The 448238-nt window shown below is 62.8% G+C and carries 445 protein-coding genes, 7 tRNA genes, 2 rRNA genes, 2 other RNA genes, 4 pseudogenes and 2 riboswitches (1 of these 462 running past the window's edge); of the genes and pseudogenes, 241 read left to right on the forward strand and 219 right to left on the reverse strand.

Features of this window, described 5'->3' with window-relative positions:
- From BI343_RS10975 to BI343_RS11015, 9 genes are all read left to right on the forward strand, one after another.
- Nucleotides 1–1333, forward strand: a 23S ribosomal RNA gene (locus tag BI343_RS10975); the annotation flags it as partial.
- A gap of 120 nt (nucleotides 1334–1453) precedes the next feature.
- Nucleotides 1454–1568: ribosomal RNA gene (gene rrf / locus BI343_RS10980) — 5S ribosomal RNA — on the forward strand.
- 218 nt (nucleotides 1569–1786) lie between these two features.
- Nucleotides 1787–2287: a D-glycero-beta-D-manno-heptose 1-phosphate adenylyltransferase gene (gene rfaE2, locus BI343_RS10985; RefSeq protein WP_071109711.1), complete on the forward strand. Its 501-nt coding sequence runs from the start codon at nucleotides 1787–1789 to the stop codon at nucleotides 2285–2287.
- Nucleotides 2284–3249, forward strand: a complete 966-nt coding sequence (locus tag BI343_RS10990; protein WP_071109712.1) for a biotin--[acetyl-CoA-carboxylase] ligase — start codon at nucleotides 2284–2286, stop codon at nucleotides 3247–3249. Before rfaE2 ends, BI343_RS10990 begins: the two co-directional genes overlap by 4 nt.
- Nucleotides 3246–3959, forward strand: a complete 714-nt coding sequence (locus tag BI343_RS10995) for a type III pantothenate kinase (RefSeq protein WP_071109713.1) — start codon at nucleotides 3246–3248, stop codon at nucleotides 3957–3959. The genes BI343_RS10990 and BI343_RS10995 overlap by 4 nt, the downstream gene beginning before the upstream one ends.
- Nucleotides 3959–4759 carry an SPOR domain-containing protein gene (locus BI343_RS20595; protein ID WP_071109714.1) on the forward strand — a complete coding sequence of 267 codons (801 nt, stop codon included), beginning with the start codon at nucleotides 3959–3961 and terminating at the stop codon, nucleotides 4757–4759. The genes BI343_RS10995 and BI343_RS20595 overlap by 1 nt, the downstream gene beginning before the upstream one ends.
- Nucleotides 4760–4871: 112 nt before the next feature.
- Complete coding sequence (locus tag BI343_RS11005; protein ID WP_043628957.1) at nucleotides 4872–5678, forward strand: YoaK family protein; 807 nt, start codon at nucleotides 4872–4874, stop codon at nucleotides 5676–5678.
- 229 nt (nucleotides 5679–5907) lie between these two features.
- Nucleotides 5908–6876, forward strand: coding sequence for an agmatinase (speB, locus tag BI343_RS11010; protein ID WP_043628956.1), 969 nt, complete (start codon nucleotides 5908–5910; stop codon nucleotides 6874–6876).
- A gap of 80 nt (nucleotides 6877–6956) precedes the next feature.
- Entirely contained in the window at nucleotides 6957–8078 is a 1122-nt protein-coding gene (locus tag BI343_RS11015; protein WP_244886626.1) for a hypothetical protein, read from the forward strand.
- Between the two features lie 12 nt (nucleotides 8079–8090).
- On the opposite strand, the gene cobS is transcribed toward BI343_RS11015, so the two are convergent.
- From cobS to cobT, 3 genes are read right to left on the reverse strand one after another with little or no spacing between them, the layout of a single operon-like run.
- A complete protein-coding gene (gene cobS / locus BI343_RS11020) occupies nucleotides 8091–8828 on the reverse strand; it encodes an adenosylcobinamide-GDP ribazoletransferase (protein ID WP_071109719.1) in 738 nt (245 codons plus the stop codon).
- Nucleotides 8816–9418: a histidine phosphatase family protein gene (locus BI343_RS11025; protein WP_043628951.1), complete on the reverse strand. Its 603-nt coding sequence runs from the start codon at nucleotides 9416–9418 to the stop codon at nucleotides 8816–8818. The genes cobS and BI343_RS11025 overlap by 13 nt, the downstream gene beginning before the upstream one ends.
- A complete protein-coding gene (gene cobT / locus BI343_RS11030) occupies nucleotides 9415–10449 on the reverse strand; it encodes a nicotinate-nucleotide--dimethylbenzimidazole phosphoribosyltransferase (protein WP_071109720.1) in 1035 nt (344 codons plus the stop codon). The genes BI343_RS11025 and cobT overlap by 4 nt, the downstream gene beginning before the upstream one ends.
- Before the next feature lie 380 nt (nucleotides 10450–10829).
- Nucleotides 10830–11042, forward strand: a riboswitch (cobalamin riboswitch).
- Between the two features lie 138 nt (nucleotides 11043–11180).
- Between cobT and BI343_RS11035 the strand changes: the two genes are divergently transcribed.
- The 7 genes from BI343_RS11035 (at nucleotide 11181) to BI343_RS11065 (ending at nucleotide 15791) form a co-directional block, all read left to right on the forward strand.
- Complete coding sequence (locus BI343_RS11035; protein WP_071109721.1) at nucleotides 11181–13019, forward strand: TonB-dependent receptor domain-containing protein; 1839 nt, start codon at nucleotides 11181–11183, stop codon at nucleotides 13017–13019.
- Between the two features lie 9 nt (nucleotides 13020–13028).
- On the forward strand, nucleotides 13029–13556 hold the full coding sequence (gene cobU / locus BI343_RS11040) for a bifunctional adenosylcobinamide kinase/adenosylcobinamide-phosphate guanylyltransferase (RefSeq protein WP_071109722.1): 528 nt from the start codon (nucleotides 13029–13031) through the stop codon (nucleotides 13554–13556).
- Nucleotides 13553–14425 (forward strand): cobalamin-binding protein, encoded by an 873-nt coding sequence (locus BI343_RS11045; RefSeq protein ID WP_071109723.1) that lies wholly within the window; start codon nucleotides 13553–13555, stop codon nucleotides 14423–14425. Before cobU ends, BI343_RS11045 begins: the two co-directional genes overlap by 4 nt.
- A gap of 21 nt (nucleotides 14426–14446) precedes the next feature.
- On the forward strand, nucleotides 14447–14656 hold the full coding sequence (locus BI343_RS11050; protein WP_043622343.1) for a hypothetical protein: 210 nt from the start codon (nucleotides 14447–14449) through the stop codon (nucleotides 14654–14656).
- Nucleotides 14653–14964: a cell division protein ZapA gene (locus tag BI343_RS11055; RefSeq protein WP_043622345.1), complete on the forward strand. Its 312-nt coding sequence runs from the start codon at nucleotides 14653–14655 to the stop codon at nucleotides 14962–14964. The genes BI343_RS11050 and BI343_RS11055 overlap by 4 nt, the downstream gene beginning before the upstream one ends.
- Nucleotides 14965–14991: 27 nt before the next feature.
- Nucleotides 14992–15174, forward strand: a non-coding RNA gene (gene ssrS, locus BI343_RS11060) — 6S RNA.
- 5 nt (nucleotides 15175–15179) lie between these two features.
- Entirely contained in the window at nucleotides 15180–15791 is a 612-nt protein-coding gene (locus BI343_RS11065; RefSeq protein ID WP_244886627.1) for a 5-formyltetrahydrofolate cyclo-ligase, read from the forward strand.
- A 10-nt stretch (nucleotides 15792–15801) separates the two neighbouring features.
- Here the strand turns inward: BI343_RS11065 and BI343_RS11070 are convergent, their stop codons facing one another.
- Nucleotides 15802–17355 (reverse strand): POT-type proton-dependent oligopeptide transporter, encoded by a 1554-nt coding sequence (locus tag BI343_RS11070; RefSeq protein WP_071109725.1) that lies wholly within the window; start codon nucleotides 17353–17355, stop codon nucleotides 15802–15804.
- 183 nt (nucleotides 17356–17538) lie between these two features.
- Between BI343_RS11070 and BI343_RS11075 the strand changes: the two genes are divergently transcribed.
- Nucleotides 17539–17811 carry a DUF1294 domain-containing protein gene (locus BI343_RS11075; protein ID WP_083340953.1) on the forward strand — a complete coding sequence of 91 codons (273 nt, stop codon included), beginning with the start codon at nucleotides 17539–17541 and terminating at the stop codon, nucleotides 17809–17811.
- A gap of 9 nt (nucleotides 17812–17820) precedes the next feature.
- Here BI343_RS11075 and BI343_RS20025 read toward each other — a convergent pair whose 3' ends face one another.
- Nucleotides 17821–17973, reverse strand: a complete 153-nt coding sequence (locus BI343_RS20025) for a hypothetical protein (protein WP_169829007.1) — start codon at nucleotides 17971–17973, stop codon at nucleotides 17821–17823.
- Between the two features lie 128 nt (nucleotides 17974–18101).
- On the opposite strand from BI343_RS20025, the gene BI343_RS11080 reads away from it, so the two are divergent.
- The 6 genes from BI343_RS11080 to holA all read left to right on the forward strand — a co-directional run bounded on the left by BI343_RS11080 (nucleotide 18102) and on the right by holA (nucleotide 24228).
- On the forward strand, nucleotides 18102–18560 hold the full coding sequence (locus BI343_RS11080; RefSeq protein ID WP_043622355.1) for an EVE domain-containing protein: 459 nt from the start codon (nucleotides 18102–18104) through the stop codon (nucleotides 18558–18560).
- Nucleotides 18560–19369, forward strand: a complete 810-nt coding sequence (locus BI343_RS11085) for a sulfite exporter TauE/SafE family protein (RefSeq protein ID WP_071109726.1) — start codon at nucleotides 18560–18562, stop codon at nucleotides 19367–19369. The genes BI343_RS11080 and BI343_RS11085 overlap by 1 nt, the downstream gene beginning before the upstream one ends.
- A 67-nt stretch (nucleotides 19370–19436) precedes the next feature.
- Entirely contained in the window at nucleotides 19437–19826 is a 390-nt protein-coding gene (locus tag BI343_RS11090; protein ID WP_139165711.1) for a hypothetical protein, read from the forward strand.
- A 162-nt stretch (nucleotides 19827–19988) separates the two neighbouring features.
- A complete protein-coding gene (leuS, locus tag BI343_RS11095) occupies nucleotides 19989–22607 on the forward strand; it encodes a leucine--tRNA ligase (RefSeq protein ID WP_071109728.1) in 2619 nt (872 codons plus the stop codon).
- 81 nt (nucleotides 22608–22688) lie between these two features.
- A complete protein-coding gene (locus BI343_RS11100; protein WP_083340912.1) occupies nucleotides 22689–23243 on the forward strand; it encodes an LPS-assembly lipoprotein LptE in 555 nt (184 codons plus the stop codon).
- Entirely contained in the window at nucleotides 23224–24228 is a 1005-nt protein-coding gene (gene holA / locus BI343_RS11105) for a DNA polymerase III subunit delta (protein WP_071109730.1), read from the forward strand. The genes BI343_RS11100 and holA overlap by 20 nt, the downstream gene beginning before the upstream one ends.
- 300 nt (nucleotides 24229–24528) lie before the next feature.
- Here holA and BI343_RS11110 read toward each other — a convergent pair whose 3' ends face one another.
- A complete protein-coding gene (locus tag BI343_RS11110) occupies nucleotides 24529–25716 on the reverse strand; it encodes an MFS transporter (RefSeq protein ID WP_071109731.1) in 1188 nt (395 codons plus the stop codon).
- 311 nt (nucleotides 25717–26027) lie between these two features.
- Here BI343_RS11110 and BI343_RS11115 point away from each other — a divergent pair, with 311 nt between their 5' ends.
- A complete protein-coding gene (locus BI343_RS11115) occupies nucleotides 26028–26999 on the forward strand; it encodes a LysR family transcriptional regulator (RefSeq protein ID WP_280513333.1) in 972 nt (323 codons plus the stop codon).
- A 181-nt stretch (nucleotides 27000–27180) separates the two neighbouring features.
- Here the strand turns inward: BI343_RS11115 and rlmH are convergent, their stop codons facing one another.
- The 4 genes from rlmH to BI343_RS11135 form a co-directional block, all read right to left on the reverse strand.
- Nucleotides 27181–27651: a 23S rRNA (pseudouridine(1915)-N(3))-methyltransferase RlmH gene (gene rlmH / locus BI343_RS11120; RefSeq protein ID WP_043622389.1), complete on the reverse strand. Its 471-nt coding sequence runs from the start codon at nucleotides 27649–27651 to the stop codon at nucleotides 27181–27183.
- 62 nt (nucleotides 27652–27713) lie between these two features.
- The gene (rsfS, locus tag BI343_RS11125; protein ID WP_011134073.1) at nucleotides 27714–28082 is read right to left on the reverse strand and encodes a ribosome silencing factor; all 369 of its coding nucleotides are present in this window, start codon (nucleotides 28080–28082) and stop codon (nucleotides 27714–27716) included.
- Between the two features lie 76 nt (nucleotides 28083–28158).
- Entirely contained in the window at nucleotides 28159–28797 is a 639-nt protein-coding gene (gene nadD, locus BI343_RS11130; protein WP_071109732.1) for a nicotinate-nucleotide adenylyltransferase, read from the reverse strand.
- Nucleotides 28794–29381, reverse strand: coding sequence for a beta-class carbonic anhydrase (locus tag BI343_RS11135; RefSeq protein ID WP_071109733.1), 588 nt, complete (start codon nucleotides 29379–29381; stop codon nucleotides 28794–28796). The genes nadD and BI343_RS11135 overlap by 4 nt, the downstream gene beginning before the upstream one ends.
- A gap of 309 nt (nucleotides 29382–29690) precedes the next feature.
- Between BI343_RS11135 and BI343_RS11140 the strand changes: the two genes are divergently transcribed.
- Nucleotides 29691–30251 carry an acetate uptake transporter gene (locus BI343_RS11140; RefSeq protein WP_071110007.1) on the forward strand — a complete coding sequence of 187 codons (561 nt, stop codon included), beginning with the start codon at nucleotides 29691–29693 and terminating at the stop codon, nucleotides 30249–30251.
- A gap of 55 nt (nucleotides 30252–30306) precedes the next feature.
- On the opposite strand, the gene BI343_RS11145 is transcribed toward BI343_RS11140, so the two are convergent.
- Both BI343_RS11145 and BI343_RS11150 read right to left on the reverse strand, forming a co-directional pair.
- On the reverse strand, nucleotides 30307–31062 hold the full coding sequence (locus BI343_RS11145; protein ID WP_071109734.1) for a hypothetical protein: 756 nt from the start codon (nucleotides 31060–31062) through the stop codon (nucleotides 30307–30309).
- Between the two features lie 20 nt (nucleotides 31063–31082).
- Nucleotides 31083–32069: a DUF2804 domain-containing protein gene (locus BI343_RS11150; RefSeq protein ID WP_071109735.1), complete on the reverse strand. Its 987-nt coding sequence runs from the start codon at nucleotides 32067–32069 to the stop codon at nucleotides 31083–31085.
- A 138-nt stretch (nucleotides 32070–32207) separates the two neighbouring features.
- Here BI343_RS11150 and BI343_RS11155 point away from each other — a divergent pair, with 138 nt between their 5' ends.
- The 7 genes from BI343_RS11155 (at nucleotide 32208) to BI343_RS11185 (ending at nucleotide 43012) form a co-directional block, all read left to right on the forward strand.
- Nucleotides 32208–33653, forward strand: a complete 1446-nt coding sequence (locus BI343_RS11155; RefSeq protein ID WP_244886629.1) for a M48 family metalloprotease — start codon at nucleotides 32208–32210, stop codon at nucleotides 33651–33653.
- Nucleotides 33654–33950: 297 nt separating this feature from the next.
- The gene (gene aceE / locus BI343_RS11160; RefSeq protein WP_071109736.1) at nucleotides 33951–36614 is read left to right on the forward strand and encodes a pyruvate dehydrogenase (acetyl-transferring), homodimeric type; all 2664 of its coding nucleotides are present in this window, start codon (nucleotides 33951–33953) and stop codon (nucleotides 36612–36614) included.
- A gap of 153 nt (nucleotides 36615–36767) precedes the next feature.
- Complete coding sequence (aceF, locus tag BI343_RS11165) at nucleotides 36768–38417, forward strand: dihydrolipoyllysine-residue acetyltransferase (RefSeq protein WP_071109737.1); 1650 nt, start codon at nucleotides 36768–36770, stop codon at nucleotides 38415–38417.
- A gap of 112 nt (nucleotides 38418–38529) precedes the next feature.
- Nucleotides 38530–40329, forward strand: a complete 1800-nt coding sequence (gene lpdA, locus BI343_RS11170) for a dihydrolipoyl dehydrogenase (protein WP_071109738.1) — start codon at nucleotides 38530–38532, stop codon at nucleotides 40327–40329.
- Nucleotides 40330–40957: 628 nt separating this feature from the next.
- The gene (locus tag BI343_RS11175) at nucleotides 40958–41479 is read left to right on the forward strand and encodes an REP-associated tyrosine transposase (protein WP_071109739.1); all 522 of its coding nucleotides are present in this window, start codon (nucleotides 40958–40960) and stop codon (nucleotides 41477–41479) included.
- Between the two features lie 268 nt (nucleotides 41480–41747).
- Complete coding sequence (locus BI343_RS11180) at nucleotides 41748–42320, forward strand: SMI1/KNR4 family protein (RefSeq protein WP_071109740.1); 573 nt, start codon at nucleotides 41748–41750, stop codon at nucleotides 42318–42320.
- Nucleotides 42317–43012, forward strand: a complete 696-nt coding sequence (locus tag BI343_RS11185; RefSeq protein ID WP_083340913.1) for an HAD family hydrolase — start codon at nucleotides 42317–42319, stop codon at nucleotides 43010–43012. Before BI343_RS11180 ends, BI343_RS11185 begins: the two co-directional genes overlap by 4 nt.
- Nucleotides 43013–43020: 8 nt before the next feature.
- Here the strand turns inward: BI343_RS11185 and BI343_RS11190 are convergent, their stop codons facing one another.
- On the reverse strand, nucleotides 43021–44214 hold the full coding sequence (locus tag BI343_RS11190; RefSeq protein WP_083340914.1) for a GGDEF domain-containing protein: 1194 nt from the start codon (nucleotides 44212–44214) through the stop codon (nucleotides 43021–43023).
- A 217-nt stretch (nucleotides 44215–44431) separates the two neighbouring features.
- Here BI343_RS11190 and BI343_RS11200 point away from each other — a divergent pair, with 217 nt between their 5' ends.
- On the forward strand, nucleotides 44432–45076 hold the full coding sequence (locus BI343_RS11200; protein ID WP_071109743.1) for an HAD family hydrolase: 645 nt from the start codon (nucleotides 44432–44434) through the stop codon (nucleotides 45074–45076).
- 58 nt (nucleotides 45077–45134) lie between these two features.
- Here BI343_RS11200 and BI343_RS11205 read toward each other — a convergent pair whose 3' ends face one another.
- Nucleotides 45135–45359, reverse strand: coding sequence for a hypothetical protein (locus tag BI343_RS11205; RefSeq protein ID WP_139165712.1), 225 nt, complete (start codon nucleotides 45357–45359; stop codon nucleotides 45135–45137).
- Nucleotides 45360–45973: 614 nt separating this feature from the next.
- On the opposite strand from BI343_RS11205, the gene BI343_RS11210 reads away from it, so the two are divergent.
- The 10 genes from BI343_RS11210 (at nucleotide 45974) to BI343_RS11250 (ending at nucleotide 58405) form a co-directional block, all read left to right on the forward strand.
- Nucleotides 45974–47761 (forward strand): autotransporter assembly complex protein TamA, encoded by a 1788-nt coding sequence (locus BI343_RS11210; RefSeq protein ID WP_083340915.1) that lies wholly within the window; start codon nucleotides 45974–45976, stop codon nucleotides 47759–47761.
- 7 nt (nucleotides 47762–47768) lie between these two features.
- Nucleotides 47769–51581 carry a translocation/assembly module TamB domain-containing protein gene (locus BI343_RS11215; protein ID WP_071109745.1) on the forward strand — a complete coding sequence of 1271 codons (3813 nt, stop codon included), beginning with the start codon at nucleotides 47769–47771 and terminating at the stop codon, nucleotides 51579–51581.
- A gap of 200 nt (nucleotides 51582–51781) precedes the next feature.
- Nucleotides 51782–53224 carry an efflux transporter outer membrane subunit gene (locus BI343_RS11220; protein WP_071109746.1) on the forward strand — a complete coding sequence of 481 codons (1443 nt, stop codon included), beginning with the start codon at nucleotides 51782–51784 and terminating at the stop codon, nucleotides 53222–53224.
- Nucleotides 53221–55134, forward strand: coding sequence for an FUSC family protein (locus BI343_RS11225; RefSeq protein ID WP_071109747.1), 1914 nt, complete (start codon nucleotides 53221–53223; stop codon nucleotides 55132–55134). Before BI343_RS11220 ends, BI343_RS11225 begins: the two co-directional genes overlap by 4 nt.
- On the forward strand, nucleotides 55131–55271 hold the full coding sequence (locus BI343_RS20030; protein ID WP_169829008.1) for a hypothetical protein: 141 nt from the start codon (nucleotides 55131–55133) through the stop codon (nucleotides 55269–55271). Before BI343_RS11225 ends, BI343_RS20030 begins: the two co-directional genes overlap by 4 nt.
- Entirely contained in the window at nucleotides 55261–55461 is a 201-nt protein-coding gene (locus BI343_RS11230) for a DUF1656 domain-containing protein (RefSeq protein ID WP_043629058.1), read from the forward strand. Before BI343_RS20030 ends, BI343_RS11230 begins: the two co-directional genes overlap by 11 nt.
- Before the next feature lie 22 nt (nucleotides 55462–55483).
- Complete coding sequence (locus tag BI343_RS11235; RefSeq protein ID WP_071109748.1) at nucleotides 55484–56347, forward strand: efflux RND transporter periplasmic adaptor subunit; 864 nt, start codon at nucleotides 55484–55486, stop codon at nucleotides 56345–56347.
- A gap of 81 nt (nucleotides 56348–56428) precedes the next feature.
- Complete coding sequence (locus BI343_RS11240) at nucleotides 56429–56863, forward strand: MarR family winged helix-turn-helix transcriptional regulator (RefSeq protein ID WP_071109749.1); 435 nt, start codon at nucleotides 56429–56431, stop codon at nucleotides 56861–56863.
- Nucleotides 56864–56891: 28 nt separating this feature from the next.
- Nucleotides 56892–57464 (forward strand): cysteine hydrolase family protein, encoded by a 573-nt coding sequence (locus tag BI343_RS11245; RefSeq protein WP_071109750.1) that lies wholly within the window; start codon nucleotides 56892–56894, stop codon nucleotides 57462–57464.
- Nucleotides 57464–58405, forward strand: coding sequence for an FUSC family protein (locus tag BI343_RS11250; protein WP_071109751.1), 942 nt, complete (start codon nucleotides 57464–57466; stop codon nucleotides 58403–58405). Before BI343_RS11245 ends, BI343_RS11250 begins: the two co-directional genes overlap by 1 nt.
- Here the strand turns inward: BI343_RS11250 and BI343_RS11255 are convergent.
- Nucleotides 58402–61557 (reverse strand): bifunctional diguanylate cyclase/phosphodiesterase, encoded by a 3156-nt coding sequence (locus BI343_RS11255; RefSeq protein ID WP_071109752.1) that lies wholly within the window; start codon nucleotides 61555–61557, stop codon nucleotides 58402–58404. The genes BI343_RS11250 and BI343_RS11255 overlap by 4 nt on opposite strands.
- Before the next feature lie 106 nt (nucleotides 61558–61663).
- Between BI343_RS11255 and rnpB the strand changes: the two genes are divergently transcribed.
- The 8 genes from rnpB (at nucleotide 61664) to yedA (ending at nucleotide 69198) form a co-directional block, all read left to right on the forward strand.
- An RNA gene (rnpB, locus tag BI343_RS11260) (RNase P RNA component class A) lies at nucleotides 61664–62124 on the forward strand.
- A gap of 114 nt (nucleotides 62125–62238) precedes the next feature.
- Nucleotides 62239–63297, forward strand: a complete 1059-nt coding sequence (dusB, locus tag BI343_RS11265; RefSeq protein ID WP_071109753.1) for a tRNA dihydrouridine synthase DusB — start codon at nucleotides 62239–62241, stop codon at nucleotides 63295–63297.
- Between the two features lie 47 nt (nucleotides 63298–63344).
- Nucleotides 63345–63581 carry a helix-turn-helix domain-containing protein gene (locus BI343_RS11270; RefSeq protein WP_011134100.1) on the forward strand — a complete coding sequence of 79 codons (237 nt, stop codon included), beginning with the start codon at nucleotides 63345–63347 and terminating at the stop codon, nucleotides 63579–63581.
- Nucleotides 63582–63756: 175 nt separating this feature from the next.
- Nucleotides 63757–65334, forward strand: a complete 1578-nt coding sequence (purH, locus tag BI343_RS11275) for a bifunctional phosphoribosylaminoimidazolecarboxamide formyltransferase/IMP cyclohydrolase (protein ID WP_071109754.1) — start codon at nucleotides 63757–63759, stop codon at nucleotides 65332–65334.
- A gap of 153 nt (nucleotides 65335–65487) precedes the next feature.
- On the forward strand, nucleotides 65488–66765 hold the full coding sequence (gene purD, locus BI343_RS11280) for a phosphoribosylamine--glycine ligase (RefSeq protein WP_071109755.1): 1278 nt from the start codon (nucleotides 65488–65490) through the stop codon (nucleotides 66763–66765).
- 229 nt (nucleotides 66766–66994) lie between these two features.
- On the forward strand, nucleotides 66995–67576 hold the full coding sequence (gene tsaC / locus BI343_RS11285) for an L-threonylcarbamoyladenylate synthase type 1 TsaC (protein ID WP_211269418.1): 582 nt from the start codon (nucleotides 66995–66997) through the stop codon (nucleotides 67574–67576).
- 25 nt (nucleotides 67577–67601) lie between these two features.
- Nucleotides 67602–68270 carry a protein TolQ gene (tolQ, locus tag BI343_RS11290; protein ID WP_043629121.1) on the forward strand — a complete coding sequence of 223 codons (669 nt, stop codon included), beginning with the start codon at nucleotides 67602–67604 and terminating at the stop codon, nucleotides 68268–68270.
- 61 nt (nucleotides 68271–68331) lie between these two features.
- Nucleotides 68332–69198: a drug/metabolite exporter YedA gene (yedA, locus tag BI343_RS11295; RefSeq protein WP_071109756.1), complete on the forward strand. Its 867-nt coding sequence runs from the start codon at nucleotides 68332–68334 to the stop codon at nucleotides 69196–69198.
- A gap of 128 nt (nucleotides 69199–69326) precedes the next feature.
- Here yedA and BI343_RS11300 read toward each other — a convergent pair whose 3' ends face one another.
- On the reverse strand, nucleotides 69327–70472 hold the full coding sequence (locus BI343_RS11300) for a lytic polysaccharide monooxygenase (RefSeq protein WP_071109757.1): 1146 nt from the start codon (nucleotides 70470–70472) through the stop codon (nucleotides 69327–69329).
- Nucleotides 70473–70909: 437 nt separating this feature from the next.
- On the opposite strand from BI343_RS11300, the gene BI343_RS11305 reads away from it, so the two are divergent.
- The 5 genes from BI343_RS11305 (at nucleotide 70910) to gap (ending at nucleotide 76931) form a co-directional block, all read left to right on the forward strand.
- Nucleotides 70910–71644: a GntR family transcriptional regulator gene (locus BI343_RS11305; RefSeq protein ID WP_043629116.1), complete on the forward strand. Its 735-nt coding sequence runs from the start codon at nucleotides 70910–70912 to the stop codon at nucleotides 71642–71644.
- On the forward strand, nucleotides 71641–72762 hold the full coding sequence (nagA, locus tag BI343_RS11310; RefSeq protein ID WP_071109758.1) for an N-acetylglucosamine-6-phosphate deacetylase: 1122 nt from the start codon (nucleotides 71641–71643) through the stop codon (nucleotides 72760–72762). The genes BI343_RS11305 and nagA overlap by 4 nt, the downstream gene beginning before the upstream one ends.
- Complete coding sequence (locus BI343_RS11315) at nucleotides 72743–73765, forward strand: SIS domain-containing protein (protein WP_244886630.1); 1023 nt, start codon at nucleotides 72743–72745, stop codon at nucleotides 73763–73765. Before nagA ends, BI343_RS11315 begins: the two co-directional genes overlap by 20 nt.
- A gap of 274 nt (nucleotides 73766–74039) precedes the next feature.
- Nucleotides 74040–75722 (forward strand): N-acetylglucosamine-specific PTS transporter subunit IIBC, encoded by a 1683-nt coding sequence (nagE, locus tag BI343_RS11320; RefSeq protein WP_071109760.1) that lies wholly within the window; start codon nucleotides 74040–74042, stop codon nucleotides 75720–75722.
- A 210-nt stretch (nucleotides 75723–75932) separates the two neighbouring features.
- The gene (gap, locus tag BI343_RS11325) at nucleotides 75933–76931 is read left to right on the forward strand and encodes a type I glyceraldehyde-3-phosphate dehydrogenase (RefSeq protein WP_011134115.1); all 999 of its coding nucleotides are present in this window, start codon (nucleotides 75933–75935) and stop codon (nucleotides 76929–76931) included.
- 67 nt (nucleotides 76932–76998) lie between these two features.
- Here the strand turns inward: gap and BI343_RS11330 are convergent, their stop codons facing one another.
- Nucleotides 76999–77442, reverse strand: a complete 444-nt coding sequence (locus BI343_RS11330; RefSeq protein WP_071109761.1) for an Lrp/AsnC family transcriptional regulator — start codon at nucleotides 77440–77442, stop codon at nucleotides 76999–77001.
- Nucleotides 77443–77861: 419 nt separating this feature from the next.
- Between BI343_RS11330 and phoB the strand changes: the two genes are divergently transcribed.
- From phoB to tal, 3 genes are all read left to right on the forward strand, one after another.
- Nucleotides 77862–78551: a phosphate regulon transcriptional regulator PhoB gene (gene phoB / locus BI343_RS11335; protein ID WP_071109762.1), complete on the forward strand. Its 690-nt coding sequence runs from the start codon at nucleotides 77862–77864 to the stop codon at nucleotides 78549–78551.
- A 6-nt stretch (nucleotides 78552–78557) separates the two neighbouring features.
- The gene (phoR, locus tag BI343_RS11340; RefSeq protein ID WP_071109763.1) at nucleotides 78558–79865 is read left to right on the forward strand and encodes a phosphate regulon sensor histidine kinase PhoR; all 1308 of its coding nucleotides are present in this window, start codon (nucleotides 78558–78560) and stop codon (nucleotides 79863–79865) included.
- Nucleotides 79866–79973: 108 nt separating this feature from the next.
- A complete protein-coding gene (tal, locus tag BI343_RS11345; RefSeq protein ID WP_043629663.1) occupies nucleotides 79974–81035 on the forward strand; it encodes a transaldolase in 1062 nt (353 codons plus the stop codon).
- A gap of 75 nt (nucleotides 81036–81110) precedes the next feature.
- Here the strand turns inward: tal and BI343_RS11350 are convergent, their stop codons facing one another.
- Nucleotides 81111–81641, reverse strand: a complete 531-nt coding sequence (locus BI343_RS11350; protein ID WP_043629665.1) for a hemerythrin domain-containing protein — start codon at nucleotides 81639–81641, stop codon at nucleotides 81111–81113.
- Nucleotides 81642–81844: 203 nt separating this feature from the next.
- Here BI343_RS11350 and BI343_RS20425 point away from each other — a divergent pair.
- Together BI343_RS20425 and ampD are read left to right on the forward strand one after the other, a co-directional pair.
- Nucleotides 81845–82273 (forward strand): annotated as a pseudogene (locus tag BI343_RS20425) (GNAT family N-acetyltransferase); the annotation flags it as partial.
- Between the two features lie 45 nt (nucleotides 82274–82318).
- Nucleotides 82319–82864 (forward strand): 1,6-anhydro-N-acetylmuramyl-L-alanine amidase AmpD, encoded by a 546-nt coding sequence (ampD, locus tag BI343_RS20430; protein ID WP_223253365.1) that lies wholly within the window; start codon nucleotides 82319–82321, stop codon nucleotides 82862–82864.
- 4 nt (nucleotides 82865–82868) lie between these two features.
- Here ampD and BI343_RS11360 read toward each other — a convergent pair whose 3' ends face one another.
- Genes BI343_RS11360 through BI343_RS11375 form a run of 4 tightly spaced genes read right to left on the reverse strand, consistent with a single transcriptional unit; the run spans nucleotide 82869 to nucleotide 85913 of the window.
- The gene (locus BI343_RS11360) at nucleotides 82869–83324 is read right to left on the reverse strand and encodes a hypothetical protein (protein ID WP_071109765.1); all 456 of its coding nucleotides are present in this window, start codon (nucleotides 83322–83324) and stop codon (nucleotides 82869–82871) included.
- Nucleotides 83321–84649, reverse strand: a complete 1329-nt coding sequence (locus tag BI343_RS11365; protein WP_071109766.1) for a chorismate-binding protein — start codon at nucleotides 84647–84649, stop codon at nucleotides 83321–83323. The genes BI343_RS11360 and BI343_RS11365 overlap by 4 nt, the downstream gene beginning before the upstream one ends.
- Nucleotides 84646–85389 (reverse strand): queuosine precursor transporter, encoded by a 744-nt coding sequence (locus BI343_RS11370; RefSeq protein WP_071109767.1) that lies wholly within the window; start codon nucleotides 85387–85389, stop codon nucleotides 84646–84648. The genes BI343_RS11365 and BI343_RS11370 overlap by 4 nt, the downstream gene beginning before the upstream one ends.
- A complete protein-coding gene (locus BI343_RS11375; RefSeq protein ID WP_071109768.1) occupies nucleotides 85386–85913 on the reverse strand; it encodes a helix-turn-helix domain-containing protein in 528 nt (175 codons plus the stop codon). The genes BI343_RS11370 and BI343_RS11375 overlap by 4 nt, the downstream gene beginning before the upstream one ends.
- 397 nt (nucleotides 85914–86310) lie before the next feature.
- Here BI343_RS11375 and BI343_RS11380 point away from each other — a divergent pair, with 397 nt between their 5' ends.
- Nucleotides 86311–86877 (forward strand): phosphohydrolase, encoded by a 567-nt coding sequence (locus BI343_RS11380; protein ID WP_071109769.1) that lies wholly within the window; start codon nucleotides 86311–86313, stop codon nucleotides 86875–86877.
- Nucleotides 86878–86936: 59 nt separating this feature from the next.
- On the opposite strand, the gene kup is transcribed toward BI343_RS11380, so the two are convergent.
- Complete coding sequence (gene kup, locus BI343_RS11385; protein WP_043621464.1) at nucleotides 86937–88802, reverse strand: low affinity potassium transporter Kup; 1866 nt, start codon at nucleotides 88800–88802, stop codon at nucleotides 86937–86939.
- Nucleotides 88803–89130: 328 nt separating this feature from the next.
- On the opposite strand from kup, the gene BI343_RS11390 reads away from it, so the two are divergent.
- Nucleotides 89131–90837, forward strand: a complete 1707-nt coding sequence (locus BI343_RS11390; protein WP_071109770.1) for a proline--tRNA ligase — start codon at nucleotides 89131–89133, stop codon at nucleotides 90835–90837.
- Complete coding sequence (locus BI343_RS11395) at nucleotides 90837–91460, forward strand: lytic transglycosylase domain-containing protein (RefSeq protein ID WP_071109771.1); 624 nt, start codon at nucleotides 90837–90839, stop codon at nucleotides 91458–91460. Before BI343_RS11390 ends, BI343_RS11395 begins: the two co-directional genes overlap by 1 nt.
- A 76-nt stretch (nucleotides 91461–91536) precedes the next feature.
- Here the strand turns inward: BI343_RS11395 and BI343_RS11400 are convergent, their stop codons facing one another.
- Nucleotides 91537–92034 (reverse strand): MarR family winged helix-turn-helix transcriptional regulator, encoded by a 498-nt coding sequence (locus tag BI343_RS11400; RefSeq protein ID WP_043621454.1) that lies wholly within the window; start codon nucleotides 92032–92034, stop codon nucleotides 91537–91539.
- A 214-nt stretch (nucleotides 92035–92248) separates the two neighbouring features.
- Here BI343_RS11400 and guaD point away from each other — a divergent pair, with 214 nt between their 5' ends.
- Entirely contained in the window at nucleotides 92249–93559 is a 1311-nt protein-coding gene (gene guaD, locus BI343_RS11405; protein ID WP_071109772.1) for a guanine deaminase, read from the forward strand.
- Between the two features lie 107 nt (nucleotides 93560–93666).
- Here the strand turns inward: guaD and BI343_RS11410 are convergent, their stop codons facing one another.
- On the reverse strand, nucleotides 93667–94092 hold the full coding sequence (locus BI343_RS11410; protein ID WP_071109773.1) for a carboxymuconolactone decarboxylase family protein: 426 nt from the start codon (nucleotides 94090–94092) through the stop codon (nucleotides 93667–93669).
- Nucleotides 94093–94362, reverse strand: coding sequence for a DUF2798 domain-containing protein (locus BI343_RS11415; RefSeq protein ID WP_071109774.1), 270 nt, complete (start codon nucleotides 94360–94362; stop codon nucleotides 94093–94095).
- A 99-nt stretch (nucleotides 94363–94461) separates the two neighbouring features.
- Here BI343_RS11415 and BI343_RS11420 point away from each other — a divergent pair, with 99 nt between their 5' ends.
- Complete coding sequence (locus BI343_RS11420; RefSeq protein WP_071109775.1) at nucleotides 94462–95355, forward strand: LysR family transcriptional regulator; 894 nt, start codon at nucleotides 94462–94464, stop codon at nucleotides 95353–95355.
- Nucleotides 95356–95359: 4 nt separating this feature from the next.
- On the opposite strand, the gene BI343_RS11425 is transcribed toward BI343_RS11420, so the two are convergent.
- Genes BI343_RS11425 through BI343_RS11440 form a run of 4 tightly spaced genes read right to left on the reverse strand, consistent with a single transcriptional unit; the run spans nucleotide 95360 to nucleotide 97212 of the window.
- On the reverse strand, nucleotides 95360–95881 hold the full coding sequence (locus tag BI343_RS11425; protein WP_071109776.1) for an RDD family protein: 522 nt from the start codon (nucleotides 95879–95881) through the stop codon (nucleotides 95360–95362).
- The gene (locus BI343_RS11430) at nucleotides 95878–96276 is read right to left on the reverse strand and encodes a DUF3106 domain-containing protein (RefSeq protein ID WP_071109777.1); all 399 of its coding nucleotides are present in this window, start codon (nucleotides 96274–96276) and stop codon (nucleotides 95878–95880) included. The genes BI343_RS11425 and BI343_RS11430 overlap by 4 nt, the downstream gene beginning before the upstream one ends.
- Nucleotides 96269–96649 (reverse strand): DUF3619 family protein, encoded by a 381-nt coding sequence (locus BI343_RS11435; RefSeq protein WP_043621432.1) that lies wholly within the window; start codon nucleotides 96647–96649, stop codon nucleotides 96269–96271. Before BI343_RS11435 ends, BI343_RS11430 begins: the two co-directional genes overlap by 8 nt.
- Nucleotides 96646–97212 (reverse strand): RNA polymerase sigma factor, encoded by a 567-nt coding sequence (locus tag BI343_RS11440; RefSeq protein ID WP_043621429.1) that lies wholly within the window; start codon nucleotides 97210–97212, stop codon nucleotides 96646–96648. The genes BI343_RS11435 and BI343_RS11440 overlap by 4 nt, the downstream gene beginning before the upstream one ends.
- A 192-nt stretch (nucleotides 97213–97404) precedes the next feature.
- Here BI343_RS11440 and ilvB point away from each other — a divergent pair, with 192 nt between their 5' ends.
- Genes ilvB through ilvC form a run of 3 tightly spaced genes read left to right on the forward strand, consistent with a single transcriptional unit; the run spans nucleotide 97405 to nucleotide 100737 of the window.
- A complete protein-coding gene (gene ilvB / locus BI343_RS11445; RefSeq protein ID WP_071109778.1) occupies nucleotides 97405–99171 on the forward strand; it encodes a biosynthetic-type acetolactate synthase large subunit in 1767 nt (588 codons plus the stop codon).
- A 10-nt stretch (nucleotides 99172–99181) separates the two neighbouring features.
- Nucleotides 99182–99673 carry an acetolactate synthase small subunit gene (gene ilvN / locus BI343_RS11450; RefSeq protein WP_043621423.1) on the forward strand — a complete coding sequence of 164 codons (492 nt, stop codon included), beginning with the start codon at nucleotides 99182–99184 and terminating at the stop codon, nucleotides 99671–99673.
- 47 nt (nucleotides 99674–99720) lie between these two features.
- The gene (ilvC, locus tag BI343_RS11455) at nucleotides 99721–100737 is read left to right on the forward strand and encodes a ketol-acid reductoisomerase (RefSeq protein WP_043621420.1); all 1017 of its coding nucleotides are present in this window, start codon (nucleotides 99721–99723) and stop codon (nucleotides 100735–100737) included.
- Between the two features lie 58 nt (nucleotides 100738–100795).
- Here the strand turns inward: ilvC and BI343_RS11460 are convergent, their stop codons facing one another.
- The gene (locus BI343_RS11460) at nucleotides 100796–101470 is read right to left on the reverse strand and encodes a transaldolase family protein (protein WP_052246623.1); all 675 of its coding nucleotides are present in this window, start codon (nucleotides 101468–101470) and stop codon (nucleotides 100796–100798) included.
- A gap of 58 nt (nucleotides 101471–101528) precedes the next feature.
- Nucleotides 101529–102371 carry an archaetidylserine decarboxylase gene (gene asd / locus BI343_RS11465; RefSeq protein WP_071110012.1) on the reverse strand — a complete coding sequence of 281 codons (843 nt, stop codon included), beginning with the start codon at nucleotides 102369–102371 and terminating at the stop codon, nucleotides 101529–101531.
- 240 nt (nucleotides 102372–102611) lie between these two features.
- Between asd and BI343_RS11470 the strand changes: the two genes are divergently transcribed.
- From BI343_RS11470 to BI343_RS11500, 8 genes are all read left to right on the forward strand, one after another.
- Nucleotides 102612–104399 (forward strand): 2-isopropylmalate synthase, encoded by a 1788-nt coding sequence (locus tag BI343_RS11470; RefSeq protein ID WP_071109779.1) that lies wholly within the window; start codon nucleotides 102612–102614, stop codon nucleotides 104397–104399.
- A 352-nt stretch (nucleotides 104400–104751) separates the two neighbouring features.
- Complete coding sequence (locus tag BI343_RS11475; RefSeq protein ID WP_211269419.1) at nucleotides 104752–105741, forward strand: S66 family peptidase; 990 nt, start codon at nucleotides 104752–104754, stop codon at nucleotides 105739–105741.
- Between the two features lie 58 nt (nucleotides 105742–105799).
- Nucleotides 105800–106441 carry a dethiobiotin synthase gene (gene bioD, locus BI343_RS11480; RefSeq protein ID WP_071109781.1) on the forward strand — a complete coding sequence of 214 codons (642 nt, stop codon included), beginning with the start codon at nucleotides 105800–105802 and terminating at the stop codon, nucleotides 106439–106441.
- A 331-nt stretch (nucleotides 106442–106772) separates the two neighbouring features.
- Nucleotides 106773–107852, forward strand: coding sequence for a cytochrome c oxidase subunit II (gene coxB / locus BI343_RS11485; protein WP_244886631.1), 1080 nt, complete (start codon nucleotides 106773–106775; stop codon nucleotides 107850–107852).
- An 18-nt stretch (nucleotides 107853–107870) separates the two neighbouring features.
- Nucleotides 107871–109508 carry a cytochrome c oxidase subunit I gene (gene ctaD, locus BI343_RS11490; RefSeq protein WP_043621412.1) on the forward strand — a complete coding sequence of 546 codons (1638 nt, stop codon included), beginning with the start codon at nucleotides 107871–107873 and terminating at the stop codon, nucleotides 109506–109508.
- Nucleotides 109509–109518: 10 nt separating this feature from the next.
- Entirely contained in the window at nucleotides 109519–110067 is a 549-nt protein-coding gene (locus tag BI343_RS11495; protein WP_071109783.1) for a cytochrome c oxidase assembly protein, read from the forward strand.
- Nucleotides 110064–110240, forward strand: coding sequence for a DUF2970 domain-containing protein (locus tag BI343_RS19325; RefSeq protein ID WP_083340918.1), 177 nt, complete (start codon nucleotides 110064–110066; stop codon nucleotides 110238–110240). Before BI343_RS11495 ends, BI343_RS19325 begins: the two co-directional genes overlap by 4 nt.
- A 10-nt stretch (nucleotides 110241–110250) precedes the next feature.
- On the forward strand, nucleotides 110251–111108 hold the full coding sequence (locus BI343_RS11500) for a cytochrome c oxidase subunit 3 (RefSeq protein ID WP_071109784.1): 858 nt from the start codon (nucleotides 110251–110253) through the stop codon (nucleotides 111106–111108).
- Between the two features lie 6 nt (nucleotides 111109–111114).
- Here BI343_RS11500 and BI343_RS11505 read toward each other — a convergent pair whose 3' ends face one another.
- The gene (locus BI343_RS11505; protein WP_071109785.1) at nucleotides 111115–111312 is read right to left on the reverse strand and encodes a DUF2909 domain-containing protein; all 198 of its coding nucleotides are present in this window, start codon (nucleotides 111310–111312) and stop codon (nucleotides 111115–111117) included.
- A gap of 70 nt (nucleotides 111313–111382) precedes the next feature.
- Between BI343_RS11505 and BI343_RS11510 the strand changes: the two genes are divergently transcribed.
- The 21 genes from BI343_RS11510 (at nucleotide 111383) to BI343_RS11610 (ending at nucleotide 126972) form a co-directional block, all read left to right on the forward strand.
- Nucleotides 111383–112030 carry an SURF1 family protein gene (locus BI343_RS11510; protein ID WP_169829009.1) on the forward strand — a complete coding sequence of 216 codons (648 nt, stop codon included), beginning with the start codon at nucleotides 111383–111385 and terminating at the stop codon, nucleotides 112028–112030.
- The gene (locus tag BI343_RS11515) at nucleotides 112017–112523 is read left to right on the forward strand and encodes a hypothetical protein (protein ID WP_071109786.1); all 507 of its coding nucleotides are present in this window, start codon (nucleotides 112017–112019) and stop codon (nucleotides 112521–112523) included. The genes BI343_RS11510 and BI343_RS11515 overlap by 14 nt, the downstream gene beginning before the upstream one ends.
- A 69-nt stretch (nucleotides 112524–112592) precedes the next feature.
- Nucleotides 112593–113615, forward strand: coding sequence for a COX15/CtaA family protein (locus tag BI343_RS11520; RefSeq protein ID WP_043621404.1), 1023 nt, complete (start codon nucleotides 112593–112595; stop codon nucleotides 113613–113615).
- The gene (locus BI343_RS11525; RefSeq protein ID WP_071109787.1) at nucleotides 113612–114511 is read left to right on the forward strand and encodes a heme o synthase; all 900 of its coding nucleotides are present in this window, start codon (nucleotides 113612–113614) and stop codon (nucleotides 114509–114511) included. The genes BI343_RS11520 and BI343_RS11525 overlap by 4 nt, the downstream gene beginning before the upstream one ends.
- Entirely contained in the window at nucleotides 114511–115092 is a 582-nt protein-coding gene (locus BI343_RS11530) for an SCO family protein (RefSeq protein ID WP_083340920.1), read from the forward strand. Before BI343_RS11525 ends, BI343_RS11530 begins: the two co-directional genes overlap by 1 nt.
- 117 nt (nucleotides 115093–115209) lie before the next feature.
- Nucleotides 115210–115905: a flagellar brake protein gene (locus BI343_RS11535; RefSeq protein WP_083340921.1), complete on the forward strand. Its 696-nt coding sequence runs from the start codon at nucleotides 115210–115212 to the stop codon at nucleotides 115903–115905.
- A gap of 39 nt (nucleotides 115906–115944) precedes the next feature.
- A complete protein-coding gene (gene hisG / locus BI343_RS11540) occupies nucleotides 115945–116586 on the forward strand; it encodes an ATP phosphoribosyltransferase (RefSeq protein WP_043621395.1) in 642 nt (213 codons plus the stop codon).
- Between the two features lie 68 nt (nucleotides 116587–116654).
- Nucleotides 116655–117965, forward strand: coding sequence for a histidinol dehydrogenase (gene hisD, locus BI343_RS11545; RefSeq protein ID WP_071109789.1), 1311 nt, complete (start codon nucleotides 116655–116657; stop codon nucleotides 117963–117965).
- Between the two features lie 191 nt (nucleotides 117966–118156).
- On the forward strand, nucleotides 118157–119233 hold the full coding sequence (gene hisC, locus BI343_RS11550) for a histidinol-phosphate transaminase (protein ID WP_071109790.1): 1077 nt from the start codon (nucleotides 118157–118159) through the stop codon (nucleotides 119231–119233).
- 4 nt (nucleotides 119234–119237) lie between these two features.
- Nucleotides 119238–119831 carry an imidazoleglycerol-phosphate dehydratase HisB gene (gene hisB / locus BI343_RS11555; RefSeq protein WP_071109791.1) on the forward strand — a complete coding sequence of 198 codons (594 nt, stop codon included), beginning with the start codon at nucleotides 119238–119240 and terminating at the stop codon, nucleotides 119829–119831.
- Nucleotides 119828–120466 carry an imidazole glycerol phosphate synthase subunit HisH gene (gene hisH / locus BI343_RS11560; protein ID WP_071109792.1) on the forward strand — a complete coding sequence of 213 codons (639 nt, stop codon included), beginning with the start codon at nucleotides 119828–119830 and terminating at the stop codon, nucleotides 120464–120466. The genes hisB and hisH overlap by 4 nt, the downstream gene beginning before the upstream one ends.
- Before the next feature lie 21 nt (nucleotides 120467–120487).
- The gene (gene hisA, locus BI343_RS11565) at nucleotides 120488–121228 is read left to right on the forward strand and encodes a 1-(5-phosphoribosyl)-5-[(5-phosphoribosylamino)methylideneamino]imidazole-4-carboxamide isomerase (RefSeq protein WP_071109793.1); all 741 of its coding nucleotides are present in this window, start codon (nucleotides 120488–120490) and stop codon (nucleotides 121226–121228) included.
- Nucleotides 121229–121313: 85 nt separating this feature from the next.
- Nucleotides 121314–122078 (forward strand): imidazole glycerol phosphate synthase subunit HisF, encoded by a 765-nt coding sequence (gene hisF / locus BI343_RS11570; RefSeq protein ID WP_071109794.1) that lies wholly within the window; start codon nucleotides 121314–121316, stop codon nucleotides 122076–122078.
- Nucleotides 122075–122458, forward strand: a complete 384-nt coding sequence (hisI, locus tag BI343_RS11575; protein WP_043620460.1) for a phosphoribosyl-AMP cyclohydrolase — start codon at nucleotides 122075–122077, stop codon at nucleotides 122456–122458. The genes hisF and hisI overlap by 4 nt, the downstream gene beginning before the upstream one ends.
- 121 nt (nucleotides 122459–122579) lie before the next feature.
- Entirely contained in the window at nucleotides 122580–122903 is a 324-nt protein-coding gene (locus tag BI343_RS11580) for a phosphoribosyl-ATP diphosphatase (RefSeq protein WP_043620457.1), read from the forward strand.
- Nucleotides 122904–122919: 16 nt separating this feature from the next.
- Complete coding sequence (locus BI343_RS11585; protein ID WP_043620454.1) at nucleotides 122920–123243, forward strand: histidine triad nucleotide-binding protein; 324 nt, start codon at nucleotides 122920–122922, stop codon at nucleotides 123241–123243.
- 65 nt (nucleotides 123244–123308) lie between these two features.
- Nucleotides 123309–123515, forward strand: coding sequence for a Sec-independent protein translocase subunit TatA (tatA, locus tag BI343_RS11590; RefSeq protein ID WP_043620451.1), 207 nt, complete (start codon nucleotides 123309–123311; stop codon nucleotides 123513–123515).
- A 19-nt stretch (nucleotides 123516–123534) separates the two neighbouring features.
- Nucleotides 123535–124062, forward strand: a complete 528-nt coding sequence (tatB, locus tag BI343_RS11595) for a Sec-independent protein translocase protein TatB (protein WP_071109795.1) — start codon at nucleotides 123535–123537, stop codon at nucleotides 124060–124062.
- Complete coding sequence (gene tatC / locus BI343_RS11600; RefSeq protein ID WP_043620445.1) at nucleotides 124059–124799, forward strand: twin-arginine translocase subunit TatC; 741 nt, start codon at nucleotides 124059–124061, stop codon at nucleotides 124797–124799. Before tatB ends, tatC begins: the two co-directional genes overlap by 4 nt.
- Complete coding sequence (locus BI343_RS11605; RefSeq protein ID WP_043620442.1) at nucleotides 124796–125140, forward strand: DUF2069 domain-containing protein; 345 nt, start codon at nucleotides 124796–124798, stop codon at nucleotides 125138–125140. The genes tatC and BI343_RS11605 overlap by 4 nt, the downstream gene beginning before the upstream one ends.
- Nucleotides 125141–125340: 200 nt before the next feature.
- Nucleotides 125341–126972 (forward strand): methyl-accepting chemotaxis protein, encoded by a 1632-nt coding sequence (locus tag BI343_RS11610; RefSeq protein ID WP_071109796.1) that lies wholly within the window; start codon nucleotides 125341–125343, stop codon nucleotides 126970–126972.
- A gap of 131 nt (nucleotides 126973–127103) precedes the next feature.
- On the opposite strand, the gene BI343_RS11615 is transcribed toward BI343_RS11610, so the two are convergent.
- The 9 genes from BI343_RS11615 to BI343_RS11650 all read right to left on the reverse strand — a co-directional run bounded on the left by BI343_RS11615 (nucleotide 127104) and on the right by BI343_RS11650 (nucleotide 134911).
- Complete coding sequence (locus tag BI343_RS11615) at nucleotides 127104–127892, reverse strand: TatD family hydrolase (protein ID WP_071109797.1); 789 nt, start codon at nucleotides 127890–127892, stop codon at nucleotides 127104–127106.
- A complete protein-coding gene (locus BI343_RS11620; RefSeq protein ID WP_071109798.1) occupies nucleotides 127892–128575 on the reverse strand; it encodes a hypothetical protein in 684 nt (227 codons plus the stop codon). The genes BI343_RS11615 and BI343_RS11620 overlap by 1 nt, the downstream gene beginning before the upstream one ends.
- A gap of 37 nt (nucleotides 128576–128612) precedes the next feature.
- Nucleotides 128613–129149 carry an NUDIX domain-containing protein gene (locus tag BI343_RS11625; protein ID WP_071109799.1) on the reverse strand — a complete coding sequence of 179 codons (537 nt, stop codon included), beginning with the start codon at nucleotides 129147–129149 and terminating at the stop codon, nucleotides 128613–128615.
- On the reverse strand, nucleotides 129146–130279 hold the full coding sequence (locus tag BI343_RS20180; protein WP_211269420.1) for an ABC transporter ATP-binding protein: 1134 nt from the start codon (nucleotides 130277–130279) through the stop codon (nucleotides 129146–129148). Before BI343_RS20180 ends, BI343_RS11625 begins: the two co-directional genes overlap by 4 nt.
- Complete coding sequence (locus tag BI343_RS20185) at nucleotides 130206–130904, reverse strand: ABC transporter transmembrane domain-containing protein (RefSeq protein WP_211269421.1); 699 nt, start codon at nucleotides 130902–130904, stop codon at nucleotides 130206–130208. Before BI343_RS20185 ends, BI343_RS20180 begins: the two co-directional genes overlap by 74 nt.
- Nucleotides 130894–132636 carry an ABC transporter ATP-binding protein gene (locus tag BI343_RS11635; protein WP_071109800.1) on the reverse strand — a complete coding sequence of 581 codons (1743 nt, stop codon included), beginning with the start codon at nucleotides 132634–132636 and terminating at the stop codon, nucleotides 130894–130896. Before BI343_RS11635 ends, BI343_RS20185 begins: the two co-directional genes overlap by 11 nt.
- A 68-nt stretch (nucleotides 132637–132704) precedes the next feature.
- Nucleotides 132705–133622, reverse strand: a complete 918-nt coding sequence (locus BI343_RS11640) for a bestrophin family protein (RefSeq protein WP_071109801.1) — start codon at nucleotides 133620–133622, stop codon at nucleotides 132705–132707.
- Between the two features lie 63 nt (nucleotides 133623–133685).
- Nucleotides 133686–134093, reverse strand: a complete 408-nt coding sequence (locus tag BI343_RS11645) for a hypothetical protein (protein ID WP_043620427.1) — start codon at nucleotides 134091–134093, stop codon at nucleotides 133686–133688.
- On the reverse strand, nucleotides 134090–134911 hold the full coding sequence (locus tag BI343_RS11650; protein ID WP_071109802.1) for a hypothetical protein: 822 nt from the start codon (nucleotides 134909–134911) through the stop codon (nucleotides 134090–134092). Before BI343_RS11650 ends, BI343_RS11645 begins: the two co-directional genes overlap by 4 nt.
- A 1106-nt stretch (nucleotides 134912–136017) precedes the next feature.
- Here BI343_RS11650 and BI343_RS11655 point away from each other — a divergent pair.
- The gene (locus BI343_RS11655; RefSeq protein ID WP_071109803.1) at nucleotides 136018–136707 is read left to right on the forward strand and encodes a magnesium transporter; all 690 of its coding nucleotides are present in this window, start codon (nucleotides 136018–136020) and stop codon (nucleotides 136705–136707) included.
- Between the two features lie 89 nt (nucleotides 136708–136796).
- Here BI343_RS11655 and BI343_RS11660 read toward each other — a convergent pair whose 3' ends face one another.
- From BI343_RS11660 to BI343_RS19685, 3 genes are all read right to left on the reverse strand, one after another.
- Complete coding sequence (locus BI343_RS11660; RefSeq protein WP_043620422.1) at nucleotides 136797–137156, reverse strand: NADH-quinone oxidoreductase subunit A; 360 nt, start codon at nucleotides 137154–137156, stop codon at nucleotides 136797–136799.
- A 404-nt stretch (nucleotides 137157–137560) separates the two neighbouring features.
- Entirely contained in the window at nucleotides 137561–138124 is a 564-nt protein-coding gene (locus BI343_RS11665; protein WP_071109804.1) for a hypothetical protein, read from the reverse strand.
- A gap of 204 nt (nucleotides 138125–138328) precedes the next feature.
- Nucleotides 138329–138526 (reverse strand): hypothetical protein, encoded by a 198-nt coding sequence (locus BI343_RS19685; RefSeq protein WP_139165713.1) that lies wholly within the window; start codon nucleotides 138524–138526, stop codon nucleotides 138329–138331.
- A 162-nt stretch (nucleotides 138527–138688) separates the two neighbouring features.
- Here BI343_RS19685 and BI343_RS11675 point away from each other — a divergent pair.
- A protein-coding gene (locus BI343_RS11675) for an IS3 family transposase (RefSeq protein WP_422614097.1) occupies nucleotides 138689–139827 on the forward strand; the annotation gives its coding sequence in 2 pieces (ribosomal slippage) (nucleotides 138689–138944 and nucleotides 138944–139827; 1140 coding nt in all).
- A gap of 417 nt (nucleotides 139828–140244) precedes the next feature.
- On the opposite strand, the gene BI343_RS11680 is transcribed toward BI343_RS11675, so the two are convergent.
- The 8 genes from BI343_RS11680 to BI343_RS11710 form a co-directional block, all read right to left on the reverse strand.
- Nucleotides 140245–140661 (reverse strand): DUF1484 domain-containing protein, encoded by a 417-nt coding sequence (locus BI343_RS11680; protein ID WP_071109805.1) that lies wholly within the window; start codon nucleotides 140659–140661, stop codon nucleotides 140245–140247.
- Nucleotides 140662–142432: 1771 nt separating this feature from the next.
- Complete coding sequence (locus BI343_RS11685) at nucleotides 142433–144955, reverse strand: DEAD/DEAH box helicase (protein ID WP_071109806.1); 2523 nt, start codon at nucleotides 144953–144955, stop codon at nucleotides 142433–142435.
- A gap of 12 nt (nucleotides 144956–144967) precedes the next feature.
- Nucleotides 144968–145894 (reverse strand): HamA C-terminal domain-containing protein, encoded by a 927-nt coding sequence (locus tag BI343_RS11690; protein ID WP_071110015.1) that lies wholly within the window; start codon nucleotides 145892–145894, stop codon nucleotides 144968–144970.
- Nucleotides 145895–146477: 583 nt separating this feature from the next.
- The gene (locus tag BI343_RS11695) at nucleotides 146478–148232 is read right to left on the reverse strand and encodes a DUF927 domain-containing protein (protein WP_071109807.1); all 1755 of its coding nucleotides are present in this window, start codon (nucleotides 148230–148232) and stop codon (nucleotides 146478–146480) included.
- Complete coding sequence (locus BI343_RS11700) at nucleotides 148219–149241, reverse strand: DUF7146 domain-containing protein (RefSeq protein WP_071109808.1); 1023 nt, start codon at nucleotides 149239–149241, stop codon at nucleotides 148219–148221. Before BI343_RS11700 ends, BI343_RS11695 begins: the two co-directional genes overlap by 14 nt.
- A gap of 90 nt (nucleotides 149242–149331) precedes the next feature.
- Nucleotides 149332–149658: a DUF1484 family protein gene (locus tag BI343_RS11705; protein ID WP_071109809.1), complete on the reverse strand. Its 327-nt coding sequence runs from the start codon at nucleotides 149656–149658 to the stop codon at nucleotides 149332–149334.
- A complete protein-coding gene (locus BI343_RS20035; protein ID WP_169829010.1) occupies nucleotides 149655–149831 on the reverse strand; it encodes a hypothetical protein in 177 nt (58 codons plus the stop codon). The genes BI343_RS11705 and BI343_RS20035 overlap by 4 nt, the downstream gene beginning before the upstream one ends.
- A 507-nt stretch (nucleotides 149832–150338) precedes the next feature.
- Nucleotides 150339–151304, reverse strand: coding sequence for an IS5 family transposase (locus BI343_RS11710; RefSeq protein ID WP_083340712.1), 966 nt, complete (start codon nucleotides 151302–151304; stop codon nucleotides 150339–150341).
- Nucleotides 151305–151387: 83 nt separating this feature from the next.
- Between BI343_RS11710 and BI343_RS19690 the strand changes: the two genes are divergently transcribed.
- Complete coding sequence (locus BI343_RS19690; protein ID WP_139165714.1) at nucleotides 151388–151924, forward strand: hypothetical protein; 537 nt, start codon at nucleotides 151388–151390, stop codon at nucleotides 151922–151924.
- 34 nt (nucleotides 151925–151958) lie between these two features.
- Here the strand turns inward: BI343_RS19690 and BI343_RS11715 are convergent, their stop codons facing one another.
- From BI343_RS11715 to rsmI, 8 genes are all read right to left on the reverse strand, one after another.
- Nucleotides 151959–152240 (reverse strand): Ogr/Delta-like zinc finger protein, encoded by a 282-nt coding sequence (locus BI343_RS11715; protein ID WP_071109810.1) that lies wholly within the window; start codon nucleotides 152238–152240, stop codon nucleotides 151959–151961.
- Nucleotides 152241–152251: 11 nt separating this feature from the next.
- Nucleotides 152252–153241, reverse strand: a complete 990-nt coding sequence (locus BI343_RS11720; RefSeq protein ID WP_071109811.1) for a P2 family phage major capsid protein — start codon at nucleotides 153239–153241, stop codon at nucleotides 152252–152254.
- 14 nt (nucleotides 153242–153255) lie between these two features.
- Nucleotides 153256–153981 carry a hypothetical protein gene (locus tag BI343_RS11725; protein WP_071109812.1) on the reverse strand — a complete coding sequence of 242 codons (726 nt, stop codon included), beginning with the start codon at nucleotides 153979–153981 and terminating at the stop codon, nucleotides 153256–153258.
- 31 nt (nucleotides 153982–154012) lie between these two features.
- A complete protein-coding gene (locus tag BI343_RS11730) occupies nucleotides 154013–154231 on the reverse strand; it encodes a helix-turn-helix transcriptional regulator (protein WP_071109813.1) in 219 nt (72 codons plus the stop codon).
- A gap of 754 nt (nucleotides 154232–154985) precedes the next feature.
- On the reverse strand, nucleotides 154986–155582 hold the full coding sequence (locus BI343_RS11735; protein WP_071109814.1) for a hypothetical protein: 597 nt from the start codon (nucleotides 155580–155582) through the stop codon (nucleotides 154986–154988).
- A complete protein-coding gene (locus BI343_RS11740; RefSeq protein ID WP_071109815.1) occupies nucleotides 155569–156762 on the reverse strand; it encodes a tyrosine-type recombinase/integrase in 1194 nt (397 codons plus the stop codon). Before BI343_RS11740 ends, BI343_RS11735 begins: the two co-directional genes overlap by 14 nt.
- Before the next feature lie 178 nt (nucleotides 156763–156940).
- Nucleotides 156941–157025 (reverse strand) — tRNA-Leu (locus tag BI343_RS11745).
- A gap of 58 nt (nucleotides 157026–157083) precedes the next feature.
- Nucleotides 157084–157980, reverse strand: coding sequence for a 16S rRNA (cytidine(1402)-2'-O)-methyltransferase (gene rsmI / locus BI343_RS11750; RefSeq protein WP_244886632.1), 897 nt, complete (start codon nucleotides 157978–157980; stop codon nucleotides 157084–157086).
- On the opposite strand from rsmI, the gene BI343_RS11755 reads away from it, so the two are divergent.
- From BI343_RS11755 to BI343_RS11770, 4 genes are read left to right on the forward strand one after another with little or no spacing between them, the layout of a single operon-like run.
- Nucleotides 157975–159138: a penicillin-binding protein activator gene (locus BI343_RS11755; RefSeq protein WP_071109817.1), complete on the forward strand. Its 1164-nt coding sequence runs from the start codon at nucleotides 157975–157977 to the stop codon at nucleotides 159136–159138. The genes rsmI and BI343_RS11755 overlap by 6 nt on opposite strands.
- Nucleotides 159135–159476, forward strand: a complete 342-nt coding sequence (locus BI343_RS11760; protein ID WP_071109818.1) for a YraN family protein — start codon at nucleotides 159135–159137, stop codon at nucleotides 159474–159476. The genes BI343_RS11755 and BI343_RS11760 overlap by 4 nt, the downstream gene beginning before the upstream one ends.
- Before the next feature lie 21 nt (nucleotides 159477–159497).
- Complete coding sequence (locus tag BI343_RS11765) at nucleotides 159498–160088, forward strand: phosphoheptose isomerase (protein ID WP_043620403.1); 591 nt, start codon at nucleotides 159498–159500, stop codon at nucleotides 160086–160088.
- The gene (locus BI343_RS11770) at nucleotides 160089–160676 is read left to right on the forward strand and encodes a BON domain-containing protein (RefSeq protein WP_071109819.1); all 588 of its coding nucleotides are present in this window, start codon (nucleotides 160089–160091) and stop codon (nucleotides 160674–160676) included.
- 54 nt (nucleotides 160677–160730) lie between these two features.
- Here the strand turns inward: BI343_RS11770 and BI343_RS11775 are convergent, their stop codons facing one another.
- The 4 genes from BI343_RS11775 to BI343_RS11790 all read right to left on the reverse strand — a co-directional run bounded on the left by BI343_RS11775 (nucleotide 160731) and on the right by BI343_RS11790 (nucleotide 164661).
- Entirely contained in the window at nucleotides 160731–161933 is a 1203-nt protein-coding gene (locus BI343_RS11775; RefSeq protein WP_071109820.1) for a sensor domain-containing phosphodiesterase, read from the reverse strand.
- Between the two features lie 167 nt (nucleotides 161934–162100).
- Nucleotides 162101–163081 carry a Tim44 domain-containing protein gene (locus tag BI343_RS11780; protein WP_071109821.1) on the reverse strand — a complete coding sequence of 327 codons (981 nt, stop codon included), beginning with the start codon at nucleotides 163079–163081 and terminating at the stop codon, nucleotides 162101–162103.
- Between the two features lie 52 nt (nucleotides 163082–163133).
- Nucleotides 163134–163832, reverse strand: a complete 699-nt coding sequence (gene tsaA, locus BI343_RS11785) for a tRNA (N6-threonylcarbamoyladenosine(37)-N6)-methyltransferase TrmO (RefSeq protein ID WP_071109822.1) — start codon at nucleotides 163830–163832, stop codon at nucleotides 163134–163136.
- A 70-nt stretch (nucleotides 163833–163902) separates the two neighbouring features.
- Nucleotides 163903–164661, reverse strand: coding sequence for a GNAT family N-acetyltransferase (locus BI343_RS11790; RefSeq protein WP_071109823.1), 759 nt, complete (start codon nucleotides 164659–164661; stop codon nucleotides 163903–163905).
- Nucleotides 164662–164852: 191 nt separating this feature from the next.
- Here BI343_RS11790 and mnmG point away from each other — a divergent pair, with 191 nt between their 5' ends.
- The 14 genes from mnmG to glmU all read left to right on the forward strand — a co-directional run bounded on the left by mnmG (nucleotide 164853) and on the right by glmU (nucleotide 177670).
- Nucleotides 164853–166751, forward strand: coding sequence for a tRNA uridine-5-carboxymethylaminomethyl(34) synthesis enzyme MnmG (gene mnmG / locus BI343_RS11795; RefSeq protein ID WP_071109824.1), 1899 nt, complete (start codon nucleotides 164853–164855; stop codon nucleotides 166749–166751).
- A complete protein-coding gene (gene rsmG / locus BI343_RS11800; RefSeq protein WP_071109825.1) occupies nucleotides 166748–167377 on the forward strand; it encodes a 16S rRNA (guanine(527)-N(7))-methyltransferase RsmG in 630 nt (209 codons plus the stop codon). Before mnmG ends, rsmG begins: the two co-directional genes overlap by 4 nt.
- The gene (locus BI343_RS11805) at nucleotides 167374–168165 is read left to right on the forward strand and encodes a ParA family protein (RefSeq protein ID WP_043620373.1); all 792 of its coding nucleotides are present in this window, start codon (nucleotides 167374–167376) and stop codon (nucleotides 168163–168165) included. The genes rsmG and BI343_RS11805 overlap by 4 nt, the downstream gene beginning before the upstream one ends.
- Before the next feature lie 4 nt (nucleotides 168166–168169).
- Nucleotides 168170–169027: a ParB/RepB/Spo0J family partition protein gene (locus tag BI343_RS11810; RefSeq protein ID WP_071109826.1), complete on the forward strand. Its 858-nt coding sequence runs from the start codon at nucleotides 168170–168172 to the stop codon at nucleotides 169025–169027.
- Nucleotides 169028–169118: 91 nt separating this feature from the next.
- Nucleotides 169119–169481 (forward strand): ATP synthase subunit I, encoded by a 363-nt coding sequence (locus BI343_RS11815; RefSeq protein WP_043620367.1) that lies wholly within the window; start codon nucleotides 169119–169121, stop codon nucleotides 169479–169481.
- A gap of 10 nt (nucleotides 169482–169491) precedes the next feature.
- Nucleotides 169492–170304 (forward strand): F0F1 ATP synthase subunit A, encoded by an 813-nt coding sequence (atpB, locus tag BI343_RS11820; protein WP_043620363.1) that lies wholly within the window; start codon nucleotides 169492–169494, stop codon nucleotides 170302–170304.
- 65 nt (nucleotides 170305–170369) lie between these two features.
- Nucleotides 170370–170657 carry a F0F1 ATP synthase subunit C gene (gene atpE / locus BI343_RS11825; RefSeq protein WP_021474885.1) on the forward strand — a complete coding sequence of 96 codons (288 nt, stop codon included), beginning with the start codon at nucleotides 170370–170372 and terminating at the stop codon, nucleotides 170655–170657.
- A 58-nt stretch (nucleotides 170658–170715) separates the two neighbouring features.
- Nucleotides 170716–171186, forward strand: a complete 471-nt coding sequence (locus BI343_RS11830; protein WP_043620360.1) for a F0F1 ATP synthase subunit B — start codon at nucleotides 170716–170718, stop codon at nucleotides 171184–171186.
- Nucleotides 171187–171193: 7 nt separating this feature from the next.
- Nucleotides 171194–171730: a F0F1 ATP synthase subunit delta gene (locus tag BI343_RS11835; RefSeq protein ID WP_043620357.1), complete on the forward strand. Its 537-nt coding sequence runs from the start codon at nucleotides 171194–171196 to the stop codon at nucleotides 171728–171730.
- Between the two features lie 8 nt (nucleotides 171731–171738).
- Entirely contained in the window at nucleotides 171739–173283 is a 1545-nt protein-coding gene (gene atpA, locus BI343_RS11840; RefSeq protein WP_043620354.1) for a F0F1 ATP synthase subunit alpha, read from the forward strand.
- 39 nt (nucleotides 173284–173322) lie between these two features.
- A complete protein-coding gene (atpG, locus tag BI343_RS11845; protein ID WP_071109827.1) occupies nucleotides 173323–174189 on the forward strand; it encodes a F0F1 ATP synthase subunit gamma in 867 nt (288 codons plus the stop codon).
- A 41-nt stretch (nucleotides 174190–174230) separates the two neighbouring features.
- On the forward strand, nucleotides 174231–175628 hold the full coding sequence (atpD, locus tag BI343_RS11850) for a F0F1 ATP synthase subunit beta (RefSeq protein WP_043620350.1): 1398 nt from the start codon (nucleotides 174231–174233) through the stop codon (nucleotides 175626–175628).
- A gap of 11 nt (nucleotides 175629–175639) precedes the next feature.
- Nucleotides 175640–176062 carry a F0F1 ATP synthase subunit epsilon gene (locus BI343_RS11855; protein ID WP_043620348.1) on the forward strand — a complete coding sequence of 141 codons (423 nt, stop codon included), beginning with the start codon at nucleotides 175640–175642 and terminating at the stop codon, nucleotides 176060–176062.
- A 243-nt stretch (nucleotides 176063–176305) separates the two neighbouring features.
- Entirely contained in the window at nucleotides 176306–177670 is a 1365-nt protein-coding gene (glmU, locus tag BI343_RS11860; protein ID WP_071109828.1) for a bifunctional UDP-N-acetylglucosamine diphosphorylase/glucosamine-1-phosphate N-acetyltransferase GlmU, read from the forward strand.
- An 82-nt stretch (nucleotides 177671–177752) separates the two neighbouring features.
- Here glmU and BI343_RS11865 read toward each other — a convergent pair whose 3' ends face one another.
- The gene (locus tag BI343_RS11865) at nucleotides 177753–178136 is read right to left on the reverse strand and encodes a DUF6404 family protein (RefSeq protein ID WP_071110016.1); all 384 of its coding nucleotides are present in this window, start codon (nucleotides 178134–178136) and stop codon (nucleotides 177753–177755) included.
- A 175-nt stretch (nucleotides 178137–178311) separates the two neighbouring features.
- On the opposite strand from BI343_RS11865, the gene BI343_RS11870 reads away from it, so the two are divergent.
- The 4 genes from BI343_RS11870 (at nucleotide 178312) to BI343_RS11885 (ending at nucleotide 182482) form a co-directional block, all read left to right on the forward strand.
- Nucleotides 178312–179103 carry a DeoR/GlpR family DNA-binding transcription regulator gene (locus BI343_RS11870; protein WP_043620341.1) on the forward strand — a complete coding sequence of 264 codons (792 nt, stop codon included), beginning with the start codon at nucleotides 178312–178314 and terminating at the stop codon, nucleotides 179101–179103.
- Nucleotides 179104–180933, forward strand: coding sequence for a glutamine--fructose-6-phosphate transaminase (isomerizing) (glmS, locus tag BI343_RS11875; RefSeq protein WP_071109829.1), 1830 nt, complete (start codon nucleotides 179104–179106; stop codon nucleotides 180931–180933).
- A gap of 438 nt (nucleotides 180934–181371) precedes the next feature.
- Nucleotides 181372–182079 (forward strand): pirin family protein, encoded by a 708-nt coding sequence (locus tag BI343_RS11880; RefSeq protein ID WP_071109830.1) that lies wholly within the window; start codon nucleotides 181372–181374, stop codon nucleotides 182077–182079.
- A 19-nt stretch (nucleotides 182080–182098) separates the two neighbouring features.
- Nucleotides 182099–182482 (forward strand): OsmC family protein, encoded by a 384-nt coding sequence (locus BI343_RS11885; RefSeq protein ID WP_071109831.1) that lies wholly within the window; start codon nucleotides 182099–182101, stop codon nucleotides 182480–182482.
- Between the two features lie 6 nt (nucleotides 182483–182488).
- On the opposite strand, the gene BI343_RS11890 is transcribed toward BI343_RS11885, so the two are convergent.
- The 4 genes from BI343_RS11890 to BI343_RS11905 form a co-directional block, all read right to left on the reverse strand.
- Entirely contained in the window at nucleotides 182489–183403 is a 915-nt protein-coding gene (locus BI343_RS11890; RefSeq protein ID WP_071109832.1) for a LysR family transcriptional regulator, read from the reverse strand.
- A 141-nt stretch (nucleotides 183404–183544) separates the two neighbouring features.
- On the reverse strand, nucleotides 183545–184276 hold the full coding sequence (locus tag BI343_RS11895; protein ID WP_169829011.1) for a substrate-binding periplasmic protein: 732 nt from the start codon (nucleotides 184274–184276) through the stop codon (nucleotides 183545–183547).
- A 114-nt stretch (nucleotides 184277–184390) separates the two neighbouring features.
- Nucleotides 184391–185584, reverse strand: coding sequence for a DUF3734 domain-containing protein (locus BI343_RS11900; RefSeq protein WP_071109833.1), 1194 nt, complete (start codon nucleotides 185582–185584; stop codon nucleotides 184391–184393).
- A 9-nt stretch (nucleotides 185585–185593) separates the two neighbouring features.
- On the reverse strand, nucleotides 185594–186376 hold the full coding sequence (locus BI343_RS11905; protein WP_071109834.1) for a 3-hydroxybutyrate dehydrogenase: 783 nt from the start codon (nucleotides 186374–186376) through the stop codon (nucleotides 185594–185596).
- A 236-nt stretch (nucleotides 186377–186612) separates the two neighbouring features.
- Between BI343_RS11905 and BI343_RS11910 the strand changes: the two genes are divergently transcribed.
- The 3 genes from BI343_RS11910 (at nucleotide 186613) to BI343_RS11920 (ending at nucleotide 188269) form a co-directional block, all read left to right on the forward strand.
- Nucleotides 186613–187002: an MFS transporter gene (locus BI343_RS11910; RefSeq protein ID WP_244886633.1), complete on the forward strand. Its 390-nt coding sequence runs from the start codon at nucleotides 186613–186615 to the stop codon at nucleotides 187000–187002.
- Between the two features lie 52 nt (nucleotides 187003–187054).
- A complete protein-coding gene (dkgB, locus tag BI343_RS11915) occupies nucleotides 187055–187858 on the forward strand; it encodes a 2,5-didehydrogluconate reductase DkgB (RefSeq protein WP_071109835.1) in 804 nt (267 codons plus the stop codon).
- A gap of 69 nt (nucleotides 187859–187927) precedes the next feature.
- Nucleotides 187928–188269, forward strand: a complete 342-nt coding sequence (locus BI343_RS11920) for an FKBP-type peptidyl-prolyl cis-trans isomerase (RefSeq protein WP_071109836.1) — start codon at nucleotides 187928–187930, stop codon at nucleotides 188267–188269.
- 263 nt (nucleotides 188270–188532) lie between these two features.
- Here the strand turns inward: BI343_RS11920 and BI343_RS11925 are convergent, their stop codons facing one another.
- The 3 genes from BI343_RS11925 to BI343_RS11935 are packed head-to-tail and all read right to left on the reverse strand — an operon-like array spanning nucleotide 188533 to nucleotide 192701.
- Nucleotides 188533–190077, reverse strand: coding sequence for a DHA2 family efflux MFS transporter permease subunit (locus tag BI343_RS11925; RefSeq protein ID WP_071109837.1), 1545 nt, complete (start codon nucleotides 190075–190077; stop codon nucleotides 188533–188535).
- Between the two features lie 7 nt (nucleotides 190078–190084).
- A complete protein-coding gene (locus BI343_RS11930; RefSeq protein ID WP_071109838.1) occupies nucleotides 190085–191227 on the reverse strand; it encodes an HlyD family secretion protein in 1143 nt (380 codons plus the stop codon).
- Nucleotides 191228–191261: 34 nt separating this feature from the next.
- Nucleotides 191262–192701 (reverse strand): efflux transporter outer membrane subunit, encoded by a 1440-nt coding sequence (locus tag BI343_RS11935; RefSeq protein WP_071109839.1) that lies wholly within the window; start codon nucleotides 192699–192701, stop codon nucleotides 191262–191264.
- Nucleotides 192702–192813: 112 nt separating this feature from the next.
- On the opposite strand from BI343_RS11935, the gene BI343_RS11940 reads away from it, so the two are divergent.
- The gene (locus tag BI343_RS11940; RefSeq protein ID WP_071109840.1) at nucleotides 192814–193422 is read left to right on the forward strand and encodes a TetR/AcrR family transcriptional regulator; all 609 of its coding nucleotides are present in this window, start codon (nucleotides 192814–192816) and stop codon (nucleotides 193420–193422) included.
- A 31-nt stretch (nucleotides 193423–193453) separates the two neighbouring features.
- Here BI343_RS11940 and BI343_RS11945 read toward each other — a convergent pair whose 3' ends face one another.
- From BI343_RS11945 to BI343_RS11985, 11 genes and pseudogenes are all read right to left on the reverse strand, one after another.
- Nucleotides 193454–193684: a TIGR02450 family Trp-rich protein gene (locus BI343_RS11945; protein WP_043624560.1), complete on the reverse strand. Its 231-nt coding sequence runs from the start codon at nucleotides 193682–193684 to the stop codon at nucleotides 193454–193456.
- The gene (locus tag BI343_RS11950; RefSeq protein WP_083340924.1) at nucleotides 193671–194207 is read right to left on the reverse strand and encodes a lipocalin family protein; all 537 of its coding nucleotides are present in this window, start codon (nucleotides 194205–194207) and stop codon (nucleotides 193671–193673) included. Before BI343_RS11950 ends, BI343_RS11945 begins: the two co-directional genes overlap by 14 nt.
- Before the next feature lie 61 nt (nucleotides 194208–194268).
- Nucleotides 194269–195540, reverse strand: a complete 1272-nt coding sequence (locus tag BI343_RS11955) for a DASH family cryptochrome (protein ID WP_071109842.1) — start codon at nucleotides 195538–195540, stop codon at nucleotides 194269–194271.
- Complete coding sequence (locus BI343_RS19330) at nucleotides 195537–195695, reverse strand: DUF2256 domain-containing protein (RefSeq protein WP_083340925.1); 159 nt, start codon at nucleotides 195693–195695, stop codon at nucleotides 195537–195539. The genes BI343_RS11955 and BI343_RS19330 overlap by 4 nt, the downstream gene beginning before the upstream one ends.
- Nucleotides 195692–196129, reverse strand: a complete 438-nt coding sequence (locus BI343_RS11960) for a nuclear transport factor 2 family protein (protein ID WP_071109843.1) — start codon at nucleotides 196127–196129, stop codon at nucleotides 195692–195694. The genes BI343_RS19330 and BI343_RS11960 overlap by 4 nt, the downstream gene beginning before the upstream one ends.
- Nucleotides 196129–196905, reverse strand: a complete 777-nt coding sequence (locus tag BI343_RS11965; protein ID WP_071109844.1) for an SDR family NAD(P)-dependent oxidoreductase — start codon at nucleotides 196903–196905, stop codon at nucleotides 196129–196131. Before BI343_RS11965 ends, BI343_RS11960 begins: the two co-directional genes overlap by 1 nt.
- Nucleotides 196902–197435 carry a DUF3833 domain-containing protein gene (locus tag BI343_RS11970; RefSeq protein ID WP_071109845.1) on the reverse strand — a complete coding sequence of 178 codons (534 nt, stop codon included), beginning with the start codon at nucleotides 197433–197435 and terminating at the stop codon, nucleotides 196902–196904. The genes BI343_RS11965 and BI343_RS11970 overlap by 4 nt, the downstream gene beginning before the upstream one ends.
- Before the next feature lie 3 nt (nucleotides 197436–197438).
- Nucleotides 197439–198173, reverse strand: a complete 735-nt coding sequence (locus tag BI343_RS20600) for a class I SAM-dependent methyltransferase (RefSeq protein ID WP_280513334.1) — start codon at nucleotides 198171–198173, stop codon at nucleotides 197439–197441.
- Nucleotides 198065–198631, reverse strand: a pseudogene (locus BI343_RS20605) (class I SAM-dependent methyltransferase); the annotation flags it as partial. The pseudogene BI343_RS20605 and the gene BI343_RS20600, both read right to left, overlap by 109 nt.
- Nucleotides 198628–199404, reverse strand: a complete 777-nt coding sequence (locus BI343_RS11980; RefSeq protein WP_071109846.1) for a DUF1365 domain-containing protein — start codon at nucleotides 199402–199404, stop codon at nucleotides 198628–198630. The gene BI343_RS11980 and the pseudogene BI343_RS20605, both read right to left, overlap by 4 nt.
- A 1-nt stretch (nucleotide 199405) precedes the next feature.
- Nucleotides 199406–200683 (reverse strand): NAD(P)/FAD-dependent oxidoreductase, encoded by a 1278-nt coding sequence (locus tag BI343_RS11985; protein ID WP_071109847.1) that lies wholly within the window; start codon nucleotides 200681–200683, stop codon nucleotides 199406–199408.
- Between the two features lie 120 nt (nucleotides 200684–200803).
- On the opposite strand from BI343_RS11985, the gene BI343_RS11990 reads away from it, so the two are divergent.
- The 3 genes from BI343_RS11990 to BI343_RS12000 all read left to right on the forward strand — a co-directional run bounded on the left by BI343_RS11990 (nucleotide 200804) and on the right by BI343_RS12000 (nucleotide 204129).
- Nucleotides 200804–201424, forward strand: coding sequence for a TetR/AcrR family transcriptional regulator (locus BI343_RS11990; RefSeq protein WP_071109848.1), 621 nt, complete (start codon nucleotides 200804–200806; stop codon nucleotides 201422–201424).
- A 53-nt stretch (nucleotides 201425–201477) separates the two neighbouring features.
- Nucleotides 201478–201984, forward strand: a complete 507-nt coding sequence (locus BI343_RS11995) for a DinB family protein (protein WP_071109849.1) — start codon at nucleotides 201478–201480, stop codon at nucleotides 201982–201984.
- Between the two features lie 210 nt (nucleotides 201985–202194).
- Nucleotides 202195–204129: a methyl-accepting chemotaxis protein gene (locus BI343_RS12000; protein WP_071109850.1), complete on the forward strand. Its 1935-nt coding sequence runs from the start codon at nucleotides 202195–202197 to the stop codon at nucleotides 204127–204129.
- Between the two features lie 376 nt (nucleotides 204130–204505).
- Here BI343_RS12000 and BI343_RS12005 read toward each other — a convergent pair whose 3' ends face one another.
- The gene (locus BI343_RS12005; RefSeq protein WP_071109851.1) at nucleotides 204506–205144 is read right to left on the reverse strand and encodes an NAD(P)-dependent oxidoreductase; all 639 of its coding nucleotides are present in this window, start codon (nucleotides 205142–205144) and stop codon (nucleotides 204506–204508) included.
- A 133-nt stretch (nucleotides 205145–205277) separates the two neighbouring features.
- Here BI343_RS12005 and BI343_RS12010 point away from each other — a divergent pair, with 133 nt between their 5' ends.
- Nucleotides 205278–206195: a LysR family transcriptional regulator gene (locus BI343_RS12010; protein WP_071109852.1), complete on the forward strand. Its 918-nt coding sequence runs from the start codon at nucleotides 205278–205280 to the stop codon at nucleotides 206193–206195.
- Here BI343_RS12010 and BI343_RS12015 read toward each other — a convergent pair.
- Nucleotides 206156–207103, reverse strand: coding sequence for a LysR family transcriptional regulator (locus BI343_RS12015; RefSeq protein ID WP_244886634.1), 948 nt, complete (start codon nucleotides 207101–207103; stop codon nucleotides 206156–206158). The two genes, BI343_RS12010 and BI343_RS12015, sit on opposite strands and share 40 nt — an antisense overlap.
- A gap of 224 nt (nucleotides 207104–207327) precedes the next feature.
- Complete coding sequence (locus BI343_RS12020; protein ID WP_083340927.1) at nucleotides 207328–208239, reverse strand: helix-turn-helix transcriptional regulator; 912 nt, start codon at nucleotides 208237–208239, stop codon at nucleotides 207328–207330.
- Between the two features lie 207 nt (nucleotides 208240–208446).
- On the opposite strand from BI343_RS12020, the gene BI343_RS12025 reads away from it, so the two are divergent.
- A complete protein-coding gene (locus BI343_RS12025; protein ID WP_169829006.1) occupies nucleotides 208447–208596 on the forward strand; it encodes a hypothetical protein in 150 nt (49 codons plus the stop codon).
- Between the two features lie 66 nt (nucleotides 208597–208662).
- Nucleotides 208663–209841, forward strand: a complete 1179-nt coding sequence (locus BI343_RS12030) for an MFS transporter (RefSeq protein WP_071109855.1) — start codon at nucleotides 208663–208665, stop codon at nucleotides 209839–209841.
- Nucleotides 209842–209923: 82 nt separating this feature from the next.
- On the opposite strand, the gene BI343_RS19695 is transcribed toward BI343_RS12030, so the two are convergent.
- From BI343_RS19695 to BI343_RS12090, 13 genes are all read right to left on the reverse strand, one after another.
- The gene (locus BI343_RS19695) at nucleotides 209924–210046 is read right to left on the reverse strand and encodes a helix-turn-helix domain-containing protein (RefSeq protein WP_139165715.1); all 123 of its coding nucleotides are present in this window, start codon (nucleotides 210044–210046) and stop codon (nucleotides 209924–209926) included.
- A 419-nt stretch (nucleotides 210047–210465) separates the two neighbouring features.
- Nucleotides 210466–210792 (reverse strand): RebB family R body protein, encoded by a 327-nt coding sequence (locus BI343_RS12035; protein WP_071109856.1) that lies wholly within the window; start codon nucleotides 210790–210792, stop codon nucleotides 210466–210468.
- Between the two features lie 29 nt (nucleotides 210793–210821).
- Nucleotides 210822–211145, reverse strand: coding sequence for a RebB family R body protein (locus BI343_RS12040; RefSeq protein ID WP_071109857.1), 324 nt, complete (start codon nucleotides 211143–211145; stop codon nucleotides 210822–210824).
- Nucleotides 211146–211168: 23 nt separating this feature from the next.
- Nucleotides 211169–211492 carry a RebB family R body protein gene (locus tag BI343_RS12045; RefSeq protein WP_071109858.1) on the reverse strand — a complete coding sequence of 108 codons (324 nt, stop codon included), beginning with the start codon at nucleotides 211490–211492 and terminating at the stop codon, nucleotides 211169–211171.
- A gap of 31 nt (nucleotides 211493–211523) precedes the next feature.
- Nucleotides 211524–211850: a RebB family R body protein gene (locus BI343_RS12050; RefSeq protein WP_071109859.1), complete on the reverse strand. Its 327-nt coding sequence runs from the start codon at nucleotides 211848–211850 to the stop codon at nucleotides 211524–211526.
- 332 nt (nucleotides 211851–212182) lie between these two features.
- Nucleotides 212183–212506, reverse strand: a complete 324-nt coding sequence (locus tag BI343_RS12055; RefSeq protein WP_071109860.1) for a RebB family R body protein — start codon at nucleotides 212504–212506, stop codon at nucleotides 212183–212185.
- A gap of 73 nt (nucleotides 212507–212579) precedes the next feature.
- Nucleotides 212580–213296, reverse strand: a complete 717-nt coding sequence (locus BI343_RS12060; protein WP_071109861.1) for a hypothetical protein — start codon at nucleotides 213294–213296, stop codon at nucleotides 212580–212582.
- Complete coding sequence (locus tag BI343_RS12065; protein ID WP_071109862.1) at nucleotides 213289–213489, reverse strand: hypothetical protein; 201 nt, start codon at nucleotides 213487–213489, stop codon at nucleotides 213289–213291. The genes BI343_RS12060 and BI343_RS12065 overlap by 8 nt, the downstream gene beginning before the upstream one ends.
- Before the next feature lie 95 nt (nucleotides 213490–213584).
- The gene (locus BI343_RS12070; RefSeq protein ID WP_071109863.1) at nucleotides 213585–214025 is read right to left on the reverse strand and encodes a lysozyme; all 441 of its coding nucleotides are present in this window, start codon (nucleotides 214023–214025) and stop codon (nucleotides 213585–213587) included.
- A 10-nt stretch (nucleotides 214026–214035) separates the two neighbouring features.
- Nucleotides 214036–214527: a hypothetical protein gene (locus tag BI343_RS12075; protein ID WP_071109864.1), complete on the reverse strand. Its 492-nt coding sequence runs from the start codon at nucleotides 214525–214527 to the stop codon at nucleotides 214036–214038.
- A complete protein-coding gene (locus BI343_RS12080) occupies nucleotides 214505–215623 on the reverse strand; it encodes an extracellular catalytic domain type 2 short-chain-length polyhydroxyalkanoate depolymerase (protein WP_083340928.1) in 1119 nt (372 codons plus the stop codon). The genes BI343_RS12075 and BI343_RS12080 overlap by 23 nt, the downstream gene beginning before the upstream one ends.
- Nucleotides 215624–215645: 22 nt before the next feature.
- Nucleotides 215646–216038: a hypothetical protein gene (locus tag BI343_RS12085; RefSeq protein WP_071109866.1), complete on the reverse strand. Its 393-nt coding sequence runs from the start codon at nucleotides 216036–216038 to the stop codon at nucleotides 215646–215648.
- A gap of 185 nt (nucleotides 216039–216223) precedes the next feature.
- Nucleotides 216224–217021, reverse strand: coding sequence for a bestrophin-like domain (locus tag BI343_RS12090; RefSeq protein WP_071109867.1), 798 nt, complete (start codon nucleotides 217019–217021; stop codon nucleotides 216224–216226).
- A gap of 145 nt (nucleotides 217022–217166) precedes the next feature.
- On the opposite strand from BI343_RS12090, the gene BI343_RS12095 reads away from it, so the two are divergent.
- Nucleotides 217167–217685 carry an REP-associated tyrosine transposase gene (locus BI343_RS12095; protein ID WP_071109868.1) on the forward strand — a complete coding sequence of 173 codons (519 nt, stop codon included), beginning with the start codon at nucleotides 217167–217169 and terminating at the stop codon, nucleotides 217683–217685.
- Nucleotides 217686–217843: 158 nt separating this feature from the next.
- Here the strand turns inward: BI343_RS12095 and BI343_RS19700 are convergent, their stop codons facing one another.
- The 8 genes from BI343_RS19700 to BI343_RS12135 form a co-directional block, all read right to left on the reverse strand.
- Nucleotides 217844–219244 (reverse strand): hypothetical protein, encoded by a 1401-nt coding sequence (locus BI343_RS19700; protein WP_139165716.1) that lies wholly within the window; start codon nucleotides 219242–219244, stop codon nucleotides 217844–217846.
- Between the two features lie 312 nt (nucleotides 219245–219556).
- Nucleotides 219557–220357 carry a hypothetical protein gene (locus BI343_RS20190; RefSeq protein WP_211269422.1) on the reverse strand — a complete coding sequence of 267 codons (801 nt, stop codon included), beginning with the start codon at nucleotides 220355–220357 and terminating at the stop codon, nucleotides 219557–219559.
- A 27-nt stretch (nucleotides 220358–220384) separates the two neighbouring features.
- On the reverse strand, nucleotides 220385–220621 hold the full coding sequence (locus BI343_RS12105) for a RebB family R body protein (protein ID WP_071109869.1): 237 nt from the start codon (nucleotides 220619–220621) through the stop codon (nucleotides 220385–220387).
- A gap of 96 nt (nucleotides 220622–220717) precedes the next feature.
- Nucleotides 220718–221512 (reverse strand): bestrophin-like domain, encoded by a 795-nt coding sequence (locus BI343_RS12110; RefSeq protein ID WP_169829012.1) that lies wholly within the window; start codon nucleotides 221510–221512, stop codon nucleotides 220718–220720.
- A 119-nt stretch (nucleotides 221513–221631) separates the two neighbouring features.
- Nucleotides 221632–222306 carry a DUF2589 domain-containing protein gene (locus tag BI343_RS12115; protein ID WP_071109871.1) on the reverse strand — a complete coding sequence of 225 codons (675 nt, stop codon included), beginning with the start codon at nucleotides 222304–222306 and terminating at the stop codon, nucleotides 221632–221634.
- Between the two features lie 25 nt (nucleotides 222307–222331).
- Complete coding sequence (locus BI343_RS12120; protein WP_071109872.1) at nucleotides 222332–222829, reverse strand: DUF2589 domain-containing protein; 498 nt, start codon at nucleotides 222827–222829, stop codon at nucleotides 222332–222334.
- Between the two features lie 397 nt (nucleotides 222830–223226).
- Nucleotides 223227–223835: an RNA polymerase sigma factor gene (locus BI343_RS12130; RefSeq protein ID WP_083340930.1), complete on the reverse strand. Its 609-nt coding sequence runs from the start codon at nucleotides 223833–223835 to the stop codon at nucleotides 223227–223229.
- 113 nt (nucleotides 223836–223948) lie between these two features.
- Nucleotides 223949–224713, reverse strand: a complete 765-nt coding sequence (locus BI343_RS12135) for a Crp/Fnr family transcriptional regulator (protein WP_211269423.1) — start codon at nucleotides 224711–224713, stop codon at nucleotides 223949–223951.
- A 204-nt stretch (nucleotides 224714–224917) separates the two neighbouring features.
- On the opposite strand from BI343_RS12135, the gene BI343_RS12140 reads away from it, so the two are divergent.
- Both BI343_RS12140 and BI343_RS12145 read left to right on the forward strand, forming a co-directional pair.
- Nucleotides 224918–225002 (forward strand) — tRNA-Tyr (locus BI343_RS12140).
- Between the two features lie 93 nt (nucleotides 225003–225095).
- Entirely contained in the window at nucleotides 225096–226115 is a 1020-nt protein-coding gene (locus tag BI343_RS12145) for a nucleoid-associated protein (RefSeq protein WP_244886635.1), read from the forward strand.
- A 175-nt stretch (nucleotides 226116–226290) separates the two neighbouring features.
- On the opposite strand, the gene BI343_RS12150 is transcribed toward BI343_RS12145, so the two are convergent.
- From BI343_RS12150 to BI343_RS12160, 3 genes are all read right to left on the reverse strand, one after another.
- Nucleotides 226291–226752, reverse strand: a complete 462-nt coding sequence (locus BI343_RS12150; RefSeq protein WP_071109874.1) for a hypothetical protein — start codon at nucleotides 226750–226752, stop codon at nucleotides 226291–226293.
- A complete protein-coding gene (locus BI343_RS19705) occupies nucleotides 226749–227501 on the reverse strand; it encodes a hypothetical protein (RefSeq protein ID WP_139165717.1) in 753 nt (250 codons plus the stop codon). Before BI343_RS19705 ends, BI343_RS12150 begins: the two co-directional genes overlap by 4 nt.
- A 146-nt stretch (nucleotides 227502–227647) precedes the next feature.
- Complete coding sequence (locus BI343_RS12160; protein ID WP_071109876.1) at nucleotides 227648–227893, reverse strand: DUF6868 family protein; 246 nt, start codon at nucleotides 227891–227893, stop codon at nucleotides 227648–227650.
- A 76-nt stretch (nucleotides 227894–227969) separates the two neighbouring features.
- Here BI343_RS12160 and BI343_RS12165 point away from each other — a divergent pair, with 76 nt between their 5' ends.
- Nucleotides 227970–228395: a DUF805 domain-containing protein gene (locus BI343_RS12165; RefSeq protein ID WP_211269424.1), complete on the forward strand. Its 426-nt coding sequence runs from the start codon at nucleotides 227970–227972 to the stop codon at nucleotides 228393–228395.
- 65 nt (nucleotides 228396–228460) lie between these two features.
- Here the strand turns inward: BI343_RS12165 and BI343_RS12170 are convergent, their stop codons facing one another.
- The 12 genes from BI343_RS12170 to BI343_RS12225 all read right to left on the reverse strand — a co-directional run bounded on the left by BI343_RS12170 (nucleotide 228461) and on the right by BI343_RS12225 (nucleotide 240561).
- Entirely contained in the window at nucleotides 228461–229360 is a 900-nt protein-coding gene (locus BI343_RS12170; protein WP_071110022.1) for a 4-deoxy-4-formamido-L-arabinose-phosphoundecaprenol deformylase, read from the reverse strand.
- Nucleotides 229361–229426: 66 nt separating this feature from the next.
- Nucleotides 229427–229945 (reverse strand): GrpB family protein, encoded by a 519-nt coding sequence (locus BI343_RS12175; protein WP_071109878.1) that lies wholly within the window; start codon nucleotides 229943–229945, stop codon nucleotides 229427–229429.
- 106 nt (nucleotides 229946–230051) lie between these two features.
- Nucleotides 230052–231095, reverse strand: coding sequence for a bifunctional UDP-4-keto-pentose/UDP-xylose synthase (locus BI343_RS12180; protein ID WP_071109879.1), 1044 nt, complete (start codon nucleotides 231093–231095; stop codon nucleotides 230052–230054).
- 42 nt (nucleotides 231096–231137) lie between these two features.
- Nucleotides 231138–232055, reverse strand: a complete 918-nt coding sequence (locus BI343_RS12185) for a formyltransferase (protein WP_071109880.1) — start codon at nucleotides 232053–232055, stop codon at nucleotides 231138–231140.
- Nucleotides 232052–233002: a glycosyltransferase gene (locus BI343_RS12190; protein WP_071109881.1), complete on the reverse strand. Its 951-nt coding sequence runs from the start codon at nucleotides 233000–233002 to the stop codon at nucleotides 232052–232054. The genes BI343_RS12185 and BI343_RS12190 overlap by 4 nt, the downstream gene beginning before the upstream one ends.
- A gap of 5 nt (nucleotides 233003–233007) precedes the next feature.
- Nucleotides 233008–234132: a DegT/DnrJ/EryC1/StrS family aminotransferase gene (locus tag BI343_RS12195; protein WP_071109882.1), complete on the reverse strand. Its 1125-nt coding sequence runs from the start codon at nucleotides 234130–234132 to the stop codon at nucleotides 233008–233010.
- Between the two features lie 112 nt (nucleotides 234133–234244).
- Nucleotides 234245–234616: an SMR family transporter gene (locus BI343_RS12200; protein WP_043628054.1), complete on the reverse strand. Its 372-nt coding sequence runs from the start codon at nucleotides 234614–234616 to the stop codon at nucleotides 234245–234247.
- A gap of 148 nt (nucleotides 234617–234764) precedes the next feature.
- The gene (locus BI343_RS12205; RefSeq protein WP_071109883.1) at nucleotides 234765–236417 is read right to left on the reverse strand and encodes an ArnT family glycosyltransferase; all 1653 of its coding nucleotides are present in this window, start codon (nucleotides 236415–236417) and stop codon (nucleotides 234765–234767) included.
- A gap of 106 nt (nucleotides 236418–236523) precedes the next feature.
- Nucleotides 236524–237432 (reverse strand): oxygen-dependent coproporphyrinogen oxidase, encoded by a 909-nt coding sequence (gene hemF, locus BI343_RS12210; RefSeq protein ID WP_071109884.1) that lies wholly within the window; start codon nucleotides 237430–237432, stop codon nucleotides 236524–236526.
- Nucleotides 237433–237580: 148 nt separating this feature from the next.
- The gene (locus tag BI343_RS12215; protein WP_071109885.1) at nucleotides 237581–238399 is read right to left on the reverse strand and encodes an alpha/beta hydrolase; all 819 of its coding nucleotides are present in this window, start codon (nucleotides 238397–238399) and stop codon (nucleotides 237581–237583) included.
- A 96-nt stretch (nucleotides 238400–238495) separates the two neighbouring features.
- Nucleotides 238496–239848: an ATP-binding protein gene (locus BI343_RS12220; RefSeq protein WP_071109886.1), complete on the reverse strand. Its 1353-nt coding sequence runs from the start codon at nucleotides 239846–239848 to the stop codon at nucleotides 238496–238498.
- Between the two features lie 2 nt (nucleotides 239849–239850).
- Complete coding sequence (locus tag BI343_RS12225) at nucleotides 239851–240561, reverse strand: winged helix-turn-helix domain-containing protein (protein ID WP_071109887.1); 711 nt, start codon at nucleotides 240559–240561, stop codon at nucleotides 239851–239853.
- Nucleotides 240562–240985: 424 nt separating this feature from the next.
- Between BI343_RS12225 and BI343_RS12230 the strand changes: the two genes are divergently transcribed.
- The gene (locus BI343_RS12230; RefSeq protein ID WP_071109888.1) at nucleotides 240986–243052 is read left to right on the forward strand and encodes a carbon starvation CstA family protein; all 2067 of its coding nucleotides are present in this window, start codon (nucleotides 240986–240988) and stop codon (nucleotides 243050–243052) included.
- Nucleotides 243045–243233, forward strand: a complete 189-nt coding sequence (locus BI343_RS12235) for a YbdD/YjiX family protein (RefSeq protein WP_043628040.1) — start codon at nucleotides 243045–243047, stop codon at nucleotides 243231–243233. The genes BI343_RS12230 and BI343_RS12235 overlap by 8 nt, the downstream gene beginning before the upstream one ends.
- Nucleotides 243234–243300: 67 nt before the next feature.
- On the opposite strand, the gene BI343_RS12240 is transcribed toward BI343_RS12235, so the two are convergent.
- Nucleotides 243301–243750, reverse strand: coding sequence for a cupin domain-containing protein (locus tag BI343_RS12240; RefSeq protein ID WP_071109889.1), 450 nt, complete (start codon nucleotides 243748–243750; stop codon nucleotides 243301–243303).
- A 96-nt stretch (nucleotides 243751–243846) separates the two neighbouring features.
- The gene (locus BI343_RS12245) at nucleotides 243847–244872 is read right to left on the reverse strand and encodes a YeiH family protein (RefSeq protein WP_071109890.1); all 1026 of its coding nucleotides are present in this window, start codon (nucleotides 244870–244872) and stop codon (nucleotides 243847–243849) included.
- Between the two features lie 105 nt (nucleotides 244873–244977).
- Here BI343_RS12245 and BI343_RS12250 point away from each other — a divergent pair, with 105 nt between their 5' ends.
- Nucleotides 244978–245847, forward strand: a complete 870-nt coding sequence (locus tag BI343_RS12250; protein WP_083340933.1) for a LysR family transcriptional regulator — start codon at nucleotides 244978–244980, stop codon at nucleotides 245845–245847.
- Between the two features lie 137 nt (nucleotides 245848–245984).
- On the opposite strand, the gene BI343_RS12255 is transcribed toward BI343_RS12250, so the two are convergent.
- From BI343_RS12255 to arsC, 5 genes are all read right to left on the reverse strand, one after another.
- A complete protein-coding gene (locus BI343_RS12255; protein ID WP_071109891.1) occupies nucleotides 245985–247517 on the reverse strand; it encodes a DHA2 family efflux MFS transporter permease subunit in 1533 nt (510 codons plus the stop codon).
- A gap of 12 nt (nucleotides 247518–247529) precedes the next feature.
- A complete protein-coding gene (locus BI343_RS12260) occupies nucleotides 247530–248678 on the reverse strand; it encodes an EmrA/EmrK family multidrug efflux transporter periplasmic adaptor subunit (protein WP_043628035.1) in 1149 nt (382 codons plus the stop codon).
- A 13-nt stretch (nucleotides 248679–248691) separates the two neighbouring features.
- The gene (locus BI343_RS12265) at nucleotides 248692–250101 is read right to left on the reverse strand and encodes an efflux transporter outer membrane subunit (RefSeq protein ID WP_244886636.1); all 1410 of its coding nucleotides are present in this window, start codon (nucleotides 250099–250101) and stop codon (nucleotides 248692–248694) included.
- Nucleotides 250102–250197: 96 nt separating this feature from the next.
- Nucleotides 250198–250698: a MarR family transcriptional regulator gene (locus BI343_RS12270; protein WP_043628033.1), complete on the reverse strand. Its 501-nt coding sequence runs from the start codon at nucleotides 250696–250698 to the stop codon at nucleotides 250198–250200.
- A 193-nt stretch (nucleotides 250699–250891) separates the two neighbouring features.
- Nucleotides 250892–251242, reverse strand: coding sequence for an arsenate reductase (glutaredoxin) (gene arsC, locus BI343_RS12275; RefSeq protein ID WP_043628031.1), 351 nt, complete (start codon nucleotides 251240–251242; stop codon nucleotides 250892–250894).
- Between the two features lie 331 nt (nucleotides 251243–251573).
- On the opposite strand from arsC, the gene BI343_RS12280 reads away from it, so the two are divergent.
- Nucleotides 251574–252779 (forward strand): multidrug effflux MFS transporter, encoded by a 1206-nt coding sequence (locus BI343_RS12280; RefSeq protein ID WP_071109892.1) that lies wholly within the window; start codon nucleotides 251574–251576, stop codon nucleotides 252777–252779.
- Between the two features lie 34 nt (nucleotides 252780–252813).
- Here the strand turns inward: BI343_RS12280 and BI343_RS12285 are convergent, their stop codons facing one another.
- From BI343_RS12285 to BI343_RS12315, 7 genes are all read right to left on the reverse strand, one after another.
- Nucleotides 252814–254007, reverse strand: coding sequence for a GumC family protein (locus BI343_RS12285; RefSeq protein WP_244886637.1), 1194 nt, complete (start codon nucleotides 254005–254007; stop codon nucleotides 252814–252816).
- Nucleotides 254008–254018: 11 nt separating this feature from the next.
- Nucleotides 254019–255971 carry an SLBB domain-containing protein gene (locus tag BI343_RS12290; RefSeq protein ID WP_071109894.1) on the reverse strand — a complete coding sequence of 651 codons (1953 nt, stop codon included), beginning with the start codon at nucleotides 255969–255971 and terminating at the stop codon, nucleotides 254019–254021.
- Nucleotides 255972–255994: 23 nt separating this feature from the next.
- Nucleotides 255995–258856: a YjbH domain-containing protein gene (locus BI343_RS12295; RefSeq protein WP_071109895.1), complete on the reverse strand. Its 2862-nt coding sequence runs from the start codon at nucleotides 258854–258856 to the stop codon at nucleotides 255995–255997.
- A gap of 324 nt (nucleotides 258857–259180) precedes the next feature.
- Nucleotides 259181–259441, reverse strand: a complete 261-nt coding sequence (locus BI343_RS12300; protein WP_083340934.1) for a hypothetical protein — start codon at nucleotides 259439–259441, stop codon at nucleotides 259181–259183.
- 146 nt (nucleotides 259442–259587) lie between these two features.
- A complete protein-coding gene (gene thrB, locus BI343_RS12305; protein ID WP_071109896.1) occupies nucleotides 259588–260529 on the reverse strand; it encodes a homoserine kinase in 942 nt (313 codons plus the stop codon).
- A 10-nt stretch (nucleotides 260530–260539) separates the two neighbouring features.
- Nucleotides 260540–260869, reverse strand: coding sequence for a DUF2782 domain-containing protein (locus BI343_RS12310; RefSeq protein WP_043628021.1), 330 nt, complete (start codon nucleotides 260867–260869; stop codon nucleotides 260540–260542).
- Between the two features lie 27 nt (nucleotides 260870–260896).
- Entirely contained in the window at nucleotides 260897–261625 is a 729-nt protein-coding gene (locus tag BI343_RS12315; protein ID WP_043628019.1) for an LOG family protein, read from the reverse strand.
- 12 nt (nucleotides 261626–261637) lie between these two features.
- Here BI343_RS12315 and polA point away from each other — a divergent pair, with 12 nt between their 5' ends.
- The 6 genes from polA to BI343_RS12345 all read left to right on the forward strand — a co-directional run bounded on the left by polA (nucleotide 261638) and on the right by BI343_RS12345 (nucleotide 267531).
- Nucleotides 261638–264409: a DNA polymerase I gene (gene polA, locus BI343_RS12320; RefSeq protein WP_083340935.1), complete on the forward strand. Its 2772-nt coding sequence runs from the start codon at nucleotides 261638–261640 to the stop codon at nucleotides 264407–264409.
- A 179-nt stretch (nucleotides 264410–264588) separates the two neighbouring features.
- The gene (locus BI343_RS12325) at nucleotides 264589–265131 is read left to right on the forward strand and encodes a GspH/FimT family pseudopilin (RefSeq protein ID WP_139165727.1); all 543 of its coding nucleotides are present in this window, start codon (nucleotides 264589–264591) and stop codon (nucleotides 265129–265131) included.
- Nucleotides 265118–265615 carry a PilV family protein gene (locus tag BI343_RS12330; RefSeq protein WP_139165718.1) on the forward strand — a complete coding sequence of 166 codons (498 nt, stop codon included), beginning with the start codon at nucleotides 265118–265120 and terminating at the stop codon, nucleotides 265613–265615. Before BI343_RS12325 ends, BI343_RS12330 begins: the two co-directional genes overlap by 14 nt.
- On the forward strand, nucleotides 265593–266465 hold the full coding sequence (locus tag BI343_RS12335) for a hypothetical protein (protein ID WP_071109898.1): 873 nt from the start codon (nucleotides 265593–265595) through the stop codon (nucleotides 266463–266465). Before BI343_RS12330 ends, BI343_RS12335 begins: the two co-directional genes overlap by 23 nt.
- Nucleotides 266462–267106, forward strand: a complete 645-nt coding sequence (locus BI343_RS12340) for a pilus assembly protein (protein WP_071109899.1) — start codon at nucleotides 266462–266464, stop codon at nucleotides 267104–267106. The genes BI343_RS12335 and BI343_RS12340 overlap by 4 nt, the downstream gene beginning before the upstream one ends.
- Entirely contained in the window at nucleotides 267103–267531 is a 429-nt protein-coding gene (locus BI343_RS12345) for a type IV pilin protein (RefSeq protein ID WP_071109900.1), read from the forward strand. Before BI343_RS12340 ends, BI343_RS12345 begins: the two co-directional genes overlap by 4 nt.
- Nucleotides 267532–267552: 21 nt before the next feature.
- Here the strand turns inward: BI343_RS12345 and BI343_RS12350 are convergent, their stop codons facing one another.
- Genes BI343_RS12350 through metX form a run of 4 tightly spaced genes read right to left on the reverse strand, consistent with a single transcriptional unit; the run spans nucleotide 267553 to nucleotide 270833 of the window.
- Entirely contained in the window at nucleotides 267553–268830 is a 1278-nt protein-coding gene (locus BI343_RS12350) for an AmpG family muropeptide MFS transporter (protein ID WP_071109901.1), read from the reverse strand.
- A gap of 53 nt (nucleotides 268831–268883) precedes the next feature.
- The gene (locus BI343_RS12355; RefSeq protein ID WP_043628006.1) at nucleotides 268884–269072 is read right to left on the reverse strand and encodes a YqaE/Pmp3 family membrane protein; all 189 of its coding nucleotides are present in this window, start codon (nucleotides 269070–269072) and stop codon (nucleotides 268884–268886) included.
- A gap of 25 nt (nucleotides 269073–269097) precedes the next feature.
- Nucleotides 269098–269694, reverse strand: a complete 597-nt coding sequence (gene metW, locus BI343_RS12360) for a methionine biosynthesis protein MetW (protein ID WP_071109902.1) — start codon at nucleotides 269692–269694, stop codon at nucleotides 269098–269100.
- Nucleotides 269691–270833, reverse strand: a complete 1143-nt coding sequence (metX, locus tag BI343_RS12365; RefSeq protein WP_043628003.1) for a homoserine O-succinyltransferase MetX — start codon at nucleotides 270831–270833, stop codon at nucleotides 269691–269693. Before metX ends, metW begins: the two co-directional genes overlap by 4 nt.
- Before the next feature lie 165 nt (nucleotides 270834–270998).
- On the opposite strand from metX, the gene BI343_RS12370 reads away from it, so the two are divergent.
- The 5 genes from BI343_RS12370 to ybaK all read left to right on the forward strand — a co-directional run bounded on the left by BI343_RS12370 (nucleotide 270999) and on the right by ybaK (nucleotide 274401).
- Entirely contained in the window at nucleotides 270999–271181 is a 183-nt protein-coding gene (locus BI343_RS12370; protein WP_043628001.1) for a protein MIGRI, read from the forward strand.
- A gap of 76 nt (nucleotides 271182–271257) precedes the next feature.
- Entirely contained in the window at nucleotides 271258–272175 is a 918-nt protein-coding gene (gene mnmL, locus BI343_RS12375) for a tRNA modification radical SAM protein MnmL/YtqA (RefSeq protein WP_071109903.1), read from the forward strand.
- Between the two features lie 137 nt (nucleotides 272176–272312).
- Nucleotides 272313–273230 (forward strand): protein-methionine-sulfoxide reductase catalytic subunit MsrP, encoded by a 918-nt coding sequence (gene msrP / locus BI343_RS12380; RefSeq protein ID WP_071109904.1) that lies wholly within the window; start codon nucleotides 272313–272315, stop codon nucleotides 273228–273230.
- Nucleotides 273230–273847, forward strand: coding sequence for a protein-methionine-sulfoxide reductase heme-binding subunit MsrQ (locus tag BI343_RS12385; protein ID WP_106075795.1), 618 nt, complete (start codon nucleotides 273230–273232; stop codon nucleotides 273845–273847). The genes msrP and BI343_RS12385 overlap by 1 nt, the downstream gene beginning before the upstream one ends.
- Nucleotides 273848–273918: 71 nt before the next feature.
- Nucleotides 273919–274401, forward strand: a complete 483-nt coding sequence (gene ybaK, locus BI343_RS12390; RefSeq protein WP_071109905.1) for a Cys-tRNA(Pro) deacylase — start codon at nucleotides 273919–273921, stop codon at nucleotides 274399–274401.
- Here ybaK and BI343_RS12395 read toward each other — a convergent pair.
- From BI343_RS12395 to BI343_RS12425, 7 genes are all read right to left on the reverse strand, one after another.
- Nucleotides 274385–275149, reverse strand: coding sequence for a substrate-binding periplasmic protein (locus BI343_RS12395; protein WP_071109906.1), 765 nt, complete (start codon nucleotides 275147–275149; stop codon nucleotides 274385–274387). The genes ybaK and BI343_RS12395 overlap by 17 nt on opposite strands.
- A gap of 92 nt (nucleotides 275150–275241) precedes the next feature.
- A complete protein-coding gene (locus BI343_RS12400; RefSeq protein ID WP_244886638.1) occupies nucleotides 275242–276690 on the reverse strand; it encodes a 4Fe-4S binding protein in 1449 nt (482 codons plus the stop codon).
- Nucleotides 276687–277514 carry an FTR1 family iron permease gene (locus BI343_RS12405; RefSeq protein WP_043627987.1) on the reverse strand — a complete coding sequence of 276 codons (828 nt, stop codon included), beginning with the start codon at nucleotides 277512–277514 and terminating at the stop codon, nucleotides 276687–276689. Before BI343_RS12405 ends, BI343_RS12400 begins: the two co-directional genes overlap by 4 nt.
- 17 nt (nucleotides 277515–277531) lie before the next feature.
- The gene (locus BI343_RS12410) at nucleotides 277532–277867 is read right to left on the reverse strand and encodes a cupredoxin domain-containing protein (RefSeq protein ID WP_043627986.1); all 336 of its coding nucleotides are present in this window, start codon (nucleotides 277865–277867) and stop codon (nucleotides 277532–277534) included.
- A gap of 95 nt (nucleotides 277868–277962) precedes the next feature.
- Nucleotides 277963–278508, reverse strand: a complete 546-nt coding sequence (locus BI343_RS12415) for an iron transporter (RefSeq protein ID WP_043627984.1) — start codon at nucleotides 278506–278508, stop codon at nucleotides 277963–277965.
- A gap of 214 nt (nucleotides 278509–278722) precedes the next feature.
- Complete coding sequence (gene asnB / locus BI343_RS12420) at nucleotides 278723–280579, reverse strand: asparagine synthase (glutamine-hydrolyzing) (protein ID WP_071109907.1); 1857 nt, start codon at nucleotides 280577–280579, stop codon at nucleotides 278723–278725.
- 98 nt (nucleotides 280580–280677) lie between these two features.
- Nucleotides 280678–281877: an MFS transporter gene (locus tag BI343_RS12425; protein WP_139165719.1), complete on the reverse strand. Its 1200-nt coding sequence runs from the start codon at nucleotides 281875–281877 to the stop codon at nucleotides 280678–280680.
- 98 nt (nucleotides 281878–281975) lie between these two features.
- On the opposite strand from BI343_RS12425, the gene BI343_RS12430 reads away from it, so the two are divergent.
- On the forward strand, nucleotides 281976–282749 hold the full coding sequence (locus tag BI343_RS12430; protein WP_071109909.1) for an AraC family transcriptional regulator: 774 nt from the start codon (nucleotides 281976–281978) through the stop codon (nucleotides 282747–282749).
- A gap of 401 nt (nucleotides 282750–283150) precedes the next feature.
- On the opposite strand, the gene BI343_RS12435 is transcribed toward BI343_RS12430, so the two are convergent.
- Both BI343_RS12435 and wrbA read right to left on the reverse strand, forming a co-directional pair.
- Nucleotides 283151–283774: a hypothetical protein gene (locus BI343_RS12435; protein WP_071109910.1), complete on the reverse strand. Its 624-nt coding sequence runs from the start codon at nucleotides 283772–283774 to the stop codon at nucleotides 283151–283153.
- 90 nt (nucleotides 283775–283864) lie between these two features.
- Entirely contained in the window at nucleotides 283865–284461 is a 597-nt protein-coding gene (gene wrbA, locus BI343_RS12440) for an NAD(P)H:quinone oxidoreductase (protein WP_071109911.1), read from the reverse strand.
- 92 nt (nucleotides 284462–284553) lie between these two features.
- On the opposite strand from wrbA, the gene BI343_RS12445 reads away from it, so the two are divergent.
- On the forward strand, nucleotides 284554–285762 hold the full coding sequence (locus tag BI343_RS12445; protein ID WP_043629491.1) for a YihY family inner membrane protein: 1209 nt from the start codon (nucleotides 284554–284556) through the stop codon (nucleotides 285760–285762).
- Here BI343_RS12445 and BI343_RS12450 read toward each other — a convergent pair.
- Nucleotides 285714–286517, reverse strand: a complete 804-nt coding sequence (locus BI343_RS12450) for a DUF3025 domain-containing protein (RefSeq protein ID WP_071109912.1) — start codon at nucleotides 286515–286517, stop codon at nucleotides 285714–285716. The two genes, BI343_RS12445 and BI343_RS12450, sit on opposite strands and share 49 nt — an antisense overlap.
- A 31-nt stretch (nucleotides 286518–286548) precedes the next feature.
- A complete protein-coding gene (locus tag BI343_RS12455; RefSeq protein WP_169829013.1) occupies nucleotides 286549–288489 on the reverse strand; it encodes a sensor domain-containing diguanylate cyclase in 1941 nt (646 codons plus the stop codon).
- A gap of 110 nt (nucleotides 288490–288599) precedes the next feature.
- On the opposite strand from BI343_RS12455, the gene cysG reads away from it, so the two are divergent.
- From cysG to BI343_RS12495, 8 genes are all read left to right on the forward strand, one after another.
- Nucleotides 288600–290096, forward strand: coding sequence for a siroheme synthase CysG (gene cysG / locus BI343_RS12460; RefSeq protein WP_244886639.1), 1497 nt, complete (start codon nucleotides 288600–288602; stop codon nucleotides 290094–290096).
- A gap of 93 nt (nucleotides 290097–290189) precedes the next feature.
- Nucleotides 290190–290597: a PTS sugar transporter subunit IIA gene (locus BI343_RS12465; protein ID WP_043629499.1), complete on the forward strand. Its 408-nt coding sequence runs from the start codon at nucleotides 290190–290192 to the stop codon at nucleotides 290595–290597.
- Complete coding sequence (locus BI343_RS12470) at nucleotides 290584–290853, forward strand: HPr family phosphocarrier protein (RefSeq protein WP_043629502.1); 270 nt, start codon at nucleotides 290584–290586, stop codon at nucleotides 290851–290853. Before BI343_RS12465 ends, BI343_RS12470 begins: the two co-directional genes overlap by 14 nt.
- A gap of 114 nt (nucleotides 290854–290967) precedes the next feature.
- A complete protein-coding gene (gene ptsP / locus BI343_RS12475) occupies nucleotides 290968–292707 on the forward strand; it encodes a phosphoenolpyruvate--protein phosphotransferase (RefSeq protein ID WP_071109915.1) in 1740 nt (579 codons plus the stop codon).
- A gap of 36 nt (nucleotides 292708–292743) precedes the next feature.
- Nucleotides 292744–293892: a glycosyltransferase family 4 protein gene (locus BI343_RS12480; protein WP_071109916.1), complete on the forward strand. Its 1149-nt coding sequence runs from the start codon at nucleotides 292744–292746 to the stop codon at nucleotides 293890–293892.
- Between the two features lie 12 nt (nucleotides 293893–293904).
- On the forward strand, nucleotides 293905–294843 hold the full coding sequence (locus BI343_RS12485) for a glycosyltransferase family 2 protein (protein ID WP_071109917.1): 939 nt from the start codon (nucleotides 293905–293907) through the stop codon (nucleotides 294841–294843).
- Between the two features lie 48 nt (nucleotides 294844–294891).
- Nucleotides 294892–295863: an NAD-dependent epimerase gene (locus tag BI343_RS12490; RefSeq protein ID WP_211269425.1), complete on the forward strand. Its 972-nt coding sequence runs from the start codon at nucleotides 294892–294894 to the stop codon at nucleotides 295861–295863.
- Between the two features lie 10 nt (nucleotides 295864–295873).
- Nucleotides 295874–297163 carry an O-antigen ligase family protein gene (locus tag BI343_RS12495; protein WP_071109918.1) on the forward strand — a complete coding sequence of 430 codons (1290 nt, stop codon included), beginning with the start codon at nucleotides 295874–295876 and terminating at the stop codon, nucleotides 297161–297163.
- Here BI343_RS12495 and BI343_RS12500 read toward each other — a convergent pair.
- Both BI343_RS12500 and rfaQ read right to left on the reverse strand, forming a co-directional pair.
- Nucleotides 297139–298230: a glycosyltransferase gene (locus tag BI343_RS12500; RefSeq protein ID WP_071109919.1), complete on the reverse strand. Its 1092-nt coding sequence runs from the start codon at nucleotides 298228–298230 to the stop codon at nucleotides 297139–297141. The two genes, BI343_RS12495 and BI343_RS12500, sit on opposite strands and share 25 nt — an antisense overlap.
- 3 nt (nucleotides 298231–298233) lie before the next feature.
- Nucleotides 298234–299307 (reverse strand): putative lipopolysaccharide heptosyltransferase III, encoded by a 1074-nt coding sequence (gene rfaQ / locus BI343_RS12505; protein WP_071109920.1) that lies wholly within the window; start codon nucleotides 299305–299307, stop codon nucleotides 298234–298236.
- A 221-nt stretch (nucleotides 299308–299528) separates the two neighbouring features.
- Between rfaQ and BI343_RS19710 the strand changes: the two genes are divergently transcribed.
- Genes BI343_RS19710 through msbA form a run of 3 tightly spaced genes read left to right on the forward strand, consistent with a single transcriptional unit; the run spans nucleotide 299529 to nucleotide 303294 of the window.
- The gene (locus tag BI343_RS19710) at nucleotides 299529–300419 is read left to right on the forward strand and encodes a hypothetical protein (RefSeq protein WP_139165720.1); all 891 of its coding nucleotides are present in this window, start codon (nucleotides 299529–299531) and stop codon (nucleotides 300417–300419) included.
- Nucleotides 300420–300430: 11 nt separating this feature from the next.
- Nucleotides 300431–301540: a glycosyltransferase family 4 protein gene (locus tag BI343_RS12515; RefSeq protein WP_139165721.1), complete on the forward strand. Its 1110-nt coding sequence runs from the start codon at nucleotides 300431–300433 to the stop codon at nucleotides 301538–301540.
- Nucleotides 301537–303294: a lipid A export permease/ATP-binding protein MsbA gene (gene msbA / locus BI343_RS12520; RefSeq protein WP_071109921.1), complete on the forward strand. Its 1758-nt coding sequence runs from the start codon at nucleotides 301537–301539 to the stop codon at nucleotides 303292–303294. The genes BI343_RS12515 and msbA overlap by 4 nt, the downstream gene beginning before the upstream one ends.
- A gap of 66 nt (nucleotides 303295–303360) precedes the next feature.
- On the opposite strand, the gene BI343_RS12525 is transcribed toward msbA, so the two are convergent.
- The 8 genes from BI343_RS12525 to BI343_RS12560 form a co-directional block, all read right to left on the reverse strand.
- Complete coding sequence (locus BI343_RS12525; protein WP_223253378.1) at nucleotides 303361–303741, reverse strand: type IV pilus assembly protein FimV; 381 nt, start codon at nucleotides 303739–303741, stop codon at nucleotides 303361–303363.
- A 111-nt stretch (nucleotides 303742–303852) separates the two neighbouring features.
- Entirely contained in the window at nucleotides 303853–304932 is a 1080-nt protein-coding gene (gene aroB, locus BI343_RS12530) for a 3-dehydroquinate synthase (protein ID WP_071109922.1), read from the reverse strand.
- Nucleotides 304929–305486, reverse strand: a complete 558-nt coding sequence (gene aroK / locus BI343_RS12535) for a shikimate kinase AroK (protein WP_043629531.1) — start codon at nucleotides 305484–305486, stop codon at nucleotides 304929–304931. Before aroK ends, aroB begins: the two co-directional genes overlap by 4 nt.
- A gap of 55 nt (nucleotides 305487–305541) precedes the next feature.
- A complete protein-coding gene (locus BI343_RS12540; protein ID WP_139165722.1) occupies nucleotides 305542–307614 on the reverse strand; it encodes a type IV pilus secretin PilQ in 2073 nt (690 codons plus the stop codon).
- A 34-nt stretch (nucleotides 307615–307648) separates the two neighbouring features.
- Complete coding sequence (locus BI343_RS12545) at nucleotides 307649–308170, reverse strand: pilus assembly protein PilP (RefSeq protein WP_071109923.1); 522 nt, start codon at nucleotides 308168–308170, stop codon at nucleotides 307649–307651.
- A gap of 12 nt (nucleotides 308171–308182) precedes the next feature.
- Nucleotides 308183–308797 (reverse strand): type IV pilus inner membrane component PilO, encoded by a 615-nt coding sequence (locus tag BI343_RS12550; protein ID WP_043629539.1) that lies wholly within the window; start codon nucleotides 308795–308797, stop codon nucleotides 308183–308185.
- A complete protein-coding gene (locus tag BI343_RS12555) occupies nucleotides 308794–309384 on the reverse strand; it encodes a PilN domain-containing protein (protein ID WP_071109924.1) in 591 nt (196 codons plus the stop codon). Before BI343_RS12555 ends, BI343_RS12550 begins: the two co-directional genes overlap by 4 nt.
- Entirely contained in the window at nucleotides 309385–310497 is a 1113-nt protein-coding gene (locus tag BI343_RS12560; protein WP_043629544.1) for a pilus assembly protein PilM, read from the reverse strand.
- A gap of 268 nt (nucleotides 310498–310765) precedes the next feature.
- Here BI343_RS12560 and BI343_RS12565 point away from each other — a divergent pair, with 268 nt between their 5' ends.
- The 4 genes from BI343_RS12565 (at nucleotide 310766) to BI343_RS12580 (ending at nucleotide 316076) form a co-directional block, all read left to right on the forward strand.
- The gene (locus BI343_RS12565; protein ID WP_244886640.1) at nucleotides 310766–312970 is read left to right on the forward strand and encodes a penicillin-binding protein 1A; all 2205 of its coding nucleotides are present in this window, start codon (nucleotides 310766–310768) and stop codon (nucleotides 312968–312970) included.
- Nucleotides 312971–313081: 111 nt separating this feature from the next.
- Nucleotides 313082–313813: a metallophosphoesterase gene (locus tag BI343_RS12570; RefSeq protein WP_071109926.1), complete on the forward strand. Its 732-nt coding sequence runs from the start codon at nucleotides 313082–313084 to the stop codon at nucleotides 313811–313813.
- A gap of 104 nt (nucleotides 313814–313917) precedes the next feature.
- Nucleotides 313918–314838 carry a lipid A hydroxylase LpxO gene (lpxO, locus tag BI343_RS12575; RefSeq protein WP_071109927.1) on the forward strand — a complete coding sequence of 307 codons (921 nt, stop codon included), beginning with the start codon at nucleotides 313918–313920 and terminating at the stop codon, nucleotides 314836–314838.
- A gap of 305 nt (nucleotides 314839–315143) precedes the next feature.
- Nucleotides 315144–316076, forward strand: coding sequence for an IS5 family transposase (locus BI343_RS12580; RefSeq protein ID WP_083340939.1), 933 nt, complete (start codon nucleotides 315144–315146; stop codon nucleotides 316074–316076).
- 32 nt (nucleotides 316077–316108) lie between these two features.
- Here the strand turns inward: BI343_RS12580 and BI343_RS12585 are convergent, their stop codons facing one another.
- From BI343_RS12585 to BI343_RS19350, 6 genes are all read right to left on the reverse strand, one after another.
- Entirely contained in the window at nucleotides 316109–316480 is a 372-nt protein-coding gene (locus BI343_RS12585) for an Arm DNA-binding domain-containing protein (protein WP_071109928.1), read from the reverse strand.
- 498 nt (nucleotides 316481–316978) lie between these two features.
- Entirely contained in the window at nucleotides 316979–317803 is an 825-nt protein-coding gene (locus tag BI343_RS19340) for a TIR domain-containing protein (protein ID WP_083340940.1), read from the reverse strand.
- Between the two features lie 159 nt (nucleotides 317804–317962).
- Nucleotides 317963–318286, reverse strand: coding sequence for a PIN domain-containing protein (locus tag BI343_RS20790; RefSeq protein ID WP_479686413.1), 324 nt, complete (start codon nucleotides 318284–318286; stop codon nucleotides 317963–317965).
- 87 nt (nucleotides 318287–318373) lie between these two features.
- On the reverse strand, nucleotides 318374–319339 hold the full coding sequence (locus BI343_RS12595) for an IS5 family transposase (protein WP_083340712.1): 966 nt from the start codon (nucleotides 319337–319339) through the stop codon (nucleotides 318374–318376).
- A 35-nt stretch (nucleotides 319340–319374) separates the two neighbouring features.
- Nucleotides 319375–319620, reverse strand: coding sequence for a PIN domain-containing protein (locus BI343_RS20195; protein WP_083340941.1), 246 nt, complete (start codon nucleotides 319618–319620; stop codon nucleotides 319375–319377).
- Nucleotides 319620–320657, reverse strand: a complete 1038-nt coding sequence (locus BI343_RS19350; RefSeq protein WP_280513335.1) for a helix-turn-helix domain-containing protein — start codon at nucleotides 320655–320657, stop codon at nucleotides 319620–319622. Before BI343_RS19350 ends, BI343_RS20195 begins: the two co-directional genes overlap by 1 nt.
- Before the next feature lie 54 nt (nucleotides 320658–320711).
- Here BI343_RS19350 and BI343_RS12605 point away from each other — a divergent pair.
- Nucleotides 320712–321850 (forward strand): IS3 family transposase gene (locus BI343_RS12605; RefSeq protein WP_422614096.1). Its coding sequence is split into 2 segments (ribosomal slippage): nucleotides 320712–320967 and nucleotides 320967–321850, totalling 1140 coding nucleotides; the frame shifts between segments, so codons are not numbered across the junction.
- 96 nt (nucleotides 321851–321946) lie between these two features.
- On the opposite strand, the gene BI343_RS12610 is transcribed toward BI343_RS12605, so the two are convergent.
- The 3 genes from BI343_RS12610 to BI343_RS12620 are packed head-to-tail and all read right to left on the reverse strand — an operon-like array spanning nucleotide 321947 to nucleotide 323334.
- Entirely contained in the window at nucleotides 321947–322345 is a 399-nt protein-coding gene (locus BI343_RS12610) for a hypothetical protein (RefSeq protein ID WP_071109930.1), read from the reverse strand.
- A 35-nt stretch (nucleotides 322346–322380) separates the two neighbouring features.
- On the reverse strand, nucleotides 322381–323094 hold the full coding sequence (locus BI343_RS12615) for a hypothetical protein (protein ID WP_071109931.1): 714 nt from the start codon (nucleotides 323092–323094) through the stop codon (nucleotides 322381–322383).
- Between the two features lie 21 nt (nucleotides 323095–323115).
- Nucleotides 323116–323334 (reverse strand): helix-turn-helix transcriptional regulator, encoded by a 219-nt coding sequence (locus BI343_RS12620; RefSeq protein ID WP_071110031.1) that lies wholly within the window; start codon nucleotides 323332–323334, stop codon nucleotides 323116–323118.
- A 62-nt stretch (nucleotides 323335–323396) separates the two neighbouring features.
- Between BI343_RS12620 and BI343_RS19720 the strand changes: the two genes are divergently transcribed.
- The gene (locus BI343_RS19720; protein WP_139165723.1) at nucleotides 323397–323660 is read left to right on the forward strand and encodes a hypothetical protein; all 264 of its coding nucleotides are present in this window, start codon (nucleotides 323397–323399) and stop codon (nucleotides 323658–323660) included.
- 202 nt (nucleotides 323661–323862) lie between these two features.
- On the opposite strand, the gene BI343_RS19355 is transcribed toward BI343_RS19720, so the two are convergent.
- From BI343_RS19355 to ispB, 4 genes are all read right to left on the reverse strand, one after another.
- Nucleotides 323863–325287, reverse strand: a complete 1425-nt coding sequence (locus BI343_RS19355; RefSeq protein ID WP_083340943.1) for a DUF2971 domain-containing protein — start codon at nucleotides 325285–325287, stop codon at nucleotides 323863–323865.
- Nucleotides 325288–325327: 40 nt separating this feature from the next.
- On the reverse strand, nucleotides 325328–326539 hold the full coding sequence (locus BI343_RS12625) for a tyrosine-type recombinase/integrase (protein ID WP_071109932.1): 1212 nt from the start codon (nucleotides 326537–326539) through the stop codon (nucleotides 325328–325330).
- A 186-nt stretch (nucleotides 326540–326725) separates the two neighbouring features.
- Nucleotides 326726–326800, reverse strand: a tRNA-Arg gene (locus BI343_RS12630).
- Nucleotides 326801–326822: 22 nt separating this feature from the next.
- A complete protein-coding gene (gene ispB / locus BI343_RS12635; protein ID WP_071110032.1) occupies nucleotides 326823–327803 on the reverse strand; it encodes an octaprenyl diphosphate synthase in 981 nt (326 codons plus the stop codon).
- A 183-nt stretch (nucleotides 327804–327986) separates the two neighbouring features.
- Between ispB and rplU the strand changes: the two genes are divergently transcribed.
- From rplU to BI343_RS12670, 7 genes are all read left to right on the forward strand, one after another.
- Nucleotides 327987–328298, forward strand: a complete 312-nt coding sequence (rplU, locus tag BI343_RS12640; RefSeq protein WP_043621130.1) for a 50S ribosomal protein L21 — start codon at nucleotides 327987–327989, stop codon at nucleotides 328296–328298.
- Nucleotides 328299–328310: 12 nt separating this feature from the next.
- A complete protein-coding gene (rpmA, locus tag BI343_RS12645; protein WP_043621127.1) occupies nucleotides 328311–328586 on the forward strand; it encodes a 50S ribosomal protein L27 in 276 nt (91 codons plus the stop codon).
- 131 nt (nucleotides 328587–328717) lie between these two features.
- Nucleotides 328718–329878, forward strand: coding sequence for a GTPase ObgE (gene obgE, locus BI343_RS12650; RefSeq protein ID WP_071109933.1), 1161 nt, complete (start codon nucleotides 328718–328720; stop codon nucleotides 329876–329878).
- Between the two features lie 488 nt (nucleotides 329879–330366).
- On the forward strand, nucleotides 330367–331146 hold the full coding sequence (locus BI343_RS12655) for an ABC transporter substrate-binding protein (protein ID WP_043621120.1): 780 nt from the start codon (nucleotides 330367–330369) through the stop codon (nucleotides 331144–331146).
- Nucleotides 331147–331286: 140 nt separating this feature from the next.
- Nucleotides 331287–331976, forward strand: coding sequence for an ABC transporter permease (locus BI343_RS12660; RefSeq protein WP_043621118.1), 690 nt, complete (start codon nucleotides 331287–331289; stop codon nucleotides 331974–331976).
- Complete coding sequence (locus tag BI343_RS12665) at nucleotides 331973–332686, forward strand: ABC transporter permease (RefSeq protein WP_071109934.1); 714 nt, start codon at nucleotides 331973–331975, stop codon at nucleotides 332684–332686. The genes BI343_RS12660 and BI343_RS12665 overlap by 4 nt, the downstream gene beginning before the upstream one ends.
- Nucleotides 332687–332706: 20 nt before the next feature.
- Nucleotides 332707–333474, forward strand: coding sequence for an ABC transporter ATP-binding protein (locus tag BI343_RS12670; RefSeq protein WP_071109935.1), 768 nt, complete (start codon nucleotides 332707–332709; stop codon nucleotides 333472–333474).
- Between the two features lie 122 nt (nucleotides 333475–333596).
- On the opposite strand, the gene BI343_RS12675 is transcribed toward BI343_RS12670, so the two are convergent.
- Together BI343_RS12675 and BI343_RS12680 are read right to left on the reverse strand one after the other, a co-directional pair.
- Nucleotides 333597–333845: a putative hemolysin gene (locus BI343_RS12675; RefSeq protein WP_071109936.1), complete on the reverse strand. Its 249-nt coding sequence runs from the start codon at nucleotides 333843–333845 to the stop codon at nucleotides 333597–333599.
- A gap of 24 nt (nucleotides 333846–333869) precedes the next feature.
- Nucleotides 333870–334997, reverse strand: a complete 1128-nt coding sequence (locus BI343_RS12680; protein WP_071109937.1) for a succinylglutamate desuccinylase/aspartoacylase family protein — start codon at nucleotides 334995–334997, stop codon at nucleotides 333870–333872.
- Between the two features lie 115 nt (nucleotides 334998–335112).
- On the opposite strand from BI343_RS12680, the gene BI343_RS12685 reads away from it, so the two are divergent.
- The 3 genes from BI343_RS12685 to BI343_RS12695 all read left to right on the forward strand — a co-directional run bounded on the left by BI343_RS12685 (nucleotide 335113) and on the right by BI343_RS12695 (nucleotide 340073).
- Nucleotides 335113–336381, forward strand: a complete 1269-nt coding sequence (locus BI343_RS12685) for a hypothetical protein (RefSeq protein ID WP_244886641.1) — start codon at nucleotides 335113–335115, stop codon at nucleotides 336379–336381.
- A 108-nt stretch (nucleotides 336382–336489) separates the two neighbouring features.
- Nucleotides 336490–337260 (forward strand): hypothetical protein, encoded by a 771-nt coding sequence (locus BI343_RS12690; RefSeq protein WP_071109938.1) that lies wholly within the window; start codon nucleotides 336490–336492, stop codon nucleotides 337258–337260.
- Complete coding sequence (locus BI343_RS12695; protein ID WP_071109939.1) at nucleotides 337260–340073, forward strand: ATP-binding protein; 2814 nt, start codon at nucleotides 337260–337262, stop codon at nucleotides 340071–340073. Before BI343_RS12690 ends, BI343_RS12695 begins: the two co-directional genes overlap by 1 nt.
- 111 nt (nucleotides 340074–340184) lie before the next feature.
- On the opposite strand, the gene BI343_RS12700 is transcribed toward BI343_RS12695, so the two are convergent.
- The 3 genes from BI343_RS12700 to BI343_RS12710 all read right to left on the reverse strand — a co-directional run bounded on the left by BI343_RS12700 (nucleotide 340185) and on the right by BI343_RS12710 (nucleotide 341753).
- Nucleotides 340185–340370 carry a hypothetical protein gene (locus tag BI343_RS12700; RefSeq protein WP_071109940.1) on the reverse strand — a complete coding sequence of 62 codons (186 nt, stop codon included), beginning with the start codon at nucleotides 340368–340370 and terminating at the stop codon, nucleotides 340185–340187.
- 11 nt (nucleotides 340371–340381) lie between these two features.
- Nucleotides 340382–341026, reverse strand: a complete 645-nt coding sequence (locus BI343_RS12705) for a superoxide dismutase (protein WP_071109941.1) — start codon at nucleotides 341024–341026, stop codon at nucleotides 340382–340384.
- 256 nt (nucleotides 341027–341282) lie between these two features.
- Nucleotides 341283–341753, reverse strand: coding sequence for a DUF1842 domain-containing protein (locus BI343_RS12710; protein WP_071109942.1), 471 nt, complete (start codon nucleotides 341751–341753; stop codon nucleotides 341283–341285).
- A 277-nt stretch (nucleotides 341754–342030) separates the two neighbouring features.
- Here BI343_RS12710 and tpx point away from each other — a divergent pair, with 277 nt between their 5' ends.
- Nucleotides 342031–342528, forward strand: a complete 498-nt coding sequence (gene tpx, locus BI343_RS12715; RefSeq protein WP_071109943.1) for a thiol peroxidase — start codon at nucleotides 342031–342033, stop codon at nucleotides 342526–342528.
- Nucleotides 342529–342599: 71 nt separating this feature from the next.
- Here the strand turns inward: tpx and BI343_RS12720 are convergent, their stop codons facing one another.
- The 3 genes from BI343_RS12720 to BI343_RS12730 form a co-directional block, all read right to left on the reverse strand.
- Nucleotides 342600–344234 carry an APC family permease gene (locus tag BI343_RS12720; protein WP_211269426.1) on the reverse strand — a complete coding sequence of 545 codons (1635 nt, stop codon included), beginning with the start codon at nucleotides 344232–344234 and terminating at the stop codon, nucleotides 342600–342602.
- A gap of 410 nt (nucleotides 344235–344644) precedes the next feature.
- The gene (locus BI343_RS12725; RefSeq protein ID WP_071109944.1) at nucleotides 344645–345139 is read right to left on the reverse strand and encodes an RDD family protein; all 495 of its coding nucleotides are present in this window, start codon (nucleotides 345137–345139) and stop codon (nucleotides 344645–344647) included.
- Between the two features lie 3 nt (nucleotides 345140–345142).
- Nucleotides 345143–345688, reverse strand: a complete 546-nt coding sequence (locus BI343_RS12730) for a gamma carbonic anhydrase family protein (protein WP_043621082.1) — start codon at nucleotides 345686–345688, stop codon at nucleotides 345143–345145.
- A gap of 101 nt (nucleotides 345689–345789) precedes the next feature.
- On the opposite strand from BI343_RS12730, the gene BI343_RS12735 reads away from it, so the two are divergent.
- The 4 genes from BI343_RS12735 to BI343_RS12750 all read left to right on the forward strand — a co-directional run bounded on the left by BI343_RS12735 (nucleotide 345790) and on the right by BI343_RS12750 (nucleotide 351013).
- Nucleotides 345790–347826, forward strand: coding sequence for a M3 family metallopeptidase (locus BI343_RS12735; protein ID WP_071109945.1), 2037 nt, complete (start codon nucleotides 345790–345792; stop codon nucleotides 347824–347826).
- A 230-nt stretch (nucleotides 347827–348056) separates the two neighbouring features.
- Nucleotides 348057–348830, forward strand: a complete 774-nt coding sequence (gene xth / locus BI343_RS12740) for an exodeoxyribonuclease III (RefSeq protein ID WP_071109946.1) — start codon at nucleotides 348057–348059, stop codon at nucleotides 348828–348830.
- 259 nt (nucleotides 348831–349089) lie between these two features.
- Complete coding sequence (gene rquA / locus BI343_RS12745) at nucleotides 349090–349797, forward strand: rhodoquinone biosynthesis methyltransferase RquA (protein WP_071109947.1); 708 nt, start codon at nucleotides 349090–349092, stop codon at nucleotides 349795–349797.
- Between the two features lie 145 nt (nucleotides 349798–349942).
- Nucleotides 349943–351013 (forward strand): hypothetical protein, encoded by a 1071-nt coding sequence (locus BI343_RS12750; RefSeq protein ID WP_071109948.1) that lies wholly within the window; start codon nucleotides 349943–349945, stop codon nucleotides 351011–351013.
- 165 nt (nucleotides 351014–351178) lie between these two features.
- Here the strand turns inward: BI343_RS12750 and BI343_RS12755 are convergent, their stop codons facing one another.
- From BI343_RS12755 to BI343_RS12765, 3 genes are all read right to left on the reverse strand, one after another.
- Nucleotides 351179–351961 carry a ferredoxin--NADP reductase gene (locus BI343_RS12755; RefSeq protein WP_071109949.1) on the reverse strand — a complete coding sequence of 261 codons (783 nt, stop codon included), beginning with the start codon at nucleotides 351959–351961 and terminating at the stop codon, nucleotides 351179–351181.
- 857 nt (nucleotides 351962–352818) lie between these two features.
- The gene (locus tag BI343_RS12760) at nucleotides 352819–353853 is read right to left on the reverse strand and encodes a glycosyltransferase family 4 protein (protein ID WP_071109950.1); all 1035 of its coding nucleotides are present in this window, start codon (nucleotides 353851–353853) and stop codon (nucleotides 352819–352821) included.
- Complete coding sequence (locus tag BI343_RS12765) at nucleotides 353841–354677, reverse strand: UDP-2,3-diacylglucosamine diphosphatase (protein WP_071109951.1); 837 nt, start codon at nucleotides 354675–354677, stop codon at nucleotides 353841–353843. Before BI343_RS12765 ends, BI343_RS12760 begins: the two co-directional genes overlap by 13 nt.
- A gap of 211 nt (nucleotides 354678–354888) precedes the next feature.
- Between BI343_RS12765 and BI343_RS12770 the strand changes: the two genes are divergently transcribed.
- Together BI343_RS12770 and BI343_RS12775 are read left to right on the forward strand one after the other, a co-directional pair.
- Nucleotides 354889–355551, forward strand: a complete 663-nt coding sequence (locus tag BI343_RS12770) for a response regulator (protein WP_071109952.1) — start codon at nucleotides 354889–354891, stop codon at nucleotides 355549–355551.
- Nucleotides 355548–356897, forward strand: a complete 1350-nt coding sequence (locus tag BI343_RS12775) for an ATP-binding protein (protein WP_071109953.1) — start codon at nucleotides 355548–355550, stop codon at nucleotides 356895–356897. The genes BI343_RS12770 and BI343_RS12775 overlap by 4 nt, the downstream gene beginning before the upstream one ends.
- Before the next feature lie 130 nt (nucleotides 356898–357027).
- Here BI343_RS12775 and BI343_RS12780 read toward each other — a convergent pair whose 3' ends face one another.
- The 5 genes from BI343_RS12780 to BI343_RS12800 form a co-directional block, all read right to left on the reverse strand.
- Nucleotides 357028–357312 (reverse strand): 5-carboxymethyl-2-hydroxymuconate Delta-isomerase, encoded by a 285-nt coding sequence (locus BI343_RS12780; protein WP_071109954.1) that lies wholly within the window; start codon nucleotides 357310–357312, stop codon nucleotides 357028–357030.
- Nucleotides 357313–357660: 348 nt separating this feature from the next.
- The gene (locus tag BI343_RS12785; RefSeq protein ID WP_071109955.1) at nucleotides 357661–358056 is read right to left on the reverse strand and encodes a hypothetical protein; all 396 of its coding nucleotides are present in this window, start codon (nucleotides 358054–358056) and stop codon (nucleotides 357661–357663) included.
- A gap of 67 nt (nucleotides 358057–358123) precedes the next feature.
- Nucleotides 358124–359251 carry a methanobactin export MATE transporter MbnM gene (locus BI343_RS12790; protein ID WP_071109956.1) on the reverse strand — a complete coding sequence of 376 codons (1128 nt, stop codon included), beginning with the start codon at nucleotides 359249–359251 and terminating at the stop codon, nucleotides 358124–358126.
- Entirely contained in the window at nucleotides 359248–360261 is a 1014-nt protein-coding gene (locus tag BI343_RS12795; protein ID WP_071109957.1) for an MbnP family copper-binding protein, read from the reverse strand. Before BI343_RS12795 ends, BI343_RS12790 begins: the two co-directional genes overlap by 4 nt.
- A 147-nt stretch (nucleotides 360262–360408) precedes the next feature.
- Complete coding sequence (locus BI343_RS12800; RefSeq protein ID WP_071109958.1) at nucleotides 360409–362352, reverse strand: TonB-dependent copper receptor; 1944 nt, start codon at nucleotides 362350–362352, stop codon at nucleotides 360409–360411.
- A gap of 115 nt (nucleotides 362353–362467) precedes the next feature.
- On the opposite strand from BI343_RS12800, the gene BI343_RS12805 reads away from it, so the two are divergent.
- From BI343_RS12805 to BI343_RS12825, 6 genes and pseudogenes are all read left to right on the forward strand, one after another.
- A complete protein-coding gene (locus BI343_RS12805; RefSeq protein ID WP_071109959.1) occupies nucleotides 362468–363730 on the forward strand; it encodes an ATP-binding protein in 1263 nt (420 codons plus the stop codon).
- Entirely contained in the window at nucleotides 363727–364251 is a 525-nt protein-coding gene (locus BI343_RS12810; protein ID WP_083340945.1) for a response regulator transcription factor, read from the forward strand. The genes BI343_RS12805 and BI343_RS12810 overlap by 4 nt, the downstream gene beginning before the upstream one ends.
- 139 nt (nucleotides 364252–364390) lie before the next feature.
- Nucleotides 364391–365514, forward strand: a pseudogene (locus BI343_RS12815) (AMP-binding protein); the annotation flags it as partial.
- 141 nt (nucleotides 365515–365655) lie between these two features.
- Nucleotides 365656–366003: an AMP-binding enzyme gene (locus tag BI343_RS20440; RefSeq protein WP_244886644.1), complete on the forward strand. Its 348-nt coding sequence runs from the start codon at nucleotides 365656–365658 to the stop codon at nucleotides 366001–366003.
- Between the two features lie 425 nt (nucleotides 366004–366428).
- A complete protein-coding gene (locus BI343_RS12820; RefSeq protein ID WP_071109960.1) occupies nucleotides 366429–368306 on the forward strand; it encodes a methyl-accepting chemotaxis protein in 1878 nt (625 codons plus the stop codon).
- An 89-nt stretch (nucleotides 368307–368395) separates the two neighbouring features.
- Nucleotides 368396–370213: a tetratricopeptide repeat protein gene (locus BI343_RS12825; protein WP_071109961.1), complete on the forward strand. Its 1818-nt coding sequence runs from the start codon at nucleotides 368396–368398 to the stop codon at nucleotides 370211–370213.
- A gap of 203 nt (nucleotides 370214–370416) precedes the next feature.
- Here BI343_RS12825 and BI343_RS12830 read toward each other — a convergent pair whose 3' ends face one another.
- The 8 genes from BI343_RS12830 to BI343_RS12865 are packed head-to-tail and all read right to left on the reverse strand — an operon-like array spanning nucleotide 370417 to nucleotide 376102.
- Nucleotides 370417–371799 (reverse strand): FAD-binding oxidoreductase, encoded by a 1383-nt coding sequence (locus BI343_RS12830; protein ID WP_071109962.1) that lies wholly within the window; start codon nucleotides 371797–371799, stop codon nucleotides 370417–370419.
- Complete coding sequence (locus BI343_RS12835) at nucleotides 371796–372464, reverse strand: M15 family metallopeptidase (RefSeq protein WP_244886642.1); 669 nt, start codon at nucleotides 372462–372464, stop codon at nucleotides 371796–371798. The genes BI343_RS12830 and BI343_RS12835 overlap by 4 nt, the downstream gene beginning before the upstream one ends.
- Before the next feature lie 15 nt (nucleotides 372465–372479).
- Nucleotides 372480–372992, reverse strand: a complete 513-nt coding sequence (locus BI343_RS12840; protein WP_071109963.1) for a cupin domain-containing protein — start codon at nucleotides 372990–372992, stop codon at nucleotides 372480–372482.
- The gene (locus BI343_RS12845; protein ID WP_071109964.1) at nucleotides 372989–373309 is read right to left on the reverse strand and encodes a hypothetical protein; all 321 of its coding nucleotides are present in this window, start codon (nucleotides 373307–373309) and stop codon (nucleotides 372989–372991) included. The genes BI343_RS12840 and BI343_RS12845 overlap by 4 nt, the downstream gene beginning before the upstream one ends.
- An 11-nt stretch (nucleotides 373310–373320) precedes the next feature.
- Entirely contained in the window at nucleotides 373321–373944 is a 624-nt protein-coding gene (locus BI343_RS12850; protein WP_071109965.1) for a glutathione S-transferase family protein, read from the reverse strand.
- A 33-nt stretch (nucleotides 373945–373977) separates the two neighbouring features.
- On the reverse strand, nucleotides 373978–375441 hold the full coding sequence (locus tag BI343_RS12855; protein WP_071109966.1) for a sodium:solute symporter family transporter: 1464 nt from the start codon (nucleotides 375439–375441) through the stop codon (nucleotides 373978–373980).
- A complete protein-coding gene (locus BI343_RS12860) occupies nucleotides 375438–375632 on the reverse strand; it encodes a hypothetical protein (protein WP_071109967.1) in 195 nt (64 codons plus the stop codon). Before BI343_RS12860 ends, BI343_RS12855 begins: the two co-directional genes overlap by 4 nt.
- A gap of 29 nt (nucleotides 375633–375661) precedes the next feature.
- Nucleotides 375662–376102 carry a GNAT family N-acetyltransferase gene (locus BI343_RS12865; protein ID WP_071109968.1) on the reverse strand — a complete coding sequence of 147 codons (441 nt, stop codon included), beginning with the start codon at nucleotides 376100–376102 and terminating at the stop codon, nucleotides 375662–375664.
- A gap of 171 nt (nucleotides 376103–376273) precedes the next feature.
- On the opposite strand from BI343_RS12865, the gene BI343_RS12870 reads away from it, so the two are divergent.
- Complete coding sequence (locus BI343_RS12870) at nucleotides 376274–378247, forward strand: phosphocholine-specific phospholipase C (RefSeq protein ID WP_071109969.1); 1974 nt, start codon at nucleotides 376274–376276, stop codon at nucleotides 378245–378247.
- Nucleotides 378248–378360: 113 nt separating this feature from the next.
- On the opposite strand, the gene dnaE is transcribed toward BI343_RS12870, so the two are convergent.
- Nucleotides 378361–381795 (reverse strand): DNA polymerase III subunit alpha, encoded by a 3435-nt coding sequence (dnaE, locus tag BI343_RS12875; protein WP_071109970.1) that lies wholly within the window; start codon nucleotides 381793–381795, stop codon nucleotides 378361–378363.
- Between the two features lie 117 nt (nucleotides 381796–381912).
- On the opposite strand from dnaE, the gene BI343_RS12880 reads away from it, so the two are divergent.
- Nucleotides 381913–382518 carry a flavin reductase family protein gene (locus BI343_RS12880; RefSeq protein ID WP_043627805.1) on the forward strand — a complete coding sequence of 202 codons (606 nt, stop codon included), beginning with the start codon at nucleotides 381913–381915 and terminating at the stop codon, nucleotides 382516–382518.
- 118 nt (nucleotides 382519–382636) lie between these two features.
- On the opposite strand, the gene BI343_RS12885 is transcribed toward BI343_RS12880, so the two are convergent.
- The 7 genes from BI343_RS12885 to BI343_RS12915 form a co-directional block, all read right to left on the reverse strand.
- On the reverse strand, nucleotides 382637–383539 hold the full coding sequence (locus tag BI343_RS12885; RefSeq protein ID WP_071109971.1) for a VirK/YbjX family protein: 903 nt from the start codon (nucleotides 383537–383539) through the stop codon (nucleotides 382637–382639).
- Between the two features lie 124 nt (nucleotides 383540–383663).
- The gene (locus tag BI343_RS12890) at nucleotides 383664–385307 is read right to left on the reverse strand and encodes an ArnT family glycosyltransferase (RefSeq protein ID WP_071109972.1); all 1644 of its coding nucleotides are present in this window, start codon (nucleotides 385305–385307) and stop codon (nucleotides 383664–383666) included.
- The gene (locus BI343_RS12895; protein ID WP_071109973.1) at nucleotides 385304–385561 is read right to left on the reverse strand and encodes a PhaM family polyhydroxyalkanoate granule multifunctional regulatory protein; all 258 of its coding nucleotides are present in this window, start codon (nucleotides 385559–385561) and stop codon (nucleotides 385304–385306) included. The genes BI343_RS12890 and BI343_RS12895 overlap by 4 nt, the downstream gene beginning before the upstream one ends.
- Before the next feature lie 76 nt (nucleotides 385562–385637).
- Nucleotides 385638–387923, reverse strand: coding sequence for an NADP-dependent malic enzyme (locus BI343_RS12900; RefSeq protein ID WP_071109974.1), 2286 nt, complete (start codon nucleotides 387921–387923; stop codon nucleotides 385638–385640).
- Between the two features lie 151 nt (nucleotides 387924–388074).
- The gene (locus tag BI343_RS12905; protein ID WP_043627812.1) at nucleotides 388075–389403 is read right to left on the reverse strand and encodes a TRAP transporter large permease; all 1329 of its coding nucleotides are present in this window, start codon (nucleotides 389401–389403) and stop codon (nucleotides 388075–388077) included.
- Nucleotides 389400–389990 (reverse strand): TRAP transporter small permease, encoded by a 591-nt coding sequence (locus BI343_RS12910; RefSeq protein ID WP_043627814.1) that lies wholly within the window; start codon nucleotides 389988–389990, stop codon nucleotides 389400–389402. The genes BI343_RS12905 and BI343_RS12910 overlap by 4 nt, the downstream gene beginning before the upstream one ends.
- A gap of 57 nt (nucleotides 389991–390047) precedes the next feature.
- A complete protein-coding gene (locus tag BI343_RS12915) occupies nucleotides 390048–391052 on the reverse strand; it encodes a TRAP transporter substrate-binding protein (RefSeq protein WP_043627815.1) in 1005 nt (334 codons plus the stop codon).
- 186 nt (nucleotides 391053–391238) lie between these two features.
- Here BI343_RS12915 and BI343_RS12920 point away from each other — a divergent pair, with 186 nt between their 5' ends.
- The 3 genes from BI343_RS12920 (at nucleotide 391239) to BI343_RS12930 (ending at nucleotide 393999) form a co-directional block, all read left to right on the forward strand.
- A complete protein-coding gene (locus BI343_RS12920; protein ID WP_071109975.1) occupies nucleotides 391239–393569 on the forward strand; it encodes a PAS domain S-box protein in 2331 nt (776 codons plus the stop codon).
- Between the two features lie 25 nt (nucleotides 393570–393594).
- Nucleotides 393595–393670: transfer RNA gene (locus tag BI343_RS12925), tRNA-Ala, on the forward strand.
- Between the two features lie 128 nt (nucleotides 393671–393798).
- Nucleotides 393799–393999 carry a hypothetical protein gene (locus BI343_RS12930; protein ID WP_083340947.1) on the forward strand — a complete coding sequence of 67 codons (201 nt, stop codon included), beginning with the start codon at nucleotides 393799–393801 and terminating at the stop codon, nucleotides 393997–393999.
- Nucleotides 394000–394039: 40 nt separating this feature from the next.
- On the opposite strand, the gene BI343_RS12935 is transcribed toward BI343_RS12930, so the two are convergent.
- A protein-coding gene (locus BI343_RS12935) for an IS3 family transposase (RefSeq protein ID WP_422614114.1) occupies nucleotides 394040–395175 on the reverse strand; the annotation gives its coding sequence in 2 pieces (ribosomal slippage) (nucleotides 394040–394923 and nucleotides 394923–395175; 1137 coding nt in all).
- Nucleotides 395176–395196: 21 nt separating this feature from the next.
- On the opposite strand from BI343_RS12935, the pseudogene BI343_RS12945 reads away from it, so the two are divergent.
- The 10 genes and pseudogenes from BI343_RS12945 to recG form a co-directional block, all read left to right on the forward strand.
- A pseudogene (locus tag BI343_RS12945) lies at nucleotides 395197–395721 on the forward strand (IS5 family transposase); the annotation flags it as partial.
- A gap of 706 nt (nucleotides 395722–396427) precedes the next feature.
- Nucleotides 396428–397375, forward strand: a complete 948-nt coding sequence (gene dusA / locus BI343_RS12950) for a tRNA dihydrouridine(20/20a) synthase DusA (RefSeq protein WP_244886645.1) — start codon at nucleotides 396428–396430, stop codon at nucleotides 397373–397375.
- A 101-nt stretch (nucleotides 397376–397476) separates the two neighbouring features.
- Complete coding sequence (locus BI343_RS12955) at nucleotides 397477–398550, forward strand: ABC transporter substrate-binding protein (protein ID WP_083340949.1); 1074 nt, start codon at nucleotides 397477–397479, stop codon at nucleotides 398548–398550.
- Nucleotides 398551–398617: 67 nt separating this feature from the next.
- Nucleotides 398618–399211 (forward strand): RdgB/HAM1 family non-canonical purine NTP pyrophosphatase, encoded by a 594-nt coding sequence (gene rdgB / locus BI343_RS12960; protein ID WP_071109979.1) that lies wholly within the window; start codon nucleotides 398618–398620, stop codon nucleotides 399209–399211.
- Nucleotides 399208–400398, forward strand: a complete 1191-nt coding sequence (gene hemW / locus BI343_RS12965) for a radical SAM family heme chaperone HemW (protein WP_071109980.1) — start codon at nucleotides 399208–399210, stop codon at nucleotides 400396–400398. Before rdgB ends, hemW begins: the two co-directional genes overlap by 4 nt.
- Entirely contained in the window at nucleotides 400398–400778 is a 381-nt protein-coding gene (locus BI343_RS12970; RefSeq protein WP_071109981.1) for a RidA family protein, read from the forward strand. Before hemW ends, BI343_RS12970 begins: the two co-directional genes overlap by 1 nt.
- 387 nt (nucleotides 400779–401165) lie before the next feature.
- Nucleotides 401166–401633, forward strand: a complete 468-nt coding sequence (locus BI343_RS12975) for a DUF4124 domain-containing protein (RefSeq protein ID WP_071109982.1) — start codon at nucleotides 401166–401168, stop codon at nucleotides 401631–401633.
- Nucleotides 401633–402472, forward strand: a complete 840-nt coding sequence (locus tag BI343_RS12980) for a PhzF family phenazine biosynthesis protein (protein WP_083340950.1) — start codon at nucleotides 401633–401635, stop codon at nucleotides 402470–402472. Before BI343_RS12975 ends, BI343_RS12980 begins: the two co-directional genes overlap by 1 nt.
- Before the next feature lie 88 nt (nucleotides 402473–402560).
- On the forward strand, nucleotides 402561–402992 hold the full coding sequence (locus tag BI343_RS12985) for a DUF2147 domain-containing protein (protein ID WP_071109984.1): 432 nt from the start codon (nucleotides 402561–402563) through the stop codon (nucleotides 402990–402992).
- Nucleotides 402993–403075: 83 nt separating this feature from the next.
- Nucleotides 403076–405124, forward strand: a complete 2049-nt coding sequence (gene recG, locus BI343_RS12990; RefSeq protein ID WP_071109985.1) for an ATP-dependent DNA helicase RecG — start codon at nucleotides 403076–403078, stop codon at nucleotides 405122–405124.
- A gap of 197 nt (nucleotides 405125–405321) precedes the next feature.
- On the opposite strand, the gene BI343_RS12995 is transcribed toward recG, so the two are convergent.
- From BI343_RS12995 to pstS, 5 genes are all read right to left on the reverse strand, one after another.
- Nucleotides 405322–406776: an inorganic phosphate transporter gene (locus BI343_RS12995; RefSeq protein ID WP_043623663.1), complete on the reverse strand. Its 1455-nt coding sequence runs from the start codon at nucleotides 406774–406776 to the stop codon at nucleotides 405322–405324.
- Nucleotides 406777–407014: 238 nt separating this feature from the next.
- Nucleotides 407015–407788 (reverse strand): phosphate ABC transporter ATP-binding protein PstB, encoded by a 774-nt coding sequence (gene pstB / locus BI343_RS13000; protein ID WP_189338838.1) that lies wholly within the window; start codon nucleotides 407786–407788, stop codon nucleotides 407015–407017.
- 3 nt (nucleotides 407789–407791) lie between these two features.
- Nucleotides 407792–408685 (reverse strand): phosphate ABC transporter permease PstA, encoded by an 894-nt coding sequence (pstA, locus tag BI343_RS13005; RefSeq protein WP_189338841.1) that lies wholly within the window; start codon nucleotides 408683–408685, stop codon nucleotides 407792–407794.
- Between the two features lie 34 nt (nucleotides 408686–408719).
- A complete protein-coding gene (gene pstC, locus BI343_RS13010) occupies nucleotides 408720–409682 on the reverse strand; it encodes a phosphate ABC transporter permease subunit PstC (protein WP_043623659.1) in 963 nt (320 codons plus the stop codon).
- A gap of 85 nt (nucleotides 409683–409767) precedes the next feature.
- Nucleotides 409768–410805, reverse strand: a complete 1038-nt coding sequence (gene pstS / locus BI343_RS13015) for a phosphate ABC transporter substrate-binding protein PstS (RefSeq protein ID WP_043623657.1) — start codon at nucleotides 410803–410805, stop codon at nucleotides 409768–409770.
- A 170-nt stretch (nucleotides 410806–410975) separates the two neighbouring features.
- Between pstS and tpiA the strand changes: the two genes are divergently transcribed.
- The 20 genes from tpiA (at nucleotide 410976) to BI343_RS13115 (ending at nucleotide 429106) form a co-directional block, all read left to right on the forward strand.
- Nucleotides 410976–411722, forward strand: coding sequence for a triose-phosphate isomerase (gene tpiA / locus BI343_RS13020; RefSeq protein WP_083340951.1), 747 nt, complete (start codon nucleotides 410976–410978; stop codon nucleotides 411720–411722).
- A 1-nt stretch (nucleotide 411723) separates the two neighbouring features.
- Complete coding sequence (gene secG, locus BI343_RS13025; RefSeq protein ID WP_043623651.1) at nucleotides 411724–412074, forward strand: preprotein translocase subunit SecG; 351 nt, start codon at nucleotides 411724–411726, stop codon at nucleotides 412072–412074.
- A gap of 19 nt (nucleotides 412075–412093) precedes the next feature.
- Nucleotides 412094–412178: transfer RNA gene (locus BI343_RS13030), tRNA-Leu, on the forward strand.
- 91 nt (nucleotides 412179–412269) lie between these two features.
- A complete protein-coding gene (locus tag BI343_RS13035; protein ID WP_043580265.1) occupies nucleotides 412270–412626 on the forward strand; it encodes an NADH-quinone oxidoreductase subunit A in 357 nt (118 codons plus the stop codon).
- Entirely contained in the window at nucleotides 412617–413093 is a 477-nt protein-coding gene (locus BI343_RS13040; RefSeq protein ID WP_019103471.1) for a NuoB/complex I 20 kDa subunit family protein, read from the forward strand. Before BI343_RS13035 ends, BI343_RS13040 begins: the two co-directional genes overlap by 10 nt.
- An 11-nt stretch (nucleotides 413094–413104) precedes the next feature.
- Nucleotides 413105–413701, forward strand: coding sequence for an NADH-quinone oxidoreductase subunit C (locus tag BI343_RS13045; RefSeq protein ID WP_043623649.1), 597 nt, complete (start codon nucleotides 413105–413107; stop codon nucleotides 413699–413701).
- Nucleotides 413694–414947, forward strand: a complete 1254-nt coding sequence (locus BI343_RS13050; protein ID WP_071109986.1) for an NADH-quinone oxidoreductase subunit D — start codon at nucleotides 413694–413696, stop codon at nucleotides 414945–414947. Before BI343_RS13045 ends, BI343_RS13050 begins: the two co-directional genes overlap by 8 nt.
- Nucleotides 414947–415447 (forward strand): NADH-quinone oxidoreductase subunit NuoE, encoded by a 501-nt coding sequence (nuoE, locus tag BI343_RS13055; RefSeq protein WP_043623643.1) that lies wholly within the window; start codon nucleotides 414947–414949, stop codon nucleotides 415445–415447. Before BI343_RS13050 ends, nuoE begins: the two co-directional genes overlap by 1 nt.
- A complete protein-coding gene (nuoF, locus tag BI343_RS13060) occupies nucleotides 415447–416742 on the forward strand; it encodes an NADH-quinone oxidoreductase subunit NuoF (protein WP_043623640.1) in 1296 nt (431 codons plus the stop codon). The genes nuoE and nuoF overlap by 1 nt, the downstream gene beginning before the upstream one ends.
- A gap of 3 nt (nucleotides 416743–416745) precedes the next feature.
- Nucleotides 416746–419067, forward strand: a complete 2322-nt coding sequence (gene nuoG, locus BI343_RS13065) for an NADH-quinone oxidoreductase subunit NuoG (protein WP_071109987.1) — start codon at nucleotides 416746–416748, stop codon at nucleotides 419065–419067.
- A 3-nt stretch (nucleotides 419068–419070) separates the two neighbouring features.
- Complete coding sequence (gene nuoH, locus BI343_RS13070; protein ID WP_043623634.1) at nucleotides 419071–420117, forward strand: NADH-quinone oxidoreductase subunit NuoH; 1047 nt, start codon at nucleotides 419071–419073, stop codon at nucleotides 420115–420117.
- Between the two features lie 29 nt (nucleotides 420118–420146).
- Nucleotides 420147–420626 (forward strand): NADH-quinone oxidoreductase subunit NuoI, encoded by a 480-nt coding sequence (nuoI, locus tag BI343_RS13075; protein ID WP_199153626.1) that lies wholly within the window; start codon nucleotides 420147–420149, stop codon nucleotides 420624–420626.
- A gap of 9 nt (nucleotides 420627–420635) precedes the next feature.
- Nucleotides 420636–421280 (forward strand): NADH-quinone oxidoreductase subunit J, encoded by a 645-nt coding sequence (locus BI343_RS13080; protein WP_043623627.1) that lies wholly within the window; start codon nucleotides 420636–420638, stop codon nucleotides 421278–421280.
- A gap of 27 nt (nucleotides 421281–421307) precedes the next feature.
- Entirely contained in the window at nucleotides 421308–421613 is a 306-nt protein-coding gene (gene nuoK, locus BI343_RS13085) for an NADH-quinone oxidoreductase subunit NuoK (protein WP_011134506.1), read from the forward strand.
- Nucleotides 421614–421646: 33 nt separating this feature from the next.
- Nucleotides 421647–423698, forward strand: coding sequence for an NADH-quinone oxidoreductase subunit L (gene nuoL / locus BI343_RS13090; RefSeq protein ID WP_071109988.1), 2052 nt, complete (start codon nucleotides 421647–421649; stop codon nucleotides 423696–423698).
- A gap of 37 nt (nucleotides 423699–423735) precedes the next feature.
- On the forward strand, nucleotides 423736–425235 hold the full coding sequence (locus tag BI343_RS13095; RefSeq protein ID WP_071110040.1) for an NADH-quinone oxidoreductase subunit M: 1500 nt from the start codon (nucleotides 423736–423738) through the stop codon (nucleotides 425233–425235).
- A gap of 21 nt (nucleotides 425236–425256) precedes the next feature.
- The gene (gene nuoN / locus BI343_RS13100) at nucleotides 425257–426711 is read left to right on the forward strand and encodes an NADH-quinone oxidoreductase subunit NuoN (protein ID WP_071109989.1); all 1455 of its coding nucleotides are present in this window, start codon (nucleotides 425257–425259) and stop codon (nucleotides 426709–426711) included.
- A 10-nt stretch (nucleotides 426712–426721) separates the two neighbouring features.
- Nucleotides 426722–427018 carry a DUF2818 family protein gene (locus BI343_RS13105; protein WP_071109990.1) on the forward strand — a complete coding sequence of 99 codons (297 nt, stop codon included), beginning with the start codon at nucleotides 426722–426724 and terminating at the stop codon, nucleotides 427016–427018.
- 271 nt (nucleotides 427019–427289) lie between these two features.
- Nucleotides 427290–428024 (forward strand): ribonuclease T2 family protein, encoded by a 735-nt coding sequence (locus BI343_RS13110; RefSeq protein WP_071109991.1) that lies wholly within the window; start codon nucleotides 427290–427292, stop codon nucleotides 428022–428024.
- A 401-nt stretch (nucleotides 428025–428425) separates the two neighbouring features.
- The gene (locus tag BI343_RS13115; RefSeq protein WP_071109992.1) at nucleotides 428426–429106 is read left to right on the forward strand and encodes a ribonuclease T2 family protein; all 681 of its coding nucleotides are present in this window, start codon (nucleotides 428426–428428) and stop codon (nucleotides 429104–429106) included.
- A 108-nt stretch (nucleotides 429107–429214) separates the two neighbouring features.
- Here BI343_RS13115 and BI343_RS13120 read toward each other — a convergent pair whose 3' ends face one another.
- Both BI343_RS13120 and BI343_RS13125 read right to left on the reverse strand, forming a co-directional pair.
- Complete coding sequence (locus BI343_RS13120) at nucleotides 429215–430081, reverse strand: lipid A biosynthesis lauroyl acyltransferase (protein WP_071109993.1); 867 nt, start codon at nucleotides 430079–430081, stop codon at nucleotides 429215–429217.
- Nucleotides 430078–430971 (reverse strand): lysophospholipid acyltransferase family protein, encoded by an 894-nt coding sequence (locus tag BI343_RS13125; protein WP_071109994.1) that lies wholly within the window; start codon nucleotides 430969–430971, stop codon nucleotides 430078–430080. The genes BI343_RS13120 and BI343_RS13125 overlap by 4 nt, the downstream gene beginning before the upstream one ends.
- Before the next feature lie 76 nt (nucleotides 430972–431047).
- Here BI343_RS13125 and metK point away from each other — a divergent pair, with 76 nt between their 5' ends.
- From metK to BI343_RS13145, 4 genes are all read left to right on the forward strand, one after another.
- Nucleotides 431048–432217, forward strand: coding sequence for a methionine adenosyltransferase (metK, locus tag BI343_RS13130; protein ID WP_043623605.1), 1170 nt, complete (start codon nucleotides 431048–431050; stop codon nucleotides 432215–432217).
- Nucleotides 432218–432453: 236 nt separating this feature from the next.
- Nucleotides 432454–432543, forward strand: a riboswitch (S-adenosyl-L-homocysteine riboswitch).
- Nucleotides 432544–432616: 73 nt separating this feature from the next.
- On the forward strand, nucleotides 432617–434017 hold the full coding sequence (gene ahcY, locus BI343_RS13135; protein WP_071109995.1) for an adenosylhomocysteinase: 1401 nt from the start codon (nucleotides 432617–432619) through the stop codon (nucleotides 434015–434017).
- Between the two features lie 131 nt (nucleotides 434018–434148).
- A complete protein-coding gene (gene metF / locus BI343_RS13140; protein ID WP_043623599.1) occupies nucleotides 434149–434985 on the forward strand; it encodes a methylenetetrahydrofolate reductase [NAD(P)H] in 837 nt (278 codons plus the stop codon).
- Between the two features lie 52 nt (nucleotides 434986–435037).
- The gene (locus BI343_RS13145; RefSeq protein WP_043623596.1) at nucleotides 435038–435583 is read left to right on the forward strand and encodes a TIGR00645 family protein; all 546 of its coding nucleotides are present in this window, start codon (nucleotides 435038–435040) and stop codon (nucleotides 435581–435583) included.
- Nucleotides 435584–435645: 62 nt separating this feature from the next.
- Here the strand turns inward: BI343_RS13145 and BI343_RS13150 are convergent, their stop codons facing one another.
- Nucleotides 435646–436131, reverse strand: a complete 486-nt coding sequence (locus BI343_RS13150; RefSeq protein ID WP_043623593.1) for an Lrp/AsnC family transcriptional regulator — start codon at nucleotides 436129–436131, stop codon at nucleotides 435646–435648.
- Nucleotides 436132–436556: 425 nt separating this feature from the next.
- Between BI343_RS13150 and hppD the strand changes: the two genes are divergently transcribed.
- The 6 genes from hppD to BI343_RS13180 all read left to right on the forward strand — a co-directional run bounded on the left by hppD (nucleotide 436557) and on the right by BI343_RS13180 (nucleotide 441085).
- On the forward strand, nucleotides 436557–437630 hold the full coding sequence (gene hppD / locus BI343_RS13155; RefSeq protein ID WP_043623590.1) for a 4-hydroxyphenylpyruvate dioxygenase: 1074 nt from the start codon (nucleotides 436557–436559) through the stop codon (nucleotides 437628–437630).
- A 214-nt stretch (nucleotides 437631–437844) separates the two neighbouring features.
- Complete coding sequence (locus tag BI343_RS13160; protein WP_071109996.1) at nucleotides 437845–438975, forward strand: homogentisate 1,2-dioxygenase; 1131 nt, start codon at nucleotides 437845–437847, stop codon at nucleotides 438973–438975.
- 181 nt (nucleotides 438976–439156) lie between these two features.
- Nucleotides 439157–440134: a fumarylacetoacetate hydrolase family protein gene (locus BI343_RS13165; protein ID WP_071109997.1), complete on the forward strand. Its 978-nt coding sequence runs from the start codon at nucleotides 439157–439159 to the stop codon at nucleotides 440132–440134.
- Nucleotides 440127–440771: a maleylacetoacetate isomerase gene (gene maiA, locus BI343_RS13170; protein ID WP_071109998.1), complete on the forward strand. Its 645-nt coding sequence runs from the start codon at nucleotides 440127–440129 to the stop codon at nucleotides 440769–440771. The genes BI343_RS13165 and maiA overlap by 8 nt, the downstream gene beginning before the upstream one ends.
- A 156-nt stretch (nucleotides 440772–440927) precedes the next feature.
- Nucleotides 440928–441003, forward strand: a tRNA-Phe gene (locus tag BI343_RS13175).
- A gap of 6 nt (nucleotides 441004–441009) precedes the next feature.
- Nucleotides 441010–441085 (forward strand) — tRNA-Phe (locus BI343_RS13180).
- 59 nt (nucleotides 441086–441144) lie between these two features.
- Here the strand turns inward: BI343_RS13180 and BI343_RS13185 are convergent.
- The gene (locus BI343_RS13185) at nucleotides 441145–442341 is read right to left on the reverse strand and encodes an MFS transporter (protein ID WP_071109999.1); all 1197 of its coding nucleotides are present in this window, start codon (nucleotides 442339–442341) and stop codon (nucleotides 441145–441147) included.
- A 280-nt stretch (nucleotides 442342–442621) separates the two neighbouring features.
- Here BI343_RS13185 and BI343_RS13190 point away from each other — a divergent pair, with 280 nt between their 5' ends.
- Together BI343_RS13190 and cfa are read left to right on the forward strand one after the other, a co-directional pair.
- Nucleotides 442622–443419 (forward strand): Cof-type HAD-IIB family hydrolase, encoded by a 798-nt coding sequence (locus BI343_RS13190; RefSeq protein WP_071110000.1) that lies wholly within the window; start codon nucleotides 442622–442624, stop codon nucleotides 443417–443419.
- Nucleotides 443420–443615: 196 nt separating this feature from the next.
- A complete protein-coding gene (gene cfa / locus BI343_RS13195; protein ID WP_071110001.1) occupies nucleotides 443616–444770 on the forward strand; it encodes a cyclopropane fatty acyl phospholipid synthase in 1155 nt (384 codons plus the stop codon).
- A gap of 70 nt (nucleotides 444771–444840) precedes the next feature.
- On the opposite strand, the gene ptsG is transcribed toward cfa, so the two are convergent.
- Nucleotides 444841–446607, reverse strand: a complete 1767-nt coding sequence (gene ptsG / locus BI343_RS13200; protein ID WP_071110002.1) for a PTS glucose transporter subunit IIBC — start codon at nucleotides 446605–446607, stop codon at nucleotides 444841–444843.
- Nucleotides 446608–446781: 174 nt separating this feature from the next.
- Nucleotides 446782–448238 carry the 3' portion of a phosphoenolpyruvate--protein phosphotransferase gene (gene ptsP / locus BI343_RS13205; RefSeq protein WP_071110003.1) on the reverse strand. 1057 nt of this gene lie beyond the right edge of the window, so 1457 of the gene's 2514 nt are visible here — the last part of the coding sequence; its start codon lies off the right edge, out of view; it ends in the stop codon at nucleotides 446782–446784.

A 448238-nucleotide genomic window follows, 5' to 3' on the forward strand; every position in this document is an offset into this window, starting at 1 on the left:
TGAAGTGACTGATACCACGCTTCCAGGAAAGCACTAAGCTTCAGCTACAAAGAACCGTACGCAAACCGACACAGGTGGGCAGGATGAGAATTCTAAGGCGCTTGAGAGAACTCAGGAGAAGGAACTCGGCAAATTGATACCGTAACTTCGGGAGAAGGTATGCCTCTTAGAGTGTAGGACTTCGCGTTCGAAGCTTTGAGAGGTCGCAGAGAATCGGTGGCTGCGACTGTTTAACAAAACACAGCACTGTGCCAACACGAAAGTGGACGTATACGGTGTGACGCCTGCCCGGTGCCGGAAGGTTAAGTGATGGGGTGCAAGCTCTTGATCGAAGCCCCGGTAAACGGCGGCCGTAACTATAACGGTCCTAAGGTAGCGAAATTCCTTGTCGGGTAAGTTCCGACCCGCACGAATGGCGTAACGATGGCCACACTGTCTCCTCCTGAGACTCAGCGAAGTTGAAGTGTTTGTGAAGATGCAATCTCCCGCTGCTAGACGGAAAGACCCCGTGAACCTTTACTGTAGCTTTGCATTGGACTTTGAAGTGGTTTGTGTAGGATAGGTGGGAGGCTAAGAAGCCAGGACGCTAGTTCTGGTGGAGCCACCTTGAAATACCACCCTGACCCCTTTGAGGTTCTAACCTTGGTCCGTGATCCGGATTGGGACAGTGCATGGTAGGCAGTTTGACTGGGCGGTCTCCTCCCAAAGTGTAACGGAGGAGTTCGAAGGTTACCTAGGTACGGTCGGAAATCGTGCTGATAGTGCAATGGCAAAAGGTAGCTTAACTGCGAGACCGACAAGTCAGCAGGTGCGAAAGCAGGACATAGTGATCCGGTGGTTCTGAATGGAAGGGCCATCGCTCAACGGATAAAAGGTACTCCGGGATAACAGGCTGATACCGCCCAAGAGTTCACATCGACGGCGGTGTTGGCACCTCGATGTCGGCTCATCACATCCTGGGGCTGTAGCCGGTCCCAAGGTATGGCTGTTCGCCATTTAAAGTGGACGTGAGCTGGGTTCAAAACGTCGTGAGACAGTTTGGTCCCTATCTGCAGTGGCGTTGGAAGTTTGACGGGGGCTGCTCCTAGTACGAGAGACCGGAGTGGACGCACCTCTGGTGTACCGGTTGTGACGCCAGTCGCATCGCCGGGTAGCTAAGTGCGGAAGAGATAACCGCTGAAAGCATCTAAGCGGGAAACTTGCCTGAAGATGAACTTCCCTGGAGGCTTGACCTCCCTGAAGAGTCGTTCGAGACCAGGACGTTGATAGGTCGGGTGTGGAAGCGCTGTGAGGCGTGAAGCTAACCGATACTAATGCTGTGAGGCTTGATCCTATCATTTGAGTGCTTAGCGAGGCTAAGTGACGAGAGTGGATGTGCGAAGAACATCAATACCGAATATCAGAATCAGAGAGCGACTCTGGTTCAGGCTTCTTGCAGTTTGTACAGTTTATGTCTGGTGGCCTTAGCGAGGTGGTCCCACGCCTTCCCATCCCGAACAGGATCGTGAAACGCCTTAGCGCCGATGATAGTGTGGCATTCGCCATGTGAAAGTAGGACACCGCCAGACGCCCGATACGACAAAGCCCAGCTCAACCGAGCTGGGCTTTGCGCTTTGCGTGCGCCGAATGCGCGACACCCGCCCCGACAGACCTGCCGGGCTTTGGCGTTTCTGGGTGTTGGGCGGGAGCGGCTACGGTGGTATGCTTCGCAACTTACCCGTTGGCGGCCAGGCGATTGATGGGGCGGTAATCCGCCGCGCCGGCCGGCTTTTACGCAAGGACATGCATGACTTACCCGTTGCCGTCGTTTGAAGACAAGATTTGCCCGCCGGAGCAGTTGGCCGACAAGCTGGCGGCCCTGCCGCGCCCCTTGGTATTCACCAATGGCTGCTTCGACATTCTGCACCGCGGCCACGTGACTTATCTGGCGCAAGCGCGCGCGCTGGGCGCTAGCTTGGTGCTAGGCTTGAATACCGATGCTTCGGTGAAGCGCCTGGGCAAAGGCGACGACAGGCCGATCAACAACGAATATGATCGCGCGGCGGTGCTGGCGGCGCTGGAGAGCGTCAGCCTGGTGACTTGGTTCGATGCCGATACGCCGGCCGAGTTGATCGAGCAGGTCCAACCGGACGTGCTGGTCAAAGGCGGCGACTGGAGCGTGGACAAGATAGTCGGCAGCGCGCAGACGTTGGCGCGCGGCGGGCAGGTGCATTCCATCCCTTTTCTGTTCGATACTTCCACCACCAAGACGCTGAACAAGATTCGCGCCGCCGAGGACAAGGCGTGAGCGAGCATGCCTTCGCGGTGCTGCGCCACTTGTCGGACGGCCGTTTTCACTCCGGCGAAGACATCGCCCAGGCGCTGGGCTGTTCCCGCACGCTGGTCTGGCAGGCGGTGCACGCCATCGAGAGCGAACTGGGGCTGACGGTGTTCAGCGTGCGCGGCCAGGGTTACAAGCTGGCCCAGCCGTTCTCCTGGCTGGACGTGGCGGCGGTGCGCGCCGGTTTGGACGAGGCGGCGGCGGAGACGTTCACACTGGCGGTGGCGGAGCGGACCGACTCCACCAATAGCCAGTTGATGGCGCGCGCCGGCAATGGCGGCTTGCATGGTTTGGTGCTGGCGTGCGAATTGCAGACGGCTGGCCGGGGCCGCTTGGGGCGCCGCTGGCAGGCGCGTCTGGGAGCGGGATTGACGTTCTCGCTGCTGTGGCGGTTCAATCGCGGCATGGCCGAGCTGGCAGGCTTGTCTCTGGCTGTGGGGGTGGCCTTGGCGCGCGCTTTGCGCAGCCTGGGCGCGCCGGTGCAGTTGAAATGGCCGAACGATGTGCTGCTGGATGGCCGCAAGCTGGCCGGGATTTTGATTGAGTTGTCCGGCGACGCGCTGGGGCCGGCCGCAGTCGTGGTGGGCATCGGCATCAATGTGGCCGATCCGGGCGAGGTGGATCAGCCGATTGCCACGCTGGAGCAAGCCGGCATCGCGCCTGAGCGCAATCGCGTGTTGGCGGCCTTGCTCAACGAGCTGGAGCGGGTGCTGACGGATTTTGGCCGCCATGGTTTCGCGCCGCTGCGCGAGGAGTGGTGGCGGCTGTCCGCCCATCAGGGCGCGGCGGTGAGGCTGGGCTTCTCGCATGGCGAGCCGGTGGACGGCATCGCCTGCGGCGTGGCGGACAACGGCGCCTTGCAGCTGGAGACGGCGCAAGGCTTGCGGACTTTCCATATCGGCGAAGTCAGTTTAAGGGAACGCCGATGAAATTACTGATAGACGCCGGCAATAGCCGGGTCAAATGGGCGGTATACCAGGGCGCGGATTGCGTCGCCCAGGGCGCGGCCGAGCATCATGAGCTGGCTGGTCTGGCGGACGCCTGGCGCGATTTGCCGCTGGAAGGCGCCTGGATGTCGTCGGTGGCGCGCGGCGAAGTGGCCGACGGCCTGGCGGCGGCCGTGCCATGCGCGCTGCATCGCGTTCATTCGGAACGTCGTTTTGGCGAGGTCTGTAACCATTATCGCAACACCGCGGAGCAAGGCGCCGACCGCTGGCTGGCGGTATTGGCCGCCCGCGAGATCTGCCGCGGCGACGTCATCGTCGCCTGCGCCGGCACCGCGCTGACGGTGGAGACGCTGACGGCCGAGGGCGACTACCTGGGCGGGCTGATCCTGCCAGGCCATGGCTTGATGCTGCATAGCCTGGCGCAAGGCACCGCCAATCTGAACCGGCAGGCCGGCGAAGTGGTGGCATTCCCGCAGGGCACGCCGGACGCGCTGGCCAGCGGCGCGATGGCGGCTTTGGTGGGCGCGATAGAAGGGCAGCGGCGCAAGCTGGCCGAGCGTACCGGCCGCGAGCCGGCAACGGTGATTCTGACCGGCGGCGACGCGGCGCGCATCGCGCCGTGGCTCGCGGCGCCGTTGCAGATCGTGGATAATCTGGTATTGATGGGTCTACTCAAGGTGGCGAACTCGTGATGAAGTGGTTTGTGGCGCTGGTGGTGGTGCTCAACTTGGTGGTGGCAATGTACGGCACGCTGAAACAGCGTCCGCCGTTGGACTTGCACGCCCAGGAAGTGAGCCCTGGCCAAGTGAAGCTGTTGCCGCCAAGCTGGAAGCCCGATGCCTCCGCCGCGCAGGCAAGCGCCCCCGTGGCCGCCGTGATCAAGGCCGCCTCCGCGCCGGAGGCCAAGCTGATGGCCAGCGCGGCCAAGGCGCAAGCCAAGCCTGCCGCGAAGGCCGAGGCGTCCAAACCAGCCGACAAGCCGCCAGCCAAGCCCGCGGAAAAGGTGGCGGAGCCGGCCAAAGGCAAAGCTGTGGCCTGCTACAGCTGGGGCGGCCTGAGCGACAGCCTGCTGGCCCGGGTGAAGGGCGGCGTGCCGCAACTGAAACTGAAGCCCGGCCAGATGCAGGAGGACAGCAAGGAAGAAAGCAAGGGATCCGGCCGCTTCTGGGTGTATTACCCGCCGTTGGCCACCCAGGCCGAAACCAAGACGCTGTCGGCGGAGCTGAAGGACAAGGGCTTTACCAACTACATCGTCACCAGCGACGAGTTCAAAGGCAATCTGTCGCTCGGCCTGTTCAGCAAGGAGGACGCGGCCAAAACCCTGGCGGCGCGGCTGAAGGCGGCCGGTTACGACAAGGCGATGGTCAAGTCCAAGGAGCAGACCAGCAAGCAGACCACGCTGACCTTCAAGGAGCTGGACGCGGCGCAGGCGGAACAACTGAAGGCGCTGCAGAAGAAGCTGACCCCAGGCATCGCGCTGAAGGGTTGCTGAGCCAGGCAGACTTTGTGCGCAAAGTTTGATCCGGCGGCTTGCCAACGCTTTATGCTGCGGCGCAATATCGACAACGGCGACAACAAGTCGCCGTTTTCTTTGTCTCACACCTATGGCCCGACACTTCCACATCACGCGGCTGCTCGACCGCGGCCGGTTCAACGACAGGGTATTGCGCCAGCTGGGCTGGGCAATGGCCTTCATCGCCGGCGCCATCAACGCAGGCGGTTTCCTGGCGGTGCATCGCTACACCTCGCACATCTCGGGCATTGTTTCCGGCATGGCCGACGCCTGGGCCACCGGCGAGATCCGTCTGGCCCTTTCGCTGCTGGTGATGCTGTGCTGCTTCGTCGGCGGCGCGATGCACAGCACCTGGCTGATCCTGTGGGCGCGGCGGCAGCGGCTGCGCGGCGGCTACGGCGTGTCGATGATGGAGGAGGCGCTGCTGCTCTTGGTGTTCGGCCTGCTGGGCGCCGGGCTGTCGCTGCACAAGGGTTTGTTCACGCCGCCGACGGTGATGCTGCTGTGCTTCATCATGGGCATGCACAACACCATCGTCACCAAGCTGTCCGGCGGGCTGTTGCGCAGCACGCACATGACCGGCATCGCCACCGACCTCGGCATCGAGCTGGCCAAGATGAGTTATTACAACCGCCAGGCCAATCCGCGGGTGGCGGCGGTGCGCTCCAACCGCAAGAAATTCCGCGTCTACGCGCTGATCCTGCTTTCGTTCTTCGTGGGCGGGGTGGTGGGCGCGCTGGGCTTCAAGCATCTGGGCTTCGGCTTTACCTTGCCGCTGGCGTTGTTCCTGTTCCTGCTGGGGCTGCGGCCGGCCTGGTACGACGTCAAGCTGCGCTGGCGCTGGTGGCGCAGCCGCCAATTCGCGCGCCGCATGAGCGCGGTGGAGCAGGGCGGCTGACGGAAAACGCCGCTGAAGCCGCAACGCCGCCATAATGGCGGCATATTTTCATCATCGCGCCGCGTCTTCACTTGAACGTATCGTCCCGGCACGGCACACTTCGGGTTTCCGCGCCGCGGGGCGCGGCAGCCTTAAGCCGTCGGCTGTGCAAGATGGACGGCAATCGCTGCAAAATGATGCGGAATCAATATCTTGACCGCCTGCGGCGTACTCTCGCCTGGAGAGTGGCATGAGTGATGAAATGATCTACGGCGACGGCGCCATTCGCCGTCAGGGCCTGTACGGCTCCTCCATCGAAAACACCTACGCGGGCGTGCTGTCCTTCATGCGCCGCAACTACAGCCGCAATCTGGAAGGCGTCGACGTGGTGGTGTCCGGCATTCCGCTGGACCTGTCCGTCACCTTCCGTTCCGGCGCGCGCATGGGCCCGCAGGCCATCCGCGCCGCCAGCGTGCAGCTGGCCGAGCTGAAGCCCTACCCGTGGGGCTTTGACCCGTTTGACGACTTGGCCGTAGTCGACTACGGCGATTGCTGGTTCGACGCCCACAATCCGCTGACCATCAAGCCGTCCATCATCGAGCATGCCCGCACCATCCTGGCCTCCGGCGCCAAGATGCTGACTTTCGGCGGCGACCACTACGTCACCTACCCGCTCCTGATCGCGCACGCCGAGAAATACGGCAAGCCGCTGGCCCTGCTGCACTTCGACGCCCACTGCGACACCTGGCCGGACGACAGCCCGGACAGCCTGAACCACGGCACCATGTTCTACAAGGCGGTGAAGGAAGGCCTGATCGATCCGAAAAAATCGGTGCAAGTGGGCATCCGCACTTGGAACGACGACTTCATGGGCCTGAACGTGCTGGGCGCGCCGTGGGTCCACGACAACGGCGTGGACGCCACCATCGCCGAGATCAAAAAGACCATAGGCGACGCGCCGGTCTACGTGACCTTCGACATCGACTGTCTGGACCCGTCCGCGGCGCCGGGCACCGGCACCCCGGTGCCGGGCGGCCTGAGCACCGCGCAGGCGCTGAAGATCATCCGCAACCTCGGCGATCTGAACATCGTCGGCATGGACGTGGTGGAAGTGGCGCCTAGCTACGACCAGAGCGAAATCACCGCCCTGGCTGCCGCCCACATCGCCTGTGACATGCTGTGCCTGATGCGCAACAAGAAGGTGGAAGGCAAGCTGTAAGCGATCTTCCTTTGGCTGAATCAGCGCCAGCTCCCTTGCGGGGCGGCGCTGTTTTTTTGAATGAAAGGGAATGCATGAGGATGTGGAAAGCGGTGGGTTTGCTTGTCGGCGGAATATTGGCGATGCAGGCGCGCGCCGATGTGTGGCAGGGGGAAGTGGGTGGCGCACCGGTAGTGATGGAGTGGAACGTCGATGGTAAGGGCGAGGTGGAGGGGCGCTATTTTTATCGAAAATATCACAGCGACATCGTCTTGACAGGGACGCAGGATGCGCAGGGTGTAATACGTCTTGGTGAGAATCTGAGGTATGACGAGAGTCGGGTCGATCTCGTCTTGCGCTCTGAGGGTGGTGGCTGGGTGGGCGAGTGGCGCGGGCCAAAAGCCAAGCGTGCACGGCCGGTCAAATTGTCTTTGCTTGCTAAGTCTGAGTTGCCTGGCGCTGCTCTCGGAGCGGGAACAGATGAATTGGACATCTATAATCGCACCCGCTTGGCGGGCTTGCGCTTGAAGCCAGCGGGCTCTCAAGCTTTTCAAGGGCATCGGCTGGCCTGGTGGGTGGAGCCGGTCAGCAAGATTCGCTGGTTTAGGTTGGAGAGCGGCTACCCGGTAGATGTGATGGCTCGTTTGAACCGGATTTTGGAAAAACGTCAATGGCGCGAGGTTGTCGACTCTTTCGAGTGCGAAGCTGGCACGCGGGGAACGGATCTTGGAAATTATGAGCAGAAGGTGATTCCACGTTTGCTTACGCCAGGCGTGCTGAGTATGAGTATCGAAACTGAAGCCTTTTGTGGTGGAGCCCATCCTGATTTTGGCGATGCTCCTTTGAATTTGGAAGTCGCGAGCGGTCGTGTTTTGCAGTTAGAGGATGTTTTGTGGTTGGGACGTGGCAAACCGCAGGGCACGCGGGACGATAACGGCCAGCTGCGAGATGATCAGTATGAACGAAAAGTGCTGCAACCTTGGTTGGCAAGCACTTTCGGTAGGCTGTATCCGCGAGAAATGAATAATGAGGACGGTGGGGACTGCAATTATCGCGATCCCGAGGTCTGGAATCCCAGCAATTGGTATTTGACACCAAAAGGCGTACAGGTTGGTGCTTTCTTTCCGCGCGCAGAGAAAGCATGCGACAACCCCGGTTGGAGCCTGTTGCCATGGGCGCTGGTGCGCAAGCATCCCGGTTCGCTGACGTCCCGATTGCCTTAAGCATGTGCTCCGTCAGAGCGCGGGAAGCTGGGCGGGCGGAATAAGCAGCAAGGCCAGCAGCGCGATCTCGCAGATTTCCACGCCCGCGCCCAGGCAATCGCCGGTCATGCCCCCTAGGCGGCGTTTGAGAAAGCCCCACCAAGCCATGCCTGCCAGCGGGGCCAGCAACAAGGACGGGGCCAGCCAGGCGGATGCCGCCAACAGCGCGGCGCCGTTGAGCGCCAGGCCGAGAGGATCGCGTTGCCAGCCGAAGCGCTCGCCGCTGCCCGGCGCGATGGCCGGCAGCGTGGCCGACCACAGCACCGCGAACCCGCGCGCCCAGGCCGGGATCAACAGCAGCCCCCATGCGATGCCGCCATGGCGGGCGATCAGCATCAGCAGCACCAGCTTGGCGACGACGGCGAGGATCAGCGACAGCACGCCAAAGCTGCCCAGATGCGGGTCTTTCAATACTTCGAAGAAGCGTTCGCGCGAGCGGTGGGCGGCGCCCAGCGCGTCGGCCAGATCCGCTAGGCCATCCAGATGCAGCCCGCCGGTGACGCCCACCCAGATCAGCAGCGCCAGCAGCGCCGCCAGCCAGGGATCGATCAGGCCGCCCAGCCGCAGCGCCGCCAGCAGCAAGGCGCCGACGATGAGGCCGACGGCAGGGAACCAGCGCGCGCTGGCCGCAAGCCATTCTGGCTTGAATTCCGCCAGCTGCGGCGTGGGCAGCCGGGTCAGGAACTGCACCGCCAGAATCAGTCCGCGCATGGCGACTCCAGCCGCAGCAGGTAGGCCGGGTGGCCTTCCAGCATCGACAGCTGGGCGAAGCCGCCGCGCTGCACCGTCATCAGCTTGGCTACAGAGAAATCGGTGCCCAGCAACTCCGCCATCAGCACGGTGATGACGCCGCCGTGCGTCACCAGCAGGCGGTGGCTGCCGCGCGCCTCGCTCATCCAGTCGGCCAGGCCGGCCAGCACGCGGGTGCGGAACTGCTCGAAGCTCTCGCCGCCGGGCGGGCTGAGCCGGCCGTCCGCCAGTTCTGCCCCCCAGCCGGGGTGGCTGTGCTCCAGCTCGGACAACGGCTGGCCGTCCCAATCGCCAAAGTCCATCTCGGCGAAGCGCGGCTCCACCTTCAGCGCCAGCGAGCCGGATAGCGCATGCTTGACGGCAAACTCGCGGCAGCGCTGCAGCGGCGAGGTGGCGATGGCGGTGACCGGCGCCAGGCTGCTGATGCGGCTCCAGCTGGCGTCGAGCTGGCGTTGGCCCAGCTCGGTCAGCGGCAGATCGGTCAGGCCGATCAGCCGCCCGTCGTGTTCGATGTCGCCATGGCGCAGCAGGGTCAGGGTGTAGGGGTTCATGCGGACTTGCCGCTGATGCCGGCCTCCTCGAAAGTGGCCATCTCGTTGTGCAGCCTTACCGCCATCTGCAGCAGCGGCACGCAGACCGCCGCGCCGGAGCCTTCGCCCAGGCGCATGCCCAGGTCCACCAGCGGCTGCAGCTGCAGCGCGGCCAGCGCATGGTCGTGCCCGGCCTCCGCCGAGCGGTGGCTGGCCAACAGCCACTCGTGCAGCGAGGGATCGATGGCCTTGGCGCATAGCGCGGCGGCGCTGGCGATGAAACCATCGACCAGCGAGGGCACGCCCAGATGGGCGCCTTCCAGATAGAAGCCCGCCATCGCGGCGATTTCCAGGCCGCCCAGCTCGGCCAGCGTGTCCTGGCCGCTGAGATTTTCCCAGGCCACGCGCGCCAGCGCGGTCTTCACCACCCGCAGCTTGTTGGCCAGGCCGATGTCGTCGATGCCGGTGCCGCGGCCTACCACCAGTTCCGGCGACGCGCCGGTCAGCCGGCAGATCAGCGCGGCCGACGCCGTGGTGTTGCCGATGCCCATGTCGCCGGCGATCAGCAAATTCGCGCCTTCGTCCACCGCGCGGCGGGCGGCGGCGCGGCCGGCTTCCCGCGCGGCTTCCGTTTCCTCGGCGCTCATCGCCGTTTCCTTGGCCAGGTTGCGGCTGCCGGCGCGCACCTTGGCATGGACGATGGGCAGCGCCGATACCTCGCCGGCCACGCCGACGTCCACCACTTCCAGCCGCGCGTCCAGCGCGCGCGCCAACACGCAGATGGCTGCGCCGCCATTGGCGAAATTGCGCACCATCTCGGTGGTGACGGCGGAGGGAAAGGCCGACACGCCCTCGGCGGTGACGCCGTGGTCGCCGGCGAACACGGTGATGGCGGGGCGCAGGACGTCCGGCCGGGCGCGGCCTTGCCAGGCGGCGAAGCGGCAGGCCAGCTCCTCCAGCTGCCCCAGGCTGCCGGGCGGCTTGGTCAGGATGGCCTGGCGGGCGCGGGCGGCGTTGCGGGCGGAGAGATCCAGGGGTTTGCTACGATTCATGTTCTGGCCTGCAGGGATGGATGATCATGGAATGTTGTCGGCGCGCATGGCTGGCTGCCGGACTCTAGGGGCGGTTGACGTTTGGTGGGCGGTCGCGCCGGGATGCATTTTGCGCCGAATCGAGGCGTTCCGCACGCCGCATAGTCATTCTCGGCCAGCGCGGAACAACGAAGAGTCGGCGCGGAAAGGCGCCCGGCCCGGAGGGTTTGGCCGCTTTGGGCCGGAAGCCACGTTGCCCAGCCCTTGCATAGAATGACTATGCGTCGGACTGTGCGCCTTGCTTCCGGCCCAAAATCGGCGCAAACGCGATCCACTCACCAAACGTCAACAGCCCCTAAGCATATTACCGCTTGGCCGGTGCCGCCAAAACCCCGGCGGGTTATAATCGCCGCCTAGCAGGTGTCCGCGCTTAGCCTTTTGGGGGCGAGCGCGGGTGAAACGGGAAGCCGGTGTGAAGCCGGCGCTGCCCCCGCAACGGTAAGGCCTGGCGCGATACGCGCCTAGGCGACGCAGCAAGCCACTGTCCAATCGGATGGGAAGGCGCGTCGCCGGCATGGCCCAGCCCGGAGACCGGCCTGCAGAGCCCCGGCCGGAAGCCGGAGGAATACTGGAGTATCGCGGGGAGGCGATCCGACAGACGATTCCGGCTGCGCCGCGACCCGTTTTCTTGCCCTCTTCGCACTCTGACGATGTCCCCTTGCGGGAAGCTATCAATCCGTGGAGTGTGTTTCATGTTTCAGCCCCAAACTTGCGCCTTCGCCGTAGCGCTGGCCTGCGCCGGCGCGGCCCATGCCGCCGATGTGCCGGAATTCGCCGGCGACCCGGTGATCGTGACGGCGAGCCGCATCGCGCAGCCATTATCCAAAACCTTGGCCGACGCCACGGTCATCACTCGCGACGAGATCGAGCAAAGCGGCGCGCAAACATTGCAGCAAGTGCTGTCCCGCCAGGCGGCGATCAGCATCACCGCCAATGGCGGTCCCGGAACCAACAGCAGCATCTTCATGCGCGGCACCAACTCCAACCATACCGTAGTGCTGGTGGATGGCGTCCGCATCTCCTCTGCGACGTCCAGCACCACGGCGATGCAGAACATTCCCTTGGCCCAAATCGACCATATCGAAATTCTGCGCGGCCCCGCGTCGAGCTTGTACGGCGCCGATGCGATTGGCGGCGTGATCCAGATTTTTACCCGCAAGGGCGAGGGCGAGCCGCGAGTGAATGCCGCGGTGGAAGCCGGTAGCCGGGGCACGGGCAAATTGACGGCCGGGGTAGACGGCAAGACAGGCAATACGGCTTACAGCCTGCAAGTGAGCCATGATCAGTCCGATGGTTTCTCCGCGACCAACGCTTTGAATCAATATTCATATAACCCGGATAAGGACGGCTACCGAAACGACAGCTACAGCGCCAATGTGACGCAAACGTTGGCGCCGGGGCATGATTTGACGCTGCGTCTGTTCCAGACCTTTGCCCGAGCCGATTTTGACCAGAATCCGGTAGGCCAGGACTGGACCGATACCCGCCTCACGGGGCAGAGCCTGGAGTCCCGCAACCGTTTTTCCGACATCTGGACCAGCACCCTGCGCTTCAGCCATAGCCAGGACAAGCAGGAAACCTTCGCCGACGCGACTGGTGGCCAGCGCAACAGCTTGTACCAGACGACCCAGAACGAATGGACTTGGCAGAACGATCTGACCACTGCTTGGGGCAAGTTCGTGCTGGGCGCGACCCATAATGATCAAAAGGTGAGCAGCAGCAGCGCGTATACCCAAACCACGCGAACCCAGAATGCCGGGTTCGCCACTTACCAGCTGGAGCTGGGCAATAGCCTGCTGCACGCTAGCGTGCGCCGTGATCACGATGACCAGTTCGGCGGCAAGACTACCGGCAAAGTGGATTACGGCTACCGTTTTGCCGAAGGGTGGTTGGTGCGGGCAGGGTATGGCACGGCTTACAAGGCGCCGACCTTCAATGACCTGTATTACCCCTTGGCGTTTGGCTACCAAGGCAACCCGAACTTGAAGCCCGAGAGCGCCATCAATACGGAGTTGGGGCTGGAGTATCGTCACCAGGGCAGCACTTTCCGCCTGACGGGCTTCCATAACCAAGTCAGCAATCTGATCGCTTATGGCTCGTTGGGCAATGGCATCGGTACCATGCTCAATGTCAACCGCGCCACCATCCGTGGGGTGAGTCTGGAAGGACAAACCAAGCTGGCAGAGTTCGATTTGGGCGGCAACCTCACCTTGTTGGATGCGCGTGACGACAAAACGGGCCAATGGCTGGCCTTCCGGCCGCGCCAGAGCGCCAACTTCACCGCCAGCCGGGATTGGGGGCGCTGGACGGCCGGTGTGGAGCAGCAAGTCGCCTCGGTTCGCTATGACAATATTTCCAATGTGACGCTGCATGGTTATGGCGTGACCAATGCCTATGTCGATTACCGTTTTGCCAAAAACTGGACTGCTACCGCGCGTGTAGACAACCTGTTCGACCGCGAGTACCAAACGACCTATGGTTACAATACCGGGGGGCTGGGAGCCTTCATCGGCGTACGTTATAGCCAGTAAGGAACCTCCATGCCTCACCTGATCACCGGCGGCGCCCGAAGCGGCAAGAGCCGCCATGCCGAAGACCTGGCCCGCCGGCATGGCGGACCGGTGTGCTATCTCGCTACCGCCGAGGTGCGCGATCCCGAGTTCGCGCGCCGGGTGGAGCGCCACCGCGCCCAGCGGCCGGCGCACTGGCGCGTGGCCGAGGCCGGGCGTGGGCTGGCGGCGGCCATTGTCGCGCATGATGCGGCGGGCGGCCTGCTGCTGATCGACTGCCTGGGCATGTGGCTGATGCGTTTCTTCGGCGAGCAAGGCTTCGACGAGGCCGAGTACGCGGTGGAGCGCGACGCGTTGCTGGCGGCGCTGGGCCGGCTGGCCGGCGAGGCGCTGCTGGTCAGCAATGAGGTGGGCTGGGGCGTGGTGGCGGACGATGCCGAAACCCGCCGTTTCGTCGACGAATTGGGCCGGCTCAACCAGCTGGTGGCTTCGCGTTGCGACAGGGTTACTCTGGTGGCCTGCGGCTTGCCGCTGGCGCTGAAAGGCGGACTGGCATGAGGTTATGGCTCCTCCTGGCCGGCCTGTTGCTGGCCGGCGCCGCGCGCGCGGCCGTCAGCGTCGAAGATGGTTCGGGGCGGATGGTCACGCTGGCCAAGCCGGCGCAACGCATCGTCAGCCTGGCGCCGCATGCCACCGAGTTGCTGTTCGCCGCCGGCGCCGGCGGCAAGGTGGTGGCCGCCGTCGAATACAGCGACCACCCCGCCGCCGCGAAGAAGCTGCCGCGGGTGGGCAGTTTTACCGGTTTCAGTCTGGAAGCGGTATTACGTCTGCGGCCTGACTTGGTGGTGGCGTGGCAGGATGGCGGTTCGCCGCGCGAGTTGGAGCGGCTGAAGCGGCTGGGCGTGCCGGTATTCATCAGCCATCCGTTGCAGCCGGGCGATGTGGCGCTGGAAATCGACAAGCTGGGACGCTTGGCCGGCACCGAAGCCGCCGCTGCGCGCGCCGCGCTGCAATACCGTCAGCGGCTGGCCGCCTTGCAGCAACGCTATGGCGGCCGCGCGCCGGTGCGGGTGTTTTATCAACTGAGCCAGGCGCCGATTTTCACCGTCAGCGGCAAGAGCTACATTGATTCGCTGATCCGCACCTGCGGCGGCGTCAATGTGTTCGCCGATCTGTCGCTGCCGGCGCCGCAGGTGTCCACCACCTCGGTCGTGGCGGCGCAGCCACAGGCCATCATCGCGACGGACAACGCCTCGCTGGCGATGTGGCAGCGCTGGAAAACCTTGCCGGCAGTGGCTGGCGGCGCATTGTTCGCGCTGTCTGACGACGCCATCAGCATTCCTGGGCCGCGCATGGTGGATGGCGCGGCCGCGCTGTGCGCCCGTCTGGACACGGCGCGGCAGCGGCTGGGTTTGACGGCCAACTAGCCGCCCGTTATCCTCGCCGCCATGGACAATGAACTGGAATATCTCGAATCCCGCGTCGCGGCGCTGGTTGGCCGCATTCGGGAGCTGGAAACCCAGAACGGCCGTTTCGCCGAGGCGCTGTCCGAAGCGCTGAAGGAAAACGCCGAGCTGCATTTCCGCGTCAATGAAACCCGCAACCGGGTGGCCGCGCTGGTGGCGCGCCTGCCGGCTGCGCCGGAGGATGAGCAATGAGCGACGTGGTTCAGGTCGACATCGAACTGCTGGGACGCCATTTCACCATCGGCACCCCGGAAGGCGAGCAGGAAACCCTGCGTGAGGCGGTGCGTTTGCTGGAAGGCAAGATCGCCACCATCCAGCAGCATGGCAAGGTGATGGACGCCGACAAGATCGCCATCATGGCCGCGCTGAACATCGCCCATGACCTGCTGAAAACAAAAGTGGGAGAAGGCTTGGAGATGGCGGCGTTTCAGCGTAAAATACGCGGCATGAGCGAAGCCGCTGACGAGGCGCTTCGCCAGAGTCAACAGCCGCTGTTCTGACAAGGCGGCGCGCACTACAGGTCAGTTTATCCCCTGCGGTGTTCGTGACGGCACACAATTCCTTTGTACCAATGCGTTCGCTTTTGGTTGCCAGCGTGAGACATGGGCGAGACGCGTCCCTTGCGGATGCGCCCGAAATGTCTGGCAGGCGGCCCCTCCTGGAAACAGGGTACAAGCGAATTTAGCCCGAACGGCACTCGCGGGGGTCTCCCCTCATGACCTCGTCCACCACTGCAATGACTTCCATCGACAAGCAGGCGCTCAGGCGCCGGGTTCGTCGCGCCCGCATGGCCCTGCCGCCCGCGTATCGCGCCGCCGCCGCCCGCGCCATCGCGCGCCACGCCTCGCGCCTGTTGCAGCGCGGCAAGCGCATAGGCGGCTATCTGGCCGCCGGCTCCGAGCTGGATCTTTCCGAGTTGCTGAATGCCGCGCTGTGGCGCAACGGGCAGGTCTATCTGCCGCAGATTCCGCGTCGCGGCCGCCGGCTGTGGTTTACCCGGCTGGGCGCGGCCGATCGCTGGTATCGGCATCCGCGCTATCGCATCTTGGAATACGCTGGACCGCGCCTGCGCGCCGAGCGGTTGGACGTGATCTTCGTGCCTTTGCTCGCGGTGGACCGCGACGGTTATCGCATGGGGCAGGGCGGCGGCTTCTACGACGCCACCCTGGCTTTTCGCCGCCGCCATCCGCAGAGCGGCCGGCCTTTGCTGGTGGGCGTGGCTTTCGATTGCCAATTGGTGGACGCGGTGCCGCGCGAAGCGTGGGATGTGCGGCTGGATTGCTTGTTGACCGAATCCGGCCTGCGGCGGCTGCCGCTGGCCGGATAGCTCAAGCCGGTCAGGCCGCTCGGTAGTGGCTGACTTCGCGGTAGCGGCGCGCGTACAGGCCAAACAGCCCCGCCGCCAGCAGCGCGATGCCGGCGAAGAAGAACATCAGGAAGGCTTCCAGGCTCAGGCCGCTGGCCGCCACGGTGCTCTTCATCGCGGCGCTGGCCACGCCGGCATTGATCAGCAGCACCCACAGGTTGCCGACGGTGGTGGACAGGCCCCAGAAGCTCATCAGCGTGCCCTTCATCGACAGCGGCGCCTGGCTATAGGCAAACTCCAGGCCCGTGGCCGAAACCAGCACCTCGCCCATGGTCAGCAAAGCGTAGGGCAGAATCTGCCAGGCGATGGACAAGGCGTTGCCGCCGTCAATCTGTAGCTGCATCATGCCCACGACAATCCAGGCCAGCGCGCTGAATACGATGCCGGCGGTCATGCGGCGCAGCGCGGTGGGCTCCAGGCCGAAGCGGCGCAGCGCAGGGTACAACACCAGATTGTTGAACGGGATCAGCAGCATCACCAGCGCCGGGTTCAGTGCCTGCATCTGCGACGGCGCGAACCAATCCGGCTTGCTCATGAAGCCGGCCTGGATCACCCAGGTGGAGGCTTTCTGGTCGAACAGCGACCAGAACGGCGTCACCAGCGAGAAGATGATCAGGATGCGCAGCACCGAGCGCACCCCCTCTATCGCCTCTTCCGGATGCAGCGTTCGCACCGCTTCCAGCTGCCAGCGGGCGGCCAGGCTGGCGCCGGCCATCACCAAGACGAAGGCCAGGCAGAAACCCGCCACCAGGCCCAGTTCCAGATTGAAGCTGCACCACGCGGCCAGCGCCACGCTGGCGGCGAACAGCCAGCCGCCGCGGCGGCCGTTGGCCGGCGTCAGGATGGCAGACTTCACCACCTGCCAGAACGAGTGCGGATCTTTGGGCGCAGGCGGCAGGATCACGTAATGCTTGCGGCCCAGCCAGAAGATGACCAGCGCGATGAACATCAGCGCGCCCGGTATGCCGAAAGCCACCGACGGGCCGTAGGACTTCAGGAAGATAGGCATAAACAGCGAGGCGAACAGCGAGCCGAAATTGATGATCCAGTAGAAGGAATCGAACACGATCTTGGCCAGATGCTTGTTCGATTCATCGAACTGATCGCCGCAGAACGATGACACGCAGGGCTTGATGCCGCCCGATCCTATGGCGATCAGCGCCAGGCCGGCGTAGAAGCCGTTCAGGTTGTTCTCGAACAGCGCCAGGCAGGCGTGGCCCACGCAATACAGCGCGCTGAAAATGATGATGGTGTTGTACTTGCCCCAGAGGCGGTCGGCCAGCCAGCCGCCCAAGAGCGGGAAGAAATACACCCCGATCATGAAGTTGTGGAAGATGTGCTTGGCCTCGCCGGCGCGCATGTCTTCCGGCAGATACAGCAGCAGCGAGGTGGTGAGGAAGGCGGTGAGGATGTTGCGCATGCCGTAGAAGCTGAAGCGCTCGCAGCCCTCGTTGCCGATAATGTAGGCGATCTGGCGCGGCATGGCGCCGCTGCCGGCAGGCGCCTGCGTCGTGACAGTGGTCATGGGACGGTTTCTCCCGAGTCGGTTGAACGTGCAAGGCCCCGGACTCGCCGGGGCATCATTGTTGTGCGGACCATGATAACGGCGGCGCGGCGCGCTTCTGTTGGGAATCTGGTAAACGGCAGTTACAAAATTCGGATGTTTTGCCGTTGAGCGGACGCAATCGGATTTGGCATGGAGGAGGAAATGAAAATGGCCGTATATAGCTGGCTGATGGCGGCCAGTTTGCTGACGTTCATCGTCTATTGGCGCGACAAGCGCGCCGCGCGGACCGGGGCTTGGCGCACGCCGGAGGCGACGCTGTTGCTGCTGGGCCTGGCGGGAGGCTGGCCTGGCGCTTGGCTGGCCCGGCACGGCCTGCGGCATAAGACGCGCAAGCAGCCGTTCCGCGCGCTGTTCTGGCTCAGCGTATTGGCCAATCTGGCGCTGTCGTGGTGGCTCTGGCGCGCATTGGCCTAAACCATGGCATCAGCGCCAACCAGAATGCGGACCGTAGTAGTACGCCGGCGTCACCGGCACCACCACGGCCGGCCGCGCCACAACCGGCGCGACGCGCGGCGGTTCCACCACGCAGCCGCCGAGGCTGCCTGTCAGGGCGATGGCGAGTATCCAAGTCTTCATTTTCACGCTCTCCCGAATCGACAGATAGGGCAAAAAACTGTCCTGCTGAACCCGGCATACGGGCCAATCTTTCCAGTAAGATTGAGCAAGTCTTTCCCTTTCCCCTCAGCGATTAACAGATATTGTCCATGCGCTATTGGCTGATGAAGTCCGAACCGGACGAAACCTCGATCGACCACCTGGCCGCCGAACCCGCGCGGCTGTTCGAATGGACTGGCGTGCGCAATTACCAGGCGCGCAACTTCATGCGCGACGAGATGCGGCCCGGCGATCTCGTGTTGTTCTGGCACTCGTCCTGCCCGGAGCCGGGCATCGCCGGCCTGGCTGAAGTGGCCGCGCCGGCGCATCCGGACTCCAGCCAGTTCGACCCTGAAAGCCCCTATCACGACCCAAAATCCGATCCGGCCCAGCCGCGCTGGTTGTGCGTGGACGTGCGCTTCGTCAAGAAGACGCGGCTGGTGTCCCCGGCCGAGCTGCGCCAGCACCCGCCGCTGGAAGGCATGACCGTGCTCAAGCGCGGCAACCGCCTGTCCATCACGCCGGTGACGGCGGAGGAGTGGGACTATCTGATGCGCGAGGTGTTGTAATGCTGATGCTGCCCTTGATCGCCGCGTTGCTGGCCTGCGGCGCGGTGGCCGGTTTTCTGGCCGGCCTGCTCGGCGTCGGCGGCGGCCTGGTCATCGTGCCGGTGGTGTTGGCTGTGTTGTCGGCCGCGCATCTGGGCGGCGAGCACGCCCAGCACCTGGCGGTAGGCACTTCCTTGGCGGTGATGGTGTTCACCAGCGCGTCCAGCGTGCGCGCGCACCACAAGAAGGGCGCGGTGGATTGGCGCATCGTGCGCGGCATGGCGGCGGCGATGGTGGCGGGCACGCTGCTGGGCAGCTTGATCGCCGGCTGGATTTCCGGCCTGGCGCTGCGCTGGTTCTTCGTCGTCTATGCCTACGCCGTGGCGGCGCAGATGCTGATCGGCCGTCAGCCTAAAGGCGGGCGTGAGATGCCGGGCTGGGCCGGCCAGGGCGCCGCAGGAAGCCTCATCGGCATGATTTCCAGCTGGGTGGGCATAGGCGGCGGCTCGATGAGCGTGCCCTTCATGACGTGGTGCAATGTGCCGGTGCATACCGCCATCGCCACCAGCGCGGCGCTGGGCTGGCCGATCGCTGTTTCCGGCGCGGTCGGCTATGTGTACAGCGGCTGGGGCGCGCCGGGATTGCCGCCCGGCGCAGTCGGTTTCGTTTACCTGCCGGCTATGCTGGCGCTGATGCTGATGACGGTGCTGTTGGCGCCGCTGGGCGCGCGTGCGGCGCACCGGCTGCCGGTGCCAAAATTGAAAAAAGCTTTCGCCGTGCTGATGGCGGCGATGGCCAGCGAAATGCTGTACAGCCTGCTGCGCGGATGAGGCCTGCTGCAACCTTGTCCGTTTGCCGGTGGTCGAACTCGTTTGACTGACAGTGAAAGGACGACGCGTGTTGAAAAGCGTGATGGTGTGCGTGGCGGGGCTGCTGGCGGCCGCGCCGGTGGCCTTCGCCTACAGCGACGAGGCCAGGTTGCCCTTCGCCGGCCAGCCGGGCGAGCTGCCGCTGGAGGTGGCGCTGCGCTTCGCCAAGAACCGTCTGGGCGAGGACGGCCGTTTCGAGTACGCCGCGCTGAAGGTGGTCCAGACCAGCCAGCCGGAGGCCTTCGACCGGGCCAGCATCACGCTGATCCGCGAGGGGCTGATGGACGATAGCGTCCAGGGTGTGCGCCAGCGCTTCGAGCTCAGCCGCGAGGACAGCGTCTGGACGCTGCGCGCGGTGACCGAGGACTTCTCCTGCAAGCGCGGGCGCAAGGGCTGGGGGCTCAAGCCCTGCCCCTGAGGCGGCGCGCGCCAAGCAATTGTTTTTTGGGTCTTATCGCCGACGCGAAGACGCCGTTATAATGGGGCAATCATTTTGCGGACGGGCTGACCGGATGCATGCGCGCAGATCGCGCTCCGGGCAGCCCGCCTTTTGTATTTCAGAGTCCAGACAAAGATCGCCATGCAAGAACAATACAGCCCGAGCGCGGTGGAAGCCGCCGCCCAACAGAAATGGCAGAAGACTGCCGCCTTCAAGGCCGTGGAAGACGCGTCGCGTCCCAAGTACTACGCGCTGTCGATGTTCCCGTACCCGTCCGGCAAGCTGCACATGGGCCACGTGCGCAACTACACCATCACCGACGTGCTGGCCCGCTTCAAGCGCCTGCAGGGCTTCAACGTGCTGCAGCCGATGGGCTGGGACGCCTTCGGCCTGCCGGCCGAAAATGCGGCGATGAAGAACGGCGGCGCGCCGGCGGCGTGGACCTACGCCAACATCGAATACATGAAAACCCAGCTGGACAGCCTGGGCTTCGCCCTGGATTGGGAGCGCGAGCTGGCCACCTGCAAGCCGGACTACTACCGCTGGGAGCAGTGGCTGTTCACCCGCCTGTTCGAGAAGGGCGTGATCTACAAGAAGAACGGCGTGGTCAACTGGGACCCGGTGGACCAGACCGTGCTGGCCAACGAGCAAGTGGTGGACGGCCGCGGCTGGCGCTCCGGCGCGCTGGTGGAAAAGCGCGAAATCCCGATGTACTACTTCCGCATCACCGACTACGCCGAGCAGCTGCTGGCGGACCTGGACAAGCTGGACGGCTGGCCGGAGCAGGTCAAGACCATGCAGCGCAACTGGATCGGCAAGAGCTTCGGTTCCGACGTGGTGTTCCCGTACGACGAGGCCAGCATCGGCCATAAGGGCGAACTGAAGGTCTACACCACGCGTCCGGACACGCTGATGGGCGCCACCTACGTCGCCGTCGCCGCCGAACACCCGCTGGCCACCCAAGCCGCGGCCGGCAATGCCGAGCTGCAGGCCTTCATCGCTGAATGCAAGGCCGGCTCGGTGGCCGAGGCCGACATGGCCAAGATGGAAAAGAAGGGCATGGACACCGGCCTGTTCGTGATCCACCCGCTGACCGGCGAACGCTTGCCGGTATGGGTGGCCAATTACGTGCTGTGGGGCTACGGCGAAGGCGCGGTGATGGCCGTGCCGGCGCACGACGAGCGCGATTTCGAGTTCGCCAACAAATACCAGCTGCCGATCAAGCAGGTGATCGCGCTGGTATCCGGCGACGGCGAGTACGACGCCGCCAACTGGCAGGAGTGGTACGGCGCCAAGGATGACACCGTGAAGACGGTCCATTCCGGCAAGTACGACGGTCTGGGCTACCAAGCCGCCTTCGACGCCATCATCAGCGACCTGCAAGCCAAGAGCCTGGGCCAGAAGAAAACCCAGTACCGCCTGCGCGACTGGGGTATCTCCCGTCAGCGTTACTGGGGCTGCCCGATCCCGATCATCCACTGCGCCAGCTGCGGCGACGTGCCGGTGCCGGAAAAAGACCTGCCGGTGACGCTGCCGGAAAACGTGATTCCGGACGGCGCCGGCTCGCCGCTGGCCAAGATGCCGGAATTCTACGAAACCAGCTGCCCGAAGTGCGGCGGCGCGGCCAAGCGCGAAACCGACACCATGGACACCTTCGTGGAGTCCAGCTGGTACTACGCCCGCTACGCCTCTCCGAAGTGCGACACCGCGATGGTGGACAAGCAGGCCGCCGATTACTGGCTGCAAGTCGACCAATACGTGGGCGGCATCGAACACGCGATCCTGCACCTGCTGTATGCGCGCTTCTTCCACAAGCTGATGCGCGACGAAGGCCTGGTGTCGTCGGACGAGCCGTTCAAGAGCCTGCTGACCCAGGGCATGGTGGTGTGCGAGACCTTCTACCGCGACCTGCCCAACGGCACCAAGGACTGGATCGCGCCGCAGGACGTCATCCTGGAACGCGACGCCAAGGGCAAGATCATCGCCGCCAAGCATCGCGTCGACGGCCAGCCGGTGGTAGTGGGCGGCATCGAGAAGATGTCCAAGTCCAAGAACAACGGCGTCGATCCGCAGGAGTTCATCGAGAAATACGGCGCCGACACCGCGCGCCTGTTCATGATGTTCGCCGCGCCGCCGGAGCAGAGCCTGGAATGGTCCGACGCCGGCGTGGAAGGCGCGTTCCGCTTCCTGAAGCGCCTGTGGAAAACCGCGCGCGAGCACATCGCCGCCGGCGTGGTGGCGCCGTATAGCGCGGGCGAGCTGAACGCCAGCCAGAAGGAGCTGCGCTTCAAGCTGCACGGCACCATCCAGAAAGTGGCCGACGACTACGGCCGCCGCCAGCAGTTCAACACCGCCATCGCCGCGGTGATGGAGCTGTTGAACGCCTATGACAAGGCCGACACTGCCGGCGACATCGGCCGCGCCGTGGCGCAGGAAGTGCTGGAAGCCGCCACGCTGCTGCTGTCGCCCATCGTGCCGCACGTCTGCGACGGCATCTGGAGCGCGCTGAAGCCGGGCACCGAGCTGCTGGCGCAAGCCTGGCCCAAGGTGGACGAGGCCGCGCTGGTGAAGAGCGAGATCGAGCTGATGGTGCAGGTGTGCGGCAAGCTGCGCGGCAGCGTGACTGTGGCCGCCGATGCCGCCAAGGACGCGATCGAAGCCGCCGCGCTGGCGCATGAGAACGTGATCAAGTTCATGGAAGGCAAGCCGGCCAAGAAGATCATCGTGGTGCCGGGCCGCCTGGTGAACATCGTCGTTTAATCCTATCCTGACGCGCGGCGCGGGGCAGCCAGGCTGTCCCGCGCCGTTTTGACTGGCGGCCATCCGCCATGGGGGAATACCATGAAAAACATGCTGCAACTGGCCCTGTTCGCCGGCTTCGCCTTGCTGCTGACCGCCTGCGGCTTCCATCTGCGCGGCCTGGGGGGAACGATGAAGCCGCTGCCGTTCTCCACGCTGTATCTGGAGGCCGGCGGCAAGTCGATCGAATCCGACCTGCGCACCGTGCTGGCGCGCCAGCCCAAGCTGGCCGTGCTGGACCAGGCCAAGGGCGCGCAAGCGGTGCTGAGCGTGGTAGGCGAGAACCAGTCCAAGGACATTCTCACCATCAATACCGGCGGCCGCATCAACGAGTATCAGTTGACCTACACCGTCACGGTGCGCGTGGTGCTGAACGGCGTGCCGCTGGAGCCGGACATGACGGCGACCGTTCGCCGCAGCCTCAACTACTCGGATAACCAGGTGTTGGGCAAGCAGCAGGAAGAAGACCTGCTGTGGGCCGACGCGCGGCGCGACGCGACCGAGCAGATCGTGCGTCGTCTGGCTTATCTGAAGGTTCCCGCCGCCGCGCCGGCCGGCGCGCAAAGCGTGAAGCCCGATGCCGTCACTCAGCCCTGACGCGCTGAACGCGGCGCTGTCCAAGGGGCTGGCGCCGCTGTATCTGGTGCATGGCGAGGAAGCGCTGCTGGCGCTGGAGGCGGCCGACGCCGTGCGCCAGGCGGCCCAGGCCGCAGGCTATCTTGAGCGCGAGGTGCTGACGGTGGAGGCCGGTTTCGACTGGTCGCAACTGACCGACTCCATGTCCAGCGTGTCGCTGTTCGCCTCGTTGAAACTGCTGGAAATCCGCATTCCCGGCGGCAAGCCGGGCACCGAGGGCGCGGAGGCCTTGCAGCGCCTGGCCGCTGATCCGCCGCAGGACACGGTGACCCTGATCACTCTGCCCAAGCTGGACAAGGCGCAGCAGCAGAGCAAGTGGTTCACCGCGCTGGACAAGATCGCCCAGATGGTGGAGGCGCGCCCGGTGGGCCGCGCCGAGCTTCCCGGTTGGATCTCCCGCCGGCTGAAGGCCCAGGGTCAGCAGCTTGGCGCGGAGGCGTTGGAGTTCTTTGTCGAGCGGGTGGAGGGCAACCTGCTGGCCGCCCGCCAGGAAGTGGATAAGCTGGCTTTGCTCTATCCCAAGGGTGAGCTGAGCCTGGCCGATCTGCAGGCGGCGGTGGCCAATGTCGCCCGCTTCGACGTGTTCCAGCTGTCCGAGGCCTGGCTGTCCGGCGACACGCCCAGGCTGACGCGCATGCTGGACGGCCTGATGGCCGAAGGCGAGGCGCCGGTGCTGGTGTTGTGGTCGCTGGCCGAGGATGTGCGCATGCTGCTGAAGCTGCGCCAGGGCCTGAAAGACGGCCGCCAGCCGCGCGACATGGCGCGCGAACTGAGGCTGTGGGGCGAGAAGCAAAAGCTGGCCGAACCGGCGCTGCGCCGCATCGGCCCGCGCAAGCTGATGGACGCCTTGTCCGAATGCGCGCGCATCGACCGCCAGATCAAGGGCGTGGAGCCGGGCGAGCCTTGGCAGACCATGCGGGCGCTGGCCACCCGGCTGGCCGCCTGAGCCTATGCCGTTGATAAGGACGGGCCGCAGATTCGGCCCGTTTTTTACGCCCTGGCGAGGCGTGCGCCTAGGGGCTGTTGACATTTGCTGAGCGGTCGCGCCTGGAGGCATTTTGCGCCGAATCGAGGCGTTTCGCGCGCCGCATAGTCATTCTCTGCCAGCGCGGAACAACGAAGAGTCGGCGCGAAAGGCGCCCGGCCCTGCGGGTTTGGCCGCTTTGGGCCGGAGGCCGCGTTGCCCAGTCCTTGCATAGAATGACTATGCGTCGGACTGCGCGCCTTGCCTCCGGCCCAAATCGGCTCAAACGCGATCCGCGCAGCAAACGTCAACAGCCCCTCGAGCGGCGCGAGCATGCAGTACTCCAAGCGTAGCCAGCAAGGTCAAGGCCGCCAGCGCCGCGGCGAGTAGGCTGAGCCGCGCCAACGATCCGCCTTGATCCAGCAGCCAGCCGGCCAGCCAGGCCCCCAGCGCGTTGCCCAGATTGAAGGCGCCGACATTGAAGGTGGAGGCGCGGGCGGCGGCCGGCCCCGCCAGACGGATGACCAGCGCCTGCAACAACATGCACAAGGCAAACGCCATGCTTCCCCATGTCGCCATCAGCAGCAGGGCCAGGCCTAGCCACTCGGCGAGCAGATAAAAGCCGAGCAGGCTGGCGCATAGCAGCAGCAACGTCAGTACCAGGCCGCGGCTCAGGTTCCAGTCGGTCAAGCGGCCGCCCAGCCAACCCCCCAACACCAAACCCATTCCGCACAACAGCAAGACCGGGCTGGCGTATGCCTGCGGCAAGCCGCTGATCTGGTTCAATACGGGCAGCAGATAGGTGAAAAAGGCAAACATGCTGCTGGCGGCGAGCACACTGCATAACAGCGCGAACCAAACCACGCCCGGCAAGCGCGGTGGTTTGGCAGCGCTTGCCGGGCTGCCGGATTGTGCCGGGACCTGCCAGCCAATCAGCAACAGCGTGACGATGCCGAGCGCCATCACCGCGGCGAAGGATGCGCGCCAGCCGCTGACTTGACCAATCAGCGTGCCGGCCGGCACCCCCAGCACATTGGCCAGGGTCATGCCGGAAAACATCAGCGCCATCGCCCGCCCGGCCATGCCGGGCGGAGCCAGCCGCGCCGCCATCACCGCGGCCGTGCCGATGAAGCTGGCGTGGCAAAAGGCAGTCAGCACCCGCGCCAGCAATAAAGGCATCAGGCTGGGCGCGAGCAGGCAGGCGAGATTGCCGGCGACGAAAATCGACATCAAGCCCATCAGCGCCCGTTTTTCCTCCAAGCGGGCGATGAGGCCGGCCAATACGGGTCCGCCCGCCACGACGCCCAAAGCGTAGGCCGATACCAGATAGCCGGCGCGGGACAGCGGGATGTGCAGATCGGCCGCCATGATGGGCAGCAGACCCATGATGATGAATTCGGAGGTGCCGATGGCAAAGGCGGCGACGGCCAGCGTCAACAGGGCGGGGCTGAGTAAGCGGGGGGAAGGCATGGCGAGTCCTGTCAATGATGGGATGCGCTAGGGGCTGTTGACGTTTGGTGAGTGGATCGCGTTTGCGCCGATTTGGGCCGGAAGCAAGGCGCACAGTCCGACGCATAGTCATTCTATGCAAGGGCTGGGCAACGCGGCTTCCGGCCCAAAGCGGCCAAACCCGCAGGGCCGGGCACCTTTCGCGCCGACTCTTCGTTGTTCCGCGCTGGCAGAGAATGACTATGCGGCGCGCGAAACGCCTCGATTCGGCGCAAAACGCATCCCGGCGCGACCGCTCACCAAACGTCAACAGCCCCTAGCCTAAACCCCGCATGGCGCAGGAAACAGGTGGCCAGCCCTCCGCACTGTCCGGAGCCATTTGTCATGAATGGCGCTACACTGCCCGCAATGGAAAGGAGGACGCGGTGTTGGCTTCATTGAGTGATTTATCGGTTTTCATCGCGGTGGCGGAGCAAGGCAGCTTTGTCGGCGCGGGAAGGCTACTGGGGGTTTCCGCGTCGGCGGTGGGTAAGCGCATCAGTCGCTTGGAAAGGGAAATGGGCATGCGCTTATTGCAGCGCAGCACTCGCGCGCAGGCCCTGACTGCGGAAGGAGAAACGGTATTGCGCCGCGGCCGGAGCATGCTGGCGGAGGCTGAAGCGATGCGCGCGGAGCTGGAGCGCGCCAGCCGCCTGCCGGGAGGCGTATTGCGGCTCAGCCTGCCGCCTATCGGCGGCGTGTTGATCGAGCCTCTGGCGGCGTTCCAGCTGCACTACCCCGATATCGCGTTGGAGCTGGATTACAGCGAGCGCAATGTCGACCTGATCGAGGAGGGCTTCGATGCGGTGATCCGGGTTGGCGAGGAGGATGACAGTAAGCTGCGCAGCCTGTCGCTGGCGGGGTTTCGCCGGCTGATCGTGGCCGCGCCGAGCTACCTGGCGCGCTATGGCCTCCCTGATCATCCCAAGCAGTTGGCGCAACATCGGCTGATCCACTACCGCTCGCCCAATAGCGGCAAACTGGAAACCTGGCCCTTGGTCGATGCGGATCTGCCGCGCGCGCTGGTGTGCAATAGCGTGCATGCGCGGCTGGAGTTTGTTCTGCAAGGGCAAGGCATTGCTTGTCTGCCGGACGTTTCCATTCAGCGGGAGCTGGGCGATGGCAGCTTGCTGCCCTTATTGAACAGCGAAAGCGGCGAGCTTGTGCCATTGCGGCTGCTTTGGCCATCATCGCGCGGAGTTTCGGCCCGGTTGGCGGTGTTTCTGGACTTTATGCGGCAGCAGGCTGCATCAATCTGTGCATAAGTTTTGGATATTGCCATTGCTGTGGGTAAGTTGGCATCGACTGATGATGCCCATTGCTGCCATCCGCATCGCTTAAGCAGCAGCCGCTTGATGATTGGCCAGGCCTTCGCTGCCGATCTGGCGCTGTTCGGCCAAATGAGTTCGGCAATGCCGCGCCTGAGGAGCGCGGCTGTTGGGCGGCCTACTCGCGGTGATACGGATGGTTGTTGAGTATGGAGTAGGCGCGGTAGATCTGTTCGGCCAGCATCACCCGCACCATGCCGTGCGGCAGGGTCATTGCGGACAGCTGCAGCAGCACGTCGGCGCGCTGTTTCAGTTCGGTCGACAGGCCGTCGGCGCCGCCGATGACGAACACCACGTCGTCGCCGCCCGCCATCCATTCCTTCAGACCTTCCGCCAGCTTGACCGAGGTCCAGTTCTTGCCGCGCTCGTCCATCACCACCAGCCGCGCGCGCGGCGGGATGGCGGCCATCAGCCGTTCGTGTTCGGCGGCGATGCCTTTCTCGGCGGTGACGCCGCCGCCGCGTTTCTCCGGCTTGATCTCTTTCAGCTCAAGGCTGATGTCGCGGCCGAATCGCTTGGCGTAGTCGGAATAGGCTTCATCGACCCAGCGCGGCATCTTGGTGCCGACGGCGAGTATGGTGATTTTCATCGGGAAGGGCTTGTGCGAATGGAGAAACAAGGGCGGGCCTGATGCCCGCCCGGAGGGTCAGCTTAGACGGCAGACCACGGCTTGGCCGCGCCGACGGCGAAGCTGGGCTTCTGGCCGCCCCACAGCGCTTCGATGTCGTAGTAGTCGCGCACGGCGGGCAGCATCACATGCACCACCACGTCGCCGGCATCCACCAGCACCCATTCGCCGCTTTCGTGGCCTTCGCTGCCGACGATGTCCACGCCGGCTTCCTTCAGTTTCACTTGCACGCTGTTGGCCAGCGCCTTCACCTGGCGGTTGGAATCGCCGGTGGCGACGATCATGCGCTGGAACAGCGAGGTGAGTTTGCTGGTATCCAGCTCGATGATGTCCTTGCCCTTGATGTCTTCCAGGGCTTCGATAGCCAGTTTGCTGATTTCTTGAATTTCCATAAGTCCTTTTCCTGTGCCGGTACTTAGCAGGCACAGGCCGGCAAGAGGTACCAAAAAGAGCGGGTAGGGCGGCGCCTTACCGGTATAGCCCCTGCCGGCGGATGTAGGCCAGCACGGCGGGGTCGATCAGGCCGTCCACCGCTTCGTCCGCGGCCAGCATCGCCCTCAGGCGGGTGGCGGACAGATCGAGCGGCGGCAGGGCCAGGGGCCGGATTGTACCGGAAGCTGTTCGATTTGAAAAATCATGGACTTGCCGAGTGCGCCACTCGTCCAGCACTGGCGGCGGCAGCTGGTCCGGATCGAAGCCGGGGCGCAGGGCGACGGCCAGGTTGGCCAGGGCGAACAGCTCGCGCCACGCCTTCCAGCTGGACAGCTGGGCCAGCGAGTCGCCGCCGATCAGGAACCATAGCTCGGCGGCCGGGCCGAGCTCGGCGCGCAGCTCGCGCAGGGTTTCCACGGTATAGGCGGCGCGAGGACGGCGGATTTCGCGGTCGTCGGCGCGCAGCGCCGGCTCGCCGGCGACGGCGAGGCGCACCATTTCCAAGCGCTCGGCCGGGCTGGCGCGGGGGCCGCTGTCGCGGTGATAGGGTTGCCCGGCAGGGATCAGCCGGACTTCATCGAGCTGCAATTCCGCGGCGAAGGCCCGCGCCATGCGCAGATGGGCATGGTGGATGGGGTCGAACGTGCCGCCAAAAATGCCGATGCGCGGATTCATGCGGCGGGCGCCACCTCTTCGGCATCGCCGTAACCGTTGACGATCACTTCCAGCCGGCCGGTGGACGGGTGGATCACCATGCCGTGTACCGGGACGTCCTTGGGTATCAAGGGGTGGTTGCGTATGGTCTGCACGGTGTGGCGCACGCTGTCGGATACGTTGTCGAAGCCCTTGAGCCAGGTGTCCAGGTCGATGCCGGCCGCGCGCAGCGTGGCGATGGTGTCTTCGCTGATGCCGCGCTCCTGGGCGCTGGCCAGGATGGTGTTCGGATCGATGGCGCGCATGCCGCAGTCGCGATGCGCCACCACGCAGATTTCCTCGGCGCGCAGCTCGTATACGGCGACGATCAGGCTGCGCATGACCGAACCCCACGGATGGGTGATCAGCGCGCCGGCGTTCTTGATCAGCTTGGCGTCGCCGTTCTTCAGGCCCATGGCCTTGGGCAGCAGCTCCACCAGGCGGGCATCCATGCAGGCCAGGATGGCCAGGCCTTTGCCGGGAAACTTGTCGGTTTTGTATTGCTCGTACTCGCGGCTTTCCACGAAAGCGCGGTTGTGTTCGAGCAGGGTATTCAGTCGGTCCATGCTGTCTATATTCCTGTGCGGATGACGTGTACGGGACGTATTCACGTTCATTCTCCCGCCTTGCTTCAGGGAAAACAAAGGTCAATACGCCCTGGTGCTTTTACTCCATTCCGGGCGGCATGCTATCACCAGTCGGCAAAGTCGGGACAGAAATTCGCAGCAGGCGGGTCTGTTCGGGGGCGGGACCATGCGATGGCGGGCTGGCGCACTAATTATACAGAGTTTGATGAATCTCCTTGCCGTAGCCGGTGGGCTTGCCTAGAATCGCGCCTCCTTAAATATTAATGCTTGCTTATTTTGGAGCGCTTTGTGAACGAGAAATTGGCCAACCCGGCCCCGCTGGGCCTGATGGGCTTCGGCATGACCACCATTCTTTTGAATATCCATAACGCCGGCTTTTATCCGATCAGCGCCATGATCCTGGCGATGGGCCTGTGCTATGGCGGCGTGGCGCAGATCATCGCCGGCATCATGGAATTCCGCCGCGGCAATACTTTCGGCGTGACCGCCTTCCTGTCTTACGGCTTGTTCTGGCTGAGCCTGGTTGTGCTGCTGGTGCTGCCCAAGATGGGTCTGGCCGATGCCACCCCGGAAGGCTATATGGCCTGGTATCTGTTGCTGTGGGGCGTGTTCACGCTGTTCATGCTGCTGGGCACCGTCCATTACCCGCGCGTGAAGCAGTTCGTGTTCGCCTCGCTGACCGTTCTGTTCTTCCTGCTGGCGGCGCGCGACTTCACCAGCAGCGCCGTGATCGGCATGATCGCCGGCTTCGAAGGCATCGTCTGCGGCGCCAGCGCCATCTATTTGGCGATGGCTACTGTGCTGAACGAACAGCACGGCCGCACCGTGCTGCCCATCGGCGCGCGCTGATTTGAGTCTGTCGGTCTCGAACCGCCCCGCAGGCGCCAGCCGCGGGGCGTTTTCTTTAACAGCGATGGCGTCCCAGCCACATCAATACGATTTGCACCAGCACCGCCAAGGCCAGCGCGCTGCCGAAGGCCAAGGGCGTAGGCAACGCGCCTAAAGCCAGGGCGAGGGCGATGCAGAACGCGACAAAGGCATAAAAGCCGCGCACCATGCCGCGCAGTAGCCGAATGGTGACGGCGGGGCCGGCGCTGATGTGGCTGAACACCGCCAGCACCGAACCCAGCACCGGAAACACCGCCAACAGGCCGCTGAGGCTGGGACCTAATCGGGATGACAGGCCGGTGATGGCAAGCACCAGGGCGGCTCCGGCCAGCATGCGGGCCGCCATGCCGGCATGGCGCGGCGGCCGATCAGGCGCATTGGGCGGCGCGGGAAAGCATTTGTCGGCCAGCGGCAGAAAAAGGAGACCGAAAACGGCGCATTGCCAACCGGACGGCTGCGCCCAGTGGCTTAACGCCACCGCCAGCGAGTAAGCCGCCAAACCAGCCAGCAAGCTGAGCGGCCATGACTGGTTTCGCGCCGCCCAGCTATACGCGATGCCGAACACCAGATTGGCGCTGGTGCCCAGCGCGGCGGCGAGAGAGGCCTCCCGGACGAAGGCGACATCCTGCTCCAGGCTCAGAATCAGCAAAATGGAGCCGGTGATCACCGGAAAGCCGGCCAGCGCGCCGGCCACGCCCGGTCCCCATTTCTTGGCCGCGAGGCTGATGAGCCAGATCAGCGCGGGGACCAGCAGCAATTTCAGCAACAGCATATGGTTTCCTGCGGGCCGCGCTACCAGCGCGACACATGATCCTCGGTCACGCCGACCAGCTCCCGCACCGGGTGGCGCTCGCCGCTGTCGGGGTCGATCAGCGTGCCGTTGAAACGGCCTATCGGCTGCACGTAGCGGCTGGCGGCGATGAGCAGGTTCTTGTCTTCGCGCCGCGCGCCTTCCGGCGTGAACGTCAGATCGACCACGCCGTCCGCGCTGGCGACGCGCCACGGCGCCAGCGGATCGTTTGGCTGGTAATCGAACGAGGCGGCGCCGACGCGGAAGAGTTTGCCATGCAGCCACACGGCGTTTTCGGCGTCGCCCATGAAGCCCTGCTGCAGATTGAAGCCGATGTTTCTGCCGTGCGCGCTGGCCCAGCGCCAGCGCGTCTCGCGCGCCAGCAGCCCGTTGGAATAGTCCAGCGAGGCCACCGCGCCCGCCAGGTCGAAGCGGCCGCCGGCGCAGCGCGCTTCGCCGCTCACCGCCAGGCCGCCGCTCTTGTGCGTGCTGTGCGCCAGATAGTTGGCCGGCGCGATGGCGGCCAGCACCGGCGGCGCGGCGCTCAAGTCGACGACGGCGTCCAGCGTCAGTTTGCGGCTGCTTAGGCTCAGCCGCAGCGCGTCGCCGTCGCGTTGGAAGCGGAAGTCGTGGCCGGGCAGGCGGAAGCGGGCATGGCCGAACACGCGGTCGTCCACCTGCGCGCCGAGGCCGGGCAGGCCGTTGGCGCTGGCGGCGGCGGTGACCTGGCGCCGGCGGCGGTCAAACAAATAGGCGAAGGCGGTGCCGTTCCAGCCGACATCGACGATGGCGAAGCCGATGAAAAAGTCGGCATGCGCCAGCGCGGCGTATTGCCAGCGCTTGTGGTGCAGCGGGCGGGTCAGCCGTTGGCGGGGCGTCAGGGCCAGCGCCTGCCAGCTCAGATCGTCGACTATGCCTTGATAGACGCCGAAAGCGGGGCGGCCGGGGGCATCGAGCAGGCGCGGCGGCGCGGCGGGCAGCAGGGTCATGGCGGTTGGCAGGCAGTGAGGACGAATCGAGTCTAGCCGGAATCCTTTCGTCATGAACAGGGGCGAACAACAAATGTTTAGCAATGCGCACAACTTGTCCAATGCAACTTTCATGGCTTCCCGGCTATCATAGGGTCCATGATGAAACGTCGCCTGTTGTGTGCGCTGCTGGCCTCGATCCTGGCGCAGCCGCTGTCCGTCCGCGCCGATCTGCCCGATCTGGGCGAAGTCTCCGATGCCTCCCTCTCTCTGTCCGATGAGTCGCGCATCGGCCGCAACGCCCTGCGCGCGATGCGCGAGGCCGGCGATGTGTTGGACGACCCGGAAATCAACAGTTATCTGAACGACATCGGCGGGAAGTTGTCCGCCTCGGTGTCGCTGCAAGGCGTGCGCTTCACTTATTTCTGCGTCGCGGATACCGGCATCAACGCTTTCGCGATGCCCGGCGGCTACGTGGGGGTCAATATCGGCTTGATCCTGGCCACGCAGAGCGAGGGCGAGCTGGCCGGCGTGCTTGGCCATGAAACCGCTCACGTCGCCCAGCGCCATATCGCCCGGATGCAGGCCGCCAACAGCGCCACCAGTCCCTTGCTGTTGCTCGGCACCATCGTCGCCGCCGCGCTGGCGGCCAAGGCCGGCAGCGGCGAGGGCGCCATGGGCGCGGTATCGGCCGGCATGGGTTTGTCGATTTCCCGCCAGTTGGCGTTCTCGCGCGATTTCGAACGCGAAGCCGACCGCATCGGCATGCAGTACATGAGCAACGCCGGCTACGACGTGCGCAATATGGCCTCGTTCTTCCAGCGCCTGGAGCAGGCCAGCCGATACACCGACAGCGCGGCCTACGCCTTCCTGCGCACCCACCCGGTGACGGTGGAGCGGATCAGCGAGGCGCAGAACCGCGCGCTGGATTATCCGGTGAAGATGCGCGCCGACAGCACCGACTACCTGCTGGTGCGCGAGAAGCTGCGCAACCTGACCATGACGCCGGAGGAGGCGGTGGCGTATTACAACAGCACGCTGAGCCGCGGGCTGTACCTCAGTGAAGGCGCCAACTGGTATGGCTTGGCGCGGGCCAAGCTGCAGCAGCACGACCGCGCAGGCGCGCGCGAGGCGCTGGCCAAGGCCCGCGCCAAGCTGCCGAATAACCCGATGCTGTACGGCTTGGAAGTGGAGATCGCCCGCGACGGCAGCGACTGGGCCGGGGCGGCCAAGGCGGCGCGCGCCGGCCTGGAAGCCTTCCCGCGCAATGCGGCCCTGCAGCTGGCGCAGCTGGATGTGGCGCTGGACAGCGGCGACCGCAAGACGGCGCAGGCGCTGCTGCGCCCGCTGCTGGACAGCAAGCGCGACGATCCGGCGCTGTATCGGCGCGAGGCCAAGCTGTACGCAGACAAAGATCCGCTGCGCTACCACGCCGCGCTGGGCAATGCTTTCTATTACGAACAGCGTTACAACGCGGCGATGGAGCAGTATCAGCTGGCCAGCAAGGCCAAGGGCGATGATTTCTATCTGCGCTCCATGGTGGATGCCCGCCTGCGCGAAGTGGCGCCGCTGGCCAAGGAAGAACGCAAGGCTGACCGCAATTGAAACAAATGTTTCAAATTCGCGCGAGTTATCGCAAAAAAACAACATGATGCGTTGCACCATCGATTGTTTTTGCGACTTCCTGCTGTCATCGGTCGTTACGCCTATTCCTTTACGAATGTAACCAGTCGTACACTGGCGTAGTCTCGCAATATCAATTCGCAAATGAACATTTTTATTTGCGAATCTGTTCGTTTATAATCGCAAATCAAATAATTGGCTCGGTTTCGAGCCGATTGCATAAACGCGGGGCCGGCACCACGACGCGGTCCCCGATGTCACCCGCTGTGAGGACCAGAGATGGCTGCAACTTTCCCTGACGATATCGATCCGTTGGAAACCCAGGAGTGGACTGAAGCGCTGGAATCGGTGCTGGACAACGAAGGCGCAGAACGCGCGCACTTCCTGCTGGAAAAAATGGTCGAGCGCACCCGCCGTCGCGGTGCCCACCTGCCGTTCGACGCTACCACCGCGTATCAGAACACCATCCCGGTCGGCAAAGAAGTCAAGTCGCCGGGCAACCACGAGATGGAGCATCGCATCCGCTCGATCAACCGCTGGAACGCCGCCGCCATGGTGCTGCGCGCCGGCAAGAAGGATCTGGAGCTGGGCGGCCACATCGCATCGTTCCAATCTTCCGCCACGCTGTACGACGTCGGCTTCAACCACTTCTGGCGCGCCCAGAACGACGAGCAAGACGGCGATCTGATCTATTTCCAAGGCCACATCGCGCCGGGCGTGTACGCCCGCGCCTTCATGGAAGGCCGCCTGACCGCCGAGCAAATGGATAGCTTCCGCCAGGAAGTGGACGGCAAGGGCCTGTCCTCGTATCCGCACCCGTGGCTGATGAAGGACTTCTGGCAGTTCCCGACCGTTTCCATGGGCCTGGGCCCGCTGATGGCCATCTACCAAGCCCGCTTCCTGAAGTACCTGGAAAGCCGCGGCCTGGCCAAGACCCATGGCCGCAAGGTGTGGTGCTTCTGCGGCGACGGCGAAATGGACGAGCCGGAATCGCTGGGCGCCATCGCCATGGCCGCGCGCGAAGGCCTGGACAATCTGGTGTTCGTGATCAACTGCAACCTGCAGCGTCTGGACGGCCCGGTGCGCGGTAACGGCAAGATCATCCAGGAACTGGAAGGCGACTTCCGCGGTTCCGGCTGGAACGTGCTGAAAGTGATCTGGGGCTCCCGTTGGGACCCGCTGCTGGCCATGGACACCAAGGGCCTGCTGAAGAAGCGCATGGACGAGTGCGTGGACGGCGACTACCAGACCTTCAAGTCCAAGGACGGCGCTTACGTTCGCGAACACTTCTTCGGCAAGTACCCGGAGCTGCGCGAAATGGTGGCCAATATGTCCGACGAAGAGATCTGGAATCTCAACCGCGGCGGCCACGACCCGCATAAGGTGTACGCGGCTTACCACGAAGCCACCCACAACGCCAACGGCCGTCCGACCGTGATCCTGGCCAAGACCATCAAGGGTTACGGCATGGGCGCGTCCGGCGAGGCGATGAACATCGCTCACCAGGCCAAGAAGATGGACCTGGACAGCCTGCGCAAATTCCGCGACCGCTTCGGCATCCCGGTGTCCGATGAAGAGCTGCCGAACGTGCCGTACTACCTGCCGCCGGAAGACAGTCCGGAAATGAAGTACATGCGCGAACGCCGCGCCCAGCTTGGCGGCTACCTGCCGGCCCGCAAGCCGGTGAAGACCGTTCTGGAAGTGCCGCCGCTGTCGGTGTTCGACGGCCAGCTGCAATCGTCAGGCGAGCGCGAGTACTCCACCACCATGGCCTTCGTGCGCATGCTGGGCACGCTGCTGAAGGACAAGAACATCGGCAAGCGCATCGTGCCCATCGTGCCGGACGAGTCCCGCACTTTCGGCATGGAAGGCATGTTCCGCCAGTACGGCATCTGGTCCACCCAGGGCCAGAATTACGTGCCGCAGGACGCCGACCAGCTGATGTTCTACAAGGAATCCAAGGACGGCCAGATCCTGCAGGAAGGCATCAACGAGCCGGGCGCCATGGCCGACTGGATCGCCGCGGCGACCAGCTACGCCAACAGCAGCCAGCCGATGATTCCGTTCTACATCTACTACTCGATGTTCGGCTTCCAGCGCATCGGCGACCTGGCCTGGGCGGCAGGCGACATGCGCGCCCGCGGCTTCCTGCTGGGCGGCACCGCCGGCCGCACCACGCTTAACGGTGAAGGCCTGCAGCATGAAGACGGCCACAGCCACATCCAGGCCGGCCTGATCCCGAACTGCATCAGCTATGACCCGACTTTCGCCTACGAGCTGGCGGTGATCGTGCAGGACGGCCTGCGCCGCATGTACGCGGAGCAGGAAGACGTCTTCTACTACCTGACCCTGATGAACGAAAACTACGCCCACCCGGCCATGCCGGCAGGCGCGGAAGAGGGCATCCTGAAGGGCATGTACCTGCTGCAGGACGGCGGCGATGCCAAGGTCAAGGTGCAGCTGATGGGTTCCGGCACCATCCTGCGCGAAGTGATGGCCGCGGCCGAACTGCTGAAGAACGACTTCGGCATCGGCGCCGACATCTGGAGCGTGACCTCCTTCAACCAGCTGCGCCGCGACGGCATGGAAGCCGAGCGCCACAACTTGCTGAACCCGACCGCCGAGGCCCGCGTCTCCTACGTCGAACAGCAGCTGGCTGGCCGCTCCGGCCCGGTGGTTGCCGCAACCGACTACATCCGCAACTACGCCGACCAGATCCGCGCCTACGTGCCGGGCCGCTATGTCGTGCTGGGCACCGACGGTTTCGGCCGCTCGGACAGCCGCGCCAACCTGCGCTCCTTCTTCGAAGTCGACCGCTACCACGTGGCGCTGGCGGCCCTGTCCGCCCTGGCCCGCGACGGCAAGATCGAAGGCGCCAAGGTGGCCGAGGCCATCGCCAAGTACGGCATCAAGACCGACAAGCTGCCGAGCTGGAAGGTGTAACGGTAGGGCGGAAGCCCCGGCATGACTGAGCGAGGCAAGCGAAGCGTCGCGAAGGAATACGGGGCGTTCCGCCTTTACTATGGCAAGCGAATCTGTAGCGGATATCCGGCGGAACGCCCCGAGAGGGGCTTCCGCCCTACGAATGGAAAGCTCATGAGCAATCTGATCGAACTGAAAGTGCCCGACATCGGCGGCCACAGCAATGTAGACATCATCGAAGTATTCATCGCCCCGGGCCAGACCGTGTCCGTGGACGACTCCCTGATCACCCTGGAAACCGACAAGGCCACCATGGAAGTGCCGGCCGAAGCCGCCGGCGTGATCAAGGAAGTGAAAGTCGCCGTGGGCGGCAAGATTTCCGAAGGCGATGTGATCGCCATCCTGGAAGTGGGCGCAGCCGCGTCCGCTCCGACCCCGGCGGCAGCCGCGCCGGCGCCCGCAGCCGCTCCGGCCGCTGCCCCGGCTCCGGTAGCCGCCGCTCCCGCCGCCGCGCCTGCCGCCCCGGCGGCTTCCGGCCGCAGCGAAATCCGCGTGCCGGACATCGGCGGCCATAACGGCGTCGACGTGATCGAAGTGACCGTCAAAGTCGGCGACGAAATCGCCGTCGACGACAGCCTGATCACGCTGGAAACCGACAAGGCCACCATGGAAGTGCCGGCCACCGCCGCGGGCAAAGTGGTGGAAGTGAAGATCAAGGTGGGCGACAAGGTCAGCGAAGGCGACCTGATAGTCGTGGTGGCGACCGAGCAAGGTAGCGAAGCGTTGCGAGGAAGTGGCGCTGTCGCAGCCGCTTCCGCCCCGGTCGCCGCCGCGCCCGCAGCCGCGCCGGTGGTGGCGCCGGTCGCCGCCGCCGTGTCCGCCGCCATCGACGAAATCGCCTTCTCCAAGGCCCACGCCGGTCCGTCCGTGCGCCGCCTGGCGCGCGAACTGGGCGTGGACCTGGGCAAGGTGAAGGGCAATGGCCGCAAGGGCCGCATCACCGAAGACGACGTCAAAGCCTTCGTCAAGGGCGTGATGCAGAACCCGGCCGCTCTGGCCCCGGCTGCCGCGCAGGCCGGCTCCGGCGCGGGTCTGGACCTGCTGCCGTGGCCGAAGGTGGACTTCGCCAAGTTCGGCCCGATCGAAACCAAGCCGCTGTCGCGCATCCAGAAGATTTCCGGCGCCAATCTGTCGCGCAACTGGGTGATGATCCCGCACGTCACGTTCAACGACGAGTGCGACATCACCGAGCTGGAAGACTTCCGCAAGACCGTGGGCAAGGAATGGGAAAAGTCCGGCCTGAAGATCAGCCCGCTGGCCTTCATCATCAAGGCCGCCGCCGAGGCGCTGAAGGCCTTCCCGACCTTCAACAGCTCGCTGGACGGCGACAACCTGGTGCTGAAGCAGTACTACCACATCGGTTTCGCCGCCGACACGCCTAACGGCCTGGTGGTGCCGGTGATCAAGGACGCGGACAAGAAGGGCCTGCGCCAGATCGCCCAGGAACTGACCGACCTGTCCAAGCTGGCCCGCGAAGGCAAGCTGAAGCCGACCGACATGCAGGGCGCGACCTTCACCATCTCGTCCCTGGGCGGCATCGGCGGCACCAGCTTCACGCCTATCGTGAACGCGCCGGAAGTGGCCATCCTCGGCGTCTGCAAGTCGCAGATCAAGCCGGTGTGGAACGGCAAGGAATTCGCGCCGCGCCTGATGTGCCCGCTCTCCCTGTCCTTCGATCACCGCGTGATCGACGGCGCGGCCGCCGCGCGCTTCACCGTGCACCTGGGCAAGCTGCTGTCGGACGTGCGCCGTCTGATCCTGTAATGGTAGGGCGGAAGCCTCGGCTTGCCGAGGCGTTCCGCCTTCTCCTTGCCGCATGCAATACGGCGGAACGCCCCCGGTAAAGCGGGGGCTTCCGCCCTACGGATGGAAAACCATGAGCAATCTGATCGAATTGAAAGTCCCGGACATCGGCGGCCACAACAACGTGGACGTGATCGAAGTGTTCGTCAAGCCGGGCGACGTGATTGAAAAAGAAGCCAGCCTGATCACGCTGGAAACCGACAAAGCCACCATGGAAGTGCCGGCCGAAGCCGCCGGCACCGTCAAGGAAGTGCGCGTCGCCGTGGGCAGCAAGGTCTCCGAAGGCGACCTGATCGTGGTGCTGGAAGCGGGCGCCGCTGCCGCCGCCGCGCCGGCTGAAGTCAAGCCGGTGGAAACTGTGGGCGTGGCTTCCGCCACCACCCAAGCCGGCTTCGCGCCGCAAGCCGCGCCGATCGCCGCCAGCCATAGCGGCGGCGCCGACATCGAGTGCGACGTGATGGTGCTGGGCGGCGGCCCCGGCGGCTACTCCGCCGCCTTCCGCGCGGCCGACCTGGGCCTGAAGGTCGTCATCGTCGAGCGCTACGCCACCCTGGGCGGCGTGTGCCTGAACGTGGGTTGCATCCCGTCCAAGGCGCTGCTGCACAACGCCGCGGTGATCGACGAAGTGAGCCACCTGGCCGCCAACGGCATCAAGTTCGGCAAGCCGGAAGTCGATATCGACATGCTGCGCGGCTACAAGGAAAAGGTCATCGCCAAGCTGACCGGCGGCCTGGGCGGCATGGCCAAGGCGCGCAAGGTGGAGATCGTGCGCGGCAACGGCCGCTTCATCGATCCGCATCACATCGAAGTCTCGCTGACCACCGGCAAAGGCCGCGAAGAGTCCGGCGAGAAGAAGATCGTCAAGTTCAAGAACGCCATCATTGCCGCCGGCTCCCGCGTGGTGAAGCTGCCGTTCATCCCGGACGATCCGCGTGTGGTGGACTCCACCGGCGCGCTGGAGCTGAAGGGCGTGGCCGACCGCATGCTGATCATCGGCGGCGGCATCATCGGCCTGGAAATGGGCACCGTCTACTCCACGCTGGGCGCGCGCCTGGACGTGGTGGAAATGATGGACGGCCTGATGCAGGGCGCCGACCGCGACCTGGTCAAGGTATGGCAGAAGTGGAACGCGCACCGCTTCGACAACATCATGCTGAACACCAAGACCGTGGCCGTGGAGCCGAAGGAAGACGGCGTGTGGGTGACCTTCGAAGGCGCGCAAGCCCCGAAGGAACCGCAACGCTACGACCTGGTGCTGTACGCCACCGGCCGCGCGCCTAACGGCAAGCTGATCGGCGCGGAAAACGCCGGCATCGCGGTGACCGACCGCGGCTTCATCCAGGTGGACAAGCAGCAGCGCACCAATGTGCCGCACATCTTCGCCATCGGCGACATCGTCGGCCAGCCGATGCTGGCGCACAAGGGCGTGCATGAAGGCCACGTGGCGGCGGAAAACTGCGCCGGCATGAAGTCCTACTTCGACGCCCGCGTGATCCCTGGCGTGGCCTACACCGATCCGGAAGTGGCTTGGGTGGGCGTGACCGAAGACGAAGCCAAGAAGCAGGGCCTGAAGATCGAGAAGGGCGTGTTCCCGTGGGCCGCCTCCGGCCGCGCCATCGCCAACGGCCGCGACGAAGGCTTCACCAAGCTGATCTTCGACGCCGAAAGCCACCAGATCATCGGCGGCGGCATCGTCGGCCCGCACGCCGGCGACATGATAGGCGAGGTGTGCCTGGCGATCGAGATGGGTTGCGACGCGACCGACATCGGCAAGACCATCCACCCGCACCCGACGATGGGCGAGTCCATCGGCATGGCGGCGGAAGTGGCGCACGGCACCTGCACGGACCTGCCGCCGCAACGCAAGAAGTAAAGTTTGATCGGCGGTTGATTGATCGCCATCAGATGAAGAAGGGGCAAGCCTTGGGGCTTGCCCTTTTTGTTTTTGCTGGATGATATGATAAGTGGATTTTGTAGGGCGGAAGCCCGCGAAGCGGGCGTTCCGCCGCCATCAAGCCTTTCTTCGAAGGAGGGAGAGGGGGCGGGGAGAGGGGGACGTTGCTGGGTGTATGCCCGTGGGCACGAGTTTTGTGTCCGCTTCGCGGACGGATGATTTTGATGCCGGTTCCGCCCGGCGGACGGGCCAGGGGCTGTGCGGCCAGCCCCTTGGAATCCCAGGCCGCCCCAACCGCCCGGCGAAACCCCGGCTCCAAAGCCATTTCCAAGGAGCCGCCGGAACTACATGCGTGCGAATCTTTGATTCGCTCAGCGGTATGCGCTAACGTCGCCCCGCGTCGAACAACCGGCGGCTTGAGCGTGCCAATCTTTGATTGGCTCAGCTCTGGCCTTGGGAATGGTTTCGGAGCCGGCTCGTGCTGATGGGGGATGGGGCGAGTCGGTTCGGTTTGGTGCTCAAGCTGGCCCTGGGATTCGTTGGCGTGTAGGTTGGAGCTGAGCGCAGCGAAGCCCAACGTTTACCGCGGGTGTGCTGGAGGTAATCCATGCGTTATCGTCGGTTAATAGCAGAAGGCGGCACATGTTTCCTCACCGTGAACTTGGCGGATCGGCGACAAGACTATCTGACTCGTCATATCGACGTTTTACGGCAGGCTGTTCGCCAAGTGCGTGACCGCCATCCCTTTGAGATCGTCGCCATGGTGGTGTTGCCGGATCATTTCCATGCGGTATGGACCTTCCCGGAGGGCGATGCGGACTATCCGACAAGAATGGCTCTGATCAAGGCGGCATTTTCGCGCAATCTACCCAAAATCGAACGAATTCGGGAGAGTCGAGAGCGCAAGCGGGAGCGCGGCATCTGGCAGCGGCGGTATTGGGAGCATCAGATCCGGGATGAGGCGGATTTGCAGGCGCATGTGGATTACATCCATTACAACCCGGTCAAGCATGGCCATGTGGAGCGAGTGCTTGAGTGGCCGTATTCCAGCTTTCATCGCTATGTCAGGTTGGGGTGGTTGCCTGAGGATTGGGCAGGGGAAAGCGTTGTGGTGCAGTTGCAGGAGTAGGGCGCGGTGAACGTTGGGCTTCGCTGCGCTCAGCGCCAACCTACGATGGAGACCAACTTACCGGATTGATCGCCGAACCGGGCCGGATGCTGGTCAACAACACCGACTTGGTCAAACTGGCCGCCGCCTGCCACTTGCTACTGGCGGAACGGATGGGGCGGATTGCCGGCTGATGGCAAATAGGGTTGGATGACGGGGGGCGGGGCGATGGCTGCCCCTTCTTCTTGGGCATGCGATGATTTCCGGGTAGCGGAAAGAAAGGTTGAGCATGGATGAGTTGTGGCGGCAGTTCGAGGCATGGCTGGCCGAGCATTGGCCGGATGGGTTGGCGAGTTTGAATCCGCCGGCCAGCGACGCGCAAATCGCCGAGCTGGAGCGGCAGGTGGGCGTGACGCTGCCGGCCGATTATGTGGCCTGCCTGAAGATTCATGACGGGCAGAGCGGCGGCGACTTCCTGTTCGACGGGATGGCATTCCTGTCTTGCGAGGAGGTGTACCGGCAGTGGCGCGTCAGGAAGGAACTGTTGGACGACGGCGTTTTCGCTGGCGAAACGTCGGAGCCGGAAGCGGGCGTCAAGAACGACTGGTGGAATCTGCGCTGGATTCCCTTCACCCACAACAGCGGCGGCGATCATCTATGCCTGGACCTGGACCCGGCGGAATCGGGCACGCTTGGGCAGGTGATTACTATGTGGCATGAAACCGGCGACCGCGAGCGGGTGACGGCGGGGTTTGAAGCGTATTTCGCCGATTTTGTGGCCGGCGCGCTGGATGGCCGTTACACGTATTCGGAGGAATATGGCGGCTTGGTGGACGCGGTGGACGCGGTGGACGTCGCATGATGCTGCCGCGAGCGGTTTTCTTCGATCTGGACAACACCCTGGTGCATCGCGAGGCCAGCATTGATCTTTACGCCCGCCGGTTTTGGCGCGATTTCGGCGATGCCATCGATGGCGGCGGCGAGGCGCACGTCGCCGCGGTGGTGAAGCGTTGCGACAACGGCGGCTACCTGCCCACGGACTCGCCATTCACTTCGATCAAGCAGGCGGTGTCCCATGGTTTGAAAACGCAGATCGTCTGGCGGCAGGCGGTGGAGCAGGACGCGCTGCTGGATCATTGGGAGCGCCATAACGCCGTTTGCACGGCGGCGATGCCGGGGGCGGCGGAGGCGGTGGGCTTTCTTTCGGCGAATGGTGTGCGCGTGGGCGTGATTTCCAACGGCAGCCACCGCACGCGGCTGGAAAAGGTGGCGCGGCTGCCGTTTGCCGCGGCTATCGAGCTGACAGTCAGCTCCGAGTCGGCCGGCGTGAAAAAGCCGGACGCGGCGATTTTCCGAGTGGCGGCGGAGGCGTTGGGCGTGGCGCCGGAGGATTGTTGGTATATCGGCGACCATCCGCTCAACGACGTGATCGGCGCCGCGCGGGCGGGGATGGCGCCGGTGTGGCTGAGCGGCTTTCATCCCTGGCCGGCGGAGATGCCGCCGCCGTCGAGCCAAATCTCCATGCTGGCTCAATTGGCAGAACGGCTGGTTTAGCTGGCCGTCTAGCTTTCCTCGCCTTTTCCCGCAGGCGGCTCCACGCTCACCACCCTATCCCGTCCGCCGTTCTTGGCCTGGTACAGCGCTTTGTCCGCGCGCGCCAGCGTGCTGTGTATCCGTTCGTCCTCTTGCCACAGCGTGACGCCGACGGAGAAGGTCTGCTGGTCCGGCAGGTTGCGGCGCAGCGATTCGATGCGCGTCACCGCCTGCGGCAGGTCGCAGTCCATCAAGGCCAGCACGAATTCCTCGCCGCCAAAGCGGGCGAACAGGTCCGATTGCCGCATGCGCGATTTGATCAGCAACGATGCTTCGCGCAATAGACGGTCGCCTTCTGGGTGGCCATAGGTGTCGTTGAATTGCTTGAAGTGGTCCAGATCGAACAGCGCGATGGCGAGGGGGTAGCGGTAGCGTCGAGCCGTGGCCAGCATCATCTCGATCTGCAAGTCCCAGGTGCGGCGGTTGGGCAGCTGTGTCAACTCGTCGGTGCCGGCCAGCGACTCCAGCTTCTGCATCAGGCTGCGCATCTGGCTCAGCCATTTGTGCAGCAGCCGCACCAGCAAAAAGCCCATGGCGCTGGCGATGATCCACATCACCAGCATCATCCAGCGGGCGACGATGCCGTAGGAGTTGGATTGCGCCACTTTCTTCATCAGGTCCAGGGTGATTGAGACCGCCAGCGTGTTGGCGCTTTCCGAGATGTGGTTGAAGATGCGGATTTCCTCGTTCATGACCAGCTTCGATGCCTTGTCCTGCGAGGCGGCATCCTGGGCGCGGTATAAAGCGATGATTTTGCGATCCAGAGCCATGAAGCGGTTGAAATCTTCCTGCACGCTGTTGAGCAGGCTGCGTTGGTCATGGTCGAGGCGCATCGCGCGCAGTTTGCCGAGATCCCGGTTGAAGTTGTCGGCGGAGCGTAGAAACTCCGACCGGCTGATCGAATCGTTGCTGCTTGCGCCTGCCACGTGGCGGACGATGTCCAGCGCGTAGCCGGTTTGCCAGCCGTTCAGGTCCGCCGCGTCAAACTTCACCGCCATGGCGGCCTGGGCGATGGCGATGTATTCCACAATCTCCGCCCTGCCGTCCTCTTCCAGCTTTTCGATATAGAAGGACAAGACCGGCAGCAGCCCCATGCAGAGCAGGATGGGGGCGGCAACCATGATGGCCTTCAGCATGATGCCTTTGTCGTTTCTGTCAAACATGCTCGCTTCGCCGCGGTGGAGTGGGGGGGATGGGCAAGCGTCGCTCAGGCTAGGCGCTGGCGGGCTCGGGTTCTGCTTCAGAATAGATGGTTTTGATAAGGACAAATACGTAGTCGTCGCGATGGACCTTGAGAGGGCAAACGCTCGCGCTCGGCGTGAGGAAATGTCGGGATGAAAATATCAATGGCATAATATGATTTTATGATGAGGACGGCCGATGTCTCGATTTGATTTGATTATTTTCGACTGCGATGGCGTGCTGGTCGACAGCGAGCGCATCACCAATGCCGTGTTCGCCGGCATGCTCAATGAGCTGGGCTTGCCGGTGACGCTGGACGATATGTTCAGCCACTTCGTCGGCCTGTCCATGGCGCAATGCCTGAAGCAGGTTGCCGAAATGCTGGGCCAGGCGCCGCCGCCAGGGTTTGAGGCGGAATACCGCCGCCGCTGCCAAGCCGCGCTGGAAGCGGAGCTGAAAGTGGTGGCTGGCGTGCCGCAGATGCTGGAGGCCTTGCCTTTGCCGTACTGCGTGGCGTCCAACGGCAGCCATGACAAGATGCGCGCCACGCTGGGGCTGACGGGTTTATTGCCGCGTTTCGCCGGCCGGATGTTCAGCGCGCAGGAGGTGGCCGCGCCCAAGCCGGCGCCGGACGTGTTTCTGCATGCGGCGCGCAGTCTGGATGTCGATCCTGCCCGCTGCCTGGTGGTCGAGGATACGCCTACCGGCGTGCGGGCCGGCGCGGCGGCGGGCATGACGGTGTGGGCCTATGCGGCGCTGACGCCGGCCAGTCGGTTGATCGAGGCGGGAGCGGCGAGCGCGTTTGCGCAGATGGCGGACTTGCCGTTGCTATTGCAGGCTTGAAGCGTGAGCGCAGGATCAGCGGGAGCGGTTGCCGGCGGGCGCCGCTCCCGCGGCGTCATCAGTGCAACAGCAGATCTTCGTGGTCTTCGGGATAATCATTTTCCGGCGCGCGGCGCCAGGCATAGCAGCGCGGCGGGGCGCCGGCTTCGGTTTGGAACTGCTTCAGCCAGTAGGCCAGGCGGCGCCAGCAGCGGCGCTCATGAGTCAGGAAATGCAGCAGCCGGCTGCGGCTTCCAGGCTCCGGTTCTGCCGGCAGGCTGTGTTCGTTCATCATCGCGGACATGATGTTATCGCTCCAGATCGGTTGACGGGTGCTATCCACGTTTCGAACTGTAGCGATGGCGAAATCAATTTCGCGCATAAAAAGCGGCCGGACACATCAAAATCTCATCAAAGCCTTTTATCGCCGCATGCGGGATGGGCGGCGAGCGGCAGCCGGTACAACCAGGCTTCCACATTGCCGCATTCCAGGCCGGCATGGAATGGCCGGACCCGCCTGGCACCGGCGTTTTCGGCGGTGCGGATGGATGCGGCATTGTCTTAGGCCATGGCGATGTCCAGCCGTTTCAGGCACTCAGATCGGGCAGTTTCCGACGCAGTGGCAATCGGTTTGGTCGATGCTTGGACGAGTTATTCCGTATGGCATGAATTTCGTTGATCTGGAGAGGCATGGGGGTAAGCCGCATGAAAAGGTATTTCCAGCAGCTGCATGCGCTAGCCCATTGCATAGGGAAAATAGGCATGAATATGCCTAAAATTTAAGCCATTTGACATTTTTGGTCGACAATGAACTACCCGCCTTAGGCGCATGTCTGATAGGGTTTGTTTACAAGCGTTTACGGGTCGCCAGTCTTGGTGACATCCGTTACCATGCTGCATCCCCCTACGAATCCGACCATGCCTAGCGTTTTCTTCCATTCAGAATGGCTGAGCCGATTTTGCTACCGCGGCCTGCGCAGCGGGCGGCCGCTGGTCTTCGCCGCCGCTTTGTTGGCCGCGCCTGCTTTTGCCGCTGTGGATTACACGGTGGATATCCAGGCGCCTGGCAATCTGACGTCCTTGCTGCGCGACAATCTGGAGCTGATGACCAGCCAGAAGGATCCGGATATCGACCAGGCCTGGCTGGAGCAGCTGGTCAAGGGCACGCCGGACGAGGCGAAGAAGCTGCTGGAGACGGAGGGCTATTTCCACGCCAATGTCGAGGCTGCCCTGCAAGACGGCAACCGCATCGTGGTCAAGGTGGCGCCGGGCAAGCCGGCGCAGATCACCGACCTGACCATCCGGCTGGATGGCGCCATCCGCCAGCAGGACGATTATCAGCAACGTTTTGCCCAGGTGCTGGAAGCGTGGTCCTTGCCGCTGGGCGCGCCCTACCGCCAGGACGACTGGGACGCCAGCAAGCGCGCCATTCTGCGCAAAGTGCAGGCCGACCGCTTTCCCAGGGCGCGCATCGTCAAGAGCGAGGCCAAGATCGACCCGGCCACCGACAGCGCCGTGCTGGAGGTGACGGTGGACAGCGGCCCGCTGATCCGCTTTGGCCGGATCAAGGTCAACGGCTTGCAGCGCTATCCTTGGAAGCTGGTGGTGGGCCAGGCCGACTTCAACAATGGCTCGCCATACACCCAGGACAAGCTGCTGGCGTATCAGGCGGCGTTGGAGCAGTCGCCGCAGTTTTCCTCGGTGATCGTCAGCGCGGATTTCGACCGCATCGTCGACGACAAAGTGCCGGTCAATGTCGATCTGGTGGAGCTGCCGCGGCAGAAGGCGGAGCTGGGCCTGACCTACGACTCCGACGTCGGCCCCGGCGTCCGCGTCGGCTACGACCATTACAATATTTTCAGGCGCGGCTATACCGGTTCGATGCTGATCGACTGGAAGCAAGATCAGCAGTCGGTCAGCTTTGGCCTGGGCTTCCCGCGCCAGCGCGACGGCTATTCCCACTCCATCACCAGTTCCTTCAAGTCCGAAAACATCCAGGGATTGAAGACCGACACCATCGACGCCGGCGCCTGGCGCGTGCGCAGTCGCGGCAATATCGAGTCGCGCATGGGCGTGGAGTTTCTGAAGGAAAGCGAAGACGCCGGCGGCGTCACCTCGCGCGACACCCACGTCACCCAGCTGGTGTATGGCTGGACCCAGCGCGCGGTGGACGACCTGATGCGGCCGCGCAGCGGCTATCTGCTGGATGCGCGGGTTTCCGGCTCGCTGGGCCTGCTGGGTTCGTCCACTTCCATCGTGCGCGGCTATGGCCGGGCGGTGGGCTACTGGTCGCCTTTCCCCAAGTACGGCACCTTCGTCGGCCGGCTGGAGCTGGGCCAGGTCTGGGCCAAGGAGGGCGCGCAAGTGCCGTCGGCCCTGCTGTTCCGCGCCGGCGGCGCCAACAGCGTGCGCGGCTACGATTACCAGAGCCTGGGCCTGGCCGGCCCCAATGGCTCGGTGCTGGGCGGCCGCGTGGTGGCCACCGGCAGCGTCGAATACCAGATTCCGATCAAGCCGGACTGGTACTTCGCGCTGTTCACCGACGCCGGCAACGCGGCTGATAGCTGGAAAGGCTTCCAGACCATGCACGCCAACGGCGTGGGCGTGCGCTGGATGAGCCCGGTGGCGCCGCTGTCTTTCGATATCGCCAAGGCGGAGAGCGACGGCAAGATCCGTTGGAATCTCAGCCTCGGCCTGGCTTTCTAGATACCCCATGAGCGAGAACCAGAACCCCCACTCCGAACCGGCGGCGACGCCGGCTCCGCCAGGCAAGCCGCGGCGCTGGCGTTATGTTTTCGGCGCGCTGGGCGTGCTGTTCGCCCTGCTGCTGGCGGCGCTGGGTTGGATCAGCGCCAGCCCGGCCGGCTTCGCCTGGGCCTTGCAGCAGGCAGGCAAGCTCAGCGGCGGCCAGTTCAGCGTGGCGTCGACCCAAGGCGCGCTGTGGCAGGGCTTTGAGCTGAAAGACCTGCGCTGGCGCAGCGCGGGCGACGATGTCGACATCGAATCGCTGCGGCTGGATTGGCAGCCGGCGGCGCTGTCGCGCGGCGAAATCAAGATAGACCGCCTGGCTTTGGGTCATGTGCGCGTCAACAGCAAACCGACGCCAGAAAAAAAGCCGACGCCGCTGGAAGCGCCGCATTCCTTGAAGCTGCCGATCAAAATCACGGTGGGCGAGCTGTCATTGGCCAGCCTGACGCTGGAGCCGGCCCATCTGAGTTTGTACCGGCTGCGCGCCGGCTACGACTACGACGGCGCGCGCCACCGCCTGCAGCTGCGCCAGCTGGAGACGCAGTGGGGCGAGGCGCGAGCCGGCCTGACCTTGGCGGCGGCCTCGCCGTTTGCCTTGTCCGGCGAGCTGCGCGCCAGCGGCAAGCTGGAACAGACGGCGGTGAAAGCGCGGCTGGACCTGTCCGGCAACCTGATCAAGCCGGCTTTCGCCGGCGAACTGGACGGCTCCGGCATCAGCGTGGATCTGGCCGGCGCGCTGCAGCCGTTCGATTCCAATCCGTTCAACCGCTTGGCGCGGCTGGACGCCCGCGTCGGCAACATCAATCCGCAGGCCATTCTGGCCAGCTGGCCCAAGGCGCGGCTCAGCTTCGCCGTGTTCGCCGAGCCGGATGCCGGCCAGCGCATCAAGGGCGGCCTGACCCTGGTCAACGCCGAGCCGGGCCCGCTGTCGTCCCACAAGCTGCCCTTGTCCTTGCTGGCCGGCGAATTCCGCGCCGACGAGCAGGCGCTGGAGCTGTACAACAGCCATGCCGCCTTGGCCGGCGGACAGCTGGGCCTATCCGGCGAACTGAAGCCGGACCACGTCAAGCTGGCCTTCGATCTGGACAAGCTGGCGCTGCGCCAGCTGCATGCCGACGCGCCGGACGACGCCATCAGCGGCCGCGTCACCATCGAGGGCGCGCCGTCGGCGCCGCGCTTCGCCGCCGCCTTGAAAGGCAAGCTGCTGCAGGCGAACGCGCTGGCCGAGATCAGCGGCGGCAAGCAGTCGACGCTGCTGCTGAAGAAACTGGAGCTGGGTGCCAATGGCGGCGTCGCCAGCCTCAACGGCAAGCTGGGCCTGTCCGGCCGTCAGCTGTTCGAGCTGAACGGCAAACTGGAGCGAACCGACCCCGCGCGGCTGCTGCCCAGCCTGCCCAAGGGCGATTTGAACGCCACGCTGAAAATGGCCGGCCAGCTGGCTGAGCCGATGGAAGTCGGCGCCAAGCTGCAGTTCGCGCCCAGCAAGCTGTCCGGCGCGCCGTTGTCAGGCAGCGCCAATGTCTTGTTTGGCCAGGAGCGGCTGAAACAGCTGCTGCTGGACCTGAAGCTGGCCGACAACCGCCTGCAGGCCAACGGCAGTTACGGCGCGACCGGCGACAAGCTGAAGCTGGCGATCAACGCGCCCAATCTGTCCTTGCTGGGGCCGGGCTTCGCCGGCACCGTGCAGGGACAGGGCGAACTGGCCGGCGTCCCCAAAACCCCGGTGCTGGACGCCAAGCTGCAGGCCGACAGGCTGCGGCTGCCCGGCGGCGTGACGCTGCAGACTCTGCGCTTCGCCGGCAACATCAAGGCGGACCAGGCCAGTCCATTCCAGCTGAGCCTGGATGTGGCGGCGCTGCAGGCCGGCGATTTGCGCGCCGAGCAGCTGCACGCCCGCGCCGGCGGCACCCGCGCCCGCCACAGCCTGCAACTGGATGGCCGTTTCCGGCTGGAAGAGCTGGCGTATGGCGTGCAGCTGGCCGCCGCCGGGGGACTGGGCCACGACAACGGCTGGCAGGGCAGCGTGCAGAAACTGGAGCTGAGCGGCAAGCCTGGCCTCAGCCTGCAGGCGCCGGCCGCCCTGGCCATCGCCGCGGACGGCCAGCTCAAGCTCGGCGCCGCCCGCCTGGCCGCGCTCGGCGGCAGCCTGAACATAAGCGATTTCAACCGTCAGCCCAGCGGCGCCTTGTCCAGCCACGGCAGCGCGCGCGGCATTCGACTGGCCGAACTGGGGCCGCTGCTGAAGCTGCCGGTGGAGCAGAACCTGCAGTTCGATGCCGACTGGGGGCTGAATCCGTCCGGCGTCGGCCGGCTGGCGTTGTGGCGCAGCGGCGGCGATGTGCAGCTGCCGCTGGACAAGAACCGCCATGCCGCGCTGGGCCTGAAGACCGCGCGGCTGGATGCCAGCCTGGACGGCCGCATGCTGGCCTTCAACGTCAATCTGGACAGCCGCTTCGCCCAGGCGCAGGGCCAGGGCAGCCTGCCCTGGAACGGCGGCCGCATCGACGGGCATACGCCGCTGTCCGGCAATCTCCGCGCCAGCCTGCCGGCCTTGTCCGCGTTGGCGGAGCTGGCGGGTCCGGGCCTGGTGCTGGGCGGCAAGCTGTCGGCCGATCTGGCGCTGAGCGGCCCCCTGGCCGACCCGCAGGCGCAGGGCGCGATCCGCGGCGAGCAATTGAAGCTGGAAGACCACCGCACCGGCATCGCGCTGAGCGATGGCAGCCTGCAGGCCCGGATAGACGGCCGCCGGCTGAGCATGCAGCAGCTGCGCTTCGTCAGCGGCAAGGGCGATGTCACGGCCAGCGGCTCGCTGGATTTCAGCGACGCCCAGCCCGATGCCCGCGTCAAAGTGGCGCTGCAGCGCTTCAGCGTGTTCGACAAGCCCAACCGCCGGCTGGTGGTGTCCGGCCAGAGCGAGCTGGCCTTCGTTGGCGGCAAGCTCTCGCTGACCGGCCGCATCCGCTCTGATCAAGGCCGCGTCGGCTTGCCCAAGCTCGGCGCGCCGGATCTGGGCGCCGATGTGGTGGTGATCGGCCGCGCGCCGCCGGAGCCGTCCGCCTTCGCCAGCATGCCGCTGACGGTGGCGCTGGACCTGGACCTGGGCGAGCGCTTCCGCTTCTCCGGCCAAGGCCTGGATGTCGAACTGTCCGGCCTGGTGCATGTCAGCGCCAATCCGGGCGAGGCGCCGGCGGCCAAGGGCCAGGTCAAGGTGGACAAGGGCCGTTACAAGGCCTACGGTCAGGATCTGGACATTACTTTTGGCGCCATCACCTTCAATGGTCCCTTGGATAATCCGCTGCTGAACGTGCAGGCCAAGCGCCGCTTGTCGCCGGTCGGCGCCGGGGTGGAAGTCAGCGGATCGGTGTCCGCACCCAAGGTCCGGCTGATTGCCGATGAGCCGATGACCGACAAGGACAAGCTGGCCTGGCTGGTGCTGGGTCGGGCCGCCAGCGGCGACCGCGACAACAACGACCTGGCCGCCTCGGCTGGCATGATGCTGGCCGGCTCGATCAACGACCATATCGGCCTGTTCGACGATCTGGGCGTGTCCAGCCGTCAGGAAAAGACCCTGGCCAACGGCACGGTCAGCCCGGCCGAGCAGGTGGTGACGGTGGGCCGCCAGCTGACGCGCGAGCTATACCTTGGCTACGAGTACGGCATCAGCAGCGCCGACCAGGCGGTGAAGCTGGCTTACCAGCTGTCCAAGAGCTGGTCGGTGATTCTGCGCGCCGGCACCGCGCTGTCCACGGAGTCGCGCTACACCGTTCGGTTTGATTGAGAATAATCTGTTATCCTATTGTCATCGTAAGATGTTATCATCTGAAATGATTTTGGTTCGCTTTAAACCTTGGAGCCTGTTCAAAGTTCGCCGCGTATCCGGCTAGCGTCGCACGGAAAATGACTTTGGACAGGCTCCAAGCGCTTGGCTAAATCAGGCCGCGAGGCGGCCTTTTTTACGGATGGTTCCCGGTGCGAACGATGCATAGGTTTTACGTGGCGGTATCGTGCCTGCTGGCCGCGGCGCTGGCGGGCTGCGCCAGCCCCGGCGACAACGGGCCGCGCGCGCGGCTGCTGGATCCGAACAGCCTGGAAGCGGGCGCGGCCATCGCCGCCGCCGCGGACAAGGCCGGCTGGCCGCGCGACGACTGGTGGCGCGCGCTGAACGACGCGCAGCTCGATGAGCTGGTCGCCGCCGGGCTGGCCGGCAACCCCAATCTGCAAGCGGCCCAGGCCCGGCTGGCCCAGGCCAAGGCCCTGGCCGGCGTAGCCGAATCCGCCACGCTGCCGCAGGCCAACGCCGAGCTGACATTCACCCGCCAGCGCTATTCCGAACAAGATTTCATTCCCCCGCCCGAAGCCGGCAATTATTCCTGGTACAACCACGCCACGCTGAATGCCGGCTACGACCTCGACCTATGGGGCCGCCAGCGCGCCGCGCTGGCCGCCGCGCTGGACCAGGCGGAAGTGTGGGCGGCCGAGGCGCAGCTGGCGCGGCTGAACCTGGCCACGGCCATCGTGCGCGATTACGCCCAGCTGGCGGTGCAATACGAGGTCAAAGACCTGTTGCGCGACAGCCTGGCGCAGCGCGAGCGTTTTCTGCTGCTGTCGAAGAAGCGCAAGGCGGCCGGTTTGGGCACCGAGGCCGAGGTGGTGCTGAACGAGTCGCGCCTGCCCGCCCTGCGCAACCAGATCGAACAGGTGGACGAGAATATTTCGCTGCTGGGCAAGCAGCTGGCGGCGCTGGCCGGCAAAGGGCCAGGGGCGGGGGAGGCGCTGCGGCGTCCCGCGCTGCGGCTGGGCCAGCATCAGGCCGCGATTCCGTCGGCGCTGCCGGCCGAGCTGATAGGCCGCCGGCCCGACGTGGTGGCCAAGCGCTGGCAGGCGGAGGCGGAGGCGAAGAAGATAGATGCCGCCCGCGCCGCCTTCTACCCGAATATCGATTTGCAGGCTTTCATCGGCTTCCAGTCCAAAGGCTTCGACAACTTCCCGTCCGCGGCCACCGCGGTGCGCGGCGTCGGGCCGGCCATCACCCTGCCCATTTTCGAGGGCGGCCGGCTGCGCAGCCAGCTCGGCGCCCAGGCGGCGGCTTATGACGCGGCAGTGGCGGGCTACAACGCCAGCGTGGTGCATGCCTTGAACGAGGTGGCGGCCAGCGTGGTGCGTTCGCGCTCGCTGGCCGAGCAGCAGAAGCAGGCCGAACAGGCCCGCGCCAGCGCCGAGCGCGCGCTGAGGCTGGCGCAGCAGGGCTTCCGCGCCGGCCTGTCCGAGCAGGACGGCGTGCTGTCGGCGCGGCTGTCGCTGCTGGATGCCCGGCAGCAGCTGGTGCGCATCCACGGCGAGCGGCTGGACAGCTACGCCGCGCTGATGAGCGCGCTGGGCGGCGGCGTGGCCGTTCACGGCCCGCAAGGGCAGGGCCGATGAGCGGGGGCCTCGCCGCGGCCGGGCGGCGCATCGCCGCCGACTGGCTGTCGAGCGAGGGCGAGAACTGGAGCTTCGTCGCCAAGACGCTGCTGGCCGCCTTCATGGCCTTGTGGATCGCGTTCCGCCTGGGTTTCGATTCGCCCAGTTCGGCCATGGTGTCGGTGTTCATCGTCGCCTTCCCGCGCAGCGGCGCGGTGCTGGAAAAAAGCGTGTACCGGATACTGGGCACGATGGTCGGCAGCGTGGCGGCATTGGCCCTGGCCGGCCTGTTCGACGGCCAGCCGGTGCTGATGCTGATCAGCCTGGCGCTGTGGGTGGGCGTCTGCACCAGCGGCGCCACCTTGTACCGCGACTCCCGCTCCTACGCCTTCGTCTTGTCCGGCTACACCGCCTGCATCATCGGCCTGCCGGCGTTGAACCACCCTCTGGCCATCTTCAATCTGGCGGTGACGCGGGTGTCGGAAATCTCGCTGGGCATTCTGTGCTGCGCCCTGGTCAACGACTTCATCCTGCCCAAGCGCCAGGCCGAGATCGTGGTGCGCACCGTGCGCGCCCGCTATCAGGGTTTCGTGCTGCTGTGCCAGCAGGCGCTGGCGCAAAAGCTGGACAAGGCCACGCTGGAGGCGACGCAGCTGCGCTTCGCCGCCGACATCGCCGCGCTGGAGGCCGGCCGCGCCGCGGCGTTCTTTGAGGCAGGCACGGTGCGCGCCCGTAGCAACCAGCTGCATGCTTTCAACGCCACCTTCATGGCGGCGTTGACGACTTTCCACACCCTGCACCGGCAGATGCAGCGGCTGCGTGCCGATGCGGCCTCGCCGCTGCCGGCGCTGCTGTATCCGCTGTTCGGCCAAGCCGCGGCCGCGCTGGAGCTGGACGAAGGCCCGGCGCGCACCGCGCAGGAAGCCGGCGAGACGCTGCGCAAGCTGGAAGCGATGCGGCCGGCGCTGGCGCGCGCACTGGAGACGGCGCGCGAAACCTTGCTGGCGATGCCGCACGACGAGATGCGGCGCATCGAGTTTGACACCGCCGCCGAGCTGCTGCTGCGTTTCGTCGACGAAATGCTGACTTTCACAGCCGTTTACCATGGCCTGCGACAGCGCAATCCGCTGCAGGTGGAGGCATTGGCCTATTCGCCGCGCACGCCGTCCGCCATCGCCCTGGCCAGCGGGGGCCGCGCCGCGCTGACCTTGCTGACGCTGTCACTGGCCTGGTACTGGCTGGCCTGGCCCAGCGCGCTGGGCGCGGTGCTGCTGGCCACTATCTTCTGCGGACTCGCCTCGTCGTCGCCGCGGCCGACGCTGATGGTGAAGCAGATCATGATCGGCTTTGCCGTCGGCACGCCGCTGGCCTATGTCTGCGCCTTCATGCTGCTGAACCAGGCGGAAGGCTTCCCGCAACTGGTGCTGGCGATGGCGCCGTTCCTGGCTTTGGGATGCTATCTGAAGTGCCTGCCCAAGACCGCGGGCATCGGCAGCGGCATCGTGCTGCTGATGGCGCAGGCAGTCAATCCGGAAAACATGATGCGCTACGACGTGGCCGGCTTCTTCAACGACGGCATCGCCCGCCTGCTGGGGCTGGCGCTGGCGGCGCTGTTCTTCGTGCTGGTGCTGCCGGAACACACCATGGGTTCGCGCCGCCACATCGCCGCCGTGCTGTGGCGCGAGGCCCGCGCCACCTGCCGCGCCGCCTTGCCGCACCTGAAGCAGCGTTTCGGCAACCGCGTGCGCGACCTGATGAACCAATTGAATGCCGCCCCTGGGCCGCGCGACGACCCGGCGCGCCAAGCCACCGTCAGCCAGGCCATCACGCTGCTGGAGCTGGGCCTGGCCATCGTCGACCTGCGCGAGTTGGCGGCGGACGCGCACGCGTCGGCGCGGCGCTGGCCGCCTTACGCGCCGGCGGCCCTGTGATACGCGAGCGGCTGGCTGTGGCTTTGCCGGACGAGGCGGCGCGGCTCAAGCGCATGCTGGCCACGCTGCACCTGATTCACACCTCGCTGCTGGACGCCCTGCCGCAGCCGGATACCGGAGACAAGCATGCCGCGTGAAATCGCCGTATACGGCATTTTGCTGCCCACCCTGTTGCCGCTGTTCGTGCTCAGCCTGCTGTTGCAGGCCGGCGTGGACTGGCTGCTGGGCAAATTGGGCGTTTACGAGCACGTCTGGCACCCGGCGCTGTTCCGCTGGTGCCTGCTGGCCGTGATTTTCGGCGGCCTCGCGCTGCCGCTCTACCATTGAAACCGATTCCTGGACTTACGCCATGCGCGCCCATTTCCTTCTCCGCTACCTGATCACGTTTGCTCTGCTCCTCGTCGCCGTCTGGATAGGCAAGGCCCTGTGGGACCATTACATGCTGTCGCCGTGGACGCGGGACGGCCGGATCAAGGCCGATGTGGTCTCCGTCGCCGCCGACGTGTCCGGCCTGGTGGCGGAGGTGGCCGTCAAGGACAACCAGCCGGTGCGCAAGGGCGACGCGCTGTTCGTGATCGACCCCAGCCGCTACCGCGCCGCGCTGGCACAGGCCGAGGCCGCGCTGGCCGGACACAAGGCGGACAAGCAGCGCCGCAGCAAGGAAGCGGCCCGCCGCGCCAGCCTCGATAGCGCCATCGTCTCCACCGAGAGCCGCGAGAGCGCCGATTTCGCCGCCGCGGCCGCCGACGCGCAGTACCAGGCGGCTGTCGCCGCGCGGGATCTGGCGGCGCTGAACCTGCAGCGCACCGTGGTGCGCGCGCCGACCGACGGCTACGTCACCAACCTCAACGTCCATGTCGGCGATTACGCGGCCGCCGGCGCCGCGCGGCTGGCGCTGATCGACAGCCATTCGTTCTATGTGGACGGCTATTTCGAGGAAACCAAGCTCGGCAGCCTGAAAGTGGGCGACCGCGCCGAGGTGACGCTGATGAGCGATGGCCGCAAGCTCAGCGGCCGCATCGCCAGCATCGCCCGCGGCATCACCGACCGCGACGCGGTGACCGGGCGCGAGCTCTTGGCCGACGTCAATCCCACCTTCAACTGGGTGCGGCTGGCGCAGCGCGTGCCGGTGCGCATCGAGCTGCAGGCGCTGCCGAAAGATCTGGCGCTGATCGCCGGCCAGACCTGCACGGTGGTCATCGCCGGCCGTTGATCCTGCTTCTGCCAAACCGCCGGTAGGCGGTTTTCTTTTAGCAGTATTGCTATATAAATATAGCTATGTAAAAATAGCTATATGAGCAAAGCCATTTCCACCGAAGAAGCGACCCGCCTGCGCCAGCAGTTGATGACCATGGCGCGGCGGTTGCGCCGCCAGGGCAGCCAGGATGTGCTGCCGTTCGGCTTGTTGACCGTATTGGGCGCGATAGACCGCGCCGGCGGCGACATCACGCCGTCCGAGTTGGCCCGCAACGAAAATATGCGCTCGTCCAACCTGGCCGGCGCGCTGCGCGAGCTGGAGGCGGCGGCGCTGATCGTGCGCCGCCCGGACCCGCAAGACGGCCGCCGCGTCCGCGTCGGCTTGTCCGATGCCGGCCGGGCCGCGCTGGCGAGCAATCGCCATTTGCGCGATGGCTGGCTGCAACATGCCTTGGACAGCCTGGCCGCAGACGAGCGCGCCGTGCTGCTGCGCGCCGGCGAACTGCTGGAGCGGCTGGCCGCCATCGATTGAATCCTCTCCCTCCCCACAAGGAAACGCCATGAAAACCGCGCTGCTGACGCTGGACTACATCAACGACATCATCCATCCGCAGGGCCGCATCGCCCGCTGCGCCGGCCACGCTGCCGAGCGCGGCGTGATTGCCGTGGCCAATCGCGCCAGCGCGTTGGCGCGCGCGCGCGGCTGGCCGGTGATTCACGTGAAGGTCGGGTTTTCGCCGTCCTATGTCGAAATGCCGCAGGGCTCGCCGATGTTCAGCCGCGCCGGCGAGTTCCAGGCGCTCAATCTGAACGGCGAGGGCACGGCCTTCCATGCCGATCTGGACGTGCAGCCCGGCGACGCCATCGTGGTCAAGCACCGCATCAGCCCGTTCTACGCCACCTCGCTGGAAGCGGTGCTGCGCGCCCAGCGCATCGAGCGGCTGGTGATCGCCGGCGTCAGCAGCACCTGGGCGGTGCAGGCGGCGGCGCGCGACGCGCACGATCGCGATTACCAGGTGCTGGTGCTGGAGCCGGCCTGCGCCGCGGCCAGCGAGGAGGAGCACCAGCTGTCGATGCGGCAGCTGGCCACCATCTCCAGCATCATCACGCTGGATCAGCTGGCCGCGCTGTGATGATTGCCCTGCGCCGGCTGTGGACGACACACTGCGACGGCTATCTGGCGGTGCGCGTGCTAGTCCTGATCGGGCCGGCGCTGTTGCTGGCCTTGGCCGGCGGCGGCGAGCGGGCGCTGCAGGGCGGCATGTTGGCGGTGTGTTGCTTGATCGCGATGGAGCGCGGCCGGCTGGGCTGGAAAATGGGTATGGTTCAGGCCGCGCTGGCGCTGGCCGGCTGCTTGCTGTTGAGCCGGCTGTGGGCTTGGCCGCTGGTTTTCGCGCTGGCTTGCGCCGCGGCTGCGGAACTGGCGGGCCGGCTGGGCGCGCGCCAGGCGCGCTGGCGTTCCGTCGCCAATTTCACTTTCATTCCCGCGCTGTATCTCGGCTGCGAGGCGGCGCAGGCCGGCGCGCCGGGCCTGACGGAGCTGTGGTCGGCCTGGCCGTGGCTGGCGAGTGGGGGCATGGCGGCGTGGTTAGTGCGCGGGCTGGCCGGCAGGCGGGACGCGCCGGCAAGCCGGCCTGGCGCCGCGCCGCAAACCGGCGTCGCCTTCGCTTGCGTTGGCCTGCTGGCTTGGTTGGCGGCGCATTTCCAGCTGCCGTGCGGCCAATGGCTGGTATGGTCCGGCGCCAGCGTGTGCGTCGGCGGTTTCGCCGCCATCCGCGACAAATGCTGGCAGCGCTGCAGCGGCGCGGCCATCGGCGTGCCGGCCGGCATGCTGTTGGCGCTGACTTTGCAGCCGTCTCCCGCGCTGCTGATGTTGCTGGGCGCGGCGGCGATGCTGACCTTGGCGTTGTTCCGCGCTTATCGGCCTGCCTTTGCCGCCCGCAGCGCCTTGGCCGCCGCTCATCTGAGCCTGCTAGGCGGCGCGGCTGTCATCCGCTTGCTGGATGTGGGGCTGGCGGCCGGGCTGGTGTCGCTGATGCTGGCGGCCGGCTACTGGTTGGCGCAGGCGCGCTAGGGAGTGGGCACCGCTTGTTGGCCCGTCAGCCGCTGCGTCATCGCGTCCTCGGCCAGCGGCGTGCCCAACAAGTAGCCTTGCATCGCTTCGCAACCGAGTTTTTTCAGGAAGCGCTGCTGCGCTTCGCTCTCCACCCCTTCGGCCAGCGTCTGCATGCCCAGCGCGCCGGCCAGGTGGACGATGGCGCTGACGATGGCGGCGTTTTCTTCGTCGTTCGGCAGATCGTTGATGAAGGAGCGGTCTATCTTGACGGTGTCCGGCGCGAAGCGCTTCAGATAGGCCAGGCTGGAGTAGCCGGTGCCGAAATCGTCCACCGACAGCCGCACGCCCATGGCCTTGATCACGGCCAACTGGCGCGAGGCTAGGTCGGCATCGGCCATCAGCGTGCTTTCCGTCACCTCCAGCTCCAGGCAATGGCCGGGCAGCTTGTGTTGCTGCAGGGCCTCGCGCACGTCGTCGAGGAAGTCGTGGCGCATCAGCTGGTGCGCCGAGACGTTGACGGCGACTCGGATCGGCCCCAATCCGTCTTCCAGCCAGCGGCTGGCCTGGCGGCAGGCTTCGTTCAGCACCCAGCGTCCCAGCGGCACGATCAGGCCGGTGTCCTCGGCCACCGGGATGAAGCGGCTGGGCATGATCAGGCCTTGTTCCGGGTCGCGCCAGCGCAGCAGCGCTTCGCAACCCAGCAGCCGCTGGCCGGCCATGTCGTATTGCGGCTGGTAGACCAGGTACAGCTGGCCCAGCTCCATCGCCCGCCGCAGGCGGTTTTCCATCAGCAGCCGCTCGGCCACCTGGGTGTTCATCTCGCGGGTGTAGAAGCGGAAGGTGTTCCGGCCATGCGCCTTGGCGTGGTACATCGCCAGGTCCGCGTTCATCAGCAGGGTCTGGATGTCGCTGCCGTCGTCCGGCATCAGGCTGATGCCTATGCTGCAGCCGACCACCAGCGAGTGGGCACCGATCTGGAACGGCTGCTGCATGGTGCGCAGGATGCGCTCGGCGATCAGCGCGGCTTCGCTGGGTTGATTGATGGATGGCAGGATCAGCACGAATTCGTCGCCGCCGGTGCGGCCGACGGTGTCCACGCCGCGCACCGACTCCGCCAGCCGCCGCGCCACCTGTTTCAGCAGCTCGTCGCCGGCGCAGTGGCCCAGCGTGTCGTTGATGTTCTTGAAGTGGTCCAGGTCGACGAACAGCACCCCCAGCTGGTTGTGCTGCAGCTCGGCCTGGCGGATGGCCTGGTGCAGCCTGTCGTTGACCAGGACGCGGTTGGGCAGGTCGGTCAGCGCGTCGTACTCCGCCATGTGCTGCACCCGCGCCTCTTGTTCCTTGCGCTCGGAAATGTCGGAGAACAGCGCGATGAAGTGGCTGACCGCGCCTTGGGCGTCCTGCAGGATGCTGATATTGACCCAGCACGGGAAATGATCGCCGTTCTTGCGCTGGTTCCAGATTTCGCCGGCCCATTGCCCGCGCTGCTGCAGCGTCTGCCACATCTGCTGGAAAAAGGCCGGGTCGTGGCGGTCGGAGAACAGCAGGGCGGGTTTCTGGCCCTGCACTTCGGCCTCGCTGTAGCCGGTGATGGCGCTGAAGGCGCGGTTGACGGTGAGGATGCGGTTGTCCGCGTCGGCGATCAGGATGGCCTCATTGCTGGACTCGAACACCTGGGCGGCCAGCCTGAGCTGGCGCTCGGTCATGCGGCGGATGCTGATGTCGCGCGCGGTGGCGCACAGATAGCGCTCGCCCTCGTACTGCAGCTGGTTGACGGTGATTTCCAGATACAGCGCGGCATCGCCGTCGCCGTGGCGGGTTTCGAAGGTCAGCGGGAAGGAGCCTGGCGGGTGGCGGAACAGCGCGTCCACCAGCTCCGGCCGCCGCCGCAGCGCCAGGTTGCAGTACACCACTTCGCCGCGGTCGCTGCGCAGCGCCACCATGTCGGTGGCGTTGTCGATCATGAAATGGCTCAGCCTGAGTTCGCGCGCTTGTTCCTTCAGCGACAGATGGCTCTGCGCCAGATCATGCTGGTAGCGCCGCACCAGCGCGCTGACCCAGCGCACGAAATACCAGCACAGGAAGCCGGCGCACAGCATGGCCACCAGCGTCATGCCCAGAGTGGCGACGATGCGTTCGGCCAGGCGGCCTTTGAGGCGCTGCGCGGCGCGCAGGCTGTCGTCCTGTATCGTCTGCACCCGCATGCTGGTGACCAGGGTCCAGTCCCAGCCCGGCAGCTGGCGCGCGTAGGCCAGATAGGTCTCGCCGGATTGGCTGTCGCCGCCGCGGTTGAATTCGATAAAGCCGCCGCGCTTGCCCAGCTGGATCAACTGCAGCGCGCGTTCGCGCTCGGCCTGCGGCAACACCTTGTAATGGCGTCCCACCAGCGAGGGCTGGCTGGGGTAGAGCCGGATCAGGCCGTTATTGTCTATGATCATCAGCTCGCCGCCGCTCTGCCCCAGCCGCATGCGCGCCAGCGTGTCCAGGCCCTGTTGCTGCAGCGCCGTCTCGACATTGCTGATGTATTCGCCGCTGCCGATCAGCCAGTTGTAATGCGGAAAGCGCCGGGCATAGGTGATCTTGTCGTCCATGTGGATGCCGCCGGGTAGATACCAGCGGTAGGACGAGAAGCCGCGGCCGGAGGCGTTGCTGACCGATTCGATCAGGCTCTTCATGATGTAGCGGCCGCGGTCGTCGCGGTTTTGCAGCAGCGAGCTGCCCTCGCGTTGCGGCGCGGTGGGCAGCAGCACGCATTGGCCGTCCAGGGTGTCGATGAAGAAATAGCCGCGGCCATCGAAATAGCGCAAGGGGCGTAGCGCCTCGATGATCAGCCGCTGCACTTGCGCCGGGCTTTGCCGCGCATGCTCGCGCCGCCAGATGGCGTCGGCCAGCTTCCAGGCCTGCTCCACCTGCTCCTGCAACTGATGGCGCATGGTGTCGTTGGTGCGCTCGCGCAGCGCGGACAGCAGCAGCGCGGCATGGTCGGTGTAGCCTTGCAGATTGTCGCGCGCGCGCGCGGCGGCTTCTTGCTCGATGTTTTGTCGTCCGGATTGAAAATCGCGCCAGCTCATCATCAGGAAATAGCTGGTCAGTGTCAGCGCGAGCGCAAACACGATGGCCAAGGTGCCAAACAACTGCAAGCGCGACAGCCTGGCTTGATTCAACTCCATCACCGATCCGGAACTTCGAAAAAGGATGATCAGTATACGGGAATATCCTGTATGTCATGGAAAATTGTCGGGCGGCCGCGGCGATTTTCCGCTAGAATCGCGGCCGGAAGTCAGTCAGACAATCGCCGCGCCCGCAAGGGCGGGGAGGAAAGTCCGGGCTCCGCAGAGCAGGATGCCGGCTAACGGCCGGGCGCCGCGAGGCGACGGAAAGTGGAACAGAGAGCTGAACCGCCGATGGCCGGACTTGTCGACCGCAAGGTCGACAATGTCTTTTTGGAGGGCTAGTCCCGACAAAAACCCGCAAGGGCGGATCAGGCAAGGGTGAAAAGGTGTACCGGGAGGCGCAAGCCGTACCGGACGGGCGGGGCAACCCGCTTGCGGTAAGAGCGCACCGCGGACGTGGCAACACGGACGGCAGGCTAAACCCCATCCGGAGCAAGACCAAATAGGGGGGCGCTAACGTGGCTCGCGTTGTCCCCGGGTAGGTTGCTTGAGCCTGCTGGCAACGGCAGGCCTAGAGGAATGATTGTCCAACGACAGAACCCGGCTTATCGACTGACTTCCACCCCCATTACTCGCGGCTATCGATCTTGCTTAAAAAATAAGCAAAAATTTTTCCCCGCCGCCGCGAATCGCTATACAATACCGACCCTTCCCGCCATTACCCGTATTTGAATTGTCATGCAGATAGGACCGTACCAACTGAAAAACCGGCTGATCGTAGCGCCGATGGCCGGGGTGACGGACAGGCCCTTCCGCATGTTGTGCAAGCGCCTGGGCGCCGGCATGGCCGTTTCGGAGATGATCACCGCCAACAAGGCCTTGTGGACCACGCCGAAGACGCTGCGCCGCGCCAACCACGAGGGCGAAGTGGAGCCCATCGTGGTGCAGATCGCCGGCGGCGAGCCGCAGGTGCTGGCCGAGGCGGCGCGACTCAACGTCGAGCACGGCGCGCAGATCATCGACATCAATATGGGCTGCCCGGCGAAGAAGGTATGCAATGTGGCCGCCGGATCGGCGCTGCTGCGCGATCTGGACAATGTCGGGCGGATACTGGAAGCGGTGGTGAAGGCGGTGGACGTGCCGGTGACGCTAAAGACCCGCACCGGCTGGAGCCGGGAGGTGAAGACGGCGCTGCGGGTGGCCAGAATGGCGGAAGAGGCTGGCATCGCCGCGCTGGCGCTGCATGGCCGCACCCGCGAGGACATGTACCGCGGCGACGCCGAGTACGACACGATACGCGAGGTGAAGCGGGCGGTGTCCATCCCGGTGGTGGCCAACGGCGACATCGATTCGCCTCTCAAGGCCAAGCATGTGCTGGATTACACCGGCGCCGATGCGATCATGATAGGCCGTGCGGCGCAGGGTCGGCCGTGGATTTTCCGCGAGATCCAGCATTATCTGGAGACTGGGGAGCTGTTGCCGCCGCCGACGGTGGGCGAGATCCGCGAGATGATGCTGGGCCATCTGGACGAGCTGTACGGCTTTTACGGCGAGTATTCGGGTTGCCGCATCGCCCGCAAGCACATCGCCTGGTATACCAAGGGCCTGGCGGGCGGCAACGCTTTCCGCCAGCAGATGTACCGCTTGGAAAGCACGGACGAACAGCGCCGCGCGGTGGGTGAGTATTTCTCTCGCCTTGGCGACGCCGGGGATCGTCTAAGCTATGTAGTCGAGGATGAGGACAAGTTGGACCGCGACAGCGACGCCGTGGCGGAGGGCGAGGCCTGCGGCGGCTGAATCGGCGCGGACCTTACGGGAACCCTACTCTGGATATCAATAACAAGATGCAAAACAACGATCACATATCGCAGTCGGTGCGGCTGGCGATGGAGCAATATTTTCGCGATCTGGACGGCGAGGCGCCTTCCGCCATTTACGACATGGTGCTCGCCTGTGTCGAAAAGCCGCTGTTGGAGGTGGTGCTGATACACACCCAGGGCAACCAGACGCGAGCGGCGGAGTTGCTGGGCTTGAACCGCAACACCCTCCGCAAAAAGATGAAGTCGTATGATTTGATTTGAAGATAAACCGGCCAAACTGCTTAACAGGATGGCCGGTTTTTTTTGCCCCCTCTCGCGCGGAGAGCCTTGGGGCTGGGGATTCGATGGACAGGCGGCCGCAGTGCGACCGAGGCGCACGTTGGCGGCCTGAGCCGGTTTTTATTGTTTTTATCCATAGCCAAAGCGGTAGAGAAACATGACCAAGATCGAACGAGCGCTGATCAGTGTGTCCGACAAGAGCGGTGTGCTGGAATTTGCCCAGCAACTGCATGCGCTGGGCGTACACATCCTGTCCACCGGCGGCACCGCCAAGCTGCTGCTGGACGCCGGCCTGCCGGTGACCGAGGTGTCCGACTACACCGGCTTCCCCGAAATGCTGGACGGCCGCGTCAAGACCCTGCATCCCAAGGTGCATGGCGGCATCCTGGGCCGCCGCGACCTGCCGGAGCACGTCGCCACCATGGCCGAACACGGCATCGGCAATATCGACCTGGTCTGCGTCAATCTCTACCCGTTTGAAGCCACCATCGCCAATCCGGACTGCACGCTGGAAGACGCCATCGAGAACATCGACATCGGCGGCCCGACCATGGTGCGCTCCGCCGCCAAGAACTGGGCGCATGTGGCCATCGTCACCGACAGCGCCGACTACGCCGCATTGACGGCCGAGCTGAAGGCCAACGCCGGCCAGCTGTCCAAGGCCACCCGCTTCGAGCTGGCCAAGAAGGCCTTCACCCACACCGCCGCCTACGACGGCGCCATCTCCAATTACCTGACCAGCCTGGCCGACGGCGTGGTGGCGGGCAAGCCGGAGCGCGTGGCCTTCCCGAACCGTCTGAACGCCCAGTTCATCAAGGTGCAGGACATGCGCTACGGCGAGAATCCGCACCAGGCGGCTGCCTTCTACCGCGACCTGGACCCGGCCGCCGGCAGCATCGCCCATTACCAGCAGCTGCAGGGCAAGGAACTGTCGTACAACAATATCGCCGACGCCGACGCCGCCTGGGAGGCGGTGAAGACCTTCGACGATACCGCCTGCGTCATCGTCAAGCACGCCAACCCGTGCGGCGTGGCCGTCGGCCCCGATACGCTGGCCGCATACAAGCTGGCCTTCGCGACCGACACCACCAGCGCCTTCGGCGGCATCATCGCCTTCAACCGTCCGGTGGACGCCGCTACCGTGGAAGCGGTGACCGGCCAGTTCCTGGAAGTGCTGATCGCGCCGTCCTTCACAGATGAAGCCAAGGCCATCATCGCCGCCAAGAAGAATGTGCGCGTGCTGGAAATCCCGCTGGAAACCGGCGCCAACCGCTTCGAACTGAAGCGCGTGGGCGGCGGCGTGCTGGTGCAGACGCCGGACATCCGCAATGTGGGCCTGGACGAACTGCGCGTGGTCAGCAAGCGCCAGCCGACGCCGCAGGAGCTGTCGGACCTGCTGTTCGCCTGGCGCGTGGCCAAGTTCGTCAAGTCCAACGCCATCGTCTTCTGCAAGAACGGCCAGACCGCCGGCATCGGCGCCGGCCAGATGAGCCGGGTGGACTCCACCCGCATCGCCGCGCGCAAGGCGCAGGACGCCTGCTTGAGCCTGGCCGGCGCGGTGGCGGCGTCGGATGCCTTCTTCCCCTTCCGCGACGGCATCGACGTCATCGCCGAACAGGGCATCAAGGCCATCATCCAGCCGGGCGGCTCGATGCGCGACGAGGAAGTCTTCGCCGCTGCCGATGAGCATGGCATCGCGCTGGTGTTGACCGGCGTGCGCCATTTCCGCCACTGATAATTGGCTTTCGGCGAATGCCGCCGTCTTCCGCATGCGGAAACGGCGGCCATCCAACCGACTTGGCGCTATGCTATGCAGGTATTCGCCAAGTGAAGGCGGCGATGGCCGGCGCGTGCCGGCCGCGCCCTCTTGTATAAGGACTGAAATCCCATGAAAGTTCTCGTGATCGGCTCCGGCGGACGCGAACACGCGCTGGCCTGGCGCATCGCCAAATCCAAGCGCGTTTCCAAAGTGTTTGTCGCGCCGGGCAATGCCGGCACCGCGCTGGACCCGAATCTGACCAATGTGCCGGCCAACAGCGTGGCCGAATGGCTGGCCCTGGCCAAGCAAGAAAAGGTCGACCTGACCATCGTTGGCCCGGAAGCGCCGCTGGCCGCCGGCGTGGTGGACGTTTTCCGCGGCGAAGGGCTGAAGGTGTTCGGCCCCACTCAATACTGCGCGCAGCTGGAAAGTTCCAAGGACTTCGCCAAGGCCTTCATGCAGCGCCATGGCATCCCCACCGCCGCTTACCAGACCTTCCGCAGCGCCACCGAGGCACACGCCTATGTGAATGAGCGCGGCGCGCCCATCGTGATCAAGGCCGATGGCCTGGCCGCCGGCAAGGGCGTGGTGGTGGCGATGACGATGGAAGAGGCGCACGCCGCCATCGACGACATGTTGTTGTCCAACAAGATGGGCGAGGCCGGCAGCCGCGTGGTGATCGAAGACTTCCTGCAGGGCGAGGAAGCCAGCTTCATCGTGATGGTGGACGGCGAGCATGTGCTGCCGATGGCCACCAGCCAGGACCACAAGCGCTTGCTGGACCACGACCAGGGGCCGAACACCGGCGGCATGGGCGCCTACAGCCCGGCGCCGGTGGTGACGCCGGAAGTGCACAATCGCGTGATGCGCGAAATCATCCAGCCGGTCGTGCAGGGCATGAAGAAGGACGGACATTCGTACACGGGCTTCCTCTACGCTGGCCTGATGATAGACGAGCAGGGCCACCCCAAGGTGATCGAGTTCAACTGCCGCTTCGGCGATCCTGAAACCCAACCCATCATGGCGCGCCTGAAAACCGACTTCACCGTGCTGCTGGAAGCCGGCGTCAACGGCAAGCTGGACAAGGTGGAAGCGGAATGGGACCGCCGCGTGGCGCTGGGCGTGGTGCTGGCCGCCGCCGGCTACCCGGACGCGCCGCGCAAGGGCGACGCCATCCATGGCATCCCGGCCGCCAGCGACGATGGCATGGTGTTCCACGCCGGCACGGCGCTAGACGAACAGCGCCAACTGCGCAGCAGCGGCGGCCGCGTGCTATGCGCGGTGGGCCTGGGCGACAGCGTCAAGATGGCGCAAAGCCGCGCCTACCAACTGGCCGACGCCATCGAGTTCGCCGGCAAGCAATTCCGCCGCGACATAGGCGCGCTGGCGATCGGGCGCAAACACTGAGTTTTTGCTGATTTGAGACAAGAGCAGCGCGATGGAGCGCTGTTCTTGTATTCAATGTTTTTGCTGTTCAGATCGAAAATATTTTTTTGCATATATGCCTTTGATATTACCTAAATTGCGGCTCTGTGGAATGAGGCCTGTCACTCTGGTTGCGTATTTTCATTTCCCACCTGTGTTTTGACGTCATTACCGTTACAATCAATCTTCCTTGGTTTTCGTCTGATTCATCATGAAGTTTGGTTATGGTCCCTTGCCGCGCCTGCCTGGCAGCCGTCTGCAGCAACGGGCCCGCAAGCAGCTGCGCCACGGCGGCGTGATCGCCTATTCCACCGAATCCTGTTACGGCCTGGGTTGCCGTCCGCTCGACGTGCGGGCGATCCACCGCGTGCTGGCGATCAAGGCGCGGCCCAATCACAAGGGTTTGATCGTCATTGCCGCAGATTTCGAGCAGATCCGCCATCTGGTGCGGCCGCTTTCCGCGGCGCAGCGCGCGGAACTGGCGCGCTATTGGCCCGGTCCATACACCTTTCTGTTGCCGGCTTCGCGGCGGGTGCCGCCAGCGCTGCGCGGCCGGCATGACAAGATCGCGGTGCGGGTGACGGCGCACGGCGAGGCGGCGGCTTTGTGCCGGGCGCTGGGGACGGCCTTGGTGTCGACTTCGGCCAACCGCGCGGGCCAGAAATCGCTGAAAACGGCGCAGGCCTGCCGCAAGGCGTTTAAAGATAAGGTATTGACCTTGCCGGGGCGCATCGGCAAACGGCGCAAACCGTCCACCATCATCGATCTGGAAACCGGCCGCGTGTTACGCTAGCCGTATGTGAACCGAGGAAGAAAACGTGCAACAGATTTCATTCATCAGCCTGATCCTCAACGCCAGCCTGTTGGTGCAGTTGGTGATGGCGGGCTTGGCCTTGACCTCCCTGCTGTCCTGGGCGCTGATTTTCAACAAGATCTCGGTGCTGGGCGCGGCCAAGCGCCATAGCGAGGAGTTCGAGCGTACCTTCTGGAGCGGGGCGGACCTGAACCGTCTGTACGAGGACGTGTCGCGCCGCAGCGATACGGTGGGGATGGAGCGCATTTTCCAGTCCGGCTTCGCCGAGTTTCTGAAGCTGCGCGGCCGGGCGGGCACCGAATTGTCGGACATCATGGATGGTTCGCGCCGGGCGATGCGCGCGGCGGCGCAGCGCGAGCTGGACGCGCTGGACAGCCACACCTCTTTCCTGGCGACGGTGGGTTCGGTCAGTCCTTACGTCGGCTTGTTCGGCACGGTGTGGGGCATCATGCATGCCTTCATCGGCCTGGGCAACGCCGGTCAGGCCACGCTGAGCACGGTGGCGCCGGGCATCGCCGAGGCGCTGGTGGCGACGGCGATCGGCCTGTTCGCCGCCATCCCGGCGGTGGTGGCCTATAACCGCTTCGCCACCGATGTGGATCGTCTGGCCACCCGTTTCGACACCTATATGGAAGAGTTTTCCAATATCCTGCAGCGGCTGGCGATGCGATAAGCCGCTTGCCGTTTCGGCGCGCGTCCGGCATGGTTTGGGTTCAAATGATTCGGACACAGCCATGCCTTTTTCACGTCTCGCGCCGCTTACCTTGGCGGCCTTCTTTGCCCTCTACATCATCTGGGGCTCCACCTATCTGGCCATCCGCATTGGAGTGGAATCCTGGCCGCCGTTGATGATGGCGGGCATCCGCTTCACCCTGGCCGGCATCATCGTGCTGGCGTTTTTGCGTTGGCGCGGCGCGGCATGGCCGGATGCGCGCCAGCTGCGCGGGGCGGCGATTCTGGGCGTATTGATGCCGGCTGTGGGCAATGGCCTGGTGACGATGGCCGAGCGCGAGGTGTCGTCCGGCGTGGCCGCGTTGGTGGTGGCGACGGTGCCGCTGTTCACCTTGCTGTTCGCCCGGCTGTTTGGCCACAAATCGCGCGCCTTGGAGTGGGCGGGCATGTTGCTGGGCGTATTCGGCATCGTGTTGCTGAATCTGGGCTCCAGCCTGCGCGCCAGTCCGGAAGGGGCGGCGCTGCTAGTATTGGCCTCGGCCGGCTGGGCGCTGGGCTCGGCCTGGAGCAAGCATCTGGCGCAGCCGCCGGGCGCCATGGGCAGCGCCTGGACCATGATCTTTGGCGGTCTGACCTTGCTGCTGTCGAGTGCCGCCATCGGCGAGCGGCTGGCGGCCTGGCCGGACGCTGCCGGCTGGGGCGCATTGCTGTATCTGACGGTGTTCGGCTCGATGATCGCCTACAGCGCCTACCTGTATCTGTTGCGGACGGTAACGGCCGCCGCCGCCACTAGCTATGCCTATGTCAATCCGGTGATCGCGGTGTTGTTGGGCGTGTTGTTCCTGGGCGAGCATGTCGGTCCGCAGGAGATGCTGGCGATGGTGGTGATTGTGGCGGCGGTGCTGCTGATCAGCTGGCGGCGATCATGAGGGTGGCCGGCAGTGCCTGCGCCCGTGCCTAGGCTGCCGGTGCGTCCAGCCTGCGGCCGGACAACTGCCTCGCCGATCAAGCTAAAACCGCCGCTGAAGGAAGCGGCGGTTTTCATGGCGGGGGGAGGTCAGATCGCCTGCCACAGAGTGGGCTGGGTGGATGGCGTCCAGCCGGCACCAGCCCAGGCGGTGTGCGGCTGCAGGCAGCGGTATTGTCGGCCCTGGTAGCTGACAACCTGATTCCGCGCATACTTCCCGCCTTCCTTCCAGGCATCGGCCGCTGGGGGCGGATTGACGCCGCCGTCTCCCTTCTTCAGATCGATGGTGAAACTGTAGCCTTTGTAACTGTCGTTCAGATACACGCGGTTGGCGGTGGCGTCCTTTACCGGAACGATGGATACGGCGCGCTGCTGCGATTTCATCACGCCGATGCGGATGGACGGCGAAGCGGCGTTCACCTTCAGCGCCAGTTCGTATGGCCAATTGGCGATCTGTCCGCTGGCGGCGTTCAGCGCCACCGTGTGCTTCTCGGCGTCGCGGCCCAGGCTGTCGAATACGCGCAGCGTGGCGCTGCTGCCGGCAGGCAGGTTTTCGCGCGCGGCGACGTTGCCGATTTCCTTCCACGGATTGACCGCCGGCGGCGCGGTCTCGCCGCCGAAATTGACGTCGGAACACGAATAGAACGCTTCTTCGCTGTCCGATCGTTTCCAGACGTTGAAGATGATGTGCTTTCCAGTCTTGCCTTGCGGCAGTTTCAGCGTCATGTGGTAGCGCTTGTTGGCGTCTTGCTGCGGCGTGCCGTTGATGGTGCCGAATGGCTCCAGGTCCGACCATTTCAGCGGCTGCTCGGGATTCCAGCCGTTCTTGGTCACGTAGAACTTGAAGTATTTGGTGGCATGCGGCGCGGTGGCCTTGTAGATGAATTCAAAGTTGCCGTTGGCGTCCGGCACTATGCTGGTGGTGCGCCAGTCGCTGCGGGCCAGATTGAAGCCCTTGAATTCGGCTTTGCCGCCGCCGCACAGCGTGCCGTCCGGCACCGCCGCCTGGTGATTGTCGCCTTGCGGGTTCTGGTTGATGCCGTTCCAGTCGTACATCGCCTGGGTGCCGCCCACCTGCTTGGCTGCTTGGCAGGCCGAGGTTTTCGGCGCTTCCGGGCCTTCCAGAAAGCAGCTGTAGACGCGGTTGATCGGAATTTCCATCGTGCCGTGGGCCCAGAGCGGGGCGCTCAGACAGCCTAAGGTCAGGGCGGCGGGAAGATGCCAATGCAGTTTCATGCGGACTCCTTGTCTGGTAGTGGTATGTAAGCGCATCGTCATCAGCCAGGACGAGGATCGTCCTATTACTGGCTTAATGATTTAAAACCAGATCATTTTTTAAATATAAGTTTTAAGGCTGGTATTAATGCCATTTTTGGCTGTTGTCGCCGTAAGGTCTGATTTTTCCAAAGATTGTCGATTGGCGGACCTGCCCATTCGGTCGTCCCGCATCTTGCCCACTGTTCTTCATGTCTTTCCTCCTCTACCTGTCTCTTTGTTGCCATGCGCAATGGATGGATGAATCGGCGCTTGATAATTGGTATTGACGTGGTATTAATGTGGTATTACCGTGCGAGCTGTAACGCAACGACTACGCGGCAGGCTGTTCCGTATCGGGATACCGGCAGGGCTTGACTGGGCTTACACTGCAGTTTTCAGACCACTTTCGGACGATCATGGAAAACCGCTGGCAAGCATTGAAACCGGATGAAACCCTCAGCACCCCGTTATACCTGCAGCTGTCGCGGAAGCTGGCCGACGCGATCAACGCCGGCTGGTGGCAGGCAGACGAGGCGCTGCCGTCGGAACGAACGTTTTCGGAAGAGCTGGGTATTTCGCGGGTGACCGCGCGCAAGGCGATGGATGTGCTGCTGGAGCAGGGCATGATCCGCCGGCGCCAGGGATCGGGCACCTTCATCACGCCCAGGCTGGAGCAGCCGCTGTCGCGTTTGACCGGCTTTACCGAGCAGTTGAGGTTGCGCGGCTTCGTGCCGTCCTCGGTATGGCTGGAGCGCGGGGTGTTTCCGCCCAGCAACGAGGAAGTGATCAAGTTGGGGCTGTCGCCGACCTCGATGGTGGCGCGGCTGAAGCGCCAGCGCCTCGCCGACGGCGTGGTGATGGCGATTGAGATGAGTACGATGCCGGTGGCGTATCTGCCGGACCCGCAGTCGGTGGGCACTTCGCTGTATGCCCACCTGGACGCGGCGGGACATTCGGTGGTGCGCGCCCTGCAGCATATCCGGGCGGTGAATGCTTCGGGCGAGATCGCCCAGCTCGCCGGCATCCGGCCGGGCGAGGCGATGCTGTTGATCACCCGTATCGGCTTCAATGCCGACAATGTGGCGATCGAGCTGACCGATACCTATTGCCGCAACGATTATTACGACTTTGTAGCCGAACTGAAACGATGACCCAGACACAGACCTTGCAGGGCCGCATCCTCACCGCCTCCGGCTGGATGGACGGCGCCGTGCATCTGGCGGCCGATGGCCGCATCGCAGCGATAGACGCCAGCCTGGCATCGGGCCGGCAGCCGGAACGTTACATTCTGCCCGGCTTCATCGACCTGCACGTGCACGGCGGCGGCGGCGTGGACATCATGGAGGGCGGCAACGCCGTCTCCCATGTCGCGCGGCTGCACGCCCGTTTCGGCACCACCTCGCTGCTGGCCACCACCATGACCGCGCCGCCGGAGGAAATCTCCCGCGTGCTGGCGGACATCGGCCGCTGCAGCAAGGAGCGGGCGCCGGCCGGCAGCCGCGTGCTGGGCGTGCACCTGGAAGGTCCGTACATCAACCCCGGCAAGCTGGGCGCCCAGCCGGACGACGCCTGCCAGGCGGCGATGGCGCAGATCGACGCCTATCGCGCGCTGGTGCCGATCTCGCTGATCACCCTGGCGCCGGAGATCCCGGGCCACATGGACATTATTCGTCTGCTCAGCGCGCAAGGCGTGCGCGTACAGATGGGCCACACCCTGGGCAGTTATGAACAGGCGGTGGAAGCCCTGCAGCAGGGCGCGTCCGGCTTTACCCACCTCTTCAATGCGATGACCGGCCTGCATCACCGCGAGCCCGGCGTCGTCGGCGCGGCCTTGGCGCATGCCGAGTACGCCGAGCTGATCCCCGATCTGCTCCACGTCCATCCGGGCGCCATCCGCACCGCCTTGCGCGCCATTCCGCGTCTTTACTGCGTCACCGATTCCACCGCCGCCGCCGGCATGCCGGACGGCCAGTACAAACTGGGATCGCACGCGGTGACCAAATGCATGGGCGGGGTGCGTCTGGCCGACGGCACCCTGGCTGGCAGCACGCTGACCATGGATCAGGCGCTGCGCAATCTGGTGAAGATCGGCCTGCCGCTGGCGGATGCCTCGCACCGCCTGTCGCTGTACCCGGCCGACTATCTGGGCCTGGCCGAACGCGGCCGCCTGGAAGCCGGCGCTTGGGCCGACATCGTGGTGATGGACCCGGAACTGAATTTGCAGCAAGTCTACGTTGAGGGAGAGGAAATTGGCCTCGTTGATGCTTGAAGAAGCGCTGTACGCCGCCGAAGCGGTGGCCGCGCAACATATGTACGCCGATGAAGGCCTGGCCGCGCTGGGGCGCGAACTGGCCCGCATCCGTCCGCAGCTGGCGCTGACCGTGGCCCGCGGCAGTTCCGACCACGCCGCCAGCTATTTCGCCTATCTGGCGATGCAGCGCCTCGGCGTGCCGGTGGTGTCGCTGCCGATGTCCATCGTCACGCTGCACCAGTCGCCGTTGGCGGTGAAGGGGCAGCTGGCCGTCGCGGTATCGCAGTCGGGCCAAAGCCCGGACCTGGTCGACACCATGAAGGCCCTGTCCGATGCCGGCGCCCATACCGTGGCCTTGGTCAACAAGCCGCACTCGCCATTGGCGGAAGCCTGTCATTGGGCGGCCCCGCTGTGCGCCGGCGAGGAAAAGAGCGTCGCCGCTACCAAAAGCTACATCACCGCGCTGTCCGCCGTGGCCCGCCTGGTGGCCCACTGGCAGAACGACGCGGGCCTCTTGGCCGCGCTGGAGAACCTGCCGCAACGCCTGACCGAGGCCGCCGCCCAAGACTGGTCCGCCGCAATCGAGGTGCTGCAGTCGGCGGAACGCATCATGGTGGTGGGCCGCGGCCTGGGATTCGCCGTGGCGCTGGAAGCGGCCCTGAAATTCAAGGAAACCTGCGCGATCCAGGCCGAAGCCTTCTCCGGCGCCGAGATCAAGCACGGCCCGATGGCGCTGATCGACGAAGGCTATCCGCTGTTGGTGTTCGCCCCGCGCGGACCGGAGCAGCAGGGCCTGATCGCCCTAGCCGCCGAGATGCGCGGCCGCGGCGCCAAGGTCTTGCTGGCCGCGCCGGCCGACGTGGAAAGCCGCGACCTGACGCTGAGCGTGGCCGATGACGAGGCGCTGGACCCGCTGCTGGCGATCCAGAGCTTCTATCTGATGGCGGCCCGCCTGTCCGAGGCGCGCGGCCTGAATCCCGACGTGCCGCGCCACCTGTCCAAGGTGACTTGCACCCGCTGAGGCGGGCGCGCGCCGCGATGCGAAGGTTTCCCCGCCGCGTCGAAGGCTGTTTGGCCTGTAGACGCTTCCAGACCGTGGCGGCCCGCGGGGCGTCTCCCCCCGCGGGTTTCGCCGGGCCGGATGCCTAAGGGACGGGGAAGACGCAGGAGACGGATGCGCGGGGACCGATGTTGTCACCCTCTGCCTGTGCCGGGCGCGGGGAATCTAAAGCTGTAAAGCGCTGGGGAGCCGCCGTTTGACAAGACGGCACCAGAATTAACCTGGGAGAGATCTTGTGAGTACTACCAACAAATTTGCAGGCATACAGCAGCTGGGGCGCGCCCTGATGCTGCCTATCGCCGTGCTGCCGGTCGCCGGCCTGCTGCTGCGCTTGGGCCAGCCCGACCTGCTGGATATCAAATTCATGGCGCAGGCGGGTGACGCCATTTTCAGCAACCTGGCGCTGATCTTCGCCATCGGCGTGGCGGTGGGCTTCGCCAAGGATGGCAACGGCACGTCCGGCCTGGCCGGCGCCATCGGTTTCCTGGTGCTGACCGCCGTGCTGAAGGTGATCGACGAAAAGATCAATATGGGTGTGCTGTCCGGCATTCTGTCCGGCCTGATCGCCGGGTATCTGTACAACCGCTATAAGGACATCAAGCTGCCCAGCTATCTGGCCTTCTTCGGCGGCAAGCGCTTCGTGCCCATTGTGACGGGCTTTGGCATGCTGGTGCTCGGGGCGGTGCTCGGCTATGTTTGGCCCCCGGTGCAGCATGGCATTGACGCCGTGGGCAAATGGCTGATCGCCACCGGGGAAGTGGGCGTATTCTTCTACGGCGTGCTCAACCGCGTTCTGATCGTCACCGGCCTGCACCACATCCTCAACAATATCGTCTGGTTCCAAGTGGGCGACTTCACCACTGCCGCCGGCAAGGTGGTGCATGGCGACCTGACCCGCTTTTTCGCCGGCGACAAGACTGCCGGCATGTTCATGGCTGGCATGTTCCCGGTGATGATGTTCGGCCTGCCGGCCGCCTGCCTGGCGATGTACCGCACCGCCAAGCCGGAAAACAAAGCGGCCGTAGGCGGCTTGCTGTTCTCCATGGCGCTGACCGCCATGCTGACCGGCGTGACCGAACCCGTAGAATTCGCCTTCATGTTCCTGGCCCCGGTGCTGTACGGCATCCATGCGGTGCTGACCGGCCTGTCCATGGCCATCATGCAGACGCTGGGCGTGAAACTGGGCTTCGGCTTCTCCGCCGGCCTGTTCGACTACGTCATCAACTATGGCATCGCCACCAAGCCGCTGCTGCTGTTGCCGGTGGGCGCGGTCTACTTTGCCGTCTACTACGCGCTGTTCGTGTTCTTCATCAAGAAGTTCGATCTGAAGACCCCGGGCCGCGAGGATGTGGCCGTGGCGGTGGCTGACGTTGCCGCCGGCACCGGCCGCGCGCGCGCCTTCATCGACGCGCTGGGCGGCGCCGCCAATCTGAAATCGGTTGACGCCTGCACCACCCGCCTGCGTCTGCAGGTGGCCAGCAATGAGCAAGTGAACGAAGCCGCCTTGAAGGCGCTGGGTTCCCGCGGTCTGATCAAGCCTGCTGCCGGCAGCGTGCAAGTGGTGTTGGGACCGGAAGCCGATCTGATCGCCGACGAAATCCGCAATACCTTGGCCTCCGGCGCAAGCGCCCCGGCGCCGCAAGCGGCCGCTGAGAAGCTGGTGTCGGCCGCCGCCGCCAACGGCGCCAGCATCGACAAGGCGAGCTGGCTGGCTGCTTTGGGGGGCGAGGGCAATGTGCGCAAGGTGGACGTGGTGGCCGGCAGCCGGCTGCGCGTGGAAGTGGCCGACGCGGCACGCGTGGACCAGGCGGCGCTGCAACAGCTGGGCGCCAGCGGCGTCACCTCGGTGTCGTCTACCGTATTGCACGTGGTTCTGCAAGGCGACGCCACCCCTTACGCGGCGGTTTTACAGGCCTGAAGCGGCAAAATGATCAACATTTGATGTAGCGTGTTGATTACATTGTGAAATGAGTGGAAAGTGACAGCGCAAGGCGGGAAATCGGCCTTGCGCTGTTTTCTTAAGGACATGCGCGGCCTTGGCCGCGATCCGAATTCGCTATTTCGATGGCGTCGTTACCACCATCGAATCATTCATTGAGCTGTCACAAGCTGACAAGGAGACTTCATCATGGCTATCAAAGTCGGTATCAACGGTTTCGGTCGCATCGGTCGCATGGTGTTTCGCGCCATCGCCAAGGACTTCCCGGAGCTTGAGGTGGTTGGCATCAACGACCTGCTCGATCCGGAATACCTGGCTTACATGCTGAAGTACGACTCGGTGCATGGCCGCTTCCAGGGCGATGTGAAGGTAGAGGGCGGCAGCCTGGTGGTCAACGGTAAGACCATCCGCCTGACCGCGGAAAAAGACCCGGCCAACCTGAAGTGGAACGAAGTGAACGCCGAAATCGTCATCGATTGCACCGGCTTCTTCCTGACCAAGGAAGGCTGCCAGAAGCACATCGACGCCGGCGCCAAGAAAGTGGTGCAGTCCGCTCCGTCCAAGGACGACACCCCGATGTTCGTTTACGGCGTCAACCACGACAAGTACGCCGGCGAAACCATCGTTTCCGCCGCTTCCTGCACCACCAACTGTCTGGCCCCGGTGGCCAAGGTGCTGCATGACAACTGGGGCATCAAGCGCGGCCTGATGAGCACCGTGCACGCCGCCACCGCCACCCAGAAGACCGTGGATGGCCCGTCGTCCAAAGACTGGCGCGGCGGCCGCGGCATCCTGGAAAACATCATTCCGTCCTCCACCGGCGCCGCCAAGGCCGTGGGCAAGGTGATTCCGGAACTGAACAAGAAGCTGACCGGCATGGCCTTCCGCGTCCCGACTTCCGACGTGTCCGTGGTGGACCTGACCGTGGAGCTGGAGAAGGAAGCCGACTACGCCGACATCTGCAAGGCGATGAAGGCCGCGTCCGAAGGCGAACTGAAGGGCGTGCTGGGCTACACCGATGAAAAAGTGGTGTCCACCGACTTCGTCGGCAACACCGCGCCGTCCACTTTCGACGCCGACGCCGGCATCGCGCTGGACAAGACCTTCATCAAGGTGGTGGCCTGGTACGACAACGAATACGGCTACACCTGCAATATGCTGCGCTTTGTGAAGCACGTGGCAGGCTGAGCCTGATCGAGTAAGGGAGAGTTGTTCTCTGTTCCGGCTGGCGCCCGCAAGGGCCCCAGCCGTTTTTTCATTCGTCTTCGTGCAGCGCGGGCATGCGCGGCGGCACCGGCATGTCGATGATGATCGAGGTCTTGGTGTCGCCGAACTGCATCAGCCGCGCGATCAGCGCCTGCAGCGCCGGCATGGTGTCCACCGCCACCCGTATCATCAGGCCGCTGGTGCCGGTGATGGACGCGCACTCTATCACTTCCGGCGTCTTGCGGATCTCGTCCACCACCACGTAGTACTCCAGGTGCTTGACTGTCAATTCGATCAGGCAGGAAATCGGCAGGCCGACCCGCGCTGGGTCGATCTGCGCGCGGTAGGCGGTGATCACGCCGGTCTGTTCCAGCTTGGCTACGCGGTCCGCCACCGCCGGCGCCGACAGGTTCACGCGCCGCGCCAATTCCGCGAAGCTGACTCTGGCATTTTCGTGCAGTGCGGCGAGGATTTTTCGATCAAATCTATCCATGTTTTGATTGTAAGGTGGAATATTTAAACAAACAGGCAAACGAAGGCAAAAGCGGAAAAAATCCTTCGATTTTTATGCTCGCGTAGCGGAATTGCTACGTAGAATGCACCCCGTAATCAGGAGCAGGCGGCATGTCCCGCCTCCTGTTCCTCTCCAAGATTGGTTGCGGATGAGCGTGTCGCTCGACCCCCTCATTTGAGACTGTCCTGGTGATCTCTTTGTCCCTGGTCTCTTGTCAGATCAATGTTTTGACGACGACCATTCCGGGTCTGCCGCAGCGGCAGGCCCGTTTTTTTTGGCGGTCATGGAACTTGCGGCAAGGATGCGGCACAATGCTCGCGAACGTTTCAAGACATGTCATATTAGTGTCATCTGGCGTTTGTATCCTTGCCACAAAATCAAACCGAGGATAGCCGAATATGGCCGCCAATATCTTGCTCGTGGAAGACGAACCGGCGATTCAGGAGCTGATCGCCTTCAACCTGGCCCAGGCCGGCCATCATGTGCTGCGCGCCGGCACCGCCGAGGCGGCGCTGACGCTGGTGAGGAACGCGCTGCCGGACTTGGTGCTGCTGGACTGGATGCTGCCCGGCGCCAGCGGCGTGGATGTGGCCAAGCGCTTGCGCGCCGACGAGCGCACCCGCGACATCCCCATCATCATGCTCACCGCCCGCTCCGACGAGCAGGACAAGATCATCGGCTTGGAAACCGGGGCCGACGACTATATCACCAAGCCGTTTTCGCCGCGCGAACTGCTGGCCCGCATCAAGGCGGTGCTGCGCCGCCGCGCGCCGCAGATGACCGACGACGCCGTCGACGTGCAGGGCCTGCGCCTGGACCCGGTGACCCACCGCGTCACCGGCCACGGCAATGTGATCGATCTGGGGCCGACCGAGTTTCGCCTGCTGCATTTCTTCATGACCCATCCCGAGCGCGTCCATTCACGCGCCCAGTTGCTGGATCAGGTGTGGGGCGACCACGTCTTCGTCGAGGAGCGCACCGTGGACGTGCATATCCGCCGCCTGCGCAGCGCGCTGGAAGGCACCAAGCACGATGGCTTGATACAGACGGTTCGCGGCACCGGCTACCGTTTCTCCGTGCAGCAGTAGGCCGCGATGCGCGAATTCCTGCAACGCACCGCCCTGTGGCTGGCGGCCATCACGGTCATCAGCTGCGGTTTCTGGGTCTTATCGTCGGCCGACGCCGCGCTGCTGGCGCTGGCGATTTGCCTGGGCGCCTGGCTCGCTTTCAATCTATATCACATCGCGTTGCTGATGCGCTGGCTGCGCCATCCGGTGCCGGAGCGGGTGCCGGACGGCTTTGGCGTCTGGCATACCGTGTTCATGACCCTGTACCGCACCATGCGCACGCAAAGCCAGAGCAAGAAAAAGCTCACCCATGTGCTGGAGCGCTTCATCAACGCCGGCGAGGCGATGCCGGACGGCGTGGTGGTGCTGGACGAGCTGGACCGCATCGAGTGGATCAATCCGATGGCGGTGGAGCATCTGGGGCTGGACCGCAAGCGCGACGTCGGCAACCAGATTCTCAACTTGATCCGTCAGCCGGCCTTCCACGCGTATATGAAGAACGCCAGTTTCAGCCAGCCGCTGACGCTGACCTTTAGCCAGCCGCGCGAGCTGGTGATCTCGCTGCAATTGGTGCCGTTCGACTCCACCCGCAAACTGCTTTTGACGCGCGACATCACCCAGCTGGAGCGGGTGCAGACGGTGCACCGCGATTTCGTCGCCAACGTTTCGCATGAGTTGCGCACGCCGCTGACCGTGGTGGGCGGCTTTCTGGAGACGCTCAGCGACATGCCCGAGGTGAACGACCAAATGTTCCGCCAGTTCCTGCCCATGATGATGGAGCAGTCGCGGCGGATGCAGAGCCTGGTGGAAGACCTGCTGACGCTGTCCAAGCTGGAAAACAGCCCGAAGGCCGTCAATTCCGAGCGGGTGGACATGCGCGACATGCTGGACACGCTGATGGTGGAGGCTGAAGGGCTGTCGCAGGGCCGCCATCAGGTCAAGCTGCTGCGCAACTGCGACTGCGGCCTGTGGGGTAGCAGCCAGGAGCTGCATTCCGCCTTCGGCAATCTGGTGTCCAATGCCGTGCGCTACACGCCGGAAGGCGGCAGCATCACGCTGGCCTGGCAGGACGAGGGCGATCAGCTGCGCTTCTCGGTCAGCGATACCGGCATCGGCATTCCGCGCGAGCACATCCCGCGGCTGACCGAGCGCTTTTACCGCGTGGACCGAGGCCGCTCGCGCGGCAGCGGCGGCACCGGCCTGGGCCTCGCCATCGTCAAGCACGTGCTGGCGCGGCATCATGCCCGGCTGGAGATCAAGAGCGAGCCGGACAAGGGCAGCACCTTCAGCGTGGTGTTCCCGCGCGAACGCCGCCACGACAGCCAGGCCGCCTGATCCCGTTCGATCCAGCGCAAACCGCCGCGACAATTTTCTTGGCGCGGCGGTTGCGGCGCGCTACGATGTCTGTCTTTACCTCAAGCAATTCCCCCTGGACGCCTCACCATGAATCGTTTGCAAGCCATTCGTCCGTTCGGCCAGCGCATCTGGCTGGACAATCTGTCCCGTGAACTGATCGCTTCCGGCGAACTGTCGCGCCTGCTGGCCGACGACGGCATCGCCGGCGTGACCTCCAATCCGGCCATCTTCTACAAGGCGATCAGCACCGACGCCAGCTATCAGGGCGAGCTGGCCGTGCTGAAGCAGGACGCCGGATTGTCCGCCGAAGCGCGCTACGAGAAACTGGTGGTGGCCGATATCCAGGCCGCCTGCGATCTGCTGCAGCCGCAATACGAGGCCAGCCAGGGCAATGACGGCTATGTCAGCCTGGAGGTGTCGCCGGAGCTGTCGCGCGACGAAGCCGGCACCCTGGCCGCCGCGCGCCGCCTGTGGGCCGAAATCGGCCGCGCCAACGCCATGATCAAGATTCCGGCCACTGCAGAAGGCATCCGCGCCTTCCAGCAGCTGACCCGCGAAGGCGTCAACGTCAACATCACGCTGCTGTTCTCGCTGCCGCAGGTGGAGGCGGTGTGGGATGCCTACATCGCCGGCCTGTCCGCGCGCCTGGCCGACGGCAAGGCGGTGGCCGGCGTCAAGGCGGTGGCCAGTTTCTTCCTGTCGCGCGTGGACAGCCTGCTGGATCCGCAAGTGGCCGAGCCGCATAAGGGCAAAGTGGCCATCGCGCTGTCCAAAGCCGCTTACGCGCGCTATCAGGAGCGTTTCCATGGCGAAGAGTTCGCCAAGCTGCGCGCCGCCGGCGCCCGTCCGCAGTTCCTGCTGTGGGCTTCCACCGGCACCAAGAACGCCGCTTACAGCGACGTGCTGTACGTGGAGAGCCTGATCGGAGACGAAACCGTCAATACCGTGCCGGACGCCACCCTGAGCTGCTTCCGCGACCATGGCAACGCCGCGCTGACGCTGCCGCAAGGCATGGCGCAGGCCAAGGCGCTGTTGGCCGAAGTGGAGGCCGCCGGCATTGATCTGGCAGCCGCCGGCGAAAAGCTGCAGCAGGATGGTTTGAAGCTGTTCGAGGATGCATTCGCCCAGCTGCTGAAACTCACCGCCTAAGCCCGCGCGGGCGGTCGTAACAACGGGTTGCCGGCGGTAGCGGGCAACCCGTTTTGCTTGGAACGGCCCGATGGCTCAGGCGGCTTCGGCGCGGCGCGTGGCCATGCGGGCGCCGGCCAGCTTCAGTTCTTCCGGGCTCAGCGTGCTGGCGGCGGCGGGAAACAGCCAGGCTTCTTCGGTCGCGGCGTGATCGCGGTACTGGCGGGCGAATTCCTGCAGTTCGTTCTTGCTGATCTGCTTGATGCGGCCGTCGCGCAGCGCGACCAGATCGTCGCGGATGGCGTTCCAGCACGAATGCAGGTAGCCATGCTCGGCCGATAATTGCTCCAGCCGCGAGGCGGCGGTGGGAATCCGCTCCTCGATCAGCGGAAACAGTTCCTCTTCTTCATCGGTATGATGGGAGGGGCCGGCGATGTCGAAATAGCGAACTACGTCGTCTATGGTGTTGCGGGCGGCTTCGTCGACGCCATTTTCCTCAATATACGGCGGCAGTTTGTCCAGCAGGTCGCAGAAACGGCGGATCTTGTCATGGCAGGCCAGCAGCATTTCCAGCGGCTGATCGAAGCTGGGCGAGGGATTGGCGCCCATGGTGTTGAGCGTGAGCATGTGTGGTCTCCAGCATATTGAGTCAATCAAGATTGTGCCGCACAGTTCAGGCCCAGGACATGACGTGCCTCAAGTGCAAACTGTCCGTCATAATGGCAGGTGGCGTGCGCGCCGGCTGCGCATGTTCTTGATACCGCTTTGCGCGATGGAACACAAGCCGGATTTTCGCGGAGCGAGTCCGACAGGGAAAACAAGGGAATAGCATGCAGTTGCCGTTCGAAGTGAAGGAACTGGATCGCGCCGACGACAGGCTGGCGCGGGAAGCGCTGCGCGTACAGCTGGCGGCCCACCAGCTGGAAGTGGCTTGGCTGAATTATCCGGCCCTGCCGGTGCTGTGGCCGGACCTGGCTGCGTTGCGCGCCAGCCGCGAGCGCATCCTGGCCGCGTTCGAGGGCGAGGCGCTGCGCGGCCTGGTTGTGGTGTCGCGCCGCCCGGACGGCGGCATCCACATCGAGCGCACGGTCGTGGACCCGGAGCATCTGGAGCAAGGCTGGGGCTACCGCTTGCTCAACCGCGCGCTGCAGGACGAATCAAGCTGCAGCGTCGACACCGCGGAGGTCAACCAGGCGGCGCTGGCGCTGTACCACAAGGCCGGTTTCGTGCAGACCCAGCGCTGGACCACGACCGATGGCTTGGCCTTGTGGCGCTTGGAGTATCGTCCGGCCGAGCCGCCGGCGTTGAAGCTGGGCGCCGATGGCTGGGTGACCGGTGCCTTGCAGCAGCCGTCGCCCAATTGCGACGAGCGCTCCGCCGGCTGCGCGCCGGAATTGCTGGTGGTGCACAATATCAGCCTGCCGCCGTATCGCTACGGCGGACCCGGCGTGGAGCAGCTGTTTGCCAACCGGCTGGACCCTGCCGAGCATCCGTACTATCAAGGCATCCATCAACTCCGGGTGTCGTCCCACTTTTTCATCCGCCGCGACGGCCGGCTGCTGCAGTTCGTGCCGGTGGGCAAACGCGCCTGGCATGCCGGCGTGTCCAGCTGGCGCGGCCGCGACAAGTGCAATGACTTTTCCATAGGCGTGGAGCTGGAAGGCTGCGACTTCGAGCCGTTCAGCGAGGCGCAGTATCGGACGCTGGCGGCATTGTCCCGCGAACTGCGCCGCGCGCTGCCCTTGTCCGCGATCGCCGGTCATGAGCACATCGCTCCGGGCCGCAAGACCGATCCTGGTCCGTGGTTCGACTGGCGACGTGCCCAGGCCGACAGCGGCCTGGGTTTCTGAGCGGCTATTTCAGCTTCAGGTAGGGGCGGGGATGATCGCCGAAGGACAGTTCTTCGCCCGGCAGCGCGAACAGCGCGTAGCTGAAGCCCAGGTAGAACGCCGCCTCGTCGCTGAGCCGCGAGATCGCGTCCAGATTACCCAGCAGTTCGCGGAACGGCAGGTCGACACGCGTTTCGCCGCCGGCGACGAAACCGACGCTGCGGTCGAACACCACGTGCTGCGGCCGGAAATCGCCGGCGACGGCGACATCGGAAAAGTCGTATTGGGTCAGCAAGGCGGGGCGCTTGCGCGCGACCTTGCCGGCCACTACGCCGGCCAGCAGGATCTCGTCGCGCGGCAGGCCGCGCAGATCGGCCAGCCTCACCTGCCGCTCCAGGCTGAGGCGATAGGTCTGGGCGGTGTTGACCAGCCGCACCGTGATCGCGTCTGCGTCGATGTCTTCTATGGTGAGCGCGCTCACAACATCCCCAGGATCAAGGAGGCCTTGGCTTCCAGCTCGCCGCGTTCCAGTTCCGGGCTGGAGCGCGCGCTCAAGGTGCTGCCCACGCGAGTGGTGGCCATGCCATGCGCCAGCAGCGCGCTGCGGATCACGGTGCCCAGCTCCGCCTCGTCGGCGCACAGGTAACCGAAGGCGCCGGCGTACCAGTGGCGGGTTTCGTGTTCGGCCAGCAGCCGGGCGGCGGCATCCACCGGCGTGCCGACGACGGTGGCGGGCCACAGGTGGTCGCAGATGGCGTCGGCCAGCGTTTTGCCTGGCTTCAGCCGCGCGCTGATGCTGGCCGAGGTGTGGAACACGTTGGCGAAGCGTTCCACTTCCCGCGCCACGTCGACGCGGATGTCTTCGCAGCTGGCCTCCTTGGCCAGGATGTCGGCGCGCACGCATTCTTCCAGTTCGAATCTGTCCTTGTCCGACGCCAGCAGTTTCTCCACTTGCAGCCGGTCTTCGGCTGCATCGCGGCCGCGCGCGACGGTGCCGCAGATCGGGCTGGTGCTGAGCCGCCCGTCGCGCAGCCGCAGGAACATCGCCGGCGAAGAGCCGGCCAGCTGGAAGTCGCCGCCGTCGAAATACAGATTGTACGGGGCGGGATTGCGTTGCAGCAGGTCGCGATGAATCCGGTAGCCGTCGCGCGAGCAGGGGCGCTGGATGGCGAAGCTGGGATTGAGCGAGCGCAGCGCGCCGTCGGCGATGTGTTGGCTGGCGATATCGTACATGCGCGGGTAGGGCTGGCCGCGGCCGGCGACGAAGTCGTCGGCGTTCAGCAGCGGCCCCAGCGCCAGCGGCCAGGCTTCGCCGCCGGCATCGGCCGGATCGAGCAGATAGTCCACCGCCACGCTGTCCACGATCAGCCGCTCCGGCAGGTGGAACACGCCCAGCACGCCGCTGCCCAGTCCCAGCTTGGCGTGGATCAGCTCATAGCAGAAGAAGCCGTAGAGGCCGAAATGCGGGTCGGCATCGAAGCGCGCGGGCAAATCCAGCAAGAGCTGCAGGCGCGTCGGCAACGGCGCGGACGGATCAAGCGGCAGACGCCGCGCGCCAGGCGCGCTAGGGTCGGGCATCAAGCCCAGCAAAGGCGTCAGCGCCTCGGCGATGCGGACGCCATTGCGGCTGCGCGGCAGCAGCGCGATGCGGTCGGCGAAGAGCAGCGCGCTGAGCGCGGCGCGCTCGACCGCGCGGGCGTGATGCGCGTATTTGGCGGTGTAGTCGTAGTTACATTGCAGCGCGAACAGCGGCGCTTGCCGGCCGTCGGCCGGCACGGGGACGGAGTGCAGCCTGATCTTGCTCATACTTGTAGATACCGTGAGGAGAATTTGACCTTGCGGCCGCCGGGCGCGGTTTCGATCCAGGCTTGATAGCGGTACAGCGCCTGGACGATGAGTTGGGAAATCCAGGACAGCGCCACGGTGGACGAAAATTTGAAGACCAGGCTGAAGGCGAAAATCTTCACGATGGTGGCGAAGGGGAAAACGCCGTAGAAGGCGATCATGAAGCAGATGGCGGTATACACCACCTCGCCGATCACCGACGAGAAGATGTCGCGGACGAAGTACAGCCGGCTCGACCACAGACTCTTTAGATAGAGCAGGAAACGGGTGTTGAACTGGCTGCCGATCAGGCAGCCGATCGCGAACGAGATCGAACCGCGCACGATGTGTTCGCTGATCAGCACGTAGCTCTGGTTCAGCGCCTCGCAGTGGCCGCGTTCGGCCAGCGGCAACAAGCTGCAGTCTCGTTGCGACAGGCTGAGCGCGGTGAAGGACGCGGCGAACAGGATCTCGGCCAAGCAGGTGGCGAACAGGATCTGATTGGAGCGTTGCTTGCCATAGACCTCGGCGATGGGGTTGAGCAGCATCAGGATGATGGGCATGGTGAAGGTGCCCAGGCTGGCCTCGGTGCCGAACACTTGGATCACCTTGTAGGAGGTCAGATTGGACGCGATCGCCGATATCAGGATCAGGAAGGACAGGATCACGATGGGATCGATGCAGGCCAGCGCGCGGCCGGCCAGGTCTTGGAGTCGTTTCATGTATTGTTCCGAAAAATGATGGCCGCCACGCAGCCGAGGGCGGCGTGGCCGTTGTCTTCCAGACTGAGCGCGCCGCGATCCACGAAGACGATCCGGCCATGCCAGGGCGGGGCGGTTTGCACGACCACTACCGAACGACGCGGGAATACCCGCTGACGAAATAGCGCCTGGTCTATGGCGAGTGCTGAATCGTCCAGAGACGGCTCCAAAGCAATGAACTCGTCCCATATCGGCTGGCGGCCGTCGCTTAGCGCGGCCAATTGGTCAAAGCTGCGGATCACGGGCGCCATGCCGCCGGCAGCGGCGCTGCCCAGGCCGATATCCAGCGCGCGGCTTATCGCCAGCGCATTGCTGAAGGTCAGCTCTCGTTCCTCATATAAGCCGCGATGCAAGGTCGACTGCTTGATGCCGGTGATGCGGGCTAACTCGCTGATGGAAATTCTTTTATCGCGGATTCTGCGTATCGCATTTTTCTTGAATTCATGCAATACCGAATAGGGGCGGGTATTTTTGTTTGCCTGCATTATATTGTTTGAGCGTGAATATTCTCTTGTCAGATAAATTGCATTGAGCTAGATGGCTAGGCGTATTCTATTTTTTCTGGAAGAAATAGGCTCGGCTGTGCTAGATTTGATCGCTTATGATTTATGTCATAAATTGACTGTTTATTGTTGTTTTCAAAGAATAATTTAAACGGTCTACTTGGCGATTTTCAGGTTTTCATCGGGTGGCGGCGCTTTCTTGAATCAGATGAATAAGCCAGAAAGCATCGATTTCTTTGTTTATTTTCCGGCGCAATATTTTGCGGATGAAATTTTATGCCGTTGCAATTGATTTGGGCAATGGAAAAGTGAAAAGCAAGAATGCTGGATAGGAGTCACACCAATGCAATCAGCGACAGCGGCGCGGGCGGGAGGAGAAATGAGGGGCGCGTATATACAGACTGTTTCCGGGCGGTATCTGAATGTGATGGACCCGCGGCCGGAAGACATAGACATCGTCGATATCGCCCACCATCTGGCGCATCTCTGCCGCTTTGGCGGCGCTTGCCGCCAGTTTTACAGCGAGGCCGAGCATGCGGTGCGGATGACGGAAATCCTGCCCGGGCGGCTGCAGCTGGCCGGCTTGCTGCATGGGGCGGCCAAGGCCTATGGCGGCGAGGTGGTGCGGGCAGACGGTGAGGGCGGCGCGCCCGAGTCGCGGCGGCTGGAGGCGGCGGTGGAAGCGCGTTTCGAACTCCAGCTCAGCGGCGAGGACAGAGCCGAGCTTGCCTTGGCCGATGCCCGGCTGCTGGCGACCGAGCGCCGCGACCTGATGCCGCCGGACCGGCAGCCGTGGCCCATCCTGATTGGGGTGGAGCCGCTGCCGGAGCGGATTTGGCCGATGACCATTTCTTTGGCGCTGGCGCGTTTCTGCGAGCAGTATGAGCAAGCCCTGCGTTGGCCGCGGCCATCGCGCATCCAGTTCCGCCAGAACGCGCCGTGTTGAGCATCCATGCAAAAGGCGCGCCCGGGTGGGCGCGCCTGTGAGCGGTTTTGGCGGCGGATTTACAGCTCTACTTGCGCCCCTAGCTCCACCACGCGGTTGGTCGGCACCTGGAAGAAATCGGTCGCCCGCAGCGCGTTCTTGCTCATCCAGACGAACAGCTTCTCGCGCCAGAGCGCCATGCCGGGATGGTCGGTGGGAACGATGGTTTCGCGCGACAGGAAGAACGAGGTGTCCATCAGCTCCATTTCGAAGCCTTCCTTGGCGCACATCTCGATCACCTGCAGCACGTTCGGGTCTTCCTTGAAGCCGTAGCGCGCCACCACGCGCCAGAACGATGCCGACATCTGCACGATGTCCAGCCGGTCGTCGTCGGAGATGTAGGGCACGTCCTCGGTGCGCACCGTCATCAGCACCACCCGCTCATGCAGCACTTTGTTGTGCTTCAGATTGTGCAGCAGCGCGTGCGGCACGCCGTGCAGCGTGCTGGTCAGGAATACCGCGGTGCCCTGCACTCGGGCCGGCGGGAAGGCTTCCAGGTTTTCGATGAAGCCGTCCAGCGGCAGCGCCTGTTCGCGCAGGCGGTTGAACAACAGCTCGCGGCCGCGTTTCCAAGTGCTCATCAACAGGAAGATCACCGCGCCCATCGCCAGCGGCAGCCAGCCGCCGTCGGCGATTTTGTGGAAGTTGGCGCTGAAGAAGGCCAGATCGATGATGCCGAAGACCAGAGTGATGCCCAGCGCCAGCGGCAGCGGCCAGCGCCAATTGATCCGCGCGACCACGAAGAACAGCAGCGTGGTGATCAGCATGGTGCCGGTGACGGCGATGCCGTAGGCCGCCGCCAGGCTTTCGGATGAGCGGAAAGTCAGCACCACGATCAGCACCGCGATCATCAACAGCCAGTTGATGAAGGGCATGTAGATCTGGCCGATTTCCTGCGCCGAAGTATGCTGCACCTCCATGCGCGGGCTGTAGCCGAGCTGGATGGCCTGGCGCGACAGGGAGTAGGCGCCGGATATCACCGCCTGCGAGGCGATCACGGTCGCCAGCGTGGCCAAGATGATCAGCGGCAGCAGGCCCCAGTCCGGCGCCAGGATGAAGAACGGGTTTTTGATGGCGGACGGATCGCGCATCAAGAGCGCGCCCTGGCCGAAGTAGTTCAGGGCCAGGCCGGGCAGCACCAGCGAAAACCAGGCGCGGCGAATCGGCGTCTTGCCGAAGTGGCCCATGTCGGCGTACAGGGCCTCGGCGCCGGTCAGCGCCAGCACGACCGAGCCCAGCGTCAGGAAGGCGTGGAAGCCGTGATGCTGTATGAACAGCACGGCGTAAACCGGGTTGAGGCCGTGCAGCACGGCCGGCGTGACCAGGATTTCCTTCAGGCCCATCAGACCGATGGTGGCGAACCAGACCATCATCACCGGGCCGAACAACATGCCCACCTTGGCGGTGCCGAAGCGTTGCAGCAGGAACAGCCCCAGCAGCACGGTCACCGCCACCGGCAGCACCCAGCTCTGCATCTGCGGGGACAGCACCTCCATGCCTTCGGCCGCGGACAGCACGGAAATGGCCGGCGTGATGATGGCGTCGCCGTAGAACAGCGCGGCGCCGAACAGGCCCAGCAATACGATCTTCCAGCGCGCGGCGTGGGTGGTGTAGTGCCGCGCCAGCGCCATCAGCGCCATGATGCCGCCTTCGCCGCGGTTGTCGGCGCGCAAGATGAAGGCGACGTATTTGATCGACACCACGAAAATCAGCGACCAAAAGATCAGCGAGAGGATGCCGAAGATGTTGTCAGGCGTGGTGGGAATGTTTTGTCCGGTGAAGCACTCGCGCAGCGTATACAGCGGGCTGGTGCCGATATCGCCGTATACCACGCCGAGCGCCGCCAGCGTCAGGCCTGCCATCGCCTGTTTGTTTTGTTCCTGCATAAGTTTCCATTGCGGTTGTTCATCGTCGTCGTTGCGGCGGCGATGGTTGAGCCGGATGCATTTTGCGGCTGCGTCGTAACATCATAGTCGATGACAGCGGCCGATAAAAAAACCATAAAAATGCTCGGAAGCGCGCAGGTTACCCCAGTGGCCCCAGCCCGCCAAGCGCGGGTAGGCCTGCCGTAAACAGGGTTGTTGTACCGCAACAACTGCCAAGCGCCTAGCGGTTGACGCGGCCTGCGCCGACGTGACAGGGGCGTGACGCTTGGCCGCCAAGGCGGGACGACGCTACAATCGAAGACATTTAGCCGAATTCCAAGGACGCATCATGCGCGCATCGCAGTTTTTCATCTCCACCCAGAAAGAAGCTCCCGCCGACGCCGACATCACCAGCCAGAAGCTGATGCTGCGCGCCGGCTTCATCCGCAAGCAAGCCGCCGGCATCTATTCCTGGATGCCGATGGGCCTGCGCGTGGTGCGCAAGGTGGAAAACATCATCCGCGAAGAGATGAATCGCGCCGGCGCGATCGAAGTGAGCCTGCCGGTGGTGCAGCCGGCCGAGCTGTGGCAGGAAACCGGCCGCTGGGACGCGATGGGCGCCGAGCTGCTGCGCTTCAAAGACCGCCACGAGCGCGACTTCGCCCTGCAGCCGACCGCCGAGGAGGTGATCACCGACATCGCCCGCCGCGAGCTGCGCAGCTACCGCGCGCTGCCGAAGAACTTCTACCAGATCCAGACCAAGTTCCGCGACGAGCGCCGCCCGCGCTTCGGCGTGATGCGCGGCCGCGAGTTCACCATGAAGGACGCCTACTCGTTCGACCGCAGCGCCGAAGACGCCCTCAAGAGCTACGACAATATGTACGCGGCCTACCGCCACATCTTCGACCGCCTGGGCCTGACCTACCGCGCGGTGGCGGCCGACACCGGCGCCATCGGCGGCGACCGCTCGCACGAATTCCAGGTGATCGCCGACACCGGCGAGGACGCCATCGTCTACTGTCCGAACTCCGAATACGCGGCCAACATCGAGCTGGCCGAGGCGTTGGCGCCGGCCGGCGAGCGCGCCGCCGCATCGGCCGCGCTGACCAAGGTGCACACGCCCAAGGTCAAGACCATCGCCGAGCTGGTGGATTTCCTGAAGATAGACATCAAGCAGACCGTCAAGGCGGTGGTAGTGGAAGGCGAACAGGGCGAAGCGGTGCTGATGATGGTGCGCGGCGACCACGAATTGAACGAGGTGAAGGCGCAGAAGATCGCCGGCATCAAGAGCCCACTGACCTTCGCCAGCCCGGCCGCCATCCGCGACGCCTTCGGCGCCAATCCCGGTTCGCTGGGCCCGGTGGGCTTCAAGGGCCGCGTCATCGCCGACCGCACCGTGGCCAAGATGGCCGATTTCGTCATCGGCGCCAATGAGGACGACCAGCACTACACCGGCGCCAACTTCGGCCGCGACTGCGCCGAGCCCGAAGTGTTCGACATCCGCAACGTGGTGGAAGGCGACCCGTCGCCGGACGGCCAGGGCGTGCTGGCCATCCAGCGCGGCATCGAGGTCGGTCATGTGTTCTACCTGGGCACCAAGTACTCCGCCGCGATGAACGCCACCTTCCTGGACGAGGACGGCAAGCCGAAACCGTTCGAGATGGGCTGCTATGGCATCGGCGTGACCCGCATCCTGGGCGCGGCCATCGAGCAGAACTACGACGACAAGGGCATGATCTGGCCGGATTCCATCGCGCCGTTCGCGGTGGTGATCTGCCCGGTCGGCTACGACCGTTCCGAAGCGGTGAAGGAAGCCGCCGACAAGCTGCACGCCGATCTGCAGGCCCGCGGCGTGGACGTGATGCTGGACGACCGCGGCGAGCGCCCGGGCGCGATGTTCGCCGACTGGGAGCTGATCGGCGCGCCGCACCGCGTCACCATCGGCGACCGCGGCCTGAAAGAAGGCAAGGTCGAGTATCAGCACCGCCGCGACAGCGAGGCGACTGCCGTCGCCGCCGACGCCATCCTGGCCCACGTGCTGGATAAGCTGGCCTGATGAAACCGCGCCTCCTGCTTTTGCCGTTTTGCCTGCTGCTGGCGCATGCGTCGGCGTGGGCCGGCGCGCAGAAGGAGGAGGCGCTGTCGGCCAATGTGGCGTCGGCGATGAGCCGTTCGATTTCCGACGTCAACGCGCCGCGGCTGGTGTTCGACAACCCGCGCGAGGGGCAAGCCTGGCTGGCGGAGATGTCGGCGCGCCTGCAAAAGAAAATCCCCGATCCCTGGGTGCGCGAGCGGCTGCTCACCGCCATCCAGTACGAAGCCACTCGCGCCGGGCTGGACCCGCAGCTGGTGCTGGGCCTGATCCAAGTGGAGAGCGGCTTCAACAAGTACGCGATTTCCGGCGCCGGCGCGCGCGGGCTGATGCAGGTGATGCCGTTCTGGCCGCGCCATATCGGCACGCCGCAGCACAATCTGTTCGACCTCAGCACCAATCTGCGCTACGGCTGCACCATTTTGCGGCACTACCTGGACATCGAGCGCGGCAATCTGTACCGCGCCTTGGGCCGCTATAACGGCAGCCTGGGGCAGCCGGAGTATCCGAACATGGTCATCGCCGCCTGGAAGAAAAAGTGGGCGTGGAATCCGCCCCCCGCCGTGCGCACGGCGGCCTTGCCATGAAAAAAACCGGCCAATAGGCCGGTTTTTTGTCGCCAGAGCATGGCTTTGCAAGCGCTGGATCGGGAAGGCTGGCGGCTCAGTCTTCCTGCGCCTGCAGCATCTTCTTCAGCAGGCGGGCCAGCGTGGCGCGCTCTTCGCCGTCCAGCATTTCCAGCAGCTCCGACTCCGCGGCCAGATGGTGGCCGGCGGCATCTTCTATCACCTGGAAGCCCTTGGGCGTCAGCGTGACGATCACGCCGCGGCGGTCGTCCGGATCCGGAGAGCGCTGCACCAGGCCGGCTTCTTCCAGCCGGTTGATGCGGTTGGTCAGCGCGCCGGACGAGATCAGCACCATGCCTTGCAGCTGGTTGGGCGAAAGCTGATACGGCTCGCCGCCGCGGCGCAGCGCCGCCAGCACGTCAAATTCGCCTACATTGAGATTATGGCGAGCCAAATCCTGCAGCACCCGGCGGGTGATGAAGTATTCCATCCGCACGATGCGGCCGATGACCTCGGTGGCGGAGGTATCGAGATCGGGGCGGACTTCGTTCCACAGGGCGACAATGCGGTCAATCTGGTCTGGTACTTGCTGCATGCTGCTGATTCCTGATCGTAAGGTAAGCACGGCGAAACCGGTCGGGCGCAAGAGTATCACGACTTCAAAATATACTATCTTCATCTAAAGACAAATGTCGCAGATCAACGATATTGCAGCGCGGGATTCTTGCCAGGATGCCGAATCGGCGATATATTTACATGTAAAGATTCTTTATATGAAGATAAATGCCGCATAGCGGCGGGAGTGAAGCTTGAAAACAGCGGTACGCGGCGATGTGCTGAGTTTCCGGGGCAATCCGTTCCGGCAGGCTGAGCGGGATTGCCTGGCTTTCCAGCGCGACGCGCTGGTGGTGATGGAAAACGGACGCATCGCGGCATGCGGGCCGGCGGTCGAGCTATTGCCTGCGCTGACTGCGGACGTTGCGGTGACGCACTATCCCGACCATCTGATCCTGCCTGGCTTCATCGACTGCCATGTCCACTATCCGCAGACCGAAATGATGGCGGCCTATGGCGAGCAGCTGCTGGATTGGCTGCACCATTACACCTTCGTCACCGAGCAGGGCTTCGCCGACGAAACGCACGCGCGCGAAGTGGCGCAGGTTTTCCTGTCCGAGCAGCTGCGCAACGGCGTCACCACCGGTTGCGTGTTCGGCACGGTGCATCCTGCCTCAGTGGAAATGCTGTTCCAGGAGGCGGCGCGCATCAATCTGCGCATCCTGGCCGGCAAGGTGTGCATGGACCGCCATGCGCCGCCGGCACTGCTGGACACGCCGCTGACCGCCTATGAGCAATCGCGCGCGCTGATCCAGCGCTGGCACGGCCAAGGCCGCGCCGAATATGTGATCACGCCGCGCTTCGCGCCGACTTCCAGCCACGGCCAGCTGGAAATGCTGGGCGCGCTGGCGGCGGAGTTTCCCGATGTCGCCATCCAATCCCATATTTCGGAAAACCTGGACGAGATCGCCTGGGTCAAGCAGCTGTTTCCCGGCTGCCGCGACTACGCCAGCGTCTACCAGCGCTACGGCTTGCTGCGGCCGCGCGCCATCTATGGACACGGCATCCACCTGTCCGATGAGGAACTGGATGCCTTCCGCGACAGCGGCGCTTCGCTGGCGCATTGCCCGACTTCCAATTTCTTCCTCGGTTCCGGCAGCCTGAATCTGCGCCCATGCGTGGAGAGCGCGCGCCCGATTCCGCTCGGCCTCGGCACCGACCTGGGCGCCGGCACCAGCTTCTCCATGCTGCAGACCATGAATGCGGCGTATATGGCGGCGCAGAGCCACGGCAAGCCGCTTTCCGCCGTTCAGGCTTTCTATCTGGCCACGCGCGGCGGAGCCGAAGCGCTGGGCATCGCAGACAAGGTCGGCAGCATCGCGCCGGGCATGGAAGCCGATCTGGCCGTGCTTAACTTGCGCTCCACGCCGCTGCTGGATTTCCGCATGCGTTATGCGCGCGACCTGTCCGAAGCCTTGTTCATCCAGATGATGCTGGGCGACGACCGCGCGGTGGCGGCGACGTATGTGGCTGGCAGCCCGGTGTATCGGCGTGCGGCAGCGTAAAGCGCAGGCACGGCGACAGCAAGCAGGCGGATGGCCACTAGGCCTCCGCCTGCTTGCTATTGTGGGTAACTTGCGGTTTTTTCGATGCCTGTGGATAAGCTTGCCGTCTACTGACGTACCGCCACCACGATGCGGGTAAAGGCGTTCATCAGCGCGATCGCCAACGTCAGGTCGGAGATTTCCGCTGCGCTGAAATGCTCGCCCAAAGCCTGATACAAGTCATCTGGCGCGCGGCTTTCGCCGATGCGCGTCACCGCTTCCGTCCAGGCGATGGCGGCGGCTTCGCGCGGCGATAGGATATCCGCCACGTCCCAGCCGGCCAGCGCGTCGAGTTTTTCTTGGCTTTCGCCGCGGCGGCGCAGCGCGTGGCTGTGCAGCTTCAGGCAGAAGGCGCAGCCGTTCAGCTGGGCCACGCGCAGATAGACCAGTTCGATCAGCGGCAGGCCCAGGCTGCTCTCCGCCAGTGCGTTCTTGCAGGACAGCAAGCCTTGATAGGCCTGGGGCGACAGTTTGGTGTAATCGAGTCTCATCATTCATCCTTTCGGGTTCGGCGCGGACTGGGCGCCGGTGGCGGGCGCGCGCCAATTCAGCAGGCGCGCGGTTAGTTTCTGCAAAGGCGGAGCCAGCAGCAGCACCGCGCCCAGCGCGATCGGCCAGGCTTGGGCGAAGGCGTGCAGCCAATGCCCCAGAAAATCGGCATGCAGCCCCAGGTTCAGGCCGGTGAACCAGGCGGTCATCACCAGGGACATGGCCCCTGACATCAGCAGCGAGAACAGCAGGCGTTGGCGCAGAGCGGGATGCATGGCGTGATTCTCCGTCGGTTTTTGATGAGCAGAGTCTAGTAAAAAGCGAATTGCGAAAATAGAATGAAAAAATCAATTTCAAATTCCATTTTTGCAATCATGCTGGATGATCTGGATCTGTTTGTGGCGATTGTGGATGCCGGCAGCCTGCGCGCGGCGGCGCTGCGCCTGGAGATGCCGGCGCCGACCTTGACGAGGCGGCTGCAGGCTTTGGAGGCGAGGCTGGGTTGCAAGCTGCTCAATCGCAGCGCGCGGCGCATGGTGCCGAGCAACGAGGGCTGGCAGTACTACGAGCAGTGCAAGCCCTTGCTGGCTGCGCTGCGGCAAGCCACGGCATCGCTGGACGCGACGTTGAACCGGGTGGAGGGCGTGGTGAGGCTGATGGCGCCGCTGAATATGGCCAACGACATGCTGCTGCCGCTGTGGGAGCGGCTATTGCGCGACCATCCGCAGCTGCGGCTGGAGTTGAAGCTGAACAATAATATGGACGATTTGTATAGCGGCATGGCGGATCTGGCGCTGCGGGTGGGGGAGCAGACCGATCCCTCGCTGCAGCAGCGCCGCGTTGGCGCGGTGCGCACCATTCTGGTCGCCGCCCCGGCCTATCTGGAAGCGCATGGCGAGCCGGAGCGGCCGGCTGAATTGGCGGCGCACCGACTGCTGATGTCGGAGCCGTTTCAGCGCTGGAAACTGCGCCACCGGGAAAGCGGCGAGGAGGTGGAGTGGCCGGTCGCGCCGTGCCTGCAAGCCAATGATATGCTGCTGACTCGAAGGCTGGCCGAGGCGGGGGCGGGCATCGCCGTCAGTCCGCTCAGCATTTGCCATCGCCAAGTGGCCGATGGCAGCCTGTGCCGCGTGCTGGAACCATGGGAGATCGCCACGCGACCGGTGTACGCCGTCTGGCCGCAGCGGCGCGCCTTGCCGGCGCGGGTGCGCGTGGTGCTCGATGCCCTGCTGGCGTTTGCCGCAGCGGAGCCGCGCTTGCAGGAGTGAAGGCTTATTTGCCGCCGCGCGGCGGCTTGGGCAGCAGGACCAGCCGGGTGCCGGCCAGCCTGTCGTGCAGGTGGCGGCCTTCCTTGTCGTAGAAACGGGCGAGGAAGGGCAGCAGCCACCAGATCAGCGCCAGCCACTTGGCCGCCGGGTGGTCGCCGTAGCTGCGCTGCCAGCCGAGGTAGGAGATCACCGGCAGGCCGACGAACAGCATCGCCGCGACGGCGAAGCGCATCAGCGCCTGCTGCCAGTTCAGCAGCCTGCCGTCGGCCGTCACCAGCCGGATATGCCAGGTCTTCATTGCGGCGGTTTGGCCGCTGCGCGTCCAGCAGTAGCCGAAGTAGGCGAACAGCACGCCGGCCGAGGCCAGCTGGATCAGGCTGTGCAGCAGCCAGGAGTCTTGGCCCAGCATCAGTTGCAAGGGGGTCAGGATGGCGCTGGTGATCAGCAGCATGGCGACGATCAGCAGCGATTCGTAGAACAGGCTGGCCAGACAGCGAGACAGGCTGGGGGCGGCGGTTTCGGTCATTGGGCGATGGAGGCGTCGGGTTGGGCGCGCTGCTGGCGCAGGCGCTGCATCACTTGCTCGCGCTGGTCGGGCGGCAGCTGCTGCAGTTTTTTCCAGTTGGCGCGGATTTCGTGGCGTTGCTGCGGCGTCAGCTCGGACCAGGCTTTCAGCTTCCGCTGCGCCCGCTGCTGCTGCTGAGGCGCCAGGTTGGCGAAGCCAGGCACGATGGCCAGCAGGCTCTGTTTTTTGTCCGGCGAATAGCGGTTCCACTCGCCGGACAGCGGCGCCAGCACCTGCTGTTGTTGACTGTCCAGCTGGTCCCAGCTCGGATTGGCGGGTGGAGAGGCCTGGGCGAACACGGGGCAGAGCAGACCGGCCAGGCACCAGGCGCTGGCCAGGCGTGCGGCCTTATTCATGCAGTCCCCGGCTGAAATGCGGCTCCAGCAGCGAGTTCAGCGGCAGATCCTGCGACAGCACCGTCGCGTCCACCGATTCCGCTTCGGCCAGCAGCCCCTCGGCCAGCATCAGGCCGGCGGCGGCGATCGCGGCAAAACCGATGGCGGCCCCGCCGCGGCGCAGCATCACCAGATGGCGCTGCGCCCATAGCGCCAGTCGCTCGTGCAGGCTGACCGGCTCGGCGGCGCGCATATCATACTGTTGCATGGCGCGCTGGCGCGCGGCTCTCAGGCGGGCCAACTGATGCGGCGTTGGATCGGATGACGGATTGTCCAGTATGCGGGTGATGTGATTCGGCAAATGGTCGCCCGGGCTATCTTTGGCGTGTTTCATAGCAGTACTCCCTTTTGCGCAAGGATGGCGGCCAGGGTGTGGTTGGCGCGCGAGCAATGCGTCTTCACGCTGCCTTCCGAACATCCCATCACGAGAGCGGTTTCGGCGACATCCAGTCCCTCCCAGTAACGCAGCAGAAAGGCCTCGCGTTGACGCGCGGGCAAGAGCTTGAGCGACGCGTCTATCATCTGCGCCACTTCCTTGCGCAGATACCATTTCTCCGGGTTGGTATGCGCCTCGTCGGCCGCCACATCCAGGCTTTCCAGCGGATCCGGACTGTCGTCCTCGGCATGGGTGGGGATCAGCGACGACAGCAGGGTGCTGACGAAGCTGCGCACCTTGCTGCGACGGTAGTGGTCGCGGATGGTGTTCTGCAGTATGCGCTGGAAGATCAGCGGCAGTTCCGCGGCCGGCGCGTGGGCGTAGCGGTCGGCAAGCTTCATCATGGAGTCTTGCACGATATCCAGCGCGTTCTCTTCCTGCCGCACCGCGTACAGCGCCTGCTTGAAGGCGCGTTTTTCCACCGACTGGAGGAAGTCGGCCATTTCCTTGCGGCTTGCCATCTGTGCGTTTCGGGTTGATGCCAACCTGCGATGGTAACAGAGCAGGAATCACTCGGCTAGTCCGTTTTTTTGCCTGAAATTACCGGCAGTTAGCGCCATTTTGCACCTGCACAAAAGCACTTGACCGTGCTTTGAGCAATACGCTAAGGTCTTTGAGCAAACGGGATGAAATTAATACGAAATAGAGGCGATATGCAGATATCGGGCGCCGAAATAGTAGTCCGCTGCCTGCAGGAAGAGGGGGTCGAATTTGTTTTCGGCTACCCGGGTGGCGCGGTACTGGAAATCTACGATGCCATCTTCCGGCAAGACAAGTTCAAGCACGTGCTGGTGCGACACGAGCAGGCCGCGGTGCATGCCGCGGACGCGTACTCGCGTTCCAGCGACAAGATAGGCGTGGCGCTGGTGACCTCCGGTCCCGGCGCGACCAATGCCGTCACCGGCATTGCCACGGCCTATATGGACTCCATCCCCATGGTGGTGATCTCCGGCCAGGTGCCGTCGCCGGCCATCGGCCTGGACGCGTTCCAGGAAGTGGACATGGTGGGCATCACCCGGCCGTGCGTGAAGCACAACTTCCTGATCAAGGACGTGAACGAGATCGCCGCGACCATCAAGAAGGCGTTCTACATCGCCAAGAGCGGCCGTCCCGGCCCGGTGGTGGTGGATATTCCGAAGGACATCACCCAGCAGCGCGCGGAGTTCCGTTACCCGGACAGCGTGCATATCCGTTCCTATGTGCCGGCTACCCGCGGCCATAGCGGACAGATCAAGAAAGCGGTGAACCTGCTGCTTGAGGCCAAGCGTCCTTATATTTATGTCGGCGGCGGCGCGGTGCAGGGCCGCGCCGAAGCCGAGGTGACCGAGTTGGCGCGTCTGCTGAACCTGCCGTGTACCAACACCCTGATGGGCCTGGGCGCCTATCCGGGTTCGGACCGGCAGTTCCTGGGCATGCTGGGCATGCACGGCACCTACGAAGCCAATATGGCGATGCAGAATTGCGATGTGCTGGTGGCCGTGGGCGCGCGTTTCGACGACCGCGTCATCAGCGTGCCGTCGCACTTCCTCGGTCAGCCCAAGAAGATCATCCACATCGACGTCGACCCGTCGTCCATCTCCAAGCGCGTGCGTGCCGACATCCCCATCGTCGGCGACGTCAAGCTGGTGCTGCGCGAGATGCTGGATGTGCTGAAGCAGTCCGGCCAAAAGCCGGACGGTTCGGCGCTGAACCAGTGGTGGCGGCAGATCGAGGATTGGCGCGGGCATAACTGTCTGCTGTACACGCCGTCCGACGAGCTGATCAAGCCGCAGTACGTGGTGGAGCAGCTGTACCAGATCACCGGCGGCCAGGCCATCATCACCTCCGATGTCGGCCAGCACCAGATGTGGGCGGCGCAGTACTACAAGTTCGACCGCCCCAAGCAGTGGCTGAACTCCGGCGGCCTCGGCACCATGGGCTTCGGCTTGCCGGCGGCCATCGGCGCGCAGCTGGCCAACCCCCACGCGCAGGTGGCCTGCATCACCGGCGAGGGCTCGATCCAGATGAACATCCAGGAGCTGTCCACCGCCAAGCAGTACCACACGCCGGTCAAGGTGGTGGCGCTGAACAACCGCTACCTGGGCATGGTGCGTCAGTGGCAGGAGTTCTTCTACGGCACCCGTTATTCCGAGTCCTACATGGACGCGCTGCCGGACTTCGTCAAGATCGCCGAGGCCTACGGCCACATCGGCTTCAAGGTGGAGAACCCGGCCGATGTGGAGCCGGTGCTGCGCGAGGCGTTCAGCGACAAGCTGAAGGAGCGCCTGGTGTTCCTGGATTTCCGCACCGACCAGTCGGAAAACGTGTTCCCGATGATCCAGAACGGCAAGGGACTGGATCAGATGGACCTGCCGCCGCACATGCGCGACATCCAGCAGGTGCCTTTCGAGAACAACCGTGACTACGGCAATATGTGCTAAGGCGGCCGGCATGCGACATATCCTATCCATCCTTCTGGAAAACGAAGCGGGCGCCTTGTCCCGCGTGGTGGGGCTGTTTTCGGCCCGCGCCTACAATATCGATTCGCTGACAGTGTCCACCACCGAGGATCCGACACTGTCGCGGATGACCATCGTCACCCACGGTTCCGACGAAGTCATCGAGCAGATCACCAAGCAGCTCAACAAGCTGATCGAGGTGGTCAAGGTGATAGACCTCAACGAATCCGAACACATCGAACGCGAGATGATGCTGATCAAGGTCCGCGCCCAGGGCAAGGACCGCGAGGAGATGAAGCGCATGGCCGACATCTTCCGCGGACGCATCATCGACGTGACGGAAAAGACTTACACCATCGAGCTGACTGGTACGAGCGAGAAGCTTGGCGCCTTTATCGAGGCGGTGGACCGAACAGTGATCCTGGAAACGGTCCGTACCGGCGCATCCGGCATCGGTCGCGGTGAGCGGGTTCTGAAAATCTGAGCAGGGCTGCAAGTCCCTTAGCAAACAAATATCAAGGACATTTGAGAATGAAAGTTTATTACGACAAAGACGCCGACCTCTCCATCATCAAGGGCAAGAAAGTGGCCATCATCGGCTACGGCTCGCAAGGCCATGCCCACGCGCAAAACCTGAAGGAATCGGGCGTCGACGTGGTGGTGGGCCTGCGCAAGGACGGCGCGTCGTGGAAAAAGGCCGAAGCCGCCGGCCACAAGGTGAAGGAAGTGGGCGACGCGGTGAAAAAGGCCGACGTGGTGATGATCCTGTTGCCGGACGAATCCCAGCCTGAGGTGTATAGCCGCGACATCGCCCCCAACCTGAAGAAGGGCGCGGCGCTGGCCTTCGCCCACGGCTTCAACATCCACTACAACCAGATCGTGCCGCCGGCCGACGTCGACGTGATCATGGTGGCGCCGAAAGGCCCTGGCCACACCGTGCGCTCGGAATACGTCAAGGGCGGCGGCGTGCCGACCCTGATCGCCGTCTACCAGGACAAATCCGGCAAGGCGCGCGACATCGCCCTGTCCTATGCCGCGGCCAACGGCGGCACCAAGGGCGGCGTGATCGAGACTAACTTCCGCGAGGAAACTGAGACCGACCTGTTCGGCGAGCAGGCCGTGCTGTGCGGCGGCGCCGTCGAACTGGTCAAGGCCGGCTTCGAGACCCTGGTGGAAGCCGGCTACGCCCCGGAAATGGCCTACTTCGAGTGCCTGCACGAGCTGAAGCTGATCGTCGACCTGATGTACGAAGGCGGCATCGCCAATATGAACTATTCCATCTCCAACAACGCGGAGTACGGCGAGTACGTCACCGGCCCGGAAGTGGTGACTTCCGCCACTAAGGAAGCGATGAAGAAGGCGCTGTACCGCATTCAGAGCGGCGAATACGCCAAGATGTTCATCCTGGAAGGCAAGACCAACTACCCGTCCATGACCGCCCGCCGCCGCCTGACCGCCGATCATCCAATCGAGAAGGTCGGCGCCGAGCTGCGCGCGATGATGCCGTGGATCGCCAAGAACAAGCTGGTGGACCAGTCCAAGAACTGATCTCTGGTTTGAAGGGTTGAAAAGACAAAGCCGGGCGCGATGCCCGGCTTTTTTGCGTTTAATCCGCGAACAGCGGGGAGGCGGCGGCGAGCGGATTGCCCTGCCAGGCGCTGTTAAAACGCAGCAGCGCGGCGTCTACGTCCGGCGTGGAGGCGAACAGCTGGCGATAGGTCTCCGCCGGCAGGGTGACCGCGCCTATGCCGGCGCGGGCGCATTGCATGAATTGCTCGGCCGATTTGACCGCCGCGCCCATGATGACGGTGCGCTGGCCATAGCGTTGCAGAATCTGCTGCGACTCCTGCAGCAGAACGGCGGCGTCCATTCCGGCCTGTTCGATGCGATTGAAATAGGGCGCGGCGTAGCGCACGTCCAGCAGGCCGGCCAGCGCGATCTGCCGCGATTCGAAGATGGCCGTGGCCAGCGTGGCGATGCCTTCGCGCTCCAGCGCCGCCATGGTCTGGAAGCCTTCGCCGACGGCGGGAATCTTGACCACGATGCGCTCGCTTCTGGCGGCCAGGCGACGCGCTTGGCGCAGCTGCGCAGCGGGATCGCTGACCGTGACTTGCGCCGCCACCAGGCCGGGCTGGATGTCCAGCAAGTTGTCCAGCACGGCTTCCGGCGCTTGGGAAGCGGCCGCCAGGATGGACGGATTGGTGGTCACGCCGGCGAGCAGGCCCAGCCGGCTGGCGTGGCGTATGGTGGGGAGATCTAGGGTGTCCAGCCAGATTTGCATGGGCGTGTCTCGTCGGGATAGAAAAAACGGCGCCGTCGCGCCGTTGTGGATTGCTGGCTCAATCGGCCATTTTTTCGCCCATGCGCACCGGGCTGGCGGCCTGCCATTGCGGGTTGAACTTCAGCGGACCGGCCGGGAACAGCAGCACCACGGTGGAGCCGAGCAGGAAACGGCCCATTTCCTCGCCCTTGGCCAGGCGAATATCCTGAGCGCGGTAATCCCATTTCTCCACCGCCGGGCGGCGCGGCGGGTTGACCACGCCGTGCCATACCGTCGCCATGCTGCCGACGATGGTGGCGCCCACCAGCACCATTGCGAACGGTTGGCCTTGTTCGTCTTCGAGCACGCACACCACGCGCTCGTTGCGCGCGAACAGGCGGTCCACGCCGCGGGCCGTGGCCGGGTTGACTGAATACAGATCGCCCGGCACGTAAGTCATTTCCAGCAGCTTGCCGGCGCAGGGCATGTGGATGCGGTGGTAGTCGCGCGGGCTGAGATAGATGGTGGCGAAGTGGCCGTCATGGAAGCGTGCGGCCAGGGCCGCGTCGCCGGCCAGCAGCGCGGTGGCGCTGTAGTCGCGGCCCTTGGCCTGGAAGATGCGGCCGTGATCTATCGGGCCGAACTGGCTGACGGCGCCGTCCACCGGGCAGACCAGCCGAGCATCGGCCAGCGGCCGCGCGCCGGGTTTCAGCGCGCGGGTGAAGAAATCGTTGAAAGTGGCGTAGGCTGCCGGGTCGCTGTTGGCGGCTTCGTCCATATTGACGTTGTAGCGGGCGATGAAGCGACGGATGGCCGCCGCGGTGACGCCGCCGCCTTGCCAGGAGGCGAAGCAGCCGGCCAGCCGGGTCAGCGCCAGCTTGGGCATCATATGTTGCAACAGCACAAACAGGCGTTCGGACACGGGCGCCCCCAATCAGTCTTAAACCGGGCATTGTAACCGATTTCTTGTCGGACAGCGTGGGCGAGCCATAGGTCCCTATGTCTGAATGGTTAGTTTGCCTGCGCCAAATTCTACAATTTGTCTAAAAAATTCAGATTCGACAGGGTGTGTGACGTAATTAACACAGTTATTGGACTTGGAATTTGATGAGATGTCTCTCGCTCGGTAGGCTGGTTCAAAACATGCTGCAGGAGCACATTGATGCAAGTGGATATTGAACGGCTGGTTGCGGACTTCGGCGGACCGAGCCATCTGGCCGACGAACTGAACCGACTGTTCCCCGACGAGCCGGTGAGCCGGGCAGCGATATACAAATGGAGGGAACGCGGCAGCCTGCCGCTCGCCCAGCTGAGCCGGCTGGCGCAGTTGGCCGCCGGGCAAGGCAGGCGCTTTGATTTCAACGACTATCTGGTCGGCGAGCCGGCACAGGGAGCAGGGAGAACTATCGATATGGGCGACCGCCTCTATATTTTCGACACCACCTTGCGCGATGGCGAGCAATCGCCGGGCGCCTCGATGACCAAGGAAGAGAAGATCCGCATCGCGCGCCAGCTGGAGCGGCTGGGCGTGGACATCATCGAGGCCGGCTTTGCCGCCGCCAGCCCCGGCGATTTCGACGCCATCCACGCCATCGCCGAAACCATCAAGGACTCCACGGTCTGTAGTCTGGCGCGCGCCAATGAGCGCGACGTGCGCGCCGCCGGCGAAGCCATCAAGCCGGCCGCGCGCGGCCGCATCCACACCTTCATCGCCACCAGCCCCATCCATATGGAGAAGAAGCTGCGCATGAGCCCGGACGAGGTGGTGGACGCGGCGGTGAAGGCGGTGCGGATCGCCCGCGAATACACCGATGACGTGGAATTCTCGGCCGAGGACGCGCTGCGCTCGGACATCGACTTCCTGGCGCGCATCTTTGGCGCGGTAATCGAGGCCGGCGCCACCACGCTGAACGTGCCGGACACGGTCGGCTACGCCGTGCCGCGCCTGACCGAGGCCTTCTTCCGCGAGCTGATCGCCCGCACGCCGGGCGGCGACAAGGTCATCTGGTCCGCTCACTGCCACAACGATCTGGGTATGGCTGTGGCCAACAGTTTGGCCGCGGTGCTGGGCGGCGCGCGCCAGGTGGAGTGCACCATCAACGGCTTGGGCGAGCGCGCCGGCAACGCCAGCCTGGAAGAGATCGTGATGGCGGTGAAGACGCGCCGCGACGTGTTCGGCGTGGACAGCCGCGTCGATGCCACGCAGATCGTGCCGGCGTCCAAGCTGGTGTCCACCATCACCGGCTACCCGGTGCAGCCCAACAAGGCCATCGTCGGCGCCAACGCCTTCGCCCACGAGTCCGGCATCCACCAGGACGGCGTGCTCAAGCACCGCGAGACCTACGAAATCATGTCGGCCGAGTCGGTGGGCTGGAGCGCCAATCGCCTCACCCTGGGCAAGCTGTCCGGCCGCAATGCCTTCAAGACCAAGCTCGCCGAACTCGGCATCGTGCTGGACAGCGAAGAGGCCCTGAACGCCGCCTTTGCCCGCTTCAAGGAGCTGGCCGACAAGAAGCGCGAGATTTTCGACGAAGACCTGCACGCGCTGGTGTCGGATGAGATGGTGGCGATCGAGCAGGAGCATTACAAGTTCGTATCGCTGCGCATCGCCACCGAAACCGGCGAGGCGCCGCAGGCCAATATCGTGTTTGTCGAGCACGGCCACGAGCGCCGCGCCGAATCCAGCGGTTCCGGCCCGGTGGACGCCGCCTTCAAGGCCATCGAAACCGTGGCCGGCAGCGGCGCGGAGCTGGAGTTGTACTCGGTCAACGCCATCACCAAGGGCACCGAATCGCAGGGCGAAGTAACCGTGCGCCTGGCGCGCGACGGCCGCATCGTCAACGGCCAGGGCGCGGACACCGACATCATCGTCGCCAGCGCCAAGGCCTATCTGTCGGCGCTGAACAAACTGGCCATGGAGGAAAAAGTCAGCGCCCAGGCCATCGTTTAAACCCTTTGTTTTCCCGGCGCGGCCAGACGGCGCCAAAGGGAGGCGGCAAGGTTTTCCATCCCGGCCTTGTCGTTGCGCCCCGAGGTCCGTTTCGCTCAGCCAACAGGTTTTCACTTCATCCGCGCGTGAAATCCTGCGCAGGCCTACCCGGCCAAACCCATCGCGCCCCAGCCCACAAGGCCGACGGCACGACGCCGACCCACAAGGTCGGCGTTGGCACGTCGAGGGCGCGGTTGGCCTGCCAGAATGGGGCAGGGTTTTGAATAAAACTTTTTGTTTGGATTTGGGACAGCCAAAAACACAATTGGCATAATCAAGGCTGCTTATGTCTGGGAGTGCCAAAGTGCGGTCTTTGCAAGTCGGCGACCTGGTCGCCAGTTTCACGCCTTCGTTTCCGATTACTGCCCGTCAGCCTGCGCGTTATCAGCGGGCGATAGAATTTATCGGTCGCCAGGGACTGCGCTTTCTACCGGGACATTTGACTGGCAAGGACGACCATTATCGTTCGGGCAGTGCCCGCGAGCGCGCGGAGGAATTGAATGCGCTGCTGCGCAACCCTGAGGTGCGCTGCGTCATGTCGACGATAGGCGGCAGCAACAGCAATGCCTTGCTGCCGTATCTCGATTACGAGGCATTCCGACGCGACCCTAAAATCGTGGTGGGCTACTCCGATTCGACCGCGATTTTGTTGGCCTTGTATGCCATGACCGGCGTGCCGACTTTCTATGGCCCCGCGCTGGTCGCATCCCTGGGCGAGCTTCCTCCGCTGGTGGACGAAATTTGGCGCTATTTTGCCGCGATTGCCATGGAAAACCGGGCTTATCCCCTGACTTTGCCGAAGCCGACGCACTGGACGGAAGAGCGTCTGCCGTGGGAGAGCCAGGACCGGGCCAAGACCATGCAACCCAATCAATGGCGCTGCATCCAGCCCGGACGCGCGGAGGGCAGGCTGATTGGCGGCAACCTCAATACCCTGTATGGCTTTCTCGCCAGCCCGTATTTTCCCGCTATCCAGCCCGGAGACATTCTGCTGCTGGAGGATAGTTTGAAAGACGCTGCGACGGTGGAAAAGAACTTTGCAATGCTGAAGCTGGCCGGTGTGTTCGATCAGGCCGGCGCGGTGTTGCTGGGCAAGCACGAGGGATTTGACGATTGCGGCAGCAAACGAACGCCGGCCGACATCCTGTTGGAAGTTTTGGATGGATTGGATGTGCCGATATTGGCTGACTTCGATTGTTGCCATACCCACCCGATGCTGACCTTGCCGCTTGGCGTGCGGGTCCGGGTGGACACCCAGGCCCTGCGCGTGGAATTGCTGGAAGATTGGCGCGAGCTGGTGTAGAACATCGGTCCCGGCCGGCACGCGGCCGGCGATTCTATCGATGAATGAGGGAGCGAGCATGAGCCAGGGCTATTTCATCACCGGCACCGATACCGAGATCGGCAAGACCCATTCCGCAGTCGAGTTGATCCGTCTTTACCAAAGCCAGGGCAAGCGCGTGCTGGCGATGAAGCCGGTGGCTTCCGGTTGCGACATCCTGCCCGACGGCAGCTGGCATAACGACGATGTGGCGCGGCTGACGGCAGCCACCGGGCAGGCTGACCTGGAATTGATGAATCCGTATCGTTTTTTGCCGCCGGTGTCCCCGCACATCGCCGCGCGCCAGGCCGGCGTGGAAATCGATCTTGCGCATATCGGCGAGCATTACCGCCGTTTGCGGGATAAGGCCGATATCGTGCTGGTAGAGGGGGCGGGCGGCTGGTTGGCGCCGTTGTCGGACAGCCTGTTCATGGCCGACCTGGCGCAGAGCCTGGCGCTGCCGGTCATTCTGGTGGTGGGCATGCGGCTGGGGTGCATCAACCATGCGCTGCTGACGGCGCGCGCCGTCCAGCGCAGCGGTTTGCCTTTGGCCGGTTGGGTGGCCAATTGTCCCCAGCCCAAGCAGGCTGCCTACCAGGAAAACCTCGACACGCTCAAGCGCCACATCGCAGCGCCCTTGCTGCTGGAAATTCCCTACCAGCCGACAGACTATTCAGGATAGTGAACACGGACGGCCAGCCCGTCCCATCCTCATGCTTAGAGCCGCTAACAAAAATCCTGATGCTGCGTTGCGCCGGCTTGTCGTACTCAAGTACTGCCTGCGTCGGCGCGCCTTGCCTCTGCCGCGAAACTGATATTTGTTAGCCACTCTTATTCCCATGTCCCGCCATGTTACGCTGCAACATGACGCTTTCTTGTTTTTCCCGCGCGACTTCCTACGATGAAAGCATGCCGGCATAGCCGGCGCGCAGTGCATGCATTGTTTGGTCATTTGACCTTGGGGGAGCGACATGTCTTGTCCGCGCATTCCTGTTTCTTGCTGTCTGGCGCTCATGGCGCCGGCCGCGCTGGCGGCTGAGTACAATCTGCAGCCGCCGGTCACCCCGCTGGCGCGCACCGAGTACCACTTGCACACCTTGCTGCTGATCATCACCGGCGTGATTTTCCTGCTTGTCTTCCTGGTGATGCTGTATTCCATTATTCGCCACCGCAAGGCCGCGGGCCATGAAGCCAAACAGTTCCATGAAAACACCACGGTGGAGATCATCTGGACCATCGTTCCGCTGCTGATTCTGGTGCTGATGGCGCTGCCGGCCACGCGCGCCGTGTTGGCGCAAAAGAGCACGCGCAGCGAGGACATGACGATCAAGATCACCGGCTACCAGTGGAAGTGGCGTTACGACTACCTGGACGACAACTTCGGCTTTGTCAGCCATTTGTCCACGCCGCGCGAGGCCATCGAAGGCAAGCTTGCCAAGCCGCCTAACTATTTGCTGGAGGTCGACGAGCCTCTGGTGGTGCCCACCAATCGCAAAATCCGCCTGCTGCTGACCGCCAACGACGTGATCCACTCCTGGTGGGTGCCGCAGCTGGGTGTCAAACAGGATGCCATACCTGGCTTTTTGCGCGACAGCTGGATGCTGATCGAGCAGCCCGGCACCTATCGCGGCCAGTGCTCGGAGCTGTGCGGCAAGGACCACGGCTTCATGCCCATCGTGGTGGAGGCCAAGTCGCCGGAGGACTACGCCCAGTGGCGCGAGGCCAAGCTGAAACAGTTGGCCGCCAACGCGGACGATCCCAACAAGGTATGGCAGCTGGCCGAGCTGAAGGCCCGCGGCGAGAAGGTCTACACCCAGAACTGCATCCCGTGCCATCAGGCCAACGGCAAGGGCATTCCGGGCGCCTTCCCGGCGTTGGACGGTTCGCCCATCGCCACCGGCGACAAGGCCGCCCATATCGAGATCGTGCTGTACGGCGGCAAGAAGAATCCGGCCATGGCGGCCTGGGGCAAGCAATTGTCCGATACCGACATCGCCGCGGTCATCACTTACGAGCGCAACAGCTGGGGCAATCACACCGGCCAGGTCGTGCAACCCAAGGAAATCAAGGCTGCGCGCGGCAAGGCGGCGTAGCAAGGAGGAGGCAGCGTCATGGCAATTGCGGAAACCACCCACGCCGGCGGCGCGCATCACGGCAAGCCGCACGGCATCATGCGTTGGCTGATGGCCACCAATCACAAAGACATCGGCACGATGTACTTATGGTTCTCGTTCACCATGTTCCTGTCCGGCGGCGTGCTGGCGCTATGCATCCGCGCCGAGCTGTTCAGTCCCGGGCTGCGCTTCTTCCAGCCCGAGCTGTTCAATCAGCTGACCACGCTGCATGGCCTGATCATGGTGTTCGGCGCCATCATGCCGGCCTTCACCGGCATGGCCAACTGGATGCTGCCCTTGATGATAGGCGCGCCGGACATGGCTTTTGCCCGGATGAACAACTGGAGCTTCTGGCTGCTGCCCCCGGCGGCGCTGCTGTTGCTGCTTTCATTCGCGGTGCCGGGGGGCGCGGCCGCCGCTGGCTGGACCTTGTACGCGCCGCTGTCCACGCAGATGGGCATAGGCATGGACATGACCATCTTCGCCATCCACATCCTGGGCATCAGCTCCATCATGGGGTCGATCAACATCATCGTCACCATCCTGAATCTGCGCGCGCCCGGCATGACCATGATGAAGATGCCGATGTTCGCCTGGGCCAGCCTGATCACCGCCTACCTTATCATCGCCGTGATGCCGGTGCTGGCGGGCGTGGTGACCATGGTGCTGGCCGATCGACATTTCGGCAGCCACTTTTTCAATGCCGCCGGCGGCGGCGACCCCATTCTGTACCAGCACGTGTTCTGGTTCTTCGGCCATCCCGAGGTCTACATCATGGCGCTGCCGGCCTTCGGCATCGTCAGCCAGGTGATTCCCACCTTCGCCAGGAAGCCGCTGTTCGGCTATACCTCGATGGTGTACGCCACCAGCTCCATCGGTGTGCTGTCCTTCATGGTGTGGGCGCACCATATGTTCGCCACCGGCATGCCGGCCACCGCCCAGCTGTTTTTCATGTACGCCACCATGCTGATCGCGGTGCCCACCGGCGTGAAGGTGTTCAACTGGATCGCCACCATGTGGCAGGGCGCCATGACGTTTGAAACGCCCATGCTGTTCTCCATCGGCTTCATCCTGTTGTTTACCATCGGCGGCTTGTCCGGCATCACGCTCAGCGTGGCGGCGGTGGACATCCAGCTGCATGCCAGCTACTACGTGGTGGCGCATTTCCATTATGTGCTGGTGGCCGGCGCGCTGTTCAGCCTGTTCTCCGCCATCTACTACTGGTTTCCCAAAATGAGCGGCAAGATGTACCACGAGGGTCTGGGCAAGTTCCATTTCTGGTGGTCGATGATCTGGTTCAACGTCACCTTCTTCCCCATGCACTTCCTGGGCCTGGCCGGCATGCCGCGGCGGATTCCTGACTATGCCTTGCAGTTCACCCAGTTCAACCAGATCGCCAGCGTCGGCGCCTTCATGTTCGGCCTGGGCCAGTTGATCTTCCTGTTCAACATCCTGCACTCGATGCGTTACGGCAAGCCGGCGCCGCAGCGGCCGTGGGAAGGCGCCAATACCTTGGAGTGGGAGCTGCCGACACCGGCGCCGTATCATACTTTCGAGCAGGCGCCGCAGATCGAGAGCAGCGAAAACGGCGTGATCCTGTCGTACCGGGAGGGCGGGGCGCACCCGCGCCATTAGGGTGCTTGCCATGGACACCGCCCGGACCCCGCATCGCAACCGCCAGCTGCTAGGCAAGCTGGCGTTGATCGCCGCCATGATGTTCGGCTTTGCCTGGGCGATGATTCCGCTGTACCGCATCGTGTGCGAGCAGACCGGCCTCAACGACGTGGTGAAGGCCGATGCGTTGGAGCGGGACGATCTGGTCGCGGGGGCGGCAACGGTGGCCATGACTTTCGATGCCACGGTGCAGGCCGGGCTGCCCTGGCAGGTCAGGCCGCTGACCACGCATCTTAAGGTCAAGCCTGGCACTTTTGTCCAGGTGCAGTACCAGATCACCAATGCCAGCCCGCACGCTGTGGTGGGGCAGGCCTTGCCGCGCTATTTGCCGGCCGAGGCCGGGGCGTATGTGAAGAAGCTGGAGTGCTTCTGTTTCACTCAGCAGCGCTTCGCGCCTGGACAGACACGAACCTTCCCAGTGGTGTTCGTGGTCGACCGCAAGTTGCCGGCTTCGATCACCAGCATCACCTTGGCTTACACCATCTTCGATGTGCCGGGGCAGGAAGGCCGCGCATCATGAACTGGGCACAGGGCGTAAAGGCGGTGCTGGCGGCATTCATCGGCGTGCGCCAGGGCGACGCCGCGCGGCAGGATCAGTCGCTGAAACCGTGGCAGCTGATCGTCACCGCGTTGTTGTTGATGTTGGCGTTGATAGTCGCGCTGTTGTTGCTGGTGTCCTGGGTAACGCGCTAGGAGGAATGGTATGGCGAGCGTTGAGGAGCAGGATCGTTATTTTGTGCCGGAGCCGTCGCGTTGGCCCATGGTGGGGGCGGTGGCGCTGTTCTGCATCGGCCTGGGCGCGGCGTTTGCCGTCAACGGCATGCTGATGGGCAAGCTGTCTCTGGCTTTGGGTTGCCTGATACTGGCATTCATGCTGGTGGGATGGTTTGGCGATGTGATCCGCGAAAACCGGCTGGGCGTCTATCTGGGGCGAGAGGACATGTCGTTCCGCTGGGGCATGGGCTGGTTCATTTTTTCCGAAGTGATGTTCTTCGGGGCCTTCTTCGGCGCGCTGTTTTGGGTGCGCACGGTGTCGGTGCCGCTGCTCGGCTCGCTCGATTACAAGATGCTGTATCCGGATTTCGAGTCGGCATGGCCGCTGTCCACCGGGCCGGGCATCACCCAAGCCTATCAGGCGATGGAGCCCTGGGGCTTGCCGGCGCTGAATACGCTGATCCTGCTGAGTTCCGGCGCCACCGTCACCTGGGCGCACTGGGGGCTGCTGCAAGGGCGGCGCAGGCAATTGAAGCTGGGGCTGTTTCTCACGGTGCTGCTGGGGTTCACGTTCCTTGGCTTGCAGCTGCACGAATATGGCCACGCCTTCAGCCATCTGCATCTGACGCTGGCGTCCGGCGCCTATGGCATGACGTTTTTCATGCTGACCGGTTTTCACGGGCTGCATGTGTTGTTGGGGTCGATCATCCTGTTCGTGGTGTGGTTGCGCTCGCTGAAGGGCGATTTTGACGCCACCCACCACTTCGCCTTCGAGGCCGCCAGTTGGTATTGGCACTTCGTCGACGTGGTATGGCTGCTGCTGTTCATCTTCGTTTACTGGCTGTGAGCCGGCTCAAGCGTGATGCGGGCGCCACCAGCCGAACACGGCGCCCAAGAGCAGCAGCAGAAACAGGCCGATGGACAAGCCGACCCGCAGGGTCAAAGAGCGGACCAGACGTTGCGAGCCGTGTTCGGCTTTCATCAGTCCGGTCAATCCCCAAAACAGGGCCAGGACAATACAGGCAAGCAACAACAGGATGACGAGTTTCATGACCGTATCCTCATCTCATTCCGATCAGGAGCAAAGGCAAGAGCCAAGATGGCAGCGGCTGCTATGGAGCATGCTGCTGCTCATCGTCTTGCTGCCCTACGCCTTGGCAGTATGGCAGTGGCAGCGGGGGCAAGACAAGGAGGCTTTGCTGCGATCGTTGACCAACGCGATGAGCACCGCGCCGGTGGCGCTGGTGTATCGCGATGCCGAGCCGCCGCCTGAGTTCACCCGCGTGCGCTTGATCCAGGCCGAACCGGCCGGGCCGGTGATCGAATTGCGCAACAGCTATCTGGCCGGGCAGAGCGGCCGCCGCATCCTTCAGCCTTGGCGGCAAGGCCCGGACCGTTCGCTGGTGTTGCTGGATCTGGGCTGGCTGGTCGATGGCGTCAAGCTGCCGACGTTCTCGCCGCAGCAGATTCAGCCGCAAGGCTATCGGATGCCGACGCCTCACCATTTTGTGTTGTCCGGCGCGGTGAAGGGTTTTGCCGGCCCGGTCGACCAGGTCGATGAGGCGGCGCTGCGCAGCCATTATCCCGGACACTGGTTTCAGGGCGTGGTGGTGTTGGAAACCTCGCCCGATCCCTTGCTGCATTGGCCCGTGGTGCCGGAGTTCCTGCCGGATAAGCACTATGCCTACGCGGTGCAATGGCTGCTGCTGGGCGTGTGCCTGAGCGGCTTGTGGTGGCTACTGTGGAGACGTCGCCATGAAATCCATTGACCGCGGCCGGGCGGCCTTGCTGGGCATGGCGCTGTTGTGCCTGGCGCCGGTCTTGGCGGCATGGATGGCTTACCTGCTGCTGCCGCCAGGCGGCGGCGCCAGTTATGGGCAATTGCTGCCGACGCGGCCGTTTGTCGCCGCGGCCAGCCCCGAATGGCCGCGCGGCAAATGGGTGCTGGCTTCGGCGCTGAGCGCCGATTGCCGCGATCGTTGCCGTCAGCGCTGGCATGCGATGGGCCAGATTCAGAAGGCGCAGGGAGAGGCGGCGGAGCGGCTGACGCGCGTGGCGCTGGTGGTGTCGGCACGCCCGGCGGCATTGGATGTGCCGTACCGCTTGCCGCACTCGCCGGCGCATGCGCTGCCTGCCGGCAGCCAGGGTTTCTATCTGGTCGATCCGCTGGGCAACCAGGTGATGTTCTACCGCGACGGCGCCGATCCGCGGCGGATCATCGATGAAGTGGCCAAGGTATTGAAGGTGAATAACGGGTTGTAAGCGCCCGTTCAAAAATTTTCCGTCAGTGGCCGACCGGCCGATGCGCTGTGCAATGAGGGGGCCCTTGCCATGCGAAGACTGATTTGGGCGGCTTTGCTGCTGGCCGCAATCGTGGTGCCGTTCGGCGCCTATGTCAGATTGTCCCATGCCGGCTTGGGCTGTCCGGACTGGCCTGGCTGCTATGGACGAATTTCTCCCGCGCATGCCGCCGACAGCATAAGCCAGGCTCAGGCCATGTCGCCGCAGGGGCCGGTCAGTCTGGGCAAGGCCTGGAAGGAGATGCTTCATCGTTATCTCGCCGGCAGCCTCGCCGCCCTGATCGCGCTGATCGCTTGGCGGGCTTGGCGCGAGCGGCGCCAGCGCTTGCCGGCGAGCCTCTTATTGGCGGTGGTGGCCTTTCAGGCCATGCTGGGCATGTGGACCGTGACCTTGCTGCTGCGGCCCGCCATCGTCACCTCCCATCTGCTGGGCGGCATGGCGGTGTTGCAGATTCTGGCCTGGATGGCGCTGTCCCCCTCATTCGCGCCGCTACGCGTTCCGCTTGCGCTGCGCCGGCTGTCCGGCTGGCTGGTGTCCGCCTTGCTGCTGCAGCTGCTGTTGGGCGGCTGGGTGTCCAGCAATTACGCTGCCTTGGCCTGTCAGGGTTTTCCGGCATGCAACGGACAAGCGTGGCCGGCGCTGCGCTTTGATCAGGCTTTCCATGTCGTGCGCGAACTGGGCCAGGCGCCGGATGGCAGTTTGTTGGAATTCTCCAGCCTGGTAACCATACATTGGCTGCATCGTTTGGGGGCGCTGCTGGTTTCGCTTCTGGTATTGGCTTTGCTGGCCCGGGGCTGGCGCGAACCTGGCCTGAGACGGCATCTGGTTTGCCTGGGCGCGGCCTGGGGGCTGCAGGTGGGGCTGGGCATCGCCAATGTGATGTGGCAGTTGCCCTTGCCGCTTGCGGTGGCGCATAACGCCGGCGCGGCGCTATTGCTGATGGCGGCGCTGCTGCTGCGGTCGCGGCTGCATGCGCCGGCGGCGCAGCGGCGCGGGATTCAGCTGCCGTTCCCGCTGCCGGGGCGGCTGAGCCGGCCGGGAGAGGGGCGATGAACGCGCTTGGCCTGCCTTTGTGGCGTCGACAGAGCCAGGCGCTGTGGCAGTTGGCCAAGCCCAAGGTGGTGGCGCTGATTGTATTCTGCGCGGTGATCGGCATGTTTCTGGCCAGCTCAGGCTTGCCGGATGCCCGAGTGGTCATCCCGGCCACGCTGGGCATTGCGCTGGTGGCTGGCGCCGCGGCCATGGTCAATTGCCTGGTGGAGCGCGGGCTGGACGCCAGAATGCGCCGCACCGCCTGGCGCCCTACCGTCACCGGGGAGGTCGGTCTGGCGCAAACCCTGTTGGTCGCGCTGCTGGCGGGCGCAGCCGGCTTAGCCTTGCTGATCGTCTGCTGCAATGCCTTGACTGCCTGGCTGACCCTGGGCACTTTTGTCGGTTACGCGGTGGTTTACACCTTGCTGCTCAAGCCGTTGACGCCGCAGAACATCGTGATCGGCGGCGCCAGCGGCGCCATGCCGCCGGTGCTGGGGTGGGCGGCGGTGACCGGGGATGTCAGCGCCTTCGCGCTGGTGTTGTTCCTGATCATCTATGCCTGGACGCCGCCGCATTTTTGGGCGCTGGCGCTTTACCGCCGCGACGATTACGCGCGGGCCGGCCTGCCGATGTTGCCGGTCACGCACGGGCAGCGCTACACCACCTTGTCCATTGTGCTGTACAGCGTTTTGCTTGCCGCCATCACGCTGTTGCCGGCCGCGCTGGGACAGGCTGGCTGGATTTATCTCGTTGCGGCGGGAGCGTTGAACGGCAGGCTGCTGTTTCTTGCCGTCCGTCTGCATCGCCAGTATGCTCACACCCTGGCACGCCGCGTGTTCACCTGGTCGATCTGGTATCTGGCCGGGTTGTTCGCGGCCTTGTTATTTGATCACTATTGGCTGATTCCCTTTTCCTGATGCTGAAGATACTGCGATTCCTGCTAGCGCTTTTCACTCTCGCCGCGCTGTCCGCCTGCGCGCCGCCCGTCATCGATTTCAAGGGCACGGCGATCAACGACGAATCCATGGGCGGAGGCTTCACGCTGACCGACTCCCATGGCCAGCCACGCAGTCTGGATGCGTTCAAGGGCAAGGTGGTGGCGCTGTTCTTCGGCTATACCCATTGCCCGGACGTGTGCCCGACCACGATGTTGGAATATGCTTCAGTGATGAAGCAATTGGGCGAAGATGCCGACAAGGTGCAGGTGTTGTTCGTCAGCGTCGATCCGCAGCGCGATACGCCCAAAGTGTTGGCCGGTTACGTGCCATACTTCGATAAGCGCTTCATCGGTTTGACCGGCACGGCCGAGCAGATCGAGAAAGTGAAAAAGCAGTACAAGGTGGTGGCGCAGCAGGTGCCGACTCCGGGCGGCGGCTACAGCGTGGATCACAGCTCAGGATCGTACTTGTTGGACCGGGAGGGGAAGTTGCGGGTGTTCGAGGCCTATGGCACGCCGTCCGCGAGTCTCGCTTATGATATCAAGCAGTTGATGCGCTAAACTTGGCGTATCGGAGAAGTGCATTTCTAATAATGGGGTCACGAAATCGTGAGCGACGATAAAACCTCGGTGAGTCCGGCCAGTGCGCATCAATCATTGGACTTGGCCAAATTTACGATGACATCGCCGGCCGAGATTGCCCAGCATCTGACGAATATTGCCAAACATGGCCATATGGTGACGATTTTCTCCAATAAGGGGAAAAACTTCATTTTGACGAAGATTCTGGACGTCGATTTCAAAAATGGGGTGTTCACTGTCGACTGGGGCGCCGAAGAAGAGGCCAACAACCAGGTGCTTGGCAGCGAGCGCAATGTTTTCGTGTGCTCGCCGGAAGGCGTGAAGACGCAGTTTGTCACCGGCGCCTTGAGCAAGGTGATAGTCGATGGCCAGCCAGCCTTTGTCGCGGACCTGCCGGAGCAGGTGATCAAGCTGCAGCGCCGCGAGTTCTTCCGCATCCAGACGCCGCTAGGGACGCCCGTGTTCTGCCATGTCGAGGATTACGGCCAGCGCCCGATAGACTTGGCGCTGTTCGATATCAGTGTGGGCGGCATGAGCCTGTGGCTGCCGGATGTCAGCGCGGTCGGGTTCGACATCGGCCAGCAGTACCATAAATGCACCTTGGATCTGAAGCCGATAGGCGTTTTGCAGATCGGCATCGAGGTGCGCCATCGCCTGGCCTCTCGGTTGCGCAATGACACCGAGGCGATGCGGATAGGGTGTTCCTATCTGAATTTGACGCCGAAGATGGAAACCTTGATCCAGCGCTATGTCGGCTTTCTTGAGCGCGAACGCCGCGCCATGTTCGGCTGAGCTGCCGGCACTTATTTAAATCCTTTGCAGTAGAACATCATGAAGCTGACCATCGCCCTGTCCAAGGGCCGTATTTTTGAAGAGACCGTGCCTTTGCTGGCCGCCGCGGGCATCGAGCCGGCGGAAAAACCCGAATCCTCGCGCAAGCTGATCATCGGCACCAACCACCCGGAGGTGCAGCTGGTGATCGTTCGCGCTTCCGACGTGCCCACCTATGTGCAATATGGCGCGGCCGATCTGGGCATCGCCGGCCGCGACGTGCTGATCGAACACGGCGGCGCGGGTTTGTATCAGCCGCTGGACTTGAACATCGCCAAATGCCGGATGATGGTGGCGGTGAAGGAAGGCTACGATTACGACGCCGCCGTCCGCCAGGGCGCGCGCCTGAAGATCGCCACCAAGTATCCGCAGATCGCCCGCGAGCACTTCGCCAAGAAGGGTGTCCACGTCGACATCATCAAGCTGTACGGCTCGATGGAGCTGGCGCCGCTGGTCGGCCTGGCCGACGCCATCGTCGACCTGGTTTCCACCGGCGGCACGCTGCGCGCCAACAAGCTGGTGGCGGTCGAACACATCATCGACATCAGCTCGCGCCTGGTGGTCAACCAGGCCGCGCTGAAGCTCAAATACGACGCGATTCAGCCGGTGCTGGACGCCTTCGCCGGCGCCGTGCCGGCGTGATCCGCCGCGCCGGTCAACCAAATGCGGCTGGCCGGCGTTGCCCATAGTTCGAGTATCAGAGAATCATCATGTTGAAACTGTCCTCCTCCCAGCCCGACTTCGCCGAGCGCCTGAAAGCGCTGCTGGCCTTCGAAACCGCGCAGGACCCCGCAGTGGACGCCGCCGTGGCGTCCATCTGCGCCGATGTCCATCATCGCGGCGACGCGGCGCTGGTGGAGTACACCAACCGTTTCGACCGCACGCAGGCGGCCGGCATGGCCGACCTGACGCTGTCCCGCGAACAGCTGGCAGCGGCCTGGCAACGCCTGCCGGCCGAGGTGCGCGACGCGCTGTCCGCCGCCGCCGAGCGCGTGCGCCGCTACCACGAAAAGCAGCTGGCCCATTCCTGGAGCTATGAAGACGAAGACGGCACCTTGCTGGGCCAGCAGGTGACGCCGCTGGACCGCGTCGGCATCTACGTGCCGGGCGGCAAGGCGGCCTATCCGAGTTCGGTGCTGATGAACGCGCTGCCGGCCAAGGTGGCCGGCGTAGCCGAAATCATCATGGTGGTGCCGACGCCGGGCGGCGAGCGCAATGATCTGGTGCTGGCCGCGGCCTATATCGCCGGCGTGGACAAGGTGTTCACCGTGGGCGGCGCCCAGGCGGTGGCGGCGCTGGCCTATGGCACCGAAACCATCCCGCAGGTTGACAAGATCACCGGCCCCGGCAATGCCTATGTCGCCGCCGCCAAGCGCCGCGTGTTCGGCGTGGTCGGCATCGACATGGTCGCTGGCCCGTCCGAAATCCTGGTGATCTGCGACGGCGACACCGATCCGGACTGGGTGGCGATGGACCTGTTCAGCCAGGCCGAACACGACGAGATCGCCCAGGCCATCCTGCTGTGCCCGTCGGCGGATTACATCGCCAGGGTGGAAGCCAGCATCGCCAAGCTGCTGCCGGCCATGCCGCGCCGCGACATCATCGAGGCCAGCCTGGCGGGCCGCGGCGCGCTGATTCAGGTGCGCGACCTGGCCGAGGCCTGCGAGATCAGCAACTACATCGCGCCGGAGCATCTGGAGCTGTCGGTGGGCGATTCGGACGCGCTGCTGCCGCAACTGCGCCACGCCGGCGCCATCTTCATGGGCCGCTTCACCTCGGAAAGCCTGGGCGATTACTGCGCCGGCCCCAATCATGTGCTGCCGACCAGCCGCACCGCGCGCTTCGCCAGCCCGCTGGGCGTCTACGACTTCCAGAAGCGCAGCAGCCTGATCCGCGTATCGCAGTCCGGCGCGCAGAAGCTGGGGCGCATCGCCAGCCTGCTGGCCCGCGGCGAGGGGCTGACGGCTCATGCCCGCGCCGCCGAGCTGCGGCTGGATGGAGGCGCAGAAGGGCAGTCTTGAGGCGGTATGGCGCCTTGCCTTCGCCGCATGGCTGGATTTTTCCTTCGCTCTTGAATTGAGAACCCGTGCCCGCGCCGCAACAGGCGCGGCAGCGCCGGCGCAAGGCAGTAGCCCGTGGCGCGCCAACGGGTTACGATGGCCTTTTGCCCGCTTGCGGGCACATTACGGCGCTTTGCGCCGCCAGGCAGACCATGACGACCAAACTGACCGCCAAGCAACTCGTCCGCGACGAAATCACCGCCATCGGCGCCTATCATGTGGCCGACGCCGCCGGCTACATCAAGCTGGATGCGATGGAAAACCCGTGGCCGCTGCCCGTGGAGCTGCAACACGAACTGGCCGCCGAACTGGCCCAGGTTGCGCTGAATCGCTATCCGGACGCCAATGGCGGCGGCCTGAAGGATGATTTGCGCGCGGCCTTCGCCATTCCGGCTGCGGCCGACATCGTGCTGGGCAACGGCTCGGATGAACTGATCACGCTGATCACCCAAGCGTTGGCGCGTCCCGGCGCCAAGCTGTTGGCGCTGGAGCCGTCGTTCGTGATGTACAAGATGAACGCGCTGTTCTCCGGCCTGCAGTATGTGGGCGTGCCGCTGCGCGAGGACTTCACGCTGAATCTGCCGGCCACGCTGGCCGCCATCGAGCGAGAACAGCCGGCGGTGGTGTTCGTGTCCTACCCCAATAATCCCACAGGTCCGCGCTACGCCCGCGACGAGGTGCTGGCGATCTGCCGCGCCGCGCCGGGCCTGGTGGTGGTGGACGAGGCTTACCAGAGCTTCGCTTCCGACAGTTTCATGGACCTGGCCGGCGAGCTGGACAACCTGCTGGTGATGCGCACGCTGTCCAAGCTGGGCTTGGCCGGCATCCGCCTCGGCTACGCCGCGGCCTGTCCGGCGTGGATTGTCGAACTGAACAAAGTGCGGCCGCCTTACAACGTCAATGTGTTGACCCTCGCCGCAGCGAAGTTCGCACTGAAGCACCTGGACGTCTTCAACCGCCAAGCGGCCGAATTGCGCGCCGAGCGCGGTCGAATCTCCGATGCGCTGGCGGCGCTGCCGGCGCTGACCGTGTTCCCGTCCGAGGCCAATTTCCTCACCGTCCGCGCGCCGGACGCCGCGGCGCTGCACCAGCATCTGAAAGCGAGCGGCATCCTGATCAAGCAGCTGCACGGCAGCCATCCGCTGCTGGACAATTGTCTGCGCCTGACCGTGGGCAGCCCAGACCAGAACGCGGCCTTGCTGTCCGCCATTCAACGTTTTTTTGCCTGAAGCCATGAGAACCGCAACTGTCACCCGCAACACGTTGGAAACCCAGATCACCGTCACGCTGAATCTGGACGGCACCGGCGTCGGCCGCTTTGAAACTGGCGTGCCCTTCCTCGACCACATGATGGATCAGATCGCCCGCCATGGCTTGATCGACCTCGACGTCCAGGCAGTGGGCGATCTGCACATCGACGCCCACCATACTGTGGAAGACATCGGCATCACTCTGGGCCAGGCCTTTGCCAAGGCCATCGGCGACAAGAAAGGCATCCGCCGCTACGGCCATGCCTATGTGCCGCTGGACGAGGCGCTGTCCCGTGTGGTGATCGATTTGTCCGGCCGCCCCGGCTTGGTCTACAACGTCGAATATACCCGCGCCAGCATCGGCCAGTTCGATGTCGATCTGTTCTCGGAGTTTTTCCACGGCTTCGTCAATCACAGCATGAGCACGCTGCACATCGACAATCTGCGCGGCCACAACAGCCACCACCAGGCCGAGACCATCTTCAAGGCCTTCGGCCGCGCGCTGCGCATGGCCTGCGAGCATGATGAGCGCATGGCCGGCATCACGCCGTCCACCAAGGGGACGCTCTCCGCATGAAAGTCGCAGTGATTGATTACGGCATGGGCAATCTGCACTCGGTGCTGAAGTCCTTGCAGGCCGTCAACGACATCGGCGCCGATATATTCCTGACCCGCGACCCGGATGCCGTGATCCAGGCCGACAAGGTGGTGTTTCCCGGCCAGGGCGCGATGCCGGACTGCATGCGCGAGCTGAACCGCCACGGCTTGGCCGATGCCGTCCGTGAAACTACGAAGAGCAAGCCGTTTTTTGGAATCTGCGTAGGCGCGCAGCTATTGTTTGAACATAGCGCGGAGGGCGACACCGCCGGCCTGGGCCTGTTTCCGGGCAAGGTGCTGCGGTTTGCCGACGATCTCACCGCCGGCGGCGAGCGGCTGAAAGTGCCGCACATGGGTTGGAACCAGGTCTACCAGACCCAGTCCCACCCGATGTTCGCCGGCATCGCCGATGGCGAGCGTTTTTACTTTGTGCACAGTTATCACTTTGCGCCGGCCGACGCGGCGCTGACGCTGGCGGAGAGCGAATATCCGCAGCGGTTTGCCTGTATCGTCGGGCGTGGCAACATATTCGCCACGCAGTTTCACACCGAAAAGAGCCACCGCGCCGGACTTCAGATGATGAAGAATTTCCTGGCCTGGGACGGCAATGTTTAACTTACCCACACACCTAGCACCATGCTGCTGATACCCGCGATAGACCTGAAAGACGGTCAGTGCGTGCGCCTGAGACAGGGCGCAATGGACGACGCCACCATTTTCTCCGACGATCCGGTCAAGGTTGCCGCCCATTGGCGCGACCAAGGCGCGCGCCGACTGCATCTGGTGGACTTGAACGGCGCTTTCGCCGGCAAGCCGAAAAACTTGTCGGTGATCCGCGACATCCTCGGCGAGGTCGGCACCGACATGCCGGTGCAGCTGGGTGGCGGCATCCGCGACCTGGACACCATCGAGGCCTACCTCGACATGGGCTTGTCCTACGTGATCATCGGCACCGCCGCGGTGAAGACGCCGGGCTTCCTGCACGACGCCTGCGACGCCTTCCCCGGCCAGGTCATCGTTGGCCTGGACGCCAAGGACGGCATGGTGGCGATCGACGGCTGGGCCAAGATCACCAACCATAACGTGATCGATCTGGCCAAGCGCTTCGAAGACTACGGCGTCAACTCGGTGATCTACACCGACATCGGCCGCGACGGCATGATGACCGGCGTCAACATCGAGGCCACCGTCAAGCTGGCGCAGGCGCTGACCATCCCGGTGATCGCCTCCGGCGGCCTGACCAACCTCGACGACATCCGCGCGCTGTGCGCGGTGGAGGACGAGGGCATCGAAGGCGCCATCACCGGCCGCGCCATCTACGAAGGCAGCATAGACTTCGCCGCCGCGCAGACGCTGGCGGACGAACTGGCCGGCTAAACCCGGCTGATCGCGCCAAACGGCGGGCTGGCCCCGCCGCTTGGCGTGCCTGAAGTTTTCTGGCTGAAGTTTTCTGGATAGTTACATGCTTGCCAAACGCATCATCCCCTGCCTGGACGTGACCGCCGGCCGCGTGGTCAAGGGCGTCAATTTCCTGGGCCTGCGCGACGCCGGCGACCCGGTGGAAATCGCCCGCCGCTACAATGAGCAGGGCGCCGACGAACTGACCTTCCTCGACATCACCGCCAGCTCCGACCAGCGCGACATCATTCTGCACGTCATCGAGGCGGTGGCGGAGCAGGTATTCATTCCCTTGACCGTCGGCGGCGGCGTGCGCAGCATCGCCGACATCCGCCGCCTGCTGAACGCCGGCGCCGACAAGGTCAGCATCAATACCGCCGCGGTCACCCACCCCGACTTCGTGCGCGAGGCGTCCGACCACTTCGGCAACCAGTGCATCGTGGTGGCGCTGGACGCCAAGGCGGTCACGCCGGAAAACGACCGTTGGGAAATCTTTACCCACGGCGGCCGCAACCGCACCGGGCTGGACGCCGTCGAGTGGGCGCGCAAGATGCAGGCGCTGGGGGCCGGCGAAATCCTGCTGACCAGCATGGACCGCGACGGCACCAAGGCCGGCTTCAACCTGCCGCTGACCCGCGCGGTGTCCGACGCGGTGGGCATCCCGGTCATCGCCTCCGGCGGCGTCGGCAACTTGCAGCATTTGGTCGATGGCGTCAAAGAAGGCCACGCCGACGCGGTGCTGGCCGCCAGCATCTTCCATTTTGGCGAATATACGGTGAGCGAGGCCAAGCAGGCCATGCGCGCCGCCGGCATCGAGGTGAGGCTATGAGCTGGCTGGACGAAGTGAAGTGGGACGACAAGGGCCTGGTCACCGCCATCGCCCAGGACGCCGCCAGCGGCCGGGTGCTGATGGTGGCGTGGATGAACCGCGAAAGCCTGCAGCTGACCGCCGACACCGGCATCGCCCACTACTGGAGCCGTTCGCGGCAGAAACTGTGGAAAAAGGGCGAGGAGTCCGGCCATGTGCAGACGGTGAAGGAGCTGCGGCTGGACTGCGACGGCGACGTCATCGTGATGCAGATCGAACAAATGGGCGGCATCGCCTGTCACACAGGACGGGAGAGCTGTTTCTACCGCCGTTTCGAGAACGGCGGCTGGATGACCGTGGACGCCGTGCTGAAAGACCCGCACAGTATTTACCACGGCTGAGTTGCCGCCGGTCAACGCTGCCCGCGATGGACGGGTTACAATGACCGGCCGGGCCGCGCTGTCATCGGCTCGCCATGCCGGATGCGTATAATCGCCGGATTTCGGCGCAAAGGATATCGAGATGACCCCGGATGTGTTGAAAAATATCGCCGACACGCTGGAAGCCCGCCGCGAGGCTGCCCCGCAGTCTTCCTATGTGGCTTCGCTGTTTCACAAGGGTGAGGACGCCATCCTGAAAAAGGTGGCGGAGGAGGCGGCGGAGACGCTGCTGGCCTCCAAGGACAAGGATAAGCTGCACCTGGTGCGCGAAGTGGCCGACCTGTGGTTCCATACCATGGTGCTGTTGACATATCATGGCTTGCGTCCCGAAGACGTGGTGATGGAGCTGCATCGCCGCGAAGGCATCTCCGGGCTGGACGAGAAAGCCTCGCGCAAAACCACTTGATGATGGATTGAATTCGATGAGCGATTGTCTTTTCTGCAAGATCGTGGCGGGCCAGATTCCCGCCAACAAGGTTTACGAAGACGACGATGTGCTGGCCTTCCACGACATCCGTCCGATCGCGCCGGTGCATTTCATGATCATTCCCAAGCTGCACGTCGACTCCTTGGCGCACTGCGGCCCGGAGCATGAGGCGGTGCTGGGCAAGATCCTGACGCTGGCCCCCAAGCTGGCCAGGGAGCAGGGCCTGGAGTCCGGCTTCAAGACCGGCATCAATACCGGCCGCGGCGGCGGCCAGGAAGTGTTCCATCTTCACGTTCACGTGTTCGGCCACAAGGGCTGACGCGTTTTTCGGCTTCGCGCCGGGATGCGATCCGGCGTCTGTTTCATGAATAAGGAAGAGTCACAATGGGTTCTCTGAGCATCTGGCACTGGCTGATCGTGCTGCTGATCGTGGTACTGGTGTTCGGCACCAAGAAGCTGCCCAACATCGGCAAGGACCTCGGCAATGCGGTCAAGGGCTTCAAGGAAGGCATGAACGAGGGCGCCAAGGATGCCCAGCCGCCGGCCAAGGACGCTGGCCGCATCATCGACGGCGAAGCCGACAAGAAATAAATCCGGATGGTGACGCGGCGTGCTTGACATCAGCTTTGGCGAATTCGTCCTGATCGGCGTGGTGGCCCTGGTGGTGCTGGGGCCGGAGAGGCTGCCTGCCGTGGCGCGCACCGTGGGCGCCCTGGTGGCGCGCGCGCAGCGCTTCGTGGCCACGATGAAGGCGGACATCCAGCACCAGGCCAATCTGCAGGGACTGGACAGCATACGCCAGGACCTGCAGGAAGCGGCGCACAGCTTCCGCGGCCAGCTGGAATCCGAGGTGCAGCAGGTGCGCGACGCGCTGGACCACCATTCCGCCGAGGCCCGCAATCTGGCCGAGCAGGCGGCGGAGCCGTTCCACGAGGCCGAGCGCACCATACACGGCGGCATCGTCCCGGAAGACGCCGCGCCGGCAACGGAAGCGGCATCGACGGCTGAAAGCGCCGCGCCGGAGCCGGCTGACGCGCCGCCTCCGCGCGACGAGAATCAGCTGGACCTGTTCGACGACATGCCGCCGCGCAGTAGCGCGGCGCCCCAAACCCAAACTCCTCCGCAAGCCCATCAATGAACGAACAACCGCTGCTCGCGCATCTGATCGAGCTGCGCACCCGGCTGGTGCGCGCCCTGCTGGGCATCGCCCTGGTTTTTCTGGGCCTGTTCCACTGGTCATCGGACATCTACCACCTGCTGGCGAAGCCGCTCCTGGACGCCTTGCCGCACGGCGGCAGCATGATCGCCACCGAGGTGACGTCCACCTTCTTCGTGCCGATGAAGCTGACCATGCTGGCGGCGTTTTTGATCTCGCTGCCGCATACCCTGTACCAAGTCTGGGCCTTCGTCGCGCCGGGGCTGTACGCCCACGAGAAGAAGCTGGTCCTGCCGCTGGTGCTGGCCAGCTTGGTGCTGTTTCTGGTGGGCATGTCCTTCGCCTATTTCCTGGTGTTCCCGGTGGTTTTCCATTTCATGTCGGCGGTGACGCCGGCCGGCGTCAGCATGATGACGGACATCGATAAATATCTGTCCTTCGTGCTGGGCATGTTCATGGCTTTCGGCACCACCTTCGAGGTGCCGGTGATCGTGGTGGTGCTGACGCGGATGGGCGTGGTGTCGGTGGCCAAGCTGCGCGAGGCGCGGCCTTATGTCATCGTCGGCGCCTTTGTGATCGCCGCCATCGTCACGCCGCCGGACGTGCTGTCGCAGACCATGCTGGCCGTGCCGCTGTGGCTGTTGTACGAGGCCGGCGTGATGGTGGCCGCGCTGATGGAGCGCAAGGCGCGACGCGCTCAGGCCGAGCCAGCGCCATGAGCCGCGATCATTTCCGCCAAGGCGCGTCCGCCGCGCTGATCGTCCTGATCCTGATGACTCTGGCTTGGGAGCTGTGGCTGGCGCCGCTGCGCGCTGGCGGCTCCTTCCTGGCGTTCAAGGCGCTGCTGCTGCTGCTGCCCTTGCGCGGCATCCTGGCCGGTCGCCTGTATACCTACCAATGGTCCAGCATGTTCATCCTGGGCTTTTTCACCGAAGGCGTGATGAGGGGATGGGCCGACCACGGCCTGGCGCAGCGATTGGCATGGTGTGAAGTCCTGGTTAGTACACTATTCTTTATCTGCGTATTGGGATTTGCCAGGAGCTTCAAGCAGCGCGCTTGAGGTGAATGGACAAGACGAAAAGTCCGGCAGCTCATGCTGCCGGTTTTTTTTTGGGCTTTTGGATACTGTTATCGCGTGAATGTTCCCGTTGGCGATATGGCATGTGGCCGCCTGTGGCGACCCTCGTCTAGAATCCCAGCATATAACGAGACCGGGTACAGCCCGGCCGGCATTCACTCTATTGGGTATGGGGAAATACCATGCGGAATTTGTCTATCGCAGCCAGGATCACGCTTGGCTTCGCGCTGCTATTGGCGGCGCTCATTCTCACCGGATTGTTGGCGCAACTGGGTCTGGGCAAGATTTCGGCGCGGGCCCAAGACGTCACCTCGCACGAGTTGGCCTTTTATACCGACATTGTCCGATTGCAGCGCGCTATGGGCAATCTGCGGCGTTTCGAAAAAGACTACTTCATCAATATCGCCAACGACGGCAAGCGCACCGAGTACCTGGGTAAATGGAAAAAAGCGCAGGCCGACGCGCAACTGGCGATCAGCCAGGCCGGCACCCATCCGCTGAACGATGAGGCCTCTCAGCAATTGTCGAAACTGTCCGGCCTGCTTGGCGGTTATGCCGACGGTTTCGGCAAGGTGTCGTCGCAGGTGGAGGGCAAGCAGCTTGCCGCTACCGCTGACGCCAACCACGAGCTGGAAAAGTACAAGGACAATATCCACCAGATGGAAGGCGTGGTGGATGTGCTGGGCAAGAACGCCGCGGATGCGGTGGGCTTGCTGGACGACGAGATCAATGCCACGGCCGCCAGCGTGCGCAGCCAGATGCTGGCCGAGATCATCGCGGCGCTGGTGATAGGCGTGCTGATCGCCTGGTACATCATCTCCTCCATCCGCCAACCCTTGCTGCAAATGCGCGATGCCAATCAGGAGCTGGCGGACAAGCGCAATCTACGGCTGCAATTGCCGGATTTCGGCAACAACGAGTTGGGCAGTGCCGCCGCCTCATTGGCCAAGCTGGTGGACAGCGTGCGCGCGGTGGTGGTGGAGTCGCAGGGCCACTCGGCGCAGTTGGCCAAGGCCGCCAATCAGTTGAATGTCGTCAGCGAGCATGTGTCGTCTGCGTCGGCGCATCAATCCGAGGCCGCATCCAGCGGCGCGGCGGCCATCGAGCAGATGTCGGTCAGCATCAATCTGGTGGCGGACAGCACCCAGGATGTGGAGCGGCAGGCGCGGCAGACGATGGAGCAAGCTGCAACGGGCAGCGAGCTGGCGCAGAAGGCGGCCGGCGAGATCCGCCAGATCGCCAGCACCATCACCGAAACCGCTACCGTGATGGACGGCTTGAACCAGCGCTCCGCCGACATTGGCGACATCGTCCGGGTGATCCACGATATCGCCGACCAGACCAATCTATTGGCGCTGAACGCGGCGATCGAGGCGGCGCGCGCCGGCGAAATGGGCCGCGGCTTCGCCGTGGTGGCGGACGAAGTGCGCAAACTGGCCGAACGCACCAGCCAGGCGACCACCGAGATTTCCGGCCATATCGACGGCGTGTTGGCCGACACCCAGCGCGCCTACCAGAGCATGCAGCAGGCCAACGGCAAGATTGAGACCGGCGTGGTCAGCGCTTCCAGCGTGGCGGATGCGCTGCAGCAGATCCGCGAGCTGGCCGAGCATTCGGTGCATCGCATCGCCGACATCGCCAACGCGATCAAGGAGCAAAGCCTGGCCAGCCAGGAGGTGGCGCGCAATGTGGAACAGATCGCGCAGATGAATGGCCAGACCACCGAGGCGGCCGGCGAGGCCAGCGCGCTGGCCAGCGAGCTGCAGGCATTGTCGCATGAGCTGGACACCTGTTTGCAGCGCTTCCGCGCTTGAGCCGGCTGCGGGTTCGCGCATCCCAAGCCCCGGCCATGCGCCGGGGTTTTGCATGATGGTCCTGGATTTTGAATCCGCTGCGCGGATAGCTGTTTTCATCGCCAGCGCGGCCCGGCGGACGGAAACCCGACTCAGGCCAATCCCAGCGCCGCCAGCGTGTTGGCGTAGAGCGCGTCTTGCAGGGTGGAGACCTCCATGCCGCGCAACTCGGCCAGCACGGCGACAAAGCGCGCCAGCTGCGCCGGCTCGTTGGGGACGTCCTGGGCGTATTCCGGCCGGATGTCCGGCGCGTCGGTTTCCAGCACCAGGCTGGACAGCGGCAAGGTGGCGGCGAGTTGGCGGATGCGGCGTGAGCCGCTGTAGGTCATCGCGCCGCCGAAGCCCAGTTTGAAACCCTGGCGGATGAAGGCCTGGGCTTGTTGTTCGCTGCCGTTGAAAGCATGGGCGATGCCGCTTTCCACCTTTTGCTCGCGCAAATGTTTCAGCACCCGGTCCACCGAGCGGCGCACATGCAGCACCGCCGGGAGGCCGTGCTTGCGCGCCAGCTTCAGTTGCTCCACCAGCAGCGCCTCCTGCCGCATCGGGTCCAGCTCGGGCAGATAGAAATCGAGGCCGATTTCGCCCACCGCCGCCGGCGCATGCGCCGCCAGCGCGGCGTCGAGCAGAGCCAAGTGATCGTCCAGATGCTGGTCCAGATAAATCGGGTGCAGGCCGAAGGCGATCCAGCAGCCGTAACGGGCGCGCATCGCCAGCACGTCGTCGAAATTGCCGGCTGTCACTGCAGGCACCAGCAATTGGCCCACGCCGGCGGCCTGCGCCCGCGCCACCACGCCGTCGATATCCGGCCGCAGCTCCGGCGCGTCCAGATGGCAATGGCTGTCTATCAGGCAGGCGGCGGCCGGCAGCGGGGCGAAACGCATCACAGTTTCCAGGTGAAGCCCAGCAGGGTTTGCCAGCCTGCGGTGTGGCTGCCGGTATTCTCGGCCGCCCAGCGACTGCCTGCGCCCAGGTCCAGCGTCCAGTGCTTGGCGAGCGGATGCGACATCACCAGCAGCAGATTGCTCTGTTCCAGCTGCCAGCCGGGGCCGTCATCGCTATGGTTCAAACCCAGGCGGCGTTTCTGGTTGGCCAGGCTGGCCCAGCCCAGCACCGAGAATTTCTGCCCCATCCAGTCGCCCAGCGGCGCGTCCAGCGTGGCCGCCAGCAACTGACCGGGATGGCTGCTGCCGATGCGGCTGGCGTAGCCGAAGGACAGGCTGCCGTCGCGCGGCAGGTCAAAGCCGTAGCGCGCCAGCGCCAGGCTCTGCGACACACCGCCGCCCAGGCTCCAGGCCGGCTCGCTGGCCACGCCCAGCGACACCCAGCCGCCCGGCGCCGGCAGCGCCCAGCCGCCTTCGCCGTCCTGGATGTACAGGGCGCCGAAGCGGGTGCGGTACTGCATGTCCACGCTGGGCTGCAGCCGCGAGGAATTGCCGTAAGGGGTTTGCCGGGTCATCAGCTCGGTGCTGATGGACAGGTCGAGGTCCTTGCCGTCGTCGGCGCGACAGGAGAGGGAGGCCAGCGACAGCAAGAGCAGGCTGGCGAGGAAGGGCAGGCGGGACATGGGGGCTCCGGTAGTGTGAAAGGGCCAGGGCCCGCGTTCAGGCGTCTATCTTAGCCAGTTTGGCGGCAAAGCGCGCGAGATGCGGCTCGCTGGCGGAAGGCAGCTGGTCGAAATCAAACCAGCGCGCTTCGCGGAATTCTTCCTGGCCATGGCGCAGCGGCAGGGAGCGCGAAATCGGCAGCGCATACCATAGCGTCACATCGGTATGGCCGCCGGCGACTTCGGTGCAAGTGAGAAACGAGGCGGCTGGCACCGGCAAGCCTTTCACGCCCAGTTCTTCGAACAGCTCGCGGACCACCGTATCGCGCGGGTGCTCGCCGGGTTCGGCGTGGCCGCCGGCGGGCAGCCACAAGCCGGCGATGCGATGGTCCACCAGCAGCAGGCCGGCATCGTCCTTCAGCGCGAAATAGGTCGACAAATGCACCGGCGGCGTGGCCGGTTTCGCTCGCCGCCACAATTCCGCGCCGGAGTCTATCCAATCCAGCGCGGCCTGGCGGTGTTGGGCCTCCAGCGCGTCCAGCGGCGCGATGGCGGCCACCTCGGCGCGGATGGCCGCGCGCGCACCCAGGCTCACGCCTCGTCCTCGGTCTGCATCTGCTGCAGCAGGTACAGCCGCTGGTAGATGCCGCCCAGCCGCATCAGCTGTTCGTGGTCGCCGGTTTCGGCAATGCGGCCGTGGTTCAGCACGATGATGGTGTCGGCGTCGCGTATCGTGGACAGGCGGTGGGCGATGGAGATCAGCGTGATCTTGCCGGCCAGCCGCGTCAGCGCCTGCTGCACCAGCTGTTCGGTTTCGCTGTCGATGTGCGAGGTGGCTTCGTCCAAGAGCAGGATGCGCGGCTTGCCGGCCAAGGCGCGGGCGATGGCGATCAGCTGCTTCTGGCCGCTGGACAGCCGCGCGCCGCTTTCGCCCATATCGCTGTCGTAGCCGTTTTCCAGCGACAGGATCAGCTCGTGCACGTCGGCGGCGCGGGCGGCGTCCTCGATGGCCTGTTGCGACAGGCCGCGCCCCATGTCGATGTTTTCCCGCGCGCTGGCCGCCAGCAGGAACGGGTCCTGCGGCACCAGGCCGATGCCGGCGCGGAAGGCGGCGTCGCTGATGGATTCCAGCGGCTGGCCGTCGATCAGGATGTCGCCGTGCTGCGGCCGGTAGAAGCGCAGCAGCAGCGACAGCAGCGTGGACTTGCCGCTGCCGGTGTGGCCGACGATGCCGACGAAGCCGCCGGCCGGTATCTCCAGGCTCAAATCATGCAGCACCGGGTGTTCCGGCTGGTAGCCGAAAGTCAGCCGGCGGAAGCTGACCGCGCCGGCGGCGATGCGGCCGTCCGCCCCGGGCTGCTGCGCGGCGGGCTCCCGCAGCAGGTAGCTGACGCGGCTGGCCGCCACCACGGCCTGCTGCAGCTGGCCAAACTGCAGCGTGATCTGGATCAGCGGCTCCACCACGCGGCCGATATAGCCGACGAAGGCGTACAGCACGCCGATTTCCACGCCGCCCAGCTCGCGCGCGCCGTAACTGTAGATCACGGCGATCAAGAGCAGCACGTTGAGCAGGTCCAGCGCCGGACGCAGCAGCCAGGCGTTGGCATTCAGCTCGCGCAGCCGCGCCTGGTAGTAGCGCTGGTTGGTGTCGTCAAAGCGGCCGATGAAGCGGCCCTCGGCATTGCTGGCTTGCAGCACGGAGATGCCGGCAATCGACTCCGCCATTTGCGCGTTGATGTCGCTGCGCAGGGCGCGCGCGCGCCACCGACGGCGCGCTGAGCCGCTGGTACAGCCAGATGATGGCGAATGTGGCCGGGAACAGCAGCAGCGTCACCAGCATCAGCCGCCAGTCCAGCCAGGCCATGGCCGCCAGCGCGCCCAGCACCACGATGCTGCTGTTGAGGATGACGAACAGCGCCTGCACATACAGCGCTTTGACCGACTCGGTGTCGTTGGTGACGCGGCTGACCAGCTGGCCGGTGATGGCTTGGTCGAAAAAGGCCATGGGCAGGCGGATGACATGGCCGTACACTCGCTCGCGCAGCCGAACCACCGCGCGCATGGCCACGCCGGCCAGCCGCACCAGTTGCTGGTAGCGCAGCACGGCGGCCGCCACGCCCAGCAGCAGGCTGCCGGCCAGCAGGCCGGCGATGGCGCCCCATTCCAGCCGGTGCGGCAGCAGATAGCTGTCGATGAAGATCTTGCCCAGCAAGGGGGCGGCTGCTTCCAGCAGGGCGGCGATCAGCAGCCAGCCGCCGCCGCGCCACAGATGGCTCAAGTCGGGGCGGGCGGCGTCGGTCAGCAGGGCGACGGCCTCGCGGGTTTGGGTGCGGGTGGCGTCAGATTTCATCGAGGCTGGCCTCCAGTTGTTGATAGCGCCACTGGCTGGCGTACCAGCCATCGCCTTGCAGCAGTTGCTCGTGACTGCCTTGTTCGGCGATGTGGCCGTGGTGCAGCGCGATGATGTGGTCGGCGTCGGCCACGGCGGACAGGCGGTGGCTGACGATGATCACGCTGCGGCCGCGCCGCGCCTCGCGCAGGTGTTGCAGGATTTGCGTCTCGGTCTGGGTGTCCACCGCGGACAAGGCGTCGTCCAGCAGCAACAGCGGCGCGTCGGCCAGCAGGGCGCGGGCGATGGCGACGCGCTGGCGCTGGCCGCCGGACAGGGCCACGCCTTTTTCGCCCACGGGCGTGTTGTAGCCTTGGGGCAGGCGCAGGATGTCCTCGTGCACCGCCGCCAGCCGCGCCACGCGTTCTATCTCTGCCTGGCTGGCTTCCGGCCGCGCCAGCGCGATGTTTTCCGCCACGCTGGCGGAGAACAGGAAGGCCTCCTGCGGCACCCAGCTGATGGCGCTGCGCAGCGTCGCCAGGCGGTAATCGGCGATGTCCACGCCGTTCCAGCGGATATTGCCTTGCAGCAGCGGGTATTGCCGCAGCAGCAGCTTCAGCAGTGTGGACTTGCCGCTGCCGGTGGGGCCGACCACGCCCAGCGTGCGGCCTGGCGGCAGGTCTATGGACACTTGGCGCAGCGCGGCGGCGGCGTCCGGCGCGTAGTGGAAAGTCAGCTTGTCGAAATGCACGGCGCCGGGCGTCAGATCGGCGCGGGTGCCGCAGTCCGCCACATCGAGCTCGGCGTCCAGCGTCGGTTGCAGCCGCTGCCAGGCGGCGGAGCCGCGCTGCAGCAGCGACAGCACCCAGCCGGCGGCGAACATCGGCCAGATCAGCTGCACCAGATACATATTGAAGCTGGTGAGCGCGCCTATGGTCAGCTGGCCATGCCATACCAGATAGCCGCCCACCGTCAGCGCGATGGCGGTGGCGGAAACCAGGGATACGCCCACCACCGGCTCGAACGCCGCCTCTCCGCGCTGCGCCTCGAAGCTGCTGTGAGCGGCGGCCTCGGCCAGTTGCGCCAGCTCGGCGTCGTTGCGCGCTTCCAGCCCCAGCGCGCGCAGCGTGCGCACGCCGCTGAGCGTTTCCTGCACGTGATTGTTGAGCTTGCCGAAGCGCTTCAGCGCCTCGTCCCAGTGATGGTGGATGTATTTGGCGATGCGGGAGAAGGCCCAGGCCATGAAGGGAAACGGCAGCAGCGCGGCCAGCGCCAGCCGCCAGTCCACGCCCAGCGTCATCATGCCCAGCACCAGCACCAGGGACAGCGCGCCGTCAAAGCCGGCCAGCATGGCCTCGCCGGCGGCCATTTCCACCGAGTCGATGTCATTGGTGGCCAGCGCCATCAAATCGCCGGTGCGCTGGCTTTGGAAAAAGCCCGGCCCCTGCCGCGACAGCTGCTTGTAGAGCCGGGTGCGCAGCTCCACACCCAGCTGGTAGGACACGGAAAACAGCTGCAGCCGCCAGCCCACGCGCAGGAAATAGATGGCCAGGCCCATGCCCAGCAGCCAGGCCAACTGCTCCAGCAGCGCGTCGCCGGACAGCTTGCGCGCCACCAGCGCATCCACGATGTGACCCACTTGGCGCGGGATCATGACGGTCAGCACCGCCACCGTCGCCAACATCAGCGCCGCCAGGATGTAGGAACGCCAATGGCGAGAGACGAAGCTGAATAACAGACGGGACAGGGTCATGGACGGACCGGGCTTAAGTGGGGGAGTGGTCCATTCTATGGTAAGGCCATTGTCATTGCCACCTTCTATCAATGAAGGTAGATGCCCTGCTTGGGCGGCGCGGGAATATCCAGCGGCAAACCCTGCATTTCGCGCAGCGAGCTTTCTATGGTGTGGCAGAGCGTGGCCAGCGGGAGATCGTTGCCTTCGGTGCCGAACGGATCTTCGAGTTCTTCGGCAATCTGCTCCAGCGCGAAATAGGTATAGGCGATGAAGACCGCGATCGGCGGCGTCAGCCAGCCTATGCTGGTCACCAGTCCGGCCGGCAGCAGCAGACAATAAATGGTGATGGTGCGGTTCAGCAGCACGCGGTAGGTGAAGGGCATGGGGGTGGAGGCGATGCGCTCGCAGCCGCCCAGGATTTCCGACAGCGTGTTCAGATTGCGGTCCAGGGCGTGCCATTGCAGCTCGCTGAGCTGGCCGGCATGCTGCAGCCGCTGCGCTTCGCGGCCCAGCCAGGCCAGGATCAAGGCTGGGCGGAAACGCCCGGCCAGCACCTTTTCCAGCGCGTCCGCCGGCAACAAGCGGCGCAGCTGCGCCTCCGCGTCCAGGCCGCGCAATTGCGCCTTCAGCGCGTAGGCAAAGGCGCATACGCCGTCGATGAAGCGGCGGCTGTCGTCGTTGTCTCCCAGCGCGGCCAGCATTTGCCGGCTCAGCGAGCGGCTGGCGATCAGCAGCGCGCCCCATAATTTGCGGGCTTCCCAGAAGCGGTCATAGCTGACGGAGTTGCGAAAGCCCAGGAAGATGGCCAGCGATACGCCCAGCAGCGTGAAAGTGGGGATGCTCAGCGAAGAGTCGCGAAGGCTTTGCAGCCACCAGTGGCGCAAGCCGGCGGCGACCAGCCCCACCGCCAACACCATCAGCAGCCGCGGCCAGATGCGCGGCAGCACCGAGCCATGCCAGACGAACAGCAGGCGGAACCAGGACGGCGTGTTGCGGACGATCATGCGCGAAGAGAAGGGGACAAAAATTGAATGTTACACAATTATCCGCAACATGACCTTGTCAATTCAGCCTTTGCCATCCAGCTTGGGCAGCGGCATCAGCCCGGTGTTCTCCTCGCGGCTTTCATCCTGCAATCGCCATTGCCGGGCATTGCCGCGCGCGTCGAACAGCACCACCAGCTCTTTGCTTTGGTGGCTTTGCGCGCGGAACAGCAGCGAAACATTAGTGAAGTTCTGCCATTTGGGCTGATATTTGTCGCTGCGATACACCCATAGCTGGCGGCCATCGCCGAATCGGATTTTGTCGTCCGGCCGTCCAAGCATGGCTTGCAGCCTTGGCTGGGCGGCTTGCGATTGCTGCAGCAACTGCCGGATCTGCTGGCTATCCGCCTCCTGCAAAGTGGTGTTGCCGATCACGGCGCAGCCCGATAGCGCGGCGGATACACAGGCGAGGGCAGGGAGGAGGCGATTCATGGCTTCTCCAGCGGTTCGAACAGCACTACGGTGTCGTCAGGCCAATCGGCCGATTCCAGCGGCAGCGAATACAGATATTCGCGCGGGTAAGGCCAGCTGGCGAAAGGGCTGGTGGTGATGGCGCTGCCGTATTGCCACACCGCCGGCAGCAGCAAGTGCTTGTCGCCATGGCGCAGGGTGATGGAAAACAGCGGCTGATCGGCCACGAACAAATAATGCGGCGGCTGGTTTTGATAGGGGCTGGCTTGGACTTGCAGCTGGCCAAGTTGTTCAAGCTGCTTTTTCAGCAGCAGCGAGGCTTCGCGCAGGCAGCTTTCCAATTCGTTCAGGCAGTCGGGTTTGCGTGATCCTGGCAGGCAGTGGCTGTTTTCGCTGGCGGCGTTCAGTCCGCTTTGCGCATCCACCGCGCATTCCAGCCGCAAGTCGCCCAGCCGGCGCGCGCCGGCGGGAATATCGGGGCTGCGGATGTCCGGGCGCCACAAGGCAAGTTGTCCCGATTTCGTCGCGGCTTGCAGCGATTGGCCGGCGACTGGGGCCGGCCAGGCAAAGCTGGAGCGTTCATCCAATGGCACGCGGCTTTTTGCGCCGCCGGCAGTCAGCGTCAGCGTGAGCGGCCCCTGGGCCAATAAGCGGTAGCGTAGTTGCGCGCGCGGGGCCAGGGCATGGTGTTGTTCGAACGCGGATTGGGCTTTGATGAACACATCGGCGGCGCGCTGGTTGTGATCGGGGATGTTGGCTTGGGCCTGGGCCGAAAGCAGGCAGCAGATGGACCATGCCCAAAGAAAGCGGAAAGGAATGGGGCGCAGGGCGGCTCTCACGGATTCTCCTATGCCTGATAGCCATGCATTCGCAGGCGATTGGGTGGCTATGATAATTCTAATGACATTTTAATTGTGATTTTTTATGCTAAATATCTAGATTCGGTTGCCGGGAAAACAGGCTGGCGGCACGGCTTTTATCCAGCGACAGACAGCAAGCTCCGGCGGTTCTTTGGGTGGGAATGTTAATTTAAAATGAGTAAATTTAAAAATTTACTGGCTGATATGGATTTTATCGATTGTGTGGTCGGAAAAATGTAAAAACGCTGTCACAAAGTTTGATTTGATCGGTTCGGACGGATATAGTCTGCCGCGTTATCCACAAAGCAAAGGTTCATCGTGAACAACGACGGGTGTAGTCGATTCTTCATCGACACGTCGCTTTGCGGGATTCGCGCAGTCTGATTCTTCTACTGCCGCATCCTGCAAGCCAGGGTGTGGCGTCACAGGCCCTCGGGCCTCCGCTCTCTCCTCTTTTGCCTTCGGGCCGCGCGGGCCGGACTGAGTCCGCCGCAACGCATCCGCCAGTTCCTATTGAACCGGAGCTACCGACACGCGCCGCCATGGCGGCTGCCTGTCAGCTTCTTCCATTTATCCGCCACACGGAGATTTCGATGTCTGAAGAACCAGAACCTCGACCGTGCCGGCCGGAGCCGTTGTCCCGCTGACCTTGGTCTTGGCGGGCTGTGGCAGTCCCGTCGGCATGACCCGGAAATGGGCGCGGCCTAGTCACGTCTATCTCTTCCCTGCTCTGAATGATTCCGTCCTCGCGCGGAGGCTGCCTTGCGTCTGTTGCATATAGACGCGGCTCTTTCGCCCTGATGATGATCAGGGGTGCTTAGGGGAGGAATGGATGCAAGGCTCAAGCCGTTTTGCCCAGTCCGGTTACCTGCACTCTCCAAGCAATATCGCACGCCCTTCGCCGGTAGGTGTTTGATTCTCAAACCTTCCTGCAGGGAGGGCAACGTATTGCCTGAAGAAACGCCTTTTTACTCAAAATGACTGAAATTTTAATTAGCACGCACTAATTAAACGATTATTCCAGGCGGGCGAAAATAGTGGATGCAAGCCCGGATGAGCCCGCCTGCACGGGAAAGGAATGCCAAATGAACCAAGCAAGCAAAATCTACATGACCGACGCGCAAGGCATGCGCTGGGTAAACGCCGACTACGTGAAGGAAGTGGCGGACGATATCTCTGATTTTGGCGGCAACCACGCGATCGATGGCAATGATCTGGACATGAAGCGGGACAGCATCTGGCGCATCTTCCGCGTGCGCGCCATGTGGCTGCTCATCTTGACGGCCTTTGGCATCTTGACCAGCAGCATCATTGCCGGTCAGACCGAACTACTGGACCAAGCCATCATTCTGGCGGCCTTCCTGCCGGCCATTGTGGATATGGGCGGCAACTCCGCCAGCCAGGTCGCCACGCTGGTCATCCGCTCCATCGCGCTGCAGGACTTGAAAGTCCGCGCCAAGGATGTGTTCCTGGTATTGAAAAAGGAAATCGTGATTGCCTGCATGCTGGCTGCCGTTGTCGCGGTTGCCGAGGTGGTGATGGCTCATTTCACCAAGTCCCCTGGCGGCGACATTCTGCTGGTGGTGGGCGTTTCCATGTTCGCCTGCACCCTGACCGGCTCCATCATTGGCGCAGTGCTGCCTTTTGCCGCCAAAAAGTTCGGCGCCGATCCGGCCACCCTGTCCTCGCCGATGCTCACCAGCATTTGCGACTTTGTGGGCGTACTGATCTATCTGGGCTTCGCCATGGTGATTCTGGGCGGCAATCTGGTGTAAGCGTTTCGCGTGGGCAGGTTTGGCATCTGCCGCGCAAAGAAAAAGGCCGTCCCTTGTGGACGGCCTTTTTGCGTCGCGCGGCTAGGCGCTCAATCCCACTCCAGCGCGCCTTTTTTCCATTCGTAGAAAAAGCCTATGGTCAGGAAAGCCAGAAATACCGCCATCGCGCCCAGGCCAAACAGGCCCAGCTCGTCTTTCAGCGTCACCGCCCACGGAATCATGAAGGCCACTTCCAGATCGAACAGGATGAACAGGATGGCCACCAGGTAGTAGCGCACGTCGAAGCGTCTGCGCGCGTCGCCAAAGGCCTCAAAGCCGCACTCGTAGGGCGACAGTTTTTCCGGGTCTGGCCGGTTGGGGCCTAGCAAGCGGCCCGCCAGCATAGGCAGAACTCCCATCAGCAGGCCCACCACGATGAACAGCAGGATGGGGAAGTAGTTTTCCAGCATGGCTATCGATTCCTGTTGCGATGACTAAACAGGGATGGACCATCAAAAATTGAGGAATAGCCGCAAAAAAACGTAAAAAGTAGGTAAAAGCCGCAGAGCATAGACGATGGGCATAGCAAAGGCCACCGTTTGCGGTGGCCTGGCTGGGGATGGCCTTCCGGCCATCCGGCGCTGTTGCCCTTCGCATCATCCGCAGCTTGGCCGACGCCGTGGTACAGGGCTCCTGCCTGTGGGCGCGGTCTGGTGGGTGTCTGCGGACTGGGTCGAGCAATGGCGCAGGATCTGAAAAGGTTTGGAAAGATGGTTGCTGGCTGGCCGCTAGGCATGCTCTCCATGGTGAGACTATCGGGTATTGCCTGTACTTAATATCGGCGCTTTGCCGGATAACTAAATCCCTGTTTTGGTTACGTTTTGCATCCATTTGTAGCGGCGTAGGCGCATCGGCCTATGTAGTGCCAATGCAGATAGTCCGCGCTGTCTGCCAGATTGGACGCACGCCACGGCCGATAGCCGGCGGCGCAAATCCCCACCGTGGCGTTGCCCAGGCGCGGCGCGGGCAGTCCCACCAGCATGGCGGCCCGTTGCCGGGCATCCGGGATGGTGGCTTCGCCGCGCCAGTGGCGGCAGCTTGCGCAGTTGTTGTGCTTGGCAGCCAGCCGTTCGGCTTGCGGGCGCGGCAGGTGTGCGTCGAATTCCAGAATCGCCGCCCGCTCTTCAAATGCCTCCACGTCGTCGGCGTGGGCGTGCTCGGGGTGATGGACATAAAGATGGGCATCCAGCGCCGCAATCAACTCCGCCGCCGGTACGCCGTCATCGTGAAGCTGGCGGCCCAGCGTTTCCAGCCAGCAGGCGCGGTCGTCGTCGCGCCAGCGCTCCAGCCGGCAGATGCGCTCGGCTCGAGCTTGCAGCGGCGCCGGCAGGATGGCGGGCGGAATCGCGCGGTCGATGGCTATGGAGAAAGCGTGCATGCCCTGCCTTTCTGTCGGAGTGGAGGCGGAAAGCCCGCGCCGGGCCGGTTTACGCCATAGGGTGCGACAGAAAATATGATGGGGCGAGCAGACAGGGTTCAGCGCTGACAGCGCCAGAAAATATCAACAGGATGAGAGAGGCAATTCGCCTGAGACCCGAGAAGTTATTGATCAAGAACTGCAAAGGAGCGAACGGAAAATCAATCATTGAGCTAAGCGTTGGGCTTGGCTTGATTTATCCAAATCATAAGGCTGATCTGCAAGGTGAGTCAATTTGTTTGGATTGCGCATGACATACAGGGCGGATATTTTTTTTGCATGATTGGATGCTATGGCAACGCTCATATAAAGCTGGTCCTGTTGCCAAAATAGTATTCCCGGCATGCCATTGATGACTTGCATCTGCAGTTTTATTTGTGATTTTTTTGCGTTTTGCCAGATTCCCTGAATCAACCTTGAAACCGGACGGGCACCAGTCAAAGGCGCCAGCAGTTGATCTGCTCCCCTCAGCTCCTACCAATCAAAAGTAGAGAGAAGTCTGTCACTTGAAGGAAAATGACGGATATGAAGAAGAGCAGATACACCGAAGAGCAGATCATCGGCTTTCTCAAGCAGGCCGAACTCGGCATGGCCATCAAGGAGGTCTGCCGCCAGGGAGGCTTCTCTGAAGCCACCTTCTACAAATGGCGAAGCAAATACGGCGGCATGAACGTCGCGGAATTGCAGCGCGCTCGCGATCTGGAAGCCGAGAATGCCCGGCTCAAGAAGCTGCTGGCCGAAGCCCACCTCGATATCGAAGCTCTCAAGGTCGCCTTCGGGATAAAGCGCTAGCCCCGCAAGCCAAGCGGCAGGCCATCCGCATCATGCTAAGCAGCGGACTGGCATTGTCGGAACGCCGCGCTTGCCGGCTTGTGGGGCTTTCTCGAGACGCCTGGCGACATCCGCCGCAAACCGATGCATTCACGCATCGGCTGACCGCCCGCATCATCGATATCGCCCACACGCGCCGCCGCTTTGGCTATCGGCGAGTGTATGACCTGTTGCGCGCAGAGTTTCCGGGCATCAACCACAAGCGGGTGTACCGCTTGTATCGCGAACAAGGTCTGGCGGTTAGACGACGTAACCGTCGGCGTAAGCTGACCGGCGTGCGCACGCCGCTGCAAGCCGCTACACAGTGGAATGAGGTGTGGAGCATGGATTTTGTCAGCGACCAGTTAGCCAGTGGTCGGCGCTTGAAATGCCTGACGGTCGCCGATGACTTCAGCCACGAAGCGGTGCAGATTGCGGTGGATTTCTCGATGTCCGGTCAATACGTCACGCGGATGTTGGATCAGGCGGCGCAATTTCGCGGCTATCCGTCAGCGATCCGGACGGACAATGGGCCGGAGTTCACCAGTCGGGCATTCATGGGCTGGGCGCAAAGCCGCGGCATCCGCCACATCCTGATTCAACCAGGCCGGCCGATGCAGAATGGTTACATCGAAAGCTTCAATGCCAGACTCCGCGACGAATGCCTGAACGAGCATGTCTTTGATTCGCTGGCGGAGGCCAGGCAGATCATCTCCGCGTGGCGGGACGATTACAATCAAGTCCGTCCCCATGGATCGATTGGCCGGATACCGCCAGCGGAATTTGCGGCACGCCATCGCCAGGCACAATTAGCAAGCCAAAGATCAGCAGGTTCCACCACCATGCAAACCTAGGACTTCTCTCCTGATTGCTGGTATGGCTAGCGGGGGCAGATCACGGGCGCAAAGCGGCAGAGTGGAAAGATTTTATTTGCAAGTGCACAGTCGCGGAATTGGGTTTAGGAGAAGAACCCTTGATGCCTCATGAGCCGCCGCAAAACATTTTTCCAGGGCTGCTTGCCATGCAGAAACTCTATGAGACGCCTCGTCGCAGCGGAGAGATGCGAACAGAGCACGGCTTTACTACGGGCTGAGAAGTTGGCTTGACCCAGCTTCCGCATCTTTTTGACTATTAGATAGCTTCGATCCCAAGAGCGGTAACCTGCGTTTGCCGCTCTTGGCTCATGGATTCAATAGGCATTGCAATGAACGACAAACAACCGCACGGCAGGCACCGTGCGGTTGTTCCCTGCGCGTGATGTTTTGTGTTGCTTACAGCACGCGGGTGAGCAGGGTGAGCGATTCGCCCATCCGTTTATCCAGCGGCTCCAGCAATTCCTTGATGCGGCTGGATGGCAGGCGCACGTCGTCGCCCAGGCAAGCGAGCAAATCGATCACGGATTGCAAACCCAACTGGCCATGGGCGAGGTGGCAGATGGACTCCACCACCGCCTGCTCGATGTCGTGGCATAAATGCGCCACGCGCGCGGCCGGTTCTCTGACCTTGGCTTGGTCCTTGCCGGCCAATTGCTCTTGCAAGGCGGCAAAGGCTTCATGCAGCCGGGTCATGGCCAACAGGCTGGGCGGATGGGTGGGGACTTGATTGTGTAGCAGCCAACGGCTGCGGGCGGGGTAACGGTTTTTCAGGGAAACGGCAAGGTGAGACGAACTGCGGGTGATGCTAGGCATGGCAAAACCCTCCTTAGGTTGTTTCGCCTGCCGCTCGTCGCCAAACGAGGGTGGCAGGCGCATGGCAGGGTTGGCGAACCGGACCTAAGGAACCGGCATACCCGGAGGTATCCCCACCAAGGCCCGCCATGGATTGCGCGTAGCAATGGTGTGTGTGGACAAGCCGCAGTCAAAGCTGCGTCAGTCCGCCTTAGGTAACAGGTCGCCAAACCTGATGCCGCTATTGAACGGCACGGATGAGATTATCCGGAGGGAAGCCTTGTGAGGCAAGGGAATAGGGTGGGAAACCGGCTGTATTTTGAAGCAGTAAGTAGAATCCGCTGCGCGGATGATGGTTTTCAATGCCGGGGCTGCCCGGCGGCAGGGAGGGGATATTTGCTTGGCCAAATATCCCCTCCACCCCTAAAGGCCACCCTGCAAGCCTGGCCTGCGGCTTCCCGCCGGTTCCCGTCAGGCCCGAGGCGCGGCTGAACTCGTCCCGCGCTAACGTCGCGGGACTCAAACAGGCAGCCGCTTAAAACCTCGGGCCTGCCACCCGGCGGCAGGCTTGAAGGGGAGGGGCGCGTCGGAAACGCTTTTGCTTTTTGCGAGCGATAAGCAGCGTCAGTTTTTTCGCAGTGGCTTGCGTAATCGGTAGCTGTACCGAACCGATTTGCCCATACCCCATCAGCGCAAGCCGACTCCGAAGCCCTTCCCAAGGTTTTAAGCCGCCGCCTGTTTGAGCGGGGCGACGTTAGCGCCCCGCGAGTTCGGCGGCGCCTTGGAAAGGGCTTTGGAGTCGGGGTTTCGCAGCGCTGTTGGGTCGCCTTTTCTTTCGTCCATTTCTTTTGGCGAAGCAAAAGAAATGGACCCGTCCAGCCGGGCGGAACCGGCACTTAAATATTTGTCCGCGGAGCGGACGCAAAACCAATAATTATTGCGCAGTAAACGTTGGGCTTCGCGTGGCTCAGCCCAATCCAGCCTACAGTCCTTGATGGGATTGGCCGAGTCGCAAACGTACTTGCGTTTTGCGAGTCAGAGTCTCTCTCGAAAACGTCATTCAATTTGTTGAAACTATTGAAGTATTTTTTATTTTAAAAATTAAATACCAACAAATGTACCAACATTGATGCGTCTTTGGTCAAAGACAGCTCTCTTGGACTCAAGAGGGTGTGAAGGTCGGTAGTCTTTGAAGGGATCGAATTGGTTCTCTAATGTATTGAATTTATTTAGTTTAATTTTTTCAAGCCATTTCATCGTCCCCGACAGGGATTGAATTGAATTGCTAGTATATTGATTTTTATGAAATATATTTTTGTACAATTTGATCAGTGCCCCCATTTGTGCCCCCAAGAGCCAATTATATCCATGGAGTCTGGGCCGCTTTTGACCAAATGCCTTGCTCGATTGAGTGGTTAGTTTTTCAAAGAGGGCGGTAGACGATCGCGAAGTCAGGTCCGAGAGCGTCTTTACAATCGCGACATCTGACGTAGTGCTGTAGCGTCAAAGTAGGGGATTTCTTCCTCGTCTCAGGAGCTTGGGTCTGATGAATAGGTCTTGAGTGATTGATCATGCGATGTGGACATTTCACAAAATCAGTGTTTGGTAGCCTCAGGTAGTGGTAGGACATTTTCAATTGGACAGACGCAAAATGTAGAACGCGTAATGGTCACTACCACTCCAAAGGCAATTTCCAAACTATTCTAAAATTAAATGAATGAGGTAGTCTTGTTTCATTTTTTCAGATATTTAGTCTTAAATTCAGATTCCATCTGATAAAATTTTCATAGAATCAGCCAATTAAATCTTTAATTTCATATTTGCATATGGTGGGCATGCTTGAGGTTCTTAAGTCAATTCTATATAGGTAATTTATGTAATCATTATGATCTTCTGCTTTAGAAAAATCGTATAAATCGATTAAGTGTATTGCAGTAAATCGAGATAGTCCTAACGCCATCAGGTTGAGCATTTTTTTATCGCAAGAACCAAACTCTAGGTATATGTGATATGGTTCAATCCTTTCAGCTATTTGGTTCTGATTTCTGACCGATAGAATATGTCTCATCATGTCTATGTATGCAGAGAAATATTTAACAAGCTTAAAGCGTATTTCATCCTCAAGGATTTTAAGAGCATCTCTAATTATTTTTGAGGCAGGGGTGGCCGGATTTTTACTTTGAACGTTACTTATTCTTTCCGATAAAATTCGCTTTGTTGGGTGCCCCCACACCCAATTGTGCGCGATCCAGCTTATGAGGCTTGCGTATTTATTATCTACATTCCACTCGAAGAATTCATAGAATTTATCAAAAATAAACTCCATTCTGGCTTTCCCGCCAGTGGTATAGGGTGAGATTGGTAGGTATTGACTTAAGCTGCTTTGTTGATTTAAATGACCAAATAAATTTTGAAGCAAATCAGGACGAATAGACTGATTTTTTGATATTATATCAATCGGGATATTTGTTTTAATATTTTTTATTGAGAGTATTGTCTTGTCAATAGAGTGAGAGTTGCTTTCATTCCTATATGATTCAATGTGAGAAGTGTCATTCCCCCTTAGCATATCGGCGTATAATTTTCCTAAAGCAGCTTCCGCCCTCTCCTTATCTTGATCTGACAGTGGTTCTTTATTTATTAATTTCTGAAGATCGGTTCCTCCATCTTTCATAAGGTCACTGATAGCTGATGATATCTCTTGTAGCTTTTCTCCTTTATAAGATGCCTCCTTCCATTTTGATGGTCGAATGCACCATATATTCCCATGAAACTCTTTTAGTAGCCTGCCTGCCCTACCTGCTAAATTTAGAAAATCTGATCTCTTCATTGCGTGATCGCCAGATTTTGGATCTTCAATAATTATGTGTTTTGCAGGTAGATTTACTCCTTGCAGTAATGTACTTGTGCAGCATATTATTTTTACATCGCCATTTCTAAACAATCGCTCAACCCCTGATCTAACAAGGGATGGCATCTTCCCATAGTGAAAAGCAACGCCCTTCTGTAGGCATTTAATTAAGGGGTATTCAGGATGTATTTCATTTTTTAAGAACTCTATAAAAATCGCAGTGTCATCAGTTATGTCTGGTTCATCAATAATATTGGATATTTCTTCTGCTATATTTTCAGCCGCAGAAGGCTCATTTGAATATGATATTACTGAATCCGTACCATTGCTAATCATTATGGCAATATTGGCACGCTGAGTAACTTTTTCTCCTCGTAGTCTAAATTTTAATGTGTATTGGCCTATGTTGATAGTTTTCTCTCTGGTGATTAACGAGAGATTCATTTGATTCGGTTTTCTATCTACTTCAGAGAGGAGTAGGATGTTTTGTGAAACTGGCGAAAGAGACTCAACGAAATATCGGCCATTGTTATTTCGGCCAAATAGCTCAAGAAAATATGAAGGATTTTTTATCAGGGGGCTGGCAAATAATATGTCAGCGTTAGGGAATCTTGAAATGGCCATGCTGACAGCACTTTCAAGAACTATCCCTCTTTTACCTTTTTGAATCTCATGAGCTTCATCTACGATTAAAGATGTTATGAATAAATGCTCATCAGGTGTGTTTAGTAAGCTTAGTAATCGCTCTTGGGTTAGTACGTAAATTACTGCGCTCTTAATTTTTTCTCTTTGTACTGGAAATGGTGCCGTTCTAATTATGGCATCATGAATTGAATTTTCCCGCAAGGTATTTCGGATTCTGCTTGATACTTCAGATATTAATGCTCTGGTTGGAACAATGTAAACAATGGATTGACCTTTTTTATTGTTAATCTTCCTAATTAAGTCTAAGTTTAAAATGAATGATTTGCCTGCAGATGTTGGGGCAGAAAAGCTGATTGATTTTTCTTCTTGTAGCGATTTGAATAGTTTGTACTGAAAATCTGTTAATAAGGTTGGATTCTCACTGTTAATGTAGATTGAGTTTTCTGCCTCTCTAGCAATGCACTCAAGTTTAAGAGCTGCTGAAACTGGTCGGATCTGACCATTTGTATACCTATTTCTTAGTAAGGTCCTTCCCGGGAAATTACCAATTCTAGACAAAATTACTTCTGCGGCATTTATAACTTTTATATTTCCGCCATCTGTTATTTCTAATAGCCTTGTTATTATCTCGTAACATAAAGCAAGATCATCGCTATTTTCTGAAAGTGATAGTATCGATGCTTGTCCGAATAATTTGGAAATATCTCTATCTGAAAGTTCTTCAATCTCAACATCGTTTGTTATTTTAAAGATCTGCTTTTTTATGCTATTGATTTCCAGTTTCGAAATCAATTCCTCTAGGTATGCAATGTTTTCCATTTTATTTTCCGGTTAGTTTAGAGCATCATTAAAGGCATTTCTAAATTCTACGACGGATGGGAATGGGATGAAAAAAACTTCAAAGCGTAAGTGTTTTTTATTGAATTTATCAAATTTATTTTGTAGTAACTCAATAAGTCGAGGGGTGTCTTGAGAAAATTCATGTAGGAAGTTGTTTTCTAATTCTCTTGAACCATTCCCTGATAAGCTAGCGAATTTTTTAAAATCATAACCAATAAGACAGGCATGGTTTATTCTAACGTTTGGCCCTGGTTGTCCATGAATTATTAATGATGATATTGCTTTCTTAACTTCTTCATCGGCATACTTAAAATGCTTTGTTGTCATGGTAAACTCATGTTCGCACATGTCAATGTCGTGAAAATCGTTTATGCTTTTTAGAGCGGCGTCCATTGCATCTGATGCTTTTTTGTAAAGCTTTGACTCTCCAAAGTAGAAATCTATTATTTGATCGATTTCATCATAGTGGGCATGTATTCCATCAGATCCCTTTACTTCATCTTTATGATTAGTTTTTAGCTCCATTTTTGAGACAACTTGCGGTGCATTTAGAATTGATTCGATTAAAAAAAATAGAAGCATTTCGCCAGCCTCTCCGGTCTTGTCGGGAGACTCATCAGTTATCTCTGGATGTCTAAATAATCGTCTAGCTTCTCTTGTTAATTGTGCTGCTTGTTGTGTGGTAAGAGTATCAGTTCTATTTTTTGATGAAATACAATAATCAATAATATATGAGTAGAGTAGATTGGCAAGCGCCTTCATCATCGGTTTTCCATTTCCATCGAACTTCAAATAATGAAGTCTAATTTCTGCAGAAATCCCATTTATTGAATATGAATGTTGCATTATGCCAATACATTGATCGTGCTCATCTTTATTAATCGATCCATAGTTGTTTAAATCTTGATATTTTTGCATTTGCATTTCCGATCTGCGATACATTTGATTTCAAAATGTGATATTCGTCTTTCCTGAAAGATAATCATTTATGTGATAGAAAAGTAATGATTATTAATCGGCAAGATGAATCAGATACTTATCTGTCTTTGTTCTGTGTGTGACCATTATGAAATAAAGGATATCTGCAAGCATGCTTGTTGACAATGGCATTTTGATGTGTTTGATGCAGGGATGAATCTTCAGGAGAGATGTCAATGTAGTTGTAGTGCCGCTGTGAGTTGGATTGAAGTGAAGAGAGAAGAGGGTATGGGCTACCATGTTTTCTTACGTATGTAGCAAAAACCACTGCCAACGCTGCCAACACTGCCAACTCGTCTGTAAGTGACTGATTAGTATGGGTTTAGTTGTTGGCAGTGGCGGCTAAAGCACTGCCAACAGGAGGGGGCAAACTGCCAACTGGGCGGGATGGGGCGGAGGAACTGCCAATTGACTGCCAACACTGCCAACTCACTGCCAACAGATAAATCCATATAAATCAGTTAATTAGATAGGTGTTGGCAGTGTTGACAGTGGGTTTGGCCTTACGTGAGAAATTTTTCGCTTACTCTTCCGCTTCGCCGTCGTGCGGATGCAACTGCATGCGGTAGACCTGGCCCACGCCTTTGCCGCCATGCACGGTCCAACCGGCGCGACCCTTTGGCCGTTGCAGCATCCCCGCCCGGTACAGCACTTCGCAGGCATGCCGCACTTCATAGCCGGCGATGACTTCGCCCTTGAAAGCGCCCGGCGTCACCAGAAACACCGCTTCGCCTTCCAGCGTGTAGCGCTTGTAGCCCATCAAGTTGGGCACCAGCGGGTCGCTGTCATTCATCGGCAGCAAGACGAAGCGGGCGTACTGGCTGGCTTGCAGCACGGCGGCGGCCTGGTCGATCAAACGGGCGTCGTCGCGGTCCTCGATGCCGAAAGCCTGCATCCAGCGTTGCCAGGTGGTTTCCACGCCTTGAATCGCCTGTTCCACCGTCCAGCCAGTCAGGCCGGCATGGCTGGCCATCTCGGCCGCCGCCGACAGAATGGTGAATTTGCGCGTCGCGCGGCGCACGGTAGGCGCGGCGCCCTCGGGCACGGCCGCCAGCATGCGCTGTTGCGACTGCTCCACCCACTGCACCGCCGCCGCCCGGTTGTCCTGCAGCCAGGCGACAAAGGCGCGGCCGACGGTGCCGTAATGGCTGCGCGCATGCCGGGTCAGCTCGTCGGCGAACACTTCGCCATTGCTGCGGCCGTGGATGTGGTCGAAGGCACGATAGGGGCCGGTGTCGGCCGGAATGTCGAGCAAGCGGATTTCCTGCCCGCCGCGCGGCGTCTGGCCGCCTTCGGTCAGGTACTGGCTCATCGCCACTTCGCCGGTAGAGATCATGGTCAGCTTCCACGAACGGGCGGCGCGGTTGCCGCCTTCCTTCGCGCCTTGCAGCTTGGACACGCCGTTGAGCATGCTGTAGATGGCCGGGCCGATCTTGCGGGCGTCGCCGGAGCCGACTTCATCCAGATAGATCATCATGTCGTTGCTGGCTTCGGCCTCGTTGGTCAGGCCCAGCGCGGTGCCGGACCACGTATGCAAGGTGCGTTGAGGGTCGCCCCAGATGCTGGCGGCGGTATCGGCGCAGGTGCTCTTGCCGGACGAGGAATTGGTGTACAGGTGCAGGCCGATGCCATCCCGCGCCCCGCACAAGGCCAGCAGCGGGCCGGCCAGCGCGCAGGCGATGGTTGTCATCGCCAGCGGGTTGCCCAGCGCCAGCGCGCCGACCGTGCTTTGCCAATCGGCCAGGCTGCCGGCTGGATGGTAGGCGCTGGCGTCCTTGGGACGGCCGTTGAAATGCATCTTGCGGTTGGGCCGGCCGATGATGTCGCCGTTGGGCAGCACAAACGCGCCATGCTGCCAGCCCGACATATTGACGATGTCGTGCCACTCGGTGGAGCCTTCGCGTTGCAGCCAGTGGGCCAGCCGCGCCTGGCCGCCGCGGTCGGTGGTCAGCGTCAGGCCGCCTTTGCGCAGCAGCGCCCAGCCGGCGCGCTCGCCGATGTCGGCGCTGGGCAAGGCGGTGGTCATCACTTCGCCATTGCCCTGGCGCTGCCATTTGACGATGCGGTGATGGTTGCCGTCCGCATCCGTCCCGCAGCCCAGCAGCTCCATCTTGTCGCTGAGCCATTCCGGCGGCTGCTCCAACAGCTCGCCGGTATCGCGGTCGCGTTTGACGGCGATGTAATGCACGCCATCGCGGTTCACTTCATAACGCGGGCCGATGGCCAGCGCCGGGGCCTGCGCGGCCATCTCCAAAGCCTGCTTGTCAGCGCTGCCCATGGGATTCTCCTTGTTCGTTCAACACATCCAGCCAATCGCTATCCGGTCGCTCGGGAATCAGCAAATGGACTGGCCGGCCGTCGTCTTGCATCCGCCGCGCCAAGCGCCGGGCGGCGTTCTGGCCGGCCTGGTTGGCGTCGTTGTCGGCCATCACAAACAGCGCCGTGACTTCATCCGGCAACACCGCATGCGACAGCCCCCAGGCCGACAGCGCCGCCCAGCACGGCAGCCCGCTGCCCTCGCGCACCGCCAGCGCGGTTTCGATGCCTTCGGCCAGCGCCAGCCGGCCGTCTGCGGGCGGGTACAGCCGAACGGCTGCGCCGGACAGGTCGCCGGAACGACCCAAGGCCAGTTTCTTCGCCGGCAGCGCTTCGCCGCTGACGGGGTGGAGCAGCGCGGCCTTGTGGCCGTCGAAGGTCAGCCAGGTGCGATGCAAGCCCACGTTGATGCCCTGCGGCGACGTCACCAGCGCCAGCATCGCCGGGAAGTGGCCCAGCAGCTGCGGCCGGCCGTGCAGCGTGATCCAGTAGGCCAAGGCCGGGTGATAGCGCAGCGCGCGGGGATAGTCGATCAGCGATAGCCCACGGCGGGCCAGATAGCGGCCCACCGGGTCATCAGCCTTCACCGGCTTCGCAGCGCGCCATAATTGCGCCAGGCGCTCGCGCTGGTCGCGTTGCGGGTGAGTGGTCGCGGGTGCGGCCGCCACGCGCGCCAGCTCCCCCTTCGCCCCGTTCAAGACCTGGGCGACGGCCTGCGCCGCATGGAAGAAGTCGCCGCCTAGCCAATGCTGCGCCAATACGAAGCCGTCGCCGCCCTGGCTGTCCAGGGCGCGGCAGACAAAGCGGCCGCTGCCCTTGTCGATCCACTCGAAGCGGTCGCTGCCGCCGCAAGCCGGGCAAGGCTGGTTGCGGCGCTGGGTAAAGACCTTGGCCGGAATGCCCAGGGCCATCAGGATGTCCGGCCAACGGTCGCGGGCCTGCTGGCGCAATTGCGCGAGATCGAGCCTCATGGTTGCGCCTCCCACTGGATGACGCCAGACAAGCCAGGGGCGTCTCGCCCGGTGCGCGGGAGAGGGTTTCTTGCGTTCATGGGATTGTCCTTAGAGCAGTTGGCCGATGTCGGCGCTGGCGTCGATGACTTGCTGCTGCAGCGGCGCGAGCAGCCCGGCCAGGCGCTGCGCCGGCAACGGTTGGTCCTCGGCGCAATCCAGCAGCTCGACCAATCCTTGCAGGCCGTCGCCGGTGCGCGCCAGGCGCGACACGCCGGCGCTGACGGTGTGTTCGATGCCCTGGCACAAGCTGGCCAACTGGCTCAAGGGTTCGCGCAAGGCGGCGTGTTCAGGGGTGTTGGCCAGCAATTGCAGCTGGGCCAATTGGTGATGAACGGCGGATAGCGCCAGCGGGGCAATCAGCGGCAGGGCATTCATGCGATCACCTCCACGGCGAAGCCGGCGACGGTGCGATGAATCAAGGCGCGTTGACCCTGGGCGACCAGCAAAGCGGCGAGCGCGCGGGCTTGGGCCTCGTTGGGCAGCGTGGAAACGGGACGGGTAGCTTTGGGAAATAGGGCGCGGAAAGCGCGCAGGGCGATATTGGGCATGTTGTGCCTCCCTACTGAGCGTTAAGCCCGTCCCTCGTCGCCAAACGGGGGAGGCGGGCGCATGGCAGGGTTGGCGAACCGGCAGTAAGGAACCGGCATACCCGAAGGTATCCCCACCACGGCCCGCCATAGAAAAGGACGCACCAATGGTGTGTGACGGACGTAAAAATAGCCGCAAAAGGCGGCTGTCCGCCTTACTGTTCAGGTCGCCAAACCCGGTCGCGCTATTGAACACGACGGGGTAATGGTGCGGGAATCGAGCGGGGCTGTCAAGCATGTGATTCACATATTGCGTTTGAGCGGTGCATTTCATATGGGTACAATTGCGTGGGATTCGATTTTTGTTTTCTATACAGGCCCTGGCAGGGGCCTTGTTCTAAGGAAGGTCTGAACAACCTGCCACGCAAACAGAAATGCAATTTCTCGCGGGGCTTCGGTTGCATTTCACCCACCAATTCCAGATCGCCCGCCATGAGGATGACCGGGTGCTTCCGGTCATCCGGCCTTTTAACTCGCCGCCAGCAAGGCCTTTCGCGCCAGCCAGATGTTGGCCAGCCCAAACAGCGTCATCAGTTGCGCGGTGTTCTTCTTCAAACCGCGGTAGCGTGTTTTCAGGTAGCCAAACTGCTGCTTGATGACCCGAAACGGATGCTCCACTTTGGCCCGAATCTTGGCTTTGACCATTTCGCCCAGCTGGATCTGCCGGTCGTCGGCTGAATCGGTCAGCGCTTTGCGCTGGCCGGGCCTCATCGCAATCCACCAACGCACCGCTCGCGATTGGTGTTCGGCTCGCTTGTGCACGCCAGCAAAGCCGGCGTCGCCAAACACATCGATTTCCTCGCCGTGCAACAACTGATCGACCATCGTGACATCCGCCACATTGGCGGGGGTGCCGGCCACGTGATGCACCAAGCCGGACTGGGCGTCGACGCCGATATGGGCCTTCATGCCGAAGTACCACTGATTGCCCTTCTTGGTTTGATGCATGTCCGGATCGCGCTCGCCCTGAGCGTTTTTGGTGGAGCTGGGCGCGTGGATCAGGGTGGCATCGACGATGGTGCCTTGCTTCAACATCAGCCCTTTGTCGCAGAGATGCTGGTGGATGGCGGTAAACAGAGCGTGGGTCAGCTGGTGCTTTTCCAGCAGATGGCGGAAGTTCAGCAGGGTGGTTTCGTCCGGGACGGCGTCCAGGGAGAGGCCGGCGAACTGGCGCATGGAGGCGATCTCGTACAGGCTTTCTTCCATGGCGGGATCGGACAGGCTGTACCAGTGCTGCAGGCAGTAGACGCGCAGCATGGCGGACAACGGGTAGGGGCGGCGACCGTTGCCAGGCTTGGGATACACTGGATCGATGACGGCTTCGAGCTGCGCCCAAGGCATGACCTGATCCATCTCTGTCAGAAAGATTTCGCGGCGGGTGCGCTTCTTCTTAGCGGCGAGTTCGAGATCGGTGAAGGTCATCTGCTGTCGCATGCTGGCGTCCTGGATCTGACTGAGGGGGAGTCAGTTTACGGGAAGATTGGAGACTTGTTCAGACCTTCCCTAAAGGCATTGCATTGAAAGTTAATAAAAAAGACCAGCGTACTTGCCACGATTTCCCTCCGCCAAATGTTTGCAATGTTCTATGTCCGGCATGTGAAAAAGAAATCATGTTTATCCGCACAAGCCGGGAGGTTTACGCGTATCACAAAGCATATTTTTTGCAATGCAAAGAGTGCGGGCATACAGAAACCAGAATAGAAAAGGTGTTGTGGAGTGTCTCGGATGAGAATATCCGCGCGGACGAAATTCTCGATCTTTTCACCCCTGGTGAGATATCTAATGATTTGTATGTTCATGCAAGTAATCTCATGCTGATGGATTTGATTATTCGATCCAGTATTTCTTCGTGCAAACAGGAAATGAAGCGATTAAAAAGGGAGCTTGAGTCTGTTCATGAAAAATATGAAGCGGTTTTAGATATTGCTTATGATAATGACTTGACTGATGATGAAATCAATCGGCAATTGGAAATAGCATCGGAAATTTCACATGCCGGTGTAAGAGGATGGCTTGCCAAGCATCGTGAAAAATTAAAGGTTGTATCCAAATGATAAAAATGGCCCGCCTTGCAGCGGGCCATTTTCATTACTCCAAGACGCGGTGTTGAATCCGGCCAGGCGTGATGGTCAGCGCCTGCGGGGCGGCCGCTTGTGCCGCACTCGGCAGCTTGCGTAGCCGCTCCGGCGGTATCTGCGCGCCGCCCTTGATCGGTTGAGCCACGGTGCGCGGCTCGCCCTCCATCGTCTTGTACTGGTGGCAGCAGTCGTCATTGCTGCAGTTGTAGTAAATCTCCTTGGTGCTGGCGGTCAGCATGCGGCTGGTACGCACCCGCGACATCGCGCCGCATAGCGGGCAGGGAAAGGCCATATCCATTCTCCTCAGTCCACGATTTCCACGTCTTCAATCAGCGCGCAGGCGGCCAGGTTCTCGATGACGTAGGCGTCGGCGCTGGAGTGGAAGAACAGCACGCTGTTGATGGACGGTTCTTCCTGATAGCGGTAGCGCATGGCGTGTTGGTTGAAGTACAGCGACAGATTGTCCAGGCGAGTTATCAAGATGCTGTCGCCAGGGAAGAAGGCGGCCGTCGCCGCTTGCAGGCCGCCCAGACGCTGCTTATGGAACACAAGATCATCCCACGGCTCGGCCTGGCCGCTGGGCTCGCATACCGCGTCCGGCAGCAGGTCCGCGCCGACCAGCGCCACCAATAGCGGATCATCGCGCCAGGCCGGCGCAAGCAAGTTATTCACCGCATGGCGCACCAGGCGGTGCAGGCTGCGGAAGCGCTGGCCTTCGCCGACGCGCACGCGCTCTAGGCAGGCTTTGGGCGCTTGCTCGCGGATCTGTTGCAGCCAGCCGATGTTGACGTCTTGCAATTGCGGGTTTTGCTCGCGGTCAGAGTCCTGGGCGCGCATCAGGCCGCGGAAGCCAATCATCACCCGGTCCAGCAGAATCCGCCGGTCCAGCGTCTGCCGCGCCCGCGCCTCGAACAAGGCTTGGTCCTGGGTTTCGTTCATCCAGGCGTCCAAGGTGGCGTAATCAAACGCGGCGTCAAAGTTGGTTTGCTGGCAGACATACTGCGCCGGCCGCCAGGTCTGTTGCGCCGGCTGGCGCGGATGGCGGTTGGTGTCCACGGTGGCGGCCAGCGTGCCGGCGATGTCGAAGTTTTGCGAGCGGCCTTTGATCTCGGGCACGCCCAGCACATTGATGGCGGACAACAGCCGGCTCTTGGCTTTCAGCGCCTGAATGCGGGCCTGCGCGGCTTGCGGCTCCGGGGCGGCATGGCAAGTCCCCTGGGCTTGATGGGCGTCCATATGGCTGAAGTAGCGGCCGATGAAGTGGTCCAGGGCTTGGCGGGTCGTATTTTGCATGGTGGAGTGCTCGCTTAACGGTTGATCAGGGCTTGGTATTTCGCGTCGCGCTCGGCTTGATAGCGCATGCGGGTGATGGGGCTCTGGTGCTGGGTGGTGGGCGTCGCCAGCGCCGGCAGCGGCTTATTGAGCAGGGTCAGCAAGTCGTCCGGTTCCGCTTGCGCGGCGGATTTCAGCGCCTGTTGCAGCTCGCCCGGCTGCAGCGCGGCATAGGTTTGCTCATAATTGCTGTGCAATTCGGCGCGGCCGAACAGCCGCTCGATGCACGCCTTGGGTGCTTCAGCTAACAGCAGCGCCAGCACCGGCAGCTGTTGCCCCCATTGCGCGATCTGGTCGTCTAGTACCGCATCCCAATACTGGCGGCGCAGCGCGTGGCGCTCCTGCACCAGGGCTTGGCGCTGCTCGAACAGCGCCTCCTGTTGCTTTTCTGCCAGAATCTTTTCTTCCTCGGCGATCTTCAGCGTTTCCTCGGCCAATTCCAGATTGGCCATCTCCTTGTTTTTCAGCTCGCGCACTGCCTTGGTGGGAATGCCCAAGGACGTGCGCATCGCCTGGAGGCAATCCTTGCGCGCCTGCTCGGCTTCGCTGCGCAGCGCCGCGGCGGTCTGCACGCGGCGGGCGGCGTTGTCGGCCAGCGCCTGCCAGGCGTTCAGGTCTTGCTCGAAAGCGGCCAGGCGTTCCGTCAGGCCGGCGACGGCGAAAGCGACGGTTTCTTGGGTGTTGGGGTTCTGGATATGCATGTTCTGAGTCCGGGTGCGTTGATTGGGGGGTTTAGGCGTGGCGCGCCGCGATGCGATCCACCATCCAGGCGTCGATTTCGGATGACAGCCAGGCCACGCTTTTACCGCCCAGCGGCACCGGGGCCGGAAAGCTGCCGCGCTTGATGGCGTCGTATACCGACGAGCGAGACAGGCCGCATGTGGAAATGACTTCCGGCAAGCGCAGAAAGCGCAACGGCTGGGTGGTGAGCGAAGGGGCAATAGCAGTCATGGGGTTGTCCTTATCGTTTGATCTGAATATCTGTGGATGCAATCGGATACGCCGATCAGCGAATGCAGTATTTCAGAAATTTCAAATCGAGTTTGGCGGGCTTGTTGTGTGGCATCGCCACACAACAACGAAACTTGAAAAGCCGGAAAAACTCAGTTTTGGCTATTGACGACAGGGCAAAAGATGGAAATTGGCGGGGCAATTTCTGAATATCTGGACCGTATCGGACGAATACGGACTGCGCCGGACATACTCGGCGGCTAATTTAAGCGGGAAGAGAAAGGGAAAGGCGGAATCGTCAGTCAGCGCAAAGCGCGACTGCATGCATAGAGTGCATGAAAGCGCATGAATATTGGCAGGGGAAAAGCAGCGAGCCAGGCCATACGGTGCGGGCCTGGCGCGGGTTCATGCAGGTGCATGATTAGCGGCACATGAAGCGTGGGGGCGAGGCGGGGCTTCGATGGCGCGCGCTGGGGGCTGGCGGTAAAAAGAGGCCGTTAATGCCCTGTAGCGCTGCCTAGTGCGGCAAACCTGCGGGACAGCTCATTGTAGGATGGCGTTCAGTGGCGGGTGTTTATGAGGCAGGCAGGTGGTGAAACTTGAGCGTTAGCCTGAAATGGCAGGAGTCGACCCAAAGTGGACGCTCACAGCAGATGGTGTGACAGACCACTTTGACCGAATTGCTGGCGTAGGCAAGTTGGCTTGCAGAGCGTTCCATTCAGGCAGAGAACCCATTGCGTGATTGACCGGAGTTTCAGGGGTGGATAGCAAACGACGAAAACATCTGCGCATAAAAGACTCGATGCGAGTCATAGTCCTCCTTGGTTGTAACCAACGAAATACTCGCATATATATCCCCGGCACTCTTGCAAGCAACAATGTAGTAAGTAATGAACTTGTCCCCTGGCCACCGCCCCTCGTACTCACGAATAACTCCGCCATCATTTCCAAGAGAACGTTCCTGCCCGACCTGCTTGTAGATCCCCATATCTCCGACGCCCTGGTAACGGGCCCCCGAGAACTCAGACAACTCTGGGCGTCGCTCAATCCGATAAGCCATACCACTAAGATGTGGGCCATCATTCGGTGCGCTTGCGGTGAAATTTTCTCCCGTCCCAATCACCCAATCAGTTGGCACCATTACAGAGAAAACACGTGAGGGTCCGAACTGTTCCTGCATTTGGATCAATACCTCAGTTGCATTCGCCCTGATGCCGATGACTGAAAGAAGGATAGCGAGTAGTTTACGCATGCTATAAATTTCACAATTAGAAAATGGGTTAAAGTCAATTGCAATGACCGCAAATGGCCGGAAGCAGCCGTATTTTTCTGCCTTGCTAAGCGAGGCCATTCTCTTGATGCCTACCTAAGAATTCAGCCCACCACTGCATCATCTTTCTACGCTCTTCCAGATACTCCGCCCGGTGGTAAGCCGCACGAACCTTGTTGCGCTCTGCATGCGCGAGCTGCTTCTCTATGATATCTGGATCGAAGCCTTCTTCGTTAAGAACTGTCGAGGCCAGGGCGCGGAAGCCGTGTGGGGTTGCTGTACCTTTGTAGCCCATGCGGCCCATGGCATAGCCCAGCGTGTTCTCGGACATCGGCTTCTTAAGGTCTGTCACCGCAGGGAAGAGCAGCGCGCTTTTGCCGGTGAGCGGGCGTAGTTCTTTCAGCAGTTCCAGCGCCTGGCGCGATAGCGGTACAAGGTGAGGCTCGCGCATCTTCATGCGCTCGGCTGGGATACGCCATTCGGCGCGCTCTTCATCAAATTCTTCCCAGCGTGCGGCGCGCAGTTCGCCAGGGCGGACAAAGGTCAGCATCAGCAGATGCATGGCAATGCGTGTCGGGATGTAGAGTGGTTCGGCCGCCAGGCGGCGGTAGAACTCGCGCAGCTCGCCGCGTGGCAGCGCTGGGCGGTGTTCCACCTTCTTTGCGCGTATCGCGCCTGTAAGGTCCGTTGCCGGGTTGTGGACGGCTCGGCCGGTCTGGATGGCATAGCGGATGACGGCGCTGATCCGTTGCAGCACTCGTTGGGCGGTTTCCACAGCGCCGCGTTTTTCTATTTTGCGGATGGTATCCAAGATCATCGGCGCGGTGAGTTGGGAAACCGGCTGTTTTCCGAGGTCGGGGAAGGCGTCAGCCTTAAGGGAGTCGAGGATTCTGACAGCGTGGTCATCGGTCCAGCGTGGCAGCTGTTTGTCGTACCACTCGCGGGCGACAATCTCGAAGGAGTTTTCAACGGTGAGCTGTCTCTCGCGCTTCTGCTCTTTCTTGGCTGCGTTGGGGTCGGTCCCGGCGGCCAGCAGTTTGCGCGCGGCTTCGCGCTTATCGCGCGCGTCTTTCAACGAAGTGGCGGGGTAGACGCCGAAGGAGAGGGTTTTTTGCTTGCCGTCGAAGCGGTAGGCCATGCGCCAGTACTTCGCCCCGTTGGGCATGACCCAAAGAAAGAGGCTGCCGCCATCTGCCAGCTTGGCAGGCTTGCCGTCTTCTCTTGGCTTGGCATTGCGGATGGCGGTGTCTGTAAGCGGCATGTTGGCATTTCCTGCTGTTGGTATCAGCAGTGATGGTATCTTCGTACCAATATATATACCAACATTTTGCGCCGGCTTTGGCTGGATGGCGCTGGACGGAAATGGACAACAAAAAACCCGCAAAGCCTTGTGCTGTGCGGGTTTCCTGGTACTTCTCGGACTCTCTCGGAGTTGTCGCTGGTGCCCAGAGTCGGACTCGAACCGACACGCCTTGCGGCGGGGGATTTTGAATCCCCTGCGTCTACCAATTTCGCCACCCGGGCGACATCTGCGAGAGAACGAATCTTAACCTTCGCCGTCGCGCTTGTAAATAGTTGCGGCTTAGTCTTTTTTCAGTTTCAGCGCGTAGTCGTACAGTTGCTTGCGGTTGGCGCCGCTGATCTGGGCCGCCAGCGTGGCGGCTTGCTTGGTGGGCAGGTCGGCGGCCAGGATTTGCAGCACGCGCATGGCTTCGGCCGGCGGCGCGTCGTTATCGGCTTCTACGGCCGGGGCGGCGTCGATGATCAGGGCGATTTCGCCGCGCTGCTGGTTGCTGTCGGCCTTTACCCACTCCAGCAGTTCCGCCGCCGGCAGCGCGTGGAAGGTTTCAAAGGTTTTGGTCAGTTCGCGCGCGATCATCACGCGGCGTTCGCCGCCCAGTTCCGCCACGATGTCTTCCAGCGCGTCCACAATGCGGTGCGGCGCTTCGTAGCAGACGGTGAGATGGGGGGCGGACAGCCATTGCTGCAGCGTTTTGCGGCGTTCGCCGCTTTTGGGCGGCAAAAAGCCGTGGAAAAGGAAGGTGGGGGCGGTGAAGCCGCTGGCGGACAGCGCGGCGATGACGGCGCTGGCGCCGGGCAGCGGCCGCACCGGGTGGCCGGCGGCGCGCACGGCTTCCACCAGCCGCGCGCCGGGGTCGGACACGGCCGGGGTGCCGGCGTCGGATACCTGGACCACGATCTGCCCTTCGGACAGCCAGCGCACCACTTGTTCCGCCATGCCGCGCTCGTTGTGTTCGCGCAGGCTGACCAGCCGTTTGGCGCGGATGCCATAGGCGGACAGCAGCTGGCCGGTGACGCGGGTGTCTTCGGCGCAAACCACGTCGGCGGCTTCAAACGCCGCCAGCGCGCGCGCGCTGATGTCGGCCAGATTTCCAATGGGCGTGGCCACCACATATAATGTCCCGCTACAGAAACTATCCCTGGCGGCATCGATCAGGTGGGCGAACGAGTTATGCAAAGACTGACTCCGCTGTTATTGGTGAGCTTGGCGCTGACGTGGTTGACGCCGGCGCTGGCGCAAACCCCAGACTATATCATCCAAAGCAACGGCGCGCCGATGCGCGCGCTGCAGCAAGCGCCCGGCCAGACGCCGCGGCTGGCCCCCGCGCCGGCGCAGACGGCGCCTGCCGCGGCAGCCTTGCCCAGCCCCGCGCCGGCAGCCAGCGCGCCGGCCTTCCGGCCGGCGAACGGGCGGCCCAAGATCAAGATAGGGCTGATCCTGCCCAACGAATCGGCCGCGCTGGGCGAGGCGGCGGCCGTGGTGCGCAGCGGCGTGGAGGCGGCGGCCCAGGTGGACCAAAACGCCGAGCTGGTCAGCGTGGACGCCACTACCGACAATGTGGTGCAGCGCTATCGCGCGGCGGTGGCGGACGGGGTCAATGTGGTGATCGGCCCGCTGTCGCGCGGCGCCATCGCCCAGCTGGCGCCGTCGGTGACAGTGCCGACCCTCGCGCTGAATTCCATCGACCGCGACGCCGCGGCCAATGCCAAACTGTTTTCCTTGTCGCTGATCGTGGAGGGCGAGGCGCGCCAGCTGGCGCAGCTGATGCGCGATGACGGCCGCGCCAACCCCTTGCTGGTGGTGGGCGGCGATGCTTTGTCGCAGCGCCTGGCCAAGGCTTTTGCCGATGAATGGCGCCGGCTGAATGGCAAGGACGCGCTGCGGCAGGCGTATGATCCCAACAACCTGCCGGCGTTGCTGCAGGCCAGCGGCCAGGCCGATTCCCTGGCCTTGGCGCTGGACGCCGCGCAAGCCGGCAAGCTGAAGGCGGCGCTGACGCCGGACCTGCCGGTATATGGCACTTCGCAGCTGAATGCCGGCGGCAGTCAGCCGGAGCTGGCCGGCGTGCGCTTCATCGACATGCCGTGGTTTTTGATGCCGGATCATCCGGCGGTGAAGCGTTATCCGCGGCCGACGACGCCGCTGACCGCGCAGACGGAGCGGCTGTACGCGCTGGGCATCGACGCCTACCGTCTGGCGGTGCTGATGGCGGGCAGCCGTCCCGGCGCGGCGGTGAAGCTGGACGGCGTCACCGGCGATTTGAAGCTGGGCCGCGACCGGGTGTTCGAGCGGCAGCTGCCGGCCGGCGTGATGGGCGGCAACGCGCTGCAATGAACCAGGCCGGGCGCGATGCCGAAGACCGCGCGCTGGCGCTGCTGCAACAGCGCGGCCTGAAACTGGTGGCGCGCAACTGGCATTGCCGCGGCGGGGAGATCGATCTGATCATGCGCGATGGCGACGCCTTGGTGTTTGTAGAGGTGCGCCATCGCGGCGGCGGACGCTTCGGCAGCGCCGCCGACAGCATCACCCAGGCCAAGCAGCGGAAACTGCTGCTGGCCGCGGAAGTCTATCTAGCCAGCCACAACATTCATGCGCCTTGCCGCTTCGACGCGGTGGTGAGCGTGGGCGGCGAGCCGCCGCAGTGGCTGAAGAACGTATTTACGCAGTATTAGTTGAGAAAAGGGGATTCCCCAATGGATCTGATTGACCGGGTCAACGGCCATTTTCTGGAAAGCATCGCCGCCAAGCAGGAGGCGATGGAGCTGCTGTCGCCGGGCGTGGCCGCGGCGGCCGAGCTGATGGTGGCCTGCCTGATGAACGAGGGCAAGATTCTGGCCTGCGGCAATGGCGGTTCCGCCGCCGACGCCCAGCACTTCGCCGCGGAAATGGTGGGCCGCTTCGAGAAGGAGCGGCCGGGCCTGGCGGCGATTTCGCTGGCTACCGATACTTCGGCCTTGACCGCCATCGGCAACGATTACGATTTCGACATGGTGTTTTCCAAGCAGGTGCGGGCGCTGGGCCACACCAACGACCTGCTGCTGGCCATTTCGACATCCGGCAATTCCGCCAATGTGATCGAGGCCATCTACGCCGCGCACGAGCGCGGCATGAGCGTGATCGCGTTGACCGGCAAGGATGGCGGCAAGGTGACGGAAATCCTGTCGCCGGAAGATATACACCTGAACGTGCCGTCGCTGCGCACCTGCCGGATCCAGGAAGTGCATATCCTGCTGATCCACGCGCTATGCGACGCCATTGACTGCATGCTGCTTGGGGGAGAGTAAATGAAACAAACCGTATTCGCATTGCTGCTGGCGGCTGGCCTGGCCAGCGGCCTGAGCGGCTGCGTCGGCCTGGTGGCGGGCGCGGCTGCCGGCGGCGTGCTGGTGGCCGCAGACCGCCGCACCAGCGGCGCTTATGTGGACGACCAGGGCATTGAGCTGAAGTCCGGCGAGCAGATCGCCAGCCGTCTGCCGTCCGCCCACGTCAACCGCAACAGCTTCAACCGCGCCGTGCTGCTGACCGGTGAGGTGCCCACCGAAGAAGCGCGCCAGCAGGCGGAGCTGATCGTGCGCGGCATTCCCAATGTGCGCCGCGTCTACAACTACCTGACGGTGGGCCCGGTTTCCGGCTTCTCCGAGCGCAGCAACGACACCTGGATCACCAGCAAGGTGCGCACCCGCCTGCTGGATGGCAAGGGCTACAATCCCAATGACGTGAAGGTGGTGACCGAGCGCGGCGTTGTCTACATGCTGGGCCTGGTGACGCAGGCCGAAGGCCAGATAGCGGCCAAGGTGGTCAGCGAAACCGCCGGCGTGCAGAAGGTGGTGACCTTGTTTGAATACATTCAGGACGTGACGCCGGCCAAGTAAGGCGGGCAATCGAAAAACAAGCGGCCAGCAGGCCGCTTGTTTTTTGGGTTGGGATCAGGCGATGTCGGTTTGCGGCACCAGCAGGTCGGCGCACAGCACATGCATGCATTCGTCGATTTCTATCGCCATCGACATCGTCACGCAGGAGCGCGGATCGGTCATCGACAGATACGGCTCGCTCATATACAGCACGCCGGGCTGGTCCACCGCGTGCTGGAAGTAGCTGCGGCGCGACCACACCGCGCCGGTGGTGTCGGACAGCGGCGCGTAGCGCGGGTCCGGCGTCGCAGAGGCTTGGCGGTTGTTCAGGTTGCGGCCGATCTGCCGCCCCTCGCTGTTCAGCAGGAAGCAGCGGATCACGTCCGGCAGGCTCAGCATGGGTTTGGCCGCCAGGTCGAACGGCGTGCCTTGCATCAGCGAGATGGCGCTCTGCACGAAGCATTGCCGCGCCAGCTCGATCTGGCGGCGGGTGAGTTTGCGCTTGAGCAGCGCATGCGCCATCAGCTCGTCCCAGCGTTCGTCCAGCTTGGGGGTGATGATGTCGTCGCCATCGGGCTGCTCCGCCGGATGGGCCACAAAATAACCCTGGATCAGGTCGCAGCCGGAGTCCATGGCCACCAGCACATCGCGCTCGGTTTCGATGCCTTCCAGCACCACCAATGCACCGATTTCGTGCATCAAGCGCACCAGGCGCGCCAGCAGGCTGCGGCTGCGCGGCTGATGGATGGCGTTGCGCATCAGCTGGCGGTCGAATTTCACCATCGCCGGCTCCAGCTGGCACACCCGCTCCAGATTGGAGTGGCCCACGCCAAAGTCGTCGATGGCGATCATAAAGCCGTTGTTTTTCAACAGATGCACGCCTTCCAGCAGCGCCTCGTCCACCTCCAGCACATGCTCCAGCACTTCCAGCACTACTTGGTGCGGTTCCAGTCCGGCTTGGCGGATGTTGTTGACCAGCGCCATCGCCCGGTCGGGACGCGACAGCGAGGCGGCGTCGATGTTCAGGAACAGCCAGCGCGGGTGCTCGGATTCCAGCTTGAGAAAGCGCTGGATGTGGGCCAGGCTGACGGCGACGTCCAGCTGATGGCGCTGCTCGGGGGATATGGCGGTGTAGAAGGCTTCGGCAGGCGTGAGCGCGTCCTTGCCTTGCTCGGCTCGCAGCAACGCCTCCACGCCTATGCTGCGTCGATGTGCCAGGCTGTAGACAGGCTGGAAATGGCTGCCGATTTTCAGGCCGGCGTGCTCGAAAGCTGTCATCGCGATGCGGTCTCCCTGTCAGCGGGTTCTTATTTGACCCGTCCCGCCTTACAAGCAAGCGGCATTCCAGTTTAGTGCATGGACATGAAAATAAAAAACGGGCCTCACGGCCCGTCGTCAACGAGTGTTAAGCGCGACCGGAACGCAACAGCGTCCGCGCGCCTCGTTTAGTCCTGCTGAATGCCCGCCACCAGCCAGCGTCCGCCGGTGCTGTCATCCTTCACGTAATGCCAGATCTCGCTGAACGGCACGACCGGCGCGCCCACTTCCTCGCTTACCTGGCCGGAGAAGCGCACGCTGGCGATGTAGCGGCCGCCTTCGACGGCGGCGTCGGCCAGCTGGCAATCCAGCTGCGAGAAGTCCGCCACGCCGCTGTTGCTGGCGATGTCGCTGATCAGCGCATTGAACAGGTCCGGCGTCATGTACTTGCGCACTTCTTCCATGCTGTCCGGGGTGTTCAGGCTTTGCAGGTGCAGGAAGGTAGCCTTGGCCTGGCGCAGGAAGTTAGGCGTTTCGGTGCCGTCGGGCAGGCGAGTCTGCGGCGCGCTGCTAGGCGCAGGGGCGCCGCCGCCGAAGCTGTTGCCGCCGTTCATGCCGGAGCCGATTTTCGGAATCGGATCAAAGCCGCGCGGCTGTTCGGCCATGCCTTGCGGCATGCCGGCCGGTTGCGGCGCATTGGCGCCCGGCGCGCCGGCCTTGCGGCGGAAGAACATGAAGCCGCCCACCAGCAGCAGGCCCAGCAGGGCCAGCATGCCCCACGGCATGCCGCTATCCTTTTGCTGTTGCGCCGGCGCGGCGTTGCCTGCGGCGTCCTGCGGCGCCGCTTGCTGATTGGCGTGTTGCTTGTCGCTGCCGGCGGAGCCCAGCATGTAGCCGGCGGCCGCGCCTGCCGCGCCGGCGGCCAGCGCGGTGCCGATGCCCGGGCCGCTCTTCTGCGGTTGAGCCTGTGCCGGGGCGGCGGCCGGAGCCGGCACGCCGGCGGACTGCGGCGCCTGGGCCGGCGTGCTCGGTTGATAGCTGCGGGTGGGCGTGGAGCGCTGCATGCCTGCGCTCTTGCCCTTGCCCAGGCGCGCGGCCTCGGCAAACGGTGTCGCCAACACGGAAACCATGGTGAAGGCGAGTACGATCGTCTTCGCGCGAGTGGTCATTTTCTTTGTCCTGAGTGGTTTAGTTGCCCCGGTAAGACCGGGAAGATGCGATTTAGTTTTGGTTTTCTTGCAGAATTTCAAGCACCGTTGCCTTGTTGGCAGCGATGCCGAAGCGGACATTGTAGCAATACAGCATCACGCCGTAGACGCGTTGCGGATCGTCCTGATAGGCCGGGCGCGGGTCTTGGGCCAACACTTGCTCCACCAGCGTCGCGAAGCCCGGCGGCGGCTCAAGCTCCGTCAATTGGCGCAGGGCGGCGTCGCTCCATTCTACTTTCAGCAGCGGCGGCGGGCCGTCGACAAAGCCGCCGGCCGCGTTCGGGCGCGACTCGACGAAGGGAATGTACGGCTTGATGTCCAGGACCGGCGTGCCGTCCAGCAGGTCGGCCCCGGCCAGTTGCAGCGACACACCGCCTTCCGTCGAGACCGAAACCAGCTCCACCAGCGATAGCCCCAAGGGATTGGGGCGGTGGGTGGAGCGGCTGGCGAACACGCCCACCTTGGCGTTGCCGCCCAGCCGCGGCGGCCGCACCAGCGGCTGCCAGCCGCGTTCCAGCGTCTGGTGGAACACGAAGCTGATCCAGACGTGGGAGAAGGCCTCCAGCCCGCGCACGCAGTCTGGATGGTTGTAAGGCGGCAGCAGCTGCAGTGTGACGCCGGCAGCCGTCGCCAGCGAGGGCTGGCGCGGGATGCCGAATTTTTCCCGATACGGCGAGTGGATCACGCCTATCGGTTCAAAGGTGTAGTTCATGCCGCGATTGTAGCATTCCGTCTAGGCATGAACCCCGTCGTCGTCCGTCGGATGTCTCCCGATTGCCGGCTCAGGCGGCGGCGCCGACAAAATGCTTGTTGTAGCGCGCATTCAGCCGGCTCATCGGCAGCAGCATGAAGAAGTCGGCGCAGTTGAAGTCCGGGTCCCAGGCCGGTTCGCCGCAGACATGGGCGCCGGCGCGCAGATAGCCCTTGATCAGCGGCGGCAGCGGCACCGGGGCGCTGTCGTCGACAACCCGGTCCAGCGGTAGCGGCAGATGCGGGAAGACGCGCCATTCCGGCGGCGACAGGTACTGGCCTTCCAGCTGGCGGTAGAGGCTGACCGCCTGATGGCCGCCGTCGGTCAGCGACACGCTGGCGCAGCCGGCCAGATAGGCGCCGTTCTGGCTGGCGACGTAATCGGCCAGGCCGGACCACAAGAGGGCGATCACCGCGCCGGAGCGGAAGTCGCGGTGCACGCAGGAGCGGCCCACTTCGATCAGGTTGTCGCGCAGGTGGGACAGGCGGGAGAGATCGAATTCGTGTTCGGAATACAGGCTGGGCGCGCTGCGGGCGGCGGTAGGGGGGAGCATGCGGTAGGTGCCCACCACCAGGCCGGTATTGTGGTCCTCTACGATCAGGTGGTCGCACAGCTCGTCGTATTCGTCGCAGTCTATGCCCAGGTCGCGCGAGGCCAGTTCGGCGCCCATTTCGCCGGCAAACACTTCGAAGCGCAGTTTCTGCGCGCGGCGAATGTCTTCGGCGCTCTGCGCCAGGCGGACTGCGAGTCGCGGTTTGCTTCTGCTTGCAAGTTGTTCATTTAGCAGCATGTTTTGCCCCTCGTCGTGATGAGCTTATGCTAGGTGTCGAGTTTGACAATGCGATGTCCGAAACATGACCTTGTGGTGACCGTGGCTTGACGATATGGTGACGGCCGCGGGTTTATTGAAATCAAGGACTTATCAGTCAAACGGATTTGGCGTAAAATAGGCCGTTTTTCCGCTTGATTTGCTCTTTCGCCATGATTTATCCGACAAGCTACGACGTGATAGTGGTGGGCGGTGGTCACGCCGGCACCGAGGCCGCGCTGGCCGCAGCGCGCATGGGCTGCAATACGCTCCTTCTGACGCACAACATCGAGACCCTGGGGCAGATGTCGTGCAATCCGTCGATCGGCGGCATCGGCAAGGGCCATCTGGTGAAAGAGGTGGACGCGCTGGGCGGCGCCATGGCGCTGGCCACCGACATCGGCGGCATCCAGTTCCGCACGCTGAATGCGTCCAAAGGCCCGGCTGTGCGCGCCACGCGCGCCCAGGCCGACCGCATCCTGTACAAGGCCGCCATCCGCGAGATGCTGGAAAACCAGACCAATCTGACGCTGTTCCAGCAGCCGGTGGATGATCTGCTGATAGAGGGCGACCGCGTCGCCGGCGCCATCACCGCCATCGGCATCACCTTCCGCGCCAAGACCGTGGTGCTGACCGCCGGCACCTTCCTGTCCGGCAAAATTCACGTCGGCATGGAAAACTACACCGGCGGCCGCGCCGGCGACCAGGCCGCCAGCACGCTGGGCGCGCGCCTGCGCGAACTGGACCTGCCGGTGGGCCGGCTCAAAACCGGCACGCCGCCGCGCATCGACGGCCGCAGCGTGGATTTCAGCGTGATGGAAGAGCAGCCGGGCGACACGCCTGAGCCGGTGTTCTCCTACCGCGGCAAGCGCGAGATGCATCCCAAGCAGCTGCCGTGCTGGATCACCCACACCAACGAGCGCACCCACGACATCATCCGCGGCGGCTTTGACCGCAGCCCGATGTTCACCGGGGTGATCGAAGGCGTGGGCCCGCGCTACTGCCCGTCCATCGAAGACAAGATCAACCGCTTCGCCGACAAGGACAGCCATCAGGTGTTCCTGGAGCCGGAAGGCCTGGCCACGCACGAGTTCTACCCCAACGGGATTTCCACCAGCCTGCCGTTCGACATCCAGCTGGCGGCGGTGCGCTCGATCCGCGGCATGGAAAACGCCCACATCCTGCGTCCCGGCTACGCGATCGAATACGACTACTTCGACCCGCGCGGCCTGAAGGCCTCGCTGGAAACCAAGGCCATCCAGGGCCTGTTCTTCGCCGGCCAGATCAACGGCACCACCGGCTATGAAGAAGCCGCCGCCCAGGGCCTGCTGGCCGGCCTGAACGCAGGCCTGTTCGCCCGCGAGCAGGACGCCTGGTGCCCGCGCCGCGACGAGGCCTACCTGGGCGTGCTGGTCGACGACCTGATCACCAAGGGCGTGTCCGAGCCGTACCGCATGTTCACCAGCCGCGCCGAATTCCGCCTCCAATTGCGGGAAGACAACGCCGACCTGCGCCTGACCGAGATGGGCCGCAAGCTGGGCGTGGTGGACGACGCGCAGTGGGACGCCTTCTGCCGCAAGCGCGACGCGGTGGAGGCCGAGAAGGCGCGCCTGGCCGCCACCTGGGTGCATCCGGCCAAGCTGCAGGACCCGGCCGCCTTGGAAAAGGTGCTGGGCAAGCAGATCGAACGCGAATACACGCTGCAGGACCTGCTGAAGCGCCCGAATGTGCCGTACCGCGGGCTGATGACGGTGCCGGAAGCGGCCGCCGGCGCGCCGGAACTGGCCGACGAGGTTGCCGAGCAGGTGGAAATTCAGGTCAAATACCAGGGATACATCAATCGCCAGAACGAAGAGCTGGCGCGCCGCGATAATCTGGAAGACATCCGTCTGCCGGGCGACATCGATTATGGCCTGGTCAAGGGCCTGTCCAAGGAAGTGCAGCAGAAGCTGAACCAGCAGCGTCCGGAGACGCTGGGCCAGGCTTCGCGCATCCAGGGCATCACCCCGGCCGCCATCGCCCTGCTGATGGTGCACCTGAAGCGTGGCTTCACCGACGCGAAGACCGCATGACACAACATATTGCCGAATTGAAACAAGGGCTGGCGCAACTGGCGCTGGAGCTGACCGAACCGCAGCTGGACCTGCTGGAGCGCTACCTGGCGCTCTTGGTCAAGTGGAACCAGACTTACAATCTCACCGCCATCCGCCAGGAAGAGCGCATGGTCAGCTATCATCTGTTGGACAGCCTGAGCCTGGTGCCGCATCTGCAAGGCGGCAGCCGCATGCTGGACGTGGGCTCAGGCGGCGGCATGCCGGGCATTCCCACCGCCATCGCGCGGCCGGACCTGCAGGTGGTGCTGCTGGATTCCAATCACAAGAAAACCACCTTCCTGCGCCAGGTGGTGCTGGAGCTGGGCCTGCCGAATGTGCAGGTGATGACCGACCGGGTGGAGGCGTACCAGCCGGAGCAGAAGTTCGATCGCATCACCAGCCGCGCGTTCTCGGAGTTGTCCGAGTTCGTCAAGCTGACCCGCCACCTGATGGCCGACGACGGCCAGTATGTGGCGATGAAGGGCGTGTATCCGTATGAGGAAATCGCCTTGCTGCCGCAAGGCGTGGCGGTTTCGGAGGTGCTGCCGGTAACGGTGCCGGGGCTGGACGCCGAACGCCATCTGGTGAGGATGGTGCTGCAATGAATCCACGCGTGATCGCGGTGGCCAACCAGAAGGGCGGGGTGGGCAAGACCACCACCGTCGTCAATCTGGCGGCCGGTTTGGCCGAGCTGGGCCGGCGGGTGCTGATCGTCGATCTGGACCCGCAGGGCAACGCCACCATGGGCAGCGGCATCGCCAAGCAGTCGCTGGAGAAGTCCGGCTACGACGTGCTGCTGGGCGAGGCCACCATCGAAGAGGCGCGCCAGGACGCCAAGGCCGGCGGCTACCACGTGCTGCCGGCCAACCGCAATCTCGGCGGCGCCGAACTGGAGCTGGTCAACGAACTGGCGCGCGAAGCGCGGCTGAAGAACGCCTTGGCCGAGGTAGCCGGCCAGTACGACTACGTGCTGATCGACTGCCCGCCCTCGCTCAACCTTCTCACGCTGAACGGCCTGGTGGCGGCCGACAGCGTGCTGATCCCCATGGTTTGCGAGTACTACGCGCTGGAAGGCTTGTCCGATCTGGTGGCCACCCTGCGCAAGGTTCGCACCGCGGTCAATCCCAGGATCGAGATCATGGGCCTCTTGCGCACCATGTTCGACGCCCGCAACAATTTGTCGCAGCAGGTATCGGAACAGCTGGCGCGCCACTTCGGCGACAAGGTGTTCCAGACCGTCATCCCGCGCAACGTGCGCCTGGCCGAGGCTCCCAGCCACGGCCTGCCGGGTTTGTCGTATGACCGCAATTCCCGCGGCGCGCAGGCCTATCTGGCGCTGTCGCAGGAACTGGTTGAACGACTCGAACCCGCCACCGCAACTCCCACCGTCTGACACTATGGCCAAACTCAAAGGATTGGGGCGCGGACTCGACGCGCTCCTGTCCACCGTTGACGCGGTGGACGACAGACTTTCCACGCTTCCGATAGACAGCATCCGCCCCGGCAAGTACCAGCCCCGCAGTTTCATGGATGAAGCGGCGCTGGACGAGCTGGCGGCCTCCATTCGCGTGCAGGGCATCATCCAGCCGCTGATCGTGCGCGAGCTGGGCCTGGGCGACTACGAACTGATCGCCGGCGAGCGCCGCTGGCGCGCCTCGCGCAAGGCCGGCCTGGCCGAAGTGCCGGTGGTGATCAAGAGCGTGCCGGACGAGGCCGCGCTGGCGATGGCGCTGATAGAGAACATCCAGCGCCAGGAACTGGACCCGATCGAAGAGGCGCAGGGCATCAAGCGGCTGATCGACGAGTTCGGCCTGACTCACGAAGCGGCGGCCGACGCCGTCGGCCGCTCGCGCAGCGCGGTGTCGAATCTGCTGCGCCTGTTGGTGCTGCCGCAGCCGCTGCAGCAGATGATGCACGAGGGCAAGCTGGAGATGGGCCACGCCCGCGCGCTGTTGTCCCTGCCCACGGTTTCCCAGCTGGAACTGGCGAACGAGGTGGTGCGCAAGGGCATGTCGGTGCGCGAGGTGGAGCGCCGGGTGCAGCAGCGTGTTGCGCAAAAAGAGACAGTTTCTCCGCAGCAAAAGCACGCCGATCCAGATATTTCCAGGCTGGAGGAACAGGTTTCGGACGCCATCGGCGCCCGGGTCTGCATTCGTCATGCCAACGGCGGCAACGGCAAGCTGATCATAGAATATGCCAGTCTGGATGAACTTGATTCGCTATTGGCCAAGCTGCAAAAAAATCCTCAAAAATGAGCTTGTTGCAGCGCAAAAAACACTATTGCGCAAAGTTGACGCAACGCAAATGCGAAGCCTATAATCCAGCGGTTTTTTTGCACTGGCGATCATGGTCTATCAGGAAGTGAAGCGGGTGCTGCGACTACAAGCCAGCCTGGCCGGTCTGGCTGTAGTCGTTTCGCTACTCCTCAGTGGCGGCAATGTGGCCGTCGCCGTGTCCGCGGTGTTGGGCGGATTGGCGGTGCTCGGGCCGGCGCTGATTTATGCCAGGATTGCTTATGCCAAACGTCATGTGCCGCCCGCGGCCTTGATCAAAGCGCATTTCCTGGCCGAGGCGGTGAAGTTTTGCCTGACCGTACTGATAAGTGCTGCGGTTTTGGCCAGTTTCAAGGATTTGTCCGTGGCCGGTTTTCTCGGTGGGTTCATTGCCGCCACCTCCGGCTACGGTTTCGGGCTTCTAATCAAAAATTGAGAAAAGAGCGATGGCAAGCAACGCAACCGATTACATCAAGCACCACCTTACCTTCTGGAACTCGGATCCGTCAGCCGGCTTCTGGAGCCTGCACGTTGACACCTTCTCCATCTCGCTGCTGCTGGGCTTCATCTTCGTCGGCGTGTTCGCCATGGTGGCGCGCCGCGCCAGCATCGAAGCGCCGGGCCGTCTGCAGCTGTTCGTCGAAATGATCATCGAGCTGGTGCAAACCCAGGTCAAGGAAGTGTTTCATGGCCAGAGCAAGGTTATCGCCCCGCTGGCGCTGACCATTTTCTGCTGGGTGTTCCTGATGAACTTCATGGACTTGTTCCCGGTGGATCTGTTCCCGATGGCCGCGCAGTGGATCGGTTACACCTTCTTCGGCCTGGAGCCGCACCATGTGTATTTCCGCGTGGTGCCGTCCGCTGACGTGAACGCCACTTTCGCCATGTCGCTGTCCGTGATGATCCTGATCATCGGCTTCTCCATCAAGGCCAAGGGTCTGGGCGGCTGGGGCAAGGAACTCTTGACCGCGCCGTTCCATAGCTCCAATCCGATCGGCGCCATCATCCTGGCTCCGCTGAACTTCGTGTTCCAGCTGGTGGAACTGGCGGCCAAGCCGATTTCGCTGTCTCTTCGTTTGTTCGGCAACCTGTACGCCGGCGAACTGATCTTCATCCTGATCGCGCTGCTGCCCTGGGGCCTGCAGTGGGTGCTGGGCGCGCCGTGGGCGATTTTCCACATCCTGATCATCACCCTGCAGGCTTTCGTGTTCATGATGCTGACCATCGTGTACCTGAGTCTGGCAGTGGAAGCGCACTGATTTACCTGTAGATTCACCATACTTTTTTACCAACCATCCTTGCTTTAAGTCTTAGGAGATACACAATGGAAGCACTCGTTTCTCAGATCCAGTCGATGACCGCTATCGCTGCAGCCCTGATCATTGGTCTGGGCGCTCTGGGCACCGCTATCGGTTTCGCCATTCTGGGTGGCAAGTTCCTCGAGTCCTCCGCTCGTCAGCCGGAAATGATCCCGGTTCTGCAAACCAAGCTGTTCATCATCGCCGGTCTGCTTGACGCGATCTCCATGATTGGTGTTGGTGTTGCCATGCTGTTCACCTTCAACAACCCGTTCCTGTCCGCTGCCCTGGCTATCGTTAAGGCTGCTCACTAATCCGTTTTCTACGGATCGGTAAACGGTTGTTGTAGTCATACTCTGGAGGAAAACAAGCGTGGAATTCAACGTAACACTACTGGGCCAGGCGATCACGTTCGCCATCCTGGTATGGTTCACCATGAAGTTTGTTTGGCCTCCGCTTACCAACATGATGGATGAGCGGGCCAAGCGTATCGCTGATGGCTTGGCCGCTGCGGAACGTGGCAAGCAGGATCTGGAAGCGGCTGAAAAGCGCGTAGCGGACGAAATCCGCAAGGCGAAGCAGCAGGCGACCGAGATCGTGGTTGCCGCCGAAAAGCGTGCCAGCCAGATCGTGGACGAAGCCAAAGACGCGGCACGCACTGAAAGTGCGCGCATCGTGGCTGACGCCAAGGCTGAAATCGACCAGGAAGTGCTGCGCGTGAAGGAAACTCTGCGCACTCAAGTAGCCGACCTGGCCGTTGCCGGCGCCGAGAAGATCCTGCGCAAGGAGATCGACGCCGCTAAGCACGCCGACCTGCTTGCCTCCATCAAAGCGGAGTTTTAATTAACTCATGGCAGAACTCATTACCGTCGCAAGGCCCTACGCCGAAGCGGTATACAGCCTCGCCACGGAACAGGGCACCCTCGGCCAATGGTCGGAAGCGCTGTCGTGGCTGGCTGCCATGGTGAATAACCCGGATCTGGTGCAAGTCATTACCAATCCGAAACATACCGCACAAGAGGTTGAGGCGCTGATGCTGGATGTGCTCGGCGGCCGTGGCAACGAAGAAGTAAAACGCTTCATCGCCGCGCTGATCGAGAACGCCCGTTTGACGCTGCTGCCGGAAATCGCCGCGCAGTTTGAACTGCTGAAGGCGCAATCGGAAGACATCGTGGACGCCCTGGTGGAGTCCGCTTTTGTCATGTCCGATGACCAGAAAGCCGAACTGACCACCACGCTTTCCAAGAAGTACGGCAAGACCGTGCGTCTTGATGTGCGTGAGAACGCCGATCTGATTGGCGGCGTTCGCGTGTCGGTGGGCGACGATGTCATCGACGCTTCCGTGCGCGGCAAACTGCAAGCCATGGCAGCAAGCCTCAAGAATTAGGAGAGATCATGCAGTTGAACCCCTCTGAAATCAGCGATCTGATCAAGGCCAAGATCCAGAATCTGGCTGAAGGCGCTGAAGTTCGCACCAAGGGCACGGTTATCTCCGTGACCGACGGTATCGTCCGCATCCACGGCCTGGCCGATGTGATGCAGGGCGAAATGCTCGAATTCCCGGGCAACACCTTTGGCCTCGCCATGAACCTGGAGCGCGACTCGGTCGGCGCCGTGGTGCTGGGCGAGTACGAGCACATCTCCGAAGGCGACGAAGTCAAGTGCACCGGTCGCATTCTGGAAGTGCCGGTTGGCCCGGAGCTGGTTGGCCGCGTGGTGAACGCGCTGGGTCAGCCGATCGACGGCAAGGGCCCGATCAACGCCAAGCTGTCCTCCCCGATCGAAAAGATCGCCCCGGGCGTAATCGCCCGTAAGTCGGTATCGCAACCGATGCAAACCGGCCTGAAGTCCATCGACTCCATGGTTCCGGTTGGCCGCGGCCAGCGTGAGCTGATCATTGGCGACCGTCAGACCGGCAAGACCGCCGTGGCGCTGGACGCCATCATCAACCAGAAGGGCAATGGCGTCATCTGCATCTACGTAGCCGTAGGTCAGAAGGCTTCCTCCATCGCCAACGTGGTGCGCAAGCTGGAAGAGCACGGCGCGATGGGTCACACCATCATCGTGGCCGCCACCGCTTCCGAAGCCGCCGCGCTGCAATTCATCGCCCCGTACGCTGGTTGCACCATGGGCGAATACTTCCGCGACATCGGCGAAGATGCCCTGATCGTATACGACGACCTGTCCAAGCAAGCCGTCGCTTACCGTCAGATCTCGCTGCTGCTGCGCCGTCCGCCGGGCCGCGAAGCTTACCCGGGCGACGTATTCTATCTGCACTCCCGTCTGTTGGAGCGCGCCGCGCGCATCAACGAAGAGGAAGTGGAAAAGCTGACTGGCGGCGCCGTAAAGGGCAAGACCGGTTCGCTGACCGCTCTGCCTATCATCGAAACCCAGGCCGGCGACGTTTCCGCGTTCGTGCCGACCAACGTGATTTCGATTACCGACGGCCAGATCTTCCTGGAAACCGACTTGTTCAACGCAGGTATCCGTCCGGCCATCAACGCCGGTATCTCGGTATCGCGCGTGGGCGGCGCCGCTCAGACCAAGGTCATCAAGAAGCTCGGCGGCGGTATCCGTCTGGCCCTGGCTCAGTATCGCGAGCTGGCTGCGTTCGCGCAGTTCGCTTCCGACCTGGACGAAGCCACCCGCAAGCAGCTGTCCCACGGTGAAGTCGTGACCGAACTGATGAAGCAGAAGCAGTTCGCCACCCTGTCCACCGCGGAAATGGCGCTGACCCTGTGGGCCGTGAACAAGGGCAGCTACGAAGACGTTCCGGTGAAGAAGGCTCTGGCTTTCGAAGCCGAATTCCTGGCCTACGTGCGTGCCAACCACGCCGAAGTGCTGCAGGCTGTGAACGCCTCCGGTGATCTGTCTGCCGACAACGAGAAGGTACTGGCCAAGGCGATGGAATCGTTCAAGGCTGGCTACAGCTTCAACTGAGCCTTCGACTCACGTCGTAGCTAGAGAAAGGTTCAGGATATGGCAGTCGGTAAAGAGATTCTCACCAAGATCCGCAGCGTGCAAAACACGCAAAAGATCACCCGCGCTATGCAGATGGTGTCGACCTCGAAGATGCGCAAGACGCAAGAGCGTATGCGCGCTGCCCGTCCTTACGCCGAGAAGGTGCGCACGGTTATGGCGCACCTCGCTCAGGCGAACGCGGAACTTGGTCACCCGCTGCTTGCCCGTCGCGAGACGATCAAGCGCGCCGGCATCATCCTGGTTTCCTCCGACAAGGGCCTGTGCGGCGGCCTGAACGTGAACACGTTCAAGCGCTTCTTCGGCAAGGTCAAGGAACTGCAGGATCAGGGCGTCGAAGTCGACGTCTGCTGCCTGGGCCAAAAAGGCCTGGCGGCAGCCCAGCGCGCCCGTCTCAAGGTGGTGGCCAGCGCGGTCCATCTCGGCGACGTGCCGAAGATGGAAAAACTGATTGGCCCGCTTACAGTTCTGTTCAAGCAGTACGCTGAAGGCGAACTGGACGCGGTCTACATCGTTTACTCCAGCTTCGTGAATACCATGAAGCAGGAGCCGGCACTTGAACAGCTGCTTCCGCTGACGCCGCACCATATGGTGGTTGAGCATTCGCACTCGTGGGATTACCTGTACGAGCCGGATGCGCCGACGCTGATGGAGTTCCTGGTGCGTCGTTACCTGGAGTCGGTGGTGTATCAGGCTCTGGCCGAGAACATGGCTTCCGAGCAGGCCGCGCGGATGGTGGCGATGAAAGCCGCCACCGACAACGCGGGCAACACCATCAAGCAGCTGCGCCTGGTATACAACAAGGCGCGTCAGGCGGCGATTACGACCGAGCTGTCGGAAATCGTGGCAGGTGCCGCGGCGGTGTAACCGTCAACGGAACTGTAAAAGTTTATTTTTAGGAAGCGATAATGAGCCAAGGCAAAATCGTACAAATCATTGGCGCGGTGATCGACGTGGAATTTCCGCGCGACGCCATGCCGAAGGTTTATGATGCCCTGAAGCTGGTAGACGCCGACCTGACGCTCGAAGTTCAGCAACAGCTGGGCGACGGCGTGGTCCGTACCATTGCGATGGGCAGCTCCGACGGTCTGAAGCGTGGCATGCTGGTTGCCAACACCGGCGCACCGATCTCGGTGCCGGTGGGCACCGCCACCCTCGGCCGCATCATGGACGTGTTGGGCAACCCGGTGGATGAAGCCGGTCCGGTTGCCACCGACAAGCGTCGTGCCATTCACCAGTCGGCTCCGAAGTTCGACGAGCTGTCTGCCGCCACCGACCTGCTGGAAACCGGCATCAAGGTGATCGACCTGCTGTGCCCGTTCGCCAAGGGCGGCAAGGTGGGTCTGTTCGGCGGCGCCGGTGTGGGCAAGACCGTGAACATGATGGAACTGATCAACAACATCGCCAAGGCGCACTCGGGTCTGTCCGTGTTCGCCGGCGTGGGTGAGCGTACCCGTGAAGGTAACGACTTCTACCACGAAATGAAGGACTCCAACGTCCTGGACAAGGTGGCGATGGTTTACGGTCAGATGAACGAGCCGCCGGGCAACCGTCTGCGCGTGGCCTTGACCGGCCTGACCATGGCCGAGCACTTCCGCGACGAGAAGGACGAAAACGGCAAGGGCCGCGACGTTCTCTTGTTCGTGGACAACATCTACCGCTACACCCTGGCCGGTACCGAAGTGTCCGCTCTGCTGGGCCGTATGCCGTCCGCGGTGGGTTACCAGCCGACGCTGGCCGAGGAAATGGGCCGTCTGCAAGAACGTATTACTTCGACCAAGGATGGTTCCATTACCTCCATCCAGGCCGTATACGTGCCTGCGGATGACTTGACCGACCCGTCCCCGGCGACCACCTTCGCCCACTTGGACGCTACCGTAGTGCTGTCGCGCGACATCGCCTCGCTGGGCATCTACCCGGCCGTGGACCCGCTCGACTCCACTTCGCGCCAGCTGGATCCGCTGGTGGTTGGCGACGAGCACTACACCGTCGCCCGCGGCGTGCAGTCCACTCTGCAGCGCTACAAGGAACTGCGCGACATCATCGCGATTCTGGGTATGGACGAACTGTCCGAGGAAGACAAACTGGTCGTGGCTCGCGCCCGTAAGATCCAGCGCTTCCTGTCCCAGCCGTTCCACGTGGCCGAAGTATTTACCGGTTCCCCGGGCAAATACGTTCCGCTGCGCGAAACCATCAAGGGCTTCAAGGCCATTCTCGCTGGCGAATACGACCACCTGCCGGAACAAGCGTTCTACATGGTGGGTTCGATCGAAGAAGCTGCCGAGAAAGCCAAGACCCTTAACTAAGGAGAGGGCGGATGTCCAAGATGCGTGTGGAAGTGGTTAGCACCGAGCAACTCATCTTCTCCGGCGAGGCAGAATTTGTCGTCGCGCCGGCAACGGAAGGTGAGATCGGCGTCTACCCGCAACACGTGCCGCTCCTGACCCGTATCAAGCCCGGCGTACTTCGTTTGAAGGTGCCGGGCAGCAAGGAAGAAGTACTGGTGGCGGTGTCCGGCGGCATGATGGAAGTGCAGCCGACCCTGATCACCGTGCTTGCCGATACGGCGATTCGCGGCGAGGATCTCGATGAGGCCCGCGCCAATGAGGCGAAACGCGCTGCCGAGGATGCCCTCAAGCACGCGACCGACGACATGAGCACGGCCAAGGCCCACGCCGCCCTGGCGGTGGCGATTGCCGAGCTCAAGACGCTGGATTACCTCAAGAAGCGCGCTCACTGATTGCGCGATATGTAATCGTGTATAGTGCTAGGCTGCCACGCAAGTGGCAGCCTTTTTCATTTTTGCCGATCTGTAAAACGGTTTTTTAGCCACGAAACCCACAAAAAAACACGAAATGGCAGTGCTTCGGCGCATTGCCGTTTATGCTGGCAAGCGCGGCTCGGGCGAATCGGCTGCGGCAAGCGTTGGTTTTCGTGTTTTTTTGTGGATTTCGTGGCCTGATATGGTTTTAGGATTTTTGATATGGATAGTTTGAGTATCGTCATCCTTGCCGCGGGCAAGGGCAAGCGCATGTATTCCTCCATGCCCAAGGTGCTGCACCCGATAGGCGGCGAACCGATGCTGGCGCGCGTGATCCGCACCGCGCGCGGCTTGAATCCCTCCCGCCTGGTGGTGGTGTACGGCCACGGCGGCGACCAAGTGCGCGCCCGCATTGGCGATGCCGATCTGATCTGGGCTGAGCAGGCCGAGCAGCTGGGCACCGGCCATGCGCTGAAAATGGCGCTGCCGCATTTGCCGGCGGACGGCAAAACCCTGGTGCTGTATGGCGATGTGCCCTTGACCAAGGCATCGACGCTGCAAAAGCTGGTGGACGCCGCAGGCCAAGGCATGGCGGTGCTGACCGACGTGCTGGCCGATGCCACCGGCTATGGGCGCATGCTGCGCGGCGCCGACGGCAAGCTGAAGGCCATCGTCGAACACAAGGATTGCACGCCGGAACAGCTGGCCATCCGCGAGATCAATACCGGCATGATGGTGCTGCCGAACGCGCAACTGGCAGGCTGGCTGAATGCGCTGAAAAACGGCAATGCCCAGGGCGAATACTATCTGACCGATGTGCTGGAGCTGGCGGTGCAGGACGGCGTGGCGGTGGAAAGCGCCAGCGTGGACGCCAGCTGGGAGGCGTCCGGCGTCAACAACAAGCTGCAACTGGCCGAACTGGAGCGCATTCTGCAGGCCAACCAGGCGCGCGCGCTGCTGGAAGCCGGCGTGACGCTGGCCGATCCGGCGCGCATCGATATCCGCGGCGAACTCAAGCATGGCATGGACGTCAGCATCGACGTCGGCTGCGTATTCGAAGGCGCGGTGGAGCTGGGCGACAACGTTGAAATCGGCGCCCACTGCGTGCTGAAGAATGCGCGCATCGCCGCAGGCGCCAAGATCGCGCCGTTCTCGCACCTGGAAGACGCGGTAGTCGGCGAGGCGTGCAAGATCGGGCCGTATGCCCGCCTGCGTCCGGGGGCCGATCTGGCCGCTCATGTTCACATCGGCAACTTTGTCGAAGTGAAGAAGAGCAAGATCGGCGAGGCGTCCAAGGTCAATCACCTGACTTATATCGGCGATGCCGAGATCGGCCGCAAGGTCAATGTCGGCGCCGGCTCCGTCACCTGCAACTACGACGGCGTCAACAAGTTCAAGACCATCATCGGCGATAACGTCTTCGTCGGCTCCGGCACGCTGATGGTGGCGCCGGTGGTGCTGGAGAAGGACTCGACCATAGGCGCCGGTTCCGTGATCAGCAAGAATACGCCGGCCGGCGAGCTGACCGTGGCGCGCGCGCGCCAGGTGACCATTCCTGGCTGGAAGCGGCCGGAGAAAAAGTCGTAATCAATCTGCGCGTCGGATGCTTAACAGCGCCCTGTTTCTCCCACTGAGAGCAGGGCGCTGTTTATTGGCGTCTGCCATTCTGTCACTTTGATTCGTCCTGCCCGCAAAGCGAATCCCACGTTGGCAAATGATGCTTGCGTCTTCCGTAGGCGTAGTAAGCCGCCATGCTGAGTCCGAACAGGCATCCCATCAGCAATGCGAGCGCAAGCAATGCCAGGATGCCTGGCACGGGTAAGGCGAGCATGTGGTTAAACAAGAAAACCAATGCTGTCCAAGCAGGGCCAAAAAAGGCTCCCAATACCAGTGCGGCTTGCCAGAAGGGCAGTAAATGCGGCGGCGGGACGTTGCTGCCCAGTCGCCATAACAGCCGGAACAAAGGAGGCGCGTAGTTGCTTGGGCTTATCCCGGTTTGCGCCAGTATGCGCAGAGCCTGCTCTCTTTTGATCGGTGCCGGGCGGGTGGGCATGGCTTTGATTCCCAATATGGGCAGTTAATTTATGGGCATTCTGATTTTTTCATGACGATGGGTTTTCGGCAAGCCGCCTGTCAACAAGCTGAGCCGCGCCGTGTAAAGAAATGTCTGCCTTGTCTTTCATTGCGCAGCGCATTATCATCACAAAACTTTCGAATCGAAACTTGTGATGACAAAACGAAACACTCAGCAGCGCCGCCATGCTATCGCCGTCCTGGTTCAGGAGCGGGGCGAAGTCAGCGTGGATGAACTGACCCAGCGTTTCTCCACCTCTGAGGTGACAATCCGCAAAGACCTGGCATTGCTGGAGACCGGCGGTTTGCTGCTGCGCCGTTACGGCGGCGCGGTGTCGCTGCCCAGCGAGATGGTGGCGGAGCCGGATGTCGAACAGGTTTCGAAGCGAAAGCAAGCAATCGCCCGCGCCGCCGCCGAGCGGCTGCGCGACCACAACCGCGTGATCATAGACAGCGGCACCACCACCAGCGCGATGATCCCCTTGCTCGGCAACAAGCGCGGTCTGGTGGTGATGACCAACTCGCTGAACGTCGCCGGCGCGTTGCGCGAGCTGGAAAACGAGCCGATTCTGCTGATGACCGGCGGCACCTGGGACCCGCATTCGGAATCGTTCCAGGGCCAGGTGGCGGAGCAGGTGCTGCGTTCCTACGATTTCGACCAATTGTTCATCGGCGCCGACGGCATAGACCTGGAGCGCGGCACCACCACCTTCAACGAGCTGGTGGGCCTGTCGCGCGTGATGGCGGAAGTGGCGCGCGAAGTGATCGTGATGGTGGAGTCGGAAAAGATAGGCCGGCGCATCCCCAATCTGGAACTGCCCTGGGCCAGCGTGCATACGCTGGTGACCGACGACGGTTTGCCGCAGGCGGCCAGAGACCTCATTCAAGCGAAGGGCGTGACGCTGATTTGCGCGCCCACCGTTCAAGACAGTCCAAGGAGAAAGTAAATGTGTGGCATTGTTGGCGCCATCGCCCAGCGTAATATCGTTCCCATTCTGGTAGAAGGCCTGAAGCGCCTGGAATACCGCGGCTATGACTCGGCTGGCGTGGCCGTGCTGGCCGGCGACGAAATCCGCCGCGTGCGCCGCGTCGGCCGCGTCGCGGAAATGGAAAGCGCCGCCGCAGAGGACGGCCTGCAAGGCCAACTGGGCATCGGCCACACCCGCTGGGCCACCCATGGCGGCGTGACCGAATATAACGCCCACCCGCACATCTCCTTCGGCAAGATCGCCGTGGTGCACAACGGCATCATCGAGAATCACGAACAGCAGCGCCAGCGCCTGAAAGGCTTGGGCTACGCCTTCGAATCGCAAACCGACACCGAAGTGATCGCCCACCTGGTGCATCACTACTACCAGGCAGGCGACAGCCTGTTCGAGGCGGTGAAGAAAGCCACCCGCGAGCTGACCGGCGCCTACGCCATCGGCGTCATCGCGCTGGACCGTCCGGACGAACTGGTGTGCGCTCGCATGGGTTGCCCGCTGCTGGTAGGCCTGGGCGAGGGCGAAAACTTCATCGCTTCCGATGTCTCCGCCATCCTGTCCGCCACCCGTCGCGTGATCTTCCTGGAAGAGGGCGACATCGGCCACCTGACCCGCGACGGCGTCAAGCTGATCGACAAGAATGATCAGCCCATCGAGCGGCCGGTCCATCTGTCCGACGTGTCGCTGGCGTCTCTGGAGCTGGGGCCGTACAGCCACTTCATGCAGAAGGAAATCCACGAGCAGCCGAAGGCGCTGTCCGACACCATCGAAGCGGTGCAGGACTACGGCTTCAACCCCGAGCTGTTCGGCGAGTCCGCCGCCGGCATCCTGCCGCAACTGGAAGGCGTGAAAATCCTGGCTTGCGGCACCAGCTACTACGCCGGCATGACCGCCAAGTACTGGATCGAAAGCATCGCCGGCCTGCCGTGCGACGTGGAAATCGCCAGCGAATACCGCTACCGCGACGCCTTCGCCCATCCCAAGCACTTGATCGTCACCATCTCCCAGTCCGGCGAAACGCTGGACACCATGGAGGCGCTGAAATACGCCAAGGAGCTGGGCCACCAGTACGCGCTGTCCATCTGCAATGTGCGCGAATCCGCCATCCCGCGCGCCAGCGACCTGGTGTTCTACACCCGCGCCGGCGCCGAAATCGGCGTGGCCTCCACCAAGGCCTTCACCACCCAGCTGGTGGGCTTGTTCGCCCTGGCCGTGACCCTGGGCAAGACCCGCGGCCGCGTGTCGGCTGAGGCTGAAACGCAATACCTGGACGAACTGCGCCACCTGCCGGGCAGCGTGCAGCACGCGCTGAATCTGGAGCCGCAGATCAAGGCCTGGTCCGAACGCTTCGCCGCCAAGGACGACGCGCTATTCCTCGGCCGCGGCCTGCATTACCCCATCGCGCTGGAAGGCGCGCTGAAGCTGAAGGAAATCTCCTACATCCACGCCGAGGCCTACCCGGCCGGCGAGCTGAAGCACGGCCCGCTGGCGCTGGTGGACGAGAACATGCCGGTGGTAGTGATCGCCCCCAATGACGCGCTGCTGGAAAAAGTGAAGTCGAACATGCAGGAAGTCCGCGCGCGCGGCGGCGAGCTGTTCGTATTCGCCGACGCCGACAGCCACTTCAGCGAGTCCGACGGCGTGCACGTGATCCGCACCCCGCGCCATGTCGGCGTGCTCAGCCCCATCGTCCACACCATCCCGGTGCAGATGCTGGCCTACCATGTGGCGCTGTCGCGCGGCACGGATGTGGATAAGCCGCGTAATCTGGCTAAGTCGGTGACTGTGGAGTAATTGGTGTTAGTTGGGGTGACTAGTGATCAGAAAGAATAAAGTCTGTCACGAGGTAATGAAGTCCTTCACGGCAATGGCATAATTAGCTTGTTGCCAGTAGTACCAAACAAAGAGGCCCTGAAGGGCCTCTTTTCGTTTGAGATTGTTGGGATTGAGGATGCGCAAGGGGGAGGGTTGGAGGGGCTGCTCGTCGGCCTAAGCGGATGGTCAATCTGCTCCTGCGAAATGGCTGTGACTGAGGCATCAATTTCAGACGAATCATCAGTAGGAATCGCTCTGCATTCACTCGACGCGTAATGGCAGCTTACGAGTCTGCTGCATGGAGGGGATTGATTGATTAATAAATTCGATTGATATCTGCTGTTTTTTGCGTTTTTCATTCAACTAATTGGGGTTCAAACTACAGCCATCAACCCCTTGCCTGAAAGGAAAACGACCATGCTGCAAGTCCTCAAAGCCAATCAACGCGGCCACGCCAACCATGGCTGGCTCAACAGCTGGCATACCTTTTCCTTTGCCCACTACTATAACCCAGAGCAGATGGGCTTCAGCGCGCTGCGGGTGATCAATGATGATACGGTGGCGCGCGGCGCGGGCTTCACCACTCATTCGCATAGCGATATGGAGATCATCTCTTACGTGCTGGACGGCGCGCTGGAGCACAAGGACACCTTAGGCACCGGCTCGGTGATCCGCCCCGGCGACGTGCAGATGATGGAAGCCGGCCATGGCATTTCCCATAGCGAGTTCAATCACTCGCACTCCGAACCGGTGCACTTCCTGCAAATCTGGATTTTGCCGGACCGCAAGGGCCTGACGCCGAGTTATCAGCAGCGCCACTTCAGCAGCGAAGAGAAGCGCGGCAAGTTGCGCCTGGTGGTCTCGCCGGACGGGCGCGAGGATTCCTTGCGCATCCACCAAGATGCCAGCCTGTATGCGGCGCTGGTGGACGGCGAGGAAGAGATCGAATGGTCGCAACAGAACGGATGCAATGGCTATTTGCACGTGGCGCGCGGCAGCGTGCTGCTGAATGGTTATCCGCTGGAGGCCGGCGACGGCGTCAAAGTGTTCGGCGGCGCCGATTTGAAGCTGAGCGATGGCGTACAGGCCGAGGTGTTGTGGTTCGACCTGCCGCCTAGCAAATGACAGCCCCCAGGAGCGTGCAATGGAAGTGAAAGTGACTCGCGGCAGCGGAAAACTGCAACATGTGGTGACGTCAGGAAACCATACCCTGCTGGCGGACGAGCCGCCGGCGATAGGCGGCGAAGACACCGGCTTTACCCCGCACCAGTTGTTGGCGGCCTCGCTGGGCGCCTGCACGGCGCTGACTCTGACCTTGTACGCCAAGCGCAAGGGGTGGGATCTGGCGGACATCGACGTTCGGGTCGCATACGCCGAGCGCGATGGCGCTTTCGTGTTGGAGAGGCGGATGCGCTATATCGGCCAGCTCGACGCCGAGCAGAAGGCGCGGCTGACCGAGATCGCCAATCAATGCCCGATTCACAAGGTGTTGTCCGGTCAGATCCGCATTGTCAGCACGGCCGAATAGCGCGGCCTAGGCCTCGGCATGGCAGCGTTCGCGCCATGCCGCGGTCGTTTCTTGCAATAGCTGGCCAAATGCCCGCGTGGCCGGCCCGGCGGCGGCTGGGTCGGCATAGATCAGATACAGCGAGGCGAAGCGGCGCTGTCCTGCCGCCAGCGGCAGCGGCCGCAGCGCGCCCGTCTCCAGCTCCTGCTTGATGCGATGCTTGGGCAGCCAGGCATAGGCGAGCCCGGCGCGCACGGTTTCAATCGAGGTTTCCACCCGGCTCACGGTCCAGCGCTGCTTGGCGCCGAGCCAGCCGGCGTCGCGCGGCTCGCGCGAACCGGAGTCCCGCACCACGACTTGGGTATGTTCCGCCAGCTCGTCCATATGCAGCTCGCGCCCGAGTTGGTGCAAAGGATGTCGCGGCGCAGCCACGGCGATGAATTCGGCATCCAGCAACCAGTCGCCCAAAAAGCCGGGCGGCGCCGCGCCGCCGATGGCCAAGTCCACCTTGCCGTTGAATAGGGCGTCATCGGTGCCGGACATGACGGTTTCGTGCAGCTGCAGCCGCGTTCCGGTATGCAGAAGCGCAAATTGTTCGAGTGTCTTGAGCAGCGGTTCGGTTGGATACAGCGAATCGACGGCCAGGCGTATCTCGGCCTCCCATCCTTGACGGAGCGTCTGCGCGCGCTCTTCCAGCTTGACCAGGCTATCTGCAATCGGAATGGCATCGCGCAACAGCGCGGCGCCGGCCTCGGTAAGCCGCATGCGGCGTCCCTCTTGCTCCAGCAAGGCGACGCCGATTTGTTCTTGCAGCCGCGCAATGGTGTAGCTGATGGCTGATTGGCTGCGATGCAGCTGCTGCGCGGCCTGGGCGAAGCCGCCACAGTCCACGACGGCCTGGAGGATTCGCCATTGCTCGATGCTGGTTCTCGGGAGTTTCATCGTATCGGCATCTTCGTTTGTCGCCGGTTAAATGTCTAGCGGCGGTTGATGTTTGGCGAGCGGTCGCGCAGGAATACGTTTGGCGGCGAATCGAGGCGTTGCGCGCGCCGCGTAGCGATTCTTTACCGGCGCGAAATGGCTTTACGGCGGGGTCAGGTAGCGTTTCTTCAGCGCGTCGATGAAGCCGTCATGCCGCATGGCGTCCAGCGCGGCACTCAGCCGCGCCAGGGTGGCGGGCGGCGTTTGCGGGTGGCAGGCCAGATACAGGTAACTGGACGAGAAGGTCGCCACCTGGCGCAGAGGGCCCAAGCGCTCATGTTCGGCCAGGAAGTGGGCGTGATAGATGCCGGAGGCCCAGAAGTCGATATGGCCGGCCATCAGCTTGCGCAGGTTCAGCACATCATCCGAGGTGTATTCGATCTTATACCCGCGGTTTTGCAGATACAGCGCTACGGCGTCGCCGCGATAGCCGCCTATGCTGAAGGACTTGAGGGCGGCCATGTCCTGCACGCCGGGCGGGCTGCGCGGTCCGGCAAACACGGCCCAGTCGTTTTTCAGCAATGGGCCTACCCACTGAAACCGTTTTTCGCGCTCATCGTTGCGGGTGGTGGAGTAGAGGCAGGTTTTCGAGTCGACCTGGGCCAGATTATAGGCTCTGAGCCAGGGCATGATCTCAATCGAGTAGGGAATGCCGGCGCGGCGAAAGGTTTCCGTCACCATCTCGGTGGAAATGCCGGTGACGCCGCCATGTTCGTTCGGGTAGTTGAACGGCGGGTCATTTTCGGTGAGCAAGCGTACGGCTGGCTCGGCCGCCGCGACGTGCAGGCACAAGCTCATCACGCCCAGCAAGCAACATTTTATCCATCCCGTCACACCGCTATCCATTTCATCGTGGCTACCCGCCCTGTCGCTCTGCTCAAGCATAGCAAATCGCTTGGGCGCGGCGGCAAAAGGCTCCCCGGAGGGAGCCTGCAAGCGCTTGCAAGATCAGGCCTGCCGATGGACGTCGTGGGTGACGAAAGGTTGCTCAGGCGAAGGCATGCGCAGCCATTCCGGATGCGACAGGCTGGAGCGGATGTCGTCGAGGCCGCTGCGCCAATGGTCGCGCATGGTGCTGGCGCTGAACTGGTAGTCCTTGTAATGGCCTTCGAAGGGTTTGTCCTGATAAATCAGGTGCACCACGTTGAACAAGCGGCTGCACGCCTGTTCGGCGGCGCGTCGGTAGGCCGGCGCCTGCCGCTGCTCCTCCGGCACCAGCTCCAGCACTTCGCGCAGCATCTGGCGGAACTGCTGCGTTTCCTTCATATAGCCGGTGATCATCCGGGTGCGGCTGGAAAACTGGATGTCTTTCTGCCGGATCGCCACTTTGGAGAGGTCCTCCGGCAGCGCGCCGCGCGCATTCCACAGGTCCACCTGGAACACCAGCGAATGTTTGCGCGGCTTGGCCGCCAGCACTTGCTGCAGCGGGGTGTTGGACACCATGCCGCCGTCCCAGTAGTGCTCGCCGTCTATTTCCACCGCCGGAAAGCCCGGCGGCAAGGCGCCGGAGGCCATGAAGTGTTCGGCGCGCAGCTTGTCGCGGGTGTTGTCGAAGTAGACGAAGTTCCCGCTCTTCACATTGACCGCGCCCACCGATACCCGCATCTCGCCGCTGTCGTTCAGCCGGTCGAAATCCACCAGGCTCTCCAGCGTGCTCTTCAGCGGCGAAGTGTCGTAGAAGCTGGCGGTGCCGCCGGCGTGGTGCCGCAACGGCGAGCGCGGCACGAAGAAGCCGTTCTGGCCCTCGGTCAGCGCGCGCCAGGCTTCCAGGCCATTCAGCCAGCCCTGGACGACCGGAGGCAGCGGATGGCTCGGCTCCAGCAGATTGTGCGGGCTGGGCGGCAGCAGCGGCGGGCGGCTGATGGTGGTCCAGAACTGTTCCAGCCGCTCGGCGCGTTTCTCCGGCGGATTGCCGGCGATGATGGCGGCGTTCAGCGCGCCGATGGAAATGCCTGCCACCCAGTTGGGGTGCAGCTTGGCTTCGGCCAGCCCTTGGTAGACGCCTGCCTGATAGGCGCCCAGCGCCCCGCCGCCCTGCAGCACCAGCGCCACAACTTGATAGCGGTGGTCGGGCGGCAACGCCGGGCTGTGGTAGATCCCGGCGTCGGCGTGGCAGGCCGGATTGAGTTTATCCAGCGCCATGACGGCTCCTTATTGCATGAACCAGCCGTGGCTGACCACGAACGATTGGCCGGTGAGGGCGGCGCTGGGGAAGGCGGCCAGGAACAGCGCGGTTTGCGCCACGTCGTCCACCGTGGTGAACACGCCGTCCACGGTGTTGCCCAACATCACGCGCTTGATCACTTCGTCCTCGCTGATGCCCAGTTCCTTGGCCTGTTCCGGAATCTGCTTGTCCACCAGCGGGGTGCGGACGAAGCCGGGGCAGATCACATGCGAACGCACATTATGCGGCGCGCCTTCCTTGGCCAGCACCCGGGCCAGGCCCAAGAGGGCGTGCTTGGCGGCGACGTAGGCGGACTTCAGCGGCGAGGCCTCGTGCGAGTGCACCGAACCCATGTAGATCACCACGCCGCCGCGGTCGTCCTTGTACATGTGCGGCAGTGCGGCCTTGGTGGTGAGGAAGGCGCCGTCCACATGGATGGCCTGCATCTTCTTCCAGTCGGCGAAGCTGTAATTGACGATGGGATTGACGATCTGGATGCCGGCATTCGACACCAGGATGTCCAGCTGGCCGAAAGCGTCCACCACTTGCTGGGTGCCCTGGTTGACCGCCTCTTCGCTGGTGACGTCCATCGCCACGCCGATGGCCTTGCCGCCGGTGGTGACGATCTCGTCGGCCGTTTTGCGGGCGGCATCCAGATTGATGTCGGCAATGGCCACCGCCGCGCCGGCGCGGGCGTAAACCAGGGCGATCTCCTTGCCGATGCCGCTGGCGGCGCCAGTGATAAGAGCGACTTTTCCGTTCAATTGCATGGCGCTTCTCCTGTTCATTTCTGGAAAGGGGAACAACTGCAAACTGCGGTAGCCGACGGGCGAATGCCGCGCCTGCCGGGCAAAACGGTACGCTGGGTATGAGACCGGCGGGGCAGGGGAGTTCCCCTGTGTCAGGCTATTCTAGTGGCATTGTGTGTCGCGGATTTGAAAATCTACGCGCGCCAGGCTCAGACCAGGGCGGCCGTCTGGCCGACCGCAAGGGGCCGGTAGCCGCCTTGAAGATCATCTTCGCCGGCTTGGCGCTGGTGTTGCTGGCCCTGACCCTCCCCGCCGGCTCCAAATGGCTGGTGGCGCTGACGGCGCTGGCCTGGGGCACGGCGGCCTTCGGCAATGTGGCTGGCTTGCAGCTCTACGTGGTATCGCAGGCCAAGGCGCGCGTGCCGCACGCGGTGGATGTGGCGTCCGGCCTGAACATCGCGGCCTTCAATGTCAGCATCGCCGGCGGGGCCGGCTTGGGCGGGTTGGTTGTCGAGCGGCTGGGGCTGATGGCCACGCCGTGGGTGGGTGCCTTGATCGTGTTGGCGGCTTGGCTATTGACGGCCTGGTCCGGTAGGCTGGACGCTGTCGATGATGAAAGCATGCCGATCGCGGCCGACCGCATCTGAATTCTTACGCCGGGCGCTTCCCGCCCGGCTTCACACAATAAGGAAACGCATCATGCAAATGCCAAAACTGGGCGCGGGGACTTTCCGTCTCAAGGAGCAACAGGCCGAAGACGCCGTCGCCATGGCGCTGGAGCTGGGCTACCGCCATATCGACACCGCGCAGATTTACCGCAACGAGGCGGACGTGGGCCGCGCCATCGCCAACAGTGGCCTGCCGCGCGGCGAGCTGTATGTCACCACCAAGATCTGGACCGACCAGTTTGCCCAGGGCAAGCTGATTCCCAGCCTGCGCGCAAGCCTGGACAAGCTGGGGCTGGAGCAGGTGGACATGACGCTGATCCACTGGCCGTCGCCTAAGGACGAAGTGCCTATGGCGGTGTATATGGAGCAACTGGCCGAGGCCAAACAATTGGGGTTGACCCGCGAGATCGGCGTATCGAACTTCACCATCAAGCATCTGGAGCAGGCCATCGCCGTCGTGGGCGCGGACGCCATCGCCACCCACCAGCTGGAAGTGCATCCGTATCTGCAAAACCTGAAGGTGCGCGCCTTCTGCCGCCAGCACGGCATCGCGCTGACCGGCTACATGCCCTTGGCCTACGGCCGCGTGATCCAGGATCCGGTGCTGCAGGACATCGCCCGCAAGCATGGCGCCACGGCGGCCCAGGTGGCGCTGGCCTGGCAGTTGCAGCAGGACATCGCGGTGATCCCGTCGTCCACCAAGCGCGCCAATCTGGCGGCCAACCTGAAGGTGCTGACGCTGCGGCTGGACGACGCGGACATGGCGCGGATCGCCAAACTGGAAGACGGCGGCCGCATCGCCGATCCGGACTTCGCGCCGGCCTGGGACGCCTGATCCAGAGTGCGCCGCGCGGGTTACAATACGGCTTTGTCGCCCGCGCGGGCCAAGCAGTGGATGAAGAGCATGAGCGAAGAACTGAAGATGGAAGACCTGGTGGTGGGCGAGGGCAAGGAAGCCGTGCGCGGCGCGCTGATCACCACTCACTACACCGGCTGGCTGGAGGATGGGACCAAGTTCGACTCCTCCGTGGACAAGGGCCGCCCCTTTCAGTGCGTGATCGGCACCAGCCGCGTGATCAAGGGCTGGGACCAAGGCATGATGGGCATGAAGGTGGGCGGCAAGCGCAAGCTGTGGGTGCCGGCGCATCTGGCCTATGGCGAACGCCAGATCGGCGACCGCATTCCTCCCAATTCCAATCTGGTGTTCGAGATTGAACTCTTGGAAGTGCTGACGCGGGACGATTGATCCTCGCGGGATCAAAATCAAAGAGGCCCATCCGGGCCTCTTGTCGTTTCAGCCGACGATCAATAGCCGATGATCTTCCCCGCCTGCGCCACCAGCCGCCGGCTGGCCACAGCGGCCGTTTGTCGCATTGATGCCGCGCGCCATATGCATGTGCCTGTTACAGGAAGGTGTCGATATGTAAGGGCTTGGTCTTGTAGACAGGATGAAAAAAGCCCCGGCCACGAGGGCGCGGGGCAAGCTGGTGAAATCGGCGGCCAGGCGACTCAGTGCGCCTGGCTGGTGTCGGCCACGCGGCCTGGCTTCGGCGCCAGCCAGATGGCGCAGGCGGCCATCACGAAGGACAGGCCGGCCAGCCAGAAGATCTGGTTGGTGGACAGCATGATGCTCTGCGTCTGCAGCGCATGCTCGATGGTGCCCCAGGCCGCGCCGTCGCTGATGCCGCCGCCGGTCAGCGCGCGCAGGGCGTCGCCGCCGCTGTCCACCATGTCGGCCAGCTCCGCGTGGTTGTAGCTGGCCTTGTCGTCCCAGGCGGTGGTGACCAGCGAGGTGGCGAAGGCGCCGGACAGCGTGCGCATGAAGCTCATCAGGCCGGCTGCGGACGCCATTTCCGCCGGCTCCACGCTGGCCATGGCCAGCCCGGTCAGCGGCACGAAGAAGAACGGCATGCCCAGGCCCTGGAACAGCAGCGGCAGCGCCACTTGCCAGAAACCCATGTCGGTGGTGGAGAAGCTGCGGTACAGCGTGACGCAGCCCAGCCACATCACGCCGCAAAACACCAGCTTGCGCGGGTCCAGCCGGGTGGACAGCTTGGCCGCGATCGGCGCCGCCATCACCGCCAGGATGCCGCTCATCGCCGTGGCGTAGCCAGCCTGGGTTGCGGTGTAGCCCATATAGGTTTGCAGCCATTGCGGCGTCAGCACGGTGGCGCCGAAGAACGACCCGAACGCCAGCGAGATGGTCAGCACGCTGGCCCAGAAGCCGCGGTGGCGGAACACTCTGAGATCGACGATGGGCTGGGCCTCGGTCAGCTCCCAGATCAGGAAGGCGGCAAAGCCGACCAGCGCGGCGATGGCCAGGCAGACGATGAGGGGCGAGCCGAACCAGTCCAGCTCCTTGCCCTTGTCCAGCATCAGCTGCAGCGAGGCCACCCACAGCATCAGCAGCGCCAGCCCCACCACATCCACGCGCAGCTTGGCCACCTGGCTCTGGTAGCGCTTGAGCAGACTCCAGCCCAGTATGCCGCAGCCCAGGGCGATGGGGACGTTGATGTAGAAGATCCATGGCCAGCTGGCCTGATCGCACAAGGTGCCGCCCAGAATCGGCCCCATGATGGGGGCGATCAGCGTGGTCATGCTCCACAAGCCTATCGCTGCGCCGGCCTTCTGCTTGGGGAAAATCTGCAGCAGCAGCGTCTGCGACATCGGCATCAACGGGCCGCCGGCCAAGCCCTGCAGCACGCGGAACAGCACCAGCGTCTCCAGCGAGCCGGCCAGGCCGCACAGGAGGGAGAACACGCCGAACAGCAGCATCGAGCCGACGAACAGCCGCACGGTGCCCAGCCGCGCCGCCAGCCAGCCGGTCAGCGGCACGGTGATGGCCTCGGCCACCGCGTAGGAGGTGATGACATAGGTGCCCTGGCTGGACGACACCGCCAGGCCGCCGGCGATATTGGGCACCGACACGTTGGCGATGGTGGTGTCCAGCACCACCATGAAGTTGGCGGCGGCCAGCACCAGCGCCGCCAGCCACAGCATATTGCCGGTCAGCGGCTGTTGGACGCCGCCGGCTGCGGGATTCGCGCTAGACATGGCGACCTCACTCGCTGACGTCGACGGTGGCTTCCATCGACAGCCCCACCTGCAGCGGGTGGGCCTTCAGTTCGGCCGGGTCCAGCGCGATGCGCACCGGCAGCCGCTGCACCACCTTGATCCAGTTGCCGGTGGCGTTCTGCGCCGGAATCATGGCAAACGCCGCGCCGGAGCCGCCGGACAGGCCGGCCACCTTGCCGTGGTACACCACCTTGCCGCCGTACAGGTCGGCGGTCAGCTCCACCGGCTGGCCGACGCGCACCTTGCTCAATTGCACTTCCTTGAAGTTGGCGTCCACATGCGCGTCCTGCAGCGGCACCACCGACATCAACGGCGTGCCGGACTGCACGCGCTGTCCTACCTGCGCCTGGCGCTTGGCCACCACGCCGTCCACCTGGGCGCGGATCACCGTGCGCGCGAGGTCCAGCTTGGCTTGGTCGCGTTTGGCGCGCGCCAGCGCGACTTCCGGGTTGCTGTCCACCGTGCTGTCGGCGGTCAGCGTCTGGTTGGCTTTCAGGCTGCCGACGGCGGCGCGGTAATTGGCCTCGCTCTGGCGACTGGCTGCCTCGGCGGCTTTCAGATTGGCCTCGGTGGTGGCGTAGGCGTTCTGCGCGTTGCTCAGCTCCTCGCCTGAGACCGATCCGCTCTTGGCCAGCGCCTGCCGGCGTTGCAAATCGAGTTTGGCGCGTTGCAGGTCGGCGCGGGCCGAGGCCAGCTGGGCGGCGGCGCGGGCCTGGTCGGCGCCGCGCGCCTGGGCTTGGGCCGACAGGCCTTCGTCGTTGGCGAAATAGCCTTTGACCCGGCGCTCGGCGCGGGCAAGGTCGGCTTCGGCCTGGGCCAGCGCCAGTTTGGCGTCGCTGTCGTTCAACACCACCAGCACGTCGCCGGCTTTCACCGGCTGGGTGTCAACCACCTTCACTTGCTGGATGGTGCCGGCCACTTCGGGCGTCACCTGGGCGATTTCGGCGGCGACGTAGGCGTTGTCGGTGCTGACGTGGCGGGAGGCGATCAGCGTCCAGTAAGCGCCGTAGGCGACGGCGGCGGCGGCCACCGCGCCGAACAGCAGGGTGAACAGCTTCTTGCGTTGCATGGGGTTGCCGGCGGCGGCGGGCGCTTCGGAGGCCGGCAGGGCTTGTACGTTTTCGCTCATGTTGGGTAGTCCTTGTTTGGGTTTGCCTGCGGCCTCAGCGGGCGGGTTCGGATGGTTGATAGCCGCCGCCCAGCGCCTTGATCAGCGCGATGTCCAGCGAGAGGCGGCGGGCTTCCAGCGAAGCCAGGCTGCGGCGGCTGGCGATGACCGTGTCTTCGGTGTTCAGCACGTCCAGATAGTTGGCCAGGCCGCCCTGGTAGCGGTTCTGGCTGACGCGGTAGGCCTCATCGGCGGTTTGCAGCGCCAGGCGGCGTTGTTCCAGCTGCGGCGTCAGCGAAGCCTGGCTGCTGACGGCGTCGGCCACTTCGCGCAGCGCCTGGCTCAAGGTGGCGTCATAGCTGGCGACGGCGGCGTCGTAATCGGCGCGGGCCAGGCGGTACTGGCCCTGCAACTGGCCGCCGCGGAAAATAGGCAGATTGACCGCCGGACCGATGCCGGCTATGCCGGAACCGCTCTTGGCGAACAGGTCCAGACCCAGCGACTGGGCGCCGACGAAGGCGGTGAGATTGACGTTGGGGTAGAACTGGGCCTGAGCCGCGTCGATGCGTTTGGCCGCGGCTTCTGCGCGGAGCCGGGCGGCGGCCAGATCCGGTCGGCGGCCCAGCAGTTCCGCAGCCAGCGTGGCCGGGAGCCGCTGTTCGCGAAACAGGCCGGATGCCGGGCGGGCGATGGCCAGGCCGCGGTCCGGACCGGCGCCGATCAAGGCCGCCAGGCTGTGGCGTTGCAGCGCGATGCTCTCGTCGGCGGCTTGCAGGTCGGCGCGGGCGGCGGCCTCACGGGATTCGGCCTGGCGCACGCTGCCCAGCGTTTCCATGCCTTGCCGTTGCCGCTCTCGCAGCAGCTGCGCGGTGTGGCTGCGCACGTCCAACGCCTGCGCGGCGGCGTCGCGTTCGGCAAACAGCCGCGCCAGCTCGGCATAGCCGGCGGCCAGCGAGGTGGTCAGCATCAGCCGGGCCTCGGCCGCGTCGGCCTGGGCGGCGCTCAGTTCCGAGGTGGCGGCGGCGACAGCCGCGCGGTTCTTGCCCCAGAAGTCCAGCTCGTAGCTGAAGTCCAGCGTGGCGCGGCCGCTGGTATTGAAACCCGTCGGCGCCGGCATGCCGTTGTTGTAGCTTTGTTTGTCGCGGTTGATCGCCACGTTCAGGTCCGCGCTGGGCAGCAACGCGGCGCCGGCCTGCAGGGCCAAGCCCTCGGCGCGTTCGACGCGGGCGCGGGCGGCGGCGAGGTCCGGCGCTTGGCGCTGGGCCTCGTCCATCAACTGGCTCAGCTGCGCGTCGTCGTATTTCAGCCACCATTGGCTGTTGGCCCATTGATCCTGCCCGGAGGGCAGGCTTTGGGTATTCTGGTATTGTTGCAGCGGTTTGGGTTGCGGCGCCGAGCCCATGTCGGGCAGCGCGGCGCAGCCGCTCAGCAGCGCCAGCGCGGCCAGCAGGCCGATGGCGGGCAGCGGATGCGGCGAAGAGTGGGGGATGCTCATGGTCTCTATCCGGGTGTTATTGGTTTAAACTGTGCGGTACGGTATAGTTATATTTCGAGCGAAATGACCTGTCAAGAAAAATTGAACTGTACGGTTCAGTTTAAAGGTGGATATGCGTACAAAAAGCGAAAGCAAGCGTCAGGCGATCGTCGCCGCGGCGACCGAGGTGTTTCTGGAGCGCGGCTACGAGGCGGCGTCGATGTCGGAGATTTCCACCCGCGCCGGCGGCTCCAAGGCCACGCTTTACAACTACTTCTCGTCCAAAGAGGCGCTGTTTCTGGAAGTGATGGCCTGTCTGGCCGCAGAGATGTCGCAGGTTTACGTCAGGCTGGTGCCGGGCGGCGACTTGGCGGCGGTGCTGCAGGATTTCGGCGAGGCGTATCTGGACAATCTGTTCAGCCCGGAGCTGCGCGCCTTGCGCGCCATTGTGATGGGCAGCGGCAGCCGCTCCGAAGTGGGGTTGCTGTTCTATGAAAACGGTCCCAAGGTTGGTTGGGGCAAGCTGGCGGAGTTCATGGCGGCCGAGATGCGGGCCGGCCGCTTGCGCGAGGCTTCGCCATGGACCGCGGCCATGCATTTCCACGGCCTGCTGCACGCCGAATGCCAGGTGGCGATGATCACCGGCCTGGTGGATGAGCTGGCGCCTAAGGAGACCCGGCCTGCCTGGGTGGCTTCGGCGGTTGAAGTGTTCCTGATCGCCTACGGCAAGCCTGCCGCCTGAGGCTATCGGTTTCGCCAGACTCGGCGCGAAGCTATTTCCAGCCTTGCAACCATTGCGCGGCGTCGGTCAGCGCGCGCCACGGCAGTTCGGATTGGCGGCGGGTGTAGACGGCCTCCAGCGTCACCGTCTGCACCGGCCCGTCCGGCGCGTGACGGTTCAGCGCCACCACCAGGAAATGCTTTTCCTTGTTTCGCGGCGCGGCGGCGGTCCATTTGCTGTTCAGCAGCTTGTCCGGATTCAGGCGCGTCTTAGTTGTCGGCACGGTTTTGCTCTACCCAGATCAGCTGGTCGGCCGGCACCTTCAGCTTGGACGCCACCGCCAGCAAGGCTGTTTTGGCGGCCGCCGGCGGCTGCTTGTCGCGCGCGAGCAGCCATAGATAGTCCTTGTCCGGCCCCACCACCACCGACCAGCGGTAGTCCGGGTCCAGCGCCGCCACATGGTAGCCGCCGTAGAACGGCCCGAAGAACGATACCCGCAGCGAGGCGACATCGGACAGGCCATTGAACCAGGCCTTGCCCACCGCTTCGCGCCAGCCGGCGATGGCGGGGTCGTAGCCGCGGTTGACCACGCGGATGCTGCCGTCCGGATTCAGGCTGTAGTCGGCGCTGACGGCTGTCAGGCCGCGCTCGAAGCGGTGGTCCAGCCGGGCGATCTCGTACCATCGGCCCTCATAGCGCGTCAGTTGGAAGGGCCGCACCGGGGCGATGCCGGGCGGCGGCGCGGTGTCGCAACCGGCGAGCAGGGCGGTGGCCAGGGCGAGCAGCGTGATGCGTCGTTTCCACATATTGGTTCTCATCTTCGGTCTGGAGGTTGGCGCGGGCTCGGATCGTGCCGCTTGTACGCACTCATGCGGTGCTCCACAGCGCGCGGTAGCGTCCTTGGGCATCGTGCTCCGCCGCCTGGCGCTCGGGATTGAAGCGGCGGCCGCCGCGCGGATCGGTGCCGCGGCCGGCGATATACAGCCAGTTGCCCTGGTTGCTGTATGCGTCGTAATCGATCAGCTGCGATTCAAACCACGCCGCGCCGGCGCGCCAGTCGCCGCCGCACTCGTAAATCAGATAGCTGGCCGCCACCTGGCGCAAGCGATTGGACAGATAACCGCTGGCGCTCAGCTCGCGCATCGCCGCATCCACCAGGGGCTGGCCGGTTTCGCTTTTTCGCCAGCGCTGAAACGCCGTCGCATCATGCGCGGGCGACGGCAGGGCGGACAGGCCTGCGGCGTGATAGAGCCGCGCGCCATGCCGCAGGTGCAGGAAGCGGAAGTAATCGCGCCAAAGCAGCTCGAAGCCTATCCAGTCGCTGCCTTCGCTGGCGCCGTGCCGGGCTTCGAACGCTTTCAGCATCTGCCAGGCACGTCGCGGCGACAACGCGCCGCTGGCTAGCCATGGTGAGAGCTTGCTGGAAAAGTCGACGCCGTACAGCCGGTCGCGCGTCGCCTTGTAGCGATGCGGCAGCCCGCGCGCCAGGTATTGCTGAAAATGGGCGCGCGCCGCGGTTTCGCCGCCATGGCATGCCGGCAGATGGTAGGGAAAGGACGAGCGCGCTTCGATGGCCGGCGGCGTGCGGGGCGGCGGTTCGCGCGGCGTCCAGCCGGCCGGCAAGGGCGGCAAGGCGGTTGGAGCGTTTTGCGGCGGCAGGGGCTGGGGGCCGGCCTGCTCCAGCGCGCGGCGGAAATCTGTGAACACCGCGGGCAGCCGTTCGATGGCAAATGGCAGCTGCTCCGGCAGGTACAGACTGGACTGCCAGATTTCGCACACCTGCAGGCCCGCTTGGCGCAGCGCGAGCACTTCGGCTTCTTCTTCCGGTGCGGCGATGCGCTCGCATACCACGCGATCGGCGCCGACCTGGCGCGCCAGCGCCGGCAACACGATTTCCGGCGGGCCTTGCAATTCGCACAACGCGCTGCCTCGGTCGCGCAAGGCTGCGGCCAGGCTATCCAAGGCCTGGCCGAGGAAGGCGGCGCGGTGGCGGCCCAGACGCGGGCAGTCCCAGCCGCTGTCGCGGGTGGGGTAGTGGCAATACACCGGCAGCAAGCTTGCGCAGCCGCAGGCGGCCAGCAGCGCCAAGTTGTCGTCCAGCCGCAAGTCCTGGCGCAGCCAGTACAGCGTCGCGCTCATGGCTGGGCTGCCCGTTGGCGACGGCAGCGTTCGGAGCAGTATTTGACCGCGTCCCAGTCGCGCTGCCATTTCTTGCGCCACACCATGGTCCTGCCGCAGGCGGCGCAGCGCTTGGCCGGCAGCGCGGCCTTATTGCCGCGGAAAGCCGGTTTCATGTCGGCACCCGCAATTTCTTGCGCATCCAGGCGACGGGCAGTCCCAACAGCGGAATTTTCTCGAACAGCTCTTCCGCCGCGTCCCAGTAGTCGCGGTGCAGCATCACTTTGCCGTCGGCGTCGAAACGCAGATGGCTGCCGCCATGGATATTGACGCGGCGGCCGGCGTAGGCAAAGTCGAAATCCCAGGTGATGAAGGCTTGGTCGCCATCGCGCAGCGCGTGCAGCACGGTGAAGCGCGGCTCGTCCACGGTCTTGAACATGTGGCGGAACACCGCTTCGATGGCGGGGACGCCGCGCACATCGTTGAACGGGTCTTTGAAGCGGGCGTCGTCGGCGTAATAGCGGCCAATCTCGCCCAGGCTGTCCGGCGTCAGCGTCTGGAACCAGTCGAGCAAGGCCTGCCAGGCGTCGGGAGAAGGGGTGCGTTTCATCAGCGTGCCAACCTCGTCAACAAGGGCAGCCGCAGCCAGTACGGCAGCAGCTGCAACAGCTTCAGCCACAGGGTGAAGCGCCAGGGAAAATGGATTTCGAAACGGCCGCGCGCCAGGCCGCGCATGATGTTGCCGGCGGCGGCGCGCGGCGTCAGCAGGGCGGGCATGGCGAAGTCGTTCTTGGCGGTCAGCGGCGTGGCCACGAAGCCGGGATTGACCAGATACACCGCCAGGCCCAGCGGCTTGAGTTCGGCGTACAGGATTTCCGCCAGGTTGATCAGGGCCGCCTTGCCCGGCCCGTACACCACGGCGCCCGGCAGGCCGGCATACCCGGCCACGCTGGCGATCAGCGCCACGCCGCCGCGGCCCTGCCGCGCCAGCGTCGGCAGCACCACCTCCAGGCCGAGGTAGACGCCGAGCAGATTGGTGTCGATCAGGCGCCGCGTTTCCTCGGCATGCAGGTCCAGGCTGGTCTGCGGCCGGTAGTCGGCGGCGCAGAACACCACCAGGTCCGGCAACGCGGCCTCGGCTTCCAGCCGGGCCCAGGCCGAACGCCACGAAGCGGGGTCGGTGACGTCCAGCGTTTCCACCCGCGCGCCGGGGCGGCCGTCAGCCAAGGCATGCATGGGCGCGGCGCGCCGCGCCGATAGGATCACTTCCGCGCCGGCGTCCAGCAGCTCCGCCGCCAGGGCGGCGCCGATGCCGCTGGACGCGCCTATCACCCACACCCGGCGCGCGCGCCAGTCCGGTATCGCCGGGTTCAGGCGCAGTTTCATGGCGCAGATTCCGGTTTGCGGAAAAACAGCGTGACTTCGCCGAGCGGGAAGCCGAACTTGCTCATGGTGGCGCGGTTGAACAGGCTGTTGTCGTCCTGCAGGAACATCCAGTCGTCAAACTGGACGTCGTATTCCTTGCCGTCCACTGGCAGCCGCAAGGTATAGCGCCAGCGCAGCGCATTGCCGGCGGCTTCGCCCTGCGCCTCGCCCACCACGTCGGCGGCGCGGCCGCGCCAACGGCCGCCGCCCAGCCGCTGCAGGCGCCACACGCGTTGCTGCCGCGTGCCGTCGCTGTATTGGAAGCGCTCGTTCAGCACTATTTCATCGCCGCGTCGTTCGCCGTCCAGCGCCACGGTAAAGCGTTTGACCAGACGGCCCTGGCGGTCTTGGAACATGCCCCAGGCTTCGGTCTTGCCGAGGAAAAACTGGCCCGGGTCCAGCAGCGGGCGGTTGGTGGCGTAATCGCTGACCGCCGGGCCGGCGCAACCGGCCAGCAAGGCGACCATGGCGAGCAGGGGCGGGCGGGGCATGATTCAGCTCCTTTGCAGCAAGAATTGCGACACGCCGATGCGGCCTTCGTCGAAACCGGCCTCGCAGTAGCACAGATACAGCCGCCACAGGCGGATGAAGGCCTCGTCGAAGCCCTGAGCGCGCACCTCCGGCAGCCGCGTTTCGAAGCCCGATCGCCAGCGGCGCAGCGTCTCGGCGTAATCGGGGCCGAAGTCCAGACGGCTGCGGCAGGCCAGGCCGCGCTGTTCCGCCGAGCGCTGGAAGCGTTCGCGGCTGGGCAGCATGCCGCCGGGAAAGATATAGGTCTGGATGAAGTCCGCTTCGGCCCGATATTGCGCGAATCGCGCTTCCTCGATGGTGATGCTTTGCACCAGGGCGGGGCCGCCCGGTTTCAGGCAGCGGCGCAGGGTGTCGAAATAGCGGCCCCAGTAGCGCTCGCCCACCGCCTCGAACATCTCGATCGACACGATGGCGTCGTACTGGCCGCGCAGGTCGCGGTAATCCAGCCATTCCAGCCGCGCCAGCGGCTCCTGGGCCAGCCGGGCTTGGGCGAAGTCCAGCTGCGCTTTGGAGAGGGTGATGCCATGCCGCGGCGAGCCGCATGCTCGGCGAAACCTCCCCAGCCGCAGCCGATTTCCAGCACGCGCATGCCGGGCTTCAGTTGCAGTTCGTCGCAGATGCGCTGGTATTTGGCGGCCTGGGCGTCGGCCAGCGAGCGGCCGTAATCGCCGTCGAACCAGGCGCTGGAGTAGGTCCAGCTCGGGTCCAGCCACAGCCGGTAGAAGTCATTGCCGATATCGTAGTGGGCATGGATGTTGCGGCGGCTGCCGCGCCGGCTGTTGCCGCGCAGGGCATGGCGCAGCCGATGCCACAGCCGGCTGGCCAGCCGGCCCAGCGCCCCCAGCTGCAGTGCGTCCTCGTTGCGCTGCGCCAGCCGCAGCAGGGCGGTCAGGTCCGGGCTGTCCAGCCAGCCGTCGCGGTAGGACTCGGCGAAGCCGATATCCTCGCGCTGCAGAATGCGGGCGCAGGCGCGCCAGTCGCGCAGGATCAGGCTGGCGTCGGCTGGCTGCTTGGGCTGGCCGAACCATAATTCCTCTCCATCCGGCGTGATCAGGCGCAGGCTGCCGCGGCGCAGCCTGGCCAACAGCGACAGCAGCACGCGGCCGGCGGCGGGGAGGTCGGGACGGGATTGAGCGAGGGGTTGGCTGGCGCTCATGAGGCGGTCTCCTGGCCGCGGCTGAGCGTCGCGGCGGGGGGATGGGGTTTGCGGAAAAACGGCACGCGCTTGAGCCACAGCCGCAGCGCCTGCCAATGTATGCGGGCCACCACCCCCAACGTCAGCAGCGGCTGCCGCAGCAGGGCGCGCAGGGCGCGGCCGGAGGTCAGCGCGGCCATGCTTCCGGATACCGCGGTATGGAGCAGCGCGCCGGCCTCGTCGTGATAATCGATGCGCACCAAGGCGTGGCCGGCTTGCTCGACGAAACGGAAGCGGTAATGGCCTTCGACGCGGCAAAACGGCGAGACGTGCAGCAGCTTGCGGCAGACCAGCTGGCTGGCGGGCCGGATGGCGCCGCCGCCCTCCGCGCTGAGCAAATAAGCATGATGTTCGCCGAAGGTATTGTTCACTTCGGCCAGCACCGCGCGCAGCTCGCCCGCCGCGTCGTGGCAGTACCAGAAGCTGACCGGGTGGAACACGTGGCCGAATACGCGCGGGAAAGTCTGCAGCCACACTTCGCCATCGGCCGGCAGGCCGGCCTCCGTCAGCCGCGCCCGTATCCACGGCAGCAGCGGGCTGCCGTCGCGCGGGCCGTAGTCGGCGGTGCGCAGCATCAAGGGCCGCCAGCGGTCGACGCCGAAACAGAGGCTGGACAGCCGCTCCAGCGCCGACAGCTTCAGCCGCAGGCAGAACACCGGGTAGACGAATCGGTTGCGCGCCGGGCGCAGCCGGTGATGCATGACCTGTCCGGTGATCAGATAGGCGTCGGCCATGTCAGATCCTTGCCCAGTCCGGCGCCAGGCCAAAGTCCGCCGCCACCCGCAGCCCCGACTTCAGCCCGTCCTCGTGAAAACCGTAGCCGGTCCAGGCGCCGGCGAACCAGCAGGCGTGGCGGCCCTGGATGCCGCGCAGGGCGCGCTGCGCGGCGATGGCGTTGTCGTCCAGCAGGGGGTGCTGATAGGCGAAACGGCCCAGCACCTTGTCCGCCGCCGGTTGCCGCGGCGGGTTCAGGGTGACGATGACCGGCGTGTCCAGCGGCAGCGGCTGCAGCCGGTTCAGCAGATAGCTGACGCCGACGGCCTGGCCGTCGTCGTGGCTGTCGCCGATGAAGTTCCAGGCGGCCCAGGCGCGGCGGCGGCGCGGCAGCAGGGTGTCGTCGCAATGCAGCACGGCCTCGTTGGGCTGGTAGCGCACGGCATGCAGCACCGCGCGCTCGCGCTCGTCGGCGTCCACCAGCAAGCGCAGCGTCTGCGGGGCATGGGTGGCGAACACCACCGCGTCGAAGGTTTCCTCGCTGGCTTGGGTCAAGACGCGGGCTTGGCCGTCCACCCGGCTGACGCGCAGCACCGGGGCGCCCAGACGGATGTCGTCGAGGCCGGCGGCGATCTTGTCCACATACTGCCGCGCGCCGCCCGGCACGGTGCGCCATGGCGGGCGGTTGCGGATCTGCAGCAGGCCGTGGTTCAGGCAAAAGCGCAAAAAGGTTTCCGCCGGAAAGGCCAGGATGTCGCGGCAGGGGCTGGACCAGATGGCGGCCGCCATCGGCAGCAGGTAGTGATCGCGGAAGCGGCGTCCGTAGCCGCCGGCGTCCAGCAGCTCGCCCAGCGTCAACGGAGACTGCGCCGCGCGCGCCAGATTGCGCTCGGCCTCCCGGTTGAAGCGCAGGATGTCGCCCAGCATGCCCCAGAAGCCGGCGGACAGCAGATTGCCGCGCTGCGCGAACACGGTGTCCAGATTGCTGCCGGCCCATTCCAGCCTGCCGTGGTCCAGCGACACGCTGAACGACATCTCGGTGGGATGGCTGGGGATGTCCAGCTCCCGGAACAGCGCGATCAGATTGGGATAGGTGCGTTCGTTGTACACCAGGAAGCCGGTATCGACGGCGAAGCGCAGGCCGTCCACCTCCACATCGACGGTATGGGTGTGGCCGCCGAGATAGTCGTTGGCTTCAAACAGGGTCACCAAATGGCGGCGCGCCAGAAAATGCGCGGAGGCCAAGCCCGAAATGCCGCTGCCGATGACGGCGATGCGTTGTCGCTGCTGTGTGTTCACCGTGGATCCTGTATGGAAAAAGCGGGTGCAAGCCTTGCTTGGCAGCCTGGGGCGGCTGCTTTATATTCAGGATATAACTGGTAAGAAAAAAATGCTACTACTTAGTAAAAGGTGTTACTGATGGGTATTATCGGCAGGCTCAGCTTCAAGGATCAGGCATTCAAGCTGAGAGAACAGGCGGTGCTGGATGCCACTACCCGCATGCTGGCCAGCAAGGGCTTCGACTTGATGACCATGGACGACGTGGCGGGCGAAGCCGGCATCTCCAAGCCCAGCCTGTACAAGCATTTCAAGTCCAAGGACGAGCTGGCCACCGAGGTGATGATCCGCCTGCTGGACGATGCCCAGGCTTACCTGGCCGCGCAGGACGCCGCGCTGAGCCCGCTGGGCCGGCTGCGCGATCTGCTGGCCTGGGCGCTGCGGGTGCGTCTGTCCGGCGGCCTGCCCTTTTTGCCATCCACCAGCCCCCAGGTGCGCGGCATGCTGACGCGCAGCCTGCGTTACGTCAGCCGCGCCATCAAGCTGCACAAGACTTTGCAGGGCATCGTGGAGCAGGCGAAAGAGGCCGGCGAGCTGCGCGCCGAACTGCCAGCCGACGTGATCCTGTACAGCTACTACGCCCGCACCTGCGATCCGGCGGTGGAATACCTGCGTGTCTACGGCAAATACGCGGACGAGGAGATTATTCGGCACATGCTAGGGGTTTGTTTTGAAGGGATGGCCGATAGGGCAGGGGGATGAGCTTGAAATGACATGTAAGACAATGGCGTTTTCATTCCGACCGGACGCTCTCGATGGATACCGCTCTGTTTCACTCGCGGTTTCGCTGCAAATCCTGGGCCGATGAAGAGCTGTACGCGATGGTGGCGACGCTTGACGCTGCGGCACACCCAGAGAAGCGCGATGCCGCCATCCGCATCCTCAACCCTATCCATGGGGTGGACCGCATCTTCCGCGGCAATCTGAGCGGCCAGCTGCATGGCTGCGCCATCACCAATACCCCGGACACGCCGGAGCTGGCCCAGCTGCTGGAAACCGTGCGCGACACCGATGCCTGGTATCTCGACCATGTGGCCGCTCTTACCGCCGATAAACTATCGGAAATCATCCATTTCACCTTCACCGACGGCGGCCACGGCCGGATGAGCCGGGCCGAAATGCAGCTGCAGGTGATCACCCGCGGCGGCTACCACCGCGGCGCGGTGGGGCGCACCCTGGCCGATTGCGGCATCCAGCCGCCGCGCGATATCTACACCCTTTACCTGCACGACAGCGAGCCGGCGCGCCGCCAGCCGAGCTGAATCGCCGCGGGTGTGGTAATTACTCCACATCAAGATATCTCTCGCAAAATATTCATCTTGCGCTTGTACAGCCTTGTTACAATTGCCGCCGATATTCCGTCGGTATGGGTTCAAGGCGGATTCGATGAGTGAATCCGCTGCGGTATCGTCGTTTCGCCCGGCAAGTGGGTTGGCCGGGCTTTCCCTTTTTTATTTCAGGAAGCCAGCAAGATGTTCAAGAACTGGTCGGTCAAACAGAAAATCCTGGTCAGCGTGGCGCTGATCCTGCTTGTTTCGCTGGCGATCGCCGGCGTGGTGTCCACTCGCATGTTCAAGACCGCGTTGACCGAGCGGCTGGAGCAGCACGAACTGAAGGCGACGGTGGAAGCCATACGCAACGAGCTGGACGCGTCCATCTCGCTGCCCTTGAGCCAGACCCGCCAGATGGCGGCCAACACCTATCTCTTGGACTGGACCGCCGCCGGCGAGCCGGAATCCGGCGTGGCCGCCTGGCAGCATTACGCCAAGGCGCTGATGCAGACTTCCGGCGCCTCCATCATCTCCTGGACATCCGAGGCGACGCTGAACATCTATATCGACCACGGCACGGTCAAGGCGGACCCGAAGGGCAACGACAAGTGGCTGGCGGATTTCCTGGCCTCCGGCCGCGAGAGCCAGTTCACGCTGGGCTCGGAAACCGGCAAACAGCAGGTGATGATGTTCGTCAACGTGCTGGCCAACAAGGACAAGCCGGGCCATCGCGCCGTGGCCGCCCTGGGCTTCGACGTGACCCAGATGGCCGAGCGCGTGCGCAAGATGGCAGTGGGCGAGCATGGCCAAGTCTATGTGGTGGACGCCAGCGGCCAAGTGCGCCTGCACCGCGATCCGGCGCTGATGCAGAATAAGACCCTGCTGCCCGGCCTGCCGGGCATGGCCGAGGTGGCGCCGCAATTGCTGAACAAATCCGGCTTCAATCTGGCGCATTTCAATGGCCCGGGCGGTCCCACCATCGTCGCCTCCAGCTATATGCCCAGCGCCGACTGGTTCGTGGTGGTGGAAATGGACGAGGACGAAGTCTACGGCGCCGTCACCCGCACCATCGCCTGGGTGGTGGGCGTGGATGCCGTGGTGCTGGCGCTGTCGCTGCTGTTGATCTGGTGGGTGTCCGGCTTCATCAGCCGTCCGCTGGTGGAGCTGCGCAACGCGATGCGCTCGCTGAGCTCTGGCCACGGCGATCTGACCCTGCGCCTGCCGGTGCAGAGCGGCGACGAAACCGGCCAAGTGGCCGAAGCCTTCAACCGCTTCATGGAGCAGCTGCGCGCCATGTTCCTGCAAGTGCGCGAGCAAAGCGCGCAGCTGCACCGCAGCGCCGGCGAGCTGACGCGCATGACGCAAAGCCTGTCCGAGGGCTCGCGCTACAACGCCGACCTCAGCGAAACCACAGCCGCCACCATCGAACAGCTGTCGGTCAGCGTCAGCCACATCGCCGGCAACTGCCATGGCACGGCCGAGGCGGTGGAACAGGCCGGCGCGCTGTCCTCGCAAAGCGCGGAAGCGGTGGGCAAGGTCAGTGTGGAAATCGGCTCCGTCGCCGCCTCCATGGACGAGGTGAAAGCAGTGATGGAAGAGCTGGAGCGCCGCTCCTCCGAGGTGGGCAGCATCGCCGGCGTGATCAAGGACATCGCCGACCAGACCAATCTGCTGGCCTTGAACGCGGCGATCGAGGCCGCCCGCGCCGGCGAGCAGGGCCGCGGCTTCGCCGTGGTGGCCGATGAAGTGCGCAAGCTGGCCGAACGCACCAGCCAGGCCACGGTGGAAATCGACGAAATGGTGGACGGCATGCAGCAAGGCTCCGGCCAGGCGCGCGAGCGCGTAGCCAAGACCTACGGCGCGGTGCAAGGCGGCGTGCAGCTGGCCGAGGAAGCGCAGCGCCAGATCGCGGAGATCCAGTCCAGCATGCAGCTGGTGGTGCGCCAGGCGGCGGAAATCCGCGACGCGGCCAGCGAGCAGTCCAAGGCTACCGAGGACATGGCGCGCACGGCGGAGCAGATGTCCAGCCAGGCCACCCAGTCCGACGCCGAAATCACCCGCGCCGGCCAAGTGGTGGCCGATCTGGAAAAACTGTCGCAATCGCTGGAGCAGGTGGTGGGGCGGTTCAAGCTGTAAGTTTGGCTGGCCCGCTGTGTCAAGGAAAATGCCGCTCATGCAAGTCAATGGGCGGCATTCTTTTTGATTTGTGGAGTCCGCTGCGCGGACGATGATTTAAGGTGCGGTTCCGCCCGCAGACGGGCAAGAGGGCTGCGCGGCCAGCCCTCTTGCAACTCCAGGCCGCCCCACAGGCCGCGAATTCCCATCCGAAACGTCGAGGTCAAGGCGCTGGCGAACTCGGCGCGCGCTAGCGTCGCGCGCCTCAAACAAACGCCAGCTTAAGACCTTGCCCTCAACTTTTCGAATGGCGCGACCTGAAGGGGGAGTGGGGTGCCGTATAAATATACAGCCTTCGACGAGCGGTCCTGCGATCCAGCGACGTGGCGCAAGTCGCTTAGTAACCCACAGTGAAGCGGCTGCGCGGATGCGCGCCCTTCTCCAGCTCATCGATCATCGCCACGGCGTAGTCTTCGACCGAGATGCGGCTGTTGCCTTCGGCGTCGACCAGCAACTGGTCCTTGCCCAGGCGGAACTGGCCGGTGCGCTGGCCCGGCTCCAGCATCGCCGACGGGCTCAGCAGCGTCCAGTTCAGCTCGGTTTCGGCGCGCAGCAGGTTCAGCGCTTCGCGCGCGCCCAGCGCCGAGGCCTTCCATTGTTCCGGAAATTCCGGGGTATCCACCAGCTGTACGCCGGGCGCCACTTCCAGGCTGCCGGCTCCGCCTACCATCAACAGGCGCGGGGCCTGGGCCGCCTTGGCGGCGGCGATGATGGCGCGCACGCCCATGACGTAGTAGTCGAATTGCTCGGCCTGGGCGTGGCCGCTGAAGGCGCTGATCACGGCATCAAAGCCTTTCAGCTGCTCGGCCAGCGCCGCGCTGTCCTGTACATCGGTTTTCACGGCGGAGAGGTTGGCTTGCGCTTCGATGCGTTCCGGGCGGGAAACCAGCGCGCTGACGTGGTGGCCGCGGGACAGGGCTTCTTTCAACAGGGCGGAACCGACATAGCCGCTGGCGCCGATCAGTGCGATTTTCATGGTGAGACTCCTGGTTTGATATTGGATTGGGGCGCCGCGACGCAGCGCTGATGGACGTCATCATGCGCTTTTCGATTGATTCGATAAACGGCTGAAACCATAATTGATTGTTATTGAAAATTTGACAGTTGATATGGCGAGAGGCGTAGAGAACAATCTGGAAGGGCTGCAGATCTTCGTGGCGGTGGCGGAAGCCGGCGGCTTCACCGCCGCCGCGGAACGGCTGGGCATGACCAAGGCGAATGTCAGCCTGCAGGTGGGCCGGCTGGAGTCGCAGCTGGGCGCGACGCTGTTCACCCGCACCACCCGGCGGGTGAAGCTGACCGAAGCCGGCCAGGCCTTGTATCTTGACGCCCAGCCGGCGCTGGCGGCCTTGCGCGACGCATTGCTGCAGGCCGGCCACGGCGCGGCCGAGCTGTCCGGCGTGTTGCGGCTGACTGCCCCGGTCAGCCATATGGCGGAATCGGTGGCGCCGGCCGCCACCCAGTTCCTCCGCCAGCATCCCAAGCTGCAGCTGGAGCTGCACGCCAGCGACCATATGGTGGATCTGGTGGCTGCCGGGATGGACTTGGCGATCCGGCTGGGCACTTTGCGCGATTCCTCGCTGCGGGCGCTGAAACTGGGGGAGTTCGCCCAATTGCCGGTTGCCTCGCCGGCTTATTTGAAAGCGCGCGGCGCGCCGGCCAGGCCGGAGGAACTGGCCGATCACGACTGGGTGGCGTTGACGCTGTTGAAAACGCCATTGAGCTGGTTGTTCAGCGGACCGGCAGGCGAGGAGGCGACAGTCAGGACGCGGGCGCGCATCAAGGTGGACTCCGCGGCCTCGCTGCGCACGCTGCTGCTGGCCGGGGCTGGCGTGTCGGTGCTGGATTCGTTCAGCGTGCAGGACGACATCCGCCAGGGGCGGCTGGTCCATCTGCTGCCTCAGTGGACGCTGCCCAAGGGCGGCGTCTACGCGGTGTTTCCGCCGGGCCGCCACGCGCCAGCGGCGGCGCGCGCCTTCGTCGAGTTCTACCGCGTATTGCTGGCGCGGCCGTCGCTGTCCGGCTGAACCCGGTTATCCGGCAGCGCGGCGGCCACCCGCGGCAGCACGAAGTCGATGAAGGTCTGGTACTTGCGCGACAGCGGCGTGCGGAACGGATGCACCAGATAGATGGGCCAGTAGTCGCAGTGCCAGTCCGGCAAGACCCGCACCAGCTCGCCGCTTTGCAGATGGCGCGCTACCGCGTAGTCGGCCAACAGCGTAATGCCGTGGCCAGTCAGCGCCAGATCGGCGCGCAGCGGGTAGTCGTTCAGATAAAGTTGGGCGCCCACCGGCTGGCGCAGCAACTGCTCGCCCTTTTTCAGCAACAGGCCATCGCGTTGTTCCGATTCCATCACCAGCAAGCGATGCGCGGCCAGGTCCGATGGCTGGCGGATGGCTGGGTGGCGCGCCAGATAGGCCGGCGACGCGTACAGGTTTTCGCTGGCGTAGCCTGCCAGCCGCGCCACCAGGCTTTCGTCATGCACGGTGTGCGAGCGCGCCGAGCGCAGGCAGAAGTCCAGCACATCGGCCACCGGGTCTTGCAGGCGGTTGTTGACCTGCAGCGATAGCTGCAATTCCGGATACAGGGCCGCCATCTCGCTCAATGCCGGTCCCAGCACGTATTGGGCCAGCGACGAAGTGGTGCTGATGGTCAGCGGCCCGGCCAGATCGCTCTGGGTCTGGTCCACCGCCATCCGCGCCTGCGCCATGGTTTCCCGCAGCCGCGCCGCGTGCGGCCGCAGCCGCTCTCCGGCCTCGGTCAGCGCCACCTTGCGCGTGCTGCGCAGCACCAGCACCGCGCCCAATTCACGCTCCAAATCCTTGACGCGCGAGCTGACCAGGCTCTTGTGGCAGTCCAGCAAATTGGCCGCGGCGGTGAAGCTGCCGGCGCGCGCCAAAGCATCGAAAGCCAGCAGGTTGTCGGGCGAGGGCATGGTTTTCATATCAGAACAATGAATCCGTTTTGCGGATTGATTCCGGAACAATCGGGCGATTATCCTAGCACGCATCTTTCGCTTGGCATGCCCGCTAAAAAGGCTTCGTTCTTTATCTGCTCTGTTTTATCCCCGCTTGTTTTGCTGCCAACGCGCCGGATGCGAATGCTGCCGCCTCAAAGACGAATAGGCGGCTTGGCTGCATGGGGGGCCGAGTTGAATGCTCAGCGACGCGCCGCTGACGCTTCCGGGGCGGTGACGGTCTTGGCGGGCATGGTGTCTCGCATAGTTTCCATCTGTTGAAGCAACCAATGAGCGAGCTTATGGTTGTCGTCATCGTTTTCTAAAGCCGCGTAATACACCATCCGCAGATGGAGGTTTTCGTCAATCGTCAGCTTGGTGGTTTCGAATGCCACCGGGCCGAGTCCGTGAAGATTTAGTCGCCTCCACCCAAGGTCCGGGCCATGGATATCCTGCTCTTGCCACCAGTTCCGAAAGTCCGGAGAGACTTCTTCTAGCTCCTTGATCAAAGAGTAAATATTAGGCTCCTGCCTCGCTTTTACGAAATCCCTGCGGAAGTGCGAGAGCACTTGCTGGGCCTGTTGTTCCCAAGGATCGAACAATGCTTTCGTGGGGCCATCGGCAAACAGCATCCATAGCAGATTGCGGCGTTCCGGAGCATGCCTGGAGAAGCGGAACACGCTATCGGCCGCCCTGTTCCACGCCAGCACGTCCCAATGCAGGTTGATGACGTAGGCTGGGCATAAGGTCAAGTTCGCCATCAGCCTGTGGACCACTGGCGGAACCAGGCATCCAGTTTTTCCAGACTCGGCCGGGGGACGTTGCTGGGTGAGTAAATACAGGTAGCGTCGCTCTGCATCGTCCAGTAGGAGTACGCGCGCCAGATTGTCTAGAAACGTGGCGGATACGCTGATCTCGCGGCCTTGTTCCAGCCACGTGTACCACGTGAGGCCCACGCCGGCCAGGGCCGCCACTTCCTCGCGGCGCAGGCCCGGCGTGCGGCGACGTTCCCCTGTCGACAGCCCGACATCTTTGGGATTCACGCGCTCGCGACGGCTACGCAAGAAATCTGCCAATTCCTTGCGAGTTCGTTCCATATTGCGAACGATTTTCATCGTATTTCTCAATGTAATAGCATAAGAAGATACATTGTAATGATTGAATGGCATTAATAAAATTTTTTTGCATATTGCCGGGATGGGTAAAGTGACCCGCGCGGCAGATGCTGAATCGCAGTTGCCATGTCACTGGAAAAGGATAAATGGGCATGTATCGACGCTTAATTAAAGGTGGCGGCCATCCTGGACTATCCCTTCGCACCGGTGCGACCACTGCTCGACCAGCAGCGCGCCTCGCAGACTTTGGCCAAGCCGATTGGAGAGCTGTCGCCTATGTACGACCGCATGGGCATGGAACTCGCCATCGGCCTGAACACCTGGCTAGCCGATTATCAGGTCGAACTCGTCCTCTAAATCTGCGCCATGAGCGCTTACTGCCGCGAGCGCGCTCATGGCCTTTTCTTTCTTTTGGAGTCTCGTATGCCTCGTTCCACGCAATCTCCAGTCTATCTCGTCGCCCTCGGAGCCTTTGCTCTGGGCATGGCGTCCTACGTCACGGCTGGTTTGATTCCAATGATCGAAACCGCCTTCGCTGTACCCGTCGCCCTCGCGGCACAACTGGTCACGGCCTTCACCCTGGCTTATGGGCTGGGCTCACCACTGTTCGTCGCGCTTTTGCCGGCCGAACGACAGCGCGGCGGACTGCTGGTCGCGCTGGGACTCTTCGTGTTGGCCAACGCGGGCAGCGCCTTGGCGACTGATTTCTCGGTGCTGTTGGCTTTCCGAGCCGTCGCGGGAGTCGGTGCCGGGGTCTACCTGGCCATGGGCATTTCCGCGTCGGCGGCGTTGTCGCCGTCAGAACAGCGTGGCAAGGCGATCGCCACGATTATGGGCGGCATGGCCAGCGGCACCGTGCTGGGCGTCCCACTGAGTCTGTTGCTGGCGGAACGGTTCGGGTGGGCTTCCGCATTGTGGCTGGTGACTGCGCTGGGCGCGATCGCCTTGATCGGGTTGATGCTGCGCTTGCCGGCCTTGCCAGCAGCAACCGCCACGCCACTAAAGGCCAAGCTGGCTTTGCTGGCAGATGGCCGTGTGATGGTGATCCTGCTGGTGTCATTGCTGGCCGCGATCGCCAGCTTGGGCATGTACACCTTTATTGCTCCGCTGCTGGCCGCCACTAGCCAGGGCCTGGCTCGCTCGGTGGCGCCTTACCTATGGGTGTGGGGCCTTGGTGGCGTGCTCGGCAGCTTCCTGATCGGCCCACTGGTGGACCGGATTCAGGGGCCGCTGCTAACACTGTGGATTATGCTGATCCTGGCTGTGGCTCTGTTCCTGCTGCCCACTGCCGCCATGCTTGGCGCCTGGCTAGTTATGTTGCCCATCGCGGCCTGGGGCGCAGTGGGTTGGGCGCTACAGGTGCCGCAGAACAATGAGTTGATTAAAGCGCGCGAACTACAGGGGGATGGCAACTTGGCAGTCGCGCTGAATGAGTCGGCGCTGTACTTGGGAAGTGCCATCGGCGCAGCCCTGGGCGGCGTGTTGCTGCTCCAGGAGTGGCCGGCAGAGGCGTTGGGGCACTGCGCAGGGGCGGTTGCCGTGCTCGGCGTGCTGGCGCAGTGCTTAAATCTGCGTAGAGGTTTAGCGGCCGCCGTTCGATAGGGACTGTCCGTATCGATGTGTTGGCCTTAGTCAGCGCCAGTTGGTGTGTGCTGCGTAGCACCCGCACCGCGTCCTGCTCGCGTTACAGCGCCTTGGCGCGGGCGCTCACCAGGCTCTTGTGGCAGTCCAGCAGATCGGCCGCGGGGGTGAAACTGCCGGCGCGCGCCAAAGCATCGAAAGCCAGCAGGTTGTCGGGCGCGGGCATTGTTTTCATATCAGGACAATTGGTCCGGGATTGCGCGTTTATCCGGCATATTGTAGCGACTATTCTGGCATGCATCGTCAACCTGACATGAAAGGCGAGGCGCCAGATGCGCTACCTCTACCGCTTGTACCCGTGGCTGTTTCAACGCGAAATCGCCCAGCGTTGCCGTTTCAGCCGGCGACGGCACTGGGAGATGGAGGCGCGGCGGGTCATTTTTTGATTGAGCCTCACGGGATTGGTTGCGGCCTTGGTGTGGTAGGCCAAGGCGGTTGGACCATCTGGGCATGTGGCTGGTCTCATGTATAGAAGGCGGTTCTGATACCGGCGGTGTGGATGGATTGAGGGGGAGTTTTGAAGTAGCGCTAACAAAAAAGACGCCCCGTTTCCGGGGCAGAACAAATGAGGAGAACGGGGGAGGCTCAGCGGTTCTGGAAACTTTGCAGCACGGTCAGCAGGCTGGTCAGATTATCCGCTACGCCGCCTTGCGACACTTTTTCGGTGCCGGCGGCGGCGGCCATGGTGTTCATGCTGTAGATCTGCATCACGCCCATATTGGCGGCGGCTTGCGCCAGCGTGTTTTGCTGCTGTTGGGCCGACACGGCGTTCTCGAACAAGATGCCGGTCGAATGCGCCATGGTCTGGTACATGGAGCCCATGGCCATGGCCGGCGCCTCGCCCAGCACTTTGACGTTGGATTGGGTGACGGCGTCGGTGATCTGATTATTGACTGCGGTCGGGAATGCCATTGCGTATCTCCTGGTTTAGGTTATGAAAATCAGCGGTTCTGGAAGGCTTGCAGCACGGTCATCAGGCTGGACAGATTGTCCGGGATGCCTGCTTGGGACACTTTCTCAGTGCCAGCGGCGTCGGCCATGGTGTCGACGCTGTAAATCTGCATTACGCCCATATTGGTGGCGGCCTGACCCAACGTGTTCTGTTGTTGTCGGGCGGACACCGCGTTTTCGAACAGGATGCCGGTGGAGTGGGACGCGGTTTGGAAAAGTGAACCCATGGCCATGGCCGGGCCTTCCGCCAACACCTTGACGTTGGTCTGGGTCACGGCGTCGGTGATCTGGTCATTCACGGTGGTGTACGCCATGTCTTAAATCTCCTTGTGTACGCTTAACGGCGGAACGATTGCAGCACGGTCATCAGGCTGGACAGGTTGTCCGGAATGCCGGCCTGAGACACTTTTTCCGTGCTGGCGGCGTCGGCCATGGTGTCCACGCTGTAGATCTGCATCACGCCGGTATTGGCGGCGGCCTGGCTCAGCGTGTTTTGCTGTTGCTGGGCCGAGACCGAGTTTTCGAACAGGATGCCGGTGGAGTGGGACGCGGTCTGGAACAGCGAGCCCATCGCCATGGCCGGGGATTCGCCCAGCACTTTGACGTTGCTCTGGGTGACGGCGTCGGTGATCTGGCTATTGACGGAGGTGTTGTAAGCCATGATTTAGCTCCGGTTGTGGATTAGGGACCGATCAGCGGTTTTGGAAGCTCTGCAGTACGGTCATTAGGCTGGACAGGTTGTCCGCAATGCCGGCCTGGCTGACTTTTTCGGTGCCGGCGGCGTCGGCCATGGTGTCCATGCTGTAGATCTGCATCACGCCCATATTGGCGGCGGCTTGCGCCAGGGTGTTCTGCTGCTGCTGCGAGGACACCGCGTTCTCGAACAGGATGCCGGTGGAGTGGGACGCGGTCTGGTACAGCGAGCCCATGGCCATGGCCGGGGATTCGCCCAATACTTTGACGTTGCTCTGGGTGACGGCGTCGGTGATCTGGTCGTTGACGGAAGTGGGGAAGGACATGCGTTTCTCCTTGCTGGAAATGAAAATGGGCGGATTGGGCAGCCGGTAAGGGCTGGGTCGGGTTCGCCGATTTGCCGGCGCCGGCTGCCTGCCCGAGCCTAGCCCCGCCGCCACGCGAGCAGCGGGCGGAACCGGTGGCTGAGGTTGAGCGGCCGGTTGTCTCGGCGGCGGCGCGAAGACCGGGGGCCGTGGCGCGGCAAACTGCGGCCTGACGACGGCCGCCGGGAAGCGATTGGCGGCGGGGCGTCTGGCAGGCCGCTTTCTGCGCCGGCTGAACCACGAGCGTATCCATCTGCTGAATGACATGGCTCAGCTCCGTGGCCGGGCGCGGCTTAGCGACGGAAGGACTGCAGCACGGTCAGCAGGCTGGTCAGGTTGTCGGCAATGCCGCCTTGACTGACTTTCTCGGTGCCGGCGGCGGCGGCCATGGTGTTCATGCTGTAGATCTGCATCAGGCCCATATTGGCCGCGGCCTGGCTCAGCGTGTTTTGTTGCTGCTGCGAGGACACGGCGTTCTGGAACAGAATGCCGGTGGAGTGGGCCATGGTTTGATAGATGGAACCCATGGCCATGGCCGGGGATTCGCCCAGCACCTTGACATTGGACTGGGTGACGGCGTCGGTGATTTGGTCATTGACGGAAGTCGGGAAAGACATGCGCAGCTCCTTGTTTTAGATGAGAGAAATAAGACACCGGGTGGAGGGGGCGGCTGGCCGTCCTCCCCAGGTGTTACTGCATGGACGGCGGCGCGGGCGGGATGTGAACGTCCGCAGTGGGCGCATTTGCGGCGGGGGCGGGCGAGGCATCGGCCATGTTTTGCGTTGCGGATATGGCTGGAGTGCTGGTCGGAGCCATTTGCGCATTGGGCGCGGCGGGCATCTCCAGCGCTGTCGGCTGCGGGGCAGGGGCTGGAGGAACCGCAGGCGCAGCGGAATTTGGCACCGCATCCTTGATCTGCAATTTCATCACCACCTCCTGCAACTGCGCGGACAGTGGGCCGAAATACTGCTGGAAGCATTGTTCCACTTCCTGCCGCGCTAGGTTGGACAGATGCTCGGCGATCTGGCTGAGCGCCAGCTGGCTCCCCGGCTGCAGGGCGTTCATTGCTGGCTGTAGCGACGATGGGCGCAGCTCGGCCAGGCTTTGCGTGCCTTCCAGTAGCTTGAGGATGGCCTGCTCTTCCGCCTCCTGCACTTGCAGCGCCTGGCTGGAGCTGGCCTGGATAGAGGACAACAGATCGCGCATATTGGCGTTGGCGTGATGATGGCCATTCGAGATGGCATGCTGGGTCTGTTGCCGGGCTTGCTGGATGGGTGCTTGGGCTGAGGGATTTTGCGTCTTCTGCTGAAACGCCATCAGCGTTTGCGCCTCTTGCGGCAGCAAAGAACGGCCCAGGTATTGTTCCGCTACCTGGCGCAAAGCGGGGTTGAGCGGCGCGTCAGCCATGGCTGGCATCCTGGGCTTGGCTCACCAGCGGGGCCAAGGCGCTGCGCATGGCCAAGAGCGCGTGCAAGACCGACAGGCAGCGGCTGTCGTCATGGCCAGCGGTGGCGTTCATCAAATCATTGGCCCAGGCGCCCAGATGGTTGCCCAGCAATTGCGAAACCTGCTCGTGCAGATGGTTCAGTTCGTCTTGCATGGCGTTTCTCCGTAAGAAAAGAATGAGAAAACAGCCCGCGCGGCTACGCCGGCGGGCTGTTGCAAGAACGGGTGAACGCTGCGTTTGTGAAGGCGTCAGTTGGCGACCGGAGTCTGGAACAAGGCTTGCTCGGCAAGGCGCCGCTTTTGCAGGCCCGGCAGCACGTTGCCGCCGGCCTTGTCCCACAACGGGAACTGTCCGGCAGCGCCCTGATAGTCACCCTGATTCAATAGCTTGAGCAGGGTGGAGCTTTGCAAATTGCCTAGCCCCAGGTTGTAGCTGAAGCTGACCAGGGCCGAGAACTGGTTGGCGTTGAGCAGCACCGTGACCAAAGCGCTGACTCCTTGTTCAAAGCGGGCCAAATCGCCCTGCAATAGCTGTTCGGCTTGGTCAGCGCTAATGGTAAGCCCAGCTGCCACATCCGGCCCGGTGTGGCCATAGCCTATGGTCCAAACCCCCACTTGATCCTGGTAGGCGCTCAGCCTTAAGCCTTCAGATTGCTTGATCAAATTAATGCCCGCGGTATTGGTTTGCATGCTTATCCTTTCAGGACTGGAGTAAATCGGCCTCGGTTGGGGCTTGGGTCAGCCATTGCCGCAGACTTTGGGCCAAGGCGGGGCCAAGTCCATTCAGAGTCTGCTGCAGCGACTCCATGCGCTCGTCCCATAACTGGCGGCCTTCCTGCTGCGCGGCGTTGAGCGCCAGCAGGGTGTCGCCGTCGCCGCGGGCCTCTTGCAGCGCCTGATGCAGCTTGTAGCCCTGTCCGCGCCAGGCGGCGGCCCATTGCAGCTGCCACAGCAGGCATTGCCGGGCGTATTCGGTCCAGGTGTCGTCGCACTGGCGGCCCAGCTCCAGCCAGGACGCCGCGCCGGCGCGCTGTTGCCAGGCCTCCCGCCATTGCTGTAAGGCCTGTTGCTGCCATTCGCTCAGTTTCTCGCCTCCGTTCAGCCCAGCCAGCAGCCAGGCTTTCCATTGTCCTTCTTCCGGCAGACCGGCGAAAACGAGCCGGCTCCAGTCATCGGGGGTGTTCGCGCTCATGGCGGTCTCCTTTGAGGCGTGGGCTGTTCAAGCGGTCCACCATCGCGCGGATCGCGGACATCTGTGGCGCGTTCTTGGCGTAGTAGTCCGGATTAGCTGGATCTTTGCTGCTGTAGCCCCAGAAATCCCAGCAGCCTTGCGGGTTGTGCATGGGGTTGCTGCGGATTTGCGGATATAGCACCACGATGCGGTTGCTGTCGGCCAGCTCGTTGTAGCCGGTGGAGGTGTAAAAGCGGTTGCCCATGCCCATGCCCATGCCCATGCCTATGCTTTTGTCGTTGCCGTTGTCTTGCTGGGTACAGCCATGGAACACCACGTGCGCGCGGCAGCTTTCCTTGCGGCAGGCGGCTGGGATATAGATATGGCCGATATCGGACAGCCCGGTATAGCCCTTCTTGGAGAACTCCGTCTGATCGAAGTCTCGCAACTCGCCGGACAGCTTGGCGACGGGCGGTTTCAATTGTCCGTACAGCTGGCGCAGGATGTCCTGCGACTGGAAAAAGCCGCAGTTGTTGAGATTGGGCGCGGCATTGGCCGGACAGGCCAAATCATCCTCATTGGCGGTGAGCAGCGCGTGGCCGGCGTTGACGTTGTCCACGTAGCGGATCTGGGCGTCCGGCACCCCGGCGTTTTGATAGAAGGCGCGGGTCTGCGCCACCACCTTGGACAGCACAATGCTGTCCGACGCGCCGGTGAAGATGTACAGCCGCTGGCGCTGGATATTGGCCACCGGGTCGATCAGGCCTTGGCCGGCGAACTTCTGCGCCGCCTGCCAGGCCGCCGCGCCGGAGGGGACCGGACCAAGCGGGCGCATGCATAGGGTGGTGGCGGTGGTCAGGAAACGCTCCGCACCATTCAGGCTGCCCAAACCGGCGCAATAGAACGGCCCGCCGGCCACGATGCCGGCGCCGGACACCGCGGCCGAGTTGGCCACGCTGAACTGCGCCGCCATGAAGGCGCCGGACGACAAGCCGGACACGGTGTTCTGTTTGGCGTCGGTTCCCAGGGCCGGCAGCGGCGCGGCGGCATGGGCCAGGCTGCCTGCGGCCAGCCACAGCGCGGCCAGCAAAGCGGATTTGAGGAAGGTGAGGCGCATGGTGGTTCTCCTTATGTGAGTTTCACTGGTTCAGTTTTTGCAGCTCATTGATGCTGGACCAGCCAACAAAGATCAGTCCCAATTCCGTGGCGCCGAACGAGTAAGGCAGCCCTACCAGAATGCCCATCGCCAGCCCCTTAGCCAGCGCCATGCCGGCATCGTCCATCTGCGTCAGCGCGGCGCTGGCTGTGGTGAGCAGCAGCAACAGCAGCCCGGCCAGCAGGAAGAAGCGGATCTTGTCCGGCAAGGCCATGGCTTTGGCCATGTCCAGCAGCATCACGTCCCATAACTTGTCCGCGGCCGGCGCCACGATGGCGGCCAGCAAATGCACCGGGCTCTTGCCCAGCTCCGGAATGCTGCCGCGCAAGATGCCCGCGGGCTGGGCGGCGCGGTTGTCCTGATCGGCGTTGTCCATGGCGTAGCGTCTCTATTCATGAAAGGCACGGCGCAAGCGGCGGCCTGGCCGCGCCGTGGGTGTTGATGGGACGGCGAGAGGGCTTTGTCGTGAACGGTGTCGGAGGGGCGTTGCCCGGTAGCGCGGGTTGGCCGCAGGCCATACCCGCGAATGGATAGGTCGCGTCTGTAGACAAAAACCAGGTTTCAATACTGCATGGAGTCATTGGCAATGGCTGTCATCGCCTGACTGTAGGCATCGAATTGGGCGGAGATGTCCCCGTCGTAAGGCGTGTCGTAGATCAATATCACCGCCAAGGTGATGGAAATGGAAACCGCGAGCGTGGCGATCATCACAAATTGCAGCGCAGGGCGTGAGAAATGCATCAACCAGGCCAGCAGGATGATCAAGATCTCCCCTATCAGAGAAATCGCCCAGGCCTCCGGAGGCACGGTCATCTCTTGATGGCAAAGCCTGGCATGGCGCGCCGCGTACAGCATCTCCAATTGCTGTGAAGCCTGTTGTTGCGCCGCCACCTGTCTGGGTGTAGCCGGCTGGAAGCCGCGCAATGCGGCGCTCACCTGTGCCAGCTCAGGGGTTCCCACCGGCAGAGTTTGGCCGCTCATTTGTAACGGCGCTTCTTTTACTACGATGGTGTTCAAATAATTCAGCAGCGGCTGTTTGATACGGGCAGCCAGATTCGTGTCGCCATTTTCCGCTACGCGGTAAAGGGCAACGCTGAGACGTGATTCCTGCTCTACCGCTTCCGTGGCGATATCGAAATGGGCAATCGCCCGCATCAGTAAGGCCGCGATGATCAGGCCGTAAAATACCCCAACCACCGCGATGATGATGCCAAGTTCGTCATTTTTGTCATGCTCCAGCCAGGGGCGCAGCGGCCGCAGCAGCAGTCCGCCGCAAATGGTTATCAGTAGTCCCAGTACGCTCCAGGCGGCTATTTGTTTTGCCGATGAGAGTGCGTTGAACGCATCTAGTAGCAGCATGAATGGTCTCCATGGATTGATTGGTATGAGATGTACGGTCAGTGCGATGAGGATGTGATTGGGGTGCGCAAGCACCGGCGAGTAGATTGGTTTGACGAATCCATGCCTTAGGCATGCGAAAGTAGGCTTTTGTATAGACCTGCTGATGGCCCGCTTTCGGCGAGAGCGCCTGGCCGGCGGCTGCTATTTCTTCACCGTGGTGACCGAGCGCCGGCAGCGCATCCTGCTGGAGCCCGATGTACGCGCTGCCTTGCGCGAGGCCATCCTGGCGGTGCGGCGCGAGCGGCCATTCGCCATCGATGGCTGGGTGTTATTGCCGGACCATTTGCACGCGATATGGACCCTGCCGGAAGGCGATGCCGATTACGCCATGCGTTGGCGCGAGATTAAGCGGCGAGTCACCCGCGCGGTGGGGCAACGGTATTTTCGGGCCGAATGGCAGAGCGCCCGCCGCGCCGCCAAAGGATGCGGCACCTTGTGGCAACACAGGTATTGGGAGCACCGCATCCGCGACGAAGCCGATTTCGCCGCGCATTTGGATTACGCGCATTTCAACCCGGTCAAGCACGGCCTCGCCGCGAGCGCGGCGGCATGGCCGTATTCGACGTTTCACCGTTACGTCCAGGCAGGACGATATCCCGCCGATTGGGGCGGCAAACCGTAGCGCGGGTTGGCCAAAGGCCATACCCGCGGAATGCGGCGGAGAAGTGGTGCGTGGCGTTGTGGAAGGGGCAAAGGCGATGAAGGGCGGTGATCGTGTGAATCGCGGGTATGGCCCATTGGGCCAACCCGCGCTACGGCATTGTTTCTATAAGTGGGCTTTTAATAAAAATCGATTGTCCATTGTGTTTCAAACCAATTGAAATCATTGGTGAGGCGTTGGAATTTTATTTTGTCTCTCATTAGGCATTCTGTCATGTGTGATATGGATTTGTTTTTGTTACTTTCGCTTTCGAGTCTTAGTTTTCTGGCTATTCGTACTGCACCGTTAACTGTTCCATCAGAAAGGAAAGTGTTTTTTTCTGGATTTTTGATTTCATTTACTAGGTGATTAATAAGCTTTTCTGTTAGTTTTGACATGTAATTTTCAATATTTGTAATCTTATCTATCTCGTAAATGGCTACTTTATTGTCTTCTCCGTATAGGCGTGCCAATGCATTCGTGCGGTCAGTGGAGTTGTCAGAAAATGGTTTTGTTTTTTTTATTGAATGGCCAAGATATTGTGCTAGCTTATGCCCGCTCCCAATTAAGTAGTAAGAGAGAGAAGTGTCCTCGTTTGAGGAGATAAATATTGGATTGAATGATACATTTCCAATTTTTTTTACATTTATTAGAACTGCTTGTTGGTTTATAAGCATCTTATTCTTTTCGGATAATTTCACTGATTCTTTATTTAGAGACCCCTTTTCTAAAGTTTTACTTTGTAAATCAACTATTGAATATTTTTTATCAATTTCTATTTCGGATGCTGCGTTAAATCCTATAGTTGTTATTCCCTCTTTTTTTATTATTTCCTCAAGCTCACTTATTTGTTCTTTTTTTATTTTATTAATGTTTGTTACATTGTCATCCACTAGCCATGCTGTTTCAATTCCTACTTTTTTTATTATTTCTAGCGCGGCTAATCGACATGCCCCAAACCCAGTTAGCTGAATTCCAGAGTGATTTGCTCCTCCTATTCGAAATCCAATTATTGTTATGTCTTTGAATCTGCTGAGTATTTTTTTGTACTTAACGTACTCGGAGTCATGAACGATTATCCAAAGCTTACGGCCGGTTAAACTTGGGTCGTACCAAATGGTTGATGCAGTTGTTACATGGTCTTGATTGGGGTCATGTTTTTTAACTAATTCGCCATCAAGTAGTTTTTCAGCAATCCAAATGGCGCGATTGCTGGAAACTACCAATATGGGTGATTTGTCATCTTCTATTTTTAGTATTTTTTCAAATTGATATTGTATTCTTTTTTTCTCGCCTGTTATGGACTCGAGTTCTGTGACTCTGTTTTTTATTAACTCGTCAATTGTGAGTGCCTCGTTTCCGTCTGTTATATTACTTTTATGTATAGGGCTATATTTATCAGTTATTAAATTTGATGCTGGATTGTAAGTGCTATTTATGTTTATTGGGATACTGGTTTTTGGCCAAAGTTCTATATTTAAATTGTCATCATATGACGTGATGTTGTTTGCCTCATTGTTTGTTTTTTTCTCTTCCAACATGATAGTCCTTTCGTTTTGTTGTGGGTGGCTACTTGAGGTGTCTATTGAAAGTCTTATTTTTCGCCTGAGTTTTAATTCTTAATTCAGAGGAGGTCCATGTGCTTAGGTTAAGTTGTGGGGTGGTTTTGCATTTTGTATTGGTGCATCCTATTGCATGCAAATCTTGAATTTTTACTAATTAGTAGGTTTCAAGGTGCACTTCTGTTGTAAAGCAGTTTGGCCAAGAAATATTAAGTGATCCTTGAATGATTTTTTGGCGTGTAAACTGTTTTGCACAGATGGGTCTTTGTGTAATTCAAAGTGTTGAATATGCTATGTGCTCTTGGAGGTAACTAATTTCTGATATTTTTCTAAACTCTGATCTATCTTGTCCAAGGCAAAATGCGCCGCCTCGCCTTCCATTGCCCCTGCCGCCGCCGCCACCGCGGCGGCGGTGCCGACCAATAGATCGGTGATCAAAATCCCTAGCGCGTCCTCGATGCCGCCTTTGACGTCCTCGGCGGCGAATTTCTCGGTCATGTTTTTCAGCAGCACGCTCTTGCTGGCCAGGGCCAATTTGCTGGCGCCGTCGAAGTAATTGGCGCCGGCCTGGGCCACCAGGCCGCCGGCCTGGGTGATCATCATGTTGGGCGCGACGGCGATTTGGTTGCCGGCGTAGGCGGCGGTTTCGCTATTGGAAAGCTGCACCGCCTGCACGATCTGGCTGTTCAGCGCGTCGCTGCCGCCGCCGCCGGTCGGCGCGGTGCTGAGTTTTTCCGTGAGGCCGCGCAGCGGGCTGGCGGAGGGCGGCGGGGCGGCGGGCTGGGGCGGCGCGGCCGGGGCGGCGGCGGGCGCAGGCTGGCTGTTGGCAGCCGATGCCGACGCCGAGGGGGAGGGCGGCGCGTTGTCCGTTGGCGTTGGCGTTGGCGTTGGGGGCGAGGCGGCTGGCGCGCTATTGGGCGCGGGGGCGGCGCTCTCTGCGGCAGGGGGGGCGGCGGGATTGGTGGCTGCGGCAGGCGCGTTTGCGTCCGCCGGTGGCACGGCGTCGCCGCTGGGGCTGGGCGCGGCTTGCGCCGCCGATGAGGGGGCGGCTCCGCCGCCCAGCTTGTTCTTGATAAAGTCTGTCAGGCCCATGCTTCCATCCTCCCTGGCTTAATGGCGTCAGCTCTTGTCGCCGACGGACAGGATCATGGACACCGCTTTGGAAATCACCGCGCTGTTGATCTGGTTCAGCGCCTGCTGGCTGTGCACCGAGTTTTGCAGCGCCAGGCCGGCGGAGTGGCTGGCCACTTGGTATAGCGAGGCCATGGCCTGGGCCGGGGCTTCGGCCACGACCTTGACGTTGGTCTGGGTGACGGCGTCGGTGATTTGTCCGTTGACTGCGGTGTTGTCTGCCATGATTGCTCCTGGTGTCGGGGTCGAAGAGGGATGCGCGCTTCATGCGCTTGCCATAGGGACGCCGCCGCCTGGCGCATGTGAAAAGTTTTTCCAAGGTTACAAATCCAGGCTGCCCGCGCGGATGGCGCGCAGCGCTTTTTCGTAGGGTTCCGGCGAAACGCTGATGTCGCCGTAGAAAGGCGTGTCGTAGATCAGGATGATGGCCAGCACGATGGAGATGGAGACGGCCATGGCGCAGGTGAGGAAGAAGTGCACGCCCTTGCTGGGCACATGCATCAGCCAGGCGAAGAACACCAGCAGCACCTCGCCTATCAGGCTGACGGTCCAGATTTCCCAGGGAATGGTCATGGCCTGGTTGAACAGCCGGGTGTGGCGGCTGGCGTAAAGTTCGTTGAGTTTGTTTTGGGCCAGGGTCAGATATTCCGCTTCGCGGTGAGTGGCGGGATGGACCGTGGCGAGGATTTTGCTCAGATGGCCTAGCTGCGATGAGGAAACCGGCACTTCTTCGCCTTTTTGCTGGCGCGGCCATTCATGCCGGATCACATTTTCCAGATAGCTTTGCAGGCCGGTTTTGACTTTATGGCTGGCTTCTGGCAGCCCTTGGGCGCTGAGGCGGTACAGCGTGCTGGAGAGGCTGGCTTCGCGTTCCGCGATTTCCATGGAGGCGTCGAAATGGGCGATGGCTCGGACGAGCAGGGCGGCGATGATCAGGCCATAGAAGATGCCGACTACGGCGATGATGACGCCGACTTCGTCGCTCTGCTTCTCCGTGATGTGTTCTGGCGCGAAACGGCGCATGACAAAATGGGTGGCAATGGCGATGGCGCAGCCGGATATGGCCCAGGCGGCGATTTGCAGCGCAGAGGGCATCGATATGAAGTGCAGCAACATAAAGTTCATCCTTGAGGTCTCCGTGGCGGGTGGGCGGGCGGCCAGGGGCGATGTCCGAAGGGGAAAAGCGCTATATGGGAGCTTGCCGCCTGGCCGATGGTGGGCGGCGTTGCCGCGCGTCATGCCGGCGAGGATTTGGCTGCAAGAGGCGGCGAAGGCTGCGAGGACGGCGGAGATTCGAGCGGCCTGGTCTCCAGAGTTTTGCTGAAGGCTTGCAGCAGCAGCTTGACGCCTTCTGGCATGGCTTGTTGCTCGGCTTTGATTTCCACATGGTAGTGGGCGCTGTTGCTCTGGTTGCTGTCTTGCTTGTCTTGTCGAGTCTGGCTGGACGCGCGCGCGACCGTTCCCTTCAGCTCCACGCCAAACACGCCCCAGCCGGCGCGCGCGTCCCAAGTAGCATCGCCTTCCTGCTTGCTGGCGTTCTGGTCGTTGGTTTCGCGTTCGAAGCTGGACTTCACTTCCATGTCGAAGGCAATGTCCACCGATTGGATGGCAAGCGCCGGCAATTGCAGCAGTGTCATCACCGGGAGGTTGAGCGTCAGGGCCGATGAGGCGGGGCCGTTGCTGGCCGATAGCTCGATGGCGGCGGTCAGCGGCCGGTAGCCGGTCAGTTTGCCCTGGGCGTCAGTGACGCGGCTGAAGCCGGTTTCCAGCAAGGTTTGGGTTTGCGCCAGCGCCAATCCGTGTTGTGCCTGGACAGCGGCCTGCAGCGGCCCGCCTATCAGCGCCTTCATCGGCAGGCCGGAAAAGTGCTGGGCCATGCTCAGCAGTTTTTCATCGTTTGTGTCAGGCATGTTTTCTCCTTTGACGGTGCGAGGTTTAAGTGGGCAACTGGGCGTTAAGCAGTTTTTCGTAGGCGGCGACCAGCTGCCGATAACCGGCTGGCGGCTCTTGCGCCTGAATGACGATTTTCAGCTCGGCGGTTTGTTCGTCTTGCCGGCGCATCGATACCAGCACGTCGGCAGCGTCTTCGTTTGCTTCGCTGTGCGCCTGTTCCGCCAGCGCCAGACTGAGGGTGGTCAGCACTTCCACTTTTTCAATCGCGTAGCTTTTCAGCGGCAGCAGCGCGATCAAGGGCACTTGCACTTCGTGGTGTTCTAGCGTTACCGCGCCGTTGCGGCATACTTCTTTGGGCACATTCATGCCCACCATGCGCGCGGTCCAGGCGCCTTCGGGAAAGCGCAGCTTGGGGTCTTGCTCGCGGTCCGGCACGAAGAACTGGCGCAGTTCCTCAATGTGTTGATGGCTGACGCTGCGCTGCGCTTCAATCACGGCCTTTTTCAAACCGCTGATCAGATTGCTTAGCGTGGTGGTCATTTCCGGCGCTCCGGGCGTAGGGGATAGGGTGATGTAGTCAGGCTGCCCAAGCGGAAAACGCGCCGTTCTTGTTTGGGGGCGGCTTGCGACTTATTGCTTCGGGCATGCCGCAGCAGGCCGGCCAGCGCGATGATCCCTAGGGCCGTCAGGCCCGCATCCGCAGCATGGGGCAACAGCACCGGCTGCAGGGCTGCTGCGGGGGCGATTCGCAACAGCTGGCTTAGTGGGTATGCGCAGCAGAGACAGCACAGTTCAAACCAGGGAAGTGAGCTATGGGAGCGAGGCAATAACAAGGCCAGCGCTCTCTCAAGCAACAGAGCTAGTAGGGTGCACAGCGCGAAGGCGCTGGCAAACGAGGGGGGGTAGAAGTGGGTCATATGGCCTGGGTCCTTGGTTTTCAAAGGGGTTGAACCGACAGTTGATTCGAGGAACGGGCGCCGGCGGGCGGCGTGAAAGCGGTTTCCAACTGCTTGCGCAACGCTTTGCGCAGCAATTCCACCCGCTTGCGCGCCAGCGCTTCGTTGATGCCCAGCTGTGCGGCGATTTGCGGATAGGGCAGGTCTTCCTCGAATTTCAGACGGAACAGTTGTTGCTGTTCCGGCTTGAGGGCGGCGATGGCGCTGTCCATGCGCGCGAGCTGCTGCTTCAGGGAGAGCTGCTGTTCCGGTGTGGGGGCGCTGCCGGCGTGCGCATGCACCGGATCGCTGTCCAGTTCGGTGTCGGGATCGATCACCTTGCCTTCCCGACCCTTGCGGCGGACATGGTCGAGAAAGGCGTGGTTCAGCGCCAGGAACAGAAAGCCCGCCAGGTTTTGCACCTTGTCCGGCGAGTGCTGCAAATACAGGTGGACCTTGAGGGCAGTGTCCGACAGCAGCTCGTCGGCGCGGTGGACATCGCCTTTGCACAAATGGCGCGCGCGGCGTTGCAGCTTGGCGTGGACCTCGCGCCAGACTTGATCGAAACAATGGCCCAGCGGGGGCATGGGAGCGATATTTTGGTTCAGCATTTCGCCATCCGTTCATGACAATGGGGATTGCAGGATGGCGAAATGCAAGAGGCTTATCTGTTACTTATGTGACATGTGAATGCTAATTGAATTTAAAATAGGCATTTGTCTTATCAATTCTGTCTGGCAATTTCTTGCAGTCGGGAGGGGTCGCACACTTGCAGCGCATGGCGGGACAGCTGGATCAGCCCGGCGCGCTGCCATTGTTTCAGCTGCGCGTTGAGCCGCGGCCGGCTGGCATTGAGCATGGCGGCGAGTACGGTCTGATTGACAGTCATGGGCAGGATGGGGCCGCCGGGGCCGGCTCGTCCGCGTTGATCGATTTCCATCAGCAGATGGCGTGCCAGTCGCGCCTCCAGCCGGTACAGGCAGACGGTTTCAACAAAGTTGCTGACGCGCTGCAGCCGCTTGCACAATTGCTCTTGGACGCGAGCCATCAGCAAAGGCTCAGCCTGCAGCGGATGGAAATGCTGGCGGTGCAGCAGCAGCAAGCGGCAGTCGCGGCTGAGCTGGGCGGTGCAGGTGCGCCGCCCTGGGTGCAGCAGCGCGCTTTCCCCCACGATGTCGCCTGGGCCAGAGCTGTCGATGATGACTTCGTGTCCGTCGGGTTCCTGAAGCGTGTGGTAGGCGTTACCCTGCAGTACCACTCCGATGAAGTTCTCCGGATCGCCGCGCAAGAACAGCAGCCGTGTTTGTTTACCGCTGATCAGGGTGGCATGACGTTCGATGTGGCTCAGCACATCCGGGGGGAGGCTTTCGAACAGTGGAAAACTGTCCAGTCGTATTGTCGGGGTTGAGCGGCGTGAAACAGCGGGTGGGGTGTGCATCGTAATTCCGCAAAAGGTATGGCAAGTTGAGTCAGGCAGCTTGGCGGCCATGGGACGCTATCGACAAAGCGGTAGATCAAGGTTGATGGCATTGGCCATGGCTATGGCATGCACAGGGGAAACGGCGTGCGCGGACATCTGTGAATGACATGTTCATTTTGCGGTGCTGCCTGGAGCGTCCCGCTTATCGCCGCGCCTGCCGGATGCCTTGAATGGTTGACAGCCAGATTACAAGCCGATAAGATGCGCCGCTCTGGAGGGATTCCCGAGCGGTCAAAGGGATCAGACTGTAAATCTGACGGCTCTGCCTTCGAAGGTTCGAATCCTTCTCCCTCCACCAGATTCAGCAAAAAGCCAGGCTTCGCGCCTGGCTTTTTTGCGTTTTCAGCGGCGCGGCGGGCATAATCGCCGGCATTGTCTAGCGGAGTGGGAAATGAGCATGATCATTGCGGAATCGAGGGTGGAATCCATGGTGGTGCACCGGGTGGGCAACCCGACGCGCGGCGAGCCCTTGCAACTGTCCGAACGCACCACGCTGGTGGATGAAGCTGTGTCCGGCATGCTGCTGGACGGCTATCTGAAGGGCATCGTGTCCGATCGCAAAAAGCACCAGTTCGTCCACGAGACCGACCTGAATCTGAACGAGGTCTACCATTACAGCCGCCAGTTCTTCCGCGGCGAGGTCGATTTTCTGGAAGTCTCGCAGCGCATCGCCAAGCATTTGTACGGCCGCTCGCAACACCCCAATATCAGCGCCGGCGACTTGCTGGTGATCCAGTTTGCCGGCCTCACCGACGGCGAGCGCGAGTTGCGGGCGCTGGGCGTGTTCAAGTCCGAGATCCGCGACGACTTCCTCACCATCATCGAAGGCGGCGGCGTGTTCGACATCAGCCACGCATCGGGCATCAATCCACGGCTGATCGACAAGGGCGCGCTGATTCTGGAGCACGGCCCCACGGTCTACGCGGTGGACCGCTTGAGCCGCGAGGCCAAGTTCTGGCTGGACGATTTCCTCAAGGCGCTGCGCGTGCCGGACAAGGCGTCCAGCAGCAAGATGCTGGCCAGCGTGGTGGAGCAGCTGTCGGGCGAGATCGAAGATCCGGTCGAGCAGGCGCGCTTCAAGGACGAGCTGCTGACCCTGGTGGAAAGCCAGCCGGAGGAGGTGCAGGCCAAGGCGCTGACCGCCGCCGCCGAGCGCTTTGTGCCGCGCGAGCAGGTGGAGGAGGCGCTGGGCAGCGCGGCGGAATCCTACGGCTTTGAGCTGGACGACGAGGCGCGGCTGCCGGCCAAAGGCGTGGCCAAGCAGCTGGAGAAGACGCTGTCGCGCTACGGCGTGGGCCACGGCATCAGCGTGCTGTTGCCGTCCGGCATCACGCTGAAGAACATCCAGTCGCAAAATGACGGTGAGGGTGGGCTGACGCTGACGCTTTTTCTGAACAAGCGCGATCTTTAAATCCGGCTAGGTTCAAAACAAAACGGCGACGGTCGCAAGGCCGTCGCCGTTTGTGTTTTCTGAATCCCGCTTAGAGCCGCTAACCAAACCTCGTTAGAGAACCTGAGCCAACGCGCCGACGCAGGCAGTACTGAGAGGATGGCAAGGAGGCGCTGTGTAGGATCAGGGATTTTGCTTAGCGCATGGTGAACTCGACCGACCATTCCAGCGTGGCCGGATTGTAATAGGTGATTTCGGCGTTGCAGAAGGCGCCGCCGCTGCCGGTGGCCGTCTTGTTCCATTGCGGCACTTTCGGAATGACGCCGTTATTTAAGAGGCCGCCCGGCTTGGGCGCGTTGACGAAGGTGGTACGGAATTCGCATTGACGGATGCCGTCGGTGTAGCGGACGAAGGCATAGTTGACGTCGGGGCTGAGTGGGCTGCTGACAAGATAGGTGTCGCTGGAGTTGGCCTTGACCAATTTACCGGGCTTGGGTGCGGCATTGGCATAGGTTTCGTTCTCATTTTTGCCGATTGGCTGGTAGCTGACATCCCTTTGGCTTTGATTTTTGAATGTGATGGTAACGGCAGGGCCTGCCAGTATGCTAGTTGAGACGATCGACAGCGCGAGTGCAGTCAGAAGGTGCTTGTGTTTCATATTGGTTTTGCTTGTGGGTTGGAAATAGGGCCTTTGTCTAACTGGCGAATGGGCAACCAGATTGCGTCCTCTCGATCGTGATCCACGATCTCAGGTTCTAGTCTGATTCGATTTTTCAACTGTTCGACGTAATCTGATGGATAACGCGCCTGTTCTAATACCGGCAGGTTCTGATAATGGCGCAATACTTCCTCGAAGAATCCACGCCGGGTGCCAGAGCTTTCATATTCTGCACGGGCGGCTTGCACTGCTTGGCGTCTCCAGGCTTGTTCCAGATCGCTGGCGGCATAGTCTGCGGCGCGCCGCTCATTGACAGTAAAACGTCCGCTGTCGTCATTGACGATGGCGGTTAATTGTTCTCGGCTTAAACCCGAGAAGGGATTGGGTACGTTTTCTTTGCCGCTTTGGCGTGCATGAAGGAAGGCGGTTGCAGATGCTGCCAATTGCAGTCGCGCGGGGTCATCGCTTTGCGGTGTTTGCCTGTCGTATTCGTTTTGGCGAGCGTGGTAAGAGGGGCCGCTGATCTGGTTCATCGCCTGGTCTGCTAGGCTTCTTTGCTCCGAGGGAGGCATGCTGCTTACTCGGGTTTCCATCAATTGGGTGCTGTCTGCCAGCAGTCGTGCAAGCGGCGAAATCTGCGTTTCCACGCTGCCGGGGATCGCGGCGCTTCCCGTGGTGACCGGCTTGGCCGCGTCTGAGCGCGGGCTTGTTGCGACAGGGGAGGACGATGAGCTGATTGCATTGAGCATGGGCTGCCTCCATTTGGCTGATTGGCAAGCTTAAAAGCATAATTAATTAAAAATACATAATCAATGTAAATATTGATAGGGTATGAAAGGCGTATTGACCCAAGCGCGTGGTCTTGACTCGTCGGTGCTTGCGGGGGAGGTGGGCTTTAGCGCGATGCCAGCCACAGCGCCAGCAGCGGCGCTAGGTTGAACACCAGAACCAGGATTTTATAGAGGCCGATGCCGCCGTAGTTCAACAGATCGAAGGCCGGTTCGGACAGCCGGAACCAGCGGCTGTGCATCCTGTACAGCCAGCCGTGGAAGCAATGAAAAACGCCAAACCAGAGGATCAGGATGGCGTAATGAAAGACCAGGTTGAGCAGCAGCAGGCGTTCGATTTGGGCGATGTCCATGGAGAGGCTCCGGGATGGTTCGAGAGCGTAGGATGCTCATTTACATGGCATTATCATGCTTGTAGCATGCAGAGGCATGCTTGAAATAAAGTCCTGCGGCGCGGCATCAGCATGCGTGCCTATCCGCGAACCTGAAAAGCGAATCACGATGCATTGGTATTTCTCAGTTTTGTCCAAGTACGCGGTATTCAGCGGCCGCGCGCGGCGCCAGGAGTATTGGTATTTCGCGCTGACCAATCTGATCATCAGTCTTATGCTGTTGGTCATTCAGCACCGCGTGCTGGGCAGTCAGAACCAGTGGCTGACAAATATTTATTCACTGGCGCTATTGTTGCCGTCATTAGCCGTATCTATGCGCCGTTTGCACGATATCGGCCGCAGCGGCTGGTGGATGTGGATCATGTTCATCCCTGTGGTCGGCGTCCTCATCTTGCTGGTGTTTCACTGCCAGGATAGCCAAGCGGGCGGCAATCAGTACGGTCCCTCGCCAAAAGACGCGTGAGTGGCTAGCCCGATATGCGAAAAACCCGCCAATCGGCGGGTTTTGTCTTGAGGGCGATGCGTGGCTTATGCCTGCAGCGCCAGCGTGCCGCTGCGGCCTGGGATTTCGCCCATGACGACGCGGCCTTTCGGTAGTGCGGCGGCATCCAGGCTGTGGAACAGATCGACGCAGCTGACCAATTGGTAACCCTGGCGCGTCCAGCCGGCGAGCAGGCGGTCGAAGGTGTCCATCAGCCGCATGCCTTCCAGCTCCGCGTGCAGGGTGTAAACGTGGCCGGTTCCCGGCGTGGCTTCAGTCAGCTTCAGCAGATGCTCATGCACGTTGTCGTTGCTGAGGCCGTCCAGTCCGATCAGTTCGTCCAGCGTCGGCAGCGTGGTGGGCAGCTGCGGCACGCCCAGCGGCTGGCCGACGGCGTCCACCGGCTGGAAGGCATGCGTGCCGCGGCCGTCGGACGCGTAGAGCATGTCCAGCTCTTTCTGGTACGCCAGCGCGGCGTCGTTGATCTGCCAGCCGGCCGCGCCGTGGGTGCAGGCATTCTCGCCGAAGATCTCGCGGAAGCGATCGGCGGCTTTTTTCATCTCGGCGCGGGTCCAGGCGGCGTCCTTGCCGGCCACGTAGTCCTGCCACTTGATGTGGTCCCAGCAGTGGATGCCCACTTCGAAGCCCGCGTCGCGCACCCCGCGCAGCAAGGCTGCCTCGCGCTTGCCGATGTCGGGCCCCGGCAGCACGGTGCCGTACAGCAGGGTGCGGATGCCGTAGTGTTCGACGACCGAGGTGCGCGAAACCTTGGACAGGAAGCCGGGACGGAACACGCGCTTGATGGCGCGGCCGGTGTGGTCCGGGCCCAGGCTGAACAAAAAGGTGGCGCCGGCCTGGTGGCGCTTGAGGATGTCCATCAGCCGCGGCACGCCCTCGCGGGTGCCGCGCCAGGTGTCGACGTCTATTTTGAGTGCGAGTTTTTTCATGGTGTCAAAGTAGGGCGGAAGCCCGGCCATGCCGGGCGTTCCGCCAAGCTGTAATTGGCGGCCAGTTTACCGTTTTGCCGCCGTCAGCGCTGCGTTGATGAAGCCACTTTTGGCTTCGGTGTAGCCGGCGCGGTCGTCGCCGTATCTTTCCGCCAGCTCTTGTTTCAACGCGACATAGCTTGCGGATAATTGCGGGTCCGCGCGCAGCGCGTCGCGGAACAGCAGCTTGTCCCGCCAAAAAACCGAGCCCAGAGCCACGGCATGCAGATGGATTTGGCGCGGCGGATGGGCGGGCTGGGTGAAGTAATGCCGGTCCGGCATGGCAGCCGCCATTTGCGGCTGATGGTTGAAATCGATGGCGGACAGCGCCGCGAAATACGGCTCCAGATCGCTCAGCCGCGGCAGGCCCAGCATGATGTCGATGATGGGTTTGGCGCAGAGGCCAGGCACGGCGGTGCTGCCGATGTGCTCAATGACTGCTTGATTTCCCAGCTTGTCCAACGCGGCGCGGATAGTCGCTGCCGCTTGTTCAAAGCGTTGCGGCCAGCCAGGGCGGTAGGGAACGATCTGCAGGGTGTCGGCCATGTCTGGAAGTAGGGCGGAAGCCCCAAAGGGCGTTCCGCCATCAGAGGCTTGCGGGCGCGCGGCGGAACGCCCGGCAGAGCCGGGCTTCCGCCCTACGGCTTGGGGATTACACCGACAGATCGCGGCTGGCGGCGACTTGGTCGCGGTAGTAGTCGTAGATGCCGCGCAGTGCGTCGGCCATGGTCACGCCCGGCTTCCAGTCCAGATCGGCCATGGTGTTGGCGATCTTGGGCACGCGGTTCTGCACGTCCTGGTAGCCCTTGCCGTAGTACTGGCCGGAGGTGGTTTCTTCAACCTTCACCTTGTCGGCGTTCAGCTGGTATTCCGGGTAGACGCGGGCCAGATCCAGCATCATCTGCGCCAGTTCGCGGATGGAGTAGTTGTTGGCCGGGTTGCCGATGTTGTAGATCTGGCCGGAAGCTTTGCCGTCCTTGTTCTCGATGATCTTCATCAGCGCGCTGATGCCGTCGTCGACATAGGTGAAGGCGCGCTTTTGATTGCCGCCGTCCACCAGCTTGATGGTCTCGCCGCGCACGATGTGGCCCAGGAACTGGGTGATCACGCGGCTGGAGCCTTCCTTCGGCGTGTTGATGTTGTCCAGGCCGCCGCCGATCCAGTTGAACGGGCGGAACAGCGTGTAATTCAGGCCCTCTTCCATCGCGTAGGCGTGGATCACGCGGTCCATCAGCTGCTTGGAGCAGGCGTAGATCCAGCGCGGCTTGTTGATCGGGCCGTAGATCAGCTGGGAGTTTTCCGGGTCGAACTCGGCGTCCTGGCTCATGCCGTACACTTCCGAGGTGGACGGGAACACCAGGTGTTTTTTGTACTTCACGCACTGGCGGACGATGGGCAGGTTGGCCTCGAAGTCCAGCTCGAACACGCGCAGCGGGTTGTTGACGTAGGTGGACGGGGTGGCGATGGCCACCAGCGGCAGCACCACGTCGCACTTCTTGACGTGGTATTCGATCCACTCCTTATTGATGGTGATGTCGCCTTCGAAGAAGTGGAAGCGCGGATGGTCCTTCCATTCGGCCACGCGGTCGGCATGCATGTCCATGCCGTAGATTTCCCAGTCGGTGGTTTCGATGATGCGCTTGGTCAGGTGGTGGCCGATGAAACCGTTCACGCCCAGGATCAGTACTTTCTTCATTGGATGTCCTCACTCGCCCATAGGCGGAATAATCGAATTCTTTTACAGCGTCAGCGCGTCGGTTCCAACGCGGCCGGCGAAGTTGTCGGCAGTCAGCGGCAGGCCTTCCAGCTCCGCTTCCAGCACCATCAGGCGGCCGCCGTCGGAGCAGCGCAGCCACAGTTGGCCGTCGACGGCGTAAAGCTCGGCGCGCGCGGCAGGCTCGGCAAAGCCGGCGCGCAGCGTTTTCCACAATAACAGGCGGCCGGCGGCGGTGTCGGCGAAAGCGCCTGGAAACGGCCGCGTCAGCGCGCGCACGAAGTTGTGCAGTTGCGCGGCCCCGGCCTGCGCGTCGATGCGGCCGTCTTCCGGCTTGCGCCCGCCAAAATACGCGCCCAGGCTTAAATCCTGCTGGATATGCGGCGCGCTGCCGGCGATCAGGCCGGGCAGGCTGTGCCACAACACCATTTCCGCCGCCAGCGTGACCTTGGCGAACACTTCGTCGGCGCTGTCGTCCGGCAGGATGGGCACCGCCATCTGATCGACGATGGGGCCGTTGTCCGGCTTGATGTTCATCTGGTGCAAGGTGGCGCCGGTTTCGGCCTCGCCATGGATGATGGCCCAGTTGATCGGCACCCGGCCGCGGTACTTGGGCAGCAGCGAACCGTGCATATTGTACGCGCCGCGACGAGCGGCTTCCAATAGCGGCGCCTTCAGCATGTGGCGGTAATAGAAGGAGAACACGAAATCGGCCTGGCAGGCTTGGACCTGTTCGACGACCTCCGGCGCATTCGGGTCATCCGGCGTGATCACCGGAATGCCGTAGTCGCGGGCGGTCTGGGCTACGCTGCCAAACCAGATGTTCTCGTTCGGGTTGTCCTGATGAGTGACGACCAGCGCGACCTCGACGCCGCGGCCGATCAGCGCCTTCAGGCAGCGCACGCCGACGTTGTGGTAGGCGAAGACGACGGCGCGGCTCATGCTTGGCTTTCCTTCTGCTCCAGCACCGCCTGGATCACGTAGCGCGGCCGGGAACGCACTTCCTGGTAGATGCGGCCGATGTATTCGCCCAACAGGCCGATGCCGAACAGCGCGATGCCCACCAGGAAGAACACGATGGCGAACAGCGTGAACACGCCGCCCACTTCCGGTCCCAGGATCAGCCGGCGCAGGATCAGGTAGATCACCAGGATGCCGGAGCCTGCCGATACCGCCATCCCCAGCAGCGAAAACCATTGCAGCGGCACGATGGAGAAGCCGGTCATCAGGTCGAAGTTCAGCCGGATTAGGCTGTACAGCGAGTACTTGGACTCGCCGGCGAAGCGCTCCTCATGGCCGACGACCACTTCGGTCGGATTTTGCGCAAACTGGTAGGCCAGCGCCGGAATGAAGGTGTGCAGCTCATTGCATTGATTGATGGTGTCGATGATGCGGCGGCTGTAGGCGCGCATCATGCAGCCCTGGTCGGTCATCTTGATGCGGGTCAGCTTCTCGCGCAGCCGGTTCATCGCGCGGCTGGCCACGTGGCGCCACAGGCTGTCGTTGCGCTGGCGGCGGATGGAGCCGACGTAGTCGTGGCCCTTGTCCATCTCCGCCAGCAGCAGGCCGATGTCTTCCGGCGGGTTCTGCAGGTCGGCGTCCAGCGTCACCACGCGTTCGCCGCGGCTGTGCTCGAAGCCGGCCAGAATGGCGCGGTGCTGGCCGAAGTTGCCGTTGAACAGCACTACGCGCGTGACGTCCGGCCGTTGGGCGAACTGGTCGGCCAGCATGGCGGCGCTCTTGTCGCGGCTGCCGTCATTGATGAAGATGATCTCGTAGCGCAGCTTCAGCGCGTCCAGCGCGGGGTACAGGCGGTCGAACAGCGCCGGCAGCACGTCTTGTTCGTTGTAGACCGGGATGACCACGGAAAGGTTGATGGCGGTATTCATGAGTCTCAGTGTAAAACGGCGCGCAGCACGGCGCTGAAGGTTTGGCAGACGCGGATCACGTCTTCGTCGCGCATCGCCGGGAATAGCGGCAGCGTCACGGTGCGCGCGCCGATGTCCTCCGCCACCGGAAACTGCCCTTCGGCATAACCCTTTTCGCGGAACAGCGTGAACAGGTGCATGGCCGGGTAGTGCACGCCGACGCCGATGTGCTCGGCCTTCATGCGGGCGATGAACTCGCCGCGGCCGATGCGCATGCGCTGCAAGGGCAGCAGTGGCTGGAACATGTGCCAGTTGCTGTTCTGGAAGTCTTCCGGCGGCAGCGCGCAGCCGAGCGAGCGGTCGAAATGCTGGAAATACAGGCGCGCCAGTTCGCGGCGGCGGGCGTTGAAGCCGTCCAGTTTTTTCAACTGACCGAGCCCTATCATGGCGGCGATGTCCGTCATATTGGCCTTGCCGCCCAGCACGTCCACGTCCATGGTGCCGTCGGCGAAGCGGGTCACGCCCTGCAGCCGCAGTTTTTCGAACAGCCGCGCTTCTTCATCGTTGTTTAGCACCAGGCAGCCGCCTTCGCCGCTGGTCATGTTCTTGTTGGCGTGGAAACTGAACGAGATCAGGTCTCCCTCGCGGCCGATGCGCCGTCCCTGCCAGTTGGCGCCCATCGATTGCGCGGCGTCTTCCACCACGCGCAGCTTATGGCGGCGGGCGATGCCGTACAGGCGGTCGCGGTCCACCGGTAGGCCGGCCAGGTCCACCGGAATGATGGCCTTGGTGCGCGGGGTGATCGCGGCTTCGATCTTGGACAGGTCGATATTGCGGGTGAGTGGATCGGCATCGACAAACACCGGCGTCGCGCCCACTTTCAGGATCACATTGGCGGTGGCGATCCAGCTCAGCGGGCAGGTGATGACTTCGTCACCGGGACCGATGCCGGCGATCTGCAGCGCCATCTCCAATGCGGCGGTGGCGGACGAAACCAGCCGCACCGGGCGGCCGCCGCAGAAGGCGGACAGCTCGGCTTCCAGCTGCTGGCAACGCGGGCCGGTGGTAATCCAGCCTGAGCGCAATACTTCGCCGACGGCGGCGATGGTGTCCTCGTCTATGGCGGGACGGGTAAACGGCAGAAAATCCATATCAAACCCTGAGAATTAGCCACGGAAGCACACGGAAACACACGGAAGGCCGTGTGGGGCCGTGAATCTTTCCGTGTCATTCCGTGTGCTTCCGTGGCCAATGAATCGTTTTTCAGCTGCGCGCGACCACCACCACGCCGACGATGATCACGGCGATGCCGATCAGCTTCTGCGCGGTGAGGGCCTCGCCAAACAGCCAGTAGGCCAAGAGCGCGTTGACCACATAGCCGATGGACAGCATGGGGTAGGCCACGCTGACCTCGACGCGCGACAGCGCCATGATCCACACCACCACGCTGACCACATAGCAGGACAAACCGCCGATGATGGGCAGATTGGTGGCCAGCGACCAGGCGGTCGGCCAGGCATTGGCCAGCGAAAAATCAAAGTGGCCGATCTGGCGCACGCCTGCCTTCAAGCATAGCTGCGCGGCAGCATTCAGCAGCACGCCGAACAGGATCAATCCAAATTCAATCAGTTTCATAGAACAACCAGTTAGCGCCACGGAAACACACTGAAGCACGCGGAAAAAACAGGATGGTGTCGCTGGCTTTTGTCAGAGTCAGGTAGGCGACACCATTATGGCCAGATTTTTTCGTGTCATTCCGTGTGTTTCCGTGGCAAATTATCCATCAAGGTTTGGCCACCACCATGCGCCGCGGGTCCTGATAGATCACCTTCATCGGCAGGCCCTGTTTCTGCAGCTCCTGATAGGTGTCGTCGCCCAGCATGGCGACGGCCTTGGGCGCGGCGCGCCAGCGTTCGACGAATTGCCCGATATGCGGCATCCAGCGCTGCGGTTCCTGCCCTTCGCCGAACTCGAACTCGTCGACGAATTCCACCAGCGTCACTGGCCGGCCCACATAGTAGGGGAAGGTCTGATCGTAGTAGCGGACGGAGTAGATTTCGCTGTCCGGCGTCAGATACGGCTGGATTTGTGCGACGATTTTCTTGCTGCCCTTGAGCCGGCCATAGCTGTCGTGGCCGCTGGCGGCCTGCGTCACCGCCAGCAGGCTGCCAAAGGACAGCGCGGCCACGGCGGCCAGCATCTGCTGGCGGCCCAGCGCGCGCCAGGCGAAGACCGCGCCGATCAGGAACAACGCCGCGCCGGCGGCGATGAAGCGGGCAAACGGCAGGATCACGTCTGGCGGCGAGTCGGCGTTGGCGAAGCGGTCGGCGAACGGCCAGGCGAAGAGCAGGGCCAGCCACAGCAGAGCCGGCAGAATCATATGCTTTTTCAGCTCGCGCGGGGCCATCCGGCTGAAGCTGTGCGCCAGCAGCAGGGCCAGCGCCGGGAATAGCGGCAGGATGTAGGACGGCAGCTTGGAGCTGGACTTGCTGAAGAAGGCGAAGATGAACACGCTCCAGATCAGCAGCAGGCGGCCGACGCGCAGGCCGGCGGCGCGATCGCTCCAGCCCTCCTTGACGAGGCGCGGCAGCAGCGTGGTCCACGGCAGCAGGCCCAGGATCAGGTAGGGCACGAAATACCATGGCGCGCCGGTGCGCTTGTGTTCGGTGGTGAGGAAGCGTTCGAAATGTTCGCGGATGAAGAAAAAGTGGGCGAAATCCGGATTGCGTTCCGAAACCAGCGCGAACCACGGGGCTGTGAGGGCGAAGAACAGCGCCAGGCCGCTGAGCCAGTGCATGCGTTTCCAGAACGCCCATTGCCAGTTGACCAGGCTGTACAGCACTAGGGTGGCGCCGGGGATCAGCAGGCCGATCAGGCCCTTGCTCAGCACCGCGCCGGCCATGGCCGCCCAGGTGATCCACATCGCCCAGCGGGTTTCGGCGCGGCTGGCGCCGTCGCGCTGGGCCAGCAGAAAGCCACATAGCGCCGAGGTCAGGAAGAAGCTGACGCCCATGTCCAACGACAGGAAATGGCTGTTGGCGATGATCCAGGCCATGCCGCCTGCGGCCAGCGCGGCGTAGCGGCCAGCGTCCACGCCCCATAGCTTGCGCGCGGTCAGCGCCACCGCCGCCACGCTGAGAAAGCCGGTCAGGCCCGGCCAGAAGCGGGCGGCGAACTCGTTGACGCCGAAGGCGGCGAAGCTCAAAGCGCCCATCCAGTATTGCAGGATGGGTTTTTCGAAGTACAGCAAGCCGTTGAGCCTGGGCGTGATCCAGTCGCCGCTGTGCAGCATGAACAGCGAGATGGTGGCGTAGCGGCCCTCGTCGGCGTGGATCAAGCCGCGATAGCCCAAGCTGCCGAACCAGATCAGCGCGAACAGCAGCCAGATGGCGGCTTCCAGCGCGCGAGGCAGGGCAGTGGCCTTGGAGTGGTTCATCGAGGATTCCGAAGTCATTGGTCAGAAGGCGCCGGGGCCGGGAAACCGGTTAGGATACCCGATCCCGCCGCCGCTGTGGGGTGCTCGAAGGCCCGCCCATCCTGGTTCATACCCAGTCGTGCGGAGGCAGGAAATCGGTGTAGAGCAGGGCCTCCGCGCTGCCCGGCTCCGGCTGGTAGCCGTATTCCCAGCGCACCAGCGGAGGCATCGACATCAGGATGGATTCGGTGCGGCCGCCGGACTGCAGGCCAAACAGCGTGCCGCGGTCCCATACCAGATTGAATTCGACGTAGCGCCCGCGCCGGTACAGCTGAAATTGGCGCTCGCGCGTCCCCCAGGTCGTGTCCTTGCGCGCTTGCACGATGGGCAGGTAGGCATCCAGATAGCCGTTGCCCACGGCTTGCATGAAGGCGAAGCTCTGGTCGAAGCCCCATTCGTTCAGATCATCAAAGAACAGCCCGCCGACGCCGCGCGCCTCGTTGCGGTGTTTCAAGTAGAAGTATTCGTCGCACCATTTCTTGTAGCGCGGGTAGACCTCTGGGCCGAACGGCGCGCACAGATCGCGCGCCACCGTGTGCCAATGCACCACGTCCTCCCGCACCGGGTAGAACGGCGTCAGGTCGAAGCCGCCGCCGAACCACCACACCGGCGCCTCGCCTGCTTTCTCCGCAATGAAGAAGCGCACATTGGCGTGGCTGGTGGGGACGTGCGGGTTATGCGGGTGGATCACCAGCGACACGCCCATGGCCTCGAAGCGGCGGCCGGCCAGCTCCGGGCGGTGCGCGGTGGCGGAGGCGGGCAGGGCGTCGCCATGGACATGCGAGAAGTTGACGCCGGCCTGCTCGAACACCGCGCCGTTGCTGAGCACGCGGCTGCGTCCGCCGCCGCCGGCCTCGCGCTGCCAGGCATCCTCGACAAAGCGCCCATCGCCGTCCGCGCCCTCCAGCGCCGCGCAGATGCGGTCTTGCAGGTCGAGCAGGAAGGCTTTTACGGCGTCGCTGTGCGGGTGGCTCATGTCGGGGTCCATGGATCTGGGTAACAGAGGGCGATTGTAGCAGAGCCGGCGCGTATGCTGCCCGGCTGCCGCCATGGCGCGAAGACCAAAAAATTGCCCGCCTAGCGGCGGGCCGAATCGTACAAAGGGATGGAACTGAGTCAGGCGTTCAGGCCGCCACGTAGGCGGTCCAGCCGTAAGAGGGCTCTGACGCCTTCGCTTGCGGCGCGGCGTTGAAGAATTTCAGGCTGCGCTGCAGCACCTCGGCGCGTTCGTTGTCCACCATCACCATGTGGTAGCTGTTGGACAGCGGCATGAAGTCGACCGGGCCGCCCAAGTATTGCATCAGATAGTGGGCGGAGCGCGGGCTGGTGATGTCGTCTTCGTCGGCGTGCACGATCAGCGTCGGACAGGTGATTTCGTGCAGATGGCGCTTCAGCTGGCGGCGCAGGCGGTCCACTTCGCGGATGCAGGCCAGAGGGATGTAGGCGTAGTGGAAACGATCGCCGCGCTCGAAGCGCTGCTGGATGGCCTTGCGGATGCGCACGTTCTTGATGCCGAACGGCGACACTTCCGGCACGCGCATCTTTTTGGCCAAGCGCGGCACAAGGTAAACCGCGTGGCGCAGCCAGGTCAGCTTGGGCAGGCTCCAGCCGTCGAGGAACATCGGCGGCGCGTACAGCGCCAGCTTGTCCTGATGGTTTTCCCGGCGCGCGACTTCCAGCGCCACCAGGCCGCCCAGGCAGACGCCAGCCAAGTGCACCACCTTGTGCTTGGCCTTCAGCGCGCGGTATTCCTTGCGAATGCTTTCCACCCAATCCTCCCAGCCGACGCTGAGCAGGTCTTCCGGCGAGCCGCCGTGACCGGGCAGCACCGGGGAGTGGGTAACGATGTCGGCGTCTTCCAGCGTGCGGCCCAGCGCGCCCAAATCATATGCGGTGCCGCCTAGGCCGTGTACCAGCAACGCCGCCGGTCGAGTGGAAACCATGCTGCCTAATCCCTGATGAGTTGATGATGGGATTATCCGGAATAGCCGGCAAGCGGTCTGTTGGCTTCCTGTCGGCGCTTTGTGACGGTGAGTGACTTATTGCGGCGGCGGCGATGGTTGCGCAATGATTATGCGGAAGCGGGCGCCGCCCAGATCGCTGGCGCCGGCGCTGGCTTGGCCGTGGTGGTGTTCGGCGATCAAGCGGACGAAGGACAGGCCCAGACCGTGGCCGCCGGTGGCGCGGTCGCGGCTGCGATCCAGCCGCAGGAAGGGCTCGAACACTTTGTCGCAGTCTTCTTGCGGAATGCCGCAGCCGTCGTCGTCCACTTCTATGATCAGCTGCGCGCCTTGGTGGTAGACCTTCATCCTGACCTGGCTCTGGGCGTACTTGAAAGCGTTCAGAAGCAGGTTGCGGGTGGCGATGTACATCAGCTTGCGGTCGAAGGCGCCGTCCTCGTGCGGACAGTCCAGCGTCAAGGCCAGGTTGGCGGGTTTCAGGGGCGTGACGATGTCAATCAAGTCGTCGAACCAGTCGAACAGATTGATGGTTTCCAGATGAAGCGGCACTTCGCTGCGCTTGAGTTTGGAGAGTTCCATGCTGGTGTTGATCAGGTCCTCCAGTTCGTAGAGGTCGCGTTCCATCCCGTCGCGATAACGTTGCCACTCGGCCTGATCCTCTTCCTCTTCCAGCATGGTCAGGCCAAAGCGCAGGCGGGCGATCGGTGTGCGGATTTCGTGCGCGATGGCGTGCGACAGAGCTTGCCGCGTTTCCATCTGCCGCTCCAGGCGTTCGGCCATGCTGTTGAAAGCCAGCGGCAGCGGCGCGAACAGCCGGCTGGTGGCGGAGCGCGCGCGGGCGCTGAAGTCGCCTTCGGCAAAAGCCTCGGCGGTGCGCCTCACTTCCAGCAGATCGGTCCACAGCGGCCGCAGAATGAAATAGAGTAGGGTGCCCAGGGTGCTGCCGGACAGCACCATCCAGACCAGCAGCACCTGAATGTCCTCGCTGATCCAGGTGCTCTCGCTGGATTGCACATCCAGCGGGCCCAGCGCCAGCAGGCGTTTGTCGCCTGGCATCGTCACGTACAGCAGTTGGTTGTCGCTGTCGAGGTACGGCTTGCCTTGGCGCAACAGCGGAACGGCGTCCTTGGCGATGTCTGCCGGCGGCTGATCGACCAGCCGCAAGGGATAGCTGAAGCGGCTGGACAGATTGGTCAGTTCGGCATCCCAGCGTTGCGGCGGTTGCTGCAGCAGCCGGTCTTGAATCAGCGCCACGGTGCCGTTCATGAAATGCACTCGGCTGGATTGGTCGCTGGTTTCATACAGCTTGGTCACCAGAAAGCCGAAGCCAATGATGATCAACAGCTCCACCAGCATGGTGATCAGGAAGTAGCGCGCGAACAGGGTGCCCAGCGTAGGCTTGAACCAGACGCGCAGTTTTTTCGGCGACATGGTTATTCCCAATCGCTGCGCGAGAACAAATACCCCTTGCCGCGCACGGTCTTGATGCGGGCCGGCGTGTCGGGGTTGTCGCCCAGCTTGCGGCGCAGCCGCGAGATGCGGGCGTCGATCGAACGGTCCAGGCCGTCGAAGCCGATGCCGCGAAGCTCGCTCATGATGTCGTCGCGCGACAGCACCTGGCCGGCGTGAGTGGCCAACAGCCACAGCAGGTCGAATTCGGCCGTGGTCAGCTCGATCTGCTCGTCCCCGAGCAGCGCTTCGCGCGTGGCTTGGCTGATGCGGAACTGGCCGAAGGTGATGCTGTCGTTCTCCACCACGACCCCGCCGCCTTCCGATTGCGCGCCGCTGCGGCGCAGCAGGGCGCGGATGCGCGCCAGCAGCCGGCGCGGCTCCACCGGCTTGGCCAGGTAGTCGTCGGCGCCCAGTTCCAGGCCGAGGATTTCATCCACGTCTTCGTCGCGCGCCGTCATCATCAGAATGCGGCCGCCGTAGTGCGGGCGCACGTCGCGGCAGACATCGAAGCCCTCCTTGCCCGGCAGCATCACGTCCAGCACCACCAGGTCAGGCCGGGCGTCCAGGATGACCGCCGGCGCGGTGTCGCCGCGGCCATGCAGGCTAACCAGATAACCATGCTTGGTCAGATAGGCCGCGATCAATTCCGCCAGCCTGGCGTCGTCTTCCACGATGAGAATGTGTTGTGCCATTGCGTCCGAGTGTTTCGATCCCTTGGGTAAAAATAGTAACACGCGTTTGAATACTTGGCAGGCGGGGTTACGCGCCTGTGCAAATGGATTTTTCAAACGATGCCGATCCGCTTGCGCTTCCGAGAACGGCCGCGGGGCGCTGGCCTAATGGCCTGGCTGCCGGGGCAGCCGTTTTGTGGGGATATAAAGTGGTCCAACTCCTCTGGCCACGGCGGGTATGGGCAGAACGTTTTCTTATTCCGCATGGCGCGGAAAATAAGCGCCGGCTGAATCAAGACATTCAATAGGATATTGGCTCTAATTTAGCTTGAGTTTCATTCCGCATGTCGACAAAATCAACAGTATAGAACCATACCCGGACACCGGCCGGCAGATGGGCTGCCAGTCAAGGAAAGCTGGGGGAGATAGAGAACAGGGACTCCTTATGCAACAGATCAAGCAGTGCGTCGTCTGGCTGCTGGTGGCGCTGACGGGGGCGACGGCCTTCGCCATGATGGCGCTCAACCGCGGCGAGACGATCAACGCGGTGTGGCTGGTGGTGGCCGCCTTGTCGGTATACGCCATCGCCTATCGCTTCTACAGCCGCTTCATCGCCGACAAAGTGCTGGAGCTGGACGCGCGCCGACTGACGCCGGCCGAGAAGTTCAACGACGGGCTCGATTACGTGCCCACCAATAAATGGGTGGTGTTCGGCCACCACTTCGCCGCGATTGCCGGCGCCGGCCCGCTGGTGGGGCCGGTCTTGGCGGCGCAGATGGGCTATCTGCCCGGCACCTTGTGGATCCTGGTCGGCGTGATGATCGCCGGCGCGGTGCAGGACTTCCTCACGCTGTTCCTGTCCATGCGCCGCGACGGCAAGTCTCTGGGCGAGATGATCCGCCAGGAACTGGGCGACATCCCCGGCGTGATCGCCTCCATCGGCGTGCTGATGATCATGGTGATCCTGCTGGCGGTGCTGGCGCTGGTGGTGGTCAAGGCGCTGGCGGACAGCCCATGGGGCACTTTCACCATCGCCTGCACCATCCCCATTGCCTTGTTCATGGGCGTATACAGCCGTTTCGTCCGGCCGGGCAAGATCGGCGAGGTGTCGGTGCTGGGCTTCATTTTGCTGATGCTGGCCATTGTCTACGGCGGCGACGTGGCCAAGAGCGCCACGCTGGCGCCGCTCTTCACGCTGAAGGGCACCACGCTGGCCTGGGTGCTGATCGGCTACGGCTTCATCGCCTCGGTGTTGCCGGTCTGGCTGCTGCTGGCGCCGCGCGACTATCTGTCCACCTTCCTGAAGATCGGCACCATTGTCGGCCTGGCCATCGGCATCCTGATCGTGGCGCCGCCGCTGCACATGCCGTCCGTCACCAAATTCATCGACGGCAGCGGCCCGGTGTTCTCCGGCAATCTGTTCCCCTTCCTGTTCATCACCATCGCCTGCGGCGCGGTGTCCGGCTTCCATTCGCTGGTGGCTTCCGGCACGACGCCGAAGCTGGTAGAGAATGAAACCCAGGCGAGGATGATAGGCTACGGCGCGATGCTGGTGGAAAGCTTCGTCGCCATCATGGCGCTGATCGCCGCCTGCGTGCTGGATCCGGGCGTGTATTTCGCCATGAACAGCCCGGCGGCCCTGATCGGCAAAACCGCGGTCGATGCCGCGCAGGTGATTTCCGGCTGGGGCTTCGTCATCACGCCGGATGCGCTGACGCAACTGGCGGCCGACGTGGGCGAGCATACCGTGCTGTCGCGCGCCGGCGGCGCGCCGACGCTGGCGGTGGGCATGGCTCACATCCTGTCCGGCGTCATCGGCGGCAAAACCATGATGGCGTTCTGGTACCACTTCGCCATTCTATTTGAAGCGTTGTTCATCCTCACCACGGTGGACGCCGGCACCCGCGTGCTGCGCTTCATGATCCAGGACTTGCTGGGCTTCTTCGTCAAGCCGATGGCCAACACCGAGTCGTGGGCGGCCAACTTCGTCGCCACTGGCCTGGCCGTGGCTGCATGGGGCTACTTCCTGTACCAGGGCGTGGTCGATCCGCTGGGCGGCATCAACACGCTGTGGCCGTTGTTCGGCATCGCCAACCAGATGCTGGCGGGCATCGCGCTGATCCTGGCGACGGTGGTGCTGGTGAAAATGCAGAAGACCCGTTACGTGTGGGTAACGGCGGTGCCGACGCTCTGGCTGCTGCTGGCCACGCTGACCGCAGGTTGGCAGAAGCTGTTCCATGACAGCCCCAAGATCAGCTTCCTGGCCCATGCCGAAAAGTTCTCCGCCGCGGCGGCCAAGGGCGAAGTACTGGCTCCGGCCAAGAATATGGCGCAAATGCAGCAGATTATCTTCAACGATTATGTGGACGCCACGCTGACCGCCATGTTCATCGCAGTGGTGGTGGCGATGTTGCTGTTCGGCCTGCATGTGATACGCAAGTCTTTGGCGGTGAAATGGGTCACCACCAAGGAAGTGCCGGCGGTGTACCGGCAAGGAGAGGCAAATGGCTGATATCTGGAAAACCTTGGCCCAAACCGCGCGCTTGATGGTGGGGGTCAAGGATTATGATGCCTATGTGGTCAGTCGGCGGCGTTTCAATCCCGAGGCGGAAGTGATGAGCCGCGAGGCTTTTCTCCTCCGTTGCCAGGAAGAGCGCTATGGCGGCAAGTCCATGAAGAAATGCCCATGCTGATTTGAATGATCGCAGGGTCATGCGAAAGCCGCCCGGCCATGCCGGGCGGCTTTATTTATTGGCTGGTTCAATCGGCTGGATGGCTGAGCGCCATGCCGGGGCTGCCGGCATAGAAAACCAGTAATTCCACCGCTTCATCGCCGGTGAAGCCGCGATGCGTTTCGCCTACCATTTCAGGCAGGGTATCGCCTGCGCGCAATGGCTTTTGCAGGCCATCGGCTTTTTTCTCTACGGTCAAAGAACCTGATAGCACATACGCGGCGTTGGGCATGGGGTGGCTATGCCAAGGCAAATTGGTGTGGGGCGGAATGGTGATTTTGAGCAAGGTCAGCTCCGGCTTGCCTTCGGGATAGGTTGCGTAGGCCATGCCATCCCATGACGAGCTAGTTTTGAGCAAGACCTCCGTGCGTACCGACTCGGTTCCTGTCGGCGGTTCCGTGCTGGCGGCTTGAGCCAGTGGAGCGAACAGCCAAAGCGCGCTTGCCAGGAGCAGCGTAATAGAGGGGGAGTGACTCATCGATTTTCTCCTTTGTCTACGAATCCGATGGCGCTGCCCAAGAATCGGCTAGCAATAAGCCCCTGGCAGACAGGGGCTTGGCGAGTGTAGTTGGGATCAGCGCAGCAGGCTTAGCACGCCCATATTGATCAATCCTCCGCCTATGATCAACCAGCCGAACAGCGCGCTGGCCAGCAGCATCGGCTTGGCGCCGGCCTGGCGGATGGCGGAGACGTGGGTGGTGATGCCCAGCGCGCCCATGGCGGCCGCCAGCAGCAGGTTGTCCAGCGCGATGATCTGTTGCACCAGCGTGTGCGGCAGCAGACTGAAGGAATTGAAACCGGCTACGGCGAGGAAGGCGACGGCGAACCAGGGGATGCTGATGCCGGTTTTCTCATGCGTATTGCCGCGATGCTTCTTGGCAATCCAGGAAGACAAGGCGATCAGGAACGGCGCCAGCATCATCACCCGTATCATCTTGGTGATCACCGCGGTATTCATCGCCGCGTCGCTGACCGACTTGCCGGCGGCTACCGCCTGCGCCACTTCATGAATGGTGGAGCCGGCGAACAGGCCATAGCTGAATTCGGTAATGCCCAGGTGGCGCACCGCCTCGAACATCACCGGCCACAGGAACATGGCTGCGGTGCCAAACACCACCACAGTGGCGACGGCGACGGCGACTTTTTCCGCGTGAGCTTTCAGCACCGGCTCGGTGGCCAGGATGGCGGCCGCGCCGCAGATCGAGCTGCCGGCGCCGATCAGGATCACGCTCTGCTCGTCCAGCCCCAGCTTCTTGCGGCCCAGCCAGAAGGCTAGGAAGAAGGTGGAGGTCAGCACCAGCGCGTCGATCAGCACGCCGGAGAAACCGACGGCGGCGATGTCTTGGAAGGTCAATTTGAAGCCGAACAGGATGATGCCGGCGCGCAGCAGCTTTTGCTTGGAGAAGGCGATGCCTTGATGGCTGGGCACGGCGATAAAGCGATAGACGGTATTGCCGATGATCATGCCGCCGACGATGGCGATGGTCAGGGCGGAGAAGCCCAGGCTTTTCATCGCCGGCAGATCGGCCGCCCAGATGGCGGCGCCCGCCAGACCCAGCGACAGCGCCAGGCCGGGAATAATATTGCGATAGTTAGTCATATGTTCATGCCTCTTTGCTATATGCCTAACGATACGCGCAGCGATGTAAGTAGAAAAACGGATAAAATTAATATATACAATTAGAAAAACTGTTTTGGAGACGGTATGGGCCTGCGCATCAGTCTGCGAGAACTGGAAGTCTTCGTCGCCGTAGCGGAATGGAATACCGTCACACGCGCCGCCGAGCAAGTGGCGCTGACGCAGTCGGCGGCCAGCCAGGCGCTGGACAAGTTGGAGCAGGGGCTAGGCGTCAAGCTGTTTGACCGCGTCGGCCGCCGGCTGCTGATCAACGAACATGGCCGCTTGCTGCTGCCGCGCGCGCGCGCTTTGCTGGACGCGGCGGGCGATGTGCAGAACCTGTTCCACAGCGGCGAACTGGCTTTGCGCATAGGCGCCAGCACCACCATCGCCAACTATCTGCTGCCGTCTTTGCTGGCCGCGTTCCGCAAGGACTGGCCGCAGGCGCGGCTGGAACTGGATGTGGCCAATACCCGCGACATCGTCGAGGCGGTGGCGGCGTTTCGGGTCGATTTCGGCCTGATAGAAGGCCCCTGCCATCATCCGGAGCTGCTGGCCGATGCATGGCGGCAGGATGAGCTGCTGGTGTTCGCCGCCGTCGATCATCCGCTTGCTGGCCGCAAGGTGACGGCGGATGAGCTGGCCGACGCGTCGTGGATTCTGCGCGAGCCCGGTTCCGGCACCCGCGAGGAAGTGGAGCGGGTGCTGCTGCCGCATCTGAACCGGCTGGCGATAGGCATGGAGCTGGGCCACTCGGAGGCGATCAAGCACGCGGTGGCGGCCGGGCTTGGCGTCAGCTGCCTGTCGCGCCATGTGGTGGCGGATTTGCTGGCGGCCGGCAGCGTGGTGGAAGTGGACGCAAACCTGCCCTTGCTGACGCGGACGCTGTTTCGGGTGCAGCACCGCGACAAGGCGGTCAGCCGCGGGATGGAAGCGTTTAACGGATTTCTGCAGTAATGCGGGATAGCCAGGAAAACCACGAAAGAACACAACTGGATCGATCCCCGTCTCGTGTTTGTGAAGACGGTTTGGGGTCGGATGTCGTTATTGCGTGTCGTTTCGTGGTTTTCGTGGCGGATCCCATGGTTTTAACGCTAATGCGCCCCGCTATCCCCGCCGGAAGCGGTAAACGGCGGTTTGGCGAACCACACCAAGGCGATCAGCAGCACGAACAGGATGCCGGACACCCAGAAGATTTCGTTGGCCGCCATGATGTAGCCCTGCTGGGTGATCTGCAGCTGGGTCAGCGCCTGTTGCTGCGTGTTGCCCAGCCCCAGTTTGCTCATCGCGTCGAACCAGGAGACCGAGGCCGGATCGTATTGCGTCACATGTTCGGTCAGTTTGGAGTGGTGCAGCGCCTCGCGGCGGTCCCACATCGTGGTGGTGATCGAGGTGCCGATGCTGCCCGCCAGAATCCGCAAGAAATTCGACAGGCTGGACGCGCTGGCGATGCGCGACGGATGCAGGCCGGACAGCGTGATCGTGGTCAATGGCATGAAGAAGCAGGCCACGCCTATGCCTTGCACCACCTGCGGCCACACCACATAGGAAAAGTCCATCTGGGTGTTGAAGTTGCTGCGCCAGAAAAAGCAGATGGCGTAGACGCTGAAGCTCAGCGTCACCAGCCAGCGCATGTCCCAGCGGTGCGCGTTCTTGCCGATAATGGGCGACAGCACCACCGGAATCAGGCCGATGGGCGCGGCGGCCAGGCCGGCCCAGGTGGCGGTATAGCCTAGCTGGGTCTGCAGCATCAAGGGCAGCAGCACCACGGCCCCGAAGTACAGCATGAAGCCCAGGCTGATGGCGATGGTGCCGACCGTGAAGTTGCGCTCCTTGAACAGCGTCAGGTCGACGATGGGATGGTCCTCGCCCAGTTCCCAGATCACCAGATAGGTCAGCGTCAGGAAGGCGATCACCGCCAGGGTCACGATCTCGGCGGAGTTGAACCAATCGAGCTCCTTGCCGCGGTCCAGCACCATCTGCAGCGAGCCGACGCCGATCACCAGCAAGGCCAGGCCTATCTTGTCGATAGGCAGGTCAAAGGTGTCGGTTTCCCGGCTCTTCAGGATGCGCCAGGAGACGAAGGCTGCAGCCAGCCCCACCGGCACGTTGATGAAGAAGATCCAGCCCCAGTGCCAATTGTCGCTGATGACCCCGCCCAGTATCGGGCCGAACACCGGCGCGACGATGACCGTCATCGCCCATAGCGCCAGCGCCATGCCTTTCTTGGCAGGCGGATAGCAGGACAGCAGCAGGCTTTGCGACAGCGGAATCATCGGGCCGGCAACGGCGCCTTGCAGCACGCGGAAGAAAATCAGCATTTCCAGGCTGCTGGACATGCCGCACAGCCAGGATGTCAGCACAAACAGAAGGGTGGAGGCGGTGAACAGCTTCACTTCGCCGAAGCGCTTGGCCAGCCAGCCGGTCAAGGGCACCGAAATGGCGTTGGCCACGCCGAAGGAGGTGATCACCCAAGTGCCTTGGCTGGTGGCGGCGCCGAGGTTGCCCGAAATGGTGGGCAGCGCCACGTTGGCGATGGTGGTGTCCAGCACCTGCATGAACACCGACATCGACAGCGCCAGCGTGATCCAGACCAGTTTCGAGCCGGTCAGTGGCGGTTGATTCATGGGCGGGCGTCCTTACTTGCCGGCATTGGCAGCCAGGATCTCGGCCACCAGCTTGTCAGCCTGCTTCAGGTCCGGCAGCGTGCCGTTATGTTCGCTCGGGGCTTGCGCCGGCGCGGCTTCGGCCAGCGATTTGCCATCCTGGTTGCTGGTGTCCACCACCACGTCCATGGAAAGGCCGACGCGCAGGGGGTGGTTTTTCAGATCCTGCGGCTCCAGCGCGATGCGCACCGGCACCCGCTGCACGACCTTGATCCAGTTGCCGGTGGCGTTCTGCGGCGGCAGCAGCGAGAAGGCGCTGCCAGTGCCGGCGGCCAGGCCCTGCACCTTGCCGTGGTAAACCACTTTGCCGCCGTACAGGTCGGATTTCAGCTCCACCGGTTGGCCGACGCGGATCTTGGCCAGTTGGCCTTCCTTGAAGTTGGCGTCCACCCACAGGTTTTCCAGCGGCACCACGGCCATCAGCGGCGTGCCGGCGGCGACGCGCTGGCCCACTTGCACGTTGCGGCGGGCGACGGTGCCGGCCAGCGGCGCTTTGATTTCGGTGCGCTGCAGCGCCAGCCAGGCTTCCTTCAGGCGGCTGGCGGCGGCTTTCACCGCCGGCTGCTGCGCCAGCGCATCCTTACCCACCAGCGCCAGGCCGGCCTTGGCCTGTTCCTGCGCGGCGGCCAGCGCAGCCTGGGCGGCGGCGACGGCATCATTGGCGTGGCCCAGCTCCTCGGCCGACATGGCCTCGCTGCCGGCCAACTGCTTGCGGCGCTTCAGGTCGGCTTCGGCGCGCGACAGCTCGGCCTGGCGCAGCGCGACCTGAGCGTCCAGCTGCTGGCTGTTGGCCATCAGCTGCCGCGTTTGGCGCACGGTCTGGGCGAATTCGTTGCGGGCGCGTTCGAAGGCCAGCTCGGCGTCGCTGTTGTCATAGCTGACCAGCACCTGGCCAGCCTTGACGGCCACGGTATCGTCGACCATGACTTTGGCGACGGTGCCGCCGACTTCCGGCGTGACCTGAACCAGGTGGCCGCCGACATAGGCGTCATCGGTATTTTCCTGATGGCTCAACACCAGGGTCCAGTAAGCGCCATAGGCGACGGCGATGGCGGCGAACACGGCGGAGGCGACCAGCAGATTGCGTTTGCGGCTCTTGGCGGTTTCCAGTTTCTGATCCATTTGTTTTGTGTCCTTAGCGGGTGGCAGGCTCGGTTTGGAAGCCGCCGCCCAAAGCGGTGTTCAGGGAGGCCCAGGCCAGACGATTGGCGGCCATGGCGTCGATGTAGATGGATTGCTGGCTCAGCTGCGCGTCTTGCGCGTCCAGCAGCGACAGCTTGTTGACCAGGCCGGCGCGCAAACGGGCCGCCATCGCGTCGCTGGCGCGGCGGCTGCTGTTCAGCGCGCGTTCGGCCTGCTGCAGCTGGCGCTGGCTGCTCTGCCAGCCGGACACGCTGTCGGCGGCGTCGCGCAGCGCGTCGACTACCGTCTGGTTGTATTGCTGCACCGCCATGTCGTAGCCTGCCTGTTGCTTGGCCAAGTTGGACTGCAGCTGGCCGGAATGGAAGATCGGCAGGCTGATGGCAGGCATCAAGCCCCATAACGAGGAATTGCTCTTCCACAGTTGATCCAGCTCCAGCGAGCTCTGCCCGGCGAAAGCCGTCAGCTTGACGTTGGGGTAGAACTCGGCGCGGGCTTCCTTGACCGATTGGCTCATAGATTCCACGCGCGCGCGCTGGGCGGCGATGTCGGGACGGCGGCCCAGCAGGTCGGCATTCAGGCTGTCCAGCGCCGGGGCCGGCGGCAGCGCCAAGGGCGCGGCGTCGAGGCTGGCTGCGGACTGCGGTCCTTGGCCGGTCAGCGCGGCCAAAGCATGGCGATTGCGTTCGATGTCGGCGTTCAGCGCGCTTTGCTGCTGCTGCAGGCGGTCGATCGACACTTCATTGCCGCGTTGATTGTCGCCCGGCAACAGGCCGGCATTGACGCGAGCCTGGGTCAGCGCGCGGCGGCTTTCTGCGACGGCCAGTCGTTGGCTGATCAACTTGGCCTGCGCTTGATTGCGCTGCAGTTGGGTGTATTGGGCCAGCACCGCTTGCGTCAGCAGCAGGCGGGTTTGCTGCCCTTCATAGGCGATGGCCTGTTGCTGGCCCAATGCCGCGCTGACGGCCGCGTGGTTCTTGCCCCAGAAATCGAATTCCCAGCTGCCCACCAGCGCGGCGGTGTAGGCGGTGAGATGGTCTTTTTTCAGCAGCGGCTGCAGCGGATCGTAATGCAGATCAACGGCATTGGCGGTGGCATCCAGTTGCGGACCGTCTTTGCTTTCGACGATGCCGACGGCCGCGCGTGCCTGGCGCAGGCGCGCCGCGGCCAGTTTCAGTGATGGCGCGTTTTGCAGCGTGGCTTCCACCAGGCGGTTCAGAGCGGAGTCATTCAGCTGGCGCCACCAGTCGGCGCTGACACTCTGCTTGCCGGGCGCGGCCAGTTTCAGCTGTTCGGCGCTCAGCGCCTGCTCAGGCGTGACGTCGGGGCCGAAACTGGCGCAACCGCCGATCATGGCGCTAAGCAGCAGCGCCCCGGCGGTTTGTGGCCATGATTTCTTGTTCACCTTGTCGGTCTCCAATCGATGTGTGTCGGTCGCGTCATGATTTATTGCGCGATAATCACGACAGTTATTATTCGGTCAAATGAAGGCGCGTCTGGCTCAGCCGCCCAATTGGCGCAACAACTTGCGCATCAGCCGTTCCAGAATCTGTTTTTCGTCGTCGTCGAAGTCCGCCCATAACTGCTTGTGCACCTCGCGGGAGAACGGCAGCAGGCTCTCGACGAGCGCGACACCGGACGGAGTCAGCTCCAGCACGATCTTGCGCCGGTCTTCGGCGCTGGCCGAACGGGCCGCCCAACCGTTCTTCACCAGTTCGTCAGCGATGCGGGTGGCGTTGGTACGCGAGGAGTCCAGCGTCTCGCTGATGTCGGACGGGTTCAACGTTTGGTTGGGGCAGGCGTACAAAGCCAGCAACGCCATCCAGACGGTTTCGTTCAGGCCATGCTGTTTCAGGTTGTCGCACAGATGGGTGCTCAAGCGCGGCATGATGTGGAACAGCAGCCGGGTCAGGATGACTTCCTGGCGCGGCGTGCCGGGAAAGCGCGCTTCCACCCGGTTGATGGCTTGTTCGAGCTGGGAAAATGACTTGTTTGGACTCATGTGGCGATTTTAGTAACATGAGTTACTATTTTGCAAGTGACAATAACGTTGCTGACGAGCTTGGCGAGCCGCTGTGGCGGAAAGTACACGGACTTGTCCTGCTTGCCGCGCAATGCAAAAAGCCCTTTCCTGATGGAAAGGGCGGTGAGTGTGAGCTGAACGGGTCAGCGGGTCTGGCGATGATCCGCCGGCTTTATTCACGCAGCAGATTCAATACTTGCTCCGGCGGCCTGCCGATGACGGCTCTGTTGCCGCGGACGGCGATGGGACGTTCGATCAGATTAGGATTGTCCACCATCGCGGTGATCAGGTGTTTGCGCTCCAGCGTGATGTCGTCCAGATAGAGGTCGGCGTATTCCTCTTCTTTCTTGCGCATCAGCTCGCGCGGCTCCATCCCCAGCCAGTTTAACAACTGGTCCAACTCCTCGGGACTGGGGGGATGTTTCAGGTATTCGACAATCTCGATCTCGGCGCCAGCCTCTTCCAACAGAGCAAGCGCGGCGCGGGATTTCGAGCATTTGGGATTATGGTAGAGGCGTATCATGTGGCTTCTCCCTTGTTGTTTGGGGCGGGGATCTGCGGCATGCGGTCCAGCATAACCCGCCGGTGGTGGCTTGGGAAGGGCGGCATGGTGGCATGAATCCTCAGGCATGGCCAGCAGACTTGCAGATACTGAGAGGCTAAAATTCCTGGCGCTGTGTTGCCCCGACTTGTCGTATCCGAGTGTCGCCGGCATCGGCGCGCCTTGCTTCCGACGCGAAACGGTTTTTTGCTAACCGCTCATAGTTGCGTCGCGAACGCGCAAGTCTGGATCTGGGGTTTTGTTAGTGGCGCTTAGCCGCTAACATGTTCTAGTTAACCCTATCCGTGTCCTCATGTCCTCCTCTTCTCCACGCAAACATTTAGGCCTGGCGGCGTTATTGGCCGCGCTGTCCACGCTTGGCCCGTTTTCCATCGACACTTTTCTGCCCGCCATGCGCGCCATCGGCCACAGTCTGGCGGCGTCGCCGTTGGAAATGCAGCAGGCCCTGACCGTTTATCTGTTCTGCTATGCCTTGATGATGCTGTGGCATGGTTCGATTTCCGACGCGGTAGGCCGCCGTCCCGTGGTGCTGGCCACCTCGCTGCTGTTCGGTCTGGCTTCGGTAGGCTGCGCGCTGTCGGAGAGCCTGGGCACGCTGCTGCTGTTTCGCGCGTTGCAGGGCCTGTGCGGCGGCGCCGGTCTGGTGGTGGGGCGCGCCATCATCCGCGACAAGCTGGATGGCGCGGCGGCGCAGCGGCTGATGTCGCAGGTGACCATGCTGTTCTCCTTGTCGCCGGCGATCGCGCCGGTGGTGGGGGGCTGGTTGTTCGGCGCCTTCGGCTGGCATTCGATTTTTGTTTTCATGGGACTGATCGGCTTTGCCTTGTTTGCGCTGTCCTGGTTCTGGCTGGAGGAAACGCACCAGGCGCATGCCCGCCAGCCCTTGAAAGCGCGTTATTTGCTGGCCAATTACTGGCAAGTCGGGCGCAAGCGCGATTTCCAGCTGCTGACGGCCGCGGTGTCGTTCAATTTCGCCGGTTTCTTTTTGTATATCCCGTCTGCGCCAGTGTTTCTGATGCAGCATCTGCATCTGGGGCCAACCCAGTTCCTGTGGCTGTTCGGCCCGGCGGTGTTCGGCATCATGTTCGGCGCGTTTCTGTCGGGCCGGATGGCCGGGCATTTCAGCCAACGCGAGATCGTCAGCCGGGGCTATTGGGTGATGTTCGTCGCGGCCGCCCTGAACCTGGGCTATAACCTGGCTGCCAGCCAGATGGCCTTGCCATGGGCGGTGCTGCCGCTGGCCTTGTACACCACCGGCATGTCGCTGGCGGCGCCGTCCATCACGCTGAATCTGATGGACCAGTTTCCGTCGCTGCGCGGCACGGTGTCGTCGCTGCAGGGCTTCTGCCAGACCATGATGTCCAGCCTGGTGGCCGGCGTGCTTGCGCCGCTGGCCTGGGCCAGCCCCTTGCGCTTGGCCAGCGTGATGTGCGTGTTGCTGCTGCTGGGGTTTTCGTGCCGGATGGGGTATCGCTTGCGGCAGAAGGGGAAGGCGTAAAAAAACCGGCCGCGCAAGGCGGCCGGTAGTTCGATCACTGGCTGCTCTTCAGCGCCTGCATCAGTTCGCGACGCCGTTCCCGGGTGCTGTCGCTTAGCAATATATCGCGCAGCAGGGCGCTGAGTATGCCGATGAGCAGACCGCCGAACAAGCCAGGCATTACGATCAGGGAACGTTTCGGTTTACTCTTGAGTTCCGGCGGCACAGCCGGGTCCAGCACCTGTATCAGCGAGGAGTCCTTGGCCTCGTCGATTTTCGCCATCTCGTATTGTTTCGACAGCAGTTCGAAAATCGTTTCCTGATATTTCAGCTCGCGCAGTTTGCGCATGTATTCCAGGCCGCTTTGCGCGATTTTGCCGGTCGGCACGAATAGGTCGCTGTCGCTGCCTTGGCCGCTATCGAGTTTTGCTAACTGCTCATGCAAACCCGTCAACTCCTGTTGTGTCTTGATGTAGGCGGGGTTTTGCGGCGTGGCGAAGCTCTTCATCGCCTCCAGCTGCACTTCCTTGGCGGCGATGGTGGCGCGCAGCTGGGTAACGGTGGATACGATTGCCGGCAGCTGGCCTTCCGGCAGAATCATGCCGGTACTTTCCTGAGTCTTGCGCAGACCGATTTCTGCGGCGGACAGCTGAGCCTTGGTGTCTTTCAATTGCTGTTCGAAGAACAGGCGGTGTTTGGCGGCATCGGTTACCGCCAGCGACTGGTTCAGCGCCTTCAATTCCTCCACATAGGCATTGGCCAGGGTGGCGGCAAATTTCGGATCAACGTCATCGACAGCGATGCTGATCAGGCCATCTTTGCCGCTGGTGATGCTGGAAACCTGTTGCAATGATTTGCGAGTGGCGTCGGCCGTGTCTTGTTTGTAGCGCTGTTGCAGTTTGAAGCGGGCAATCAATTTGTCCGCTACGGTGCGGCTTTGCAGCATGGCGATATACAGATCATTGGGATTCTTCAGCCCAGCCATGCCGCCGGCAGCCCCGGGCAGTCCGCCCAGCTGGCCGAGCATGGCGCTGATGCCGCTGCTTTGCTGTTGCGGCGGCATGATGCTGGCGCTGGCGGTAAACACCGGTTTCGCCAGCAGCGCATAGACAAGAGCCGCGCCGCCAAACAGCAAGGTGCTGCCGGCGATCCAGCTTCGATGTCTGTTCAGTCTGAGCAAGATCGTCATCAGATCGATTTCGTCATCCGCTTGGTTGGCGTTGGTCGTGGACGCCATCGTTTGTTTCATCTCGCCATTACTCATTTCAGCACCTTCAAGCCTGCGGCGCCGAGGCCGAATTGATACAGGATGGTCGTCCATTCCTTCAGCGCCTGGGTCCAGCTGCCGGTATTCAACTCTTCCGGAACGACGATGGCATCGCCTGGATTGATGCGCATGCCGCTCACGCTGGAGAACCAGCCGCTATTATTGTTGCTGGCAACGGTGCCATCCGCGCGCAATACATATATCGATGACTTGTCGGCGGTCGGCGAGGCGCCGCCAGCCAGCGACAGATAGTCGTTGACGTTGCGTTGAGGTCGGTAGATAAAGGCATTGGCCTGGTAGACGGCACCCAGCACATCCACTGTGCCAGGACGTTGCGGAATGTCAATCTTGTCGCCGTCCTTGAGTTCCAGGTCCGGCAGGTCCTTGACTTCGGCCGAGCTGTCTTTCAACTCCAGCACCACGCGTCCTTGCGCCTTGATGGCCCGCATCTTGGCTGCTAGTTTGCGCTGCCCCTCCACTTCCGAGGTAACCGCGGCGATGGAGTCTTTGTCTGTCAGTTTGGCGAGGCGTGTAGTGGCGTTCTGTTCCAGGTCTTTCTCGAAGCGGGTGGCGACCTCATCCAGCTTCTGCTGCTGCATCTCGCGGATGCTTTCGCGCGTCAGCGCGGTGCCGAAGACATAGCCGTATTCGGTCACGCCGCCCAGGCGCATCAACAGCTGGCGCAGGGTTTCTCCTTTGCGCAGCTGAAAGGTGCCAGTGGTATTGGCTTCGCCGCTGACGGTGACGAATTGCTCGTCTTTCAATACGCTGACCGGCTGGGCGCTCGGTACGTTAAGCCGGAAGATGTCGCCTGCCTTGAGGCGAATTTTACTTAGTGGCTGCAAATCCTCCTGTACCTTGGCTTGTTTGACGAAGCGGTTGCTGACGTTCTTTTCGATCAACAGCTCTTTGCCTTCTGCGGCCGATTCCAGACCGCCGGCCCAGTGCAAGAGATCAGCGCTGGTTTCGCCGGATTTGAATTCATAGATTGCCGGCGTCTTGACGTCGCCAAACACCGCTACGCGCGGACCCGCTGCCGGGATCTGGATCACGTCGCCATCGCGCAGCGTCTGGTCTTCCGACTTGTCGCCATCGACCAGGATCGCGTACAGATCGACGGTCGCCACCTCCTTGCCGCCGCGCATCAGCTTGACCTTGCGCAAGCTGCCGCTGTCGCTGGGGCCGCCGGACTTCAGCATCGCATTGAGCAGGGTGCTCATCGCATTCAGCGTGTAGCTGCCGGGCTGGCGGGCGTGACCTACCACGTAAACCTGCACTGAGCGGCTTTGTTGCAGGCTGACCGTCAGATCGAAATTGTTGAAGACACGGCTGACGCTTTTCTTCAGCACACCCTGCAAGTCGCGGTAACGCACGCCGGCGACGGAAATATTGCCGACGCGCGGCAGATAGATTGCGCCGTTGCGATCCACGGTCAGGGTCAGGTCGATATCGACCATGCCCCAGCCCTTGATCTGCAATTGGTCGCCGCTGCCGATCACATAGTCGGGATTGACTTGCACATTAGCCGCTGGGTCGAAGTTGTATTTCTGACCCTGGAACAGGCGGCTGCCGAATAGTGGTAGCGTTTTATCGGTCGCTTTTTTGACGAACTCCACGAAGGGAGGCAGCTTGGCTAGCCCCTCCTTGTCTAGCAGATAGCCATTGTCATCCATGCCATAGAACGGAGGCTGAAAGGGTCTCGCCATATTGTTCTGCGCTTGGGATGCGGCGTTTCTATCGTTGAACTGAAGCTGCCCATTGGACGAAGGTTGTCCGTTGATCGAAGGAAGCCCATTGTTTGCATCCATTTCGTAGCTGGGCACGGGGGCGTTTGCGTAATTGGCCGCATTATCCGCGGCATAGCTGCCTGCAGCTTGCAGGCTGGCGCTGCCCAGCAGCAGGCACATGGCTAATAACGACTTCCCAGGCATTTTCAAAATGCTCATGCTTGATTACCTACTTTTAATGCTTATTGAATGGGGACATTGAGCTGCACCCCGACCTGCTTGGGGGTGACAACCAGATTGCTTTGATAGCGGCTATTGTCACGTTGCGACTGCCAGAGCCAATTGCCAACAGCATAACCCAGAATGCCGCCCGCGGTGACATCGGATAACCAGTGGTCGCGGCTTGCTATGCGGCCCGCGGCGCCCAGGGCGGCGACGCCATATAACCAAGGTTGATCATATTCCTTGGCGAATGGGGTGACGGTAGCGAACAAGACGGCCGAGTGGTTCGAGGTGAAGCTGCTCTGCCAACGAGATTGTCCCGCCGGCTGGCTGCGCCATGGCGCATTATCATCGCCGGGCCGGGCGCGATTGACGGCGAATTTCAGCATCTCGCTGCCGGCAATAGCGACGGCGCCGGATTCTAGCGCGATCAGTCCGGTATTGCTGAGGCGGTCATCTCCGAGCGCGAAGGCGAGGCCTGACAGCGCGGCGGTGGCGATGGGCAGATCCTTGCCCAGCTTGCCCCAGTTCTTGACCAGTTTATTTTGCTGATGTTCCTTGAAGGAGCGATCCACCGACTTGTCCAGCGCCGCAGCCGTGGCGACGGCAACGGTGGCCAATCCCAATCCAGCGGCCTTGCTGTCCATGTCCAGCCACTGATTGCCGGAGTCCTCCAGGCGCAGTCGGATCATGGGCCACGGCGTGTAGCTGGGCAGCGGCGGGGTGACTTGCGGCAGATTCTGTTCGTCGGCGCGCTCCGCGAAGTTGCCAAGGCCATCGTAGGCGTGGATATCGCGTTTGGGATTGCTGAGGATGTCATACAGATCGCCCGGCGTCATCACCATTTGTCCGACGTCGCGTGTCCACGGCGACAGCGAGAAGCTGCCGATGGTGCGGCTGTCGAAAGTCAGCAGGCTGTTCAGCGGAATCGAGAAGAACAGGCCCTTGTCGTTATATGGCTTTTCTGGGGTGCCGGGCGAGGTGATGTCGTTGCCATTGGTCTTGGTATACCAGAAGCCGGCCTCGACGCCTGAGCGGAAGCGGCGAGACAGCTCGAAGCGTACGCCATCGTCCTTGGCCAGGAAACGCCCGGCGCGAACGGTAGCGGTCACCCCCATCGGCAGCTGGTAATGCAGCGATGTAATCGCCGTGACGGTTTGATAGTCGCGCTTGCCGAACCAGCCGTTGACATCTCGCTGTTGCAAGGCATCCACTGCCAGATCCACTGCCCATTTTTTGTTGAAACCGGGGTAATACAACACCTGGCCGCCGGCGCCGCGGAACATTTCTTCATAGATGCCGGCTGAGGCGCGGGCATAGACATTCGGCGCCAATGTCATGTATTGGTTCAGCAGCAGGCGATTCAGCTTGGGCGTTTTGACGCGCTTGTAGTCTGCGATGTCGGAGCGGACATGCGGCAATTCGCTGTTGGAAGGTTGCTTGACGGCCGTGATGGTATTGTATAGATCGGCGCTCAGCGAGCTGTCCAGATACAGGCCTTTGCTCAGGCGGCGCTTATAAGTCGCTTCCGCCATGATGTCATAGTGGAAGGCGCCGCTGGGGTCGTTGAAATAGACTCCCATCTTCGGCGCCAGATGGAAGCGATTGTCTTCGGTATCGTCGCTGGTGACTTGGACCCAGTCGCCATCACGATTGGTCAGCAGGTTGACATTGATGCCCTCGCGCAGCGATTGCGCCAGGGTTTGGCTATCCAGGGGCTGAAGCTCTTCGTCGCGGCCGGGTTTGATATTGACGGTTTGCAGGAAACGCTCGCGGTTGACCTTGCCCAATAGGTAATCGTTGAGCGTGGCCATATCGTAAAAGCTGTAGGTGGCAAGCGGTTGTTCCAGTTCGGTATACACCACCTTGATTTCGCGGGTTTCCAGCGGGGCGTAATACAGCGCGGTCCGCACGGCGCGTCCGACGGCGCGACCGACATTGGAAATGCGGCTGTTGCTCAATTCCATCACCAATGTGTCGCGTTGCATGGCGATGCGAATGTTCTTGAAGTCCTGATTGCCCAGTGCGGAGGCTAGCTGACGGGCATGGTCGCGCTCGCCTTGCCACTGCGCAAGCGTGGGCCGGGTCGGGAGTTCGGGACCGCCGGTGAAAAAGGCGGGTTCCTGGATCTTAGGCACAAACTCCGCGACATTCAGTGGAATGTCGATATGCGCATTGATGCTGTTGTGGTTTTTCTGGCGCGCGACCTGCAGTCCTAACCAGCCCCATTGGTATTCCAAGCCAACGGCAGGACCTTGCTTGCGATATTCGGTTGCAAAGGTCTGATCCACAAATGGATGCGGGTCTTGGCTGTAATTATTGGCATCGTATTCTGCTACAACAGACCAATTAGGCAGGAAACTAGGGGTATAACGCAAGCCGCCGAACATTCCTTTAATACGACCAGAGCCATAGCCAAGGGTCATCTCCAAACTTGGCGTGACTTGCTTGGTAGCGATCAGGTTGGTGCCTTTCCATAGACGATTGCCTTGGATATCCGTCAAGCCTAGAGAAATTTGCGGCAGCCAACGCGCCTCCTCCAATAGTCGGAATTTTGTGTCGATGGCTTTATCTTTGTAACGGCCATAGCCGCCGCCGTATTGTTGGTCGGTAAAGCCGGGAACATCTGCGATGGAGGTGTAGCGTCCCGAAACTTCAAGCCAGGGCAACACGGTCGTCGAGGTCCAGAGAATCCCATATGGCTTGTCATAGCCATAGCCAAAGCTGAACGTGCCGTCTTCGCCGACGCGCGCTGACGGCATATTGATATAGCCAATCTGGCCATTCAGCGATGGCTGGGCCAATGCTCCGCAAGCGAACAGCAGCGGCACCCCTTTTTGCAACACCCCTGTCACCAGATCACTTCTGGATTTCTTATGCATTTATGCTATCCAGCTTGTTTTGAGTTTTGATGCGCTAGCTATGCTTCTAGGCGCGCTGTTTGATGATGCAGATTTAGCGAGCCGCACTATGCCAATGCTATTTTATGGTCCAACCGAGATTAACAGGACTGCCTGAAACTTAAACTGTCGGCGATTGACGCAGAAATGTGGGGATGACAATAGGCAATATCACTCGCCAAACCGATTTAAGCAAAGCTAAGTCCAGTCGTGTTTTGACTAGATCGCAATAAAGCCAAACAGACGGAGCCTGTCCGCCTGTTTGGCTTGATAGAGTGGAGTCACGTTATCACGTGACTGCCGCTCTTAGTGGTGAGTTGCAGCAGAGTGGCTCGAGGAGGAGTTGCTGTTGCTGGATACGGCAACAGCAGCAGCTACGGCAGCGCCGATGGCGGCGATGGTGCCGACGCTTAGGCCCGCGATGCCGGCCGTGGTACCAGCGACGCCCGCGGTGCCAGCAGTACCGGCGGTACCAGCAGTACCCCCAACTGTTTCTTCACCCGCAGCAAAGGCCGGGGCGACAAGAGCGGTGGCGAGGGCAATGGCGACGATCTTTTTCAGCAGCATATTGTGTTCCTTTATGCGAAATTTAAACTCAAAAACGGCATACAGCTTGCACTTCTCTCATATGATAAGCCAGCTGGCCGAATAATCAAGAGGACTAAGATGACGATAGCGTGAAAATTATGCTAAGTGTATCGTCTGTGATCCACTCACTCCAGCCAGAACGCTGACCGTCGGCGATGCGCCAGCAGCAATTGGCGGAAGGCTTCCGGGTCCTTGGTGTAGGTCAGCTCGCCGCTGATCGGTTGATACAGATCCTGCAGCCGAGATACCCAAAAACGCAGCGCCGCCGCGCGCAGCATGACGGGCCAGCAGTCTCGCTCCGCTTGGCTCAGCGGCCTTTCCGACTGGTAGCCGGCAAGGAACGCTCGCGCCAGCTCATCATCGAGTAGTCCATCATCCCTTCGCGACCAATCGTTGACGGCGATGGCGATGTCGTACAGCAGAATGTCATTGCAGGCGTAATAGAAGTCGATGAAGCCGCTGATGCTGTCTCCATCCAGCAAGACATTGTCGCGGAACAGGTCGGCATGGATGACGCCGCTAGGCAGATGATCGAAACGGTGTCCGTCCTGGAAACGGATTTCCTCTGCCAAGGTTTCGGCAATATCCGCCGGCAGTTGCGGATAGAGCTGCTGCGCGGTGAGGCTCCACCAGTGCGGGCCGCGTGGGTTGTGCATTTTCCGCGGGAAAGTGGCGCCGGCCTTGTGCATCTGCGCCAGCATCTCGCCAACGGCGCGGCATTGCGCCGCTGTCGGATGGCTGACGTCGGCGCCTGTCAAGCAGCTTACCAGGCAGGCCGGCTTGCCGGCGAGCAAGGAGGCGAAGCGATCGGAATGGTCGGCGATGGGGGCCGGGCATGCCACGCCGTGGCGCGCCAGGTGGCTCATCAAGGATAGGTAGTACGGCAACTCGTCCAGGCGCAGCGTTTCGAACAGCGTCAACACATAGCGGCCGTGCGTGGTGGTGACAAAGTAATTGGTATTGGTGATGCCTGCCGCGATGCCTTGGAAGTCAATCAGCTGGCCCAGCGCATAGCCCTGCAGCCACTGCTGCAGGCTATCGCGGCTGACCGTGGTGTAAACCGACATGCGACCTCCGTCAGAAACGCACCAGCACCCAGCGCGGGATGACGATGCGGTTGGCCGGGTCCACCTGTTTCATGGTGCCGGAGCCATTGTCGTCGACCAGATAATAGGGCACGCCGTGCGCCGGCGTGACCTTGACCATGTAAAGCTTGCCGTTCAGTCGATATTCCTCGATTTTTTCATCGCCTTTCTGTATCAGGCGCACTTCCGGCTCCGGTTCGGCGGCGTTTTGCGGGCTGATCACCGGCGGCGGTGGCACCACGGCCTTGGCCGGCGCGGATGCGTCGGCGGCGAAGGCCGGGGCCAGCGGCAGGAGTAGGAGCAGGGCGATGAGGCGACGCATGAAGTTTCCTTGTATTTGAGTGAGCGATTATAGGTTGAGCAACTGTTCGCGTTCTTCCGGCAAGGCGTCGAAGCCGCGGGTCTCGTAGTGTTTGAAAATGGTGTCGACGATTTGTTGCGGATCGTCTATTAGCTGGATCAGGTTCAGATCGTCTGGATTGATCATGCCCTCGCTGACCAGCCTGTCCTTGACCCAGTCCAGCAGGCCGGCCCAGAACTCGCTGCAGCATAGAATAATGGGTATCTTGCGGCTCTTGCCGGTCTGGATCAACGTCAGCGCCTCGAACATCTCGTCCAGCGTGCCAAAGCCGCCGGGCATCACCACATAGGCGATGGCGTGCTTGACGAACATCACTTTGCGGCTGAAGAAGTGGTTGAACTTGACCGACAGGTCCTGGTACTCGTTGGGTTTCTGCTCGTGCGGCAGCACGATGTTGAGCGCAACGGACGGGCTTCTGCCGTAGAATGCGCCTTTGTTGGCGGCCTCCATGATGCCTGGGCCGCCGCCGGATATCACCGAGAAGCCGGAGTCGGACAGACGCCGCGCCACTTCCTCGGTCAATTTGTAGTATTTGTGATCGCGCGGCGTGCGCGCGCTGCCGAAAATGCTCACCGCCGGGGTGATGCCTTGCAGTTCCTCGGCCGACTCGACAAACTCCGACAGGATCTTCATCACGTGCCAGGCTTCGCGCGAACGGAAGCGCTGCATCATGGCGTGACGGTCGCTGGTCTGCGGTAACTTATCGGACAAGCTCATATTCTGCCTCTTATGAAAACATTGTTATTGATCGACGGCTCTTCTTATTTGTACCGCGCCTTTCACGCGATGCCCGATTTACGCTCTCCGGATGGCCGCCCGGTGGGGGCTGTCTATGGCATGGTGAACATGCTCAGGCGGCTGGAGAAGGAGGTTGAATTCGATTATAGCGCCTGCGTCTTCGACGCGAAGGGCAAGACTTTCCGCGACGACCTGTACCCCGAATACAAGGCAAATCGCCCGTCCATGCCCGAGGAGCTTGCCTCCCAGATTACGGCGGTCCACGACGTGGTGCAAGCCTCCGGCTGGCCGATGCTGGTGGTGCCGGGCGTGGAGGCGGACGACGTGATCGGCACGCTGGCGCGCAGCGCCGCCGCCGCGGGGATGAAGGTGATCGTCTCCACCGGCGACAAGGACATGGCGCAGCTGGTGACGCCGGACATCACGCTGGTCAACACCATGACCAACGAGCTGCTGGACGAGGCCGGCGTGAAGGAGAAGTTCGGCGTGCCGCCGAGTCTCATCATCGACTACCTGACCCTGATCGGCGACAAGGTGGACAACGTGCCCGGCGTCGACAAGTGCGGTCCTAAGACGGCGGTGAAGTGGTTGGAGGAGTACGGCAGCCTGGACGCCATCATCGCCCAGGCGGGCAACGTGGGCGGCAAGGTCGGCGAGAACCTGCGCGCGGCGCTGGATTGGCTGCCGATGGGCAAGCGGCTGATCACCATCGATTGCGCGGTCGATTTAAGCCATGACTTGCCGCACGGCCTGCCGGGCCTGCAGCATGGCCAGAAGGACAAGCCGCGCCTGGCCGAGCTGTTTCAGGACCTGGGCTTCCGCACCTTCTACCGCGAGGTGACCGAGGGCGCGGAAATGCCGGCTGTGGCTCAGCGCAGCGAGGAGACTCCCGCCGCGCAAAGCGATCTGTTTGGCGCGGACGAGCCTGCCGCGGCGCAACCGCAAGCGGGCAATATCGAGCGCCATTACGAAACCATCCTCACCGAGGCGCAACTGGATGCCTGGCTGGCCAAGCTGGCCGCGGCCAAGGTGACCTCGTTCGACACCGAAACCACCAGTCTGGATCCGCTGCAGGCGCGCATCGTCGGCGTCAGCTTCTCGGTGGAGGCGGGCAAAGCCGCCTATCTGCCGCTGGCGCATCATTACGCTGGCGCGCCGGAGCAACTGGGGCTGGACGCGGCCCTGGCCAAGCTCAAGCCGTGGCTGGAGGACGCAAGCAAGAAGAAGTGCGGGCAGAACCTGAAATACGACTGCCACGTGCTGGCCAACCACGGCATCGTCCTCGCCGGCATCGCAGACGATTCGATGCTGGCCTCCTACGTGCTGGAAAGCCACCAGCGCCACAATATGGACGACCTGGCGCGCCGCCATCTGGGCGAGAACACCGTCAGTTATGAAGAGATTTGCGGCAAGGGCGCCAAGCAGATCGGCTTCGGCGAGGTCGATGTCGACATCGCCGCCAATTACGCGGCCGAGGACGCCGACATCACGCTCAGGCTCAACCAGTATTTCGCTGCCGAGCTTCGCGGCGATCTGGAAAGAGTCTACCGCGACATCGAGCTGCCGGTGGCCGAGGTGCTGTTCAAGATGGAACGCCACGGCGTGCTGATAGATCGCGACAAACTGGCCGCGCAGAGCCACCAGCTGGGCAGCCAGATGCTGGAGCTGGAGCAGCAGGCGTATGCGCTGGCCGGCCAGCCGTTCAACCTGAATTCGCCGAAGCAGCTGCAGGAAATCCTGTTCGGCAAGCTGGCGATCCCGACCAAGGGCGTCAAGAAAACGCCGTCGGGCGGCTACTCCACCGATGAGTCGGTGCTGGAGCAACTGGCGCTGGATCATCCGCTGCCGAAGTGCATCCTGGAATACCGCGGGCTGGCCAAGCTGAAGTCCACTTACACGGATAAATTGCCGACGCTGATTTATCCACAGACTGGCCGCGTGCATACGACTTATTCACAGGCGGTGGCGATTACCGGCCGGCTGTCCAGCAACGATCCTAACCTGCAGAACATTCCGGTGCGCACCGCCGAGGGCCGCCGCGTGCGCGAAGCCTTCATCGCGCCGGCCGGCTGGCAGATCGTGTCGGCCGACTATTCGCAGATCGAGCTGCGCATCATGGCGCATCTGTCCGACGACGAAGGCATGCTGAAGGCCTTCGCCAGCGGCGAGGACATCCACCGCGCCACCGCGGCGGAAGTGTTCGGCGTCGACTTGTCCTCTGTCACATCTGATCAGCGCCGCGCGGCCAAGGCGATCAACTTCGGCCTTATCTACGGCATGAGCGCGTTTGGACTCGCCGCCCAGCTGGACATCGAGCGCAGCGCCGCCCAGCAATACATCGACCGCTACTTCATGCGCTACCCGGGCGTGGCCGAATACATGCAGACCACGCGCGAGAAGGCGCGCGAGCAGGGCTATGTGGAGACGGTGTTCGGCCGCCGGCTGTATCTGCCGGACATCAAACTGTCCAACCCCGCCCGTCGCGCCGGCGCCGAACGCGCGGCGATCAACGCGCCGATGCAGGGCACAGCCGCTGACCTGATCAAGCTGGCAATGATAGCCGTACAGGACTGGCTGGAGCGCGACGGCTTGCAGAGCAAGCTGATCATGCAGGTGCACGACGAACTGGTGCTGGAAGTGCCGCAGGCCGAGCTCGACTTGGTCAAGCAGAAGCTGCCGGCCATCATGGCAGGCGTGGCTGAGCTGAAAGTGCCGTTGCTGGCCGAAGTGGGCGCAGGCGACAGCTGGGAAGCCGCGCACTGATTCGTCTGCGAACCGTCCCAATCAACGGCGCCTTCGGGCGCCGTTTTCGCATCCTCCGCCAGGCACCTGAACTAAGGTCGGGGCCAGGCATCGCAGGCTCCGGCTTTTGGACAGGCGGAGCTTGGTTGCCGCGGTGAGATTTTCCAGACTGGAAACTCTTGAATGGCGACGGAGGCAATATGGGCCGACCAGCCCAACAAGGCATGACGCTGGCGGAGCTGATGGCGGCAATCGGCATCGCGGTGATTGTTTCCCTGCTGGCGGTTCCGCTGCTGGGCGCGGCGCGGGACAGGCAGCGTCTGCTTAGCCACGGCCTGCTGTTGCTGAACAGCGTCCATCAGGCCAGGGCCGAGGCCTTGCGCCGCAACCAGCCGGTTTTCCTGTGCGCAGCCAATCTTAAAACCAACCTCGAATTGCAGGGCTGCCAGCCGCCGCAGCCGGTTTCGCAACAGGTCTGGCGCGAGGGGGGATTGGTTTATGCCGACAAAGGCATGGACAACGCCAGTTACGACGGCGGCGAGCGCTTGCGGCTGGTGATGTTCGACCATGAGAAGGTGCGCGTGCAGGCACCTGTGCGGCAATTGACGCTGCTGCCGGAGGGACGAGTGGAGCCGGAGGGCGGCTTGGTTTTTCAGCTGCGTTCTGGCAGCCGTTGCCTGGCCGTGTCGGTGGCGGCGGACGGCCGCGCTGCGTTGGGGGGCATGGCCGATGATTGCGCGTGAATCCGGGTTCAGTCTCTTGGAAACCATGGTGGCGCTGTCGATCTGGCTGGCGGCGCTACTGGCGCTGGCCAGCATGCAGGCGCGCTCATTGCACCACGCTCGGGAGGCGGAGCTGCGCGCCCGCATCGACCTGGCGGTCAGCAATCTGGCCAACGCCATCCAGGCGCGGCCTGAAGCGCATTGGATTCATTATCTGGAAAGCGGTTACGACGACCATGTGTCGGGGCCAGACTGCGCAGCCGGCTGCGATCCGGCGCAACAGGCGGCGGCCGATTTATCGCGCTTCAAGCAAATTTTGCGCGCCAGCGGCAACCCGGCGGAGCGGGCCCGCGCCGCGGTGTGCCGCGGCGATGTCAAAAACAAGCCCACGCTGCATGCGCCTGGTTGCGACGGCAGCGGGCCTTTGGCGATACGCGTAGCCTGGCGCAGCCGCCGGGGGCAGGGTTGGCAGGAGCATGCCGATGTCTGGCCGTTGCGGCCTTAACTTCCAGGGCGGCGGGGCGCTGCTCGGCATATTGCTTGCCACCGCGCTGGGCGCGCTGGTGACGGCTTTGGCGCTGACCTCGCTCACCGCTACCAATCAGTCCGTGAATGACGCCGCGCGGCATTTGGAGGCGCGGCAGCAAGCGCTCTGGACGATGGGGCAACTGGCGAGAGACGTGGCCAAGCACCGCCATTTTGGTTGCGGCGCGCAGCCGTGGGCGGCGCAGGATTTTGCCGTAGGGCATTGGCGACTATGGCTGCCCGGCCGTTGGCTGCCGCATCGTAAATTGCTGCGGGACGACAAGCAGCGGCTGGCCGGTATCGAACTGGAACCGCTGGCGGGCGGCAATAGCCTGTCGTGGCCGCAGAGTCTGCTCAGCAGTTGCGCGGCAACATGGGCGTTGACCGGCGCGTCGGCGCAATGGCTGGGCGGCGCCAATGCGCCTCTGCTGCAACTGACGCCTGCCTTGCCATTGCAGACGGCGGAGCAGGCCGATGGCCTGCACGCGCCTTCGCTGCAACTGTGGCTGCCGCTGGAGCGGCACTATGAGCTGCGCGACCACCGCTTGCTGGCGCGCGACCGCTTGGGCGGGCTGCCGCTTGGCGCAGAACGCTTGCTGCTCGATAACGTCGAGCAATTGTCGATCCGCGTGCAGTTGCGCTCCAGTTGTGGCGAGGGGGCGGCATGGCAATGGCGCGCGGCGGAGGCATTGGACGCCAGCGCCGCGCAGCGCTTGGCGGCGGCGCGGCTGGAGTTGGCGTGGCGGCCGGATAGCCGCCGGGCGCGGGTGGAGCGTTTGAGCCAGGATTTGCCGTTGATGTCGGCTTCATCATGCGGGGATAAGACATGAATCATTCTGCGCAGCGCGGCGGCGCCTTGTTGATGGTAATGGGGCTGTTGTCGCTGCTGGCCATGCTGGTGTTGTCGTCGTCGCAGCTTATCCTCAGCGCGCGCTTGCTGGCGGCCAATGCGCAGGAGCGCCGCCGCGCCGAAGGATTGGCGCGGCAGGCCCTGCGCGGCGCCGAGCAATGGGTGTGGCAATGGGACCTGAAAAACGATATGGCCAGCCGGGCAAACGATCCCGCCAAGTTGTATGGCCACGAGGCGGTATTTTCGCCTACCTGCCATGGGACGCATGGCAAGGGCTTGTGCGAGCCGACGACGCCGCCGGAGAAACAAAATCTGAACGGCGTGCCTCTGCTGCATCCCTGCGGCAACAGCCGTGAGTACGAACTGGAGCCATCGGTCAAGCAATGGCAATGCCCGCAGGGCGTGAGGGCCGGCAGCCTGTCGTGGGCGAATCCGCGTTATGTGGTGGAATTGATCGACCCACGTTTCGGTTCCGGGCAGGCCGGTCCGGCGCGTTTGTACCGCATCACGGTGCGCGCCTGGGGCCATAGCCGCTTCAGCGCGGTGACGCTGCAGAGCTGGTATCGAGTGGACAATGGCGGAGAAGGGCGGCGATTGGGTTGGGAGGAGAAAGCGCGATGAATAGAAGAGGACCGCGTGGCTTCACTCTGCTGGAAACGATGATCTGTCTGGCGATTGCCGCCTTGCTGCTGTCTTTGGCGGCGCCGGCTTATCAGCAATACATGCAGCGGGCGCGGCTGGCGGAGGCGAAGGCGGCGCTGCTGGAAAACAGCCACTTCATGCAGCGCTGGTATCACGAATACGGCGTCTATTATCAGGAGGGTCCGCTGGCCTGGCCCACCTTGCCGGCGAGCGGAACGGCCGCCTTCGCCATAGGCTTCAGCAGCGCAACGCCTTCGGCCGACAATGTCGAGCAGGCCAGCTTCATCATCGAGGCGCGGCCTAAGCCTGGCTCCGGCCTCGACGAGTGGCTGCTGAAAGTGGACCAGGACGGATCGATCAAGCAGTGTCGGCTGGAGGGCGGCAGCGAGCAGTGCCAGCTCTGAGCCGCGCCTGGTTTAGCGCGATCAGGCCTGTTGCGGCGCCGGATCGTCCCCCCATGGCGCCACCTTGATCAGCAGCATCATGCCGGGAATCGCCAGCGCGGTGCACAGGAAGAAGAACGAGGTCCAGCCTATGGACTCCACGATGTAGCCGGTGGCGGCGTTGGCCAGCGTGCGCGGCACCGCCGCCAGACTGGTGAACAGGGCGAACTGGGTGGCGGTGTAGGCGGGATGGGTGCTGCGGGCGATGAAGGCGACAAAGGCAGCGGTGCCGAGACCGACGCCCAAGGCCTCGAAGCCGATGACCACCGCCAGCATTGCCAATTGCTCCGCGCCCACGCTGTCGAACCGGCCGTAGCTGGCCAGCCAGGCAAAGCCCAGTATCGATACTACCTGCACCACGCCGAAGGCCCACAAGGCGCGGTTGATGCCCAGTTTGATCATCCATACGCCGCCCAGCAAGCCGCCGATCACCGCCGGCCACAGCCCGGCGTGCTTGGCCACCAGGCCGATCTGCGATTTGGCGTAGCCCATGTCCAGATAAAACGGCGTGGCCAGCGAGGTGGCCATGCTGTCGCCAAGCTTGTACAGGAAGATGAAGCCCAGTATCCACAGCGCGCCCTGCCAACCCTGGCGGGTGACGAATTCATGGAACGGCTCCACTACCGCTTGGCGCAGCGTTTTCGGGCTGCCGGAAGCCAGCTTGGGCTCCTTGACCATCAGCGTCATCAGCGCGCCGGGCAGCATGAACAGGGCGGTAATCACGAAAACGCTGCCCCAGGGCATGCGGTCGGCCAGGATCAGCGATAGCGAGCCCGGCACCAGGCCGGCCAGCCGGTAGGCATTGATATGCACGGTGTTGCCCAGGCCGAGTTCGGCGTCGCTGAGGATTTCGCGGCGGAAGGCGTCCAGCACGATATCCTGGCTGGCGGAGAAGAAGGCCACCGTCAGCGCCAGTCCCGCGATGCTCCATATGTCCTGTTGTGGATCGAACAAGCCGAATACCGCCAAGCTGGCCAGCAGCGCCAGCTGGCTGGCCAGCATCCAGCCGCGGCGGCGGCCCAACAGCGGCAGCGCGTAGCGGTCCATCAGCGGCGACCACAGGAATTTCCAGGTGTAGGGCAGGCCGATCAAGGCGAACAGGCCGATGGACTTCAGGTCCACGCCCTCGCTGCGCAGCCAGGCCGGCAGCAGATTGATCAGCGCGTATAAAGGCAGGCCGGAGGCGAAGCCGGTGAATACGCAGACGAGCATGGTGCGCGAGAACACGTCGCGCCGCCAGTTGATGGTGGCTAGGGTCATGGGCTGGTTGTCGTTATGGTTGGCGGGCCGTCCGCGCCGGGCGCGGACGGAAATCAGCGCCGCAGCGCCCGTTCGATTTTCTGGTCGGTTTTGTACTGGCTCAGCGCGTACACCGACCACAGCGCGGCCGGCAGCCAGCCGATGAGGGTCAGTTGCAGCAGCAGGCAGAATAGGCCGGCGAAGGGCCGGCCTATGGTGAAGAACTGCAGCCATGGCAGGAAAATGGCCAGCAACAGGCGCATGTTTCTCTCCTTGTGCGGGATGGAATCAGCCGCGCGCCACCCGGTAGAAGGCCAGGCTGCCGCGCAGGTTTGGCAGCAAGGATACCCGCTTGCCCTTGTCCATGACCACCCTCTGCATCACTCGGATGCGGTTTTTGGCGCAGAGTTCCTCGAAGTCGCCCAGCATGCACCAGTGGATGTTAGGGGTGTCGTACCACTGATACGGGATGGTGTCGGACACCGGCATGTGGCCCTGCAGGATCTGCAGCCGGTTCTGCCAATAACCGAAGTTGGGGAAGGTGACGATGGCCTCGCGACCGACGCGCAGCATCTCGTTGAGAATGGCCTCGGTGTGGCGCATCGCCTGTATGGTCTGCGACAGCACCACGTGGTCGAAGCGCGAGTCGCCGAAGTCGGCCAGGCCGGTTTCCAGGTCGCCCTGGATGGCGTTGACGCCGGAGGCGACGCAGCGCACCACATTGGCCACGTCGAAGTCGACGCCATAGGCCTGCACCTGCTTGTCCTGCTGCAGGGCGGCCAGAAGCTGGCCATCGCCGCAGCCCAGGTCCAGCACTCGGCTGCGCGGGGCGATCCAGTCGGCGATCAGTTGCAGGTCGGGACGGAGAGTCTGGATGGCGCTCATGCGTTCACCTCCTGCGCCACGCGCTGCAGATAGGCGCGCATCAGGTCCACATATGGCTGATCCAACATCAAGAAGGCGTCATGGCCGTGCGCCGATTCGATCTCGGCATAGCTGACGCGCTTGCCGGCGGCGATCAGCGCCTGCACCGTCTCGCGCGAGCGCTCCGGCGAGAAGCGCCAGTCGCTGGTGAAGCTGGCCAGCAGGAATTGCGCCTGCGCCGGCTTCAGCGCGGCGGCCAAGTCGCCGTCGTGCTCCTTGGCCGGGTCGAAATAGTCCAGGGCCTTGGTCATCAATAGATAGGTGTTGCCATCGAAGTAGTCGGAGAATTTGTCGCCTTGGTAGCGCAGATAACTCTCGATTTCGAACTCCACGTCATAGCCGAACTGATACTCGCCGGAGCGCAGCATGCGGCCGAATTTCTCGCCCATGCCGTCATCGGACAAATACGTGATGTGGCCGAGCATGCGGGCCAGACGCAGGCCGCGGCGCGGCACCGTACCCTGCTGGTAGAAGTCGCCGCCGCAGAAGTCCGGGTCGGACAGGATGGCCTGGCGCGCCACGTCGTTGAAGGCGATGTTCTGCGCCGACAGCTTGGGCGCGGAGGCGATGACCAGCGCGTGGGCGACGCGTTCCGGATAGGCGATGCTCCACTGCAAGGCCTGCATGCCTCCCAGCGAGCCGCCTATCACCGCCGCCCAGCGCGTGATGCCCAGGCGGTCGGCAAGGCGGGCTTGCGAGGTCACCCAGTCCTGCACCGTCACCACCGGGAAGGCGGACCCCCACGGTTGGCCGGTGGCCGGGTTCAGGCTGGACGGGCCGGTGCTGCCGTGGCAGCCGCCCAGATTGTTGACGCCGACGACGAAGAAGCGGCGGGTGTCTATGGGTTTTCCGGGGCCGACCATATTATCCCACCAGCCGGCAGCCTTATCGTCAGGCTGGTAACGTCCGGCGACATGATGATGACCGGACAGGGCGTGGCAGATCAGGATGGCGTTGCTCTTGTCGGCGTTGAGCCGGCCGTAGGTTTCGAAGCGCAGCTGGTAGCTGGGCAGCACGGCGCCGCTGGCGAGCGGCAAAGGGACATCGAATACGGCGTCTTCGGCCGCGACGATGCCTACCGAACAATCGGAGTCGGTCATGGATTTGGGGGCCTCTTCTATTTTTTATCCGCGCCCGCCGCTCTCTGCCGGAGCATGTCTTGGCGCGGTCTCCTGCGGCTACCGTCCGATTATATCCACAACATCGGCTTGCGCGGGAAGTGCTCGCGCCGGGATAATCGGCCGTTCTCCGTCACCGGTGCCGCCATGTTCGGACGCCTGTTCAAATTTTTCACCCTGTGCCTGCTGGCCTGGGCGGTCGCTCGCTGGTTTCTCAAGCCCAGCCAGCGCCGCAACGTGCACGAGCTCGTGTCCGCGCTGGCTATCGCCCTGCTGATCAGCGCCGGACTGTTTTGCGTGCTGTATTGGCTGGGCTGGCATACTATCTGAAGCGGCAAGTCCTTGATCCCGCTCAGCTTGTCTGAGGCCGCATCGCGCTAGACTGCGCGCTTTTGCCGGCTACGCGATGGATCTGACCCGCCACCTTCATACCTTTGGCTATTACCTGAAACAACGCTTCGGCCAGACCGTGCATAAGCTGTCTCTGGCCGGCGATTTCACCTGTCCCAACCGCGACGGCACGCTGGGGCGCGGCGGCTGCGCGTTCTGCAATGTCCGCAGCTTCGGCCGGGAGGCCGCCAGCCTGTCCATCGCCGAGCAGATCGCGCGGGAAAAGGAAAAGACCGGCCGCGCCCGCAAGTATCTCGCCTATTTCCAGGCCTATACCAGCACCTATGCCGAAGTGGAAACGCTGCGCGCGCTGTACGACGAGGCGATGGCGTCCGCCGATGTGGTGGGGCTGTGCGTCGGCACCCGGCCCGATTGCGTGCCGGACGCGGCGCTGGACCTGCTGGCCTCGTACCAGGCCGGCGGCGCCGAGGTGTGGCTGGAGCTGGGCCTGCAGACCGCGCACGACCGCACCCAGGCCTTGATCCGGCGCGGCCACACGCTGGCCGATTACCGCGATGCAGTCCACCGCGCCCGCGCGCGCGGACTCAAGGTGTGCGCTCATCTGATCGTCGGCTTGCCGGGCGAGGGAAGGGATGATGCGCGGGCTACGCTGGACACGGTGCTGGATATCGGCGTCGAGGGCCTGAAGCTGCATCCGCTGATGATCGTCCGCGGCAGCCGGATGACGGCGCAGTACCGGCGCGGAGAAGTGTCGCCCATGGCCTTGGATGATTACGCCGACCTGGCGGCATGCCTGATCCGCCACACGCCGCCGGAGGTGGTGTATCACCGGATTGCCGCCACCGCGCAGGCGCCGACGCTGATAGCGCCGGACTGGTGCGGCCCGCGCTGGGCGGCCTTGCAGGCGATAGGCGAGCGGCTGGCGCGGGACGGCGGGCAGGGCAGCGCGCTCGGCCGCGAGTGGCGGCCTTAGCATCGCGCTTGGCTGCGGCCGGCGGGCCATTTTGTGAGCTTTTGTTAGCGGCGCTTGGCCGGACAAAACTGTTTGCATGCGCTACTGTCAGAATCCGGAAGATGGTCCGACCAAATGGAAACGACAGGAGAGCCGCCATGTTGATCAGAAAACCCGCCGACCATTTGCCGTCGGACATCACCAGCGAATCGGTCTATTTCAACCGCCGCGCTTTCATGCTGGGCGCCGCCGGCCTGTTGCTGTCGGCTGAAACGCTGGCCGGCCTGAACGCCAAGAAAAGTCCGTTGTCGCAGCTTGCCGCCAACGACAAGCCCAATAGCCTGAAGGACATCACCAGCTACAACAATTTTTACGAATTCGGCACCGACAAGTCCGATCCGGCGCAGAACGCCGGCAGCCTGAAGACGCGGCCTTGGAGCGTGCTGGTGGACGGCGAGGTGGCCAAGCCGCGCCGTTTCGCCATCGAGGATTTGCTGAAGTTTCCCTTGGAGGAGCGAGTCTACCGGTTGCGCTGCGTCGAAGGCTGGAGCATGGTGATTCCGTGGGTGGGGTTTCCGCTGGCCAGCCTGCTCAAGCAGATGAATCCGACTTCGCGCGCCAAGTACGTCTCGTTCGAGACCTTGCAGCGGCCCAGCGAAATGCCGGGGCAGCGCACATCGGTGCTGGAGTGGCCGTATCGCGAAGGCTTGCGCATCGACGAGGCCATGCATCCGCTGACCATACTGGCTGTCGGCCTGTACGGCAATGTGCTGCCCAATCAGAACGGCGCGCCGATCCGCTTGGTGGTGCCGTGGAAGTACGGCTTCAAGAGCATCAAGTCCATCGTGCGCATCCGGCTGCAGGAAACGATGCCGGCCACCAGCTGGAATCTGGCCAATGCCCATGAATACGGCTTCTATTCCAACGTGAACCCGGAAGTGGACCACCCGCGCTGGAGCCAGGCGTCCGAGCGCCGCATCGGCGAATTCTTCAAGCGCAAGACGCTGCCGTTCAACGGCTACGCCGAGCAGGTGGCCGGGCTGTACCGCGGCATGGACCTGAGGAAGAACTACTGATGACGACGCTGCGCATGAAAACTCCCGCTTCCGCGGCCGACCGCCGGCTCGCCATCGGCAAGGCATTGTTGTTCATCGCCTGTTTGCTGCCGCTTGCGCGCGCCGCCTGGATCGTCTTGTCCGGCGAGGCGGTGAATCCCGTGGAATTCATCACTCGTTCCACCGGCACCTGGACGCTGGTGTGGCTGCTGGCCACGCTATCCATGACGCCGCTGCGTCGCCTCAGCGGCCAGGCCTGGCCGCTGAAATGCCGGCGCATGCTGGGGCTGTTCGCCTTCTTCTACGCCAGCCTGCATTTCACCACCTATGTCTGGCTGGACCAGTTCTTCGACTGGCCGCACATCCTGAAGGACATCGTCAAACGTCCGTTCATCACCGTCGGCTTCGCCGCCATCGTGCTGATGTCGCCGCTGGCGCTGACCTCTACCCAGGGCTGGATGCGCCGGCTCAAGCGCAACTGGGGCAAGCTGCACCGGCTGGTGTACCCGGTGGCCATCCTGGCGGTGACGCATTACTGGTGGCTGGTGAAGAAAGACATCACCCAGCCCTTGATCTACGCCGCGGCGCTGGCTCTGCTGCTGGGGCTGAGGCTGTGGTGGCGCGCGCGCAAAGCTTGATTCCCCTGCTTGGCAGATACGGGCCGGCGTTTTAAAGTCGGGTATTTTGTCTTAGCCGCAAGCGAATCATCATGTCGAAGGAAAAAGCCCCGGTCACGCAGGCCATCCGCGTGCTGCGCGAGCACAAGGTCGATTACAGCGAACACCTGTACAAGTACGAGGAAAAGGGCGGCACCACGGTGTCGGCGCGCGAACTGGGCGTGGACGAGCACGCGGTGGTAAAGACGCTGATCATGGAGGATGAAAACAAGCATCCGCTGATCGTGCTGATGCACGGCGATTGCGAAGTCGGCACCGGCATGCTGGCCAAGCAGATCGGCGTCAAGAAGATCCATCCCTGCGATCCGAAAACGGCCGACAAGCACAGCGGCTATCAGGTGGGCGGGACCAGCCCGTTCGGCACCCGCCACGCCATGCCGGTCTATATGGAAGCCAGCATCGCCGAGCTGCCGGTCATCTACATCAATGGCGGCAAGCGCGGCTTCCTGGTTGGCGTCAGCCCGCAGGACGTCATCCGCGTGTTGCAGCCGACGCTGGTCAACGCGGCGGCATAGCCCCGGGGAAGTTGCGCTGGTAGATGGCTTTCAGCGTGCCATCCTTTTCCATCTGCTCCAGCGCGCGGGCGACATCGTCGCGGATGCGCGCCGCCTGCGGGTAAGCGCGCGAGAACATCAGAGCAAGCGGCGTTTCCTTATCCAGCGGGGTGGGGATGTAGCCGAACTCCTTTTCATGCTCCGGCATGCCGCTGTGTATCTGGAACAAACCGCGTTCCAGCGTCATCGGCGCCAAGTCCAGATGTCCCAATTGCAGTTGCCGCAGCGCGTTTATCTCGTCGTTGGTCTGCAGCGTGTTCAGCTTGTGTTGCTGGAATAAGGGGATATACCAATAGCCGAGTTGAATGGCGATGCGGTAGCCGCGCAACTCGTCCAGCGATTTGAATTGCAGCGGCGGATGCGGCATATGCGGCTTGTGGTAGAACAGATAGCTGGTGGAGCGCATCAGCGGGGCTGAGAAGTCGAACTCGGCCTCGCGCTCCGGCGTCGGGCGGTAGGGGAAGGCGGCGGCGGCTTTGCCCATCCGTATCATCGCCTCGGCCTGCGGCCAGCTCATGTAATTGAGATGGACCTGATAGCCGGCGCGCTGAAAGGCTTGGCGCACCATTTGCGAGAAGGCCCCGTCTTGCGGCAGGGTTTGCGAGACGAAGGGCGGCCATTCGCCGGTGGCCAGCTCGACGGTGGGTTCCGCTGCGGCCAGACCGCAGCGGAACAACAACGCGCAGATGAGCAATGGCAAACGCCGCATGGCCATTCCTTGGATGTGGGATTTACTGTGTTATCGCACAGCGCCTTCCGTCAACCAAGTTTTCGCAGGATGCGCCAAGCCTAGCCCGGGCGCTACCACCACCAGAACATGAAGCCCCAGGCGCAGTCCACCAGCGCCAGCGCGCCGCAGAACGGCAGCAGCGCGATCCAGCGACGCAGGCCGCCGTTCCAGCGCGTCAGGATGCCGCGCGCCAGATGCAGCGCCCACAGATTGGCGCCGGCGAGCAGCGCCAGGCGGGCGTCGTTGACCCAGCGCATGCCGAAGCCTTCGGCCTTCAGCAGCGTCACCGTCAGCGCCGACAGGCCGAGGAAGACGCCGCAGCCGGCCAGCGGAATCAGAGCCTGAGCCAGATGGTGCAGACGCTGGGTCTGCCAGCGGCCGGCCATTCCAACCGCCAAAGCAAGCGACAACAGGATGCCGCTGCCCAGCGCCAGCGCGGTGGCGGCCACATAGGCGATCAAGGACGCGCCGTCGAGCCAGGAGAACACATCGTTGTGCATCGGGTAGTGGGTGAGCAGCCACCATGGCGCGTCGGTGTCCAGCGGCCACATGATGTCATGGTCCACCAGCCATTCCGCCGCGGTCTGCTTGAGCCAGACGAACCATGGGCTGACCGTCCAGTGGAAGGCGCCCATCGCCACGCCTAGCAGGCCGTAGACGATCAAGGCGGTCTGCCAGCCGTCGGCCTCTTTTTCCGCCACCCGCACCACTTCGTCGCTCATGGGGCGCGAAGCCAGGGTGATGGCGGAGCGGTGATCGCTGCAGCGGCCGCACATATGGCAGCCGCTGCCGCCCTGCATGTGGCGCAGGGGCTGCAATGGGGCGCAATCGACGCTGGCGACGCGCTGTCGCTGGTCTTGGGAGCGCTTCCAGGCGGCTTCGTCCACGCGGTAATGCATGGGCGCCAGCTTGGACAAGAGGCCGAACACGCCGTTGACCGGGCACAGATGGCGGCACCAGGCGCGCTTGCCGCGAGTGTAGATGAAGCCGACAATGACGGCTGCCACCGTGGAGCCGCCCAGCACCAAGAGGGCGGCTTTCGGGTATTGGTAGACGCTGACCAGCTGGCCGTAAACGGTGGTGAGGACGAAGGCGACGAAAGGCCAGCCGCCCCAGCGCATCCAGCGCGGAATCGGCCGTCCCATGCCCTTGCGCGCGGCCCATTCCGACAACGCGCCTTCCGGGCACAGCACGCCGCACCACAGCCGGCCAAACAGCACCATGGACAGCAGCACGAAAGGCCACCAGATGCCCCAGAACACAAACTGGGCGAAGATGGTCAGGTTGTTCCACATCCGCGCCGCGTCGTCAGGCAAGTCCAGGCAGGCCGGAACGATTAGCAAGAAGCCGTAGACCAGCACCACCGCCCATTGCAGCTTGCGCAGCAGGGGGCCGTGGTCGCGCAGCCAGTTCCCCGTGAGCGCCAGCAGGCCGCGCGGCTGCCGCTCGGGGGGACAGGAAGCGCCGCCGGACGGGGCGGCGACGATGGGAATCACCCGCTGCGGACGGGGCGGCTTCATGCCGTCGCGGCCGCCAGGCGGCGGTTGCGCCACTGGAACAGCGCCCAGATGGCAGACCAGAACAGCGCGTAGGCGAGCAGGCTGGTCAAGGCCGGGTGGGAGCGGTAGCCGGTCAGGGCCGCCACTACGCCGCCAAACGGGGACATGTCGTCCAGCAGGGCCGAGCTGTCCCATAGCGGATCCACCAGCGCCGGCAGCACGTCCATCGAGATCAGTTTTTCCACGCCGGACAGGAACAGCGAGGCGCCCAAGAGCAGCAGCATGATTTCGGTGACGCGGAAGAACAGCCGCCAAGACAGCACCTTGCCGCCTAATTGCAGCACGTAGAAAGTCAGAAAGGCGAGCGCCAGGCCGATCGCGCCGGCGCCGGCCATCTTCACCAGCTCCACGCCGCCGGCTTCGGCCAGCATGCCGTACAGGAAGACCACCGTTTCGCTGCCTTCGCGGGCGATGGCCAGCGCGGCCAGCACGGTCACGCCCCACCAGTTGTTGCTGGCGGCCTTTTCCGACAGACCGCTTTCCAGCTCCTTCTTCAGCGTGCGGCCATGCTCGCGCATCCACAGCACCATCTGCACGATCAGCGCGGCGGCGATGAATACCATGCCGGTCTGGAAGTAGTCCTGCGCGCCGGCCATCAGGCTGCCGGCGGTGAACAGCGCCACCGCCAGGGCGATGGCCATGGCGATGCCCAGGGCCACGCCGCCCCACAGCCAGGGCTTGCCGGCGCGGCCGGCCGGGTTATGGTTCATCCAGGCATTGAGGATGCCGACCACCAGCAGCGCCTCGACGCTTTCGCGCCAGACGATGAAGAGTACCTGTCCCATTCGCGTTTACCTCTGTGTTACTTGGCGACGATGACGCCCTGGCCGGTTTTCATATGGAATTCGTCGAAGAACTTGTATTCGCCGGGCGCAAGCGGCTGGAACACCAGGAAAGATTCCGCGCCGGGGCCTAGCACTTTCTCCTTGCGCAGCGGCGTGCTTTCAAACTCGGCGGGGGTCTTGCCGATATTCATCACTTCCAGCTTGAATTTCTTGCCGGCGGGCACTACCACCCGTGGGGGAATCATTTGGCCGTCTTTCATTTGCAACTTGAAGACGGGAATTTCTTCGGCCATAGCCGGCGCAGACAACAGGCCGGCCACCATGGCGGCGGCGATCAGGCGCAGAGCGGTCATCGGGTTGGTTCCAGAATGAGAAACAGCGCGGAAAGCCCGCGCCGTTTCATTGTATCTCAATCAAGAATGCTTTGCGTTTACATTCTCAATTAGCCTTAATAACCGCCCTTCTTGCCGATGCCGGCGTAGGTGAACTCGTAGTTCACGTCAAACGGCTTGAACCACGGACCCACGCCGGTTTCCTTGTCGGTATGGCGGCCGAAGTGGGCGTGCTCATTGGCCGACGGCGGCATGATGGTGTATTTCAGCTTGTACTTGCCGGGGCCTTGAAGCTTGACGTTGTCGCCGTAGTGCGGGCCGTCGTTGGCCACCATCGGCATCAGCTCGCCCTTTTGGGTCTTGCCGCCTACCTTGGTCAGTTCGTACTTGACTACCAGATACGGCATCCAGGCGCCTTCTTCGAAGCCGTTCGGGTTGTTCTTGGTAGCGTGGATGTCGGCTTCCAGGTGGATGTCGGAGGCTTCCGGCTTCAGCATCATGCCTTCCGGCTCCATCTTGGTCGGCTGCAGGTAGACGGCGCCGATTTCCATGCCGTTCTTCAGCGCAGGCTTGCCGATCGGGTATTCCTTGGCCATGGCGGCGAAGGAGGCGGACAGGGCGATGCTGGCGACAGCCAGCTGGCAGACAAAGCGACGCATCATGTTTTCCTTATAAATTAGGGCTGAGATACCGGCCTGTGAAGCACATGATAATGCTAGTAATTATCGTTTGCAAACCTGCATCGTCTGGGAATGGGCAGGAAAATCATGAATTTTTATGACTTAGTCAATTCGTGATTCCAATGCGGTCCCGGATGTATTTTCTCGGTCGGAAAGAGAGGCTGGCCCGGCGCAGGCCGGGCCGAAAAGGCAATAATCAACCCAGCTCGCGGCACCGCCGGCGCAGCTGGGCCAGGCTCTCGTCCAGGATCAGCAGCTGCAGCATCTGTTCGGCCAGATGGCCGGCGCCGTCGCGATAGGCGCGGGCGAAGGCGTCCACGGCTCCGGCGTCCAGTTGGCCGTCGGTGGCGGCGGCCAGCCGCGCGCCCAGGCCGTCGAAACGCGGCGCCAGGCTGGTTTGCAGCCAGCCTGACAGCGGCGGGTTGAAGCCGCGCTTCTTGCGCTGGAAGAAATCGGCCGGCAGCGCCGGGTGGATGGCGCGGCGGAAGATCAGCTTGGCCGGGCGGGTGTAGCGCTCGGCTGCGGAGGTGCTCAGCAGGCGCTGGTAGAAGCCGTGGTCCAGCAGCGGCGCGCGGCCTTCCAGGCCATGCGCCATGGTGCATAGATCCGACTTTTGCAGGATGTAGTCGGGCAGATAATTGGCGAAGTCCAGTTCCAATAGCTGGTGCAGGCCTGGGGCGCCGTCCTGCGGTTCCGTGCCGATGTCGTCAGGCTTGCGCCAATGGCACAGCTTTTCCAGTTTGCGGCCGCCCTGCAGAAAGCTGCGCTGGCCGGGGGTGAAGCCGGAGAAGCGTAGCGAGTAGGCGCTTTGCCAGTCCATGGCCAGTTCGGTGGCCAGCTTGCCGCGCTTGCTGTCCAGTTGCGGTTGGATCGGCAGCGGCAGGCGGATGTTTTGCCGCCAGCGGGTGCGCAGATGCTTGCCGATGCGCTTGTAGCCGGCCAGCAGTTCGTCGCCGCCGTCGCCCACCAGCACCACCTTGACATGCTGGGTGACTTCGCGCGCCAGATACCAGGTGGGGAAGCTGGACGGATCGGCGAACGGTTGGTCCAGATCGGCGACGATGCGCTCGAAATCGGCTGCCAGGTTGTCCGGCATGTCCACCCTGACGTTGGGCAGGCCCATGCGCTGGGCGGAATCCGCCGCGTCGCCGGATTCGTCCAGGCTGGAGCCGGGAAAGGCGGCGGTGAAGCTGGAGAACTGGGTCAGCTGCTGGGTGGCGAGCCGGCTGGCGATCACGGTGGAGTCGATGCCGCCGGACAGCAGCACGCCCAGCGGGCGGTCGGCCACGGTGCGCATCGCCACCGCGCGATCCAGCTCCTGCAGCCAGTCGCCGGATTCCGCCTTGGGCTGCCAGTAGCGCTGCTTGCTCAACTGGCGGGTGTTCAGGTCGAACTCCAGCCGGTAGCCGTTTTCCAGCCGCTGGATGTGGCTGAACACGGTGGCCGGGGAGGGAATGTAGCGGTGGGCCAGGTAAGCGTCGATCGCCGCCGGGCTGAAGCCGCGCTTATCCGCAGGCAGGAAGGGCAGCACCGCGCGCACCAGCGAGCCGAAGGCGAAGTTGCCGTCCGCCAGCGAGTAGACCAAGGGCTTTTCCCCCATGCGGTCGCGCGCCAGATGCACCTTGCCGCTGCGCTTGTCCAGAATGGCGAAGGCGAACATGCCGCGCAGCCTATCCAGCACGCCCTCTATGCCCCAGGCCAGATAGCCGCGCAGGATGTATTCGGTGTCGGCGTGGGTGCGGAACACCGCGCCGCCGGCTTCCAGTTCGGCCTTGCCGGCTTCCCAGTCATACACCTCGCCGTTGTAGCAGATCCACACCTGGCCGTCGTCGCTGGCCATGGGCTGGTTGGCCACCGGGCGCGGATCGATGATGGCCAGGCGGGCGTGCAGCATCGCATTGTGGATGGCATCGCCATCGGCCGGGTTCAGCGCCGCGTCCAGCAGCAGCCGGCTGGCATCGTCCGGGCCGCGGCGATGCAGCTCGTCCAGCATGGCTTGCGGGACGGTGGGATTGACGGGAAGGCGCGAGAAAAAGCCGGCGATTCCACACATGATGACGGCGCTTCCGAATGCGCAAGGCGCCGATACCGGTTCGGCGCCTTGCTTGGGTTTTCAATGCCGCGCAGTATCCGGCGCGGCGGCGGCCGATGTCAAACGCCGGGCTTGCGGTGCAAGTCAGGCAGCGCCACTGCTGCGATGCCCAGCAGCGGCAGGAAGGAGCACAGCAGATAGACGGACTCTATGCCGTGGCTATCCGCCAACTGGCCCAGCACCGCCGCGCCGATGCCGCCGATGCCGAAGGCGAAGCCGAAGAACATGCCGGACACCATGCCCACTTTGCCCGGCAGCAGCTCCTGGGCGTAGATCAGAATCGCCGGGAAGGCCGAGGCCAGAATGAAGCCGATGGGCAGCGACAGCGCGGCGGTCCAGAACAGATTGGCGTGCGGCAGCGCCAGCGCCAGCGGCGCCACGCCCAGGATGGAGAAACCGATCACGCGCTTGCGGCCGATGGCGTCGCCGATAGGGCCGCCCAGCACGGTGCCGGCGGCCACCGCGAACAGGAACAAGAACAGATGCAACTGAGCCGACTGCACGCCGATATGGAAGTGGTGGATCAGGTAGAAGGTGTAGTAGCTGGTGATGCTGGCCAGATAGAAATGCTTGGAGAAGACCAGCACCAGCAGCAAGGCCAATGTCAGCTTGACGCGGGCCGGCGACAGATCCGGCATGACGATGGCGGCGGCTTTCTTGGCCTGGCGGTGCTGGTGGGCGTACCACTGGCCGACGCGGAACAGCACGTACATCGCCAGCAGCGCGGCCAGACCGAACCAGGCCACGCTGCCTTGCCCAAGCGGAATCACGATCAGCGCCGCCAGCAGCGGCCCCGTGGCGCTGCCGGCGTTGCCGCCCACCTGAAACAGCGACTGCGCCAGGCCGGGGCGGCCGCCGGAAGCCATGCGCGCCACGCGCGACGATTCCGGATGGAAAATCGACGAGCCGGTGCCGATCAGCGCGGCGGCCAGCAACAGCAGCGGGAAGCTGCCGGCGCTGGATAACAGCAGCAGGCCGATCAGCGTGGAGCCCATGCCGAATACCAGAGAATACGGCTGCGGCTTCTTGTCGGTGTAAATGCCGACCAGCGGTTGCAGCAACGAGGCGGTGCACTGGTAGGTGAAAGTCATCAGGCCGATCTCGGCGAAGCTCAGGTGATAGTTGCCCTTCAGCAAGGGGTATAGCGCTACCAGCAGCGACTGCAGCATGTCGTTGAGGAAGTGCGAGAAGCTGATGGCGCCTAGGACGCGAAAGCGGGTGTCCTGCGCCGGCGCGGCGATGGAAGTGCTTGAGGCCATGGTAAAGATTCTCGATACAGGTGGTGATTGCATATTAATTCAGCAATTTAGAGCCGGTCCTGCGAAAATGAGGCATCCATCTTTTTGAAAGAGGCGATATGAACCGCTTCGACGATTTGGAACTGTATGACCGGGGCGTGCTGCCGGTGGTGGGCAAGCTGCGCAACTATCCCGCAGGGTTGGAGTCGCCGCGCCACCAGCACCCCACGGCGCAGCTGCTGTACTCGGTGGAGGGGCTGATGTGGGTGGGCACCGAGCGCGGGCAGTGGATAGTGCCGCCGACGCGGGCGATCTGGCTGCCCATCGGCACCTGGCACCAGGTCAAAATGGTCAGCCCGGTGCGGATGCGGAATATCTTCGTGCGCCAGGACATGCTGGCTGGCCTGCCGGAACAATGCTGCGTGCTGGAGGTGACGCCGCTGCTGCGAGAACTGGTGCTGGCGGCGGTGGATGTGGCGTTGCCCTGCGAGCCGGGATCGCGCGACGAGCGGGTGATGATGCTGGCGCTGGATGAAATCCGCCGCGCCAAGGTGCTGCCGCTGTCCTTACCCCAGCCAGCCTCGCCGGCGCTGCAGCGGCTGTGCGCGGTATGGCTGGACCATCCCGACGACGCGCGCGGCGCAGCGGAATGGGCGCGCGAGCTGGCGCTGGACCCGCGCACCTTGCAGCGCCGCTTCCGCCGGGAAACGGGCCTCAGCTTCGGCCAGTGGCGGCGTCAGGCCAGGCTGATGCTGGCTTTGCAGCGGCTGGCCTGCGGCGACAGCGTGCTGAAAGTGGCGCTGGACCTGGGCTACGCCAGCCCCAGCGCCTTCGCCACCATGTTCAAGCGTGAACTGGGCGCGCCGCCGAGCAGCTTCTTTACGGCGTCGTAGGGTGGAAACCCGGCAAGGCCGGGTGTTCCGCCATTGCGCAATGGCGCTAGGCCTAATCAAGGTAGGGCGGGCAGGCCAGAAGGCCTTGCCTGAGTTGACATTCCTAATCGATCTATGGAATCCGCTTCGCGGATGATGTTTGAGGCCGGTTCCGCCCGGCTGACGGAAAAAGGGGGCTGCGCGGCCAGCCCCCTTTTAACCCCAGGCCGCCCCAACAGCGCGGCGAAACCCCGTCTCCAAATCCATTCCCAAGGCGCCGCCCAACTCGCGGGGCGCTAGCGTCGCCCCGCTCAAACAAAGGGCGTCTTAAAACCATTGGGAATGGCTTCGGAGCCGGCTTGCGCTGATGGGGGAGTGGTTCGCCCGCCTTGCCAGGCATAAATCGGCCGTCTTGGACCACGTTAATACTTTTCATGGTTCATGAGAGAACGTAGATGCCGAGCTTCGCTTGCATAGCTTTTTGCTCGGTTAACGTCATTCTCCATAGCTTCTATAGTTCGCTGGGCATCAGGCTCGATGAAAACTAGTTCAATTTGACGTACGAGGGCAAATAAATTCCAGACTGCAATCAGTACTAGATCTTGGATAGGTTCGTCGATGTAAGCGTCACCCACGGGCTTTTTCCGACCAGTTGCGCCGTGCCAATGTGGGTTTTTCATGAAGCTTGGTACGCTGTCGGGTGCTAAGGTTAGAATGTAGCCATGAACAAGGCTATTTCTGTACTCGTTCAAGTCCTCTGCCGCACAAGCGGCGATCTTTAGGATCGCATTACATTTGCCGCTTAGTTTGGAGTTGCCCTCACCCAGCATCCTGAATTGAGCTTCAGTATTCATGGTCTCTGTAAAAGGACGAACGCCTTCGATACTCTTCTCGCTTAAAGTCCACAGTGCGCGCTCAAGTGTGGTCTCGAAGAGACCGTAGGCAGTAATGAAAGCACCTATTAGCATTAAATGATTGGGCCTAAGGCCAAACATCATTAACTGCGCTTGGATGTCCAAGGACCTTGCTGGGTAGTCGTATGGCATCACTCTCTCCCGCGAGTGTGGACTTTTTATTTGAGCGTTCGTCAGTGCTGTGCAGGGGGCAGATTATAGGGGCTAAGAAGATTAGTTCTCTTATTTCGCCGCCAGCTTCTCCGCCAACTCCGCCAAGCGCTTCCCCTGCGCCATCGCCAGCGTCTTCTCATGCTCGCTGATCGGCTGCCTGTCATCCATGCCCGCCACATGGCTGACGCCATACGGCGTACCGCCGGTTTGCGTCGCGGTCAGCGCCGCTTCGGAGTATGGCAGTCCGGCGATCACCATGCCGTGGTGCAACAGCGGGATCATCATGGTCAGCAGCGTGGATTCCTGGCCGCCGTGCAGGGAGGCCGAGCTGGTGAAGACGCTGGCTGGCTTGCCCGCCAGCGTGCCCTGCATCCACTCGCCGCCGGTGCCGTCGATGAAGTATTTCATCGCCGACGCCATATTGCCGAAGCGGGTGGGGCTGCCCAGCGCCAGGCCGGCGCAATCCAGCAGGTCTTGCCGCTCGACGTAGGGCGCGCCGTCTTCCGGGATGCCCGGCGCTACGGCTTCGCAGACGGCGGAGATCTTGGGCACGGTGCGCAGCCGCGCTTGGCAGCCGGGCACGCTGTCCACGCCGCGGGCGATCAGCCGGGCCAGTTCGCGGGTGGCGCCGTGCTGGCTGTAATACAGGACCAGGATGTCTAGCATGGGGGTAACCTCGCAATCACGGATAACCGAGGCATGATAGGGCAAAGCGGCATGGCTTGCCTCATCGTTGCTTTGCCATTACCTTTGCGCCCATGCAAGCTCAACGATTCGAACCCTTTTTCAGCTTTGCCCGCTTCATCGTCCGCCGCATGGGCTGTCTGCGCGTGCTGCAGGTGTCGGGCAGTCTGACTTTCACTACGCTGCTGGCGCTGGTGCCGCTGTTCACCATCGCGTTGACGGTGATTTCGGCGTTTCCGGTGTTTTCCGATTACAGCACCCGCTTCAAGATCATGCTGCTGTCTACGCTGGTGCCGGAATTCGCCGGCAAGGTGATCACCGTCTACATGCGGCAGTTTGCCGACAATGCGGAAAAACTCACCGCCGCCGGCATCGTGATGCTGGGCGTCACCGCGCTGATGCTGATGTCCACCATCGAACGGACCTTCAACGCCATCTGGGGCGTGCGCCGCGGCCGGCCCTGGCTGCAGCAGAGCATGGTGTACTGGACGGTGCTGACCTTGGGGCCGCTGGTGTTGGGCGGCAGCTTGTTGTCCTGGCGCTGGCTGTTCAAGGCCACGCGTTTCGAGAAGAACCTGCCCTTGCTGGCCGATATGGTGGAGGTGGGCGGCACCATTGTGTTGACCGCGCTGGTGTTGTCGCTGTTGTACCGCATCGTGCCCAACCGCTTTGTGCCGTTCCGCCACGCGGTGGCTGGGGCGTTGGCGACGTCGGTGCTGCTGGAGATCACCAAAGCCGGCTTCGGCTTTTACATCAGCCGGGTGGCCAGCTATCAGCTGGTGTACGGCGCGTTCGCCAGCATCCCGATTTTCCTGCTGTGGGTGTATTGCCTGTGGCTGGTGGTATTGGCCGGCGCGGTGTTCACCTCGGCGCTGTCGTATTGGGAGGGCGAGGCCTGGCGGCGGCGCAACGAGCCGCACCGCCGTTTCCTGGACGCGGTGGAGGTGTTGCTGCTGCTGGATGCCGCGCAAGTGCGCGGCGAGGCGATGACGCCGCCGCAATTGCGCCGCGAGATCAAGGTCGGTTACGACGAATTGGGCCTGGTGCTGGATAGGCTGGCGCAAAATGGCTATGTGCAGAAGGGCGGCGGCGACGCCTGGGTGTTGATGAAGCGGGCGTCAGCCATTCATCTGGCCGAGTTGTTCGAGCTGTTTGTCTATCGCCGCGAGAGCGAGCGCGACGACGCGCTGGGCCGGGCGCTGGGCGAGCTGCTGGGGCCGATGACCGACGGGCTTCAGGCGGAGACGGTGGCGGATTTCGCCCGCCGCGTGGGGCAGAAGTAAGCGGCATTGTCGTAGAAGGCCGGATTCTCATTGTCTGGCCACCAGCCCGGTATGCCCAGCAAGGGCAGCGGGCACAGCGCGCGCGGGCGGGGAAGGAAGGCGTCGTCGTCCAGCCTGGCCGCCAATAGGTCATCCAGCTGGCTCAGCTGGGATGCGCCGTCCCGCGCGAAGAAGTCCGGCGCGACGTCCAGGATCAGCGCCTTGCCGCACCAGCCGATGTGCGGCGTCAATCCCATCTCCATGACCGCGTGGCCCAGCGTGAAGGCCGCGATGCGGCGGCCCCAGTCGGCGCGGCGCGCGATGAATAATTCCTGCCAGCGCATATCGTCCAGCGCCTGGCCCAGCGCCGGATCGGCGGTGGCCACGATCACCCCGCATTCGTCCAGCAGCGTGGCGGCGTCGCGCAGCGGCCCGCGCCGGGTCTCGCCGCGGGCGATGGCCCGCACATGGCGGCGGTTCAGCGCCGTTTTGGCGCGCGGCCAGGCCAGCCAGGCCAGCGCGTTGAACCAGTCATGCCAGTTTTGCGGCCGGGTGGGCACCTCGCCGGTGGCGCCGATATGCATTTCGTAATAGGCCTCTGGCTCCAGCGCGCAGACGAAGCGCAGCGTGTCGGGCAAGGGCGCGCCGCCGGCTCGCGCGGCGGCCAGCAGATCGTCGAAATCGGCTTGCCGCGGCCACGTCGGCCAGGCCGGGACGAAGCGGCGCACCGGCCGATAGAGCGGGTGGGCGAGGTAGTCGGTATGCCAGCGGTTCATGGATCAGGCGGGAGCGGCAAAGGGCGCCATTCTAGCCGGAAACCGCCTCAGTCGCCGCAGCGTCGTCGGCAAAGACGCGGTTGCGCCCCTCTCGCTTGGCCTGGTACAGCAGTTTGTCGGCGCGGCTGAGCACTTCGTCGATATCGTTCTCGTCCGGCAAGCGCTGCGCCACGCCTATGCTGACGGTGAAGGACAGCGTGCCGCCGTCTGCCGGCAGCCTGGCCGCCGCGACGGCGGCGCGCAGCCGTTCCGCCACCAGCCGCGCGTCGTCGATGCCGGTGTCCGGCAGCAGCGCCGCGAACTCCTCGCCGCCCAGCCGGCCGCACAAGTCGCTGGCGCGCAGGGTTTCCCGGCACAGGTCGGCGAAGTGGCGGATCACCACGTCGCCCACGGCGTGGCCGTGGTGGTCGTTGATCTGCTTGAAATGATCGAGGTCCATCATCATCACCGTCAGCGGACCCTGGTGGCGCCGGCAACGCTCCAGCTCGCGGCCGGCCAGCTCGATGAACTGGCGGCGGTTGTTCAGCTCGGTCAGGCTGTCCTGCGTGGCCAGCCGGAACAGTTGTTTCTCATGCCCATGGCGCTGCAGCGCGATGGCGATGATATGGGTGCTGCGATGGGCCAGCGCCAGTTCTTCCGGCGAGGGGCTGCGCGGTTCGCGGTAATAGGTGGCGAAGGTGCCGAGCAGACGGCGGTCGCTGGAGAAAATCGGCGTGGACCAGCAAGCGCGCAGGTCGAATGGGCGCACCTTGTCCTGCGCGTGTTGCCACAGCGGGCTGTTGAAGATGTCGTCCACCACGATGGTGCGTTTCCAGTGCGCGGAGGTGCCGCAGGAGCCGACGCTGGGGCCGATCTCGACGCGGTCTATCAGCTTGCGGTAGGCGGCGGGCAGGCTGAGTCCGGCGGCGAAGCGCAGCGACTGGCCGTCATCGTCCAGCAACATGATGCTGCACATGCCATTGGGCTGCTGCGACTCCATCATCTGGCAGATCTGGTTCAGCGTCTGCGGCAAGGGGTGGTTGCCGGCGATCATTTCCAGCACGGCGTTTTCCTCGGCCAGCAGTTTTTCGCCCTGGCGGCTGGACGTGACTTCGCGGTCCACGGAGAGGATGGTTTTCAGCATGCCGGCGCTGTCGAACTCCGGAAAGAGGCGGATTTCGAAGATATGGCGGTTGGGACCGTTGTTCAGCTCCAGCTCGAAATTGCGGGCCTCCCAGGTGTTGATCAGTTGGCGGCACTCGTGTTCGAAGCGGCTGCTGGCGTCTTCGTTCCAGCCTTTTTCGCGCGGCGTCTTGCCCAGGTGCTCTTCCAGCGGCAGCGGGAAATAGCGGCTGACGCTGCGGTTGATGAACAGGCAGCGCAGTTCCAGATCATAGCGGGCGACGATGTCCTCGGAATTGTCCACCAGGGTGCGGAACTGCTGCTCGCGGCGCATCATCGCAGCTTCATGATGCTTGCGCGCGGTCGCGACGCGGCACAGGGCGGTCAGCCGCTGCACGCGGCCGCCGCGCCAGCCGGGACGCCAAGTGATTTCCAGCCATTCCCAATGTCCGCTGTGATGGCGGATGCGCACCTCGTAATTGGCTTCCGGCGCTTGCGGCGGCGTCGCCAGCAGTTGGGCGAAGCGCGGGCGGTCCTCCGGATGCAGCAGGCCCAGCCAACGGCCAAAATCCATGTCCCGGGTATGGGCGGGCATGCCCAGCAGCCGCTGCAGCGATTGCGCCCGACTGCGCACATGCTGGCGCGGCAGATGGAATTCCAGCAAGCCCAGGCAGGCGTCCTGCAGCGTGCCGCGCGCGCGGCGCTGCCGCATCAGGCCGTACAGCCACAAGCCGGTGGCGATAGCGGCCAGCAGCCAGCCGGTTCCGGCGAAGCCGCTGGGCGCGGCGGAGGCGGCCACCGCGGGCAATGGCCCGCACCAAGGCAAGGCCAGGCCGGCTCGGCTCAGGAAGAGAATCAAACGGCTTTGCAACTGAACCATCCGGAAAAGCTAAACGTGAATTTTGACACCGACCTGCCGCTTGCCCCTGTCGGGTCGCTCATCCCGCTTGGGTAGCGTCGTATTTACGCAACAAATGCAGTATGCTTGAACGCATACAATTGCAGCGTCTATACGGCGCAAAGACCGGCCTGGACTTGGTGCAGAGTCTACCGGGCGTGGAGCGTGAAATGGAATTCTTTCCGATCTTTCTGAAACTGCGGCAGCAGCCCTGCTTAGTGGTGGGCGGCGGGGAGGTCGCCTTGCGCAAGGCGCGCCTGCTGCTGGCGGCTGGGGCCAGGCTGCAAGTGGTGGCGCCGGAGCTGGCGCCGGAGCTGGCGCAGCTGGCCAGCGAGGGGGCGCTGATGCATCTGGCGGCGCGCTATGCCGCGGAGCAGCTGGACGGCCAGCGTCTGGTGGTGGTCGCCACCGATGACCGGGTGGTGAATCACCAGGTAGCGGCCGACGCCGAGGCGCGCGGCATCTTGGTGAATGTGGTGGATGATCCCGCGGCGTCGCGCTATATCAGCCCGGCCATCATAGACCGCTCGCCGCTGATGGTGGCGGTGGCCAGCGGCGGCAGCGTGCCGGTGCTGGCGCGCTCCATCCGCGCGCGGCTGGAAAGTCTGATTCCTGCCGGTTACGGCCGGCTGGCGCGCTTCGGCGCTTCATTCCGCGACGCGGTCAAGGCGCGTTTTCCCGACGTCGACGCCCGCCGCCGTTTCTGGGAAACGGTGTTGGAAGGACCCTTGGCCGAGACCGTGATGAATGGCGACGAGGCGGCGGCGCGGCAGGAGATGGAGCGGCGCCTGGCGGCCGGCGCGGAGGGCGGCGGCGCGGTCTATCTGGTGGGGGCCGGGCCGGGTAATCCGGACCTGCTGACCTTCCGCGCACTGCGGCTGATGCAGCAGGCCGACGTGGTGCTGTACGACAAACTGGTGGCGCCGGAGCTGCTGAACCTGGCGCGGCGCGACGCCGAGCGCGTCTACGTGGGCAAGGCGCGGGCCAATCATGCCCTGCCGCAGGATGACATCAACCAATTGATGGTGATGCTGGCCAAGCAGGGTAAAAGAGTGTTGCGGCTGAAGGGCGGCGATCCGTTCACCTTCGGCCGCGGCGGCGAGGAAATCGCTACGCTGGCGGAACAGGGCGTTCCGTTCGAAGTGGTGCCCGGCATCACCTCGGCCAGCGGCGCGGCGGCTTACGCCGGCATTCCGCTGACGCACCGCGACTACGCGCAGTCTGTCACCTTCGTTACCGGGCACAAGCAAGACGGCACCATACAGCTGGACTGGCCCGCGCTGACCCGGCCGCAGCAGACCGTGGTGGTGTACATGGGGGTCTCGACGGCGGCGGAGTTGTGCCAGGCTTTCATCGCGCATGGCCGCGGCGCGCAGACGCCGGCGGCGGCGGTGGAATGGGCCACCACGGAAAGACAACGCACGGTGTGCGGCACTTTATCGACTTTGCCCAGTCTGATGGCCTCGCACGGCATCGCATCTCCGGCCTTGATCATCGTGGGCGAAGTAGTGGAATTGGCGGACAAGCTGGCCTGGTACCGCCGCAGCGAGAATTCAGCTGTTACAATTCAGGAAGATTGATCTCGCGGACGCGCGGGCCTGGCCCGCGCGAGTTCGAGCTTTGCTCATCAACGCGGCGGGCTGGTCCGGCCGCACCAACTCGAAGACTCAGGCATGGTAGGTGTTCTGATAATTGCACATGGAGACCTGGGACGGTGCCTGGCGGATTGCGCCAGACACATTCTGGGCCGGGAGCCGGAAAACCTGGCGGTCATGACCGTGGACAAGACGGAAGACCCGGAACGCAAGCTGGGCGAGGCGCAAGGCCTGGTGGACGGGCTGGAGCAGGGCGATGGCGTGGTGGTGCTGACCGATATGTACGGCGGCACGCCCTCCAATATCGCCAGCAGGCTGATCCGGCCTGGCCGCGTGGAGGCGGTGGCGGGCGTCAACCTGCCCATGCTGGTGCGGGCGTTGTGCTATAGCAGCCAGCCGCTGGAGATCGTCGTCAGCAAGGCGATCACGGGCGGGCTGGAAGGCGTGCTTTACATTATTCCGGGGGAAGGAAATGCTGCGATCTGAAGTGGAAATCATCAACAAGCTGGGACTGCACGCGCGCGCATCCAGCAAGTTCACCCAGCTGGCCAGTCGTTACAAGAGCGACATCTTCATCGCCCGCAACAGCCGCCGCGTCAACGGCAAGAGCATCATGGGCGTCATGATGCTGGCGGCGGCCAAGGGCGCGAAGGTGGAGCTGGAGGTCAGCGGCGAGGATGAGCAGCAGGCGCTGGAAGCGCTGATCGCGCTGATCAACAACCGCTTCGACGAAGCGGAATAAGACGCGAGCGGGCGGGGGCCGGCTTTTCCCCGGCCTTTCAGGGAGTCGCCGCAATATGCGGCGGAGGTCACGGCGGGCATAGCGACAAAAACACGGCCCGCCAGGGGAGGGGCAATGAGCATCATCCTGCACGGGGTGGCCATTGGCGGGGGCATCGCCATCGGCCGGGCCCACCTGATATCGCGCAGCATGGACGATGTGGCGCACTATCTGCTAGAGGACGACGAGGTCCCGGCGGAAAAACTGCGTTTTGACGAGGCGGTGCGCGCCACCCGCAAGGAGCTGGAGATGCTGTGGGGCAGCATCCCGGAGAACGCGCCGGCGGAGCTGGGCGCTTTCCTGTCTCTGCACATCATGCTGCTGGGCGATGTCACCATCTCGCGCGAGCCGCGCGAGATCATCGAGAAGCAGCGCTGCAACGCAGAATGGGCGTTGAAGCTGCAATGCGACCATCTGATCGAGCAGTTCGACGCGATCGAGGAAGACTACCTGCGTGAGCGCAAAAACGACGTGCTGCAGGTGGTCGAGCGCATTTTCACCAATCTGGACGGCGACGCGCCGCAGTTGCCGGCGCCGGAGGATCTGGTGGAAGACCACATCCTGGTGGCGCACGACCTGTCGCCGGCCGACATGGTGTATTTCAAGGATTCCAACTTCGCCGCCTTCATCACCGATGTCGGCGGCGCCACCTCGCATACCGCCATTCTGGGTCGCAGCCTGGATCTGCCGTCGGTGATCGCCTTGCATCACGGCCGCGAGCTGATCCGCCAGGACGAGATGATCATCGTCGACGGCCTGCAAGGCGTGGTCATCATCAATCCGGACGCGCTGGTGCTGGCCGAATACCGCCGCCGCTTGCGCGCCTGGCGCGGCGCGCGGCGCAAGCTGTCCTCCATCCGCAAGTCCAGCGCCGTCACCCGCGACGGCGCGGTGATCGAACTGCTGGCCAATATCGAGCGGCCGCAGGACGTGGACGACGTGCGCGAGTCCGGCGCGGTCGGCATCGGCCTGTTCCGCAGCGAATTCCTGTTCCTGGGCCGCGACACCCTGCCGACCGAGGATGAGCAATTCGAAGCCTACCGCCATGTGGCGGCGGCGATGAAGGGCATGCCGGTCACCATCCGCACCATGGACCTGGGCGCCGACAAGAGCCCGAAATGGCTGACCCACGACCAGGCCGACAACCCGGCGCTGGGCCTGACCGGCATCCGGCTATGCCTGGCCGAGCCGCTGATGTTCCGCGCCCAGCTGCGTGCCTTGCTGCGCGCCTCGGTGCACGGCAGGATACGCGTGCTGTTTCCGATGGTGAATTCCCTGCCGGAACTGAAGCAGGCCTTGGCGCAGTTCGAATACGCCAAAGAGGAATTGCGCGACGAGGGCATAGGCTTCGCAGACGACATCGAAGTGGGCGCGATGATCGAGATCCCGTCGGCCGCGCTGGTGGCAGGCAGCTTCACCAAGCACGTTAATTTTCTGTCCATCGGCACCAATGACCTGATCCAGTACACGCTGGCGATCGACCGCAACGACGACACGGTCAGCCACCTGTACGACCCGGTGCATCCGGCCGTGCTGAAGCTGATCCTGCACACCATCAAGTGCGGCATCAAGGCCAATGTGCCGGTCTCGGTATGCGGCGAGATGGCGGGCGACGCCAAGCTGACCCGGCTGCTGCTGGGCATGGGCCTGCGCAAGTTCTCGATGCATCCGGCCAATCTGTTGTCGGTGAAGCAGCAGGTGCTGACCAGCCACCTGGACGAAATCGCGCCGATTGCGGCGCGCATGCTCAGATCGGAAGATCCTGATAAAATAGCGGATTTGTTGCAACTGCTGAATGCAGAGCCGGGCGAATGACCCGGCTTTTTAGTTGCTGTGATAGGGTAGCTTAGCATGACACGTCTTGCCATTGTCCGTCAGAAATACAATCCAGCCGGAGGCGCCGAGCGTTTTGTCAGCAGGGCATTGGGCGCATTGCGGGATAGCGGAATGGTTCAGGTGTCATTGATCGCTCGCGGCTGGGAAGCCGTCGACGGGATTGAGGTGCACCCGGTGCAATCCACTTATCTGGGGAATGTCTGGCGCGACTGGAGCTTCGCGCGCCATGCCAGACGGATCTGGCAGCGTGAGCGCTTCGATCTGGTGCAATCGCATGAGCGTATTCCCGGCTGCGATATTTATCGAGCCGGTGATGGTGTACACCGCCATTGGTTACATTTGCGCCGCCAGGGTATGAGCATCTGGCAGCGGCTCGCTCTGTGGTGCAATCCCTATCATCATTACATCTTGCGCGCCGAGGCCGCGATGTTCACGCATCCGAGGCTCAAGCTGGTTATTTGCAACTCTGAAATGATCAAGCGGGAGATTCAGCATTATTTCGATCTGCCAGCCAGCAAAATCACCGTTATCTACAATGGGGTGGATCTAAAGACTTATCACCCTGATCTCAAGACGCAGTACCGTCAGACCATGCGGGAGCGCTGGTCTATCCCTGAGGATGCCCCGCTATTGGTCTATGTAGGGTCCGGCTTTGAGCGTAAAGGGGTGGCGCGCGCCGTGCGGGCAATACGGGACAATCCCCAAGCCTGGCTGATGGTGGTGGGTGGGGACAAGCGGCTGTCTCGCTATCAGGCGACGGCAAAGGCGCTGGGCGTGTCCGACAGGGTGATCTTTGCCGGTCCGCAACAAGACGTCAAGCCGTTTTATGGCATGGCCGATGCGTTCATTCTTCCTACTTTGTATGACCCGTTTCCTAATGTCTGCGTTGAGGCATTGGCCTGTGGTTTGCCGGTTCTGACCACCCTGCAGTGCGGGGCGGCAGAGTTCATCCAGCCTGGTGTCAATGGTTGGGTGTGTGATGCCTTAGATCATCGCGCTTTGTCTGATATTGTCGGCGCTTGGCTGAGCGCCCGTGAGCGCGAACCGGATTTGTCGGTAGCGGCCAGAGAGAGCGTGAGTCGACTGAGTCTGGAAGCAATGGCTGATCAAATGCTGAACTGTTATCGACAATTGCTGTCAATTTCAGCTAAAGCTGCCCGGTAAGCTGGAGAATTGATGTTATTGAGTGTCATTATGCCTGCGCATAACGCGGCAGCATTCTTGGAGCAGACCCTAATTCTGTTGGCTGGCGAGATGGCGGGTGTCGAGCAGGTTGAGGTCATCGCCATTGACGACGCGTCGACCGATGGCACCGCAAGCATCCTGTCCGCGTTTTCCTCCACCCATTCATGGTTGCGTACGCTTTCGGTTGATTTTGCCAATGTCGGACAGGCGAGGCGAGCGGGTGTGGAGCTTGCGACCGGCAGTTTTGTTACGTTTTTGGATAGCGATGACGCTTTTTTCAAAGGCGGCTTGTCCTGGTTGGTTCAGAAACTAAGGCAGCATGATCCAGATCTGCTCATGACCCCGCTTCTTGAGGTCTACGTTCCCTACGACGGAGTGGAACCACTGGCACCTGCGGATGTGGAACCCTTGTCATTACGCCAAGCGTGCGGAAAATTTTGCGAACACCAGGCATTGCAGGGGCATTTCAATGGCAAATGCGTGCGCAGGAGCATTCTGCTGAATCATCTTCCTGCCGCCATGTCTTGTTATGAAGACATGGCCACCACCCCATACTGGATTCGAGATGCGCATAGCATTTTATGGGGTGAAACTCGGTTCTATGCCTATTACAAGCGGCCGGGCAGCTTGTCGGATCGTGGAACAGAATGGCGATATAAATCTGAGTATTGCCAAGCCTTGTTGAATATTGAGGATGCTTTTCGCGGTCAAGTCTCTTGTATGCAAACCGCTCATTTATGGATAGGTTTTGCTAAGGAGCTTCTCCGGAATGCTGCTGGCAAGGCATTTTTACGAGAACGGACTGATGTTATCGATAAATTGCTATCCATTCCCTTGCCCAACTACCTTTGCTCATCGAATGCAAGCTGGAAGTTGAAGTGGCGCTTTTTACGAGTCAGGCTAGGCTTGCTTCGGCTTGGACTAAAATGACAGGAGCGGCAGGCTCCCGCATGTGAATTGATTTTACAGGATATTTTCATGATTAAGGTTTTGGTGACGGGCGCGGCTGGCTTTATTGGCAGGGCGGTTTGCGATAAATTGTTGGCACAGACAGATGTTCAGGTCGTTGGGATCGACAATCTCAATGATTATTATGCAGTCGAACTCAAAAATGCCAGATTGGCAACCTTGCAGGGCCGCCCCGGCTTCGCTTTTCACAAGATGGATATTGCGGACTGGCCTGCCATGCGGCAGCTTTTTCAGGCTGAGAAATTCGACTACGTGATTCATTTGGCCGCCCAGGCCGGCGTGCGCTATTCCTTGGAAAACCCTCATGCGTACGCGGAGAGTAATCTACTAGGTTTTACCAATGTGCTGGAGGCCTGTCGCCATTATCCGGTGAAGCATCTGGTTTTTGCCGGATCCTCCAGCGTGTATGGCTGCGGTTCGTCGGTGCCATTCTCCGAAGATCAACGAGCGGACCATCCGGTCAGTTTTTATGCGGCCACCAAACGCGCCAATGAACTGATGGCGGCCAGCTATTCCCATTTATATGATTTGCCGACGACCAGTCTGCGTTTTTTCACTGTTTACGGGCCATGGGGCAGACCAGACATGGCGCCTTGGCTGTTTACCGATGCCATTTTTCAGGGGCGGCCGATCAAGGTATTTAACCATGGGAAAATGCAAAGAGACTTTACCTATATCGACGATATCGTCGAAGGCGTGGTTCGGGTCATGGAGCATGTGCCGACAGGGGAATTGCCGCATACCATTTACAATATTGGCAACCATCAGCCGGTTGAGCTGATGGCCTTCATTGAGCTGACAGAGCGCTTGTGCGGGCGGGAGGCCGTGAAGACTTACTTGCCGATGCAGGACGGAGATGTGCCTATCACTTATGCCGAGACCAGCCGATTGCGGCAGGCGGTGGGCTTTACTCCATCCACTTCGCTGGATAGCGGCATGGCCCGTTTTGTGGCGTGGTTCCGAGCCTATCATGGCATGTGATGGTGGGGCCATGCGCGCTTTGACTAAACATGTATCCTATGGTTTGCAGGCTATCATCCCGTTAATCCTTATGCTGGGCTGTTGCATGATGTTGGTGATGCCGGCATCGGGGCGGACGCTTTTTTACATTATTGCAGCCTTGGCGTTTTTGGCTTTCCCGGTGCTGGCAGTTCGGCGCGCGTTAGTTATGCCGGATCGCTGCGCATGGTTGTTGCTGGCACCCTGTTTGGTCTTTGTGTTGTTGCGCGGGCTGTGGCTGGCGTTGCAGACGCCACCGCTGGACCCCGCTTTGCAACAGGTGGCCTATTCCTATCAGTATTCGGTGAAGATCTGGTTATGCGGGATCCCCCTCTGGCTGCTCATGCTGTGCCATAACCAAAGAGCCGTGATTCCAGAGTGGCTGATGCCTACTTTGGCGGTCGTCATATCCTTACTGCTGTGCGGAATGACCTTGCAAGCCTGGCATGAGGCGCACGGAGGACGCGTCGCATTGGGTACCTTGTATGCCACGGGATTTGCCTATCTGTTAGCCGCCATGCATGCTTTGGCTTTGCTGCTGCTGTATCCCTTGCGTATGCGATCATGGCATTGGCTGGCGCTTTTATTGCTGGTCGGATTGCAGTTGCTGTCGATTATCGCAACCGGTACCCGCGCCGCGATGCTGGTTTATCTACTATATGTCGGCTGTCTCTTCCATTGGCGCCTGGGCCGCCGCTATGGCTGGAAGGTATATGCGTTTGCCGTGCTCGTATTGTTGTCTGTTTCCTGGTTGGGCAGAGGCATGCTGGAGGGGCGGATTCAGGAAGCCAGAGCGGATCTGCAGGCATACCAGCAAGGCAATGCCGGGACCTCTCTAGGCATTCGCTTTTCACTATGGGATGGCGGCTGGCGCGCGGCGTCGGCCCATCCATGGGGGCAGAGCATCGAGTCTCGCGATCAGTTATTCAATAAACTGGTGAAAGAGGGCAGCCTGAACCCGGCGGTTCTAGAGATGCGGAGTGTTCATCTTCACCATGAATGGCTGGAAATCCTGTCTTTGCAAGGCGTCCCTGGCGCGCTATCCTGGCTGGCGGTATTGATGGGATGGGCCTGGTTTGGATATCGGCGCGGCGGATTCGCCGGCCGCTTCATGCTGCTTTATATCGGCTTCTGGTTTTTGTTCGGCTTGAGCGACGTCATGCTGCTGAGTCCGCAGATCGTCATGTTCAGCATGATGTTCGCCGCCTTGGGTCTTTATTGGTCAAATACGGTCGATGTGCCGAAAAACAGCCAATCTCATTGGCCGCACAAGCTTAAATAGCGGTCGACCACGCCATTTAATGAGAATGGCTCAAGCAGGCTGTCTTCGGTCAGCGTCGGATTGTTTAACACGCGCTGGATCGCATTGGCCAACGATTGACTGTCCAATGCGCTGAGTCCCTGAGCCAGCGCGCCAGTCAGGATTTCCGCGGGGCCTACCGGGCAGTCGGTGCTGATGACGGGAGTGTTGCAGGCGAGGGCTTCTACCAGCACATTGCCAAAGCCTTCGAAGTCGGAGCTCAGCACCAGTGCCTGGGCGGCGCGCATATAAGAATAGGGATTGTCGCTGAAGCCGGCGATATGGAGCTGATGCGCAATCCCTAGCGCTTCTGCTTGACTTTGTATCTCCAGCAGTTCCCTCTGGCCGCCCTGTCCCAGCAAAACCAATTTTCCGGCGTATGCGCTGAGTTTGAAGGCCTCCAGCAGACGATCATGTCTTTTCTGATGATTGAAGCGCCCAACGTGAAGCAGAAAACGTTCGCCATCTAGTGGGCAAGGGGCGCTGGCATATTGGTGAATCCGGTCCAGGTCGAAAGGATTGTAAATGGCTTCCATGCGTTGGGGCTGGATGCCGCAGGCCAGCACGTCCTGCTGTAACGCTTGGCAGACCGTGATCAGCTTGCGCCCGGAGTAGGTGCGGATCAGCTGTCGCTTTTTCAGCCAGCGCCGCAAGCCAGATCGCTCCGCCAATTGCCCGGCTTGAATCGCGCAGTGCAGGCATAGCCAAGCCTGTTGCAAATACGGGGTGGCCGCGACGATTCTGTCGGTTTTCGGCAAGTTGGAAATGGCCAAATCGACGTGTCTGTCTGAGAAGTGTTTGCTGAGCGCAGTGTCGAGCTGTCTGGCGCGGCGGCGGATTTCCGTTTGTCGCCGTAGTGGGCCGGTATAACCATCCTCTACAAGCAAGTAGCGGACCCCTGCGGGAATGGCATAGTCGCATTGCGCTTGCAGCGAGGCGATGGTGACATCGTGGCCGCGCGCCGCCATGGCGCCGGCCAAGGTAATGACTACGCGTTCGGCTCCGCCTCCGGGCAGGCCATCGATGATGAACAAGATGGTTTTTTTCATGCTTCATTCCTGCCTGGTTTCTGCGAGCAATGCTCTGCAAGCATCCAGGACTGGCGCCAGCGGGATATTCGCCAGATAGCGTTGGCGTGTGGCGGTATCGACTTGGTCGGGCTCAATCAACTCGCCATAGTCGGCCGCGCTGATCAGGCGATAGCGAGTCATCCAGGGGTGCCACTCCTGGATTTTGCTAGGGCCGAACAGCGCAACGGTGTCCTTATTCAGCGCCGCGGCCATGTGCATCGGTACGGAATCCACCCCAATGAATAGCCTGGCGCCATCGATCACGGCGGCCAACTGATTCAGACTGAGCATGCCGGCGAGCGAGATGATTCGATCCGAATGGGTCAAGGCCATGATGGAGGCGGCCATATCCATTTCATTCTGATCGGGGGCAGTGGTAAGGACAATGTGCCAGCCATCATCCGCCAGGGTGTTTGCCAATTGGGCAAATCGATCGTCTTCCCAGCATTTGAAAAACCAGCGCGATGCTGGATGGATGACCAGATAGTTTCCTGTGACCCCGCGCTCGCGAAGCAGGGCGCGCACTTCATTGAGCGACGGTTCTGGCACCGGCAGGACGCAGCGTCGCTCGTTTTCTGTTGGGGTGATGCCGAGCGGTTGCAGCGCCAGCAGATTTTGGCTCACAGTGTGGAGGGTATTGCTTGGGGCTAGGGGGGCCAAGGCGGTAAAAAACCGTCTCCAAGGGCTTTTCCGCCGCTTGGGGTAGTCAAAGCCTATCGCTTGTTCCCTGGCCAGCAGTTTGGCAAAGAAAGCGCCCTGCATCTGGTCGCTCAGATGCAGCACGATTCGATAGCGTCTTTTCCTTAGCTCGCGCAGCAAAGCCAATTGGGCGAGGACCTTGCGCCAACCATGCAGCTTGCGGTCCAGCGTCCAGACCTGGGAGATGTCTGGATTATTCAGGAGAAGTGGCAGCGTTTCCTGATAAACCAGCATGTCGATTTCGCAGCGCGGGTATCGCGACTTGAGGGTTCTCGCCACCGGAGTGGTCAATAGGATATCGCCATGATGGCGGAGCTTGATCAGCAGAATGCGGTCAGGGGCTTCGGTTTGGGGCATACAATGGTGGGTTTTCGTTCTGTGTGCGGCGGAGTTTCCGGCGAACGGTAGGTGTTGGCCATGCGGCATTTTCCGCTGATTATATACGACATAGAGGAAGTCATGAGGAGGCTTGCTGCTGATGGTTATTGCTGAGATCATTGGCCCTTTGCTGAAAACAGGCGGCTCGACGGGTTTGGCTGGCTACATGGATACAACGAAGTGGGGAGAGGGGCTGCCTGATGCGTGAGCTAGGGAAATATGCTTGGAATGATTGGCTGAAGCTTGCTCCATGCCAAGATGCGCTTAAGCAATGGCGGAATGATGCCTGGCAAGCCCTGTATCTTTCCAAGCGGGCCGAGGGGCAGGAAGTCCTGATTGATCATTTGCGGCAGCATGGCGGCCATCTTGGGTTGGTTGTCGCGTTTGAGCAGCCTTGGGCGCTGAACTGGCAGCTGGAGTTGGCGCGGGAAAATATACCAGATAGTTACCTGGTGGTATTTGATAATTCCCGCCGGCCTGAGATGCGGCGCCAGATAGCGGCGCTTTGTCAGGCTAGGCAGGTGCCATATCTAGCGCTTCCGGCCAATCCCACGAGGCATGTCAATCGTTCCCATGGCTTTGCGATGAGCTGGGTCTATCACAATATCGTGCGTCCGGCGCAACCGACCAGTTTTGCCTTCATCGATCACGACATGATTCCTGTCGCGCCGAACAAGCGGCTGGTGGAGCTGGTGGATCAGCCGGTATACGGGCTGCCCAACCACAGCGATTGGGGCTGGCATCTATGGGCAGGGTATTGCGCATTCCGCTTCGATTTTGTCGAGCGGCGCAAGCTGAATTTCCTGTACGACTTTGCCAACGGGCTGGATACCGGCGGGCGTAACTGGCGCCCTGTTTATAGAGAGTTGGATGCGGACCGTTTGCGCATGGCTAGGCATAGGATACGTGAGGTGACCGACCCGGTCAGCGGCCATCCGTTCCGCATTCAGGTCGTGGACGATTGCTGGTACCACATCGGCAGCATCAGCTACAACAACGGATTCGAATCGCAGTTCGAACTCTGCCAGCACATTGCGGCTGCGCTGGCAGAAGGCAAACCATGGGCTGAATTGTGTCCGCCGGAAAATTAACGGACATTTGCATGCCGGAATATATTTTATTCACCGAGTCTTCTCCCAATGTCGGCGGTCAGGAACTGCAGTTGATGCAGCAGATGGCTTGCCTGGAGAAGATCGGCTATCGCACGATCCTGGCTTGTCGCCAAGGTTCCAATGTGGAATCGGTGGCTAGACGCAAGGGTTTGTCGCTATTGCCGTTGAAATTTCGCAATAGCGCCCACCTGCCAACGATAGCGGCGTTATGGCGTTGGATGCGTGTCAATCGCCCCGTTTTGGCAATCTGCCATAGTGGCCACGACAGCAATAACCTAGCGGTGGCGGCTAGAATGTTGTGCAAGCGGCCCTTTTTGTTGCGCTCGAAAACCTATCTGTCCGGCCCCCCCTCGGCTTGGACCTATAACCGGATGGTGGATGCGACGATGTTGCCAAGCGACTGCTTGCGCCAGTCCATGTTGCAGAATCCGGCTATCCATCCTGGAAAGCTTCATGTCGTCTACCCCGGCATCGACTTCGCCGAGCTGGATGCAAACATGGCCAAGCCTTTGCCGAAAGCGGTGGAGGCTTGGCTGGCAGCCGGCGATGGGCCGGTGCTGGCGCATGCGGCCATGCTGCGCGGTGAGAAGGGGCATATGACCCTGCTTGCCGCTTTACATGCCTTGCGCGAGCGCTGGCCCAATGTGCGTTATGTGATCGCTGGCGAGGGCGGGGAGCGCGAGCGCATCGTAGCGGAAATCGAGCGGCTGGGTCTGCAGTCCAGGGTCTTGCTGGCGGGCATGGTCAGCCCGGTTGCGGCTTTGCTGGCGCGCGCCGATCTGGTGGTGATGCCGTCCAGTTACGAACCCTTGGGCATGTCTCAAATCGAGGCTCTGGGTCTGGGCGTGCCGGTGGTCGTCAGCCGAACCGGCGGCATCCCGGAAACGGTGCAGGATGGCGAGACGGGCTTGCTGGCGGCGCCGGGCGATATCGATGCCTGGGCGCGCGCGCTGGATCAGGCCTTGAGCGATCCGGAGCGGATGCGGCGGATGGCGCAAGCCGGCCGAGCCGATGTGCGCGCCCGCTTCGCGCCGGAGCATAATTTGCGAAGCATATTGGAATTGGCGGGGCTGGCGTCTCCGCCGCAAGGACAGACATGACGAAACATGGTTTCAAGGACAGTTGGGCCATTTACCGCCGACTGTTGGGTTATCTGCTGGGCTATTGGAAAATCCTGCTGCTGTCGATGTTGTCGATGACGGTGGCGGCGCTGACCGAGCCTGCTGTCGCCAAGCTGCTCAAGCCGCTGATCGATGGCGGCTTCGTCAACAAGGATCCGCATGTGATCATGTGGGTGCCGCTGGCGATTATCGGCATCTACCTGTTACGCGGCGTAGCCGGCTTCGTCAATGAGTACACGGCCAGTTGGCTGACCGGCCATCTGGTGCAAACCTTGCGGCAGCAGATGTTCGCCAAGCTGGTGCGCTTGCCGGCGCATTACTATGACGAAAACCAGACCGGCCGCTTGATGTCTCGCATCACCAACGACGTCAATCAGGTGACCGAGGCCGGTTTCAACGTGATTACCGTCACGGTGCGCGATGGCGTGACCGCGCTGGCCATGCTGGGCTTGATGCTGACGACGGACTGGCAACTGACGCTGATCTGCCTGGTGGTGCTGCCGGCGGTAACCTATTGCATGAAGCTGGTGGGGCAGCGCTTGCGCGGCTTGGCGCGCCAGAACCAACAGCATATGGCGCAGATGACCCAGGTGTTGGCGGAGAGCATCCAGTGCCAGCGCGCCATCAAGGTGTATGGCGGCGAGCAGCGCGAGATGGCGCGCTTCGACCATACGGCGGCCTCGGTGCGGCGCAATCAGATCAAGCAAACCGCGGCCAGCGCCGCGAATACCGGCGTTACCCAGTTGATGATCGCCTGCGCCTTGGCGGCGATCTTGTACTTTGCCGGACTGCGGGCACAACATGGCGCCCTGACGGCTGGGGATTTCATGGTGTTCCTGACGGCCATGCTGGGCCTGTTCGCCCCGGTCAAGCGGATTTCCAGCGTAGCGCAGGCGCTGCAGCGCGGCCTGGCGGCGGCGGAATCGGTGTTCGCCTTCATCGATGAACCGGGCGAGCCGGATCACGGCTCGCATGCCTTGCCTGTGATTCGCGGCCAGCTGAGTTTCGATGCAGTTAATTTCACTTACGCCAATGCCGATAGTCCGGCGCTATATAGCATCGACCTGGCGATTCAGCCGGGCGAAACAGTGGCGCTGGTCGGAGCGTCCGGCAGCGGCAAAACCACGCTGGCTAGCCTGGTGCCGCGTTTCTATGAGCCGTCTGCCGGCCGCTTGCTGCTGGATGGGGTGGCGCTGACCGACATACCGTTGCCGCAGCTGCGCGAGCATATTGCCCTGGTCAGCCAGCAGGTCGAGCTGTTCAACGATACCGTGGCGGCCAATATCGCATACGGCAAAGAGAATGCTTCGCGCGAAGCTATCATCGAGGCCGCGCGCGCCGCCAATGCGCTGGAGTTCATCGAAGCCTTGCCGGAGGGCCTGGATACCATCATCGGCGAGAATGGCACGCGTCTGTCAGGCGGCCAGCGCCAGCGGCTGGCGATTGCCCGCGCCTTGCTGAAGAATGCGCCGCTGTTGATCCTGGACGAGGCGACTTCGGCCTTGGATACCCAGTCGGAACGGCTGGTGCAGGCGGCCTTGGAAAATCTGATGCAGAACCGCACTACCATCGTCATCGCCCACCGGCTGTCCACCATTGAGAACGCGGATCGCATCGTCGTGATGCATCAAGGCCGGCTGGCCGAGCAGGGCCGGCATGAGGAGCTGCTGGCCAAGGGCGGTTTGTATGCCAAGCTGTACAGCCTGCAGTTCAGTGAGCCGCAGCCGGAGTAGCGTGAGAAGCGCGTGAAATGACAAAGGGCCGCAGATGCGGCCCTTTGGCTTGCCAAGCTGCCAAGCTTACATCTTGGCGAACAACGGTTCCTGCGGCGCCAGTTCGCGGCCGTTTTCCTGGATGGTGCGCCACACCGGCTGGCCTTGCACCTGCGCCTGCACGTCGCGCGCCAGCATCACGTAGGCTTCGCTGTCGCGGGCGCTGGAGTAGGCGCGCAGCAGGGTCACCTTGGCGTGGAGATTGTTGGGATCGTCGCGCAGCGAATCCTTGAGCACGCGCACGGCTTCACGGGTGCGGCCATAGGCCAGATAGACTTCGGCTTCCCCTATTGGATCAATGCCGCGATGCGCGGGCTTGACGTAACGAAGGCGGCGCCAGAAATGGCGCAGCGTATAGTAGGCGAGCATCAGGGCCAAGCTGCAGGCCAATGCCGAAAAGACATCCATTTTGTTTCTCCCCCTCGTGGTACAACATCTTATGTAGTCTGTTGATTATTCTGATGAGGAGGGCGGCGCGCAATCCGTATAATTCCGTAGCCGCCCGCACAGCCTGGGAAATCAGCTGTTTGCCCGCAGGACGCGATCGAGCAATGAGGCATCCAGACCCGGTTGTATCACAGCCTGGCCCAGTTTGCGCAATAAGATGAAGCGTATGGTGCCGGATTCCACTTTTTTGTCGTGCGCCATCAACTGCAGCCACTGCTCCAGCGGCATCTTGGGGGCCTGTGTCGGCAAGCCGGCCGCTGCCACCAGCCGGCGCACGCGTTCGACGTCTTCCGGAGCGATCCAGCCCAGCTGGGCCGAGGCCGCGGCGGCCAGCACCATGCCGGCGGCGACGGCCTCGCCGTGCAGCCAGGCGCCGTAACCCAGTCCGGCCTCAATGGCGTGGCCGAAGGTGTGACCCAGGTTCAGCAGCGCGCGCACGCCGTTTTCTTTCTCGTCCTCGCCGACGATGGCGGCCTTCATCTCGCAGCTGCGCTTCACCGCGTACTGCAGCGCGGCGCCGTCTCGGGCGCGCAGCGCCGGCATATTGGCTTCCAGCCAGGCCAGGAAGTCGGCGTCTCCCAACAGGCCGTATTTGATGACTTCGGCCAGGCCGGCCGACAACTCGCGGTCCGGCAGCGTGGCCAGCAGGTCCATGTCGGCGATCACCGCCTGCGGCTGGTAGAAGGCGCCTATCATGTTCTTGCCCTGCGGATGGTTGATCGCGGTCTTGCCGCCGACCGACGAGTCCACCTGGGCCAGCAGGGTGGTGGGAATCTGGATGAAGGGCGCGCCGCGCTGGTAGCAGGCGGCGGCAAAGCCGGTCATGTCTCCGATCACGCCGCCGCCCAAGGCGATCAGCGTGGTCTTGCGTTCGGCGTTGCCGGACAGCAAGGCGTCGAAGATGCGGTTAAGCGTCCGCCAGTCCTTATGCGCCTCGCCGTCGGGCAGCACCACGCTCAGACAGCTCACGCCGCGCGCCTCCAGCGCCGCTTGCAGGCGGTCGAGGTAGAGCGGGGCGACGGTTTCGTTGCTGACGATGGCCGCTTTGGGGATGGGCAGATGAGGAAGCAAGAGATCGACCTGTTCCAGCAGTCCGTGGCCAATGTGTATCGGATATCGGGTATCGGGCAGGATCAGGTCGAGGGTGATCACTCAGAGCTTCCTTGTCGGGGATGTTGGTAGGCGTACAGCTGTTCGATCAGATGGCTGACCAGCAGGTTGACGTTTTGTTGCGTGGTGTCGACCACGATGTCGGCAATCTCGCGGTATAGCGGATCGCGCTCGTTGAACAGGCTTTCCAGCTTGCCGCGCGGATCGGCGATTTGCAGCAGCGGGCGGTTCTTGTCGTGCTGGGTGCGCAACAGCAGGTCGTCGATGGTGGCGCGCAGGTAGATCACGGTGCCATGGGAGGCCAGCACCCGACGGTTTTCCTCGCGCAGCACGGCGCCGCCGCCGGTGGCCAGCACAATGTCGCGTTGCTGGGCCAGATCGCGGATCACGCAGGATTCTCGATTGCGGAAGCGCTGTTCGCCTTCGATGTCGAAGATGGTGGCCACGCGCACGCCGGTGCGCGCTTCGATCTCCTGGTCGGAGTCGTAGAACGTCTTGCCGGTGCGGCGCGCCAAGGCGCGGCCCACGGTGGTCTTGCCCGCGCCCATCAGGCCAACCAGAAAAAAATTGCCTGCCAGTTTCTCCATGGCAGGCATTGTAGCCGATAGCCGCCGGCTCTGTCTCGTAGCCGGCGGGGCGGTTTGGATGGTCTCAGTTGTTGGCGGTGATCAAGTCGTTGATCACCTTGGGTGTGATGAAGATCAACAGCTCGCTGCGCTTGTCTATCTTCTGGGTGTTGCGGAACAAGGCGCCGAGGAGGGGGATGTCGCCAAGCAGCGGCACCTTGTTGACCACGTCGTTCAGCTGCTGCTGGTAGATGCCGCCGATCACTACGGTGCCGCCGTTGTCGACCAGCACCTGGGTGACGATTTTTTCGGTGTTCAGCGACGGCGTGCCGTTGACCGTTTGCTGGAAGTTGGCCGAGTCCTTGTTGACGGTGATTTCCATCAGCACGCGGTTGTCCGGCGTGATCTGGGGCATGACTTTCAGGCTGAGCACGGCCTTTTTGAAAGCTGTGGAGGTGGCGCCGCTGGAACTGGACTCCTGATAGGGGATTTCCTGGCCTTGCTCGACGGTGGCTTCTTGACGGTCCGCCGTCATCACGCGCGGGCTGGAGATCACCCGGCCCTTATCCTCGGCCTGCAGCGCCTGCAGCTCCAGGCCGATGATGCCGGACTTGCCGACGCTGTACAGCGCGGTCAGCGAACCCGCCGGGTTGGCGATCGGCAGGTTGACGCCGGGTTTCACCGCGTAAGGCGTCTGGGTGGCGCCCTGCACCGGCGGAATGCGGCCGTTGGCGTTGGTAATCGCATTATCCAGGCCGCTGCCGCTGATCAGGCCGTCGCTGCCTATGCGCTCATAGGCCAGCCGCACGCCCAGGTCGCGCTCCCAGTTGTCGGTGGCCTCGACGATGCGCGCCTCGATCAGCACCTGCTTCACCGGGATGTCGGTCTTGCCGATGATGTCGCGGATCTTGTCGATGACCGAGCCGATGTCGTTGACGATCAGGGTATTGGTTTTGGAGTCGATCAGCACGCTGCCGCGCTCGGACAGCAGGCTTTGCTTCTTGCCGGAGGTATTGTCTCCATCCAGCACTTTCTTGAAGTCGTCGGCCGAGCGGTAGCGCAGCACGAAGGTTTCGGAGCGCAGGGGCTCCAGCGTGGCCAGTTGCTGACGCGCTTCCTGCAGCTGCTTGTCGCGGGCCAGCAGCTCGTCGCGCGGAGCGATCTGGATGATGTTGCCGTTGCGGCGCTGATCCAGGCCCTTGGTCTGCAGGATCAGGTCCAGCGCCTGGTCCCACGGCACATCTTTCAGGCGCAGCGTGATGTTGCCGGTCACCGAGTCGCTGGTGACGATGTTGAGGCCGGTGAATTCGGCGATCACCTGCAGCACGGTGCGCACTTCGATGTTCTGGAAGTTCAGCGACAGCTTGTCGCCCTTGTACAGTTGCTTGCCGCCGTCGGCGACCACTTGATCGGCAGCCGGACGACGCACCTCCACCACCAGCTTGCCGTCGGTCTGGTACGAAGAGTAGTCCCAGTCGCCCTGCGGCTGGATCAGGATGCGGGTGTTGCTGCCGAGGTTGCTGGCGTCCACTTTGGCCACCGGGGTGCCGAAGTCGGTGACGTCCAGCCGGCGGACCTGCTGGCGCGGCAGCGTCGCGCCTATGATGTCCACTGCCAGGTTCTTGCCGTCGCGGCGGATATCCACCGGCGTATTGGCGTTGGGCAGCGTCAGCTCGACCCGGCCCTCGCCGTTTTTGCCGCGGCGAAAATCCAGACCGGCCGGCTTGCCGGCGGCGGCCAACTGGTCGGATGCTTGTTGCGCCGCGCTCAAGGGCGCGCTTTGCTCGCTTGGCGTAGCACCCTGGCTGGGCGACATCGAGCCATCCAGCGTCAGCAGCAGCTTGTTGCCCTGGATTTGGCTGCGGTAGGCGGCGAGGCGGCCCAGATTCAGGATCAAGCGGGAACGGCCGGTGGCCTCCACCGCGACGGCGGATTTCAGCAATGGGCCGTCCACATTGATGGTTGGGGTGGCCAGTTTGACGGCGGTATCGGCAAAATCCAGCGCGATGCGCGGCGGATTGGACATGGAGAAGCTGTTCGGCTTGACCGCCGGACCATCAAAGGAGATCTGCACCGTTTGCAGGTTGCCGTCTATTTTTCCCGCGTCTATCGCGGTGATGGCCGGTCCGGCCAGCGCGTGCGCGGCCGCCAGACTCATCGCCAGTCCCCCAGCAGTGCGATGGATAGCTTATTCATTTATTCTGCCCTTGTTCTTCCAGGTACAGGTTGCTTTCGCGCTGCACCCATTCTCCATTTAGGTCTTCAACGGTCTCTGCCAGCTTGACGCCGGCATCGTCGATGGCGGTGACTTTGCCGTAATTGGTGCCGACATAATTGCCCGGCTGGATGCGGTAGACCGTGCCTTCCGGCGTGCGGATCAATGCATAGATTTTGCTGCCTTGGCGTATGGTTCCCACCATCGCCAGCTTGTCCATGTCATAGTTTTCCAGCGCCTCGCGCGGCCGTTTCATGTCCGGCGCATTGGCGGAATTCTGGCTCTTGCCGGCCTGCAGTTTCTGCGGATTGAACGGGTCCAGCAGATCAAAAGCCTGGTAGCTGAACGGTTTGTAGGCCTGTACCTGCGGCAGCGGCTCGATCTGGCCGCGCAGGCCCTGGCTGCTGTAGACGATCCAGGCTTGAAGATCGTCATTGCCGGCGTTGCCGCAGCCGCACAGCAGCAGGGCGGGCAGGAGGAGGGTGAATCGGTTCTTCATCGCGGCGGCCCCTTACTTAGCGGCCTGGGCCGCCGGCACGCCCATGCGCTCGCCTGGCTCCAGCGCGCGATAGGTGCGCGCCGTGGCGTCCATCGTCAGCCGGTTGCCGTTGCCGGGGGTGAGGTTGATGTCGCTGATGGTGACGATGCGCGACAGCTGCGCCACGTCGTTGACGAAGGCGGCCAGGTCGTTGTAGGTGCCGGTCAAGCGGATGGTGATGGGCACTTCGGCCATTTCGGTGGAGCGGATTTCGGTGCCGGGTTTGAACAGATCGAACTGCAGCCCGCGGCCGATGCCGGCCTGGTTGATTTCCGTCAGCAGCGTGTCCATGTCCGACTTGGTGGGCAATTGCTTCAACAGCGCGCCGAAGGATGCGTCGATTTCCTTCAGCTGCTGCTCCAGCGCGTCCAGGTTGACCGCCTGCCGCTTTTTGTCGATGAAGGTCTGCTTCAGCTGTTCTTCCTGTTGCTTGGCCTGTTGCAACTGATCCAACTGGTCGCCCAGCACGAAGAAGTAACCCAGGCCCAGCAGCATCAGCAGCAGCACGGCCAGCGCCAGGCCTTGCGCCTGCAGCGGCCAATTGGGCATGTCCTTGGGGTCGAGGGCGCGAAGTTCGTCCAGCGTCATGGCTTGGCTCCGGATGAATTGGTATTTTTCAGCTGCGTATCCGGCGGCGCTTGGCGCAGCGTGGCGTTCAGGGTGAAGGCGTTGGCCCGTTGGTTGTTGGCGATGGTGGCGGTGACTTCAACCAGCACTGGCGATTCGAAGGTTTCCGACTGGCCCAGCTGGCGCATGAAGTTGGACACCCGCGCGCCGGACTGGGCCAAGCCGGTCAGCGTCACTTGATTGCCGGTTTGCTTGAAGGAGCGCAGATAGATGCCGTCCGGCGTTTGCCGCACCAGTTGGTCGAACAGGTGCACCGCGCCGTTGCGGCCTTCCTGCAGCCGTTCCACCAGCTGTTTGCGCGCCAGCAGGTCGTCGCGCTGCTTCTTCAGCTTGCCGATGTCCTTGATCTGCCGGTCCAGCTTGCCGATTTCGGCTTGCAGAAACTGGTTGCGCCGCTGCTGGTCCGCTTGGATATGCCCCAGCACCAGATAGGCCGCGCCCAGCAGCAAGACCGAGGCGGCGATGGTCGCGCTGGTCAGCAGCTGGAAGCGCAGGCGATGCGCCGCTTTTTTCTGTTCGCGGTGGGGGAGGAGGTTGATCCGTATCATTCAGTCGAACCTCCTGAGCGCCAGGCCGCTGGCGATCAGCAGCGATGGTGCGTCCATCAGCAATTCCTTCAGTCGGATGGAGCCGGACTGTACCATGGTGGTGAAAGGGTTGGCGATCATGGTGCTGATCTGGGTGCGGCCGGCCACGGCGTCGTCGAGGCCGGGCAGCATGCTGCAGCCGCCGGCCAGCAGGATGTAGTCCACGCGCAGGTATTGCGACACGCTGACCGTGGTGTAGAAGAACTGCAGCGCGCGCTGGATTTCCTGCGCCAGCGAGTCGATGAAGGGGTGCATCAGCTCCGATTCGTAGCCGTCCGGCAGCGCCATGCTGCGCTTGCTTGTCTCTGCCTCCTCGAAGCTGATGTTGTAGCGGCGCTGGATGTCGCGCGTCAGTTGATGGCCGCCGAACATCTGCTCGCGATAATAGATTTGCTGCCCGTTGCGGATGATGTTGCAGTGGATGCGCGTGGCGCCGATATCGAACAGGGCGAAAGTCTGGTTCATGCCGTGGTCCGGCAATTGCTGCTGGATCTGCTCGAACGCGGTCATCATCGCAAACGATTCCACATCCACCACCTGCGGCCGCAGGCCCGCCATTTCCACCACCGCGACGCGCTCTTCCACCTTCTCCTTGCGCGCCGCGCACAGCAGGACTTCCATGTCGTCGATGCTGGATGGCGACGGTCCCAGCACCTGGTGGTCCAGATTCACTTCTTCCAGCGGGAACGGAATGATCTGGTGGGCCTCGTTCTCGATGATCTCGTCCATGTCATCGATCTGGCTCACCGGCACCAGGATCTTCTTGTAGATGGCCATCGGCGTGGGGATGGCGATGGCCACGTTGCGAACCGGGCTGTCCAGCCGCCTCCAGGCGCGGCGTATGGTTTCGGCGATGCCTTCGACTTCCACCAGATTGCCGTCGTTGACGGCTTCCTTGGGCAGCGGTTCGATCACGTACCGCTCCACCTGGCAGTTTCTGCCGTTGCGCGACAGCTCCACCAGCTTGATGGCCGTGTTGCTGATGTCCAGACCCAGCCGCGGCGAATTGTGGGCTTTTCCCAATCCCAGCTGTTCGAGCCAGGGCAGCTCGAGCTTCAGTTTTTCGAATAACATCTTCGCCTCAATCCGCTTCTCTGCAACAGAATTTCGAACTGTTGCCGCCATTGTTTGTCTTGTTGGCATTCACAAGACGTTATAATCCGCTTTCCAACGAAAGCCCATCGTATATATGCTCAGACGATTTCTTGCAATCATGGCGGGTGTTTTTCTAGGCGGTGTGGTATTGCTGGCGGGCGCCGCAGCAATTGCCGTCATCATAACCTACCCCCGCTTGCAAAGCCTTGATGTAATCACGGATTACCGCCCGAAAATCCCGCTACGCGTGTATTCCTCCGATAGCCAGCTGCTGGGCGAGTTCGGCGAGGAGCGGCGGTCGTTTTCCCGCATCCACGAAGTTCCGCAGCTGATGAAGCAGGCCGTGCTGGCCGCGGAAGATGAACGATTCTACCAGCACAGCGGCATCGATTACCTAGGCATCCTGCGCGCGGCGGTCGGCAATATCGTGTCCGGCCACACGCGATCCGGCGCCAGCACCATCACCATGCAGGTGGCGCGCAATTTCTTCCTGTCGAGCGAGAAGACCTTCACCCGCAAGTTCAACGAAGCGCTGCTGGCGTTCAAGATCGAGCACACGCTAAGCAAGGACCAGATTCTGGAGCTGTATTTCAACCAGATTTATCTGGGCCAGCGCGCCTATGGTTTCGGCGCTGCCGCTCAGGCTTATTACGGCAAGCCGCTGAATGAGCTCAGCATCGCCCAGATGGCGATGCTGGCCGGCCTGCCCAAGGCGCCGTCGGCCTACAACCCGGTGGTCAACCCGGACCGCGCCAAGCTGCGTCAGCAATACGTGCTGCGCCGCATGCGCGAGCTGAACTTCATCACCGAGGATCAGTACCAAGAAGCGCTGAACGAGCCGCTGAAGCTGGCCAGCCAGGCTGCCGATACCAGTCAGCCCGGCCAGTATGTTGCGGAAATGGTACGTCAGGCCATGTACGAGCGGTACAAGGAAGCCGCGTACACAGAAGGCTTCAAGGTTTACACCTCCATCGACAGCCGCCACCAGCAGTGGGCGTATGACGCGCTGCGCGCCGGCCTGACCGATTACGACCGCAAGACCGGCTATCGCGGCCCGGAAAGCTATCTGGACTTGCCCTCCGGCAGCGGAGAGGACCTGACCGAAGCGCTGGACGAGGCGATGGGCGACCTGCGCGACAGCGGCGGCATGCTGCCGGCCATCGTGCTGTCGGCCAGCCCGAGCGAGGTGCAGGCCTATATGCGCGGCGGCAAGACCGCGGTGATCAAGGGCGCGGGGCTGGATTTCGCCCGCCGCGGCCTGAGCGCCAAGGCTTCCGCGCAGCAGCAGATCCGGCGCGGCGCGGTGATCCGCGTGCAAGCCAATCCCAAGGGTTACTGGGAAATCGTGCAGATGCCGGAAGTGGAAGGCGCCTTCGTGTCGCTGGATACCCGCACCGGCGCCATCAAGTCGCTGGTGGGCGGCTTCGATTTCAACCGCCGCAGCTTCAATCACGTGACCCAGGCCTGGCGTCAGCCCGGCTCCTCGTTCAAACCGTTTATCTATTCGGCCGGCATCGAGCGCGGCATCACGCCGTCCACCATGATCAACGACGCGCCGCTGTCGGTGCCTGGCGTCAATGGCCAGATGTGGGAGCCGAAGAACGATGACGGCAAGTTTTCCGGCCTCATCACCTTGCGCCAGGGCCTGACTCGCTCCAAGAACCTGGTGTCGGTGCGCGTGTTGATGGCTATCGGCACCGATTACGCCCAGCAGTACATCCAGCGCTTCGGCTTCTCGCCCAAGCAGCACCCGGCTTATCTGCCGATGGCGCTGGGCGCAGGCTCGGTGACGCCGCTGCAGATGGCGGAGGGGTATTCCGTGTTCGCCAACGGCGGCTACCGCACCAAGGCCTACTTCATCGACCGCATCGAAGACCAGTCCGGCCGCGTGCTGGCCAAGACAGTGCCCACCGTGGCCGGCCAGAACGCGCAGCAGGCGATCGATCCGCGCAACGCCTTCATCATGCGCTCCATGATGGGCGACGTGGTGCGCTACGGCACCGGCTTCCGCGCCATGAGCCTCGGCCGCACCGACCTCGCCGGCAAAACCGGCACTACCTCGGATTGGAAGGACGCCTGGTTCGTCGGCTTCAATCCCAATCTGGTGGCGGCCACCTGGGTGGGCTTCGACCAGCCGCGCTCGCTGGGCCGTTACGGCTACGGCGGCACAGCCGCGCTGCCCATCTGGATCAACTACATGGGCAATGCGCTCAAGGGCCAGCCGGAAGTGGAGCTGCCGGTGCCGCAGGGCATCGTGGTGAAGCCGGGCGCCGGCCAGCGCGGCGGCGACGAGTATTACTACGAAGAATTCCAGAAGACCAATCCGGAACTGCGCATCGACAACAGCGGCTCCGTGCCGGGCGGCGACGTCGACGCCAGCGCGCCGGCGGACGACGGCAGCAAGCCGGCCGCGCAGGACGCGGTGGAGAACGTCAAAGACCAGCTGTTCTGATCGGCTTCCGGTCCATGCGCCCGCCCCGACGGCATTCGCCGCCGGGGCTTTTTTGTGCGCGCCGGCCAAGATGGGCATAATCGAAGCATTTGGCATGGCAAGGAGGCCGCCATGAAAATCGCGCAACTGACCGATATCCACCTGTTTGCCAGCCCGCAGGGCAGGCTGATGGGCGTGGACACCTATGCGGCGCTGCGCAAAGTGCTGGCATCGGTGCGGGAGCAGCATGCCGACGCGGTGTTCTTGACCGGCGACATCTCGCAGGACGAGTCCGAGGCGTCGTACCGGCTGTGCGCCGAGGCGCTGGCCGGATTGGGGCTGCCGGTGCACTGGATCGCCGGCAATCACGATAAGCCGGCTACGGCCGCCCGGGTGTTCGCCGAGTACGACTTCATGCATCCGCTGGATACGCTCAGGCTGGGCGGCTGGACTTTTCTCGGCGTCGATTGCTGCGTGGCGGGACACGACGAAGGCCGCATCGACGACGCCAGCCTGGCCGCGTTGCGGAGCCGGCTGGCGCGAGTGGACGATGGCCCGGCGGCCGTGGTGCTGCACCACCATCCGCTGGCGGTGGGCACGCCGCTGCTGGACGACTGCATGCTGATGGACGGCGGGCGGCTGTGGGCCATGTTGGCGCAAGCCGAGCGCGCCAGGCTGGCGATCTGCGGCCATGTTCACGGCGACCATCGCATCGTGCGCGATGGCCGCGTGCTGGAAGTGTGCCCGGCCACCTGCTTCCAGTGGATCAAGGGCACGCGCGAGGCGGCTATCGAAAACCGCCAGGGCTACCGCCTGTTCCGTTTCCTGCGCGATCATTACGAGGCGAAAACCCTGTTCTTGTGATCAGCCGCAGGCTTGGCCGCAAGCGGGGTCAGGGTTTATAGTCTGGCATCCTGAGTCGATGCCGCCGCGACGGCATCGCCTTGATGCAAGTTCAAGGAGAGCGGATGCCTTATTTCAAGTTGACCATTGTCGCCATTTTCATTCTGTCCACTGCCTACGTGCACCTGCGCGGCCGGGTGCGGCTGGGCTTCTGGCGCCAGTTGAGCGACCACTCCACCATCATGGCGCCGATCAACTGCTTCATGTACCTGTTCTCCAAAGTGCCGCCCAGGCCCTATCTGCCGGTTGAGCGCTTCCCGGAGCTGCAGGCGCTGACGGCCAACTGGGAAAAAATCCGCGAGGAAGCGGCCGCGCTGTACGACCAGGGCAATATCAAAGCCTCGGACAAATACGACGACCTGGGCTTCAACTCCTTCTTCAAAACCGGCTGGAAACGCTTCTACCTCAAGTGGTATGGCCAGGATCACGCCTCGGCCCAGACGCTGTGCCCGTACACCACCCAGCTGCTGAAGCAGTTCCCCAATATCAAGGCCGCCATGTTCACCGCCTTGCCGCCCGGCAGCCGCCTGGTGCGCCACCGCGACCCGTTCGCCGGCTCCGTGCGCTATCACCTGGGCCTGATCACGCCGAATGACGACGGGTGCTACATCGATGTAGACGGGCAGAAATACAGCTGGCGCGATGGCGAGGCGGTGATCTTCGACGAAACCTATCTGCACTACGCCGAGAACACCACGGACCAGAACCGCATCATCCTGTTCTGCGATATCGAACGCCCGATGTGGTTCGCCCCGGCGCGCTGGATCAACCGCATCGTCAGCCGCGTGCTGGTGGGCGCGGCCAATTCCCCCAATCAGGAAGGCGACCGCACCGGCGGCCTCAACCGAGCCTTCCGCTACATCCAGCAGGTGCGCCTGTTCGGCAAAAAGATCAAGGCGCAGAGCCGCTTTGCGTACTACTTGCTGAAATGGCTGCTGCTGGGAGGCCCCATCGTGCTATGGCTATTCTGGGGCGCGTGGCGCTGAGTCTGCCGCGCAGTCATGGAAAACCGCATGTCGAGAGGCATGCGGTTTTTTGTTGCGCCGCCAGCCTGCGCGGGCTGTTGCCGTCCTGCGCCCCGGGGCTGGAAAGCGGCCGAGCTGGATGGCGTCGCACACCGACGAGTGGGACAGGCCGCAAGTGGAGATGGCTTCTGGCAAGCGCATAAAGCGCAACGGCTGGGCGTGAGCGAATGGGCAATGGCGGTCATTGGATTTGTCCTTATCGTTTGAACTGAATAGCGGCGCTGTTGCACAAATCCTCCCCCAGCGCGGCTTGGTAAGATAGTGGCATGGCCAAGCCCCCTCCGAAACGCTACCGAACCACCAACTGGAAAGCCTACAACCGAGCCCTGATCCAGCGCGGCTCCCTGTCCGTCTGGCTGGACACAAGCATGTCATGGCGGGCAACTCCTCGGGGCAAGCGTGGACGGACGCAGACCTATAGCGATACCGCTATTCAATTCTGCCTGACCATTAAGAACCTGTTTGGACTAGCGTTGCGGCAGACCATCGGCTTCATCCAAAGCCTGATCCAGTTGGCGGGTCTGGACTGGAGCGTCCCAGATTACAGCACGCTATCCAGGCGGCAGCAGACGCTGCAGGTCAAAATTCCCTACCAGAAAAGCTCAGGCGCGCTGCATCTGCTGGTCGATAGCACCGGCATCAAAATGCTGGGCGAAGGTGAATGGAAAACCAAGAAACATGGCGCGGAATATCGCCGGCAATGGCGTAAGGTGCATCTGGGCATCGATGCGGAAACCCTGCAAATCCGCGCCATCGAGGTAACCGACAACCGCCAGAGCGATGCGCAAATGCGACCTTCGCTATTGACGCAAATCCCGGCTGATGAGCCGATAGGCTGCGTGAGCGGCGATGGGGCTTTTGATACCAAGGCGTGCCATGAGGCGATTGCCGCGCGGGGCGCGATCGGGTGCATTCCGAGCCGCAAGAATGCGAGACCGTGGAAAGGAAGTGTGCTGGGAGTGCTGGCGCGGAATGAGATTCTGCGGACCACCAAGCGACTAGGCCGGGCGATCTGGAAGCGTTGGAGCGGCTACCATCGCCGCCGCTTGGTGGAAACCAAGATGTATTGCTTTAAACGGCTAGGCGAGAGGGTGATGGCCCGGCGTTTCGATGGTCAAGTGGCAGAGCTGCAGGTACGTGCTGCCATCTTGAACCGCTTCAGCATGCTGGGCCGGCCGTGCACGGTGCCGGTGGCGTAAATCCGCTTGGGGAAAGGGGAAACTCGCCCTGTTCAGGATTTGTGCAACAGCGCCCATTCGTGGCTTTCTCTTTCATGCCACTCCAGCGCGATGGCTTCAAAGGTATTGGCCGTCGCGGCTTGTTTCAGCACCTTTTCCAGCTTGCGCTGTTCTGAAGGGTCTTCGCCATTGGCCAGCCGCCGGCGGGCGTCGTCTCGCTTGAGGCGGGCTTCCTTTAGTGTGGTCTCCGGGTAGACGCCCAGGGCCAGGCGCTTTTCTTGGGCGTTGAAGCGGTACTTCAGTCGCCAGTACTTGGAACCATTGGGCATGATTTCCAGGTACATGCCTTTTTCGTCGGACAGGCGAAGCGGCTTGCCGTCTTCTCTTGGTTTGGCCGTCTTGCAGGCGCTATCGGTCAGGGGCATGGGGTGTTCTCGGGTGCATTTGGGGGCATCGAAATGTGCCCCCTTTGTAGATGCCCCCAAGTATGCCCCCATGTGCCCCCGGCTTTCAATGGAACTATTCGGATGGCTTTGGACGTAAAAAAACCCGCAAATCCTTATTTGGCGCGGGTTTGTGGACTTTCTTGGACTGCTTTGGAAGTGTGGGTGGCCCGACAGGGATTGGATTTGGCATGTATCTATTTGATTTTTAATAAATATATTTCAATTTTTTGTGGCTGATGCCCCCGGTTGTGCCCCCAATTGCAAATTCTAACGATGAGAATCATGTTTCTTATCGAACTACATGGCAATAAGAGTGGCTAACAAAATTCCTGATGCGGCGTTGCGCCGACTTGCCGTACTCAAGTACTGCCTGCGTCGGCGCGCCTTGCCTCAGTCGTGAAACTGATTTTTGTTAGCCGCTCTAAGGTGTACATCTAAGATTTTTTGTGATGCTACCGTCAGTGCGGGTCATTTAGATTAAATTACCTTGTTCATGTCTAATACACATCCAGCTTCTCGCATTTCTCTAGCAACATGCATGCGCCAAGCACCGTTACTATCAAGTGGTATATAAACTATGCCGTTAATGTCATTTGGAGTTTCAATATCCCCCTTAACTAAGGCGCATACTTTATTGCGCCCTATTTTCCCAATCAAATAGCCATGTTCGAAGACAACATTTTGCCTTGCACGTGGTTTATTCTCCATTTCACCTGCCAAGCCCCCAGTATCACATGGGGTGTACAAGACGATCGCAAAACTCACATTTGTATATTCTTCTATTTTCTCAATTATTGTTTTTCCAGAGCTAGCTTGCTCATGAAGAATTATTGCGTCAAAGCCAAGTCTTTCAATAAATCGAGCAATATCAGTTTTTGCATGATTATCCCGGCCATGTACTATGAAGACCTTGTTCTTCTCCTCTACTAGTGAGTGCGGCTCATGATCGTTTGCCTTTAAGATGGATCCGGATGATAAAAGAATTTTTTTGGTAATGTCTTCAACGTATGAATCACTCTTTAAAATATCCGCTTTTGTATAAAAGTAAAATATATTAGGAGATAGTTTGCTTTGTGCTATAGAGCATAACTCATCCAGTGTTTTTTCAGAGGACTTTATCTTTAAAGACCTAATTTTTTTAAATTCAATATGAGATCCGTCAATATATATTTTTCCTTCCTTTTGATATGGATGAACAACTAATTCCTTAATTTCTTCTAGGTCTGTGCAGTCGAATTCATAAAATAACTCATATTCGCCTTTTGTTTTTTCAGTAGTTTCTGCTATAACATGATAGTACATAATTAACCCCTATTTAGCTTTGCTTTGTTTGTCTTGATTAATGTCGCTGCTATGTCTTCATGTCATGATTTTGAGCTAATTAATTAACTTTATTTATTGATTTGGCTTTGCTAAGTCATAATCAGCGTGACTGAAGATATTTTAAATTGGTTGAATATATTAAGCTGCTCCCCATCGTTCGAGCCTTTGGCGGCAATCTGCTGCAGGGAGGCGTGCATTGTTATCAAGCATTGTTTGTAAAGCAATGGCCGCTCTGTCAGGTTGTATTACATTGTGATTTATCATCTGATCCAATAGCCACAGTACTCCATGTACTTGAACATGCTCCTGTCTTGCTAGTTTTCGTAACTGCCCATCACCAGTCAAAAGAGGGAGCTGTCTTGTTTTTGCTAAAAAATAGCAAGACATGTCTGCAAGAGACGGATTATTGTGTTGGTGGCTAAGGAAGGTCTGAACAACCTGCCACGCAAACAGAAATGCAATTTCTCGCGGGGCTTCGGTTGCATTTCACCCACCAATTCCAGATCGCCCGCCATGAGGATGACCGGGTGCTTCCGGTCATCCGGCCTTTTAACTCGCCGCCAGCAAGGCCTTTCGCGCCAGCCAGATGTTGGCCAGCCCAAACAGCGTCATCAGTTGCGCGGTGTTCTTCTTCAAACCGCGGTAGCGTGTTTTCAGGTAGCCAAACTGCTGCTTGATGACCCGAAACGGATGCTCCACTTTGGCCCGAATCTTGGCTTTGACCATTTCGCCCAGCTGGATCTGCCGGTCGTCGGCTGAATCGGTCAGCGCTTTGCGCTGGCCGGGCCTCATCGCAATCCACCAACGCACCGCTCGCGATTGGTGTTCGGCTCGCTTGTGCACGCCAGCAAAGCCGGCGTCGCCAAACACATCGATTTCCTCGCCGTGCAACAACTGATCGACCATCGTGACATCCGCCACATTGGCGGGGGTGCCGGCCACGTGATGCACCAAGCCGGACTGGGCGTCGACGCCGATATGGGCCTTCATGCCGAAGTACCACTGATTGCCCTTCTTGGTTTGATGCATGTCCGGATCGCGCTCGCCCTGAGCGTTTTTGGTGGAGCTGGGCGCGTGGATCAGGGTGGCATCGACGATGGTGCCTTGCTTCAACATCAGCCCTTTGTCGCAGAGATGCTGGTGGATGGCGGTAAACAGAGCGTGGGTCAGCTGGTGCTTTTCCAGCAGATGGCGGAAGTTCAGCAGGGTGGTTTCGTCCGGGACGGCGTCCAGGGAGAGGCCGGCGAACTGGCGCATGGAGGCGATCTCGTACAGGCTTTCTTCCATGGCGGGATCGGACAGGCTGTACCAGTGCTGCAGGCAGTAGACGCGCAGCATGGCGGACAACGGGTAGGGGCGGCGACCGTTGCCAGGCTTGGGATACACTGGATCGATGACGGCTTCGAGCTGCGCCCAAGGCATGACCTGATCCATCTCTGTCAGAAAGATTTCGCGGCGGGTGCGCTTCTTCTTAGCGGCGAGTTCGAGATCGGTGAAGGTCATCTGCTGTCGCATGCTGGCGTCCTGGATCTGACTGAGGGGGAGTCAGTTTACGGGAAGATTGGAGACTTGTTCAGACCTTCCCTAAGAGCTACCAACTGCATAACCTCATCTCCACTCAAAGTCTCAATTTTTAGGCCTAAATATAAAAGGGGTGTTATGTCGGGGGTATCTAATTCGGATGTCGCAAGGTCGGTACTGCATAAAGTAAATGGAAGCTGGAATAGTTCAGTAAGTAGAGCTGCATGGTGAAAATCTATCCAGATATTTGTATCAGAGATATAGATCTTGTCCATCAAGCCTCCATCGTCACCGAAAAAGTATTTTCCAGTTTAGATATCGGCTGTTGTAAAAACTCAGCTGCACGAGATGGAGTAAATAGCCCCTCAGCTAACCCCCTATAAACCATTCCAGTAAAGCGTAGCGGAATTTCTGCTGGCATAGGTTCCGGCTCTGCTGAACGCCATCCCTTTTGACTTATTTGTATATTTAACGATTTATATAGATTGTCTCCTATGATGTGTAAGTCTTTTAGCCGCCGAAGCGCAAGTTGCATGGAGACGCCATACCCACGCTTGGAAATTATCAGCTCTTGTAATAGAACTTTTTGCCGTGAGTAGGCTCCAAAATCTGCTTTAACGCGTGCTTGTGGATAAAGCAGTGCACCAGCAAAGCGGTGACAGCAAAACTCTTTATCCTTTTCTGACATGGTCTGTGGCAATTTCATGACCCAGTGACCCAATTCATGTGCAGCAGTAAATCTTTGCCGTTCGCCAGGGCGGTTTCGGTTTAAAGCTACTAGTACATGTTGTTCATCTTTAGTCGCAACACATGCACCATCAAAATCGTTGATACCATCCAGTAGCGCTACCTTAATGCCATGTATCTCAAGTAGTTCGGTCAGATTGGATATGGCGTCAGTGCCTAAAAGCCACTCTTTGCGTAGCTGTTCAGCCGCACTTTCTGCTTCTTCTATAGTGTTTACCTGTAAAAAACCAGCGCGAACAGGTTGTATGACTATGTTGATGGCATCAAAGCAGCGTTCCAAAGCGATATAACGTTCTAGATGATCTCGTGCCTGTTCAATGCTGGTTTTTTGGTCGCGCTTGGGCATCTTTGAGAGCTTGCGAAATTCAACCTGTGCAAACTCTACTGTGTCAGAACGAAAGAAGTATTCAGGCTTCACTTCCAATGCACGTGCTAGTTGAAGCAGCCGAGTTGAGTTTGGAACAGCCTCCCCCTTCTCGAACTTACTTAGTGCCTGTTTGGTGATGTCACCCATGCGAAGTGCTAATGCATCAAGGCTAAGACCTCGATGATCTGCTCCCCTCAGCTCCTACCAATCAAAAGTAGAGAGAAGTCTGTCACTTGAAGGAAAATGACGGATATGAAGAAGAGCAGATACACCGAAGAGCAGATCATCGGCTTTCTCAAGCAGGCCGAACTCGGCATGGCCATCAAGGAGGTCTGCCGCCAGGGAGGCTTCTCTGAAGCCACCTTCTACAAATGGCGAAGCAAATACGGCGGCATGAACGTCGCGGAATTGCAGCGCGCTCGCGATCTGGAAGCCGAGAATGCCCGGCTCAAGAAGCTGCTGGCCGAAGCCCACCTCGATATCGAAGCTCTCAAGGTCGCCTTCGGGATAAAGCGCTAGCCCCGCAAGCCAAGCGGCAGGCCATCCGCATCATGCTAAGCAGCGGACTGGCATTGTCGGAACGCCGCGCTTGCCGGCTTGTGGGGCTTTCTCGAGACGCCTGGCGACATCCGCCGCAAACCGATGCATTCACGCATCGGCTGACCGCCCGCATCATCGATATCGCCCACACGCGCCGCCGCTTTGGCTATCGGCGAGTGCATGACCTGTTGCGCGCCGAGTTTCCGGGCATCAACCACAAGCGGGTGTACCGCTTGTATCGCGAACAAGGTCTGGCGGTTAGACGACGTAACCGTCGGCGTAAGCTGACCGGCGTGCGCACGCTGCTGCAAGCCGCTACGCAGTGGAATGAGGTGTGGAGCATGGATTTTGTCAGCGACCAGTTAGCCAGTGGTCGGCGCTTGAAATGCCTGACGGTCGCCGATGACTTCAGCCACGAAGCGGTGCAGATTGCGGTGGATTTCTCGATGTCCGGTCAATACGTCACGCGGATGTTGGATCAGGCGGCGCAATTTCGCGGCTATCCGTCAGCGATCCGGACGGACAATGGGCCGGAGTTCACCAGTCGGGCATTCATGGGCTGGGCGCAAAGCCGCGGCATCCGCCACATCCTGATTCAACCAGGCCGGCCGATGCAGAATGGTTACATCGAAAGCTTCAATGCCAGACTCCGCGACGAATGCCTGAACGAGCATGTCTTTGATTCGCTGGCGGAGGCCAGGCAGATCATCTCCGCGTGGCGGGACGATTACAATCAAGTCCGTCCCCATGGATCGATTGGCCGGATACCGCCAGCGGAATTTGCGGCACGCCATCGCCAGGCACAATTAGCAAGCCAAAGATCAGCAGGTTCCACCACCATGCAAACCTAGGACTTCTCTCCTGATTGCTGGTATGGCTAGCGGGGGCAGATCACGAACCCGCGACACCGCGCCGCACAGCGGGCAAGGAAAGGCCATGTTTTCTCCTTAGCAGTCGGTGAATTGCGCGATGTCCTGCATGGTGTGCTTGCGATGGCTGAAACCCGGCTGGCCGCGCTCGGCGTCGCCGCAACCCTGGCAAACCTTGCCGCTGTTGCGCTCGACCCGCACCGCCTTGTCGTCCCATAGCTCGATCATGTCGCGGTCTTTGACGTTGGTGACGGTCAGCCCGGCCAGGCCATTGCGGCTGAGCCAATCTTGCACCTTGCTGGCCTGGCTGGGATCGCTGGCGCGGGCCGTAAAGATGCGGACTTCGTATTCACCATCGTTCAGCCAGGCTTTTACCCGGTTCATCATCGCTTCCACTGGTCGGCCAATCGCGCCGAAACCATGGTTGTTTACCTCGGCCAACGTGCCGTCCAGATCTACACCAATCCATTTGCTCATTGTCGTTTTCCTGTGCGAAGTGGTTGAAACGGGGGTTAAGCGCTCAAAGCGGCGCGACGCTGCTCAAGGCTGTCGCGTTGTTTTTTGATTTCCATAGGCGTGGCCTGTTGGGCCTCATTCAAGCCATGCTCCCAGGGCAGCGCCTGATACACCGGGTCCGCGTCATGGTCGAGGCGATAGCCATACAGGCGTTGCTCCAGGCGCTTGTGGATATTGGCCATCACCACGTCCTGGGCGCTCTCAAATCCTTGTTGTCGCCAATTCGCAAAGCGTCCTTGGCGGTTTAACACCTCGACCTTCATCGCCATCGCTTTCAGCAGCGGTTCGATTTCATCCAGCGCTTGGTCCAGTAAACCTTCGGCGTAGGTGCTCAGTGCGCTGGCGCGTTTGTAGGTGTAGGTCCGGCCAGCTTCCTGCATCGCCAGCAGCGCTTCGTCTCGCTCGACTTCCAACTCTTCGATAAAGCTGCGGTAATCCTCGGCCAAGGTGTAGGCCGAGCGTTCCTCGGCCCGCAGCTCCTGCATTTTTTTGGACGGGTTGCCCAGCAATTCCCGCAGCAGCGCGCGTGCTTGTTCGCGGAAACCGCGAGCGCTGTTTTCGGCGGCTTCGGCGGCCTCTCGTTGCTGTTGGCACAACGTCGCTTTGTTGGAGTAATCGCGGTAGGCCTGCTGGAAAACAGAGAATGCTTGTTGGCTGGCTTCCAGTTCCTGGGAGAGCTGGGCGTCGCGTGTCGGGTCGGTCAGGTGCATGGAGAAGTTCCTTGTTGTGGTTTACGGTTGGCGCGCGGCGATGCGTTCCGCCATCCAGCGTTCGATTTCCGATGACAGCCAGGCCACGCTTTTGCCACCCAGCGATACCGGCGCCGGAAAGCTGCCGCGCTTGATGGCGTCGTACACCGACGAGCGGGACAGACCGCAAGTGGAGATGACTTCCGGCAAGCGCATAAAGCGCAGCGGCTGGGCGGTGAGCGAAGGGGCAATGGTGGTCATGTGGGTGTCCTTATCGTTTTGGCTGAATATCTGCGGATGCAATCGGATGCGCCGATCAGCGAATGCAGTATTTCAAAAAAAAACGATCTCGTTTTGAGTTGTTGTTGTATGAAATTGCCACACAACAAAGGCGAGCAAAAATGCGGGCTGAACGATTTTTCTATGAAAAACAGGAACTAAGAAACGCGGTGGCTTATGAAGCCGGACAACAATGGACGGTTTGGGATCGGCTGGGAATTTTCTTTGACGGATTTAGGCGGAAAAGGGCGGGAAAGTCGCCAAGTGACGTTTACTCAAAATGGAGACTGCATGCGCAAGGCGCATGAAAACGCATGAATCTGGGCAGGGGGAAAACAGCGCGCCAGGCCATACGGTGCGGGCCTGGCGCGGGTTCATGCAGGTGCATGATTAGCGGCACATGAAGCGCGGGGGCGAGGCGGGGCTTCGATGGCGCGCGCTGGGTGTGGCTGGAAGTGGTCACCTTGCCTTAAGGTAATCGCCCCCCATATCATTATCTTATTTGCATATTTAAAATTGTATTTTTAATATCTCTTCGTGTTCAATTTTTCCACTTTGGGGATTGTAAAATGCTTGATAAAAAGTAAAACTCTTTCGCCCTTCAGTTATGCATTTATTCTTTATTATTTCAATAATTTTCAATTTTTCTTGAATGTCCGTTTTGATTCCAAATATTATTCCATCTAAAGAAGATAAGTCATATGTTGCTAGCCTATACTGCTTATCGGACAGATCGCTAACCATGCTGTTTAATAATAATCTATGTTCTTTTTCGAATCTCCAGTCCTTTGTTTTCACTGTGATTGCTTTGTAAAAATTATCCCAGTATTTTAATCGTTGTTCTTCCGAAGAAAAATTAGATTCGGCGCACGTGCTTCTTTTTCCGTCTTCATCAAGGAACCAGTGTGCTTGTGCTTGGTGAGTAATGTTTCCAAGAGTTCTAAAGAAATCTATGGATATATGCTTTGCATTATAATTTACAGGGTGGAAGGTTAGTTTTTCAATCCTTGGCAGCTTATCATGCGGATGTTTTCTTTTTAATTTTATGGATAGTTTTCCATCCTTTTCTTTCTCGACTTTAAATTTTAGACAAACGCCAGTATGGTTTTTGCCATAACTTCCCCATACTGAAGAGTTATTGCAGTCTCGCATGAAGCAGGCAGTGTACCAATCTGGGTATATTAACTTTTCTAGTTCATATAAATACGCTTCAGGAAAGTGCGTTTTTATAAATTCTAAGTTTTCCTGATATATTTCACTTTTGCTATTATGTATTGTTGCAATTTTTAATCCGTCATAAAACAATTTCCCAGTCAGGTATACTCTTTCGATTATAGCCTCGAGATTACTATCTTTCTCAGTGATGGAGTATATGTCTTGACATCTATTTATTTCGGAAATTATTTGCTTGTTTATGTTTTCTTTTACATCTGGGTCAATTTTGACTGGCGCTCTGAAGCCGCGAATTGAATGTTCTTCTACAATTGTTATTGATGCTAAGTGGTGTATGGTATTTATGTGGCGTAGAACTTGATTAATTCTTGATTTGAAATTTTGTCCAGAGATTGTTTTGATGTATTCTTGTATGTTTTGGTTTGAATAGAATTTACTCCATATTGAATTTTGTAGTTCTTGTAGTTTTGATTCTTCATTTGGGAAGAATGGATTCTTGATAGAAATGCATCTCCACTTTTTAAAATGTTCCTCTCCACTTATAGCATACTCCATATATGCATTGCTTAAGCATGCAACATAATGGCGGAAAAAGTTCTTCCATGCTATGGCATCTCCTTGCCAAAATATGTCTTTCATCCCCTCCATTGGGTCATTAAGTTGGTTCGGGGCCGCAAAATATATTTCTTGCTTATTTAGCTCTTCATTTTCTCCGAGAAGATTTTCAATGCTTCTGAATCTGTATATATGTCTTGTGCTCATTTATGTATCCCACATTTTGCACGTGAAACGAGTTTGATTTCTATTTAACTTTTCTCTGTAGAGATGTAAGGAAATTTGCCCACCATTGCATCATTTTCTTCCGCTCATCCATGTACTCAGCCCTATTGTAAGCCGCACGCACCTTATTGCTTTCAATGTGAGATAGCTGCCGCGCAATGGCATCCGGGTTGAAGCCCTCTTCATTCAGAATGGTGGATGCTGTGGAACGGAAACCGTGGACATCGGCTTTACCTCGAAAGCCCATGCTGTGAAGCGCGCGGCGCAGGGTTTCAGGCGACATCGGCCGGCGTGGGCTGTTGCGGTTGGGGAAGATGTGTTCCCGACCGCCGCTGATGGCGTGTAGCTGGAGCAACACATCCAGGGCTTGCTTGGATAGCGGGACGAGATGGGGCGGCGCGGTTTTCTTGGATTTCTCCGGTAGCTTGCGATGTTCCGGTGGGATGGTCCACAGCGCCTTGTCGAAGTCGATTTCCTCCCACCTCGCCATGGCCATTTCTCCGACGCGGGTGAAGGTCAGCAGCATCAGTTTCATCATCAGCTTGGTTTGCACGCTGCCGTCATACTTATCCAGCGCTTCCAGAAAAGCGGGGATGTCTTCGCGCATCAGCGCCTTGCGCGGGGTGGACTGCTGGCTCTTGAGGGCGTCAGTCAGCGGCGCGGCCGGGTCACTGTCGCAGCGGCCGGTCAGGATAGCCAGACGGAAGACGGCTGAGCAGCGTTGCCGTAGGCGCTTGGTGGTGTCGATGTTCCCGGCGCTCTCCACCTTGCGTAACACTTCCAGCAGCTCCAGCGGGCGAATCTCGTGGATTGGCCTGTCCCCGATGTAGGGGAAGATGTGGGTCTTCATGGCGGACAAGACGCGCTCACTATGGGCGGCGGACCATTCGTGGCTTTCTCTTGCATGCCACTCCAGCGCGATGGCTTCAAACTTGTTGGCCGTCGCTGCCTGCTTCAGCATTCTTTCCAACTTGCGCTGTTCACTTGGGTCTTCGCCATTGGCCAGCCGCCGGCGGGCGTCGTCTCGCTTCTGACGGGCCTCCTTCAGTGTGGTCTCGGGGTAGACGCCCAGGGCTAGGCGTTTTTCCTTGTCATTGAAGCGGTACTTCAGCCGCCAGTATTTGGAGCCATTGGGCATGACTTCCAGGTACATGCCTTTTTCGTCGGATAGGCGAAGCGGCTTGCCATCCTCTCTCGGTTTGGCCGTCTTGCAAGCGGTATCGGTCAGGGACATGGAGCTGTTCTCGGGTGCATTTGGGGGCATCAAAATGTGCCCCCTCTGTTGATGCCCCCAAGTATGCCCCCATGTGAGCCCGGCTTTCAATGGAACTATTTAGACGGTTTCGGACGTAAAAAAACCCGCAAAGCCTTATTTGGTGCGGGTTTCATGGACTTTCTCGGACTGCTTTGGAAGTGTGAGTGGCGCCCCCGACAGGAATCGAACCTGTAACTGCCCCTTAGGAGGGGGCCGTTATATCCATTTAACTACGGAGACGCTTTGGAAAACTGGGTGGCGCTTAGGCGCTGCGGTCCACCGACAGACGGGCCAGCTCGATCAGGGCCTGGCGGGTTTCCGATTCGGGAATGCTGTGCAAGGAGGCAATGGCCTGTTCAGCCATCTTCACGGCTTCATTCTTGGCATATTCCAGCGCGCCGCAGGATTGTACCGCATTCAAAACGTCGTGGAAACGGTCGCGGTTGGCGTGTTCCAGCGCTTCGCGCACCAGCGTGGCCGCCTCCGGGCTGCCGTTGCGCATGGTGTAGATCAGGGGCAGCGTCGGCTTGCCTTCGGCCAGGTCGTCGCCCAGGCTCTTGCCTATGGTTTCGGCGTCGCCGCTATAGTCCAGCACGTCGTCGATGACCTGGAAGGCGGTGCCCAGGTACATGCCGTAGTCGGCCATGGCCTGCACCTGTTCCTGGGCGGCGCCGGAGATCAGCGCGCCGACGCGGGCGGCGGCTTCAAACAGCTTGGCCGTCTTGTACTGGATCACCTTCAGGTAATCGTCCTCGCTGACGTCGGTGTTGCCGATGTTCAAGAGCTGCAGCACTTCGCCTTCGGCGATGATGTTGGTGGCTTCGGCCATTACTTCCAGGATGTCCATGCTGCGCGTGGTCACCATCATCTGGAAGGCGCGGGTATAGAGGAAGTCGCCCACCAGCACGCTGGCGGCGTTGCCGAACAGCGCATTGGCGGTTTTGCGGCCGCGGCGCAGGTCGGATTCGTCCACCACGTCGTCGTGCAGCAGGGTGGCGGTGTGGATGAACTCTATCATCGCGGCGAGTTCAAACAGGTGCGCGCCCTGGTAGCCCAGCGCGCGGCCCGACAGCAGGGTGAGCGCCGGACGCAGGCGTTTGCCGCCGGCGGATATGATGTACTCCGCCACTTGGCGGATCAGTACGACATCAGAGTGCAGGCGGTCGCGAATGACGCGATCTACCGTCTGCATGTCAGCGGCTATCAGGGTTCGGAAAAGCGGGGTGGACACGTTTTCAACCAGTTTAATCGTTGCGATGGGTACGCCAAAGTGTGGAATCTTACCAGAAAAGCCCCTGCAGCCGCCATGCTGCCGTGTTTGCCGCATAAGTCGATGAAATTATTGACAAGTTGAGTGCGGGCACGTATAGTCTCGCGTTCCCTTGCGCATCAGGTGCGGGGATTCAATATTCAGGAGCTCATGCGAATGTATGCGGTCATAAAAACCGGCGGCAAGCAGTACAAGGTTGCCATCGGTGAAAAACTTAAAGTAGAACAGATACCTGCAGACATCGACAGCCAGATCGTACTTGAAGAAGTGCTGATGATTGCTGACGGTGAACAGGTTGTTGTAGGCGCCCCGCTGGTAGCCGGCGCCACCGTCAAGGCTACCGTGGTTGCCCATGGTCGTGGCGACAAGATCCGCATCTTCAAGATGCGTCGTCGTAAGCACTACCAGAAGCATCAGGGTCATCGTCAGAACTTCACCGAAATCCGCATCGACGCGATTTCGAAGTAAGGATAAACAGTCATGGCACACAAAAAAGCAGGCGGTAGCTCCCGCAACGGTCGTGACTCCGAAGCCAAACGCTTGGGCGTCAAGGTTTACGGCAGCGAACTGATTCCGGCAGGTTCCATCATCGTGCGTCAGCGCGGCACCAAGTTCCACGCTGGCGAAAACGTCGGCCAGGGCAAGGACCACACCCTGTACGCGAAGGTTGATGGCTACGTTGAATTCACCGTTAAGGGCGCGCATCAGCGCAAGACCGTTAACGTGGTTCCGTACACCGGCGTAGACGGCGAATAATTTTCGCTTTCTGGCACCCGAGAAAGCCCTATCCTTCGATAGGGCTTTTTTCATACCCGAGGGGCAAGGCGTGAGGGTTGGATGGCTCCAATCCTGACGCCTGACTCCTCGCTAGACAGAGGTTTTGAGCAATGAAATTCATCGATGAAGCCCGGATTGAAGTGATGGCCGGACGCGGCGGCAATGGCGTCGCCAGCTTCCGCCGCGAAAAATTCGTGCCGTTTGGCGGCCCGGATGGCGGCGACGGCGGCAAGGGCGGCAGCGTGTACGCGGTGGCCGACGAGAACGTCAACACCCTGGTGGAGTTCCGCTTCGTCAAGAAATATCTGGCGCAGCACGGCGAGCGCGGCCGCGGCGCCGATTGCTACGGCAAGGGCGGCGACGATATCGAGCTGAAGATGCCGGTAGGCACCGTGATCACCGACCACGACACCGGCGAACTGGTGGCCGACCTGACGCATCACGGCCAGCGCGTGATGATCGCCAAGGGCGGCAAGGGCGGCCTGGGCAACATCCACTTCAAGTCGTCCACCAACCGCGCGCCGCGCCAGTGCACGCCGGGCGAGGATGGCGAGCAGCGCACCCTGAAGCTGGAGCTGAAGGTGCTGGCGGACGTCGGCCTGCTGGGCATGCCCAACGCCGGCAAGTCTACCTTCATCCGCGCGGTGTCCGCCGCGCGCCCCAAGGTGGCGGATTATCCGTTCACCACGCTGCACCCCAATCTGGGCGTGGTGCGGATGGACGATACCCGCAGCTTCGTGATCGCCGACATTCCGGGCCTGATCGAAGGCGCGGCAGAAGGCGCCGGCCTGGGCCACCGCTTCCTGAAGCACCTGCAGCGCACCGGCTTGCTGCTGCACGTGGTGGACATCGCCCCGTTTGACCCGAATGTGGACCCGGTACGCGAGGCGCGCGCCATCGTCGACGAATTGAAGAAGTACGACGAGGAGCTGTACAGCAAGCCGCGCTGGCTGGTGCTGAACAAGGTGGACATGTTGCCGGAGGACGAGCGCGAGCTGACCGTGTCCGCCTTCCTCAACGCCTACGGCTGGCCGCAGACGCAGCCGGACGATTCCTTCGGCTTCGACGTCAAGGCGCCGCGCGTGTTTACCATCTCCGCGCTGAACCACGAAGGCACCCGCGAGCTGACCTTCGCCATCATGTCCTATCTGGACGTGGTGCGCGCCGAGGCGCGCAAAGAGGCCGAGGCGGTGCAGCAGCAAGCCGCAGCCGCCAAGCAGAAGCTGATCACGCCGGAAGCGCCGACGGTAAGCGAGGGTGACGAGGCGTAACGAAAACGCAAGGTTTTCATGGTATGGAAGACGGGCTGGAGGCATATCCAGCCCGTTTTTTTATTCAATTTGGGCAAAATGTGGGGTTTTGACCGATTTTCGCTCATTTTCGTCGCTTTGTTGTACACCGATCTTTTCACGCGCCGTTACTTCACAAGTCAATTGGATGTTGTATTTTGTCCTCAGGGGAAAACGCCAAGCCAGCCGCCGGTTTGAAGGGCTCCGTGGCACGGAATCTGCTTAGCTTGGCTGCATATGCCCGGTAAATGATTGCGGCATAGCAAGAAAATCCGCCTTGCTAGACAAATTGCTCTAACTATATAACATGGTGCAGCCAAGCCTTAGACCTTGAACAGACTCTTGGCCTGGTCGAATCACGAGCAGTTTGCAGTTCCGTTCCGGGCGCTGGGGTGCCTGGGTGACAAAATGCCGGCGTTTGCGCCGGTAGACGAAACAAGAGTTCGCATGGCTTTGATGAGGAGAATCGCATGAAGAAGGCACTTGCTGCGCTGGCTATCGGCCTGATGGCCGCCTCCGTGGGCGCTTACGCCAAGGACTGGAAGGAAATCCGCTTTGGCGTGGACGCCAGTTACGCCCCGTTTGAATCCAAGGCCGCCAATGGCCAGATCGTCGGCTTCGACATCGACTTGGGCAACGAGATCTGCAAACGCCTGAAGGCCAAGTGTGTCTGGGTGGAAAACGATTTCGACGGCATGATCCCGGCGTTGAAGGCCAAGAAGTTCGACGGCGTGCTGTCGTCGATGTCGATGACCGAGGCGCGCATGAAGGAAATCGCCTTCTCCGCCAAGCTGTTCAATACCCCGACCCGCATGGTGGCCAAAGCTGGTTCCGGCCTGATGCCGACGGCGGCCTCGCTGAAGGGCAAGCGCGTGGGCGTGGAGCAGGGCACCATCCAGGAAGCCTACGCCAAGAAGCATTGGGCCCCGGCCGGCGTGGAAGTGGTTCCGTACCAAAACCAGACCCTGGTGCTGGCCGACCTGACCGCGGGCCGCCTGGACGCCTCGCTGCAGGATGCCGTGCAGGCCGACATGGGCTTCCTGAAGAAGCCTGAAGGCAAAGGCTTCGCCTTTGCCGGCGCCAACCTGGTTGATCCGCAAACCCTGGGTGAAGGCGCCGGCATCGGCCTGCGCAAGGAAGACACCGATCTGAAGGCCGCCATCGACAAGGCCATCGCCGGCATGTTGAAGGACGGCACCTACAAGAAGATCGAGAAGAAATACTTCACCTTCGACGTGTACGGAGGCTGATGCCGCCAGTGGGCGGGCGGCGCGGCCGCTCGCCCCATGTAGTGATGCGCCCCGCTTTGCCGGGGCGTATTGATCTGGAGGGCCGCTTTCCATTCGGCAATATAAGCTGAAGGATGCGGCCGCTCGACAAGGGGAACATAATGTTTCTGGATGGATTCGGTCCCATTATCTGGCAGGGGACCCTGGTGACGCTGGAGTTGTCGGTGCTGTCGCTGCTGCTCGCCTTCGTCATCGGCCTCTTTGGCGCGGGCGCCAAGCTTTCGCACAATCCCGTGCTGGGCGGGATTTCCACCGTGTACACCACTTTGGTGCGCGGCGTGCCCGATCTGGTGCTGATGCTGTTGATCTTCTACAGCCTGCAGATCGGCATGAACAAGATCACCGAGGCGCTGCGCATCGATCAGATAGACCTGGACCCGTTCGTGTCCGGCATCGTCACGCTGGGTTTCATCTACGGCGCCTATTTTACCGAGACGCTGCGCGGCGCCTTTCTGTCCGTGCCCAAGGGGCAGATTGAGGCCGGCATCGCCTATGGCATGAGCGGCTGGCAAGTGTTCCATCGCGTGCAATTCCCGCAGATGATGCGCTTTGCGCTGCCGGGCATTTCCAATAACTGGCAGGTGATGCTGAAGGCCACCGCCCTGGTGTCCATCATCGGCTTGGCCGATGTGGTGAAGGCCTCGGTGGATGCCGGCAAGAGCACCTACAAGGTGTTTTTCTTCACGCTGGTGGCCGGGGCGATCTACCTGCTGCTGACCACGCTGTCCAATTTCGTGCTGATGTGGCTGGAGCGCCGCTATTCTATGGGTGTGCGGGAGGCGGACCTATGATCGACATCATCCAGCAATTCTGGAAGACCTTTCTGTGGACCGATGGCTACCACCTGTCCGGCCTGGCTGTTACCATGTGGCTTTTGGTGCTGTCGGTAGGTTTGGGCTTCATCGCGTCGGTGCCGCTGTCGGTGGCGCGGGTATCCAAGATCAAGTGGCTGTCGCGTCCGGTGTGGCTGTACACCTATGTGTTCCGTGGCACGCCGCTGTATGTGCAGCTGCTGTTCTTCTACAGCGGCATGTACAGCCTGGACGTGGTGCGCGAGGTGGGTTTCCTGAATCACTTCTTCCGGGAAGGCTACAACTGCACCATCCTGGCGTTTGCGCTGAACACCTGCGCCTACACCACGGAGATCTTCGCCGGCGCCATCAAGGCCACGCCGTATGGCGAAATCGAAGCCGGCCGCGCCTATGGCATGAGCAACTTCACGCTGTACCGCCGGGTCATCATCCCGTCGGCCTTGCGCCGCGCGCTGCCGGCGTACAGCAACGAAGTGATCCTGATGCTGCACGCCACCACCGTGGCCTTTACCGCCACCGTGCCGGACATCCTGAAGGTTGCGCGCGACGTCAACGCCGCCACATACGACTCCTTCAACGCGTTCGGCTTGGCCGCGCTGCTGTACCTGAGCATCACCTTTATCCTGGTCGGCTTGTTCCGCAAGGCCGAAGCGCGCTGGCTTGCTTACCTGCGCCCGACCAAGAGCTGAAACACTGGGGAATCATTTAGATGGACAAGCTGACTATCAGCAACATTCACAAGAGCTACGGCGATCACGAAGTTCTGAAAGGCATCTCGCTGAAGGCCAAGGCCGGCGACGTGATCAGCATCATCGGCTCGTCCGGTTCGGGCAAGAGCACCTTCCTGCGCTGCATCAACTTCCTGGAAAAACCGAATCAGGGCAGCATCGCGCTAAACGGCGAGGAAGTCCGCCTGGCCAAGGACAAGCGCGGCGAGCTGATCCCGGCCGACCAGAAGCAGCTGCAAACCATGCGCACCAAACTGGCCATGGTGTTCCAGCACTTCAATCTGTGGGGCCACATGACGGTGCTGGAAAACGTCATCGAAGCGCCGGTGCATGTGCTGGGCCTGTCGCGCGACGAAGCCCTGGCCCGCGCCAAGAAATACCTGGCCAAGGTGGGGCTGGACGAACGGGCCCAGGCCAAATACCCGGCCCATCTGTCCGGCGGCCAGCAGCAGCGCGTGGCCATCGCCCGCGCGCTGGCGATGGAGCCGGAAGTGATGCTGTTCGACGAGCCGACCTCGGCGCTGGACCCGGAACTGGTGGGCGAAGTGCTGAAGGTGATGCAGGCGCTGGCCGAGGAAGGCCGCACCATGATCGTGGTGACGCACGAAATGGGTTTTGCCCGCAACGTGTCCAATCACGTGATGTTCCTGCACAAGGGGCTGGTGGAAGAGGAAGGCCATCCGGACGAGGTGTTCGGCAACACCAAGAGCGAACGGTTGAAGGCTTTCCTGTCGGGTAGTCTAAAGTAAAACTATCCCTGCCAAGGGGGAAGGAAACCCGCCGGAGTCGTCAGCCGGCGGGTTTGTTTTTGGGCGGCCCCATCAGTTGTGGATAACTCAAGGGCTGGGCCGAGCCTGTGGATAAGCGGGCGTCACTGCGCGGGATGCTGCGCGCGGTAATACGCCCATTCCTCCACCGCGCGGCCATCGGGCAGCTGGCACAGCGCGTATTCGTTGCCGGCGGCGTCCTTTTGCGGCAACAGTTTGCCGCCTTGCTGCACGCAGTAGACCGAGGCCGGATTGGCCATGCCAACCATGGGCGCCTGCGCCGGCGGCGTGTTTTGCGCGCAGGCGGACAGCAGCAGCGCCAGCGGCGCGATCAGGGCATAAGTGTGTTTCATATGGATTCCCGTTGGTGTCGTTGATCAGGCGGTAAGCAGCTTGCCGGTCTTGTAGGCGGTGCGGCTGGCCACGCGGGCGATGCACAGGCCGGCCGTGGCGTAAGGCCGGTCGCTGCTGGCGTACAGCACGCCGCCGCGCTCGGTGCAGACCTGGCTCACGCTATCGTTGACCGGATCGATCACATCCGCCACCAGGTCGCCGGGGCTGAGCTGGCTGCCCGGCTCGGCGCGGTACACCACCACGCCGGCGTGCGGCGCCAGCAGGTCTTCCGATCCGGCCAGCGGCGTGGCCGGATGGCGCAGCGGCGGCAGATGCGGCGCATCGCCGGCGATCACGCCGCGATGCTGCAGGAAGTGCACGATGGCTTCAGCGTCCTTGGCGGCGTATTCATGGTTGACGTCCCACTCGCCGCGCAACTCCACCGTCACCGCCAGACAGGCCATGTCGATGGGCGCGGACAGCCCGGCCTTGGCGGCCAGGTCGCGCAGCTGCCACCACGGCTGGCTGCAGGCCTCGTCGAAAGGGTAGTCGCCGGAGTCTTCCGCCAGCAGGCTGGCGCACACGCCCAGATAGCGCGCCAGCGGCTCGCACTGGTCCCACAGCGGCGTGCCGGTGTACAGGTGGATGTCGGCGCGGCTGTCGCAGTGCAGGTCCAGCACGATGTCGGCGTCGCAGGCCATGCTGTGCAGCGTGTGGCGCAGCGATTGCAGCTCGGTCTGCGGCAGTTGTTTGGCCAGCTCGGCGCGCATCGCCTCGCGGATCAGCCGGGTATTGGCCTTGGCGTCCGGTCCCAGTTGCTGGCGCACGGCGGCGAACACCGGCTCGGCCAGCGGCAGGTAATGGCGGTTGAAGTTCTGCCCGCTCATCAGCTCAAAGCGGCCCATCAGCCGGCCGTGCTGGTTCTGGTTCAGGCCGATGGGGTTGGCCATGGGCAGCACCGTGATCTCGCCATGGATCGCGCCCTCGTTTTCCAGCTGGCGCAGCCGCTGCTTCAGATGCCAGGCCACCAGCATGCCGGGCAGCTCGTCGGCGTGCAGGCTGGCCTGGATGTGGACTTTTTCGCCGCTGCCCGGCTGGCCGAAATGAAAGCTGGTGAGCGCGCGCTGGCTGCCCAGGCTGGGCGACAGCAGCCGATGATGGCGGGTGTGCATGGCTTCTCCTCTTTATGGTTCGGTTCGCAGCCGCAATAAAACGCGCCGCCGCGTTGACGAAGCGGCGGCCGGTCGGGACAATCTGCGCTTTGATCCACCCCATAGCGGAGCGCGCTTGGATTCATTGTCCGATTTCTTCCAGCCCGGCATCGAGCCCGGCTCGCTGCAGGCGGTATCGCGGCTGCAGGGCGCCTGGGGCTATCTGTCCGTTTTCGTCACGCTGTTCCGCGGCGGCGACGAGGAAGTGCTGATGCGCCTCCTGGTGCTGCGCGAGCTGGGCGGCCGCGCCGAGGCGCCCATGTGGACGCCGCAGGAAATCGCCCAGCGCTTCTCTTATCTTAACGATACCAAACTGGCCACCATTCTGGGGCGTTTGCGCGAGGGCGACCTGCTGGTCTATGACAGCGACGGCGGCGTCTATCAGCTGTCCGAAGGCGCGCGCGTGGCGCTGGCGGCCTTGGCCACCATGGTGGATTTCGCCGGCGACGACGTCGAGCTGGGCTATCTCACCAGCCAGGTGGCGGCCGGCCAGGCCGTGGGCCAGGTGTCGGACGAAGCGCTGAAGCACCTTCTGGCGCGGCTCAACGAGTTGTACGCGGAGTTTGAAGAGGCGCTGGAGTCGCAGTCCGAATTCCGCATCCGCGCCGCCCAGCATAGACTGGAGGCCGTGTGGCGCTGGGTGGCCAAGTCCACCGAGGTGGTGAAAAGCCTGACCCAGGACGAGTCGCTGAGCCTGACCGTGCTGAACCAGGCCCAGGCCATCGCGCTGGCGCAAAGCCGCATGCTGGCCTTGGCCGGCACCTTCGAGCGCCGTCTGGCGCAGCTGGCCTCGCAACGCGTGCATCTGGGCAATTCCGGCCTCACTTCCACCGACATCGCCGACTGGCTGCGCCGCCAGGGCGTGGCCACGCTGGCCGGCAAGCTGGCCGACGCCTGGTCCATCAGCCCGGAGCCGGCCTTCCTGTCCACGCCGGAACTGGCCGACGTGGCCGAGTTTGAACTGCTCGCGCGCGAGCGCGCCAAAGCCGGCGCGCAGGTGCTGCCCGGCGGCGAATCCGCACCGCTGGCGGACGCGCCGGAAATGGAACGCTTGCTGGAAGCCGAAGACATGTACGACGTGCTGCTGCAACTGGGCATGAGCTGCGAAACCGACGCCCACATCAGCCAGGCGGTGCTGGCCGGCAGCTACAACGAAACGGCGTACCGGCTGTCGCTGCTGTCCCTGATCGGCGACCCGGAAACCAGCAACGATCAAAGCATCGTCGCTGCCTTGGCCAAGCTGCCGTTCAGCCTGCAGGGCGGCGACGCGGTAATCGAGACGGACCACCCGGAGGTGGCGACGCTGTCCGACGCCAGGTTGGTGGTGGCGTCTGGAAAGAACTGAATGTTTTTAGCCACGGAAACACACGGAAGCACACTGAAAAAGCCCGCAGGGTATTCTGCCTGCTGTCCGTGGCTTCCGTGTGTTTCCGTGGCTAATCAAAGGCATTGAATGGAACACGAAATCAAAACCCTCACCGCCCGCCTGTTGGCGCACCGCGTGGTGCCCCGTGGCGACGCGCTGGCGCGCAAGGCGCTGCTGGACGACATCTTCCGCGCCGAGCTGGACAAGAGCCTAGCCGCCGTCGGCCTGCGCCTGGTGGAGAACCCCTACGCCGAGCACATCGCCGCGGCGCTGCTGCCGGAAATGACCGAGCCGGTGTTCGGCTCGGGCGACGCCTGGCTCAACAACAACCTGGGCCTGCCGCGCGACGGCGTGGCGCTGCTGGTGATCTTGTGGGCGCTGATCATCCTGCCCAAGCGCGAGCGGCAGATCGCCCGCGTCGAGGCCGGCAAGGAGAACCAGAGCGACATGTTCGGCGCGCAAAAGCCGCTGGAAACCGGCGAGACCGTGTCCACCGGCATTTCCGAGGACGCGTTGTACGCCGACTTCGGCAAGGCCTTGGGCGGCCGCACCCGCTTCAACGCCAACCTGGGCCGGCTGGTCAACCTGGGCTTCGTCGTGCGCCGCAACCGCTGGCTGGACGAGGGGCCGATGCTGGACCTGATGATCGACTACGCCCAGCTGGCACCGCGCATCATTGAGGGCGCGCTGGCCGACGTATTGCTGCGCCGAGAGGGCCGCGAGGCGCTGGCGGACAAGCGCGCGCCGGACGAGATGGCCGACGAGATCGAAGATGAAATCGGGGCGGACGATGTCGAGTCGGCCGGCCCGCTGTTTGATCTGCCGCCGGGCGACGCGGCGGACGAGGAGACGCGCTGATGTTCCAGATGAAATCCGTCGAAATGGTGCACTGGGACTTCTGGCAGCGGCTGACCGTGCCGCTGGACGCGCAGATCGTCACCATCATCGGGCCTAATGGCTCCGGGAAGACCACCTTGCTGGACGCGATGCGCACGCTGCTGGCGATCAAGTGTTCCGGCAAGCGCGACTACAAGCGCTACGTGCGCAACAACAAGGAAGCCTTCGCCTACCTGCGCGGCGTGGTGGGTAACCCGCGCCGGCCAAGCGGCGGCTTGTACCCGACGCCGTTCTTCCCCATCGTGTCCGAGTCGGTGACGCTGCTGTGTCGCATCAAGAAGCAGGGCGGCGACTGGGTGCGCCACTACGCCATCCTGGACGGCGACATCGCGCTGGAGTACGCCGAGGGCCAGGCGCAATGGCTGGGCGTGCAGGAATACCGCCGCCGGCTGGAGGCGGCCGGCCTGACGCCGGCGGTGGCCGAGGTGCTGGCGCTGGAGCAGGGCGATACCGACAAACTGACGGAATACAGCCCGCGCCAATTGCTGGACCTGGTGTTCCAGGTGTTCGGCGACAAGGACGTGCTGGACAACTACCAGCGCGCGCGCGACGAGCAGCGCGCCACCGAGCTGGAGCTGGAAGCCTTGAGCCGCCAGGAAGAAGCGCTGCAGGTGCGGGTGGAGGCGATGAAGAACCGCGCCAACCGCTATCTGGAATGGAAGCAGTTGCAGACCGGCATCGCCCGGCTGCGCGATGAAGCCTTGCCGGTGCTGGCTTATCTGGACGCCAAAGCCTCGTTCGGCAAGCAGTGGCATGACTATCGCGGCGGCTACCATGTGCTGAACCAGGCCCGCGCCGAGCATGCCGATACCCTGGCGCTGGTGGCCAAGCTGAAGGCGGCCGAGGTCAGCGCCGCCGAGGCGCGCGCGGCGGCGGAAACCGTTCGCCAGGCCGCGCAGGAAGCCTTCATGAAGGCCAAGGGCGAGCACGCCGGCGTGGCGGGCCAACTGAAGGAGCGCGACCGGCTGCAGGCGCTGGCCGGCAAGGAATACGGCGCCGACGCCGCGGCGCTGGCCGACAAGCTGGCCGCCTTGCGCGCCGAGGCGGATCAGCTGAAAGACGGCCTGCGCGAGCTGAAAAAGCAGCGTCAGGAAAGCTCGGAACACCTGCAGGCGCTGGAGATCGGCCGCGGCCGTTCGCCGGAGGACGTGCGCCAGTTCAAGGCGGCGCTGGACGAGGCCGGCATCGCCCACGCCATGTTGTCCGACATTGTGGAGGTGATGGACTCCAACTGGCAGGGTGCGGTGGAGGCCTTGCTGCGCGGCTACCGCCACGTGGTGCTGCTGGACAAGGAATCCGACCGCCGCGAGGCCTGGAAGATAGGCGAGAAGCTTCGTTACCGCCACTTTGTGGTGCCGGAACGCGCCGCGCCGCCGCGCGCCGCCAAGGGCAGCCTGCTGGAAGTGGTGCGCTTCTCCGCCGACGCGCCGGAGTGGCTGTACCGCCAGATGAACAGCGTGACGCGAGTGGAAAGCGCGAACGAAGGCGCCAACGTCGATGGCGACTGGATCACCCGCGACGGCTACTTCCGCGAGCGCCGCGGCGCGCGCCACATCGGCGTGCCCATGCATGAATACGCGTTTGGCGAGGCGGCGCGGCAATCGCGGCTGCTGGTGGTGCGCGATGAGTTGAAACAACTCAATGTGCGCATCCTGGCCGATGAGGAGCGGCTGGTGGCCGCCACCCGCGAGGCGGCCGGCCTGGCCGAGTACCTGGGCGGCATGGACGCCATTCGCCAGCTGGACAGTCGGGCCGACGAATTCGCCGCGCTGGAATCGCGCAAGACCGAGCTGGAGGCCGAGATCGCCCGCCAGGGCGCGGCGCTGGCCGACGCTAGCGCCGAGAAGGACGCCGCCGATCAGCGCTACGGCGATGCGCGGCTGGCGCACGACCGCGTCTGCCAGCGCGAGATGGAAACCTTGTCCAAGTACAATCAAAAGCTGCAGGAAGTGGAGCAGGCGCGCCGCCAACTGCGTCGGCTGATCAGCGAGCTGCGCGAGTGGGCGCAGCGCTTGCCGGCCGATGCGCTGACGCCGGAGCATGTGGCGCAGCTGGAGGACGAGTTCGATACCGCCGCCGACGCCAAGCATCAGCTGAACTACCTGGAAGAAAAGCTGCAAAGCGGCGATTGGGAGCAGGATGATTCGGTGCTGGCGTTGAAGGACAAGCTGGTGGAAGACCTGACCTCGCTGGACCGCGAGCGGCAGCGCCGCCAGGGCGAGGTGGACCGCTCGCGCGAGCTGACCGACGAAGCGCGCGCCGCCTACATCGGCAAGCTGCGCGCCACCGTGCGCGCCTACGGCCAAAACGTGAAGCGGCTGGGCGAGCTAGCCGGCATCCAAGTGGAAGTGGAGCTGCCCAAGCTGGAGAACGACGACGCGGTGTTGGCCCAAGCCGGGCTGGTGTTGAAGTTCAACTTCGACCAGAAGGGCATGATGGGCATGAACGACGGCGAGGCCTCCGGCGGCCAGCAGGTGATGAAGTCGCTGATCCTGCTGATCGGTCTGATGATGGACGAGTCCAACCCGTCCGGCTTCGTTTTCATCGACGAGCCGTTTGCCCACCTCGACATCTTCAATATCGACCGCGTGGCCGGCTTCCTCAAGGCCACCGAGGCGCAGTATCTGATCACCACGCCCAACACCCACAACATCAACATCTTCGCCCCGTCTGAGCTGACGCTGGCCACGCGCAAGAAACGGCCCGGCGAAACCTGGGCGCCGCCGATCCTGCAGACTCGGCGGCGAGTGGACGGCGGGGCGCCGCAGGCATGAAGCAGAATGGGGCAGCGAAAGCGGCCCCGTTTTTCATGGATGGCGCGTTTGTTTCCCGGATGGGACAGCCATGCGGAGGGCGATGCGAATGAGCGAGGCTGGCAATCAGTTTCACAGCATCCCGGCCAGTTCCACCAAACTCCCCGTCACCCAATCCTGTTCCGCCATAAGGTCCGTCTGCTGATTGGGACCGAGTTCGGGCAGCCAGGGAGTGAAGGCGGTTTGAAAGCCGCAGCGGCGCGCGGCGGCCAGGTTGCCGTTGTGCGCAGACGCCAGGCAGGCGCGCTCCGTTGGCATAATGCCCCCACTTAAGCTTTCAGGTTCTGCTGCGCGAATTCCCAGTTGACCAGCTTGTCCAGCACCGCGTTGACGTAGTCGGCGCGGCGGTTTTGGTAGTCTAGGTAATAGGCGTGCTCCCAGACGTCCACGTTCAATAGCGGCGTCAGGCCAGAGGTGATCGGGTTGTCGGCGTTGCCGGTTTTCACCACGCGCAGCTTGTCGCCGTCCTGCGCCAGCCAGGCCCAGCCGCTGCCAAACTGCGAGATGGCGGCGCCGGCCAGCAGCTGCTTACAGGCGTCCACGCTGCCGAACGACGCTTCTATCTTCTCGCGCAGCGCTTGCGGCGGCGTGCCGCCGCCATTGGGCCGCATGCTGCGCCAGTAGAAAGTATGGTTCCACAGCTGGGCGGCATTGTTGAAGATGGCGGCATCGCCGGCCTGCTTGGCTGAGCGTGTGATGACATCCTCCAGCGACAGGTCGGCATAGTCGCGGCCGGCGGTCAGCTTGCTCAGGTTGTCCAGATAGGCTTTGTGATGTTTGCCGTAGTGGAAGCCCAAGGTGCGAGCGGAGATCACCGGCTCCAGCGCGTTGTCGGCGTAGGGCAGCGGCGGCAGAGTGTGGGCAGACGAGGCCTGGGAGGAAGAAGAAAGGACCGGTAAGGCCAGCGCGGCCATGGATCCCGCGGCGGATAGCAGAAATGTGCGGCGATTCAATTCGGGTTGCGTGGGTGCGGGGTCTAGTGGATGAAGCGGCATGTCACAGCCTCCAGGGTGGGGGGAGAAGTTGCAGCCGAAGCAGGCCGCTGCTTGAATCATAATTCCTTAGGCTGGCGCGCGCGGCAAAATATATCAATGGCATCTTTGCGTCGGCGTTTGGATACGCAAAACCGCCAGGCCGCAGGCGCTGGCGGTTGCAAGGGCGAGTGGCGGCTTAGGCCAGGTTCAACGCCTTATGGGCGTTTTGCAGCTCGCGTTCTAGCTGGATGTCCTGGCCCACTTCCTCGACCCAGCGGCCGTTATGCAGGAAGGCATAGCGCGCCAAGGAGCCGGATGCGGCTTTCCACCCCTGCTTGAGCAGACCATCGAAGAAAAAGTCCTCGAATTGCGGCGGCAGGATGTGCGGCGGCTGCGACGACTGTTGCGCCTGCAGCAGGGGGCGGCCGGTCAGGAACAGGTCGATGTCGTTGCCCGCCTGCTCATATTGGCCTTGCACCGGAACGCGCAGCACCACTGGCTGCGCCAGCGCCTGGGTGATGATGGCCTCGCCGCTGACATGGCGTGTGGGCGGATAGACTGACAGGTTCAGATGCAGGTGATAGCCGCCGGCCACGCCGGGCTTGAACACTTCATAACGGACGAGGAACAGGCCGGACTTCTGATCGCGATCCAAATGGTTTGCCATTGAATGACTCCTTGATATCGGATGACAGTCGATGCCGCTGGTAAGCGCGCATCCCGTATGGCTTGCTTGCGGCTCTGCGGTAGCGTAGCCACGGCCATTATTGTTATTCCAAAATAAGTTTCAAGTAACTGGTCTTTAGACTTGTTTGGAATTTTGTACGCGGTGAGATGGTACGGGCAGGACCGGCCTGAGCGGCAACCCTGTCAGGCTCAGGGTTGAAATCCGCCGGTTATGCTCCACACTATCGCCATCATTCACCCAGACGAGGAAGCAAGACATGGCAACCGTAACCCTGCGCGGCAATCCGGTGGAAGTGGCGGGCAAGCTGCCGGCCAAGGGCGAGCAAGCCCCGGCGCTGCAACTGACCGGCGCCGATTTGGCCGAGGTGTCGCTGGCCAGCTACGCCGGCAAGCGCAAGATCCTCAACATCTTCCCGAGCGTGGATACCCCGACCTGCGCCACCTCCGTGCGCAAGTTCAACGAAAAAGCCGCCGCGCTGGCCGACACCGTGGTGTTGTGCGTGTCGGCCGACCTGCCGTTCGCGCAGAAGCGCTTCTGCGGCGCCGAGGGCATCGAAAACGTGGTGACGCTGTCCACCTTCCGCAACGCTGGCTTCGCCGAAGCGTATGGCGTCAAGCTGGCTTCCGGCCCGCTGGCCGGCCTGACCGCGCGCGCCGTGGTGGTGCTGGATGCCGACGACAAGGTGCTGCACAGCCAGCTGGTGGGCGAGATCGCCGATGAGCCGGATTACGCCGCCGCCCTGGCCGCGCTGTAAATCGGCAAGCCGGCAAAGAAAAAGCCGACCCATCCGGGTCGGCTTTGTTTTTGAGCGAAGGATAGGGTGGCTTAGCCGCGCTGGCCGGCCAGCTTGCCGGCGGACTCGCCGTCCTGCTGCATGGCTTCCACCATCGCCGGGTCGTGTTCGTCGCGCAGGTAGCGGGTGTACCAGCCGCTGTTGACGCCCCAGAAGTAGAAGCCTAGCGAGGCTGCGGCCACCACGGCCATGTCGATGCCGTAGGGCAGGATGCCGATGCCGCCGAAGTCGGCGCTGCCTATCCAGGACAGCAAGGCCATCGCCGGCAGGTACAGCACCATCCACAGGGCGCCTTTCAGCTCGCGGCCGAACTCCGGCCAGCCGGCCTTGGCCTGGTACCAGAAATACACCGGCAGCGCCGCCACGATCAGGAAGATGATGTGGCCGGTCAGCGGCCAGCGCGCCCAGTACAGCACCAGCGAGGCGCAGACGAAGGCGAACGGCGCGATCAGGCTCAGACCCGCCAGGCGCAGCGGACGCGGCAGATCCGGCGCGCAGCGGCGCAGCGCGGCCACGCTGATCGGGCCGGTCAGGTAGGAGATCACGGTGGCGACCGAGATCACCGCCGCCAGCGTGCCCCAGCCGCGGAAGAAGAACAGGAACACGAAGGAGACCGCCAGGTTGAACCACATGGCCGGACGCGGAATGCGGTACAGCGGATGGATGCGGCCGAAGATCTCCGGCATGGTGCCGTTGCGCTGCATGCCGTAGATCATGCGCGAGGTGGTGGCCATATAGGTGGCGCCGGTGCCGCTGGGGCTGACGAAGGCGTCAAAATACAGGGTCATCATCAGCCAGTTCAAACCCAGTGCCATGGCCAGCTGGGCGAACGGGGAGCTGAAGTCCAGGCCTTTCCAGCCGTGTGCCAGATCGCTGGGCGACAGCGCGCCGAGGAAGGCGATCTGCAGCGCGACGTAGATCACCGCCGCCAGCAGGATGGAGCCGACCACGCCGAACGGCACGCTCTTGCCCGGATTGCGGGCCTCCCCGGCCAGGTTGATCGGGCTTTGGAAGCCATTGAAGCTGAACACGATGCCGCTGGTGGCCACCGCGGTCATCACGCTGGCCCAGCCGAACGGCGCGAAGCCGCCCAGCGCCGGATTGTTCAGGTTTTCCGAATGGAAGCCGCTATAGATCAGCGCGGCCACCGTCAGCGCGGGCACGATCACCTTGAACACGGTGATGGCGCTGTTGGCCTTGGCGAACAGCTTGACGCCCCAGTAGTTGAGCATGAAGTAGACGATCACCAGCACGGCGGAGAAAGACAGGCCGACAGTGCTCAGCTCGCCGTTGCTGTACAGATCGTGGGCCCAGGGATAGGGCCAGGTGCTCATGTATTGCACCGAGGCCTCGGCCTCGATCGGAATCACCGATACGATGGCGATCCAGTTGGCCCAGGCGGCGATGAAGCCGAGCAAGGAACCGTGCGAGTAGCGAGCGTAGCGCACCATGCCGCCGGATTCCGGGAACATGGCGCCCAGTTCGGCATAGCTCAGGGCGATGGAAAGAATGATCACCATGCCGACGATCCAGGCGACGATGGCGGCCGGGCCGGCGATCTGCGCGGCGTGGGCGGCGCCGAACAGCCAGCCGGAGCCGATGATGGAGCCAAGACCGGTCAACATCAGCGCGATAGGGCCGATGTGGCGGGAGTGTTGGTGTTGCAAGGGCGAATCTCCTGTCAATTTCGTGGTGGAGGGCAACAGCCGTCCCTGGCAGGCGCGCGCGCCTTGCCGGAGGAGGGTGTTGCCCACAGTGCCGGGTAGCCCGGTCTTCTGGAATGTCGCCTGCGCGGGGCAGGCAGTGCCTGGAAGGCAGGCGCGTCATTACGCTTGCCGAGTGAGGTGGGCGGGGATTGGCTGCGCCGCAGCCGAATGCAACTCGCCACCGGGGATGGCGCGCGGATTGTAACGCAGTGTGAATGCTCTATGCCAGCGTTTGCTTATATATGATGTAATTTTTTTGTCACAAATCCGGCGGGCCAGGCGACTGTTTGAAGACGCCGCCGCGGATGCCGCAATGGGGGCGGCCGGCGGGCAAACCGCTCAGCGCGCCGGTTTTGCGCGCAGCGCGAGTCTCAGCCCCGGCGCGGGAACGACACCGGCGCCGGTTTGCGCCGCACCACCACGGTGCGCGCCAGCTTGTCGTGCCAGCCTTGTTTGCGCGGATCGATCCCCACCCAGACGATTCCCAGGCAGAACGGGATGATGGCGACGAAATAGCCCAGATAGCGCAGCGCCGCCTGGCCCGGCGTCAGCGGGCCGCCGCTGTCGGCGTCCACCACCCTGGCGCCCAGCATCATCTTGCCGGGCGTGGCGCTCTTGTAGATCCAGAACAGGATGACGGCCGCGGCCGGCAGCAGGTAGTTGATCAGGAATTCGCCCAGGCTGCCCAGGCCGGCCAGTTCGGTTAGGCTGGGCATCGCATCGGCCAGTTGCGGAGCCTCGCGCCGGGCCAGCAGCCACCATAGCGGCGTGGACACGATCAGCAGCAGCACGGTGTCCACCAGGCTGGCCAGTGTCCTGGCCCAGAAGCCGACGTACTCCAGTTCCTCATCGCGGTCGCTTGCCATCGCTCAGCCCTCCAGATTGGCCTTGTGCTTGTCCGCCACGCGCAGGTAGTGCTCGGCGGAATACTTGAAGTAGGCCAATTCCTGTTCGGTCAGCGCGCGCGCCTGTTTGACCGGATTGCCCAGATAGAGATAGCCGGATTGCAGCCGCTTGCCCGGCGGCACCAGGCTGCCGGCCCCGATCAGCACCCGGTCTTCCACCACCGCCCGGTCCAGCACGATGCTGCCGATGCCGATCAGCACCTCGTCGCCTATGGTGCAGCCGTGCAGCGTCACGTGGTGGCCGATGGTGACGTGCTTGCCTATGATCAGCGGCGCGCCGTGCGGGTCGGCCGCGGTCTTGTGGCTGACATGCAGCATGGCGTGATCCTGCACATTGCTGTTCTCGCCGATATGGATATGGTTGACGTCGCCGCGGATCACCGCGCAGGGCCAGACGGACGCGCCTTTTTCCAGCTTCACCTCGCCTATCACCACCGCGGCAGGGTCGATATAACAGCTGTCGGCGATGGCGGGGCGGTGGCCGTCGTAGGGGCGGATATTGCTTTTCATCGTTTCGTCCTTATTTCTGCAATGATGCATTGTGCCGGGCACGCGCCGCGGCAGGCAAATTCCTTTATCATATCGGCCCCACTGAACAGGACGTTGAAGCCATGAGCCAGAATCCCCTACTCGATTTTTCCGGTTTGCCGCGTTTTGAAGAAATCCGCCCCGAGCACATCGGCCCCGCCATCGATGTTCTGCTGGAAGAAGCGCGCGCCACCGTGGCCAGGCTGACGGCCGAAACCGGCGAGCCGAGCTGGGACAACTTCGTTTCGCCGCTGACCGACGCCACCGAGCGCCTGTCGCGCGCCTGGGGCGTGGTGGGGCATCTGAACGCCGTGGTCAATACGCCGGAGCTGCGCGACGCCTACAACGCCAACATCCCGCGCATTTCTGAGTTCTGGACCGAGATGGGGCAGAACCTGAGCCTGTTCGCCCGCTTCAAGGCGCTGGCCGCCAGCGCGGAACATGCGTCCTTTGGCGCGGCGCGCAAGAAGATCATCGAGAACGATCTGCGCGATTTCCGCCTGTCCGGCGCCGAGCTGGAGGCCGCGGCCAAGGAGCGTTTCGCCGCTATCCAGACCCGCCTGGCCGAGCTGTCCGCCAAGTTCGAGCAGAACGTGCTGGACGCGACCGACGATTTCAGCCTGATCATCCAGGACAAGGCCGAGCTGGCCGGCGTGCCGGAAGATTCGCTGGAAATGTTCGCCGCCGCGGCAGAGGGCGACGACAAGACCTGCTACAAGATCACCCTGCAGTTCCCGTTCTATTTCCCCGTGCTGCAGTACGCCGACAACCGCGCGCTGCGCGAAAAGCTTTATCAGGCTTATGTGCAGCGCGCGTCGGAGTTCGGCCCGGCCGAGCGCGACAATGGCCCCATCATCCGCGAGAAGCTGAAGCTGGCGCGCGAAGAGGCACAGCTGTTGGGCTTCGCCAATTTCGCCGAGCTGTCGCTGTTCACCAAGATGGCGGAAAGCCCGGAGCAGGTGATCGCCTTCCTGCGCGATCTGGCGGCCAAGGCCAAGCCGTTTGCGGCGAAGGACCGCGAAGAGCTGGAGGCTTTCGCCAAGGCCGAGTTGGGCATCGCCGAGCTGCAGGCCTGGGACCTGGCTTACGCGGCGGAAAAGCTGCGCGTCGCCCGCTATGCGTTCTCCGAGCAGGAGGTGAAGCAGTACTTCCCCGAGGGCAAGGTGATCCAGGGCCTGTTCGGCGTGGTGGGCAAGCTGTTCGGCGTGGAAGTGCGCGAAAGCCGCGCCCCGGTATGGCATGCCGATGTGCGCTTCTACGATATCGTGAAGGATGGCGAGCTGCTGGGCAGCTTCTATTTCGACCTGTACGCCTGCGACGGCAAGCGCTCCGGCGCCTGGATGGACGACGCGCGCGGCCGCCGCAAGATCGGCGGCGCGCTGCAGACGCCGGTGGCCTACCTGACCTGCAACTTCACCCGACCGGTCGGCGACAAGCCGGCGCTGTTCACGCACGACGAAGTGATCACGCTGTTCCACGAATTCGGCCACGGTCTGCACCACATGCTGACCCGCGTCGACGAGCTGGGCGTGTCCGGCATCAACGGCGTGGAATGGGACGCGGTGGAGCTGCCCAGCCAGTTTCTGGAAAACTTCGCCTGGGAATGGGACGTGCTGCAGGGCATGACCGCCCACGTCGATAGCGGCGAAGCGCTGCCGCGCGCCTTGTACGACAAGATGCTGGCCGCCAAGAACTTCCAGAGCGGCATGGCCACGGTGCGCCAATTGGAGTTCGCCCTGTTCGACCTGATGCTGTACAGCAGCTTCGACGCAGACAACGGCGACTGGCTGGCGCTGCTGGACGAGGTGCGGCGCGAGGTGGCGGTGAACTTCCCGCCGGCTTACAACCGCTTCCCCAACAGCTTCGGCCATATCTTCGCCGGCGGTTACGCGGCAGGCTACTACAGCTACAAGTGGGCCGAGGTGCTGTCCGCCGATGCTTACGCCGCCTTCGAGGAAGTGGGCGGGGCAAATCCGGAAACCGGCAAGCGCTTCTGGAACGAGATCCTGGCCGTCGGCGGCAGCCGTCCGGCGCTGGAATCGTTCCGCGCCTTCCGCGGCCGCGATCCGCAAATCGACGCCTTGCTGCGCCATTCCGGCATGGTGGCGGAGTCCGCGTAAAAAAAGTTGGAGTTGTTGGAACTCCCCCGGAACTGGCTTGCTCTAATCTCTTGCTCAGGGTTGTCTTCCGGAGCAGCAAGCGAGCCAGACGCGTATCAGGGGTAGTGATATAGTGTCTATTCCACGCCTCCGCATCAGCGGAGGCGTTTTTTTTGCCCAAGGCCCCTGCACAGCCGCGCGCGCGGCTGCTAAGGTGTCGGCCTTTAGCCTGTCATTTGGAGAGCCCGCCGATGCGTTTTGCCACCTGGAACGTCAACTCCCTGAAAGTTCGCCTGCCGCAGGTGCTGCAATGGCTGGCCGATACCGGCGTTGAAGTGCTGTGCCTGCAGGAATTGAAGATGGACCAGGACGCCTTCCCGCTGGGGGAGATCGAGGCCGCAGGCTATCGCGCGGTCTGGTTCGGCCAGAAGACCTACAACGGCGTGGCCATCCTCGCCAAAGCGCCGCTGGAGATGACGGACGTGGTGGCCGGCATTCCCGGCTACGGCGACGAGCAGCGGCGCGTGATCACCGCCACAGTGGCCGGCGTGCGGGTGATCTGCGCCTATTTCGTCAACGGCGAGGCGGTGGATTCGCCCAAGTACCCGTACAAGCTGGAATGGCTGTCCAAGCTGGAGGGCCATGTCGCCGCCGAACTGGCCCGGCATCCCAACTTGCTGCTGCTGGGCGATTACAACATCGCGCCCGAAGACCGCGACGTCTACGACCCCGAGGGCTGGCATGAGCAAGTGCTGTGCAGCACGCCGGAGCGCGAGGCCTTCCGCCGCCTGATCGCCCTGGGCCTGGCGGACAGCTTCCGCCTGTTCAATCAGGAGGATAAGCAGTACAGCTGGTGGGACTACCGCCAGATGATGTTCCGCCGCAACAAGGGCGTGCGCATCGACCATATCCTGATCAGCGACGCGCTCAAGCCACGCGCGCAGGCCTGCGAGATCGACAAGGCGCCGCGCAAGTGGGAGCGCCCGTCCGACCATACCCCGGTAGTGCTGACGCTGGCCGACTGATTCTGGCTGTCTAGCGTTGCCTGTGCGGCCCGGCTTGCGCCGGGCCGTTTGTTTTGGCGCAAGCCTCCGGCGTTTAGCCTGGTTGCGCCGGCGCGCATCGCCTATAGATAGCGATGACGTCCGCGACAGGGCGTCGGCGAGTCTATAAATACAACGGAATATGCCTTCCGCGTGGGTGGGCCAAGGTTTGGCCTGGCTCAAGCCGCAAGGCCTGCGCGCTTGCTAAGCTGTTTCCATCACTCATAGCCGGTAACCCACCATGACCACACTGCACACGCGTACCAGCACAGGCGATCCCTACTACCAGGACGTACCCGGCTATATGACCGAGGTGTACGACTGGGCTTATGTCAATCCGCGCAAGGCCAGGCTGCTCGACCACAAGCTGGTGGTGCGCACGCTGCTGTTCGGCAACGACCAACGGCTGATGCGGGCCTATCTCGATGAAATCCGTCCCGGCGAAAAAGTGTGGCAGGTGGCGCATGTCTACGGCGACCTGGTGCAGCGCGCCGCCGAGCGTGTCGGCGAGGAGGGCCGCTTCACATTGACCGACATCACGCCCATCCAGGTGGAGCTGGCCGAAGGCAAGCTGGCCGCCAATGGCCAGGCCGCGGTGGTGCGCGCTGATGCCGCCCGCTATCAGCCGGAGCAGCAACAGGATCTGGTATGCAGCTTTTTCCTGCTGCATGAGGTGCCGGAAAACATGAAGTCCGCCATTGTCGACAATATGCTGGCCCAAGTGGCGCGGGGCGGCAGGGCGATGTTCGTCGATTACCACCGTCCCGCGCCGTGGCAGCCCATAGGCTGGCTGTTGAAGTGGGTCAATCGCGTGCTGGAGCCCTTTGCCGAGGCGCTGTGGCGCAACGGCATCGACAGTTACGCGCGCGAGGCGGATCGTTTTACGTGGAGCAAGCGCACCGTGTTCGGCGGGGTGTACCAGATCGTGCTGGCGCGCCGCAAAGATTGACGCAGCGGCATGTACGTAGCGTTACACGGCCTTACATCCAACTAACAGACGGCAAGAGGGGGCAGGGCTAGGATACGTCTCAAGGAAACACCAAACACGGTGCCTGGCGGAGAGATTCCCTCCGCAACCGATCTGGAGATGAATCATGAAAAAGCTGACCCTTCTTGCCCTGTCCGCCGTTTTTGGCCTGAGTTCCGCCGCCGGCTTCGCCGCTGATGCCACCCCGGCTTCCGCCCCGGCCGCCAAGGTCGCTCCGGCAGCCAAGAAAGCCGAAAAGAAAGCCCCGGCCAAGATCCACCACGCCAAGAAGGCTGAAAAAGTCACCGCTTCCGCCCAAAAGGCGCAAGCCGCCAAGGCCGACGCTTCGGCTCCCGCCAAGAAGGCTGAGAAGAAGAAAGTCGGCGTGAAGAAGCACGCTTCCGCTCCGGCCGCCCAGAAAGCCCAGGCCGCCAAGGCTGACGCTTCCGCGCCGAAGGCCAAGAAGGCCCACAAGCACGCTGCCAAGAAGCACGAAGCTTCCGCCCAGAAGGCTCAAGCCGCCAAGGCCGAGGCTTCCGCTCCGGCAGCCAAGAAGGCTGACAAACAACACGGCAAGAAGCATGTAGCCAAGAAGGAAGCCTCCGCCGCTCAAAAGGCCCAGGCCGCCAAGGCTGACGCTTCCGCGCCGAAGGCCAAGAAGGCCCACAAGCACGCTGCCAAGAAGCACGAAGCTTCCGCCCAGAAGGCTCAAGCCGCCAAGGCCGACGCTTCCGCTCCGGCAGCCAAGAAGGCTCACAAACAACACGGCAAGAAGCACGTAGCCAAGAAGGAAGCCTCCGCCGCTCAAAAGGCCCAGGCCGACAAGGCTGACGCTTCCGCGCCGAAGTCCAAGAAGGCTCACAAGCACGCTGCCAAGAAGCACGAAGCTTCCGCCCAGAAGGCTCAAGCCGCCAAGGCCGAGGCTTCCGCTCCGGCAGCCAAGAAGGCCCACAAGCACCACGGCAAGAAGCACGTAGCCAAGAAGGAAGCCTCCGCCGCTCAAAAGGCTCAGGCCGCCAAGGCTGACGCTTCCGCGCCGAAGGCCAAGAAGGCTCACAAGCACGCTGCCAAGAAGCACGAAGCTTCCGCCCAAAAGGCCCAAACCGCCAAGGCCGACGCTTCCGCCCCGGTAGCCAAGAAGACCCACAAGCACCACGGCAAGAAGCAACACAAGGCAGCCGCCTCGGCCGCCAAGTAATCAAACCAGATCGCATCTGGCTCGCACAAAAACTGGGGAGGCTTCGGCCTCCCTTTTGTTTTGCGCGGCGTCTGGATGCGGCAAGCGGCCCGTACCGGCCTGCGTAAAGAAACAGCCCCGCGGCGCGAGCCGCGGGGCTGTTTGCATTCCGCGCGCGGCGGAGGATTACTTCTCGACGAAGGCGCGTTCGATCGCGTAATCGGCGGGATCGCCCATGCGCGGCGATTCCTTGAAACCCATGCCGTTCAGGATTTCGCACAGGTCATGCAGCATGCTCGGGCTGCCGCAGATCAGCACGCGGTCGTGTTCCGGATTCAGCTGCGGCAGGCCGATGTCGGCGCACAGCTTGCCGCTGGTGATCAGGTCGGTCAGGCGGCCTTGATTGCGGAACGGCTCGCGGGTGACGGTCGGGTAGTAGATCAGCTTTTCCTTGACCATATCGCCGAAGAATTCGTTTTCCGGCAGTTCCTTGGTGATGTAGTCGTGGTAGCCCAGTTCGCTGACCCAGCGCACGCCGTGGGTCAGGATCACTTTGTCGTAACGCTCGTACACGTCCGGGTCCTTGATGATGGACATGAACGGGGCGAGGCCGGTGCCGGTGGACAGCAGATACAGGTTCTTGCCCGGTAGCAGGTTGTCCTGCACCAGGGTGCCGGTGGGCTTCTTGCTGATCAGCACGGTATCGCCAACCTGCAGGTGCTGCAGTTTGGAAGTCAGAGGACCATCCTGCACCTTGATGCTGTAGAACTCCAAGTGCTCCTCGTAGTTGGAGCTGACGATGGAGTAGGCGCGCATCAGCGGCTTGCCGTTGACTTCCAGGCCTATCATCACGAACTGGCCGTTGATGAAGCGCAAACCCGCGTCGCGGGTGCAGGTGAAGCTGAACAGCGTGTCGTTCCAGTGGTGGACGGACAGGACTTTTTCAGCGGTCAGATTGGGAGAAGACATATGTCGCGCAGCTCACTCAATAAAGATCGGAATCATGTTGCGTTGCAAGGATTTTAACCCGTTTGCCGTTCCCCTGCTCAGTTCCTGCGGCTTCGGGCGTTGTATGGCGGCGCGAGACGTGCTCGCGCGGGCCGGTTGTGCTTGGGATGACGCCAAGGCGGCTGCCGAGACGCGATCGTGATGGCATCGCTCTGCCAGACGGCAGGACGCGACTGTCGCATGGTACCGGACGGACTGGCCATGGTGGAAGATCGTTTGCTGATTTTTTTAGCACTGATCGTTATTTTGATCAGTGTCATTGCAATGAAATTCTCATAAAGACAGAGGGCGTCCCGGTGTTGGGACGCCCTCCGGATGACGACGGGGACGAAACATCGATTTCGCGCTCGGCTTAAAGCTTGCGGTTCCGGGCGCGAACCCTGCTAGAGTCACTACGGCATGCGCTCAACGCGCCGCCGCCTGGAAGGAAACTTGCAGATTGCCGGTGCTGTTGCGCTTTTCGATACTCTACTGCCGGCACATCCTGCGCCCTGTCATGGGTGCGAATACGGGAAAAAGCTTCTCGCGGGGATCCTCTCTGTTGTCCGTCTTCAGCTGTGGTGTCTCTACGTCATATCTGGCCGGCCGGCGGCCTCTGGATCATACCGTGCATCCGTCTTGGACGCTGTTTGGGGCACTGCAGGCACCTTCGGTGCCGACTGGCGCTATGTGTTCGGGCGCAGTCGCAGTGCCGAATCAAGAGTAAGGTTGCCGGTGGTCAACGTCTGACTCATCCTGTCTCCTCCCTGTTGCTGCGACTTTATCAATATAGTGCTTACAGATTGTGAAGCAAGTATTTCTTGTCGTGGCGGATCGCCTCAATCCAGCGCCGGGCTTGCCGCGGCGGCGGTGGCGGGGTTGGGCCGCAGATGAGATTCAAACTGGCGGCTGGCCGCCTGCCAGGAATAGCCTTCGGCGACGCGGCGCACATGGTCGCGGTCAATGTCCAGCGCGTGCAGGCAGGCCGCGCGCAAATCCCAATCCAGCACGCCGGCGCCGGAATCGCCGACCACATCCAGCGGGCCGGCCACCGGGAAGGCGGCTACCGGCGTGCCGCAAGCCATCGCCTCCAGCAGCACCAGGCCGAAGGTGTCAGTCAGGCTGGGAAACACGAACACGTCGGCGGCGCGGTAGAAGCGCGCCAGCTCGTTCTGCGGAAAGACGCCGGCGAAGTGCACGTCCGGGTACTGCTGCTTCAGCCTCGGCAGCAGCGGGCCATCGCCAACCACCCATTTGCAGCCGGGCAGGTCCAGCTTGAGGAAGGCCTCGATATTCTTTTCCACCGCCACCCGGCCAATGTAGACGAAGCGAGGCGGGATGGATTCATCCAGCCGCTGGCGCTCGCCCGGGCTGAACATCTCAGTGTCGACGCCGCGGCTCCACAACTTGACGTTGTCAAAGCCGCGCGCCTCCAGATCGTTGGCGATGGAGCGGGTGGGCACCATCACCGCCTGCGAGGCGCCGTGGAAGCGCCGCATCCAGGCATAGCTGATGGGCAAGGGCAGGCGGCAGCGCGCGTGGATGTATTCCGGGAACCGGGTGTGGTAGGCGGTGGTGAAGGCCAGGCCTTCGCGCAGGCAGAAGCGGCGGGCGGCCAGGCCCAGCGGCCCTTCGGTGGCGATGTGTATGGCGTCGGGAGCGAAGCCGGCGATGCGATGCGCCACCTGGCGGTAGGGCAGCAGCGACAAGCGGATGTCCGGGTAAGTGGGGCAGGGCAGGGTGCGGAACTCCAGCGGCGTGATCATATTGACCTGATGGCCGAAGCCGTCCAGCTCGCGCACGGTTTCGGTCAGAGAGCGGACTACGCCGTTGACCTGCGGCTTCCAGGCGTCGGTGATGATCATGATGCGCATGAGGATTCCTCCGTGGCGATGGTGGGCGGGGCGATGTCTTCCTGCGCGGCCGTTTTAGACGAGGCCAGCGCGGTCCAGTGCAGCACTTCCAGCCGGCCGTCCGGGTGTTCCACCAGCGCCGACAGGCTTTCCACCCAGTCGCCGCAATTGCCGTACAGGATGCCGTCTATCATCCGCACTTCGGGCTTGTGGATGTGGCCGCAGACCACGCCGTCGAAGCCGCGCCGCCTGGCTTCGCCGGCGACAATGCTTTCGAACTGGCTGATGAAGTTGACCGCGTTTTTCACCTTGTGCTTCAGGTACTGCGACAGCGACCAATACGGCAGGCCCAGCCGGGTGCGCACCCAGTTGAAGCCGCGGTTCAGCTCCAGGATCATCGTGTAGAGGTTGTCGCCCAGATAGGCCAGCCACTTGGCGTACTGGATCACGCCGTCGAATTCGTCGCCGTGCAGCACCAAGAGGCGTTTGCCATCGGTGGTGAGATGTTCGGCCTCGTGGCGGATGGCGATGCCGCCGAAGTCCAGTCCGCAGTATTGGCGCGCGGCCTCGTCGTGGTTGCCGGGGACGTAGATCACCTGGCAGCCCTTGCGGGCCTTGCGCAGCAGCTTTTGCACCACGTCGTTGTGGCTTTGTTTCCAGTACCAGGATTTTTTCAGTTGCCAGCCATCCACGATGTCGCCGACCAGATACAGGTAGTCGGATTCGTGTTCGCGCAAGAAGTCGAGCAGGTGGTCCGCCCGGCAGCCCGCGGTGCCGAGATGGACATCGGAAATCCAGATGCTGCGCAGGCGGCGAGGGGCGTCGGGAGCGGAGTCTGGCTGCATGGCAAGTCCGTGGGCCTAGGTGATAATCCATGCTGCAATGATGAAGTGACAGGCAAATGAGACTTTGTTGACAAGCATGTGAAGCGCCGGGACGGCGGCGGCGTATCCTGGGTTTGCCCGGCGCGCCGCGCGCCGCCGGCAAGGTTGTTGGCCGCGTTTAAGCATCATTTAAGCTGGCGGTGCGATAAGAAAGGCGATACGGGGAGGAGCGATGCGGATACTGCTGGTGGAGGACGACGGACAGATTGGGGACGGCTTGCGCATGGGTTTGCGGCAGCTCGGCTTTGTGGTGGATTGGCTGCAGGATGGCTTGCGGGCGCGCGACGCGCTGTCCGCCGCGCCGTATGACGCCGCCGTGCTGGACCTGGGTTTGCCCGGCCTGGACGGCATGGCCATTCTGGCGGCGTGGCGGCGCCAGGGCAGCGATCTGCCGGTGCTGGTGCTGACTGCGCGCGACGCGCTGGCGGATCGCGTCGGCGGCTTGGACGCCGGCGCCGACGACTATCTGGCCAAGCCTTTCGCCTTGGTCGAAGTGGCGGCCAGGCTGCGCGCCCTGCATAGACGGCGCCAAGGCATGAGCCAGCCGCTGTTGAGCCATGGCCGGCTCACGCTGGACCCGGTCGGCCGCGTGGCGACGCTGGACGGCGCGCCGCTGGAGCTGACGGCACGGGAATTGGCCTTGCTGGAGTTGCTGCTTTGCAACAAAGGACGCGTGCTGCCGCGCGAGCGGATAGAGGAAAAGTTGTACGGCTGGGGGCAGGAGCTGGAAAGCAATGCGCTGGAAGTGCATGTCCATCACCTGCGCAAAAAGCTCGGCGCCGGCTTCATACGCACGCTGCGCGGCATCGGCTATACGCTGGGAGACCCGGCGTGAGGCGGCCGGCCAGCCTGCAGGCCAGGCTCTTGCTGGTGTTGCTGCTGATCGTGCCGGCCACCTGGCTGGCGGCGTCGGCCGCCGCGGTCTGGCTGGCGCAGCGCGAGGTCGATGAATTGTTCGATACCCAGATGGCGCAGTTCGCGCGCCAATTGCTGGCCATCGATGTCCATGATGCGGCGGCTGACGACACGCCCAAGCTGAAGCACTTGCTGCATGGCGCCGACGCGGGGCGGATGGACAATGGCGATCTGGGTTTGGCGGTATGGGACCGCCAGGGCAACCGGCTGTTGTGCGATGGCCGCGGCCGCCGTTTCGATTATCAGCCCAGCCGCCGAGGCTTCTACGACGAGCCAGGCAAGGATAGGCATCATGACTGGCGGATGTTGTATCTGCTGTCCGCCGATGGAAGCCGGCAGGTCGTGGTGGGCCAGAAGCTCGGCCTGCGGCAGGAAATGGTGTGGAGCGTGGTCACGGCGCAGTTGCTGCCATGGCTGATCGGCCTGCCCTTGATGCTGCTTGCCATCCTGTTCGCGCTGCGGCGCGAACTGGCGCCCTTGCGCAAGCTGGCCGCCGTCATCGCCGCGCGCGCGCCGGACGACAACAGCCCGGTCCGCGCCGACGTGCCGCAGGAAGTGCAGCCCTTGCTGCGTTCGCTGAACGCGCTGTTCGGCCGCATGGGGCAGATGCTGGAGCACGAGCGGCGATTCACCGCCGACGCCGCGCATGAGTTGCGCACGCCGCTGGCGGCGCTGCGGGTCCAGGCGGAAGTGCTGGAAATGATGCCGGACGATGCCGGCCGCCGCCATGCCCTGGCCCAGCTGCAGCTGGGCATCGCGCGCGCCGGCCGTTTGGTGGAGCAGCTGTTGGCCCTGTCGCGGCTCGATCCGCTGCAACGGCCGCAGCAGCGGGCGCGGCTGGATTGGCAGCATTTGATCGAACATATGCTGGCGGAGCTGTCGCCGCTGGCCGAGCAGGTGGAGTGGCGGCTGGACTGGCGTTGCGCGCCGGAGGAGGCGCTGCCGCTGTTTGGCGACGAGGCCTTGCTGGGGCTGATGCTGCGCAATCTGCTGGAAAACGCCTGCCGTTATGGGCCGGCCGATGGCGTGGTGACGGTGAGGCTGGAGCAGGACGCGGTCAGCGTGCTGGATCAGGGGCCGGGCATCCCGCCGCAGTGGCTTGCGCGGGTGCGCGAGCGTTTCTTCCGCCCGCCCGGCCAGCAGCAAGCCGGCAGCGGCCTGGGTCTGTCCATTGTCGAACGCATCGCCGAGCTGCACGGCCTGCGGCTGGTGTTGCGCAACCGACCCGAGGGCGGCCTGGAGGCGAGGCTGGAGCGGACGGCGTGACTGCGACAATCTGCCGCACGCCGCCGGCAGGATGCTGGTTTATGCTGTGAATATCCCGGCGCGACAGGCGCCGGGCAGACAAAGGTTGCAAGCCCGCTTTGACCGGCGGGCTTCTTTTTTTGTCAGCAAGTCAGCTTGCTCTTTTGGCGTAGGCGGCCGGGTCCATGTCCCGCACCTCGCAGCTGATGGCCGCGACCTGCGGCAGCACGGCGCTGGCGGCGCGCACCAGCGCATCGGCCAGCCGGCCCTTCTGTTCGTCGCTGCGGCCTTCAAGAATCAGGCAGCAGAGATGGACGAAGTCCGCCTTGGCGCCGCCGACCAGAGAGTGCGGCGATGCTAGGGGCTGTTGACGTTTGGTGAGTGGATCGCGTTTGCGCCGATTTGTGCCGGAAGCAAGGCGCACAGTCCGCCGCATAGTCATTCTATGCAAGGGCTGGGCAACGTGGCTTCCGGCCCAAAGCGGCCAAACCCGCAGGGCCGGGCGCCTTTCGCGCCGACTCTTCGTTGTTCCGCGCTGGCAGAGAATGACTATGCGGCGCGCGAAACGCCTCGATTCGGCGCAAAACGCATCCCGGCGCGACCGCTCACCAAACGTCGACAGCCCCTTGGCAACCGGGTCTTGATATCGGCGGTCTGGAACAGCCCGCTGCTGTTGGCCGCGTCATGGACGGCCCGGACCAGCTGCTCGACGGCGGGATGGCTTGCCAGCTCGGCCGAACATTCGATGACGCAATGGGGCATCTTGAGTATTCCGTGAAGTGGATCAGTCGGCGTTCGCGCCGAAGCGCATGCGCCAGAACAGGGCGTTGCACACGCCGCCCGCCATCGCGCCCAGGTAGATGGTCATCCAGTCGTTATACAGCAGCGGCTCCGCCACCCTGGCGTACAGCAGCGTGATCACGCTGCCGCTGAAGGCGCCCGGCATGAAGGCGACCAGCAGCAGCAGCCAGGCCGGCCATTGCCGCTGCCAGCGCGCCACCGGTCCGGCCAGGATGATGCGCAACAGGCACAGCAGCAGGCCGAAGATCAGCGCCGGCACCGCGCCCATCAGGTAGGCCATCATCGGCACCACGCCGCTGGCCAAGAGCGCCACCAGCGGTCCGAGCAGGATGAACAGCGTCAGGCCGCAGGCCAGGATTTTCAGGTAGGGAGTCTTCATCCGCTTTTGGCACAGGTCTAAAGGCAGACAGCGTAGCAGACTGGCCGGCCGGCGACGAGTGCAGCCATCATCGGCGCGCGGCGAACGGGTCGGCCAGCCGCGGATCGCGCGTCAACGTGTCGTCGGTCAGGGTTTTCAGGAAGGCGACGATGTCGGCCTGCTCCGCCGCGCTCAGCTGGATGCGGTCGATGGCGGCGTCTTTCCACGGATTGCGCCGGCCGTCGCCGCCTTTCGCGCCGCGGCGGCCATGCTCGGCGTGGATGCGAACCGCCTCTTCCAGCGTCGCCACGCTGCCGTCGTGCATATACGGCGCGGTGAGGGCGACATTGCGCAGGCTGGGGCTGCGGAAGCGGCCCATGTCGGCGGGCTGGCCGCTCAGCTCCAGCGCGCCGCGGTTGGGAAACGGATAGCCGCCTTTGCCATCCGTGTTGTAGAGGCCGATGTTGTGGAAGGGCAGGCTGTCGCCGTGGCCGGCCATCTGGTCGTCGAAATCCGGGCTGCCATGGCAGCGCAGGCACTGGCCTTGTTCCGAGCGGAACAGTTTCAGGCCGCGCAGCTCGGCGGCGGACAGCTCGGCCCGGCCGGCTTGGTAACGGTCGTAACGCGAGTCGAACGAGACGATGCCGCGTTCGAAAGTGGCGATGGCCTTGACGACATTGGCCAGCGACAGCGGCTGCCCCTCTGCCGGGAAGACGCGGGCGAATTCGCGCTGATACAAGGGATCGGCGCGGAGCCTGGCCAGCACCGTCGGCAGATTGCCGTCGTTGATGCCCATTTCCACCGGATCGGTGCGGAACAGCGGCCCGTCCATCTGCCGCTCCAGCGTGGTCAGCGAGTAATTGGCCCAGGTATAACTCTTGCGCCAGGCGACGTTGGCCAGCGGCTGGGCATTGCGCAGCGTGCGTTCGCCGGTGCTGCCCAGCGACAGCGCCACGCTGTCGCTGAAAGCCTTGTCCTGCGGATGGCAGCTGGCGCAGCTGATGCGGCCGTTGCCGGACAGCCGCTTGTCGTAGAACAGGCGGCGGCCCAGTTCGAACTTGGCCTGGCTCATCGGATTGTCGGCCGGCACCGGCGGCGGAGCGACGCCCGTCGGTAGTTTCCAGTGCCAGTCTCCGACAGGCGCTGGCGGCGGCGGACTTTCCCGCCCGCAGGCCGTCAGCAGTCCGGCCAGGGCCAGCGCGGCGAGCGGCCTCATGAGGCGATCTTCTCCAGGCGGAACACGCGGCTGCTGCGGCCGTCGCTCAGCGGCTGGCCGCCATCGTTGGCGCCCGGTTGGCTTTCGTTCAGCCGCAGGCCCAGGCGGTCGAAGATGGGTTGGCATTCGGCGTCGGTGACATTGGATTTGCAGCCGAAATCGGCGCTGTCGTCGCGGGTGATGTCGTTGCCGGCGAACAGCGCTTGCACATCCAGCACCACGCGGTCCGATTTCGGATCGAAGCGGTCGAACATCACCTTGAAGCGATTGGGCTTGCCGCAGCGGTAGCCGCCGGCGATGTTGCGGTCCGGCTTGCAATCGGTGGAGCCCAGATGGAAGGACCATTTCGGATCGCCGCTGCCGTCCTGGCGCTTGACGCCGCCGTCCGGCGCCAGGTCTACCCGCATGAAGCGATGGCCGGATTGCCATTCCCACATCAGCCAGTACACGCCGAGTATCGGATGCGGCGGGCTGTGCGCCGGCTGGTGGTTCAAGCCCACTTCCTTGCCTTGGGCGTTCTTGGCGGAGATCGGCACGCCCACCTTGAAACTCAGGCCGGTGTAGTTGCCGGCGGGGGCGGTGCCCACCACGTCGCTATTGCTGCCGTCCAGCGGCTGGTTGTCGTCCACATTGGGCTGCTTGCAGCTGCCGCCGGCAAAGTCGAGCAGGGCCAGGTTGAGAAACTGCCATTTATTGGCCTGGTCCAGCTGCAGCGGCACTTCCTGGCCTTGGTCCGTGATCAGCGCCACATCGTGCACATACATCATGCCCTCGGTCAGCTGCGCATTCGCATGGCTGCTGCCGATATTGCTCAGCTTGCTGCCGCAATTCACCGGCTGCGCGCCGGACTTCAGCGCGAAACGCACGGTGGTGGCGCCGCCGCCGAAGCCAGGCTGCGGCGGGCTGGCGTCCTGGTTTTGCGCAGGGCTTTCGCTGCTTGATACGCCGCCGCCCAGGCAGCCGGCCAGACTCAGGCATAGCGCGGGCGCGAGCATCCAAAATTTCTTCATCACCGTTCTCCATTTTTTTATGAAATTAATCCGGCGTAGGGCGGATGCCCCAAAGGGGCGATCCGCCGCCACGGTTTGTCGTACCTCGGCAGTCCGCCAGGTACGGCGGAACGCCCGGCAAAGCCGGGCTTCCGCCCTACGGCTGCCTTACCAGTGCGCCTGCAGCTTCATCCACAGCGTGCGGCCCGGCTCATTGACGCGCAGGGTGCGGTCATAGCCGATGACGTCGGCGCCGCCGCGGCTGACGTGCTCGGCGTAGGTGCGGTTGAACAGGTTGTCGATGCCGGCGGTCAGCTTGATGGCCTTGCTGACGCGCCAGCCGCCGTTCAGCGACAGGGTGGCGAAGCCTGGCGTCGGGCCGATGTCCTGGCCGGCGATATTGCCCTGGCCGATGGCGTAGCGGTCCTGGCCAGCGGCCACGCGCCATACGGCGGCCGCGGCCCAGCGCTGATTGTCCCAGGCCAGGCTGACGGTGGCGCTCAGCGGGGGCGTCTGCGCCAGCGGCTTGTCGTCGGTGGCGTTGGCACCCCAGCTATAGGCGGCGCTGCCGGACAGCTGCCATTGCGGCGCGAACTGCCAGGCGGCGTCGGCCTCGAAGCCGTAGCGGTAAGCCTGGATATTGCGGGTCTGCTGGCTGGCCTTGGTGTCGATCAGCAGGAAGTCGTCGATGCGGCTCAGGTAGGCCGACAGCGAACCCTTGATCTGCTCGCCCTGGTACAACGCGCCCAGGTCCAGCTGGGTATTGCGCTCCGGTTGCAGCACATTGCGGTTGGCGCTGACCTTGGATCGTTCCCAATAGTCCGGCGCGCGTTCGGCGACGCCGACGCCGGCATACGGCGTCCAGCTCCCCAGTTTGTATTCGTAACGGGCGAAGCCGCTATAGAGGCGGTAATCCTGCAGCTGCTCGCCTTGGGTCGCCGTGGCGTCGTAATAGGCACGCGCCCGGTCGTGGCGCCAGCCGGCGATGAGCTTGCCGCCGCCCAGGGGTTTGCTGCCTTCCAGGTACAGACCGGCGCGTTCGAGGTGCTGGTCCGGCACGCGCGGCAGGCTGGCGTAGTCGCGTCCGCCGAAGCGGCTGCTGTGGCGGTCTTTTTGCCAGTCGGCGCCGGCGGTCAGCTCGATATCGGCAAAGGCCAGATCCGCCTCCAGCTTGGCGGCGTCGGTTGTGCGGTCCGGATTGCTGGCGCTAGCCGGTTTGCCGGGGGGCAGCGGCCGCAGCGAGTAATTGTCCATCACGTGGTCGGCGTAGCTATGGTTGGCGGCCAGCCTGACCGCGTCCAGCCACGGCGCGAGATTGCGTTGTTCCGCCTTGACGCCCCAGGCGCTGCGGTCGAATTGGCTGCCGTCCATGCCGCGATCGGCATAGGCGGCGTGGCCGCGGCCGAAGTCGCCGGACAGCTCGATGGTGGTGTCGCGGCCGGGCGTGAAGCCGGCGATGAGGCTCTGGCTGTCGCGCTGGTAGGCCGAATGGACTTTCTGGCCGTTGCCGTCGCGGTAATCGCCGGCCTCGTTGTGGGAGTCGATCAGCCGCAGATAGCCCAGCGCGCCGCCCAGCGTCAGGTCGGCGTAGGCGTCCCGGCGGTCGGCGCTGCCGGCGAGCAGGCTGCCATCGAAGCGCAGGCCAGGCTCGTCGAAGGGCTTGGTTTTGCGCTCGAAGCTGACCGCGCCGCTGATCAAGCCGCCGCCGTATTTGACCGACTGCGGTCCTTTGATCACCACCAGCTTGTCGTAGGCGTCGGGGAACAGGTAGGCGGTGGGCGGGTCCATCCTGCCCGGACAGCCGCCGTAGACGAAGCCGCCATTGGCCAGGATGTTCAGCCGCGAGCCGCCCAGGCCGCGCAGCAGCGGGTCGCCGGAGCTGCCGCCTTTGCGCACCACGTCGAAGCCGGGGATGGTTTTCAGGAGGTCGGCGCCGTCGCCGGCCGGCACCGGCTGGCGCGGCGCGCGCGGGTCGGTTTCCACCCGCAATGGCTGTTCGGTTTTGACGGCGGTGACGACGATGGTGTCGGCGTGGAAAACGGGCAGGTCGGCGGCAAAGGCGTGGCCAACCGCCAGCGCCAAAGGCATGGGAAGCAGGATTTTATTGAGCATCACGGGAGCCAAACGGTTTTGAATTTTGCGGCGATGCTATTGGAAACTGTTCGTGCCCGGAATGCGGCATATTGTCGCAGCGCGCCAGCCCGATGCCATGGTGTAAAGTGGCGGCATGAAATGGAATGCGATATGGGAGCCGGAGCAGGCCATCGATCCGCGTCAGACCAGCCGCCGGGTCTGCCGCCTGCGCTGGATGATGTTGTCGCTCGCCTCGGCGCTGACGGCCGGCTGCGCGCTGCTGGATGTAGCCTTGCCGTGGCTGCTGATCATTCAGGCGCTGGCGACGCTGGCGCTGGTCAATCTGGCGCTGCCGCGGCTGCCGGCGTGGGAGGTGTCGGCCGAGCGGGCCTTGCGGCTGGGCCTGCTGGCCGATGTTTTGGTATTAACCGAGCTGCTGGCCTTCAGCGGCGGCGCGGCCAATCCGCTGGCCTCGCTCTATCTGCCGCCGGTGCTGTTCGCCGCGCTGCTGTCTCCTGGCTGGTTCGCCTGGTTGCTGGCCGTGCTCAGCGTCATGGCCTATGGCCTGCTGTTCGAATGGCATCTCGATTGGCCGCTCAATGGCGGCAATGCCGCTTACGCCTTCAATCTGCACCTGGCTGGGATGTGGATTTCCTTCGCGCTGTCCGCGCTGTTGATCGCCGGTTTCGTGTCCTGGCTGGCCCGCCAGCTGCGGCATCAGGGCGATGCGCTGGCCGAGGCGCGGGAAACGCAGCTGCGCGACGAGCAATTGCTGGCGGTGGGCATGCAGGCGGCCGGCGCCGCCCATTCCTTGTCCACGCCGCTGAATACGCTGACCTTGCTGGTAGACGAGCTGATCAGCGAGCGCGCCGGCGACGCCGCGCTGCTGCAAGATCTGCTGCTGATGCGGGCGCAACTGGCCAGCTGCCGCGGCACGCTGTCCCGGCTCAAGCACGGCTCCGAGCCCAGCGCCGGGGCGCAGCCCTTGTTCGCGTCGCTGGCAGAGCGGCTGGATGGCTGGCGCAGCCTGCGGCCGGATGTGCGGCTGGACTGGCGCGCGCCGGAGGGCGAGGACCCGTTGGTGCGGCTGGATGCCGCGTTCTGGCCGGCGCTGTTCAATCTGGTCAACAACGCGGCTGAGGCCGGCGGCGGCGAAGTGGCGGTGTCGGCCAGCCTCAGCGGCGGCCGGCTGCGGCTGGACATTGTCAACCGCCAGGGCTGGCTCAGCGAGGCGCAATTGGCGCGCGCCGGCCTCGCGCCGCTGGAGTCGGCCAAGCCGGCCGGCATGGGCCTAGGCATGATGCTGAGCCACGCCACGCTGGCGCGTCTGGGCGGCACGCTAAGCCTGGACAATCGCGCCGAGGGCGGCGTGCATGCGCGCATCACGCTGCCCTTGGCGTTGGAGGAGAAGACGTGAGCGATTTTCTATTGATCGATGATGACGAAGCCTTCGCCATGGTGCTGATGCGCTCGCTGAGCCGGCGCGGCTACGAGACCGTATGGGCGCGCGACGCCGCAGAGGCCCTGGCGCGGGCGGCCGAGCGGCCGGCACGCATCCTGCTGGACCTGAATCTGGACGGCGATAGCGGCCTCAGGCTGCTGCCGGCGCTGCGCGCGGCCAGCCCGGCCAGCGCCATCGTGGTGCTGACCGGCTACGCCAGCATCGCCACCGCCGTCGAAGCCACCAAGCTGGGCGCGGTGCAGTACCTGGGCAAGCCGGCCGGCGTGGACGAGATTCTGGCGGCCTTCGCGCAGCAGGCGGCGAATCCGGAGCTGCCGGTATCGCCGCAGCCCATGTCCTTGCGCCGCGTGACCTGGGAGCATTTGCAGCGCGTGCTGGCCGAGCACGACGGCAATATCTCCGCCACCGCGCGCGCGCTGAACATGCATAGACGCACCCTGCAGCGCATGCTGGCCAAGAAGCCGGTGAAAAGCTGAATCAAAGGCCATGACGATTATATAAATCGGACGGTGGCAAGCCATCAGAAAATATGATTGGAGTGAAAGCTCCAGCGCGGCGTAACGTGCGGATTCCATACTGATAAAGGGGAGATGCGAGATGCTGCGTGGACAGATGATGGACCTGCCGTTGCTGATTTCCGACCTGCTGACGCACGCCGAGCGTTTTCATGGCGACACGGAAATCGTGTCGCGCACGGTGGAAGGGCCTATTCACCGCTACACCTACCGCGACGCCGCCCGCCGCGCCCGCCAGCTGGCCAATGCGCTGCCGTCTCTGGGCGTCGCGCCCGGCGACCGCATCGGCACGCTGGCCTGGAACGGCTACCGCCATTTCGAGATCTATTTCGCCGTCTCTGGCAGCGGCGCCGTCTGCCACACCGTCAATCCGCGGCTGTTCCCGGAGCAGATCGCCTGGATCATCAACCACGCGGAAGACAAGGTGCTGATGTTCGACGCCAGCTTCCTGCCGCTGGTGGCGCAGCTGGCGGACCAGTTGAAGAGCGTCGAGCATTTCGTGCTGCTGGCCAGCCGTGCCGACCTGCCGGCGGACAGCGGCATTCCCGATCTGATCAGCTATGAAGACCTGGTGAACAGCCATAGCGATGTCTATGCCTGGCCGCGGCTGGACGAGAACGCCGCCTCCAGCCTGTGCTACACCTCCGGCACCACCGGCAACCCCAAGGGGTGCTGTACTCGCACCGCTCCACCGTGCTGCATGCTTACGGCAGCGCGCTGCCGGACAGTTTCGACATCTCGGCGCGTTCGGTGGTGATGCCGGTGGTGCCGATGTTCCACGCCAACGCCTGGGGCCTGCCTTATAGCTGCGCCATGAACGGCAGCAAGCTGGTGTTGCCGGGGCCGAAGCTGGACGGCGCCAGCTTGCAGCAACTGATCGCCGAGGAGGGCGTGACCGCCACCGTCGGCGTGCCCACGGTCTGGCTGCAGCTGTTGCAATATTGCCAGCGCGAAAACCTGTCGCTGGCGCCCTTGAAGCGGGTGATCGCCGGCGGCTCCGCCGTGCCGGAGAGCATGATCGAGCAGCTGGCAGAGCGCGGCATAGAGATGCGCCAGCTATGGGGCATGACCGAGCTATCGCCGTGCGGCACCACCGGCACGCCCAAGCTGAAACACCAGGGCCTGGCCGGACCGGAGTTGAACGCGCTGCTGACCAAGCAGGGGCGGCCAGTGTACGGCGTGGACATCCGCATCGTAGACGACGCAGGCTTGCCCTTGCCGCACGACGGCGTGTCCTTCGGCAACCTGCAGGTGCGCGGCCCCTGGGTGCTGTCGCAATATTTCAAGCGCGAACTCGACGCCAACCATAGCGGCGACGGCTGGTTCCATACCGGCGACGTGGTGACGATAGACCCTGACGGTTTCATGCGCATCACCGACCGCACCAAGGACGTGATCAAGTCCGGCGGCGAATGGATCAGTTCCATCGATCTGGAAAACATCCTGGTGGGCCATCCGGCGGTGGCGGAGGCGGCGGCCATCGCCGTGCCGCATCCCAAGTGGGACGAGCGCCCGCTGATGGTGGTGACGCTGAAGCCGGGCGCGCGGGCGACGCGCGAGGAGTTGCTGGCCTACTTCGACGGCAAGATCGCCAAGTGGTGGACACCCAACGACGTAGTCTTTGTGGACGAACTGCCGCATACCGCCACCGGCAAGCTGCTGAAGATGAAGCTGCGCGAGCAGTTCCGCGACCATCAGTGGCCGGAAGCATGATGATTGGATTGTTTGCTCTAATGTGCTGGATTTTTATAGAGCATTTACGTTAGAATGCCCGCTGCACTGAGAGCCGCAAGGTTTTGAGGTGTTAGCCCCTCGAAATATCGCGCTGGCCAAGGCCGGTCCGATGTTTCTTCCTCGTGTTGACCCCTGCCGCGTTGCCGCAGGGGTGTTTTTTTGGCGTCGCCGCAGTGTGGCATTTACATCGACGCCACTCTTTCAAGCACCTATCATAATCAAGTTGGCATGCGTTCGATCAAGCGGTTTTGTCCGAGTCTGGTTTAACGTACTCGTCAAGTTTTCAATAAGCACTATCAAATACGCTTGACCCGATATCGCCTTGGCGAGTCAAGGCAGGTCGGCGCGCGCGCTCGCCTTCTATTCGGGACTGCTGATTCAATACAGTGGGAAAAGGGAAACAGATGAAATCACTCCGTAGCCGCCTGATAGCGCTCAACGCTTTGTTGATGGCGCTGTTCGGCCTGGTCCTGGTGACCATAGTCTTCATGCAGATGCGATCGGAAATTCTGGGCGGGCTCGACAACGAGTTCGCCGCCAGCCTGAAGGGACAGAGCGCGGTGGTGACCACCTGGCTCTCCGAGAAAAAGCAGCAGATCGTCGCCCAGACCAGCGTGGCCGCCGAACCGGATGCGCTGCGTTTCCTCAAGGTAGGCAGCAAAGCCGGCGGCTTCAATGTCAACTATGCCGGTTACGCCGATGGACGCACACTGTTCTCCGACGATTGGGTGGCGCCGACGGATTACAAAGTGGCCGACCGCGACTGGTACAAGCAGGCAAAGGAAGCCGGCCAGCCGATTGTAACCGAGCCTTATGTCGACGAAGCCACCAAGAAGCTGACCGTCACCATCGCCGCGCCGTTCAACCACAACGGCGCCTTCGCCGGCGTGGTCGGCGGCGACGTGATGGTGGACACGCTGGTCAAGTCGGTGCTGTCGACGAAGGTGCGCGGCAACGGCTACGCCTTCATCGTCGACAAGAAGGGCACGGTGATCGCCCACCCGCAAGCCGAGCTGACGCTGAAGCCCATCACCGGCCAGGTGCCGGAATTGACGCCGGAGCGGCTGGCGCAGCTGGTGCAAAGCGACAACGCCTCGGATATGAACATCGGTGGCAAGGACATGCTGGTTTCCGCCCAGACCATTCCCGGCACCAACTGGGTCATGGCGCTGGCCACCGAGCGCGACGTAGTGCTGGCGCCGTTGAACAAGCTCTTGTACACCATAGGCGGGCTGACTCTGCTGGTATTCGCCTTGATGATCCCGTTTGCCAGCGCGATCATCGGCAAGATGCTGTCCGGCCTGGTGAAACTGAAAACGGCGATGGAGGACATCGCCCGTGGCCAGGGCGACCTGACGCTGCGGCTGAAGGATGACGGGCAGGACGAGATCGCCGCCACCGCGCGCGCGTTCAATACCTTCGTCGGCCAGCTGGGCCACCTGTTCCGCGGCCTGAAGACGGATGCGCAGGATGTGGTGGGCGGGGTGCAGGATGCCAGCCAGCTGGTGGCCAGCGTGGCGCAGAGCGCCCGCCATATCTCGGACGTGTCGTCCTCCAACGCCGCCACCCTGGAGCAGATCACCGTCTCGATATCCCATATCGCCGACAGCGCGCGCCAGGCAGACCAATTGGCCAGCGCCACCGGGCAGAATCTGGCAGCCAGCGCCGACAATATGGAACGGCTGTCCAGCGGCATGGAAAACACCGTGCAGTCGGTGCGCGGGCTGGAGGAGATGCTGTCCTCGCTGGACAAGCGCTCGCAGGAAATCTCCGGCATCACCAATGTGATCCGCGACATCGCCGACCAGACCAATTTGCTGGCGCTGAACGCGGCGATCGAGGCCGCCCGCGCCGGCGAGCAGGGACGCGGCTTCGCCGTGGTGGCCGACGAAGTGCGCAAGCTGGCCGAGCGCACCGCCCAGGCCACGCTGGAAATCTCCAATATGGTGGGGGCGATCCGCGAGGAAACCGGCCGCGCGGTGGGCGACGTCAACAACACGGTGCAGGCGGTGGACGAGGGCGTGGGCCTGACCCGAGAGGCGGTGGACAATATCGCCGCCATCCGCGAATCCATGCTGGAGGTGGTGGCCAAAATGAGCGAGATCTCCCATTCCACCCAGGAGCAGCACAAGGCCACTACGCTGATCGCGCAAAGCTCCGAGGCGATCAACGGTCATGTGCTGGAGAACGACGACGTGCTGCAAAACGTCAGCAGCACGCTATCCGGCCTGGCCGGCAACGCCGGCAAGATGGACGCGGAGTTCAACAAGTTCCGGCTGTGATCCCGCCGGTCAGGCAGACAACGCCGCCTTGCCAGGCGGCGTTTTTGCGTCGATGATCCGAGGCAACCGTTCCGATTGGCCCACGCTCGATGATCCCGCTTTCTCCCGACACCCTGCTCGCCGCCCGTCTGCTGGCCGAAGGCGACCTGTCCGGCGCGCTGCATGCCGCGCAGACCGGCCTGCAGGCCGAGCCTGGCAATGCGCCGCTGTGGATCTTGCTGGGTGTTTGCGCCGCTCGACTCGGTCAGTTGCCGTTGGCGGAGCAATGCTGGTGCCAGGCGCTGGCGCTCGATCCCGCCACACCGGACGCGCATTTCAATCTGGCTTGCCTGCGCGCCGAGCAGCGCAAACTGAGCGAGGCGGAGTCGCATTATCGCGCCGAGCTGGCGCGCGATCCGGACCACCCGGCCAGCCTGGGCAATCTGGGCAATCTGCTGCATGAAGCCGGCCGGCTGGCGGAGGCCGAAGCCTGCTTCCGCCGCCGGCTGGCGGCTCACCCTTCGGCCGCCGCGCATTATCAGCTGGGCCGTTTGCTGCGCCAGCAGGGCCAAGCCGGCGAGGCGGAGGCCTGTTTGCGCGCCTGCCTGGCGGATGCGCCGGACGATGTCGAAGCCCTGCAGCTGCTGGGCCAGCTGCTGGCGGACAAGGGCGAGGCGGCCGAGGCTGAAACGATGTTGCGGCGCGCCTTGGCTCTCGAACCGGAACATGCCGTCGCCGGCAATAATCTGGGGCTGCTGCTGATGGCGCGCCGCAACTGGGACGAGGCGGAGCGCTGGCTGCGCCTGGCCCATGCCCGGCAGCCGGCAGCGGTGCTGCCCAATCTGGCGGCTCTGCTTTGCGCCACCGGCCGCGCGGCGGAGGCCGAGAAGGCGCTGCGCGAGGCGCTGGCGGCCGAGCCGAACTGCGCCGACTGGCTGAATCTGCTCGGCGTGGTCCTGCGCGAGCAGGGTCGGGACGATGAGGCGGAGCAAGCCTGGACGCGCGGCCTGGCACAGGCGCCGGCGCATCGCCGCTTGCGGCAGAATCTGGGCTATCTGCAGCTGGCGCGCGGCGAATGGCAGGCCGGCTGGGAGAGCCACGAGGCCAGGCTGGCCGCCGCGAGCTATCCTGCGCCGCCGTCGCCGCGGTGGCAGGGGGAGGACTTGTCGGGCAGGCGTCTGCTGTTGATGTTCGAGCAGGGCTATGGCGACGCCATCCACTTCAGCCGCTATCTGAATCCGCTGCTCGAAAAAGGCGCGGCCCGCGTCACAGCCCAGTGCCGCGCGCCGCTGTTGCCCTTGTTTGCGCGGCAATGGCCGCAAGCGGAGTGGCTGGCGATGGGCGGCGGCTATCCCGCCGATTTTCCGCCGCACGATTGCCATGTGTTTTCCATGAGCCTGCCATGGGTCTTGCGCGCCTTCGCGCCGCGCGCGGAAAGCTATCTGCAGGCCGATCCGGCGCTGCGGCAGGCGTGGCGGGAGCGTTTGCCGACCGGCCGCCATATCGGCCTGGTCTGGCGCGGCCGGCCCGAGCATCCGTTCGACCACTGCCGCTCGCTGCCGGGGCCGGAGGCCTTGCTGCCGTTGTTGGCCGATGGTGGCGTCAACTGGATAGCGCTGCAACCGGAGCCGACCGAGGCCGAGCAGGCCTGGCTGCGCGAACATGGCGTGCTGGAGCTGGGCTGTGAACTCAAGGATTTTGCCGATAGCGCAGCCCTGCTTGCAGAACTGGATGGCGTGGTGAGCGTGGACACCGCGATGGCGCACCTGGCCGGCGCGCTGGGCGTGCCTTGCCGGCTGCTGTTGGCCGGCGAGCATGTGGATTGGCGCTGGGGGCGGGATGGCGAAGCGACGCCGTGGTACGGCTCGGTCCGTCTGCAGCGCCAAAGGCGCGGCGAGGGATGGGACGAGACGATGGCTCGGCTTTGAGCGGCGGAATGCCCGGCGCGGCCGGGCTTCCGCCCTACAGCCTTTTGCCGGGATGCATCAGATGGTCCGGAGGCGACGGCTGTTTGATGCTGCGTATCCGCAAGTAGGGCGGAAGCCCCATGGGGGCGTTCCGCCAAGCTTTGGCCATGACGGCAAGCTTAAGCCATGATAGGCGGAACGCCCAGCTCGGCCGGGCTTCCGCCCTACAGCCACTTTCCGGGATTCATCAGCCCGTCCGGGTCCAGCGCGTGTTTGATGCTGCGCATCAATTCCAGCGCCAGCGGGTCTTTGTAGCGCGCCAGCCAGTCTTTCTTCAGCTGGCCGACGCCGTGTTCGGCCGCCAGCGTGCCGCCCAGACGGTAGACATGGTCGTAGACGATGGCGTTGACCGCCGGTTCGTCGTCGAACAGATCGACATTGCCGGGCCGGGTGAAGCTGACGTTGTAGTGCAGATTGCCGTCGCCGGCATGGCCGAAGGCGACGATGCGCACGCCGGGAAACGCCCGCTCCAGATCCGCCGCGCAGTTTCGCACCAGTTGCGGCAGCGCCGAGGTCGGCACCGCGATGTCGTGCTTGATGCTGGGTCCGTCCTTGCGCTGGCTTTCCGATATTTCGTCGCGCAGCGTCCACAGCTTGCGCCGTTCGGTTTCATTCTGCGCCACCACGCCGTCCAGCATGTCCTGCGTGGCCAGCCACTCCACCAGCGCGTCGTTAAGCTCGGCTGCGTCGCCGCCGTCGGACAGCTCGATCAGGATCAGCCACGGCGCGGAAAACGGCATCAGCGATGGATGGTGGCGCAGCAGCACCTGCTGGCAGCTGGCGTCCATCACCTCGAAGGCGGTCAGCCGGTCGCCGAAGCGGTGGCGCAGCCGGTTCAGCCAGTCTATCGCTGTTTCGATGTCGGTCAGGCCCACCATGGCTGTGGCGTGGGCGCTGGGCAGCGGAAACAGTTTCAGCGTGGCGGCAGTGATCAGGCCCAGCTGGCCTTCGGCGCCGATGAACAGCTGCTTCAGGTCCAGGCCGGTGGTGTCCTTGCGCAGGCCGGACAACTGGTTCAGCACGCGGCCGTCCGGCAGCACCACCTCCAGCCCCAGCGTCAGCTCGCGCATGGTGCCGTAGCGCAGCACCGCCACGCCGCCGGCGTTGGTGGAAAGATTGCCGCCGATCTGGCAAGTCCCTTGCGAAGCCAGCGACAGCGGGAACAGCCGCCCGGCTGCTTCGGCTGCCTGTTGCGCTTCTTGCAGCGTGACGCCGGCGTCCACGGTCATCGCGTTGTTGTCGGTGTCGACGGCGCGGATGGCGTTCAGCCGCCGCAGCGCGACCACCAGCTGCCGGCCGCTGCCGTCCGGCGTGGCCGCGCCGCAGGTGGAGGTGTTGCCGCCTTGCGGCACGATGGCCACTTGATGTGCGCGGCACAGTTTGACCAGCTCGGAGACTTCCGCGGTCGAGCCGGGCCGCGCCACCGCCAGCGGCGCGCCTTGGTAGCGGCGGCGCCAGTCCAGCGTGAACGGCGCGGTATCGGCGGCGGAGGTCAGAACGTGTTGCCGGCCGACGATGGCGGCCAGTTGCTGCAGGAAGTCGTTCATGCGGGTTCCAGAAAACTTTCATCTACGACCGCGTACAGCGCCTGCGGCGCGCCGCTGACGGCGGCCCAATAGCGGTCGCCGTAGGACCAATGCCACCATTCGGATGGGTAGTTGACGAAGCCGGCGGCCTGCATTGCCCGGATCAGCACAGCGCGGTTGGCCCGCGCCTGATCGGAGAGGCCGGGACTGTCGGTGTAGCAGGTGCCGGCGGATTCCTCGCTGTCGGCATTGAACGGGCTCCCCATGTCCAGTTCCATGCCGGCTGCGTCGATCAGCGTCAGGTCCAGCGCCGCGCCGGTGGGGTGAGGGGCGACCGCCGGCGGCGCGACGTAGAGGCTGGCCTCGCGCAGCAGCTGGGCTTCATCCAGCTCCGGCCTCCGCTCGCGCAGCCGGGCCAGGTGCTCGTCATAGGAGCGCCGCTGGCGGGCCAGCGGGCGATACGCTTCCTTGACATAAAAACGCAGGCCGTCGGGCAGATGGCGGGCGGCTTCGCGCAGCCGCTCGGCCACGGCGCGGCGGGCCTTCAGGAAGTGCGGGCTGCGGCTGGAGATCTGGCTGCGGCTCAGGTCCACGTCCCAGTCGGAATAAGCGGCCAGATCGACAAAAGGCTCATCGTGGCCGGCAAGGGCGATGTCTAGCAGTAACGGGTCGGCTAAGGTCAGCATGGCAGGCCGTAGTCTTCAGAAAGGCCCGTTGTTGTCGCGCAGCTTGTCCGGCAGGCCGTCGTGGCCGCCGAGCTCGCGTTCCGGCACGTCGTCCCAGTGCAGCGCCCCCAGGAACTGGTTGCGTTCGGGATGCACGGGGTAGTGGATGCGGTTGTCCGCTCTGTCCGTGTCGCCGACGCAGAGCAGGCGGACGTTCTGCTCGGTATTGTTGATGAAGGTGTGGGCCAGGCCGTCTCCGGCTTTGAAGCCGACCGAGTCGCCGGGCTGCAGCCGGTACAAGGTGCCATCGAGCCAGACGTCGGGCGTGCCTTCCAGCACGTGGACGAATTCGTCTTCGGTTTTTTCGGCATGGGGCCAACTGGTGCGACAGCCGGGTTCCAGCAGTTCGTGGTTGATGCCGAGGCGGGCGAAGCCATAGTGCTTGCCCAGCTCGCTTCCGCGCGACAGCGGTTCCTGGCTGCCGGAGTAATAGCGCGGCCTGTCGCTTTGCAGTTCGCTCCAGTGTTTGATGCAGTCGGGACGGCTCATGGGTCTTCCTCTGTAGTGGCCAGGCTGTCGCAGCCGTGGCCGATGGCGAGATAGCGCCGCGCCAGCAGCCTGAATCCCGGCTCGGCCCAGGCGGGCAAGCGGCTCAGATGACGGCGCGGGGCTTGCAGCAGGCCGCAGCGATAGCGGGTGTCTGCCCACTCCAGCGCGGGACAGGGGCCGGCGCGATGTTTCAGCAATAGCCGCGACAGCGGGCAAGGCGCGGCCGCGCAGCATACGCCGCAGCCGTTGCAGGGCAGGCCGGGCGCCGGTTTGGCCGGCGCATCCAGTCTCAACCATACCACCTGCCGGCTGGCCATGACAGGCGCGCTTATTCCGGGATGTCGGCCGCCATCAGCTCGTCCGGATGCTGCCAGCCCGGCTGGGCGGCGATGCGGGCGAGCCAGGCCTGGATATGGGGCCAATCGGCGATGTCCAGGCCGGCGTCGGACAGCCACCACAGGTAGGCGCACAGCGAGACGTCGGCGATGCTGACCTGGTCGCCGGCCAGATAGCGGCGTTCCGTCAGTTCTTGCTCCAGCACGGCGAGGTCGTCGCGCAGACGCGCTTCCAGCCAGGCTTCCACTTCCGCTCCTTTGGAACGGAAGCTACGCGACACGCGCAGATTAGGCAGGGACATGCCCAGGCGATTGGTTTCCCAGTTCAGCCATTCGCGCACGCTCTGGCGTTCGCCCAGCGCGCCGCCCAGCGTGCCGTAGCTGTCGGCCAGCCATTGCAGGATGGCGTTGGACTGGCACAGCGGCACGCCGTCGGCTACCAGCACGGGCACTTCGCCGAAGCGGCTGGCGGCGCGGAAGTCTTCCGGGCGTTCGTCGCGCGGCTGGGCCAGATCGATGTGGGCGTAGTCGTGCGAAATGTCGGCCAATACCAGCGCCAGCCGGACCTTGTAGCTGTGGCCGGAGTAGCGGTTGCCGTAGAGAATCAGCTTGCTCATTGCGTGTACTTTCTGTCTGGCGCTTCCATCATGTTAGCGCTTGCCGCGCGATCCCAGCCAGGCCGCGGCGAAGGCCAGCGGCAGCGAGAACAGCGCGGGGTTGGAATACGGGAACAGCGGCTTGGCGTGGCCCAGCGCGGCCACCCATACCGCCGGGCCGCAGACGATCAAGGCCAGCGCGCCGACGATGCCGGCCACGCCGCCCCACACCACGCCGCGCGCGCTCAGACCGCGCCAGTGCAAGGCGAGCAGCAGCAGCGGGAAATTGGCCGAGGCGGCGATGGCGAAGGCCAGGCCCATCATCACGGCGATGTTCAGCTGCTGGAACACGGTGGACAGCAGCATGGCGGCCAGACCCAGGCCCAGCGTGGCCAGCCGCGACACAGCCAGCTCGCGCCGCGGATCGGCCTGGCCCTGTTTCAGCCAGCTGGCGTACAGGTCATGGCTGACCGCGCTGGCCCCGGCCAGCGTCAGGCCGGCCACCACGGCCAGGATGGTGGCAAAGGCCACCGCGGCCACCGCGGCGCGGGCGAAATCGCCGCCCAGCAGCTGCGCCAGATGCAGCGCCGCCATATTGCCGCCGCCCAGCAGCTTGCCGTCCGCGCCGTGGAACTGCGCGGCGGGGCCTACCAGCGTCAGCGCGCCGTAGCCGATGATGAGATTCAGCACGAAGAAGCCGGCCACCAGCCAGGTGGCGACGCCGACCGAACGCCGCGCGGCGCGCTCATCGGCCACGGTGAAGAAGCGCATCAGCACATGCGGCAGACCCAGCAGGCCCAGGCTCAGCCCGAGGCCCAGCGACAGCACTTCCACCGGGTCGGATAAGGCCTGGCTGGGGAGGAAGGCGGCCGCGCCGCGCAGCTTTTCCGCGGCGGCGAACAGGGCGGCCGGGCTGCCGTCGCAGCGCGCCAGCACGCCGCCTGCCAGCAGCAGCGCGCAGACAAACAGCAAGGCCGCCTTGCTCATCTGCACCCAGGTGGCCGCCAGCATGCCGCCCAGCGCCACGTAGATCATCATCAGCGCGCCCACCAGGCCCACCGCGGCCAGATAGGGCAGGCCGAACAGCAGTTCGATCAGCTTGCCGGCGCCCACCAGCTGCACGATCAGGTAGCACAGCGTCACCGTCAGCGAGCTGGCAATGCCCACCAGCCGCACGCCGGCGTGGTCAAAGCGCTGGCTCAGCACCCCGGCCACGGTGTAGCGGCCCTGCCGTCGCAGCGGCTCGGCCAGCAATAGCAGGAGCAGCGGCCAGCCGGCCAGGGTGCCGACGGCGTAGGCCAAGGAGTCGTAGCCTTGCCCCAGATACATGCCGGCCGCGCCGAGGAAGGCGGCGGCGGACAGATAGTCGCCGGCCAGCGCCAGGCCGTTTTGCCAGGCCGGCACCCGGCCGCCGGCGGTATAGAAATCATTGAGCGAGGCGGTGCGGCGACGCGCGGCGGCGGTCAGGCCAAGGGTCAGCAGCGTCAGCGCCAGAAACAGCCATTGCGCCAGACTCATGCGCCATCCTCCCGCCGCAGATAGCCGTACAGCGTGGCGATCAGGCAAAACAACAGCATCGCGGCCAGCGCCAGCGCGATGGAGGCCGGCACGCCGGCCAGGCTGATGGCCAACCAGTGCGGCCGCAGGGCCAGGATCAGGTAGTAGCCGAGGCAGACCGCCGCGGCGAGGCAAACCAGTAACAGCTTCATGCGCGCTTCATTCGAGCAAAAGCCCGAGTTTAGCGGCCTTGCCACTGCATCACCAGCCTGGCTTCGCCGGGGCCGAAGTAATCCGCCTCGCGGCCAGTTTCGACAAAGCCCAGGCGGCGGTACAGCTCTGCCGCCGGATTGGCCGGGTCCACCGTCAAACGGATGCGGCTCGCCTGCGGCCGCATGGCGGCCAGCGCCGCCTGCATCAAGGCCTTGCCTGCGCCCTGGCCGCGGCAGGACGGCAGCAGCGCCAGCGACAGCAGCCACAGTTCATCCGGCTGCTGGCTGGGGGCGCCCAAGGCATAGCCGGCGATCTGTCCGGCTTCGTCCTCCGCCAGCCAGAACCAGCCCGGCCACAGGTCCAGGGCTTGGCGGAAAAAGAAGTCGGGATAGACGTGGCTGCCGAATACCGCCTGTTCGACGGCGAAGATGGCGGCGAGGTCGGCGCGTTGGGCGGGGCGCAATTTCATCGGGTGGGTCCTGCTGTCTGGTTCCGGGGGAGGGCGTCAAGGGTAAACGATGGCGCGCATTGCGCAAAGTCAGCCGACCAACACGCTTAATGAAATGATCATATTTCTTGCGCAAACTGCGCGCTGTTTTGCCTGGTTTCCCTATTGCCTTGCCCATTCCGGAGCGTTGTCATGAGCGAATTGTCACGTCGCGAGTTTCTCAAGTTGTCGGCCGCCGGCATCGCCGCCGGCGCGCTGCCGCCCGGTTTGGCGGCAGCCATGGCGGCCAAGCCGGCCGGACGCAGCCTGTCCGCCGTCAAGCATGTCGTGGTGTTCATGCAGGAAAACCGGTCGTTCGACCATTACTTCGGCACGCTGCGCGGCGTGCGCGGTTTCAACGACCGCAGCGCCCTGCGATTGCGCAACGGCAACAGCGTGTTCAAGCAGCCCAATCTGCTGCAGCCGGCCGAGTATCCGTTTCATCTGGACAGCAGCCGCACCAGCGCGCAGTACCTGGGCGACCTGGACCACTCCTGGCTGGGCACGCACGCCGCCTGGAACCTGGGCAAGTACGATGGCTGGGTGCCGGCCAAGACGGCGATGACCATGGGTTACTTCAACCGCGCCGACATCCCCTACCACTACGCGCTGGCCGACGCCTTCACCATCTGCGATCACTATTTCTGTTCGGTGCTGGGGCCGACCAACCCCAACCGCCTCTACCTGTGGAGCGGCATGATCAACCCGCAAGGCGGCAAGGGCGGGCCGGTGATAGACAACAGCGAGCTGGGCTACAGCTGGACCACCTATCCGGAGCGGCTGCAGAACGCTGGCGTCAGCTGGAAGGTGTACCAGGTGCTGGGCGACAATTTCGACGACAACGCGCTGGCCTGGTTCAAGCAGTACCGCAATGCCCAGGCCGGCAATCCGATGCACGATCGCGGCATGGCCTCGGTGCCCAGGACCGGCGGCAACTCGGTGCAAGACCTGGTGGCCGCCATCCGCAACGACGCCGTCAACGGCACGCTGCCGCAGGTGTCGTGGGTGGTGGCGCCGCAGGACTATTCCGAGCATCCCAGCGCGGCGCCGGCCGCCGGCGCCTATCTGATGGACCAGGTGCTGCAGGCCTTGACCGCCAATCCTGACGTGTGGGCCTCCACCGTGCTGCTGCTCAATTACGACGAGAACGACGGCTTTTTCGACCACCTGCCGCCGCCGATTCCCCCGTCTGGCGTCGCCGACGAGTCCGTCGCCCTGTTGCCCATCGGCCTGGGGCCGCGCGTGCCCATGCTGGTGTTGTCGCCGTGGAGCCGCGGCGGCTATGTCTGCTCGCAAGTGTTCGATCACACCTCGGTGATCCGCTTCCTGGAAATCTGGACCGGCGTGCAGGAGCCGAACATCTCGGCCTGGCGGCGCAAAATCTGCGGCGATCTGACCAGCGCGCTGGATTTCGGCAACAGCAATCTCACCGTGCCGGCCTTCCCGGACACCACGGCGCTGCTGACCCAGGCTCAGCAAACCAAGAATTGGCCCAAGCCCAGTGCGCCGGCGCCGGGCCAGATGCCGCAGCAGGAACCCGGCCGCCGGCTGGCGCGCCCGCTGCCTTACCAGTGCAACGCTTACGCCAGCACGGACTTGTCGTCCGGCATCGTCTGGATACACATGCAGAACGGCGGCACGCAGGCGGCGCATTATTCGATCTACGCCAACGCCTACCGCCTAGACGGCCCGTGGCAGTACGACGTGGCAGGCGGCGCCGAGAACAAGGACTATTTCCATGTCCAGACCTACGGCCTCGGCTGGTACGACCTGACGCTGTACGGCCCGAACGGCTTCCTGCGCCGCTTCGCCGGCAATATCCATCAGGCGGGCGGCAAGCTGGAGGCGGCCAGCGGCGTCAGCGCCGCCGGAGGCGTTCCGACGCTGACGCTGCAGCTGAGCAATGGCGGCAAGTCGGCGGCGACTTTCCAGATCAGCGCCAATGGCTACGGCGGCAGCGCAGGGCAGCAGGTGACGGTGGCGGCCGGCGCCAGCCAGACGCTGAGCTGGAATCTGTCCGGCGTGTACGGCTGGTATGACTTCACCGTGACCACCGGCAGCGACGCCAGCTTCGTGCGCCGGCTGGTGGGGCATGTGGAGACCGGGATGGTCAGCGTCAGCGGCTGAAAGTAGGGCGGAAGTCCGGCTTGCCGGGCGTTCCGCCGCAGGTATCGGCATGCGTACGATAGGCTTGAATCGCAGGCCAGGCGGAACGCCCTGATGGAGTCAGGGCTTCCGCCCTACCACAGCACCTTGACCTTGCCCTCGCCCAGCCAATCGCTCAGCGCCAGCAGCAAGCCGTCGTCGAGGCGCACGCCCCATTCCTGCGGCAGCATCAGCTCGCCCTTGGCCTTGCCGTTGTTGTAGGCCAGCCGCACCAGGCAGCCGGCGTCCTGGCTCTTGAACGGGTGCAGTTCCGACTTCAGCCGCGCGATGTCGGGCTTGGCCGGCAGCTGCAAGGACAGGCCGCGGGCGTAGCGGCTGCGCGCTTCGCCCAGGCTGTACAGCTTGTCCACGATGATGCGCAGGCCGCCGGAGAAGCTGTCCTCGCTGACCTTGCCCTCCACCACCAGCACTACGTCCTCCTTCAGCTTGTCGCGGTTCAGCTCGAAGCTCTCGGCGAACAGGCTGACTTCCAGCTTGGCGGTGCCGTCGTCCAGCTGCACGAAGGCCATCTTGCCGCGGTTGCCCACCTTGACGCGGATGCCGGTGACGAAGCCGGCCAAGAGCTGCGGCTCCTTGCGCGGGGTCAGCCGCGACAGCGTGGTCTTGATGAAGCCGCGCACTTCCTTCTCATAGGCGGAGAACGGGTGGCTGGACAGATAGAAGCCGATGGCCAGCTTTTCCTCGGCCAGCTTGACCGCGTCGCTCCATGGACGGGTGGCCACCATTTCCACCGCCGGCGCGACGTCGTCGCCGAACATGTCGAACAGGCCGCCCTGGTTGGCGTTGGCGTGTTCCTGCTCGGCGGCGTCCATGGCCAGGCCGACATTGGCGAACAAGAGCGCGCGGTTCGGTTCGATGGCGTCGAAGGCGCCGGCGCGGATCAGCGCCTCGATCACCCGCTTGTTGACCAGCTTCTTGTCGGTGCGTTTGCAGAAATCGAACAGGTCGCTGAACGGCCCGCCGGCTTCGCGCACCGATACGATGTGGTCCACCGCGGCTTCGCCGGTGCCCTTGATCGCGCCCAGCGCGTAGCGGATTTCCTTGCGGCTGACCGGCACGAAGCGGTAGAAGCTGTGGTTGACGTCCGGCGGCAGGAAGGTGATGCCGTTCTTGGCGTCCTGGCAATCGTCGTAGAACACCTTCAGCTGGTCGGTGTTGTCCAATTCGGTGGACATCGTCGCCGCCATATAGGCCGCGCAGTGGTGAGCCTTCAGCCAGGCGGTGTGGTAGGCCACCAGCGCGTAGGCGGCGGCGTGCGATTTGTTGAAGCCGTAGCCGGCGAACTTCTCCATATAGTCGAAGATTTCGTTGGCCTTGGCTTCCGGAATGTCCTGCTTGGCCGCGCCCTGCACGAACATCGCGCGCTGGGCCACCATCTCCTCGACCTTTTTCTTGCCCATGGCGCGGCGCAGCAAGTCGGCGCCGCCCAGCGAGTAGCCGCCGATCACCTGCGCCGACTGCATCACCTGTTCCTGGTACACCATGATGCCGTAGGTCGGCGCCAGCACCGGCTCCAAGAGCGGGTGCAGGTATTCGAACTTGGCGCCGTGCATGCGCTGGATGAAGTCCGGAATCAGGTCCATCGGGCCTGGGCGGTACAAGGCCACGAAGGCGATAATTTCCTCGAACTTGCTCGGTTTGGCCTCCACCAGCATCTTCTTCATGCCGGTGGACTCGAACTGGAACACGGCGGTGGTGTTGGCGGTGGCGAATACCTTGTAGGCGTCGCGGTCGTCCAGCGGCAGGTGGGCGACGTCCACGTCCTCGCCGCTGACCTGCTTGATGTACTTCTGCGCCAGTTCGATGATGGTGAGGTTGCGCAGGCCCAGGAAGTCGAACTTCACCAGGCCGATCTGCTCCACGTCGTCCTTGTCGAACTGCGAAACGGGAGATGCGCCTTCGCCGCTGGCGATGTACAGCGGGCAGAAGTCGGTCAGCTTGCCCGGCGCGATCAACACGCCGCCAGCGTGCATGCCCAGGCCGCGCGTCAGGTCTTCCAGCTTCATGGCCAGTTCGATCAGTTCCTGCGCGCCTTCGGATTCGATCACCTCGCCGATCTGCGGCTCCACCTGCATGGCCTTTTCCAGGCTCAAGGGTTTGTTCGCCTCCAGCGGGATCAGCTTGGACAGGCGGTCGCACAGGCCGAAAGGCAGGTCCAGCACGCGGCCGACGTCGCGGATCACCGACTTGGACGACATGGTGCCGAAGGTGGCGATCTGGCTCACCGCTTCCTCGCCGTATTTCTGCCGGGTGTATTCAATCACCCGCCAGCGGTTTTCCTGGCAGAAGTCCACGTCGAAGTCGGGCATGGACACCCGCTCCGGGTTCAGGAAGCGCTCGAACAGCAAGGCGTAGCGCAGCGGATCGAGGTCGGTGATGCTGAGGCTGTAGGCTACCAGCGAGCCGGCGCCGGAACCCCGGCCCGGCCCCACCGGGCAGCCGTTGGCCTTGCCCCACTGGATGAAGTCCGCCACGATCAGGAAGTAGCCGGGGAAGCCCATCTGGATGATGGTGTCGCACTCGAACTTGAGACGAGCGTCGTATTCCGGCCGCCGGGCTTCGCGCACGGCCTCGTCCGGGTACAGCTGCTTGAGCCGCTCTTCCAGCCCGCGCTTGGCCTCGTAGACCAGGAAGTCGTCCAGCGTCATGCCGTCCGGCGTCGGGAACAGCGGCAGGTAGTTCTTGCCCAGCACCACGGAGATATTGCAGCGCTTGGCGATTTCCACCGTGTTGGCCAGCGCCTCCGGGATGTCGGCGAAGCGCTGCAGCATTTCATCGGTGCTGAGGAAATACTGGCATTCGTGGAAGCTGCGCGGACGGCGCTTGTCGCCCAGGGTATAGCCTTCGGCGATGCACACCCGCGCCTCGTGAGCCTTGAAGTCTTCCGGCTCCATGAACTGGATGGGGTGGGTGGCCACCACCGGCAGCGCCATCTCGCCGGCCAGCCACAAGGTGGCCTGCACCACGTTTTCGATCTGCGCGTTGTCCAGGCGCTGGACTTCCAGATAGAACGACCCCGGGAACAGCTTTTCCCAGTAGGCGGCGCGGCGTTGCGCTTCTTCGCGCTGGCCCATGGACAGCGCGATGCCGACGTCGCCGTGATGGGCGCCGGACAGGCACAGCAGGTCGCGGTTGTCGCCGGATTCCAGCCAGGCGCGCTTGATCTCGGCGCGGCCGCGGTACTGGTTGTGGCTGAAGGCTTCGGTCAGGAGTTCGCACAGACGCCGGTAGCCTTCGCGGTTTTTCACCATCAGCATCAGCCGGTAGGGCTTGTCGCGATCCTCCTCGTTCTCCAGCCAGATGTCGGCGGAGACGATGGGTTTGATGCCCTTGTTGCGGCAGGCCTTGTAGAACTTGACCATGCCGAACAGGTTCATCAGGTCGGATACGCCGAGCGCGGGCATCTGTTCCTTGACGGCGCGTTTGACCGCGTCATCGAGGCGGACGATGCCGTCGGTGATGGAGAACTCCGAGTGGAGGCGAAGGTGGACAAAGCGGGGTGCGTTCATTCAGGCATTTTACCGGCAGGCGAGGGCGCGAACCAGTTCAAATGATGGCTGGCACAGGGTGGCCCAAGCGCATTAGAATGCTGGCATGGCAATTTTCACCGCAGGCGAAGAAAACCGATGGAGTTCAATGTGCAGCAATTGGAGCGGACGAATCTGTATCAACTGCTGGTGGGCTGCATCCTGCCGCGGCCTATCGCCTGGGTCAGCACCCAGGATATGAAGGGGGTGTGCAATCTGGCGCCGTTTTCCTTCTTCAACGTGATGAGCGTGACGCCGCCGCTGTTGGGCATCAGCATCCTCAAGCAGGCGTCTGAACGGGACAAGGATACGCTGGCCAACATCCGTCTGACCGGGGAGTTGGTGGTCAATATCGTCAACCTGCCGCTGGCCGAGGCGATGAACGTCACCTGCGGCGCTTACGCGCCGGACGTGGATGAATTCGAGCTGGCGGGACTGGCCAGGGCGACGAGCGTGACGGTCAAGCCGCCCGGCGTGGCGGAAGCGCCAGTGCGCCTGGAATGCACGCTGCATCAATGCCTGAGCTTCGGCCACGGCAGCGGCGCCGGCAATCTGGTGCTGGCCGAGGTCAAATACATCCATGTGGCGGACGAGGTGTGGCGCGACGGCGCGGTGGACGACCTGGCCTTGCAGGCGGTGGGCAAGCTGGGTGGGGATCGCTACAGCCTGGCCGAGCCGGCCTTCAGCCTGGCACGTCCGGTTTGAGCCGGGCTTGGCTCCGTCAGGCACGCCGCTGATCCCGCCTTGCGCCTGCTCGCCGCGCGACTTGCGCTGTCTGCGTCGGCGCGGGCTTGCTTCTCTGGTGAAGATTCGTTAGCGACGCTCAGAGCGCGGTCTGGGTTTGCTCGGCCAGCGCGTCCAGCATGCCGTAGCGGCGCTGGTATTCGGAGCGCTTCTTGCTGGCGATGTCTTCCATGGCCTTGCGCGGCGGCGTCAGCGGAATGCGGTAGAAGCGGCCGTCATCCACCGGCTCGGCGTCCAGCGTCTGCCAGAAGCTGTCGTAGTCGGCGAAGAACTCGCGCCGATACCGCCATGAGCTGTAAATATGTTCGCGGTTGCCGATGGCCAGGATCTCATCGGCGCCGATCTTGCGCGCCAATGCGGTCAGCGCTTCCATCGCCAGCCGCTTCGGAAACAGGCCGTGCGCCGCCTTGGTGGCCAACTGCACGGCTTCCGCGCCATGCGGTTTGCGCGGGCCCTGCAGGCCGCCGATCACCAACACGATATCTTGTTCGCGGCGGGTCAGCGTGAAGGTCAGCGTCGCCAGCGGGACGTTGTCGGCGTTGCATACCTGCAGCGACATTTCCCCTTCTTTGTCGAAGCTATGTTGCTGGGTCAACACCACCAGCAGTTTGGCGTCGTTCTTGCCCGTCAGCTCCGCCAGTTGCAGATGCTGGCTGGACAATAGCTGGCGGCGGGCCGCGCCGGAAAAGCGCTTTTCCAGCAACTGGTAGTGCGCTTGCAGCGCCCGCAGTTTGCCGGCCGGTCCGAGAGATCGGTACAGGTAGGGACGATGCAGCTTGCTGGCCAGCCGTGGATTGTGCCGCAGGTAGGGCAGCAGCGTCTGCGAGCGGAAAGTATCCAGCCAGCGCAGCGTCCACGGCAGGGTCAACACGCCGCGGAATGCGAATTTGAAACGGTTCTTGCCCTCGTCGAAGCCGTCTCGGCGCGAAAACGAGCCGCTGGCCAGCGACCAGAACAGATCCACGGAATTGATTACAGTCATGCCTTCCCTCACCGATTAGCTTGTTAGGATAAGGTAAGTTCGGACACAAAATTGTTAAAAGATATGTAAAACAGTGTGACTGTGTGTGACGCAAAATCGTTTCAGCATGCCGCAGTTTGCCGCTTTATGGCAGCAAATAGAGGCGGAAGCGTTCTTTGTGATCGCCAGGGCGCTGCAAAACGGATATTGGATGCAATTTGGCAAGCTCAGGCGGCGCTTGGTCATGCAGCGTCTGCAGCAGCAGCCAGCGGCACTGATGCGCTGCCGGCTGCGTTTCCAGGCGCAGCGTGCGATAGCCGGCGTAGTACTCCAGCAAGGCGCGCTGCGGTTCGCCCAGATTCAGGCTGGCGACGCAGCCGCCGTCGCGCTGTATCGCTTCCAGAGTGGGCTTCAGCGCGTGGAAGGTTTCGCGGTAGCGCATGCCGTGATCCAGCGCCGGCAGCCAGAGCGTGGCCACGCCGCACCACAGCAGCGTCATGGCGATGCTCCAGCGCCAGAGAAGTCCCGCCATCTCTGTCAGGGGTTGGCGCCAGCACCATAGCAAACAGGCCAGCGCCAGGCCGAAAGCCAGCCAGTGGCCGGGGTAGAAGGCCGGCGTCCAGCCGCTGAACTGGCGCTCCAGCAGCGGCCGGCTCCAAGCGATATCGGAAGGCGCGCTGAGCACCCTCGCAACCAATAACAGATAAGCCAGCAGCAAACCAAACAGCGCGGCCAGCGTGACTTTCAGCCAGCGCGGCGGATGCCACGCAAACGGCAATCCGCCCAATGCCAACAGCGTCAAGGGCGGCAGCAGAGGCAAGGCGTACAGCTCCCTCGCTTCCGCCGCGGCCAGCAGCACCGCCAGCGAACCGCCAAACAGGGCCAGCGGCGGCAAGATGATCAGCGGCGAGACCAGGCGGCGCAACACCCGCCATCCATTCCACAGCGCCAGCGGCCACAGCGGCAGCGCATACCAGGGCAGGGTGCGCCCGTAGAACCATGGGCGCTGGCGCGGCCCCAGATGGGCGCTGCCATTGAAACGGCCGAAATTATTGGCGTCCAGCCACAGATGGAACAGTTCCGGGCTGCGCTGGTGCAGCGCGGCCATCCACCATAGCGGCAAGGGCAGGGCGGTCAGCAGCGCGACCGCCAGCGTCAACAGGTAGCGACGTTGGCGGTAAGCCGGATGCAGCGGCAGGGCCAGCGCGGCCAGTCCCAGGCAGCCGGGGCCGAGCAGCCCTTTGCTGAGGAAGGCGATGGCGCCGCCGCCTCCCAGCATCAGGCCGGCGAGGACGGGGCGCGCCAGGGCGTGGCACAAGCCGGCCAGCCCCCAGCAGAAGCCGGCCATCAGCGCGGTATCGGTGATCAATTGATGGGCGCGTATCGGCAGGCCGACGGCGCCGATCAGCAGCAGCGGCGCCCAGCGGCCGAAGCCCGGGCCGAACAGGCCGCGCGCCGCGACGCCTAACCCCAGCCAGCCTATGGCATTCCACAGCCCTGCCGCCAGACGGGCGGCGTCCGGCGCGCCCAGCCATCCCTGCAGCGCTTGCAAGGTCCAGCTGGCGCTGATGAAGAATAAGGGCGGTTTTTCCAGGAACGGCTCGCCGGCCAGCATCGGCACCACCCAATCGCCGCTGGCGGCGATATGGCGCACCAGGCCGAAGGTGTAGGCTTCGTCCGGCTTCCACGGCTCATGGCCGACCAGGCCGGGAATCAGCCACAGCAGCAGCACGGCGGCCAGCGCCGGCCATGGCAGGGCAGGAGGAGGGCTGGATCGGGCTGGGGTCACGGTTTGGCCGGGGGCGGGTCCTTCGGACGCATCGAGTGCAGGGCGGCTCTCTGCATTTCCAGGGTTTTGATCTGCATGGACAGCACGCCCAGATTCATCGTCAGCCAGCCTTCCACCACGCGCAGCTCGGCCAGTTTGCGGTCGATTTCCTCATCCGACATCGGCGGCAGGAAGGCCTGCATGCCGGGGGGCGTGGCTTGCTGCCAGAACTGGCGGAACAAGGCGAAGGGATCGTTGGAATGGTCTTGGCTCATGGGGTTTCCATCTGGTTGAGGCAAAAACGGGCAAGCGATGCTTGCCCGTTCAGTATATGCCCTAAGCGCGAGCGGATCAGCCCTGTTGGCCTGGCGCCTGCGCGTCGACGGAGGCCAGCGCCACCATATTCACGATGCGGCGCACCGAGGAGATCGGCGTCAGGATGTGCACCGGCTTGGCCATGCCCATCAGGATCGGGCCGATGGTCACGCCGTCGGCTGCCGACACGCGCAGCAGGTTGTAGCTGATGTTGGCGGCTTCCACGTTAGGCATGATCAGCAGATTGGCCGAGCCCTTCAGCGTGGAGTCCGGCATCGCCTGGGTGCGGATGGCTTCCACCAGCGCCGCGTCGCCCTGCATTTCGCCGTCGATTTCCAGTTCCGGCTGGGCTTCGCGGATCAGATCGAACGCCGCGCGCATCTTCTGCGCCGACGGGGTGTTCAAGGCGCCGAAGCTGGAGTTGGACAGCAGCGCGGCTTTGGGCTGGATGCCGAAGCGCTTGATCGACTCGGACGCCATCTTGGTGATGGATGCCAGTTGCTCGGCGCTCGGCTCGGCGTTGACGTAGGTGTCGGTGATGAAGATGTTGCCGGTCGGCAGGATCAGCGCGTTCATCGCGCCTGCCACCTTGTCCTCGTTGGCGTAGCCGAGCACATTCTCCAGAATGTCGAAGTGCTGGCGGTACGGGCCGTAAGTGCCGCAGATCAGCGCGTCGGCGTCGCCGCGGCGCACCATCATGGCGCCGATCAGCGTGGTGTTGCCGATCACGCGGCGGCGAGCCTGCTCCTGCGACACGCCCTTGCGCTTCATCAGCTGGTAGTAGTCCTTCCAGTATTCGGTGAAGCGCGGGTCGGACTCGTTGTTGACCAGTTCGAAGTCCACGCCCGGGCGCAGTTTCAGGCCCAGCTTCTCGATGCGTTTTTCGATCACGCTGGGACGGCCCACCAGGATAGGCTTGGCCAGGCCCTGGGTGACGATTTCCTGGGTGGCGTGCAGCACGCGCTCGTCCTCGCCTTCGGTCAGCACCACCCGTTTCGGGTCTTTCTTGGCCTGGGCGAACACCGGCTTCATGAACAGGTTGGTCTTGTAGACGAACTGCGCCAGTTGGTCGGCGTAGGCGTCGAAGTCCTGGATCGGACGGGTGGCGACGCCGGAATCCATGGCGGCCTTGGCCACGGCCGGGGCGATCTTGACGATCAGGCGCGGGTCGAACGGCTTGGGAATCACGTATTCCGGGCCGAAGGACAGTTCCTGGTCGCCGTAGGCGGTGGCCACCACGTCGTTCTGTTCGGCCATCGCCAGGTCGGCGATCGCGCGCACGGTGGCCAGCTTCATCTCTTCATTGATGGTGGTGGCGCCCACGTCCAGCGCGCCGCGGAAGATGAAGGGGAAGCACAGCACGTTGTTGACCTGGTTCGGGAAGTCCGAACGGCCGGTGCCGATGATGGCGTCCGGGCGCACTTCCTTGACCAGCGGCGGCAGGATTTCCGGTTCCGGATTGGCCATGGCCAGAATCAGCGGAGCGCGGGCCATGCTCTTTACCATGTCCTGGCTCACCAGGCGCGGGCCGGACAGGCCCATGAAGATGTCGGCGCCGACCATGGCGTCGGCCAGCTTGCGCCAGCCGTTGTCCTGGATGGCGTAGCGCAGCTTGGATTCGTCCAGCTTCTCGTCGCGACCGATGTAGACCACGCCCTTGGAGTCGCAGATGGTGATGTTTTCCCGCTTCACGCCCAGCGCGACCAAGAGGTCCAGGCAGGCGATGGCGGCCGCGCCGGCGCCGGAAGCCACCACGCGCACTTCGCCGATTTCCTTCTTCACCAGGCGCAGGCCGTTCAGCACCGCGGCGGCGGCCACGATGGCGGTGCCGTGCTGGTCGTCGTGGAACACCGGGATGCCCATGCGCTCGCGGCACTTCTTCTCGATGTAGAAGCACTCAGGCGCCTTGATGTCTTCCAGGTTGATGCCGCCGAAGGTCGGCTCCAGCGAGCAGATGATGTCCACCAGCTTGTCCGGGTCCAACTCGTTGACTTCGATGTCGAACACGTCGATGCCTGCGAACTTCTTGAACAGCACGCCCTTGCCTTCCATCACCGGCTTGCTGGCCAGCGCGCCGATATTGCCCAGGCCCAGCACGGCGGTGCCGTTGGAGATCACCGCAACCAGGTTGCCGCGAGCAGTGTATTTGTAGGCGTTGAGCGGGTCTTCGACGATGGCGTCGCACGGGGCGGCCACGCCCGGGGAGTAGGCCAGCGCCAGATCGCGCTGAGTGGTCAGCGGCTTGGTCGGCGATACCTGGATCTTGCCCGGGGTTGGGAACTGGTGAAATTCCAGCGCGCTTTGGCGCAATTGCTCGTCCATTCGCAGGCTCCTGATAGAGAGAGATGTTCTTATGTTGGTAAGGGATAGCGGAGCATTATAAGACTTTATGCCGGGCTCGGGCTATGCCGTGTCGGACAAAAGCCGCGATGGACGGCTCCATCGCGGCTGCATATCGTTTGACTTGAAAATGTCAATGCAGCATGCCCAGCATCCGCGGCAGCCACAGCGAGATTTCCGGAATGAATGTCACCGCGACCAGAAAACCCAGCATGGTCAGCAGCCATGGCCACACGGCCACGGTCAGCTCGGTAATGCCCATCTTTGTGATCCCCGAGGCGACATAAAGGTTCAGTCCTACCGGTGGATGGCACATGCCCACTTCCATATTGACCGCGATCAGGATGCCGAAGTGGATGGGGTTGACGCCCAGCTTCACCGCCACGGGATAGAGGATGGGCGCCATGATCAGCACGATGGCCGACGGGTCCATGAAGTTGCCGGCCGCCAAGAGCAGGATGTTGGTCAACAGCAGGAAGGCGACGATGCCGAAGCCCTGGCTGGCCATCCAGGCCGCCATGGTCTGCGGAATCTGCTCCGATGCCATCAGGAAAGAAAACAGCACGGCGTTGGTGATGATGTACAGCAGCATCGCGCTCATCGACGCGGCGTTGATCAGCACCTTGGGCACGTCCTTCAGCCCCATGTCCTTGTAGACGAACACCGCGATCACGAAAGCGTACACCGCAGCCATCGCCGCCGCCTCGGTGGGGGTAAAGATGCCGGTGTAGATGCCGCCTATCACCAGCGCGATCAGCAGCAGGCCCCACACGCATTCGCGGAAAGCCTGCCAGCGCTCGGACCAACTGGCGCGCGTCAAGCGCGGGTAGTCGAACTTCTTGGCGCGGTACCAGGTGGTCAAGCCCAGCAGGGCCGACAGGCACAGGCCGGGCAGCACGCCAGCCATGAACAGCTGGCCGACCGAGGCGGTGGACACCGTATTGCCATCGGGTCCGGTGACGCTCATGCCTGCAGTGGCGATGCTGTACATCACCAGGTTGATGGACGGCGGGAACAGGATGCCCAGCGCGCCGGAGGTGGTGATGACGCCGGCGCCGAAGCGTTGCGGGTAGCCTTGTTTCAGCATGGCCGGCAGGATGATGGAACCGACTGCCACCACGGTGGCGACGGAGGAGCCGGTGATGGCGGCGAACAGCGCGCAGGACACCACGCCTGCCAGACCCAGGCCGCCGTACCAGTGGCCCACCAGGGTGGTGGCGAAGCGTATCATCCGCCGCGCGACGCCGCCGTGCATCAGGAAGTTGCCGGCCAGGATGAAGAACGGAATCGCCATGATCTCGAACTTCTCGATGCCGGTGAACAGCTTGAGGGCGACCGAGGTGACCGGCACCTCGGTCATGGTGAACAGGAAGGTCAGGACGGTCAGACCCAGCGAAATGGAAATCGGCATGCCTGTCAGCATCAGCGCCAGCAGCAGGCCGAAAATGATCAGCGCGCTCATGGACGGCCTCCACGGTTGATGTCGTGCGGGTGCAGATTGTCCAGCATCTCGTCGCCTTCCAGGCCGTCCACATGGCCGTGGTCGTGTTTGGGCAAGCTGCCGGTGCGGATGAAGTTCCACGCCACCTGCAGGAAGCGGAAGCACATCAGCGAGGAGCCGGCGGGGATGGCCAGGTAAACCAGCCACATCGGCGCCTCCAGATCGGGCGAGGTTTGGTCGGTGTGGGCGATGTTCCAGACAAAATCGCCGCCCATCACCGCGACGATGCCGGTGAACAGCGCGCCGGCCAACAGGCCGAACACGATGAAGTAGCCGCGGGTCTTGTCCGGCAGACGGTTGATCAGCACATCCACGCCGACATGGATGCCGGTGCGCACGCCGTAGGCGGCGCCGAACTTGGCCATCCACACAAACAGGTAAACGGTAAGCTCCTGCGCCCACGATAGATTGATGTGGGCGAGGTAGGGTTGCAGGGTGGGAATGCCCGAACCGTAGCGGTGCAGCACCGCGACGAAGGTGATCAGGGTGGCGGCCCCCATCAGACAGGCAATCATCCACTCCTCGAGATGGTCGAGGATTTTCAGCATGGCGGGTTTCCTCAGCGCATGGAAAAACCGCGCCCGGCAGGGCGCGGCGGATCGCCTTTACTTGGCGGGGTTGAAGCCGGTTTCCTTATAGATCTGCTTGAGCAGATCGGGCCCGATGCGGGCAGCCATCTTCTGGTGCACCGGCAGCAGCGCTTTCTTGAACGCTTCGCGCTCCTGCGGCGTGGGGGTGTAGACCTGGGTTTTGCCGGATGCCTTGATCGCGGCGACGGCTTTTTCGTTTTCCTGCTTGGCGATCTGGTTGGCGTAGACCGAGGCGTCTTGCACCGCGCTGTCCAGCTGGGCGCGCACATCGGCCGGCAGGCCGTCCCAGAACTTTTTGTTGACGATCAGCGCGTAGCCGAGGAAGCCGTGCTGGGTCAGCGTCAGGTTTTTCTGCACCTCATAGGATTTGCTGGTGTACAGATTGGATGCTTCCAGCTCGGTGCCGTCCACCACGCCGGTCTGCAGCGCCTGGTACACCTCGGAGAAGGCCATCACCTGCGGCAGCGCGCCCAGCGTGCGCATTTCCTCTTCCAGCACCTTGGATGACTGGATGCGGATCTTCATGCCCTTCAGGTCCGCCGGGCTCTTGATCGGCTTGTTGGCCGAGAAATTCTTGAAGCCGTTGTCCCAGTAAGCCAAGCCCTTGATGCCCTTGGTTTCCAGCTTGCCCAAGAGTTGCTTGCCGATGGGGCCGTGCATCACTTTGTTCACTTCGTCGTAACTGTCGAAGACATAGGGCAGATCAAATACTTCGAATTCCTTCACTCCCAGCGGGCCGAATTTGGCCAGGCTGGGGGCCAGCATCTGCACCGCGCCCAGCTGCAGCGCTTCCAATTCTTCCTTGTCCTTGTACAGCTGGCTGTTGGGATAGACCTGCACCTTAACCTTGCCGTGGGTGCGCTGCTCGGCTAGTTTCTTGAAGTATTCCGCCGCCTTGCCTTTGGGCGTGTCCGGCGCCACCACATGGCTGAACTTGATGACGATTTCGCCGGCGGCTTGGGCTGCGCCGGACAGGGTGAGGCTGGCGCAGAGTGCCAGCGCGATATGCTTGAGCTTCATGTAAGGTTCTCCATCCATTGGTAGCGTTGTTTGATGTTATGAGCCGGATCGGGCCGGCGGTTTTACTACTAAAAGTAGTAGCACCATGCCGCGCTGACCATTAGGGAATTCCAGAACAAGGGCATGTTGCCCCGATTTGGCGCGGGCGCGTTATCATCAAGGCCGTTCCTTGCTAGGCTGCTCCACATGCCTGTTACCGATTCCTCTCCTCGCAGCACCCCGCGCCTGCTGTGGCCGAGCGTCAGCCTTGCGCTGATCGCGTTGCTGCTGGCCTTGTGCAGCCTCAGCTACCTGGTGTACCGAGACTGGCGCGACGAGCAGCAGGACAACTTGATCCAGGAAGTACTGTGGCTGGAGCAGTCGCTGCGCATGCATCTGGAGGGGCATCAGGAATGGGCGGACACCCTGGCGCGCGACATCGCCGCCGGCAAGACGGACAGCGCCCGTTTTGCCCATCTGGCGGCGTTTTATCTGCGCGAAAATCCCGAGCTGGTGACGTTGGAGCGGGTGGGGCTGAATCGCCAGGTTGAGTGGGATTCGCACGGCATCCGCCGCGACGGCCGGCAGCTCAACTCTGCGGAATATGACGCGTTGTGGCGCGCCGGCCGCCTGATGCGGGCCAGCTACGGCGCCCCGTATCAGGGCGTCGACGGCAAATACCGTTTCGACCTGGCCGTGCCGCTGGTGCGCGACGGGCAGCTGCTGGGGGGCATCCGCGTGTCTTACCTGCTGGATGGCCTGCTGTACCATCAGGTGCCCTGGTGGATCGCCTCCAAGAACTACATCAGCATACTGGACGTAGGCGGCAAGACGCTGGCGCAAAAGTTCGACGCCGCCGAGCAGCCGGGCAATATCTCGCACCAGACCAGTTTCGATCCGCCGGGTTATGGCCTGTATCTGAAGGCGGTCAGCTATCGCAGCGGCCTGGGGCTGACGCTGCCGGTGCTGACCGGCATCATCATTGTGCTGCTGCTGACGCTGCTGTACGCGGTGTGGCGCATCCGCCGCCACATGCGCGAGCGGGCCGCGACGGAGCAGAAGCTGGCGCAGGAGGTGTCGCTGCGCCAGGCGATTGAGGACTCGATGAAAAGCGGCTTGGTGGCGATTGGGCTAGAAGGGGAGATCGTCCGCGTCAATCGCGCCTTCTGCGATATGCTGGGCTTCGCGCCGGAGGAACTGGTGGGCCGCCATCCGCCGCATCCGTTCTGGCCGCTGGACCAGCACGGCGTGCTGGCCGACGCGATGGAAGCCGTGCGCGACAATCGCCAGCAGGAGCAGGGTTTTGAACTGACGCTGATGCGCAAGCGCGGCGACACGCTGGTGGTGCGCTTGTTCGCCACCCCGCTGGTGCGGGAAGACGGCAGCCAGCATGGCTGGATCGCTTCGATGTTCGACATCACGGAGCGCCAGCGTCAGCGCAAGGAAATGGACGCGGCGCATCGCCGCTTCCTCACCGTGCTCAATGGCCTGGCCGCCGGCGTGTGCGTAGTTGACCAGGGCAGCGGCCAGCTGCTGTACGCCAATCCCGGTTTTGCCGAGATGTGGCAAGTGGGCGACGCCGACGCGCCATGCTGCGTGCTGCTGCCGGGCCTGCGCGCCGGCCGCGATGGCGACGAGTACGGCCAGGAGTTCATCGTCACCGGCGAGCGTTGTCTGCTGCTGCGCCGCCGCCGCATCGAGTGGGTGACCGGCGAAACCGCCTGGCTGGCCATCGTCAGCGACGTCACCGCCGAGCGCCGGCGCGAGGAGCGCGAACAAGCCCAGCAGGAGCGCTTCCAGAACACCGCGCGGCTGATCGCCATGGGCGAAATGGCGTCCACGCTGGCGCATGAGCTGAACCAGCCCCTCACCGCCATCCACACCTACGCCGCCGGCGTCAGCCGCCGGCTGCCGGAGGAGCTGGCTCTGCCAGCGGGCGTGCGCGACGCCATCCACGCCATTGCCGAACAATCGCGACGCGCCGCGCAGATCGTCAGCAGCATCCGCGCCTTCGTCAAAAAACATGAGCCGCAGCTGGAGCGAGTGGAGCCGGCGCGCGTGGTGCAGCGCGCCTTGCTGCTGGCCGAGCCGCTGGCCGCCAAGAACGGCGTCAATCTGCAGCTGGAACCAGACCGCCGCCCCTGCCAGGTAGACATGGACCCGGTGTTGATCGAGCAAGTGTTGCTGAATCTGATGAAGAACGCCGTCGAGGCGCTAGTGGACGCCGGCACCCTGCGGCCCAGCGTGGAGCTGCATACTTGCGTAGGCAACGGAAAATGGCGGGTGGAAGTGGTGGACAACGGCCCAGGCCTGGCCGCCGGCATGCAGGACAACCTATTCACGCCGTTCTACTCCACCAAGCCGGAAGGCATGGGCATCGGCCTCAACATCTGCCGCTCCATCGTGGAATTCCACCGCGGCGAATTCGGCGCCGTCAGCAGCCGGGAAGGCGGCTGCGTGTTCTGGTTCAGTCTGCCGCTGGCCGGCGCGGAGCCGGCAGGAGCAGGGGGCTGGTCAAACGAAATGCCGTCGTGCTAGTATTTCCGCATCGATATCCATCGACGGGCCGATAGCTCAGCTGGGAGAGCGCTGCGTTCGCAATGCAGAGGTCGGGAGTTCGATCCTCCTTCGGTCCACCAAGGAATATCAAGGGCTTAGCAGAGATGCTAAGCCCTTTTTCATGCTGTGGTGGACTTTTTGCCACAAATTTGCCACACCTTACCCCTCCTGCCACAATCGTCATGCACTCTTATGCAAGGCGAGCAACATGGCAACGATTCGCAAACGTGGCGAATATCAATGGGAAGCACAGATCCGCAAGAAGGGCTACCCGGCCCAGTCCAAGACATTCATCACTAAGGCGGAAGCCGAGGCATGGGCGGCCGTTATCGAGTCAGAAATGGTTCGGGGAGTGTTTGTCAGCCGCGGTGAATCGGAGTCAACCACGTTTGCGGAAGCGCTGGAATGATCTGCCCCCGCCAGCCATACCAGCAATCAGGAGAGAAGTCCTAGGTTTGCATGGTGGTGGAACCTGCTGATCTTTGGCTTGCTATTTGTGCCTGGCGATTGCGTGCGGCAAATTCCGCAGGCGGTATCCGGCCAATCGATCCATGGGGACGGACTTGATTGTAATCGTCCCGCCACGCGGAGATGATCTGCCTGGCCTCCGCCAGCGAATCAAAGACATGCTCGTTCAGGCATTCGTCGCGGAGTCTGGCATTGAAGCTTTCGATGTAACCATTCTGCATCGGCCGGCCTGGTTGAATCAGGATGTGGCGGATGCCGCGGCTTTGCGCCCAGCCCATGAATGCCCGACTGGTGAACTCCGGCCCATTGTCCGTCCGGATCGCTGACGGATAGCCGCGAAATTGCGCCGCCTGATCCAACATCCGCGTGACGTATTGACCGGACATCGAGAAATCCACCGCAATCTGCACCGCTTCGTGGCTGAAGTCATCGGCGACCGTCAGGCATTTCAAGCGCCGACCACTGGCTAACTGGTCGCTGACAAAATCCATGCTCCACACCTCATTCCACTGTGTAGCGGCTTGCAGCGGCGTGCGCACGCCGGTCAGCTTACGCCGACGGTTACGTCGTCTAACCGCCAGACCTTGTTCGCGATACAAGCGGTACACCCGCTGGTGGTTGATGCCCGGAAACTCTGCGCGCAACAGATCATACACTCGCCGATAGCCAAAGCGGCGGCGCGTGTGGGCGATATCGATGATGCGGGCGGTCAGCCGATGCGTGAATGCATCGGTTTGCGGCGGATGTCGCCAGGCGTCTCGAGAAAGCCCCACAAGCCGGCAAGCGCGGCGTTCCGACAATGCCAGTCCGCTGCTTAGCATGATGCGGATGGCCTGCCGCTTGGCTTGCGGGGCTAGCGCTTTACCCCGAAGGCGACCTTGAGAGCTTCGATATCGAGGTGGGCTTCGGCCAGCAGCTTCTTGAGCCGGGCATTCTCGGCTTCCAGATCGCGAGCGCGCTGCAATTCCGCGACGTTCATGCCGCCGTATTTGCTTCGCCATTTGTAGAAGGTGGCTTCAGAGAAGCCTCCCTGGCGGCAGACCTCCTTGATGGCCATGCCGAGTTCGGCCTGCTTGAGAAAGCCGATGATCTGTTCTTCGGTGAATCGTTTCTTCATATCCAATCTCCGTGTTTGGTTGATTGGATTCTAAAGTCACGTGCTACTCAATACCGGGGGGGCGTCGGCATCGATGCGGAAACCCTGCAAATCCGCGCCATCGAGGTAACCGACAACCGCCAGAGCGATGCGCAAATGCTACCTTCGCTATTGACGCAAATCCCGGCTGATGAGCCGATAGGCTGCGTGAGCGGCGATGGGGCTTTTGATACCAAGGCGTGCCATGAGGCGATTGCCGCGCGGGGCGCGATCGGGTGCATTCCGAGCCGCAAGAATGCGAGACCGTGGAAAGGAAGTGTGCTGGGAGTGCTGGCGCGGAATGAGATTCTGCGGACCACCAAGCGACTAGGCCGGGCGATCTGGAAGCGTTGGAGCGGCTACCATCGCCGCAGCTTGGTGGAAACCAAGATGTATTGCTTTAAACGGCTAGGCGAGAGGGTGATGGCCCGGCGTTTCGATGGTCAAGTGGCAGAGCTGCAAGTACGTGCTGCCATCTTGAACCGCTTCAGCATGCTGGGCCGGCCGTGCACGGTGCCGGTGGCGTAAATCCGCTTGGGAAAAGGGGAAACTCTCCCTGTTCAGGATTTGTGCAACAGCGCCGCAAAATTCCGCAATGGCCAGCGGAGATCGAGGCGCAGTGTCCGCGTCTTGACGGGCATGACCCATTTTTCAGAGATGCCAGCATGAATGCATAAGTAGGTCTGGATAAGTCGTGGCCTCACTGTACTTAAGTTCTGCAAGAGTCTGGGCAGTGCAATTTTACGGCGAAGGACATGCGTAGGTTTTAGGATGAGCCCGTGAAGATTGTAGCTTAATGGGCTGGGCTCTCTAGGCTGATATCTTCGCTGCGTCGACATCGCCAGGACTCTCTCGGCTTTCCCTGTATATTTCGGCCTACAGCGGATGATCTCGCGTAGGGCGGATGCCCTGTAAGCAGGGCGATCCGCCGCTGAGTGATTGGCATATATCTGTCTGCCAAACTTGACCCTCGCGCAGTGTAAGGGGGATAATTCTTCGCTTATTCAAATGCTTAGTCAGCGCCGCCTTGTCAGCTAGAAGGCAGGTGCTACGCAAGGCGCGCGAGTGGTGCTATAGCTCCGGAAAATCGCGTTTTGTGTAGCACCGGCGGGACGGAAATAGGCGGAAATCAGCCGGAATGAACGTAAACAAGACTGCACCCCAAGGCGATGAAACCCACGCCAATCAAGGATTTCAAGCAAATAAGCCGTCCCGCCGCCTGAGCGTGGCGCCGATGCTGGATTGGACCGACCGCCACTACCGCTATTTCGCCCGCCAGATCACGCGCCATACCTGGCTGTACACCGAGATGGTGACCACCGGTGCGCTGCTGCATGGCGATGTGGAGCGGCATCTGCGTTTCCATGAGGCGGAGCATCCGGTCGCGCTGCAACTGGGCGGCTCCGAGCCGGCCGAACTGGCCGCCTGCGCCAAGCTGGCCCAGCAATGGGGCTATGACGAGGTGAACCTTAATGTCGGTTGCCCGTCCGAGAGAGTGCAGAAGGGCGCTTTCGGCGCCTGTTTGATGGCTGAGCCGCAACTGGTGTCCGATTGCGTCAAGGCGATGCGCGACGCGGTGGATATCGATGTCACCGTCAAGCACCGCATCGGCATCGATCAGATCGAGCATTACGATTACCTGCGCGAGTTCGTGGACACTGTGGCCGAGGCTGGCTGCCATACCTTCATCGTCCACGCGCGCAACGCCATCCTGAAAGGGCTGAGCCCGAAGGAAAACCGCGAGATCCCGCCGCTTAAATACGACTATGTCTATCGGCTGAAGCGGGAGCGGGCCGATCTGGAGATCCTGATCAACGGCGGCGTGAAGACCAATGCCGAGATCGCCGAGCATTTGCAGCATGTGGATGGCGTGATGGTGGGCCGCGAGGCTTATCACAATCCCTGGCTGATGGCCGAGTGGGACGCGCAGTTCTATGGCGACGAAACCGCTCGCCCGGAACGCGCGGCGGTGGTGGAGGCGATGATGCCTTACGTCACGGCGCGATTGGGCGACGGCAGCAATGTCCGCCACATCGCCCGCCACATTCTGGGCCTGTTCCAGGGGCTGCCCGGCGCGCGCAATTGGCGGCGCATGCTGTCCGACGCCAAGCTCTTGGACGGCGCCGACGCCGGCCTGCTGCGCCAAGCCTACGAAGCGACGCTGCAAGGCCGCCGCGCCTGAATACCGCGATGACCGCCCGCTGGCGGTTGTCGATCCGGGCGGCTTGGTGCCGCCTTTTGTCATTGTCATGCCTGGCATGACCGTCTGGAGGTGAATCCCAATTGAAAAAGTTGCAGAAGTTGATGCTCGCCCTGGGTTTGTCCACAAGCCTGGCCTACGCTGGCCCGAATGACGTGCTGCACATCTACAACTGGAGCGGCTCGTTGTCCGACAACATCGTCAAGCAGTTTGAGCAGAGTTGCGGCTGCAAGGTGGTGCAGGACTATTACGGCGACAACGAGGAAATGCTGGCCAAGCTGGCCGCCGGGGCCAAGGGCTACGACATGGTGTTTCCGTCCAGTTTCGTGGTGCAGGCCATGACCAAGCAAAAACTGCTGCAACCGTTGGATCACCGACAGATTCCCAATTTGAAGAATGTGGCGCCGGCTTATCTATCGCCAAGCTATGATCCGGGCAACCGCTACACCATCCCCACCGTGCTGTCACTGACCTCCGTGGGTTACAACGTGGAGAAGCTGCAGCAGCTTGGCATCGATCCCACCAGCTGGTCGGTGATTTTCGATCCCAAGGTGCTGCAGAAGCTCAAGGGCAAGGTGACGGTGCTGGACAGCTCGCGCGAGGTGTTCGCCGCCGCGCTGTTCTACCTGGGCAAGGACCCGAACAAAGCCACCGAAGCCGACATGCGCGCCGCGCGCGACGTGATCAAGCGCGCCAAGCCGTATTGGGCCGCCTTCTCCAATGCCAGTTATCTGAAGCAGCTTGCCATCGGCAATATCTGGGTGGCGCTGGGCTATTCCACGGAATTCTTCCAAGCCAGCGAGGATGCCCGTCTGAGCAAACGGCGTTTCCACATCGGCAATGTATCGCAGCGCGAGGGCAATGAGTTGGGCGTGGACACCATGGCCATTACCGCCAGCGCCAAACGGCCGGACCTGGCGCACCAGTTCATCAATTTCATGCTGGATGGCAAGCATGCCGCCCAGTTGACCAACCTGAACGGCGCGACTAACCCGGTCTCCACTGCCGGCGCGTTTTTCCGCGCCGATCTGAAAGCGCATCCGGTGATCAATCCGACGCCGGAACAGGCCGGAAAATGGACCGTGCTGCGCGAATTGACCCCGGCCGAGCGCCGCGTGCTGGCGCGGATGTGGACGGAAGTGAAGGTCAGCCGCTAAGCTGGCGGCCTGGCCGGACGCCATTGTTCCGGTCCGGCTGCACCGACAAGATAGAAAGAGCGAAAAGATGTTCGATCAACTGGTCCTCGCCAGCAACAACGCCGGCAAGCTGAAGGAATTCGGCGCGCTGTTCGCCGAGCTGGGCGTCACCGTGCGCCCGCAGCGCGACTTCGACGTGCCGGAATGCCCGGAGCCGCACCACACCTTCCTGGAAAACGCGCTGGAGAAAGCGCGCCACGCCAGCCGGCTGACCGGCCTGCCGGCGCTGGCCGACGATTCCGGCATCTGCGTCGAGGCGCTGGGCGGCGCGCCGGGCGTGTACTCGGCCCGCTTCGCCGGCGAGCCCAAGTCCGACGCGCGCAACAACGCGCTGCTGGTGGAAAAGCTGCAGGGCGAGGCCAATCGCCGCGCCTGGTATTACTGCGTGCTGGTGCTGGTGCGCCACGCCGACGACCCGCAACCGCTGGTGGCCGATGGCATCTGGCTGGGCGAAGTGCGTGACGAGGCCGCGGGCGAAGGCGGCTTCGGCTACGACCCGCATTTCCATCTGCCAAGCTACGGCGTATCGGTGGCCGAACTGGACGCCGCCGAAAAGAGCCGCGTCAGCCACCGCGGCCAGGCGTTGGCCGCGCTGATGGCCAAGCTCAAGGCGCTGGCATGAGCGTGGTCGACCTGTCGGCGTTGACCGGCGGCTTGCGCGAGCTGCCGCCTTTGTCTTTGTACGTGCATTTCCCGTGGTGCATCCGCAAGTGCCCGTATTGCGACTTCAACTCGCACGAGCCGAAAAATGGTTTCGACGAGATGGCTTATGTCGACGCGCTGCTGCGCGATCTGGAATACTCGCTGCCCGAGGTGTGGGGCCGGCCGTTGACCAGCATTTTCATGGGCGGCGGCACCCCCAGCCTGTTCAGCCCGCAGGCGATGGACGCGCTGCTGGCCGGCGTGCGGGCGCGCATGAAGCTGCATCCGGACGCCGAGATCACGATGGAAGCCAATCCCGGCACCTTCGAGATCGAGCGCTTCCGCGGCTATCGCGAGGCCGGCATCAACCGGCTGTCGATCGGCATCCAGAGCTTCAATCCCAAGCACCTGAAGGCGCTGGGCCGCATCCACGACGGCGACGAGGCCAAGCGCGCGGTGGAGATCGCGCTGACCCACTTCGACAACGTCAATCTGGATCTGATGTACGCGCTGCCGGACCAGACCCTGGAGGAGGCGCTGTCCGACCTCAACACCGCGCTGTCCTACGGCATCATCCATCTGTCGGCCTACCATCTGACGATAGAACCGAATACGATGTTCGCGGCGCAAACGCCGCAGAACCTGCCGGACGACGAAGTTTCGGCCGACATGCAGGAGGCGATAGAGTCCTGTCTGGAGGCCGCCGGTTTCGATCACTACGAAACCTCGGCCTTCGCCCGGCCGGGCCGCCACAGCCGGCACAACCTCAACTACTGGCAGTTCGGCGACTACGTCGGCATCGGCGCCGGCGCGCACGGCAAGATCAGCAGCCACGCCGGCATCGTCCGCCAGATGCGGCACAAGCAGCCGGCGGCCTATCTGAAGGCGGTGGCGGACGGCAATCCGCTGCAAAGCCAGCAGAAGGTCGCCCGTGCCGACCTGCCGTTCGAATTCATGATGAACCTGCTGCGCCTGACCGGCGGCTTCGAGAGCCGCTTGTTCCAGGAACGCACCGGGCTGCCGCTGGCGCTTATCCGCCGCCAGCTGGACGCAGCCCAGGCGCAAGGCCTGCTGGAAAGCGAGGGCGGCGTTTTGCGCCCCACGCTGCAAGGCCAGCGCTTCCTCAACGATTTGCTCACCCTGTTCCTCAAAGAAGGAGATGAATAATGGCTAAGGAAATTATCCACACCGACAAGGCTCCGGCCGCCATCGGCGCTTACTCGCAAGCCGTCAAGGCCGGCAACACTGTCTACCTGTCCGGCCAGATCCCGCTGGACCTGGCCACCATGGCCGTGGTGGAGGGCGGTTTCGCCGCCGAAACCCACCAGGTGTTCAAGAACATGAAGGCCGTGTGCGAAGCCGCCGGCGGCAGCCTGGACCAGATCGTCAAGCTGAATGCCTACCTGACCGACCTGTCCAACTTCGCCACCTTCAACGAAATCATGGGCCAGTACTTCAGCCAGCCCTTCCCGGCCCGCGCCGCAGTCGGCGTGGCCAGCCTGCCCAAGGGCGTGCTGGTGGAAGCCGAGGCGGTGATGGTGCTGTAAGCCAGATCGGCTCCTTAAGAAATAAAACCCCGCCTAATCAGCTAATGCCGTTCACTTAAGGATTTTCGGGCGACTTTTCTGGCCTTGAGAGCACAGGAATCCACAAAAAAAGCACCGTTTCCCATGCATAGAGACGGTGCTTTTCTCTTAAGTGAACGGCATTACCGCCTAATCAGCGGGGTTTTTTCATGGCGGGTAACGCTAGTCTAATGAGCTCAGCATTGCCGTCTGTCTTGCGTCGCTAAATGGAGACAGCCTGGGCAATCAGATCCGTAAGACACAGTGTTTGTGCCAACTCGTCTCTGCGAGGCGGCACGACTTGTGGCCAGTAGCGTCAAATGCTCCTGCCTTGGCATGGTGACGACATGATGGCAAGCGGAGTGGGTGATGCGGATCCTGATGCTGCTGGGAATGATTTTGGCCGATCAAGCGTGGGCCGCGCAGGTTTATAAGTGCCGCGAGCCCGATGGGCGAATCGCTTATAGCCAGCAGGCTTGTCCCTTGGGTAGCCAGCGCATCGAAATGAATACTCAGCCATTCAGCGTGGTGGAGCAGGATGAGCGTGACCGCGCCGCCACGCAGCGTTATCGGCGCGATCTGGCGGACTGGCTGGGCAAGCGGGAGAAGGCGCAGCAAAAAGCCGAAGCCGCTGCCGAGCGCGAGCGTCGCGAGGCGAGCAAGAAATGGCTGGCGGAGCGGGAGCGCTGCCGCCGCCTGGGCGACAAACAGCGGGCGTTGAGCGAGCAGATGCGGCAGGCGGCTTCGCGCAAGGCGGCGGATCGGGTACAAATGCGTCTTGCCAGGGTGGAGGATCAGATGCAGGATCGGGCATGCCATCAATATAAGGAGGACTGATGAGCGTTTACCGATACCGCATCGTCAATGTGTTTGCCGAGCAGCGTTTCGGCGGCAATCCCTTGGCCGTGTTCACCGATGCCGGCGGTTTGTCGGAGCGGGACATGCAGCTGATCGCGCGGCAGTTCAATCTGTCGGAAACGGTGTTTCTGCTTCCCGGGGACGCCGAATGCGCCGCCAGCCTGCGCATCTTCACGCCGGCTTATGAATTGCCCTTTGCCGGCCATCCCACCTTAGGCGCGGCGGCTGTGCTGCATGACATGGGCGAGTGCGGCGACGCGTTCACGCTGCGCACACGATCTGGCCTGATTCCCGTCACGCGCCGCGACGGCGTGTTCCAGCTGAGTGCGCTGAGCGCCCAGGCTTCGCCATCAGGTTTGTCGCCCGCGGCTGTCGCCGCGATGTTAAACCTGGATCCGGCCGATCTGGCAGGTCCCGCAGAGTGGGTCGATGCCGGCGCCGAGCAATTGCTGGTGCCTCTGGCCAGCCGCGAGGCGGTCCTGCGGGCCAAGCCGGAGCCGGAACAGTTCAAGCGCAACGCGGCCAAGGTGCCGGGCAAGGCGTTTGCCTATCTTTGGCATCAGCAGGACGGCTTAGCCACGGTGCGGCTGTTCTTCGAGCAGCTGGGCGCGGTGATTGAGGACCCTGGCACCGGCAACGCCTGCGCCAACTTGGGCGGCTGGTGCGCGCTGAACGGCCTGGCGCCTTTGGCCTGGCGCGTCGAGCAGGGCGAGGCTATCCAGCGGCCTAATGTTCTGTATTTGGACGTAGGAACGGATGGCTCTGTGCTGGTCGGCGGCCGCGTCATGGCGATGGGGGAAGGGGTGTTGCAACTGTGAGGCTGACTTGACGGTTGGCCCGCCAATTGGCATCCTAGAGCCGCTACTCCAAACTGTTGTTTCATAATAAACGAACGAGGAAAACATCATGATTCGAATCGCCAAAGCCGCTTGCGTGGCCGCCGTGTTCGGCCTGGCCAGCCAGATGGCTCTGGCTGGCAGCGCCGCCGGCCTGTGGAAGACTATTGACGACGAAACCCATCAGGCCAAGGCGCTGGTGCAGATCAACGAAGGGCCGAACGGTGAGTTGAGCGGCAGAGTCATCAAGCTGTATCAACATCCGGACGCGGTGTGCGACAAGTGCGACGGCGCCAACAAGGACAAGCCGGTCAACGGCATGCAGATTCTGTGGGGCCTGAAGAAGGATGGCGAAGAATGGAGCGACGGCAAGATTCTTGATCCGAAATCCGGCAAGATCTACACCTCCGGCGCCAAGCTGATCGAAGACGGCAAGAAGCTGCGCGTGCGCGGCTACATCGGCCCGTTCTTCCGCAGCCAAGTGTGGGAACGTCAGCAGTAAACATTGCCGGTTGATCGGCACGACGAGGCGGAGGCCGGCGCAAGCCGCTTCCGCCTTTGTCATTGTTGGGTACAATCGCCTACATGAATTCGCCGCTCGATCTCGCCAATCAGCCGCCGGCCGCGCCGGCCGCGCTGGTCAAAAAACTGGAAAAGCTGGGCATCCGCCGCCGCTTCGATCTGGTGCTGCATCTGCCGCTGCGCTACGAGGATGAAACCCACCTTTATCCGATTGCCGACGCGCCCTATGGCCAGCCGGTGCTGGTGGAGGGCACCGTCACCGCGCACGAGGTCAGCTACAAGCCGCGCAAGCAGCTGCGGGTGCAGATCGAGGATGGCAGCGGCACGCTGATGCTGCGCTTCATTCATTTCTATCCCAGCCAGCTCAAGCAGTTTGTCGAGGGCAACCGCATCCGCGCGCTGGGCGAGATCCGCCGCGGTTTCGTCGGCGACGAGATGGTGCATCCCAAGACGCGCGAGGTGCGCGAGGGCGCGCCGCTGGCCGACAGCCTCACGCCGGTCTATCCCACCGTCAACGGGTTGACCCAGCCGGTGCTGCGCAAGCTGGTGCATGCCGAGCTGAAGTCGCAAAAACTGGACGAACTGTTGCCGGAGCCGCTGCTGTCGCCGCTGGCGCTGCAGCCGTTTTCGGAGGCCATCCGCCTGTTGCATCAGCCGCCGCCGGAGTGGTCGGCGCAGCAGTTGGCCGATCCGCAGCTGCCTGCCTGGCAGCGCTTGAAATTTGACGAATTGCTGGCGCAGCAGCTGTCGATGCGTCTAGCCTATCGCGCGCGGCGGCTGGGCCAGGCGCCGCGTATTGTCGGCGATGGCCGGCTGACCGAAAAACTGCTGACCCAGCTGCCATTCAGCCTGACCGGCGCGCAGCGGCGGGTGCTGGACGAGATCCGCGCCGATCTGAAACAGCCGCACCCCATGCACCGGCTGCTGCAGGGTGATGTGGGCAGCGGCAAGACCATCGTCGCCGCGCTGGCGGCGCTGGCGGCGATAGAGGCCGGCTACCAGGTGGCGCTGATGGCGCCGACCGAAATCCTGGCCGAGCAGCATTACCTGAAACTGTCCGGCTGGCTGGCGCCGCTGGGCATCCAGGTGTCCTGGCTGTCCGGCAGCTTGCGCAAAAAGGCCAAGCAACTGGCGCTGGATGAGATCGCCTCCGGCCAGTCGCGGCTGGCGGTGGGCACCCATGCGCTGTTTCAGGATGATGTGGCTTTTCACAAGCTGGGTTTGGCCATCGTCGACGAACAGCACCGTTTCGGCGTCGGCCAGCGGCTGGCGCTGCAGGACAAGGGCGAGGAGCCGCACCAGCTGATGATGTCGGCCACGCCGATTCCGCGCACGCTGGCGATGAGTTTCTACGCCGATTTGGACGTGTCGGTGATAGACGAGCTGCCGCCGGGGCGCACGCCCATCGTCACCAAGCTGATCGGCAGTCCGCGCCGCGCCGAGGTGGTGCAATTCGTCGAGAAGACCTGCGCCGAGGGCAATCAGGCCTATTGGGTGTGCCCGCTGATCGAAGAGTCGGAAGCCTTGCAGCTGCAGACGGCGGTGGATTGCCACCAGCAATTGCAGCGGGACTTGCCTGGGCGGCGCATCGGGTTGGTTCATGGCCGCTTGAAGGCGGCGGAAAAGGCCGAGGTGATGGCGGCCTTCGCCGCCGGCCAGCTGGACGTGCTGGTGGCGACGACGGTGATCGAGGTCGGCGTCGATGTGCCCAACGCCAGCCTGATGGTGATCGAACACGCCGAGCGCATGGGCCTGGCCCAGCTGCACCAGCTACGCGGCCGGGTAGGGCGGGGCAGCGCGCGCAGCGTGTGCGTGCTGCTGTTCGAGAACCCGCTGTCAGACCTGGCCAAGGCGCGTCTGAAAGTGATCTACGAAAATACCGACGGCTTCGAGATCGCCCGGCAGGACTTGCAGATACGCGGGCCTGGCGAGTTTCTGGGCGCGCGGCAGAGCGGCTTGCCCATGCTGCGCTTTGCCGATCTGGAGCAGGATCAAGCCTTGCTGGAGGCGGCGCGCGATCTGGCCCCCATTCTGCTGGAGCGCTGGCCGCAGGCGGCGGAGGCGCATCTGGAGCGCTGGCTGGCGGGGCGGGAGCAATTCTTGAAGGCGTAAAAAAATCCGCCGCGATTGGGGGCATCGCGGCGGCGAGGGAGGATTGCTGCAAACAAAAGAAACCATTGATGAAGCGCGTTCATATTAGCAATTCATTAATTAATGGTTCAAGCGCAGACAAACAAGCCGTTGACCTGGATCAAGCATGAAAAAAAGCCGCTCCCGGAGCGGCTTTTTGACAGCGGTTGCGGCTTAAATCAGAACCACTGCGCCGCCAGGTAGTACATGCCGCCGGCCAGCAGCATCGCAGCCGGCAGGGTGAAGACCCAGGCCAGGGCGATAGAGCGCACGGTGCTCATTTGCAGACCGGCTTTATCGGCGATCATGGTGCCGGCCACGCCGCTGGACAGCACTTGAGTGGTGGATACCGGAAAGCCGAACCAGCTGGCCAAGCCGATGGAGATGGCGGCAGTGCCTTGCGCGGCCACGCCCTGGGCATAGGTCATGTCCTTCTTGCCTATGCCTTCGCCGACCGTTTTCACCACGCGTCTCCAGCCCACCATGGTGCCGACGCCCAGCGACAGCGCCACGGCCACGATCACCCAGGTCGGGGCATATTCAGTGGTGGTGGTCAGGTCTTTGCGCAGATTGCTCAGCAGCTGCTTTTCATCGGAGGACAGATTCGGCAGCGCCGCGGCATTCTTGGCCGCGTCGTCCAGGCACAGCAGGTGCGTGCGCACGTCCCAACGCTGCGAGGCACTCAGCTGGTGGTAATCGCTGCCGTCGCCCATCAATTGCAGCAACTGGGTGGAGGTGGCGATGGTTTGTTGCGGGTGGCACTCGTACTGGCTGCTGCCGTTGGACTTGACGATGATCTTGGACAGGTCGGCCTCGTGGCGCTGATAGAACTGCTGCAGATGCAGCGCGGCGTCGCGGGTGCGCTCCAGCTGGTAAGGCGTGCTGTCCAGGTTCAGCACGAACTTGGCCGGCACAATCCCGATCAGCACCAGCATGATCAGGCCCACGCCTTTCTGGCCGTCATTGGAGCCGTGGGCGAAGCTGACGCCCATGGCCGACACGATCAGCATGAAGCGGGTCCAGAACGGCGGATGCTTGCGGCCTTCCACCTGTTGGCGCTGGAACGGCGTCTTGTGCACATTGCTGTGCGGCCGGTAACGGCGCAGCAGGATGACGATGGCGCCGGCGATGATGGCGCCGACCAATGGCGAAACCAGCAGCGAGGCACCGACGTCGATGGCCTTGCTCCAGTTGATTCCGTGGGACAGCGAGGTATGGTTGATCAGGCTGTTGGCCACGCCGACGCCGAGGATGGCGCCGATCAGCGTATGGCTGGACGAGGCCGGCAGGCCCAGATACCAGGTGCCGAGGTTCCATAAAATGGCCGCGGCCAGCAAGGCGACCACCATGGCCATTCCGCGGCTGGTGTTCACCGAGATCAAGAGATCCACGGGCAGCAGGTGGACGATGGCGTAGGCTACGGCCAGACCGCCGCTCATCACGCCGAGGAAGTTGCAGACGCCGGAGTAGAACACGGCGAGGCGCGGTTTCATCGATTGGGTATAGATGACGGTCGCCACCGCGTTAGCGGTGTCGTGGAAACCGTTGATGAACTCAAAAGCGAGCACGAAGCCCAGAGAGAGCACCAGGGTGATGACTACATGGGTGTCGAGCCCGGAAAACAGGTCCAGCATGGCGAGTCAGTGTTTATCGTAAAGGCGGGATTGTTGGGGTCTGCGGGGGAGCAGTCAAGTTTAAATAAAAAAAATATAAAGCGTGTGGTTTTGCCGACCCAATCGACAGAATCCGCTTGACAGCTCGGCCTGGCTGGCAGGGTAAGTCTTTGATTTCTGTCGATGTCATCATCATTGGCGGGGCATGAATCAAAGCGCCCCAGCATGGGCTGGGGCGGATTGTTCGACAGCTTGGCAATCAGCCGAACTTGCCCGTGATGTAGTCTTCGGTGGCCTTGACCTGCGGCGCGGTGAAGATATTGTCGGTCTTGCCGAACTCGATCAGCTCGCCCAGATACATATAGGCTGTGAAGTCGGACACCCGCGCCGCCTGCTGCATATTGTGCGTCACGATGGCGATCGTGTAGTCCTCTTTCAGCTCATGAATCAGTTCTTCGATATGGGCGGTCGAGATCGGGTCCAGCGCCGACGTCGGCTCGTCCAGCAGCAGCACTTCCGGCTTGGAGGCCACGGCGCGGGCGATGCACAGGCGCTGCTGCTGGCCGCCGGACAGCGAGTGGCCGGACTGCTTCAGCTTGTCCTTCACTTCGTCCCACAGCGCGGCCTTGCGCAGTGCCCACTCGACGCGGTCTTCCATCTCGCCCTTGGACAGCTTCTCGTACAGCTTCACGCCGAAGGTGATGTTGTCGTAGATCGACATCGGAAACGGCGTCGGCTTCTGGAACACCATGCCGACCTTGGCGCGCAGCAGGTTGACGTCGATGTCGCGGCCCAGGACGTTTTGGCCATCCAGCAGGATCTCGCCCTCGGCGCGCAGGCCGGGATACAGCTCATACATGCGGTTGAAGGTGCGCAGCAGCGTAGATTTGCCGCAGCCGGACGGGCCGATGAAGGCGGTCACCTTGCGCGGCGCGATTTCCAGCTGGATGTTCTTCAGCGCATGGAAGTTGCCATAAAAGAAGTTAAGGTTGCGAACCTCGAGCTTGGAGCTAGGGGTGGTCATGGTGGTCATGCCTTAATTCGATTGATTCTTGCGACCGCCCATCCAGCGGGCGATGATATTCAGGGTGAGGACGCTGAAGGTGATCAACAGCGAGCCGGCCCAGGCCAGTTTGTGCCAGTCTTCGTACGGGCTCATCGCGAACTGGAAGATCACGATGGGCAGGTTGGCCATCGGCTGGTTCATATTGCTGTTGAAGAACTGGTTGTTCAGCGCGGTGAACAGCAGCGGCGCGGTTTCGCCGGAAATGCGGGCCACGGCCAGCAGGATGCCGGTCATCACGCCGGCCTTGGCCGAGCGCAGCGTCACCTGCATCGTCACTTTCCATTGCGGCGCCCCCAGCGCGGCGGCGGCTTCGCGCAGGCTGTTCGGCACCAGGCGCAGCATGTTCTCGGTGGTGCGCACCACCACCGGGATCACCAGAATGGCCAGCGCGCAGGATCCGGCCCAGCCGGAGAAGTGGCCCACCGACACCACGTACACTTCATACACGAACAGGCCGATCACGATGGACGGCGCGGACAGCAGGATGTCGTTGATGAAGCGGGTGGCCGGCGCCAGCCAGCCGCGCTGGCCGAATTCGGCCAGATAGATGCCTGCCAGGATGCCGATCGGCGTGCCGAACAGCGTGCCGAAGGCGGTCATCACCAGGCTGCCGTAAATGGCGTTGGCCAGGCCGCCGGTGCTGCCGGGCGGCGGGGTGCTTTCGGTGAAGACCTGCCAGTTGATGCCGGACAGGCCGTGCTGCAGCAGCGTGATCAAGATCCAGAACAGCCAGAACAGACCGAAGGCCATGGTCAGCATCGATATGGTCATGGTCAGCTTGTTGGTCAGCCGGCGGCGCCGATAGATGGCGCTATCCATTTTCAGGCCGGAGGCGGCGGCAGCGGTAGGCAAGGCGTCGTTCATTGTCGCTTGGCTCATGGTGGTGACGTCTTTCATATCAGGAAGGCTTGCCTTCCTGCTTCTTCAGGCGCAGCAACAGCAGCTTGGAACAGGCCAGCACCACAAAGGTGATGAAGAACAGGATCAGGCCCAGCTCGATCAGCGAGCCGATGTACAAATCGCCGTTGGCCTCGGCGAACTCGTTGGCCAGCGAGGAGGCGATGGAGTTTCCCGGCTCGAACAGGCTGGTGGTGAAGCGAGAGGAATTGCCGATGACGAAGGTGACCGCCATCGTTTCGCCCAACGCCCGGCCCAGGCCCAGCATGATGCCGCCGACCACGCCGGTCTTGGTGTAAGGTAGCACGATGTGGCGCACCACTTCCCAGGTAGTGGAACCCAGGCCATAAGCCGATTCCTTCAGCATCACAGGCACCACTTCGAATACGTCGCGCATCACCGAGGCGATGAACGGAATTACCATGATGGCCAGGATCAGGCCGGCGGTGAACAGGCCGATGCCCATCGGCGCCCCCTGGAACAGGAAGCCGATCAGCGGCGCGTCGCCCAGATTTTCGATGAACCATGGCTGGATGTGATCAGCGAAGAACGGCGCGAACACGAACAGGCCCCACATGCCGTAAATGATGGACGGAATGCCCGCCAAGAGCTCGATGGCGATGCCCAGCGGGCGCTTCAGCCAAGCCGGACAGAGTTCGGTCAGGAACAGGGCGATGCCGAAGCTGACCGGCACGCCGATCAAGAGCGCGATGATGGAGGTGACCAGGGTGCCGAAGATGGGCACCACGGCGCCGAACTTCTCCTGCACCGGATCCCATTCCGAGCTGGTCAGGAAGCCCAGGCCGAAATGCTGGATAGTCGGCATCGCACCGATCAGCAGAGAAATGAGAATGCCCACCAGCAGCGCCAGCACCAGGAAGGCGAAGCTGCGGGTGGTCACCCGGAAGATTTTATCCAGCAGCAGCTGATGCCCCAGCTGCTGTTGATTGTTGAGTTTTTGCATGTGTCGTTGTCTTGGTGGTTCAGACACAAGGCCGGAGAGAGCTTGCTCCCTCCGGCCTGAGTGCGACGCTCAGCGTGTCGCGCGATCAGTTCCAGACGGTTTTGCCGCCATTATCGGTGATTTGCTTCCAGCTGGTGCGGATCACGGTTTTCACGCTGTCCGGCATCGGGATGTAGTCCAGCTCCTGAGCGGTCTTGTCGCCGTTCTTGTAAGCCCAGTCGAAATACTTCAGCACTTCGGCGGCTTGGGCCGGCTTGTCCTGCTTCTTGTGCATCAGGATGAAGGTGGCGCCCGCGATCGGCCAGCTGTCCTTGCCCGGCTGGTTGGTCAGCAGCAGGTAGAAGTTCGGGGCCTTTTTCCAGTCGGCATTGGCGGCGGCGGCTTTGAAGGAAGCCTCGTCCGGCTTCACGAAGTTGCCGGCCTGGTTCTGCAGCAATCCGTAGGACAGCTTGTTCTGTTTGGCGTAGGCGTATTCGACGTAGCCGATGGCGCCCTTGATGCGGGACACGTAGTTGGCCACGCCTTCGTTGCCCTTGCCGCCCACCGAGCTGCCCTTCCAGCTGACGGAGGTGTTGGAGCCGACGTCCTTGGCCCACTCAGGCGATACCTTGGACAGGTAGTTGGTGAAGATGAAGGTGGTGCCGGAGCCGTCGGAACGGCGCACTACGGAGATGCGCTGGTCAGGCAGCTTGACGCCCGGGTTCAGCTTGGCGATGGCCGGGTCGTTCCACTTGGCAACCTTGCCCATGTAGATGTCGGCCAGCAGCGGACCGGTGAATTTGATCTGGCCGGCGGCGATGCCCGGGATGTTGTACACCGGCACCACGCCGCCCATCACGGTCGGGAATTGAGTCAGGCCGGATTTTTCCAGGTCTTCCGGCTTCAGCGGCATGTCGGACGCGCCGAAGTCCACGGTCTTGGACTGGATCTGCTTGATGCCGCCGCCGGAGCCGATGGACTGGTAGTTCATGTTGTTGCCGGAGACGCCCTTGTAATTGGCCGCCCACTTGGCGTACAGCGGGTAGGGAAAGGTCGCGCCTGCGCCAGTGATGTCTGCTGCGTATACCGAACCGGCGATCAATACGGAACCAAGAGCCGCTGCCAGACGTACGGACTGTTTCATGCTTAACTCCCGAAGTGTAATGGGCTGCTGTTGTAATGGCCGCCATCGTATAGCTCAAATCTTTCAGTAATATTACAAGTCGTAAATGCTTGATCCAGCTTCATTGGAGACGCTTGCCGGCTGCGCTATAATGCGCGCCATCTTCTTTTAATAAAGATGGGGAGAGTGGCATGTCCGGCAAGCTGGTGATTGGCAATTGGAAGATGAACACGCGCGCTGACAGCGCGCAGGCCCTGGCGTCCGCGCTGCTGGACCATGCCGCGACCAATCGCGAAGGCGTCGGCATCGCCGCGCCCGCGGTGTATCTGGCCGCGCTGGCCCAAACCCTGAAGGGCAGCCGCCTCGCCTTGTCGGCTCAGGATGTCAGCCGCTTCGCCGCCGATGGCGCCTATACCGGCGAAACCAGCGCCGCCATGCTGGCCGACATCGGTTGCCGCTACGCCTTGGTCGGCCACTCCGAGCGCCGCCAGTATTTCGGCGAAGACAACGCCGCGCTGCTGCAGAAAATGCGCAACGCCATCGCCGCAGGCGTGACCCCCGTGCTGTGCGTGGGCGAGACGCTGGAGCAGCGCGAAGCCGGCCAGTATCTGCAAATCATTGCGGCGCAGCTTGCTATCCTGCCGGAATTGACCGATGGTGATTACGTCATCGCCTATGAACCGGTGTGGGCCATTGGCACCGGCAAGGTGGCGACGCTTGAGCAAATCGCCGAAATTCATGCATTCATCAAAAACTGGTGCTTGCAAAACATTGGCAGCTCCGATAAGATTCGCGTCCTCTACGGCGGCAGTGTCAAAGCGGAGAACGCCGAGGCGATTCTGGCGACGGAAAACGTCGACGGCGCGTTGGTCGGAGGGGCCTCGCTGGACGCCGATTCATTCAGAGTGGTTTGCCAAGCCGCAGGAAAATTGATATAGTATGGAACTTCTCAAGACGCTTATTTGGATTGTAAACCTGCTGTCCGCAGTGAGTATCATCGTCCTTGTTCTGATGCAGCATGGCAAGGGCGCCGATATGGGTGCGGCTTTTGGTAGTGGTGCGTCCGGCAGTCTGTTTGGGGCGTCTGGCTCTGCGAATTTCCTGAGTAGAACCACCGCGGTCGCCGCGGCAGTGTTCTTCTGTACAGCCATGGGTCTGGTATACCTTTCCGGGGGCGGAAAGCATGACCTTGGTGTGATGGGTGGAAAGATTGAACAGGTTGCGCCGCAAATCCCGGCAGGCGCGCCTAATAAAAACGCTTCCGGAACGGCTTCCAAGATTCCGGAGTGACAATTTAAAGCTTTGCTGTGCCGACATGGTGAAATTGGTAGACACGCTATCTTGAGGGGGTAGTGGCGAAAGCTGTGTGAGTTCGAGTCTCACTGTCGGCACCACCATTCAAAAACAGGCCACCGGGACTCCGGTGGCCTGTTTTATTTGGAGCCAAGAGGGGGTGACCCCTCTTTTTTTGGGGGTGTACGGGAAATGCTGCAAAACTACTTTCCCATTCTGATGTTTGTCATTGTCGGACTGTTGGTCGGTGTGGGCCCTATTGCCTTGGGCAAGCTGCTCGCGCCCAATCGTCCCGACTCTGAGAAACTTTCTCCATACGAATGCGGCTTCGAGGCCTTCGAAGATGCCCGCATGAAGTTCGACGTCCGTTACTACCTGATCGCCATCCTCTTCATCCTGTTCGACCTGGAAATCGCATTCCTGTTTCCGTGGGCCGTGGTGCTGAAGGACTTGGGCGTGTATGGCCTGGGCGTGATGGTCGAATTTCTCGCCGTGCTGACGCTCGGCTTCGTCTACATGTGGAAGAAGGGAGCTCTGGAATGGGAGTAGAAGGGATTCTGGAGAAAGGCTTCGTTACCACGACAGCCGACAAGCTTATCAACTATACCCGCACCGGTTCGCTGTGGCCGATGACCTTTGGTCTGGCCTGTTGCGCGGTGGAAATGATGCACGCCGGCGCGGCGCGTTACGATCTGGACCGTTTCGGCATCGTGTTCCGCCCCAGCCCGCGGCAAAGCGACCTGATGATCGTCGCCGGCACGCTGTGCAACAAGATGGCCCCGGCTCTGCGCAAGGTGTATGACCAGATGGCCGAGCCGCGCTGGGTGATCTCGATGGGGTCCTGTGCCAACGGCGGCGGGTACTACCATTATTCCTATTCCGTTGTTCGAGGCTGTGACCGCATCGTGCCGGTCGATGTCTACGTGCCGGGCTGTCCGCCGACGGCCGAGGCGTTGCTGTACGGCATCATCCAGCTGCAGAACAAAATCAAACGTACCAACACCATCGCCCGCTAAGGTAGAAACTTATGGCCTCCAAGAAAATGGAAGCGTTGGGTTCGGTCGTTGCCGCCGCGCTGGGCGACAAGCTCGTGCGCAGCACGCTGGCCCTGGACGAGCTCACCATCGTCTGCAAGGCGTCCGATCTGCTGTCCGTGGCCCAGACGCTGCGCGACCACGCCGATCTCGCCTTCGAGCAGTGCATCGACGTCTGCGGCATGGACTACAGCGCCTACCGCGACGAGCCGTGGGACGGCCCGCGCTTCGCCGCGGTATACCATCTGCTGTCCGTCAAGCTGAACCACCGCATCCGCCTGCGCGTCTTCGCTGAAGACGACGCCTTCCCGGTTCTCCCGTCGGTCAACGGCATCTGGAACGCTGCCAACTGGTTCGAACGCGAAGCGTTCGACCTGTACGGCATCGTGTTCGAAGGCCACCCCGACCTGCGCCGCCTGCTGACCGACTATGGTTTCGTCGGCCATCCGTTCCGCAAGGACTTCCCGCTGTCCGGCCACGTGGAAATGCGCTACGACCCGACGCAGCAGCGCGTGATCTACCAGCCGGTGACCATCGAACCGCGCGAAATCACTCCGCGCATCATTCGCGAGGAGAGCTACGGTGGCTGAGATCCGCAACTACACCCTGAACTTCGGCCCGCAACACCCGGCCGCGCACGGCGTGCTGCGCCTGGTGCTGGAGCTGGACGGCGAAGTCGTCCAGCGCGCCGACCCGCACATCGGCCTGCTGCACCGCGGCACCGAGAAGCTGGCCGAAAGCAAGACCTACATCCAGTCGCTGCCGTACATGGACCGCCTCGACTACGTGTCCATGATGTGCAACGAACACGCCTATTGCCTGGCGATCGAGAAGCTGGCCGGCATAGAAGTGCCCGAGCGCGCGCAATACATCCGCGTGATGTTCGCGGAGATCACCCGCATCCTGAACCACCTGCTGTGGATCGGCGCCCACGCGCTGGACATCGGCGCGATGACCATGTTCCTGTACGCGTTCCGCGAACGCGAGGATCTGATGGACTGCTACGAGGCGGTGTCCGGCGCGCGCATGCACGCGGCCTACTTCCGTCCGGGCGGCGTCTACCGCGACCTGCCGGATTCGATGCCGCAGTACACCGTGTCCAAGATCAAGAACGCCAAGGAGCTGGCGCGCCTGAACGAAGGCCGCAAGGGCTCGATGCTGGACTTCATTGAAGACTTCACCAAGCGCTTCCCGACCTATGTCGACGAATACGAAACCCTGCTGACCGACAACCGCATCTGGAAGCAGCGCACCGTGGGCATCGGCGTGGTGACGCCTGAGCGCGCGCTGAACCTGGGCATGACCGGCCCGATGCTGCGCGGCTCCGGCATCGCCTGGGACTTGCGCAAGACCCAGCCGTACGACGTCTACGACAAGATGGACTTCGACGTGCCGGTGGGCGTGGGCGGCGACTGCTACGACCGCTACTTGGTCCGCGTGGAAGAGATGCGCCAGTCCAACCGCATCATCCAGCAGTGCGTGGCCTGGCTGCGCGCCAATCCCGGCCCGGTGATCACGGACAACCATAAAGTGGCGCCGCCTTCGCGCGAAGGCATGAAGTCCAATATGGAAGACCTGATCCACCACTTCAAGCTGTTCACCGAAGGCATGCACGTGCCGGAGGGCGAAGCCTACGCCGCCGTCGAGCACCCGAAGGGCGAATTCGGCATCTACCTGGTGTCCGACGGCGCCAACAAACCGTACCGTCTGAAAATCCGCGCGCCGGGCTATGCCCACTTGGCCGCGCTGGACGAGATGGCCAAGGGCCACATGATCGCCGACGTGGTGGCCATCATCGGTACGCAGGATATCGTGTTTGGGGAGATTGACCGCTGATGCTGTCCGCACAATCGCTAGCCTTGATCGACCGCGAGGTCGCCAAATACCCGGCCGACCAGAAGCGCTCCGCCGTCATGGGCGCGCTGCGCATCGCGCTGGAAGAGCGGCGTGCCACCGGTGAAACCCCGGAAACGCGCTGCCTCAACAAGGAGGTGATCGAGTTCGTCGCCAACTATCTGGAGATCGCTCCGGTAGCCGCCTACGAAGTCGCCACCTTCTACAACATGTACGACATGAAGCCGGTGGGCAAGTACAAGATCACCGTCTGCACCAATCTGCCCTGTGCGCTGTCCGGCGGCGTCAACGCCGCGGAGTACATTTCGAAGAAGCTGGGCATCGCCATTGGCGAAACCAGCGCCGACGGCATGTACACCCTGCAAGAAGGGGAATGCATGGGCGCCTGCGGCGACGCGCCGGTCTTGCTGGTGAACAACCACAAGATGTGCAGCTTCATGACGCCCGAAGCAATCGATAAAAAACTGGCGGAGTTGAAATAATGGCTGTCTTCGCTAATGGCGTGATTTTCGACGGCGTCGACACCGCGCAGCCTGACTGCTGGCGTCTGGACGCTTACGTAGCCCGCGGCGGCTACCAGGCGCTGCGTCGCATCCTTGACTCCAAGATGACCCAAGAAGACGTCATCGCGGAAGTGAAGAACTCCGGCCTGCGCGGCCGCGGCGGCGCAGGCTTCCCCACCGGCCTGAAGTGGAGCTTCATGCCGCGCTCGTTCCCGGGCGACAAGTACGTCGTCTGCAACACCGACGAGGGCGAGCCGGGCACCTTCAAGGACCGCGACATCATTCGCTACAACCCGCACTCGCTGATCGAGGGCATGATCATCGCCGGTTACGCGATGGGCACCAAGGCGGGTTACAACTACATCCACGGCGAAATCTTCGAAGACTACCAACGCTTCGAAGAGGCGCTGGAAGAGGCGCGTAAGGCTGGCTTCCTGGGCCAGAACATCCTGGGCACCGGCTTCAACTTCGACCTGTTCGCCCACCACGGCTACGGCGCCTACATCTGCGGAGAGGAAACCGCGTTGCTGGAATCGCTGGAAGGCAAGAAGGGCCAGCCGCGCTTCAAGCCGCCGTTCCCGGCCAGCTTCGGCCTGTACGGCAAGCCGACCACCATCAACAACACCGAGTCCTTCGCCTCGGTGCCGTTCATCATCCGCGACGGCGCGCAAACCTTCCTGGAGAAGGGCAAGCCCAACAACGGCGGCACCAAGCTGTTCTCGGTCTCCGGCCACGTCAATCGCCCGGGCAACTACGAGATCTCGCTGGGCACGCCGTTCTCCGAGCTGTTGGAGATGGCTGGCGGCATGCGCGGCGGCAAGAAGCTGAAGGCGGTGATTCCGGGCGGTTCGTCCGCGCCGGTGCTGCCGGCCGACATCATGATGCAGTGCACCATGGACTACGACAGCATCGCCAAAGCCGGCTCGATGCTGGGTTCGGGCGCCGTGATCGTGATGAACGAGGACGTGTGCATGGTGAAGGCGCTGGAGCGCCTGGCCTATTTCTATCACGAGGAATCCTGCGGCCAATGCACGCCGTGCCGCGAAGGCACCGGCTGGCTGTACAAGGTCATCCATCGCATCGCCAACGGCCAGGGCCGTCCGGGCGATCTGGAGCTTTTGGATTCCGTGGGCAACAACATGGCGGGCCGCACGATCTGCGCCTTGGCCGACGCCGCTGTGTTCCCGGTTCGCAGTTTCACCAAGCATTTCCGCAATGAGTTCGAGTACGCGATCGAACACGGAAAGACCTTGGTGGATCACAAATGGTGTTGAGCGATGCTTGAAATCGAAATCGACGGTAAGAAACTGACGGTGGAGCAGGGCAGCACCGTCATGGAAGCGGCCCACTCCGTTGGGACCTACATACCGCACTTCTGCTACCACAAGAAGCTGTCCATCGCGGCCAACTGCCGCATGTGTCTGGTGGAAGTGGAAAAGGCGCCTAAGCCGCTGCCGGCCTGTGCCACGCCTGTCACCGACGGCATGAAAGTCCATACCGCCTCGCCGCTGGCCAAGAAGGCCCAGGCGGGCGTGATGGAGTTCCTGCTGATCAACCACCCGCTGGATTGCCCGATCTGCGACCAGGGCGGCGAATGCCAGCTGCAAGACCTGGCTGTCGGCTACGGCAACTCCACCTCGCGCTACGAGGAAGAAAAGCGCGTGGTGGTGGGCAAGGACATGGGCCCGCTGGTCTCGGCCGAGGAAATGTCGCGCTGCATCCACTGCACGCGTTGCGTCCGCTTCACCGAGGAAATCGGCGGCTACCAGGAAATCGGCATGGCCAACCGGAGCGAGTTCTCCGAGATCCTGCCCTTCCTGGGCAAGACCGTGGATTCGGAAATCTCCGGCAACGTCATCGATTTGTGCCCGGTGGGCGCGCTGACTTCCAAGCCGTTCCGCTACAGCACCCGCGCCTGGGAACTGTCGCGCCGCAAGTCGGTGAGCCCGCACGACGGCCTCGGCTCCAACCTGATCGTCCAGGTGAAGAGCAATGAAGTGATGCGCGTGCTGCCGCTGGAGAACGAAGCCATCAACGAATGCTGGATCGCCGACCGCGACCGCTTCTCGTACGAAGGCTTGAACAGCGCCGAGCGTCTCACCAAGCCGATGATCAAGTTCGACGGCAAGTGGCACGAAACCGACTGGGAAACCGCGCTGAACTACGTGGTCAAGGGCCTGAACGGCGTATCCGCCGATCACGGCAAGGACGCCATCGGCTTCCTGTTGAGCCCGCACTCCACCACCGAAGAACTGCATCTGGCCCAGAAGCTGGCGCGCGCCTTCGGCGTGAACGCCATCGACTACCGCCTGCGCCGCAGCGACTTCTCCGCCGATGCCGCCAAGCAGGGCGCGGAGTGGCTGGGTTCCAGCATCGTCGAACTCGGCGACGCCAAGTCCGTGCTGGTTGTCGGCTCGTCGCTGCGCAAGGAGCAGCCGCTGCTGGCCGCCCGCCTGCGCGCTTCGGTCAAGAAGGGCAGCGAGCTGAACATTATCCATGTCGCCGACGACAATTTGCTGACCAAGATCAACGGCAAGCTGATCGTGTCGCCGCTGGCGCTGGTCAACGCCTTGTCGCAAGTGCTGAAGGCCGTGGCCGAGATCAAGGCTGGTTCTTCCGAGATCGACCTGTCGTCCGTGGAAGTGTCTGAACAGGCGCGCCGCATCGCCGCCAGCCTGACCGGCGCGGAAACCGCGTCCATCGTGCTGGGCAATGTGGCGCAACACCATCCGGCCTACAGCCAGCTGCTGTCGCTGGCGCAGGAAATCGCCCGCTTGAGCGGCGCGCGTTTCGGCGTCCTGGCCGAAGCCGCCAACAGCGTGGGCGCGGAATTGGTGGGCGCGCTGCCGACCAACGGCGACAACGCCGCCGCGATGTTCGCCAAGCCGAAGAAGGCCTACTTCCTGCTGAACACCGAAGTGGAGTTCGACAGCTACAACCCGCAGGCCGCCGTGGCCGCGATGAAGCAGGCGGCTACCGTGATCGCGCTGACCGCCTACAAGGGCCAGGGCCTCTTGGACTACGCCGACGTGCTGCTGCCGATCGCGCCGTTCTCCGAGACCGCCGGCTCCTTCGTCAATATGGAAGGCAAGCTGCAAACCTTCAATGGCGTGGTGCGTCCTCTGGGCGAAACCCGTCCGGCCTGGAAGGTGCTGCGCGTGCTGGGCAATATGCTGAACCTGGCCGGCTTCGAGCAGAACAGCGCCGAGGACGTGCGCGCCGAGTTCGGCGATCTGGCCTCCAAGCTGAACAACGCGTTGTCCAAGGTCGCCGCCAACCCGGCAGTCGCCTCCGGCATCGTCCGCGTCGGCGAAGTGCCGATGTACCAGGCCGACGCCATCAGCCGCCGCGCCAAGCCGCTGCAGGAAACCAACGAAGCCAAGGACGCCGCCGTCGCCCGCGCGCACGGCAGCCTGCTGGCCAAGCTGGGCATCGCCGCCGGTTCCACCGCGCTGCTGAAGCAGGGTTCGGGCGAGGCGCGCTTGCGCGTCGAGGCCGACGACAGCTTGCCGGCCGACGTGGTACGGGTCGCCACCGCGCACGCAGCAACGCTGGCGCTGGGCGGCATGTTCGACGCTATCGAGATCAAGCAGGGGTAAACCATGGAGTTCTTGCAAGGTATTCTTGGCACTGACGCGGGGCTCCTGGTGTGGACCCTGCTGAAGATCATCGCCATCGTTCTGCCGATGCTGGGCGCAGTGGCCTATCTGACGCTGGCCGAGCGCAAGGTGATCGGTTACATGCAGATCCGCATCGGCCCCAACCGCGTGGGCCCGTTCGGTTTGCTGCAGCCCATCGCCGACGCGGTCAAGCTGCTGATGAAGGAAATCATCCTGCCCACCAACTCCAGCAAGGGCTTGTTCCTGCTGGCGCCGGTGCTGTCCATCGGCCCGGCCCTGGCGGCCTGGGCGGTGGTTCCTTTTACCGACCATCTGGTGCTGGCCAACGTCAACGCTTCGCTGCTTTACATCCTGGCGCTGACGTCCATGGGCGTGTACGGCGTGATCATCGCCGGCTGGGCAGGCAACTCGAAGTACTCCTTCCTCGGCGCGATGCGTTCCGCCGCCCAGATCGTCTCGTACGAACTGGCGATGGGCTTCGCCCTGGTCGGCGTGCTGATGGTGTCCGGCAGCCTGAACCTGGTCGACATCGTCAAGCAGCAGGCCGTGGGCATGGCCGGCGGTTCGCTGTTCTCCTGGAACTGGCTGCCGCTGTTCCCGCTGTTCATCGTCTACCTGATCTCCGGCGTGGCCGAAACCAACCGCGCGCCGTTCGACGTGGCGGAGGGCGAATCGGAAATCGTGGCCGGTTTCCACGTGGAATACTCGGGCATGGCCTTCGCCATCTTCTTCCTGGCCGAATACGCCAACATGATTCTGGTGGCGGCGCTGACCTCCCTGCTGTTCCTGGGCGGCTGGCTGTCTCCGTTCCCGGCTTCCTGGGGCATCCTGGGCGCCGGCGGCTTCTTCTGGCTGGCCGTGAAGATGTCGATGGTGCTGTTCTGCTTCCTGTGGTTCCGCGCCACCTTCCCGCGCTATCGCTATGACCAGATCATGCGCCTGGGCTGGAAAGTGTTCATCCCGGTGACCCTGGTGTGGATTCTGGTGGTGGGCGTGTGGATGTTTACCCCGCTGTCGATTTGGCACTGAGACAGGGGATAGGTGAAAAAATGAATTCGATCCGCAACTTTTTCAAGACCTTCCTGCTGGTGGAGCTGGTCAAGGGCCTGATGGTCACTGGCCGCTACTTCTTCGCCCGCAAGATCACGGTGCAGTTCCCGGAAGAGAAGACGCCGATCTCGCCGCGCTTCCGCGGCCTGCACGCGCAGCGCCGCTACGCCAACGGCGAAGAGCGCTGCATCGCCTGCAAGCTGTGCGAGGCGGTGTGCCCGGCGATGGCCATCAGCATCGAGTCCGAACAGCGCGACGACGGCACCCGCCGCACCACGCGCTACGACATCGACCTGACCAAGTGCATCTTCTGCGGCTTCTGCGAGGAAGCCTGTCCGGTGGACGCCATCGTGGAAACGCACATCTTCGAATACCACGGTGAAAAACGTGGCGACCTCTACTACACCAAGCCGATGCTGCTGGCTGTGGGCGACAAGTACGAGGCCGAGATCGCCGCCAACAAGGCGGCTGACGCCAAGTATCGCTAAGGGGAGGCCATGAACCTAACTACGGTAATTTTCTACGTTCTGTCCGCCATCCTGATCTTCGCCGGTCTGCGCGTGGTGACGGCCAAGAACCCGGTGCACGCCGCGCTGTATCTGGTGCTGGCTTTCTTCACCAGCGCCGGCCACTGGCTGCTGATGGAGTCGGAGTTCCTGGCGATCACCCTGGTGCTGGTTTACGTCGGCGCGGTGATGGTGCTGTTCCTGTTCGTGGTGATGATGCTGGACATCAATATCGAGCAGCTGCGCGCCGGCTTCTGGAAGAACCTGCCGGTGGCCGCCCTGGTCGGCGCCATCATGGTGTTCGAGATGGCGCTGATCTTGATGAGCCCGCAAGCCGGCCTCGGCCAGTTCAAGGCCGCCGCGCCGCTGGCCGCCGATTTCAGCAACGTCAAGCTGCTGGGCAGCCAGCTGTACACCACTTACTTGCTGCCGTTCGAAATCGCCGCCGTGGTGCTGCTGCTGGCGATGATCGCCGCCATCGGCCTGACCATGCGCACCCGCAAGGACAGCAAGGTGATCGATCCGGCCGTCCAGGTGAAGGTGCGCAGCCAAGACCGCGTCCGGATCGTGAAAATGGACGCCGTGAAAAAAGTGGAAGAGGCCGAAACGGCTGATTCCGGTGAGCAACAGGCCTGACGGCCAATCAACCACAAGGGAGGAAACGTGCTGACACTGACTCACTTTCTGGTGCTGGCCGCTATCCTGTTTGCCATCAGCGTGCTGGGCATCTTCCTGAACCGGAAGAACCTGATCATTCTGCTGATGGCCATCGAGCTGATGCTGCTGGCGGTGAATTTCAACTTCATCGCGTTCTCGCATTACCTGTCGGATTCTGCGGGGCAGATCTTCGTGTTCTTCATCCTGACGGTTGCCGCCGCCGAGTCCGCCATTGGTTTGGCGATTCTGGTGGTGCTGTTCCGCAACCTGCAGAGCATCAACGTTGAAGACTTGGGCAGCCTCAAGGGCTAAGGCAAACCGGAACCACAACTAAAGCACAAAAGCATGGATATGAAGAGCTTATACCTGCTGATTGCACTCGCTCCGCTGGCGGGTTCCATCATTGCAGGCCTGTTTGGATGGGCGATCGGACGGCGCGCTTCGCACGTCGTCACGATAGCCGGCGTGGCGGTGTCCGCCGCGCTGTCGCTCAAGGTGCTCCTGGGTTTCCTGAACGGAAGCGCGGAAGTGTTCAATGGACCGGTCTACACTTGGCTGACTGTCGGCGGCCACGAGTACGCGGTCGGCTTCCTGGTCGACTCGCTGACCGCGATGATGCTGGTGGTGGTGACCAGCGTGTCGCTGATGGTGCATATCTACACCATCGGCTACATGCAGGATGATCCGGGTTACCAGCGTTTCTTCAGTTACATCTCGCTGTTTACCTTCTCGATGCTGATGCTGGTGATGAGCAACAACTTCGTCCAGCTGTTCTTCGGTTGGGAAGCGGTGGGTCTGGTGTCCTACCTGCTGATCGGCTTCTGGTTCAAGCGGCCGACCGCGGTGTTCGCCAACCTGAAGGCTTTCCTGGTCAACCGCGTCGGCGACTTCGGCTTCCTCTTGGGCATCGGCATGGTGCTGGCGTACTTCGGCGGCTCGCTGAACTACAGCGACGTGTTCGCCGCCGCGCCGGCGCTGGCCCAGAAGACCATCGAGATCATCCCGGGCCACGAGTGGTCGCTGATGACCGTCACCTGCATCCTGCTGTTCATCGGCGCGATGGGTAAGTCGGCGCAGTTCCCGCTGCACGTGTGGCTGCCGGACTCGATGGAAGGCCCGACCCCGATCTCCGCGCTGATCCACGCCGCCACCATGGTGACGGCCGGCATCTTCATGGTGTCGCGCATGAGCCCGCTGTTCGAGATGTCCGACACCGCGCTGAACGTGGTGATGGTGGCTGGCGCGATCACCGCGCTGTTCATGGGCTTCCTCGGCATCGTCCAGAACGACATCAAGCGCGTGGTGGCTTACTCCACGCTGTCGCAGCTGGGTTACATGACCGTGGCGCTGGGCGCGTCGGCCTACTCGGTGGCGATGTTCCACGTGATGACCCACGCCTTCTTCAAGGCGCTGCTGTTCCTGGCGGCCGGCTCCGTGATCATCGGCATGCACCATGATCAGGACATGCGCAATATGGGCGGCCTGCGCAAGTACATGCCCATCACCTGGATCACCTCGCTGCTGGGTTCGCTGGCGCTGATCGGCACGCCGTTCTTCTCCGGTTTCTACTCCAAGGACTCGATCATCGAGGCGGTCGCCGCCTCGCATCTGTCCGCGGCCGGTTTCGCCTACTTCGCCGTGATCGCCGGCGTGTTCGTGACCGCCTTCTACTCCTTCCGCATGTACTTCCTGGTGTTCCACGGCAAGGAGCGTTGGATGGAGAACCATGGCTCGCACCACGAGCACCATGGCGACAGCGCGGATGAAGAGGTTTCCCACGACCATCACCATGGCCTGGGTCCCAACGACAAGCCGCACGAATCGCCGTGGGTGGTGACGCTGCCGCTGGTGCTGCTGGCGATTCCGTCGGTGCTGGTCGGTTACTTCGGCATCGACAAGCTGGTGTTTGGCGACTTCTTCAAGGGCGTGATCGCCGTCAACAACGAAGCGCACCCGGCCATGGAAGAGCTGGCGCATGAGTTCCACGGCGCTGTCGCCATGGGCCTGCACTCGTTCACCAGCCTGCCGTTCCTGCTGGCCCTAGCCGGCGTGCTGACCGCCTGGTTCTTCTACATGAAGGCGCCGCACATTCCGGCCGCCATCAAGCAGAAGTTCGCGCCGATCAACGCGCTGCTGGAAAACAAGTACTACCTGGACGAGATCTACTTCGCCGTATTCGCCAAGGGTTCCCGCGCCGTCGGCACCTTCTTCTGGAAGGTGGGCGACATGCTGCTGATCGACGGCCTGCTGGTGAATGGCACGGCCAAGCTGATCGGCTGGTTCTCCAGCGTGATCCGCCGCATGCAGACCGGCTTCATCTACAGCTACGCCACCGCCATGATCATCGGCGTGCTGGGTCTGATGACCTGGTGGTTCCTGCCGTTGATTTTGCGTTGAGTCCGGCCTCCGGGATTGAAATAACAATATAGGTTTGATTATGTCCACAAATCTGCTAAGTCTGGTGATCTGGACGCCGATCCTGGCCGGCCTCGTGGTGCTGGCCACCGGCGGCGACCAGCGCGCGCCCTTGGCGCGCTGGCTGGCCTTGGCGGGGGCCCTCGCGGGCTTCCTGCTGTCGGTGCCGCTGTTCACCGAGTTCAACAACCTCAACGGCGGCATGCAGTTCGAAGAACTGAAGCCGTGGATCGCCGCGCTCAACATCAACTACCACTTGGGAGTGGACGGCATCTCGATGCTGTTCGTGCTGCTGAACAGCTTTACCACCTTGCTGGTGGTGATCGCCGGCTGGGAAGTGATCCAGAAGCGCGTGGCGCAGTACATGGCCGCCTTCCTGATCATGTCCGGCCTGATCAACGGCGCCTTCGCCGCGCTGGACGCCATTCTGTTCTATGTCTTCTTCGAAGGCATGCTGATTCCGATGTACCTGATCATCGGCGTCTGGGGCGGTCCGCGTCGCGTCTACGCGTCGATCAAGTTCTTCCTGTACACGCTGCTCGGCTCGCTGCTGATGCTGGTGGCGCTGATCTACCTGTACTTCCAGGCTGGCAAGAGCTTCGACATCCTGGCTTTCCATGCCATCGCCAAGATTCCGCTGACGGTGCAGATTCTGCTGTTCGTCGCCTTCTTCCTGTCGTTCGCGGTGAAGGTGCCGATGTGGCCGGTGCACACCTGGTTGCCTGACGCCCACGTGGAAGCGCCGACCGGCGGCTCCATGGTGCTGGCAGCGATCACGCTGAAGATCGGCGCTTACGGCTTCCTGCGGTTCGCGCTGCCGATTCTGCCGGACGCCTCGCGCGAAGTGGCGCCCATCATCATCGGCCTGTCGCTGGTGGCGGTGGTGTACATCGGCTTGGTGGCGCTGGTGCAGTCCGACATGAAGAAGCTGGTGGCCTACTCGTCCATCTCGCACATGGGCTTCGTGACGCTGGGCATGTTCCTGTTCGCCGGCAACGAAATGAACCAGTGGGCGGTGGAAGGCGCGCTGGTGCAGATGGTGTCTCACGGCTTCGTCTCCGCCGCGATGTTCTTCTGCATCGGCGTGATGTATGACCGCGTGCACAGCCGCAACATCGCCGACTACGGCGGCGTGGCCAACAAGATGCCTATCTTCGCCGCCTTCATGATGCTGTTCGCCATGGCCAACTCCGGCCTGCCGGCCACCTCCGGCTTCGTCGGCGAATTCATGGTGATCATGGGTTCGGTGCAGGTGAACTTCTGGTACGCCGCGCTGGCCGCCACCACCCTGATCTTCGGCGCCGCCTACACCCTGTGGATGTACAAGCGCGTGATCTTCGGCGATGTGGCCAACCAGCATGTGGCGGAACTGTCCGACGTCAATAAGCGCGAGTTCCTGGTGCTGGCCATCCTGGCTGTGATGGTGCTGGGCATGGGTCTGTACCCCGAGGCTTTCGTCTCCAAGATGCACCTGGCGGTGAACGACCTGATCACGCATGTTGCGCAGAGCAAGCTGTAAGCGCGGAAGGAATACATACAAATGAATTGGGCTGATCTCAACCTGATACCCGCGATGCCGGAGCTGTTCCTGATCGGCGCCTTGCTGGTGGTGCTGATGCTGGATCTTTTCATCTCCGATGAAAAGCGCGGCATCACCTACGGCTTGACGCTGCTGACGCTGGCCGGCACCGCCGTCGCGCAGGTCTACACCTTTACCCCATACCCGGTGCATACCTTCTCGGGCATGTACGTGGCCGACCCGCTGGCCTCCCTGGTCAAGCTGGCGATGTACGCCGCCACCGCCATCGTGCTGGTGTATAGCCGCCAGTACACGGCGGATCGGGGCTTGTTCAAGGGCGAATACTTCTCGCTGTCGCTGTTCGCGCTCCTGGGCATGAACCTGATGGTGTCGGCCTCCCACTTCCTGACCCTGTACATGGGCCTGGAGCTGCTGTCGCTGGCGCTGTACTCGCTGATCGCGCTGCAGCGCGACTCCGTCCCGGCCACCGAATCGGCGATGAAGTACTTCGTGCTGGGCGCCCTGGCTTCCGGCCTGCTGCTGTACGGCATCTCGATGATCTACGGCGCCACCGGCTCGCTGGAGCTGGCCACCGTCGCCAAGTCCATCAAGTCGCACGCCGCCAACCCGGTGCTGCTGATCTTCGGCCTGGTGTTCATCGTGGCTGGCCTCAGCTTCAAGCTGGGCGCCGTGCCGTTCCATATGTGGGTGCCTGATGTGTACCAGGGCTCGCCGACTTCCGTGACGCTGATGGTCGGCGCCGCGCCCAAGCTGGCCGCCTTCGTCTTCGTGCTGCGCATCCTGGCCCAAGGCCTGGACGTGCTGGTTGGCGACTGGCAGTCCATGCTGGTGATCGTGGCCGTGTTGTCCATGGCCATCGGCAACATCACCGCCATCGTGCAGACCAATATCAAGCGCATGCTGGCTTATTCCACCATCTCGCACATGGGCTTCCTGCTCTTGGGCGTGCTGGCGGGCACCCAGCAGGGCTACGCCGCGGCGCTGTTCTACGCCGTGGTGTACGTGGCTATGTCCATGGTGGGTTTCGGCATCATCCTGGCGCTGTCGCGCAAAGGTTTCGAGTGCGAGAACATCGACGACCTGAAGGGCCTGAACAGCCGCAACAGCTGGTACGCCTTGCTGATGCTGCTGGCCATGTTCTCGATGGCCGGCATCCCGCCGCTGCTGGGCTTTTATGCCAAGTTCGTGGTGATCAAGGCCATTCTGGACATCGGCATGGTCAAGCTGGCCGTGTTCGCGGTGCTGATGTCGGTGATCGGCGCTTTCTACTACCTGCGCGTGGTCAAGGCCATCTACTTTGATGAGGCGCAGGATACCGCTCTGATCGCCGTCCGCGGCGACATGAAGCTGGTGCTGTCGCTGAACGCGCTGGCGCTGCTGGTCGTCGGCGTGCTGCCGCAATCCTTGCTGGAACTGTGCGTGCAGGCGATGCGTCAATCGCTGGGCATGATCTAAGGCAGCGGCCATGGATAGCAGCATCACCATACTGCTGGCGCTGGCCGTGGTGGCCGCCAACCTGCCGTTCGCCAGCGATCGCGTCGCCGGCTTCTTCAAGGTGGCGCGCAAGCATTTCGGCTGGCATGCGCTGGAGTTGGCGGTGCTGTTCGTTCTGGTGGGCGGCTTGGCCAGGCTGCTGGAGGCGCGCCAGATGCCGGTGCACGAACAGCATTGGCAGTTCTACGTGACGACGCTTGCCCTGTTTCTGGTGGCGGCCTTCCCGGGGTTTGTCTACCGCTATTTCTGGCATCGGCGGGCCCACTAGCCTGCTTCCGATACGCGCTCAAAAGCACTGCGATGGCAGTAATGCCGTTCACTTAAGAGAAAAGCACCGTCTCCATGCATGGGAAACGGTGCTTTTTTTGTGGATTCCTGTGCTCTCAAGGCCAGAAAAGTCGCCCGAAAATCCTTAAGTGAACGGCATTACTGCGATGGCAATGCTTTTTTTGTTAAGTTGTATTGCCATGGATTGCCTTATGGTGATAAAGAATTGACATTTGCATGTCTTGACTTTGATCCCGCTCTCCTGAGGCGATATGAAGAAAACCATGTCTTGTCTGATCTCCGCGCTGGCCTTCGCCGGCGCAGTCCACGCCGCCGACTTGCAGCCGGCCCAGCATGCCGATTTTCCCCGCTATACCTATGCGCTGACCTGGCAGCCCGGGTTCTGTGCGACAGGGAACGGGTGTCTGCCCGAGCAATCGCATGAAGTGCAAATCGGCTTGCACGGCTTGTGGCCGTCGGAGCCGCAGAGCCTGATCGCCCAGAATGTGCCGGTTCAGCAATGGTGGGCCAAGGGCTGCGCCTTTTTCCCGCATGTGCACGCCGTGCCGGCCTTGCCTGCGGAAACCCGGGACGAATTGAAAGTGGTGATGCCGCAGCTCAAGGACGACCTGCTGCTGCATGAGTACGTCAAGCATGCTCAGTGCTTCGGCTATCCGGCGCAGCAGTTTTTCGAGACGGCCCTGCAGATGCGCCAGGCGGTAGTGGATAGCGGCTTTGGCGATTATCTGCTGGGGCAGGCCGGGCAGACGCGCAGCCGCGAGGAGTTGCAGGACGTCTTCGCCAAAGCCTTCGGCACCGATCAGCGCCTCTCGCTGCAATTGCAATGCGGCAAAGACAAACAAGGCCGCAACGTCTTGACGCAATTCTGGTTCACGCTCAAGGCCGACAAGCTGGCGAGCTTTCCCGCCGCGGAGAGTTTTGTGAATACGCCTGACGGCGAATACGAGGATAGCTGCGCGGAGCCGTTTGTTTTGCCTGGCTGGTAGGCTGCTATCTGGCATTGCATTGCGACCTGGGCGATATGTTGCTTCGCATGTGGCTGTCCTTGCGTAAGCCATACTGTGTTGGGCGCACGACAGTTCTTTCGGCCAGTCCGCCTGGCGTAGACAGGCGGCGGGACGCGCATAAGACCAGTATTAGCCCTTGTATTTCAAATCCTTAATGCGTGATGTTTCTTGTGGGAAATATTCAATATTTGTAAATATTGATTAATTTAGTTTGAGAGTATGGCTTGCATTCTCGCTTCTTAAGGTAGATTCGATCAGCTGGGCGCGTTTTTGCCGGCATCCGCTGGCGAAGCTGCTTATGACAATAGAGTCAAAAGGGAGCGGGAATGTTTGCACGGGTCCGTCTGTTGCTCATCATGTTGATCACGGCATTGCCTGCAATGGCGAGCAATCTGCAGGCCAGCAGGAATGGCGATTTTTCCCATTACACCTTGGCGTTGGCCTGGCAGCCAGGCTTCTGCAAGTTGAGCCAGTCCTGTCAAATGCCGCTGAATTCAGATGGCGCTTTAGGCCTGCTGGGTTTGTGGCCTTCCTTGCCAGCCAGCCTGCAAGAACAAGGCGTCAACGATGAGAGTTGGCGGCTCAAAAGCTGTTTCTACTTCAGCCATAGCGTTGATGATCCGCAGTTATCCGAGGAGGTGCGGGCTCGGCTTGCCAGGGCGATTCCCAAATTATTGGATGACGATCTGATCAGCAGCGTGTTCGTCAAGCACGCCCAATGTTTCGGTTTCGCCGGCAATGATTATTTTGCGAAAGCGCTGCAATTGCGGCAGTCGGTGCTGGACAGCGCGTTCGGCAGTTATTTGAACAGCAAGCAAGGCTCAATGGTCGATCCGGCGGCGGTGCGACTCGCTTTTACCCAGGCTTTTGGCGCAGCCAGCGGAGCGGCGTTGAGCTTGCGCTGCCAACGCGACGCGCAGCAGCGCAATGTCTTGACCAGCCTGGAAATCCAGATATCCGCGCAAAGGCTGAATGCTTTTCCGGCAGAGGCTTCCTTATGGCATCCAGGCGGAGCGGAGGCGTCGGATACCTGCTATGGCACGATATGGATTGCTAACTGAGCAGCGCTGGCCCGGCGGGGCTGGGCGCGGCGCGACTGCAAGCGCCTCGATTCGGCGCAAAACGCATCCCGGCGCGACCACTCGGCAAACGTCGACAGCCCCCAGGGTTCAATAGAAGCGCGCCTCGCCCTGCGGCCGGCTCTTGAAGCGCTTGTGCAGCCAGAAGTACTGGTCCGGAATTTCGCGGATGCGGTCTTCCAGGAAGGCGTTCATGCGGCGGGTGTCCGCCTCGATGTCTTCGCTCGGGTAGTTGTCCCAGGCCGGATAGAACTCCAGCTCGAAGCGGTCGCCGACGCGGCGCGCGATCGCCGGCACGACTTTGGCGCGCGCCAGCTTGGCGATGCGTGCCATGCCGGTGATGGTGGCCGCCTTGACGCCGAAGAAGTCGACGAACAGCGAATCGCGCACGCCGAAGTCCTGGTCCGGCAGATACAGGAAAGGCGCGTGGTCCTTGCGCATGGCCTTGATGATGGGGCGCAGGCCTTCCTGGCGCGACACGATGTAGGCGTTGTCGTAGCGCTGGCGCCCGGCGTAGATTTGCTGGTCCAGCGCCTCGTTCTTCTGGTGCGAGTAAACGCTGACCAGCGGGATGTATTGGTTCAGCGCGTAGACGCACATCTCGAAGCCGACGAAGTGCGGATAGAACAGGATCACGTCCTCGCCCTGGTCGCGCAGATCGGTGACGTAATGCAGGTTCTTGATGTTGACCAGATCGTCTATGCGCTTGGCAGAACTCCACCAGCACACGCCATATTCCAGCACCATCCGTATCATGTGTTGGCAGTTCTTGCGGATCAGTCGACGGCGTTCCGCCTGCGGCATGTCCGGAAAGCACAGCCGCAGATTGATCAGACCGACGCGGCGGCGGCCGCGAGCCAGCAGGTAGGCGAGATTGCCTAGGCCGGCGGCGAGCAGGCCGATCGCGCGCATCGGCAGCAGGCGGATCAGCCACAGCAGGGCGAAAGCGAGTTTCATGCGAATCCTTGTTCTGCGTCCGGCCGGCTGACGCCGGGCGGGCATTTATAGCGGTTGTAGCTCCACAGGTACTGGCAGGGGAAGCGGCGGATCAGTTGTTCCACCTGGGCGTTCATCTGCGCGCAGTCTGTTTCCTTGTCGCCGGTGAACGGTTGCACCAATGGTTCGATATGCACGGCAAATCCCTGCCCGCCGGGCAGGCGTTCCCCGACGAAGAACAGCGTGGTCACGCCGCTCATTTGCGCCAGGCGCGGCACCAGCGTCATGGTGTAGGCCGGTCGGCCGAAGAACGGCGCCCAGATGCCTTCGCCGTTGCCGGGCACTTGGTCGGGCAGGATGATGGTGGCCTCGCCGGATTTCAAGGCTTTCATCAGCACGCGCACCCCGGCAGCCGTGGCCGGCGCGGTTTTGCCTTTGCCGCGGGCCCGGCCGGCCTGCATAACCGGCTCCAGCCACTGCAGCTTGGGCGGGCGGTACATGGCGGTCAGCGGGAAGGGCAGTCGGGAGCTGATATAACGTCCGGCGATATCGTAGCTGCCTAAGTGCGGAGTTACGAATATAATACCGTTGCCCAGAGCCAGCGCCTGCTCCACATGCTCCCAGCCTTCGCAACGCTTCACCATGGCGGCGATGTCTTCCGGACGGCGGCACCAGGCGATGGCCAGCTCCAGCGCTCCCTTGCCGGTTTCGGCCGCGCTTTGTTTGACTTTGGCTGGTAAAACCGGATAATTTTCGAAGATTTTACTAGAACTTAGATTCTCCCGCAGCCTAGCGGCGAAGCCGGGGGACGCAAGATAAGTCAGTCGCCCCAGAGCGGCACCCAAACCTTGTAGCCAGGATAAGGGGAGGTGCGCCAGGACAGACAGTAGTAAATGGACTAGCTTGGACATGAGCTCAGCAGTCTGGGTCTGAAAGCGGCCTATTTTATCACCACAGGGTTTTGTATTTTTTGGGAACGCAGAATAAATGAGTGAATACCTGTTTACCTCGGAATCCGTATCCGAAGGCCACCCGGACAAAGTCGCCGACCAGATCTCCGACGCCATCCTCGACGCCATCCTGCGCGAGGACAAGCACGCCCGCGTAGCGGCGGAAACGCTGGTCAACACCGGCCTGGTGGTGCTGGCAGGCGAGATCACCACCACCGCCAACGTCGACTACATCAAGATCGCGCGCGAAACCATCAAGCGTATCGGCTACGACGATTCGGAATTGGGCTTCGATTACCGCGGCTGCGCGGTGATGGCCTGCTACGACAAGCAATCGCCGGATATCGCCCAGGGCGTCAACGAAGGCGAAGGCCTGGATCTGAATCAGGGCGCAGGCGACCAGGGCCTGATGTTCGGCTACGCCTGCGACGAAACCCCGACGCTGATGCCGTTCCCGATCTACTACGCACACCGCCTGGTGCAGCGCCAGGCCGAACTGCGCAAGGACGGCCGGCTGCCGTGGCTGCGTCCGGACGCCAAGAGCCAGATCACTTGCGTGTACGACGGCGCCACCGGCCTGCCCAAGCGCATCGACACCGTGGTGCTGTCCACCCAGCATACCCCGGACATCGACCACAAGACGCTGACCGAGGCGGTGATCGAAGACATCATCAAGCCGGTGCTGCCGCCTGAAATGATCACCGCGGAAACCAAGTTCCTGATCAACCCGACCGGCCGCTTCGTCATCGGCGGTCCGCAAGGCGATTGCGGCCTGACCGGCCGCAAGATCATCGTCGACACCTACGGCGGCGCGGCTCCGCACGGCGGCGGCGCGTTCTCCGGCAAGGATCCGTCCAAGGTGGACCGCTCCGCCGCTTATGCCGGCCGCTACGTGGCGAAGAACATCGTCGCGGCCGGTCTGGCGCGCCAGTGCCAGATCCAGGTTTCCTACGCCATCGGCGTGGCGGAGCCGACCTCGATCTCGGTCGACACCTTCGGCACCAACACCATTCCGAACGAGAAGATCGTGGAACTGGTGAAGAAGCACTTCGACCTGCGTCCGAAGGGCATCATCCAGATGCTGGACCTGCTGCGTCCGATCTACGGCAAGACCGCCGCTTACGGCCACTTCGGCCGCGAAGAGCCGGAATTCAGCTGGGAACGCACCGACAAGGTGGAGGCGCTGCGCGCCGATGCCGGCCTGTAAGCGCCGAATCTGTCGAGGGACTGCAAAACCGCCTGCTCGCGCAGGCGGTTTTTTCATATGTTTTTAAAAAATGGAATCGCCCCGCGCCTGGCGGCTCTAGCGAGCATTCGCGGGATATCCTGCCATTTGTCGCCGGGCGGGAAATCTTGGCATCGACCCTGGCGATGGATGGCTCGCGTAACGCGCCAACATGACAACGCCTGCATTTTCCGCGCGGACTAGGTATAATTACCCGGCATGCCGAGGGGCGCTGCGAGGAGGGTGTTCTCCCCAGGCTTGGCGTGCCGCCTGCCGTCCGGCGGGCGAGGCAACGGCGCTCACCTGACTCATGACCGTGGCGGGCATGGGATGACGGGTGGGCCGCATCCTGCCTGGCCGCGTGAACAAGGATGCTTCACGATGGCTGATTTCTCCGATTATCACGTAGCAGATTTCTCCCTTGCCGGCTGGGGCCGCAAGGAGCTGAACATCGCCGAAACCGAAATGCCGGGCCTGATGGCGATCCGCGACGAGTATCGCTCCACACAGCCGCTGCGCGGCGCGCGCATCGCGGGCAGCCTGCACATGACGGTGCAGACCGCGGTGCTGATCGAAACGCTGACGGCGCTGGGCGCGCAAGTGCGCTGGGCGTCGTGCAATATCTTCTCCACCCAGGACCACGCCGCCGCGGCCATCGCCGCCGCCGGCATCCCGGTGTTCGCCTTCAAGGGCGAGAGCCTGGACGAATACTGGGAGTTCAGCCACAAGATCTTCGAGTGGCCCGAAGGCCAGCCGGCCAATATGATCCTGGACGACGGCGGCGACGCCACCTTGCTCTTGATGCTGGGCAGCAAGGCGGAGAAGGACATCGGCGTCATCGCCCATCCCACCAACGAGGAAGAAACCGCGCTGTTCGCCTCGATCAAGCGCCATCTGGCCATCGACCCGCAGTGGTATTCCAAGCGCCTGCAGCACATTCAGGGCGTGACTGAGGAAACCACCACCGGCGTGCACCGCTTGTACCAGCTGGAAAAAGACGGCCATCTGCCGTTCCCGGCGATCAACGTCAACGACTCCGTCACCAAGTCCAAGTTCGACAATCTGTACGGCTGCCGCGAAAGCCTGGTGGACGGCATCAAGCGCGCCACCGACGTCATGATCGCCGGCAAGGTGGCGGTGGTGCTGGGCTATGGCGACGTGGGCAAGGGCTGCGCGCAGAGCCTGCGCGGCCTGGGCGCCACCGTCTGGGTGACGGAAATCGACCCGATCTGCGCGCTGCAGGCGGCGATGGAAGGCTACCGCGTGGTGCGCATGGACGAAGTGGCCGACCAGGCTGACATCTTCGTCACCGCCACCGGCAACGTCGGCGTGATCACGCACGAGCACATGAAGAAGATGCGCCACAATGCCATCGTCTGCAATATCGGCCACTTCGACAGCGAGATCGAAGTCGCCAGCCTGCGTCAGCACCAGTGGGAAAACATCAAGCCGCAGGTCGATCACATCATCTTCCCGGACGGCAAACGCATCATTCTGCTGGCGGAAGGCCGCCTGGTGAACCTCGGCTGCGCAACCGGCCACCCCAGCTTCGTGATGTCCAACAGCTTCACCAACCAGGTGCTGGCGCAGATCGAGCTGTTCGCCAACGGCCAGAAGTACGACAAAAAAGTGTACGTGCTGCCCAAGCATCTGGACGAGAAAGTGGCGCGGCTGCACCTGGCGCGCATCGGCGCGCGGTTGACCGAGCTGTCCGATCAGCAGGCCGCTTACATCAGCGTGCCCAAGCAAGGGCCTTATAAGCCGGATCACTATCGTTATTGATTTTTGAACCAAGCCGAAACGGACAGCCACCCATAGAATGGTGCTGTCCGTTTTTTTCGGGCCCGCGCAAGCAACGGCACCCAGAGGCCGGCAATGACAAGATAGCCAGGACAGCGATAGAGAGGATCACGATGACACAAACGCCGCGCACCTTCAGTTTTGAATTCTTTCCGCCGAAAACGCCGGAAGGCGTGGCCAAGCTGCGCACCACCCGCCAGCAGCTGGCGCAGTTCAAGCCGCAGTTTTTCTCGGTGACCTTCGGCGCCGGCGGAACCACCCGCGACGGCACCCTGTCTACCGTGCTAGAAATCCGCAGCGAAGGGCAGGCCGCCGCGCCGCACCTGTCCTGCGTGGGCTCCACCCGGGAAAACATCGCCGCCATCCTCAATGAGTACCGCGGCAACGGCATCCGCCACCTGGTGGCGCTGCGCGGCGATATCCCGTCCGGCATGGTGGGCGCTGGCGAGTTCCGTTACGCCAACGAGCTGGTGGAGTTCATCCGCGCCGAGCACGGTGATCATTTCCACATCGAGGTGGCGGCCTATCCGGAGTTCCATCCGCAGGCCCGCTCGGCCGATGACGATCTGGATAATTTCGTGCGCAAGGTGCGCGCCGGAGCCGACTCCGCCATCACCCAGTATTTCTTCAACGCCGACAGCTATTTCCGCTTCGTCGATGAAATCCGCGCCCGCGGACTGGACATCCCCATCGTGCCCGGTATCATGCCGATTTCCAATTTTGGCCAGCTGTGCCGCTTCTCCGACATGTGCGGAGCGGAAGTGCCGCGCTGGCTGCGCCTGCGCATGCAGGCCTATTACGACGATACCGCGTCCATCCGCGCGCTGGGGCTGGACGTGGTGACCGAGCTGTGCGACCGGCTGCTGCAAGGCGGCGCGCCGGGGCTGCATTTTTACACATTGAACCAGGCGGGCCTGGTCTCCACCATCTGGCAGAGGCTGGGCCTGTGACGGCGTGCGGGCGGCATGGGCCGCCCGCTGCCGTGAACGAACAGGGGCGCCTATGCAAGACACATTGAGTATCCAGAATCCGCAGAGAAAATCGCTGCTCGGCCAAATCATTTTCAGCAGTCGCTGGCTGCAATTGCCCATCTATCTGGGTTTGATCGTGGTGCAGGGCGTCTACGCCTGGAAATTCCTGGCCCAGCTGTGGGAGCTGCTGGAAGGGCTGAATCACTTGACCGAGACCGACATCATGCTGGCGGTGCTGGGGTTGATCGATGTGGTGATGATCGCCAACCTGCTGGTGATGGTGACGGTGGGCGGTTATGAAACCTTCGTGTCGCGCCTGCGCATCGACACCCATCCGGACCAGCCGGAATGGCTGGACCACGTCAACGCCTCGGTGCTGAAAGTGAAGCTGTCGATGGCCATCATCAGCATCTCGTCCATCCACCTGCTGCAAACCTTCATCAACGCCAGCCGCATCGACGAGCACACCATCAAGTGGCAGCTGTTTTTGCATCTGGCCTTCCTGCTGTCCGCCGCGGCCATCGCCTATACCGACAAGCTGCTGGCCAGCGCGACGGCGCAGCACCAGCGGCACTGAACGGAATCCTAACAAGCAAAACGGCCCGTGCAGGGCCGTTTTGCATATTGCGCGGGGCGTGATCACATGCCGCGCATCTGTCCCAAGGGCAGCGCGGTGGTGCGCTTGATCTCCTTCAGCACGAAGCTGGATTTGACGTCCTCCACGCCGGGGTGCTGCAGCAGCTCATCCATCACGAAGCGCGAGAAGTGCTCCATGTCTTCAAAGTACACCTGCAGCAGATAGTCCATTTCGCCGGTCATGGCGAAGCAGTTGATGACTTCCGGCCAGTTCTGCACTGCCTCGATGAAGCTTTGCAGGTGCATATTGCCGCGCTTTTCCAGCGTCACTCGCACCCAGGCCTGCAGGCCCAGACCGATATGCGCAGGATCGAGCAGCGCCACGTATTGGCGGATCACGCCGGACTCTTCCAGTTGCTTGAGCCGGCGCAAGCAGGGCGACGGCGACAGCGCCACGCGCTCGGCCAGCTCGACATTGGTCAACCGGCCATCCAGCTGCAATTCGGCCAGAATACGCAAGTCCGTCTTATCTAATGTAAGACTTGGCATACTTTCTCCTGATTATCGGTTTGTTGAGGCATTTTATTCTTCAATATTAATCATGGAAAGCAATTTGGCAAGATAATTGCTATGCACTTTCCATAGAATAAAAAGCCTAAATCGCAAACGGCAGCGCCAGACTGCCGACGCATGTCGATGGTGTGTGACAGCAGATAACGATTCATTCGGAGGAGAGCTAGCCGTACCGCCATCGGCGGCCGGCACCGATGCGCCCGTCCCTGGTGCGCAACGCGGTTTTCCCGTCTGCCTCTTCCCACCCTGTCGACCTGCCAACCGCCCGCAAAAGCGGGCGGGCAGGCGGCCTGCTTACATAACGCGGATCGCCTGCAGACGTTTACACACAACGCTCAAACCGAGTGGATTATCGCTTTCCGTATCATCGGAGCGCGATCTATATAACAGAGGAGAAACAGATGAAAATGGAAGCCATGCTGCAAAACCCGCTCGCCACCGACGGCTTCGAGTTTGTCGAATACACCGCGCCCGACGCGGCCGGCGTGGAAAAGCTGCGCCAGTTGTTCCTGTCGCTGGGCTTTACCGAAGTCGCCCGCCACCGCAGCAAGAACGTCAGCCTGTTCCGCCAGGGCGACATCAACTTCATCCTGAACGCCGAAACCAGCCAGCCGGCCAGCGAATTCGCCCACGCGCACGGCCCGTCGGCTTGTGCGATGGCTTGGCGCGTGAAGGATGCCGCCAAGGCTTACGAATACGCGCTGGCGCATGGCGCCAAGCCCTATCAGCGCCCGATAGGCTTCATGGAGCTGAACATCCCGGCGGTGCAGGGCATCGGCGGTTCCGCGCTGTATTTCGTCGACCGCTACGGTCCGGAACACAATATCTACGACGTGGACTTCGTGCCGGTGGACGGCGTCGATCAGCATCCGTTCGGCGTGGGCCTGACCCTGATCGACCACCTGACCCACAACGTGGCGCGCGGCAATATGGCCACCTGGGCCGACTTCTACACCAATATCGCCAACTTCCGCGAGATCCGCTATTTCGACATCGAAGGCAAGCTGACCGGCCTGGTGTCCAAGGCGATGACCAGCCCCTGCGGCAAGATCCGCATCCCGATCAACGAGTCGTCCGACGACAAGAGCCAGATCGAGGAATTCCTGCGCCAGTACAACGGCGAGGGCATCCAGCACATCGCGCTGACCACCGACGACATCTACGCCACGGTGGAAACGCTGAAGGCGCGCGGCACCCGCTTCCTGGACACCCCGGACACCTATTACGAAAAGGTGGACGCCCGTGTGCCGGGCCATGGCGAGGACGTGGCCCGCCTGAAGAAGAACAGCATCCTGATCGATGGCGCGCCGGTGGAAGGCATCCTGCTGCAGATCTTCACCGAGACCGTGATCGGCCCGATCTTCTTCGAGATCATCCAGCGCAAGGGCAATGAGGGCTTCGGCGAAGGCAACTTCAAGGCCCTGTTCGAGTCCATCGAGGAAGACCAGATCCGCCGCGGCGTGCTGAAGGCCTGAGCGGCCAGCCTCTGAAAACGGTTCTGGGCGCCGCCGCTTCCCGTTCAAACCGGCGCGTGGCGGCAGCCCAAAGCAACTTGGCCACGGAAACACACGGAAGGACACGGAAAAGCAAGAACGGGCAAAAATCCTTGAGCCTCCCGAGGCAAGGATTCACGCTCGGGATGTCTTCCGTGTTTTCTGTGTATTTCCGCGGCGAAACAGGATTCTCAAAATGCGTAAATGGATCAGTTTTCCGCACCGCGAAGGCACCATCTCGCGCCAGGCTCACGCCGACTTGCCGGCCGAAGGCATCTATGAACGAGAAGTGGGCCGCAGCGGCTTCTTCGGCCCGGCTACCCACTTGCACCACAAGCATCCGCCTACCGGCTGGAGCGCCTGGGAAGGCCCGTTGCGTCCGCGCGCCTTCGACCTGAACGAATTGCCGCACGGCGCGCCGGCGCCGTGGGAGGCTCCGCTGGTGTTGCACAACGCCCAGTGCAAGGTGCGCATCTGGCGCTGCGAGCAAGCCATGACCCAGCTGTTCCGCAATGCCGACGGCGACGATCTCTTGTTCATCCACGCCGGCAGCGGCGAGCTGTTCTGCGACTATGGCCATCTGAGCTACCGCGACGGCGACTACATCCTGGTGCCGCGCTCCACCAGCTGGCGCATCGAGCCGGCCGAAGCCACCACCATGCTGATGATCGAAACCAGCAACGGCGCCTACCAATTGCCGGAAAAGGGCCTGGTGGGTCCGCATGCCATTTTCGACGAGGCGGTGCTGGACGTGCCGGCCATCGACGACGCCTTCCGCGCGCAGCAGACGGAAGACCCGTGGCAGGTGGTGATCAAGCGCCGCGGCGCGCTGTCCACCGTCACCTATCCCTTCAACCCGCTGGACGCCATAGGCTGGCACGGCAATCTGTCGGTGGCGCGCGTCAACTGGCGCGACATCCGCCCGCTGATGAGCCATCGCTACCACCTGCCGCCGTCGGCGCACACCACCTTCGTCGCCGACGGCTTCGTGGTGTGCACCTTCGTGCCGCGGCCGATCGAGTCCGACCCGGGCGCGCTGAAGGTGCCGTTCTATCACAATAACGACGACTACGACGAAGTGATCTTCTACCACGCCGGCGACTTCTTCAGCCGCGACAACATCAAGCCTGGCATGATGACCTTCCACCCGGCCGGCTTCACGCACGGCCCGCATCCGAAGGCTTTCGCCAAGGCGATGACGGATCCGAAGAAGTTTACCGACGAGGTGGCGGTGATGATCGACACCCGCGACGCGCTGGAGCAGGGGCCGGGCCTCGCCGCCGTCGAGTGGCAAGGATACGTGGACAGCTGGAAGCCGAAAGTTTGAGCTTGAGTTCATTTCTGCTGCGCGGTCCGATCTCGAAGCTGCGATGCTCGCTGTACCACTTGTACAGCTGCGCGTCTCGCTTCGACCTCGGGCCGCTCGCGGCGAAATGCTCCTCAAGCCGCGCTAAGCATTTAAATGACAAGCAAGCGCGTCACTGCCTGTTAGCAGAAAGAACATCAAGATGAAATTAGCGACCTATCACAACCATACCCGCGACGGCCAGCTGATGGTGGTCAGCCGCGATCTGACCCGTGCCGTGGCTGTGCCCGCCATCGCCGCCACGCTGCAGGGCGCGCTGGACAACTGGGCGCAAGCCGAGCCGCGGCTGAAGGAAGTCTACAACGCCCTCAACCATGGCCAAGTGCCGGACGAAGTCGCCTTCGACGCCAAGCGTTGCCTGAGCCCCTTGCCGCGCGCCTACCAGTGGGCCGACGGCAGCGCCTACTTGAACCACGTGGAGCTGGTGCGCAAGGCGCGCGGCGCCGAGGTGCCGGCCAGCTTCTACACCGACCCCTTGATGTACCAGGGCGGCTCCGACGCCTTCCTGGCGCCGACGGCCGGCATCCCGCTGCGCGACGAAGCCTGGGGCCTGGACTTCGAAGGCGAAGTCGCGGTGATCACCGGCGATGTGCCCTTGGGCGCGCCGGCCGATGAGAAGCACATCCGCCTCTTGATGCTGGTGAATGACGTCACGCTGCGAAACCTGATCCCGGCCGAGCTGGCCAAGGGCTTCGGCTTCTTCCAGAGCAAGCCGGCCACCGCCTTCTCGCCGGTCGCCGTCACCCCGGACGAGCTGGGCGAAGCCTGGCAGGATGGCAAGGTGCATCTGCCCTTGCTGGTGGACTACAACGGCGCGTTCTACGGCAAGCCCAATTGCGGCGTGGAAATGCAGTTCAGCTTCCCGCAACTGGTGGCGCATGTGTCCAAGACCCGCGAGCTGGTAGCCGGCTCCATCGTCGGCTCCGGTACCATTTCGAACAAGGACCGCAGTGTCGGCTCCTGCTGCCTGGCCGAGCTACGCATGATCGAGACCATCGAACAGGGCGCGCCCAAGACCCCGTTCATGAAGGCGGGCGATACCGTGCGCATCGAGATGAAAGACGCCGCCGGCCGCAGCATCTTCGGCGCCATTGAGCAGACCGTGGTGGCGCATGGCTGAGCGCGTTCTGTACGGCTACTTCCGCTCCAGCGCGGCGTATCGGGTGCGCATCGCGCTGAACCTGAAGGGCTTGGCTTACCAGTACCGGGCGGTCAATCTGCTGCAGGGCGAGCAGCGCAGCGCCGAGTACCTGGCCATCAATCCGCATGGCCTGGTGCCGCTGCTGGACGACGGCGGGGTGAGGATCGCCCAGTCGCTGGCCATCTGCGAATACCTGGACGAGGCCTATCCGGATTCGCCGCGGCTGTTGCCGGCCGATCCGGCGCTACGGGCGCAGGCGCGTTCGATCGCTCTGGCCATCGCCGCGGACATCCACCCGCTGCAGAATCCGCGCGTCGGCAAGTATCTGCAGGGGGAGTTCGGCGTGGGTGAAGAGGGCAAGACCGAGTGGATACGCCACTGGATACGCACCGGCCTCAAGGCGTTGGAACAGCAGCTGGCGCAGAGCGCCGGCCGCCATGCGGTGGGCGATGAGCCGACGCTGGCCGACATTTGCCTGTTGCCGCAGGTATTCAGCGCGCGCCGCTTCGGGGTGGACTTGGCGTCGTATCCGACCATCGTCCGCATCGCCGAGGCTTTGGAGGCGCTGCCGGCATTTGCCGACGCGCATCCCGCCAAGCAGCCGGACGCGGTGTAAGTGTTTGATCCGACAGCCCGGGCACCTTGAGCGGCCGGGCTGTTTATGTTTCCAGGCGGATGGCGAGCCGTTTTTTTTCAGTTATGCCTTGACTCAAAAGCCGTCCTCTGATTAAATGCGTGGCTCTGACGGCGCGCTAGCGCTGAAAGAAGAAGTGGCCAGTTAGCTCAGTTGGTAGAGCAGCGGATTGAAAATCCGCGTGTCCGTGGTTCGATTCCGCGACTGGCCACCACAAGAAGGCCAGTTAGCTCAGTTGGTAGAGCAGCGGATTGAAAATCCGCGTGTCCGTGGTTCGATTCCGCGACTGGCCACCAGATTACGAAAAGCCGAATCCGCAAGGGTTCGGCTTTTCGCATTGTCTGGCCTAGGGCGCTCAGCGCGCCGGTTTGACATCCTTGCGCAGGGCCGCGCGCGGCAGCATGGAGGCGACCAGCAGCGCGGCCAAGCCCGCCGCCAGGGCCAGGCTCTGGCCGGCGCGTGGGCCGTAGTCGTCCGTCAGCAGGCCGCACAGCGAGGCGCCGCCGGCCAATCCCAGCTGGATGCCGGTGACCAGCCAGGTCAGGCTCTCGGTCAAGCGGGCGCGCGGCACGGATTTTTCCACCATTTCCATGGCGACGATCAGGGTCGGGGCAAACGACAAGCCAGACAGCAACATGGCGGCCGCCAGCCAGGCGCTGTCGGGCGCCAGGGCGATCAGGATGGAGCTGAGCGCGGTGGCTACGCAGCAATACAGCAGCAGCCGGCCCAAGGGCAGGGCGGGCTTGAGCGCGCCGAAGGTCAGCCCGCCGGTGGCCGAACCCAGCGCGTACAGCGCCAGCACCCAGCTGGCGGCCGACGGCGAGCCTTCCGCCTTGGCGATGGCGACCGCGGTGACGTCTATCGCCCCATTAATGGCGCCCAAGGTGCCGAGCAGCAGGGCCAGCGTCGGCACCGGCCGCAAAAAGAGCGCCGGCCGGCCGCCGTGCTGCGCATCTGGGTGGACCGGCGGTTCGGTGGCTTTCTGGCGCAGCAATACCGCGGCGCCCAGCAGCAGAAGAAGTACAGCGCAGATCGGCCCGGCTTCCGCGAACCAACCCATGCACAAGGCGATGGCGAGCGGCGGGCCGATGACGAAGGCGAGTTCGCTGAGCACGCTGTCCAGCGCAAACGCGGTGGGCAGCAGGGGGCGGCCATCCAGCAGCCGGGCCCAGCGCGCGCGGGTCATGGCCGGGATGCTGGGCAGGCAGCCGGCCAGCGCGGCGCAGGCAAACAAGGCCCAGGACGGAGCGCTCAGCCAGCTGCACAGCGCCAGCGCCAGCAGGGCCGACGCGCCGATGCCCACGGCCGGCGGCAGCACGCGGCTCTGGCCGTAGCGGTCGGCCAGCCGCGAGACTTGCGGCGACAGGAAAGCCGCGGCCAGCGTCAAGGTGGCGGCCACCGCCCCGGCCAAGCCATAACTGTTCTGCGTCAGCGACAGCATGGTGATGACGCCGATGCCGACCATGGCGCCCGGCAGGCGCGCCACGCCGCCCGCCAGCGCTAGCGTAACGACGCCGGGGGTGCGCAACAGCTCGCCATATCGATTGGCCATATCGGTTCCTATGGGGTTTCTTGCCGATGGACAGGAAGTTTTCTGTGAAGCGCCGCCAGCAAAACCTCTGATCCTGCCTTGCGCCTTCTTGCCTTGGTGGCTGCGTCGGCGCGACTTGACTCAGGCTCTCGGCGAGGTTTGGCTTGCGGCGGCGAATAGGCCAAGTTATCTGCCGCTTATGGCTTTGTCAATTTGCGGATAATCAGCATAGCGCCGCGTAACGCGGTGCGGCTTGGTCGGGCGGCGTATAATCTTGGCTTCGCGCAGCATTGGAGTTTCCATGTCCTACCGTTTCATCGCTTCCGACCTGGACGGCACGTTGCTGGATGTGCATCACGCCGTCGATCCGCTGACCGCCGATACCCTGCAGCGTCTGGAGCGGCGCGGCGTCCAGTTCGCCATCGCCACCGGACGCCATTACCTGGACGTCAAGGGCATCCGCCAGGCGCTGGGCGTGCGCGCCCACTTGATCACCTCGAACGGCGCCCGCGTGCACGATCCCGACAATGCGCTGATCCACCGCCAGGATATCGACGCGGCGCTGGTGCGCCAGATGGCGCAGCCGGAATTCGCCGCCGGCGCCATCGTCAACTTCTACCTCGACGACGAATGGCTTATCAGCGAACCCAGCCAAGCGTTGCTGGACATGCACCGCGATTCCGGCATGGTGTATCGGGTGTGCGATCTGGCCCGTCACGAGGGCGCGCGCGTCGGCAAGGTGCTGTACATCGCGCCGCATGCGCACTTGCTGGAGGTGGAGCGCAAGTTGAGAGCGCGCTTTGGCGACCGGCTGTACATCACCTTCTCGCTCGATCATTGCCTGGAAGTGATGGCGGCTGGCGTGTCCAAGGGCCATGCGCTGCAGCTGGTGTTGGACAGGCTGGCGATTCCGGCCAGCGAGTGCTTGGCCTTTGGCGACGGGCAGAACGATATCGAGTTGCTGCAGGCCGCCGGCCATCCGCGGCTGATGGGCAACGCGCATCCGCGGCTGCGCCGCGAGCTACCCCATGCGCGGCAGATCGCCAGCCATGCCGACTCCGGCGTGGCGCGGCACCTGCGCGAATTGTTTGCGTTGTAACTTTTCCTCTCGCTCCCGCTAGCCAACAGGCGCGGGAGCGCGCTAAGCTAAGACCATCCCATCAGACTTTGCGGCCCCCCGGCGACAAGGCGTACTGCCTGGCCGTGGGCTGGCCGGTCTCCATCCAAAACAAAACTGATTTTAAGATTGTCGATCGAGTTCGCTGTGCAGTGTGGCTGAGGCCATGGGGGATGCCATGAATTCATCTTGTCTTGAAAACGAGGGCAGTGCCGTCCGCCAACCGGGGCAGGCGGTGATCGAGGAGCTGTTGTCCGCGGCGGACATCGCCGTCAACGGCAGCCGGCCGTTCGACATCCAGGTCAAACACCCGCACTTTTACCGGCGCGTGCTGCAGCAGGGCTCGCTGGGGCTGGGCGAAAGCTATATGGATGGCTGGTGGGAGTGCGAGCGGCTGGACATCTTCTTCCAGCGCACCTTGCGCGCCGGTCTGGAGCATCGGCTGCCGCGCCGTTGGCGCGACATCCTGTACGTGCTGGCGGCCAGAGTCGTCAATTACCAATCCTTGCGCCGCGCCCGCCGGGTGGGCGAGCATCACTACGACCTGGGCAACGACTTGTTCGCCGCCATGCTCGACCCCTATATGCAATATTCCTGCGGCTACTGGAAGGACGCCGACACGCTGGAGGCGGCGCAGGAGGCCAAGCTCAAGCTGATCTGCGACAAGCTGGCCCTGCAGCCGGGCATGCATCTGCTGGATGTCGGTTGCGGCTGGGGCGGGCTGGCGGAATACGCCGCGCGGCATTATGGCGTTCGCGTGACCGGCATCACCATTTCCGAACAGCAGCAGCGGCTGGCGAGAGAGCGCTGCGCCGGCTTGGATGTGGAAATCCTGCTGCAGGATTATCGCCATCTGCAGCTGCGGGCGGACCGCATCGCGTCGGTCGGCATGTTCGAGCACGTCGGCCCGCGCAACTACCGCGCCTACTTTGAAACCATCGCCCGCAATCTGAAGCCGGACGGCTTGTTCCTGCTGCATACCATAGGCGCCAAGGTGACCGATATGTGGGTGGACCCGTGGATAGAGAAATACATCTTTCCCAACGGCTGTCTGCCATCCGCCATCCACATCGCCGAAGCCAGCTCGGCATATTGGCTGATGGAGGACTGGCACAACTTCGGCGCCGATTACGATCTGACGCTGATGGCTTGGCTGCAGCGTTTCCAGCAGGCCTGGCCGCAGTTGTCGGTCCATTATTCGCCGCGTTTCTACCGCATGTTCTGCTATTACCTGAATGTCTGCGCCGGCGCGTTCCGCGCGCGGGACATCCAGCTGTGGCAGGTGCTGTTCAGCCGGCAGGGGATTGAAGGCGGGCTGCGCGTGGCGCGCTGAGGGATGGTGGATAATGAAAAACGCCAGCGGCGAGCCGCTGGCGTTTGGTTTTGGCCGGAGACAGGGCCTATCAGGCTTGCAGCGCCGCGGCCAGGGCGGCGGCCTGATCGCCTACGATCAGGTGCAGCGTGCCCGGAGACACTTGCGTCACTGCGCTCACGCCGGCGGCGCGGGCAGCGGCTTCGTTGAAGCGGCTGGCATCCTTCAGCTCCACGCGCAGGCGGGTATGGGCGATGGCTTCTACCTTGCTCAGGTTGGCGTCGCCGCCCAGGGCCTGCTTCAGCGCGGCGACATCGGTCTTGGCTGCAGCCGGGGCGGCCGCGGGAGCGGCTGCCGGCGCCGGCGCGGCGGCTGCCGGAGCGGAAGACAATTCGGCGTCGCTGCCGGCGCTGCGCAGATAGATGTCCATATCGGTTTTCAGATTTTCCGATTTGGGTCCGAAGATGGCTTGCACGCCATTGCCCACCACCACCACGCCGGAGGCGCCCATGGCTTTCAACTTGGCTTGATCCACTTTGGCGATTTCAGCCACGGCCACGCGCAGACGGGTGATGCAGGCGTCCAGGCCGCGGATGTTGGAGCGGCCGCCGAAGGCCAGCACCAGTTCGCGAGCGCGCTGGTCTTCGCTGACTGCGCCGGCGCTTTCCAGGCTTTCATCTTCGCGGCCCGGGGTCTTCAGATTGAACTTGGCGATGACGAAGCGGAACACGCTGTAGTACACCACGGCGTAGATCGGGCCCAGGATGAACACGTACCAGGCGTGCTTGGCCTTGTCGCCGATCAGGTTGAACATCAGGAAGTCGATGCCGCCCTGCGAGAAGGTGAAGCCCATGTGCATGTCCAGGGTGTTGGCCACGAACTGGGTGGAAGCGGCCAGCACGGCGTGGATCACGTACAGGATGGGCGCCACGAACAGGAAGGAGAACTCGATCGGCTCGGTGATGCCGGTCAGGAAGGAGGTCAGCGCGGCGGAAACCATGATGCCGCCAACCTTGACGCGGTTTTCCGGCTTGGCCGAGTGCCAGATGGCGATGGCGGCGGCCGGCAGGCCGAACATCTTGAACAGGAAGGCGCCGGACAGGATGCCCGCGGTCGGGTCGCCGGCAAAGAAGCGGGCGATGTCGCCGTGGATGACCTTGCCGGTCACCGGGTCGGGGAAGGAACCGATTTCAAAGAAGAAGGGCACGTTCCAGATGTGGTGCAGACCGAACGGGATCAGCAGACGCTCGACGAAGCCGTACACGGTGGCGGCGGTGCGCGGGTCGCTGACGGCGGCCCATTGCGAGAACGCCTTGATGCCGTTGCCGATCGGCGGCCAGATGAAGGACAGGATCACGCCCAGGCCGATGGCGCCGATGGCGGTGATGATCGGAACAAAACGCTTGCCGGCGAAGAAGCCCAGGTATTCGGGCAGATTGATCCGGTAGAAGCGGTTGAACATATAGGCTGCCAGACCGCCGGCGAGAATGCCGCCGAACACGCCGGTCTGAATCGACGGCAGGCCCATGATGGTGGCGGTTTCCACGCCCATGATGCCGGCCATCACGCCCAGGGTGACGGTGGTCACCAGGTGGCCGATCACCGCGGCGATGGCGGCCACGCCATCGTTTTCAGTGAAGCCGAGCGCCACGCCGACGGCGAAGATCAGCGGCAGGTTGCCGAAGATCACATCGCCGGAGTGCTTCATCAGCGACAGGATCGCCAGAGCGATGGCGTTCTGGGTGTGGAAGTCGGTGGCGCCGATGCCGAGCAGCAGGCCCGCGACAGGCAGCACCGCTACTGGAAGCATCAGCGCCTTGCCTATCTTCTGCAGAAAAGCGAACGATTGACTAAACATGATTATTATCCTGCTTTGACATGCTTATGGAATGTCGAGCGGCTGTGAGGCCGTCCCCTCTATAAAGCACCGCCGTGGCTGAATGCTGCGCTAGGTGGCGCCGGACGGCGCCAGGTTGCCCTGGCGGTCTCCCCATCCGGCGCCGCAGCTCCCGCCGCGTCGGCGCTTATCCGATTAACGAGCGTGTTGATTCAGGTAGTGGCGGACGTCGGTGGCGGTGGACAGCGCCAACACCTCCTTGGCCAGCTGTTGGCACTCGGCCAGGCTCCAGCGCGACAGCGTGGCCTTGACCGAGGCGACGGCCGGGGTGCTGGCCGACAGTTCGGTCACGCCAATGCCCACCAAGAGCGGCGCGGCGCGTTCGTCCGACGCCAGTCCGCCGCACACGCCCACCCACTTGCCGTGGGCGCGGGCGCCTTCGCAGGTCAGCGCGATCATCGCCAGCACCGCCGGGTGCAGCGCGTCGGCCTGCTTGGCCAATTGCGGGTGGCCGCGGTCCATCGCCAGCACGTACTGGGTCAGGTCATTGGTGCCGATGGAGAAGAAGTCCACCTCCGGCGCGAAGCGAGCGGCCAGCACGGCGGCCGACGGCACCTCCACCATGATGCCGACCTTGACGTCGGCGGCGCCGGCGGCGGCCTGTTCCTCGGCCAGGATGGCCTTGGCGGCGCGCAGCTCTTCCAGAGAGGCCACCATCGGGAACATGATGTGCAGCTTGGTCAGCGGCGCGGCTTGCAGAATGGCGCGCAACTGGGTGCGCAGCAGGTCAGGACGGTCCAGGCTGACGCGGATGCCGCGCAGGCCCAGGAAGGGGTTGTCTTCCTTGGGCAGCGGCAGGTAGGACAGGGGCTTGTCGCCGCCCACGTCCAGCGTGCGCACCACCAGCGGGCGGTCCTTGCCCAGCGCTTCGGCCACGGCGCAATATTCTGCCGCCTGTTCCTGTTCGGTCGGCGCGGTGTCGCGGTTGTCGAACAGGAATTCCGAGCGCAACAGGCCCACGCCTTCGGCGCCCTTGGCCACCGCTTCGCGGGCGTCGGCGGCGTTGCGGATATTGGCCACCACGTCGATGCGCACGCCGTCGCTTGTGGCGGCCGGCTGCATGGAGCTCTTGGCTTCGGATGCGCGGCGTTCGGCCAGGCGGGCGATTTCCTGTTCGGCGGCGGCCAGGTCTTCAGCCGTCGGGGCGATGGCCAGCGTGCCTTCGTTGCCGTTTAGAATCACTTGCAGGCCTTCCGGCAGCTTCAGCGCGGACTGCGAGATGCCGCAGATCGCCGGGATGCCCAGCGAACGCGCCAGGATGGCCACGTGGCTGGTGGCGCCGCCGGTGCGGGTACAGAAGCCCATCACCTTGGACGGATCCAGCGAGGCGGTGTCGGACGGGGCCAGGTCTTCGGCGATCAGGATGGAGCCGGCCGGCAGTTCCAGCGAGGCCTGCTTCACGCCGGCCAGCAGGGCCAGCACGCGGCGGCCCACGTCGCGGATGTCGTTGGCGCGTTCGCGCAGCAGGGCGTTGTCCTGCGCTTCCAGACGGGCGGAGTAGGCGCTGAAGGCGGCGCGCCAGGACCAGGCGGCGGACTTGCCGTCGGCCAGGCCGGTATAGGTTTGCGCCAGCAGGTCCGGGTCTTGCAGCA

The sequence above is a fragment of the Chromobacterium amazonense genome, assembly GCF_001855565.1.
Lineage (GTDB): Bacteria > Pseudomonadota > Gammaproteobacteria > Burkholderiales > Chromobacteriaceae > Chromobacterium > Chromobacterium amazonense.

Coding starts and splice junctions, on each gene's coding strand:
- BI343_RS12840 (WP_071109963.1), bottom strand. CDS start 372,992: ATGAGCCGTCCCGACTGCATCAAACACTGGAGCGAACTGCAAAGCGAC.
- BI343_RS20185 (WP_211269421.1), bottom strand. CDS start 130,904: ATGAAATCTGACGCCACCCGCACCCAAACCCGCGAGGCCGTCGCCCTG.
- BI343_RS12175 (WP_071109878.1), bottom strand. CDS start 229,945: ATGGCCGACACCCTGCAGATCGTTCCCTACCGCCCTGGCTGGCCGCAA.
- BI343_RS12090 (WP_071109867.1), bottom strand. CDS start 217,021: ATGCTGCTACTAGATGCGTTCAACGCACTCTCATCGGCAAAACAAATA.
- BI343_RS12240 (WP_071109889.1), bottom strand. CDS start 243,750: ATGAGTCACTCCCCCTCTATTACGCTGCTCCTGGCAAGCGCGCTTTGG.
- BI343_RS19705 (WP_139165717.1), bottom strand. CDS start 227,501: ATGCTCAATGCAATCAGCTCATCGTCCTCCCCTGTCGCAACAAGCCCG.
- BI343_RS11685 (WP_071109806.1), bottom strand. CDS start 144,955: ATGGAAAACATTGCATACCTAGAGGAATTGATTTCGAAACTGGAAATC.
- BI343_RS11220 (WP_071109746.1), top strand. CDS start 51,782: ATGCATAGGTTTTACGTGGCGGTATCGTGCCTGCTGGCCGCGGCGCTG.
- BI343_RS12080 (WP_083340928.1), bottom strand. CDS start 215,623: ATGCGCCTCACCTTCCTCAAATCCGCTTTGCTGGCCGCGCTGTGGCTG.
- BI343_RS11055 (WP_043622345.1), top strand. CDS start 14,653: ATGAGCGACGTGGTTCAGGTCGACATCGAACTGCTGGGACGCCATTTC.
- BI343_RS12580 (WP_083340939.1), top strand. CDS start 315,144: ATGGCCAAGCCCCCTCCGAAACGCTACCGAACCACCAACTGGAAAGCC.
- BI343_RS12330 (WP_139165718.1), top strand. CDS start 265,118: ATGATTGCGCGTGAATCCGGGTTCAGTCTCTTGGAAACCATGGTGGCG.
- BI343_RS11640 (WP_071109801.1), bottom strand. CDS start 133,622: ATGATCGTCCGCAACACGCCGTCCTGGTTCCGCCTGCTGTTCGTCTGG.
- lpdA (WP_071109738.1), top strand. CDS start 38,530: ATGAGCAATCTGATCGAATTGAAAGTCCCGGACATCGGCGGCCACAAC.
- BI343_RS11665 (WP_071109804.1), bottom strand. CDS start 138,124: ATGCACGCTTTCTCCATAGCCATCGACCGCGCGATTCCGCCCGCCATC.
- BI343_RS11655 (WP_071109803.1), top strand. CDS start 136,018: ATGAACCAAGCAAGCAAAATCTACATGACCGACGCGCAAGGCATGCGC.
- BI343_RS12235 (WP_043628040.1), top strand. CDS start 243,045: ATGGCTGATATCTGGAAAACCTTGGCCCAAACCGCGCGCTTGATGGTG.
- tatA (WP_043620451.1), top strand. CDS start 123,309: ATGGGTTCTCTGAGCATCTGGCACTGGCTGATCGTGCTGCTGATCGTG.
- BI343_RS12995 (WP_043623663.1), bottom strand. CDS start 406,776: ATGCTGGACCTGTTTTCCGGGCTCGACACCCATGTAGTCATCACCCTG.
- coxB (WP_244886631.1), top strand. CDS start 106,773: ATGGCGCCGGCCGCGCTGGCGGCTGAGTACAATCTGCAGCCGCCGGTC.
- BI343_RS11510 (WP_169829009.1), top strand. CDS start 111,383: ATGCTGCTGCTCATCGTCTTGCTGCCCTACGCCTTGGCAGTATGGCAG.
- aceF (WP_071109737.1), top strand. CDS start 36,768: ATGAGCAATCTGATCGAACTGAAAGTGCCCGACATCGGCGGCCACAGC.
- BI343_RS12000 (WP_071109850.1), top strand. CDS start 202,195: ATGTTCAAGAACTGGTCGGTCAAACAGAAAATCCTGGTCAGCGTGGCG.
- thrB (WP_071109896.1), bottom strand. CDS start 260,529: ATGTCGGTTTACACCACGGTCAGCCGCGATAGCCTGCAGCAGTGGCTG.
- BI343_RS11230 (WP_043629058.1), top strand. CDS start 55,261: ATGCCGCGTGAAATCGCCGTATACGGCATTTTGCTGCCCACCCTGTTG.
- BI343_RS12180 (WP_071109879.1), bottom strand. CDS start 231,095: ATGAAGAAAGTACTGATCCTGGGCGTGAACGGTTTCATCGGCCACCAC.
- aroK (WP_043629531.1), bottom strand. CDS start 305,486: ATGCCTGCCATGGAGAAACTGGCAGGCAATTTTTTTCTGGTTGGCCTG.
- BI343_RS12525 (WP_223253378.1), bottom strand. CDS start 303,741: ATGGATGTCTTTTCGGCATTGGCCTGCAGCTTGGCCCTGATGCTCGCC.
- BI343_RS11395 (WP_071109771.1), top strand. CDS start 90,837: ATGAAACCGCGCCTCCTGCTTTTGCCGTTTTGCCTGCTGCTGGCGCAT.
- BI343_RS11270 (WP_011134100.1), top strand. CDS start 63,345: ATGCAAAACAACGATCACATATCGCAGTCGGTGCGGCTGGCGATGGAG.
- BI343_RS12615 (WP_071109931.1), bottom strand. CDS start 323,094: ATGCACCTGACCGACCCGACACGCGACGCCCAGCTCTCCCAGGAACTG.
- BI343_RS11885 (WP_071109831.1), top strand. CDS start 182,099: ATGGAAGTGAAAGTGACTCGCGGCAGCGGAAAACTGCAACATGTGGTG.
- BI343_RS12450 (WP_071109912.1), bottom strand. CDS start 286,517: ATGAACCGCTGGCATACCGACTACCTCGCCCACCCGCTCTATCGGCCG.
- BI343_RS20190 (WP_211269422.1), bottom strand. CDS start 220,357: ATGGGCCTGACAGACTTTATCAAGAACAAGCTGGGCGGCGGAGCCGCC.
- BI343_RS12445 (WP_043629491.1), top strand. CDS start 284,554: ATGCAAGCTCAACGATTCGAACCCTTTTTCAGCTTTGCCCGCTTCATC.
- hisI (WP_043620460.1), top strand. CDS start 122,075: ATGAGCTGGCTGGACGAAGTGAAGTGGGACGACAAGGGCCTGGTCACC.
- BI343_RS11495 (WP_071109783.1), top strand. CDS start 109,519: ATGGACACCGCCCGGACCCCGCATCGCAACCGCCAGCTGCTAGGCAAG.
- BI343_RS12880 (WP_043627805.1), top strand. CDS start 381,913: ATGGAGTTCAATGTGCAGCAATTGGAGCGGACGAATCTGTATCAACTG.
- bioD (WP_071109781.1), top strand. CDS start 105,800: ATGAGCCAGGGCTATTTCATCACCGGCACCGATACCGAGATCGGCAAG.
- BI343_RS13035 (WP_043580265.1), top strand. CDS start 412,270: ATGCTGCAAAACTACTTTCCCATTCTGATGTTTGTCATTGTCGGACTG.
- tsaC (WP_211269418.1), top strand. CDS start 66,995: ATGAAGTTTGGTTATGGTCCCTTGCCGCGCCTGCCTGGCAGCCGTCTG.
- BI343_RS11240 (WP_071109749.1), top strand. CDS start 56,429: ATGAGCAAAGCCATTTCCACCGAAGAAGCGACCCGCCTGCGCCAGCAG.
- BI343_RS11810 (WP_071109826.1), top strand. CDS start 168,170: ATGGCCAAACTCAAAGGATTGGGGCGCGGACTCGACGCGCTCCTGTCC.
- BI343_RS11710 (WP_083340712.1), bottom strand. CDS start 151,304: ATGCGACAGCAGATGACCTTCACCGATCTCGAACTCGCCGCTAAGAAG.
- BI343_RS12725 (WP_071109944.1), bottom strand. CDS start 345,139: ATGGCAAGCGACCGCGATGAGGAACTGGAGTACGTCGGCTTCTGGGCC.
- BI343_RS12710 (WP_071109942.1), bottom strand. CDS start 341,753: ATGGCAAACCATTTGGATCGCGATCAGAAGTCCGGCCTGTTCCTCGTC.
- BI343_RS11180 (WP_071109740.1), top strand. CDS start 41,748: ATGGATGAGTTGTGGCGGCAGTTCGAGGCATGGCTGGCCGAGCATTGG.
- BI343_RS11705 (WP_071109809.1), bottom strand. CDS start 149,658: ATGAATGCCCTGCCGCTGATTGCCCCGCTGGCGCTATCCGCCGTTCAT.
- BI343_RS12300 (WP_083340934.1), bottom strand. CDS start 259,441: ATGCTGCTGAAAAAGATCGTCGCCATTGCCCTCGCCACCGCTCTTGTC.
- BI343_RS11990 (WP_071109848.1), top strand. CDS start 200,804: ATGGGTATTATCGGCAGGCTCAGCTTCAAGGATCAGGCATTCAAGCTG.
- BI343_RS13040 (WP_019103471.1), top strand. CDS start 412,617: ATGGGAGTAGAAGGGATTCTGGAGAAAGGCTTCGTTACCACGACAGCC.
- BI343_RS12030 (WP_071109855.1), top strand. CDS start 208,663: ATGCCTCGTTCCACGCAATCTCCAGTCTATCTCGTCGCCCTCGGAGCC.
- BI343_RS12335 (WP_071109898.1), top strand. CDS start 265,593: ATGTCTGGCCGTTGCGGCCTTAACTTCCAGGGCGGCGGGGCGCTGCTC.
- BI343_RS12255 (WP_071109891.1), bottom strand. CDS start 247,517: ATGAATCAACCGCCACTGACCGGCTCGAAACTGGTCTGGATCACGCTG.
- kup (WP_043621464.1), bottom strand. CDS start 88,802: ATGCAGGAACAAAACAAACAGGCGATGGCAGGCCTGACGCTGGCGGCG.
- BI343_RS11940 (WP_071109840.1), top strand. CDS start 192,814: ATGCGTACAAAAAGCGAAAGCAAGCGTCAGGCGATCGTCGCCGCGGCG.
- BI343_RS11100 (WP_083340912.1), top strand. CDS start 22,689: ATGAAAAACATGCTGCAACTGGCCCTGTTCGCCGGCTTCGCCTTGCTG.
- BI343_RS11970 (WP_071109845.1), bottom strand. CDS start 197,435: ATGCCCCGCCCGCCCCTGCTCGCCATGGTCGCCTTGCTGGCCGGTTGC.
- BI343_RS12780 (WP_071109954.1), bottom strand. CDS start 357,312: ATGCGGCGGACTGTGCGCCTTGCTTCCGGCACAAATCGGCGCAAACGC.
- BI343_RS13115 (WP_071109992.1), top strand. CDS start 428,426: ATGGCGAGCAATCTGCAGGCCAGCAGGAATGGCGATTTTTCCCATTAC.
- BI343_RS11380 (WP_071109769.1), top strand. CDS start 86,311: ATGAGGGGCGCGTATATACAGACTGTTTCCGGGCGGTATCTGAATGTG.
- dkgB (WP_071109835.1), top strand. CDS start 187,055: ATGCAAATGCCAAAACTGGGCGCGGGGACTTTCCGTCTCAAGGAGCAA.
- BI343_RS11420 (WP_071109775.1), top strand. CDS start 94,462: ATGCTGGATGATCTGGATCTGTTTGTGGCGATTGTGGATGCCGGCAGC.
- BI343_RS11070 (WP_071109725.1), bottom strand. CDS start 17,355: ATGACCACTGTCACGACGCAGGCGCCTGCCGGCAGCGGCGCCATGCCG.
- tsaA (WP_071109822.1), bottom strand. CDS start 163,832: ATGAACTACACCTTTGAACCGATAGGCGTGATCCACTCGCCGTATCGG.
- BI343_RS11460 (WP_052246623.1), bottom strand. CDS start 101,470: ATGCAAATCTGGCTGGACACCCTAGATCTCCCCACCATACGCCACGCC.
- BI343_RS12195 (WP_071109882.1), bottom strand. CDS start 234,132: ATGGATTTTCTGCCGTTTACCCGTCCCGCCATAGACGAGGACACCATC.
- metW (WP_071109902.1), bottom strand. CDS start 269,694: ATGAGCGCCATCCAGACTCTCCGTCCCGACCTGCAACTGATCGCCGAC.
- BI343_RS11725 (WP_071109812.1), bottom strand. CDS start 153,981: ATGCATATCCAGAACCCCAACACCCAAGAAACCGTCGCTTTCGCCGTC.
- BI343_RS11255 (WP_071109752.1), bottom strand. CDS start 61,557: ATGGAGTTGAATCAAGCCAGGCTGTCGCGCTTGCAGTTGTTTGGCACC.
- BI343_RS11235 (WP_071109748.1), top strand. CDS start 55,484: ATGCGCGCCCATTTCCTTCTCCGCTACCTGATCACGTTTGCTCTGCTC.
- BI343_RS13080 (WP_043623627.1), top strand. CDS start 420,636: ATGAACCTAACTACGGTAATTTTCTACGTTCTGTCCGCCATCCTGATC.
- BI343_RS12085 (WP_071109866.1), bottom strand. CDS start 216,038: ATGGACAACGCCGATCAGGACAACCGCGCCGCCCAGCCCGCGGGCATC.
- BI343_RS11660 (WP_043620422.1), bottom strand. CDS start 137,156: ATGCTGGAAAACTACTTCCCCATCCTGCTGTTCATCGTGGTGGGCCTG.
- nuoE (WP_043623643.1), top strand. CDS start 414,947: ATGCTGTCCGCACAATCGCTAGCCTTGATCGACCGCGAGGTCGCCAAA.
- hppD (WP_043623590.1), top strand. CDS start 436,557: ATGAAAATGGAAGCCATGCTGCAAAACCCGCTCGCCACCGACGGCTTC.
- maiA (WP_071109998.1), top strand. CDS start 440,127: ATGGCTGAGCGCGTTCTGTACGGCTACTTCCGCTCCAGCGCGGCGTAT.
- BI343_RS12500 (WP_071109919.1), bottom strand. CDS start 298,230: ATGAAAAAAACCATCTTGTTCATCATCGATGGCCTGCCCGGAGGCGGA.
- cobT (WP_071109720.1), bottom strand. CDS start 10,449: ATGAATCGTAGCAAACCCCTGGATCTCTCCGCCCGCAACGCCGCCCGC.
- BI343_RS12110 (WP_169829012.1), bottom strand. CDS start 221,512: ATGTTGCTGCACTTCATATCGATGCCCTCTGCGCTGCAAATCGCCGCC.
- hisC (WP_071109790.1), top strand. CDS start 118,157: ATGACGACCAAACTGACCGCCAAGCAACTCGTCCGCGACGAAATCACC.
- rfaQ (WP_071109920.1), bottom strand. CDS start 299,307: ATGCCCCAAACCGAAGCCCCTGACCGCATTCTGCTGATCAAGCTCCGC.
- BI343_RS11890 (WP_071109832.1), bottom strand. CDS start 183,403: ATGAAACTCCCGAGAACCAGCATCGAGCAATGGCGAATCCTCCAGGCC.
- BI343_RS12205 (WP_071109883.1), bottom strand. CDS start 236,417: ATGAACCACTCCAAGGCCACTGCCCTGCCTCGCGCGCTGGAAGCCGCC.
- BI343_RS11515 (WP_071109786.1), top strand. CDS start 112,017: ATGAAATCCATTGACCGCGGCCGGGCGGCCTTGCTGGGCATGGCGCTG.
- BI343_RS12035 (WP_071109856.1), bottom strand. CDS start 210,792: ATGGCATTCCCGACCGCAGTCAATAATCAGATCACCGACGCCGTCACC.
- hemF (WP_071109884.1), bottom strand. CDS start 237,432: ATGAGCCACCCGCACAGCGACGCCGTAAAAGCCTTCCTGCTCGACCTG.
- BI343_RS13120 (WP_071109993.1), bottom strand. CDS start 430,081: ATGAAACTCGCTTTCGCCCTGCTGTGGCTGATCCGCCTGCTGCCGATG.
- BI343_RS11880 (WP_071109830.1), top strand. CDS start 181,372: ATGCTGCAAGTCCTCAAAGCCAATCAACGCGGCCACGCCAACCATGGC.
- BI343_RS13125 (WP_071109994.1), bottom strand. CDS start 430,971: ATGTCCAAGCTAGTCCATTTACTACTGTCTGTCCTGGCGCACCTCCCC.
- BI343_RS12405 (WP_043627987.1), bottom strand. CDS start 277,514: ATGGGACAGGTACTCTTCATCGTCTGGCGCGAAAGCGTCGAGGCGCTG.
- BI343_RS12280 (WP_071109892.1), top strand. CDS start 251,574: ATGTCCTCCTCTTCTCCACGCAAACATTTAGGCCTGGCGGCGTTATTG.
- BI343_RS12755 (WP_071109949.1), bottom strand. CDS start 351,961: ATGTCTTCTCCCAATCTGACCGCTGAAAAAGTCCTGTCCGTCCACCAC.
- BI343_RS12045 (WP_071109858.1), bottom strand. CDS start 211,492: ATGGCTTACAACACCTCCGTCAATAGCCAGATCACCGACGCCGTCACC.
- BI343_RS12805 (WP_071109959.1), top strand. CDS start 362,468: ATGAAATGGAATGCGATATGGGAGCCGGAGCAGGCCATCGATCCGCGT.
- BI343_RS11610 (WP_071109796.1), top strand. CDS start 125,341: ATGCGGAATTTGTCTATCGCAGCCAGGATCACGCTTGGCTTCGCGCTG.
- BI343_RS12250 (WP_083340933.1), top strand. CDS start 244,978: ATGGGCCTGCGCATCAGTCTGCGAGAACTGGAAGTCTTCGTCGCCGTA.
- BI343_RS11225 (WP_071109747.1), top strand. CDS start 53,221: ATGAGCGGGGGCCTCGCCGCGGCCGGGCGGCGCATCGCCGCCGACTGG.
- BI343_RS12065 (WP_071109862.1), bottom strand. CDS start 213,489: ATGCAAGACGAACTGAACCATCTGCACGAGCAGGTTTCGCAATTGCTG.
- BI343_RS12570 (WP_071109926.1), top strand. CDS start 313,082: ATGAAAATCGCGCAACTGACCGATATCCACCTGTTTGCCAGCCCGCAG.
- purH (WP_071109754.1), top strand. CDS start 63,757: ATGACCAAGATCGAACGAGCGCTGATCAGTGTGTCCGACAAGAGCGGT.
- BI343_RS12355 (WP_043628006.1), bottom strand. CDS start 269,072: ATGCGCCTGTTGCTGGCCATTTTCCTGCCATGGCTGCAGTTCTTCACC.
- BI343_RS12905 (WP_043627812.1), bottom strand. CDS start 389,403: ATGAGCGCGCTGATCATTTTCGGCCTGCTGCTGGCGCTGATGCTGACA.
- BI343_RS11730 (WP_071109813.1), bottom strand. CDS start 154,231: ATGACTGCTATTGCCCCTTCGCTCACCACCCAGCCGTTGCGCTTTCTG.
- BI343_RS12055 (WP_071109860.1), bottom strand. CDS start 212,506: ATGTCTTTCCCGACTTCCGTCAATGACCAAATCACCGACGCCGTCACC.
- BI343_RS11530 (WP_083340920.1), top strand. CDS start 114,511: ATGCTGAAGATACTGCGATTCCTGCTAGCGCTTTTCACTCTCGCCGCG.
- hisG (WP_043621395.1), top strand. CDS start 115,945: ATGAAGCTGACCATCGCCCTGTCCAAGGGCCGTATTTTTGAAGAGACC.
- mnmL (WP_071109903.1), top strand. CDS start 271,258: ATGGATCTGACCCGCCACCTTCATACCTTTGGCTATTACCTGAAACAA.
- BI343_RS11045 (WP_071109723.1), top strand. CDS start 13,553: ATGAGGTTATGGCTCCTCCTGGCCGGCCTGTTGCTGGCCGGCGCCGCG.
- BI343_RS13165 (WP_071109997.1), top strand. CDS start 439,157: ATGAAATTAGCGACCTATCACAACCATACCCGCGACGGCCAGCTGATG.
- BI343_RS11205 (WP_139165712.1), bottom strand. CDS start 45,359: ATGTCCGCGATGATGAACGAACACAGCCTGCCGGCAGAACCGGAGCCT.
- BI343_RS12215 (WP_071109885.1), bottom strand. CDS start 238,399: ATGGTTTCCACTCGACCGGCGGCGTTGCTGGTACACGGCCTAGGCGGC.
- BI343_RS11410 (WP_071109773.1), bottom strand. CDS start 94,092: ATGATGAGACTCGATTACACCAAACTGTCGCCCCAGGCCTATCAAGGC.
- BI343_RS12930 (WP_083340947.1), top strand. CDS start 393,799: ATGGCAACGATTCGCAAACGTGGCGAATATCAATGGGAAGCACAGATC.
- glmU (WP_071109828.1), top strand. CDS start 176,306: ATGGATAGTTTGAGTATCGTCATCCTTGCCGCGGGCAAGGGCAAGCGC.
- hisA (WP_071109793.1), top strand. CDS start 120,488: ATGCTGCTGATACCCGCGATAGACCTGAAAGACGGTCAGTGCGTGCGC.
- BI343_RS12105 (WP_071109869.1), bottom strand. CDS start 220,621: ATGGCAGACAACACCGCAGTCAACGGACAAATCACCGACGCCGTCACC.
- nagA (WP_071109758.1), top strand. CDS start 71,641: ATGACCCAGACACAGACCTTGCAGGGCCGCATCCTCACCGCCTCCGGC.
- BI343_RS11715 (WP_071109810.1), bottom strand. CDS start 152,240: ATGGCCTTTCCCTGCCCGCTATGCGGCGCGATGTCGCGGGTGCGTACC.
- recG (WP_071109985.1), top strand. CDS start 403,076: ATGAATTCGCCGCTCGATCTCGCCAATCAGCCGCCGGCCGCGCCGGCC.
- BI343_RS13190 (WP_071110000.1), top strand. CDS start 442,622: ATGTCCTACCGTTTCATCGCTTCCGACCTGGACGGCACGTTGCTGGAT.
- BI343_RS11035 (WP_071109721.1), top strand. CDS start 11,181: ATGTTTCAGCCCCAAACTTGCGCCTTCGCCGTAGCGCTGGCCTGCGCC.
- BI343_RS11735 (WP_071109814.1), bottom strand. CDS start 155,582: ATGGCCTCGCTTAGCAAGGCAGAAAAATACGGCTGCTTCCGGCCATTT.
- BI343_RS11440 (WP_043621429.1), bottom strand. CDS start 97,212: ATGGCAAGCCGCAAGGAAATGGCCGACTTCCTCCAGTCGGTGGAAAAA.
- pstC (WP_043623659.1), bottom strand. CDS start 409,682: ATGCAAAAACTCAACAATCAACAGCAGCTGGGGCATCAGCTGCTGCTG.
- BI343_RS19330 (WP_083340925.1), bottom strand. CDS start 195,695: ATGAAACCGGCTTTCCGCGGCAATAAGGCCGCGCTGCCGGCCAAGCGC.
- BI343_RS11695 (WP_071109807.1), bottom strand. CDS start 148,232: ATGGGCAGCGCTGACAAGCAGGCTTTGGAGATGGCCGCGCAGGCCCCG.
- dusB (WP_071109753.1), top strand. CDS start 62,239: ATGCAGATAGGACCGTACCAACTGAAAAACCGGCTGATCGTAGCGCCG.
- BI343_RS13160 (WP_071109996.1), top strand. CDS start 437,845: ATGCGTAAATGGATCAGTTTTCCGCACCGCGAAGGCACCATCTCGCGC.
- BI343_RS11535 (WP_083340921.1), top strand. CDS start 115,210: ATGACATCGCCGGCCGAGATTGCCCAGCATCTGACGAATATTGCCAAA.
- msbA (WP_071109921.1), top strand. CDS start 301,537: ATGACGAAACATGGTTTCAAGGACAGTTGGGCCATTTACCGCCGACTG.
- BI343_RS12835 (WP_244886642.1), bottom strand. CDS start 372,464: ATGCTGACCTTAGCCGACCCGTTACTGCTAGACATCGCCCTTGCCGGC.
- BI343_RS11390 (WP_071109770.1), top strand. CDS start 89,131: ATGCGCGCATCGCAGTTTTTCATCTCCACCCAGAAAGAAGCTCCCGCC.
- BI343_RS12160 (WP_071109876.1), bottom strand. CDS start 227,893: ATGGACATCGCCCAAATCGAACGCCTGCTGCTGCTCAACCTGGTCTTT.
- BI343_RS12770 (WP_071109952.1), top strand. CDS start 354,889: ATGCGGATACTGCTGGTGGAGGACGACGGACAGATTGGGGACGGCTTG.
- msrP (WP_071109904.1), top strand. CDS start 272,313: ATGTTGATCAGAAAACCCGCCGACCATTTGCCGTCGGACATCACCAGC.
- BI343_RS12185 (WP_071109880.1), bottom strand. CDS start 232,055: ATGAGCCGCGCCGTCGTCTTCGCCTACCACAACGTCGGCGTGCGCTGC.
- BI343_RS11005 (WP_043628957.1), top strand. CDS start 4,872: ATGGCCCGACACTTCCACATCACGCGGCTGCTCGACCGCGGCCGGTTC.
- BI343_RS11250 (WP_071109751.1), top strand. CDS start 57,464: ATGATTGCCCTGCGCCGGCTGTGGACGACACACTGCGACGGCTATCTG.
- BI343_RS12010 (WP_071109852.1), top strand. CDS start 205,278: ATGGCGAGAGGCGTAGAGAACAATCTGGAAGGGCTGCAGATCTTCGTG.
- BI343_RS12865 (WP_071109968.1), bottom strand. CDS start 376,102: ATGAAATTGCGCCCCGCCCAACGCGCCGACCTCGCCGCCATCTTCGCC.
- BI343_RS11870 (WP_043620341.1), top strand. CDS start 178,312: ATGACAAAACGAAACACTCAGCAGCGCCGCCATGCTATCGCCGTCCTG.
- tal (WP_043629663.1), top strand. CDS start 79,974: ATGAATCGTTTGCAAGCCATTCGTCCGTTCGGCCAGCGCATCTGGCTG.
- BI343_RS11215 (WP_071109745.1), top strand. CDS start 47,769: ATGAGCGAGAACCAGAACCCCCACTCCGAACCGGCGGCGACGCCGGCT.
- BI343_RS11175 (WP_071109739.1), top strand. CDS start 40,958: ATGCGTTATCGTCGGTTAATAGCAGAAGGCGGCACATGTTTCCTCACC.
- BI343_RS12075 (WP_071109864.1), bottom strand. CDS start 214,527: ATGAGCGCGAACACCCCCGATGACTGGAGCCGGCTCGTTTTCGCCGGT.
- BI343_RS19685 (WP_139165713.1), bottom strand. CDS start 138,526: ATGCAAGTCATCAATGGCATGCCGGGAATACTATTTTGGCAACAGGAC.
- nuoN (WP_071109989.1), top strand. CDS start 425,257: ATGAATTGGGCTGATCTCAACCTGATACCCGCGATGCCGGAGCTGTTC.
- BI343_RS11500 (WP_071109784.1), top strand. CDS start 110,251: ATGGCGAGCGTTGAGGAGCAGGATCGTTATTTTGTGCCGGAGCCGTCG.
- BI343_RS12315 (WP_043628019.1), bottom strand. CDS start 261,625: ATGAGCTTGTCCGATAAGTTACCGCAGACCAGCGACCGTCACGCCATG.
- BI343_RS12495 (WP_071109918.1), top strand. CDS start 295,874: ATGCGCGCTTTGACTAAACATGTATCCTATGGTTTGCAGGCTATCATC.
- BI343_RS12560 (WP_043629544.1), bottom strand. CDS start 310,497: ATGTTATTCGAAAAACTGAAGCTCGAGCTGCCCTGGCTCGAACAGCTG.
- cfa (WP_071110001.1), top strand. CDS start 443,616: ATGAATTCATCTTGTCTTGAAAACGAGGGCAGTGCCGTCCGCCAACCG.
- BI343_RS11900 (WP_071109833.1), bottom strand. CDS start 185,584: ATGGCGCTGGATAAACTCAATCCGGCCTGCCACGCCGACGCCGGGATC.
- aceE (WP_071109736.1), top strand. CDS start 33,951: ATGGCTGCAACTTTCCCTGACGATATCGATCCGTTGGAAACCCAGGAG.
- BI343_RS10995 (WP_071109713.1), top strand. CDS start 3,246: ATGAAATTACTGATAGACGCCGGCAATAGCCGGGTCAAATGGGCGGTA.
- BI343_RS12970 (WP_071109981.1), top strand. CDS start 400,398: ATGGCTAAGGAAATTATCCACACCGACAAGGCTCCGGCCGCCATCGGC.
- BI343_RS11370 (WP_071109767.1), bottom strand. CDS start 85,389: ATGAAACGACTCCAAGACCTGGCCGGCCGCGCGCTGGCCTGCATCGAT.
- dusA (WP_244886645.1), top strand. CDS start 396,428: ATGCTGGATTGGACCGACCGCCACTACCGCTATTTCGCCCGCCAGATC.
- BI343_RS19695 (WP_139165715.1), bottom strand. CDS start 210,046: ATGCCCGCGCCCGACAACCTGCTGGCTTTCGATGCTTTGGCGCGCGCC.
- BI343_RS12700 (WP_071109940.1), bottom strand. CDS start 340,370: ATGCCAACGGAGCGCGCCTGCCTGGCGTCTGCGCACAACGGCAACCTG.
- BI343_RS11185 (WP_083340913.1), top strand. CDS start 42,317: ATGATGCTGCCGCGAGCGGTTTTCTTCGATCTGGACAACACCCTGGTG.
- BI343_RS11995 (WP_071109849.1), top strand. CDS start 201,478: ATGGATACCGCTCTGTTTCACTCGCGGTTTCGCTGCAAATCCTGGGCC.
- xth (WP_071109946.1), top strand. CDS start 348,057: ATGCGTTTTGCCACCTGGAACGTCAACTCCCTGAAAGTTCGCCTGCCG.
- BI343_RS11400 (WP_043621454.1), bottom strand. CDS start 92,034: ATGCAGCAAGTACCAGACCAGATTGACCGCATTGTCGCCCTGTGGAAC.
- BI343_RS11620 (WP_071109798.1), bottom strand. CDS start 128,575: ATGTCCCGCCTGCCCTTCCTCGCCAGCCTGCTCTTGCTGTCGCTGGCC.
- atpD (WP_043620350.1), top strand. CDS start 174,231: ATGAGCCAAGGCAAAATCGTACAAATCATTGGCGCGGTGATCGACGTG.
- BI343_RS12900 (WP_071109974.1), bottom strand. CDS start 387,923: ATGGACGAGCAATTGCGCCAAAGCGCGCTGGAATTTCACCAGTTCCCA.
- BI343_RS12070 (WP_071109863.1), bottom strand. CDS start 214,025: ATGCAAACCAATACCGCGGGCATTAATTTGATCAAGCAATCTGAAGGC.
- BI343_RS11925 (WP_071109837.1), bottom strand. CDS start 190,077: ATGTCTAGCGCGAATCCCGCAGCCGGCGGCGTCCAACAGCCGCTGACC.
- leuS (WP_071109728.1), top strand. CDS start 19,989: ATGCAAGAACAATACAGCCCGAGCGCGGTGGAAGCCGCCGCCCAACAG.
- ilvC (WP_043621420.1), top strand. CDS start 99,721: ATGAAAGTTTATTACGACAAAGACGCCGACCTCTCCATCATCAAGGGC.
- dnaE (WP_071109970.1), bottom strand. CDS start 381,795: ATGAACGCACCCCGCTTTGTCCACCTTCGCCTCCACTCGGAGTTCTCC.
- BI343_RS12625 (WP_071109932.1), bottom strand. CDS start 326,539: ATGTCCCTGACCGATACCGCTTGCAAGACGGCCAAACCGAGAGAGGAT.
- tatC (WP_043620445.1), top strand. CDS start 124,059: ATGAACGAACAACCGCTGCTCGCGCATCTGATCGAGCTGCGCACCCGG.
- BI343_RS12540 (WP_139165722.1), bottom strand. CDS start 307,614: ATGAGTCTGGCGGCCGCGCACGCGCTGGCCGGACCGGCCATCACCGCG.
- BI343_RS12225 (WP_071109887.1), bottom strand. CDS start 240,561: ATGGCACAACACATTCTCATCGTGGAAGACGACGCCAGGCTGGCGGAA.
- BI343_RS20180 (WP_211269420.1), bottom strand. CDS start 130,279: ATGGCGGAGTCGATTGCCGGCATCTCCGTGCTGCAAGCCAGCAATGCC.
- lpxO (WP_071109927.1), top strand. CDS start 313,918: ATGCCTTATTTCAAGTTGACCATTGTCGCCATTTTCATTCTGTCCACT.
- BI343_RS12515 (WP_139165721.1), top strand. CDS start 300,431: ATGCCGGAATATATTTTATTCACCGAGTCTTCTCCCAATGTCGGCGGT.
- BI343_RS12545 (WP_071109923.1), bottom strand. CDS start 308,170: ATGAAGAACCGATTCACCCTCCTCCTGCCCGCCCTGCTGCTGTGCGGC.
- BI343_RS12410 (WP_043627986.1), bottom strand. CDS start 277,867: ATGACCGCTCTGCGCCTGATCGCCGCCGCCATGGTGGCCGGCCTGTTG.
- BI343_RS12480 (WP_071109916.1), top strand. CDS start 292,744: ATGACACGTCTTGCCATTGTCCGTCAGAAATACAATCCAGCCGGAGGC.
- BI343_RS11145 (WP_071109734.1), bottom strand. CDS start 31,062: ATGCTGTTGCTGAAATTGCTGCTGGTCCCCGCGCTGATCTGGCTCATC.
- BI343_RS11135 (WP_071109733.1), bottom strand. CDS start 29,381: ATGGACCGACTGAATACCCTGCTCGAACACAACCGCGCTTTCGTGGAA.
- BI343_RS12370 (WP_043628001.1), top strand. CDS start 270,999: ATGTTCGGACGCCTGTTCAAATTTTTCACCCTGTGCCTGCTGGCCTGG.
- BI343_RS11790 (WP_071109823.1), bottom strand. CDS start 164,661: ATGCTGCTAAATGAACAACTTGCAAGCAGAAGCAAACCGCGACTCGCA.
- BI343_RS19325 (WP_083340918.1), top strand. CDS start 110,064: ATGAACTGGGCACAGGGCGTAAAGGCGGTGCTGGCGGCATTCATCGGC.
- rquA (WP_071109947.1), top strand. CDS start 349,090: ATGACCACACTGCACACGCGTACCAGCACAGGCGATCCCTACTACCAG.
- arsC (WP_043628031.1), bottom strand. CDS start 251,242: ATGATACGCCTCTACCATAATCCCAAATGCTCGAAATCCCGCGCCGCG.
- polA (WP_083340935.1), top strand. CDS start 261,638: ATGAAAACATTGTTATTGATCGACGGCTCTTCTTATTTGTACCGCGCC.
- BI343_RS11350 (WP_043629665.1), bottom strand. CDS start 81,641: ATGCTCACGCTCAACACCATGGGCGCCAATCCCTCGCCCAGCTTCGAT.
- BI343_RS11645 (WP_043620427.1), bottom strand. CDS start 134,093: ATGAATCGCCTCCTCCCTGCCCTCGCCTGTGTATCCGCCGCGCTATCG.
- BI343_RS12165 (WP_211269424.1), top strand. CDS start 227,970: ATGCTTGAAATAAAGTCCTGCGGCGCGGCATCAGCATGCGTGCCTATC.
- BI343_RS12040 (WP_071109857.1), bottom strand. CDS start 211,145: ATGGCGTACACCACCGTGAATGACCAGATCACCGACGCCGTGACCCAG.
- BI343_RS12310 (WP_043628021.1), bottom strand. CDS start 260,869: ATGCGTCGCCTCATCGCCCTGCTCCTACTCCTGCCGCTGGCCCCGGCC.
- BI343_RS12290 (WP_071109894.1), bottom strand. CDS start 255,971: ATGAGCATTTTGAAAATGCCTGGGAAGTCGTTATTAGCCATGTGCCTG.
- BI343_RS11365 (WP_071109766.1), bottom strand. CDS start 84,649: ATGAGCAAGATCAGGCTGCACTCCGTCCCCGTGCCGGCCGACGGCCGG.
- BI343_RS11330 (WP_071109761.1), bottom strand. CDS start 77,442: ATGGATAGATTTGATCGAAAAATCCTCGCCGCACTGCACGAAAATGCC.
- hisH (WP_071109792.1), top strand. CDS start 119,828: ATGAAAGTCGCAGTGATTGATTACGGCATGGGCAATCTGCACTCGGTG.
- rpmA (WP_043621127.1), top strand. CDS start 328,311: ATGGCACACAAAAAAGCAGGCGGTAGCTCCCGCAACGGTCGTGACTCC.
- BI343_RS11615 (WP_071109797.1), bottom strand. CDS start 127,892: ATGCGTTTCGCCCCGCTGCCGGCCGCCGCCTGCCTGATAGACAGCCAT.
- BI343_RS12270 (WP_043628033.1), bottom strand. CDS start 250,698: ATGAGTCCAAACAAGTCATTTTCCCAGCTCGAACAAGCCATCAACCGG.
- atpG (WP_071109827.1), top strand. CDS start 173,323: ATGGCAGTCGGTAAAGAGATTCTCACCAAGATCCGCAGCGTGCAAAAC.
- BI343_RS12675 (WP_071109936.1), bottom strand. CDS start 333,845: ATGAAACACACTTATGCCCTGATCGCGCCGCTGGCGCTGCTGCTGTCC.
- phoR (WP_071109763.1), top strand. CDS start 78,558: ATGCGCGAATTCCTGCAACGCACCGCCCTGTGGCTGGCGGCCATCACG.
- BI343_RS12130 (WP_083340930.1), bottom strand. CDS start 223,835: ATGCTGAACCAAAATATCGCTCCCATGCCCCCGCTGGGCCATTGTTTC.
- BI343_RS11960 (WP_071109843.1), bottom strand. CDS start 196,129: ATGAAACGCACCCCTTCTCCCGACGCCTGGCAGGCCTTGCTCGACTGG.
- BI343_RS12885 (WP_071109971.1), bottom strand. CDS start 383,539: ATGACTGTAATCAATTCCGTGGATCTGTTCTGGTCGCTGGCCAGCGGC.
- speB (WP_043628956.1), top strand. CDS start 5,908: ATGAGTGATGAAATGATCTACGGCGACGGCGCCATTCGCCGTCAGGGC.
- BI343_RS20025 (WP_169829007.1), bottom strand. CDS start 17,973: ATGAAGACTTGGATACTCGCCATCGCCCTGACAGGCAGCCTCGGCGGC.
- BI343_RS12340 (WP_071109899.1), top strand. CDS start 266,462: ATGAATCATTCTGCGCAGCGCGGCGGCGCCTTGTTGATGGTAATGGGG.
- BI343_RS12920 (WP_071109975.1), top strand. CDS start 391,239: ATGCCTGTTACCGATTCCTCTCCTCGCAGCACCCCGCGCCTGCTGTGG.
- holA (WP_071109730.1), top strand. CDS start 23,224: ATGCCGTCACTCAGCCCTGACGCGCTGAACGCGGCGCTGTCCAAGGGG.
- BI343_RS12985 (WP_071109984.1), top strand. CDS start 402,561: ATGATTCGAATCGCCAAAGCCGCTTGCGTGGCCGCCGTGTTCGGCCTG.
- BI343_RS11605 (WP_043620442.1), top strand. CDS start 124,796: ATGAGCCGCGATCATTTCCGCCAAGGCGCGTCCGCCGCGCTGATCGTC.
- ilvN (WP_043621423.1), top strand. CDS start 99,182: ATGCGACATATCCTATCCATCCTTCTGGAAAACGAAGCGGGCGCCTTG.
- purD (WP_071109755.1), top strand. CDS start 65,488: ATGAAAGTTCTCGTGATCGGCTCCGGCGGACGCGAACACGCGCTGGCC.
- BI343_RS11865 (WP_071110016.1), bottom strand. CDS start 178,136: ATGCCCACCCGCCCGGCACCGATCAAAAGAGAGCAGGCTCTGCGCATA.
- gap (WP_011134115.1), top strand. CDS start 75,933: ATGGCTATCAAAGTCGGTATCAACGGTTTCGGTCGCATCGGTCGCATG.
- BI343_RS12750 (WP_071109948.1), top strand. CDS start 349,943: ATGAAAAAGCTGACCCTTCTTGCCCTGTCCGCCGTTTTTGGCCTGAGT.
- nuoG (WP_071109987.1), top strand. CDS start 416,746: ATGCTTGAAATCGAAATCGACGGTAAGAAACTGACGGTGGAGCAGGGC.
- BI343_RS11815 (WP_043620367.1), top strand. CDS start 169,119: ATGGTCTATCAGGAAGTGAAGCGGGTGCTGCGACTACAAGCCAGCCTG.
- hisB (WP_071109791.1), top strand. CDS start 119,238: ATGAGAACCGCAACTGTCACCCGCAACACGTTGGAAACCCAGATCACC.
- BI343_RS11435 (WP_043621432.1), bottom strand. CDS start 96,649: ATGAAACACGCCAAAGATAGCCCGGGCGACCATTTGCCGAATCACATC.
- BI343_RS13105 (WP_071109990.1), top strand. CDS start 426,722: ATGGATAGCAGCATCACCATACTGCTGGCGCTGGCCGTGGTGGCCGCC.
- BI343_RS12020 (WP_083340927.1), bottom strand. CDS start 208,239: ATGAAAATCGTTCGCAATATGGAACGAACTCGCAAGGAATTGGCAGAT.
- BI343_RS12230 (WP_071109888.1), top strand. CDS start 240,986: ATGCAACAGATCAAGCAGTGCGTCGTCTGGCTGCTGGTGGCGCTGACG.
- glmS (WP_071109829.1), top strand. CDS start 179,104: ATGTGTGGCATTGTTGGCGCCATCGCCCAGCGTAATATCGTTCCCATT.
- BI343_RS12910 (WP_043627814.1), bottom strand. CDS start 389,990: ATGCTGAAAATCCTCGACCATCTCGAGGAGTGGATGATTGCCTGTCTG.
- phoB (WP_071109762.1), top strand. CDS start 77,862: ATGGCCGCCAATATCTTGCTCGTGGAAGACGAACCGGCGATTCAGGAG.
- BI343_RS12490 (WP_211269425.1), top strand. CDS start 294,892: ATGATTAAGGTTTTGGTGACGGGCGCGGCTGGCTTTATTGGCAGGGCG.
- BI343_RS11740 (WP_071109815.1), bottom strand. CDS start 156,762: ATGCCGCTTACAGACACCGCCATCCGCAATGCCAAGCCAAGAGAAGAC.
- BI343_RS12800 (WP_071109958.1), bottom strand. CDS start 362,352: ATGCTCAATAAAATCCTGCTTCCCATGCCTTTGGCGCTGGCGGTTGGC.
- BI343_RS12850 (WP_071109965.1), bottom strand. CDS start 373,944: ATGAGCAAGCTGATTCTCTACGGCAACCGCTACTCCGGCCACAGCTAC.
- BI343_RS12135 (WP_211269423.1), bottom strand. CDS start 224,713: ATGGCCGCCAAGCTGCCTGACTCAACTTGCCATACCTTTTGCGGAATT.
- metX (WP_043628003.1), bottom strand. CDS start 270,833: ATGACCGACTCCGATTGTTCGGTAGGCATCGTCGCGGCCGAAGACGCC.
- BI343_RS12980 (WP_083340950.1), top strand. CDS start 401,633: ATGAGCGTTTACCGATACCGCATCGTCAATGTGTTTGCCGAGCAGCGT.
- hemW (WP_071109980.1), top strand. CDS start 399,208: ATGAGCGTGGTCGACCTGTCGGCGTTGACCGGCGGCTTGCGCGAGCTG.
- metF (WP_043623599.1), top strand. CDS start 434,149: ATGACACAAACGCCGCGCACCTTCAGTTTTGAATTCTTTCCGCCGAAA.
- BI343_RS12705 (WP_071109941.1), bottom strand. CDS start 341,026: ATGGCCGCGCTGGCCTTACCGGTCCTTTCTTCTTCCTCCCAGGCCTCG.
- metK (WP_043623605.1), top strand. CDS start 431,048: ATGAGTGAATACCTGTTTACCTCGGAATCCGTATCCGAAGGCCACCCG.
- BI343_RS11085 (WP_071109726.1), top strand. CDS start 18,560: ATGCTGATGCTGCCCTTGATCGCCGCGTTGCTGGCCTGCGGCGCGGTG.
- BI343_RS20440 (WP_244886644.1), top strand. CDS start 365,656: ATGCGCATCACCGACCGCACCAAGGACGTGATCAAGTCCGGCGGCGAA.
- BI343_RS11755 (WP_071109817.1), top strand. CDS start 157,975: ATGCAAAGACTGACTCCGCTGTTATTGGTGAGCTTGGCGCTGACGTGG.
- BI343_RS11935 (WP_071109839.1), bottom strand. CDS start 192,701: ATGAGCATCCCCCACTCTTCGCCGCATCCGCTGCCCGCCATCGGCCTG.
- pstS (WP_043623657.1), bottom strand. CDS start 410,805: ATGAAACAGTCCGTACGTCTGGCAGCGGCTCTTGGTTCCGTATTGATC.
- BI343_RS12485 (WP_071109917.1), top strand. CDS start 293,905: ATGTTATTGAGTGTCATTATGCCTGCGCATAACGCGGCAGCATTCTTG.
- BI343_RS12595 (WP_083340712.1), bottom strand. CDS start 319,339: ATGCGACAGCAGATGACCTTCACCGATCTCGAACTCGCCGCTAAGAAG.
- BI343_RS12555 (WP_071109924.1), bottom strand. CDS start 309,384: ATGATACGGATCAACCTCCTCCCCCACCGCGAACAGAAAAAAGCGGCG.
- BI343_RS12395 (WP_071109906.1), bottom strand. CDS start 275,149: ATGCGGCGTTTGCCATTGCTCATCTGCGCGTTGTTGTTCCGCTGCGGT.
- BI343_RS12385 (WP_106075795.1), top strand. CDS start 273,230: ATGACGACGCTGCGCATGAAAACTCCCGCTTCCGCGGCCGACCGCCGG.
- BI343_RS12345 (WP_071109900.1), top strand. CDS start 267,103: ATGAATAGAAGAGGACCGCGTGGCTTCACTCTGCTGGAAACGATGATC.
- BI343_RS11635 (WP_071109800.1), bottom strand. CDS start 132,636: ATGACCCTGTCCCGTCTGTTATTCAGCTTCGTCTCTCGCCATTGGCGT.
- BI343_RS11305 (WP_043629116.1), top strand. CDS start 70,910: ATGGAAAACCGCTGGCAAGCATTGAAACCGGATGAAACCCTCAGCACC.
- BI343_RS12695 (WP_071109939.1), top strand. CDS start 337,260: ATGTTCCAGATGAAATCCGTCGAAATGGTGCACTGGGACTTCTGGCAG.
- ctaD (WP_043621412.1), top strand. CDS start 107,871: ATGGCAATTGCGGAAACCACCCACGCCGGCGGCGCGCATCACGGCAAG.
- BI343_RS12585 (WP_071109928.1), bottom strand. CDS start 316,480: ATGCCCCTGACCGATAGCGCCTGCAAGACGGCCAAACCAAGAGAAGAC.
- BI343_RS12115 (WP_071109871.1), bottom strand. CDS start 222,306: ATGCCTGACACAAACGATGAAAAACTGCTGAGCATGGCCCAGCACTTT.
- cysG (WP_244886639.1), top strand. CDS start 288,600: ATGCTTGAACGCATACAATTGCAGCGTCTATACGGCGCAAAGACCGGC.
- BI343_RS13110 (WP_071109991.1), top strand. CDS start 427,290: ATGAAGAAAACCATGTCTTGTCTGATCTCCGCGCTGGCCTTCGCCGGC.
- BI343_RS11920 (WP_071109836.1), top strand. CDS start 187,928: ATGAGCGAAGAACTGAAGATGGAAGACCTGGTGGTGGGCGAGGGCAAG.
- BI343_RS11375 (WP_071109768.1), bottom strand. CDS start 85,913: ATGCAGGCAAACAAAAATACCCGCCCCTATTCGGTATTGCATGAATTC.
- BI343_RS12470 (WP_043629502.1), top strand. CDS start 290,584: ATGCTGCGATCTGAAGTGGAAATCATCAACAAGCTGGGACTGCACGCG.
- rdgB (WP_071109979.1), top strand. CDS start 398,618: ATGTTCGATCAACTGGTCCTCGCCAGCAACAACGCCGGCAAGCTGAAG.
- BI343_RS12200 (WP_043628054.1), bottom strand. CDS start 234,616: ATGAAACTGATTGAATTTGGATTGATCCTGTTCGGCGTGCTGCTGAAT.
- BI343_RS11150 (WP_071109735.1), bottom strand. CDS start 32,069: ATGACCCTGCTGCCCGCCGCGCCGCCGCGCCTGCTCGATGCCCCCGGC.
- BI343_RS11720 (WP_071109811.1), bottom strand. CDS start 153,241: ATGCAAAATACGACCCGCCAAGCCCTGGACCACTTCATCGGCCGCTAC.
- BI343_RS12005 (WP_071109851.1), bottom strand. CDS start 205,144: ATGAAAATCGCACTGATCGGCGCCAGCGGCTATGTCGGTTCCGCCCTG.
- BI343_RS11980 (WP_071109846.1), bottom strand. CDS start 199,404: ATGGCCGACGCCTATCTGATCACCGGACAGGTCATGCATCACCGGCTG.
- BI343_RS12665 (WP_071109934.1), top strand. CDS start 331,973: ATGATCGACATCATCCAGCAATTCTGGAAGACCTTTCTGTGGACCGAT.
- rsmG (WP_071109825.1), top strand. CDS start 166,748: ATGACACAACATATTGCCGAATTGAAACAAGGGCTGGCGCAACTGGCG.
- BI343_RS12415 (WP_043627984.1), bottom strand. CDS start 278,508: ATGATGCGTCGCTTTGTCTGCCAGCTGGCTGTCGCCAGCATCGCCCTG.
- atpB (WP_043620363.1), top strand. CDS start 169,492: ATGGCAAGCAACGCAACCGATTACATCAAGCACCACCTTACCTTCTGG.
- BI343_RS12435 (WP_071109910.1), bottom strand. CDS start 283,774: ATGCCATACGACTACCCAGCAAGGTCCTTGGACATCCAAGCGCAGTTA.
- obgE (WP_071109933.1), top strand. CDS start 328,718: ATGAAATTCATCGATGAAGCCCGGATTGAAGTGATGGCCGGACGCGGC.
- BI343_RS12060 (WP_071109861.1), bottom strand. CDS start 213,296: ATGGCTGACGCGCCGCTCAACCCCGCTTTGCGCCAGGTAGCGGAACAA.
- BI343_RS11765 (WP_043620403.1), top strand. CDS start 159,498: ATGGATCTGATTGACCGGGTCAACGGCCATTTTCTGGAAAGCATCGCC.
- BI343_RS11015 (WP_244886626.1), top strand. CDS start 6,957: ATGTGGAAAGCGGTGGGTTTGCTTGTCGGCGGAATATTGGCGATGCAG.
- atpA (WP_043620354.1), top strand. CDS start 171,739: ATGCAGTTGAACCCCTCTGAAATCAGCGATCTGATCAAGGCCAAGATC.
- BI343_RS12145 (WP_244886635.1), top strand. CDS start 225,096: ATGAGCATGATCATTGCGGAATCGAGGGTGGAATCCATGGTGGTGCAC.
- BI343_RS11025 (WP_043628951.1), bottom strand. CDS start 9,418: ATGAACCCCTACACCCTGACCCTGCTGCGCCATGGCGACATCGAACAC.
- BI343_RS12050 (WP_071109859.1), bottom strand. CDS start 211,850: ATGTCCTTCCCCACTTCCGTCAACGACCAGATCACCGACGCCGTCACC.
- BI343_RS11200 (WP_071109743.1), top strand. CDS start 44,432: ATGTCTCGATTTGATTTGATTATTTTCGACTGCGATGGCGTGCTGGTC.
- BI343_RS12830 (WP_071109962.1), bottom strand. CDS start 371,799: ATGAACGACTTCCTGCAGCAACTGGCCGCCATCGTCGGCCGGCAACAC.
- wrbA (WP_071109911.1), bottom strand. CDS start 284,461: ATGCTAGACATCCTGGTCCTGTATTACAGCCAGCACGGCGCCACCCGC.
- mnmG (WP_071109824.1), top strand. CDS start 164,853: ATGATTTATCCGACAAGCTACGACGTGATAGTGGTGGGCGGTGGTCAC.
- BI343_RS12400 (WP_244886638.1), bottom strand. CDS start 276,690: ATGAAGCCGCCCCGTCCGCAGCGGGTGATTCCCATCGTCGCCGCCCCG.
- BI343_RS11155 (WP_244886629.1), top strand. CDS start 32,208: ATGATGAAACGTCGCCTGTTGTGTGCGCTGCTGGCCTCGATCCTGGCG.
- BI343_RS11050 (WP_043622343.1), top strand. CDS start 14,447: ATGGACAATGAACTGGAATATCTCGAATCCCGCGTCGCGGCGCTGGTT.
- tpx (WP_071109943.1), top strand. CDS start 342,031: ATGGCAACCGTAACCCTGCGCGGCAATCCGGTGGAAGTGGCGGGCAAG.
- BI343_RS12760 (WP_071109950.1), bottom strand. CDS start 353,853: ATGCGCATCATGATCATCACCGACGCCTGGAAGCCGCAGGTCAACGGC.
- nadD (WP_071109732.1), bottom strand. CDS start 28,797: ATGAATCCGCGCATCGGCATTTTTGGCGGCACGTTCGACCCCATCCAC.
- BI343_RS12790 (WP_071109956.1), bottom strand. CDS start 359,251: ATGAGGCCGCTCGCCGCGCTGGCCCTGGCCGGACTGCTGACGGCCTGC.
- BI343_RS19700 (WP_139165716.1), bottom strand. CDS start 219,244: ATGTTGGAAGAGAAAAAAACAAACAATGAGGCAAACAACATCACGTCA.
- BI343_RS11805 (WP_043620373.1), top strand. CDS start 167,374: ATGAATCCACGCGTGATCGCGGTGGCCAACCAGAAGGGCGGGGTGGGC.
- BI343_RS12285 (WP_244886637.1), bottom strand. CDS start 254,007: ATGAAACAAACGATGGCGTCCACGACCAACGCCAACCAAGCGGATGAC.
- BI343_RS12820 (WP_071109960.1), top strand. CDS start 366,429: ATGAAATCACTCCGTAGCCGCCTGATAGCGCTCAACGCTTTGTTGATG.
- BI343_RS12170 (WP_071110022.1), bottom strand. CDS start 229,360: ATGAAAAAACTCGCACTCAAAATAGACGTCGACACCTGGCGCGGCACC.
- BI343_RS12895 (WP_071109973.1), bottom strand. CDS start 385,561: ATGAGCCAAGACCATTCCAACGATCCCTTCGCCTTGTTCCGCCAGTTC.
- BI343_RS11700 (WP_071109808.1), bottom strand. CDS start 149,241: ATGAGGCTCGATCTCGCGCAATTGCGCCAGCAGGCCCGCGACCGTTGG.
- BI343_RS11780 (WP_071109821.1), bottom strand. CDS start 163,081: ATGACCACTCGCGCGAAGACGATCGTACTCGCCTTCACCATGGTTTCC.
- rsfS (WP_011134073.1), bottom strand. CDS start 28,082: ATGGAAATTCAAGAAATCAGCAAACTGGCTATCGAAGCCCTGGAAGAC.
- BI343_RS11415 (WP_071109774.1), bottom strand. CDS start 94,362: ATGCATCCCGCTCTGCGCCAACGCCTGCTGTTCTCGCTGCTGATGTCA.
- BI343_RS13185 (WP_071109999.1), bottom strand. CDS start 442,341: ATGGCCAATCGATATGGCGAGCTGTTGCGCACCCCCGGCGTCGTTACG.
- ahcY (WP_071109995.1), top strand. CDS start 432,617: ATGGCTGATTTCTCCGATTATCACGTAGCAGATTTCTCCCTTGCCGGC.
- asnB (WP_071109907.1), bottom strand. CDS start 280,579: ATGTGTGGAATCGCCGGCTTTTTCTCGCGCCTTCCCGTCAATCCCACC.
- BI343_RS11760 (WP_071109818.1), top strand. CDS start 159,135: ATGAACCAGGCCGGGCGCGATGCCGAAGACCGCGCGCTGGCGCTGCTG.
- BI343_RS11955 (WP_071109842.1), bottom strand. CDS start 195,540: ATGAGCGCGACGCTGTACTGGCTGCGCCAGGACTTGCGGCTGGACGAC.
- BI343_RS13145 (WP_043623596.1), top strand. CDS start 435,038: ATGCAAGACACATTGAGTATCCAGAATCCGCAGAGAAAATCGCTGCTC.
- BI343_RS12325 (WP_139165727.1), top strand. CDS start 264,589: ATGGGCCGACCAGCCCAACAAGGCATGACGCTGGCGGAGCTGATGGCG.
- BI343_RS12680 (WP_071109937.1), bottom strand. CDS start 334,997: ATGCACACCCGCCATCATCGGCTGCTGTCGCCCAGCCTGGGCAGCCAG.
- BI343_RS12550 (WP_043629539.1), bottom strand. CDS start 308,797: ATGACGCTGGACGAACTTCGCGCCCTCGACCCCAAGGACATGCCCAAT.
- BI343_RS12730 (WP_043621082.1), bottom strand. CDS start 345,688: ATGAAAAGCAATATCCGCCCCTACGACGGCCACCGCCCCGCCATCGCC.
- secG (WP_043623651.1), top strand. CDS start 411,724: ATGGAACTTCTCAAGACGCTTATTTGGATTGTAAACCTGCTGTCCGCA.
- BI343_RS19355 (WP_083340943.1), bottom strand. CDS start 325,287: ATGAGCACAAGACATATATACAGATTCAGAAGCATTGAAAATCTTCTC.
- BI343_RS12430 (WP_071109909.1), top strand. CDS start 281,976: ATGAACCGCTTCGACGATTTGGAACTGTATGACCGGGGCGTGCTGCCG.
- hisD (WP_071109789.1), top strand. CDS start 116,655: ATGTTGAAACTGTCCTCCTCCCAGCCCGACTTCGCCGAGCGCCTGAAA.
- BI343_RS12785 (WP_071109955.1), bottom strand. CDS start 358,056: ATGAAGACTCCCTACCTGAAAATCCTGGCCTGCGGCCTGACGCTGTTC.
- BI343_RS11585 (WP_043620454.1), top strand. CDS start 122,920: ATGAGCGATTGTCTTTTCTGCAAGATCGTGGCGGGCCAGATTCCCGCC.
- atpE (WP_021474885.1), top strand. CDS start 170,370: ATGGAAGCACTCGTTTCTCAGATCCAGTCGATGACCGCTATCGCTGCA.
- BI343_RS12735 (WP_071109945.1), top strand. CDS start 345,790: ATGAGCCAGAATCCCCTACTCGATTTTTCCGGTTTGCCGCGTTTTGAA.
- BI343_RS13150 (WP_043623593.1), bottom strand. CDS start 436,131: ATGCCAAGTCTTACATTAGATAAGACGGACTTGCGTATTCTGGCCGAA.
- BI343_RS12220 (WP_071109886.1), bottom strand. CDS start 239,848: ATGTCGCCGAAAAAACTGCGCGTCTGGTTCAAGCCTACGCTGGGCACC.
- BI343_RS12150 (WP_071109874.1), bottom strand. CDS start 226,752: ATGAAACACAAGCACCTTCTGACTGCACTCGCGCTGTCGATCGTCTCA.
- BI343_RS12245 (WP_071109890.1), bottom strand. CDS start 244,872: ATGACTAACTATCGCAATATTATTCCCGGCCTGGCGCTGTCGCTGGGT.
- ilvB (WP_071109778.1), top strand. CDS start 97,405: ATGCAGATATCGGGCGCCGAAATAGTAGTCCGCTGCCTGCAGGAAGAG.
- BI343_RS12690 (WP_071109938.1), top strand. CDS start 336,490: ATGGAACACGAAATCAAAACCCTCACCGCCCGCCTGTTGGCGCACCGC.
- BI343_RS19720 (WP_139165723.1), top strand. CDS start 323,397: ATGCAGTATTTCAAAAAAAAACGATCTCGTTTTGAGTTGTTGTTGTAT.
- BI343_RS12260 (WP_043628035.1), bottom strand. CDS start 248,678: ATGGATCAGAAACTGGAAACCGCCAAGAGCCGCAAACGCAATCTGCTG.
- rfaE2 (WP_071109711.1), top strand. CDS start 1,787: ATGACTTACCCGTTGCCGTCGTTTGAAGACAAGATTTGCCCGCCGGAG.
- BI343_RS11835 (WP_043620357.1), top strand. CDS start 171,194: ATGGCAGAACTCATTACCGTCGCAAGGCCCTACGCCGAAGCGGTATAC.
- BI343_RS20195 (WP_083340941.1), bottom strand. CDS start 319,620: ATGGACAAGATCTATATCTCTGATACAAATATCTGGATAGATTTTCAC.
- BI343_RS12975 (WP_071109982.1), top strand. CDS start 401,166: ATGCGGATCCTGATGCTGCTGGGAATGATTTTGGCCGATCAAGCGTGG.
- BI343_RS12855 (WP_071109966.1), bottom strand. CDS start 375,441: ATGAGTCTGGCGCAATGGCTGTTTCTGGCGCTGACGCTGCTGACCCTT.
- nuoL (WP_071109988.1), top strand. CDS start 421,647: ATGGATATGAAGAGCTTATACCTGCTGATTGCACTCGCTCCGCTGGCG.
- BI343_RS11470 (WP_071109779.1), top strand. CDS start 102,612: ATGCAAGTGGATATTGAACGGCTGGTTGCGGACTTCGGCGGACCGAGC.
- BI343_RS11680 (WP_071109805.1), bottom strand. CDS start 140,661: ATGCCTAGCATCACCCGCAGTTCGTCTCACCTTGCCGTTTCCCTGAAA.
- BI343_RS11505 (WP_071109785.1), bottom strand. CDS start 111,312: ATGAAACTCGTCATCCTGTTGTTGCTTGCCTGTATTGTCCTGGCCCTG.
- rplU (WP_043621130.1), top strand. CDS start 327,987: ATGTATGCGGTCATAAAAACCGGCGGCAAGCAGTACAAGGTTGCCATC.
- hisF (WP_071109794.1), top strand. CDS start 121,314: ATGCTTGCCAAACGCATCATCCCCTGCCTGGACGTGACCGCCGGCCGC.
- BI343_RS12120 (WP_071109872.1), bottom strand. CDS start 222,829: ATGACCACCACGCTAAGCAATCTGATCAGCGGTTTGAAAAAGGCCGTG.
- BI343_RS12350 (WP_071109901.1), bottom strand. CDS start 268,830: ATGACCCTAGCCACCATCAACTGGCGGCGCGACGTGTTCTCGCGCACC.
- ptsG (WP_071110002.1), bottom strand. CDS start 446,607: ATGTTTAGTCAATCGTTCGCTTTTCTGCAGAAGATAGGCAAGGCGCTG.
- BI343_RS11430 (WP_071109777.1), bottom strand. CDS start 96,276: ATGAATAAGGCCGCACGCCTGGCCAGCGCCTGGTGCCTGGCCGGTCTG.
- BI343_RS12795 (WP_071109957.1), bottom strand. CDS start 360,261: ATGAAGAAATTTTGGATGCTCGCGCCCGCGCTATGCCTGAGTCTGGCC.
- BI343_RS12860 (WP_071109967.1), bottom strand. CDS start 375,632: ATGAAGCTGTTACTGGTTTGCCTCGCCGCGGCGGTCTGCCTCGGCTAC.
- BI343_RS19710 (WP_139165720.1), top strand. CDS start 299,529: ATGCGTGAGCTAGGGAAATATGCTTGGAATGATTGGCTGAAGCTTGCT.
- BI343_RS11075 (WP_083340953.1), top strand. CDS start 17,539: ATGAAAATGGCCGTATATAGCTGGCTGATGGCGGCCAGTTTGCTGACG.
- BI343_RS11065 (WP_244886627.1), top strand. CDS start 15,180: ATGACCTCGTCCACCACTGCAATGACTTCCATCGACAAGCAGGCGCTC.
- BI343_RS11965 (WP_071109844.1), bottom strand. CDS start 196,905: ATGAAACTGCGCCTGAACCCGGCGATACCGGACTGGCGCGCGCGCCGG.
- BI343_RS11950 (WP_083340924.1), bottom strand. CDS start 194,207: ATGTGGAAACGACGCATCACGCTGCTCGCCCTGGCCACCGCCCTGCTC.
- BI343_RS11245 (WP_071109750.1), top strand. CDS start 56,892: ATGAAAACCGCGCTGCTGACGCTGGACTACATCAACGACATCATCCAT.
- BI343_RS11855 (WP_043620348.1), top strand. CDS start 175,640: ATGTCCAAGATGCGTGTGGAAGTGGTTAGCACCGAGCAACTCATCTTC.
- BI343_RS11775 (WP_071109820.1), bottom strand. CDS start 161,933: ATGACAGCTTTCGAGCACGCCGGCCTGAAAATCGGCAGCCATTTCCAG.
- yedA (WP_071109756.1), top strand. CDS start 68,332: ATGCCTTTTTCACGTCTCGCGCCGCTTACCTTGGCGGCCTTCTTTGCC.
- BI343_RS11190 (WP_083340914.1), bottom strand. CDS start 44,214: ATGTTTGACAGAAACGACAAAGGCATCATGCTGAAGGCCATCATGGTT.
- BI343_RS12190 (WP_071109881.1), bottom strand. CDS start 233,002: ATGAATACCGCCATCAACCTTTCCGTGGTCATCCCGGTCTACAACGAA.
- tpiA (WP_083340951.1), top strand. CDS start 410,976: ATGTCCGGCAAGCTGGTGATTGGCAATTGGAAGATGAACACGCGCGCT.
- BI343_RS11080 (WP_043622355.1), top strand. CDS start 18,102: ATGCGCTATTGGCTGATGAAGTCCGAACCGGACGAAACCTCGATCGAC.
- BI343_RS12845 (WP_071109964.1), bottom strand. CDS start 373,309: ATGGCCAGCCGGCAGGTGGTATGGTTGAGACTGGATGCGCCGGCCAAA.
- BI343_RS11520 (WP_043621404.1), top strand. CDS start 112,593: ATGCGAAGACTGATTTGGGCGGCTTTGCTGCTGGCCGCAATCGTGGTG.
- BI343_RS11210 (WP_083340915.1), top strand. CDS start 45,974: ATGCCTAGCGTTTTCTTCCATTCAGAATGGCTGAGCCGATTTTGCTAC.
- BI343_RS13045 (WP_043623649.1), top strand. CDS start 413,105: ATGGCCTCCAAGAAAATGGAAGCGTTGGGTTCGGTCGTTGCCGCCGCG.
- BI343_RS11770 (WP_071109819.1), top strand. CDS start 160,089: ATGAAACAAACCGTATTCGCATTGCTGCTGGCGGCTGGCCTGGCCAGC.
- BI343_RS12670 (WP_071109935.1), top strand. CDS start 332,707: ATGGACAAGCTGACTATCAGCAACATTCACAAGAGCTACGGCGATCAC.
- ptsP (WP_071109915.1), top strand. CDS start 290,968: ATGAGCATCATCCTGCACGGGGTGGCCATTGGCGGGGGCATCGCCATC.
- BI343_RS12015 (WP_244886634.1), bottom strand. CDS start 207,103: ATGCCCTCGCCCGACAACCTGCTGGCTTTCGATGCTTTGGCGCGCGCC.
- BI343_RS11905 (WP_071109834.1), bottom strand. CDS start 186,376: ATGCAATTGAACGGAAAAGTCGCTCTTATCACTGGCGCCGCCAGCGGC.
- BI343_RS11580 (WP_043620457.1), top strand. CDS start 122,580: ATGACCCCGGATGTGTTGAAAAATATCGCCGACACGCTGGAAGCCCGC.
- BI343_RS11300 (WP_071109757.1), bottom strand. CDS start 70,472: ATGAAACTGCATTGGCATCTTCCCGCCGCCCTGACCTTAGGCTGTCTG.
- BI343_RS12660 (WP_043621118.1), top strand. CDS start 331,287: ATGTTTCTGGATGGATTCGGTCCCATTATCTGGCAGGGGACCCTGGTG.
- cobU (WP_071109722.1), top strand. CDS start 13,029: ATGCCTCACCTGATCACCGGCGGCGCCCGAAGCGGCAAGAGCCGCCAT.
- BI343_RS12610 (WP_071109930.1), bottom strand. CDS start 322,345: ATGAGCAAATGGATTGGTGTAGATCTGGACGGCACGTTGGCCGAGGTA.
- BI343_RS12915 (WP_043627815.1), bottom strand. CDS start 391,052: ATGAAGCTCAAGCATATCGCGCTGGCACTCTGCGCCAGCCTCACCCTG.
- BI343_RS11110 (WP_071109731.1), bottom strand. CDS start 25,716: ATGCCTTCCCCCCGCTTACTCAGCCCCGCCCTGTTGACGCTGGCCGTC.
- BI343_RS12620 (WP_071110031.1), bottom strand. CDS start 323,334: ATGACCACCATTGCCCCTTCGCTCACCGCCCAGCCGCTGCGCTTTATG.
- cobS (WP_071109719.1), bottom strand. CDS start 8,828: ATGCGCGGACTGATTCTGGCGGTGCAGTTCCTGACCCGGCTGCCCACG.
- BI343_RS19340 (WP_083340940.1), bottom strand. CDS start 317,803: ATGTACTATCATGTTATAGCAGAAACTACTGAAAAAACAAAAGGCGAA.
- BI343_RS12295 (WP_071109895.1), bottom strand. CDS start 258,856: ATGCATAAGAAATCCAGAAGTGATCTGGTGACAGGGGTGTTGCAAAAA.
- BI343_RS11425 (WP_071109776.1), bottom strand. CDS start 95,881: ATGACCGAAACCGCCGCCCCCAGCCTGTCTCGCTGTCTGGCCAGCCTG.
- BI343_RS12095 (WP_071109868.1), top strand. CDS start 217,167: ATGGCCCGCTTTCGGCGAGAGCGCCTGGCCGGCGGCTGCTATTTCTTC.
- BI343_RS12765 (WP_071109951.1), bottom strand. CDS start 354,677: ATGCAGCCAGACTCCGCTCCCGACGCCCCTCGCCGCCTGCGCAGCATC.
- nuoF (WP_043623640.1), top strand. CDS start 415,447: ATGGCTGTCTTCGCTAATGGCGTGATTTTCGACGGCGTCGACACCGCG.
- pstA (WP_189338841.1), bottom strand. CDS start 408,685: ATGAACGACGCCTTGCCTACCGCTGCCGCCGCCTCCGGCCTGAAAATG.
- BI343_RS12870 (WP_071109969.1), top strand. CDS start 376,274: ATGAGCGAATTGTCACGTCGCGAGTTTCTCAAGTTGTCGGCCGCCGGC.
- BI343_RS20595 (WP_071109714.1), top strand. CDS start 3,959: ATGAAGTGGTTTGTGGCGCTGGTGGTGGTGCTCAACTTGGTGGTGGCA.
- BI343_RS12425 (WP_139165719.1), bottom strand. CDS start 281,877: ATGGCCTCAAGCACTTCCATCGCCGCGCCGGCGCAGGACACCCGCTTT.
- BI343_RS12825 (WP_071109961.1), top strand. CDS start 368,396: ATGATCCCGCTTTCTCCCGACACCCTGCTCGCCGCCCGTCTGCTGGCC.
- BI343_RS12465 (WP_043629499.1), top strand. CDS start 290,190: ATGGTAGGTGTTCTGATAATTGCACATGGAGACCTGGGACGGTGCCTG.
- nuoH (WP_043623634.1), top strand. CDS start 419,071: ATGGAGTTCTTGCAAGGTATTCTTGGCACTGACGCGGGGCTCCTGGTG.
- BI343_RS11525 (WP_071109787.1), top strand. CDS start 113,612: ATGAACGCGCTTGGCCTGCCTTTGTGGCGTCGACAGAGCCAGGCGCTG.
- BI343_RS20035 (WP_169829010.1), bottom strand. CDS start 149,831: ATGCCCAATATCGCCCTGCGCGCTTTCCGCGCCCTATTTCCCAAAGCT.
- BI343_RS11115 (WP_280513333.1), top strand. CDS start 26,028: ATGGCGCAGGAAACAGGTGGCCAGCCCTCCGCACTGTCCGGAGCCATT.
- BI343_RS12655 (WP_043621120.1), top strand. CDS start 330,367: ATGAAGAAGGCACTTGCTGCGCTGGCTATCGGCCTGATGGCCGCCTCC.
- pstB (WP_189338838.1), bottom strand. CDS start 407,788: ATGACCACCATGACCACCCCTAGCTCCAAGCTCGAGGTTCGCAACCTT.
- BI343_RS11690 (WP_071110015.1), bottom strand. CDS start 145,894: ATGCAAAAATATCAAGATTTAAACAACTATGGATCGATTAATAAAGAT.
- BI343_RS11930 (WP_071109838.1), bottom strand. CDS start 191,227: ATGAGCGAAAACGTACAAGCCCTGCCGGCCTCCGAAGCGCCCGCCGCC.
- rlmH (WP_043622389.1), bottom strand. CDS start 27,651: ATGAAAATCACCATACTCGCCGTCGGCACCAAGATGCCGCGCTGGGTC.
- ybaK (WP_071109905.1), top strand. CDS start 273,919: ATGTCGAAGGAAAAAGCCCCGGTCACGCAGGCCATCCGCGTGCTGCGC.